At 68.7% G+C, this 410,243-nt stretch carries 400 protein-coding genes and 5 pseudogenes; 213 read left to right on the top strand and 192 right to left on the bottom strand.

Features of this window, described 5'->3' with window-relative positions:
• The 3 genes from AC5592_RS00005 to AC5592_RS00015 all read left to right on the top strand — a co-directional run.
• On the top strand, window positions 1–1,256 hold a 1,256-nt coding region (locus AC5592_RS00005), incomplete at its 5' end, for an endolytic transglycosylase MltG (RefSeq protein ID WP_063063168.1).
• Window positions 1,246–2,088, top strand: coding sequence for a shikimate dehydrogenase (locus tag AC5592_RS00010; RefSeq protein ID WP_063062998.1), 843 nt, complete (start codon window positions 1,246–1,248; stop codon window positions 2,086–2,088). The genes AC5592_RS00005 and AC5592_RS00010, both read left to right, overlap by 11 nt.
• A gap of 48 nt (window positions 2,089–2,136) precedes the next feature.
• Window positions 2,137–2,610 (top strand): B-4DMT family transporter, encoded by a 474-nt coding sequence (locus tag AC5592_RS00015; protein ID WP_036502750.1) that lies wholly within the window; start codon window positions 2,137–2,139, stop codon window positions 2,608–2,610.
• A 60-nt stretch (window positions 2,611–2,670) separates the two neighbouring features.
• Here the strand turns inward: AC5592_RS00015 and aroB are convergent, their stop codons facing one another.
• The 4 genes and pseudogenes from aroB to AC5592_RS00035 form a co-directional block, all read right to left on the bottom strand.
• Window positions 2,671–3,807 carry a 3-dehydroquinate synthase gene (aroB, locus tag AC5592_RS00020; RefSeq protein WP_063062999.1) on the bottom strand — a complete coding sequence of 379 codons (1,137 nt, stop codon included), beginning with the start codon at window positions 3,805–3,807 and terminating at the stop codon, window positions 2,671–2,673.
• A 656-nt stretch (window positions 3,808–4,463) separates the two neighbouring features.
• A pseudogene (locus tag AC5592_RS00025) lies at window positions 4,464–4,979 on the bottom strand (shikimate kinase); the annotation flags it as partial.
• 56 nt (window positions 4,980–5,035) lie between these two features.
• Window positions 5,036–6,256, bottom strand: coding sequence for a chorismate synthase (gene aroC / locus AC5592_RS00030; RefSeq protein WP_083870839.1), 1,221 nt, complete (start codon window positions 6,254–6,256; stop codon window positions 5,036–5,038).
• 44 nt (window positions 6,257–6,300) lie between these two features.
• A complete protein-coding gene (locus AC5592_RS00035; RefSeq protein ID WP_232329131.1) occupies window positions 6,301–6,882 on the bottom strand; it encodes a prepilin peptidase in 582 nt (193 codons plus the stop codon).
• Between the two features lie 165 nt (window positions 6,883–7,047).
• On the opposite strand from AC5592_RS00035, the gene AC5592_RS00040 reads away from it, so the two are divergent.
• From AC5592_RS00040 to AC5592_RS00060, 5 genes are all read left to right on the top strand, one after another.
• A complete protein-coding gene (locus tag AC5592_RS00040; RefSeq protein WP_063063169.1) occupies window positions 7,048–8,184 on the top strand; it encodes a M24 family metallopeptidase in 1,137 nt (378 codons plus the stop codon).
• 80 nt (window positions 8,185–8,264) lie between these two features.
• Window positions 8,265–8,828: an elongation factor P gene (gene efp / locus AC5592_RS00045; protein ID WP_036502667.1), complete on the top strand. Its 564-nt coding sequence runs from the start codon at window positions 8,265–8,267 to the stop codon at window positions 8,826–8,828.
• A gap of 99 nt (window positions 8,829–8,927) precedes the next feature.
• On the top strand, window positions 8,928–9,437 hold the full coding sequence (gene nusB / locus AC5592_RS00050) for a transcription antitermination factor NusB (protein WP_051024705.1): 510 nt from the start codon (window positions 8,928–8,930) through the stop codon (window positions 9,435–9,437).
• A complete protein-coding gene (locus tag AC5592_RS00055; protein ID WP_036502665.1) occupies window positions 9,437–9,694 on the top strand; it encodes a YciI family protein in 258 nt (85 codons plus the stop codon). Before nusB ends, AC5592_RS00055 begins: the two co-directional genes overlap by 1 nt.
• A gap of 109 nt (window positions 9,695–9,803) precedes the next feature.
• Entirely contained in the window at window positions 9,804–10,361 is a 558-nt protein-coding gene (locus AC5592_RS00060) for an LppU/SCO3897 family protein (protein ID WP_036502719.1), read from the top strand.
• 14 nt (window positions 10,362–10,375) lie between these two features.
• Here AC5592_RS00060 and AC5592_RS00065 read toward each other — a convergent pair whose 3' ends face one another.
• Window positions 10,376–11,353, bottom strand: coding sequence for a quinone oxidoreductase family protein (locus tag AC5592_RS00065; protein ID WP_063063001.1), 978 nt, complete (start codon window positions 11,351–11,353; stop codon window positions 10,376–10,378).
• Window positions 11,354–11,477: 124 nt separating this feature from the next.
• Between AC5592_RS00065 and AC5592_RS00070 the strand changes: the two genes are divergently transcribed.
• Entirely contained in the window at window positions 11,478–12,017 is a 540-nt protein-coding gene (locus AC5592_RS00070) for a TetR/AcrR family transcriptional regulator (RefSeq protein ID WP_371507038.1), read from the top strand.
• Here the strand turns inward: AC5592_RS00070 and AC5592_RS00075 are convergent.
• Both AC5592_RS00075 and AC5592_RS00080 read right to left on the bottom strand, forming a co-directional pair.
• Entirely contained in the window at window positions 12,007–13,251 is a 1,245-nt protein-coding gene (locus AC5592_RS00075) for an ArsB/NhaD family transporter (RefSeq protein ID WP_084506241.1), read from the bottom strand. The two genes, AC5592_RS00070 and AC5592_RS00075, sit on opposite strands and share 11 nt — an antisense overlap.
• Before the next feature lie 65 nt (window positions 13,252–13,316).
• Window positions 13,317–14,459, bottom strand: a complete 1,143-nt coding sequence (locus AC5592_RS00080) for a serpin family protein (protein WP_036502660.1) — start codon at window positions 14,457–14,459, stop codon at window positions 13,317–13,319.
• 294 nt (window positions 14,460–14,753) lie between these two features.
• On the opposite strand from AC5592_RS00080, the gene AC5592_RS00085 reads away from it, so the two are divergent.
• Window positions 14,754–15,305: a DUF4334 domain-containing protein gene (locus tag AC5592_RS00085; RefSeq protein WP_036502659.1), complete on the top strand. Its 552-nt coding sequence runs from the start codon at window positions 14,754–14,756 to the stop codon at window positions 15,303–15,305.
• Window positions 15,306–15,309: 4 nt separating this feature from the next.
• Here AC5592_RS00085 and AC5592_RS00090 read toward each other — a convergent pair whose 3' ends face one another.
• The 3 genes from AC5592_RS00090 to AC5592_RS00100 all read right to left on the bottom strand — a co-directional run bounded on the left by AC5592_RS00090 (window position 15,310) and on the right by AC5592_RS00100 (window position 17,672).
• On the bottom strand, window positions 15,310–16,050 hold the full coding sequence (locus AC5592_RS00090; RefSeq protein WP_036502657.1) for an HD domain-containing protein: 741 nt from the start codon (window positions 16,048–16,050) through the stop codon (window positions 15,310–15,312).
• 47 nt (window positions 16,051–16,097) lie between these two features.
• A complete protein-coding gene (locus AC5592_RS00095; protein WP_063063003.1) occupies window positions 16,098–16,724 on the bottom strand; it encodes an alpha-ketoglutarate-dependent dioxygenase AlkB in 627 nt (208 codons plus the stop codon).
• Window positions 16,725–16,805: 81 nt separating this feature from the next.
• Window positions 16,806–17,672, bottom strand: a complete 867-nt coding sequence (locus tag AC5592_RS00100; protein ID WP_036502653.1) for an alpha/beta fold hydrolase — start codon at window positions 17,670–17,672, stop codon at window positions 16,806–16,808.
• Between the two features lie 208 nt (window positions 17,673–17,880).
• Between AC5592_RS00100 and pyrR the strand changes: the two genes are divergently transcribed.
• The 14 genes from pyrR (at window position 17,881) to AC5592_RS00170 (ending at window position 34,102) form a co-directional block, all read left to right on the top strand.
• Complete coding sequence (gene pyrR, locus AC5592_RS00105; protein WP_036502651.1) at window positions 17,881–18,543, top strand: bifunctional pyr operon transcriptional regulator/uracil phosphoribosyltransferase PyrR; 663 nt, start codon at window positions 17,881–17,883, stop codon at window positions 18,541–18,543.
• Window positions 18,540–19,505 carry an aspartate carbamoyltransferase catalytic subunit gene (locus tag AC5592_RS00110; RefSeq protein ID WP_036502649.1) on the top strand — a complete coding sequence of 322 codons (966 nt, stop codon included), beginning with the start codon at window positions 18,540–18,542 and terminating at the stop codon, window positions 19,503–19,505. The genes pyrR and AC5592_RS00110 overlap by 4 nt, the downstream gene beginning before the upstream one ends.
• 103 nt (window positions 19,506–19,608) lie before the next feature.
• A complete protein-coding gene (locus AC5592_RS00115) occupies window positions 19,609–20,949 on the top strand; it encodes a dihydroorotase (RefSeq protein ID WP_063063004.1) in 1,341 nt (446 codons plus the stop codon).
• Window positions 20,949–21,464, top strand: a complete 516-nt coding sequence (locus AC5592_RS00120; protein ID WP_036502645.1) for a PH-like domain-containing protein — start codon at window positions 20,949–20,951, stop codon at window positions 21,462–21,464. The genes AC5592_RS00115 and AC5592_RS00120 overlap by 1 nt, the downstream gene beginning before the upstream one ends.
• Window positions 21,465–21,501: 37 nt before the next feature.
• The gene (carA, locus tag AC5592_RS00125) at window positions 21,502–22,620 is read left to right on the top strand and encodes a glutamine-hydrolyzing carbamoyl-phosphate synthase small subunit (RefSeq protein WP_036502643.1); all 1,119 of its coding nucleotides are present in this window, start codon (window positions 21,502–21,504) and stop codon (window positions 22,618–22,620) included.
• A complete protein-coding gene (gene carB / locus AC5592_RS00130) occupies window positions 22,620–25,946 on the top strand; it encodes a carbamoyl-phosphate synthase large subunit (protein WP_036502642.1) in 3,327 nt (1,108 codons plus the stop codon). Before carA ends, carB begins: the two co-directional genes overlap by 1 nt.
• A 14-nt stretch (window positions 25,947–25,960) precedes the next feature.
• Window positions 25,961–26,344 carry a hypothetical protein gene (locus AC5592_RS00135; protein ID WP_036502640.1) on the top strand — a complete coding sequence of 128 codons (384 nt, stop codon included), beginning with the start codon at window positions 25,961–25,963 and terminating at the stop codon, window positions 26,342–26,344.
• Window positions 26,341–27,165 carry an orotidine-5'-phosphate decarboxylase gene (gene pyrF, locus AC5592_RS00140; RefSeq protein ID WP_036502638.1) on the top strand — a complete coding sequence of 275 codons (825 nt, stop codon included), beginning with the start codon at window positions 26,341–26,343 and terminating at the stop codon, window positions 27,163–27,165. The genes AC5592_RS00135 and pyrF overlap by 4 nt, the downstream gene beginning before the upstream one ends.
• A gap of 615 nt (window positions 27,166–27,780) precedes the next feature.
• A complete protein-coding gene (mihF, locus tag AC5592_RS00145; RefSeq protein ID WP_030513994.1) occupies window positions 27,781–28,101 on the top strand; it encodes an integration host factor, actinobacterial type in 321 nt (106 codons plus the stop codon).
• A 7-nt stretch (window positions 28,102–28,108) separates the two neighbouring features.
• Complete coding sequence (gene gmk / locus AC5592_RS00150) at window positions 28,109–28,690, top strand: guanylate kinase (protein ID WP_039779181.1); 582 nt, start codon at window positions 28,109–28,111, stop codon at window positions 28,688–28,690.
• Window positions 28,691–28,753: 63 nt separating this feature from the next.
• Entirely contained in the window at window positions 28,754–29,029 is a 276-nt protein-coding gene (rpoZ, locus tag AC5592_RS00155; RefSeq protein WP_025350704.1) for a DNA-directed RNA polymerase subunit omega, read from the top strand.
• A 53-nt stretch (window positions 29,030–29,082) separates the two neighbouring features.
• Window positions 29,083–30,300, top strand: coding sequence for a bifunctional phosphopantothenoylcysteine decarboxylase/phosphopantothenate--cysteine ligase CoaBC (gene coaBC, locus AC5592_RS00160; protein WP_063063006.1), 1,218 nt, complete (start codon window positions 29,083–29,085; stop codon window positions 30,298–30,300).
• 200 nt (window positions 30,301–30,500) lie between these two features.
• Window positions 30,501–31,715 carry a methionine adenosyltransferase gene (gene metK / locus AC5592_RS00165; RefSeq protein WP_036502629.1) on the top strand — a complete coding sequence of 405 codons (1,215 nt, stop codon included), beginning with the start codon at window positions 30,501–30,503 and terminating at the stop codon, window positions 31,713–31,715.
• A gap of 179 nt (window positions 31,716–31,894) precedes the next feature.
• Entirely contained in the window at window positions 31,895–34,102 is a 2,208-nt protein-coding gene (locus AC5592_RS00170; protein WP_232329151.1) for a primosomal protein N', read from the top strand.
• 43 nt (window positions 34,103–34,145) lie between these two features.
• Here AC5592_RS00170 and AC5592_RS00175 read toward each other — a convergent pair whose 3' ends face one another.
• Window positions 34,146–34,985 (bottom strand): NAD(P)H-binding protein, encoded by an 840-nt coding sequence (locus AC5592_RS00175; RefSeq protein WP_036502717.1) that lies wholly within the window; start codon window positions 34,983–34,985, stop codon window positions 34,146–34,148.
• 73 nt (window positions 34,986–35,058) lie between these two features.
• On the opposite strand from AC5592_RS00175, the gene AC5592_RS00180 reads away from it, so the two are divergent.
• The 6 genes from AC5592_RS00180 to AC5592_RS00205 all read left to right on the top strand — a co-directional run bounded on the left by AC5592_RS00180 (window position 35,059) and on the right by AC5592_RS00205 (window position 40,743).
• On the top strand, window positions 35,059–35,640 hold the full coding sequence (locus AC5592_RS00180) for a TetR/AcrR family transcriptional regulator (protein ID WP_036502626.1): 582 nt from the start codon (window positions 35,059–35,061) through the stop codon (window positions 35,638–35,640).
• Between the two features lie 99 nt (window positions 35,641–35,739).
• Window positions 35,740–36,396 carry a PadR family transcriptional regulator gene (locus AC5592_RS00185; RefSeq protein ID WP_369817501.1) on the top strand — a complete coding sequence of 219 codons (657 nt, stop codon included), beginning with the start codon at window positions 35,740–35,742 and terminating at the stop codon, window positions 36,394–36,396.
• 54 nt (window positions 36,397–36,450) lie between these two features.
• The gene (locus tag AC5592_RS00190; RefSeq protein ID WP_084506242.1) at window positions 36,451–37,473 is read left to right on the top strand and encodes an esterase/lipase family protein; all 1,023 of its coding nucleotides are present in this window, start codon (window positions 36,451–36,453) and stop codon (window positions 37,471–37,473) included.
• 67 nt (window positions 37,474–37,540) lie between these two features.
• Entirely contained in the window at window positions 37,541–38,101 is a 561-nt protein-coding gene (gene def, locus AC5592_RS00195; protein WP_063063008.1) for a peptide deformylase, read from the top strand.
• Window positions 38,102–39,025: a methionyl-tRNA formyltransferase gene (gene fmt / locus AC5592_RS00200; protein ID WP_036502619.1), complete on the top strand. Its 924-nt coding sequence runs from the start codon at window positions 38,102–38,104 to the stop codon at window positions 39,023–39,025.
• 335 nt (window positions 39,026–39,360) lie between these two features.
• On the top strand, window positions 39,361–40,743 hold the full coding sequence (locus AC5592_RS00205) for an RsmB/NOP family class I SAM-dependent RNA methyltransferase (RefSeq protein WP_063063009.1): 1,383 nt from the start codon (window positions 39,361–39,363) through the stop codon (window positions 40,741–40,743).
• Window positions 40,744–40,756: 13 nt separating this feature from the next.
• Here AC5592_RS00205 and AC5592_RS00210 read toward each other — a convergent pair whose 3' ends face one another.
• Window positions 40,757–41,956, bottom strand: a complete 1,200-nt coding sequence (locus tag AC5592_RS00210) for a YeiH family protein (RefSeq protein WP_083870831.1) — start codon at window positions 41,954–41,956, stop codon at window positions 40,757–40,759.
• 103 nt (window positions 41,957–42,059) lie between these two features.
• On the opposite strand from AC5592_RS00210, the gene AC5592_RS00215 reads away from it, so the two are divergent.
• Window positions 42,060–42,980: a LysR family transcriptional regulator gene (locus tag AC5592_RS00215; RefSeq protein ID WP_063063172.1), complete on the top strand. Its 921-nt coding sequence runs from the start codon at window positions 42,060–42,062 to the stop codon at window positions 42,978–42,980.
• An 8-nt stretch (window positions 42,981–42,988) separates the two neighbouring features.
• On the opposite strand, the gene AC5592_RS00220 is transcribed toward AC5592_RS00215, so the two are convergent.
• Window positions 42,989–43,720 carry an RNA polymerase sigma factor SigF gene (locus AC5592_RS00220; protein ID WP_051024711.1) on the bottom strand — a complete coding sequence of 244 codons (732 nt, stop codon included), beginning with the start codon at window positions 43,718–43,720 and terminating at the stop codon, window positions 42,989–42,991.
• Between the two features lie 191 nt (window positions 43,721–43,911).
• A complete protein-coding gene (locus tag AC5592_RS00225) occupies window positions 43,912–44,334 on the bottom strand; it encodes an ATP-binding protein (protein WP_036502614.1) in 423 nt (140 codons plus the stop codon).
• A 123-nt stretch (window positions 44,335–44,457) separates the two neighbouring features.
• Between AC5592_RS00225 and rpe the strand changes: the two genes are divergently transcribed.
• Window positions 44,458–45,120, top strand: a complete 663-nt coding sequence (rpe, locus tag AC5592_RS00230; protein ID WP_036502611.1) for a ribulose-phosphate 3-epimerase — start codon at window positions 44,458–44,460, stop codon at window positions 45,118–45,120.
• On the opposite strand, the gene AC5592_RS00235 is transcribed toward rpe, so the two are convergent.
• Complete coding sequence (locus AC5592_RS00235) at window positions 45,092–45,559, bottom strand: hypothetical protein (protein ID WP_036502608.1); 468 nt, start codon at window positions 45,557–45,559, stop codon at window positions 45,092–45,094. The genes rpe and AC5592_RS00235 overlap by 29 nt on opposite strands.
• A 491-nt stretch (window positions 45,560–46,050) precedes the next feature.
• On the opposite strand from AC5592_RS00235, the gene AC5592_RS00240 reads away from it, so the two are divergent.
• The 4 genes from AC5592_RS00240 to AC5592_RS00255 all read left to right on the top strand — a co-directional run bounded on the left by AC5592_RS00240 (window position 46,051) and on the right by AC5592_RS00255 (window position 49,020).
• Window positions 46,051–46,671: a riboflavin synthase gene (locus AC5592_RS00240; RefSeq protein ID WP_036502606.1), complete on the top strand. Its 621-nt coding sequence runs from the start codon at window positions 46,051–46,053 to the stop codon at window positions 46,669–46,671.
• An 81-nt stretch (window positions 46,672–46,752) separates the two neighbouring features.
• The gene (locus AC5592_RS00245; RefSeq protein WP_036502604.1) at window positions 46,753–48,003 is read left to right on the top strand and encodes a bifunctional 3,4-dihydroxy-2-butanone-4-phosphate synthase/GTP cyclohydrolase II; all 1,251 of its coding nucleotides are present in this window, start codon (window positions 46,753–46,755) and stop codon (window positions 48,001–48,003) included.
• Between the two features lie 29 nt (window positions 48,004–48,032).
• Complete coding sequence (ribH, locus tag AC5592_RS00250) at window positions 48,033–48,512, top strand: 6,7-dimethyl-8-ribityllumazine synthase (protein ID WP_036502603.1); 480 nt, start codon at window positions 48,033–48,035, stop codon at window positions 48,510–48,512.
• Window positions 48,513–48,516: 4 nt separating this feature from the next.
• Window positions 48,517–49,020 carry a PH domain-containing protein gene (locus tag AC5592_RS00255; RefSeq protein ID WP_083870829.1) on the top strand — a complete coding sequence of 168 codons (504 nt, stop codon included), beginning with the start codon at window positions 48,517–48,519 and terminating at the stop codon, window positions 49,018–49,020.
• Window positions 49,021–49,024: 4 nt separating this feature from the next.
• Here AC5592_RS00255 and ggt read toward each other — a convergent pair whose 3' ends face one another.
• Entirely contained in the window at window positions 49,025–50,968 is a 1,944-nt protein-coding gene (ggt, locus tag AC5592_RS00260) for a gamma-glutamyltransferase (RefSeq protein ID WP_063063011.1), read from the bottom strand.
• A gap of 100 nt (window positions 50,969–51,068) precedes the next feature.
• Between ggt and AC5592_RS00265 the strand changes: the two genes are divergently transcribed.
• On the top strand, window positions 51,069–52,538 hold the full coding sequence (locus AC5592_RS00265) for an amino acid permease (protein WP_036502599.1): 1,470 nt from the start codon (window positions 51,069–51,071) through the stop codon (window positions 52,536–52,538).
• A 27-nt stretch (window positions 52,539–52,565) separates the two neighbouring features.
• Here the strand turns inward: AC5592_RS00265 and AC5592_RS00270 are convergent, their stop codons facing one another.
• Both AC5592_RS00270 and AC5592_RS00275 read right to left on the bottom strand, forming a co-directional pair.
• Window positions 52,566–52,979: a DUF3291 domain-containing protein gene (locus AC5592_RS00270; RefSeq protein WP_063063012.1), complete on the bottom strand. Its 414-nt coding sequence runs from the start codon at window positions 52,977–52,979 to the stop codon at window positions 52,566–52,568.
• Window positions 52,980–53,067: 88 nt separating this feature from the next.
• Complete coding sequence (locus AC5592_RS00275; protein WP_036502595.1) at window positions 53,068–53,871, bottom strand: ABC transporter ATP-binding protein; 804 nt, start codon at window positions 53,869–53,871, stop codon at window positions 53,068–53,070.
• A gap of 249 nt (window positions 53,872–54,120) precedes the next feature.
• Between AC5592_RS00275 and AC5592_RS00280 the strand changes: the two genes are divergently transcribed.
• Window positions 54,121–56,169 (top strand): MFS transporter, encoded by a 2,049-nt coding sequence (locus AC5592_RS00280; RefSeq protein WP_083870828.1) that lies wholly within the window; start codon window positions 54,121–54,123, stop codon window positions 56,167–56,169.
• A gap of 115 nt (window positions 56,170–56,284) precedes the next feature.
• On the opposite strand, the gene AC5592_RS00285 is transcribed toward AC5592_RS00280, so the two are convergent.
• Window positions 56,285–56,983: a haloacid dehalogenase type II gene (locus AC5592_RS00285; protein ID WP_036502592.1), complete on the bottom strand. Its 699-nt coding sequence runs from the start codon at window positions 56,981–56,983 to the stop codon at window positions 56,285–56,287.
• Window positions 56,984–57,145: 162 nt separating this feature from the next.
• Between AC5592_RS00285 and AC5592_RS00290 the strand changes: the two genes are divergently transcribed.
• Together AC5592_RS00290 and AC5592_RS00295 are read left to right on the top strand one after the other, a co-directional pair.
• Entirely contained in the window at window positions 57,146–57,865 is a 720-nt protein-coding gene (locus AC5592_RS00290; RefSeq protein ID WP_036502590.1) for an MBL fold metallo-hydrolase, read from the top strand.
• A 149-nt stretch (window positions 57,866–58,014) separates the two neighbouring features.
• Window positions 58,015–58,581, top strand: coding sequence for a hypothetical protein (locus AC5592_RS00295; protein ID WP_036502588.1), 567 nt, complete (start codon window positions 58,015–58,017; stop codon window positions 58,579–58,581).
• Here the strand turns inward: AC5592_RS00295 and AC5592_RS00300 are convergent.
• Window positions 58,578–60,248, bottom strand: a complete 1,671-nt coding sequence (locus AC5592_RS00300; protein ID WP_036502586.1) for an FAD-binding dehydrogenase — start codon at window positions 60,246–60,248, stop codon at window positions 58,578–58,580. The two genes, AC5592_RS00295 and AC5592_RS00300, sit on opposite strands and share 4 nt — an antisense overlap.
• Window positions 60,249–60,375: 127 nt before the next feature.
• Between AC5592_RS00300 and AC5592_RS00305 the strand changes: the two genes are divergently transcribed.
• Window positions 60,376–61,662, top strand: a complete 1,287-nt coding sequence (locus AC5592_RS00305; RefSeq protein ID WP_063063013.1) for a winged helix-turn-helix domain-containing protein — start codon at window positions 60,376–60,378, stop codon at window positions 61,660–61,662.
• On the opposite strand, the gene AC5592_RS00310 is transcribed toward AC5592_RS00305, so the two are convergent.
• Window positions 61,640–62,680, bottom strand: coding sequence for a bile acid:sodium symporter family protein (locus tag AC5592_RS00310; protein ID WP_051024701.1), 1,041 nt, complete (start codon window positions 62,678–62,680; stop codon window positions 61,640–61,642). The two genes, AC5592_RS00305 and AC5592_RS00310, sit on opposite strands and share 23 nt — an antisense overlap.
• Before the next feature lie 71 nt (window positions 62,681–62,751).
• Here AC5592_RS00310 and AC5592_RS00315 point away from each other — a divergent pair, with 71 nt between their 5' ends.
• From AC5592_RS00315 to tpiA, 8 genes are all read left to right on the top strand, one after another.
• Entirely contained in the window at window positions 62,752–63,606 is an 855-nt protein-coding gene (locus AC5592_RS00315) for a LysR family transcriptional regulator (RefSeq protein ID WP_063009033.1), read from the top strand.
• 53 nt (window positions 63,607–63,659) lie between these two features.
• Window positions 63,660–65,780: an excinuclease ABC subunit UvrC gene (uvrC, locus tag AC5592_RS00320; RefSeq protein ID WP_063063014.1), complete on the top strand. Its 2,121-nt coding sequence runs from the start codon at window positions 63,660–63,662 to the stop codon at window positions 65,778–65,780.
• Between the two features lie 104 nt (window positions 65,781–65,884).
• On the top strand, window positions 65,885–66,826 hold the full coding sequence (rapZ, locus tag AC5592_RS00325) for an RNase adapter RapZ (RefSeq protein WP_051024700.1): 942 nt from the start codon (window positions 65,885–65,887) through the stop codon (window positions 66,824–66,826).
• Window positions 66,823–67,890, top strand: coding sequence for a gluconeogenesis factor YvcK family protein (locus AC5592_RS00330; protein WP_036502576.1), 1,068 nt, complete (start codon window positions 66,823–66,825; stop codon window positions 67,888–67,890). The genes rapZ and AC5592_RS00330 overlap by 4 nt, the downstream gene beginning before the upstream one ends.
• Window positions 67,881–68,864, top strand: coding sequence for a DNA-binding protein WhiA (gene whiA / locus AC5592_RS00335; RefSeq protein WP_036502574.1), 984 nt, complete (start codon window positions 67,881–67,883; stop codon window positions 68,862–68,864). Before AC5592_RS00330 ends, whiA begins: the two co-directional genes overlap by 10 nt.
• A gap of 406 nt (window positions 68,865–69,270) precedes the next feature.
• Entirely contained in the window at window positions 69,271–70,290 is a 1,020-nt protein-coding gene (gene gap, locus AC5592_RS00340) for a type I glyceraldehyde-3-phosphate dehydrogenase (protein WP_036502572.1), read from the top strand.
• 4 nt (window positions 70,291–70,294) lie between these two features.
• Window positions 70,295–71,515 (top strand): phosphoglycerate kinase, encoded by a 1,221-nt coding sequence (locus AC5592_RS00345; protein WP_063063015.1) that lies wholly within the window; start codon window positions 70,295–70,297, stop codon window positions 71,513–71,515.
• A gap of 2 nt (window positions 71,516–71,517) precedes the next feature.
• Window positions 71,518–72,303 carry a triose-phosphate isomerase gene (tpiA, locus tag AC5592_RS00350; RefSeq protein ID WP_030514034.1) on the top strand — a complete coding sequence of 262 codons (786 nt, stop codon included), beginning with the start codon at window positions 71,518–71,520 and terminating at the stop codon, window positions 72,301–72,303.
• Window positions 72,304–72,397: 94 nt separating this feature from the next.
• Here tpiA and AC5592_RS00355 read toward each other — a convergent pair whose 3' ends face one another.
• Window positions 72,398–73,240 (bottom strand): SAM-dependent methyltransferase, encoded by an 843-nt coding sequence (locus AC5592_RS00355; RefSeq protein ID WP_063063016.1) that lies wholly within the window; start codon window positions 73,238–73,240, stop codon window positions 72,398–72,400.
• Window positions 73,241–73,350: 110 nt separating this feature from the next.
• Here AC5592_RS00355 and AC5592_RS00360 point away from each other — a divergent pair, with 110 nt between their 5' ends.
• Window positions 73,351–74,526, top strand: a complete 1,176-nt coding sequence (locus AC5592_RS00360; RefSeq protein WP_063920224.1) for a cytochrome P450 — start codon at window positions 73,351–73,353, stop codon at window positions 74,524–74,526.
• 54 nt (window positions 74,527–74,580) lie between these two features.
• Here the strand turns inward: AC5592_RS00360 and AC5592_RS00365 are convergent, their stop codons facing one another.
• From AC5592_RS00365 to AC5592_RS00375, 3 genes are all read right to left on the bottom strand, one after another.
• Window positions 74,581–76,851 carry a thiamine pyrophosphate-dependent enzyme gene (locus AC5592_RS00365; protein ID WP_371507044.1) on the bottom strand — a complete coding sequence of 757 codons (2,271 nt, stop codon included), beginning with the start codon at window positions 76,849–76,851 and terminating at the stop codon, window positions 74,581–74,583.
• A gap of 125 nt (window positions 76,852–76,976) precedes the next feature.
• Window positions 76,977–77,657: an FMN reductase gene (locus AC5592_RS00370; RefSeq protein WP_036502562.1), complete on the bottom strand. Its 681-nt coding sequence runs from the start codon at window positions 77,655–77,657 to the stop codon at window positions 76,977–76,979.
• A gap of 65 nt (window positions 77,658–77,722) precedes the next feature.
• Entirely contained in the window at window positions 77,723–78,862 is a 1,140-nt protein-coding gene (locus tag AC5592_RS00375) for an LLM class flavin-dependent oxidoreductase (RefSeq protein WP_063063018.1), read from the bottom strand.
• Between the two features lie 166 nt (window positions 78,863–79,028).
• On the opposite strand from AC5592_RS00375, the gene AC5592_RS00380 reads away from it, so the two are divergent.
• Genes AC5592_RS00380 through secG form a run of 4 tightly spaced genes read left to right on the top strand, consistent with a single transcriptional unit; the run spans window position 79,029 to window position 81,858 of the window.
• Window positions 79,029–79,634: a TetR/AcrR family transcriptional regulator gene (locus AC5592_RS00380; protein WP_063063019.1), complete on the top strand. Its 606-nt coding sequence runs from the start codon at window positions 79,029–79,031 to the stop codon at window positions 79,632–79,634.
• Between the two features lie 2 nt (window positions 79,635–79,636).
• Window positions 79,637–80,821 (top strand): NADH:flavin oxidoreductase, encoded by a 1,185-nt coding sequence (locus AC5592_RS00385; RefSeq protein WP_063063020.1) that lies wholly within the window; start codon window positions 79,637–79,639, stop codon window positions 80,819–80,821.
• Between the two features lie 35 nt (window positions 80,822–80,856).
• Complete coding sequence (locus tag AC5592_RS00390; RefSeq protein WP_036502553.1) at window positions 80,857–81,603, top strand: SDR family oxidoreductase; 747 nt, start codon at window positions 80,857–80,859, stop codon at window positions 81,601–81,603.
• A gap of 21 nt (window positions 81,604–81,624) precedes the next feature.
• Window positions 81,625–81,858: a preprotein translocase subunit SecG gene (secG, locus tag AC5592_RS00395; RefSeq protein ID WP_030518417.1), complete on the top strand. Its 234-nt coding sequence runs from the start codon at window positions 81,625–81,627 to the stop codon at window positions 81,856–81,858.
• On the opposite strand, the gene AC5592_RS00400 is transcribed toward secG, so the two are convergent.
• Window positions 81,845–83,008, bottom strand: a complete 1,164-nt coding sequence (locus AC5592_RS00400) for a YbfB/YjiJ family MFS transporter (protein ID WP_232329133.1) — start codon at window positions 83,006–83,008, stop codon at window positions 81,845–81,847. The two genes, secG and AC5592_RS00400, sit on opposite strands and share 14 nt — an antisense overlap.
• 70 nt (window positions 83,009–83,078) lie before the next feature.
• Here AC5592_RS00400 and AC5592_RS00405 point away from each other — a divergent pair, with 70 nt between their 5' ends.
• Entirely contained in the window at window positions 83,079–83,939 is an 861-nt protein-coding gene (locus tag AC5592_RS00405) for a LysR family transcriptional regulator (RefSeq protein ID WP_036502550.1), read from the top strand.
• Between the two features lie 9 nt (window positions 83,940–83,948).
• Here AC5592_RS00405 and AC5592_RS00410 read toward each other — a convergent pair whose 3' ends face one another.
• Together AC5592_RS00410 and AC5592_RS00415 are read right to left on the bottom strand one after the other, a co-directional pair.
• The gene (locus AC5592_RS00410) at window positions 83,949–84,440 is read right to left on the bottom strand and encodes a flavin reductase family protein (RefSeq protein WP_036502547.1); all 492 of its coding nucleotides are present in this window, start codon (window positions 84,438–84,440) and stop codon (window positions 83,949–83,951) included.
• A gap of 67 nt (window positions 84,441–84,507) precedes the next feature.
• A complete protein-coding gene (locus AC5592_RS00415) occupies window positions 84,508–85,344 on the bottom strand; it encodes an SDR family NAD(P)-dependent oxidoreductase (RefSeq protein ID WP_063063021.1) in 837 nt (278 codons plus the stop codon).
• 54 nt (window positions 85,345–85,398) lie between these two features.
• On the opposite strand from AC5592_RS00415, the gene AC5592_RS00420 reads away from it, so the two are divergent.
• Window positions 85,399–86,391, top strand: coding sequence for an alpha/beta fold hydrolase (locus AC5592_RS00420; protein ID WP_036502542.1), 993 nt, complete (start codon window positions 85,399–85,401; stop codon window positions 86,389–86,391).
• Between the two features lie 41 nt (window positions 86,392–86,432).
• Complete coding sequence (locus AC5592_RS00425) at window positions 86,433–86,792, top strand: hypothetical protein (RefSeq protein WP_036502539.1); 360 nt, start codon at window positions 86,433–86,435, stop codon at window positions 86,790–86,792.
• Between the two features lie 17 nt (window positions 86,793–86,809).
• Here AC5592_RS00425 and pgl read toward each other — a convergent pair whose 3' ends face one another.
• From pgl to tkt, 5 genes are read right to left on the bottom strand one after another with little or no spacing between them, the layout of a single operon-like run.
• Window positions 86,810–87,541, bottom strand: a complete 732-nt coding sequence (gene pgl, locus AC5592_RS00430) for a 6-phosphogluconolactonase (RefSeq protein ID WP_036502537.1) — start codon at window positions 87,539–87,541, stop codon at window positions 86,810–86,812.
• Window positions 87,534–88,442, bottom strand: a complete 909-nt coding sequence (gene opcA, locus AC5592_RS00435) for a glucose-6-phosphate dehydrogenase assembly protein OpcA (protein ID WP_174372309.1) — start codon at window positions 88,440–88,442, stop codon at window positions 87,534–87,536. Before opcA ends, pgl begins: the two co-directional genes overlap by 8 nt.
• Window positions 88,439–90,001: a glucose-6-phosphate dehydrogenase gene (zwf, locus tag AC5592_RS00440; RefSeq protein ID WP_063063022.1), complete on the bottom strand. Its 1,563-nt coding sequence runs from the start codon at window positions 89,999–90,001 to the stop codon at window positions 88,439–88,441. The genes opcA and zwf overlap by 4 nt, the downstream gene beginning before the upstream one ends.
• Window positions 90,002–90,006: 5 nt before the next feature.
• Window positions 90,007–91,137: a transaldolase gene (gene tal / locus AC5592_RS00445; protein WP_036502528.1), complete on the bottom strand. Its 1,131-nt coding sequence runs from the start codon at window positions 91,135–91,137 to the stop codon at window positions 90,007–90,009.
• 3 nt (window positions 91,138–91,140) lie between these two features.
• Window positions 91,141–93,285, bottom strand: coding sequence for a transketolase (gene tkt / locus AC5592_RS00450; protein ID WP_036502525.1), 2,145 nt, complete (start codon window positions 93,283–93,285; stop codon window positions 91,141–91,143).
• Window positions 93,286–93,723: 438 nt separating this feature from the next.
• On the opposite strand from tkt, the gene AC5592_RS00455 reads away from it, so the two are divergent.
• Complete coding sequence (locus AC5592_RS00455; protein WP_036502522.1) at window positions 93,724–94,710, top strand: heme o synthase; 987 nt, start codon at window positions 93,724–93,726, stop codon at window positions 94,708–94,710.
• Window positions 94,711–94,875: 165 nt separating this feature from the next.
• Here the strand turns inward: AC5592_RS00455 and AC5592_RS00460 are convergent, their stop codons facing one another.
• Both AC5592_RS00460 and AC5592_RS00465 read right to left on the bottom strand, forming a co-directional pair.
• Window positions 94,876–96,048, bottom strand: coding sequence for a hypothetical protein (locus tag AC5592_RS00460; protein ID WP_063063023.1), 1,173 nt, complete (start codon window positions 96,046–96,048; stop codon window positions 94,876–94,878).
• Window positions 96,049–96,193: 145 nt separating this feature from the next.
• Entirely contained in the window at window positions 96,194–97,627 is a 1,434-nt protein-coding gene (locus AC5592_RS00465; RefSeq protein WP_063063024.1) for an FAD-dependent monooxygenase, read from the bottom strand.
• An 80-nt stretch (window positions 97,628–97,707) separates the two neighbouring features.
• On the opposite strand from AC5592_RS00465, the gene AC5592_RS00470 reads away from it, so the two are divergent.
• Window positions 97,708–98,328, top strand: coding sequence for a TetR/AcrR family transcriptional regulator (locus AC5592_RS00470; protein WP_036502688.1), 621 nt, complete (start codon window positions 97,708–97,710; stop codon window positions 98,326–98,328).
• A 4-nt stretch (window positions 98,329–98,332) separates the two neighbouring features.
• Here AC5592_RS00470 and AC5592_RS00475 read toward each other — a convergent pair whose 3' ends face one another.
• The gene (locus tag AC5592_RS00475; RefSeq protein ID WP_036502516.1) at window positions 98,333–99,298 is read right to left on the bottom strand and encodes a quinone oxidoreductase family protein; all 966 of its coding nucleotides are present in this window, start codon (window positions 99,296–99,298) and stop codon (window positions 98,333–98,335) included.
• An 82-nt stretch (window positions 99,299–99,380) separates the two neighbouring features.
• Here AC5592_RS00475 and AC5592_RS00480 point away from each other — a divergent pair, with 82 nt between their 5' ends.
• From AC5592_RS00480 to AC5592_RS00490, 3 genes are read left to right on the top strand one after another with little or no spacing between them, the layout of a single operon-like run.
• On the top strand, window positions 99,381–99,731 hold the full coding sequence (locus AC5592_RS00480) for a hypothetical protein (protein WP_036502514.1): 351 nt from the start codon (window positions 99,381–99,383) through the stop codon (window positions 99,729–99,731).
• 1 nt (window position 99,732) lies between these two features.
• On the top strand, window positions 99,733–100,512 hold the full coding sequence (locus tag AC5592_RS00485) for a transporter substrate-binding domain-containing protein (RefSeq protein WP_063063025.1): 780 nt from the start codon (window positions 99,733–99,735) through the stop codon (window positions 100,510–100,512).
• Window positions 100,513–100,537: 25 nt separating this feature from the next.
• Window positions 100,538–101,410: a class I SAM-dependent methyltransferase gene (locus AC5592_RS00490; protein ID WP_036502510.1), complete on the top strand. Its 873-nt coding sequence runs from the start codon at window positions 100,538–100,540 to the stop codon at window positions 101,408–101,410.
• A gap of 6 nt (window positions 101,411–101,416) precedes the next feature.
• Here AC5592_RS00490 and AC5592_RS00495 read toward each other — a convergent pair whose 3' ends face one another.
• On the bottom strand, window positions 101,417–101,641 hold the full coding sequence (locus AC5592_RS00495) for an FmdB family zinc ribbon protein (protein ID WP_036502507.1): 225 nt from the start codon (window positions 101,639–101,641) through the stop codon (window positions 101,417–101,419).
• A gap of 155 nt (window positions 101,642–101,796) precedes the next feature.
• Between AC5592_RS00495 and AC5592_RS00500 the strand changes: the two genes are divergently transcribed.
• Window positions 101,797–102,864 (top strand): phosphotransferase, encoded by a 1,068-nt coding sequence (locus tag AC5592_RS00500; RefSeq protein ID WP_036502504.1) that lies wholly within the window; start codon window positions 101,797–101,799, stop codon window positions 102,862–102,864.
• A 29-nt stretch (window positions 102,865–102,893) separates the two neighbouring features.
• On the opposite strand, the gene AC5592_RS00505 is transcribed toward AC5592_RS00500, so the two are convergent.
• The 4 genes from AC5592_RS00505 to mptB all read right to left on the bottom strand — a co-directional run bounded on the left by AC5592_RS00505 (window position 102,894) and on the right by mptB (window position 107,371).
• Window positions 102,894–103,868: a COX15/CtaA family protein gene (locus tag AC5592_RS00505; RefSeq protein WP_036502500.1), complete on the bottom strand. Its 975-nt coding sequence runs from the start codon at window positions 103,866–103,868 to the stop codon at window positions 102,894–102,896.
• A 91-nt stretch (window positions 103,869–103,959) separates the two neighbouring features.
• Window positions 103,960–104,748 carry an ABC transporter permease gene (locus AC5592_RS00510; protein WP_036502496.1) on the bottom strand — a complete coding sequence of 263 codons (789 nt, stop codon included), beginning with the start codon at window positions 104,746–104,748 and terminating at the stop codon, window positions 103,960–103,962.
• Window positions 104,745–105,677 carry an ABC transporter ATP-binding protein gene (locus tag AC5592_RS00515; protein WP_036502493.1) on the bottom strand — a complete coding sequence of 311 codons (933 nt, stop codon included), beginning with the start codon at window positions 105,675–105,677 and terminating at the stop codon, window positions 104,745–104,747. The genes AC5592_RS00510 and AC5592_RS00515 overlap by 4 nt, the downstream gene beginning before the upstream one ends.
• Window positions 105,674–107,371 carry a polyprenol phosphomannose-dependent alpha 1,6 mannosyltransferase MptB gene (gene mptB, locus AC5592_RS00520; RefSeq protein WP_036502685.1) on the bottom strand — a complete coding sequence of 566 codons (1,698 nt, stop codon included), beginning with the start codon at window positions 107,369–107,371 and terminating at the stop codon, window positions 105,674–105,676. Before mptB ends, AC5592_RS00515 begins: the two co-directional genes overlap by 4 nt.
• Window positions 107,372–107,534: 163 nt before the next feature.
• Between mptB and AC5592_RS00525 the strand changes: the two genes are divergently transcribed.
• The 9 genes from AC5592_RS00525 to AC5592_RS00565 all read left to right on the top strand — a co-directional run bounded on the left by AC5592_RS00525 (window position 107,535) and on the right by AC5592_RS00565 (window position 115,951).
• Window positions 107,535–108,344, top strand: a complete 810-nt coding sequence (locus AC5592_RS00525; protein ID WP_084506243.1) for a helix-turn-helix transcriptional regulator — start codon at window positions 107,535–107,537, stop codon at window positions 108,342–108,344.
• Complete coding sequence (gene sufB / locus AC5592_RS00530) at window positions 108,341–109,801, top strand: Fe-S cluster assembly protein SufB (protein ID WP_036502488.1); 1,461 nt, start codon at window positions 108,341–108,343, stop codon at window positions 109,799–109,801. Before AC5592_RS00525 ends, sufB begins: the two co-directional genes overlap by 4 nt.
• Complete coding sequence (sufD, locus tag AC5592_RS00535; RefSeq protein ID WP_063063026.1) at window positions 109,801–110,985, top strand: Fe-S cluster assembly protein SufD; 1,185 nt, start codon at window positions 109,801–109,803, stop codon at window positions 110,983–110,985. The genes sufB and sufD overlap by 1 nt, the downstream gene beginning before the upstream one ends.
• Window positions 110,986–111,036: 51 nt before the next feature.
• Window positions 111,037–111,813, top strand: a complete 777-nt coding sequence (gene sufC / locus AC5592_RS00540) for a Fe-S cluster assembly ATPase SufC (RefSeq protein ID WP_036502483.1) — start codon at window positions 111,037–111,039, stop codon at window positions 111,811–111,813.
• Window position 111,814: 1 nt separating this feature from the next.
• Complete coding sequence (locus AC5592_RS00545; RefSeq protein ID WP_036502480.1) at window positions 111,815–113,074, top strand: cysteine desulfurase; 1,260 nt, start codon at window positions 111,815–111,817, stop codon at window positions 113,072–113,074.
• A gap of 46 nt (window positions 113,075–113,120) precedes the next feature.
• Window positions 113,121–113,618, top strand: a complete 498-nt coding sequence (gene sufU / locus AC5592_RS00550; protein WP_036502476.1) for a Fe-S cluster assembly sulfur transfer protein SufU — start codon at window positions 113,121–113,123, stop codon at window positions 113,616–113,618.
• A complete protein-coding gene (locus tag AC5592_RS00555) occupies window positions 113,611–113,982 on the top strand; it encodes a metal-sulfur cluster assembly factor (RefSeq protein ID WP_036502473.1) in 372 nt (123 codons plus the stop codon). Before sufU ends, AC5592_RS00555 begins: the two co-directional genes overlap by 8 nt.
• Before the next feature lie 98 nt (window positions 113,983–114,080).
• Entirely contained in the window at window positions 114,081–114,518 is a 438-nt protein-coding gene (locus AC5592_RS00560; protein ID WP_051024696.1) for a DUF4189 domain-containing protein, read from the top strand.
• A 170-nt stretch (window positions 114,519–114,688) separates the two neighbouring features.
• Window positions 114,689–115,951, top strand: coding sequence for an acyl-CoA dehydrogenase family protein (locus AC5592_RS00565; protein ID WP_063063027.1), 1,263 nt, complete (start codon window positions 114,689–114,691; stop codon window positions 115,949–115,951).
• Between the two features lie 87 nt (window positions 115,952–116,038).
• On the opposite strand, the gene AC5592_RS00570 is transcribed toward AC5592_RS00565, so the two are convergent.
• A complete protein-coding gene (locus AC5592_RS00570) occupies window positions 116,039–116,803 on the bottom strand; it encodes an RDD family protein (protein WP_036502468.1) in 765 nt (254 codons plus the stop codon).
• 184 nt (window positions 116,804–116,987) lie between these two features.
• A complete protein-coding gene (ku, locus tag AC5592_RS00575; protein ID WP_063063028.1) occupies window positions 116,988–117,947 on the bottom strand; it encodes a non-homologous end joining protein Ku in 960 nt (319 codons plus the stop codon).
• Window positions 117,948–118,262: 315 nt separating this feature from the next.
• Between ku and AC5592_RS00580 the strand changes: the two genes are divergently transcribed.
• From AC5592_RS00580 to AC5592_RS00590, 3 genes are all read left to right on the top strand, one after another.
• The gene (locus AC5592_RS00580) at window positions 118,263–119,645 is read left to right on the top strand and encodes a glucose-6-phosphate dehydrogenase (RefSeq protein WP_063063029.1); all 1,383 of its coding nucleotides are present in this window, start codon (window positions 118,263–118,265) and stop codon (window positions 119,643–119,645) included.
• Window positions 119,642–120,034 carry a PfkB family carbohydrate kinase gene (locus tag AC5592_RS00585; protein ID WP_198163720.1) on the top strand — a complete coding sequence of 131 codons (393 nt, stop codon included), beginning with the start codon at window positions 119,642–119,644 and terminating at the stop codon, window positions 120,032–120,034. Before AC5592_RS00580 ends, AC5592_RS00585 begins: the two co-directional genes overlap by 4 nt.
• Window positions 120,035–121,097: 1,063 nt before the next feature.
• Window positions 121,098–121,574 carry a hypothetical protein gene (locus AC5592_RS00590; protein WP_051024695.1) on the top strand — a complete coding sequence of 159 codons (477 nt, stop codon included), beginning with the start codon at window positions 121,098–121,100 and terminating at the stop codon, window positions 121,572–121,574.
• A gap of 14 nt (window positions 121,575–121,588) precedes the next feature.
• On the opposite strand, the gene AC5592_RS00595 is transcribed toward AC5592_RS00590, so the two are convergent.
• Window positions 121,589–122,179, bottom strand: a complete 591-nt coding sequence (locus tag AC5592_RS00595) for a hypothetical protein (RefSeq protein ID WP_051024694.1) — start codon at window positions 122,177–122,179, stop codon at window positions 121,589–121,591.
• A 71-nt stretch (window positions 122,180–122,250) separates the two neighbouring features.
• On the opposite strand from AC5592_RS00595, the gene AC5592_RS00600 reads away from it, so the two are divergent.
• The gene (locus tag AC5592_RS00600; RefSeq protein ID WP_036502462.1) at window positions 122,251–122,541 is read left to right on the top strand and encodes a DUF427 domain-containing protein; all 291 of its coding nucleotides are present in this window, start codon (window positions 122,251–122,253) and stop codon (window positions 122,539–122,541) included.
• Window positions 122,542–122,577: 36 nt separating this feature from the next.
• Here AC5592_RS00600 and AC5592_RS00605 read toward each other — a convergent pair whose 3' ends face one another.
• Complete coding sequence (locus AC5592_RS00605; protein ID WP_084506245.1) at window positions 122,578–123,369, bottom strand: alpha/beta fold hydrolase; 792 nt, start codon at window positions 123,367–123,369, stop codon at window positions 122,578–122,580.
• 400 nt (window positions 123,370–123,769) lie between these two features.
• Between AC5592_RS00605 and AC5592_RS00610 the strand changes: the two genes are divergently transcribed.
• From AC5592_RS00610 to xylB, 6 genes are read left to right on the top strand one after another with little or no spacing between them, the layout of a single operon-like run.
• A complete protein-coding gene (locus AC5592_RS00610) occupies window positions 123,770–124,627 on the top strand; it encodes a family 43 glycosylhydrolase (RefSeq protein WP_063063033.1) in 858 nt (285 codons plus the stop codon).
• A 52-nt stretch (window positions 124,628–124,679) separates the two neighbouring features.
• Window positions 124,680–126,092, top strand: a complete 1,413-nt coding sequence (locus AC5592_RS00615; protein ID WP_063063034.1) for an L-fucose/L-arabinose isomerase family protein — start codon at window positions 124,680–124,682, stop codon at window positions 126,090–126,092.
• Between the two features lie 2 nt (window positions 126,093–126,094).
• On the top strand, window positions 126,095–127,573 hold the full coding sequence (locus tag AC5592_RS00620) for an FGGY-family carbohydrate kinase (protein ID WP_063063035.1): 1,479 nt from the start codon (window positions 126,095–126,097) through the stop codon (window positions 127,571–127,573).
• Window positions 127,566–128,573 carry a glycoside hydrolase family 172 protein gene (locus AC5592_RS00625; protein ID WP_063063036.1) on the top strand — a complete coding sequence of 336 codons (1,008 nt, stop codon included), beginning with the start codon at window positions 127,566–127,568 and terminating at the stop codon, window positions 128,571–128,573. The genes AC5592_RS00620 and AC5592_RS00625 overlap by 8 nt, the downstream gene beginning before the upstream one ends.
• Window positions 128,574–129,554: a zinc-dependent alcohol dehydrogenase family protein gene (locus AC5592_RS00630; protein ID WP_063063037.1), complete on the top strand. Its 981-nt coding sequence runs from the start codon at window positions 128,574–128,576 to the stop codon at window positions 129,552–129,554. It begins immediately after the preceding gene.
• Window positions 129,555–130,949, top strand: a complete 1,395-nt coding sequence (xylB, locus tag AC5592_RS00635) for a xylulokinase (protein WP_063063038.1) — start codon at window positions 129,555–129,557, stop codon at window positions 130,947–130,949.
• 11 nt (window positions 130,950–130,960) lie between these two features.
• On the opposite strand, the gene AC5592_RS00640 is transcribed toward xylB, so the two are convergent.
• Together AC5592_RS00640 and AC5592_RS00645 are read right to left on the bottom strand one after the other, a co-directional pair.
• Window positions 130,961–131,851: a phosphotransferase enzyme family protein gene (locus AC5592_RS00640; RefSeq protein WP_232329134.1), complete on the bottom strand. Its 891-nt coding sequence runs from the start codon at window positions 131,849–131,851 to the stop codon at window positions 130,961–130,963.
• A 3-nt stretch (window positions 131,852–131,854) separates the two neighbouring features.
• Complete coding sequence (locus AC5592_RS00645; protein ID WP_063063040.1) at window positions 131,855–133,072, bottom strand: NsdA family TPR-like regulatory protein; 1,218 nt, start codon at window positions 133,070–133,072, stop codon at window positions 131,855–131,857.
• A 248-nt stretch (window positions 133,073–133,320) separates the two neighbouring features.
• Between AC5592_RS00645 and AC5592_RS00650 the strand changes: the two genes are divergently transcribed.
• Genes AC5592_RS00650 through AC5592_RS00665 form a run of 4 tightly spaced genes read left to right on the top strand, consistent with a single transcriptional unit; the run spans window position 133,321 to window position 136,459 of the window.
• Window positions 133,321–133,659: a hypothetical protein gene (locus AC5592_RS00650; RefSeq protein ID WP_063063041.1), complete on the top strand. Its 339-nt coding sequence runs from the start codon at window positions 133,321–133,323 to the stop codon at window positions 133,657–133,659.
• Window positions 133,656–134,747 (top strand): Gfo/Idh/MocA family protein, encoded by a 1,092-nt coding sequence (locus AC5592_RS00655; RefSeq protein WP_232329135.1) that lies wholly within the window; start codon window positions 133,656–133,658, stop codon window positions 134,745–134,747. Before AC5592_RS00650 ends, AC5592_RS00655 begins: the two co-directional genes overlap by 4 nt.
• Entirely contained in the window at window positions 134,744–135,997 is a 1,254-nt protein-coding gene (locus AC5592_RS00660) for a DegT/DnrJ/EryC1/StrS family aminotransferase (protein ID WP_063063042.1), read from the top strand. The genes AC5592_RS00655 and AC5592_RS00660 overlap by 4 nt, the downstream gene beginning before the upstream one ends.
• A gap of 6 nt (window positions 135,998–136,003) precedes the next feature.
• Entirely contained in the window at window positions 136,004–136,459 is a 456-nt protein-coding gene (locus tag AC5592_RS00665; protein ID WP_063063043.1) for an NUDIX domain-containing protein, read from the top strand.
• Window positions 136,460–136,511: 52 nt separating this feature from the next.
• Here AC5592_RS00665 and AC5592_RS00670 read toward each other — a convergent pair whose 3' ends face one another.
• From AC5592_RS00670 to AC5592_RS00690, 5 genes are all read right to left on the bottom strand, one after another.
• Window positions 136,512–138,029, bottom strand: a complete 1,518-nt coding sequence (locus tag AC5592_RS00670; protein WP_063063044.1) for a DHA2 family efflux MFS transporter permease subunit — start codon at window positions 138,027–138,029, stop codon at window positions 136,512–136,514.
• A 245-nt stretch (window positions 138,030–138,274) separates the two neighbouring features.
• Window positions 138,275–138,475: a hypothetical protein gene (locus tag AC5592_RS00675; RefSeq protein ID WP_157121494.1), complete on the bottom strand. Its 201-nt coding sequence runs from the start codon at window positions 138,473–138,475 to the stop codon at window positions 138,275–138,277.
• A 451-nt stretch (window positions 138,476–138,926) separates the two neighbouring features.
• Window positions 138,927–139,595, bottom strand: a complete 669-nt coding sequence (gene dhaL, locus AC5592_RS00680) for a dihydroxyacetone kinase subunit DhaL (protein WP_198163722.1) — start codon at window positions 139,593–139,595, stop codon at window positions 138,927–138,929.
• Window positions 139,592–140,593, bottom strand: coding sequence for a dihydroxyacetone kinase subunit DhaK (locus AC5592_RS00685; RefSeq protein WP_086007252.1), 1,002 nt, complete (start codon window positions 140,591–140,593; stop codon window positions 139,592–139,594). Before AC5592_RS00685 ends, dhaL begins: the two co-directional genes overlap by 4 nt.
• A gap of 550 nt (window positions 140,594–141,143) precedes the next feature.
• Window positions 141,144–141,437, bottom strand: coding sequence for a hypothetical protein (locus AC5592_RS00690; protein ID WP_036509991.1), 294 nt, complete (start codon window positions 141,435–141,437; stop codon window positions 141,144–141,146).
• 324 nt (window positions 141,438–141,761) lie between these two features.
• Here AC5592_RS00690 and AC5592_RS00695 point away from each other — a divergent pair, with 324 nt between their 5' ends.
• Window positions 141,762–142,016: a nickel-binding protein gene (locus AC5592_RS00695; protein WP_036509994.1), complete on the top strand. Its 255-nt coding sequence runs from the start codon at window positions 141,762–141,764 to the stop codon at window positions 142,014–142,016.
• A 26-nt stretch (window positions 142,017–142,042) separates the two neighbouring features.
• The gene (gene mddA, locus AC5592_RS00700; protein ID WP_371507046.1) at window positions 142,043–142,849 is read left to right on the top strand and encodes a methanethiol S-methyltransferase; all 807 of its coding nucleotides are present in this window, start codon (window positions 142,043–142,045) and stop codon (window positions 142,847–142,849) included.
• Between the two features lie 24 nt (window positions 142,850–142,873).
• Here mddA and AC5592_RS00705 read toward each other — a convergent pair whose 3' ends face one another.
• A complete protein-coding gene (locus AC5592_RS00705; protein WP_036509997.1) occupies window positions 142,874–143,527 on the bottom strand; it encodes a hypothetical protein in 654 nt (217 codons plus the stop codon).
• Between the two features lie 19 nt (window positions 143,528–143,546).
• Between AC5592_RS00705 and AC5592_RS00710 the strand changes: the two genes are divergently transcribed.
• Both AC5592_RS00710 and AC5592_RS00715 read left to right on the top strand, forming a co-directional pair.
• The gene (locus tag AC5592_RS00710; RefSeq protein ID WP_167332038.1) at window positions 143,547–143,720 is read left to right on the top strand and encodes a hypothetical protein; all 174 of its coding nucleotides are present in this window, start codon (window positions 143,547–143,549) and stop codon (window positions 143,718–143,720) included.
• A 493-nt stretch (window positions 143,721–144,213) separates the two neighbouring features.
• Window positions 144,214–144,843: a hypothetical protein gene (locus AC5592_RS00715; RefSeq protein WP_157121496.1), complete on the top strand. Its 630-nt coding sequence runs from the start codon at window positions 144,214–144,216 to the stop codon at window positions 144,841–144,843.
• A gap of 69 nt (window positions 144,844–144,912) precedes the next feature.
• On the opposite strand, the gene AC5592_RS00720 is transcribed toward AC5592_RS00715, so the two are convergent.
• The 3 genes from AC5592_RS00720 to AC5592_RS00730 all read right to left on the bottom strand — a co-directional run bounded on the left by AC5592_RS00720 (window position 144,913) and on the right by AC5592_RS00730 (window position 145,982).
• Entirely contained in the window at window positions 144,913–145,278 is a 366-nt protein-coding gene (locus tag AC5592_RS00720) for a PIN domain-containing protein (protein ID WP_232329136.1), read from the bottom strand.
• Between the two features lie 46 nt (window positions 145,279–145,324).
• The gene (locus AC5592_RS00725; protein WP_063063049.1) at window positions 145,325–145,579 is read right to left on the bottom strand and encodes a type II toxin-antitoxin system Phd/YefM family antitoxin; all 255 of its coding nucleotides are present in this window, start codon (window positions 145,577–145,579) and stop codon (window positions 145,325–145,327) included.
• Between the two features lie 223 nt (window positions 145,580–145,802).
• Window positions 145,803–145,982 carry a hypothetical protein gene (locus AC5592_RS00730; RefSeq protein WP_036510003.1) on the bottom strand — a complete coding sequence of 60 codons (180 nt, stop codon included), beginning with the start codon at window positions 145,980–145,982 and terminating at the stop codon, window positions 145,803–145,805.
• A 231-nt stretch (window positions 145,983–146,213) separates the two neighbouring features.
• On the opposite strand from AC5592_RS00730, the gene AC5592_RS00735 reads away from it, so the two are divergent.
• On the top strand, window positions 146,214–146,387 hold the full coding sequence (locus AC5592_RS00735; RefSeq protein ID WP_157121498.1) for a hypothetical protein: 174 nt from the start codon (window positions 146,214–146,216) through the stop codon (window positions 146,385–146,387).
• Window positions 146,388–146,391: 4 nt separating this feature from the next.
• Complete coding sequence (locus AC5592_RS00740; RefSeq protein WP_036510006.1) at window positions 146,392–146,925, top strand: hypothetical protein; 534 nt, start codon at window positions 146,392–146,394, stop codon at window positions 146,923–146,925.
• 25 nt (window positions 146,926–146,950) lie between these two features.
• Here AC5592_RS00740 and AC5592_RS00745 read toward each other — a convergent pair whose 3' ends face one another.
• The 4 genes from AC5592_RS00745 to AC5592_RS00760 all read right to left on the bottom strand — a co-directional run bounded on the left by AC5592_RS00745 (window position 146,951) and on the right by AC5592_RS00760 (window position 150,897).
• Window positions 146,951–147,559: a maleylpyruvate isomerase family mycothiol-dependent enzyme gene (locus AC5592_RS00745; protein ID WP_198163733.1), complete on the bottom strand. Its 609-nt coding sequence runs from the start codon at window positions 147,557–147,559 to the stop codon at window positions 146,951–146,953.
• Between the two features lie 183 nt (window positions 147,560–147,742).
• The gene (locus tag AC5592_RS00750; RefSeq protein WP_051025558.1) at window positions 147,743–148,543 is read right to left on the bottom strand and encodes a carbohydrate ABC transporter permease; all 801 of its coding nucleotides are present in this window, start codon (window positions 148,541–148,543) and stop codon (window positions 147,743–147,745) included.
• 51 nt (window positions 148,544–148,594) lie between these two features.
• Window positions 148,595–149,449, bottom strand: a complete 855-nt coding sequence (locus AC5592_RS00755; RefSeq protein ID WP_051025559.1) for a carbohydrate ABC transporter permease — start codon at window positions 149,447–149,449, stop codon at window positions 148,595–148,597.
• Between the two features lie 125 nt (window positions 149,450–149,574).
• Complete coding sequence (locus AC5592_RS00760) at window positions 149,575–150,897, bottom strand: ABC transporter substrate-binding protein (protein ID WP_036510022.1); 1,323 nt, start codon at window positions 150,895–150,897, stop codon at window positions 149,575–149,577.
• Between the two features lie 227 nt (window positions 150,898–151,124).
• Here AC5592_RS00760 and AC5592_RS00765 point away from each other — a divergent pair, with 227 nt between their 5' ends.
• Together AC5592_RS00765 and AC5592_RS00770 are read left to right on the top strand one after the other, a co-directional pair.
• Window positions 151,125–151,508 carry an Rv0313 family protein gene (locus tag AC5592_RS00765; protein WP_036510026.1) on the top strand — a complete coding sequence of 128 codons (384 nt, stop codon included), beginning with the start codon at window positions 151,125–151,127 and terminating at the stop codon, window positions 151,506–151,508.
• A 361-nt stretch (window positions 151,509–151,869) separates the two neighbouring features.
• Window positions 151,870–152,136: a hypothetical protein gene (locus AC5592_RS00770; protein WP_157121500.1), complete on the top strand. Its 267-nt coding sequence runs from the start codon at window positions 151,870–151,872 to the stop codon at window positions 152,134–152,136.
• A 281-nt stretch (window positions 152,137–152,417) separates the two neighbouring features.
• Here AC5592_RS00770 and AC5592_RS00775 read toward each other — a convergent pair whose 3' ends face one another.
• Entirely contained in the window at window positions 152,418–152,912 is a 495-nt protein-coding gene (locus tag AC5592_RS00775; protein ID WP_036510032.1) for an SRPBCC family protein, read from the bottom strand.
• An 88-nt stretch (window positions 152,913–153,000) separates the two neighbouring features.
• On the opposite strand from AC5592_RS00775, the gene AC5592_RS00780 reads away from it, so the two are divergent.
• From AC5592_RS00780 to AC5592_RS00790, 3 genes are read left to right on the top strand one after another with little or no spacing between them, the layout of a single operon-like run.
• Entirely contained in the window at window positions 153,001–153,342 is a 342-nt protein-coding gene (locus AC5592_RS00780) for an ArsR/SmtB family transcription factor (RefSeq protein ID WP_198163723.1), read from the top strand.
• On the top strand, window positions 153,335–153,871 hold the full coding sequence (locus AC5592_RS00785) for an SRPBCC family protein (RefSeq protein WP_036510039.1): 537 nt from the start codon (window positions 153,335–153,337) through the stop codon (window positions 153,869–153,871). Before AC5592_RS00780 ends, AC5592_RS00785 begins: the two co-directional genes overlap by 8 nt.
• A complete protein-coding gene (locus AC5592_RS00790; RefSeq protein ID WP_157163566.1) occupies window positions 153,864–154,634 on the top strand; it encodes a GNAT family N-acetyltransferase in 771 nt (256 codons plus the stop codon). The genes AC5592_RS00785 and AC5592_RS00790 overlap by 8 nt, the downstream gene beginning before the upstream one ends.
• Here AC5592_RS00790 and AC5592_RS00795 read toward each other — a convergent pair.
• Window positions 154,625–155,137, bottom strand: a complete 513-nt coding sequence (locus AC5592_RS00795; protein WP_063063051.1) for an SRPBCC family protein — start codon at window positions 155,135–155,137, stop codon at window positions 154,625–154,627. The two genes, AC5592_RS00790 and AC5592_RS00795, sit on opposite strands and share 10 nt — an antisense overlap.
• Before the next feature lie 95 nt (window positions 155,138–155,232).
• Here AC5592_RS00795 and AC5592_RS00800 point away from each other — a divergent pair, with 95 nt between their 5' ends.
• The 7 genes from AC5592_RS00800 (at window position 155,233) to AC5592_RS00830 (ending at window position 161,927) form a co-directional block, all read left to right on the top strand.
• The gene (locus tag AC5592_RS00800; protein ID WP_084506248.1) at window positions 155,233–155,889 is read left to right on the top strand and encodes a TetR/AcrR family transcriptional regulator; all 657 of its coding nucleotides are present in this window, start codon (window positions 155,233–155,235) and stop codon (window positions 155,887–155,889) included.
• Between the two features lie 192 nt (window positions 155,890–156,081).
• The gene (locus tag AC5592_RS00805; RefSeq protein WP_036510042.1) at window positions 156,082–157,209 is read left to right on the top strand and encodes a DegT/DnrJ/EryC1/StrS family aminotransferase; all 1,128 of its coding nucleotides are present in this window, start codon (window positions 156,082–156,084) and stop codon (window positions 157,207–157,209) included.
• Window positions 157,210–157,227: 18 nt separating this feature from the next.
• Window positions 157,228–158,166 (top strand): NAD-dependent epimerase/dehydratase family protein, encoded by a 939-nt coding sequence (locus AC5592_RS00810; protein WP_198163724.1) that lies wholly within the window; start codon window positions 157,228–157,230, stop codon window positions 158,164–158,166.
• 2 nt (window positions 158,167–158,168) lie between these two features.
• A complete protein-coding gene (locus AC5592_RS00815; RefSeq protein WP_063063053.1) occupies window positions 158,169–159,284 on the top strand; it encodes a glycosyltransferase family protein in 1,116 nt (371 codons plus the stop codon).
• On the top strand, window positions 159,281–160,198 hold the full coding sequence (locus tag AC5592_RS00820) for a DMT family transporter (protein ID WP_063063054.1): 918 nt from the start codon (window positions 159,281–159,283) through the stop codon (window positions 160,196–160,198). The genes AC5592_RS00815 and AC5592_RS00820 overlap by 4 nt, the downstream gene beginning before the upstream one ends.
• Window positions 160,195–161,181 carry a UDP-glucose 4-epimerase GalE gene (gene galE / locus AC5592_RS00825; protein ID WP_063063055.1) on the top strand — a complete coding sequence of 329 codons (987 nt, stop codon included), beginning with the start codon at window positions 160,195–160,197 and terminating at the stop codon, window positions 161,179–161,181. The genes AC5592_RS00820 and galE overlap by 4 nt, the downstream gene beginning before the upstream one ends.
• Entirely contained in the window at window positions 161,178–161,927 is a 750-nt protein-coding gene (locus tag AC5592_RS00830) for a polysaccharide deacetylase family protein (protein ID WP_063063056.1), read from the top strand. Before galE ends, AC5592_RS00830 begins: the two co-directional genes overlap by 4 nt.
• 39 nt (window positions 161,928–161,966) lie before the next feature.
• On the opposite strand, the gene AC5592_RS00835 is transcribed toward AC5592_RS00830, so the two are convergent.
• Window positions 161,967–162,233, bottom strand: coding sequence for a hypothetical protein (locus AC5592_RS00835; protein WP_036510052.1), 267 nt, complete (start codon window positions 162,231–162,233; stop codon window positions 161,967–161,969).
• A 63-nt stretch (window positions 162,234–162,296) separates the two neighbouring features.
• Between AC5592_RS00835 and AC5592_RS00840 the strand changes: the two genes are divergently transcribed.
• Window positions 162,297–162,434: an Rv1535 domain-containing protein gene (locus AC5592_RS00840; RefSeq protein WP_157104230.1), complete on the top strand. Its 138-nt coding sequence runs from the start codon at window positions 162,297–162,299 to the stop codon at window positions 162,432–162,434.
• A gap of 37 nt (window positions 162,435–162,471) precedes the next feature.
• Here the strand turns inward: AC5592_RS00840 and AC5592_RS00845 are convergent, their stop codons facing one another.
• From AC5592_RS00845 to AC5592_RS00855, 3 genes are all read right to left on the bottom strand, one after another.
• On the bottom strand, window positions 162,472–162,903 hold the full coding sequence (locus AC5592_RS00845) for a hypothetical protein (protein ID WP_232329137.1): 432 nt from the start codon (window positions 162,901–162,903) through the stop codon (window positions 162,472–162,474).
• Between the two features lie 495 nt (window positions 162,904–163,398).
• Window positions 163,399–164,181, bottom strand: coding sequence for a Mut7-C RNAse domain-containing protein (locus AC5592_RS00850; protein WP_063063057.1), 783 nt, complete (start codon window positions 164,179–164,181; stop codon window positions 163,399–163,401).
• A gap of 36 nt (window positions 164,182–164,217) precedes the next feature.
• Window positions 164,218–167,490, bottom strand: a complete 3,273-nt coding sequence (locus AC5592_RS00855) for an arabinosyltransferase domain-containing protein (RefSeq protein WP_063063058.1) — start codon at window positions 167,488–167,490, stop codon at window positions 164,218–164,220.
• Between the two features lie 662 nt (window positions 167,491–168,152).
• Between AC5592_RS00855 and AC5592_RS00860 the strand changes: the two genes are divergently transcribed.
• Window positions 168,153–169,109 (top strand): TIGR03564 family F420-dependent LLM class oxidoreductase, encoded by a 957-nt coding sequence (locus tag AC5592_RS00860; RefSeq protein WP_063063177.1) that lies wholly within the window; start codon window positions 168,153–168,155, stop codon window positions 169,107–169,109.
• Entirely contained in the window at window positions 169,106–170,221 is a 1,116-nt protein-coding gene (locus tag AC5592_RS00865; protein ID WP_084506250.1) for a CaiB/BaiF CoA transferase family protein, read from the top strand. Before AC5592_RS00860 ends, AC5592_RS00865 begins: the two co-directional genes overlap by 4 nt.
• Before the next feature lie 96 nt (window positions 170,222–170,317).
• On the opposite strand, the gene AC5592_RS00870 is transcribed toward AC5592_RS00865, so the two are convergent.
• Window positions 170,318–171,334, bottom strand: a complete 1,017-nt coding sequence (locus AC5592_RS00870; RefSeq protein WP_063063060.1) for a ferredoxin--NADP reductase — start codon at window positions 171,332–171,334, stop codon at window positions 170,318–170,320.
• Window positions 171,335–171,407: 73 nt separating this feature from the next.
• Between AC5592_RS00870 and AC5592_RS00875 the strand changes: the two genes are divergently transcribed.
• The 5 genes from AC5592_RS00875 to AC5592_RS00895 are packed head-to-tail and all read left to right on the top strand — an operon-like array spanning window position 171,408 to window position 176,422.
• On the top strand, window positions 171,408–172,811 hold the full coding sequence (locus AC5592_RS00875; protein ID WP_063063061.1) for a class I adenylate-forming enzyme family protein: 1,404 nt from the start codon (window positions 171,408–171,410) through the stop codon (window positions 172,809–172,811).
• On the top strand, window positions 172,789–173,694 hold the full coding sequence (locus AC5592_RS00880; RefSeq protein WP_063063178.1) for an acyl-CoA dehydrogenase family protein: 906 nt from the start codon (window positions 172,789–172,791) through the stop codon (window positions 173,692–173,694). The genes AC5592_RS00875 and AC5592_RS00880 overlap by 23 nt, the downstream gene beginning before the upstream one ends.
• The gene (locus AC5592_RS00885) at window positions 173,681–174,769 is read left to right on the top strand and encodes an acyl-CoA dehydrogenase family protein (protein WP_063063062.1); all 1,089 of its coding nucleotides are present in this window, start codon (window positions 173,681–173,683) and stop codon (window positions 174,767–174,769) included. Before AC5592_RS00880 ends, AC5592_RS00885 begins: the two co-directional genes overlap by 14 nt.
• A 1-nt stretch (window position 174,770) precedes the next feature.
• Window positions 174,771–175,550: an enoyl-CoA hydratase/isomerase family protein gene (locus AC5592_RS00890; RefSeq protein ID WP_036510076.1), complete on the top strand. Its 780-nt coding sequence runs from the start codon at window positions 174,771–174,773 to the stop codon at window positions 175,548–175,550.
• Between the two features lie 59 nt (window positions 175,551–175,609).
• Entirely contained in the window at window positions 175,610–176,422 is an 813-nt protein-coding gene (locus AC5592_RS00895) for an LLM class flavin-dependent oxidoreductase (protein WP_063063179.1), read from the top strand.
• A 13-nt stretch (window positions 176,423–176,435) separates the two neighbouring features.
• On the opposite strand, the gene AC5592_RS00900 is transcribed toward AC5592_RS00895, so the two are convergent.
• Both AC5592_RS00900 and AC5592_RS00905 read right to left on the bottom strand, forming a co-directional pair.
• Window positions 176,436–177,185 (bottom strand): SDR family NAD(P)-dependent oxidoreductase, encoded by a 750-nt coding sequence (locus AC5592_RS00900; protein ID WP_036510083.1) that lies wholly within the window; start codon window positions 177,183–177,185, stop codon window positions 176,436–176,438.
• On the bottom strand, window positions 177,182–177,946 hold the full coding sequence (locus AC5592_RS00905) for an SDR family NAD(P)-dependent oxidoreductase (protein WP_063063063.1): 765 nt from the start codon (window positions 177,944–177,946) through the stop codon (window positions 177,182–177,184). The genes AC5592_RS00900 and AC5592_RS00905 overlap by 4 nt, the downstream gene beginning before the upstream one ends.
• 53 nt (window positions 177,947–177,999) lie before the next feature.
• Between AC5592_RS00905 and AC5592_RS00910 the strand changes: the two genes are divergently transcribed.
• From AC5592_RS00910 to AC5592_RS00920, 3 genes are read left to right on the top strand one after another with little or no spacing between them, the layout of a single operon-like run.
• The gene (locus AC5592_RS00910) at window positions 178,000–179,436 is read left to right on the top strand and encodes a class I adenylate-forming enzyme family protein (RefSeq protein WP_063063064.1); all 1,437 of its coding nucleotides are present in this window, start codon (window positions 178,000–178,002) and stop codon (window positions 179,434–179,436) included.
• On the top strand, window positions 179,429–180,574 hold the full coding sequence (locus tag AC5592_RS00915) for a thiolase family protein (protein WP_063063065.1): 1,146 nt from the start codon (window positions 179,429–179,431) through the stop codon (window positions 180,572–180,574). The genes AC5592_RS00910 and AC5592_RS00915 overlap by 8 nt, the downstream gene beginning before the upstream one ends.
• Window positions 180,571–181,479, top strand: coding sequence for an ArgK/MeaB family GTPase (locus tag AC5592_RS00920; RefSeq protein WP_063063066.1), 909 nt, complete (start codon window positions 180,571–180,573; stop codon window positions 181,477–181,479). The genes AC5592_RS00915 and AC5592_RS00920 overlap by 4 nt, the downstream gene beginning before the upstream one ends.
• Before the next feature lie 19 nt (window positions 181,480–181,498).
• Here the strand turns inward: AC5592_RS00920 and AC5592_RS00925 are convergent, their stop codons facing one another.
• Entirely contained in the window at window positions 181,499–182,173 is a 675-nt protein-coding gene (locus AC5592_RS00925) for a hemerythrin domain-containing protein (RefSeq protein ID WP_063063067.1), read from the bottom strand.
• A gap of 102 nt (window positions 182,174–182,275) precedes the next feature.
• On the opposite strand from AC5592_RS00925, the gene AC5592_RS00930 reads away from it, so the two are divergent.
• Both AC5592_RS00930 and AC5592_RS00935 read left to right on the top strand, forming a co-directional pair.
• Complete coding sequence (locus AC5592_RS00930) at window positions 182,276–185,551, top strand: ATP-binding protein (protein WP_063063180.1); 3,276 nt, start codon at window positions 182,276–182,278, stop codon at window positions 185,549–185,551.
• 72 nt (window positions 185,552–185,623) lie between these two features.
• The gene (locus tag AC5592_RS00935; protein ID WP_371507048.1) at window positions 185,624–186,076 is read left to right on the top strand and encodes a nitroreductase/quinone reductase family protein; all 453 of its coding nucleotides are present in this window, start codon (window positions 185,624–185,626) and stop codon (window positions 186,074–186,076) included.
• A 49-nt stretch (window positions 186,077–186,125) separates the two neighbouring features.
• Here AC5592_RS00935 and AC5592_RS00940 read toward each other — a convergent pair whose 3' ends face one another.
• Together AC5592_RS00940 and AC5592_RS00945 are read right to left on the bottom strand one after the other, a co-directional pair.
• The gene (locus AC5592_RS00940) at window positions 186,126–186,938 is read right to left on the bottom strand and encodes an acyl-CoA thioesterase (RefSeq protein WP_063063068.1); all 813 of its coding nucleotides are present in this window, start codon (window positions 186,936–186,938) and stop codon (window positions 186,126–186,128) included.
• Window positions 186,939–186,982: 44 nt separating this feature from the next.
• On the bottom strand, window positions 186,983–187,636 hold the full coding sequence (locus AC5592_RS00945; RefSeq protein ID WP_036510110.1) for a TetR/AcrR family transcriptional regulator: 654 nt from the start codon (window positions 187,634–187,636) through the stop codon (window positions 186,983–186,985).
• Window positions 187,637–187,814: 178 nt separating this feature from the next.
• Between AC5592_RS00945 and AC5592_RS00950 the strand changes: the two genes are divergently transcribed.
• The 5 genes from AC5592_RS00950 to AC5592_RS00970 all read left to right on the top strand — a co-directional run bounded on the left by AC5592_RS00950 (window position 187,815) and on the right by AC5592_RS00970 (window position 192,208).
• Window positions 187,815–188,813, top strand: a complete 999-nt coding sequence (locus AC5592_RS00950) for an acyl-CoA dehydrogenase family protein (RefSeq protein ID WP_063063182.1) — start codon at window positions 187,815–187,817, stop codon at window positions 188,811–188,813.
• Window positions 188,797–189,975, top strand: a complete 1,179-nt coding sequence (locus AC5592_RS00955; RefSeq protein ID WP_063063069.1) for an acyl-CoA dehydrogenase family protein — start codon at window positions 188,797–188,799, stop codon at window positions 189,973–189,975. Before AC5592_RS00950 ends, AC5592_RS00955 begins: the two co-directional genes overlap by 17 nt.
• 9 nt (window positions 189,976–189,984) lie before the next feature.
• Window positions 189,985–190,770 (top strand): enoyl-CoA hydratase, encoded by a 786-nt coding sequence (locus AC5592_RS00960; RefSeq protein WP_063063070.1) that lies wholly within the window; start codon window positions 189,985–189,987, stop codon window positions 190,768–190,770.
• Entirely contained in the window at window positions 190,767–191,300 is a 534-nt protein-coding gene (locus tag AC5592_RS00965; protein ID WP_232329138.1) for an MTB12 C-terminal domain-containing protein, read from the top strand. Before AC5592_RS00960 ends, AC5592_RS00965 begins: the two co-directional genes overlap by 4 nt.
• A 188-nt stretch (window positions 191,301–191,488) precedes the next feature.
• Window positions 191,489–192,208 carry a 3'(2'),5'-bisphosphate nucleotidase CysQ gene (locus AC5592_RS00970; protein ID WP_030516349.1) on the top strand — a complete coding sequence of 240 codons (720 nt, stop codon included), beginning with the start codon at window positions 191,489–191,491 and terminating at the stop codon, window positions 192,206–192,208.
• A gap of 66 nt (window positions 192,209–192,274) precedes the next feature.
• Here AC5592_RS00970 and AC5592_RS00975 read toward each other — a convergent pair whose 3' ends face one another.
• The 11 genes from AC5592_RS00975 to AC5592_RS01025 all read right to left on the bottom strand — a co-directional run bounded on the left by AC5592_RS00975 (window position 192,275) and on the right by AC5592_RS01025 (window position 202,367).
• Window positions 192,275–193,837: a DUF4153 domain-containing protein gene (locus AC5592_RS00975; RefSeq protein ID WP_232329139.1), complete on the bottom strand. Its 1,563-nt coding sequence runs from the start codon at window positions 193,835–193,837 to the stop codon at window positions 192,275–192,277.
• A 74-nt stretch (window positions 193,838–193,911) separates the two neighbouring features.
• Window positions 193,912–194,994 (bottom strand): sensor histidine kinase, encoded by a 1,083-nt coding sequence (locus AC5592_RS00980; protein WP_084506251.1) that lies wholly within the window; start codon window positions 194,992–194,994, stop codon window positions 193,912–193,914.
• Window positions 194,991–195,692, bottom strand: a complete 702-nt coding sequence (locus AC5592_RS00985) for a response regulator (protein WP_051025568.1) — start codon at window positions 195,690–195,692, stop codon at window positions 194,991–194,993. Before AC5592_RS00985 ends, AC5592_RS00980 begins: the two co-directional genes overlap by 4 nt.
• Window positions 195,693–195,767: 75 nt before the next feature.
• Window positions 195,768–196,571 carry an inositol monophosphatase family protein gene (locus AC5592_RS00990; RefSeq protein WP_063063186.1) on the bottom strand — a complete coding sequence of 268 codons (804 nt, stop codon included), beginning with the start codon at window positions 196,569–196,571 and terminating at the stop codon, window positions 195,768–195,770.
• Between the two features lie 98 nt (window positions 196,572–196,669).
• Entirely contained in the window at window positions 196,670–197,467 is a 798-nt protein-coding gene (locus AC5592_RS00995; RefSeq protein WP_063063071.1) for an acyl-CoA dehydrogenase family protein, read from the bottom strand.
• Between the two features lie 16 nt (window positions 197,468–197,483).
• A complete protein-coding gene (locus AC5592_RS01000; protein ID WP_063063072.1) occupies window positions 197,484–198,620 on the bottom strand; it encodes an acyl-CoA dehydrogenase family protein in 1,137 nt (378 codons plus the stop codon).
• Window positions 198,620–199,036, bottom strand: coding sequence for a nuclear transport factor 2 family protein (locus AC5592_RS01005; protein ID WP_036510123.1), 417 nt, complete (start codon window positions 199,034–199,036; stop codon window positions 198,620–198,622). The genes AC5592_RS01000 and AC5592_RS01005 overlap by 1 nt, the downstream gene beginning before the upstream one ends.
• Window positions 199,023–200,234: a metal-dependent hydrolase family protein gene (locus AC5592_RS01010; protein ID WP_063063073.1), complete on the bottom strand. Its 1,212-nt coding sequence runs from the start codon at window positions 200,232–200,234 to the stop codon at window positions 199,023–199,025. Before AC5592_RS01010 ends, AC5592_RS01005 begins: the two co-directional genes overlap by 14 nt.
• 4 nt (window positions 200,235–200,238) lie before the next feature.
• Entirely contained in the window at window positions 200,239–200,580 is a 342-nt protein-coding gene (locus AC5592_RS01015) for a hypothetical protein (RefSeq protein WP_036510129.1), read from the bottom strand.
• A complete protein-coding gene (locus AC5592_RS01020; RefSeq protein WP_036510135.1) occupies window positions 200,567–201,832 on the bottom strand; it encodes an aromatic ring-hydroxylating oxygenase subunit alpha in 1,266 nt (421 codons plus the stop codon). Before AC5592_RS01020 ends, AC5592_RS01015 begins: the two co-directional genes overlap by 14 nt.
• 4 nt (window positions 201,833–201,836) lie before the next feature.
• Entirely contained in the window at window positions 201,837–202,367 is a 531-nt protein-coding gene (locus AC5592_RS01025; protein WP_063063074.1) for a carboxymuconolactone decarboxylase family protein, read from the bottom strand.
• Between the two features lie 295 nt (window positions 202,368–202,662).
• Between AC5592_RS01025 and AC5592_RS01030 the strand changes: the two genes are divergently transcribed.
• The 7 genes from AC5592_RS01030 to AC5592_RS01060 are packed head-to-tail and all read left to right on the top strand — an operon-like array spanning window position 202,663 to window position 209,316.
• On the top strand, window positions 202,663–202,968 hold the full coding sequence (locus AC5592_RS01030) for a hypothetical protein (protein WP_036510142.1): 306 nt from the start codon (window positions 202,663–202,665) through the stop codon (window positions 202,966–202,968).
• Window positions 202,969–203,000: 32 nt separating this feature from the next.
• Window positions 203,001–204,179 carry an acyl-CoA dehydrogenase family protein gene (locus AC5592_RS01035; protein ID WP_063063075.1) on the top strand — a complete coding sequence of 393 codons (1,179 nt, stop codon included), beginning with the start codon at window positions 203,001–203,003 and terminating at the stop codon, window positions 204,177–204,179.
• Window positions 204,179–204,943, top strand: coding sequence for an SDR family NAD(P)-dependent oxidoreductase (locus tag AC5592_RS01040; protein ID WP_063063076.1), 765 nt, complete (start codon window positions 204,179–204,181; stop codon window positions 204,941–204,943). The genes AC5592_RS01035 and AC5592_RS01040 overlap by 1 nt, the downstream gene beginning before the upstream one ends.
• Window positions 204,943–206,187 (top strand): CaiB/BaiF CoA transferase family protein, encoded by a 1,245-nt coding sequence (locus AC5592_RS01045; protein ID WP_063063077.1) that lies wholly within the window; start codon window positions 204,943–204,945, stop codon window positions 206,185–206,187. Before AC5592_RS01040 ends, AC5592_RS01045 begins: the two co-directional genes overlap by 1 nt.
• Window positions 206,177–207,016: an enoyl-CoA hydratase/isomerase family protein gene (locus AC5592_RS01050; protein WP_063063078.1), complete on the top strand. Its 840-nt coding sequence runs from the start codon at window positions 206,177–206,179 to the stop codon at window positions 207,014–207,016. The genes AC5592_RS01045 and AC5592_RS01050 overlap by 11 nt, the downstream gene beginning before the upstream one ends.
• Entirely contained in the window at window positions 207,009–208,154 is a 1,146-nt protein-coding gene (locus AC5592_RS01055) for a thiolase family protein (RefSeq protein ID WP_036507858.1), read from the top strand. Before AC5592_RS01050 ends, AC5592_RS01055 begins: the two co-directional genes overlap by 8 nt.
• 13 nt (window positions 208,155–208,167) lie before the next feature.
• A complete protein-coding gene (locus AC5592_RS01060; RefSeq protein WP_036507861.1) occupies window positions 208,168–209,316 on the top strand; it encodes an acyl-CoA dehydrogenase family protein in 1,149 nt (382 codons plus the stop codon).
• 60 nt (window positions 209,317–209,376) lie between these two features.
• On the opposite strand, the gene bfr is transcribed toward AC5592_RS01060, so the two are convergent.
• From bfr to AC5592_RS01075, 3 genes are all read right to left on the bottom strand, one after another.
• Window positions 209,377–209,859 (bottom strand): bacterioferritin, encoded by a 483-nt coding sequence (bfr, locus tag AC5592_RS01065; protein ID WP_036507864.1) that lies wholly within the window; start codon window positions 209,857–209,859, stop codon window positions 209,377–209,379.
• Between the two features lie 58 nt (window positions 209,860–209,917).
• Complete coding sequence (locus tag AC5592_RS01070) at window positions 209,918–210,109, bottom strand: (2Fe-2S)-binding protein (RefSeq protein WP_083871380.1); 192 nt, start codon at window positions 210,107–210,109, stop codon at window positions 209,918–209,920.
• A 155-nt stretch (window positions 210,110–210,264) separates the two neighbouring features.
• Window positions 210,265–211,308, bottom strand: a complete 1,044-nt coding sequence (locus tag AC5592_RS01075) for a GlxA family transcriptional regulator (protein WP_063063079.1) — start codon at window positions 211,306–211,308, stop codon at window positions 210,265–210,267.
• A 1-nt stretch (window position 211,309) separates the two neighbouring features.
• Between AC5592_RS01075 and AC5592_RS01080 the strand changes: the two genes are divergently transcribed.
• The 3 genes from AC5592_RS01080 to AC5592_RS01090 all read left to right on the top strand — a co-directional run bounded on the left by AC5592_RS01080 (window position 211,310) and on the right by AC5592_RS01090 (window position 215,390).
• A complete protein-coding gene (locus AC5592_RS01080; protein ID WP_063063080.1) occupies window positions 211,310–212,683 on the top strand; it encodes an MFS transporter in 1,374 nt (457 codons plus the stop codon).
• A gap of 45 nt (window positions 212,684–212,728) precedes the next feature.
• Window positions 212,729–214,111, top strand: a complete 1,383-nt coding sequence (locus tag AC5592_RS01085) for a serine hydrolase domain-containing protein (protein ID WP_063820470.1) — start codon at window positions 212,729–212,731, stop codon at window positions 214,109–214,111.
• 169 nt (window positions 214,112–214,280) lie between these two features.
• Window positions 214,281–215,390 carry a baeRF11 domain-containing protein gene (locus AC5592_RS01090; protein WP_036508921.1) on the top strand — a complete coding sequence of 370 codons (1,110 nt, stop codon included), beginning with the start codon at window positions 214,281–214,283 and terminating at the stop codon, window positions 215,388–215,390.
• Window positions 215,391–215,611: 221 nt separating this feature from the next.
• Here the strand turns inward: AC5592_RS01090 and AC5592_RS01095 are convergent, their stop codons facing one another.
• A complete protein-coding gene (locus tag AC5592_RS01095) occupies window positions 215,612–216,493 on the bottom strand; it encodes a DUF302 domain-containing protein (RefSeq protein ID WP_157121504.1) in 882 nt (293 codons plus the stop codon).
• 210 nt (window positions 216,494–216,703) lie between these two features.
• Here AC5592_RS01095 and AC5592_RS01100 point away from each other — a divergent pair, with 210 nt between their 5' ends.
• Window positions 216,704–217,588, top strand: a complete 885-nt coding sequence (locus AC5592_RS01100; RefSeq protein WP_063063082.1) for a universal stress protein — start codon at window positions 216,704–216,706, stop codon at window positions 217,586–217,588.
• 30 nt (window positions 217,589–217,618) lie between these two features.
• On the opposite strand, the pseudogene AC5592_RS01105 reads toward AC5592_RS01100, so the two are convergent.
• Both AC5592_RS01105 and AC5592_RS01110 read right to left on the bottom strand, forming a co-directional pair.
• Window positions 217,619–218,656: pseudogene (locus AC5592_RS01105) on the bottom strand (HAD-IC family P-type ATPase); the annotation flags it as partial.
• A complete protein-coding gene (locus AC5592_RS01110; RefSeq protein ID WP_036508933.1) occupies window positions 218,655–219,089 on the bottom strand; it encodes a cation-transporting P-type ATPase in 435 nt (144 codons plus the stop codon). The gene AC5592_RS01110 and the pseudogene AC5592_RS01105, both read right to left, overlap by 2 nt.
• Before the next feature lie 164 nt (window positions 219,090–219,253).
• Between AC5592_RS01110 and otsB the strand changes: the two genes are divergently transcribed.
• The gene (gene otsB / locus AC5592_RS01115) at window positions 219,254–223,225 is read left to right on the top strand and encodes a trehalose-phosphatase (protein ID WP_063063083.1); all 3,972 of its coding nucleotides are present in this window, start codon (window positions 219,254–219,256) and stop codon (window positions 223,223–223,225) included.
• 82 nt (window positions 223,226–223,307) lie between these two features.
• Here the strand turns inward: otsB and AC5592_RS01120 are convergent, their stop codons facing one another.
• The 4 genes from AC5592_RS01120 to AC5592_RS01135 are packed head-to-tail and all read right to left on the bottom strand — an operon-like array spanning window position 223,308 to window position 225,693.
• Window positions 223,308–223,883 carry a hypothetical protein gene (locus tag AC5592_RS01120; RefSeq protein WP_063063084.1) on the bottom strand — a complete coding sequence of 192 codons (576 nt, stop codon included), beginning with the start codon at window positions 223,881–223,883 and terminating at the stop codon, window positions 223,308–223,310.
• The gene (locus AC5592_RS01125; protein WP_063063085.1) at window positions 223,880–224,560 is read right to left on the bottom strand and encodes a hypothetical protein; all 681 of its coding nucleotides are present in this window, start codon (window positions 224,558–224,560) and stop codon (window positions 223,880–223,882) included. Before AC5592_RS01125 ends, AC5592_RS01120 begins: the two co-directional genes overlap by 4 nt.
• Window positions 224,550–225,497 carry a universal stress protein gene (locus tag AC5592_RS01130; RefSeq protein ID WP_063063086.1) on the bottom strand — a complete coding sequence of 316 codons (948 nt, stop codon included), beginning with the start codon at window positions 225,495–225,497 and terminating at the stop codon, window positions 224,550–224,552. The genes AC5592_RS01125 and AC5592_RS01130 overlap by 11 nt, the downstream gene beginning before the upstream one ends.
• Before the next feature lie 46 nt (window positions 225,498–225,543).
• A complete protein-coding gene (locus AC5592_RS01135) occupies window positions 225,544–225,693 on the bottom strand; it encodes a hypothetical protein (protein WP_157121506.1) in 150 nt (49 codons plus the stop codon).
• A 263-nt stretch (window positions 225,694–225,956) separates the two neighbouring features.
• On the opposite strand from AC5592_RS01135, the gene AC5592_RS01140 reads away from it, so the two are divergent.
• Genes AC5592_RS01140 through AC5592_RS01155 form a run of 4 tightly spaced genes read left to right on the top strand, consistent with a single transcriptional unit; the run spans window position 225,957 to window position 229,227 of the window.
• A complete protein-coding gene (locus tag AC5592_RS01140) occupies window positions 225,957–226,715 on the top strand; it encodes an SDR family NAD(P)-dependent oxidoreductase (RefSeq protein WP_063063087.1) in 759 nt (252 codons plus the stop codon).
• Window positions 226,716–226,717: 2 nt separating this feature from the next.
• Window positions 226,718–227,683 carry an Acg family FMN-binding oxidoreductase gene (locus tag AC5592_RS01145; protein ID WP_063063088.1) on the top strand — a complete coding sequence of 322 codons (966 nt, stop codon included), beginning with the start codon at window positions 226,718–226,720 and terminating at the stop codon, window positions 227,681–227,683.
• Between the two features lie 4 nt (window positions 227,684–227,687).
• The gene (locus tag AC5592_RS01150; protein WP_063063089.1) at window positions 227,688–228,290 is read left to right on the top strand and encodes an Rv1733c family protein; all 603 of its coding nucleotides are present in this window, start codon (window positions 227,688–227,690) and stop codon (window positions 228,288–228,290) included.
• A gap of 25 nt (window positions 228,291–228,315) precedes the next feature.
• The gene (locus tag AC5592_RS01155; RefSeq protein WP_063063090.1) at window positions 228,316–229,227 is read left to right on the top strand and encodes a universal stress protein; all 912 of its coding nucleotides are present in this window, start codon (window positions 228,316–228,318) and stop codon (window positions 229,225–229,227) included.
• A 39-nt stretch (window positions 229,228–229,266) separates the two neighbouring features.
• On the opposite strand, the gene AC5592_RS01160 is transcribed toward AC5592_RS01155, so the two are convergent.
• A complete protein-coding gene (locus AC5592_RS01160) occupies window positions 229,267–230,985 on the bottom strand; it encodes a GAF domain-containing sensor histidine kinase (RefSeq protein ID WP_063063091.1) in 1,719 nt (572 codons plus the stop codon).
• A gap of 235 nt (window positions 230,986–231,220) precedes the next feature.
• Here AC5592_RS01160 and AC5592_RS01165 point away from each other — a divergent pair, with 235 nt between their 5' ends.
• Window positions 231,221–233,731 (top strand): cation-translocating P-type ATPase, encoded by a 2,511-nt coding sequence (locus tag AC5592_RS01165; RefSeq protein ID WP_063063092.1) that lies wholly within the window; start codon window positions 231,221–231,223, stop codon window positions 233,729–233,731.
• Here the strand turns inward: AC5592_RS01165 and AC5592_RS01170 are convergent.
• The 6 genes from AC5592_RS01170 to AC5592_RS01195 all read right to left on the bottom strand — a co-directional run bounded on the left by AC5592_RS01170 (window position 233,724) and on the right by AC5592_RS01195 (window position 238,148).
• Window positions 233,724–234,722, bottom strand: coding sequence for an Acg family FMN-binding oxidoreductase (locus tag AC5592_RS01170; protein WP_063063187.1), 999 nt, complete (start codon window positions 234,720–234,722; stop codon window positions 233,724–233,726). The genes AC5592_RS01165 and AC5592_RS01170 overlap by 8 nt on opposite strands.
• 84 nt (window positions 234,723–234,806) lie before the next feature.
• Window positions 234,807–235,451, bottom strand: a complete 645-nt coding sequence (locus AC5592_RS01175; protein ID WP_036508952.1) for a response regulator — start codon at window positions 235,449–235,451, stop codon at window positions 234,807–234,809.
• 116 nt (window positions 235,452–235,567) lie between these two features.
• Window positions 235,568–236,029: a DUF2267 domain-containing protein gene (locus AC5592_RS01180; RefSeq protein ID WP_051025427.1), complete on the bottom strand. Its 462-nt coding sequence runs from the start codon at window positions 236,027–236,029 to the stop codon at window positions 235,568–235,570.
• Window positions 236,013–236,522, bottom strand: coding sequence for a pyridoxamine 5'-phosphate oxidase family protein (locus AC5592_RS01185; protein WP_063820471.1), 510 nt, complete (start codon window positions 236,520–236,522; stop codon window positions 236,013–236,015). Before AC5592_RS01185 ends, AC5592_RS01180 begins: the two co-directional genes overlap by 17 nt.
• A gap of 105 nt (window positions 236,523–236,627) precedes the next feature.
• Window positions 236,628–237,449, bottom strand: coding sequence for a sigma 54 modulation/S30EA ribosomal C-terminal domain-containing protein (locus tag AC5592_RS01190; RefSeq protein WP_063063093.1), 822 nt, complete (start codon window positions 237,447–237,449; stop codon window positions 236,628–236,630).
• A gap of 90 nt (window positions 237,450–237,539) precedes the next feature.
• On the bottom strand, window positions 237,540–238,148 hold the full coding sequence (locus AC5592_RS01195) for a mycothiol-dependent nitroreductase Rv2466c family protein (RefSeq protein WP_036508954.1): 609 nt from the start codon (window positions 238,146–238,148) through the stop codon (window positions 237,540–237,542).
• A gap of 129 nt (window positions 238,149–238,277) precedes the next feature.
• On the opposite strand from AC5592_RS01195, the gene AC5592_RS01200 reads away from it, so the two are divergent.
• The 5 genes and pseudogenes from AC5592_RS01200 to AC5592_RS01220 all read left to right on the top strand — a co-directional run.
• The gene (locus AC5592_RS01200; protein WP_063063094.1) at window positions 238,278–240,431 is read left to right on the top strand and encodes an MMPL family transporter; all 2,154 of its coding nucleotides are present in this window, start codon (window positions 238,278–238,280) and stop codon (window positions 240,429–240,431) included.
• Between the two features lie 67 nt (window positions 240,432–240,498).
• A complete protein-coding gene (locus AC5592_RS01205) occupies window positions 240,499–240,768 on the top strand; it encodes a metal-sensitive transcriptional regulator (RefSeq protein ID WP_030516394.1) in 270 nt (89 codons plus the stop codon).
• Between the two features lie 38 nt (window positions 240,769–240,806).
• Window positions 240,807–241,049 carry a YgaP family membrane protein gene (locus AC5592_RS01210; protein ID WP_036508958.1) on the top strand — a complete coding sequence of 81 codons (243 nt, stop codon included), beginning with the start codon at window positions 240,807–240,809 and terminating at the stop codon, window positions 241,047–241,049.
• A 28-nt stretch (window positions 241,050–241,077) separates the two neighbouring features.
• Window positions 241,078–241,482, top strand: a complete 405-nt coding sequence (locus AC5592_RS01215; RefSeq protein ID WP_063008644.1) for a DUF302 domain-containing protein — start codon at window positions 241,078–241,080, stop codon at window positions 241,480–241,482.
• A 117-nt stretch (window positions 241,483–241,599) separates the two neighbouring features.
• A pseudogene (locus AC5592_RS01220) lies at window positions 241,600–241,782 on the top strand (amino acid permease); the annotation flags it as partial.
• Between the two features lie 137 nt (window positions 241,783–241,919).
• Here the strand turns inward: AC5592_RS01220 and AC5592_RS01225 are convergent.
• The 3 genes from AC5592_RS01225 to AC5592_RS01235 all read right to left on the bottom strand — a co-directional run bounded on the left by AC5592_RS01225 (window position 241,920) and on the right by AC5592_RS01235 (window position 246,688).
• On the bottom strand, window positions 241,920–242,909 hold the full coding sequence (locus tag AC5592_RS01225) for an Acg family FMN-binding oxidoreductase (protein ID WP_063063096.1): 990 nt from the start codon (window positions 242,907–242,909) through the stop codon (window positions 241,920–241,922).
• Between the two features lie 82 nt (window positions 242,910–242,991).
• A complete protein-coding gene (gene ppsA, locus AC5592_RS01230; RefSeq protein ID WP_036508149.1) occupies window positions 242,992–245,322 on the bottom strand; it encodes a phosphoenolpyruvate synthase in 2,331 nt (776 codons plus the stop codon).
• Between the two features lie 199 nt (window positions 245,323–245,521).
• Window positions 245,522–246,688 (bottom strand): site-2 protease family protein, encoded by a 1,167-nt coding sequence (locus AC5592_RS01235; protein WP_063920227.1) that lies wholly within the window; start codon window positions 246,686–246,688, stop codon window positions 245,522–245,524.
• 478 nt (window positions 246,689–247,166) lie between these two features.
• Here AC5592_RS01235 and AC5592_RS01240 point away from each other — a divergent pair, with 478 nt between their 5' ends.
• The 4 genes from AC5592_RS01240 to AC5592_RS01255 all read left to right on the top strand — a co-directional run bounded on the left by AC5592_RS01240 (window position 247,167) and on the right by AC5592_RS01255 (window position 252,094).
• Entirely contained in the window at window positions 247,167–247,418 is a 252-nt protein-coding gene (locus AC5592_RS01240; RefSeq protein WP_036508151.1) for an SHOCT domain-containing protein, read from the top strand.
• 46 nt (window positions 247,419–247,464) lie between these two features.
• A complete protein-coding gene (locus tag AC5592_RS01245; protein ID WP_036508152.1) occupies window positions 247,465–249,510 on the top strand; it encodes an NAD(+) synthase in 2,046 nt (681 codons plus the stop codon).
• A 151-nt stretch (window positions 249,511–249,661) separates the two neighbouring features.
• Window positions 249,662–250,588, top strand: coding sequence for a universal stress protein (locus tag AC5592_RS01250; RefSeq protein ID WP_036508154.1), 927 nt, complete (start codon window positions 249,662–249,664; stop codon window positions 250,586–250,588).
• 168 nt (window positions 250,589–250,756) lie between these two features.
• Window positions 250,757–252,094 (top strand): wax ester/triacylglycerol synthase family O-acyltransferase, encoded by a 1,338-nt coding sequence (locus tag AC5592_RS01255; protein WP_036508156.1) that lies wholly within the window; start codon window positions 250,757–250,759, stop codon window positions 252,092–252,094.
• Window positions 252,095–252,134: 40 nt separating this feature from the next.
• On the opposite strand, the gene AC5592_RS01260 is transcribed toward AC5592_RS01255, so the two are convergent.
• Window positions 252,135–254,858, bottom strand: a complete 2,724-nt coding sequence (locus tag AC5592_RS01260) for a cation-translocating P-type ATPase (RefSeq protein ID WP_083871387.1) — start codon at window positions 254,856–254,858, stop codon at window positions 252,135–252,137.
• 189 nt (window positions 254,859–255,047) lie between these two features.
• On the opposite strand from AC5592_RS01260, the gene AC5592_RS01265 reads away from it, so the two are divergent.
• Window positions 255,048–255,998 carry a 1-phosphofructokinase family hexose kinase gene (locus AC5592_RS01265; RefSeq protein WP_063063188.1) on the top strand — a complete coding sequence of 317 codons (951 nt, stop codon included), beginning with the start codon at window positions 255,048–255,050 and terminating at the stop codon, window positions 255,996–255,998.
• A gap of 12 nt (window positions 255,999–256,010) precedes the next feature.
• On the opposite strand, the gene AC5592_RS01270 is transcribed toward AC5592_RS01265, so the two are convergent.
• The 6 genes from AC5592_RS01270 to AC5592_RS01295 form a co-directional block, all read right to left on the bottom strand.
• Window positions 256,011–256,505, bottom strand: a complete 495-nt coding sequence (locus AC5592_RS01270; RefSeq protein ID WP_051025320.1) for a GNAT family N-acetyltransferase — start codon at window positions 256,503–256,505, stop codon at window positions 256,011–256,013.
• Complete coding sequence (locus AC5592_RS01275) at window positions 256,502–257,965, bottom strand: bifunctional aminoglycoside phosphotransferase/ATP-binding protein (RefSeq protein ID WP_036507651.1); 1,464 nt, start codon at window positions 257,963–257,965, stop codon at window positions 256,502–256,504. The genes AC5592_RS01270 and AC5592_RS01275 overlap by 4 nt, the downstream gene beginning before the upstream one ends.
• Window positions 257,966–258,140: 175 nt before the next feature.
• On the bottom strand, window positions 258,141–259,478 hold the full coding sequence (locus tag AC5592_RS01280; RefSeq protein ID WP_063063189.1) for a phosphoribosyltransferase family protein: 1,338 nt from the start codon (window positions 259,476–259,478) through the stop codon (window positions 258,141–258,143).
• 214 nt (window positions 259,479–259,692) lie between these two features.
• A complete protein-coding gene (locus AC5592_RS01285) occupies window positions 259,693–260,529 on the bottom strand; it encodes an SCO6745 family protein (protein WP_232329141.1) in 837 nt (278 codons plus the stop codon).
• A gap of 84 nt (window positions 260,530–260,613) precedes the next feature.
• A complete protein-coding gene (locus AC5592_RS01290) occupies window positions 260,614–261,054 on the bottom strand; it encodes a calcium:cation antiporter family protein (protein ID WP_232329142.1) in 441 nt (146 codons plus the stop codon).
• An 8-nt stretch (window positions 261,055–261,062) separates the two neighbouring features.
• Window positions 261,063–261,368, bottom strand: coding sequence for a calcium:cation antiporter family protein (locus AC5592_RS01295; RefSeq protein ID WP_063820372.1), 306 nt, complete (start codon window positions 261,366–261,368; stop codon window positions 261,063–261,065).
• A gap of 309 nt (window positions 261,369–261,677) precedes the next feature.
• On the opposite strand from AC5592_RS01295, the gene AC5592_RS01300 reads away from it, so the two are divergent.
• On the top strand, window positions 261,678–263,690 hold the full coding sequence (locus AC5592_RS01300) for a CocE/NonD family hydrolase (protein WP_232329143.1): 2,013 nt from the start codon (window positions 261,678–261,680) through the stop codon (window positions 263,688–263,690).
• 2 nt (window positions 263,691–263,692) lie between these two features.
• Complete coding sequence (locus tag AC5592_RS01305; protein ID WP_063920229.1) at window positions 263,693–264,697, top strand: alpha/beta hydrolase fold domain-containing protein; 1,005 nt, start codon at window positions 263,693–263,695, stop codon at window positions 264,695–264,697.
• 992 nt (window positions 264,698–265,689) lie between these two features.
• Here AC5592_RS01305 and AC5592_RS01310 read toward each other — a convergent pair.
• Window positions 265,690–266,319 carry a class I SAM-dependent methyltransferase gene (locus AC5592_RS01310; RefSeq protein ID WP_084506264.1) on the bottom strand — a complete coding sequence of 210 codons (630 nt, stop codon included), beginning with the start codon at window positions 266,317–266,319 and terminating at the stop codon, window positions 265,690–265,692.
• 108 nt (window positions 266,320–266,427) lie between these two features.
• On the opposite strand from AC5592_RS01310, the gene AC5592_RS01315 reads away from it, so the two are divergent.
• Window positions 266,428–267,471: an alpha/beta fold hydrolase gene (locus tag AC5592_RS01315; protein ID WP_036501516.1), complete on the top strand. Its 1,044-nt coding sequence runs from the start codon at window positions 266,428–266,430 to the stop codon at window positions 267,469–267,471.
• A gap of 222 nt (window positions 267,472–267,693) precedes the next feature.
• Complete coding sequence (locus AC5592_RS01320) at window positions 267,694–268,098, top strand: DoxX family protein (protein WP_036501514.1); 405 nt, start codon at window positions 267,694–267,696, stop codon at window positions 268,096–268,098.
• 15 nt (window positions 268,099–268,113) lie between these two features.
• On the opposite strand, the gene AC5592_RS01325 is transcribed toward AC5592_RS01320, so the two are convergent.
• Complete coding sequence (locus AC5592_RS01325; protein ID WP_051024619.1) at window positions 268,114–268,950, bottom strand: RNA polymerase sigma factor SigF; 837 nt, start codon at window positions 268,948–268,950, stop codon at window positions 268,114–268,116.
• Window positions 268,951–269,329: 379 nt separating this feature from the next.
• On the opposite strand from AC5592_RS01325, the gene AC5592_RS01330 reads away from it, so the two are divergent.
• Window positions 269,330–270,001 carry a PAS and ANTAR domain-containing protein gene (locus tag AC5592_RS01330; protein WP_036501512.1) on the top strand — a complete coding sequence of 224 codons (672 nt, stop codon included), beginning with the start codon at window positions 269,330–269,332 and terminating at the stop codon, window positions 269,999–270,001.
• Between the two features lie 17 nt (window positions 270,002–270,018).
• Here AC5592_RS01330 and AC5592_RS01335 read toward each other — a convergent pair whose 3' ends face one another.
• Together AC5592_RS01335 and AC5592_RS01340 are read right to left on the bottom strand one after the other, a co-directional pair.
• Window positions 270,019–270,534 (bottom strand): DUF4822 domain-containing protein, encoded by a 516-nt coding sequence (locus AC5592_RS01335; protein WP_063063190.1) that lies wholly within the window; start codon window positions 270,532–270,534, stop codon window positions 270,019–270,021.
• A gap of 147 nt (window positions 270,535–270,681) precedes the next feature.
• Window positions 270,682–271,437 carry a class I SAM-dependent methyltransferase gene (locus AC5592_RS01340; protein ID WP_198163727.1) on the bottom strand — a complete coding sequence of 252 codons (756 nt, stop codon included), beginning with the start codon at window positions 271,435–271,437 and terminating at the stop codon, window positions 270,682–270,684.
• A gap of 231 nt (window positions 271,438–271,668) precedes the next feature.
• Here AC5592_RS01340 and AC5592_RS01345 point away from each other — a divergent pair, with 231 nt between their 5' ends.
• Window positions 271,669–272,250: a carboxymuconolactone decarboxylase family protein gene (locus tag AC5592_RS01345; RefSeq protein WP_063063192.1), complete on the top strand. Its 582-nt coding sequence runs from the start codon at window positions 271,669–271,671 to the stop codon at window positions 272,248–272,250.
• 13 nt (window positions 272,251–272,263) lie between these two features.
• Here AC5592_RS01345 and AC5592_RS01350 read toward each other — a convergent pair whose 3' ends face one another.
• The 10 genes from AC5592_RS01350 to AC5592_RS01395 all read right to left on the bottom strand — a co-directional run bounded on the left by AC5592_RS01350 (window position 272,264) and on the right by AC5592_RS01395 (window position 284,721).
• Entirely contained in the window at window positions 272,264–273,007 is a 744-nt protein-coding gene (locus AC5592_RS01350; RefSeq protein WP_036501508.1) for an SDR family NAD(P)-dependent oxidoreductase, read from the bottom strand.
• Window positions 273,004–273,822 (bottom strand): TauD/TfdA dioxygenase family protein, encoded by an 819-nt coding sequence (locus AC5592_RS01355; RefSeq protein ID WP_036501506.1) that lies wholly within the window; start codon window positions 273,820–273,822, stop codon window positions 273,004–273,006. Before AC5592_RS01355 ends, AC5592_RS01350 begins: the two co-directional genes overlap by 4 nt.
• Window positions 273,819–275,252, bottom strand: a complete 1,434-nt coding sequence (locus AC5592_RS01360; RefSeq protein ID WP_063063099.1) for an aldehyde dehydrogenase family protein — start codon at window positions 275,250–275,252, stop codon at window positions 273,819–273,821. Before AC5592_RS01360 ends, AC5592_RS01355 begins: the two co-directional genes overlap by 4 nt.
• Window positions 275,253–275,308: 56 nt before the next feature.
• Entirely contained in the window at window positions 275,309–277,009 is a 1,701-nt protein-coding gene (locus tag AC5592_RS01365) for a thiamine pyrophosphate-binding protein (RefSeq protein ID WP_063063100.1), read from the bottom strand.
• Window positions 277,006–277,923, bottom strand: coding sequence for an SDR family NAD(P)-dependent oxidoreductase (locus tag AC5592_RS01370; protein WP_063063101.1), 918 nt, complete (start codon window positions 277,921–277,923; stop codon window positions 277,006–277,008). Before AC5592_RS01370 ends, AC5592_RS01365 begins: the two co-directional genes overlap by 4 nt.
• A 32-nt stretch (window positions 277,924–277,955) precedes the next feature.
• Window positions 277,956–279,782 carry a flavin-containing monooxygenase gene (locus AC5592_RS01375; RefSeq protein ID WP_063063102.1) on the bottom strand — a complete coding sequence of 609 codons (1,827 nt, stop codon included), beginning with the start codon at window positions 279,780–279,782 and terminating at the stop codon, window positions 277,956–277,958.
• Between the two features lie 31 nt (window positions 279,783–279,813).
• A complete protein-coding gene (locus AC5592_RS01380; RefSeq protein ID WP_063063103.1) occupies window positions 279,814–281,190 on the bottom strand; it encodes an aromatic ring-hydroxylating oxygenase subunit alpha in 1,377 nt (458 codons plus the stop codon).
• Between the two features lie 19 nt (window positions 281,191–281,209).
• The gene (locus tag AC5592_RS01385; protein ID WP_036501521.1) at window positions 281,210–282,058 is read right to left on the bottom strand and encodes an SDR family NAD(P)-dependent oxidoreductase; all 849 of its coding nucleotides are present in this window, start codon (window positions 282,056–282,058) and stop codon (window positions 281,210–281,212) included.
• Between the two features lie 5 nt (window positions 282,059–282,063).
• Window positions 282,064–283,659, bottom strand: coding sequence for an SMP-30/gluconolactonase/LRE family protein (locus AC5592_RS01390; RefSeq protein ID WP_063063104.1), 1,596 nt, complete (start codon window positions 283,657–283,659; stop codon window positions 282,064–282,066).
• Between the two features lie 360 nt (window positions 283,660–284,019).
• Window positions 284,020–284,721: a DUF4389 domain-containing protein gene (locus tag AC5592_RS01395; protein ID WP_036509111.1), complete on the bottom strand. Its 702-nt coding sequence runs from the start codon at window positions 284,719–284,721 to the stop codon at window positions 284,020–284,022.
• Between the two features lie 166 nt (window positions 284,722–284,887).
• Here AC5592_RS01395 and AC5592_RS01400 point away from each other — a divergent pair, with 166 nt between their 5' ends.
• Window positions 284,888–285,709 (top strand): LLM class F420-dependent oxidoreductase, encoded by an 822-nt coding sequence (locus AC5592_RS01400; protein ID WP_063063105.1) that lies wholly within the window; start codon window positions 284,888–284,890, stop codon window positions 285,707–285,709.
• A gap of 112 nt (window positions 285,710–285,821) precedes the next feature.
• Here the strand turns inward: AC5592_RS01400 and AC5592_RS01405 are convergent, their stop codons facing one another.
• Window positions 285,822–286,628, bottom strand: coding sequence for a FadR/GntR family transcriptional regulator (locus AC5592_RS01405; RefSeq protein ID WP_036509116.1), 807 nt, complete (start codon window positions 286,626–286,628; stop codon window positions 285,822–285,824).
• A 94-nt stretch (window positions 286,629–286,722) separates the two neighbouring features.
• On the opposite strand from AC5592_RS01405, the gene AC5592_RS01410 reads away from it, so the two are divergent.
• From AC5592_RS01410 to AC5592_RS01430, 5 genes are read left to right on the top strand one after another with little or no spacing between them, the layout of a single operon-like run.
• Window positions 286,723–287,877 carry an acyl-CoA dehydrogenase family protein gene (locus tag AC5592_RS01410; RefSeq protein WP_198163734.1) on the top strand — a complete coding sequence of 385 codons (1,155 nt, stop codon included), beginning with the start codon at window positions 286,723–286,725 and terminating at the stop codon, window positions 287,875–287,877.
• Window positions 287,874–288,833 (top strand): acyl-CoA dehydrogenase family protein, encoded by a 960-nt coding sequence (locus AC5592_RS01415; RefSeq protein ID WP_063063106.1) that lies wholly within the window; start codon window positions 287,874–287,876, stop codon window positions 288,831–288,833. Before AC5592_RS01410 ends, AC5592_RS01415 begins: the two co-directional genes overlap by 4 nt.
• A gap of 34 nt (window positions 288,834–288,867) precedes the next feature.
• Entirely contained in the window at window positions 288,868–289,671 is an 804-nt protein-coding gene (locus tag AC5592_RS01420; RefSeq protein WP_232329144.1) for an enoyl-CoA hydratase/isomerase family protein, read from the top strand.
• 3 nt (window positions 289,672–289,674) lie between these two features.
• Window positions 289,675–290,859 (top strand): acyl-CoA dehydrogenase family protein, encoded by a 1,185-nt coding sequence (locus tag AC5592_RS01425; protein WP_036509121.1) that lies wholly within the window; start codon window positions 289,675–289,677, stop codon window positions 290,857–290,859.
• The gene (locus AC5592_RS01430; RefSeq protein ID WP_063063107.1) at window positions 290,856–291,980 is read left to right on the top strand and encodes an acyl-CoA dehydrogenase family protein; all 1,125 of its coding nucleotides are present in this window, start codon (window positions 290,856–290,858) and stop codon (window positions 291,978–291,980) included. The genes AC5592_RS01425 and AC5592_RS01430 overlap by 4 nt, the downstream gene beginning before the upstream one ends.
• Before the next feature lie 10 nt (window positions 291,981–291,990).
• Here AC5592_RS01430 and AC5592_RS01435 read toward each other — a convergent pair whose 3' ends face one another.
• Together AC5592_RS01435 and AC5592_RS01440 are read right to left on the bottom strand one after the other, a co-directional pair.
• The gene (locus AC5592_RS01435) at window positions 291,991–292,770 is read right to left on the bottom strand and encodes an SDR family NAD(P)-dependent oxidoreductase (protein ID WP_036509126.1); all 780 of its coding nucleotides are present in this window, start codon (window positions 292,768–292,770) and stop codon (window positions 291,991–291,993) included.
• A gap of 52 nt (window positions 292,771–292,822) precedes the next feature.
• Window positions 292,823–294,337 carry a class I adenylate-forming enzyme family protein gene (locus AC5592_RS01440; protein WP_232329145.1) on the bottom strand — a complete coding sequence of 505 codons (1,515 nt, stop codon included), beginning with the start codon at window positions 294,335–294,337 and terminating at the stop codon, window positions 292,823–292,825.
• A 179-nt stretch (window positions 294,338–294,516) separates the two neighbouring features.
• Between AC5592_RS01440 and AC5592_RS01445 the strand changes: the two genes are divergently transcribed.
• From AC5592_RS01445 to AC5592_RS01465, 5 genes are all read left to right on the top strand, one after another.
• Window positions 294,517–295,701 (top strand): CaiB/BaiF CoA transferase family protein, encoded by a 1,185-nt coding sequence (locus tag AC5592_RS01445; RefSeq protein ID WP_083871443.1) that lies wholly within the window; start codon window positions 294,517–294,519, stop codon window positions 295,699–295,701.
• A complete protein-coding gene (locus tag AC5592_RS01450) occupies window positions 295,698–296,969 on the top strand; it encodes an acetyl-CoA hydrolase/transferase family protein (RefSeq protein WP_036509129.1) in 1,272 nt (423 codons plus the stop codon). The genes AC5592_RS01445 and AC5592_RS01450 overlap by 4 nt, the downstream gene beginning before the upstream one ends.
• Entirely contained in the window at window positions 296,970–297,767 is a 798-nt protein-coding gene (locus AC5592_RS01455) for an enoyl-CoA hydratase/isomerase family protein (RefSeq protein ID WP_063063108.1), read from the top strand. It abuts the gene before it with no gap.
• Between the two features lie 140 nt (window positions 297,768–297,907).
• Window positions 297,908–298,531 (top strand): TetR/AcrR family transcriptional regulator, encoded by a 624-nt coding sequence (locus AC5592_RS01460; RefSeq protein WP_036509135.1) that lies wholly within the window; start codon window positions 297,908–297,910, stop codon window positions 298,529–298,531.
• A 29-nt stretch (window positions 298,532–298,560) separates the two neighbouring features.
• Window positions 298,561–299,034 (top strand): hypothetical protein, encoded by a 474-nt coding sequence (locus tag AC5592_RS01465; protein ID WP_371507052.1) that lies wholly within the window; start codon window positions 298,561–298,563, stop codon window positions 299,032–299,034.
• Here the strand turns inward: AC5592_RS01465 and AC5592_RS01470 are convergent.
• Genes AC5592_RS01470 through AC5592_RS01485 form a run of 4 tightly spaced genes read right to left on the bottom strand, consistent with a single transcriptional unit; the run spans window position 299,031 to window position 303,125 of the window.
• Window positions 299,031–300,011 carry an NADPH:quinone oxidoreductase family protein gene (locus AC5592_RS01470; protein ID WP_063063195.1) on the bottom strand — a complete coding sequence of 327 codons (981 nt, stop codon included), beginning with the start codon at window positions 300,009–300,011 and terminating at the stop codon, window positions 299,031–299,033. The genes AC5592_RS01465 and AC5592_RS01470 overlap by 4 nt on opposite strands.
• 5 nt (window positions 300,012–300,016) lie before the next feature.
• On the bottom strand, window positions 300,017–300,814 hold the full coding sequence (locus tag AC5592_RS01475; RefSeq protein WP_036509145.1) for an enoyl-CoA hydratase/isomerase family protein: 798 nt from the start codon (window positions 300,812–300,814) through the stop codon (window positions 300,017–300,019).
• Complete coding sequence (locus AC5592_RS01480) at window positions 300,811–301,797, bottom strand: phosphotransferase family protein (RefSeq protein WP_051025450.1); 987 nt, start codon at window positions 301,795–301,797, stop codon at window positions 300,811–300,813. The genes AC5592_RS01475 and AC5592_RS01480 overlap by 4 nt, the downstream gene beginning before the upstream one ends.
• A gap of 26 nt (window positions 301,798–301,823) precedes the next feature.
• Entirely contained in the window at window positions 301,824–303,125 is a 1,302-nt protein-coding gene (locus tag AC5592_RS01485) for an acyl-CoA dehydrogenase family protein (protein ID WP_063063109.1), read from the bottom strand.
• A gap of 91 nt (window positions 303,126–303,216) precedes the next feature.
• Here AC5592_RS01485 and AC5592_RS01490 point away from each other — a divergent pair, with 91 nt between their 5' ends.
• From AC5592_RS01490 to AC5592_RS01500, 3 genes are read left to right on the top strand one after another with little or no spacing between them, the layout of a single operon-like run.
• A complete protein-coding gene (locus AC5592_RS01490; protein ID WP_063063110.1) occupies window positions 303,217–303,696 on the top strand; it encodes a VOC family protein in 480 nt (159 codons plus the stop codon).
• The gene (locus tag AC5592_RS01495) at window positions 303,693–304,526 is read left to right on the top strand and encodes an SDR family oxidoreductase (RefSeq protein WP_036509153.1); all 834 of its coding nucleotides are present in this window, start codon (window positions 303,693–303,695) and stop codon (window positions 304,524–304,526) included. Before AC5592_RS01490 ends, AC5592_RS01495 begins: the two co-directional genes overlap by 4 nt.
• Window positions 304,523–305,143: a TetR/AcrR family transcriptional regulator gene (locus tag AC5592_RS01500; protein ID WP_063063111.1), complete on the top strand. Its 621-nt coding sequence runs from the start codon at window positions 304,523–304,525 to the stop codon at window positions 305,141–305,143. The genes AC5592_RS01495 and AC5592_RS01500 overlap by 4 nt, the downstream gene beginning before the upstream one ends.
• On the opposite strand, the gene AC5592_RS01505 is transcribed toward AC5592_RS01500, so the two are convergent.
• Both AC5592_RS01505 and AC5592_RS01510 read right to left on the bottom strand, forming a co-directional pair.
• The gene (locus tag AC5592_RS01505) at window positions 305,103–305,981 is read right to left on the bottom strand and encodes an ATP-grasp domain-containing protein (RefSeq protein ID WP_063063112.1); all 879 of its coding nucleotides are present in this window, start codon (window positions 305,979–305,981) and stop codon (window positions 305,103–305,105) included. The genes AC5592_RS01500 and AC5592_RS01505 overlap by 41 nt on opposite strands.
• A gap of 113 nt (window positions 305,982–306,094) precedes the next feature.
• Window positions 306,095–306,889: an acyl-CoA thioesterase domain-containing protein gene (locus tag AC5592_RS01510; protein WP_063063113.1), complete on the bottom strand. Its 795-nt coding sequence runs from the start codon at window positions 306,887–306,889 to the stop codon at window positions 306,095–306,097.
• Window positions 306,890–307,022: 133 nt separating this feature from the next.
• Between AC5592_RS01510 and AC5592_RS01515 the strand changes: the two genes are divergently transcribed.
• Entirely contained in the window at window positions 307,023–307,628 is a 606-nt protein-coding gene (locus AC5592_RS01515) for a TetR/AcrR family transcriptional regulator (protein WP_063063114.1), read from the top strand.
• 68 nt (window positions 307,629–307,696) lie between these two features.
• Window positions 307,697–307,843, top strand: a complete 147-nt coding sequence (locus tag AC5592_RS01520; protein ID WP_063820473.1) for a DUF1059 domain-containing protein — start codon at window positions 307,697–307,699, stop codon at window positions 307,841–307,843.
• Here the strand turns inward: AC5592_RS01520 and AC5592_RS01525 are convergent.
• Both AC5592_RS01525 and AC5592_RS01530 read right to left on the bottom strand, forming a co-directional pair.
• Window positions 307,837–308,700: an SDR family NAD(P)-dependent oxidoreductase gene (locus AC5592_RS01525; protein ID WP_063063115.1), complete on the bottom strand. Its 864-nt coding sequence runs from the start codon at window positions 308,698–308,700 to the stop codon at window positions 307,837–307,839. The two genes, AC5592_RS01520 and AC5592_RS01525, sit on opposite strands and share 7 nt — an antisense overlap.
• A 2-nt stretch (window positions 308,701–308,702) precedes the next feature.
• The gene (locus tag AC5592_RS01530) at window positions 308,703–309,608 is read right to left on the bottom strand and encodes an LLM class F420-dependent oxidoreductase (protein WP_198163729.1); all 906 of its coding nucleotides are present in this window, start codon (window positions 309,606–309,608) and stop codon (window positions 308,703–308,705) included.
• Between the two features lie 114 nt (window positions 309,609–309,722).
• Between AC5592_RS01530 and AC5592_RS01535 the strand changes: the two are divergent.
• Window positions 309,723–309,887 (top strand): annotated as a pseudogene (locus AC5592_RS01535) (AMP-binding enzyme); the annotation flags it as partial.
• Here the strand turns inward: AC5592_RS01535 and AC5592_RS01540 are convergent.
• Window positions 309,880–310,677 carry an enoyl-CoA hydratase gene (locus AC5592_RS01540; RefSeq protein ID WP_063063117.1) on the bottom strand — a complete coding sequence of 266 codons (798 nt, stop codon included), beginning with the start codon at window positions 310,675–310,677 and terminating at the stop codon, window positions 309,880–309,882. The pseudogene AC5592_RS01535 and the gene AC5592_RS01540 sit on opposite strands and share 8 nt — an antisense overlap.
• A 76-nt stretch (window positions 310,678–310,753) precedes the next feature.
• Between AC5592_RS01540 and AC5592_RS01545 the strand changes: the two genes are divergently transcribed.
• Window positions 310,754–311,752, top strand: a complete 999-nt coding sequence (locus tag AC5592_RS01545; protein WP_063063118.1) for a TIGR03617 family F420-dependent LLM class oxidoreductase — start codon at window positions 310,754–310,756, stop codon at window positions 311,750–311,752.
• A 4-nt stretch (window positions 311,753–311,756) separates the two neighbouring features.
• Here the strand turns inward: AC5592_RS01545 and AC5592_RS01550 are convergent, their stop codons facing one another.
• The gene (locus AC5592_RS01550) at window positions 311,757–312,200 is read right to left on the bottom strand and encodes a MarR family winged helix-turn-helix transcriptional regulator (protein ID WP_036509169.1); all 444 of its coding nucleotides are present in this window, start codon (window positions 312,198–312,200) and stop codon (window positions 311,757–311,759) included.
• 120 nt (window positions 312,201–312,320) lie between these two features.
• Here AC5592_RS01550 and AC5592_RS01555 point away from each other — a divergent pair, with 120 nt between their 5' ends.
• Window positions 312,321–313,760: an MFS transporter gene (locus AC5592_RS01555; protein WP_174372359.1), complete on the top strand. Its 1,440-nt coding sequence runs from the start codon at window positions 312,321–312,323 to the stop codon at window positions 313,758–313,760.
• 17 nt (window positions 313,761–313,777) lie between these two features.
• On the opposite strand, the gene AC5592_RS01560 is transcribed toward AC5592_RS01555, so the two are convergent.
• Window positions 313,778–314,536 (bottom strand): SDR family NAD(P)-dependent oxidoreductase, encoded by a 759-nt coding sequence (locus AC5592_RS01560; protein WP_083871444.1) that lies wholly within the window; start codon window positions 314,534–314,536, stop codon window positions 313,778–313,780.
• 94 nt (window positions 314,537–314,630) lie between these two features.
• Between AC5592_RS01560 and AC5592_RS01565 the strand changes: the two genes are divergently transcribed.
• Window positions 314,631–315,185: a TetR family transcriptional regulator gene (locus tag AC5592_RS01565; protein ID WP_063063119.1), complete on the top strand. Its 555-nt coding sequence runs from the start codon at window positions 314,631–314,633 to the stop codon at window positions 315,183–315,185.
• A 186-nt stretch (window positions 315,186–315,371) separates the two neighbouring features.
• Here the strand turns inward: AC5592_RS01565 and AC5592_RS01570 are convergent, their stop codons facing one another.
• The 10 genes from AC5592_RS01570 to AC5592_RS01615 are packed head-to-tail and all read right to left on the bottom strand — an operon-like array spanning window position 315,372 to window position 324,394.
• Window positions 315,372–316,205, bottom strand: a complete 834-nt coding sequence (locus tag AC5592_RS01570) for an NAD(P)-dependent oxidoreductase (protein WP_063063120.1) — start codon at window positions 316,203–316,205, stop codon at window positions 315,372–315,374.
• Between the two features lie 5 nt (window positions 316,206–316,210).
• The gene (locus AC5592_RS01575) at window positions 316,211–317,029 is read right to left on the bottom strand and encodes an NAD(P)-dependent oxidoreductase (protein ID WP_063063121.1); all 819 of its coding nucleotides are present in this window, start codon (window positions 317,027–317,029) and stop codon (window positions 316,211–316,213) included.
• Between the two features lie 29 nt (window positions 317,030–317,058).
• Window positions 317,059–317,580 carry a DoxX family protein gene (locus AC5592_RS01580; RefSeq protein ID WP_036508012.1) on the bottom strand — a complete coding sequence of 174 codons (522 nt, stop codon included), beginning with the start codon at window positions 317,578–317,580 and terminating at the stop codon, window positions 317,059–317,061.
• Between the two features lie 2 nt (window positions 317,581–317,582).
• Window positions 317,583–318,680, bottom strand: a complete 1,098-nt coding sequence (locus AC5592_RS01585; RefSeq protein ID WP_232329146.1) for an alpha/beta hydrolase — start codon at window positions 318,678–318,680, stop codon at window positions 317,583–317,585.
• Window positions 318,677–320,338, bottom strand: coding sequence for a thiolase C-terminal domain-containing protein (locus AC5592_RS01590; RefSeq protein ID WP_063063122.1), 1,662 nt, complete (start codon window positions 320,336–320,338; stop codon window positions 318,677–318,679). Before AC5592_RS01590 ends, AC5592_RS01585 begins: the two co-directional genes overlap by 4 nt.
• A gap of 52 nt (window positions 320,339–320,390) precedes the next feature.
• Window positions 320,391–321,767 (bottom strand): cytochrome P450, encoded by a 1,377-nt coding sequence (locus AC5592_RS01595; RefSeq protein WP_036508007.1) that lies wholly within the window; start codon window positions 321,765–321,767, stop codon window positions 320,391–320,393.
• Between the two features lie 10 nt (window positions 321,768–321,777).
• Entirely contained in the window at window positions 321,778–321,969 is a 192-nt protein-coding gene (locus AC5592_RS01600; RefSeq protein ID WP_030517538.1) for a ferredoxin, read from the bottom strand.
• A gap of 10 nt (window positions 321,970–321,979) precedes the next feature.
• Window positions 321,980–322,840, bottom strand: coding sequence for a mycofactocin-coupled SDR family oxidoreductase (locus tag AC5592_RS01605; protein ID WP_063063123.1), 861 nt, complete (start codon window positions 322,838–322,840; stop codon window positions 321,980–321,982).
• Window positions 322,841–322,886: 46 nt separating this feature from the next.
• Window positions 322,887–323,591, bottom strand: coding sequence for an SDR family NAD(P)-dependent oxidoreductase (locus AC5592_RS01610; protein WP_036508015.1), 705 nt, complete (start codon window positions 323,589–323,591; stop codon window positions 322,887–322,889).
• Window positions 323,588–324,394 (bottom strand): TauD/TfdA dioxygenase family protein, encoded by an 807-nt coding sequence (locus AC5592_RS01615; protein WP_036508002.1) that lies wholly within the window; start codon window positions 324,392–324,394, stop codon window positions 323,588–323,590. The genes AC5592_RS01610 and AC5592_RS01615 overlap by 4 nt, the downstream gene beginning before the upstream one ends.
• A gap of 203 nt (window positions 324,395–324,597) precedes the next feature.
• On the opposite strand from AC5592_RS01615, the gene AC5592_RS01620 reads away from it, so the two are divergent.
• From AC5592_RS01620 to AC5592_RS01645, 6 genes are all read left to right on the top strand, one after another.
• On the top strand, window positions 324,598–326,076 hold the full coding sequence (locus tag AC5592_RS01620) for an aldehyde dehydrogenase family protein (protein ID WP_036507999.1): 1,479 nt from the start codon (window positions 324,598–324,600) through the stop codon (window positions 326,074–326,076).
• Window positions 326,076–327,293, top strand: a complete 1,218-nt coding sequence (locus tag AC5592_RS01625) for a CaiB/BaiF CoA transferase family protein (RefSeq protein WP_036507996.1) — start codon at window positions 326,076–326,078, stop codon at window positions 327,291–327,293. The genes AC5592_RS01620 and AC5592_RS01625 overlap by 1 nt, the downstream gene beginning before the upstream one ends.
• A gap of 25 nt (window positions 327,294–327,318) precedes the next feature.
• A complete protein-coding gene (locus tag AC5592_RS01630) occupies window positions 327,319–328,506 on the top strand; it encodes an OB-fold domain-containing protein (protein ID WP_063063124.1) in 1,188 nt (395 codons plus the stop codon).
• Between the two features lie 67 nt (window positions 328,507–328,573).
• Window positions 328,574–329,734 (top strand): thiolase C-terminal domain-containing protein, encoded by a 1,161-nt coding sequence (locus AC5592_RS01635; protein ID WP_063063125.1) that lies wholly within the window; start codon window positions 328,574–328,576, stop codon window positions 329,732–329,734.
• A gap of 1 nt (window position 329,735) precedes the next feature.
• Entirely contained in the window at window positions 329,736–330,119 is a 384-nt protein-coding gene (locus AC5592_RS01640) for a hypothetical protein (protein ID WP_036507612.1), read from the top strand.
• 85 nt (window positions 330,120–330,204) lie between these two features.
• The gene (locus AC5592_RS01645; protein WP_063063126.1) at window positions 330,205–331,149 is read left to right on the top strand and encodes an alpha/beta hydrolase; all 945 of its coding nucleotides are present in this window, start codon (window positions 330,205–330,207) and stop codon (window positions 331,147–331,149) included.
• Window positions 331,150–331,650: 501 nt separating this feature from the next.
• On the opposite strand, the gene AC5592_RS01650 is transcribed toward AC5592_RS01645, so the two are convergent.
• Window positions 331,651–332,220, bottom strand: a complete 570-nt coding sequence (locus AC5592_RS01650; protein ID WP_063063127.1) for a CGNR zinc finger domain-containing protein — start codon at window positions 332,218–332,220, stop codon at window positions 331,651–331,653.
• A gap of 103 nt (window positions 332,221–332,323) precedes the next feature.
• Between AC5592_RS01650 and AC5592_RS01655 the strand changes: the two genes are divergently transcribed.
• The 3 genes from AC5592_RS01655 to AC5592_RS01665 all read left to right on the top strand — a co-directional run bounded on the left by AC5592_RS01655 (window position 332,324) and on the right by AC5592_RS01665 (window position 336,660).
• The gene (locus AC5592_RS01655) at window positions 332,324–333,526 is read left to right on the top strand and encodes an epoxide hydrolase family protein (protein WP_198163731.1); all 1,203 of its coding nucleotides are present in this window, start codon (window positions 332,324–332,326) and stop codon (window positions 333,524–333,526) included.
• Window positions 333,527–333,752: 226 nt separating this feature from the next.
• A complete protein-coding gene (locus AC5592_RS01660; protein ID WP_063063128.1) occupies window positions 333,753–334,658 on the top strand; it encodes a hypothetical protein in 906 nt (301 codons plus the stop codon).
• A 70-nt stretch (window positions 334,659–334,728) separates the two neighbouring features.
• Window positions 334,729–336,660 (top strand): M3 family metallopeptidase, encoded by a 1,932-nt coding sequence (locus AC5592_RS01665; RefSeq protein ID WP_063063129.1) that lies wholly within the window; start codon window positions 334,729–334,731, stop codon window positions 336,658–336,660.
• Between the two features lie 57 nt (window positions 336,661–336,717).
• Here the strand turns inward: AC5592_RS01665 and AC5592_RS01670 are convergent, their stop codons facing one another.
• Window positions 336,718–337,329: an NUDIX hydrolase gene (locus tag AC5592_RS01670; protein WP_036508099.1), complete on the bottom strand. Its 612-nt coding sequence runs from the start codon at window positions 337,327–337,329 to the stop codon at window positions 336,718–336,720.
• 72 nt (window positions 337,330–337,401) lie between these two features.
• Window positions 337,402–338,331, bottom strand: a complete 930-nt coding sequence (locus AC5592_RS01675) for an NmrA/HSCARG family protein (protein ID WP_063063130.1) — start codon at window positions 338,329–338,331, stop codon at window positions 337,402–337,404.
• Window positions 338,332–338,424: 93 nt separating this feature from the next.
• Here AC5592_RS01675 and AC5592_RS01680 point away from each other — a divergent pair, with 93 nt between their 5' ends.
• Together AC5592_RS01680 and AC5592_RS01685 are read left to right on the top strand one after the other, a co-directional pair.
• Window positions 338,425–339,027, top strand: a complete 603-nt coding sequence (locus AC5592_RS01680) for a TetR/AcrR family transcriptional regulator (protein ID WP_063063131.1) — start codon at window positions 338,425–338,427, stop codon at window positions 339,025–339,027.
• The gene (locus AC5592_RS01685) at window positions 339,024–339,188 is read left to right on the top strand and encodes a LysR family transcriptional regulator (RefSeq protein WP_371507056.1); all 165 of its coding nucleotides are present in this window, start codon (window positions 339,024–339,026) and stop codon (window positions 339,186–339,188) included. The genes AC5592_RS01680 and AC5592_RS01685 overlap by 4 nt, the downstream gene beginning before the upstream one ends.
• Before the next feature lie 132 nt (window positions 339,189–339,320).
• Here the strand turns inward: AC5592_RS01685 and AC5592_RS01690 are convergent, their stop codons facing one another.
• The 10 genes from AC5592_RS01690 to AC5592_RS01735 all read right to left on the bottom strand — a co-directional run bounded on the left by AC5592_RS01690 (window position 339,321) and on the right by AC5592_RS01735 (window position 351,889).
• The gene (locus AC5592_RS01690) at window positions 339,321–340,571 is read right to left on the bottom strand and encodes an acyl-CoA dehydrogenase family protein (protein ID WP_063063132.1); all 1,251 of its coding nucleotides are present in this window, start codon (window positions 340,569–340,571) and stop codon (window positions 339,321–339,323) included.
• Window positions 340,568–341,701 carry an acyl-CoA dehydrogenase family protein gene (locus AC5592_RS01695; RefSeq protein WP_036508107.1) on the bottom strand — a complete coding sequence of 378 codons (1,134 nt, stop codon included), beginning with the start codon at window positions 341,699–341,701 and terminating at the stop codon, window positions 340,568–340,570. Before AC5592_RS01695 ends, AC5592_RS01690 begins: the two co-directional genes overlap by 4 nt.
• A 156-nt stretch (window positions 341,702–341,857) precedes the next feature.
• On the bottom strand, window positions 341,858–342,160 hold the full coding sequence (locus AC5592_RS01700; RefSeq protein ID WP_036508109.1) for an EthD domain-containing protein: 303 nt from the start codon (window positions 342,158–342,160) through the stop codon (window positions 341,858–341,860).
• A 47-nt stretch (window positions 342,161–342,207) separates the two neighbouring features.
• Window positions 342,208–343,458 carry an amidohydrolase family protein gene (locus tag AC5592_RS01705; protein ID WP_063063133.1) on the bottom strand — a complete coding sequence of 417 codons (1,251 nt, stop codon included), beginning with the start codon at window positions 343,456–343,458 and terminating at the stop codon, window positions 342,208–342,210.
• A 338-nt stretch (window positions 343,459–343,796) separates the two neighbouring features.
• Window positions 343,797–345,182 carry an amidohydrolase family protein gene (locus AC5592_RS01710; RefSeq protein WP_063063134.1) on the bottom strand — a complete coding sequence of 462 codons (1,386 nt, stop codon included), beginning with the start codon at window positions 345,180–345,182 and terminating at the stop codon, window positions 343,797–343,799.
• Window positions 345,176–346,504, bottom strand: coding sequence for a CoA transferase (locus AC5592_RS01715; RefSeq protein WP_063063135.1), 1,329 nt, complete (start codon window positions 346,502–346,504; stop codon window positions 345,176–345,178). Before AC5592_RS01715 ends, AC5592_RS01710 begins: the two co-directional genes overlap by 7 nt.
• Before the next feature lie 37 nt (window positions 346,505–346,541).
• Window positions 346,542–347,600, bottom strand: a complete 1,059-nt coding sequence (locus AC5592_RS01720; protein WP_063063197.1) for an enoyl-CoA hydratase/isomerase family protein — start codon at window positions 347,598–347,600, stop codon at window positions 346,542–346,544.
• A 50-nt stretch (window positions 347,601–347,650) separates the two neighbouring features.
• Window positions 347,651–349,078 carry a FadD3 family acyl-CoA ligase gene (locus tag AC5592_RS01725; protein WP_063063136.1) on the bottom strand — a complete coding sequence of 476 codons (1,428 nt, stop codon included), beginning with the start codon at window positions 349,076–349,078 and terminating at the stop codon, window positions 347,651–347,653.
• 40 nt (window positions 349,079–349,118) lie between these two features.
• Complete coding sequence (locus tag AC5592_RS01730) at window positions 349,119–350,300, bottom strand: amidohydrolase family protein (protein WP_063063137.1); 1,182 nt, start codon at window positions 350,298–350,300, stop codon at window positions 349,119–349,121.
• A 35-nt stretch (window positions 350,301–350,335) separates the two neighbouring features.
• On the bottom strand, window positions 350,336–351,889 hold the full coding sequence (locus tag AC5592_RS01735; protein ID WP_063063138.1) for an AMP-binding protein: 1,554 nt from the start codon (window positions 351,887–351,889) through the stop codon (window positions 350,336–350,338).
• 111 nt (window positions 351,890–352,000) lie between these two features.
• On the opposite strand from AC5592_RS01735, the gene AC5592_RS01740 reads away from it, so the two are divergent.
• Window positions 352,001–352,741 (top strand): enoyl-CoA hydratase/isomerase family protein, encoded by a 741-nt coding sequence (locus AC5592_RS01740; protein WP_063063139.1) that lies wholly within the window; start codon window positions 352,001–352,003, stop codon window positions 352,739–352,741.
• 166 nt (window positions 352,742–352,907) lie between these two features.
• A complete protein-coding gene (locus AC5592_RS01745; protein ID WP_063063140.1) occupies window positions 352,908–353,180 on the top strand; it encodes a hypothetical protein in 273 nt (90 codons plus the stop codon).
• Between the two features lie 9 nt (window positions 353,181–353,189).
• Here the strand turns inward: AC5592_RS01745 and AC5592_RS01750 are convergent, their stop codons facing one another.
• Together AC5592_RS01750 and AC5592_RS01755 are read right to left on the bottom strand one after the other, a co-directional pair.
• Window positions 353,190–353,396 carry a ferredoxin gene (locus tag AC5592_RS01750; RefSeq protein WP_036508580.1) on the bottom strand — a complete coding sequence of 69 codons (207 nt, stop codon included), beginning with the start codon at window positions 353,394–353,396 and terminating at the stop codon, window positions 353,190–353,192.
• Entirely contained in the window at window positions 353,393–354,688 is a 1,296-nt protein-coding gene (locus AC5592_RS01755) for an NADH-ubiquinone oxidoreductase-F iron-sulfur binding region domain-containing protein (RefSeq protein WP_063063141.1), read from the bottom strand. The genes AC5592_RS01750 and AC5592_RS01755 overlap by 4 nt, the downstream gene beginning before the upstream one ends.
• A 74-nt stretch (window positions 354,689–354,762) precedes the next feature.
• Here AC5592_RS01755 and AC5592_RS01760 point away from each other — a divergent pair, with 74 nt between their 5' ends.
• Entirely contained in the window at window positions 354,763–355,242 is a 480-nt protein-coding gene (locus tag AC5592_RS01760) for a hypothetical protein (RefSeq protein WP_063063142.1), read from the top strand.
• A 17-nt stretch (window positions 355,243–355,259) separates the two neighbouring features.
• Here the strand turns inward: AC5592_RS01760 and AC5592_RS01765 are convergent, their stop codons facing one another.
• From AC5592_RS01765 to AC5592_RS01795, 7 genes are all read right to left on the bottom strand, one after another.
• Entirely contained in the window at window positions 355,260–356,117 is an 858-nt protein-coding gene (locus tag AC5592_RS01765; protein ID WP_036508586.1) for an alpha/beta fold hydrolase, read from the bottom strand.
• Window positions 356,118–356,143: 26 nt separating this feature from the next.
• Window positions 356,144–356,539: a Rieske (2Fe-2S) protein gene (locus AC5592_RS01770; RefSeq protein ID WP_036508589.1), complete on the bottom strand. Its 396-nt coding sequence runs from the start codon at window positions 356,537–356,539 to the stop codon at window positions 356,144–356,146.
• Between the two features lies 1 nt (window position 356,540).
• The gene (locus AC5592_RS01775; RefSeq protein WP_063063143.1) at window positions 356,541–357,695 is read right to left on the bottom strand and encodes an amidohydrolase family protein; all 1,155 of its coding nucleotides are present in this window, start codon (window positions 357,693–357,695) and stop codon (window positions 356,541–356,543) included.
• Window positions 357,696–357,722: 27 nt separating this feature from the next.
• Window positions 357,723–358,814 (bottom strand): amidohydrolase family protein, encoded by a 1,092-nt coding sequence (locus AC5592_RS01780; RefSeq protein ID WP_063063198.1) that lies wholly within the window; start codon window positions 358,812–358,814, stop codon window positions 357,723–357,725.
• Window positions 358,815–359,094: 280 nt separating this feature from the next.
• Window positions 359,095–360,387: a TetR/AcrR family transcriptional regulator gene (locus AC5592_RS01785; protein ID WP_063063144.1), complete on the bottom strand. Its 1,293-nt coding sequence runs from the start codon at window positions 360,385–360,387 to the stop codon at window positions 359,095–359,097.
• Between the two features lie 65 nt (window positions 360,388–360,452).
• Window positions 360,453–361,949: a CoA-acylating methylmalonate-semialdehyde dehydrogenase gene (locus AC5592_RS01790; protein ID WP_063063199.1), complete on the bottom strand. Its 1,497-nt coding sequence runs from the start codon at window positions 361,947–361,949 to the stop codon at window positions 360,453–360,455.
• A gap of 41 nt (window positions 361,950–361,990) precedes the next feature.
• Entirely contained in the window at window positions 361,991–362,428 is a 438-nt protein-coding gene (locus AC5592_RS01795; RefSeq protein ID WP_063063145.1) for a hypothetical protein, read from the bottom strand.
• A 74-nt stretch (window positions 362,429–362,502) separates the two neighbouring features.
• Between AC5592_RS01795 and AC5592_RS01800 the strand changes: the two genes are divergently transcribed.
• From AC5592_RS01800 to AC5592_RS01810, 3 genes are all read left to right on the top strand, one after another.
• On the top strand, window positions 362,503–364,080 hold the full coding sequence (locus tag AC5592_RS01800; RefSeq protein WP_063063146.1) for a methylmalonyl-CoA mutase family protein: 1,578 nt from the start codon (window positions 362,503–362,505) through the stop codon (window positions 364,078–364,080).
• Window positions 364,080–364,493: a cobalamin-dependent protein gene (locus tag AC5592_RS01805; protein WP_063063147.1), complete on the top strand. Its 414-nt coding sequence runs from the start codon at window positions 364,080–364,082 to the stop codon at window positions 364,491–364,493. Before AC5592_RS01800 ends, AC5592_RS01805 begins: the two co-directional genes overlap by 1 nt.
• 324 nt (window positions 364,494–364,817) lie before the next feature.
• Window positions 364,818–365,558, top strand: coding sequence for a PP2C family protein-serine/threonine phosphatase (locus AC5592_RS01810; protein WP_051025388.1), 741 nt, complete (start codon window positions 364,818–364,820; stop codon window positions 365,556–365,558).
• Here AC5592_RS01810 and AC5592_RS01815 read toward each other — a convergent pair.
• The gene (locus tag AC5592_RS01815; RefSeq protein ID WP_063063148.1) at window positions 365,549–366,625 is read right to left on the bottom strand and encodes a lycopene cyclase family protein; all 1,077 of its coding nucleotides are present in this window, start codon (window positions 366,623–366,625) and stop codon (window positions 365,549–365,551) included. The two genes, AC5592_RS01810 and AC5592_RS01815, sit on opposite strands and share 10 nt — an antisense overlap.
• Before the next feature lie 149 nt (window positions 366,626–366,774).
• Between AC5592_RS01815 and AC5592_RS01820 the strand changes: the two genes are divergently transcribed.
• Window positions 366,775–367,635 carry a hypothetical protein gene (locus AC5592_RS01820; RefSeq protein ID WP_157121510.1) on the top strand — a complete coding sequence of 287 codons (861 nt, stop codon included), beginning with the start codon at window positions 366,775–366,777 and terminating at the stop codon, window positions 367,633–367,635.
• 20 nt (window positions 367,636–367,655) lie between these two features.
• Here the strand turns inward: AC5592_RS01820 and AC5592_RS01825 are convergent, their stop codons facing one another.
• The 3 genes from AC5592_RS01825 to AC5592_RS01835 form a co-directional block, all read right to left on the bottom strand.
• Window positions 367,656–368,420, bottom strand: a complete 765-nt coding sequence (locus tag AC5592_RS01825; RefSeq protein ID WP_039778156.1) for an SDR family oxidoreductase — start codon at window positions 368,418–368,420, stop codon at window positions 367,656–367,658.
• Between the two features lie 11 nt (window positions 368,421–368,431).
• The gene (locus tag AC5592_RS01830; RefSeq protein WP_063063150.1) at window positions 368,432–369,796 is read right to left on the bottom strand and encodes a DUF1003 domain-containing protein; all 1,365 of its coding nucleotides are present in this window, start codon (window positions 369,794–369,796) and stop codon (window positions 368,432–368,434) included.
• Window positions 369,797–369,938: 142 nt separating this feature from the next.
• The gene (locus AC5592_RS01835; RefSeq protein ID WP_063063151.1) at window positions 369,939–370,346 is read right to left on the bottom strand and encodes a TetR-like C-terminal domain-containing protein; all 408 of its coding nucleotides are present in this window, start codon (window positions 370,344–370,346) and stop codon (window positions 369,939–369,941) included.
• Between AC5592_RS01835 and AC5592_RS01840 the strand changes: the two genes are divergently transcribed.
• Window positions 370,306–370,758 (top strand): TIGR03086 family metal-binding protein, encoded by a 453-nt coding sequence (locus AC5592_RS01840; protein ID WP_063063152.1) that lies wholly within the window; start codon window positions 370,306–370,308, stop codon window positions 370,756–370,758. The genes AC5592_RS01835 and AC5592_RS01840 overlap by 41 nt on opposite strands.
• On the opposite strand, the gene AC5592_RS01845 is transcribed toward AC5592_RS01840, so the two are convergent.
• A complete protein-coding gene (locus tag AC5592_RS01845) occupies window positions 370,736–371,617 on the bottom strand; it encodes an alpha/beta fold hydrolase (protein ID WP_063063153.1) in 882 nt (293 codons plus the stop codon). The two genes, AC5592_RS01840 and AC5592_RS01845, sit on opposite strands and share 23 nt — an antisense overlap.
• Window positions 371,618–371,686: 69 nt before the next feature.
• On the opposite strand from AC5592_RS01845, the gene AC5592_RS01850 reads away from it, so the two are divergent.
• The 7 genes from AC5592_RS01850 (at window position 371,687) to AC5592_RS01880 (ending at window position 378,455) form a co-directional block, all read left to right on the top strand.
• Complete coding sequence (locus tag AC5592_RS01850; protein WP_063063154.1) at window positions 371,687–373,612, top strand: AfsR/SARP family transcriptional regulator; 1,926 nt, start codon at window positions 371,687–371,689, stop codon at window positions 373,610–373,612.
• 30 nt (window positions 373,613–373,642) lie between these two features.
• Complete coding sequence (locus AC5592_RS01855; protein WP_039778153.1) at window positions 373,643–373,870, top strand: hypothetical protein; 228 nt, start codon at window positions 373,643–373,645, stop codon at window positions 373,868–373,870.
• A gap of 18 nt (window positions 373,871–373,888) precedes the next feature.
• A complete protein-coding gene (locus AC5592_RS01860; protein ID WP_063063155.1) occupies window positions 373,889–374,227 on the top strand; it encodes a hypothetical protein in 339 nt (112 codons plus the stop codon).
• Between the two features lie 20 nt (window positions 374,228–374,247).
• Window positions 374,248–375,150 carry an SDR family NAD(P)-dependent oxidoreductase gene (locus AC5592_RS01865; RefSeq protein WP_063063200.1) on the top strand — a complete coding sequence of 301 codons (903 nt, stop codon included), beginning with the start codon at window positions 374,248–374,250 and terminating at the stop codon, window positions 375,148–375,150.
• 1 nt (window position 375,151) lies between these two features.
• Complete coding sequence (locus AC5592_RS01870; protein ID WP_036502379.1) at window positions 375,152–376,072, top strand: ferritin family protein; 921 nt, start codon at window positions 375,152–375,154, stop codon at window positions 376,070–376,072.
• Complete coding sequence (locus AC5592_RS01875) at window positions 376,069–377,595, top strand: flavin-containing monooxygenase (protein ID WP_063063156.1); 1,527 nt, start codon at window positions 376,069–376,071, stop codon at window positions 377,593–377,595. Before AC5592_RS01870 ends, AC5592_RS01875 begins: the two co-directional genes overlap by 4 nt.
• An 83-nt stretch (window positions 377,596–377,678) precedes the next feature.
• On the top strand, window positions 377,679–378,455 hold the full coding sequence (locus tag AC5592_RS01880; protein WP_371507058.1) for a MerR family transcriptional regulator: 777 nt from the start codon (window positions 377,679–377,681) through the stop codon (window positions 378,453–378,455).
• A gap of 15 nt (window positions 378,456–378,470) precedes the next feature.
• On the opposite strand, the gene AC5592_RS01885 is transcribed toward AC5592_RS01880, so the two are convergent.
• Window positions 378,471–379,196, bottom strand: a complete 726-nt coding sequence (locus AC5592_RS01885) for a TetR/AcrR family transcriptional regulator C-terminal domain-containing protein (protein WP_063063158.1) — start codon at window positions 379,194–379,196, stop codon at window positions 378,471–378,473.
• 200 nt (window positions 379,197–379,396) lie between these two features.
• On the opposite strand from AC5592_RS01885, the gene AC5592_RS01890 reads away from it, so the two are divergent.
• Window positions 379,397–380,053, top strand: coding sequence for a TetR/AcrR family transcriptional regulator (locus AC5592_RS01890; protein WP_063063159.1), 657 nt, complete (start codon window positions 379,397–379,399; stop codon window positions 380,051–380,053).
• Here AC5592_RS01890 and AC5592_RS01895 read toward each other — a convergent pair.
• On the bottom strand, window positions 380,046–381,644 hold the full coding sequence (locus tag AC5592_RS01895; RefSeq protein WP_063063160.1) for a GMC oxidoreductase: 1,599 nt from the start codon (window positions 381,642–381,644) through the stop codon (window positions 380,046–380,048). The two genes, AC5592_RS01890 and AC5592_RS01895, sit on opposite strands and share 8 nt — an antisense overlap.
• 289 nt (window positions 381,645–381,933) lie before the next feature.
• On the opposite strand from AC5592_RS01895, the gene AC5592_RS01900 reads away from it, so the two are divergent.
• Complete coding sequence (locus tag AC5592_RS01900) at window positions 381,934–382,503, top strand: TetR family transcriptional regulator (RefSeq protein WP_036502403.1); 570 nt, start codon at window positions 381,934–381,936, stop codon at window positions 382,501–382,503.
• A 22-nt stretch (window positions 382,504–382,525) separates the two neighbouring features.
• Here AC5592_RS01900 and AC5592_RS01905 read toward each other — a convergent pair whose 3' ends face one another.
• The 6 genes and pseudogenes from AC5592_RS01905 to AC5592_RS01930 form a co-directional block, all read right to left on the bottom strand.
• Complete coding sequence (locus AC5592_RS01905) at window positions 382,526–382,966, bottom strand: hypothetical protein (RefSeq protein ID WP_063063161.1); 441 nt, start codon at window positions 382,964–382,966, stop codon at window positions 382,526–382,528.
• A gap of 41 nt (window positions 382,967–383,007) precedes the next feature.
• Window positions 383,008–383,109, bottom strand: a pseudogene (locus tag AC5592_RS01910) (SDR family mycofactocin-dependent oxidoreductase); the annotation flags it as partial.
• 63 nt (window positions 383,110–383,172) lie between these two features.
• The gene (locus AC5592_RS01915) at window positions 383,173–384,825 is read right to left on the bottom strand and encodes an MFS transporter (protein WP_063063162.1); all 1,653 of its coding nucleotides are present in this window, start codon (window positions 384,823–384,825) and stop codon (window positions 383,173–383,175) included.
• 121 nt (window positions 384,826–384,946) lie between these two features.
• A complete protein-coding gene (locus tag AC5592_RS01920) occupies window positions 384,947–385,960 on the bottom strand; it encodes a TIGR03617 family F420-dependent LLM class oxidoreductase (RefSeq protein WP_036502372.1) in 1,014 nt (337 codons plus the stop codon).
• A gap of 49 nt (window positions 385,961–386,009) precedes the next feature.
• Window positions 386,010–386,930, bottom strand: coding sequence for an SDR family NAD(P)-dependent oxidoreductase (locus AC5592_RS01925; protein ID WP_036502370.1), 921 nt, complete (start codon window positions 386,928–386,930; stop codon window positions 386,010–386,012).
• A gap of 80 nt (window positions 386,931–387,010) precedes the next feature.
• A complete protein-coding gene (locus tag AC5592_RS01930; protein ID WP_306304676.1) occupies window positions 387,011–388,234 on the bottom strand; it encodes a cytochrome P450 family protein in 1,224 nt (407 codons plus the stop codon).
• A gap of 281 nt (window positions 388,235–388,515) precedes the next feature.
• Here AC5592_RS01930 and AC5592_RS01935 point away from each other — a divergent pair, with 281 nt between their 5' ends.
• Window positions 388,516–388,665, top strand: a complete 150-nt coding sequence (locus tag AC5592_RS01935) for a hypothetical protein (protein WP_157121512.1) — start codon at window positions 388,516–388,518, stop codon at window positions 388,663–388,665.
• Window position 388,666: 1 nt separating this feature from the next.
• Here the strand turns inward: AC5592_RS01935 and AC5592_RS01940 are convergent, their stop codons facing one another.
• Window positions 388,667–390,472 (bottom strand): thiamine pyrophosphate-requiring protein, encoded by a 1,806-nt coding sequence (locus tag AC5592_RS01940; RefSeq protein WP_063063163.1) that lies wholly within the window; start codon window positions 390,470–390,472, stop codon window positions 388,667–388,669.
• 116 nt (window positions 390,473–390,588) lie between these two features.
• Entirely contained in the window at window positions 390,589–391,569 is a 981-nt protein-coding gene (locus AC5592_RS01945; RefSeq protein WP_232329147.1) for an SDR family oxidoreductase, read from the bottom strand.
• Window positions 391,570–391,799: 230 nt separating this feature from the next.
• Here AC5592_RS01945 and AC5592_RS01950 point away from each other — a divergent pair, with 230 nt between their 5' ends.
• The 6 genes from AC5592_RS01950 to AC5592_RS01975 all read left to right on the top strand — a co-directional run bounded on the left by AC5592_RS01950 (window position 391,800) and on the right by AC5592_RS01975 (window position 399,093).
• Window positions 391,800–394,718, top strand: coding sequence for an FAD-binding and (Fe-S)-binding domain-containing protein (locus AC5592_RS01950; protein WP_084506269.1), 2,919 nt, complete (start codon window positions 391,800–391,802; stop codon window positions 394,716–394,718).
• Window positions 394,715–395,818, top strand: a complete 1,104-nt coding sequence (locus AC5592_RS01955; protein ID WP_063063165.1) for an enolase C-terminal domain-like protein — start codon at window positions 394,715–394,717, stop codon at window positions 395,816–395,818. Before AC5592_RS01950 ends, AC5592_RS01955 begins: the two co-directional genes overlap by 4 nt.
• 54 nt (window positions 395,819–395,872) lie before the next feature.
• Complete coding sequence (locus AC5592_RS01960) at window positions 395,873–396,826, top strand: TIGR03557 family F420-dependent LLM class oxidoreductase (protein WP_036502361.1); 954 nt, start codon at window positions 395,873–395,875, stop codon at window positions 396,824–396,826.
• A gap of 39 nt (window positions 396,827–396,865) precedes the next feature.
• Window positions 396,866–396,988 (top strand): hypothetical protein, encoded by a 123-nt coding sequence (locus AC5592_RS01965; protein ID WP_269750138.1) that lies wholly within the window; start codon window positions 396,866–396,868, stop codon window positions 396,986–396,988.
• Between the two features lie 90 nt (window positions 396,989–397,078).
• A complete protein-coding gene (locus AC5592_RS01970) occupies window positions 397,079–398,710 on the top strand; it encodes an ABC-F family ATP-binding cassette domain-containing protein (protein WP_036502358.1) in 1,632 nt (543 codons plus the stop codon).
• A 140-nt stretch (window positions 398,711–398,850) separates the two neighbouring features.
• Entirely contained in the window at window positions 398,851–399,093 is a 243-nt protein-coding gene (locus AC5592_RS01975) for a helix-turn-helix domain-containing protein (RefSeq protein ID WP_051024681.1), read from the top strand.
• A gap of 63 nt (window positions 399,094–399,156) precedes the next feature.
• Here the strand turns inward: AC5592_RS01975 and AC5592_RS01980 are convergent, their stop codons facing one another.
• Window positions 399,157–399,570 carry a cupin domain-containing protein gene (locus tag AC5592_RS01980; protein ID WP_371507063.1) on the bottom strand — a complete coding sequence of 138 codons (414 nt, stop codon included), beginning with the start codon at window positions 399,568–399,570 and terminating at the stop codon, window positions 399,157–399,159.
• Window positions 399,571–399,727: 157 nt separating this feature from the next.
• Here AC5592_RS01980 and AC5592_RS01985 point away from each other — a divergent pair, with 157 nt between their 5' ends.
• Window positions 399,728–400,231, top strand: coding sequence for a MarR family winged helix-turn-helix transcriptional regulator (locus tag AC5592_RS01985; protein ID WP_174372308.1), 504 nt, complete (start codon window positions 399,728–399,730; stop codon window positions 400,229–400,231).
• Window positions 400,232–400,237: 6 nt separating this feature from the next.
• Here AC5592_RS01985 and AC5592_RS01990 read toward each other — a convergent pair whose 3' ends face one another.
• From AC5592_RS01990 to acnA, 6 genes are all read right to left on the bottom strand, one after another.
• Complete coding sequence (locus AC5592_RS01990) at window positions 400,238–401,197, bottom strand: MvdC/MvdD family ATP grasp protein (protein ID WP_036502349.1); 960 nt, start codon at window positions 401,195–401,197, stop codon at window positions 400,238–400,240.
• A gap of 12 nt (window positions 401,198–401,209) precedes the next feature.
• Window positions 401,210–401,677, bottom strand: coding sequence for a hypothetical protein (locus AC5592_RS01995; protein WP_063063166.1), 468 nt, complete (start codon window positions 401,675–401,677; stop codon window positions 401,210–401,212).
• A 175-nt stretch (window positions 401,678–401,852) separates the two neighbouring features.
• A complete protein-coding gene (locus AC5592_RS02000; protein WP_232329148.1) occupies window positions 401,853–402,251 on the bottom strand; it encodes an acyl-CoA thioesterase in 399 nt (132 codons plus the stop codon).
• Window positions 402,252–402,341: 90 nt separating this feature from the next.
• The gene (locus AC5592_RS02005) at window positions 402,342–404,489 is read right to left on the bottom strand and encodes a prolyl oligopeptidase family serine peptidase (RefSeq protein WP_232329149.1); all 2,148 of its coding nucleotides are present in this window, start codon (window positions 404,487–404,489) and stop codon (window positions 402,342–402,344) included.
• Between the two features lie 53 nt (window positions 404,490–404,542).
• Window positions 404,543–405,109: a TetR/AcrR family transcriptional regulator gene (locus tag AC5592_RS02010; RefSeq protein WP_036502387.1), complete on the bottom strand. Its 567-nt coding sequence runs from the start codon at window positions 405,107–405,109 to the stop codon at window positions 404,543–404,545.
• A 176-nt stretch (window positions 405,110–405,285) separates the two neighbouring features.
• Window positions 405,286–408,081, bottom strand: a complete 2,796-nt coding sequence (acnA, locus tag AC5592_RS02015) for an aconitate hydratase AcnA (RefSeq protein ID WP_036502346.1) — start codon at window positions 408,079–408,081, stop codon at window positions 405,286–405,288.
• Window positions 408,082–408,355: 274 nt separating this feature from the next.
• Here acnA and AC5592_RS02020 point away from each other — a divergent pair, with 274 nt between their 5' ends.
• Both AC5592_RS02020 and AC5592_RS02025 read left to right on the top strand, forming a co-directional pair.
• The gene (locus tag AC5592_RS02020) at window positions 408,356–408,979 is read left to right on the top strand and encodes an Rv1476 family membrane protein (RefSeq protein WP_232329150.1); all 624 of its coding nucleotides are present in this window, start codon (window positions 408,356–408,358) and stop codon (window positions 408,977–408,979) included.
• A gap of 487 nt (window positions 408,980–409,466) precedes the next feature.
• Window positions 409,467–410,243: coiled-coil domain-containing protein (locus AC5592_RS02025; protein WP_371507060.1), on the top strand; the 777-nt coding region annotated here is incomplete at its 3' end.

Consider the following 410,243-nt stretch of genomic DNA (forward strand, 5'->3'; position numbering starts at 1 on the left):
CCAAGTCCCCCGGGGAACAGAAGGCGCGCGGCGCGAGTCGGCCGGCCCGGTCGGGCTCGCCCGGCGGGCGCGGTCGTCGCACCCGAGTGGCCTCCCGTAAGGCTGCCGAGCGGCAGCGCCGGCGCCGGAATCTGGTCGTTCTGGGCTGCGTGTTCGTCGTCCTGTTCGTGGTGGCCGGTGGCTACGCCGGATACAAGTTCATCCGTTCCATGGGCGGACCGGAGGATTTCGACGGATCACCCGGCCCGCTGGCCGTGGTCCAGGTGCACACCGGTGACACCGCCGAACAGATCGCCCAGACCATGGTCGAGAAGGGGGTCGTGCGCAGCAGCGGGGCCTTCTATCAAGCGGCCATGCGCAATTCGGGCATCACGTCGGTGCAGCCGGGCTATTACGCGGTGCCGACGCACAGCAAGGGCGTCGACGCGGTCGCGGCTCTGCTGAAGAAGACTTCCCGGGTGGGCAACGTGGTGGTCTCCGAAGGGCGGCGGCTGCACGACTCCACCGATGTGAACACCGGCGCCCGCAACGAGGGCATCTACCGCAAGATCGCCGACGCCAGTTGCGTCGGGACCGGTGCGGACAAGAAGTGCGTGACCTACGAACAACTCGATGCCGCCGGGGCCACCGCCGACGCGACCGCGCTGGGCGTTCCGGCCTGGGCCGTCGACGCCGTGCGCAAGGTGCCCGATCGCACCCGCCAGCTCGAGGGGATGATCGCCGCGGGCGCCTGGGATTTCGATCCGTCCGGCACGCCCGAGCAGATTCTGGCGCAGCTGGTGAGCGAGAGTGCCGCAGGCTATGAGACGACCGGACTGCTGCAGTCGGGGGCGACGAACAAACTGAATCCGTATCAGACGCTGATCGCGGCCTCGCTGGTCGAACGGGAAGCGTTGCCGCAGGACATGACGAAGGTGGCGCGGGTGATCGTGAACCGGCTCGCGGTCGATCAGCCGCTGCAGCTCGATTCCACGGTCAACTACACCCTCGACCGCACCGAGGTCGCCACGACGGACGCCGACCGCGCCCGCAAGACCCCGTGGAACACCTACGCCATGCCGGGGCTGCCGGCCACACCGATCTCCTCACCGTCGCTGGATGCCCTGCGCGCGGTGGAGAGTCCGGCGCCGGGACCGTGGCTGTACTTCGTCACCGTCGACAAACAGGGGACCACGATGTTCACCGAGAGCTACAGCGAACATCTGCGCAATATCCAGCGCGCCCAGCAGAGCGGAATTCTCGACAGTGGCCGATAACGGAACGGGGTCGCCGGCATCGGGACGCAAGGCCGCGGTGCTGGGCAGCCCGATCGCGCATTCGCGGTCACCGCAACTGCATCTGGCCGCCTATCGGGCGCTGGGTCTGGACTGGACCTACGAGCGCATCGAATGCACCGGCGAGCAACTACCCGGCCTCGTCGACGGGCTGGATTCGGACTGGGTCGGGCTGTCGGTGACGATGCCGGGCAAGGTCGCGGCACTGAACTACGCCGGCGATCGGACCGAGCGTGCCGTTCTGGTCGGCTCCGCCAACACCTTGGTGCGCACGGCGAGCGGGTGGCGAGCCGATTGCACCGATGTGGACGGCGTGCGCGGCGCGCTGCAGGGCGGAGGCGTGGAATCGGTGCGCCGCTCGGTCGTGCTCGGAGCGGGCGGCACCGCGCGACCGGCACTGCTGGCGCTGTCGGAACTCGGCGCCGAGACGGTCACCGTGGTCGCGCGCGACGCCGAGCGGGCCGAGCCGACCCTCGCCCTGGCCCGGCAGCTCGGGATGGCGACGGCGTTCTCCGATTTCGACGCCGATCGGGTGCGCACGGCGTGTGCGCGGGCCGACGCGGTGGTCAGCTCGGTACCGGCCGCCGGTGCGGCGGTGGTGGCCGACGCGGTCGCGGCGGCGCCGATGGTGCTGGACGCGATCTACGACCCGTGGCCGACGCCGCTGGCTACGGCCGTGCGGCGCGCGGGACATACCGTCATCAGCGGCTTGCAGATGCTGTTGAATCAGGCTTACGGCCAGGTCGAACAGTTCACCGGCCGGCCCGCGCCGCGGGCGGCGATGGCAGCGGCTCTGGATCGTCGCGACTTCTAGAACGGGTTCCAATTCGATGACGTCACAACACAGGCTAAGGTGATCGACATGAATTCGTGGGTGTTGCGCGCCATAGTCCTCGGTGCGCTGACCGTCGTACTGCGAACCCTGCTGGGTTTCGGCATGATCTACTCGCCGACCAACGGCTCGTGGATGCGCATCCTGTGCTTGATCGTGCTGGTCGTCGCGGGCGTGGCCTGGGGGCTGATCGACGGTCGCAGTGATCGGCGGGCCAATCCCGATCCGGAGCGCGGCGGTGCCGACCTGACCATGCGCTGGCTGAAGGCCGGCGTGGTCGGTGGTGTGGGCAGCGGGCTGGTGGCGTGGCTGCTGGATTTCGTGCCGAAGTTCGACCTCGGCGACAACGGTCTGCTGTTCGAGTTGACGGCCGGTGCCTCGTTCATCGTGCTGATGATCTTCATCCCGGCGATGGTCGGCGTGGCGATCGGCCGCTTCCTGGTGGGCCGGGATCGACGCAAAAGCGAATCCTCGGTGCCGCCGGCGGCGGCCTCCCCGGCCTGAGCGCCGACTGATCGGCTCATCCGGGCCGCGGATCGTCTCCGCGGCCCGGATTTTCGTGTCCTAGAGCAGAATTCCGCCGGCGGGGCTGTCCTCGCGGGCGATGGTCGCGTAGGCCGCGGCCAGCAGCGACGGGTCGGGACCCTCCAGGCGTCCGGGTTTGGCCAGACCGTCGAGAACGACGAATCGAAGAATGCCCGAGCGGGTCTTCTTGTCGGTCTGCATACTTTCCAGCAGCTGCGGCAGTGCGTCGGCGTCGTAGGTGATCGGCAGGCCGACGCTCTCCAGGATCGCGCGATGGCGATCGGCGGTGGCGTCGTCGAGGCGCCCGGCCAGCCGGCCGAGTTCGGCCGCGAAGACCAGACCCACCGACACCGCCGCGCCGTGGCGCCACCGGTAGCGTTCCCGGCGTTCGATCGCGTGGCCGAGGGTGTGCCCGTAGTTGAGGATCTCGCGCAGGCTCGCCTCCTTGAGGTCGGCGGCCACCACATCGGCCTTCACCTGGATCGCGCGGCGGACCAACTCCGGCAGCACATCGCCCTTCGGGTCCAGGGCGGCGGCGGGGTCGCGTTCGATCAGATCGAGAATGACCGGATCGGCGATGAATCCGGCCTTGATGATCTCGGCCATTCCCGCGACGATCTCGTTGGGCGGCACCGTTTCGAGGGTGACCAGATCCACCAGTACGGCCGACGGCTCGTGGAAGCAGCCGACCAGGTTCTTGCCGGCCTCGGTGTTGATTCCGGTCTTGCCGCCGACCGCCGCATCGACCATCGCGAGCAGTGTGGTCGGCACGTGGACGACCTTCACCCCACGCATCCAGGTCGCGGCGACGAAGCCGGCCAGATCGGTGGCCGCACCTCCGCCGAGGCTGATCACGACGTCCTGCCGGGTCAGGCCGATGCGGCCGAGCACCTCCCAGCAGAAGCCCGCGACCGGGAGATCCTTACCTGCCTCGGCGTCCGGAATTTCGATGCGATGCGCGTCGAGGGGGTCACCGTGCGGGCCGACGGCCTGCTCGGCCAGCGCCTGCCGCACCACCTCCGCGGTCTCGGTCAGCGGCGGCTGATGGAAGATCGCCACCGTCCGCACTCCCGGATGGCGGGCGACCTGCTCGACCAGTTCGCCCAGCAGCCCCCGGCCGATGATCACCGGATACGGATCGGCGGTACGGACCTCGATGCGGGTGGGCTCGCTCATGTGTGCTGCTCCGATTCCTCTAGTGCTCGTCGTGTGCGTGCCCGGCGGGCGCGGGCGCGCCGGGACCGACCGGCCCCGGCTGTCGCATCGTGCGCGGTCTGCGCGGCGTCACCCGCGAGACGTGCGGCGGGCGAAGGTGTTTCGTCGGCTGCGTGCGCCGGCCGTGCCTCCGTGCCGGAGCGGACCGGGCGCGCCGGTTCCGGATGCGGTGCCGCGGTCGCGCCGGGATTGTGGCTCGTGCCGGGAGGGCCGGCGGCGCGGGTGGCGGTGCGGCGCACTCGTCCGGGCCGTGCATTCGGCTGTGCGGCAGGAGGTTTCGCGTCCGCACTGCCCGGCGCCCGTTCGGAGGTGACGGTGGGGCGGTCCGGGGCCGGCCCGATGGGCGCCGTCTCGGGCGGGGTGCCGGTCCGGTTGCGGGAGTGCCGGCGGCCGCCGCGGCGGGAACGCCGTGCTCGGCGCCGCGGCTGAGTGCGGTCGGTCTCGGGCGAATCCGTTTGTGCGGCTTCGGTTTCGCCGGATGTGGTGGTGGGCTGGGTGGCGTCGGCCGCGGCGCGCGTGCGGCGACGGCGCCCCCGGGAACGGGAGCGGCGAGTGCCGGTGGGTTCGGTACTCGTCGAATCCGGTTGCGGCGCCAGGGTTTCGGTCGGTTCGACGCCGAGTTTGGCCAGAATGGCACGGACGACGCGGCCGGGGCTGCGGCCGTCGGTGCGAATCCGGATGGAGGCCACCTCGCGGTAGAGCGGGCGCCGCACGCGCATCAGTTCGCGATATTTCGCGCTCGGATCGTCGCCGTTGAGCAGCGGCCGATTCGTCGACGCCCCGGTGCGGCGCAGTCCCTCGGACACGCTGATCTCCAGGTACACCACCGTGCGCCCGCGCAACAACTCTCGCGTGGCCGTGGACAGGATCGCGCCGCCGCCGAGGGAGACGACGCCGTGTTCGGCGAGGATCGCGCGGCGTACGACGCGCTCCTCGATGCGCCGGAATTCCGGTTCGCCGTCGGTGGCGAAGATGTCGGGGATGCTACGACCGGTGTCCTGTTCGATCCCGGCGTCGGTGTCGTAGAGCGAGACGCCGAGTTCGCGGGCGAGTTTGCGCCCGATCGTGGACTTACCGGCACCGGGCGGGCCGATGAGGATCACGCTGGGCCGGCTGGGGTCGCTGCGAACGATCACGACGGCTGTCCCGGGCGCCGGACCCGGGCGGTGCCGCGCGCGGGATCAGCCATTCATGCCTCCGACGCCACGACGCCCGGGATGTGCGGGCGGGTCTGGACACGCTTCTGGTACGTCGTGAGGTTGTCGACGGTCTCGGCGAGGGAATCGCCGCCGAACTTCTCCAGCACGGCCTGCGCGACCACGAGCGCCACCATGGCCTCGGCGACGACGCCGGCGGCGGGCACGGCACAGACGTCGGAGCGCTGATGGATGGCCACGGCCTCGTCACCGGTGGCCATGTCCACGGTGGACAGCGCGCGCGGAACGGTGGAGATGGGCTTCATCGCCGCGCGCACGCGCAGGGCTTCGCCGTTGGTCATACCGCCCTCGAGGCCACCGGCGCGGTTGGTGGAGCGCAGCACCCCGTCGGGGCCGGGACGCATTTCGTCGTGGGCGGCGCTGCCGCGACGACGTGCGGTCTCGAATCCGTCGCCGACCTCGACACCCTTGATGGCCTGAATGCCCATCAGGGCCGCGGCCAGCCGCGAATCCAGGCGCTGTTCGCCGCTGACGAACGACCCCAATCCGACCGGCAGTCCGGTGACCACGACCTCGACGACGCCACCGAGGGTGTCGCCGTCCTTCTTGGCCGCCTCGATCTCGGCGATCATCGCGGATTCGGCCTCGGGATCGAATGCGCGGACCGGGCTGGCGTCGACGGCCTCGAGATCGGCGGCGGTGGGCACGAAACCCGGGCGGGCCGCCGCGGTGCCGATCGAGACCACATGGGAGACGACGTCGACGCCGAGGGCCTGGCGCAGGAACTGCCGGGCCACCGTGCCGGCGGCGACCCGGGCGGCCGTTTCGCGGGCGCTGGCGCGTTCGAGCACGTTGCGGGCGTCGTCGAAGCCGTACTTGAGCATCCCCGAGTAGTCGGCGTGGCCGGGGCGCGGGCGCGTCAGCGGAGCGTTGCGGGCCAGTTCGGCCAGTTCGGCCTCGTCGACGGGGTCGGCGGCCATGACCTCGGTCCACTTGGGCCATTCGGAATTGGCGATCTCGATCGCGACCGGGCCGCCCATGGTTCTGCCGTGGCGGATACCGCCGATCACGGTGACCTTGTCGGCCTCGAACTTCATCCGCGCGCCGCGTCCGTAGCCCAGTCGCCGCCGCGCCAGTTGCGCGGCGATATCGGCCGAGGTCACCTCGACACCGGCCACCATCCCCTCGACGATGGCGACAAGAGCGGGACCATGAGACTCACCAGCAGTAATCCAGCGCAACACGACCTCCATCTTTCCACGTCACAACGGTTCCCCGGACATCGGTGTCCGCGCGGCTACACCGTGGGCCACAGTGCCGCAACGGTAGCCAGGCACATCGCGGGCCCGTGTGGCACGGTGATCGAGGCGCCGAACACACCGCGACGACGGTTCGAATCGCGGGGCGCGGCAGGGTGGTCGCCGGAAGGCGCGGGCCCGATCGCGGTGCCGTCCCGGACACGCGCGAACAGCCTGCCGCCGCCGGCGTCGCCGGCGGCGGCGCGAGCGGCCACACCTGCCGCGACCAGCACGCCGATCCCGGCCGAGGCGGTCAGCAGGGGCGCTCCGATCGCGGCCCACACCCAGCAGGACGGTCCTCCGCACGCCGCGGCCGCACCGGTGCCGAGCGCCAATTTCACATCTCCGGCCCCGCACGCCGCCGGAGCGATCAGATGCGTCAGCAGATACGGCACGGCGAGCAGCAGCGCACCGGCGATCGCGGCGGTGGCACGGCCGGTCGAGGCCGCGAACATCGGCACGGCCGCCGCACCCGGCAGGGTGAGCGCATCGGGCAGGCGCTCGCTCCGGATATCGATCACGCTGAGCGCAACGCACCAGACGATCAGGGTGAGGTAGGCGGCGGTGGTCATGGCAGCCATCGTCTCTCGTCGGCGAGAGCCCACCCCTGCCCGCGAACCTGAAATGTGGACAACCGCAACAGTTGTGAACACCCGACGGGTAACACCGGCTCGCCGCCGGTCGCGGCCGTGGGTGCGGGAGACGGCGTGACGGCCTCGCAACACGACAGCGGTAGCGTGGCAGCCATGTCTGCTGATGACGGTGCCCGGCGTCCCGACCACGCTGCGCGTCGGGCCGGGTTGCGAGACCTGTTGGTGGAGAACGGGGTCGATGCCCTGCTGGTGACCGATCTGGTGAATATCCGGTACCTGACCGGCTTCACCGGCTCCAACGCCGCCCTGCTGGTGCACTCCTGGGACGGCAGCCAGGTGGGCGAGGACGGGGAGCGGACCGTCATCTGCACCGACGGCCGCTACCTCACCCAGGTCGGCGAACAGGTGCCCGACGTGCGCGCCGAGATCGCTCGCGCCAGTGCGCGGCGGTTGGTCGAACTGGCCGGGGAATGGCAGATCGGCCGGGTCGGCTTCGAAAGCCACGTCGTGACGGTGGACCAGCACCGCGGCTTCGTCGAACAGGGCAGCGGGCTCCAATTCGTTCCCGCGCCCGGTCTGGTCGAACAACTGCGCACGGTCAAGGACGACTACGAGGTCGAGCAGCTGCGGACGGCCTGCGCGGCCGCCGACGCCGCGCTGGCCACTCTGCTCGAACGAGGGGGGCTGCGCCCGGGCCGTGCCGAGCGCCAGGTCGCGCGTGAGCTGGAATGGCTGATGTTCGAGCACGGCGCCGACGCGATCGCCTTCGAGACCATCGTGGCCGCCGGTGCCAATTCCGCAGTGCCGCATCATCGCCCGACCGGCGCGATCCTGGCCGCCGGTGATTTCGTGAAGCTCGATTTCGGCGCGGTGGTCGGCGGCTACCACTCGGATATGACGCGCACTCTGGTCCTCGGCGAGCCGACCGATTGGCAGCGCGAGATCTATCAGCTCGTGTACGAGGCACAACAGGCCGGCCGCGAGGCGCTGAAGCCCGGTGTGTCGTGCGCGGCGGTCGATGCCGCGGCCCGCTCGGTGATCGAGTCGGCCGGGCACGGGGACCTGTTCGTGCACGGCCTCGGGCACGGCGTCGGACTGCAGATCCACGAAGCGCCTCCGGTCGCCAAAACCGCGACCGGTACACTTCTGGATGGCGTGGCGGTGACCGTCGAGCCAGGTGTGTATTTCCCCGGCCGCGGCGGAGTTCGCATCGAGGACACGCTCGTGGTTCGTGCGGGGGGCCCGGAATTGCTCACCCACACCACCAAAGACCTCACCGTGGTCGACTGACCCCGGCTGCCCCACCGGGCCGGGCCCTACGGCCCGGCCTACAGAACGTCGAACAGTACTAACAAGGAGATCCGAGGACAGTGGCGGACACCAGCGACTTCAAGAACGGCCTCGTGCTGAAGATCGACGGTCAGCTCCAGCAGATCATCGAGTTCCAGCACGTCAAGCCGGGTAAAGGTCCCGCGTTCGTGCGGACCAAGCTGAAGAACGTGCTGTCCGGCAAGGTCGTCGACAAGACGTTCAACGCGGGCGTGAAGGTGGAGACCGCCACCGTGGACCGCCGGGACATGACCTACCTGTACCACGATGGGTCGGACTACATCTTCATGGACGGCGAGACCTTCGACCAGATCGGCATCGACGAGCGGACCATCGGTAAGGGCGCCGGCTTCCTGCTGGAGAACATGACCGTGCAGGTCGCCACCCACGAGGGCGCGCCGCTGTACGTCGAGCTCCCGGTCACGGTCGAACTCGAGGTCACCCACACCGAGCCCGGCCTGCAGGGCGACCGCTCCAGCGCCGGCACCAAGCCCGCGACCCTGGAGACCGGTGCCGAGGTGCAGGTGCCGCTGTTCATCAACGTCGGCGACAAGCTGAAGATCGACTCGCGCGACGGCGGCTACCTGGGCCGGGTCAACGCCTGATCCTCCGGATCCACCGGCCCGGCGCCGGAACCATGGGCGGCGCGCGCGTACCGGCTTTCCGGTATCGCACGCGCCGCCGTCGACACTGCGAACGGGATAATGGTGATCGTGGCTGATCAGCCCGTGGACAAGAAGTCCACCCACAAGAAACTCGGAGCCCGGCACAAGGCCCGCCGCCGGGCCGTGGATCTGCTCTTCGAGGCCGAGGCGCGTGACGTCGACCCGGCCGATCTGGTCGTGGAGCGTCTGGACCTGGCCGGCCGCGACGAACAGGTCGCCCCGGTGAATCCCTACACCCGCACCCTCGTCGAAGGCGTCGCCGACGATCTGGACCGCGTCGACGGCACCATCGAGTCCTATCTGCAGGACTGGACCCTGGGCCGGTTGCCCGCCGTGGACCGCGCCATTCTGCGGGTGGCGGTGTGGGAGTTGTTCCACGCCAACGACGTTCCGCCCGTGGTGGCGGTCGACGAGGCCGTCGAGCTGGCGAAGGAACTGTCGACCGACGATTCGCCCGCGTTCGTCAACGGCGTGCTCGGCCGCATCGTGTCGCTGGCCGACCAGGTACGCGCCGCCGCGGCCGCGACCCGCCGCGACGGCGGGGAGTGATGATCAAATATCTCGTTCTCGCGATGCGCACCTCGGCCTGGTCCGACGCGGTCATCGAACCGCACCGCGAATGGCTGGCCGACGTGCGCGCGCGAGGTCAGCTGGATTGCACCGGCCGCTTCACCGACGGCAGCGGCGGGGCATACCTGGTGCTGGCCGAAGATCTTTCGGCAGCACGGGAATTGGTGTTCACCGATCCCATCCACACCACCGGTGCCTCCGAGCTGACGATCCACGAATGGGAGATCACGGGCTGAGTCGCGCTCGCGGCTCCCGCTCCCGAATCGGACAAACCCGCTAAATTTCCTGGAGCCCCGCCGGGGCCGCATACTGTTCCGGTCACTTGACCTAGAAAAGGTGGAACGGATGCGGTTCAATTCGGCGACAGCGCGTGCGGCGCTGCGTCTCGCCCCGGCGATCGTCGCGGCGGTAACCCTGGCCACGACCGGTTGCTCGGCGGTGGAAAAGGGTGTCGACAAGGGGGTTCAGGTCGCGAAGGATCACAACAAATCCGATACCGCCCGCGCCAAGGTCGGTGACTGCATCAACGTGATCAACGCCTCGGCCGTCGATTCCGATACCGAACCGGTCGCCTGCACCTCCGACAAGGCCGTCTACAAGGTCGCGCAGGTGCACAACGACAAGGTCGACTGTGGCGCCGATTTCACCTCGTACGAGGAAACCCTCAACGGCGGCACGCTGGCATATCTGTGCCTGGCGCCGAATTTCAAAGCGGGGCTGTGCTACGCGGATTCGCCGCTCAGCGGCTACAAGTACGCCGACTGCACATCCCCGGAGGCGAGTTTCCGTGTCGCCCAGCGCATCGACGGACAATCCGACGACACGCTGTGCGGCCCGGAGTCCGACAGTGTGATCACACTGTCGGATCCGCAGACGACATTCTGTCTGGCGCAACCGAAGTGAGCGCGGTCCTGCGCTCAGGCGGTCTCGGGACGCAGCACGATCGTGCCGAAGGTCGCACGCTCGTCGACCCGCCGATGGGCCTCGGCCGCATCCGCCAGCGGTAGGACGCTGTCGATCAGCACGGTGAGATCGCCGGCGGCGGCGAGTTCGAATGCCGCCGCCCGCTTCGCCGCCACCCCGGCCAGCCACTGCGGTCCGGAGCAGCCGGTGAAGGTGAGTCCGCGCATGATCAGATCCATGGTCGTGACTTGGGCGGGGGCGCCGGACAGCCAGCCGTAGCCGAGCATCCGGCCCCGCAGCGGAGTCATGAGATCGAGGACGGCCGCGGCGCTCTCGCCACCGATCGAGTCGAAAACCACGTCCACAGTGGTGTTGTCGAGGCGTTCGCCGAGATGCCGCGGCCAGTCCGGATCGCGGTGGTCGACGACCGTGTGCGCGCCGAGTTCGCGGGCGCGCTCGGTTTTGGCCGCCCCGCCGGCGGTGGCGATGATGTGCGCGGCGCCGGATCGGGCCGCCAACTGGGTGAGGTAACCGCCGATGCCGGTGGCCGCGGCCTCGATCAGGACGGTTTCGGTTCCGGTGAGTGCCGCGGCCTCCAGCAGGGCGAGGGACACCGATCCGCTCATCGCGACCGCCGCGGCGGCCTCACTCGACAATCCGTCCGGGATGCGGACCGCGGATTCGGCAGGGGCGCACATCCACTCGGCGTAGCTGCCGAAGTCGTTGCGCGCCACCAGGACTCGCTGTCCTTTCCATTCCGGGTCGACGTCGTCGGCGACAGCGGTGACGACGCCGACCGCCTGGGTCCCGAACACCGTGGGCGTCGGCTTCGGCGTCGGATACATGCCCGAACGCAACATCGTCTCCGGGTACAGCACGGGCACCGCCTCCACTCGGATCAGCACCTCGCCGGGCCGAGGGCTGGGCTCGTCCACGTCGCGCGCGACGAGGACCTCCGGTCCGCCGACCCCGGTCATTACGATTGCCTGCATATCGACCTCATAACTTGACTAACGGTCCAGATATTCCGTCGGGAAGAATATGGACCGTCGGTCAAGTTTGTCAACGGGACTGGAGTGCACAGTGGCGCAGCAGCGCAGAGAACGAGCCGATGCGGTGCGCAATCGCCGTGCGATCCTCGACGCGACTCGGGCGCTGCTGGCCGAGGGTGGGGCCGAGGCCGTGACCATGGACCGAGTGGCGGCCACGGCGGGAGTCGGCAAAGGTACGGTGTTTCATCGCTTCGGCTCGCGCGCCGGGCTGCTGCACGCGATGGTCGCCGAGCCTGCCGAAACGCTGCGGGCGGCGATCACCGACGGCCCGCCGCCGCTGGGTCCGGGCGCGCCGGCGGGGGAGCGGCTGCTCGCCTTCTTCGACGCGATGGCCACGATGGTCGCCGACAACGTCGAACTGATGGTCGCCGCCTACCGCAGCGTGCCCCCGCATCCGCGCACCTCCGAATTCCACGCCACCTGGGCGGAGCACATCACGAAGCTGCTGACCGAGGCTCGTCCGGACCTCGACGCCGAGGCGGTCGGCCACCTGCTGTTCGGCATGCTGGGCAGCGACTACGCCCTCGCCGCGGTGCGCGAGGGCGAGAGCGAGAGACTACGAGCGGCCGTGCGGCAGGTGGTGCTCGCCGTGGTCAGCTCGTGAGCAGAACACCGCCCACCGCACCCGCGGTCGCGACCACCGCCAGCGCCAGCCCGGTGCAGACGAACCGCACCGGCGGCACCCGGACCGCATGGGAACGGCAGAACTCCAGGCACAGCAGCGTCGCCAGCGAGGCCCACGGGGTGGCGATCGCGCCGACGTTCGTCCCGATCAGCAAGGACAGCAACTGGTTTCGGTGCTCGGGCGGTATCACCGCCTCACCCGCGGTGTAGGCGGGCAGGTTGTTGACGATATTCGACAGCCCGAGGCCCGCCCCGGCCGCGCGGTAGGCCCCGGCCGCACCGGAATCCGTGCCGATCAGCGCGGCCATCAGATCCGAGAGTCCGTAGCGGCCCAGAGTCGGGATGACCAGGAACAACCCGATCACGAAGATCAGCAGTTGCCACGGGATCAACGACGGCCGCAGCGCATCGCGATCGAACACGGCGAATCCGGCGATGGCGAGGACCGCCGCGGCGAGTGCGGCGTAGCCGATGTGGTCCCCGACGAACGGAATCGCCAGGACGAACAGCGCGCAGGCGCCGCCGGCCGTCGCGAACAGCGCCCGTTCCCGCGCATTTTCCAGCCGGATCGGGGGCGGTGCCACGTAGCGATCGGAGCCGCGCCGGCCGCGCCGCCAGTACCAGATCCACAGCGCCGCCATGGTCGCGGCGAGCGAGATCAGCTGGGGCAGCCACATTCTGGCCGCGAACCCGGTGGCATCGAGCCCGATGCGGTCGGCGGCGAGCAGATTGGTGAGGTTGGACACCGGCAGCAGCAGGCTCGCGGTATTCGCCAGCCACAACGTCGTCATGGCCAGCGGCAACGGGGGAATCCGCGCGGGCCGGGCCAAGGCCAGCATGACCGGTGTCAGCAGGACCGCGGTGGTGTCGAGGTTGAGCACCATCGTCGTCACGGACGCGAAGCCGACGCAGAGCACGAACAGCGCCGGATAGCGCCCCCGCCCGGCGATCGCGATACGATGGGCGATCACGTCGAAAACCTGTGCGCGCCGGGCCAGATGGGCCAGCACGATGACGCTGCCGAGGAACAGCAGCAGCGGTCCGATCCGGCGCATATTCGCCTCGGCGTCGGCGCGCGGCAGCCATCCGGTCAGCACGCACAGGACACCGGCCGCGAGGACGGCGATGCGGATCCAGTCCAGCACACGCGGTGCGGAGGCTTCCTCCGGCTCCGGGTCCCGCGCGTTGCGCTCGGGCGCCACCGGTTCGGACATCCGGCCATCATCGCACCACGGCGCACGCCGGCGCGTGCCGGTCCGCTCGCCTCCTGCGGGGCGGTTCACGACGCGGGAGTGGCGATCCAGCCGGCCACGATCGCCAGTCCGGTGGGACGGTGGACGCCGAGGAAGGCGAAGGGACGGTCGAAGTTCACCGCGATCATCAGCGCGGCGGCCGGCGCCGGTGGCATGCCGGTCGGTTCCATGAGGACCGCGGTGACGGCCGCGGCCGCGAAACCGTCGGCGGTGAACCGGGCGCAGACGTCCTGGGCGGCCGCCGTCACCCGCAGCGCGACCGGCGAGAGGCCGGGGAACGGATTGTCCGCGGCGGTGGTCGCCGAGGTCAGACCGAACAGCTCCGGCTCGCGCAGCAGATCGTGGGTGGATCGAACGGCGAAGGGCGGCACCTGGATTCGCAGGGTGTCCGATACCGCGGTCACCTGCCGGACCTCGACGCCGGGAGCTGCGGTGCCGAGTCCGGGCCGGCGCGTCTCCACCGAACCGTCGAGTGCCCCCAGCCCGGCCGCCAGCACCGCCGGGGCGGCGGCTCCGTCCGCGCCGAGCAGCAGATGCACATCCAGATCGGACGCGCCGCGCACCACCACGCGCGAGACGGGTGTGCCGGCCAGCAGCACGGCGGCGTCGCCGAGGTCGGTGCTGTAGCGGGCGAGAGCGGGCCCGCGGTGTCCCTGCCACGGACCGCTCGACGGTTCCAGCACGTCGGCGTGGAAGCTCTGCCGCCACGCGGTGCGGGCGACGACGGCGGTGGCCAGCGCGCATGCGGTCGCCGCGCCGATCCGGGCGGGGAAACGGTCGATCAGGCCGTCGGTATGGCGACGCGCCCAGTCGTCGAGCCCGTCCGGACCGCGCAGCGCGGCGATCGTCCCCGGCGGCAGGGTGCGAATCCACTCGTCGCGTAGCGCGATATCGTCGCGCACCCACACCCCGAGTGCCGCGCGCACCGATTCGGCGGCCTCGATCCGGCGCAGCAGGGCGATCGCGGCGTCGTGGGCGGATCCCGCGGGAATGCCTGCCGCCGCGGTGAGTTCGCCGCGGGCGGGCTCGCCGGCCGTCGCGGCCAGGAGTGCGAGCAGCGGCCAGATCCCACAGCCGGACAGGACGAAATCGTCGGAACCCGCTGCGGCGCACCACTTTCCGGTGAGATCGTTGGCGGCGGCCACATCGGGTGCGAGGCTCGGCTGCATGGGCGAAAGCCTACCGACGGGCGCTGACAGCAGTGCGCCCCTGCCGGGGTGTACGTGGGCGGCAGGGGCGCGTCCGGAGCCTGATGGTCCGGACGATCGGCCGGAACCGATCTGTCCACGAGTCTGGTTCCTCAACCGCACTCGAGGTCCAGCCCTCCGGTGCGTGGTCTGCGTCACGCCCGCGGAAACAGTGGCCGAAACTAGGTCTTCGTGGCCGAACGTGTTGAGGTGTCCCGGCCGGTGTGTGTCATCCTTCCGAGGCGGAACGGTCCGCGAGAGGTCCAGGAGGTAGGGATGGCTGGTGCCGGTACGGCCCGTCTGGCGGAACTTCGCGCGGGTCGCACGACCCCGGAGCAGGCGTGGCAGCTGTACGACAGCCTGCCGGAGGTCGCGGTCACCGAGATCACCACCGGCCGCTGGACCGGCGACGAACTGGACACCGGACATCCGTGGGCGGGTGTGCTCGTCGAATCCGGCTGGTACGGAAAGCAGTTCGACTCTCCCGACGAGGTGCAGCCGCTGTTGTTCGCCGGGCCGGACGGCCGGATCTTTCCGGTCGATCCCCGCCGGGTGCCGCTGGGGCTGGCCGGAACCCTGCCGGCGGCGGGATTCCGGGCAGCGCGGCGCATACTGCCGGCCGTGCGCCCGCTGCTGCGGACCCGCGCTTATCGTGCGCGCCTGCGCGAGATCGAATTCCGCGGCAAGGTCAGCGCTGCCATGATCTACGACCACCTGCCCATCGTCGACATCTTCCGTCGCGTCGACGAGGACACCCTGCTCGGTGTGATGGATATGCGCGGGCTGGACGACCCGTACTTCTTCATCCTGCGCCGCGACCGCTCCTGACCGCTCAGTCGTCGCCGGCGGCGAGGATCACGTCGAAGCGGGCGTCGGCGGTGTCGAGCTGTTCGAGAATGTGCTGCTTGACATGCGGCGCCAGTGGCGTGTCCGGGCGGGTGATCAGTTCGCGGTACACCGCGGTGAGCGGCCGGTATTTGGTGGCCAGTTTCGACATGACAGCCTGCTCGTCGGCGTAGAGAATGCCGACACCGTTGTCGGTGAAGTCGGAGATCTTCACCACCCGGGCCCACGGATCGCGGTCCAGGCTCGCGGCGACGTGGTCGCGATATCGGATATGCCGGTCCTCGTCCGAGTCGTGAGCCGGATTGGTCACCGCCGCAACGAGATTCGATACGCGTTCGCCGAAGCGCCGGGTCAGCACCGCGAGTGCCGCCGCGGCGGAGTCCTCGTCCGGATCCTGCTCACTGCGGAGCGCGACCAGGTCGGCGGCGTGATCCTCGACCGCATCGTGCAGGAGTCCGGCGAGCACCAGATCGGTGTCGTGCACCTCGTAGTGGCTCACGATGCGGATCGCCACTCGCAGTAGATGATTCAGATACGGCTCGCGGCCGTAGTTGTCGTCGCGGTGCAGGTCGGCCACGAATTGCAGTGCCGCGTCGACCCGTTCGGGATCGGCCAGTTTGCGCTGCGACTCGAGCAGCAGCCGCTGCCGCAGCCCTTCCTCGCCGTGCACATCGCTGAGTGTGTGCAACGGCATGGCCGCCAGAATTCCCGCCCCGATGGACTCCATCCGCCCAATCTAGCGGGCGACGGTGACAATCCGCGTCGTCGCAGTTGTCAGCGAACCCCGCGCGGGCGGAATTGGATGCTGATCCGGGGCCCCACGGGTCGGCGCGTCTTCGGCACCGCATGTTCCCAGGTGCGCTGGCAGGAGCCGCCCATCACGAGAAGATCGCCGTGCCCCACGTGGAAGCGGATGCTCGCACCGCCGCCGCGCGGACGCAGCAGCAGGGCCCGCGGCGCACCGATCGACAGGATCGCGACCATGGTGTCGTGAGTGGAACCACGGCCGATAGTGTCACCGTGCCAAGCCACGCTGTCCTCACCGTCGCGGTAGTAACACAGGCCGGCCGTGCGGAAGGGTTCGCCGAGTTCCGGGCCGTAATGGCCGCTGAGCGCGGCGCGGGCGTCCTCCAGGATCGGATCCGGCCAGGGCTCGTTCTCGCCGTAATATCGCAGCAGTCGCGGCACGTCCACCACGCGGTCGTACATCGGGCGGCGGTCGGCTCGCCACGGCACACGAGTGGCCAGCCGTTCGAACAGTTCGTCGGCTCCGCGCAACCATCCCGGCAGCAGGTCGACCCACGCACCCTCGGTCAGCTGGGTGCGGCGCACGCCGTCCAACGGTCCCAGCTCGATATCGCCGAAGCCGTCGAACAGCGATCTCTGCAGCGGTGTCGACATGTGTTCGAATCTACGTTCTATCGAACATATGTTCAAGCATCGGGGAGTGCCGGTGTCCGGCGCCGATCCGGGCGGCCCGGATCAGCTCAGGTGCGCACGCACGAAATCGACCACCGCATCGGAGAATTCGTCGTTGACGTCGCTGGCGGCGGTATGCGCGGCGCCGGTGATCTCGACATACTCCATCTGCGGCACCAGCGCGCGGAAGTCGGCGACGCCCTGTTCGCTGACCACGTCCGAGAGTCGTCCGCGCACCAGCAGCACCGGGATCTCGAGCGCGCGGGCGGCGTCCTCGAGGTCGCTGGTCTGCAGTTCGATGTCCTCGGGCCGGCTCGACATCATCGCCGGATCCCAGTGCCAATACCAGCGCCCGTCCTCGCGCAGCCGCAGATTGCGCCGTAGGCCCTCCGGGTTGCGGGGCCGGCGGCGGTGGGGCAGGTATTCGGCCACCGCATCGGCGGCTTCCTCCAGGGAGGCGAAGCCCTCGGGATGGCCGCCGAGGAAGTTCATGACCCGTTCCACGCCCTTGTGCTCCGGGCGCGGCACGACATCGACCAGAACGAGTCCGGCGATGCGCTCCCGGCCGGGGCGGGCGGTCGCCAGCAGGGCGGTCAATCCGCCCATGCTCGCGCCGACCACGATCGCGGGCCGGTCGAGTTCGGCGAGGATGTCCAGGAGGTCGGCGGTCATCGCCGTGCGCGAGTAGTCGCCGTCCGGAGCCCAGTCGCTCTCGCCGTGACCGCGGGCGTCCAGCAGGACGGCGTGCATTCCCACCTTCGCCAGCGCGGCGCCCGATTCCTTCCACGAGTGCCGGGTCTGGCCGCCGCCGTGCAGGAAGACCGCCAGCGGGCCGTCGGCCGGCCCCCAGCTCTCCCCGGCCAGGGCGATGCCGCCGTGGCCGCGGAAGGTGATCCGGCGGGGCTCGGTGAAGTCGGCTTCGTTGCTCACCCTCCGAGCATCCCACATCCGGTTTACGCTGTATGAAACAGTCCCGGCCAACGGTTGTGCCGCCTGCGTGATGCGCCGGCATAGCCGCAGGTGGCGGGGCTCACAGCGGGACCCCCGCCGACGGGAGGCCGGGGCGGCGCTGCTACGCTCAGGCATCGAAAAGACATCCTTTAACGGACCGTCCGGTGAGGCGGGGAAGGAGGTCGGCATGGCCGTGCCCGAAGAGCGCGGCGGCCGCGTCGCGCCCGAAGACCGGGCCGCCAGGTCGAGCGCTGCCGAATATTCGCAGCGGCACGACCCCGAGTGGGTCCGCGCCGGGCGTGAACTGCTGTCCGCCCCCGATGTCGGCCGGACCATCGCGCGCATGGCGCATCAGATCATCGAGAAGACCGCGCTGGATTCGTCGGATCCGGAGGCGCCCAGGGTGGTGCTGATCGGCATCCCCACCCGCGGCACCACCCTCGCCGCGCGGCTGACCGATCGCATCGAGGAATTCTCCGGCGTGCGTCCCGCACTCGGATCCCTCGACATCACGCTGTATCGCGACGATCTGCGCAACCGCCCGCATCGCCCGCTGGAACGGACCTCGGTCCCCGAGGGCGGCATCGACGACGCCCTGGTCGTTCTCGTCGACGACGTGCTGTTCTCCGGTCGCAGCGTGCGCTCGGCGCTGGACGGTCTGCGCGATCTGGGCCGCCCGCGTGCGGTGCAGCTGGCGGTGCTGGTCGATCGCGGCCACCGGGAACTGCCGATCCGCGCCGACTACGTCGGCAAGAACGTGCCCACCTCGCGCAGTGAGGACGTGTCCGTCCTGCTCAGCGAACACGACGGTCACGACGGCGTCTATCTGCATCAGGGGGATGAGCGGTGAGGCATCTGCTCTCGGTCACCGATCTCGACCGCACCACCGCTACCGAACTCCTCGACGACGCCCAGCGCTTCGAACAGGCGCTGCTCGGCCGTGAGGTCCGCAAACTGCCCACCCTGCGCGGCCGCACGGTGATGACCGTGTTCTTCGAGAACTCCACCCGCACCCGGGTCTCGTTCGAGGTCGCGGGCAAATGGATGAGCGCCGACGTCATCAACGTCAGCGCCTCGAGCTCCTCGGTGTCGAAGGGCGAGTCGCTGCGCGACACCGCGCTGACCCTGCACGCCGCGGGCGCCGACGCGCTGATCGTGCGGCATCCGGCCTCCGGGGCGGCCCACCAGATCGCCCGCTGGTTCGGCGAATTGGACGCCGGTTCGGGCGGCTACACCGGAACCGGTCCCGCGATCGTCAACGCCGGCGACGGCACGCACGAACATCCCACCCAGGCCCTGCTGGACGCGCTGACGCTGCGGCAGCGACTGGGTGATCTGGCGGGCAAGCGCATCGTGATCGTCGGCGACATCCTGCACAGCCGCGTCGCGCGGTCCAATGCCTTCCTGCTCGACACCCTCGGCGCCGAGGTGGTGCTGGTCGCGCCGCGCACCCTGCTGCCGGTCGGGGTCGAGCAGTGGCCGGTGCAGGTCTCGCATTCGCTCGACGCGGCGCTGCCCGGCGCGGACGCGGTGATGATGCTGCGGGTGCAGGCCGAGCGGATGAACGGCGGCTTCTTCCCGTCGGCCCGCGAATATTCCATCGCCTACGGACTGAACGAGCGGCGCATGGCCCTGCTCGACAACGACGCGGTCGTCCTGCATCCGGGTCCGATGCTGCGCGGTATGGAAATCGCCTCGGCGGTCGCCGATTCACCCAGAGCCGCAGTGCTGCAACAGGTCACCAACGGTGTGCACATGCGCATGGCGGTGCTGTTCCGCCTGCTGGTCGGCGCGGGGGAGGCCGTCGCATGAGTGGAACAGGGCCGGAGGCGGCAGCCTGCGTAACCCCGCAGGCCCCCACTCATGCGCATCGACACCCCGTGAGCATGAGCTTCGACGTGGAAGGTGAGGGCGCGTGAGCGATCTGGTTATCCGGGGCGTGCGGCCCTACGGCGAGGGCGAGCCGGTCGACGTGCTGGTGCGCGACGGTGTGATCGTCGCGCTCGGCGCGCGATCCGGTGCGGCCGTCGACGGCGTCGAGGTCGCCGCCGATGCCGAGGTGCTGGAGGCGGACGGCCGGATCCTGCTCCCCGGCTTCGTCGACCTGCACACCCACCTGCGCGAACCCGGCCGCGAGGACACCGAGACCATCGAAAGCGGTTCGGCCGCAGCGGCATTGGGTGGCTACACCGCCGTGTTCGCGATGGCCAACACCTATCCCGTGGCCGACACCTCGGTCGTCACCGATCACGTGTGGCGGCGCGGGCAGGAGGTCGGGCTGGTCGATGTGCATCCGGTCGGCGCGGTGACCGTCGGCCTGGCCGGCAAGCAACTGGCCGAGATGGGCACCATGGCCGCCGGTGAGGGCCGGGTGCGGATCTTCTCCGACGACGGGCACTGCGTCTACGACCCGCTGATCATGCGCCGAGCGCTCGAGTACGCGAAATCGCTCGGCGTGCTGATCGCCCAGCATGCCGAGGAGCCGCGGCTCACCCAGGGCGCCGTCGCGCACGAGGGCCCGAACGCCGCCCGGCTGGGCCTGGCCGGCTGGCCGCGGGCAGCCGAGGAGTCGATCGTGGCCCGCGACGCGCTGCTGGCCCGCGACGCCGGAGCCCGGGTGCACATCTGCCACGCCTCCACCGCCGGCACCGTCGAACTGGTGAAATGGGCCAAGGCCCAAGGGATTTCGATCACCGCAGAGGTCACCCCGCATCATCTGCTGCTCGATGATTCGCGGCTGGAGACCTACGACGCGGTGAACAAGGTCAATCCGCCGCTGCGGGAGGCCTCCGACGCCCAGGCGCTGCGCAAGGCCCTGGCCGACGGGGTGATCGACTGCGTGGCCACCGACCACGCCCCGCACGCCGAACAGGAGAAGTGCTGCGAGTTCGCCGCCGCCCGTCCCGGCATGCTGGGGCTGGAGACCGCGCTGTCGATCATCGTCGAGACTCTGGTCACTCCGGGCCTGCTCGACTGGCGCGGGGTGGCGAAGGTGATGAGCGAGAACCCGGCCCGCATCGCCGGGCTCGACGATCAGGGCCGCCCGATCGCGGTCGGTGAACCGGCCAACCTGACCCTCATCGACCCGGATGCCTCGTGGACCGTGCGCGCGCGGGAGCTGGCGAGCATTTCCGACAACACGCCGTACGAGGCGATGACCCTGCCCGCCAAGGTCGCCGCCACGATGCTGCGCGGGCGGATCACCGCCCGCGACGGAGTGGTGACGACCGCCCTGGCGGGGAGAGTGGGGCAATAATGGAGCGAACACTGTGGGTGATCGGGCTGGCTGTCCTGTTCGTCCTGTTCCTGTGGTTGATGTATCGCTCCTGGCTCGTGCGGGCCCGGAAGCAGGCCTCCTCGGTCGGGGAACTGCCGACGGTGCCGGCGGATCTGGGCGCGCAGGTGCTCGAGCCGACGACCGGTCTGTACACCGGTACCACGTTGGCTCCGAGCTGGCAGAACCGCATCGTGGTGGGAGATCTGGGCTTCCGCGCCACGGCGGAGCTGACTCGCTTCGAACGCGGGATCCTGCTGGAACGCGACGGCGCGGAGGTGATCTGGATTCCGCAGGAGTCCATCACCGCGGTCCGCACCGAACGCGGCCACGCAGGCAAGGTGATGACCGACAATGGTGTGCTGGTTATTCGCTGGAAACTGCCGACGGGAACCGAGGTCGATACCGGGTTCCGCGGCGACGACAAGACGGTGTATCCGGCCTGGACGGCCATATCCGCGACGGGACAGACCGGCGCGGCGACGGGAGACGAATAAACGTGAAGGCTGGATTTCTGGTGAACGAGGTGAGCGAATGAGCGACCGCGCCGCGGTGATGGTGCTCGAGGACGGACGGGTGTTCCGGGGCCGGCGGTTCGGCGCCGAGGGCGAGACGCTGGGCGAGGCGGTGTTCTGCACCGCGATGACCGGCTATCAGGAAACCCTGACCGACCCCAGCTACCACCGCCAGATCGTGGTGGCCACCGCCCCGCAGATCGGCAACACCGGCTGGAACGACGAGGACGACGAGTCGAATCGCATCTGGGTGGCCGGGTACGCGGTCCGCGACCCCGCGAAGCGGGCCTCGAACTGGCGCGCGACCACGACCCTGCAGGACGAGCTGGAGCGTCAGCAGATCGTCGGCATCGCCGGGATCGACACCCGCGCGCTGGTGCGCCACCTGCGCACCCGCGGTTCGATGAAGGCGGGCATCTTCAGCGGTGACGCCGCCGCGGCCTCGACCGAGGAGTTGCTGAGCCGGGTCACCGGTCAGGCCTCGATGCTCGGCGCCGATCTGGCCGGGGAGGTCTCCACCGACGGCGTGTACACCATCGAGCCCGCCGGTGAGCACCGGTTCACCGTGGTCGCGGTCGATCTGGGTATCAAGACCAACACCCCGCGCATGTTCGCCGAGCGCGGCATCCGGGTGCACGTGGTGCCCTCCGGGGTCACGCTGGACCAGATCAAGGAGCTGAAGCCCGACGGCGTCTTCCTCTCCAACGGCCCCGGCGACCCGGCCACCCAGGACGATGCGGTCGAGCTGACCAAATCCGTTCTGGGCGAAGGACTTCCGCTGTTCGGAATCTGCTTCGGCAACCAGATCCTGGGCCGCGCGCTGGGCCTGAGCACCTACAAGATGAAGTTCGGCCACCGCGGCATCAACGTCCCGGTCATCGATCACACCACCGGCGCGGTCTCGATCACCGCGCAGAACCACGGCTTCGCGCTCGAAGGGGAGGCCGGGCAGCGCTTCGACACCCCGTTCGGGACCGCCGAGGTCAGCCACACCTGCGCCAACGACGGCACCGTCGAGGGGGTGCGCCTGGTGGACGGTCGCGCGTTCTCGGTGCAGTACCACCCGGAGGCCGCCGCGGGGCCGCACGATGCCGCCTACCTGTTCGACCGCTTCGCGGGTTTGATGGAGGAAGCCTGATGCCACGCCGCACCGACCTGAACCACATCCTGGTCATCGGCTCCGGGCCGATCGTCATCGGCCAGGCCTGCGAATTCGACTACTCCGGCACCCAGGCGTGCCGGGTGCTGCGGTCCGAGGGCCTGCGGGTGTCGCTGGTGAACTCCAACCCGGCGACGATCATGACCGACCCGGAATTCGCCGACTCCACCTACGTCGAGCCGATCACCGCGGAATTCGTCGAGAAGGTCATCGCCAAGGAGCGTCCCGACGCCATCCTCGCGACCCTGGGCGGTCAGACCGCGCTCAACACCGCGGTGGCGCTGCACGAGAACGGGGTGCTGGAGAAGTACAACGTCGAGCTGATCGGCGCCGACTTCGAGGCCATCCAGCGCGGTGAGGACCGCCAGAAGTTCAAGGACATCGTCGCCAAGGTCGGCGGCGAGTCGGCGCGCTCCAAGGTGTGCTACACCATGGACGAGGTGCGCGAAACCGTTGCGGAACTGGGCTTCCCGGTCGTCGTGCGGCCGTCGTTCACCATGGGCGGCCTGGGCTCGGGTATGGCCTACAACGACGAGGATCTCGACCGCATCGCCGGCGGCGGCCTGGCCGCCTCGCCCACCGCGAACGTCCTCATCGAGGAATCGATTCTCGGCTGGAAGGAATACGAACTCGAGCTGATGCGCGACGGCCGCGACAACGTGGTCATCGTCTGCTCGATCGAGAACGTGGACCCGATGGGCGTGCACACCGGCGACTCGGTGACCGTCGCCCCGGCCATGACCCTCACCGACCGCGAATATCAGAAGATGCGCGATCTCGGTATCGCGATTCTGCGCGAGGTCGGCGTCGACACCGGCGGTTGCAACATCCAGTTCGCGGTGGATCCGCGCGACGGGCGCCTGATCGTCATCGAGATGAATCCGCGCGTCTCGCGCTCGTCCGCGCTGGCGTCCAAGGCGACCGGTTTCCCGATCGCCAAGATCGCGGCGAAACTGGCCATCGGCTACACGCTCGACGAGATCGTCAACGACATCACCAAGGAAACCCCGGCCTGTTTCGAGCCCACGCTCGACTACGTGGTCGTGAAGGCGCCGCGGTTCGCCTTCGAGAAGTTCCCGGGCGCCGACCCGACGCTGACCACCACCATGAAGTCGGTCGGTGAGGCGATGAGCCTGGGCCGTAACTTCTCCGAGGCGCTCGGCAAGGTGCTGCGCTCGCTGGAGACCAAGGCGGCCGGGTTCTGGACCCAGCCCGACGGCCGCTGGACCGATGTCGCCGAGATCCTCGACGATCTGCGCGTGCCGACCGAGGGCCGGCTCTACCAGGTGGAGCGGGCGCTGCGGCTGGGCGCGAGCATCGAAGACGTCGCGCAGGCCTCGGGCATCGACCCGTGGTTCGTCGCCGAAATCGCCGGACTGGTCGAGCTGCGCGCCGAGATCGCCCAGGCGCCGGTGCTCGACGAGCCGCTGCTGCGCTACGCGAAGCACAACGGCCTGTCCGATCGCCAGATCTCCGCGCTGCGACCGGAACTGGCCGGTGAGAACGGAGTGCGGGAACTGCGTCACCGCCTCGGCATCCGGCCGGTCTACAAGACGGTCGACACCTGCGCCGCCGAATTCGAGGCCAAGACGCCGTACCACTACTCGAGCTACGAACTCGATCCGGCCGCCGAGACGGAGGTGGCGCCGCAGCTCGAACGGGAGAAGGTGATCATCCTCGGTTCCGGGCCCAACCGCATCGGCCAGGGCATCGAATTCGACTACTCCTGCGTGCATGCCGCGCAGACGCTGTCGCAGGCCGGGTATGAGACGGTCATGGTCAACTGCAACCCGGAGACCGTCTCCACCGACTACGACACCGCCGACCGCCTCTACTTCGAGCCGCTGACCTTCGAGGACGTGCTCGAGGTGTACCACTCCGAATCGGAGTCGGGCCGGGTCGCCGGGGTGATCGTGCAGCTCGGCGGGCAGACGCCGCTGGGTCTGGCGCAGCGGCTCACCGACGCCGGGGTGCCGGTGGTCGGCACCTCCGCGGCGGCGATCGACCTGGCCGAGGATCGCGGCGAGTTCGGCGACGTCCTGGTCGCCGCCGGTCTGCCCGCGCCGAAGTACGGCACCGCCACCACGTTCGAGCAGGCCAAGCAGATCGCGGCCGAGATCGGTTATCCGGTGCTGGTCCGCCCGTCGTACGTGCTGGGCGGGCGCGGTATGGAGATCGTCTACGACGAGAATTCGCTCGAGGGCTACATCTCCCGCGCGACCGAACTGAGCCCGGAACATCCGGTGTTGGTCGACCGCTTCCTGGAAGACGCCATCGAGATCGACGTCGACGCGCTCTGCGACGGCGAGGAGGTCTACCTCGGCGGCGTGATGGAGCACATCGAGGAGGCCGGTATCCACTCCGGCGACTCGGCGTGCGCGCTGCCGCCGATCACCCTGGGGCGCAGCGATATCGAGGCGGTCCGCCGCTCGACCGCCGCACTGGCCAAGGGCATCGGCGTCAAGGGCCTGCTCAATGTCCAGTACGCACTCAAGGACGACGTGCTCTACGTGCTCGAGGCCAATCCGCGCGCCAGCCGGACCGTGCCGTTCGTCTCCAAGGCGACCGGCGTGCAGCTGGCCAAGGCCGCCGCGCGGGTGATGCTGGGCACGACCATCGCCGAATTGCGCAAGGAGGGCATCCTGCCCGCCGAGGGCGATGGTGGTCACGCGCCGATGGATGCCCCGGTCGCGGTGAAGGAAGCGGTGCTGCCCTTCCACCGGTTCCGCCGTCCCGACGGCACCGGCATCGACTCGCTGCTGTCACCGGAGATGAAGTCCACCGGTGAGGTGATGGGTATCGACGCCGATTTCGGTACCGCCTTCGCCAAGAGCCAGTCCGCGGCCTACGGGTCACTGCCGGTCGCCGGCACGGTGTTCGTCTCGATCGCCAATCGCGACAAGCGGGCCATGGTGTTCCCGGTCAAGCGGCTGCACGATCTGGGCTTCCGGATCCTCGCCACCGAGGGCACCGCGGAGATGTTGCGGCGCAACGGGATTCCGTGTGAGCGGGTGCGCAAGCAGTCCGATCCGGTGCCCGCGTCCGGCAACGGCGAGCCGATCGAACCGTCGATCGTCGATCAGATCAAGGACGGTGAGATCGACATCGTGTTCAACACGCCTTACGGTAACTCCGGGCCCCGCGTGGACGGTTACGAGATTCGTACCGCCGCGGTGGGCGCCAACATTCCGTGCATCACGACGGTTCAGGGTGCGGCTGCAGCCGTACAGGGCATCGAAGCAACCATCAACGGCGGTATCGGGGTGCGCTCGCTGCAGGAGCTGCACGCCGTATTGCGCGGCTAAGAGGAGAGATAACGGTGGGAGCCATCGGTTTCGGCGCGGGAGTGCGGCCCCCGGGGGCCGGTCGGGCGACGACTCGGCGAATTCGGGGATTCGGCGCGGCGGAGGCGGCGCCGCCGGGAGGCGGTGACATCCGCCGGATGCGCAACGTCGGCGGCTACAGCACGGTCGGTTTCCGGGCGATCCCGCCGATCGGGCGCAAGCCGGCGCCCGACGCCGACGCCGAGGCGGACGCGCTCACCGACGCGGTGCTGGCCCGCGCGGACGAGGTTCTCGCCCAGGCCGACGAACTGCTCGCCTACGGCGGTGAGGACGCCTACGCCGATTCCGGGGCCGCCGGTGCGCAGACACCGACCGCTCATGCCGGGGACGAGCTGGCGGGCGCCGGGGCGAGCCGGTGACGCCGTTCGGCCTGCGGCTGGCCGACGCGATGGGCCGGCTGGGCCCGCTGTGCGCCGGTATCGATCCCCATCCGCAGTTGCTGCGTGCCTGGGGACTCGGCGAGGACGTCGAGGGCCTGAAACGGTTCTCCGACATCTGCGTCGAGGTCTTCGCGGGCCGGGTGGCGCTGGTGAAACCCCAGGTGGCGTTCTTCGAGGAGTATGGCTCCGGCGGGATCGTGGTGCTCGAGGACACCATCGCCGCGCTGCGCGAGGCGGGCACGCTGGTGCTGGCCGACGCCAAGCGCGGCGATATCGGCTCGACCATGGCCGCCTATGCGCGGGCCTGGCTGGGCGACGGTCCGCTGGCCAGTGATGCGGTGACGGTATCGCCGTACCTGGGCTTCGGTGCGCTCTCACCCGCGCTGGACGCCGCCCGGTCGGCCGGGCGCGGGGTCTTCGTCCTGGCGGCCACCTCGAATCCGGAGGCCGCCCAGGTGCAGCGCGTCAGCGCGGCCGACGGTCGCAGTGTCGCGCAGATCATGATCGACGAGGCGGCCGGCTGCAACGCCGGGGAAGAATTCGGATCGGTCGGCGTCGTGGTCGGCGCGACCCTCACCGAGCCGGTCGACGTGAGCAAGCTCAACGGTCCCGTGCTGATGCCCGGCGTCGGCGCCCAGGGCGGGGGAGCGGAGTCGATCCGCGCGCTGATCCCGTCCGACCGGTTCGCGGCCGTGGTCCCGAACGTCTCCCGGGAATTGCTCGGCGCCGGGCCGTCGGTCGCGGCGATGCGCACCAAGATGCACAAGCTCGCCGACGAATTCGCCTTCCTGCAGTCCTGATCCGTTCCGCCCGGGTTCGACGCGAGCCGTCGCGCACCCGGGCGCAACGCATCCGCGACTCGCCGCCGTGCCGGGGGACGAATTACCCCTTCGAAAGGCGACCGGTCTGTTTGCGTTTGCGGCTCGTTCGCGCGCGTACGTGCCCGTTCCCGGGTGGAAGTTACACATACGTGTTTTTCCGGCTCAGCGGCCCTTCCGGAGTGTCTTACGGCCCTGTTCCGCGTGTCGCCGACCGGTGCCGAGCGCGTCTCCGCTGCCGCGCCACACCGCGACACGCTGGGGCAAAAATCCGCGACACGCGGAGAATTTTCAGAAAGTTCCAGGTCGCGCGATTACGGGTCGGTTACGGCCGCGTCCAACCGGCCTCGAATCCACCGGCGAACCCGTCGAAAGCAAGATAACCCCAGGTCATCGGCATGTTGACGAAATACTGCGGACCGTCGCCGCGACCGGGCGCATTCGGTCGCGTGACCTGCCCGGTAACGGGCCCGATACCGCGAATCGGGCGCTGACCTGGGGGGTGGGTTCGCAATCGGAGCGCCGCGTGGGTACGGTCGCTGAGACCACCGGGTTACCGGAGGTAGATCTAGCAATGAACGATGAGACGGAGGAACCGTGGCCCTTCCCCAGCTGACTGACGAGCAGCGCGCCGCTGCTTTGGAGAAGGCGGCTGCCGCTCGCCGCGCTCGGGCAGAGCTCAAGGAGCGCTTGAAGCGTGGCGGCACTGACCTGAAGACGGTCCTGAAGGACGCCGAGACCGACGAGGTCCTCGGCAAGATGAAGGTATCCGCGCTGCTGGAGGCCCTGCCCAAGGTCGGCAAGGTCAAGGCGGCCGAGATCATGAGCGAGCTGGAGATCGCGCCGACCCGCCGCCTGCGGGGCCTGGGCGACCGGCAGCGCAAGGCGCTGCTGGCGAAGTTCGACTTCGAAGCCTGATCCGAGGGTGGTCGAACACACACAGAAGGGTCGGCTGGTAGTACTGGTCGGCCCCTCGGCCGTCGGCAAGTCCACCGTGGTCCGTTGCGTCCGGGAACGGCTGCCGGAACTGGTGTTCAGTGTGTCGGCCACCACCCGGGCCCCCCGGCCCGGAGAGGTCGACGGCCGCGACTACCGGTTCGTGACCCGTGCCGACTTCGACACCATGATCGAAGAAGGCGAACTACTCGAATGGGCCGACATTCACGGCGGCCTGCAACGGTCGGGTACCCCGGCCGCCCCGGTGAAGGCGGCCCTGGCCGCCGGGAAACCGGTCCTGGTGGAGGTGGACCTCGCCGGCGCCCGCTCGGTCCGAGCGGCGATGCCCGAGGCGCTGCTGGTCTTTCTGGCCCCGCCCAGCTGGGAGGAACTCGTGGCCCGGCTGACCGGCCGCGGTACCGAATCACCCGAGGTGATCGAGCGCCGGCTCGCCACCGCGAAGACCGAACTCGCCGCCTGTGACGAGTTCGACATCGTGATCGTGAACGACGACGTGACCACGGCCTGTGAGCAGTTGGTATCGTTGTTCGTTAGCACAAATTCGAGATGACCGCGGGCGATCCGCGAACTCGTCTCGACCGCAACTCCCCATCGACCCGCAGGAGCCTCCCTAGTGAGCGACACCAAGACCGTGCCCGCCTACGACACCCCGGTCGGCCTCACCAACCCGCCGATCGACGAGTTGCTCGAGCGCACGTCGTCCAAGTACGCGCTGGTCATCTACGCGGCCAAGCGGGCGCGTCAGATCAACGACTACTACAACCAGCTCGGTGACGGCATCCTCGAGTACGTGGGTCCGCTGGTGGAGCCGGGCCTGCAGGAGAAGCCGCTCTCGGTCGCCATGCGCGAGATCCACTCCGACCTGCTCGAACACACCGAGGGCGAGTGACCCTGCGGTCGTAACCCGCTGTCTCTCCACCGGACCGAAGAGGCTTGATTCAGATGCGAATCGTTGTCGGCGTGGGCGGCGGGATCGCCGCCTACAAGGCGTGCTCGCTGGTGCGCAAGTTCACCGAGACCGGGCACGACGTCCGAGTCATTCCCACCGAGTCCGCACTGCAGTTCGTCGGTAAGGCCACCTTCGAGGCACTGTCGGGCAATCCGGTGCACACCGGGGTTTTCGCGGATGTGCCCGAGGTGCCGCATGTGCGCATCGGCCAGGAGGCCGATCTGGTGGTGATCGCCCCGGCCACCGCCGATCTGATGGCGCGCGCCGCCTCCGGCCGCGCCGACGATCTGCTCACCGCCACCCTGCTCACCGCCCGATGTCCGGTGGTCTTCGCTCCCGCGATGCACACCGAGATGTGGGAGCATCCGGCCACGATCGCGAACGTCGCCACGCTGCGCGCCCACGGCTCGACCGTGATGGAACCGGCCTCCGGGCGGCTCACCGGCGCCGATACCGGCCCGGGCCGGCTGCCCGAACCGGAAGAGATCTTCGCGCTGGCCTCGCTGCTGCTCGAGCGCTCCGACGCGCTACCGCGCGATCTGGAGGGGCGCCGCGTCGTCGTCTCCGCGGGGGGGACCCGCGAACCGCTCGATCCGGTCCGGTTCCTCGGCAATCGCAGCTCCGGGAAGCAGGGCTATGCCATGGCCCGGGTAGCCGCTCAGCGGGGCGCCCAGGTCACCCTGATCGCCGGCAACACCATCGGCCTGGAGCCGCCCGCCGCGGTCGAGGTCGTGCACGTGACGACCGCCGAGCAGATGGGCACCGCCGTCGACAAGCACTCCGTGGGCGCGGACGCGGTCATCATGGCCGCCGCGGTCGCCGATTTCCGGCCGGTCAACGTGGCCGCCGCGAAAATCAAAAAGGGTGCGCACGAACCGAATTCGATCGAGCTGACCAAGAATCGCGACATTCTGGCCGGACTGGTGCAGGCGCGGCGCGACGGGCAGCTCGGCGGCCTGGCGATCGTCGGTTTCGCCGCCGAAACCGGCGACGAACACGGCGATGTGCTGACCCACGCGCGGGCGAAACTGGCTCGCAAGGGGTGTGACCTGTTGGTGGTCAATGCCGTCGGCGAGGGTAAGGCGTTCGAGGTCGACAACAACGACGGCTGGCTGCTCGGCGCCGACGGCACCGAACAGTCGCTCGATCACGGCTCCAAGGCGCTGCTCGCCAGCCGGGTACTCGATGCGCTGGGCCCGCTCTTGCGTTGAGCCGCAAGCTGTTCGACCGCGCCGCCGCCGTGGCGACGCGGTCGGGATACCCGCGGCGGCCGATGCGAGGGCCCGGACGCCGCCGCTTCGCCCGGCCGTGGCAAGTTTGGAATAGTCTGAGGTAAAGGGTTGTGCGGTGACGCGAGGCCGCTACTGTCGCATCCCGACATGAGAAACCCGTTGAGGGAGAGGGAACAACTGTGCGCACGTCCGGTAGCCGGCTATTCACGAGTGAGTCCGTCACAGAGGGTCACCCGGACAAGATCTGTGACGCGATCAGCGATTCCATCCTCGACGCGCTGCTCACCGAGGACCCGCACAGCCGGGTGGCGGTCGAAACCCTGGTAACCACCGGTCAGGTCCATGTCGCCGGTGAGGTCACCACCGAGGCCTATGCCGATATTCCGACCATCGTGCGCGAGAAGGTGCTCGAGATCGGCTACGACTCGTCGGCGAAGGGCTTCGACGGCGCCTCCTGCGGCGTGAACGTCGCCATCGGCGCGCAGTCGCCCGATATCGCGCAGGGTGTCGACCACTCGCACGAGGCGCGCGTCGGCGGGTCCGACGACGAGATCGAACGCCAGGGCGCCGGTGACCAGGGCCTGATGTTCGGATACGCCACCAAGGAGACCCCCGAGCTGATGCCGCTGCCGATCGCGCTGGCGCACCGGCTCTCGCGGCGGCTGACCGAGGTCCGCAAGTCCGGTGTGCTGCCCTACCTGCGCCCGGACGGCAAAACCCAGGTCACCATCGAATACGAGGGCGATCGTCCGGTCCGGCTGGACACGGTGGTGCTCTCGACCCAGCATGCGGCCGATATCGACCTGGACAACCTGCTGGCGCCCGATATCCGCGAGAAGGTCGTCGACGCGGTCCTGGCCGATCTGGAACTGCCCAACCCGCTCGACACCTCCGATATCCGGCTGCTGGTCAACCCCACCGGCAAGTTCGTCCTCGGCGGTCCGATGGGCGATGCCGGCCTGACCGGCCGCAAGATCATCGTCGACACCTACGGCGGTATGGCCCGTCACGGCGGTGGCGCCTTCTCCGGTAAGGATCCGTCGAAGGTGGACCGCTCGGCCGCCTACGCCATGCGCTGGGTGGCCAAGAACGTGGTCGCCGCCGGACTCTCCGACCGCGTCGAGGTCCAGGTGGCCTACGCGATCGGCAAGGCCGCCCCGGTGGGCCTGTTCGTCGAGACCTTCGGCACCGAGCAGGTCGATCCGTCGCAGATCTCGAAGGCGATCGGCGAGGTCTTCGACCTGCGCCCGGGTGCGATCATCCGCGACCTGGACCTGCTGCGGCCGATCTACGCGCCGACCGCCGCCTACGGTCACTTCGGCCGCACCGATATCGACCTGCCGTGGGAGCGCACCGACCGCGCCGACAAGCTGCGCGCGGCCGCCGGTCTCTGATCGGGTCCGCGCCTGCCGTGGCGGAAGCGGTAGAACCGACGGCGCCCTCCGTTCCGACGGAGGGCGCCGTTTGCGTGCCGTCCACCGATGAGGCGGCCGATCCGGAAGCCGGGGACGAGAACGGCTCCGCGGCGGCCCGCGGCGCGGTGTCGACGTCCGATGTCGAGAAGGCTCGCGACATTCCGCTCGACAAGCCGATCGCGCGGGTGCTGCCGTTGCTCGAACCCGCCCATCTGGACCGCGATTTCGATTATTCGGTGCCGCGGGAGATGGACGAGCTCGCCCAGCCGGGGGTGCGCGTGCGGGTGCGCTTCTCCGGCCGCCTGGTCGACGGCTACATTCTCGAACGGCTCACGCGCACAGAGCATTCCGGCAAGATTCAGCCGTTGCAGCGGGTGGTGTCGGGTGAGCGCGTGCTGACGCCGGAGATCGTTCGCCTCGTCTCCGCGGTGGCCGCGCGGTACGCCGGAACCCGCGCCGACGTGTTGCGGCTGGCGATTCCGCCGCGGCATGCGCGCACCGAAGCGGCCGAACCGAAACCGGTTGAGCTGCCGGAGATTCCAGCCGACTTCCCGGGCTGGTCGCGTTATGTGCACGGCGACTCCTATCTGACCGCGCTGCGGCGCGGAAGCGGACCTCGCGCGGCCTGGCAGGCGATGCCGGGGGAGCAGTGGCCGCGCCGGCTCGCGGAACTTGCCGCCACGACGGTCGCCGGAGGCCGCAGTGCGATCATCATGGTTCCGGACCAGCGCGACCTCGACCGGGTCGTGGCGGAATGTGCTGCGTTGGTGGGTGATTCGGTTGCCGGATTGTCGGCCGGGCTGGGGCCCGCCGCTCGGTACAGGCGCTGGCTCGCGGTGTTGCGCGGCGCGGCCCGGATCGTGGTCGGAACCCGCAGTGCGGTCTTCGCACCGGCTCACGACCTGGGTCTGCTGGTCGTATGGGACGACGGCGACGACACCTACGCCGAACCGCGCGCACCCTATCCGCACGCCCGTGAGGTGGCGATGCTGCGGGCGCACGAAACCGGCGCGGCATTCCTGGTCGGTGGCTTCGCGCGGACCGTCGAGGCGCAGGCCATCGTCGAATCCGGATGGGCGCACAATCTGATCGCCGACCGGAAGACGTTGCGCGCCAACACACCTCGAATCCATGCGCCGGGTGACAGCGACATCGCCCTGGAGCGCGACCCGATGGCGCGGGCTATCCGCATCCCGGGCACCGCCTTCGCCGCGGCGCGCCGGGCCTTGGCCGCCGGTGACCCGGTGCTCGTGCAGGTGCCCCGACGCGGATACGTCCCGGCCCTGGCCTGCGCGAAATGCCGCACCCCGGCCCGCTGCCGGCACTGCAACGGCCCGCTGTCGTTGCCGGAGAGCGGAACCTGGGGCAGGCGAGACGCCCGGCCCAACAATAGATCCCGAGGCGACGCTTCCCGGGGTACGGCGCGGTCGGCAGGTGATGCGCCCGCCGCCGGCCGGGTCGGCCAGACGCTCGCCGGTGATCATCGCGTGGGACATGCCGGCGCACAGCGTCCGGACCTCTCCCGCCCGGACACGGCCCCGGACGAGCGCCGGCCATCGGTAGTTCCGTTGGGCAGCAAGGGTTCCGGGGATCTCGCTCAGAGCCCGAGCTGTCGCTGGTGCGGCAAGGTGGAACCGGCCTTCCGGTGTGGCACGTGCGGTTCACGGGCGCTGCGGGCGGTGGTGATCGGCGCCCAGCGCACCGCGGAGGAACTGGGCCGTGCCTTTCCCGGTGTGCCGATCCGCGGTTCGGGGGGTACCGCGGTGCTCGATGCGGTGCCGGACGGCCCGCAGGTGGTGGTGGCGACCATCGGTGCGGAGCCCCCGGTGCCGGGCGGCTACGCGGTGGCGCTGCTGCTCGACGGCTGGGCGCTGCTCGGCCGAGCGGACCTGCGGGCCGCCGAGGATGCGCTGCGGCGCTGGATGTCCGCGGCCGCCCTGGTCCGCCCCACCGGCGAAGTGCTCGTGATGGCCGAACCGGCGTTGCCGACCGTGCAGGCGCTGGTGCGCTGGGATCCGATCGGCCACGCCCGCCACGAACTGGCCGCTCGCAGCGAGGTCCGCTTCCCGCCCGCGGTGCGCTTGGCCGCGGTGGACGGTACGACCGCCACCATCGGTGAGCTCCTCGGTGAGACGGCACTTCCCGACAGCGTCGAAGTGCTCGGCCCGGTGCCACTGCCGCCCGGCGCCCGGACGCCGTTCTCCGGCGACGCCGCGCCCGCCGAGGTCGAACGGATGATTCTCCGGGTCGACCGGCGGGCGGGCTCGGCGCTGTCGCGCGCACTGGCCGCCGCCCTCGCGGTGCGCAGCAGTCATCGCTCGGACGGTCCGTTGCGGGTGCAGATCGATCCGGTCGACATCGGCTGACGCGCAAGCGAATTCGTCGTGCCGGGCCAGGCCGCGGTGATGTTCAACGGAACATGTCGATATTACGCCGCGCCCACGCCGAGAAGGGCCGCGGTGCCCGGCCGAGGACCGCCTCGACATCGCCGCTGACCCGCAGTTCCTCGGCGGTCGGCGCACCGATGATCGCCAAGGTGGTGTCGGCGGCGTCGGCGGGCATCACGGTGAGCAACTGCGCGTACGCCTGCTCGGCCGTCTGCTCGACGAAACGCACCGGCTCGCCGAGGGTTTCGGCCAGGTCACGCACCCGGTCACGCGGTGATTCGGGCGCGGGGCCGGTCAACACGTAGGTCCGGCCGGCGTGACCGGGTTCGCGCAGGGCGGCGGCGGCCACGGCGGCGATATCGTCGGGGTCCACGAAGGGGATCGCGACATCACCGAACGGGGCGGTGACCGTTCGCTGCGTGCGCACGGCGTCCGCCCACATCGCGACGTTCGATTGAAAACCGCTCGGCCGCAATATGGTCCATTCCAGCCCCGAGTTCTGGACGGCAATCTCGACCTGCTTTCCGAACTGTCCGTGCGAGGCGCTGTCGGGCCGGGTAACGACCCCCTGGGACGACAACAGGACGATGCGCCGCACTCCCGCGTCCCGTGCCGCGGCCAGCACGCCCGGCACATCTGCCGCCAGCGATCCCGGCGCGAGCAGCAGGAACAGCTGTTCCGCGCCGTCGAGGGCTGCCGTGACCTCGCCCGTATTCGTCAGATCGGCCGCGATGTGCCGCACGCCGTGGGGGAGGTCGTCGGGACGGCGGCGGGATACTGCGGTCACCTTCTCACCGGCTTCGGCGAGCATCCGCACCAACGGCCGTCCGACGTTGCCGGTCGCTCCGGTTACCACGATCATCTTCACTCCTAAGTTAGTTGACTGACTAATATGACCGTACGGCATCGTCGGCGAGGTGTCTATAGTTAGTTGTATGACTAACTCAGTCGACAGCAAGCGGGCCGGCGGTAAGCGCGAACGGCTCGCCGCCGCGGCCGCCGAGGTCTTCCATCGGCAAGGAGTGGAGAAGACGACGATCGCCGACATCGCCCGGGCCGCCGAGGTGCCGGTCGGCAACGTGTACTACTACTTCAAGACCAAGGATCAGCTGATCCAGGCGGCCATCGGCGCTCACGCCCACACTCTGGACGGCTTCCTCGCCGAACTCGACCGGCAACCCCGGCCGGTCGATCGGGTGCGGGCGCTGATCCGGTCCTGGGTCGATCAGCGCGATCTCGCGGCCCGATACGGTTGCCCGTCCGGAACCCTGGCCACCGAACTCGACAAACGCTCCGACGGAATGGAGCAGCAGCTCGCCGAGGTGATGGGCGTTCTGCTGGCCTGGGTGCAGCGGCAATTCGAGGAGATGGGCCGCCCCGACGCGCGCGAACTTGCCGTCGCGCTGATTGCCTCTTACCAGGGAATTTCCTTGCTCACCAACACCTTTCGCGACCCGGAACTGATGCGAACGGAAGGCGACCGGCTGGAACGCTGGATCGATTCGCTCGCGGCCTGAACCGCGGCTCCTGCTGTGGCGCGTTCCATACTTGTCAAAGATGCATTGCCGATATATCGTTGATTGCGTCAACGTAAGACAATGCCCGAGGAGGCAATCATGGAACGCATGGAGAACATGGACAGGTTCGGTCGCGGCCGCCGTCGCGGACCCCGGCCGGACCCACAGGAACGCGGCGGACACGAACAGTTCCGTCGCCACCCGCGCGGACACGGCTTCGGACCCTTCGGCCCGGATTTCGGGCCCGGATTCGGTCCGGGCGGTCATGTCGGCCGCGGGCGCGGTCGCGGCGGGCGCGGACGGCGCGGAGATGTCCGCGCGGCGATCCTGCTGCTCGTGCAGGAACGGCCGATGCACGGCTACGAGCTGATCCAGCAGATCCGCGAACGTAGCGACGACATCTGGCGGCCCAGCCCCGGTTCGATCTACCCGGCGCTGTCCCAGCTCGAGGACGAGGGCCTGGTGATCATCGAGAAGGTGGCCGGTCGCAAAACCGCGAAACTGACCGACGCGGGCGCCGAGTACGTCACCGAACATCGCGACGAACTGGGCGATCCCTGGCAGGACGTCCGCGAGGGTGTCGGCGATCAGGCGCTGGACCTGCGCGAACTGGTCGGCCAGCTGATGGGTGCGGTCGGGCAGGTCGCCCGCGCCGGCACGCCCGAACAGGCCGGTAAGGCCGCCGAGGTCCTCACTGAGGCCCGGCGTTCGATCTACCGGATCCTCGCCGACGACGACACCACCGCGGCCGAGTGAGGCCGATCCGGTGGCCCGTCACACGTACCGGTCCACGCGGCGCAGAATCGAAGGATGGGACGAGGTCGGAACCGCCGAGACGGGGGCCTCGCGTGGCGTAGGGCACTCGCGACGGTGGCGGCGTGCGGGGCGGCGTTCGGCGGCAGCGCGAACGCCTCGGCCGAACCGCCCCCGGCCTCGCCGCCGGACACTCGCCCGGCGGTGGTCCCCACCGACTGGGGGCCACCGCAGGGCGACCATCTCGCCGCCTCGCGCTATCTGAAAGCGCACCCCGGCACCACGCCGTGGGGCACCAACGATTTCACCTGCCGGCCGAGCGCGCGGCATCCGCGCCCGATCATCCTGGCCCACGGGACCGACGCCACCGCCTACACCGACTGGGGCGGCATCGGCCCGCAGCTCGTCGCCGCGGGCTTCTGCGTTTTCGCCCCGAACTACGGCGGCAAACCGGATGCCACGAGCTACGGCACCGAGGATCTGTGGGCGTCCTCGCGACAGTTCGGCGACTTCGTCGACCGCGTCCTGACCGCCACCGGCGCCGGCAAGGTGGACCTGGTCGGATTTTCCCAGGGCGCCAACATCACTCGCTACTACATCGACAAACTCGGTGGCGCTCCCCACGTCGATCAGTGGATCGGACTCGCCTCGCCCAGCTACGGCGCCCAGATGTACGGGCTGGTTCCGCTCGCCGACGCCGTGCCCGGACTCTGGAACGTCTATCAGCAGGTCACGTCGCTGGCCGCTGTGCAGCAGGCGCAGGGTTCGCCGTTCGTACGCGAACTCGACGCCGGCGGCGACACCGTGCCCGGTGTGCTATACACCACCGTCGGCAGCCGCGTCGACGAGATCATCCAGCCCGCTACCAACATCGCCCTGACCGGCCCGGGCGCGCGCAACATCGTGTTGCAGGATCTGTGCCCCATCGATCTGACCGGGCATTTCCACATGGTGTACGACCCGTACGTGCAGCAGCTGCTGCTCACCCTGCTCGACCCCGAGCACGCGCCGCTGCCGCAGTGCGCCTACGTGCCGCTGGGCACCGAAATCGGTGAGGTGATCCTGGGCGCGCATTCCTGACGAAACGGATTTCCGGCCGCCCGTAAACTGGGGCGACCGCAATGTCGTCTCGCCCGGGAGTGTGCCTGTGACAATCCAGCCCGTTCGCCTGTTCGGCGATCCCGTCCTGCGCGCCCGCGCGGACGAGGTCGACGCCTTCGACAGGGACCTCGAGCAGCTGGTCACCGACCTCACCGACACCATGCACGCCAGCGGCGGCGTCGGCATGGCCGCGCCGCAGATCGGTGTCGGCATGCGGGTGTTCGTCTACGACACCGGTGATGCCGCCGGGCACGTCGTGAATCCGGTGTTCGAAGTCCTCGGCACCGACGAGCAGACCGGCCCGGAGGGTTGCCTGTCGATTCCGGGGCTGCGCTACGACGTGACCCGGGCCCACCGCGTGGTCGCACGCGGAGTCGATATGCACGGTGAGCCGGTGAAATTCGAGGCCGAGGGGCTGCTGTCCCGCTGCGTGCAGCACGAAACCGATCATCTCGACGGCGTGCTGTATCTGCAGCGGCTGGAACCGGCCACCCGCAAGCAGGCCATGCGCGCGGTACGGGAGTCGGAGTGGTTCGTCGCCGGTAAGACGGTGATGTCGGCGGCCGAGGTCGCCGGCAGCCGCCCCGAGTCCGGGCGGGGCGAGTAGATGCGCCTGGTCTTCGCGGGGACTCCCGAACCGGCCGTGCCGTCCCTGCGGCGGCTGCTGGAATCCGAGCGCCACGAGGTGGTGGCGGTGGTCACTCGGCCGGATGCGGTGGCCGGTCGCGGTCGCAAGGTGACACGCTCGCCGATCGGGCGGCTGGCCGACGAATACGGCATTCCGGTGCTGACCCCGCGCAAACCCTCGGAGCCGGAATTCGTTGCGGCACTGACGGATTTGAAACCCGACTGCTGTCCGGTGGTGGCCTATGGCGCGCTGCTGCCGCGGGTGGTGCTCGACATCCCGCCCCACGGCTGGGTCAACCTGCACTTCTCGCTGCTGCCCGCCTGGCGGGGCGCGGCACCGGTGCAGGCGGCGGTCCTGGCCGGCGATGAGATCACCGGCGCCTCGACCTTCCGCATCGAGGAAGGTCTGGACACGGGGCCGGTCTACGGCGTGGTCACCGAACGCATCGGCATCACCGATACCGCGGGCGCCCTGCTGGAGCGGTTGTCGGTCTCCGGTGCGCAACTGCTCGAATCCACCCTCGACGGAATCGAGGACGGCACCGTCCAGGCCGTGCCGCAATCCGGTGAGGGTGTCTCCTATGCGCCCAAGGTGGAGGCAGACGAGGGGCACATCCGCTGGGATCAACCGGCGCTGGCGGTCGGCCGCCGGATTCGCGCCGTCACTCCCGCGCCGGGCGCATGGACCGAAATCGACGGTAAGCGACTGAAACTCGGCCCGGTCGAACTGGTCGAGGACCAACTGCCCGAGCGGGTGATCGAGGTCCGGAAGTCCGGTGTCTACATCGGCACCGCCACCACCGCCGTGCGCTTGGACCAGGTGCAGCCCCAGGGCAAACGGATGATGCCGGCTCTGGACTGGGCCCGCGGCGCACGCCTGGAGCCCGGCGCGGTGGTCGAGTGACCGGCCCACGCGCAGAAGACGACCGGGACCGTGACGGGCGGCGAGCCGACGATGCGCGCCGCGGAAAAGGCCGGGCGGACAACGATTCTCGGCGTCGCGGCGACGCGGGGAGAGGTTCGGGCGGCCGGGGTGGTGACGCTGCTCGGGCTCGCCGGGGCGAGGGGCGCGATTCGTCGGACGAGCGTGGACGACGCTCCGGCGCGAGTGGTGCTCGCGGTGCCGGGGGCGCCGGAAAAACGTCGCGGGGCGCCGACCCGAGGCGGGGCACGCGTCAGGATTCGTCTCGCGGCGACAATTCCGCTCAGGGCGCGGACTCTCGTCGTGCGGACCGTGATGTGCGGCGGACCGGTCGCCCCGCGGCCCGGCCCCAGGGACGACGCGGTGTGGTGGGTGACGCTCCCAGGCTGGTCGCCCGGGATGTGCTGCGAGCGGTGCGTGAGCGCGACGCGTACGCCAATCTCGTTCTGCCCGTCCTGTTGCGCGAATACGGATTGTCCGGGCGCGACGCGGCTTTCGCGACCGAACTCGCCTACGGCTCCTGCCGCGCGACGGGCGTCCTCGATGCGGTGATCGCCGAATGCGCGGGACGTCCGATCGCGGAGATCGACGGCCCGCTGCTCGACGTCCTGCGTCTGGGCGTATATCAGCTGCTGCGGACCCGGGTGGGATCGCACGCGGCGGTGGATACGTCGGTCGATCTGGTGCGCACCGAATCCGGAAGCGGCAAAGCCGGTTTCGTCAACGCGGTACTCCGCCGGGCGGCCGCGCGGACACCGGAGCAGTGGGTGGAGGATCTGGCGCCGCGCGATCCGATCGGCCGCGCGGCATTCGAATTCGGGCATCCGGTCTGGATCGCGCAGGCCTTCGCCGACGCACTCGGTGCGCGGGCGGGAGAGCTGCGCGATCTGCTCGCCGCCGACGACGAACGGCCGATCGTGCACCTGGTGGCGCGGCCCGGCGATATCACCGCCGAGGAATTGGCGCTGGTCAGTGGTGGCGAGGAGGGCCGCTGGTCACCGTATGCGGTGTACCTGGACAGCGGCGACCCGGGACAGCTGGAAGCGGTGCGCGAGGGTATGGCCGCGGTCCAGGACGAGGGCAGCCAGCTCGTCGCGTTGTCGCTGACCCGGGCGCCGCTGCTCGGTGCGGACGGCGGGCGCTGGCTCGATCTGTGTGCCGGCCCCGGCGGTAAGACCGCCCTGCTGGGCGCTCTGGCCGATATCGACAGGTATCGGGTCGACGCCGTCGAACCCGCCGAACACCGAGCCGAGCTGGTGCGCAAGGCCACTCGCGGCCTTCCGGTCAGCGTGCATGTGGTCGACGGCCGCGACTCCGGGCTGGAACCCGGCTACGACCGCATCCTGGTCGACGCGCCGTGTACCGGACTGGGCGCGCTGCGCAGGCGCCCGGAGGCGAGGTGGCGGCGCACCCCGGCCGATGTGCGCGACCTGACCACCCTGCAGAGCCAATTGCTCACCGCCGCATGGGATCTGCTGCGCCCGGGCGGTGTGGTGGTGTATTCCACCTGTTCCCCGCACCTGGCCGAAACCGTCTCGGTCGTCTCCGATTTCGTCCGCCGATCCGACGCCGAACAACTCGACACTCGCACGCTGCTGCCCGGAGTCGCCGACACCGGCGACGGTCCCGCCGCTCAGCTGTGGCCCCACCGGCACGGCACCGACGCCATGTTCATGGCCGCTCTGCGCAAACCGCTCTGACACCACGGTTCGCTCAGCCGGCCAGAACCGCGCCGGTGAGCGCGATGCCGGCCACCCACACGGTCGACAGGAGCGCCAGGATCAGCGGGCGCGGCCCGACGCGGCGCAGGGCGGCCAGGCGTACACCCGCGCCCAGGGCGAACATGGCGGCGGTGAGCAGCGCGGTCTGGAGCAGTTTGGCCATGCCGAGTACCGATTCGGGCAGGAGCCCGGTGGTGCGCAGTGCGGCGCAGGCCAGGAAGGCGACGACGAACAGCGGAATCAGGGGCGGCCTGCGGGTGCCGGGCGCGGTGTCCTCGCGGCGCCGGACCTGCCAGCCGATCACCGCCAGCACGGGTGCCAGCAGGACCACCCGCGCCAGTTTGACCACGACCGCGACGGTCAGCGCGGCGCCGCCGATCGCGCCGCCGGTCGCCACGACCTGCGCCACTTCGTGCACGGACCCACCGGCCCAGATCCCGGCGGTGCGATCGTCGAGGCCCAGAGCGCTCGACAGCAGGGGCAGCGCGCCGATCATGATCGTGCCGAAGACGACCACGAGCGCGATCGCGGTCAGCACTTCCTCGTCTTCGGCGTCGACCACGCCGTCCACCGCCGCCGCGGCGGCCGCACCGCAGATGGAGAATCCGCACGCGATCAGCAGTCGCTGCGTCCAGCTCAATCCCAGCAGCCGGCCCATGAACATCGTGCCGCCGATGCCGAGGGCGACGATCGCGACGACCACCGCGATCACGGCGGGCCCGAGCCCGAGAATGTCGGCGAATGTCAGCTGCAGGCCGAGCAGCGCGACGCCGACGCGCAGCAGCCGCTTCGCCGAGAACTGCAGTCCCGGCTGCACCCGGTGCGGCAACGGCACGCAATTGGCGAGCACCGCCCCGACGACGATCGCCAGCAGGAGCGGGCTGACCGTGGGCGTGAACTGGGCGATACCCAGCACGAGCGCGGTCATCGCGACCGTCAGGGTCAATCCGGGGACGATATCCGCCCCGCCGGCCGCGTCCGAGCGCCCGGCAGCGACTCCGCGTCGCCCGAGCCGGGCTCGCCACCGCCGTCGTAGCGTGCGGACGGAGGTCTGCGGGGAGGATTCGATACCGCGCTGCGAACCGACCGCGAGCTTGTCGGTATCAACGGTGTGGTCGGCCGTGCCCGGCTCGGTGGCGCCGGGCACGTCGTCGGCGGCCTCGGCCGCTCGCGAGGAATCCAGACTTGTCATGACGACAACGGTCTCGTGAATCGGTGGGGGCCGGTAGCGGCCGAAACGGCATCGCACTCATATCCTGGTGATATGGGTTGTGCTCAACGCATATGATTGCGGTATGGCCGACGTACGCCCCGACCTGGGTTTCCTCGAGCTGCTGGTCGCCATCGACGACCACGGCAGTCTCGGTGCGGCCGCACGCTCGATCGATATGGCGCAGCCGAACGCCAGCCGTGCGGTGCGCCAGTGGGAGCATCGGCTGGGCCTGGCCCTGTTGCGCCGCTCACCGCGCGGCTCCACGCTGACCCCCGCGGGAACCGTCGTCGTGCACTGGGCGCGCGAGGTACTGGCGGACCTGGACCGGCTACTCGACGCCGCCGCCGCACTGCGCACCGACCAGGAGGCCGAACTCACCGTCGCCGCCAGCATGACGGTCGCGGAATGTCTGCTACCGGGGTGGCTCGGCGCGTTCCGCCGCGGTCATCCGGATGTGAAAGTCCATCTGCAGGTCCACAATTCGCGCCAGGTGTGTGACCGGCTCGTGGCCGGGGAATGCGATCTGGGATTCGTCGAATCGCCGGCGGTGCCCGACGGGTTGCCGCATGTGACCGTCGCGCACGATCGACTGCTCGTCGTGGTGGACCCCGGGCATCCCTGGGCGCGCCGCCGCACACCGCTCACCGTCGCCGAGCTGGCCGCGACACCGCTGGTGGTGCGCGAACCCGGATCCGGGACTCGCAGTACCCTCGACGTCGCGCTGGCCGAATATCCGCGCGCCGAACCACTGCTGGAACTCGGCAGCGCCGCGGCCATCCGCACCAGCGTGCTCGGCGGCGTGGGGCCCGCGGTACTGAGCACGCTGGCGGTCGGCGACCAGCTCGAGCGTGGCGAACTGCGCGCGGTCACCGTCGCGGGCCTGGATCTACGGCGCACCCTGCGCGCGGTGTGGCGTCCACCGCGCAAACTCGGCGGTCCGGCCGGACAACTGGTGTCCGCCATCGTGCACGCCCAGCGGGCCGCTACACCGGATCCGGTGTAGCGTCGGCGTCACTCGCGGGCGCTCTGCTCCCGGAGCCGCGCAAGGGTTTTCGCGAGAATCCGGGAGACGTGCATCTGCGATATCCCCATCCGCTGCGCGATCTGGGTCTGCGTCATCGATTCGAAGAAGCGCATGGTGAGGATGCGTCGTTCCCGTTCGGGCAGGCCCGCGAGCAGCGGCCGGATCGCCACGTACTCCTCGACCCGGTCGAACTGCGACTCCTCTTCGCCGAGGGTGTCCAGCAGCGAGGCCTCGGTATCGCGGCCCACCGACACCGCGTCGATGGAACTGGGCTGATACGCGTTGCCCGCGATGACGGCTTGGGTCACCTCGTCGGGATGGATGTCGAGTTCGGCGGCGATCTCCTTGGCGGTCGGGGAGCGGCCCAGCGACTGCGAGAGCGTATCGATCGCCGAACCGATGCGCAGATGGGTTTCCTTGACCCGCCGGGGAACTCGCATCGCCCAGGTGTTGTCGCGGAAGTAGCGCCGGACCTCGCCCATGATGGTGGGCACCGCGAAGGACAGGAAGTTCGAGCCGCGCGAGACGTCGAAACGGTCGACGGCGTGGACCAACCCGACCCGAGCCACCTGCGTCAGGTCGTCGAACGGTTCGCCGCGGCCGCTGAATTTGCGGGCGATGTGGTCCGCCAACGGAATACAGCGATTGATCAACTCGTCGCGCAGTTCGGCGCGGCGGCCGTCACCGGCCTCCGACAGTGCCTGGAACAGCAGGTTCACATCGTCGTATCCGGAAACCGAACCGGTGACCTCGGCGACCTCGTCACCGTCCTCCTCGTCGTCCGGGGTTGCCTCACCGCCGTCCGTGCGGCCCTCGCCGTCCTCGGCGCCGGTGTCGGGGGATCCGCTCGCGGCCGTACCCGCGGTGTTCTCGGCGTCCTCGGCCTCGAACACGTTGTTCTCGTCGGCCACTACGCCTTCCCCCGGACCCGGCGAAATTCGACCACCGTCGGGTATCCGGAAATCGCCGAATCGAAGGGCTCCTGCGCGACGTCGATGCCGTCGGTGAGCGTCCGCAGTACATGCCAGCCGAAGCTGCGCTGGTCGGGCAGCTTCGAGGTGGCCGCGATGCCGGCCACCCGGACGAGCAGATCGTTGTCGCCGACGGTGAAGCGGCACTGCAGGGTGCTGCCGGGAACGGCGAGTTCGATCAGCGTCGAGCACGCCTCGTCGACGGCCAGCCGGATATCGGCGACCTCGTCGAGCGTGAAATCGCTGAGCAGGACCAGTGTTTCGGCCAATCCGCGCACGATGGGCAGTTGCGACACGGTGGCCGCCACTCCGATTTCGACGGGTGTGCTGCGCAGTCCCTCTTCAGCCGACATGTTGATCACCCTACGAAGGCTACCCAACTTCGCGTCGCGCAATCGCCGACAGTGCCGAAAACCGGTGTGATCGACCCAGTACACTCACGCGCTGTGTCCCTCTCGAATTCCCACTTTCACCGGCCGTCGCCGATGATCGCGCCGTCCATCCTGTCCGCTGATTTCGCTCGTCTGGCGGAGGAGGTACGCGCCGTCGAGGGAGCGGACTGGCTGCACGTCGATGTGATGGACAACCACTTCGTACCGAACCTGACCCTCGGCCTGCCGGTGGTGCAGAGTCTGCTGAAGACCACCGACATCCCGCTGGACTGCCATCTGATGATCGAGGATCCGGCCCGCTGGGCGCCCCCGTACGCGGAGGCCGGTGCCTACAATGTGACCTTCCACGCGGAAGCGACCGACGATCCGGTCGCGGTGGCCCGGGATATCCGCGCCGCCGGCGCCAAGGCCGGATTGTCGGTGAAACCGAATACGCCCATCGAGCCGTACCTGGAAATTCTGCGCAATTTCGACACGCTGCTGGTGATGAGTGTCGAGCCCGGATTCGGCGGTCAGTCGTTCATTCCGCACGTGCTGGAGAAGGCGCGCGCGGTCCGCCGGCTCGTCGACAGCGGTGAATTGCGTCTGGTCGTCGAAATCGACGGCGGCATCAATATGGACACCATCGAAGCCGCCGCCGAGGCCGGTGTGGACTGCTTCGTCGCCGGGTCCGCGGTGTACGGCACGGACGATCCGGCCGCGACCGTGGAAGCCTTGCGCGAGAAGGTCATCGAGGAGCAGGCGGCGCGGCGCTGAGCCGAGCGGCCTCCACGACCGCGGCCATGGGGACGACCGCCTCGAGATGGTCGGGCGTCTGCACCCAGATCCGATAGCCGGTTCGTTCGTCCTCGGCCGAGGGCAGCACCACGTGACTACCCGTGCACGCGACCGTCGTGTACAGCCGGAACAGTTCGGCCGCAACGGATGTGCTGACGCTGGCGGAGCACGACGGGCCGGTGATGAAGGTCCAGCGCCGCGCCCGCGGATGGTGCACGACGGGAGTGACCAGTCCGGACTGGGTGAGCTGGCGCAGGACCCGCTCACCCACATCGGCCGGCATTGTGACCGCGCCGAATTGCTGCCCGATCTCGAGCACGATGTGCCGCGATGCGTCGTCCACCGACGCGGGCAGATGAAAGACGCGGCGATACCGCTCGCAACGATCCGTGAGAGACGTATCGATCACCGTGGTCACGCCGCACCCCCATGAGGTTGTTGTCCAATGAACGGTTGGAATCAACTGCATAACAATATTGCTACCGAATACGCCCTGGTGCAAGCGTTGGGGTTGAATTCGCAGTCACGTGGGTAACAAATTGAATTCGGCTGCGATCCGGGCCGGTAGAAGCCGGATATTCGACCGGTGAAAACCAAAAATTCGATTTCCTTTTCCTGAAATTGTTCGCTATTCCTTTTCGGCATTCGGCGATGTGGCCGTCGCGCGGGGGAGCCGATCAGCCCGCTCGGCGCGTCGCCGATACGGCGCCCGGTTCGGTGCGCTTTTCCGGTCCGAAAGTCTTGAATGTCCGGCCATGACCGGTCGGTAGGACGGCCGGATGTGCTCTGCTACAGCGCGTCGTTACGCTGATGACACCGCGACCCGCGGGGGAATACCCCGGGCCGCCGGCACCGTTTGCGCTAGCGGACGCCCCGACGCGGTGGGCGCCGGGCTGACAGGAGATACGGATGTTCACAGGCATCGTCGAGGAGCTGGGGGAGATCGTCGCCGCCGAGCGGTCCGCGGACGCGGCCAGGCTCACGATTCGCGGCGCGACCGTAACCTCCGATGCCCGCCACGGCGACTCCATCGCGGTCAACGGCGTCTGCCTGACCGTGGTCGACGTGGTCGACGGCGACAGCTTCACCACCGACGTGATGGGGGAGACGCTCAACCGCTCCGGCATCGGCAAACTCGACATCGGCTCGAAGGTGAACCTGGAGCGCGCCGCGGCGGTGAACAGCCGGCTCGGTGGCCACATCGTGCAGGGCCATGTGGACGGCACCGGGGTCATCGTGTCGCGCATCCCCTCCGACAACTGGGAGGTCGTGCGAATCTCGTTGCCCGACAATCTGGCTCGCTATGTGGTCGAGAAGGGGTCGATCACCGTGGACGGCATCTCGCTCACCGTCTCGGCCCTCGGCGTCGACGAGGGCGGCGAACCCGGGCACCGCGACTGGTTCGAGGTCTCGTTGATCCCCACCACCCGCGAGCTCACCACCCTCGGCGCCGCGCCCGCCGGCACCACGGTGAACCTGGAGGTCGACGTCATCGCCAAATATGTCGAGCGGCTCCAGCAGCGTGGCTGACCGGGGCAACCGCGACGTCGTACCGGCGACCCGACCCAGTAGGCTCGAGTCGCACCTATTCCGAAGTGGAGCACAGCAGACGTGACCAGGTTCGACACCATCGAGCGCGCAGTCGCCGATATCGCCGCCGGTAAGGCGGTCGTCGTCGTCGACGACGAGGGCCGGGAGAACGAGGGCGACCTCATCTTCGCCGCGGAGAAGGCGACCCCCGAGCTGGTGGCTTTCATGATCCGATACACCTCCGGCTACATCTGTGTGCCGCTGACCGGTGCGGACTGCGATCGGCTGGGCCTGCCGCCGATGTATTCGATGAACCAGGACAAGCACGGCACCGCCTACACGGTGTCGGTGGACGCGCGAGAGGGCATCAGCACCGGCATCTCGGCCGCCGACCGCGCGACGACCATGCGCCTGCTCGCCGATCCGGCCTCGCGTGCCGACGAGTTCACCCGGCCCGGCCACGTCGTGCCGTTGCGCGCCAAGGACGGCGGGGTGCTGCGGCGGCCCGGCCACACCGAGGCGGCCGTGGATCTGTCCCGGATGGCCGGTCTGAGCCCGGCCGGTGTGATCTGCGAGATCGTCAGCCAGAAGAACGAGGGCGATATGGCCCGCACCGAAGAGTTGCGGATCTTCGCCGACGAGCACGAACTCGCGCTGATCTCGATCGCCGACATGATCGCGTGGCGCCGCAAGCACGAGAAGCAGGTGGAGCGGATCGCCGAGGCGCGCATCCCCACCAAGTACGGCGAATTCAAGGCCGTCGGCTACAAGAGCATCTATGACGACGTCGAACATGTGGCGCTGGTGCGCGGCGATCTGAGCGTCGACTCCGGTGACGATGTCCTGGTGCGCGTGCACTCGGAGTGCCTGACCGGCGACGTGTTCGGCTCGCTGCGCTGCGATTGCGGCCCGCAACTGGATGCCGCGATGGAGATGGTCGCCGCCGAGGGGCGCGGTGTGGTGCTCTACATGCGCGGGCACGAGGGCCGCGGCATCGGCCTGATGCACAAGCTGCAGGCCTATCAGCTGCAGGATTCCGGGCACGACACCGTGGACGCGAATATCGAACTCGGCCTGCCCGCCGATGCCCGCGACTACGGCACCGGGGCGCAGATCCTGGTCGATCTCGGGATCAAGTCGATGCGGCTGCTCACCAACAATCCGGCCAAGCGGGTCGGCCTGGACGGCTACGGCCTGAGCATCACCGAACGGGTGCCGATGCCGGTGCGGGCCAATGCCGAGAATCTGCGGTATCTGCGCACCAAGCGCGACCGGATGGGCCACGACCTGGTCGGCCTGGACGACCTGGACCTCGGCGAGACCGCGCAGTAGTCAGAATTCGTGAGAAGGGGTATCGGTCGATGAGCGGTACGGGTGTACCGGAGTTCGCGCTGGCGGACGCGAAGGACCTGAGGGTCGGCATCGTCGCCTCGCGGTGGCACACCACCATCTGCGATACGTTGCTCGCCAATGCCGAGCGGGTGGCCCGGGAAGCGGGCGTCGAGCAGATCACGGTGGTGCGCTGTGCCGGGGCGATGGAGTTGCCGGTGGTCGCGCAGGCGCTGGCCCGCACCCACGACGCGGTCGTGGCGCTGGGCGTCGTGATCCGCGGGGGGACACCGCATTTCGAATACGTCTGCGATGCGGTGACCGCCGGGCTGACGCGGGTGTCGCTGGACGAGGGCACGCCGGTCACCAACGGGGTGCTCACGGTGAATACCGAGGAGCAGGCCCTCGACCGCGCGGGCCTGCCGGATTCGGCCGAGAACAAAGGCGAGCAGGCGAGTGCCGCGGCCCTGGATGCCGCGCTGACCCTGCGCGCGCTGCGCCGAGAAGCCTGAGCCGATGCCGCCGGTCGTGCATCTGTTCAAACGCGGTCCGCAGCCCCCGGGCGCGGACGGACAGCAGTGGGATCTCGAGGTGCGTCCGCGCCGGGCGGTGCGGACCGCGCGCATCGTGGCGGCCGTGATCGCGGTGTTGTTCATCCTGGCCGGGGTGTTGTCGAGCAATTCGACGACCGGGGTGAACTTCCGCGGCGCCGACCAGGTGGCGATCATCTGCTTCGGATTGCTGCTGGCCGGTGCCGTGCTGCTGCTGACCCGGCCGCGGGTGCGCGTCGGACCGCAGGGCGTCGTCGTGCGCAACATCTTGGGCGACAACGAGTTCCGCTGGGCCGATATCCGCGGCGTCGCGATTCCGGACAAGAAGTCCTGGGCGCGACTGGAATTGGCCGGGGACGAGTACGTTCCGATGCTGGCGATCCGCGTCAACGACAAGGATCACGCCGCCCGCGCGATGGATCGCTTCCGCGAACTCGGCGCGAAATACACCGCCGCACAGCAGGACTGACCGGTCAGCGGGCGTCGCCGAGGACTATGCCCTCCCGACGGGGATCCGCTCCGCCGATCCAGCCGCCGCTCTCGCGCTGCAGGGCGCTGAGCCCGCTGGACTGCGGGTCGACCGAGACCTGATGCCCCATTTCGCGCAGCTTCTGCACCAGCGGATCATGGGCGCCGTTGTCGGTGGCGTCGATCGCCGGATGTTCCCCGCCCACCCCGGTCACCGGTGTGTTCGCCGCGCCGAAGGCCACCTGCGAGACCGCCTGCTGCGGATCCAGATGCCAATCCAGCAGGCCCACCAGCGCTTTCACCACGAACTGGATGATCACCGAACCGCCGGGGGACCCGGCGACATCGACCAGTTGACCGCGGGACCCATCCGGCGTCCGATCGAAGACCAGGGTGGGGCTCATCGAACTGCGCGGCCGCTTCCCGGGCTGCACCCGGTTGGCCAGCGGCACACCCGCCGCATCGGCCGGCTGGGCACTGAAATCGGTGAGCTGGTTGTTCAGGACGAATCCGTCGACCAGATGGAACGAGCCGAACGCCGATTCGACGGTGGTGGTCATGGTCGCGGCGTTGCCGTACCGGTCCACCACGGAGATGTGGCTGGTGCCGTGTTCGGGTTGCTGCACGCCGGTGCCCAGCGGGACCGGGCCGAAGTCACCCGGCTGCGCGGTACCCATGGAATGGTTCGGATCGATGAGCGCGGCCCGCTGCTTCAGATAGTCCTCGTTCACCAGCGCGGCGGGTGAGCCGCCGGGCAGCGGAACGAAATCGGGATCGGCGATGTACTTGTCGCGGTCGGCGTAGGCCAGCCGTTCGGCCTCCGAGATCAGATGCACCGCTTCGGCTTTCGGGACGCCGCCGTTGCGGTCGAGACGGTCTGGGGACAGACCGGCGAGGTCGAAGTTCTCCAGAATCCCGAGGGTCGCGGCGACGGTGATACCCCCCGAGGACGGATTGGGCATCCCGCAGATCCGGTGGGTGCGGTAGTCGGTGCACAGGGCGGTGCGTTTCTTCGCCTGATACCGCGCGAGATCGTCGAGCGAGATCTGACCCGGGGTACGGCCACCACTGGTGGTCGCGGTGGCGTCGACGATGTCGCGGGCGACCGCTCCGGTGTAGAAGGCGTCGGGACCGTCGGAGGCGACGGCGCTCAACGTCTTCGCCATGGCCGGATTGGCGAGGTGGAAGCCTCGCGGTTTGGGGGAGCCGTCCGGTTGCAGGAAGTACTGCCTGGCATTCGCGTCCCGGGCCAGATCCGGGGCCGACTGCGCGATCTGGCTCGCCATCCGGGCGCTGATGTCGAAACCGTTGTCCGCCAGCGAGATCGCGGGACCGAACAGGTCGCGCCAGGACTGCTTGCCGTGGTCGCGATGGGCCGCCTCGAGCAGTCGCAGCACGCCCGGTACGCCGATCGACCGTCCGCTGGCGCGGGTATTCGGTTGCGGCATCGACTGATCGGTGTCGCTGATCCAGCGCAGATAGTTCTCGGTCGCGGCGGCGGGGGCGACCTCGCGACCGTCGTAGGCGTCGACCGATCCGGCCGCGGCGTCGTAATAGAGCAGGAATGCGCCGCCGCCGATGCCGGAGGCCTGCGGTTCGACCAGGCCCAGTACCGTCTGCGCGGCGATCAGCGCGTCGGCCGCGGTGCCGCCGTCGGCCAGAACCTCGCAGGCGGCGTGGGTGGCCAGAGAGTTCGCGGTGGAGACCGCGAAGGTGTGGGTTCGGACCGGGGTCATACCGCTGCGGTAGCCGGTGGCGATCTCGGGATTGGTGGCCAGATTCGTCGCACTCGCCGCCGGTCCCGCCGCGGCCGTGATCGGGGTGCCGTCCGGACCTTCGACGCAGCTTCGGCCGGCCTCGGAGGTGGTGGGCGAGCAGCCCGTGAGCAGCCCGGTGGTCAGCAGCAGGGCGGCGCTCGCGCCGGCCAGAATCGCTCGCGTGCGCCTCATGCAGGCACTTTAACGCGCACCTGCCCCACCACGCCGGGCATCATTCCCACACCGGGTAACGTCGAGCCGCCCCGACCTCGACCAAGGGATCACCCCACCGATGAGCGAGATACCAGCACAGACGCACCTGTCCGCGGAGGACAGCGGCTACCACAAGAGCCTCAAGCCGCGGCAGTTGCAGATGATCGCGATCGGCGGCGCCATCGGCACCGGCCTGTTCCTCGGCGCCGGCGGGAGGCTGGCGCACGCGGGACCGGGACTGTTCCTGGTGTACGCGGTCTGCGGTGTATTCGTCTTCTTCATCCTGCGGGCGCTGGGCGAATTGGTGCTGCACCGGCCTTCGTCGGGGTCGTTCGTCTCCTATGCGCGCGAGTTCTACGGGGAGAAGGCGGCTTTCATCGCCGGCTGGACCTATTTCCTGAACTGGTCCATGACGGGCATCGTCGACACCACCGCGATCGCCACCTATCTTCACTACTGGGGCGCGTTCGGTGCGATCCCGCAGTGGGTGCTGGCGCTGATCGCGCTGTGCCTGGTGCTGAGCGTGAATCTGATCTCGGTCAAATGGTTCGGTGAACTCGAGTTCTGGGCGGCGCTGATCAAGGTCGTCGCGTTGGTGTCGTTCCTGATCATCGGCATCGTCTTCCTCGGCGGGCGATTCCGGGTCGACGGGGCCGCAACGGGTTTCGGGTTGGTCGCGCAGTCCGGTGGCTGGTTCCCGACCGGGGTGCTGCCGCTGGTCACGGTCGCCTCGGGAGTGGTGTTCGCCTACGCCGCGGTGGAGATGGTCGGCACCGCCGCGGGCGAGACCGAGAATCCGCAGCAGATCATGCCGCGCGCCATCAACTCGGTGATCCTGCGTATCGCCGTGTTCTATGTCGGCTCCCTGATCCTGCTGGCCCTGCTGCTGCCCTACACCGCCTACCATGCCGACGAGAGCCCGTTCGTCACCTTCTTCACGAAGTTGGGTGTCCCGCATGCCGGTTCGGTGATGAATCTGGTCGTGCTCACCGCGGCGTTCTCGAGTCTCAACGCCGGTCTGTACTCGACCGGCCGCATTCTGCGCTCGATGGCGGTCAACGGCAGCGCACCGCGATTCACCGCGCGGATGAACAGCCGCGGTGTGCCCTACGGCGGCATCGTGCTGACGAGTGTGATCGCTCTGGTCGGCATCTGGCTCAACTACATCGTGCCGGCGCGCGCCTTCGAGATCGTGCTCAACATCGCGTCGCTGGGCATCCTGTCCTCCTGGGCGACGATCGTGCTGTGCCAGCTGGCGCTGTGGCGGCGCTGGCGGCGTGGTGAGCTGGAACGTCCCGCGTTCCGCATGTTCGGCGCCCCGTATACCGGCATCGCGACCCTGGTCTTCCTGGCCGCGATGCTGGTGCTGATGGCCTTCGATCACCCGGTCGGCACCTGGACGGTCGCGAGTCTGGTGATTCTGATCCCGGCGCTGATCGTCGGCTGGTTCGCGGCCCGCTCGCGGGTACTGGAGGTGGCGCGGCTGCGGGAACCGCCCGAGGACGAGCAGCCGGCCAGGCTGTCGGAATCGGTCCCGGTCGACGACTGAGCCGGCCGGGCGCGGCGGCGGGTCGTCTCAGAGAGTGGCTGTGCTGCTTCGCTTCTCGCGTTCCTCGGCGATGCGACGGCGAGCCTCGGACCAGTCGATCGGCAGGTCGGCGGCGGGGACGGACCAGAACACGAACGTCGATTCGCGCATCACCGCGCGGGCGCGCACGATGGCCGAGGCGTGCGGATCGGTGCGGGCGTAGGCGCCGATCGCCTCCTGATCGGTCCAGGCCGACAGGGTCCAGAACGTGCGGCGGGCGAGGTCGGCCTGCAGAGCGATGCCGAGGGCGCCGGGGGAGCGGCGGGCCTGGCGCCGCAGCACGATCGAGGTCGCGAGGAATCTTGGCACGTGCCGCAGTGACCGGACTTCCAGCCGCGAGGCCATGACGTGGACGGTATCGGTGGTGGGCCGCTCGACGGTGACCCAGGGCAGTGTGGGCATGGCGAAGAACTTTCGACGAGGCGAGTGAATGCTGACGCCTGCCCAACATCGCATGTCGCACGAATCTTGTCAATGACAAGATTCGTGCTCAGGCGTGCACGCTGCGCTCCGCCCGCACATGCCAGCGTCCGTCGTCGGTGCGGGTCAGCCGGATCGGATGGTCGAAACAGGTGCTGATATTGCCGCTCGTCAGCACCTCGTCCACGGGTCCGCTCGCGACGCAACGTCCCGCGCGCAGCAGGAGCGCGTGGGTGGTTCCCGGAGGTAATTCCTCGAGGTGATGGGTGACCAGGACCGACGCCAGTTCCGGATGAGTGGCCTGCAGCAGATCGATCCGGTCGATGAGCTGTTCCCTGCCGCCCACGTCGAGGCCGGTGGCCGGTTCGTCGAGCAGGAGCAGTCGCGGCTCGGCGATCAGCGCCCGGGCGATGAGGGCGCGCCCGCGCTCACCTTGAGACAGAGTGGGCCAGCGGGCGTCGCGGCGAGGGGACAGTCCCATGAGTTCGATCAGCCGATCCGCCTCGGCATCCTCTTCGGGCGTCGGTGACCAGCGCTGCTTGGTATCGGCGGTACCGGTCAGTCCGGTCAGGACCACCTCGTGCGCGGTGAGGGGGTAGGGCGGTGTGTGCCGCGGGTCGACATGCCCGATGGCCGTGCGCAATTCGCGCATATCCACCCGGCCCAGCCGATGGCCGAGGACGTGCACACTGCCGTGGGTGGGATGTTCGAACGCGCCGAGCATCTTCAGCAGTGTGGTCTTGCCGGCGCCGTTGGGGCCCAGTAGCGTCCAATGCTCGCCGGCGCGCACGGTCAGCGACACCGCGGACAGGATCGGATTGCGGTTGCGCACGAAATCTACGGCGTCCACCTGCAGGATGGGGGAGTCGACCATGGGCTCCACGGTAGCAAACTCCTCAGACAAGCTGATAGGTCGCGGGTTGCGCGAACAGCGCTGCGAATACTCGGCAACCGTCGACCGGTCGGTATGTGCCCCGCAATCGGAGCGGTCGGTTCGATCGAGTTGCCGGAAAAGTGATGTGGATCACGATCGGCCGCTACCCTTTTCCCACCCGGTGCTCGTGCGGAATCACAAGAGATTCGTCCCGCGACGAGATGCCGTGGTCAGAAAGGCATCTCGACCATGAGCTCGACCTCGACAGCAGCCGCTCCCACCCTGCTCACCGGATTGTGGCGGCGAAAACTACCGCACTATCCCGATACCCCCGCCCGCTCCTGGTACCTGACGCTCGTGGTGATCACCTCGATCGTGCTGTACTACCAGCTCTTCGTCGCGGGCGCGGTCGGAAATCAGCTGATCGCCTACTTCCACCTCTCCTTCGCCTATTTCGTGTGGATCTTCATCATCGGCGCGGCCTTCGGCGCCGCGGCCTCGGTGGCGGCGGGGCTGCTCGATCGCTGGGGGCGCGCCAATATCGTGGCCTACGGGGTGGTGATCTGTTCGCTGCTCACCCTGTTCGCGCTGCCGGCGACGACCACGAAGATGGCCTATCTCCTCGTCTACTGCGTGGTGAGCGTGGTCGAGGGTGCGGTGCTGGTGGCCACCCCGGCGTTGATCCGGGACTTCTCGCCGCAGCTGGGCCGCGCCTCGGCGATGGGATTCTGGACCCTGGGACCGGTGATCGGCGCACTGGTCACCAGCGAGATCACCGCCCGCACCCTCGACAGCCACCCGGACTGGCAGTTCCACTACCGGCTGTGCGGGGTGATCAGCTGTGCGGTCGCCGTCGTCGCGGTGATCGGATTGCGCGAACTGAGTCCGCGCCTGCGTGATCAGGTGATGGTGAGCCTGCGGGATCGGGCTTTGGTCGAGGCACGGGCCAAGGGGCTGGACGTCGAGGCGCTCGAGCGCGGGCAGTGGCGTCAGATGATGCGCGTCGACGTGGTCGGCTCGGCCCTGGCCATCAGCATCTTCCTGGCATTCTTCTACACCATCGTGTCGTTCCTGCCGGTCTATCTGGCGACGAACTTCGGTTTCACACCGGCGCAGGCCAATGCTCTGGGCAACTGGTACTGGATCGCGAACGCGGTGGCGCTGGTGGTGACCGGCATCGTGTCCGACATCCTCAAGGTGCGCAAACCGTTCATGATCCTGGGCGCCCTGATCAGCATCGTCGGGCTGTACGTCTTCCTCGGCTACACCGATCATCCCGACACCGGCTATTACTCGTTCGCGGTGGTGATGATGGTCATCGCGGTCGGTGGCGGCATCGCCTACGCCACCTGGATGGCGAGCTTCACCGAAACCGTGGAGCGCCACAACCCGGCCGCGACCGCGGTCGGGCTGGCCGTGTGGGGTGGTGTGCTGCGCACGGTGGTGACCTTCACGCTGTTCGGTCTGCTGATGGTGGTCGACGCCGCCGGGCCGCTGGTCAACAACGGTCCGCGACTGCAGGAGATCCAGGCGCAGTACGGACCGCAGCTGGCGACCATCCAGACCGTCGGCGCCGAGACCATGACGCAACTCGGCCGCAATCCCGCCGATCCGGCCGCTCAGATGGCCGCGCTGACGAAGCTGACCGGCGCGGCGCCCGCCGACATCCAGGCCACGATCGCGTTGAACGCCCGCTACCCGCAGGAATTGGCGACCCTGCAGGCGGTGGATCCGGCGACGCTCGGCGCCCTGGCGGCGAATCCGAACGATGCGCGGGCCGCGGGCGCCGCGGTCGGTCAGGTGGCGGCGAAGTTCGGCGTCAGCCCGGCCGAAGCGGCGGGGCGGCTGGCCGCGACCCAGCAGGTGCCGCGTGAGCAGCTCGCGGTCGCGAGTACGGTCGGCCCGAAACTCGTTACCGCGCAATCGCAATTGCAGGCGGTGGCCACCGTGCCGGCCGATGATCTGGCCTATGTCGCCGCGCACGGCCCCGAGGTGAAACAGGCGGCCGCCGATTCGCCGGTGCAGTGGCGGCAGTGGTGGTGGATCTGCCTGATCGCCCAGGTGCTGTTCCTGCCGTTCGTGTTCCTGATGGCCGGGCGCTGGAGTCCGAAGCGGGCCGCCGCCGATGCCGCCGAACACGACCTGCGCGTACGTCAGGAACTCGTGGCGCTGGCGGAAACCGATGGTGCGGCGCAGACCGCGGCAGAGCCGGTCGCGGTCGCCGAAAGTGCGTCCGGCGCAGGTGAATCGGCGGAGGGTGAAGCCGCGCCGCCTGCCGAGCCGGCGCCCGCGGGGTAGTTCCGCGACGCGCATCGAGGTCCGGAACGGGCGGCGCGTACGTTCCGGACCTCGATGGCGGCGATCGTCATGGCGGCGATCGTCGAATGCCGGCGTACGCGCTCGCCGATGCGGTTCAACACCCCAGTTGCTCGGCCAGATCCTCGAAATCGGTGACGTTGAGGTCGAATTCGTCGCTGAATGCGGTGTCCGCCAGGGCCGGATCGCCGAATTCGAGCGGCCGTGCGACGAAGGCGGTGCGGAAGCCGAGGGCGGCCGCGGCCCGGATGTCGTACTTGTGGCTCGCGACCATCATGATCTCGCCCGGCTGGGCGCCGAGGTAGTGCGCGGCCATGCGGTAGGTGCGGGGATCAGGTTTGTGCGCGCCCGCCATCTCTGCGGTGAACACGGCGTGCCACGGGAAATCGCAGTGCCGGGTGATGCTGACGACCGCGTCGACGTCGGCATTCGACAACGTCGCCAGGGTGTAGCGGCGTCGCAGGCGCGTCAGGCCCGGCACCGCGTCCGTCCACGGATCCAGGCGCTTCCACGCGGAATTCAGTTCGGCGCGGGCCTGCGAGGGCGCATCCATCCCGCGCTCGGTGAGGAGTTCGTCGAGTGCCGCGCGATAGATCGAATCGACACTGACCCAGTGGTCACTGACCGCGGCGGTGCCACGGAAATACGCTGCGCGCCAATCGTTCACGAATGCGGACCAGTCCCGGCCGGGATATCGCTGCCCGAGGGTCGCCGCGGCCGCCGCCACGACCGTGGAATGAAAATCGGTGGCGGTGCCCTGGACGTCGAACAGTAGAGCCTTGGGCCGGTCGTTCATGATCGCGATCGTATCGGCGGCCGGGCGGCGAGCCGCGCGGCCGGCACTATCGACCGCCGTGTGATCTGGATAACATCTGACTCGGGGGTCGACTCGGAGACAGCGGGTCCGCGCCGCCGTAGGTGATCGCCCGGCGCGCGAGGCCCGGATGGGAGCGAGACCATGCAGACCCGTACCGATGAGATAGCCGACCGGATCTACCGGATATCCACCTTCGTGCCCGAGGTCGGTCCGACCGGATTCAGCTTCAACCAATTTCTCGTGGTCGATGAGGAGCCACTGCTGTTCCACTGCGGCATGCGCGCGTTGTACCCGCTGGTGAGCGAGCAGATCAACGCTATCGTGCCGGTCGAACGGCTGCGCTGGATCACCTTCGGCCACGTCGAGGCCGACGAATGCGGGGCGATGAACCTGTTCCTCGCCGCCGCGCCGCACGCGCAGGTGGCACACGGAATCCTCGGTTGTCAGGTCTCCCTCGACGATCTCGCCGACCGGCCGCCACGCCCGCTGGCCGACGGGGAGGTCATCGAACTCGGCGAGCGGCGCGTCCGTCATATCGATACTCCGCACGCACCACACAACTGGGAGTCGCGGGTGCTCTACGAGGAGACCACGGGTGTGCTGTTCTGCGGTGATCTCATGACCCAGGTCGGCGACGGGCCCGCACTGACGGAATCCGACGTGGTCGGTCCGGCCGTCCTCGCCGAGGACGTCTTCCGGGCGACGTCACTGGGGCCCGCGGTACCGGCCGCCCTGTACGGATTGGCGGAGTTGAATCCGGCGACCCTCGCGGTGATGCACGGCTCCAGCTTCGCCGGGGACGGCGCCGCCGCGCTGCGGGCACTGGCGGCCGACTACGAGAGACGCTTGCTTCCGGCATGATCGGTTGCGCGCCGGATCGGGGCGCCTCGATCCCGCGCGCAACGGCGGGGTGGGTGTATGCCGACGCGACACCGGGTATGCCGTAGGCGCGCCCGGGCGGCGGGTACGGCCCTACACTCGGCACACACATTCGACGGAGGTGATCGGCGGTGCATCCCCAGGATCCGCGTGAGCAGCACACCACGCGGTACGAAAGCGGTTATCAGCCGGGCGGGTATCAGGAACCCGCCTACCAGCAGGATCCCGCTTACCAGCCCTACCGGACGCCGGGCGGAGCGCCGCCGGCACCCCGGCGGCCCGAGGTGAACGTGGGCATGTTCGCGGGCGGGGTGCTCGCCACCGCGGTCGTCACCGCGCTGGCGGCGTGGCTGTGCGCGTGGATCATCGACGTCGTCGCCACCCGTGCCACCGAGAGCGGCAAATTCGGCGTCTGGAACCCGATGGCCGAGCAGGGCTACTGGTTCGCCGTGGTCGCGTTCCTGTGCGCCCTGCTCGCCGGCGTGCTCTGGTACCTGCTGCATCTGGGCACGCCGTCGCCGGACATGTTCTTCGCCTGGATCGTCGGGATCCTCATCGCGGCGGCGGTGGTCATTCCGCTGACGCTGTCCAGCGATATCTGGGTGGGAGTGTCCACCGCCATCGAACATCTGGTGATCGGCCTGCCGATCTTCAGCCTGACCCGCACCGTCGGCGCGAAGAGCCTGGAGCGCCCCTAACGCGGCTGCCGGGCCAACGCGAGCCCGGCCGCGCGACCGGAGAAGATGCACCCGCCGAGGAAGGTGCCTTCCAGCGCGTTGTAGCCGTGGACGCCACCGCCGCCGAAGCCGGCGACCTCACCCGCGGCGTACAGGCCGGGGAAGGGGGCGCCGTCGGAGCGGATCACCTGCGAGTCGAGGTTGGTCTGCAGACCGCCCAGCGTTTTGCGGGTCAGCACGTTCAGGCGTACCGCGATCAGCGGACCGTGCGCGGGATCGAGAATGCGGTGCGGTGCCGCGACCCGGCCCAGTTTGTCGCCGAGTGAGCGTCGCGCGTTGGCGACCGCCATCAACTGCGCGTCCTTGCTGTATTTGTTGTCCAGTTCGCGATCCCGGGCGACGATCTGGTGTTCCAGCGCGGCCAGGTCCAGCTGCGGGCCGCGTGCGATCTCGTTCATGCCGCGCACCAGTTCCGGCAGGGTGTCGGCGACGACGAAGTCCACGCCGTGCCGTTTGAACGCCTCGACCGGGCCGGGAGCACCTTTGGCCGCGCGGCTCTTGAGCGTGAGTTTGAGGTCCTTGCCGGTGATGTCGGGATTCTGCTCGGAACCCGAGAGCGCGAACTCCTTCTCGATGATCGACTGGGTGAGCACGAACCACGAGTAGTCGTAGCCGGTGTCGAGGATCGCCTTCATCGTGGTATTCGTGTCGAAACCAGGGAAACACGGTGCGGGCAAACGCTTTCCGTTCGCGTCGAACCACAGCGACGACGGTCCCGGGATGATGCGGATGGCGTGATCGGGCCAGATCGGATCCCAGTTGTGAATGCCCTCGGTGTAGTGCCACATCCGGTCGCGGTTCACGATGCGCCCGCCGGCCGATTCGGAGATCGCGAGCATGCGGCCGTCGACATGGGCGGGCACGCCGGAAATCATGGTCTGCGGGCAAGGGCCGAGCCGTTCGGTGGGCCAGTTCTTCCGGATCAGGTCGTGGTTGTGGCCGATGCCGCCGGAGGACACCAGCACCGCCGGAGCGCGGAATTCGAACTCGCCCACCGTCGTTCGCGACGAGGCCACGCCTCGATCCAGGTCGCTCGGTTCCAGCACGCTGCCCCGGACGCCGACCACCGCGTCGTCCTCGACGATCAGATCGTCGACCCGGTGCCGGAACGCGAATTCGACCAGTCCGCGCTGCTCCGCGGCCAGGACCGGTTCCAGGAAGACGCGCAGCACCTCCGGCCCGGTGCCCCAGGTGAGGTGGAAGCGTGGCACCGAATTGCCGTGCCCGTCGGCGGTGGCGCCGCCGCGTTCGGCCCAGCCGACCAGGGGAGTCACCCGCAAGCCGAGATCGTGCAGGTACTGCCGCTTCTCCCCGGCGGCGAACTCGACGTAGGCGCGCGCCCACTGGCGAGCCCAGTGGTCCTCGTCGTCGCGATCGAATCCCGCCGAACCCAGCCAGTCCTGCCAGGCCAGCGCGAAGGAGTCCTTGATGCCGAGGCGCCGCTGTTCCGGGCTGTCGACGAGGAACAATCCGCCCAGCGACCAGAACGCCTGCCCACCGAGATTGTTGCGATTCTCCTGGTCGAGTACCAGCACCCGCCGTCCGGCGCGCGTCAGCTCGTAGGTGGCCACCAGTCCGGCCAGCCCGGCTCCGACGACGATGACATCCGGCTGTTGTGACGGTGCCACGGGCACTCCTCCGCATTCGGGGCGATTTGGATACATTCGTGTATCGAACGTGTTCAAGGTAGCAGATTCGAGCCGTCGTGAGCCCGGCTCCGGCATATCTGTCGGTGGCCCATGGCAGATTCGGTGCGTGCGCACCATCACCTCCGCCGCGGCCCGCCGGGCCGCACTCGCCGCCCAGGGATTCGCCACCGCCGCCCGCGACCGCGCGGACGGGTCTGGTGGCGCGAGCCGCCGCACCGTGCTCGGCGTCGTCCGTAATACCAAACTGCTGCAACTGGATTCGGTCGCGGCGGTGGTCCGGGCACAGTACGCGCCGGTGTTCGCCCGGATCGGCGCCTACGATCGCACGCTGCTCGACGAGGCGATATGGGAACACAGCGCGCGGCGGCCGCGCCGGCTCGTGGAGTACTGGGCACACGAGGCGGCGCTGATTCCGGTCGAGGATTGGCCGCTGCTGCGGTGGCGGATGGCCGGTTACGCGCACGGCCGCTGGGGCGGGGCGCGCGGGGTACTCGACGAGAATCCCGATCTGCCCGGCCGTGTACTGAACGTGATCGACCAGGTCGGTGCGTGTACCGCGGCGGAGGTGGAACGGCAGCTCGAGCTGAATCGCCCGCGGCGCAAGGATCATTGGGGCTGGAACCACAGCGATACCAAGGTGGTGTGCGAGATGTTGTTCGCCACCGGGGAGCTCTCGGTGGACAAGCGGGTCGGCTTCCAGCGGCACTACGACCTCACCGAGCGCGTGCTGCCGGCCGAGGTCGTGAGCCGCCGCGTCGACGAAGCGGACGCCGTGCGTGCGCTGGTCCTGCGGGCCGCCGACGCGTTGGGGGTGGCCACCGAGACCGACCTGCGCGACTACTACCGGCTGCATCGGCGGCAGTGTGAACCGGCGCTGGCCGAGCTGGTCGACGCCGGAGAACTCGAGCCGGTGCGGGTGGACGGCTGGGACAAGCCGGCCTACCTGCGTACCGGGGCCCGGCTCCCGCGGCGGGTCGACGGCGCCGCCCTGCTGTGCCCGTTCGACCCGCTGATCTTCTTCCGGCCTCGGACCGAGCGGCTGTTCGATTTCCACTACCGGATCGAGATCTACACCCCGGAACACAAACGGGTGCACGGCTATTACGTCTTTCCGTTCCTGCTCGACGGTGAACTCGTCGGCCGGGTGGACCTGCGCGCGGATCGTGCGACCGGCCGGCTGCACGTGCTCGGGGCCTTCGCCGAACCCGATCGGCCCCACGCGCGCGTCGCTTACGAACTGGCCGGGCAATTGGAGGCGATGGCCGGGTGGCTCGAGCTCGAGACCGTGGTGGTCGGCGAACGCGGGGATCTGGCGGCGGCGCTGGCCGTCGAAGTGGCTGCCCGCGAACGGCTTTCGGCGCCGGCCGGGGTCAGCTTCGCGGAACCGGGGTGATACCCGGGACCGCCGCGTCGGGAGATGTGACCGCGGTCCGGGCTGCCTCGGCCTCCTCCGCGGCGCGACCCCATCGCCCGGCCAGTGCGGCACAGGTGATCAGCTGGATCTGGTGGAAGATCATGAGCGGCAACACGATCAGGCCCACCGGATGGCCGGCGAACAGGACCGTCGCCATCGGCAGGCCGGTGGCCAGACTCTTCTTGGATCCGCAGAAGATCACCACGATGCGGTCGGCCCGGTCGAATCCGAGCAGCCGGGCCGCTCCCGCCGTCACGCCCAGCACCACCGCCAGCAGGACGATCGCCACGCCTGCGACCGCCAGCAGGCGACCCACGGCCAGTCCCTGCCAGACGTGCTCGACCATGCCCGCGCTGAAGGCCGCGTAGACGACGAGATACACCGAACCGCGATCGACGACCTTGGTGAGGGTGGTGTGCGCCAATAGCCGATGCAGCTTCGGTCGCAGCAGCTGACCGGCGATGAAGGGCAGCAGCAACTGCACCACGATCTCCACGATCGACATCGGCGAGACGGTGGCGTCACCGGTGGTCTGCATCAGCAGCATCACGAGCAGGGGTGTCAGGAAGACGCCCAGCAGGTTCGACACCGACGCGCTGACCACCGCGGCCGCGACATTGCCCCGCGCGATGGCGGTGAAGGCGATCGAGGACTGCACCGTCGAGGGCAGCAGGCACAGGTACAGCATTCCGGTGTAGAGCTCGTCGCTGAGCACCGAGGGGACCAGCAGTCGCATCGCCAGGCCGAGCAGCGGGAACAGGACGTAGGTCGCGGTGAGCACCGTGGTGTGCAGCCGCCAGTGCCGCAGGCCCGCGAGCGCCTCGCGCGGTTCGAGCCGGGTGCCGTACAGCAGGAACAACACCGCGATCGCTACCTTGGTGACCCACGCCAGGACGTCGGCCGCGCCGCCGCGAGCGGGCAGGATCAGGCCGATGGCCATCGCCGCGAACAAGCCCAGCAGGAAGCCGTCGATACGGAGTTTGGCCAGCAACGTCACCTCGCCACGGTACGGCGCGACCCACTGATCGCCAAAGCCGATGGAAGCGATATCTATGAACGAGTAACGTGATGAGTGTGTTCGATCCGGAATTGCTGCGCACCTTCCTGGCGGTCGAACGCGCCGGCGGGTTCACCGCGGCGGGCCGCATCCTCGGCCTGCGCCAGTCCACGGTCAGCGGGCATATCGCGCGGCTCGAGCAGGCCGCGGGCCGCGAACTGATCCGCCGTGACACCCGCAATCTGGCGTTGACCGCTGACGGGGCCGCGATGGTCGGCTTCGCGCGCAGCATCCTCGACGCACAGGCTCAGGCCGACCGGTACTTCTCCGATTCCCGCCTCACCGGACTGATCCGGCTGGGCGCTTCCGACGACCTGGTGGCCCGTGAACTGCCCGACGTCCTGCTGGAATTTCAGCGTTCGCATCCGGGCGTGGATCTGGAACTGATCGTCGGGCTCAGCGAGAACCTCAAGACGAGGATGGCGGCGGGCGAGCTGGACCTGATGGTGGCCAAGCGGCTGCCCGGCGAGCGGCACGGGGAACTGCTGTGGCGCGACCGGCTGGTGTGGGCCGGGCGCTCGGGCATCGGCGACATCGTCGATCCGGTGCCCGTCGTGACCTATCCGCCGCCGAGCCTGACCCGGCACGTGGCACTGCGCGCACTCGAACGGGAGGGCCGGACCTGGCGGATCGCCTGCGTCAGTGACAGTCAGCTCGGGCTGCGGGCCGCCGTGCTGGCCGGCCTGGGAGTCGTGGCGCACGCCGAAACCCTTCTTCCGCCAGGGCTTTTCGCGGTCGAGGACGAGAAGCTGCCGGAATTGGGTGAGCTGGAGTTCGTGCTGCTGCGCCGGCACAGCCGGCTCTCCGAACCCGAACAGGCACTCTGCGACGCGATCCTCGCCGGCGCCCATCGGATGCACCGATGACGAGGGCGGTCCGCGCGTCAACCGCTGTCGGTGCCGGTCGTTAACCTGGTGGCGTGGCAGATCCCGCGACCTATCGCCCCGCACCGGGCACCATTCCCGTCGAACCCGGCGTCTACAAATTCCGGGATTCCTACGGGCAGGTGATCTATGTCGGCAAGGCCAAGAGTCTGCGCAGCCGCCTGAATTCCTACTTCGCCGATGTGTCCTCGCTGCATCCGCGCACCCGGCAGATGGTGACCACCGCCGCGAGCGTCGAGTGGACGGTGGTTTCCACCGAGGTCGAGGCGCTGCAGCTGGAGTACAACTGGATCAAGGAATTCGATCCGCGCTTCAACGTGCGCTACCGCGACGACAAGACCTACCCCATGCTCGCGGTGAGTATGAACGAGGAATATCCGCGGGTGTTCGTCTATCGGGGTGCTCGCAAGAAGGGCGTGCGGTATTTCGGGCCGTACGCCCACGCCTGGGCCATTCGCGAGACGGTGGATCTGCTGTTGCGGGTGTTCCCGGTGCGGACGTGTTCGGCCGGAGTGTTCAAGCGCCACAGGCAGATCGGGCGTCCGTGCCTGCTCGGTTACATCGACAAATGTTCGGCGCCCTGCATCGGCCGGGTCGACGCCGACGAACACCGCCGCATCGCCGAGGACTTCTGCGACTTCCTGTCCGGCCGCACCGATCGCATGGTGCGGGAGCTGGAACGCCGAATGCAGTCCGCCGCAGCGGATCTGGACTTCGAGACCGCCGCCCGGCTGCGCGACGATGTCGCCGCCCTCAAGCGCGCGCTGGAAAAGCAGGCGGTCGTGCTCGGCACCGGCACCGACGCGGATGTGATCGCCTTCGCCGCCGACGAACTCGAGGTCGCGGTTCAGATCTTCCACGTGCGCGATGGACGGGTGCGCGGCCAGCGCGGCTGGGTCGTCGACAAATCGGGTGACGCGGTGGACCTGAACTGGGCCGGTACCGAAGACGCCGCGGGCGCCGCGCCGATCGACGAGGGCGACCGGGGGCCGAGCGAGCTGGCCGCCCTGGTGGAACAGTTCGTCACCCAGTTCTACGGCGAGCAGGCCGCCTTCGCCGAGCACACCGATACCGAAACCCCCGCTACCGCGGTCCCGCGCGAGGTCCTGGTGCCGGAACTGCCCGGCGATCCGGAGCAGGTGCAGGGCTGGCTGTCCGGGCTGCGCGGTTCGGCGGTGGCGCTGCGGGTGCCGCAGCGCGGTGACAAGAAGGCGCTGATGGAGACCGTGCAGCGCAATGCGCAGGAGGCGCTGGCTCAGCACAAACTCAAGCGCGCCGGCGATCTGACCGCGAGATCGGCCGCGCTGCAAGGCATTCAGGACGCGCTCGATCTCGACAGCGCGCCGCTGCGCATCGAATGTGTCGACATCAGCCACGTGCAGGGCACCGATGTCGTCGCCTCGCTGGTGGTGTTCGAGGACGGGCTGCCGCGTAAATCGGAATACCGCCACTACACCATCAAGGAGGCCGCGGGCGAGGGCCGCTCCGACGACGTGGCCAGCATCGCCGAGGTCACCCGGCGCCGGTTCTATCGGTTGCGCAAGGAACTGGACGAGATGAGTGCGGCGGCGAAGGCCGACGCCGGCACGGCGCATTACGAGGGCGGAACCGATGCTTCGCAGCACCGGGCCGGCGCCGCGGCGATCGCCACCGCCGAGGCGGAGCCCGCGGATCTGCCGCCCGGGATCGATCCGGCCACCGGGCGTCCGCGCAAATTCTCCTATCCGCCGAACCTGTACGTCGTCGACGGCGGCGCGCCGCAGGTGGCGGCCGCGGCCGAGGTGCTCGACGAACTCGGCATCACCGACGTCGCGGTGATCGGGCTGGCCAAGCGCCTGGAGGAGGTGTGGGTGCCGGGCGAGTCCGACCCCGTGATCATGCCGCGCACCAGCGAATCGCTGTTCCTGCTGCAGCGCGTGCGCGACGAGGCGCACCGGTTCGCCATCACCTTCCATCGCAGTAAGCGTTCGCGCCGGATGACCGCCTCGGCCCTGGATTCGGTGCGGGGGCTGGGTGAGGCGCGGCGTACCGCACTGGTGACGCACTTCGGTTCGGTGGCCAAACTCAAGCAGGCTACGGTGGAGGAAATCACGGAGGTGCCCGGTATCGGGGTGGCGACGGCCAAGGCCGTGCTCGCGGCACTCAACTCCGAATGACGTCTCGGTCACGGCTCGGTTTCGCCGGCGCTGCGCGCACGGCCGCGGCCGGTGGGGGCGGGCAGGATGATCGAATGGCAGCCACGGACGGAACCCGATAGGACATGACGAGCGTCGAATCGAACCCCAACGCGAGTACCGGCATTCGGCCGCGGCCCGAGGCGCATCCGGTCGAGGTGGTCATCGTCACCGGCCTGTCCGGTGCCGGCCGCGGTACCGCGGCCCGAGTCCTCGAGGATCTCGGCTGGTACGTCGCGGACAATCTGCCGCCAGAACTGATCGGCCGGCTCATCGAGCTCGGTGCCGCCGCCGATCCGCCGATCACGAAACTGGCGCTGGTCATGGATGTGCGCAGCCGCTTCTTCACCGGCGATCTGTCCGGGGTGACCGATCAACTGCGAGCCAACGGTGTCGGCACCCGCCTGCTGTTTCTCGAGGCCTCCGACGATGTGCTGATCCGGCGCTTCGGCTTCGCCCGCCGCCGCCACCCGCTACAGAGCGAAAGTGCCGACGGCACCCTCTCGGCCGGGATCGCCGCGGAACGCCGGGCCCTGTCGAAGGTCAAGACCGCCGCCGATCTGGTGATCGACACCACCGCGCTGTCGGTCCACCAGTTGCACCGCAAACTGGAGGAGGCCTACGGCGGCGGCGCGCCCGCGGCCCTGCAGGTGACGATCCAATCGTTCGGATTCAAATACGGCGTTCCGCTGGATGCGGACATGGTTTTCGATGTGCGATTTCTGCCGAATCCGCATTGGATTCCGGAATTGCGGGAACATACCGGGCAGGACGCCGTGGTCAGCGAGTACGTGTTGTCACGGCCCGGCGCCGACGACTATGTGAATACCTGCCGCCATCTGGTCGACCTGACCACCAGCGGCTACCGCCAGGAGGGTAAGCGATATATGACCGTGGCAGTGGGGTGTACCGGTGGTAAGCACCGCAGCGTGGCGATCGCCGAGGAGCTGGGTGAACTGCTGGGCCGGCCCGACAGTGCCTCGACCGATGTCGTCCGCGTGGTCCACCGGGATCTGGGGCGCGAATGACCGACGCGGACCATCGTGACGACACCACTCCCTCCGAACCCACGCTGGTCGCCCTGGGCGGCGGACACGGCCTCTACGCCACGCTGACCGCCGCGCGCCGGATCACCGAGCGCATCACCGCGGTCGTCACCGTCGCCGACGACGGCGGATCGTCCGGACGCCTGCGTTCCGAACTGGGCATGCTGCCGCCGGGCGACCTGCGGATGGCGCTGGCCGCCCTGGCCGAGGACCCCGACGGGATCTGGGCGCGCACGGCGCAGCATCGCTTCGGCGGCACGGGAGCGCTGGCCGGGCATTCGGTGGGCAACCTCGTATTGGCCGGGCTGGCCGAGGTGCTCGGCGACCCGGTCGCGGCGCTCGACGAGATGGCCGCGATCCTGCGCTGCACCGGCCGCGTGCTGCCGATGTCGCCGACCGCGCTGACCATCGAGGCCGACGTCTCCGGGCTGGAGGCCGACCCGCGGGTGAGCAGGTGTATCCGCGGTCAGGTCGCGGTGGCCACCACGCCGGGCAAGGTGCGCCGGGTCCGGCTGATCCCGTCCGACCCGCCGGCCAGCCCGGAGGCCACCTCGGCGATCGAGCACGCCGATGTGGTGGTCCTGGGCCCCGGCTCCTGGTTCACCAGCGTCATTCCACACATGCTCGTGCCGGATCTGCGGGCGGCGCTGATGCATACCCGCGCGGTAAAAGTGCTGGTCCTGAACCTGGCGGCGGAGCCCGGAGAGACCGCGGGATTCTCCGCCGAACGGCATCTGCATGTATTGTCCCAGCACGCACCGGATTTCGCTGTCGATGATGTGCTGGTGGACTCCGGCTCCGTACCCGAGGGTAGGGAGCGCGAACATGTGGCAAGAGCTGCCGAACAGCTGCGTGCACGAGTAACCTTCGCTGATGTCGCCGAGGCGGGGACGGACCGGCACCACCCTGGAAAGCTAGCCGCCGCACTGGATCAGGTGATCCGCCAACCTCGGCCGGAATTGGCAGGGCTTCGAGTCGAAGGACGGCATCCGGTCCAGCAGGTGCGGTCCGTGTTGGGTGGAAAGGAGCGGGTCTCGTGGCGATGACAGCCGAGGTGAAAGACGAGTTGAGCCGTCTGTCCGTCTCGCAGGTGAGTGCACGCAAGGCGGAACTGTCGGCCCTACTCCGGTTCGCCGGTGGCCTGCACATCGTCGGCGGTCGGGTGATCGTCGAGGCCGAGGTCGATATGGGCTCGATCGCGCGGCGACTACGGCGCGAGATCTTCGAGCTCTACGGCTACGGATCGGATGTGCACGTGCTGGGCGCGGGTGGTCTGCGCAAGACCTCCCGATATGTCGTGCGCGTGTCCAAGGAGGGCGAGGCGCTGGCCCGCCAGACCGGATTGCTCGATGTGCGCGGCCGTCCGGTGCGTGGTCTGCCCGCCCAGGTGGTCGGCGGCAGCATCGGCGATTCGGAGGCGGCCTGGCGCGGCGCCTTCCTGGCCCACGGTTCGCTGACCGAGCCCGGGCGTTCCTCGGCGCTCGAGGTGAGCTGCCCCGGGCCCGAGGCGGCACTGGCCCTGGTCGGCGCGGCCCGCCGGATGGGTATCTCGGCCAAGGCCCGCGAGGTGCGCGGCACCGATCGGGTCGTGGTGCGCGACGGGGAGGCCATCGGCGCCCTGCTGACCCGGATGGGCGCCCAGGACACGCGCCTGACCTGGGAGGAGCGCCGGATGCGGCGGGAGGTCCGCGCGACGGCGAACCGCCTCGCCAACTTCGACGACGCCAACCTGCGCCGCTCGGCCCGGGCCGCGGTGGCCGCCGCGGCTCGTGTGGAGCGTGCCCTCGAGATCCTCGGCGAGGATGTGCCCGACCATCTGGCCGCCGCGGGACGGCTGCGCGTGCAGCACCGCCAGGCCTCCCTGGAGGAACTCGGCCAGCTGGCCGACCCGCCGATGACCAAGGACGCCGTCGCCGGGCGTATTCGCCGGCTGTTGTCCATGGCCGACCGCCGCGCCAAGGACTTGGGCATTCCCGATACCGAGTCGGCTGTCACGGCCGAACTGCTCGAAGACGCGTGAGCGGCGAGGGCCCGGGCCGCGGATGCCGGCCCGGGACTCTCGCCGCGAAACTCCTTGTGCCGCAGGAGCGATGGTTCGTCCACAGGTTCGTGGTTGTCCACAACCTGCGATCGTGACGCCGTCGCGAGCGAGCGCGGTGCGATAGGCTTTCGCTACCGAACCCATCGGCACCGAAACAGGTGATCCGGGGCCGGTGAAAAGCCTGGCAGATGGGTATCCCCGCCGCGAGTGGGCAGGGCCGGCGGCCGCGGTCGCGACGGTTCGGTGCGAAAGGCGCGAATACACGCTCACCGGCGGAGCGTCGGGTCGGTGAGGTCGCGGCAGGGGCGTGTCCGTGATGTTATGGCCGGGCATTAGGGTGGTCTGGCATCGGAATGAATCCGCTTGAAAGCTGAGGAGCGATAACGTGACTGTCCGGGTAGGCATCAACGGCTTCGGTCGTATCGGACGTAACTTCTTCCGGGCGGTGGAGGCGCAGAAAGCGCTCGGCACCACCGATATCGAGATCGTCGCGGTCAACGACCTCACCGACAACGCGACCCTGGCCACGCTGCTGAAGTACGACTCGATCCTCGGCCGGCTGCCGCAGGACGTCTCGCTCGACGGCGACGACACCATCGTGGTCGGCGACCAGCGGATCAAGGCACTGGCCATCAAGGAGGGCCCGTCCGCGCTGCCGTGGGGCGATCTGGGTGTCGACGTGGTCGTCGAGTCGACCGGCATCTTCACCGACGCCACCAAGGCCAAGGGACACCTGGCCGCCGGCGCCAAGAAGGTCATCATCTCCGCACCCGCCAAGGGTGAGGATCTGACCGTGGTCATGGGTGTCAACGACAGCCAGTACGACGGCAGCCAGAACATCATCTCCAACGCGTCGTGCACCACCAACTGCCTCGGCCCGCTGGCCAAGGTCCTCAACGACGAATTCGGCATCGAGCGTGGCCTGATGACCACGATCCACGCCTACACGCAGGACCAGAACCTGCAGGACGGCCCGCACAGCGACCTGCGTCGCGCCCGCGCCGCCGCCCTGAACATCGTGCCCACCGGTACCGGCGCCGCCAAGGCCATCGGCCTGGTGCTCCCGGAGCTGCAGGGCAAGCTGGACGGCTACGCGCTGCGCGTACCGGTGCCGACCGGTTCGGTCACCGACCTGACCGCGACGCTGCGCAAGTCGGCGACCGTCGACGAGATCAACGCCGCCTACAAGGCCGCCGCCGAGGGCCCGCTGAAGGGCATCCTGAAGTACAACGTCGACCCGATCGTCTCCAGCGACATCGTGACCGACCCGCACTCCTCGATCTACGACGCGCCGCTGACCAAGGTCATCGACGACCAGGTCAAGGTCGTGTCGTGGTACGACAACGAGTGGGGATACTCCAACCGCCTCGCCGACCTGATCGGCCTCGTCGGCAAGTCGCTGTAAACCCATGGCAGTCAAGACCCTTCAGGATCTCCTTGCCGAGGGCGTGGAGGGGCGGGGCGTGCTCGTGCGCTCCGACCTCAACGTTCCCCTCGACAACGGCGTGATCACCGATCCGGGCCGGATCATCGCCTCGGTGCCCACGATCAAGACGCTGGCCGAGGCCGGCGCCAAGGTCGTCGTCACCGCCCACCTGGGCCGTCCCAAGGGTGAGCCCGATCCGAAGCTCTCGCTGGCACCGGTGGCCGCGAAGCTGAGCGAGGAGCTCGGCCGCAACGTCCAGCTCGCCGGTGATGTGGTGGGCCAGGACGCGCTCGCGCGCTCCGAGGGCCTCACCGACGGTGATGTGCTGCTGCTGGAGAACATCCGTTTCGATCCGCGCGAGACCAGCAAGGACGACGCCCAGCGTCAGAAGCTGGCCCACGCGCTGGTTGAGCTGGTCGGCGACGACGGTGCGTTCGTCTCCGACGGCTTCGGGGTGGTGCACCGCAAGCAGGCCTCGGTCTACGACGTGGCCGAACTGCTGCCGCACTACGCGGGCACGCTGGTCGCCGCGGAGGTCGACGTCCTGCGCAAGCTCACCACCGACACCGAGCGCCCGTACGCGGTCGTGCTCGGCGGTTCCAAGGTGTCGGACAAGCTCGCCGTGATCGAGGCGCTGGCCCCCAAGGTCGACACCCTCGTCATCGGTGGCGGTATGTGCTTCACCTTCCTTGCCGCCCAAGGTCTTTCGGTCGGCTCCTCGCTGTTGCAGGAGGAGATGATCGATACCTGCAAGGGGCTGCTGGAGCGTTTCGCCGACGTCATCCACCTGCCGGTGGACATCGTGGCCGCGGACAAGTTCGCCGCGGACGCGGAGTCGAAGACGGTGGCCGCCAACGAGATTCCCGAGGGCTGGATGGGCCTGGACATCGGGCCCGAGTCGGCCAAGCGGTTCGCCGCGCTGCTGACCGAGGCTCGGACGGTGTTCTGGAACGGCCCGATGGGTGTGTTCGAGTTCGAGGCCTTCGCCGCGGGGACGCGCGCGGTGGCCGAGGCGCTGGTGAGCGCGACCGCTAAGGGTGCGTTCACAGTGGTCGGCGGCGGCGATTCGGCCGCGGCCGTGCGTACGCTCGGCCTGCCGGAGGACGGGTTCTCCCACATCTCCACCGGCGGCGGCGCCTCGCTGGAGTACCTGGAGGGCAAACAGCTTCCGGGTATCAGCGTGCTCGAGGACGGGGAGGGCTGATCATGGCACGCAAACCGTTGATCGCCGGCAACTGGAAGATGAACCTCAACCACCTCGAGGCCATCGCCCTGGTGCAGAAGATCGCGTTCGCCCTGCCGGACAAGTACTTCGACAAGGTCGACGTCACGGTCATCCCGCCGTTCACCGACATTCGCAGCATCCAGACCCTCATCGAGGGCGACCGCTTGCGGATCACCTTCGGTGCCCAGGACGTGTCGGTGCACGAATCCGGCGCCTACACCGGTGAGATCAGTGCGGCCATGCTGGCGAAGCTGTCGTGCAGCTACGTCGTGGTCGGCCACTCGGAGCGGCGGCAGTACCACAACGAGGACGACGCCACGGTGCTGGCGAAGGCCAAGAAGGTGCTGCAGTACGACATGACTCCGATCGTCTGCATCGGCGAGGGGCTGGGTGTGCGCGAGGCGCAGACCCACGTGCAGTACAACCTCGAGCAGCTGCGGGGTTCGCTCAAGGGGCTGACGCCGGAGCAGATCGCGAAGGTCGTCATCGCCTACGAGCCGGTCTGGGCGATCGGCACCGGTCGCGTCGCCACCCCGGCGGACGCGCAGGAGGTGTGCGGTGCGCTGCGCGCCGAACTGGCCGAGCTGGCGGGCCAGGAGGTCGCGGCGGGTGTGCGCATCCTCTACGGCGGATCGGTGAACGCCAAGAACGTCGGCGAGCTCATCGCGGCCGCCGATATCGACGGCGCGCTCGTCGGTGGTGCCTCGCTGAAGGGCGACGAGTTCGCGACCCTGTCGGCGATCGCCGCGGGCGGTCCGCTGCCCTGATCGCGGCCGGCGGGTAACCGCCTGCAGCACATGACGATTCGGCCCCGGTTCCGCACTCCGCGGAATCGGGGCCGACGTCGTCGAGGAAACCGGATCAGGGTTTGCGCGCCACCGCGCCGAGCATCGATACCGCCTCCGGCCGCGGATGTGCCCGATGAGACTCGATGGGCCAGTTGATGATCGACCCGATCCCGGGTTCGACGAGTTCGAGCCCGGTGAAGAATCGGCTGAACTCGGCGGTCGAGCGCAGCCGGAACGGGATACCGCTGCGCTTGTTGGCCTGTTCGCTGTCGGCCAGGTCCTCCTCGGACAGGTGGTCGCTGGTGGCATGCGACATCACCAGATAGCTGCCGGGCGCCAGCGCGTCGATCCATTGCCGCACCATGTCGTAGGGGCGGTCCTCGTCGGTGAAGAAATGCACCACCGCGAGCATCATCAGCGCCACCGGTTGCGACAGATCCAGCGTGGTCAGCAGGTCCGGGTGGGTGAGGATCTTTTCGGGTTCGCGCGCGTCGGCCTCCAGATACGCGGTCGCGCCCTCGGGTGCGCTGGCGAGCAGGCTGCGGGCGTGCAGGGCGACGATCGGATCGTTGTCGACGTAGACGATGCGGGATTCGGGCGCGGCGGCCTGCGCGATCTCGTGCACATTGCCGGCGGTCGGCAGGCCGGCGCCGAGATCCAGGAATTGCCGGATGCCGACCTCGGCCGACAGATAACCGACCACTCGGTGCAGGAATGCTCGATTCTCCAGCGCGGAGATCTGCACGCTCGGGAAGGCCTCGGCCACCGCTTCGGCGGAGGCTCGGTCGGCCTCGAAGTTGTCCTTGCCACCGAGCCAGTAGTCGTAGCGCCGGGCCGGATGCGGGGTGGTGACATCGATACCGGGCGGCGCCACCGGATCCGCATGCGGGCGGTGTGATCCGGTCACTGGTTCCATGACACCTCTTCCTTCCGTCGACGGCGACGAACCATTATCGACTACTGTCATCCTGTCAGGTCGGATGGCGAACCGGCGCGGCCCCTGCCGTGCGGCTGGGGAGGTCGAAGATGTCAGTGCAATTCAGTCCGTACGATTTCGGAATTCACGACGATCCGTATCCGGTCTACGCACAACTTCGGGAACAGGCGCCGGTGTTCCGCAACGGCGACGACGACTTCTGGGCACTGTCGCGCTACGCCGATGTCCTTGCCGCACTGCGTGATTCGGATCGCTTCTCGAGCGCCAACGGGCTGCGGATGGAACCGGCCTTCTGGGGACCTCAGGCCGAGCAGTTCTTCTCCTTCGTGGCGATGGATCCGCCGAAACATACGCGCCTGCGTGGTTTGGTCACGCGCGCGTTCACCGCGCGCCGGGTGCAGGCGCTGGCGCCGCGACTGCGTGAGATCGCCACCGACCTCCTGGAGCCGCTGCTCGAACGCGGCAGTTTCGACCTGATGACCGACTTCGCCGGCCCGTACCCCACCGAGGTGATTTCCGAACTGGTCGGCGTGCCGCGCGCGGACCGCGACCTGGTGCGCAAACTCGGCATGGAGATCATGTACACCGAGGAGGAGTCGACCGACCTGCGGCCGGAGGCGATGCAGGCGATCGGCGCCCTGGTCGGCTACTACACCGAGCTGACCATCGAACGCAGCAAGCACCGCACCGACGACCTGCTGTCCGGTCTACTCGACGCCGCCGACGGGGACGACCGGCTCACCCCCGAGGAAATCGTGGGCGTGCTGATCCTGCTGATCGGCGCGGGCATCGAGACGAGCATGCTCACCCTGGGCAATCTCTGGTACGCCGGGTGGGCGAATCCGGACCAGCGGGCCGCGGCGCTGGGGCGCGTCGACGACTGGATCGCCGAGGGCATGCGCTACGACCCGGCGACCCAGTCGCAGTTGCGCACCACCACCGAAGCTGTCGAACTGCACGGCGTCACGATTCCGGCGGGGGCGCGGATGCTGTTGCTGACCGGTTCGGCGAACCGTGATCCCGAGGTGTTCGACCGGCCCGACGTCTTCGATCTCGATCGAGACACCTCCGATGCGCTGGTCTTCGGCAGCGGCCGCCACTACTGCCTCGGCTCGAATCTCGGCCTGCTCGAGTTGCGGACCGCGCTCGGGGCGATCACCGCTCGCATCGCCGATTACGACGTCGACCCGGCCGGGCTGCGGCGCCTCCATTCCTCGAACAATCGCGGTTTCGCCGCGCTGCCGACGACGGTCACCCTGCGCTGAGCATTCGGTCGGGGGGCGGGTGCGGCCGGTCTTCGGCGTACCCGCCCGCGTGCGTCAGACCTGGGAGCGCGGGCCCGATTCCAGCAGCCGATGCGCCGCGGCCTCGATCGCCGCTTCGCTCAGCAGCACCAGTTCGGCGGCCGGTCCGAGCGGGACGAAACTGTCGGCGCTGGTGACGCGGGCGAGACGGCCGTCGAAACCGCTGTCGAGCAGCGCGGTGCACACCGACTCCGATACCCCGCCGCTGCGGCGGGTCTCGTCGGCGACGAGCACGGCGCCGGTGGTGCGGGCATGGTGCAGCAGATCGTCGACGGGAAGCGGCGTGAGCCAGCGCAGGTCGAGCACGCGTGCGTGAATGCCGTTGTCCGCCAAGCGGCGTGCCGCGCGCAGGCTCATCGGCACACCGTTGGCGAAGGTGACGATCGTGAGATCGGCACCGTCGCCGTGGATTCGGGCGCGGGCGAGGGATGCCGGTTCGTCGGCGGGGGTGGCGAGCCAGCCCGCGTCACCGGGGCGGTGCAGGTCGCGGGTGTGGTAGAGGGCGATCGGTTCGAGGTAGAGACATACCCTGCCCTCGCCGCGAGCGAGCTCGACGCACCGCCGCAGCATCGCGGCCGCGTCGTCGGCCCGGGCCGGCGCGGCGACGACCACTCCGGGGATATCGCGCAGCGCCGCAACGGAATTGTCGTTGTGGAAATGCCCGCCGAAGCCGCGCTGATAGCCGAACGAGGCGATCCGCACCACCATCGGATTGTGGTATTGCCCCGCGGAGAAGAACGACAGGGTCGCCGCCTCACCCCGGATCTGGTCCAGCGCATTGTGCACGTAGGCCAGATACTGGATCTCCGGAATCGGAACGAATCCGGCGAGTCCGGCGCCCAGCGCGGTGCCGAGGACGCTCTGCTCGTCGAGCAGGGTGTCGAACACACGACGCGCCCCGAACTCACGCTGCAGCCCCTTGGTCACGCCGTAGACACCACCCTTGCGGCCGACATCCTCGCCGAAGACCAGCACATCGGGCTGATCGGCGAGTAGTGATGCGAGGGTGTGGTTGATGGACTGTGCGAGCGTCACCGGCCCGGGTCGCTCGGCCGTCTGATCGAAAGCGCTTGTGCCAAGCGCACTCTCGGCCTGCGGCTGCGGCGCGGCATCTGCGGGTGGCGTGCGATCGCCGGCGTACGGGCCGAGAATGGCGCGCGGCTGTCGTTCACCTGCGAATACCACTGGCGCCCGGATCGCCTCGGCCGAGTCCAGATGCGGTTCCTCCGCCACCCGGGCCGCCGTCGCCGCCACTCGGGCACCGATCGCGTCGTAGTGGGCGAGAACCTCCTCGGCGGTCGCCGCGCCGATCTCGACGAGGAGCCGGGCCGTGGCGGCCACCGGGTCGCGGCGCCGGTCGGCCTCGATATCCTCCAGTCGCCGATACGCCGACTCCACATCGGATCCGGCATGGCCGAGCAGTCGCACCGTGCGCAGCCGCAACAGGGCGGGCCGCCGCCGCGCGCGCACGGATTCCGCGGCGGCGGAGGCCACCGACAGGGCCTGCCGCAGATCGGAGCCGTCGGCGTCGAAATACCGCAGACCCGGTCGTGACGCGAAGGCCGATTCGATCCAGTCCGGGGGAGTGGGCACGCTGATTCCGATCCCGTTGTCCTCGCAGACGAACAGCAGCGGCATCGGAATACCTTGGTGAGCCGTGTGGATCGCGGCGTTGATCGCACCTGTCGCGGTCGAGTGGTTGGCCGAGGCGTCCCCGAATGTGCACAGCACCACCGCATCTCGGGGCCACGGTGTTTCCCGGCCCAGCCGTCGCGCCCGATCGAGGGCGAACGCCAGACCCATCGCCCGAGGCAGATGGGAGGCGATGGTGGAGGTCTGCGGTATGACCGACGCGGGCGCGCTGCCGAACACCTTGTGCCGCCCGCCCGAGATCGGTTCCGTGGCCGCCGCGACGACACCCAGCAGCACGTCACGAATCGGATCCAGCCCCGGGACCTGGCGGCAGCGATGCACGAAGAAGGCGCCCGACCGGTAGTGCAGCAGCGCCGGATCGGTGCTGCGCAATGCCTGTGCCAGCACCACATTGCCCTCGTGGCCGCTGGAGCCGATGCTGTAGTACCCGCGTTTCGCCACGCCGAGCCGCCGCGCCGCGATATCCAGATGCCGGCTCGTGGCCTGGGCATCGAACAACTCCAGACATGTCCCGACGGTGATCGGACTACCGCTGCCGATCGGATCGGTGGCGGCGCGGCGCGGTCCCGGCCGCACCTCTCGCAGGGAAATACGCAACCATTCGTCGAGAAGCTCTTCGGGGCCCGTTGTCACCCCTCCATCATGTCGCCTGCGGCCGCCCGCGCACCGAATCCGGTGCGCGGGCGGCAGCAGTGAATCTGCCGAGATGTTTCCCTCGCCTGCTAAAGCGGGCGAACCGATCGTCGGCCGGGGGTGTCCTACCGCTGTTCGGCCGGGCGATGGGGATGTTGGGTATGCCCCGTGTGGCCAGCGAGCAGCTTCGCGAACGGCGTCACCTCGCCGACATGGTTGCCCGACTGCCGGGCCCGGGTCGGTTCCGGGAGGAAGCCGTCCACACCGGTCGGCACCGCGACCACGAGGGTGGCGAATTCGGCCGCGGCGCGGTGGATCCGCTCGCCGAGTCCGGCCGAACCGAAATCCTCGGTCGCGGCGAACACGCCGGTCGGAACGACGACGGCGCGCAGATAGGTGAACAGCGGCCGCATCGCATGCTCGAGCACCAGCGCGTGCCGCGCGGTTCCGGCCGTGGCGGCGACGAGCACCGGCATGGCGTTGAGCGCGTCGGTGTCGAGCACGTCGATGAACATCTTGAACAACCCGGAGTAGCTCGCGGCGAACACCGGGGTGACGGCGATGAGACCGTCCGCGGCGGAGACCTTCTCCCGCGCTGCCGCCACCGCGGGGGTCGGCAGACCGCCGGACACCATCGTGGCGGCGAGATCGCTTGCCAGATCGCGCAATTCGATGACCTCGATGTCGACGGCCTCACCGCGGGCGCCGACGGCCGAGGTCACCGCATCGGCGAGCTGATCGGCGAGCAGACGGGTGCTCGACGGCTGGGACAACCCGGCGGTGAGTACGACAACGGTATGCGACATGGGTTTTCGTCCCTCGTTCGATGCGGTGGATGAGTACGGCGGTCGGTTGATTACTGCGGGATGAATCAGGCCTGCTCGGCGGCGGCCAGCAGCCGCTCGCGCGCCGGCTCGACCAAGTGGTGCGGCGCCTCCGGACCGGCGGCCACCAGCGACGCGTGGGTCGGCGGATCACTGGGAACGTGTGCGGGACGGCGCAATTCGAATTCCTTGCGCAGCACCGGCACCACCTCGCGGCCGAGGATTTCGACCTGTTCCAGTGCGACGTCGATCGGCAGGCCGGCGTGGTCGATCAGGAACAGCTGGCGCTGGTAGTCGCCGGCGTAGTCGGCGAAGCCGAGGGTGCGCTCGATGACCTGCTCGGGAGTACCGACGGTCAGGGGCGTCATCTCGGTGAAGTCCTCCAGCGACGGACCGTGCCCGTAGACGGGCGCGTTGTCGAAGTACGGCCGGAAGAACTTCTTGGCCGCCGCCTCCGTCTCGGCCATGAAGACCTGCCCGCCCAGGCCGACGATCGCCTGGTCGGCCGAGCCGTGACCGTAGTGCTCGAACCGCTGCCGGTACAGCTGCACCATCTCCTGGGTGTGTTCCTTGTTCCAGAAGATGTTGTTGTGGAAGAAGCCGTCGCCGTAATAGGCGGCCTGCTCGGCGATCTCCGGCGACCGGATCGAGCCGTGCCACACGAACGGCGGCGTGCCGTCCAGCGGTGCGGGAGTGGCGGTGAATCCCTGCAGCGGCGTGCGGAACTGACCCTGCCAGTCGACCACCGGTTCGCGCCACAGCCGGCGCAGCAGGTGATAGTTCTCGATCGCGAGCTCGACGCCCTTGCGGATGTCCTTGCCGAACCACGGGTAGACCGGGCCGGTGTTGCCGCGGCCCATCATCAGATCGACCCGGCCGCCCGACAGATGCTGCAGCATCGCGTAGTCCTCGGCGATCTTCACCGGGTCGTTGGTGGTGATGAGGGTGGTCGAGGTCGACAACTGCAGCTTTTCGGTGCGCGCGGCGACCCAGCCGAGCATGGTGGTCGGCGAGGACGGCACGAACGGGGGATTGTGGTGCTCACCGGTGGCGAACACGTCCAGCCCGACCTCCTCGGCCTTCAGGGCCAGGCGCATCATCGCGTCGATGCGTTCGCCCTCGGTGGGCGCGATTCCGGTGGTCGGATCGACGGTGACGTCGCCGACGGTGAAGATGCCGAACTGCATGGCCGCCTCCTGGAGTCTGATCAAAAGTTCAATCACCTGAACGAGGGCGGCTGCCCCAGTATTCCTTGACATGTCCACTATCGGAAAAACCGCCGTTGCGCAGCACTTTGTCTCACTGATTCAATCAATGATTGAAACCTGTCCTGTGTCGTGGTTCACTAACCGCATGGGCGAGAAGGTGGCGGCGGGTACCCGGGCCAAACTGCTGGCGGCCGCGGAGCGGTTACTGCTGACCGAGCGCTACGAGGACGTCTCGGTGCGGGCGATCTGCGTGGCCGCGGGCGCCAACCCGGCCGCGGTGCACTACCACTTCGGCTCCAAGGAGACGCTGATCGCCGCCCTGATCGAGGATCGGCTCGGACCGCTGTGGGCCGAGGGGCTGGCGGCGGCCACGGCCACCGAACCCAGCTCCGTCCCGGCGGTGATCGATGCGGTGCTCGCGCCGTTCGTCGACCTCGCCGCCGACCCGATGGGCCGGTTGCATCTGCGGCTGCTGGCCGGATTGATCCTGCGCCGGCGGCCGATGTCCTGGCAGCACCAGTGGTTCCGGATGGAGTCGTGGTCGCAACTGCTGCCCGAGCTGACCTCCGGCGAGGCACGCCGCCGCTGGCAACTGGCCTTCGACCTGATCATCATGCGCTTCGGCAGCACCGAGGACTACGACATAGCGCCGTCCTCGGTGGCGACGCTGCGCGAATTCGTCATCGCCGGGTTGAGCGCGCCGCCGCCCGTGCCCGCCTCCACCGCTTCGCACACCGCCGTACAGGAGTAGTAGTGAACGATATTTTCGAACCCGTCGACCTGGGCCCGATCACCCTGCGCAACCGGGTGATCAAGGCCGCCACCTTCGAGGGCCGCACACCCGATGCGCTGGTCACCGACGAACTGATCGAGTTCCATCGGGAGATCGCGGCCGGCGGCGTCGGGATGAACACCATCGCCTACTGTGCCGTCGCGCCGGGCGGACGCACCGATCGTCACCAGATCTGGATGCGCCCCGAAGCGCTACCAGGTCTGCGGCGGCTCACCGACGCCATCCATGCCGAAGGCGCCAAGGTCAGCGCGCAGATCGGCCACGCGGGACCGGTGGCCAACGCCGCCTCCAACCGGGCACCGGCGCTGGCACCGACGCGGCTGTGGTCGCCGCTCAGCATGAAGATGATGCAGTCGCCATCGGTGGCCGACATCCAGGATCTCGTCGCCGCGCACGTGCGGGCGGTATTGCTGGCCGAGGAAGCCGGATTCGATGCCGTAGAACTGCATTTCGGTCACAACTATCTGGTCAGCTCGTTCCTCAGCCCGCTGCTGAACCGCCGCAAGGACGCCTACGGCGGGCCCTTGGAGCATCGCGCCCGGATGGCCCGCGAGATCGCCCTCGCGGTGCGCGAAGCCGTCGGCGGCCGGCTGGCGATTCTGGCCAAGCTGAATATGGAAGACGGTGTGCGCGGCGGTTTTTCGCTGGCCGAATCGCTCCAGGTGGCGTCCTGGCTGGAATCCGACGGCGGACTCGACGCCCTCGAACTGACCGCGGGCAGTTCGCTGCTCAACCCCATGCTGCTGTTCCACGGCGATGCGCCACGGCAGGCGTTCGCCAAGACGCTGCCCGGCCCGACCCGGCTGGGCTTCAGGCTCGTCGGCAAGGCCTTCCTGCGCGAATATCCGTATCACGGCACGTATCTGCTCGAACGGGCCCGCCAATTCCGCCGCGAGCTGTCGATGCCGCTGGTGCTGCTGGGCGGGATCACCGATATCGACGATATGCGGCGGGCGCGGCGCGAAGGCTTCGAATTCATGGCGATGGGACGCGCCCTGCTGCGCGAGCCGGATCTGTTGCAGCGCATCCGGTCCGATGCCGACACCCGCTCGGCCTGCATCCACTGCAACGAATGCATGCCCAGCATCTACACCGGGACCCGATGCGTGCTGCGGCTGGACGGCCCACCCATTCCCACCCACTGATCCGGATCGGCGAGAGAGAAGAGAGAGACGAATTCATGAGTGGACGTTTGACGGGCCGAGTCGCCCTCATCAGCGGCGGCGCTTCCGGCATGGGCGCCTCGCACGCGCGGGCCTTCGTCGCCGAGGGTGCGCGGGTGATGCTCGGTGACATCGCCGACGACGCTGGGCGGGCGCTGGCCGCGGAACTGGGTGAGCAGGCCGCCTACGTGCACCTCGACGTCACCGAGTCCGCCGACTGGCAGGCCGCCGTCGCCGCCACCGTCGAACGATTCGGCCTGTTGAACGTGCTGGTGAACAATGCGGGCGTCCTCGACGGCGGCCCGCTGGGCACCTACACCGAGAAGCAGTGGCAGCGGGTCATCGATATCAATCTGACCGGTCCCTTCCTGGGATTGAGCGCCGCGCGCGACGCCTTGGTGGCCGCCCGGCCGGCCGCGGTGATCAATATTTCCTCCGCGGCCGGTATCCAGGGCGTGGGCGGTATGCACGCCTATACCGCCTCGAAGTTCGGGGTGCGGGGACTGACCAAGTCGGCCGCGCTGGAACTCGCGCCCGAGGGCGTGCGGGTCAACTCGGTGCATCCCGGCGGCATCCTCACGCCGATGATCGGAGTCACCGAGGAGATCGCCGTCGATCGCGGCGAGAATGTGCGGGCGCGGCTCGGCCTGCCCGCCGAGGTGTCGGATCTGGTGGTTTTTCTGGCGAGCACCGAATCCAGCTATTGCACCGGTGCGGAATTCGTCGTCGACGGCGGGATGACGGCCGGTTCGGTGGTGGGCTGAGCATCCGCATAAACTGTCGGCATGCAAATGTTCCTGGATATCCTCCTGGTCATCACCAGCGTGTTGCTGGTGTTGCTGGTGTTGCTGCACCGCGCGAAGGGTGGAGGCTTGTCCAGCCTGTTCGGTGGCGGTGTGCAGTCGAGCCTGTCCGGATCCACGGTCGTCGAGAAGAACCTCGACCGCATCACCATCTTCGTGGGCCTGATCTGGTTCATCGCCATTCTCGGCATCGGCTTCGAGATCAAGTTCGCCTGATCGGCGTGGGCGCTGCGGCCGCAGGGTCGCGGCGCCGGCCCGATCCGATCGCGATCGCTGTCCCGGCTGCCACGGCCAGGATCAGCGTCGCGATCGTGAACGCGGCGCCGTAGCTGTCGCCGAGCACCGGCGCCACCACCAGTGGACCGAGCATCTGGCCGAGTCCGTATCCGGCGGTCAAGGTCGCCGCCGCACCCGGCCCGGCCAGATCGTCGCCGATCTCGAGGGCGAGCAGGGTGATCCCCATGAAGGTCGCGCCGAACAGCGCGGCCGACACCACCGCCGGCCAGACACCCGCCGACAGCGTCGGCAACAGCGCGGACAGACATTGCAGCACGAGCGCGGCCACCAGCGCGATCACCGGAGTCGCCCGCCGGGCGAGCAGACCCCACACCACCGTCGCCGGGGCGGCCGCGACTCCCACCACGATCCAGATCGCGGTGCCGGCCGTCCGATGTCCGGTGGCGCCGACCGCGGCGACCAGGAACGTGCCCAGGACGATATAGCCCAGACCCTCCAGGAAATAGGTCGTCTGCAGCAGCCGCCAGGAGCGTCTCGATCGCACCGTGGCCGCACCGGTACGGCTGCCGGCGACGACCTCCAACCGCAGCGCAGGCCACAGCAGGAGGGCGGTCAGTGCGGCCGCGGCGAGCCACAGCGCCTGCCACGACAGCACCGATTGCGCGATCAGCACCAGCGCACCGGTTGCCGCGATTCCCGTACCCACTCCGGCGAAGGCGATACCGGCTGCGCGCCTTCGGTTTTCGTGGCGCGCGGCGATCTGCGCGCAGCCGATGAACAGTACCGCGCTCGCGACACCGGCCACCGTCCGCAGGATGATCGGCAGTATCGCGGGGGCCGGAACAGCCATGGCCGCTTCACTCGTCACCAGCGCGGCAGCCGAGATCCGGAAAGCCTTGCCGCCGTTGTATTCCGGAAAGCGTGCCAGGACGACCGCGCCCAGCAGGTAACCGGCGTAGTTCGCGGCGGCCACGATCGCGCCGGTGTGTGCGCCGAAGCGTCCGGCGTCGATCATCACCGGAAGCAGCGGCGTGTAGACGAAGCGCCCGATGCCCATGGCGGCGGCCAAACCGGCCGAGGCGCGCAGGGCGGGCGCGAGGGATGCCTGGCGAGCAAGTGTGATGGTCACGTCGATCCACGCTACGGATCCGTCGCGTTCCGGTGAAATGCTTCCTGTGCACGATGTATACGCTGAGCGTATGGACCTGGAATTGCGGCATCTGCGCGCGTTCCTGGTGCTGTGCGAGGAAGCCAACTACACCCGCGCCGCGGCCCGGCTGCACACCACGCAGCCGTCGCTGACCCGCACGGTGCAGCAGGCCGAACGGATTCTGGACTGCCGGCTGGTCGAGCGCAGCGCGCGGCGCTTCGCCCTCACCGCGGAGGGGGAGTATCTGCTGGCCGCCGCGACCCGGATCGTCGCCGACGTCGATGCCGTGACCGCCGATCTGCGGCTGCGGGCCCGGGTGTCGGTGGGTTTCTCCTGGCTGCTGCCCGACGACTGGTTCACCGATGTCCGCACCCGTTTCGAGGCGCGCGGCGGGCGGGTCGGCATCCATCGCATCGACGATCCGGTGGCCGCCGTCGCGGCGGGACGTATCGATATCGCCCTGTATCGCAAGGAGATTCGGCTTCCATCCGCCATGACCGGGCGGATCATCGGCACCGAGCGGCGGGTGGCGGCGGTCTCCACCCGCTCGCCGCTGGCGAAGGCGTCGGCGCTGCGATGGCAGGATCTGGCCGCCCATCCGCTGGTGGTCAACACCGTCTCCGGCACCACCGACGAAACCAGTTGGCCCGCGGCCGAATCCGGGCGCGAGATCGTCACCTGCACGAATTTCGACGAATGGATCGAACTGATCGCCGCCGACCGGGGCATCGGGGCCGTTCCCGAATTGGCGCGCACCCGGGCGCCGCATCCCGGCGTGGCCTACCTCGACGTCCCCGATGCCCCGCCCTCGGCCCTGCGGCTGGCCTGGCGAACCCGTCCCGCGCCGGGCAGGTCGGTGCGGAGCTTCCTCGATATCGCCCTGAGCGGCCAGGGGGCCTCGAGCGGTTAGCGGACCGTCTCAGGCGGGGTGGCCGGGGGTGAGATCGGCGAGGTCGCTGTAGCGCAGTCCGGTGGTGCCCGCCGGCGGCTTCGGGCCGCCGAGCGGTTCCAGCAGCAGACCCACGTGGTCGCCGAAATCGTGGCGCTCGAGGATACGTCCGGAGAACCAGGCCGCTGCCTCGTCGAGCACCACCACTCCATCGGGTCCGTGATGCCACCGGCACCAGGTGAACTTGTCGATATCATCGCCGGTTTCCGCGCCGAAGAGCTGGGCCAGCGCTCGCGACCCGGAATCGATGAGATGAACTGCGACATGGGTGGCGGCGGCCACCACCCGGTAGGTGTGGTTGAGCTCGGAAACGCACACCAGGAATCGGCGTGGTTCGATGCCGACCTGGGATGCGAAGCCGACTACACACCCGGCGCGCTCGGACTCGGTCGCCACTGTCACCACATAGATCGGAGCGTCCGCCGCTGCTACCAACGCGTCGAAATTCGCGATCGCGTCCATCCACCCTCCTTCACCGCCGGCGCCGCGCGATGCGGCCCGCCGCCTCAGGCTAGGACAACGGCGGCCCTCACGTGCGCGGCACGCGACCGTCGATATCGGTGAACCCGTAGGCTTCGGCCAGATCGGCCACCCGCCACGCTCGGCCCGTGCGCGGACGACGGCCCGGATCCGCCGCGAGCGCGACCACCGCGCGCCCGGCGAAATGCGGAGTCTCGGCCTCGTTCAGATCGAAGGTGCCCTCACCGGGCAGTGTGATCAGCCGTCGTCCCTGTGCATCGGCCGGAACGAGTTGCAGCAGTTCGGTATTCACGATGCCCGGCCACAGCGACACCACCGTGACCTCGGTGCCGGCCAGATCGTGCGCCATATCCGCGGTCAACCGGTCGACGGCGGCCTTGCCCACGCCGTAGACGACGTTGTGGGTGAAATGTTCGGCGCCCGGCGAGGAGATGTCGACGATCAGCCCGCCCGATTCGATGAGCAGCGGCGCCGCGAAATGGGCGGCAGCGTAATGGGAGCGCACGCCGATGTCGAAGCCCTCGTCCCACGCCTTCGGCGGCACCTCCCAGAACGGTTTGCCGAGCCAGCGCGCCGAGGCGGGGGAGTTGTAGACATTGTTGACCAGCACATCCAACCGACCGTGGTCGGCGCGCACGGTCTCGAACAGTCGGGCGACCGCCTCGTCGTCGCGGTGGTCGCAGACGAACGGCACCCCGCGCCCGCCGAGCTCGTCGATCTCGCCGGCGGTCGCGGCCACGGTGCCCGGCAGCTGCCCGGGGCGTTCGGAGCGCCCGGTCACGTACACCGTGGCGCCGGCCGCGCCCAGCTCCAGCGCGATGCCCTTGCCGATGCCGCGGCTCGCGCCGGTGACGACGGCGACTCGATCGGTCAGTATTCCGTTCACGACTCCGGGACACTACCGTGAAACGAGAACGTGTTCTAGTACCTGGGAGGCGCAGTGGGGCCGACACATCGGTTCGTGGAGACCAACGGGATTCGGCTGCATATCGCCGAAGAGGGCCGCGGGTATCCGGTGATCTTCTGTCACGGATTTCCGCACGGCTGGTACGTATGGCATCGGCAGTTGTCGGCGCTGGCGGCGGCCGGATATCACGCCATCGCCCCGGATCTGCGTGGGTACGGCCGCACCGAGGCGCCCGGCGGGGTGGAGGAGACCACGAACCGGGCCGTGATCGGCGATCTGCTCGGGCTGCTCGACGAGATCGGTTCCGAGCGAGCGGTTTTCGTCGGCCTGGACTTCGGCGCCCAGCTGGTGTGGGAGCTGGCATTGCGGGCGCCGGATCGGGTCGAGGCGATCATGGTGCTGAACAATCCGTACGCGCCCCGGCCACCGAAGGCGCCGTCGGAGTTCTGGACGCGCGCCGCGCAGCGCCATTTCCTGCACCTGTCGTATTTCCAGGAGCCCGGTGTCGCCGACGCCGAACTGGCTGCGCGCCCACGCGAATTCCTGGCCCGCGTGTACTACGCGCTCAGTGGCGAGTTCCACTACCTCGACACGTGGAAGAATCCGCCCGGCATCGGTTACCTCGACGCACTGCCGCAGGCGCCCGCACTGCCTTGGTCGTGGTTGCCGGAATCCGAATTCGACACCCTCGCAGCCGAATTCGAACGAACCGGCTTCACCGGCGGGCTGACCTGGTACCGGGCGCTGGACCGCAACTGGGAACTGACCGAAGGCCTGCCCACGACGGTGACGGTGCCGACCTGCTTCCTCTACGGCGAGAACGACCCGGATATGGAAGGTTTCAGCGGCCGCGACCCGCTGGCGGTGCTGCGCGCGCACGTACCGGATCTGCGCACGGTCGAAAAGGTCCCGGGCGCAGGACATCTCGTTCAACTCGAGCGGACCGGCGCGGTGAACGACTTCCTCCTGCGTCACCTCTCCGACCTCGTCGCGAGCGACCCGGAGCGCGATTCCGCGCTGCGGTAACGGGCACGCCCGTCGACGATGCGGTCTGGCATGCTGGCCGCGTGCCCCTCATCGATGTCACCTGCTCGCCCCGTGTGTCCGACGAGTCGAAGCGCCGGCTCGTCGAGGAACTGCCGCATATCGTCTCCGTGGCGGTGGCGTGTGCGGCGGAACCCTACGACGGCTGCCTGCAACCCGGTGACGTCCTGGTGCGCTGCCGATCCGCCGAGCCGGCCGACCGGTTCGACATCGATGTGCTGATCGAAGTGCAGTCGAAGTGGTTCGAGGACCGCGCCGCCGATCGCGACCGCCGTGCGGCCCACATCCGCGACGAGGTGGCCCGCATCCTGCCCGCGGGCCACCTCGTCGGTGTGTATCTGAGCCTGCCCGTCGCCGCGTGGGCGCAGACGGACGACGACTAGCCGGGATAGTGCCCAGCTCAGGGCAGTTTCGCGGCCGCGGCCTCGTCCAGCATCCAGGTGGTGGTTTCACTGCCGTGCGCCCCGGCCGCCGGGATCTCCAGCGCGGACGCGCCGGCCACCGCTCGGGCCACCGCATCGGCCTTGCCCTCGCCGCCGACCACCAGGACCACATGCCGGGCGCGGGCGACCGCGGGCAGGGTCAGGGTGACGCGCACCGGCGGCGGCTTCGGTGAATCGGTCACGGCGAGAACGAGTTCGTGCTCCTCCGCCACGGCCGCGGAATGCGGGAACAGCGAGTTGACATGCGCGTCGCCACCCATGCCGAGCAGATGCAGATCGAATGCGCCGTGCTCGGCCAGATGCGCGTGCACCGCCGCCGAGTACTCCGCGGCGGCCTCGACCGGATCCGGATACTCCCCGTCGGAGGTCGCGACCGGATGCACCCGCGCCGGGTCGACCGGCACGTGATCCAGCAACGCCTCGCGCGCCTGCAACTCGTTGCGCTCGGCATCGCCCGCGGGGACGAACCGCTCGTCGCCCCAGAACACGTCCAGGCGCGCGAAATCGATGGCCCCGGGCGCCTGGCGGACCTTCTTCAGCAGGTCGATGCCGGTGCCGCCCCCGGTGAGAACCACCGACGCCGACCCACGTTCGCTCTGCGCCCTGGTGACCACTTGCACGAACCGCACGGCTGCCGCCGTCACCAGTTCATCGTGCCCGGCGAAGACCTCGATGTCCGGCTTACTCATAGATCACCTTCCCGATTCCGGCCAGTGCCTCGGCGTAGACCTCGTCGGCGTCCAGCCGCCGCAGTTCCTCCGCCAGGCAGTCCTTGGTCTCGCGACGGGCGAGTGCGAACCGCTGATCCGGCTCACCGGTGCGCGTCAGGGTCGCGGTGCGCCCGGTCTGCGGGCGTTCGATCCCGACCGAGATCGACGCCCGGTGCATGACGACCTTCAACTCCCCGGTCTGCCGGCGGATCGGGCAGTCCAGTTTGGCCGCCAGCCAACCCGCCAGGATGTCGAGCGCGGGTTCCTCCGCCAGGCCCGACACGGTCACCGATTCGATCGGCTCGTACGGCGGCACGTCGAGCGCGGAGGCCAGCAGCGCCCGCCAGAACGTGATCCGGCTCCACGCGAGATCGGTGTCGCCGGGGGCGTAGGAATCCAGCCGCCGGGTGATCGCCGCGCGCGGATCGGGAGCGTAGGTGGAATCGGTGATGCGGCGAATGGCCAAGCGCCCCACCGAATCCCGCGACGGGAACTCCGGCGCGCCCCGCGGCCACCACGCCACCACCGGAGTGTCCGGGAGCAGGAACGGGATGACGACGCTGCTCTCGTTGTTGACCAGCTCGCCCTGCAGCCGCAGCACTATCACCTCGGCCGCCCCGGCATCACCGCCGACCCGGATCTGGGCGTCGAGTTTGGTCTCGGAGAACCGGTCGCCGCGGGCGAGCACGATCACGCGACAGGGATGTTCGCGGCTGGCGTCGTTGGCGGCGTCGATGGCGTCTTCGGCCTCCGAGGAATCCAGGGTGCACACCACCAGCGTCAGCACCCGGCCCATGGCGATCACGCCGTTGGACTCCCGCAGGCTGACCAGGCGTTTGGTCACGTCGCGGGTACTGGTGTCGGGCATGTCCACGATCATGGCCGCCGCCATTCGCGCCCGGTGCGGGCGAGCATCTCGTCGGCCGAGGCCGGACCCCAGGTGCCGGCCTCGTAGGACTCGGGCTTACCGCCCTCGGCCCAGTGATCGAGCACGGGATCGAGGATGCGCCACGCCAATTCGACCTCCTCGTTGACCGGGAACAGCGACGGCTCGCCCAGCAGCACATCCAGGATGAGCCGCTCGTAGGCCTCGGGCGAGGATTCGGTGAACGATTCGCCGTAGCTGAAATCCATGTTGACGTCGCGGACTTCCATGCTGGATCCGGGCACCTTCGACCCGAACCGCATGGTGATGCCCTCGTCCGGCTGCACCCGGATGACGAGCGCGTTCTGGCCCAGCTCCTCGGTCATGGTCTGATCGAAGGGCAGATGCGGGGCCCGCTTGAACATGACCGCGATCTCGGTGACCCTGCGCCCCAGGCGTTTTCCGGTGCGCAGATAGAACGGCACGCCCGCCCAGCGGCGGGTGTCGACGTTCAGTGTGATCGCGGCGTAGGTCTCGGTGCGCGAATGCGGATCGAAACCCTCCTCCTCGAGCAGGCCCACCACGCGTTCGCTGCCCTGCCAGCCGGCCGCGTACTGACCGCGCGCGGTGGTCTCCTCCAGCGGTTCGACCAGTTTCGTCGCCGAGAGCACCTTGATCTTCTCGATCTGCAGCTGCCGCGGCTGGAAGTTGACCGGATCCTCCATCGCCGTCAGCGCCAGCAGCTGCAGCAGATGGTTCTGGATCACGTCGCGGGCGGCGCCGATGCCGTCGTAATAGCCTGCGCGCCCGCCCAATCCGATGTCCTCGGCCATCGTGATCTGCACGTGGTCGACGAAGTTGGCGTTCCAGATCGGTTCGAACAGTTCGTTCGCGAACCGCAGCGCCAGCAGATTCTGCACCGTCTCCTTGCCGAGGTAGTGGTCGATACGGAAGACCGTCTCCTCGGGGAACACCCGGTTGACCAGGGCATTGAGTTCCTGGGCGCTCTTCAGGTCGTGCCCGAAGGGCTTCTCGATCACCACCCGCCGCCACGACTGCGGTTTGCCCGGTGCCGCCTCCGAGGCCTTCGCCAACCCCGTCCGCGAAAGCTGTTCCAGCACAACCGGGAACGCGTTCGGCGGAATCGACAGGTAGAAGGCGTGGTTGCCGCCGGTGCCGCGTTCGGCGTCGAGCTTCTTCAGCGTCTGCGCGAGCGTGCCGAAGGCGGCGTCGTCGTCGAAGGTGCCCTGCACGAAGCGGATACCTTCCGACAGCTGATCCCACACCTCCTGCCGGAACGGGGTGCGGGCGTGCTCCTTGACCGCCTGGAGGACGACCTGAGCGAAATCCTCGTCGGCGTAGTCGCGCCGGGCGAACCCGACCAGCGCGAAACCGGGTGGCAGCAGCCCCCGGTTCGCGAGGTCGTAGATGGCCGGCATCAGTTTCTTGCGTGACAGGTCACCTGTCACCCCGAAGATCACCATGCTGCACGGGCCGGCGATCCGGGGAAGCCGCTTGTCGCGCTCCTCGCGCAGCGGATTCCCCGGGGCGGCCGTCATCTTCTGGCCGGCCATCGCGGTCAGTTGCTTCCGGTGCTCTTCAACTCGGCGGTCGTCGCGGTGAGCAGCTCGTCCCACGACTTCTCGAACTTCTCGACACCTTCGCGCTCGAGGACGGCGAACACGTCGTCGAGGTCGATTCCCACCCCGGTCAGCGCGTCGAACACGCCCTGCGCGTCGGCTGCCGTGCCCGACACCGTGTCCCCACGCAGCTCGCCGTGGTCGGCGAACGCCTCGAGGGTCTTCTCCGGCAGCGTGTTGACCGTATTCGGCGCCACCAGTTCGGTGATGTACATGGTGTCGGGGTAGTCCGGGTTCTTCACACCCGTGGACGCCCACAGCGGCCGCTGCCGGTTACCGCCGGAGGAGGCCAGGTGCGAGTACGTCGAGGTGTGGTTACCCCCGTCGAACACGTCCTGGTAGGCGGCGTAGGCCAGGCGGGCGTTGGCGATTCCGGCCTTACCGCGCAACGCCAGCGCCTCGTCGGAACCGATCTGCTCGAGCCGCTTGTCGATCTCGGTGTCCACGCGGGAGACGAAGAACGACGCGACCGAATGGATGCGGGCCAGGTCGTGGCCGGCGATGCGTGCCTTGCGCAGGCCGTCCAGATAGGCGCCCATCACGCTGAGGTAGCGCTGCACCGAGAAGATCAGCGTGACGTTGACGCTGATCCCTTCGGCGATCACGCGCGTGATCGCGGGCAGGCCCTCCTCGGTGGCCGGAATCTTGATGAACAGATTCGGCCGGTCGACGATCTTCCACAGCTCGACCGCCTGCGCGACGGTCTTGTCGGTGTCGAACGCCAGCCGGGGGTCCACCTCGATCGAGATCCGGCCGTCCACGCCGCCGGTCGATTCGAAGACCTCGGCCAGCACGTCGCAGGCCGAGCGAACGTCGTCGGTGGTGATCGTGCGGATGGCGGCGTCGGCATCGGCGCCCTGGGCGGCCAGTTCCTTGACCTGGTCGTCGTAGGCGTGGCCCTCGCTCAGCGCGGCCTGGAAGATGGTCGGGTTGGTGGTCACGCCGACGACGCTGCGGGTGGCGACGAGTTCGGCGAGATTGCCCGAGCGGATCCGGTTGCGTGACAGATCGTCGAGCCACACCGACACGCCTGCTCGAGACAGTGCGGCGAGATTCTCGTTCTGTGCCATTGGTTATCCCTTCACCTTGTCGAGTGAGCGCTTCGCGGCGTCGACGACGGCTTCGGCGGTGATGCCGAATTCGCGGAACAGGGTCTTGAAGTCGGCCGAGGCACCGAAGTGCTCGATCGAGACGTTCTCACCGTCGCTGCCGGTGAAGCGGTGCCACGGCATCGCGATACCGGCCTCGACCGTGACGCGGGCGGTGATCTGCGGGGGCAGCACCTCGTCGCGGTAGGACTGTTCCTGCGCGTCGAACCATTCCACGCACGGCATGGACACCACCCGGGTGCCGATGCCCTGCTCCTCCAGCGTAGTGCGCGCGGCGACGGCGAGCTGAAGTTCGGAACCGGTGGCGATCAGGATCACCTGCGGTGTGCCGGTGGAGGATTCGGCCAGGATGTATCCGCCGCGGGAGACGCCCTCGTAGCTGGTGCCCTCCAGGGTGGGCACGTCCTGGCGAGTCAGCGCCAGCGCCGACGGGCCGTCGGTGTGCGGGTGGTCGGCGGGCACGAAATGCGAATGCTGCTCGGCGCTTTCGAGCTCGAGGATGGTGCGCCACGCGTACACGGTCTCGTTGGCGTCGCCGGGGCGGACCACGTTCAGGCCGGGGATGGCACGCAGCGCGGCGAGATGCTCGATCGGCTGGTGGGTGGGGCCGTCCTCACCCAGGCCGATGGAGTCGTGGGTCCACACGTAGATGGCCGGCACCCGCATGAGCGCGGCCAGCCGGACCGCGGGGCGCATGTAGTCGGAGAACACCAGGAAGGTGCCGCCGTAGGGCCGGGTCGGGCCGTGCAGGGCGATGCCGTTGAGGATCGAACCCATCGCGTGCTCGCGCACACCGAAGTGCAGCGTGCGGCCGTAGGGCTCGGCCTTCCACATACCGGTGGAGATCGACGCCGGGCCGAAGCTCGGCACGCCCGGCATGGTGGTGTTGTTCGATTCGGCGAGGTCGGCCGAACCGCCCCACAGCTCCGGCAGCACCGGCGCCAGCGCGGCCAGCACCTTGCCCGAGGCCTTGCGGGTGGCCATGCCCTTGGCGTCGGGCTCGAACGAGGGCAGTCCCTCGGTCCATCCCTTCGGCAGCCGGCGCTCACGCAGCCGGTCGAACAGCTCCTTGTTCTCCGGGTTGTTCTGCGCCCATGCGTCGAACTGCTCCTGCCAGACGGCGCGCGCGGCCTTGGCGCGCTCGGCGGCGTTGCCACGGGTGTGGGCGATGACCTCGTCGTCGACGACGAAGCTCTGGCCCGGATCGAAGCCGAGGATCTCCTTGGTGGCGGCGACCTCGTCGGCGCCCAGCGCGGCCCCGTGCGCGGCCCCGGTGTTCATCTTGTTCGGCGCGGGATAGCCGATGATCGTGCGCAGCAGGATGAACGAGGGCTTGTCGGTGACGGCCTTGGCGGCCTCGATCGCCTCCAGGATGCCCGTGACGTTCTCACCGCCCTCGACGACCTGCACGTGCCAGCCGTAGGCGCGGTAGCGCTCGGCGGTGTCCTCGGTCAGCGCGATGGAGGTGTCGTCCTCGATCGAGATCCGGTTGTCGTCGTAGAAGACGATCAGATTGCCCAGCTGCTGGGTGCCGGCCAGCGAGGAGGCCTCCGAGGTGACGCCCTCTTCGATATCGCCGTCGGAGGCGATGACGTAGACGAAGTGGTCGAACGGGCTGGCGCCGGTCGCGGCGGACGGGTCGTAGAGACCGCGCTCGCGGCGGGCCGCCATCGCCATGCCGACCGCCGAGGCCAGGCCCTGGCCGAGCGGGCCGGTGGTGATCTCCACGCCCCTGGTGTGGCGGAACTCCGGGTGGCCCGGGGTCAGCGAACCCCACTTGCGCAGGTGCTTCAGGTCATCGAGTTCGAGGCCCAGTCCCGACAGGTACAGCTGGATGTACTGGGTCAGGCTGGAATGTCCGCACGAGAGGATGAACCGGTCGCGGCCGGTCCAGTCCGGATCGCTCGGGTCGTAGCGCAGGACCCGCTGGTAGAGGGTGTAGGCCAGCGGCGCCAGGCTCATCGCGGTGCCGGGGTGGCCGTTGCCGGCGGCCTGTACCGCGTCGGCGGCCAGGACACGGACGGTGTCGACGGCTCTGGTGTCCAGTTCGGTCCAGTCGGCCGGATGTGCGGGCTGGGTGAGTGCGCGGATGTCGTCTGTGACTGACACGACCGAGGTTCTCCTGACCTTCTCGTGTGTGTACAACGGCGGCTTGCGGGCTGTACCCACCACCCTAGAGGTCGCCTGATGGCCGTGAGTGGGGAACCCTTCGCCCGCACCCCGTGCAGGTGCGCGGGGTTACGGTGAATGATGACAGCCGCCGACGTGCCGGGCCGAAGCGATTCCGCACAGCGGCCGACGGCGGATATGTGACGTGGCCCTCGCGTCCGGACCGGCCGGGGCCGATCGCCTGCGGCACGGGCGGTTTCGCGGCGGGTGGGTGCCGGAGCACAACACGCGGGGGTCTACCATCGTCTGTAGTAGAGGCTGCGCCGCCCGCGCCGCGCTCTGCGGTGACAGCGGAAACGGCTGCGCGCGGGAGGCCCGCCACGCCGCCGAAACCGTTGCTTCCCTACCGGATCGATGCACCACCTGCGAGGAGAGACAGTGCGGATTGGGCAACAGCCGGGTGATGCGCATGGCTCCTCCGCGACGGCGCTCGCCGACCGTGTCCAGGGCAGCGGCCCGCTGTCGAAGCTGACCCGCCGGGTGCTCGCCTACATCGCGCTGACCAAGCCGCGGGTCATCGAGCTGCTGCTGGTGGCCACCATCCCGACGATGCTGCTGGCCGACCGCGGCCATGTCGACATCCGGTTGATCGTGGCCACCCTGTTCGGCGGCTGGATGGGCGCGGCCAGTGCCAACACCCTCAACTGCGTCGCCGACGCCGATATCGACAAGGTCATGAAGCGCACGTCGAAGCGTCCGCTGGCGCGGGAGGCGGTGCCGACCCGCAACGCGTTCGTCTTCGGTGTCGCTCTCGGCGCGGGCTCGTTCGCCTGGCTGTGGTGGCAGGCCAATCTGCTCTCCGGCCTGCTCGTGGTCGCGACGATCCTGTTCTACGTCTTCGTCTACACCCTCGGCCTCAAGCGCCGGACCTCGCAGAACGTGGTGTGGGGCGGCGCCGCGGGCTGTATGCCCGCCCTGGTCGGCTGGTCGGCGGTCACCGGCACCATCGGCTGGCCCGCGGTCGCGCTGTTCGCCGTCATCTTCTTCTGGACGCCGCCGCACACCTGGGCGCTGGCGATGCGCTACAAGGACGACTACCGCGCGGCCGGTGTGCCGATGCTGCCGGTGGTGGCGACCGAGCGCGTGGTCACCAAGCAGATCGTCATCTACACCTGGCTGACCGTGCTCGCGACCCTGGCGCTGATTCCGGCGACGGGTGTCGTGTACGCGGCGGTCGCGATCGTCGCGGGCGCCTGGTTCCTGCTGATGGCGCATCAGCTGTACTCCGGCGTGCGGCGCGGCGCGTCGGTCAAGCCGCTGCGGCTGTTCCTGCAGTCCAACAACTACCTCGCCGTGGTGTTCTGCGGTCTGGCCGTGGATTCGGTTCTCGGCTGGCACACCATCGGCTCGACGCTGTTCGGCTGAGATCGCTCCGGGCGCCGGTCCGCGCCCGTGAACAGGCACTTCGGCGCGTCTCGCCGACGTTCGGGCTATACGCGGACACGGCCCGTACGGCCAGGGGGCCGAAGCGCCATTCCGTCGCCCGCGTCATCCCGTCGCCGTAGCGGCAGACAACCGTCATCCCTCTTCTCAGGGGCAGCCGGGCTGGAACGGATAGCACGCGTGCCCGGGCGTCGAGGGCGGCACGGTGCGTTCCGGTGCGGGGGTGTAGGGCGAGGTGGTCGTCGTGGTGGTGCGACCGGAGGCGGGGGCGTGACTGGGGCCGGAGCCGGAACCGCCGCCGGCGGTGCACATGGCGGCCAACGCCAGCACGACGACCAGAACGCCCAGCAGGACCAGCGGCACCAGGCCGCGGTTGCGGTTGCGTCGCGGCGGGGCCGCGGGCGGGCGCGGATCGAAGGGCACCGAATACGGTTGCTGATTCTGGCCGTAGGCCGGCGCGGGACCCGTCTGCGCGGGACCGCCGGGTCCGAAACCCGAGGCGGCGACCGGCTGAGGGACGGTTCCGGTCGCGGGTTGCGCCGCCGGATTCGGGCGCGCCATCGATACCGGGGCACCGCCCGGCGACATCGGCGCTGCGGAGGCGGCGACCGGGACACCGGCCGGACCGGTCCCGGGAAGCGGCGCTCCCGCCGGCGGTTTGGGGCCCCGGGCCGGCACGGGATTCGGCGGCGGGGGAGTGCGCTCCAGCCGGGCGGGAAAGCCCTCCGCGGTGAGATCGGAATGGCTTGCCGCCGTGGCGAATCCGAGTGCGGCCAGCGCCTGGCCGACCTGCGTCGCATTCCAGGTGTCGGGTGCGTCCGCGGTGATCCGGGTGAAGTAGTTGCGCAAGGCCGCCGGGCCGTCGCCGAGCACCACATCGATACCGTCGGGCAGGTCACCCTGCTCCAGGGCGACCCGGCTGCTCAATTGCGGCATCACCAGCACCATGCCGGTCACCCCGACCCGCTCCCGGCCGGGCGCGCCGCGCAACAGTTCGGCGATCTCGCCGGTGCGGGCGCGGATCTCGGTCATCGGTTCGGTTCCGGCCTCGGTTCCCGACAGCGGCGCGATGCGGTCGCCGATGGTCCAGGGCCGGTACCCGGAGACGGTGAGGGTGCCGCTCGCCCGTTCGGTGAAGTCCTTGATCACGACGACCACGCAGGTCTTGGGCGTCCACACGATCGCGTCGGCGGCACCGGCCGCGACCACCGCGATACCGGGTAACGCGTGTGCGCCGGTCCAGGTCTTCAGCCAGTTCGCCACCGTCCGTTCGGAATTGGACAGCCGCGACGGGTCGTCGTTGCGAACCTTCACCAACATCTGGATCAACCCCTGACCGATGCCTGTTCTGCCGGCCGCCCCGAGCGACCGCCCGACCACCGTACGACGGTACGGCGAAGCGGGCGAATCGGCTTGGGCGGCAGCACAGATCATCCACCATCGGTGCGCCCGGGTCGTCGGCGGGTCACCCCTGCCGATACCAGGCGAGGTATCCGTCCGGGCGCACCAGCACCTGCGTGCCCGCGGTGGCCGCGTAATCGATGAAGGCGTGGCCGTCGACCGCGATCAGCTGCCCGGGTTCGGGCCGATGGCCGGGCGCGACGATCGAATACGCCCGCACCCCGGCGTCTTCCGAGATGTCGGCCGGTGCTCCGAACGTCAGGCGGGTCGCGTGCGGGCCCCGGAACAGGTCGAACAGGCGCAGCGCACCTCCGTCACCGGTCCGCAGCGGGGCGTCCGGCGCCCGGTCGCCCGCGGTGAGCCCGGCGGCGTCGGACGCATCGCGATAGCTGATGTCGAGTTGATGAGTCTCGGCGCCGCGGTGCATCGCGTCCTCGTGTCCCTCGAGGTGTTTGTCGAGCAGTGCCGTACTCAGGCCGAGCACTCGCCGAGCGACCGCGCGGCGCTCGGACTCGTAGGTCTCGAGCGGGCCCGGATCGCCGCCCATCGCGGCGGCCAGTTTCCAGCCCAGGTTGTAGGCGTCCTGAATGCCGGTGTTCATCCCCTGCCCGCCGGTGGGCGGGTGCACGTGGGCCGCATCGCCGGCCAGGAATACGCGACCGGACCGGAACCGTTGCGCCAGCCGGATATTGGGCCGCCACACCGTGGACCACACCGGCTCCCCGACGGTGAGATCGGTGCGCCCGCTCACCCGGTCCAGCCGTTCCTGCAGGACCGCGCGAGTGGGCCGCGGATCGTCTCCGAGCGGGGCGGCGAACTGGAACAGCCGTCCGCCGGGCAGTGGCGTCAACGCGACACCCGCGGTGGGTGTCGCGGCGGTGGCGAACCAGTATCCGAAGTCGTGATCCAGCGCGTCGACCGGGACGTCGCCGAGCAGCATGCGAATCGACTCGTCGGTGGTCCCCTCGAACGGGATTCCCAGCGTGCGCCGCACGGTTCCGGCGCCGCCGTCCGCGCCGATCAGATACCGCGCCGCGACGTTTTCGGTGCCGCCCGGTCCGGTCAGCGTGGCTCGCACCTCGTCGGTGTCCTGGGTGAAACCGGCCAGGGCGGTACCGAATTCGACGCGCACACCGAATTCGGCGAGGCGGTCGCGCAGGAGTCGCTCGGTATCGGATTGGCCCAGCACCCACGGATTCGGATATGGCACGGCCGGGCTCGCCGCGCGGGGTTCGCTCATCCGGCGTTCGGCCACCAGCGTGCCGTCGAGGTAGGCGCGCATGAGGGGAGTGGGGGTTCCCGCCGCGAGGACGGCGTCGAGCACGCCGAGATCGTCGAACACCTCCAGCGTGCGGGGCTGGATGCCGTCGCCCCGGGACCCGGTGAACGGAGTTGTGGCCTTGTCCACGATGCGCACATCGACTCCGCGGCGGGCCAGGTCGATGGCGAGCGTGAGTCCGGTCGGGCCGCCTCCGGCGATGAGAACTGTCCGGGTCATGACAACCTCTAACTGAATTGAGTTTCACTGAATTTCGATTCAGTATCGGGTTGATACTGTCCGGAGTCAAGGAGGTGGTGATGGCGACCGGACATGAGCAGGTCGGCAGTCGCAAGCAGCGGTCCGCGGAAACCGAGCAGGCGCTCAAGGACGCCGCCCGGCGGTTGTTCGCCGAGCGCGGTTACCTGAACACCAAGATCACCGACATCACCGCGGCGGCCGGCCGGTCGGCGGGATCGTTCTACAACCACTTCGCCGGCAAGGAACAGTTGCTCCAGGCGCTACTGGAGGACTTCGCGGCCGAAGGGGACACCTCCGCCGGTGCGGGCGCCCACGATCCCGATTTCACCAAGCCGCAGGCCGTCGAATTCCATATCGAGCAGTACTGGCGCTATGCGCGCCGGCACTGGCCGGTGCTGCGGGCGGTGACGCAGGCGGCGCTCGTCGACGAGGACTTCGCGCGGCTGACCAGTCGATTCACCGCCGGTCAACTCGACGAGGTGGTCGACCACGTCGACGGTTTCGAGGCCGCCGGACTCCGCCTGCCCGGCACGCCCGAGGTCAGCGTGGCGATGATGTTCCTGTTGGTGCGGGCACTGCTGGAGGCGGTGGAGGAGGGCGTGCTCGCCCTCGACGACGAACAGGCGGTGGCCGGGCTGACCCGGTTCGTCTACCGGGGACTCACCGGCCGCGACTACTGACCGCTCAGGGCACCAGCACGATCGACCCGGTGGTCTTGCGGGCCTGCAGATCGCGATGCGCCTGCGCGGCCTCGGTCAGCGGGTATTCGGCGCCGACCCGCACCCGCAGCGTCCCGTCGGCGACGGCGTTCAGGACATCGCCTGCGCGCCAGGTCAATTCATCACGATCGCGGGTGTAGTGGGCGAGCGTCGGGCGGGTGACGAACAGCGAACCGGCCGGATTGAGCCGCTGCAGATCGAACGGCGGCACCTGGCCGCTGGCGGCGCCGAACAACGCCAGCATGCCGCGGATGCGCAAGGCCGCCAGGCTCGCCTCGAACGTCGCCGCGCCCACCCCGTCGTAGACGGCGGCCACCCCGATCCCGTCGGTGAGGTCGCGCACCCGCTGGGCGAGATCCTCTCCGTAGCGCAGCACATGCGCGGCGCCCGCCTCGCGGGACAATTCTTCCTTCGCGTCGGTGGACACCGTGGTGATCACGCGGATATCGCGGGCGGCGGCCAGCTGGGTCAGCAGGAGTCCGACGCCGCCGGCGCCGGCGTGAACCAGAATCGTCTCCCCGGGCTGCGGCTTGTACACCGATTCGATCAGGTAGTGCGCGGTCATTCCCTGCAGCAGTGCCGAGGCCGCCACCGCGGCCGGAACCCCGTCGGGGACGGCCACCGCCACCGCGGCGTCCACGGCGACCTTCTCCGCGTAGCTACCCGGCGCCGCCGCCCACGCGACCCGATCGCCGACGGTGAATTCGGTCACCTCGGAACCGACCTCGGCGACCACGCCCGTGCCCTCGGAGCCCGGAATGTAGGGAACCGCCTGCGGATAGGTGCCGGTGCGGATGTAGGTGTCGATGAAATTGACACCGGCCGCCTCGGTATCGACGAGCAGCTGATTCGGCCCGATGACAGGGTCGTCGACCTCGGTCGCGACGAGCACTTCGGGACCACCGTGTTCGCTGACCTGAATGGCGCGCATGGCTTTCAGTTCTACACCCCCGTGTGCCGCGAACCCCGGTAGGGCGGTCGGGTGGGCCTTACCGGACGGTAAACTCCACGCCATGAGCGAAACCGCCACCGCGGCCCCGGTCGCGCCGTCGTCCACCGTCGTCGAGTCGGTCGAGAAGTTCGTCGCCGCCCACGGTGGTTCGGGTACCGCCGTGCTGCAGCCGATCGGTCGGATCGGGGTCCGCATCACCCTCGTCGGCGCCGACGGTGTGCTCGGCGATCGAGTCGTCGCGGATCTGGCCACCGCCAAGGCCGTGGTCGAGGCCGTCGACGGCCTCGCCGAAACCGAGCACTGGGATCGCGATCTGAGCTCGGCCGCCACGCCCGCGAAGGGGCACTGGGCGCGGATGGCCGGCTGGGTCGCCCATCAGACCCGGTTCCCGAAGGCGCGCAACGAGAACTGAGATGGCTCTGCGGCATCGGATGATCGCCGCCGCGACGGCCGGTGCGGCCGCGGTCCTGACGATGGTCGTACCGGCGCGAGCCGAGGACCCCGCGACCGTGCGGGTCTGCACCACCGGCGATTATCCGCCCTATTCGGTGACCGACGGCCACGGCGGCTACCGCGGCATCGACATCGACCTGGTCCGCGACATGGCACAGCTGCTGGGGCGCCAGGTGCGGTTCGTGCCGACGACCTGGGCGTCGATGGGCGGCGATTTCGCCGCGCGCGCTTGTGATCTCGCGGTCGGCGGAATTTCCGACGCCGCGGCCCGGCGCGCCTATGCCGACTTCTCGCTCAGCTACGGCACCGACGGCAAGACCCCGATCGTGCGTGCCGACGACGCCGGGAAGTACGCGACGATCGAGCAGATCGATCAGCCGCAGGTGCGGGTGATCGTCAACCGCGGCGGCACCAACGAGCAATTCGCCCGCACGCATTTCCCGCATGCGCAGCTGACCGTGTGGCCGGACAACGTCACCATTTTCGACCAGATCGTCGCCGGTCGCGCAGATGTCTTCGTCACCGATTCGGTGGAGGGCCGCTATCGCGTGCGGCAGCATCCCGAGCTGCGGGTACTGCACCCGGAGACCCCCTTCGACTCCTTCGGCAAGGTGTTCCTGCTGCCGAAGAACGACGTCCCGGCCGCGGTGATGGTCAATTCCTGGCTGGCGAGCCAGCTCGCGACCGGGGGAGTCGACCGGCGGGTCGCGGAATGGATCGGACCGCACGCCACCGCCTGAGCGACGCGCGACCATAATCGACCGGGTGACGGATAAAGCGGCGAGCCGGACCGCGGTCCTGGTCTGTCAGGGCCGGGCGGTGGCAGACGGACGACTGGCGGTCGGGCAATTCTCGGATCCCATTGCGGCGCAACTGCTTCACGACGACGAACGTGCGGCGGTGCGGCGCGCGCGAGCACCGCGGCCACCCGGCGGCTGGCGGGAGCGGCTCGAATTCGAGATGCTCACGGCCACGGCCGCCGTGCTGGCCACCCGCACCGTCGTCATCGACGAGGCGATCCGTGAGGCGTCGGCCGCGCAGCTGGTACTGCTCGGCGCCGGACTCGACGGACGGGCCTGGCGGACCGGCGAACCCGCCGCCGATGTCTTCGAGGTGGATCATCCTGCCTCGCAACGGGACAAGCGCGAACGGGTAGGTGCGCTGGTTCCGGTCGCGAAGTCGCTGACCTATGTGCCGGTGGAATTCGGCCGCGACGACCTCGGGGCGCGCCTGGCCGAGGCGGGCCATCGCGCGGACGCGACGACCACATGGGTGTGGGAGGGCGTCCTGCCGTATCTCACACAGCCGCAGGTCGAATCGACGCTGGCCGTCGTCGCCGCGCGCAGCGCGAACGGCAGCCGATTGATCGCGACCTATCCCACCCCGAACCGCTTCGCCGCACTCGGTCGTGCCGGTATGCGTCTCTACAGCAAACTGGCCGGCGCCCGGGACCCGCTCGCCGACGAACCGCACGTGTCGGCGTGGTCGCCCGCGGAAATCGCCGCGCTGACAACGCGTTACGGGTTCACCGTCACCGCGGACCTCGAGTTGATCGAGGCGGCGCGCCGACTCGACGTGCCGGCTCGGCAGTCCCGCGCCTACGGATTGGGACGCGCGCTGATCGCCGACCGCGTCTGATCGCGATCAGGCGCAGCAGCCGCCACCACAGCAACCGCCGCCGGACGGTGCGGACGGTGCCGACGGTGCGCCCGATCCCGCGGCCTTGCCGGTCAGGGCGACCGTGGTGAGCAGTTTGACGGTGTCGCGGTGGCCACCCGGGCAGACCGCCGGGTCGCCGGATTCGCTCATCGGCCGGGTCAGTTCGAACGATTCCGTGCATTCCCGGCAGCGGTAGGCGTAGGTCGGCATACGTGAATTATGGCTGCCGGGGCCGGGGACGCGTCGACATGGGTCGATGCCGCTCAGGGCTGCCGGGATCTCGCGTTGCGCTGTCCTGGAGGTACGTCCGTGTTACTGTCCCGGACACATGTCCGGCCTGTTGTCCGGGCGAAGGGAGTGCGCAGATGACGGCAACCGCGAAGATCGTGGCCGGCGCCGACGAGATCACCCCGCAGTGGTTGAGTGCGGCGCTGTCGACGCCGGTGCGCGAGGTGATCGCGACCCCGGTGGGCACCGGTCAGATGGGCTCGGTATTCCGGCTGGAGATCGGCGGCGAGGGCGCGCCGCCGCGGTTGATCGCGAAGCTGCCGGCCGCCGACCCCGCCGCGCGTGCCATGGTCGCGGGCGCCTATCGGCAGGAAATCCGCTTCTATCGTGAGATCGCGCCCACCGTGTCCGTTCGCGTGCCCGCCTGTCATTACGCCGAATTCGACGGGGACGGCGCGGAATTCACCCTCTTGCTCGACGATCTCACCCCGGCTCGCCAGGGCGATCAGCTCACCGGATGTACGGTGGCCCAGGCGCATGCGGCGGTACGTAATCTCGCCGGATTGCACGGCCCGCGCTGGTGCGATCCCGGCCTGCCCGCGATCGAGGGGTTGGCCTTCAACGGTGACGCAGAGGCTCGAGCTCTGGCCGAATTGTACGGTCCCGCAACGGAAATCTTCATCGACCGGCTGGGGGAGCGGCTCTCAGCGGCCGATCACGAGACGTTGCGCGCCTGCGTTCCCGGCATCGCCGACTGGCTACTGGCCGCACCCGAGCGCTTCGCGCCCGTCCACGGCGACTACCGCCTGGACAATCTGATGTTCTCCGGCGACAGCGGCGAGATCGAGAGCGGCGAGATCGAGGTCTGGGCGGTCGACTGGCAGACCCTCGGCCTCGGATTGCCCGCGCGCGATCTGTCCTACTTCGTCGCCACCGCCCTGGAACCCGAGATCCGCCGCGCCCACGAGGAGTCGATCATCGAAACCTATTGGCGCGCCTTGTGTTCCTATGGTGTCACCGATTACACACTGGAGCAGTGCCACCAGGATTACGGGTTCGCGCTGGTGCAGGGCCCGCTGGTCGCGGTGTTCGGCGCCGCCTACGGTGCTGCCACGCCGCGCGGGGACGAGATGTTCGCCGCCATGGCGCGCCGCAGCTGTGCCGCGATCCGGGATTGGGGCGCACTCGAACGGAAACCGGTGTAACCGTCAGCGCCGAGGATGCGGGGCCCGGGTCAGGCGGCGCGTGCGGCTGCTTCGGGGGCCGGCGCGGTGACCTGTTCGCGGGTGCGCATCGAGGCCCACAACGCGGCCGTCGCGACGATGCATGCGGTGGCTCCGCCGACGTGGAAGACCACCAGCGCCGCGGGAACGTGCGTGAAGTATTGGACGATGCCGAGCAGAGCCTGGGCGCAGACCGTGGCGATCACCACGATCAGACGCACCCGGATCGCGCGGGTCATACCCACCGCGGCCAGTCCGAAGCCGAGGCCGACCAGCAACGCCAGATACGCCACGAGCAATTCGGCGTGGGCGTGCACCAGGGTGACGATCTCGATCTGCAGGCGTGCCACCGGCCGCTCGGTGCTCTTGTCACCGGCGTGGGGTCCCGCGCCGGTCACCAGGGTGCCGGCGATGAGGGTGCCGGTCATCGCGACCGCGCTCAGTGCGGTCAGCCAGCGCAGCGGTGCCGGGACCTGGACCACGTCGACCGCGTCGTCGGGTTCGCCGACCTTGGCGAACAGCAGCGTCGCCAGCCACACCATCAGCATCGAGGCCAGCAGATGGACCGACACCGTCCACCACAGCAGCCCGCTGCGCACGGTGATCCCGCCGATCACGGCCTGCAGGACGGTGCCGCCGGGCATCAGCCAGGCGTAGATCACGACCTCGCGCCGCCGCCGCGCCCGGACCACGGCGAGCACGATCAGTGCCGCGCACAGCGTCACCGCGAAGGTGAGCATCCGGTTGGAGAATTCCACCGCCTGGTGGATCGCGGGAACTTCGGCGTGGGCGGTGGGGGTGAAACTGCCGGGGAAGCATTGCGGCCAGGTCGGGCAGCCGAGGCCGGAGGAGGTGACTCGCACGATCGCGCCGGTCACCGAGATGCCCGCCTGGGACAGGATCACCGCCAACGCGAAGATGCGCTGCACCCGCAGGGAGGGCAGCGGCAGAAAGTCGACGAGTCGCACAAACGCGCGTGACAGCACGAAACGATGGTAGACGCAGCCGGATCCGCGCCCGCACGGGGGCTACTACGTTGTGTCGTTGCCGTCACATCCGTGCCGGCATCGCGGTCGTTCAGTCGAAGCGGAACCAGCGCGTCGCCAGCCAGCCCGTCACCACGCCCCACACCACGAGCACCGCGATGCCGTACCAGTCCACACTGGTGTGCAGCGCCTGATCCAGCGCTTCGGCCAGCGCCCCCGAAGGGATCAGTCGCGCGATCAGCGTCACCGCGTGCGGGAGGTTGTCCGAGGCGAAGACCAGGCTCGCCACCCCCAGCATCACGAACCACAAAATGTTCGCCAGCGCGAGCACGATCTCGGCCTTGAGGGTGCCGCCCAGCAGCAGTCCCATCGCGACGAAGGTGGCCGTGCCGAGTGCGATGACGAGCGCGCCCAGCGCCAGCCCGCCGATCGCGGGCCGCCAGCCCAGCGCGACACCGATCAGGCCGAGCAGAACCGATTGCAGCACCACCACGATCAGCACCGCCGCGCATTTGCCGCCGACGATGCCCCAGCGCGGTAATGCCGTGGCGCCCAAGCGTTTCAGCGCACCATAGCGGCGGTCGAAGCCGACGGCGATGGCCTGGCCGGTGAACGCGGTGGACATGATCGCCACCATCATCACCGCCGGCACGATCCGGTCGACCTTGTGGTGTTCGCCGAGGCTCGAGCCCAGCGGCAGCAGGGTCAGCCCGATCAGCAGCGTGATCGGAATGAACATGGTCAGCAGGAGCTGTTCGCCGTTGCGCAGCAACAGGATCAGCTCCATCCGGGTCTGCGCGGCCAGCATGGCCAGGCGCGGAGCTGGTCGCGGCGCGGGGCTGAAGGTGCCGGGGGTGAAACGAGGGGCGGTCCGGGTCATCCGCGCAGCTCCCGTCCGGTCAGTTCGAGGAACACATCCTCCAGGCGGCGCTGGTCGATGCGAATATCGGTGGGCAGCACGTCGATTCGTGCACACCAGGCGGTCACGGTGGCCAGCACCTGCGGGGTGATGTCGCCGCACAGCAGATAGGAGCCGGGCGCGGTCTCGCTGGGGGCGAATCCTTCCGGCAGTGCGCTTTCCAGTAGCGACAGGTCGAGCTTCGGCGGCGCGCTGAAACGTAGTTGCCCCTCGGCGCCGGCGGAGGTGACCTCGGCCGGGGTGCCGGCGGCGACGATGCGACCGTGGTCGATGATCACCAGCCGGTCGGCGAGTTGTTCGGCCTCGTCCATCATGTGCGTGGTGAGCAGAATCCCGACGCCGTCGCGGCGCAGCGCGTCGATCAGCTCCCACACCAGATGCCGGGCCTGGGCGTCCATTCCGGCCGTGGGCTCATCGAGGAAGACCAGTTCGGGACGTCCCACCAGAGCGCACGCCAGCGCGAGGCGCTGCTGCTGACCGCCGGAGAGCCGCCGATACGGGGTGCGGCGGGCGTCGTGCAGGCCCAGGGTGTCGAGCAGCCACTGCGGATCGAGCGGATCGGCGGCGTAGGAGGCGACCAGATCGAGCATCTCGCCGGCGCGCGAGCCCGGATAGGCCCCGCCACCCTGCAGCATCACACCGATGCGCGGGCGCAGGCGATCGGAATCGGCGACCGGATCGAGCCCGAGCACCCGCACCGAACCGGCGTCGGGGGACAGGAAGCCCTCACACATTTCGACGGTGGTGGTCTTGCCGGCGCCGTTGGGGCCGAGCAGCGCCAGCACCTCCGCCCGTCCGACCTCGAAAGCGACCCCGTCCACAGCGGTGGTGTCGCCGTAGCGTTTCACGACACCGTCGATACAGACAGCGGGTTCCGAGGCTGCGCTCACGAGGAGACACCGTATGCCGGGCCCGGCTGTGACGGAGCAGACACCCCTGTCCGATTGCGCCAGGGCAGCAGGTTCCGGGTCGCCGCGATGAACCCGAGCGCGACGATGACCACGGCGACCGCCGCCTCGATGATCTGGAAGACCCCGAAATCGGCGCCGCGCGGCATCAGGATCACGCTCACGACTGCGGAGAACACCACGGCGGGGACCCGGAACGCGGGAGTGGTCGCCCACGCCGCGAGCGGCATGATCGCCCACAGCAGATACCACGGCTGTACGACCGGGAACAGCAGCACGATCGCCGCGAGCGACACACCCATCGCGCCGACCGGCTGCAATCGCCCGGTCCAGGTGGCGATGAGCATGCGCATGGTGATCAGCGCCGCCACGACAGCGGCGATCGGGCGGGTAATGCTCAGCAGCGCGGTGGTGTGGTCGCCCAGTCCCAGCAGCACGCCGCCGAATCCGGTGATGATGCCGATCGCCGTGGGTAGCGACATCCAGCTGCGCACGGTGCTGGCGGCATTGAGGGTGTGTGTCCAGCCGAAACCGAGCCCGGAGGTGTAACTGACGAACAGCGTGGTGACCAGGGTGATCGCGCCGAGGACCGCCGCGGCGGCCAGCAGCGGCCGCCAGCCGCGTCCCCAGCGCCGGGCCAGGGCCATACCGACGAATCCGAGCGCGATGATCGAGGGGATCTTCACCGCCGACGACAGCGTGATCACCACGGCGCCGGAGGTCAGCAGCAGCCAGCCGCGCTGGTCGAACCCGCCGAGCCCGGGGGTGTGCTCGGTGGCCAGCGCGCGCAGGCAGAACTCCACCCCGGCCAGCATCAGGCCCAGCATCAAGGCTTCGTTGTGCACGCCGCCGACCAAATGGAAAAGCACCAGCGGGTTGGCCGCGCCCAGCCACAGTGCGCTGACCGGCGCGACGCCGCAGCGCCGCGACAGCCGCGGCAGCGCCCAGACGATGAGGGCCACCCCGGCCAGCGCCAGCAACCGATGCGCCCAGACGCCCACGATGATGTTGTCGCCGGTCACATGCGCGATACCGCGGCCCATCCAGACGAACAGCGGGCCGTACGGGGCCGGGGTGTCGCGCCAGATGTTGGGCACGTTGTAGGTCAGCACGTTGTGCAGGCCCAGGCCGGTGGCCGGGCCGACCGCGTACGGATCGAGGCCGCGGGCCGCGATCTCGCCCTGTGCCAGATAGGAATAGACGTCGTTGGAGAACAGCGGCGGCGCGACCGACAGCGGGATGATCCACAGCAGCAGGGTGCGATCGAGCTGGGAGCGGCTGAGCCGGTGCACCGGCGAGCCGCCGAATCCGCCGACCGCGAAGCGGCCCAGCAGAAGCCACGCCATCACCACGAAGACCGTGCCGATCATGCACAGTGCCAGCGACGAGGTCTGCCAGCGCGCGAAGACGCCGATCACCCGGACTCCGGAGACCGGATTCTGCAGCACGGGCTGGGCGGCGACGCCCAGCGCACTGATCGCCATGAGGACCGAGCCGGTGGCGCCGAGCAGCCGAATGCGCTTGAACTGCGCGGTTTCCCGGGTGTCGAGCCCCGGTGCGTCGGCTTCGACGGTGTGTAGCACCGCGATGGTGTGATCGGCGGGCGGGACGTCCAGGCCCAGGGCCCGGCGTCCGATCTCGATGCTCCTACGCCATGCGCCTTCCACAACCGCCACGGAGGTCAAGCGTAGCCGGGGTGGACGCCGGGCCGATCGCAACGTCGCGACGCGGACCGTGACATATTGCACCGGGGGTCGATGCCCAGGTCGGAGCCGTATCCGGGAGAGATTCAGGGCACCCTTACTAGAATGCGGGAAATAATTCCGTCACACTGATGTTGTGAAAACCGTGGGTTTGCGGGAGGACGAGGTGAATACCGAGCGTCAGCAGGGCGCCCGGCCTTCCGCCGCGCCCGCGGCCGCCGCCGGTGAGGGGCATACTCGCGCGGCCGTCGTCCAGCTGCTGCTGGAGGAGGGGCCGATCACCGCGACGGCCATCGGGCAGCGGCTGGGACTGAGCCCGGCCGGTGTGCGTCGTCATCTCGACGCGCTGATCGAATCCGGCGAGGCTCGGGCCATGCGCTCGGCGCCGTGGCAACAGCAGGGCCGCGGTCGTCCCGCCAAGCAGTTCCAGCTGACCGCCGCTGGTCGCGGCCGGCTCGGTCACGCCTACGACGATCTGGCGGGAGCCGCGATGCGGCAGCTGCGCGAGATCGGCGGCGAGAACGCGATCATGGATTTCGCTCGCCGCCGCGTCGGTGTGATCGTCGCCGGTATCGACCGCCTGGCTCAGCACACCCCGGCCGCCACCTCGGAGAAGGCGGAGGAGATCGCCGAGGCGTTCAGCGATGCCGGATTCGCCGCCACCACCCGCAAGGTCGGCTCCGGTGTCCAGATATGCCAGCATCACTGTCCGGTCTCGCATGTGGCCGAGGAGTTCCCGGAGCTGTGCGCTGCCGAACTCGAGGCATTTCGTGAGCTGCTCGGAACCCACGTGCAGCGGCTCGCGACCATCGCCAACGGTGACTGCGCCTGCACCACCCACGTACCCCTGTCCGTTCCCCCGACGAGCAATGCTCAGCCCGCCACCCGCGCCGTTGCACAGCCCGCAACGGCAGCTCGAAACGACTCCGGAAGGAGTGCCGAATGACGTCGACCACCGCGGCGAGCCGTGAATCCGATGCGCCCCAGAACCAGGCCCTGACCCAAGAGGAGACCATCGCCTCCCTGGGTACCTACGGCTACGGCTGGGCGGATTCGGATATCGCCGGCGCCAGCGCCAAGCGCGGCCTGTCCGAGGACGTCGTGCGCGACATCTCGGCGAAGAAGAACGAGCCCGAGTGGATGCTGGCCGCCCGCCTCAAGGCACTGCGCATCTTCGACCGCAAGCCGATGCCGAGCTGGGGCTCCAACCTCGATGGCATCGACTTCGACAACATCAAGTACTTCGTGCGCTCGACCGAGAAGCAGGCCGAGAGCTGGGAAGATCTGCCCGAGGACATCAAGAACACCTACGACAAGCTGGGCATCCCGGAGGCGGAGAAGCAGCGCCTGGTGGCGGGTGTGGCCGCGCAGTACGAGTCGGAGGTCGTCTATCACCAGATCCGCGAGGACCTCGAGGCCCAGGGTGTGATCTTCCTCGACACCGACACCGGCCTGCGTGAGCACCCGGAAATCTTCCAGCGGTACTTCGGCTCGGTGATTCCGGCCGGCGACAACAAGTTCTCCGCGCTGAACACCGCCGTGTGGTCGGGTGGCTCCTTCATCTACGTGCCGCCGGGCGTGCACGTCGACATCCCGCTGCAGGCCTACTTCCGGATCAACACCGAGAACATGGGCCAGTTCGAGCGGACGCTGATCATCGTCGACGAGGGCGCCTACGTGCACTACGTCGAGGGTTGTACCGCGCCGATCTACAAGTCCGACTCGCTGCACTCGGCGGTCGTGGAGATCATCGTGAAGAAGGGCGGCCGCTGCCGCTACACCACCATCCAGAACTGGTCGAACAACGTCTACAACCTGGTCACCAAGCGGGCCAAGGCCGAGGCGGGTGCGACCATGGAGTGGATCGACGGCAATATCGGCTCCAAGGTCACCATGAAGTACCCGGCGGTCTGGATGACCGGCGAGTACGCCAAGGGTGAGGTGCTGTCGGTGGCGTTCGCGGGCGAGGGCCAGCACCAGGACACCGGCTCGAAGATGCTGCATCTGGCGCCGCACACCTCCTCGACCATCGTGTCGAAGTCGGTGGCGCGCGGCGGCGGCCGGGCGTCCTACCGCGGCCTGGTCCAGATCAACAAGGGTGCGCACGGCTCCAAGTCGACCGTGAAATGCGATGCGCTGCTGGTGGATACGATCAGCCGCTCCGACACCTACCCCTACGTCGACATCCGCGAGGACGACGTGACGATGGGCCACGAGGCCACCGTCTCCAAGGTGTCGGAGGATCAGCTGTTCTACCTGATGAGCCGCGGCATGACCGAGGACGAGGCGATGGCGATGGTGGTGCGCGGCTTCGTCGAGCCCATCGCCAAGGAACTGCCGATGGAATACGCGCTGGAACTGAACCGGCTCATCGAGCTGCAGATGGAAGGAGCGGTCGGCTGATGCCGGTCGAGAACGTGGCTGTCGCGGGCGAGGCCCGCATCCCGGCCGTCAACAAGGGTGAGCTGTTCGCCTCGTTCGACGTGGCCGCCTTCGAGGTGCCCTCGGCGCACGACGAGGCCTGGCGGTTCACCCCGCTGCGCCGGCTGCGTGGCCTGCACGACGGCACCGCGGTGCGCGACGGCCGGGCGGGTATCGAGGTCGACGGCTCGGCGGTCGACGGTGTGACGGTCGAGACCGTCGGCCGTGACGACGCCCGCCTCGGCGAGGGTGGGGTGCCCACCGATCGTGTTGCCGCCCAAGCCTATTCGGGGTTCGAGCAGGCGACAGTGGTGTCGGTCGGCGCCGAGACGGAGGTCGGCCGCCCGGTGGTCGTCCGGATCACCGGCCCCGGCGCGGACAAGACGGCGTTCGGTCATCTGCAGATCCGGCTCGCCAACTTCGCGGTCGCGACGGTGGTCATCGACCAGCGCGGCAGCGGAACCTACGCGGAGAACGTGGAATTCGTCCTGGGCGACAGCGCCAAGCTGACCGTGGTCGCGGTCCAGGACTGGGCCGACGACGCCGTGCACGTCACCGCCCATCACGCCAAGCTGGGTCGCGATGCCGTGCTGCGGCACACCGACGTGACCCTCGGCGGCGATCTGGTGCGGTTGACCGCGACCGTGCGCTACGACGGTCCCGGCGGCGACGCCGAACTGCTGGGCCTGTACTTCGCCGACGACGGGCAGCATTTCGAACAGCGCCTGCTGGTCGACCACGCGCATCCGCACTGCAAGTCCAACGTGCTGTACAAGGGTGCGCTGCAGGGCGATCCGAGCTCGGCCAAGCCCGATGCGCACACCGTCTGGGTCGGCGACGTGCTGATCCGCGCGGAGGCCGAGGGCACCGACACCTACGAGGCCAACCGCAATCTGGTCCTCACCGACGGCGCTCGTGCCGATTCGGTGCCGAACCTCGAGATCGAGACCGGCGAGATCCTCGGCGCCGGCCACGCCTCGGCGACGGGCCGATTCGACGACGAGCAGCTGTTCTACCTGCGAGCTCGCGGTATTCCGGAGGAGGCCGCCCGCCGCCTGGTGGTGCGTGGTTTCTTCCACGAGATCATCCAGAAGATCGCGGTCGTCGAGATCCGGGAGCGGCTGGAGTCGGCCATCGAGGCCGAACTCGCCGCCATCGGCGCCTAGCACCGGCGCGTCCCGGCCGCCCGAAACCTCCACCAGCCCAGAAGGAATGCAATGACCACCCTCGAAATCAAGGACCTGCACGCCGAAGTCGCCAATCCGGACGAGAACGGCGAGCCCATCAAGATCCTCAAGGGCGTGAACCTCACCGTGAAGTCGGGCGAGACCCACGCCATCATGGGCCCCAACGGCTCCGGCAAGTCCACGCTGTCCTACGCCATCGCCGGTCACCCCAAGTACACCGTGACCCAGGGCTCGATCACCCTCGACGGCGAGGACGTGCTGGCCATGTCCGTCGACGAACGCGCCCGCGCCGGCCTGTTCCTGGCCATGCAGTACCCGGTGGAGGTGCCGGGTGTGTCCATGTCGAACTTCCTGCGCACCGCCGCGACCGCCGTGCGCGGCGAGGCCCCGAAGCTGCGCCACTGGGTCAAGGAAGTCAAGGAGTCGATGGGCGAGCTCGAGATCGACGCCGCTTTCGCCGACCGCAGCGTCAACGAGGGCTTCTCCGGCGGTGAGAAGAAGCGCCACGAAATCCTGCAGCTGGGCCTGCTCAAGCCGAAGATCGCCATCCTCGACGAGACCGACTCCGGTCTGGACGTCGACGCGCTGCGCATCGTCTCCGAGGGCGTCAACCGCTACAAGGAGCGCGAGAACGGCGGCGTCCTGCTGATCACCCACTACACCCGGATCCTGCGCTACATCCAGCCGCAGTTCGTGCACGTGTTCGTGGGTGGCCGCATCGTGGCCGAGGGCGGCTCCGAGCTGGCCGACGAACTCGACGCCAACGGCTACGTCCGCTTCACACAGACCGCGACCGCGGGAGCCTGATATGACCGCTGTGACACGCACACTCGACGTCGCCAGGATCCGGGCCGATTTCCCGATCCTGAACCGGACGGTGCGTGACGGAAAACCGTTGGTGTACCTGGATTCCGGGGCCACCTCGCAGCGACCGCTGGCCGTCCTCGACGCCGAACGCGAATTCCTCACCCACACCAATGCCGCCGTGCACCGCGGCGCGCATCAGCTCGCCGAGGAGGCGACCGACGCCTACGAGGGCGCACGGGCCGATATCGCGCGCTTCGTGGGTGTGGAGGCGAACGAGATCGTGTTCACCAAGAACGCGACCGAATCGCTGAACCTGGTGACGTATTCGTTCTCCGACGACCGCTTCCCGTACCACGTGGGACCCGGCGACGAGATCGTGATCACCGAACTGGAGCATCACGCGAATCTCGTTCCGTGGCAGGAACTCGCGCGCCGCACCGGCGCCACCCTGAAGTGGTACGGCATCACCGACGACGGGCGCATCGACCTGGATTCGCTGGAGTTGACGCCCGCGACCAAGGTCGTCGCGTTCACCCATCAGTCGAATGTGACCGGTGCGGTCGCCGACGTGCACGAGATGGTGCGCCGTGCGAAGGCGGTCGGCGCGCTGGTGGTGCTCGACGCCTGCCAGTCGGTCCCGCACATGCCGGTGAACTTCCGTGAGCTCGGCGTCGACTTCGCCGCGTTCTCCGGGCACAAGATGCTGGGTCCCTCCGGTGTCGGCGTGCTCTACGGCCGCTACGCCCTGCTCGAGGAGACCCCGCCGTTCATCACCGGCGGTTCGATGATCGAGACGGTCACCATGGAGGCGACCACCTACGCGGCGCCGCCGCAGCGGTTCGAGGCCGGTGTGCCGATGACCTCCCAGGTGGTCGGATTGGGCGCGGCCGTGCGGTATCTCGACGAGATCGGGATGGAAGCCGTTGCCGCGCACGAACATACGCTGGTCGGTGCCGCCCTGGAGGGACTCGGCGCGATCGACGGGGTGCACATCGTGGGGCCGACCGAGAACGTGGACCGCGGTGGCGCGGTGTCGTTCGTGGTCGACGGGATCCACCCGCACGACGTGGGCCAGATCCTGGACGACGAGGGTGTCGCCATCCGCGTCGGGCACCATTGCGCCTGGCCGCTGATGCGCCGGCTCGGTGTACCCGCCACCGCCCGGGCCTCCTTCGCCGTCTACAACACGCTGGACGAGGTGGAGGCGCTGGTGGCCGCGGTCCGTAAGGCCCAGAAATTCTTCGGAGTGGCCGACCGTTGAATCCGGTGAGCGCGAGCGACCAGTGAACGGGGCGTGAGATTTCGCAATGCGTATGGAACAGATGTACCAGGAAGTGATCCTGGACCACTACAAGCATCCGCACCACCGCGGGCTGCGGGAGCCGTTCGGTGCCGAGGTGCATCACGTCAACCCGACCTGCGGTGACGAGGTGACCCTGCGGGTGCACATCGACGACAACGGCGATGTCGCCGATGTGTCCTACGACGGGCAGGGCTGCTCGATCAGCCAGGCCGCCACCTCGATCCTCACCGATCAGGTCATCGGCCAGCCCGTGCAGCAGGCGCTGAAGGTGGTCGACTCCTACAGCGAGATGATCTCCAGCCGCGGCACGGTCGAGGGCGACGAGGACGTGATCGGCGACGGCATCGCGCTGGCCGGTGTGTCGAAATATCCGGCGCGGGTGAAGTGTGCCCTGCTGGGCTGGATGGCATTCAAAGATGCCGTGGTGCGGATAACCTCGGCCGAAGAGACCAAGCGGACCATGGGCAACGGGTCCGCCGGAAATGGGGAAGCTCATGACTGAGACGCCGGCAACCGAACAGCCGAACACCGAGGCCGAACTCTCCCAGGAGCAGGTCGCGTTGCTCGAGGACATGGAGGAGGCGATGCGTGACGTCGTCGACCCCGAACTCGGCATCAACGTCGTCGACCTGGGACTGGTCTACGGGATGCGGCTCGAGGAGGAGGTGGCCGTCCTCGACATGACCCTCACCTCCGCGGCCTGCCCGCTCACCGACGTGATCGAGGACCAGTCGCGAAACGCCCTGGTGCGCAGCGGTTTGGTGGAGGATCTCAAGATCAATTGGGTCTGGATGCCGCCGTGGGGTCCGGACAAGATCACCGACGACGGCCGCGAGCAGCTGCGCGCCTTGGGCTTCACGGTCTGATTCTCGCCACCGGGTAGGGGGAAGTGGACATCCGGGGCCGTTGTGGAGAAGGATCGCCTGCGTCCAGTACGCAGACTTCGAACGGGGTGGATTCACGGATGTCCCAAAAGTTTTCCCGGCGTGTCCGCTCGGCGGCCGTCGCGGCGGCGGCCGGTGCGGGTTTCGCGGTGGCCGGCGCCGCCGGTTCGGCTCAGGCCGACGGTGACCTGCACGGTGCGATCGCCTACTCCGACAGCAGCGGAGTGGTGGCCGCGGCCACCAACTTCGCCGACGCGCCCAGCGCGGATGCCGCGGCCCGAGCGCACTGTGGTCGCGGTGATTGCCGCGTCATCTTGGATTTCAGCAACGGCTGCGGTGCTGTCGCCCAGGGAGCGGACGGCCGGATCGCGGTGGGCTGGGGTCCGACTCAGGTCGAGGCCGAGAAGCAGGCGAGGGATTTCCTGGGGCCGAGCGCGCCGCCGTTCCCCGACCTGGGGAGTGCGAGCCCACGCCCGGCGACCATCGCCCTGACCAGTTGCACCGCGAACGCGCACTGATCGTTTCGAAACCGATGGCGGCCGACCTGCATGGCAGGTCGGCCGCCCTCGTCTGTCCCGCTGTTTCGCCCTCGGTCACCGATGTCCGGGTCCGTCCCGCTCCGAGAAGGCATGCTGCGCGATATCGTGAGGCCCGAATCGCCGGACCGGCCGAAACGGTAGGAGCAGCAGTGGATTTCGACATACCCTCGGAGCTCAGCGACTATCTGGCCGAACTGGATGCCTTCATCGACCGCGAGATCGTGCCGCTCGAACGCGAGAACGACAACATCCGCTTCTTCGACCATCGCCGTGAAGACGCACGCACCGACTGGGATCGCGGCGGGCTGCCCAGTGCCGACTGGGAGGATCTGCTCGCCGAGACCCGCCGCCGCGCCGATGCCGCCGGGCACTACCGTTACGCGTTCCCGCCCGAATTCGGCGGCCGCGGCGGCACCAATCTCGATATGGCCGTCATTCGCGAACATCTCGCCCGCCGGGGTCTCGGCCTGCACTGCGATCTGCAGAACGAACACGCCGTGGTCGCCAACAATGTGGGCCTGCTGCTGATGCTGGAATACGGTTCGCCGCAACAGCAAGCGGAGTGGGTGGAGGGCCTGGCGGCGGGCGCGAAATTCTTCGCCTTCGGCATCACCGAACCCGAACACGGTTCCGACGCCACCCATATGGACACCCGCGCGGTGCGCGACGGCGACGGCTGGGTGATCAACGGCGAAAAGACCTGGAATACCGGCATTCACACCGCCGACGCCGATCTGATCTTCGCGCGCACCGCCGGCGAAGCGGGGGACGGCACCGGCATCACCGCATTCCTGGTGCCGCCCGATACCCGCGGATTCACGGTCGAGGAATATCTGTGGACCTTCAACATGCCGACCGATCACGGGCGGGTCACCCTGCGCGACGTGCGCGTCGGCGCCGACGCCGTCTTCGGACCCGAGGGCCGCGGGCTGGCGGTCGTCCAGCATTTCTTCAACGAGAACCGGATTCGCCAGGCGGCGTCGAGTCTCGGAGCGGCGCAATACTGCATCGACCGGGCCGTGGCATACGCCAAGGAGCGCAAACCCTTCGGTAAAGCGCTCGCCGACAATCAGGCGATCCAATTCCCGCTGGTCGAATTGCACACCCAGTGCGAGATGCTGCGCACGCTGATCCACAAAACCGCGTGGACCATGGATCGCCGCGGCACCTTCGCCGCCTCCGAGCAGGTATCGATGTGCAACTACTGGGCCAACCGATTGTGTTGCGAGGCGGCCGATCGCGCCATGCAGGTGTTCGGCGGCCTCGGCTATTCGCGCCACCAGCCGTTCGAACACATCTACCGCCACCACCGCCGCTATCGAATCACCGAGGGAGCGGAGGAGATTCAGATGCGGCGAGTAGCGGGTTATCTGTTCGGATTCATGTCCTCCCGCGCGCCCAAGGGCGTGTGAAACCGCCCGACACCGGCGCTCACCACACGAAACGGCCCCGCGTCCGATCAGGGAACCGCGGGGCCGTGACAACGCTGAGCAGCGACGTTACTGCTGAGCCTGCACCACGATGGTGCCGACGATCTTGTCGGCGAAGGTCTGGTTCTTCTCGTCCCACAGCGGCCACAGATAGCCGAGGCCGCACAGAGCGTTGTCGAGAATGTGGCAGAGCTTGCGCACGAAGGCCATACCGAAGCCGAGCACCTGACCGTCGGCTTCCTTGATCACACGGATGCCGACCAGTTTCTTACCCGGCGTCTGCCCGGTGGTGCCTTCCAGATAGATCAGGTATAGCGCCGCCGCGGCCATGACGGCGAACGCCAGCAACATCAGTATGACGCCGACGGCCGTCATTCCACCGCCGGTGCAGGCGGCGGAGTAGGAGTAGGAGGAGCCGTAGGAGTCATCGCTGCCCGAGCAATCGAGATCTTTGGTGCCCAGGCCGAACGCGAGTCCGTACAGGATGCCGAACGGTACGCCGATGATCAGCGCGTCGACGAGATACCCGCCGACACGGGCGAACCAGTGGGCATAGGGTGCGGGCGGCCCGTATCCGGATTGCGGATACCCGTAGCCCGGGCCGGCCGGCGGGTAGCCCGCGCCCGGCGGGGGAGCGCCGTAATTCGGTTGTGCCGCACCGTATCCCGGAGCGGGAGTGCCGTAACCAGGTGGGGGAGCGGCATATCCGGGCGGCGGTGCGCCGTAACCCGGCGGGTGTGCGCCGTAGCCCGGCTGCTGGCCGGCGGGCGGATACCCGTAGCCCGGTTGCCCCGGCTGGCCGTACGGGCCGTTCGGGTCCGACGGGTTGGTCATATGTGGTTCCTCCGGAAGCTGGTGGTACGGGGACGATCCGGGCCCCGACCGGGTCGAACTGTGATTGCACCGTACGGTAACCGCCAGGCCCCGCCAAAGTATGGCCGACCCGCGCGCAGTGGGCGCGCCGAACAGTCGGATATCTCACGATTGCCTGATTCGGCGACGACGCCGGAATCGCCGCCTAGGCTCCCTTGCGGGTCTGCTTGGCGGCCTTCGGCGCCGCCTTCTTCGCAGTCGACTTGCTCGCCGATTTGGTACCGGTGGATTTCGACGCGGCCCGCTTGGTGGTCGCCTTCGCGGTCGACTTGGCGGCGGATTTCGAGGCGCGGCCCCGGCTCGACTTGCCGGATTCCCCACCGCGACCGGTGGCTTCGAGGCTGCGCTGTAATGCGGCCACCAGATCGACCACCTCGGCATCCATCTGCGCCGGTTCCGCCTCTTCGTGGCGGTTGACGCGGTCGGATCCGGATTCGATGGCCTCGTCGAGCAGCTTTTTCAGCTCGATCTGATATTCGTCGGTGTACTGATCGGGATCGAAATCCTCCGACATGCTGTCGACCAGAGTCTGCGCCATCGCGACCTCCTGCGATCGCGGTGCGGCGGCATCGTCGAGCGATTCGAATTCGGCCGCGCGCACCTCGTCCGGCCACAACAGCGTCTGCAACACCAGCACCCCGTCCCGCACCCGCAGCGCCGCCAGCCGCGTCTTCTGCCGCAGCGTGAAATGCACCAGCGCCACCCGATCCACCTGATCGAGTGTTTTCGCCAGCAACACGTACGCCTTGGGTGTCGTGGAATCGGGCTCGAGGTAATAGCTGCGGTCGAACAGGATGGGGTCGATCTGCTCGGAGGGCACGAACTGCAACACCGGAATCTCGTGTTTCTCGGCCACCGGCAATTTCGCGAAATCCTCGTCGGTGAGAATCACCTTGTCGCCCTCGGGCGACTCATAAGCCTTGTCGATATCGGCGAAGGCCACCGACTGCCCGCACACCGTGCAGACACGGTCATATTTGATCCGCCCGCCGTCCTTGGCGTGGACCTGATGGAACCTGATGTCATGGTCCTCGGTGGCGGTATAGACCTTCACCGGGACATTCACCAGCCCGAACGCGATGGAACCCTTCCAGATCGACCGCATGGATCCGATGCTACTGATGACCGGTCGGTTTTGTCCGGTGAAGCGGCGTGACCTCGGGTGTGTCCGTCGGCGGCGGATCGCGTGGCGATAACGATCGCCGGCGGACAGGTGGGTGGCTGTTAGATTGAGGGCAAGGAGATCGACGATCTCGTGAAGGTGCTGACCCGCTTCGGTTGATCCGCCGCCGCTTCGCCGCGTGTGCCGTGGAGGAGATGTGATGCACGATCTCGATCCACCGTGTCGCCCGGCCCACCGGGCCGATGGCCACCTGCCTCCGGAGAACGCCCCCCTCGCACCGGTACAGGCGGCCACGCGATGATCCGACGACTCGTCATCTTCGGCGGCACGGGTGACCTGGCCGGACGCTATCTGCTGCCGGGATTGGCCGCTCTGCACCAAACCGGCCACCTCGACGCCGGTTTCGAGGTCGTCTGCGCCGACCGCAAGGGCCGCGATGACGAACAGTTCAGGAAATGGGCTGCGGCCCAGCTCGATCGGTACGCCCCGGCCATTTCGGCCGACACCCGGCGGGCGATCCTCGCGGCTGCGCGATACCAGCAGGCCGACATAGGTGATCCGGCGCAGGTGGCGGAGGCGATCGGCGGTGCGGGAGCGGTGGCCGTCTATCTGGCGTTGCCGCCGTCGTTGTTCGCCACCGCGATTCGGACCCTGGACGCCGCGCAGCTTCCCTCCGGTAGCCGGCTCGTATTCGAAAAGCCGTTCGGGGAGGATCTCGCCGGCGCGCACGAACTCAACACGTTGCTGGCAGATCTGGTTCCGGAACAGGCCGTCTTCCGGGTGGACCACTTCCTGGCGATGACCACCGTGCAGAACCTGCTCGGCAGCCGATTGGCCAACCGGGTGCTCGAATCACTGTGGAACAGCGCGCATATCGCCGAGGTCGAGATCGTCTGGGAAGAAACTCTCACCCTCGAGGATCGTGCCGGGTACTACGACCAGGTGGGAGCGCTCGAGGACATGGTGCAGAACCATCTGCTCCAACTGCTCTGCCTGGTGGCCATGGAACCGCCGATCACCCTGTCCGAACGCGATCTGCGTGACCGCAAGGTCGACGTACTGCGGTCGATCCGCACCCTGACCGACGACGATATCCGGCGCCGCACCCGCCGAGCCCGCTACACCGCCGGCGTGATCGGCGACCGGCACGTCCCGTCCTACATCGACGAGCCCGGCGTGGATCCACAACGGCGGACCGAAACCTTCACCGAAGTCCGGCTGGCGATCGACAACTGGCGATGGGCCGGAACCGAATTCGTGCTGCGCACCGGCAAAGCCCTCGCCGCCGACCGCAAGGAAGTCGCCATTCATTTCCGGCCGGTCCCCCATATGCCTTTCGGCCACCACGGGACTACGGCGCCGAACGTCCTCCGGTTCGGGCTCGAGCCGGAAAACCTCACGCTCACCCTCACCGCCATCGGCGCCGCCGTGGACACTCTGGTCCCGCTCACCATGAGCGCGGCGATCCCGCCGCCCGACCTGCCCGCCTACGGACGGCTCCTGCTGGACGTGTTGCTCGGCAATCCGGCCCTGTCCATCCGCGGTGACGAGGCGGAGGAGTCGTGGCGAGTGGTCACCCCCGTCATCTCGGCCTGGTCACGTGATCTGGTGCCGCTCGACGACTATCCCGCGGGATCACCGGGCCCTGCCGCCCCGAACCGGAAAGACCGCCGACAATGAACCAGCCGAACTCGCCGTCGCCTGCTTGTGCACCACATACGCCGTCGGCTGAGCCCGCCACGGGCGAGCTGCGGAAGGCAACCACGCTGCGTGAGGTCTCCTCTGCCCATGTCAACGACTGGTCCTCGGCTGCCTGGTCCACCGAGACCGGTTTCGTGGCCGGGCCCCGGGTGTATGGCCTGCACGTCCTGGACCGTGTCGGCTCCGGCGATGGCTTCGCCGCCGGCCTGATCTACGGTCTGCTCGCCGGTGTCTCGGTCGAGCGCGCTCTCGCCTACGGCACGGCTCACGGGGCCCTCGTCATGACGACACCGGGAGATGTATCCATGGCCTCGCTCGCGGAGGTCGAGGCCCTCATCGCGAACGGATCAGCCCACGTCAGACGCTGACCGGGCCGCGGTGGCACGGTCCACATCGTCTTGGCGGCCGACGCCGAAAATGTCGCAAAATTCCGCATCACGGGTTTGCTTGACTGCAGTCGAATCGGGCACCACGCTTGAACGCAGAGGTTATAATCCAGCGCTCTACTCGAGGAGACGATGGAGCTATGTCCAGCGAACATCTGTCCGAAGAGCCTCAATCGCAGCGAGGAGCCGAAGGCTCGCGAGACACCGGGTCGAATACAGCGGGCGGCGGCTCGGCCGATCGCCCGGGCGGCACCTTCGACCACGAAGAAGTTACTTCAGTCCGTGATCAGAACCAGTCCGAAGACGACGTCGCCACGACCGGGACGCTCCCACCCGCCGACGTCGAATCCGCTGTCCCGCCCTATGAAGGCCGGCGCACGAGCGCGGACGAGGTAGGCGGCACCACAGAAGGTGGGGGCGGCGCCAGAACAGCGGGCGCGACCCACCCGGTGACCGACCCGAATTTCAAGGCTCCGGCCCCAGACGAGACTCCCGGCGGGACCACCGCGTCCCCGGCCGAAGAGCAACCGGCGGCGCAGGCACCCGAAACCGAGGCCACCGACGAAGGAGTCGAGGGAGGACATCACGGTGGCGTGCGCAGAGCCGAAGACCAGCCTCGGGAAACACGGCCTCGGTAATCGCACTGCGGCGAACGCGCGAAAAGACAAGGCGGCGTCGGCTTGTCGAAGATCCCGCGGATCGAGTTATCTTTGAGCGCAACGCCTTTCGGGGCGGATGAGGCCACCGATACGGTGCCGTCCCGGCCCTGTCACAGTCCCCGAGGGAATTCGCGTACGCGTCGTAGTTACCGGCCATCAGCGAAGTAGATGCCGGTGTCGGCTGACCGGCCCCGACGATGCCACCGAATCGCGATCCGCTGCGCCGCAGGCCGCGCAGCGGTGGACGGCTTCGGCAGAGGTAGTGGATCCGTCACGCGCGGCCCTGTCGTGGGGCTCCGCCGGGCGGTCAGCGCCCGCAGTGCTTCACCGATCGATCGGATGCATCGATTGTGCATCGAATCGATGTGGCTGGGTACAGCCAGTGCATGACCAACGACACCGATACATCAGAATTCGCAGACCGCGGCACCGCCACCGAGGATCGACCCGAGATCCGGCATCGTCGTCCGGACGATGTCGGCGACGACGCGGTCCGCGCGGCCGGAACCTTGTCCGAAGCGCTGGAGACGATCGAACAGGCGCGCGGGAATCTGTATGCGTTCCACCGGTTGACCGGGCATGCCGATCTGCTGCTGGACAGCGTTGTCGACCAGCTTCGCGCCGCGGGTCGCCCGGATTTGGCCGGGCGCGTGCGTGGCGAGTTGATCGGCCGCAACGTACTGCCGGGGCGATGGACCTTTCAGATCATGGAGGAGTACGACGACGGGTACTACGCCGCGTTCGCCGACATGGAACGCATGGTTCGCGACCAGCTTGTTCAAGGCCGGCGCCACGTCCACGAGGCGGAGATGAAGGAACGTCGCCGCACGCACGGCCGGCCGGAGCACACCGCACGACCGTGACCGGACTCGACCGGCTACTCCACCGCGTGGGAAGTCGGTCGCGACATGTGGCTCAGCAGGCCCAGCTCCGGTTCCACTGCGCCATCCTGGCCGAGGGCACGGAAATCGGCCTCCACGGCCTCGAGCTCGAGACGGCCCGCGCGAACCGCGCGGTAGCGCAGGAACGACCAGATGAACACATCGAGATGGTCGAAGCGAGTGCCGCCCTCGAGAACCTCCTCCTCGTGAAACCACAGCGCCACTTGACCATTGGTGAGTACACAGAACAGATTTCCGCCGCCGTCGGCACCGACGGAGAAGACGTCGGCATCGGTGAGTTCGGTGGTGTAGTCCGCGTCGAGGATCCCGCAGTCGTTCCCGGCGAAGTCGAAACCGTAGGACCAGTCGAATATGTCGAGGAAGTGCGGCATCACCCCCGAGCGCACCCGGGCGTCCAGCGCGGCGAGCGCGGTCGCGTCCGTCGGTGCCAGTCGTTCGAGAAACGGTGTGGCCGAACGGGTTTGTTCGGGCACGACAACAGGTTCGGCGTCGGGGAACCAGCGGCTCAGATCGGCGTCGAGGCCACTGGCGACATAGCCGATCAGGTCGGCGGGGGAAAGCGTCACCGGGCGATCGTAGGCTCTCTCGCCACTGTTCGGCGCTGGGGCTCGCTCGCTGGCCGGGGCAGAATGGACGCATGGCAAAGGCAACGGTCAACGGCGTCACCATCGCGGAGTCCGACCACTACGAAACAGTGGAAGGCAATATCTACTTTCCGCCGGAATCGATCAAGAAGGAGTACTTCACGCCCACCGAGACCCATAGCATCTGCCCCTGGAAGGGTCGCGCGAGCTATTACACCGTGGATGTCGGTGACGGAAACCCCCTCATCGACGCCGCTTGGTACTACCCCGAGACGAAGCGGGCGGCAGCCGACATCGAGGGGTACGTCGCCTTCTACAAGAACAAGGTCTCCATCGACGACTGATCTGCCCCGGCACCGGCGGTGATCCGGATGTCGACCTCAGCCCGGCAGCGACTTCGCGAAGAAGGCCAGCAGGTGCGGCTCCACAGCCTCCGCATCCGTGAGCGACAGGAAGTGCGCGCCGCCGTCGATGATCACCGGCGGTCCCGCGTTGGGCAGCGCTGCGGCCAACTCGACGGCCCGGTCGACCGGATAGGCGGCGTCCGCCGAGCCGTGCAGGACCACGGCGGGGCAGTCGATCTCGGAAGCTCGATCGAGGATGCTGTCCCGCTCGACCAGTGGGGTCAGGACACGGTCGATGTGATCTCCGGAAAGTTCACGCCATTTGGCCTGCCACTCGGTCGCATCGTGCTGACCCAGGCAGATGGCGGCGTTCATATCGAGCAGATTCTGCGTCGGCCCGAGTTCGCGCCATGCGGTGGCAGCCTGCCGGTAGGCGGCGGCGACCTGCGGATCCTCGGCGGCGCCCGACGTTCCGAGCAACGCGAGCGCGGCAACCCGGTCCGGCTCCAGTAGGGCCATCCGCAGACCGATGAATCCGCCCTGGCTGGTCCCCAGCACCGCGCACCGGTCGATCCCGAGGTGGTCGAGCAGTTCGAGTGCGTCGCGGGCCACGTCCCAGTAAGTGAAGGGACTGTCGGCGGGGGTTTGCCCGTGACCGCGTTCGTCCATGGCGATCAACCGGTAGGTCCGGCCGAGCGAACGAACCTGCGGGGCGAACATGTCCGCGTCCATCAGGTAGCTGTGCAAGAGCAGGACGGCCGGGCCGGAACCGCCGTGGTCGATGTAACCGACGACTTGGCCGCTGTCGAGCGTCATCGCTGTCCGCATGGGGCGCAGTCTATTCGGACAGCGATACCGGTCTCCGCCACCGATGGGGATGGTGTCGGCGATTCCGCTGCTCGTCGCTATTCGCGCGGAATTCGCCGCTCAGGTCGACGGCGATTGTGGTCGGAATTCTGCCGGCTGCAAGGGACTGCGTGGTTGAATTCTGCTCAGCGGATGGCATCGCGATGTGGCTGTCCTGCGCGAGGAGCGGCGTGGCTGATATCGCCCCGGCGGGAGCTGCACGAGGAACCTATCCGCATCGGGCGTCACCCGGCAGATGTGCATCGGGACGGGAAAACGAGACCGAGGAGAGAGGTGCCGGATGGCCGAGCCCGAGATCGAGTTTCGAGAAGGACCGGCCGCCGACCGACTCGGTCTCGATGATCGACCCGCAGGACCCGCAGTGCGCGTCCGGGCCGAGCATTTCCACACGATCTACGACCCGAGCGTCGGTGAGCCGCAGCCGTGGTACATCAACGACCACACCATCATTCGCGACGAATTGGGCCGCTGGCACCTGTTCGGCATCACCCATACCGAACCGGCGAATCCGTTCGACGAGATCGAATTCGCCCACGCCACCGCCGACGACCTGCACGGCCCGTGGACCAAACACCCCTCGGCACTGGTCGTGGACCGTGACTACGGCGAGACGCATCTGTGGGCGCCGTACGTGATCCGCGCCGACGGGCGCTACCACATGTTCTACGCGGGCGGCGGCGAGGACCGCACCGCGGCGTTGATCTGCGCGGCCACCTCCGACGACCTGTTCGAGTGGACCCGCGAACCGTCCGGACCGGTCTTCCGCGACGGATACGATGCCCGCGATCCGATGGTCGCGTGGATCGACGGCCGCTGGGTGATGTACTACGCCGCGACGAGTTCGCCGACGGGCGGCAACTATGTGGTCGCCTACCGCACGAGCACCGATCTGCGCACCTGGAGCGAGCGGCGGATCGCGTTCACCGACCCCACCTCCGGAACAGAGGCCGGCAATACCGAATCCCCATTCATTCTGTGCCACAACGGTTCCTGGTATTTGTTCATCGGCCCGCGACCCGATTACCTCGGCACCGACGTGTTCCGCAGCGACGATCCCTACCACTTCCGGATCGACGACCGCGTCGGCCACATCGCCGCCCATGCCGCCGAGGTGATCGACGACGGCGACCTGTGGATCACCAGTTGCGGCTGGGGACAGGGCGGAGTGTCGTTGGCAGCCCTCGAGATCGGGAGAACTCCACCGGAAACCGCACCCTGAGTGATATCTCTAGGCGAGTAGTCCGACCGTTCGTCTCTTGGAGGGATCCGGCGTGGCACGTATCGGTGTAATCAGCATTTCCGACGGACGCGACTATGTGCACGACGGCATAGCCGAGTTCATCCGTACCAATGAGGACCGGCTCGTCGCCGAACTCACCGGCGCGGGACACGAGGTGGTGCGCGGCTCCGCTCCGGTCAGCACCAACACACTCGCCGTCTCGGTGGCACGCGAAGTCGCCTCGGCCGGAGTCGATCTCACCGTGCTGCACTACGCGGTGTGGGCGTTCCCGCACTTCACGATGCTCGTGCAGGGAGCCACGCCGGGCGCGTTGCTGTTGCTGTCGAATATCGACCCGGTGCAGCCCGGAATGGTCGGGATGCTGGCCGCCGGGGGAGCGCTGGATCAGATCGGCCGCACGCACACCCGGCTGTGGGGCGACCCGGCCGACCCGGACCTGATCGAGAAGATCGGTGTGCAGGCTTGCGCCGCAGCGGCGGTGTCGAGCTTGCGCGGTTCGACGTTCGGCCGGTTCGGGGGCCGGCCGATGGGGATGAACACCGCCGTCGCGAATACCGATCAGTGGCAACGCATTTTCGGTGTCGACGTCGAAGAAATCGACCAGTGGGAGATCGTCCGCCGCGCCGAGCTGGCCGACGCGGCCGAGGTATCGAAGGCCCGGACATGGCTGGAGGAGACCACCGCGGGCGTGCACTACGACGGTGACAAACTCACTCCGGAGTTGCTGGAGCGCCAGATCCGCTCCTACCTCGCGGTGCGCGAGCTGATCGACGAATGGAACATCGACTTCTCCGGTATCAAAGGTCAGCCCGAGCTCACCCAGTACTTCGCCACGATGGACATCACCGAGGCGTTCCTCAACGACCCGTACGACTGGAACGGCCCGAAGCCGACGCATGTGTGCGCCACCGAGGCCGACATGGACGGCGCGCTGACCATGCAACTGCTCAAACAGATTTCGAAGACACCGGTGTTGTTCGCCGACGTCCGCCACTACCATGCGGACCGCGACATCTGGGATCTGTGCAACTCCGGCCAGCACGCCACCTGGTTCGCCGCCCGCAGCGACGATCCGGCCGAGAACCTGTCCCGGGTGCACCTGTACCCCGAGGTGTTCTTCTTCCCCGCCGGTGGGGCATCCGTCCATCATCTCGCGGCACCGGGACAGATGACTTTCGGCCGGCTGACCCGCAACGACGGCAACTACCGCATGCAGGTGATGCTCGGTGACTTCGAAACCTACGACGACGCCACCAACGACGAGTTGATGAGCCAGTCGACCCGCGAATGGCCGCACGCGTTCGCGCGGCTGGACGCTCGGGCCGAGGATTTCCTGTCCCGGTTCGGCGCCAACCATATTCACGCCGTACCCGGTGACCATCGCGCGACCGTGCGGGCCGCGTGCGATCTGCTGGGCGTCACCGTGGACGAATTCAGTCGGTGACCATGTTCATCGGAATCGACATCGGCACATCCGGTTCCAAGGGCGTGCTGACCGACGCCGACGGAACGGTGCTCGCCCGGTCCGAGCGCCCGCACGAGGTGTCGATGCCGCGACCGGGCTGGGTCGAGCACGACGCCGAATCGGTGTGGTGGGCGGACTTCGTCGCCATCGCCCGCGAATTGGTCGACGCCGCCGCCGGTGCACGGCTGGAGGGGCTCGGGATCAGCGGTATCGGTCCGTGTCTGCTGCCCGCCGACGCGCAGGGGAATCCGCTGCGGCCGGCCATCCTGTACGGCGTCGACACCCGGGCGACGGTCGAAATCGACGAGCTGGCAGACGAATTGGGCGAGGCGGCCGTCCTCGAACGGGCTGGTTCGCCGTTGACCAGCCAGGCCGTCGGCCCGAAGCTGCGGTGGTTGGCGCGGCACGAGCCGGACGTCTATGAGCGCACCCGCATGCTGCTGATGGCGAGTTCCTTTCTCGTGCACCGGTTGACCGGGCGATACGTCCTCGACCATCAGTCGGCGAGTCAGTGCGTGCCCATGTACGACCTGCGTAAACGAGAGTGGTCGGAGTGGGCCGAGCGCTGCGCTCCTGGGCTGCGGTTGCCCGAACTCGCCTGGCCCACAGAGGTGGTGGGTCAGGTGACCGCGGAAGGTGCTGCCGCGACCGGACTTCCGGAAGGGTTACCGGTCACCACCGGCACGGTCGACGCGTGGGCGGAAGCCGCCAGTGTCGGCGTGCGCGCGCCCGGCGACGCGATGGTCATGTACGGCACCACGATGTTTCTGGTCCAGATCCTCACCCAACCGCGTCCACACCCCGGCCTGTGGGGCACCTGCGGCGCCTGGCCCGAAACCTATTCGCTGGCAGCGGGAATGGCCACCTCGGGTGCGGTCACCGAGTGGCTGCGCCGCCTGGTCGGCGGAGAATTCGGCGACTTGATCGAGGAGGCGGGCAAGGTTCCGGCAGGCAGCCGGGGACTGTTGATGCTGCCGTATTTCGCCGGTGAACGAACACCCCTGTTCGATCCCGACGCACGCGGGATCGTCGCCGGACTTACCACCAGCCACGGCCGCGCCGAGCTGTACCGCGCGGCTTTGGAGGCAACCGGATTCGGGGTGCGGCACAACCTGGAGGCAATGTCCGAGGCCGGTGGCCGCGCCAGACGCCTGGTCGCGGTCGGTGGTGGCACCAAAGGCGGGTTGTGGACCCAGATCGTGTCCGACGTGACCGGTCTGCCACAGGAGTTGCCGGCGGAGACTGTCGGGGCCTGCCTCGGTGATGCCCTGCTGGCCGCGGAAGCCGCCGGCGTCGACACGTCCGGCTGGAATCCGGTGACGTCGACGATCGAGCCGGACGCCGAGCGGCAAGCGATCTACGACCAGTACTACCGGCGCTATCGCGAGCTCTACGAATCGACTGTGGATATCGCGCATTTTCTTGCCGCAGAACAACATCGGACGGCGGACCATGGCTGAACTCTGGCGGCTGGACCGGGCGCGTACCCGCTCGATCAGCCCTGAGAACCCGACCGGCGCGCCGGGCGCGGGCGCACGGGCCGAAACCGGCACCGGCGCGGGCGCGGCACGCGATCTCGGTATCGGCTGGAAGGTATCACCGTCGATCGACCTGGCCGCCGGATCCACCGCGACACTGGCCGACGTCTCCGGACCGGGCGTGATCCGGCACTTCTGGCTGACCACCGACCGCACCGTGCTGCGTCGGTTGACACTGAACTTCACCTGGGACGACGAATCGCAGCCGTCGATCGACGTGCCGCTGGGCGACTTCTTCTGCAACGGCTGGGACGAACTGGCACTGGTGAGTTCGGAAATGGTGGTGGTCGCACCCGCCGGCGGGTTGAACAGTTTCTGGCCCATGCCTTTTCGTCAGCACGCGCGTGTCACCCTGCACAACCCGACCGACCGCTCGGTGCCGGTCTACTATCAGCTCACCTACGACGAGACCGCGGTAGGCGAGGACGTCGGCTACCTGCATTCCCAACGGCGACAAAGCAATCCGCTCGGAACACCGGCAGTTCACACCATTGTCGATGAGGTCCGAGGCCGCGGCCGCTACGTCGGCACCTATTTGGCGATCGCACCGAATGCGCCGGGCTGGTGGGGCGAGGGCGAAATCAAGTTCCACCTCGACGGAGACGACGAATTCCCGACCATCTGCGGCACCGGCACCGAGGACTATTTCGGCGGCGCCTGGAACTTCGACCTGGACGGCTCCTACCGCGACTATTCCAGCCCGTATCTCGGCCTGCACCAAGTACTTCCACATGACGAGATCTACACGCCGAAACAACGGTTCGGCATGTATCGCTGGCACGTCCGTGATCCGATCCGCTTCCACGAGGAACTACGCGTCACGCTGCAAGCGCTGGGCTGGCAAGACGGCGGGCGGTATCTGCCGCTGGCCGACGCCGATATCGCCACCACCGCATGGTGGTACCAGGAAAGGGGAAGGTAGATGCGCGCGCTGGTGATCGAGAAACCCGGCGAGTACTCGGTGCAAACGATTCCCGACCCGACTCCCGCCCCAGGCGAGGTTGTGGTCCAGGTGGCCGCGGTGGGGATCTGCGGAACCGACATCCACATCGTCGAAGGCGAATTTCCGCCCACGCCATACCCGATCGTCCCCGGCCACGAGTTCTGCGGCGAAATCGTCGACGGCCCGGGCACCGGCGAGAAGGTAGCCGTGGACCCGTCACTGTTCTGCGGCGCCTGCCACTACTGCCGAATCGGCCGCGGCAACCTCTGCGAACGCTGGGGCGCAATCGGCGACACGGTGAACGGCGCAATGGCCGAGTACGTCGCTGTCCCGGCCGCCAACTGCTACCGACTGCCCGACGACCTCCCCGCCTCACACGGCGCCCTGGTGGAACCACTGTCGTGCGCCGTCCACGGATTCGACGGCCTGCCACGAATGCTGGGCTCGCACTACCTGATCTACGGCGCCGGCACGATGGGCCTGATGATGCTGCAACTCGCGGTCGCCGCGGGCGCGGCCTCGGTCTCGGTGGTCGATCTCAACACCGACCGCTTGCAGGTCGCCCGCGCACTCGGCGCGGACGCGGTCGCCACGAACGCCGACGAGTTCGACCGCCCGCACGGCTGGGAAGTCGTCATCGACTGCACCGGAGCGATCCCGGCAATCGAGGACGGCCTCACCCGCGTCCGCCGCGGCGGAACCTACCAGCAGTTCGGCGTAGCCCCCGGCGACGCGACGGCGTCGTTCTCACCCTTCCGCATCTACAACGACGAGATCACCGTCGTCGGCTCGATGGCGGTGGTGCACAGCTTCGGCCGCGCCGTCGACCTCGTCTGCAAGGGCGCGATCGACGCCGACACCATGGTCACCCACACCTTCGCCCTCGACCAGTTCTCCGAAGCGCTGCAGGCATTCCGCGACGGCGTCGGCCGCAAGATCCAGATCGCGCCGCGCGGATAGATGGCCACCGTCGCCGGAGTGGACAGCTCCACCCAATCCTGCAAGGTCGTGGTGTGCGACGCGGACACCGGTGAGGTCCTGGCACGCGGACACGCACCGCACCCCGACAGCACCGAGGTCGCGCCCGAGGCTTGGTGGTCTGCGTTGCAACAGGCAGGGGAGGGGTTGCTCGACAACGTCGACGCCGTGTCGATCGCCGGCCAGCAGCACGGCTTGGTGGCACTCGACAGCTCGCACCGACCGGTACGAGATGCCTTGTTGTGGAACGATGTTCGTTCCGCCGAGGCAGCCGACGCCCTCGTCGCGGAACTGGGCGGACCGCAAGCGTGGCTGGACGCGGTCGGCAGCGTCCCGGTCGCCGCCTTCACTGTCGCGAAGCTGCGCTGGATGGCCGACCACGAGCCCGAGCTCGCGGACCGGGTGACCCGGGTGATGCTGCCGCACGACTACCTCACCTGGCGATTGTGCGGTGGTGGTGATGCTGCGCCGGCGACCGATCGGAGTGACGCCTCGGGCACCGGGTACTGGTCCCCGGTGGCGGGCCGGTATCGAGAAGACCTGTTGGCCAGTGCTTTCCGCGGCCGAACCCCGGAGCTTCCGACAGTGCTGGAACCGTTCGAGAGTGCCGGACGCACCACATCGGGCGCGGTCATAGCTGCCGGCGCAGGGGACAACGCGGCGGCGGCGCTCGGACTCGGAATCGGTGACGGCGACGTGGTGATCTCGCTGGGCACCAGCGGCACCGCGTTCGCACGCACCTCGCAGCTGAATACCGATCCGTTCGTCAACGGATTCGCCGACGCGACAGGACAATTCCTGCCGTTGGTGTGCACACTCAACGCCGCCCGGGTGCTCGAGGCGATGGCCACAGCCCTGGGCGTCCGCCTCGGCGAACTCGATGCGCTCGCCCGCCAGGCCCCACCGGGCGCCGACGGACTCGTTCTGCTGCCTTACTTATCCGGCGAACGCACCCCAAACCTGCCCCACGCGGCGGGCAGCCTGCACGGCTTGCGTTCGGAGACAATGCGACCCGCACACCTGGCCCGCGCCGCCGTCGAAGGAATGCTGTGCAACATGGCCGATGCGCTCGACCGCCTACGCGCAGCCGGCGCGACCCCTCGGCGAGTGCTGTTGATCGGCGGCGCATCGCGTTCGGCATTCGTCGCCGAGACAGCCGCACAGATCTTCGGTGCGGCAGTGACCGTGCCGGAGCCGGAGGAGTACGTGGCGTTGGGCGCGGCGCGACAGGCCGCGTGGGCTTTGCGAGGCGGTGCCGAATCACCGCAGTGGCCGGCGGTCTCGACTGTCGAGATTCCAGCTCCCGACGACCGTGCGGTGGCTACAAAGATTCGCAGCGCTTATGGCCGGGCGCGAGAAACCTTGTACGGCAGCTGACTCCGTAATGATCAGAACGCGTGCCACGTCCAGGGTCTGTCGATGCGTCCCCGAATGCAAGCAATGCGATGGGCCGCTTCGGTTTTGGCCCGTGGATTTCGGGTGCTGAGGCTGATCGCGAAGGCGGTCCAGCGGAGTTCTTGAATGTCGGCGTAGATACGGAATCCTGGGTTGGTGGTCATATCCGTCCCGCCGTAGGCCGTTACGAAAGATTCGTAATCAGCGGTCGTGAGGCGGTTGAAGTCACTGTGGTCGACCGCAAGTTGAATCAGATCCCATTCAGGGCGGCCAGCGGAGACTTTGTCCAGGTCGAGGAATGTCGGTGGCCCGCTGGGCGGCACGACGAGGTTGCCTTGCCAGGCATCCCCATGGATTACGCACAGGCGGCGAGGAGCTGGCAAGCGCTGAAAACCGCTTTGCAGGTCCTGCTCATGCTGTATGAGCCATTTGCGATCGTCATCATCGAGAGGTGTTGCAAACCTGACCGTTTCGAGCAGGCCATCGAATGGATCGTGTTCTGGCAAAGTGAAAGTAGGCGGAGCGGTCAAAGAGTGCAGGCGCCGCAGGGCCTCGCCGAGCTCTGCTGGGGTGGCCGGTCGGTGATCCGGGATCAGGCGCCACCAGGTGACCGGGCGGTCGTCGACGATTATCGGTTGGTCCATTGAGGCGACCGCCTCGACCGTGTGGATACCGGATTCGTTGAGCCACTGAGAGATTTGTAGTTCTCGCCTAGCGGAGTCTGCGCTGCCCGGCTTACCGATTCGAGCGATTATGCCGCCGCGCAGCTGGTAGATCGCATGGGCGCCGGTGCGGATCAATTTGGCTCCGGTTGCGTCGGCCCCGGCCAACGCGGCCGCCTGGGTCACGATCGCTTCTAATGAGGTCGTCGCTGGTGAGTTCATGAATCACCTGAAGGTTCCAGTGGAGGCGATGGCGTTGGTGAGTTCGGCGACCTCTGAGATCCGATGGTAGGGCGCGGAGGCGCCGGCCAGGGTCGCGAGCTCGTCTCGGATCCGTTGTGAATCGAAGTGCGCAGCTTGGGTGACCGCTCGCATGCCGAGAGCCGCTGCCTCGCGTGGTTCGCCCATCGTCATGGTCAAAGTGGCGAGCCTGGTGAGTGAAAAGGTCCGCGATCGCGGGTAGTCCGGGCCCTGCAACTCTATGGCCGTACGGATTCGAGAAGCGGCCAGATCAATTCGTTTACGGTGCGCGGCGACGGGCATCAGAGCCTTGCCGGTGCTGCCGAGATGTTCGGCTTCGTCGTAGTAGCACATCCAGGGCTTGTCGGATTCAGGCGCTCGGGCAGCGAAATGTTCGTCCGCGCGCGAGACCTCGGACAGTGCTTCGTCCGTGCGGCCGAGCGTCGACAGAATTTGCGCACGCATGGTGCCCAGCATGGCACGGGTGGTGTACGCGAGACGGTCGGACCGGACCTGCGCCAGTTCGATGAGCGACAGGGCACCGTCGGCATTTCCGATGTATGCCGTCTTGCGGGCCATGTCGGCCAAGGTTGCTGCCCGGAGTTCCCACGATCCGGCTGCGTCTGCGCACCACAGGGCGAAGCGGAACTGCCGTTCGGCCGCGGTGTAATCGGCGATGTCGAATGCGGAGTATGCGCTGATACCGGCTAGGTTGCCGATCGCCTCTAGCAGAGCCTGGCGGGTCGCCGGGGCTGCGGCGCCCTGGAGTAGTGGAATGAGGGCACGCAGGTGCCGGGTTGCGGTATCGGCTGCGGGGCCGCCCCCGTGAACGTTCTCCAGAGACGCCGCGCTGCGGGCGATCTCTCGAACCTTCTCGACGTCGGACAATCCCACCCGCCCCGGACTCCCCGGTACGGGCAGGTAATCGTCGGGGATGGTCTCCAGATCGAATGGGCTCATCAAATTAGCCGCGAGAACATCACGCTTGACGGCGACCTGATTCCGTTGTCTGTTGGTGACGAATCCGAGCTCCGCGGCCGTGGCGTCGAGTATTGCGCAGAGCGCGGTGCGGTAGTCCTTGCCTGGCCACCGCACCGCTCCACGTTCATAGCGCGCGATTGTGTGGGCGTCTATCTCCCGGCGCACTCCCTGGGTGCGCCATAGAAAGGAGTTGACCGCTTCAGCCAATTCTCGTCGGCTCATCGAACGCCCTGGTACAGACGGTGAGGCAGTGGCTTCCCGGCGCTGCTGCAGTTTGAGATTCGGGCTCGGCATATGGCTACCCCCTCGGTCGACTGGTTCAAGACAACCACCGCGCCGCCAATCGCGGAACCGCTCGCCGCAATCTGCCCGGCAATCTGCCCTCTGGGAATCCTCGCTCGCGAGCGACGCTGGGTGCATTCATCAATCCGATTCGCAGAGCGGATTTTCGTTGAAGGGGAAGAAGAGCAATGAAACCACTTCTGTATGGCTATCTACGGTTGGATGTGGCCGGCGAGCGCATCGGCGAGTGTGAGGGACGTATCCGATCGTTCGCGGACCGTGAAGGTTATGACCTGGGCATGGTGTTTCACGAACGCCGCTGGGGGAGAGCAGCGTTGGACGCCTTGATCGCCGAGTTGCGGCGCGCTGAATGTCGCGATGTCGTCGTGCCGACTGTCGACCATCTGACCGCGCCTGATGCCGTGAGGCAAGCGGTGGAGTCGAGGTTGTGGTGTGAGGCCGGTGCAGGGGTACTCATCGCTGCCGCGGCGTCAGGTACCGGCCAGTTGGATGGGGCAGGCCGATGAAAATGCTGGGTTACGGTCACCGGTACGAAAGTCCTCCCAGACCGAAGACCACTGATCTGTGCGGCCAGCCCAGTCCCGGCGTAACTGTCTCGCCCACGAGGCTACGTGCGGGCGTCGTCGGATTGGGCGCGCAGGCACGTGACGATCACATCCCTGGGATATTGGCCTGTGCTACGGCAGATCTGGTCGCAGTCTGCGACGACGTTCCGGACATCGCGCGCGAACAGCAATACGTGCACAACGTCCCCGGGTATACCAATGCCGGTGCGATGATGCGGTCTGAGGACCTGGACTTTGTCGTCGTCTGCGTACCGCACGCAGCCGGTCGAAGTGTCATCGAGGCCGCCGCGGCGAACCACGTGCACGTGCTGAAGGAAAAGCCCTTCGCCACAACACTTTCCGAGGCGCGTGATTTGGCACAGCTATGCGACGAGGCTGGAATCGAATTGATGGTGACCCTGCAGCGCAGGTTCAACCCGATATACGCCAGCTTCCCGCAACTGGCGGACCGCATCGGATTGCCTTTCGTGATCGACGCTCGTTACACGATCCATGTCGACGATCCCTCCGAAGGGTGGCGAGGCGATTTCGCTGCTGCCGGCGGTGGATGCGTCATCGACATGGGCTACCACCTGATCGACCTGGTGCTGTGGTATTTCGGCCTGCCTGATCTGATAACTGCCGACTTATCGGTCGCGGCTCGGCTCGACCGGCATTACGACGCCGAGGACACCGCCCTGATCCACTTCTCCTACGACAGCGGTCTTTACGGGTCGATGTTGCTGTCACGGTTCATCGGCCCGAAGACCGAAGAACTACGTTTGGTCGGCTCCGGGGGAATCGTCCACCTCGAACGTGGGCGAGTCTGCCGCCTCACCAACGACGGCACACCTGTCGAATCCCTTGTCCGGGAACAGGCATGGCCCTCGGCGGCCGCGACGCAGATCGACTATTTCCAGCGGGTTGTCGCCGGCGAGCGGCCGAATCTCAGTGGGCCTCGCGAACATCTCGCACATATGCGGTTCATCACCGCGTGTTACGAGGCGGCGCGCACCCGAATTCCGGTCAACCCGAAGGAGATCCAATGAACTCGGCCCTGGCGATTCTTGGCGGCGCCCCCGTCATCGATGATCAGAGTCCACATTTCCAGTGGCCGTTCCTCGATGGCGCAACGCGGAAATCAGTTCTTTCTCAGCTGGACTGCTCCATCTCCATTTACGATCGCTCCGGCGTCATCGCGAACCTTGAAGACACGCTCGCTGAATACTTCGGGGTGCGATACGCGGTATCGACAAGCTCGGGAACAGCGGCGCTGTACTCTATGTACGCGGCATGCGGGATCGCTCCCGGCGATGAAGTCATCGTGCCCGCCTATACCTTCTTCGCCACCGCCACACCACTGCTGCACCTCGGAGCCATCCCAATCTTGGCCGATTGCGACAACATGGGAAACCTCGATCCGCGCGAACTTCCACGGCAGATCACTGAGAAAACGAAAGCCATTGCCGTAACACACATGTGGGGCATGCCAGCGCAGATTCGCAGCATCCTCGGCCTCGCCGAAACCTACGGCCTGACTGTACTCGAAGACGGCTCCCACGCTCACGGCGCGACCGTCAGTGGGCGGAAGGTCGGCGCATTCGGTCGCGCCGCGGCGTTCAGTATGAATGGACCCAAACCTCTATCTGCCGGGGAAGGTGGATTCGTCCTCACCGACAACGAGCATCTGTACTATCGCCTGCTCCTGCACGGTCAGTACAACAAGAGATGCCGGGCTGAGATACCCAAGCGCCACTCATTGCACCGCTACGCGGTGACCGGAATGGGCCTCAAACACCGCATCCACCCTTTGGCCGCCGCGATCGCTCTCGATCAGCTGTCGCACCTTGACGACTACCTCCTGGGCCGCCAACGGATCGCCACCCACATCTGTAGTCGGCTCGAAGGAGTACCGGGAATCGCTGTGCCCCAACCTGATGCAGATATGCGGTCGGCCTGGTACGGGCTTGCCCTTCACTATCGTGCGGAGGAACTCGACGGTCTTCCGATCGAAAAGTTCCACCGTGCGGTACTCGCCGAGGGTTGTCGTGAGATCGATCGCCCAGGTTCGACCTGTCCGCTCAACCTGCTGGAGCTGTTTCAAAACCCCGGCCCGCTCTTCCCTGGATACGGCGGCGAATTCTCATACCGGCCCGGCGACTTCCCGAATGCCGAACGTATCCATCAGAACACCTTGAAGCTGCCCGTCTGGCACCGGGAGCAGGACCTGCGCTTGGTGGATGGCTACGTCGACGCGATTACCAAGGTAGCCCAGCACGCCCGCCACCTGAGAGGATGACATACCGTGACCAAGCTCGTCGAGGATCTCATCGCTACCGCCGAACGAGACGGGGTCGTGCAGCTGGTCGTCGGCGCCGTCATCCAACAGGACGACCGTGTCCTGCTACTCCGCCGGCCCGGCGATGACTTCATGGGCGGAATTTGGGAACTGCCCAGCGGGAAAGTCGAAGCAGGCGAGAACCTTAGTGACGCTCTTACTCGGGAAGTCGCCGAAGAAACGGGCCTGACCGTGACAGCGATTGGCCGCTACCTCGATTCGTTCGACTACACCTCGGGAAGCGGGAAACATAGCCGCCAGTTGAATTTTGCGGTCGACTGCGTCGCAACGGACCGCATTCGGCTCACAGAACACGACGCCTACAGCTGGTCTTCCCTCAGCGAAGAACTACCGGTCACTGACGCCGTCAAGAAGACCCTGGCCACTTTCGTCGAGGGCGGGGGAAGCTGTACCGCTCGATGACTGCCAAGTGTCCGGAAGGCTTGTGGTGGTGCGAGTTCGCAATCCGAGTCGATCAGATGCCCGGCGCCACCGGTGTCTCCTCCCGCTCCCGCGCAGCGTGGCGAGGCAGGAACATGGCCGGAATGATGATCACCGCGGTAAGCCCGAACGCCACCCAGAACGCGAAGCCGAAGGAGTCGGCGAGCAGTGGCCCCACGACCGGCATGAGTTGGGGCGGGACGGAGCTGATCTGGCCGGAACCGCTACTGCCGGAAGGCATTCCGTGCTCGGCCAGCTGTCCGGAGAGATGCTGCGTCAGCGCCGTCACCAGCAAGGCGCTGCCGAGCGACGCGCCGACCTGCTGAATGGCCGAGAGCGTGGGTGCCGCGCGGGTCACGGCGTCCTTGCCCAGTTCCGTGTAGGCAGCCGAAATGGTCGGCATCATCACCGCACCGAGGCCCATACCGCGCACGAACAAGGCCACACAGAGCCAGACGTATGAGGTGCCGGTGCCCACGTGCGTGAACGGGAGGGTGCCGATGAGGCCGAGCACGACGCCGACGGGAACCACGTAGCCTGCGCCGATACGGTCGGTGAGCCGGCCACCGATCACCACTGCCACGATCGCGCCCAATCCCTGGGGCGCGAGCAGCAGGCCGGCGTCGAGCGGGCCTTGTCCGCGCACGGTCTGGTAGTACAGCGGCAGCAGCAGCATGCCGCCGAACAATCCGATGGCGACGAGGAAGACCGCGATGGTTCCGCTGGCGAAGACCCGGTTGGTGAGCAGGCGGACGTCGACGATCGAGTCGGCTCCCTTGTGCAGGCTGTGCCAGGTATAGAGGGCCAGGCCCACGACGCCGGCGATGAGCCAGCCGAGCACACCCCACTCGGTGAATCCGCCGTGCGAGCTGGCCTGCGACAGCCCGTAGAGCAGGCAGACGAGGCTGCCGGAAAGCAGGATCAGCCCCCGCAGGTCGAGGCGGCCGTGCTCGGGCACGGTGTCACCGTGGGGGAGCTTCCAGACCGCGAGCATGAGGGCGACGACATCGACCGGAACGTTGACGAGGAAGATCCAGTGCCAGCTCGTGTACTGGACCAGCAGGCCGCCGATCACCGGTCCGAAAACCGGCCCCAGCAGCATGGGGACACCGAGGATGGCCATGGCCCTTCCGAGGCGTTGCGGGCCTGCGGCTCGGGTGATGATCGCCTGCCCGGCGGGCAGCAGCATGCCGCCGCCGAGTCCCTGCAGGATGCGGAAGGCGATCAGGCTTTCGATCGACCAAGCGGCTGCGCACAGCGCCGACCCCGCTACGAACAGACTCACCGCGGTGAGCCAGACCGGTTTGGGCCCGAACCGGTCCATCGCCCATCCGGTGGCCGGGATGACGAGCGCGACCGCCAGCAGATAACCCGTCACCACCCACTGCGTTGTGGACAGGGTCGCGCCGAGTTCGGTGCTCAACGAGTCCAAGGCGACGTTCACGATGGTGGTGTCGAGAACCACCATGATCATGCCGGACACGACGACGAGTCCTGTGACGATGACGCTGCGATCGAGCTTGCCCGACTGCTGCGCGGTGGTGGATGCCATATCAGCTCCCTCGTCGAAGGTGCCAGGACTCGACCGGGCGACAACACCCTGCGACTACCCGTCGTGAGGCCGATTATCGCGGCGCTGTCATTCCACAGGTTGTCACGGACCTTGTCGCCGCGGGAGAGATCGGACGAGCTGGGTGAGATCCCTGGCGGACCGACGGCGGCGGCACGGTCGTCCGAGGCATAAGGGTGCCTGCTGGCGCGAGCTCGATTCGGACGCTCGGTGACCGAACGGCGGACTCAGATGTGATCGTGGCCGGAGAGGCGTTCGTGGTCGATCTCGGCGTCGCGTTCGCGGTCGCGCTCATGGTCGCTCTTGGCGTTCACGTTCCACGAGATCGGGTGTGCGCCGGGGCCGCAGTCCTGGCTCTGGCTCGACGTGATTGTCGATTCGGGCCGGATCCGTACCTCCTGGACCAGCGGGCGGAGGTCGCTGCACATGACGAATATTCCGGCGGTTGCCGGGCCCACGTCGGTATTCGTGCATTCGATATCGACACGGCTGTCGACCGGAACCGCTGAGCAGAACGCTTCACGGGGCCGCGAGGCCTGAGCGGATCCCGCGCCGACGGTCGTCGATACCGTCACGGCCGCGAGACCGGATATCGCCGCGCCGACGATCGATAGCCGCCGCGTACCTCTCCTGGGAGTGGACACCGAGGTCTCACTTTCGCTGTACTGCAGAACAATTCCCGAAAATCGTATGCATACCGGAAAGTACTTCCCAATGGAAGGAAGTTTCGGCGGTAGTCATTGCCGTCCCTCGTCTGCGCTTTTCGCGCTTGTCACGCCCCCGACCTGGACGACAGCCGCCGCCTGAGCTATCGGCATCGGCGAAGTCGGGGCTGCAGTTGTCGACCGATCGTCTCGGAAATCCGAAAAGGCCTGCGCCTCAATCGTTGTCAGGTGCCGCCCGGGAAACCGAATCGAGCAGACGCTCGCGCTCCCCGTTCGATATCTCTGTTCCGGAGACCGGCTCCGCGAGCACGCACAGCAGCAGCGCCACGCCTACCGCACCGGGGTCGGGGTGGCCGACGGCGCGTTCGCCGAGGTAACTCGCGCGACCGCGACGTGCCCGCAGGGTCGCAGTGGACAACGCCCCGTCCACGGCGGCGCTCACCATCGCGGCGATCTCGCGATTGTCATTCAGAGTCTCGACGGCTGGAGCAAGAGCGTCGACCATGGTGCGGTCGCCGACTTGTGCCTCGCCGACGCGCTGGATTGCGGCGAGCCCATCGCTGATACCGATCCGGAGGGCGTCGATATAGGAATCCGACTGTGCCGCGTTGGTGCCGAGTGATTGGAACAGCAGTCCGAACAGCGGGCCGCTCGTGCCTCCGACCTCGTCGAGGAAGACCGCTCGCACCGTATCCCACGGTTCGGGGGAGTCCGGTGCGCCGAGGCGGTCGGCGACCTCCGCGAAGCCCTCGCGCAGATTGACGCCGAAATCTCCGTCGCCGGTGATCTCGTCCAGCCTTGTCAACGCGGGCTCGGCCGAGACGAACACCTTTTGCAGTCGAATAACGAGGCTGTCGAGTGTCTTCATCGCCTCACCGGTCATCGCGCGACGTCCTTCCAGGCGGGTGCGGTGGTGGGGGCATGCCAGAGATCGAGCCAGCCGTCGGCGAGTTGAGTGAGGGTGATCGAAAAGCCGCTCATGTCCAGTGCTGAAACAAATGTGCCGACCTGGACCGCCGAGATTTCGCAGCCCCGGGCGGTGAGGGTGCGCGCCGCGAGTTCGAGAACTGTGCACAGTTCGAGTTCCGTCGTCGCGCCGAGTCCATTGACCAACAGTAACAACGGCTTTCGATGATCACCGGGCAGTGAGGTGAGGATATCGGTGAGCATCCGCTCGACGAGTTCGGCGAGTGGTGGCCTGGTGATCGAGGTCGAGGCGCGTTCGCCGTGAATTCCCACGCCGTATTCGAGCTGATCCGGTTCGAGTTCGAAGGCACGCGCCCCGGTATTCGGTGACGTGAGTGCCTCGGTGGCCACCGCGATACTGCGGCTGTTCCCGGCCACCTCGCGGCCGAGCGCGGCCAGCGCGGGGAGGGTGTCACCGCGGTCCGCGGCGGCGCCGACGATCTTTTCGACGACGATGGTCGCGGCTGTCCCGCGCCGTCCCGTGGCCGTCTCGCCGGATTCTGTGGCGACGTCGTCGTCGACGAGCACCCGGTCGACCTCGATACCGTCGGCGGCGAGCCGTTCGGCGGCGATACCGAAATTGATCTTGTCTCCGGTGTAGTTCTTGACGATGTGCAGCACCCCACCGTCACGAGCGACGGCCTTGCTCGCCTCGTAGACCTGGCGATTGTGTGGCGAGGCGAAGATCTTCCCCGGTACTGCCGCGTCGAGCATTCCCATCCCGACGAATCCGATGTGCATCGGCTCGTGGCCGGAACCGCCGCCGGAGACGAGGGCGACCCGCCGTGTCGGCGCACCGCGATCGTGGTGCACGAACAGCGGGTCGGTACTCATCCGGACCCACGGGTGTCGGCGCAGGAACCCTTGCAGTGCCACCTCAGGGCCCTGGCCTTCGAGTAAGAACAGTGCGGGCACGGACATCCTCCTCGTCGATCGACTGGGTGATGTCCAGTATCACGGGGCTTGCGCCCCGGCGTGGATCTCCGAAGCGCTCGCTGAGGAGAAAGCTTTCAGCGCAATCGGATTCATGTTCCGGACACGAGCTTCTTCGCCGCCCATGACATCGGCCGCGTCGTGCGATCCACGCCCGACTCAGCCGCGCCCGTCATGCCGGCTGGGGTCCGGCGAACCCGTGGCCCGACCCGTCGGTCCGGTCGCGGTCGACCGACCCCGCCGCCGCGACGAAAGGTATCGAATGCCCGAAGATTTCCGGGGTCTTTCGGCGTTCTCTGTGAACGGCGCGAAACGAGGCGGCGAAGCAACCGGGCCGCCCCGCGACGCCGACTTATCGAAATATAAAGGGAGTAGACAGAGTTCGTCCGCTACAGCGCTCGACACTGAGACCGGGCGGAGCGAATATGGCGAATTCACGGCAATGGGCCGTAATTCAGCATCGACGGGGTGGCGTAAACGATGGCGGATCCGCGGGTCGGCAAGAGCGAAGCAGATGTCCACCGACGCGGGATCAGGAGGCCGACTTGGGCTGGGAGAGGTCCCTGATGCCGGTGATCGCCGTGATGATGTTGTCGATCGTGGAGGTGCCCTCATCGAGGGCGGAGCTACCGGAGTCGAGCGTGGCCGAACCCGACGATGCGGAACCGGAGGATGAGCCGGAGTCGGCTGATCCCGAGCTCAGCTGGGCGGGGCCGGGAGTGGCCGAGTCGGCGGACGGGCCGGCCGCGGAGGCCATGGCTACCGGGCCGAGGAACAGGGCGGCGGCGGAGAGGGTGGCGGCAGCGAAGATCTTGCGGGAGACCATGTACAGGAGTTCCTTTCACAGATGGATAACGACGCCATCACGGCGTGCCACCAAATATATGAAAGAGAAATCTGTGAGGCCACTTTCGTTACTGTGTGAATGGTCACCGTTAACAACTGGCGAACTGCGCATTTTGCTGAGGTAACAACATTTGATCTTGCATTTTCTCGATTATTGAACGATCAAATGTCCAGGCTCTCGAATCGCGTGTCTCGCCCTGGTAGAAGGGGGTCCTGCGGCGTAATCTACGCATGGGCTGCGTTACCCGATGGAGCATATGTCGCCGGCCGCGGCTCACATCGCCCACCCGACCAAGGAATCGTGATGGCCCTCTTCATCGACGTGCACGAACATTTGCCCGAAGGCACGACGGCGCAGGACGTGGCCGCCGCCCATGCCGCCGACCAGGCGATCCAGGGAGACTACGGCGTGACGTACCAGCGCTACTGGGTCGACGAATCGAGCCACACGGCCTTCTGCCTGGTCGACGCACCGGACGCGGACACCGCAATCACCGTGCACCGCGAGGCGCACGGCCTCGTGCCCGACAGGATCTACCCGGTGGTCGAGGGCACCTGATAATCGCCGCTCGAAACGAGGTACCGATGTCCACCACCCCGCCCGGTTCCCCGGGGACTCGGCGCGATCGGCCGGCTACGGCCGCCATACTGATGGCGGCGTACGGACTGGTCGCCTACCTGCTTTTCCTCGTCGTCTTCCTCTACGCGATCGGCTGGGTCGAGGGCCTGGTCGTACCGCGCGACATCAACGAGGGCCCCGCGGCGTCGACCGCGGTGGCGATCGTGATCGACCTGATCCTGCTGTCGATCTTCGCGGTGCAGCATTCGGCGATGGCCCGGCCCGCGTTCAAACGGGTGTGGACCCGTGTTGTCCCGGAACCGATCGAACGCTCGACCTACGTTCTGGCCGCCACCGCGGCGCTGGCGTTGATCATGTGGCAGTGGCGTCCGCTGCCGGCGGAGGTCTGGCACGTGTCGGCCGCCCCGGCCCGCATCGTGCTGTACGCGGTCTCGCTGGCGGGCTGGGCTCTGGTGCTGATCGCGACCTTCGCCATCGATCACCTCGAGCTCTTCGGCGTGCGGCAGGTCCTTCGCCACCTGCGCGCGCAGCCCGACGCCGAACCGGATTTCCGCACCCCCACCCTGTACCGCACGGTCCGGCACCCGCTCTACCTGGGCTTCGTGATCGCGTTCTGGGCGGCTCCGACGATGACCGCCGGTCGGCTGCTGTTCGCGGCCGTCACCACCGGCTACATCCTTGTCGCCATCCGCTTCGAGGAGCACGACCTGGTCGGTGTGTTCGGTGATCGCTACCGCAACTACCGCCGCCAGGTCCCGATGCTCGTCCCGCATCCGCATCACGGGAGTCGCGCGCATCCGGTCGATCTGTGACGACGCGGCGGGTATTTCGGCGCGTCAGCGCCCGAAGACGTTGACCGCGATTTCGCCGCCGAGGTGATAGTCGGCGGACAGATGCAGATTGTCGCCACTCCAAAATCTGCCCGGGTCATACCAATTCGGGCGCTTCTCCGGCAGCAATCCCATTGCCTGGTAGGTCATGGCGACGATTTCCGCGCAGTAGGCGTTCTCCAGACCGGCCTCGGTTTCGCGGGTCTTCGAACGCTTCGGCAGCGGTATCCGGCCCCGAAACCACCTGCCCGCCAGCGCACTCGTGGACGGAAAGGGCATGCCGTCCAGCCGTGCCACCGTCCGCAGCGCCGCGTCCTCCATCTCGCGTGTCACCGGCCGATCCAGCTGGCGCAGCCACGCTTGCTGACCGTAGTCATTGGTCCAGCGCAGGACCGCGGCCTGCAGGTCGTGCAGCTGGGCGCCGCGATGGTGGTTGCCCGACCAGACATCGGGCAGCGCGCGGCCGAGCTCGGCATGCCAGATCAGGGCCGGCAGGTCGTCGACGACCACCGCCATACCGACGTGGTTGACCGGGCTGTTGGTCAGCCCGCGGATCGCGCGGTCGGCGCCGGAATGTCCACGGAACAGCCACAAGTCGCCCGTCCGCGTGAGTTCGACCGCTTCATCCAAACCGATACTCGAGGGCGCTTCGCGTGGCACAGCGACTAGCCTAAGCCGTATGCGGTGGTGGAAAGTACTCGGCTTGGCAGGAGCCGCGGGTGTCGCGGCGACCGGAGTGGTGATCGTGCGCTCCGAGCGCAAACGCCGTGCCTATACTCCGGATCAGGTGCGGGATCGGCTACACGCCCGTCTCGGTGATGAAGCCGAATCCATCGGCGACGGTAAGCGCTGATTCGAGCGAATCCGGCCACACCCCAACAGTTCTGGCAACCGCGCCATAGGTGATCACGCCACAGAAAATGTATGGTCGGGCCTCAGCTCGACGAAATCGCCTTTCTCACAACATAGATGGGCAGAAGGACTCTTCACGTAGTCACAACTACCGAACCGAACTCCACCACCGACACCCGATCACCTGCCACGCAGCCGTCGAGCACAAACGGACGCGACGAGGAGCGTCGGTCGGACAGCCACACAGGCGACGTGCTGGGCATCGGAGGGTTCGTCGTTGCCATTGCCGCGGCGGCGCTCATACTGCGCCGGAGGCGTAAGCGCGGAACCGATCCGGCGCGTGCGCATCGCCAGGATCGGCGTCCGCCGCACATCCGCGTGGATGTGGTAGAGGACTCGCGCCCATCGATTCAGGTTCGCCAGGTCATCCGCGTTCCGCAGGTTCAGGTCCGGTTGAGCGCCTGCGAGCCGCAGCTGTACCTGAGGGAGGTGCCATGATGACGAGTTTCGCGCCGATCACCGCTCGGGCGGTGCTGTTCGACGGGGCCGCGCCCGCTGCCGGTGTGGGTGAGCCGGCCGAGTGTCTGCGCGAGTGCAACGTCGACCAGTTGGCGTTGCGCTGCGCGCCGGTCGTGACCGGGGTCCTGCGCTCGGCGGCACTGCATGAACTGGCAACGGCGGTCGACGGGCTGTTCGAGGTCGACCTCGGCAGGGTGATGGTCGAGGGCTGGCGTCGCTACGACCGGCTCCGCCGGGCGGCGCTGCGAACCCGAGGCGGCGGGGTCGAGCAGGTCGAGTTGTTCGAACACGAAATCACCAGGACCTGCCGACCACACCTCGACGTCACGGTCGACGGAAACCACGTCGGCGAACTCGCACTCGAACTCTGCATTGCCGCACTGCTACAGCCACTCGCCGCAACAGTCCGCGACGGAATGCCGGCGGCGTTGGGCCCCGGTGACTGCATCGTGACGGTGTCGATCGATGCACCGGAAGCCGGGCCGATCATGCAGCGCGAACACACATTCCACGTGGCGACCATGGTCTATCTGGGCAGACCGATACCGCTGATCGCCCACCCGGCCCCGCCTCCCACGTCGCCGGGCGGTGATGTGCCCAGGTAGTGGCCCCCGAGCCACACCCGTGAGTAAGCGCGTAAACATGGACCCTATGCCCGAATAGTGGCGCGCTGTTCAGATGGTGACCACGGTCAGCAATGCCTCGAGTCCCTTGAAGTCGTCCGGGTTGCGGGTGAACAGGGGGAGATCGTTCGCCGACGCGATAGCCGCGATCATCAGGTCCATTCGGCGTGGCTTCGGGTTGCGTTTCACTGCGACAACCAATTTCGACATGGACGTGAATCGCCGGGCGGCGGTGGAGGAGAACGGCAGTGCGTCGAAGGTGTGCTCGAATTCCAGCAGGCGTTCGGTGCGAATCGCCAACTCCTCCGCGGTTGCCGCCATGGCTGTGCCCAGCCCTAGTTCGGCGAGTGTGACTGTGCTGATGCGAAGTTCGATGGGTAGCGCGGCCTCGTCGATCAGCGGCAAGTCGATGCACACGCGGGTATCCAACAGTCCGGCTTGATGCCGAAAGCTGTTGTCCGGCTCAGTCATCGAGCCGGTCTTCGCCGAATTCGGCGTCTACTTGTGCTCGTTCCGCTGCGCTGTCGGCGTACGCGGCGAATCGGGCGAATCGTTGTTTGGCCACGGCCGCTGTGACGGTCCGCTTCGTGGTGACCGGCCGGAGTTCGCCCACGGGCCGGCCGTTGCGGGTGATGACGAAATCGTCCCCGGCCTCCAACGCGTCCATGATCCCGGCGCTACCGTTGCGCAGTTCGGCTTGGGTAATGGTCCTGGTCATCGCTTCACTATAGCAACACGTGCTATGCGATGCTATCCGTCGTTTTCGGAGCCTACGACGACGAGGTCGTGGATCGGATCCGTGTGGTGCAGTTCCCCCGCTTTTGGTCATGGACGAGAAGCGATGGCCGACAACGGGCGAGCGCCGCCCGGCAGCGGCTGCCCCAGGAGGTCGTCCGGGCGGTGAACGGGTCGTTCTTTTAGATGAAGAGCCGGAGTGTTCGTCAGTAGTTTCCGCCGGGCGGATATTCGGAGAAGAACTGTTGGAGCCAGGGCGTGGCGGCGTCGAAGCCCCACCGCACGACGCCGAGTATGGCATTGCCGGTATTGATGACCACGTATCCGATGACATCGCGGTTTTGTTCGGCGAGTTGCTGAAGTGGCTGGATGATATTCGTGAACATGATGTGTCCTTCGCATCCGGACGGATGGATACTTTCAAGGCTGCCACAGTGGTCAATGGGGGACCAGGTCCTTCATCGGCGTCGGCCGGTCCGTCACAGCGGGCCCGTGTCGCGACACAGCAATATCGGTGGACATTCGCCGGCGCGACCGCTTCGTGAGCCGGTCGAGAGTGCTCAGGCCTGGGAGCGTTCGGGAGCGAATATGTCAGTGGTTTTCCCTACGCTGCGTGCATGATTCGTTCCTGGATGCGACTGCGCGAACGCCTCCGCGCACCCGCCGGTCTTCTCTCGCTCGAGCAGGCCGGCACCGATCCCGGTGGCGTGAACAGTCGCCGGTCGTCCGGCGGCCCGCTGCTCGGAGCGCAGCTGCACGACGGCAGGTCCTCGTCGGTGGGGAGCGTGTGAGCAAGTGCGCAGGCTCGATGGCGAGGTGCATGTTCACTACAGCCAGATCTACGTCGAGAGCGACCCCGAGAGCGTCGGCCCGGACATGCAGGAAGCGTTCGCCGGGCAGAGCGCAGGACTGTGCGGTGCTGCGATACCCGGCGCCCTGTGGCTGATGACCGGGCTGCACACCGGCAACGTCGGCTTCACCGCCGAAGTGCGCGGCCAAGCTCCACCGCTCGATCCCGCATGGGAGGACGTCGTGGAGGTCTCTTTCCGCCCGGTGTCGGCTCACAGTTGGCTGATGCAGTGGGCCGGTGAGGCTTGCTGGGAACTGGACCTGGAAGAGATCGACTACCGGGTGCGGTACTGCGCGCAGGGTATGGACCAGGCGCACCAGAAGGACACCAGACTCGATGACGAGCCACTGCTGGACCGTTACCTCCTGCAATTTTGGCCTGCGCCGCCCGAGCCGGACCGAGTGGTGCGGCAGACCGCAGAGATCGCCGCCTACTGGCACAACTATGCCCGCAGCCAACCGTCTCCCACACCGGAATAAGGTGGGGCTCCCTATCGCACCCTGATCACTGCACCTCGCGTCCGCGCAGCGCGAGCACGCCTGGCCCGGCCAGCTCATCGAGATAGGCGGTGCGGCCGGCCATGGCCATGGTCAACGCGATCGTCGTTCCGGTGACCAGAGGGCCGGTTCCGGCAGTGAACGGGCCGTCGGTCGCTTCGAGACGGAGTCCGTCGATCATGCTGCGGCTGGGCACCGCGAAGTCGCGGCTCGCGTAGAACTTCGCCACTTCGGTGGCGGCCTCGACAGGTGGTTCGCGCAGCATTCCCAGCGGTCGTCGGATGTCCTGAGCGTGGACGATCACCTCTCCGAGCCATGCCGCGGTGTGTCCGAACGGGGCAGTGGTGCTGGTGACGATTCTGCGGAACCGATCCAAAGTCTCGGCTGGGGTGCTGCCGCGATGCTCGGCCAGCCGCCGAGCGTTGTGTTCGTCGAAGTCGAAGCGGGCGCCGACGACACTGACCAGCCAGCGCAACCGCCCGGTGCTCGCGGCCGCGGTCAGGTGTGCGACGACCTCCTCGACCGTCCAGCGACCGCACAGCGATTGCCGGGCCCATTGGTGGTCGTCCAGCTCGGCGAGATCGTCCGCCAGAGCCGCCCGTTCGGCGTGGGCCATGGCCCAGAGAGCGTCGCGAGAAATGACATCCGACACCGGAAACCTCCAATTCGAGCCGGCCGGGCACACCGATGAGTAGCTGCACGGGCCATGGCACTGCCGCGCCACATTCGTGGATCCCCAGTGCAGACGACGTCGGTCCCGCGAACTCATCGGTCGCCCTGGAACGCAGCCGAGCCCGCGTCACCGACCACCCATCCCCGACATCGCGATCCCACGCACGAACGACTTCTGTGCGAACGCGTAGATCACCAGCATCGGGGTCACCATCAGGATGGACGTCGCCATGAGGATCGGCCAGTTGGTTTCGTATTGGCCCTGCAGGCGCACCAATCCCAATGTGAGCGTGGAGATTTCGTCGCGCTGGATCATGACCAAGGGCCACAGGAAATCGTTCCAGACCGTCACCCAGGTGAGTACCGCGAGTACCATCACCGCGGGCCGGGCGTGTGGCAGCAGCACCCGCCAGTACGTCTGCCAGACCGAGCAGCCGTCGAGGATGGCCGCCTCCTCCAATTCGACCGGCAGGGTGATGAAGAACTGGCGCATCAGGTAGGTGCCGAACGCGCTGCCGAACAGGCCCGGCACGATCATGGCCAGGGGACTGTCCACCCAGCCGAAGGTGCGCATGAGGATGAACTGGGGGATGACCGTGACGGTCGTCGGCACCATCAGGGTGGCGAGGTAGGCGACGAACAAGACGTCGCGGCCCTTGAACGGCAAGCGGGCGAAGGCATATCCGGCCAGTGAACAGAAGAACACCTGGCCCGCGGTCACGCAGCCGGCGTAGAGGACGGTGTTGAAGAAGATCCGGCCGAACGGCATCAGGTCGAAGATGTCGCGGTAGTTCGACCATGCCAGGTGGGCCGGGACGATGCTGGTGTCGGAGATGTTGCCCTGCTTCTTCAGCGAACTCGACAGTGCCCACAGCAGCGGGAACAGCGCGCACCACGCCATCACGACGAGCGCCAGGTACAGCAGCATGCCGCGCCCGGTACGGCGGAGAACGGCACGATTCGCGGTCGCTGTCGCCACCTAGGCCTCGCTTTCGTAGGCGTCGCCGCGGGTGAGTCGCAGTTGCAGCAGCGTCAGCACCAGCAGGATCGCGAAGATCACCCAGGCGAGGGCGCAGGCGTAGCCGATGTCGTCGAAGGAGAAAGCGTTCTGGTACAGCATGATTCCGAGCACATAGGTGCCGGTTTCGGGACCGCCCTTGCCGCCGGTGAGGACGTAGGCCTGATCGAACACCTGGAACGAGTTGATGAACGTGATGACGAAGGAGAACACCAGCGCGGGACGGATCAGCGGCACGGTGATCGAGCGGAACCGGCGCACCGCTCCGGCGCCGTCGATCCGGGCGGCCTCGTAGACATCGGTCGGGATGCCCTGCATCGCGGCGAGCAGAACGATGGTGGCGAAGGGGACGCTCTTCCATACACTGACCAGGCACAATGAGAACATCGACCACGCGGGGTCGGTGAGCCACGGGACCGGTCCGATGCCGATCCACCCGAGCGTGGTGTTGAGCACGCCGTAATCGGTGCTGAAGGTGAGCCGCCACACCACCGCCATCGCGACCGTCGAAGCGACCAGCGGCATGAACATGATGCTGCGAAAGATCCCGATACCCCTGAGTTTCCGGTTCAAGGCCGCCGCGACGACGAGACCGATGACGATGGTCGGGATCAGCGTGCCGGCGGTGAAGATCACCGTATTGCGCAGGGCCACCCAGAACAGCGGGTCGTGCGCGAAGAGCCGGCGAAAATTGTCGAAGCCGATGAACGTCGGCGAACTGAACAGATCCCATCGGTGCAGACTCAGGTACAGCGTGAACACCAGGGGGAACGCCATGAACACCGCCACCGCGATCAGGTTGGGCGCGATGAACATTCGGCCCGCGGCAGCCTTGCGCCGGCGCAGCGCGGAACGTCGTGGTGTGCCGACGCTCGCTGTGCCCGGTGATGTGGGGGACACCCACGCTCGGTCGGCCCAGCGAGCCGCTGCGCGATTGTCGCTCACTGTGCCTCCAAGAGATCGTTGATCTGTCCGGCGAGGCCCGCCTTGAACCACTCCGCGGAGGCGGCGCCGCGGAACACGTGGTCGTATCCCTGTTCGATGACCGCGTCGACGCGGGGCCACGCGGGCGTGACCGGCAGGTTGTTGGCGTGATCGCCGCCGTGGAACACCTCGAGGTTGTGCACTCTCTCGTGCGCCTGCGCGAACCCATCGGAGGCGAGGGCCGACTTCAATGCGGGGACGAACAGTCCCGACTTCGCGATGACCGCCTGACCGACGGGCCCGGTGGCGAATTTGACGAATTCCCAGGCCTGTTCCTTGCGCGGGCTGTCGGCCGCGATGGACAGGCCGGTGGTGCCGATATCGGAGCGAGCGGCGGTACCGCGCGGTCCGACCGGCAACACCGTGACGTCGAAGTCGAGGTCTGGCTGAGCGGTGTAGGCGCTGTACATCCAATGCCCGGACAACGCCATCGCAGCCTTGCCCTGGGCGAACATATCCGATGACGAAAGCGATTGCTGGAATTCGATTTTCGGCATCACCCGGTGCCGGGTGGACAGGTCGGTGTAGAACTGGACGCCCTCGATGAAGGCGTCGTTGTCGATATTGGTGTGGGTCGGGTCGATGGACGGGGTGAACCATTCCACGCCGTTGTTCATGCCGAAACAACTGGCGGAGTAGTAGACGGTCCAGGGATCCACGAATCCCCACTGGGTGACGTCGCCGGAGCTGTCGCGTTTGGTCAGCGCCTGTGCCGCGTCGAGGAATTCGTCGAAACTCCAGGCGTCCTCCCAGCGTGCGGGCGGCGGTGGGAGCTTGGCGTCGGCGAAGAGTTTCTTGTTGTAGTACAGGAAGATTCCGGCCCACTGCTCCGGTAGCGCGTGCTGCGCGTTCTTGTAGCGGAAGGTGTTGTACAGCGCCGTCGAGCTGTCCTTCTTCAGCTCGGCCGCATACGCCGGGTCCTTGTCGAGGATCGTGTCGAGGTTTTCGAAGATGCCGCGTTCGGCGAGGAAGGAATAGGACAGGTCCCACGACATCAGTACGTCCGGACACTTGCCGCCCGCGCAGTAGGTGAGGATCTGGGTCTGCGGATCGGGGCCGGACATCTGAGTCCGGATATTGATGTCCGGATGCAGCTTGCGGAACTCGTCGATGATCGTCAGCCGGACCTTCGCCTCATCGGGTTTGGCCTGGAAGAAGAAGGTGAGCGCATCGTCGTCGTGGTTACCGCAGCCGGTCATCGAGGATGCGGCCGCTACCGCCCCGGCCGCCGCCGCGCCGCGCAGAAGTGTGCGCCGGTCGAACCTCCGAGACGATGCCACCCACGCCCCCCGTTCGGTTACAGCAAGCGAATTTCTTTGCAGACGAACGTAATACCGCAGGGGCCTATCCGTCCGGAAAACACACGAGAGACCGTCGAACGCACCTCTGTCTCCTGACCGAGTCGGACCAGCCGCAATAAGGGACCTGCTGGACAAAAACTGGTCCACCCCCTCGACGTCCGCGCGCGGCATACTGGAGACACAGCGCCGACTTCGGGAGTATCGAGATGGCAACCAACGGGCCGTTCGGGATCGATCCGGAAGAGTTCGAGCGCGCTCTGCGCGAGGCCGAAGTCGAGCTGCGCGACCTGCTCGGAAAGGCCGCCGGATACCTCGACCGCACCACCGTGAACTCGCTGACGTCACTGTTCGGTCAGTTCGTACAGCCGGAGCGGACGCGATCGCCGGAACCGGACGATACGACGACCGGGGAGACCGGCAGCGGCGTCTGGGCCGTCTACAGCGTCGACGACGCCGGCGAGGCCCGGGTCGAGCAGGTATTCCCGACCGAGCTCGAGGCGTTGCGCGCGCACCGCGACAACACCGACGAACGCCGTAAGGTGCGTTTCCTGCCCTACGGCGTCCCCACCAGCGTGCTCGACCAGACCTGAGTGCGCTGACCCGAGAGATGTCGCGGTTCGCGCACTGTGCGGACGCGATGAATGCTTACTTGTGCGATCAACCGGAGAGCTCCCCGGGTACCTGGATGCCGAAAAATAGGTACGGGCATAGGTAGATCTCCCGTCGCTGATCGTGTGTCGGCGAAGCAGGCTGTGGGGAACAGATCGCACACTATCGCTCGGGGTCACCATGAATGCACAGCAGCGGCAGAGAAGTCGTTCCGGCGCGATCCGCAGTGCACGAGGGGCGCACTCGCCACGACCGCGGACGCTGGACGAGACGAAATCACGGCAGAGGGCCGATTACGATTCGTTCTGGGTCCGCTCGGCGCTGAGTCAGCTGGAGTTTCTGGTGTCCGGCAGGTCGATCGGCGCGGAAACGAAGTCGATGGTCGAATTCGCCATCCGGTGGGCGCCGTTCGGCGGTGCGAGTTCCGGGGATCTCCTCGTGACCTTCGGAGTCGAACGCCGGCGGTTCCTCGAATTGCTCGCCGAAGGGCTGCGGGCGCGGCGATCCGACGACTCCGAGGAGCAATGGCTCGAGCGGAGGCTGGCAGACGCGTTGGCGGCGGCGTGGTCCGTCGACGGCGGCGCCTCGACCGGAGCCCGGCAGTGCTGACCCTCGCCGAGCGCACTCGGCTGCTGTCCCACGACGATGTGCATGTGCGAATCTGGTTGGGCCGAACGGCCTTCGACTATCGGGCGACGGTCGCGGCGGCGGTCAACCTGGTTCACGACTGCCGTCGAAAGCGGTGGTGTGCGATCGAAGTATTTCTGCACAGGATCGAGGAATCACTACCCGAAACGCGCTTGCCGAATGAACGATTGTTTCTGGACCCGCAACCACTTCGGCAGTACGGGTAGTCGGAATTCGGGTGCTCGGCGGTCCACGTCGCACTGTCACGCTCGGGTTTTGTGTGGCAGCGCCGCGTTCGCCAGGGCGAGGGCTTGGGGGTCCTCATCGGGTTGGCCGGTGCCGGTGGCGATCAGGTCGTGCAGGCTCGTGTCGATGTAGAACGACCAGCCCTTGCGGCAGGCGTCGAAGCATTCGAAGGCCGGGGTGAGACCGACGTGGGTGAAGCGGAGTTCGGTGGTGTCGGTGCGGCGGCTGATCTCGAAACGAATCGTGGTGCCGTTCCATTCGGTTCGGTCGTCGACGAGGGTGAGCCGGGCATCGAGGACGCGCCAGACCACGCGTTCGTGAGCAACGACCTCGGTGACCTCGATGGTGGCGCGATGTACGCCCGGGACCTCGTACGTGAAGATGTCTCCGGGCCTTTCGCTGCGTCCGGTGAGAGTTTTCGACCACCAGCCGCGCACGTCGAGCACGGCGTCGAAGAACGTTTCGGGGGTTCGGTCCACGGCGAAGGTCGTCGAGAAATTCTGCTCGGTCATGGGTTTCTCCCTGAAGGGTGGATGAATCGGTCGTGATATTCAACCGATGGGTTGACAGTAGGCGTGCGCAGGCGGAATAGTCAACCATGTGGTTGAGAATTCGTCGGAACAGCTCGACGTGGTGTTCCATGCGCTGTCGGACTCCACGCGCCGCTCGATGCTGCGCACTCTGGCGCGGCGTCAGTGCAGTGTGGGTGAGCTCGCGGCCCCGTTCGACATCTCACTCGCGGCCGCGTCCAAGCACATCAAGGTGCTCGAGCGGGCCGGGCTGGTGCGACGCAGCGTGCGCGGGCGCACACATCTGTGCCGGCTCGATCCGCGCCCGCTGCGAGAGTGTGCCGACTGGGTGAACTTCTACGAGCGCTTCTGGAGTGAGAGTCTCGACGCTCTGGAAGCCGCGCTGCTACAGGAGGATTCGCGAGATGAGTGACTACGGCGAGGTCGTCGAGCCGGGCACGGTTCGCATCGAACGATTACTGCCCGGACCGATCGAACGGGTGTGGGCCTACCTGACCGACGTCGACAAGCGCGCGACCTGGCTGGCCGGCGGCCTGCTCGAACAGGCCACCGGCGGCCGGGTCGAACATATCTTCCGGATAGTTCAACTCACCGGCGAGGGTGATCCCGCCGAGGTGGCCGACCGCAGGCACGGCGAGGTGCTCGAATGGCAGCCCCCGCATCGGCTGCGCCACACCTGGAGCACCGGCGGCGGCCTCGCCGACTCGGACGTGACCTTCGCGCTCGAGCAGGTCGCCGACAAGGTCCGGCTGACCGTCACCCACCGCCGGATCCCGGCTCGCGGCGAAATGCTCGATATCGCCGCAGGCTGGCACACCCACCTGGACATCCTGCAAGCCAGGCTCGCGACATCTCCACCCGATGCCTTCTGGCCGAAGTTCCATTCCCTTCGCGCGGAATACGAATCGCTGCTCCCGCCGGAATCGTCGGATCGTGGCTGATCTCGGCGGCCAGGCCGTGACCCGACGAACGACCCACCCGCGGTTGTGCCACGAGGCCGTAACCACCTTTGTCGCAACACATGTGGTGCGAGCGAACCGGTCGAGCGGTGGCACACTGTCGAGCTGGTTTCGTACCGGCGCGCCCAGCGAGGAGCTCAACGGCGTCCTCCGGGTGGGCGATGCGAGTCCGCACGAGATCGAGCGGTTGCGAACGCTGGTCGACGGCGTGCCCGCGAGCTGGCATTTCTGGCGAGACGTCGATTCGCCGGAGATTCCGCACCTTCTGCGCCGGAAGGGGTTGGCGCTGTTCGAAACCGAACCGCTGATGATGCTCGCCGATCCGGACCGAATCACGCACGGGGAACGCGAAGAGCCGGAGCGAATCGAGGCCGTGACCGATGATGGCGGCCTCGCCGAGTGGGCGGGGCTCTGGTCGGGTGCGACCGACACCGCTGCCCTCGTGGCCGGCCTGCGCCAAGGTGTGGAGCGAGGCTCCACCCGCTACGTGCTCTGGCGTGAAGGCGGCGAGGTGCTCGGCTGTGCCGCAGTCGTGAGCTGCGCCGCAGGCGCATCGCTCGAACATATCGTGACCCGAGCCGATCGTCGTGGACAGGGCATCGGCAGCGCGCTCACGCGGCACGCTCTGATCCTCGCGCTCGAAGCGGGTGCTCGCCGGGTCGTACTCACCGCCTCGCCGGACGGTGAAGGGATCTACCGCCGCCTCGGCTTCGTCACCGTCGGATATGTCGAGCGCTATGCGTGATCGGCGGTCCGGCCGGGACCTGGGCCTGCGTCGCGCTGTTCATCCTCGGGGGAGGATTCGGCTGCCGCGAGGAGCAGGTTGTCGGCCAGATCTCCGAGGAACCGGAGCAGGAATCGCTTCCACAGCCATCCGGTGCACGGGATGCGTTCGATGAACTCGCCCGACCATCGCACGGTCGTGGTGCCGTCGTCGTGGGGAGTGAACTCGACCCGGGCGTGGTAGTCACGGACCGGCCAGCGGGTCAGTATTCGGTAGGCGTGGACGTGGGGGCGATCGTCGACGGTGATCTGCTCGGGGGTCTGGACTCGCGGTGTGCCCATCAGCCGCACCCGCCCGACGATGTCGTCGCCGACCCCGGTTTCTCCGTCGCGCCAGGTCGCGTAGGTGATCAGCGGGCCGGCCCATCGGGGCCAGCCCTCGGCGTCGCGTATCAGGTCGAACATCGCCTCGGGGGCGGCGGGCCCGCGACGATCCAGCTGGTAGGTGAACTTTCGGCCGAACATGGCGGCTCCTCTCCGTGTCAACCGACCGAAATATAACAGAAGGATGTTCTATTATTGGTGCATTCCGGGTGCTCGGTCCGGGTCGGAGAGGTGCGATGACAGGAGAGAGTTTTCAGCGAGCGCGTACCGCTGCGCAGCGTGCCGAGCGGATGCATGCCGTCTTGGCGGCCACCCGGGCGTTGCTGGCAACCGTCGACGTGACATCGCTGTCGTTGGGGGCGATCTCGCGCGAAGCGAACTTGGCGAGCTCGAACGTATTGCGCTACTTCGGCTCTCGCGAAGCCTTGCTGCTCGATCTCATGGACGTGGAGTACCGCGCATGGACCCCGCAACTGGAGACGACAGTGCGGCAGCATCGCGGACCGCTCGACGTCGATCAGGTGGCGGCGATCGTCGCCGGTGATCTGGCCGAGCGTCCGATCCTCGCACGGCTCATCGCCGCCTCGGCGGAATTGCTGCAGTATCCGATGCCGGAAGCGGCACGCGAGCGGTGCCGCGAGCAGGGACGTCACAACCGAAACGAGCTGGCCCGCATCCTCACCGCAGCCCTCGGCATCGAACTGCGAGCCCCCGACCAGGCGTACCTGGTCGCGGGATTCCACGCCGTCGTCACCGCGGTATCGGCATGGTCGAACCAGCCGGCGTTCCCCGTCGAGACCACCGGTGCGATCCGTGAATTGCTGGCCATCCAACTACAGGGCCTGATCTGCCGCCGCGCGGGTGGACATGGGGCACACGATCGCCGTCGATGACATGTGGCACAGGTGGGCCGACTCGCGAAGTCGCTCCGGCGACCGGCGCCGCCGCGGCCGAAACACTCGAATAATCGCTGGTAGAGGCGCTGTCCATGTAGGATGGCGTACTGGTTGGTCGATATGTGTGGTGCCGCGGCCGGAGTCCGGCCGTGCCGACGACGGATATTTCGCTGACGAGGAAAGGCTCGCATGCAGATACCGGCCGCGCGAATCCTGTTCACCGACGATGACCGAGACGAAATCGCCCGCCGCGTCTCCACGGCGCTGAGCACCGGCGCACTGACCCTCGGGCCCAATACGAGAGAGTTCGAAGCCGATTTCGCCGCTGCGCACGGTGCGCCCTACGCCGTGGCCGTGAGCAGCGGAACCGCCGCGCTGGAGATCATCCTGCGCAGTATCGATGTGGCCGGGCGCGACGTCGTCGTGCCGGCGAATACTTTCGCGGCCACGGGATTTTCGGTGCTGCGCGCCGGTGGCAACCCGGTCTTCGCCGATGTCGACCGCGATACGTTCGCACTGTCGCCCGAGACCGTGGCGGCCGCCCTGAGCCCCGACACCGCGGCCGTCGTGCTCGTCCATATCGGTGGACTGGTCTCGCCCGATGCGGCGGCACTGCGGGCGCTGTGTGACGAACGCGGGATCGCCCTGGTCGAGGATGCGGCGCATGCGCACGGCTGCGGCTATGGCGGCCGGTTCGCCGGTTCGTTCGGAGTGGCGGGCGCGTTCTCGTTCTATCCGACCAAGGTGCTCACCAGCGGTGAGGGCGGCATGATCGTGACCGGGGACGAGCGAATCCGCGACGAAGCGGTGATCCACCGCGATCAGGGGAAGGCCGGCTTTCTCGGCAACGTCCACATCCGCGAGGGCTATGCCTGGCGGATGAGCGAGCTCCACGCCGCGGTCGGTCTGGTCCACCTGCGTCACCTCCCCGACTTTCTCCGGGTACGCCACGCCGCGGCGCGACGCTACGACGCGGCAATCGACGCCATGGACGGATTCGAGCGGCTCGTCGTCGGCCCCGAAGGGCGCAGCAACTATTACAAATACATCGTGCTGCCCACCGACGACATCGACCGGGCGCAGTTCAAGAAGGCGGTCAAGGAGCGCTTCGAGGTGTCGTTGAGCGGTGAGGTGTACGAGGCGCCGCTGCACCGGCAACCGGTGTTCGAGCGCTACGCCCGCCGCCGGCTCGAGGTCGCCGACGACATCTGTGCCCGCCACCTCTGCCTGCCGCTGCATTCGGACATGACCGATGCCGAGGTCGACCACGTGCTGGCGGCGCTGCGCGAGGTCCGAGACACGCTGACGGGAGGCTGAACACTTATGCGGATCGGAGTGACAGGCGGCTCCGGCTTCATCGGAGCCCATGTGATTCGCCGGCTCGCCGAGTCCGGGCACACCGTGTACGCCCTGGATACGGTGGCCCCGTCGAGACCGGACCCCCGTGCGCAGTTCCGCCGGCTGGACGTCCTCGACTCGGCTGCCGTCCTCGACGCGTCGTCGGATCTCGAGGTGATCTTCCACTTGGCCGGGATGTCGAATGTCGATGTCGCGCAACATGATCCGCTGCGCACGGTCCGGTTGAACGTGGACGGCACCGCCCATGTTCTGGAAGCGGTGCGGGTCCACGGCCTGCGCCGAATGGTGTTCGCGAGCACGGTCTGGGTGTACGGCGCCGCCTACGACATCTCCGGCGGGACCGAGCCGCTGACGGAGGCGGCGCCGATGGCGCCGGCCAAGGCCGGCCACATCTACACCTCGACCAAGATCGCGGCGGAAACCCTGATCCACAGCTACGCCGAGACCTACGAGGTGCCGTTCACGATCCTGCGCTACGGCGTGCCGTACGGGCCCGGCATGCGAGACGAACTCGTACTGGCCCGATTCGTCCGCAGAGCCCTCGCGGGGGAACCCCTGACCATCGCCGGGGACGGTAAACAGTTCCGCAACTACGTATTCGTCGAGGATCTCGCCGACGCGCATGCGCTGGTGCTCGACGACGCTGCCGAAAACCAGGTGATAGCGCTGGAAGGAAACGAGCGCGTGAGTGTCCTCGACATGGCGGAGGCGGTCCAAGCGCGTTTCCCCGGCACCACGATCGAACACGTTCCGGCGCGGCCCGGCGACTTCCGGGGAATCGACGTGTCGAACGCACTGGCGCGGACACTGGTCGGATGGCGGCCCACGACCTCGTTCCAGGACGGTGTCCGCCGGTACGTCGAGTGGTATCTGGCGGAGCATCCCGACACGGCAGCCGCACACGGAAACGGGTAGCCATGGCGACGCCCTCCGCGCTGCTGCTGTCCGGCTCGCTCGGCATGGGACACGACGTGATGGCCGAAGCGTGCGCGGTGTCGCTGCGCCGGCGTGGCTGGACGACCGACACCGTCGACAGCATGCGCATGATGGGGCACCGTCGAGGTGGGCTCGGGGAAGGGGTGTTTCGTGGCATGCTCGCCGTGCCGGGCCTGTACGACGCCTTCCACTTCGGGCAACTGCGTTCCGGAGGCCGGCTGGCGCGGTTCATCGACGCGGCATCGTGCCGTTACCTCGTGCCCGCCCTCGACGAACGGCTGCGTGACCGGCCGGTCGAGTTGCTGGTGTCGGTGTTCGCGACCGGCGCCGCCGCCGCCGGCCGCATCAAGGAGCGCCATCCCGATGTCGTGAACGCGGTGTTCTGCACCGACACCTGTCCCCATCGCTTGTGGGTCCACGACAACACCGATCTATACCTGGTCACCTCCGATCCGGCGGCCCGCTACATCCGGCGCTTCGATCCGGACGCGGAGATCGCGGTGGTGCCCGCGCCGGTGCGCCCGCAGTTCTACCTGGCGCCGACGCAGGCCGCGGCGCGGGAGGCGCTGGGCGTGCCTCCGGATGCGGAGTGCGTGTTGCTCATATCGGGGGCCTGGGGTATCGGCCCGCTGGTCGAGGCGGCCGACCTGATCGCGCGCGCAGGCGTCCATGTGCTCGCGGTGGCGGGCCGCAATGCCGGACTGGAATCCCGGTTGCGATCGCTGGCCGCGGCGACGGACCGGATCGTCCCGTTCGGTTTCTCCGACGAGATCCCCACGCTGATGGCCGCTGCCGATCTCGTCGTCACCTCGTCGGGCGACACCTGCGCGGAGGCGAGAGTCATCGGCCGGGACCTGTTACTGCTCGACGTCGTGCCCGGACACGGCCGGGAAAACCTTCACCAGGAGCTCGTGCGCGGCGGCGCCGCGGTCACGTCCGCGCAGCCGGAGGCGATCCGGCGTTCCGTTTCGGCGTGTCTGCAGCGGGTGGAACCGTCGTCGCCTCGGGTCGCCGTCGAGCCCACGGCGTGGGAGGAAGCCTTCGGTGCCGTGCTGGAACGGGTCGGGCCGGCCGGCTGGGCGGCGCCCGCGCCGTGAATCAGTCGCTGACCCACGGATTGCCCGCGGTGGTCGTGGCCGCGGCACTGTACGGTTGCGCGCCGGTGGTGCAGGCCGCGGCGGCACGGCAGACCGCCCCGGGCGGCGGCCTGGGGCTCGCGCTGTTGGCCCGGCTGGCCGTGCGGCCCCTGTGGCTGGTCGGATTGGCTTGTGAGATAGGCGGTTTCGCGGCCGAGGCATACGCGTTCTCGATCGCGCCGGCGACGCTGGTCGCGCCCTTGCTGACCCTGGATATGGTGTTCCTGGTCGTGCTGGCCCGGCGCGGGCTCGGTGAGCGGCTGGCCGCCGTGGGCCGGTACGGGATCGTCGCGATGGTGCTCGGCACCGGTCTGATGGCGTATGCGTTCGCCGGCGAATCATCCCTCGGTTCCCCGGCTTCGGACGGACAGATGGTGCTGTTCGCCGTCGTGGGCGCGGTGGCCGCGGGAGCCGGGGCGGTCGCCGGGGATCTCGGGTCGAGAACCGGCCGGGCATGGGTCGCCGCGCTCGGTTTCGGCGCCGCGGCCGGAATCGCCTACGGCATCGCGACGGTCGCGACACGGCAGTTCGGATTGACCTTCGATGTCCACGACCCCTGGCGGCTGCTCGCCACCCCGACACCGTATGTGCTGGCAGTGTGCTCGCTGCTCGCGATCAGCCTGCTCCAGCGCGGACTGCAGGCGGGCGCGGCCGTGCTCACCTTCCCGGTCACCAGCGTCGTGTCCTCGCTCGTTCCCGTCGTGCTCGGGATCACCGTGCTCGGCGACGAGGTACCCGCTGGCCGGGCGGAGGCCGCCTTCGCGGTCGCGTTGGTGGCGATATCCGTCGGTGTGACATGTCTCGGTCGCGACCGCGCGGCAGCCGCGCGCGGCATCGAGGCGGACACCGACCTGACCACGAGGAGTGCAGGGTGACCTGGCTCGTGACCGGTGGCGGCGGTTATATCGGATCGCACGTGGTGCGCGCTCTGCTCGCGGCCGGACGGCCCGTGGTCGTCCTCGACGACTTCTCGACCGGCCGCCGTGCCGTGATCCCCGACGACGTCGCGACGGTCGCGGCGTCGATCACCGATTTCGCGGCCGTGACCGCCGTCCTGCGCGACTACGAGATCACCGGTGTCGCCCACCTCGCCGGCCGGAAGTCCGCGGTGGACTCGGTGACCCATCCGCTCGAGTACTACGAGCAGAACACGGGTGGCACGCGCACCCTGCTCGCCGCGATGCATGCCACCGGCGTCGAGCATCTCGTATTCTCCTCCAGCGCAGCGGTATACGGTTCGCAGACCGGTGACGGATCGGTCGGCGAACACGCACCGCCGCGCCCGATCAACCCCTACGGGCGCAGCAAACTCGCCTGCGAGTGGATCGTCGCCGACGCCGCCGCGGAATTCGACAGGCTGAACTCGACCGTTCTGCGCTATTTCAACGTCGCCGGGGCGGGCGGCCCCGGGCTCGGTGACCGGAATGCGACGGGGCTGGTACCCAATGTCCTGCAAGCGATTTCGTCCGGTCGCCCCCCGGTCGTCTTCGGTGCCGACTACCCGACGCCGGACGGATCCTGTGTCCGCGACTTCGTGCACGTGCTCGACGTCGCGAACGCACACGTCAGTGCGGCCGAACGGCTCGAGTGTGGACAGCCGGGTACTTCGGTCTACAACGTCGGAACCGGGCGCGGGTACTCGGTATTCGAAATTCTCGATGCCGCCCGCGCGGTGACCGGCGAACGATTCCGCCATCTCGTCGGCGACCGACGGCCGGGGGACCCGCCCCGGGTGATCGCCGACATCGCGAGGATCGGCGACGAACTGGGGTGGCGGGCGCGGCTGGGACTGGCGGAGATGCTGGGCAGCGAATGGGAAGCCCGGTGTGGTGTGCGAGGCGGGCTGACGGGCGCATGAAATCCGCTGTCGCGCACGTGGCGACCGCCGGTGCCGGTGCGGTCCTGCTGAATGCCCTCCCATCGGTCACGGCGATCGCGACGGTTCGCACCCGCCTGACCCCCGGCCTGTCCGGACACTCGGAGACCGGCACAGTCGCACTGACCTTCGACGACGGCCCGGATCCGGAATCGACGCCGGCCATCCTCGACGCACTGGCCGCCGCGCGCGTGCACGCGACGTTCTTTCTGCTCGGCTCGATGCTCGAGCGGGCGCCTGCGCTCGGCGCGGAGATCGTCGCCGCCGGGCACCAGGTGGCGGTGCACGGGTGGAGTCACCGCTGCCTGCTGGCGCGCGGGCCCGTATCGACGTACCGCGACATCGCCCGCGGGTATGACCTGATCACGGAGGCGACGGGGAGCAGGCCGCGGCACTATCGACCGCCGTACGGGATACTCTCGGCCGCGGCGCTGGCCACGGCCCGGCGGCTGGAACTGACGCCGGTGCTGTGGACGGCGTGCGGGAAGGACTGGGTGCGGACCGCTACGCCGGACACCGTGGCACACCGGGTGGTCCGCGAACTTCGGCCCGGTGCCACCGTCCTGCTACACGACTCCGACTGCACATCGGCATCCGGCGCGTGGCGCGCGACCCTCGGCGCGATCCCGCGGATCGTGGACGAATGCGCCGAGCGTGGCCTGGTCGTCGGCTCTCTCGCGGAGCGGACGCATACCGCTCGGCATGCTCCGCGCAGCCGCACCGGGTAGCCCGATCGCTGGGACTCACCTCGCCGGCACGGCCCGGTGTCAGGCGTCTTCGAGGGCTTCGCCGATCTCGTGGGCCACGCGGTTGTGTTGATTCTCCGCGAGCCAGTGGCCGCCGGCCAGCACCAGCGCGACCGGCCATTCGATGATCTCCGCGGCGGCCAGGGCGCCGAGTGCGCCGTAGTAGGCCAGTTGTTCGGGGCGGGGGACCGGTACTCGGCCGAGCAGGGGAAGTTCCACCGCGAAACTGTGCGCGGCCATGACCTTGTCGACCGCGTTCCGGTGGCTGGTGTGCGTTTCGTCGGCCATATGTTGCCTCCCGGTCATGTGATATTCGGGGTCTCGACGCCTGGGTTCGGCACAGTGTCCATCGTGAGGACCTCTGATGTAGGCGGCCGGGATCCGCTGACGGGCGCACTGACGCAGGTGCTGACCGTCCCGCTGCGCGAGTTGTACGCGGTGTTGTGGCGCCTGGGCGTGATCGACGTCGTCGGCGAATCATCACGCTGATCGCCCCACGCTACGCCTGAGCCGACACCGCCGCGGGCTAAGCCTTGCTCGGTACGTGCCGCGATCCGGTCGCGGTCTCCCCGGCGGGGGGCTTCCCCTCGTCGTCGCTGGGGAGGGCCGGTCGCTCACCGGGCGCCTGCTGCTCGTCACGCGCGGCAGGAGCATCGGTCGCGGATGCCGGTCGCTGGTCCGGGTGCGAAATGAGCTTCCGGATCACGAGTGCGGTGCCACCCACGCCCAACAGCACAGGCCAGTCCACGACTCCCGTAGCTCCGATCGCGGCCAGCGTGAGCGCGGCCGCCGGCGTCGAATGACTGCCGCTGCTCAGTCCGCTGCGCACGCCGGACACGACGCCCTGCATGCCGCCGAGAACACCGTTGACCGCAGCGCCGCCCACCGCCCCGGCCGCGGATGTGGTCGCATCGGCCGTCCACGAAATTGCTTTTACCCCACCCTCGAGAAGGTCCATCGTCACTCCCTTGAGTTCACCTTGTGGACATCTGCGAGCAAGCTGCAGTCTACTCGTGGCGTGGGGTCGCGCCGGGGGCGGCGACCGAGATGAAACATGCGCCGGCACTCCCCGCGACGGCGTGCCTCGTCCGGTCGAGTGCCGACGGACCCTTGTCGTCGATGCGGCGGCGGGCGGAGAATTGGCGTGTGTAGTCCGGACTCTCGAGGAAGAATTGCGATGTCTCGAAGGATTGGTCTTGCCGTCGCGGCGGCCGTCACCACGTTGACCTTGGGAGCCGCCGCCCCCGCTATCGCCTCGGCCGCGGCGCCCGCGACCGACCGGCCGGCGACCAGTGACACAGCTGCTCAGGCGACGCAGATTCAGTGGCTTTCCGTGTGCCTGAACCTTCCGGCCGGATCGGCGAGCGTCAGCTTCTGCATCTAGCGCGGGACGTGTGGCGGGCACCGGTTGCGCCGGTGCCGGTGGAAACGTGTCGGCGTCGCGGTGGATGATCTAGTCGCGGGTGAGAGGGCGCACCTGGCGATCCGCTCCGACTGCGGCTCGAATTCTGGTGACGAGGTCGTCGAGTCGCCGCTGATGCGAACCCTCCCAGTAGATCCGGTGGCAATCCCGGCATTCTCTGAAAGTGTCGTAGTACTTGCGGGTGAGTGGTTCGAGCCTGTCGATGACGTCTCGTTCGGCCACGTCGGTCAGCAGGCCCCCGCAGGGCAGGCAGCGGCTGAACGGTGTCAGCCGGTCGGCCAGATCGAGCCGGCGGATCACCTCGACGAGCTGATCGAAGGGCCGGTTCGAACGCACGAAGACGCCGTGGGTCACATTGCGGCGCTTCAGGAGTCCGCGGTCGCGGGTGAGGATGATCCGGTGTTCGTCGGCGGCGGCCGTTGCCAGCGCGGCATCGTCGGTGTCCGAGGGGATTCGGGCGTCGAGGCCCAGCAACCGCATGAGCCGGGCGAGCCCGCCGAGATTGACGTCCACGATGAAACGCGGATCGCGCAGAGGGCGGGGACGGACCCGCGTGGACGGCCCGATGTCGAGGGTCTCGAACACCGGGTAGGCGGCGAGCCGATCGCCCGGCCGCGGGTGGTGACCGAAATCGACGGATTCACCGTTCACCAGCATGAGGTCGACCTCGGTATGCGGGATGCCCGCGGCCTCGACGATGTCTTTCACGGTCTGATGCGGACGGATCGGACGCCGCTGCGCGACGTACCGTGCGCCCGGCGGCACGAAGTCGTTCAGCTCGGCATACACCCGCAGCTCGACACTCGCGGTCATGCGGCCATTGTCGTCCTGCTCCGGGACACGACGCGATTACCAGGTGTAGATATGGCCCGGTGACCACAGTCCGCTGTGGGTCTCCTGGGTGACCGCCGGGTTCGCCGGGACCGCCGAGGGATCGATGGGCGTGAGGCGTTGCAGTTCGCCCCAATCCTGGTCCCAGTCGAAGGCGAGGTACGTGGCCAGGGTCTGCGAGCGCAGCAATTGCTGACTCCAGCCCAGCGGACCGCCGCCCGCGTGGCTTTCCCACATCGTGGTGTCGGCCGCGCCCAGGCGGTTGGGCAGGATGCGCCAGTCCGGTACCTGGGCGATGCCGTCCTTGTGGTCGAAGGGACGCTGACACGGGAACTGCAGGCCCACGGCCCAGTCCAGGAGCACCGGTTGCTTCGAGCCGACCAGGTCGTTGAGGGTGTGCGTCTTCGGTATGCGCGGGGGAGTCAGCGCCACCCAGCGCTGTGGATCGAGGTTGTGATCCTTGGCCACGATGCGGATCACGTTGGCGGCGGCGGGTATTCGGTCCAAGGGGACTCGCAGGTTCCGCCACGACGGCGCCGGGCCGATGTCGATCGGGGTCACCCGTCCGAGTGCGTGTGCGCTGGTCGGGGAGTCGGTGCTGCCGTATTCGATCTCCACCGGCTCACCACCGACATATCCGTTGTTCGGACCCACCGCCTGGATGCGCCCCGCCGCGGCGATCGAGACGATGTCGCTGCGGTCGTGCTGGGCGGGCAGGCGGTACCAGCCGGTGACGAGATCGGCGGGCTGCTCCTCGCCGTAGGTGCCGAGTTCCGGCGTGGTCGCCGTATCGAGCCCGTACGGCAGTGGGGCGCCGCCGGTCTGGGTGGCCGACTCGCCGGTACCGGGTTTGTCGCCGAAGGATTTGGCGATGCTGCTGGTCTCCTCCTTCTCATCGGGAGACATGACGTCACCGACGCCGTCGGGCACGAATCCGCGCGCACCGGAGGTGAAGGTGGAGAACTGGTCGCCGACCAGCGGCTGCATCATCGAGGCGTTGGGATCGGTTTCGACCAGGACCTTGTTGGCCAATCCGCACGGATTGCCCACTACCGCATGGATATTCGAGGATGCCAGCGAGAATCCCGGATATTGCGCCACCGCGCCCGCGGTGAACGAGAACACCTCGAACACCACCAGGATCGCCGCGGCCGCCATCAGGGGCGGGAACTTCGCCAGGCGCCACGCGCGCGGCGAAACCCGGTGCGGGATGCCGGGTTTGGGCGCCCGCACATGCCACCAGATCGCCAGCAGCAGGCACAGCGCGGCGATGATCAGGAAGATCTTGCTGAACCCGATGCCGAGAACGGCAGGGGGCTCGTTCCACCACGGGACCCCGAAACTCGATACCCACCACCACTGGTTGACGCTGGTGAAGATCTGCGCCATCGCCAGCGCCACCACCGCCGCGAACAGGGCGCGGTTGCGTGGTGAACGCATCACCCGGGGCCCCACCGCGACCGCGGTGAGGACCGCCACCGATCCCGCCAGCCCGGCGTACACCCCGTTGTGATGGGTGAATTTCGTCGGGCAGGTCGCCATCAGCACCATGGCCCCGAAGGTCACACCGAGCAGCCGCCGCGCCGGTCCGGGCGCGGTGAACGGAATGCGGCCGCCCTTGCGCAGCAGAACGAAGACGCAGACCAGCAGGCTCAGCCACATCGCGACCATGCCGAAGCGGCGGGCGATGGAACCGTCGGCCGACGGCATGAACAGCCACTGGTAGTTCAGGTAGTCGTTGTACCAGGGGTCCGAGGGGCCGACGAGGTTGTGCACGCGCTGCATCTCGAACATCGCCGAGAGCGGTTCGACGGCGAAAGCGAAGGCCAGCACCAGCATTCCGGCCGCGGCCAGCGGCGCGAGCAGCGCCCCGTACGCCCGGATCCAGGCGGCGGCCGGCACCGGGGTTCCGTGCCGGGCACCGGCGAGTTCACGCGCTCGCGGAACACCGAATCCGACGGCCGAACGCAGTCCCGCCAGCAGCGGCGCCAGACAGATGATCCCCGAGGGCGCGGCGGTGAAACTGAACGCGGCGATCAGGATCGCGAGGGCATACGGCAGCAGCCGGTGCGTCGCGATGGCGCGCTCCACGAGGCACCAGGTGAGCAGTACGCAGACGGCGACGACCGGCTCGGGCCGCAGCCCGTTGTTGTAGGGCAGCCACACGGCCAGGAACGCCAGCGCGCCCGTCCACACCGCCACCTTGTCGTGGCGCACGGCCACACCGAGCCGCGGGATCACCTCCCGGCTCAGCGCCAGCCAGGTGACCACGGCCGCCAGCAGCGTCGGCAGCCGCATCCACGGGCTCGCGACGCTGATCTCCGACATGTGCGCGATGATGTCGTACGGCGGCGTGCCGACCGGGTTCTCCGGAACGCCGAAGAACCGGAAGTAGTTGGCCATATATCCGGACACCAGCGAGGTCCGTGCCATCCCGAACTGATAGCCGTCGTCGGAGGTGGTGGCCCCGATGAAATGCCACACCAGCAGCGTGGCGAAGACGACGAGGTCGACGCCGGTGAACGTGCGCCACCGCTGCGGAAGCAGCCGCCTCGAACGCCGGCCGTCGGTGCGGTCCAGCCGGTACAGCGCCGCCAGCGCGACCAGCGTGAACACGACCGCCAGAACTTCGGCCGCGCGTTTGAGGACGGTCGGCGTCACCGAGAACCGGCTGTCCACCTGCGCGACGACCTTGGCGCCCTCGGCCTTGGGGAGGTCGCTGAAGATGCCGACCACCTGGGGCCGCCAGTCACCCGGCGGCAAGGTGGCGGCCTCGGTATCCGATCCGGTGATGCCGACCTTGGTCGACGACATATCGGCGTGCACGGTCAAGGTGCCGTCGGCTATCGCATCGATCGGTGTGGTGAGCAGCGACTGATTGCGCAACACGACCTCGAGTTGCGCGGCCTTACCGTCCTGTGCCGGTCGCACGCGCGCGACGAACCCGTACTTCTCGAGTTGCGGCGCACCGGCGGGCAGCGTCGACGCCAGCACGCCGCCGTGCGCGCTCAGTTGCGTCATCGACCGGCCGGGAATGGTGGCATCGAAGGTCAGCGGCGCGTAGGTGACCAGCGGCGCGTCGACACTGCGGGCAGAGTCCTGTTGCGGCCACGACAGCGTGGTGTGGTCCACCTTCACCGGCAGCAGCGGCACCGCGACGGCGCACAACGCGCCCAGCAGCCCGGCGAGGAACGCTATCGGTCCGGCCCAATCGCCGCGCTGTCTACCCGAGGCCCTGGGTGTCGCGCCTGCAGTAGGCGCACCGTCCGCCCTCACCATCGTGTCGACCACGGTCGCCGATGCTAGCGTGACGCTTCTGTTATCCGGTATTTCGTCTGTTGTTCTCAGTCTGCGCTCAGGATCTGCGGCCGAGTCGACGGCGGGTTCCGAGGGCGCGGACGCCTCCGGTCGGCGAGTTGCGCGCGGGCCGACATCGCCCGCTGATCGGACGGTCGATTCAGGTCGGCGACAACAGCTTTCACGGGGCGCTCTCGCTCACCCGCGGTTGCTTAACTCACGTAACTATTCGGCGGGGTATTCCGATCGACAAGGTGTGCGGGTTGCTCCGGCGACCTGCTCGATCCACGGTCTGCAGACTTCGATCGTGGGTAACACGCTCTCGGACGGGAGGAGACGCGGTGTTGCTGTATCTGATGATTGTCGTCGTGGCCACGGTCGGTTCCGCCGCCCTGGCGGCGTACGGAACGTATGCCGGAAGTCATCGCTCGACGAGGCGGCGAGAACGCCTTTCGATGCCCGCGCGGACCCATGTCGCGGGCGAATACGCCGTACGGGTTCGCACCTGTCGTGCCCTGGGCGGAAGGCCGGTCGGAAGCCGTTCGTAGTCGCCGCGCCGGCCGCGGTAGCGGTATTGGCATTCTCTTTTTTCGCAAGTACCGTATTCATCAGTGGGTGACGTGGTCGCCCGGCGTAGCGGCGGGTTGGAGGTCTTCGTGCGTGTCGGAGTGATGATCGGACCGGAGAAGGGGGATTCCGCGCGCAAGCTGAGCCGGATGCTCGACGACATCGCCTGGGCCGAGGATGCCGGGCTCGACACCGCGTGGATTCCGCAGATTCCCAGCGATTTCGACGCGCTGATCACCGTCGCGGCAATGGGATTGCGGACTCGCCGCATCGAATTGGGGACCGCCGTGGTGCCGCTGCAGGCGCAACATCCGATCGCGCTGGCTCGCCAGGCGGTGTCGGCGCAGGCCGCCGCGGGTGGGCGGCTGGCGCTGGGGGTGGGCCCCTCGCATCACTGGATCGTGCGTGACATGCTCGGCTTGCCGTACGAGCGTCCGGCGGCCTACACCCGTGACTATCTGGATGTGCTGGCGGCGGGACTCGCCGGCCCGGGCGCGGTCGACGTGGAGAACGACGCATTCACCGTGCACAATCCGCTCGATCTGGGCCCGGTCGCTCCGGTGCCGGTGCTGGTGGCCGCGCTCGGACCGGTGATGTTGCGCATCGCGGGAGAGCGGGCCGACGGAACGATTCTGTGGATGGCCGATGAACGCGCGATCGCCGATCATGTGACGCCCAAGATCACCCGGGCCGCGGCCGATGCGGGCCGGAAACCGCCGCGCATCGTGGCGGGGCTGCCGGTCTGCCTGTGCCGGGCGGGAGAGGTCGAGGAGGCGAAAGCGCGGGCCAATCGCATTCTCGGCGAAGCGGAGATCTCGCCCAACTATCAGCGCCTGCTCGAACAGGGGGACGCCCGCGACGTCGGTGACATCTGCGTCGCCGGTGACGAGGCCGCCATCGCCGCCGGACTGCGCCGCTTCGCGGAGGCGGGCGCCACCGATGTCTCGATCCGGCTGCTGCCGATCGGCGACAGCCGCGACGAACTGATCGCATCGAAGCGCCGCACCCGGGAGATGATCGCGGAACTGGCCCGGGAATTACGATGAGCGCCAACGCTTCTCCGGGGCTCGGCACGGACCCGCGGACCGTAGCTTCACCGCAGCGCAGCTCCGCCGGCCCGCTGGCTGGGATTCGCGTTCTCGAGGTCGGCACCATGCTCGCCGGTCCGTACGCGACGATGATGCTCGCGGACCTGGGCGCCGAGGTCACCAAGCTGGAACCGGCCGGCGGCGACATCTCCCGGCAGGTCGGCGACAGCTACTTCGCGAGCCTGAACCGCGGCAAGCGCAGTATCCGGCTCGATCCCGGCAGTGTCGAAGGCAGGGCGCGCCTGGGTGAGCTGGTCGCGAATTCGCATGCGCTGCTGGTGAATTTGAAACCGTCCGCGATCCACCGGCTCGGTCTGACCTATGCGTCGCTGCGGGAATTCAACCCGGCCGTCGTCTGCGTCGCGATCACCGGATTCGGCCTCTACGGTGGCGACGATCCGGCCTTCGATTACATCGTGCAGGCCGCCACGGGGGTCGCGGCGCTCACCGGCGATCCGGACGGACCGCCGACCCTGCCCGGCTATTCCTCCGCCGACAACTCCACCGGCCTGACCGCGGCGCTGGGTCTGCTCGCGCAGATCGTGTCCGGACGCGGCGGTCAGGTGGACGTCTGCCTGCGCGATGTGATGTTGTCGCAATTGAACTATCACGCGGCGGCCTACCTCAACGAGGACAAGCGCCCGCAGCGGCGTCCGTTCGGCGCGCACTCGTATTACGTTCCGGCGCAGCTGTTTCCGACCGCCGACGGTTACCTGGCGCTGTTCGTCACGCATGATCGCTTCTGGAAGACCTTCGCCGCCGAGGCCGGGGTGGCGGGATTCGACACCATGGCCGAACGCGTATCCCGTCGAGCCGAGGTGCTCGCCGCGGTGACCGCCGCGCTGGCCCGCGACGATGCCCGAAGCTGGGAGGCGAGACTGCGCCCACTGGGCATTCCCGCCGCGGCGGTGCGCACGCTGCCCGAAGCGCTCGACGCCACTCCCGAACTGGTGGCCGAGGCGGGGACCTACCGGCTGGTGGCCTCGCCCATCCGAATCGACGGTTACACACCGGAATACGGCCCGCCGCCCCGGCTGGGTGAGCACGACAGTCCGGAGCCGGTGACTTGATTCGGTAACGGGCCGACGGCACCGACCCCCGCATCGCCCTCGCCACCGGGCGGGAACCGAGGCGGCCGACCGAGGGCGACCGCCGGCGTCGGGCGCTCATTCGTAATGGACGGTCACCGACTCGGTATCCGGCACCGCCTGGCAGGTGAGGACATACCCGTCCTCGACCTCGTCGTCGGCCAGGGCGTCGTTCACCCGCATCGTGGCGCTGCCCTCGCTGAGCCGGGCCATACACGTGGCGCAGTTGCCGGATTCGCAGGAGAACGGCGGGGTCAGGCCCGCGCGGCGGGCACTTTCCAGCAGTGTCTCGCCGGCGTGGCGCGCGACCGTCGCCTTCTTGCGGTTGAGGAAGATCGTGACAGTGCCATCGGCAGTGCCGGATTCGGTTGCGGGCGTGGCTTTCTCGAGGGCGGCGAGTTCGGGAACCGGTGCGCCGAAGCGTTCGCTGAAGACCACCCCCGGGCCGGGAAGCGCACCCTCCACCATTTCCATGAATTTCTCCGGCCCGCATACATAGCTGTCGGCGTGACCGTCCGCGCCGACGAACTCACGCACCGCCGCGGGATCGAGTAGTCCGGCCGCGCTGTCGAGATGCCGGACCACCTGGAGCCGGCCGCGATAGCGCTCCGCCAGCTCGAGCAGCGTGGTGCCGAAGATGACCGACTCGGCGTCGCGGTCCGCGCACAGCAGTCGCACCTGCCGCGCGGTGGTGGCCAGCGCGCTCTTGGTCAGCGACAACACCGGCGTGATCCCGCTGCCGCCGCTGAACCCCAGGAGCGGAACCTCGGTGTCGCGCAGGCAGAATCGGCCGGTGGGTCGGCCCATGTCGATCTCGTCGCCCTCGGACACGGTGTCCAGCAACCAGTTCGAGACCTTGCCGCCCGGAACCCGTTTGACCGTGGTCATCAGTTCGGCGTCGGTTTCCGGTGCGCTGGACATCGAATAGGACCGGTACAGCTCGATGCCGTCGACCCGGACCCGGAAGGTGCAGAACTGTCCGGCGCGATAGGTGAGCGGGCCGTCGTGCGGGGCCAGCACGAAGGTCCGCGCATCGGCGCACTCCTTCACGATCCGGGTCACGGTCGCGGGCCGGAACATCGGGGGACTCGCCATGGAACGCCTCTCCTGGTATTAAGATTCTTATAAAAAGAGAATAGCGTTCTCCTGAACGAGATGGGATTTTCTCATGACCGAGCCGGCGGCGATCGTGTTCGACGATCGGCACTACAGCCTGTCGCAGCTCGACGAGCTGGCCGGCGGACTCGCGTGGACGCTGCGCGATCGCGGCGTCCGGTCGGGCAGCCGGATCGCCGTGATGTCGTCCAACCGCCCGGAATTCGTCCTCGCGGTGCTGGCCGCGTGGAAGCTCGGCGCGGCCGTGGTCCTGCTGAGCCCGGCGTGGCGGCGAGCCGAGGCCGAGCACGCGCTCGCGATCACCACCCCGGGATTCGCGATCGGCGACCATCCCGTACTGGCCGAACTGATGCCCATGCTCGATCTCGACGAACCGATCACGCCCAGTCGCGAAGAATTCGACCCGCCGGATCCGAAATCGGATGCGGTGCTGGTGTTCAGCTCCGGCACGACCGGCCTGCCGAAGGCGGTGCGCCACACCCACGCCTCGTTCGACGCCGCGGTGCGCGACTGGCGGCAGGTGCTCGAGCTGGGTAGCGACGACCGAATCCAGATCCTGACCCCGCCGTCCCATATTCTCGGCCTGCTCAACATCGTCACCGCGCTGCGCGTCGGCGCCTGGATGCGGCTGCATCGCCGCTTCGATCCGGAGTCGATGCTGCGCAGCATCGAACGCGACCGGATCACCGTGGAGATGGCGGTGGCGCCGATCGCGCTGGCCATCGCCTCGCATCCGCAGTTGGAATCGTTCGACCTGTCCTCGCTGCGCTACATCATGTGGGGCGCGACGCCGGTGACGGTGAGCGTGGCCGAAACCGTCACCCGCCGCACGGGCGTGCGCTGGCTGCCGGCCTACGGGGCCACCGAACTGCCGGTGCTGGCCTGCAATCCGATCGAGGGCGCCCGGCTGGACACGGTGGGACGGGCCGCGCCCGGGGTGTGCCTGCGGACGGTGTCGCTCGACGACGGAAAAACGTTGCCGCCCGGGGAGATCGGGGAGATCCAGGCGCGGTCGCCGTCGCTGATGGCGGGCTATCTGCCCGACGGCGCCGACGCGGGGGCCGTGGTGGACGGCTGGTATCGCACCGGCGACGTCGGGTGGATCGACACCGACGGCTGGGTCCGCATCACCGACCGGGTGAAGGAGATGATCAAGGTCCGCGGCTTCCAGGTCGCGCCCGCCGAAATCGAATCCGTCCTGCACGGGCATCCGGCGGTCGCCGACTGCGCGGTTTTCGGCGTGGCCGACGGCGCCGACGGCGAGGCGATCGTCGCCGCGGTGTCGGCCGCCGCGCCGGTCACCGCGGAGGAGTTGTCCGCGCTGGTCGCCGATCGCCTGGCCGGATACAAGCGGTTGCGCCGGGTGGTCTTCGTCCCCGAAATCCCGCGCCTGCCGTCCGGCAAGGTGCTGCGCCGAGTTCTCGAGGAGCGCCATGGACGTCCGTCTGACCAGTGAACAGCGCCAATTACGTGATGCCGCAGCGAAATTGGCCGACGATCTGGGCCCCGGTTCGGTGGCGGACCTGGCCGATCGGGAGCGGATCACGCGGCTGGACAAGACCGTCGAGCTGACCGGATGGCGAGCCCTGCGCTCCGACGGAGCGTCGGGTGTGGAAGTGGCGCTGGTGGCCGAGGAGTTCGCGCGTGGACTGGTCGATGTGGCGTTTCTGGGACCGGTGCTGGCCGATGACCTGCGCGGCCACCCCGCCGGAGACGAGGGGCGTTGGACGCTGGGAGTGCGTGGCCGCGCCGTCGACGCGGCCGGATGCGATCGAGCGGTGGTACTCGCCGACGGCCAGGTGCTGGCCGGCCGGCTGGGGTCCGCCGCACCGCTGGCGGATCCGACCCGGACGGCGGCCGGCCTCGACGGACGGCTCGAACACATCGGGGAACTGTCGGCCGATCAGGCGTCGCAATGGTTCGCGCTCGCGCTGGTCGGCACCACCGCGGATCTGCTGGGCGCCGCCCGGGGCGCGCAGCGGCTGGCCGTCGACTACGCGAAAGTCCGTGCACAGTACGGCGAGACGATCGGCTCCTATCAAGCCGTCGCGCACCTGCTCGCCGAATCGCAGGCGCTGATCGAAGGTTCGGTCAGTGTGCTGCGCTACGCCGCCTGGGGGGTGGACGAACTGGCGCCCGACGAGGCGGTGCGTGCCGCCCGCATCGCCAAGATCTACTGCGCCCGCGCCGCCCGCACCGTGTGCGAAACCGCCATCCAGGTGCACGGCGGCATCGGCAACACCTGGGAATGCCTGGCGCACATCTATCTTCGCCGCGTCCTGGTCTCGACCGAACTGTTTCCCGTCCGTCTGGAGGAGATCGCCCGTGGACTTTCGTGACTCACCGGCCGAGGCCGAATTCCGGGAGCGGTTGCGCCGCTGGCTGTCCGAGGTCGCCGGCGACTTCCCGACTTCCGGGGACGAATACTGGGCCCGCCAAGGGGAGTGGCACCGCGCCCTGTACCAGGCGGGCTTCTTCGGGTCGTCGTGGCCGAAGGAGTTCGGCGGACACGATCTGCCGCCGGTCTACGACGTGATCGTCGACGAGGAACTGGCCCGCGCGTGCGCCCCGCCCCGGCCGAGTCTGGGCTATCTGATCCAGGGACTGGGCCGTCACGCCGGCAAGGACCTGCAGCAGCGATTCCTGCCCGGCATGATCGACGGCACCGAACGCTGGTGCCAGGGCTTCAGCGAACCGGGCGCCGGATCGGATCTCGCCGCACTCACCACCAGCGCCACCCTCGACGGCGACCACTACGTGATCCACGGCCACAAGATCTGGACCAGCTACTCCGATGTCGCGGACTGGTGTTTGCTCCTGGCCCGCACCGATCCGCAAGCGCCACGGCACAAAGGGATTTCGGCCTTCATCGTGTCGATGAAGCAGCCGGGTGTGCAGCAGCGGCCGCTGCGCATGATCAGTGGTATCACCACCGAATTCGGTCAGGTCGGTTTCGACGGCGCCACCGTGCCCGCCGACCGGATGGTCGGCGCGCCGGGTGAAGGCTGGAAGCTGGCGATGACCGTGGTCGGTCACGAACGGGAACCGTCGACACTCGGCTATTCGGCCCGCTACGCCAAGACGGTGCGCGTGCTGGCCGACCGCGTCGACGGGCCGGTGCCCGACGAATTGACCTGGGCGGCAGTGCAATCGGAGATGCTGCGGCTGCATGTGCGGCGGCGTCTGTCCGAACAGCTGGACGGCGTCTCGCACGGCCCCGACGGCTCACTCGACAAACTGCTCATGACCTGGGTGGATCAGGCCGTCGGCCACGCCGCGCTGACCGTCGCCGGCACCGACGACGCCGACATGTTCGGCACCTACCTCTACAGCCGCGCCCAGAGCGTCATGGGCGGCACCTCGCAGATTCAGAAGAACATCATCGCCGCCCGCATACTCGGATTGGGAGCCTGACATGTACGACCTGCCCGCCGAAGTCGACGTCCGGGCCGAGGGCCCGGTTCGCATCATCACCTTGAACCGTCCCGACGCGCTCAACGCGGTCGACGACGCGCTGCACACCGGGCTGGCCCGGCTGTGGCCCCGGCTCGGTGCGGATCGGGAGGCCCGTGTCGCGGTGCTCACCGGCGCCGGGCGCGCCTTCTCCGCCGGCGGCGACTTCGCGTACCTCGGCGAACTGAGCCGCGACGCCGAGTTGCGTGCGAAAACCATTGCGCACGGTCGCGATATCGTGCTCGGGATGGCGCGATGCCGGGTTCCGGTCGTGGCCGCCGTGAACGGGCCCGCCGTCGGCTTGGGCTGCAGTCTGGTCGCCCTCAGCGATATCGTCTACATCGCCGAACAGGCCTATCTGGCCGATCCGCACGTGCAGGTGGGGCTGGTGGCCGCCGACGGCGGCCCGCTGACCTGGCCGCTGCACACCAGCCTGCTGCTGGCCAAGGAGTACGCGCTGACCGGCGACCGGATCCCGGCCGAGCGGGCGCGGGAGATGGGTTTGGTCAATCACGTGGTCGCCGATCCGGTCGCCGAGGCGCGCGCCTGCGCCGAGCGGATCCTCCGGTTGCCCAGGCAGGCAGTCGAATCCACCAAACGGATATTGAACCTGCACCTCGAGCGGGCGGTGCTGGCCACGCTCGACTTCGCGCTCACCGCCGAGGATCTGACCTTCCAATCGGAGGATCTGCGTACCAATCTGGCTCGGTTGTCGGCGCCGAAGAACGGCGCGAAGAGGTAGCCGTGGCACAGGAGGGTGATCCGCAGTGGTACCTGTTCCTTCCGCAGATCCGGCTCGATATGGCCGATATCGTGGCGCGGGCCCGCGCGGCCGAGACCGGCGGATTCGACGGTATCGCCTTCATCGATCATCTGCGGGCGCCCGGCGCCGAACAGCAGCCGCTGTGGGAGGCGATGACGGTGGCCGCCTGGGTGGCCGCGCGCACCGAACGGTTGCGCATCGGTCACCTGGTGCTCTGTGATGCGCTGCGCCATCCCGCGATGCTGGCGAAACAGGCGGTGGCGCTGCAGGAGGCGAGCGGTGGCCGGTTCGAACTCGGGCTCGGTTCGGGGTCGGTGCCGAAGGAGCTGACCGATTTCGACATCGGCCACGAAGACGGCCCCGCCCGCCGGGCCCGGCTGGAACGCACACTGGCGCTGCTGCCGCGGTATTGGGCGGGCGAGGGGGACCTCGCCCTGGCACCTATGCCGACCTCGCGGATCCCGATCGTGATCGGCGGGTCCGGTCCCGCCACCATGGCGCTGGTGCGTCGCTACGCGGACTGGTGGAACCTGCCGGCCAACCAGCTCGACCGGCTGCCGCGACTGCGGGCGGAGGCGGGGTCGGCGCGCGTGTCCACCCAGCAGTTGGTGGGTTTCGTAGGCCGCGGCGCCGATCCCGGCCAGGTGCGTGCGCTGAGCCTGCGCCGATTCGGTTATCTGGCAAGCGGATTGGTGTGCGGAAACGCCGAGGAGCTGATCGCCCACTTCGCCGCTGCCGTCGAGCAGGGCGTCGAACGGTTCTACGTCTGGTTCACCGATTTCGCGAAACCGGAGACTCTCGCCGAATTCGGTGAGGCAGTCATCGGTGGCGTGCGGGGCGCCCGGCCGTAGCGCCCGGAGGGCGCTACCGTTGTGCCAGTAGCACTTCCGACTGCTGAACCGATCCGGTGATGCCGCTCGCGTCCTGCCCGGCGAGCAGTACCGCGGCCTCCGCCATCGTTTCCGGTGGCTCGACCATCTCCGGGGGAATCCGCCGTCCGCCCCCGCCCGCCTGCCATCCCTCGGTGAGAACCACTCGCGAGGGGCACAGGCAGTTCACCGCGACATTGTCCGCACGCAGATCGGCCGCCAGCCCCAGATACATGCGTTCCACCGCGGCCTTGGATATCCAATAGGCGTTGGCGCCGCGATCGAGCATGCCGACACCAGTGGTCGTGATGGCGATCATCGAACCGCCACCACGGGCGCGCAGCAGCGGAATCGCGGCCCGGGTGACATGGAAGACGCCGGTGAGGTTGACGTCCAGGCAGCGCTGCCAGCGCGCGTCCGGGGTGGATTCGATCGGGCTCAGCGCGAGGACCCCGGCATTCGCGACGACGATGTCGATTCCGCCGAATGCGGAAATCGTTGCCGCCAGAGCAGTGTCGACCGATTCGGCGTCGGTGACGTCGCACGCCACCGGCAGGGCCCGGCCGCCGGATGCGGTGATGCGCTGCGCCACCGAGTGGATGGTTCCGGGTAACCGCCCTGGTTCCCGCGAGCGAGCGGCGACGGCCACCTCGGCCCCCGCCGCCGCCAGACCGTGTGCGATCGCGGCGCCGATACCACGGCTGGCGCCCGCCACGAACGCGACTTTGCCCGTCAGAGCGGTCATTTGGGCGGAAAGCGCAGCGCGCCGTCGAGGCGGATGACCTCACCGTTGAGGTAATCGTTCTCCACGATGGACTGCACCAGTTGCGCGTATTCCGGGGACCGGCCCATCCGCTTGGGATGCGGAACCTGTTTGCCCCAATAGGTTTCCAGCTGATCGGCGGCCTTACCGTAGGCCGGGGTGTTGAACGTGCCGGGTGCGATGGTCACCACCCGGATACCCAGCGGCGACAGGTCGCGTGCGGCGACCAGGGTCATGCCGACCACGCCGCCCTTGGCCGCCGAATACGGCAACTGCCCGATCTGGCCCTCGTAGGCGGCGATCGAGGCGGTGTTGACGATGACACCTCGCCGGCCCTCCTCTTCCGGCTCCGACTGCGCGATCGCCGCGGCCGAGAGCCGCAGCACGTTGAACACGGCGGTGAGATAGAACTCGATCGTGGTGCGGAAGCCGTCCAGCGCGAGCGGGCTGCCGTCCTTGCCGACCAATCGGCCACCGCTGGCCGGTCCGCCGTGCGCGTCCACCGAGATGCGCAGCGGGCCCAGCGATTGCGCCTCGGCGATCGCCGCCTGCACCGACTCCTCGCTGGTGGCATCGGTGTGCACATAGCGGATACCGAGTTCGGCGGCGAGCTCCTTGCCCTTGTCGTCGGCGACGTCGGCCACCACCACCCTGGCTCCCGCGGCGTGCAGCCGTCGCACGGTCGCCTCGCCCAGTCCGCCGGTTCCGCCCACCACGATCGCGGAGCTACCGCTGATCTCCATGACACTGCCCTCTCTTGAAATCAACACTCTCTTACTGAGAGAATAATGTTCTCATGAACATTAGCATGATCCTCGAGATGGCGGCCTCGGCCGGAAACCGGCCGGTGATCACCGTCGACGGCCGATCTCTCACGGCGGCGCAGCTGCTACGGCTGGCGCGCCGCGCGGCCGCGGACTTCGCCGACAGTTCGGCGGTGCTGTATCTGGGCGCGAACCACCTGGCCTATCCGGTGGCGCTGTTCGGCGCGGTCCTGGCCGCGGTGCCGTTCGTGCCGCTGAACTATCGACTCGGCGAACACCAGCTGTCGGCACTGCTGGCACGGCATCCGGGTGCGCGGGTGCTGCGCCCCGAGGATCTGGACGCCCTGGTGGAAATCGATGCGGCACAGCCCGATCCGGAACCGCAGCCGGCACCGTGGGACGGTGATGCGGTGGCCGCGATCATCTACACCAGCGGCACCACCTCCGAACCCAAGGCGGCGCTGCTGCGGCACCGGCATCTGATGGCCTACCTGCTGAACACGATGGAATTCGGCGCGGCCGCGGAATCCGACGCCGCCCTGGTGTCGGTGCCGCCCTACCACATCGCCGGCCTCACCAACCTGCTGTCCAATCTCTACAGCGGCCGCCGGGTGGTGTATCTGCCCGCGTTCGACCCGCAGCGATGGCTGGACACTGTTCGGGCCGAACGGATCACGCACGCCATGCTGGTGCCGACCATGCTGGCCCGCATCGTCACCGCGGCCGACAATGCCGCCGCGGACACACCGACACTGGCGAGCCTGGCCTACGGCGGTTCGCGGATGCCGCGACCGGTACTGGAGCGGGCGCTGGCGATGTTCCCCGGCACCGGCTTCGTCAATGCCTACGGCCTCACCGAAACCGCCTCCTCGGTGGCGGTGCTCGGCCCGGAGGATCACCGCGCCGCGCAGGCCGCGACCGATCCCGCGATCCGCGAGCGGCTGGGCTCCGTCGGCCGGGCGCTGCCCGGCGTCGAATTCGACATCCGCAGCGCCGCGGGAGAATCGCTGCCCATCGGGCAGACCGGCCTCGTGTTCGTGCGCGGCGAGCAGATCTCGGGGGAATACGGTGCGCGCACCGCGCTCGACGCGAACGGCTGGTTCGGCACCCGCGATCTGGGCAGGCTGGACGACGACGGCTATCTGTTCATCGAGGGCCGCGCCGACGACACGATCATTCGCGGCGGGGAGAACATCGCGCCGGCCGAAATCGAGGACGTGCTCCTGACCCACCCCGGCATCAGCGAGGCCGCGGTGATCGGGGTGGCCGACCCGGAATGGGGGCAGCGGCTGATCGCGGTCGTGGTGGGCGCCGGTGATCCCGAAGAGATCAAGCGGTGGGTGCGCGAGCGGATGCGGTCCTCGAAGACGCCCGACGCGATCGTGTTCCGCGCCGAACTGCCCAAGACCGAAACCGGAAAACTGTTGCGCCGCAACCTCGTCGCCGAATTGGAGAGCTCCCATGCCTGAAGCCGTCATCGTGTCCGCCGTGCGGACCCCCATCGGCACCGCGCGCAAGGGCACGCTGCGTGATACCAACGCCTTCGACCTCGCCCACCACGTGGTCGCGGCCCTCGCGCGCGATATCGACCCGGGCCGGGTGGACGACGTCGTCCTCGGCGAAGGCCGCTACGGCGGCGGGGTGCTGGCTCGCCACGCCGCGGTCACGGCGGGGCTCACCACGGTGCCGGGTCTGGCCGCCAACCGGCACTGCGCGGCGGGAATGGCCGCGGTGCAGAGCGCGGCGGCCGGAATCCGCGCGGGGATGGACGAACTCGTCATCGCGGGTGGTGTGAATTCCGATTCGACCGGGCCGCGGGTGCGGTTCCGGGTCGGTGCCGACGAATGGATCGACCCGTGGGTCTCGCCGTCGCATCCGAACCGCCCGGACGCGCCGAATCTGGACATGTCGATCACCGTCGGCTGGAATACCGCCGTCAAGGCCGGGATTTCGCGCTCGGAGATGGACGCCTGGGCCTTGCGTTCGCACCGCAACGCGATCGCGGCCATCGACGAGGGCCGGTTCAAGGAGGAGATCGTCCCGATCGAGACGCCGCACGGCGAATTCTGCGTCGACGAACATCCGCGCCGCGACACCAGCCTGGAACGCCTCGCGGGACTGAAGGTGCTGCATCCGGAGATCGAGGGGTTCTCCGTCACCGCGGGTAACGCCTCCGGATCCAACGACGGCGCCGCCGCGCTGGCGATCGCCTCGGATCGGCTGGGCCTGCCGGTGCTGGGCGTCATCCGCTCGTGGGCGTCGGTGGGAGTGGACCCGGCCGACACCGGCCTGGCGCCGATCGAGGCGATCACCAAAGCGGTTGCGCGGGCGGGTATCTCACTGTCGGAGGTGAAGCTGATCGAAATCAACGAGGCCTTCGCCTCGGTTCCGCTGGCCGCGGTCAAGGCGCTGGACCTGGATCCCGAGCGGGTGAACTACAGCGGCAGCGGCTGCTCGCTGGGGCATCCCGTGGCCGCCACCGGCGCGCGCATGATCGTCACCCTGGTCCACGAATTGCGCCGTCGCGGTGGCGGATTCGGTATCGCGGCGCTGTGCGCCGGTGGCGGGATGGGATCGGCGACCGTGGTCGAGGTGCCCGCCCCGTGACCACCGCCGGGCGGGAGGCCAAGCGGCTGCTCACCGCCGCCCGGGACGGTTCCCTGCGAGCCACCGGGCGGCTGCTGAGCATGGTCGAGAACGGCAGCCGCGACGAGGTTCTCGCGCTGCTCGGCCCGGTCACGCCTCGGGTCCTGGGCGTCACCGGGCCGCCGGGCGCCGGGAAGTCGACCACGGTCGCGGCACTGGTCGGCACGTACCGGGCGCAGGGGGCACGAGTGGCCGTCCTGGCGGTGGATCCGTCCTCGCCCTACAGCGGCGGCGCCCTGCTCGGTGACCGCATCCGGATGTCGGCCCACGTCGGTGACCCCGGTGTGCTGATCCGCTCGGTGGCCACCCGTGGGCATATCGGCGGCCTGGCTGCCGTGGTGCCGGCCGCGATCCGGCTCCTCACCGACCTCGGCTACGACCGGATCGTGGTCGAGACGGTCGGGGTCGGGCAATCGGAGATCGAGGTCGCCGCGGTCGCCGATCCGACCGTGGTCATTCTGAATCCCGGTGCGGGAGACGCGATTCAAGCCGCCAAGGCGGGGCTGCTGGAGGTCGCCGACATCCTCGTGGTGAACAAGGCCGACCGGCCCGGCGCCGACCGGACGGTGCGGGAACTGCGCGGTGAATCGTCGGCCCCCATCCTCACCCTCGTCGCCGAGAACGGCACCGGAATACCCGAACTGGCCCGGGCCATCGACGCGCACCAGCGCGGCGACGACCCGGAACGCCGCATCGCCCGCGCCCGCGTGCAGATCCTGTCGCTGGTGCACACCAGAGTGCGAGCCCACCCGGATCTGGACCGCCTCGCCGCGGACGTCGCCGCGGGGACGGTGGATGCCTATACCGCCGCGGAACGGCTGGTGCCACGCTCCGCCGCCGTTCCGGCGCCGGCCATCCGGTGGTGAGCGCGCGGGGGGTGGTCGCTCACCACTCGGGATCGCGGCGGTAGATCGCGCGATACTCCCGGGCGAAGCCGCGCCGCCCGAGCACCCGCCAGGCCAGGCGTGCCGCCGGCGGCATCTCCGCGAGAAGTTTGCGCCGCTGGGATTCGGACGCCGTGTGCATCATGAAGCCGAGAAAGACCAGTTGGCGGTTCCTCGGCATCTGCGCGCGGCCGCGCTCGCCGAGAGCCCGCCACTCCGCGACGGTCATGACCTCCTCGACGACGGCCAGGACCTGGCGTTCCTCTTCGGCCAGGTGTTCGTCCAGGGCGGCGGCGAGCGTCCGCAGGGTTTCGGCGAGCCGATCACGCACCGAAGCCGATGCGGCCGTCGTGAATTCGTCCGCGTCACGCCGCGCGCGCCGAACCAGCTCCGCGATGCGCTCGTGCTGTTCCTCCATGCGCAGTATCGCGCCGGCATGCATCGGGGCGCGTTCGAGCAGCAGCGGCCACATCAGCTCGTCCTCGCCGGTGTGATGCTCGTGCAGTCCGGTGCACAACTCGTCCAGGAACGCCGCGAGCTGCCGGGCGCGCTCGACCTCGCCCGCATCGACCCGGGCGACGAGGCCGGGAAGCGCGCGGAAGTGACTGCGAAAGGCGTTGTGCACGACGAGCATGTCGAAGGTATCGGGGCGGGTGGGCGCAACGGCGGTGGACATGGCGGCTCCTGTTGGTGTCGAGAACTGCGACGAGGGTGACGCCGGCCGCTTGCAGCCGACTCGAGACGCACTTGGCGGCCGCCGTCCTAGACTTTGCGCATCATGGTTCGGATTCGGGTCCTCGGAGCGCTGACCGCGTCGGACGAGCACGGTGAACTCGATCTCGGCGGTCCGCGGCAGCGCGGCGTACTGGCCCGGCTGCTGGTCGCCCGGGGCGAGGTGGTGCCGGTCGACCGACTGATCGACGACCTGTGGCGGGGCGAGCCGCCGCCGCGGGCGTTGGGCTCGCTGCAGGCCTACGTATCCAATCTGCGGCGGCTGCTGGAGCCGGAACGAGCGCCGCGCGCACCGGCAGCGGTTCTGGTCAGCCGCGCCCCCGGATACGCGCTGCGGCTCGGCACCGAGGCGGTCGATGCCTGGTTGTTCGGCGCGGAGCTGGATCTGGCCGCGCGACAGACGGATCCACAGCGGCGGCGCCGCGCCCTCGAGCAGGCGCTGGCACGCTGGCAGGGCCCTGCGTACGGAGCCTATGCGCAGGAGGCCTGGGCGACCGCGGAGGCGGCGCGGCTCGAGGAATTGCGGCTCAGTGCGCGCGAACAGCTGGCGGCGGCGCTGCTCGATCAGGACGAACCCGCGCTGGCGGCGGCCGAAGCCGAAGTCCTGACCCGCGAACACCCGTTGCGTGAGGAGGCCTGGCGGCTCACCGCGCTGGCGCGCTATCGGGCCGGGCGCCAAGCGGACGCACTCGCCGCACTGCGGCAGGCGCGCGAGATCCTCGCCGACGAACTCGGCATCGATCCGGGTCCCGCGCTGACGCGATTGGAAGCCGACATTCTCGCGCAGCGAATCCCGGTGCAGGAGAGAGTGATCGCGGAGTCGTTCCCGCCGCGCGACCCGGCCCCGGCGTCCACGGCGACCGTCCTGTTCGGCCGCGACGCCGAACTCGCCGCGCTGCATGCGGCCGCCCGAGGCGACGGACCACGGACGGCGACCGTGGCGGGTGAGGCGGGCAGCGGGAAAACCGCTCTGCTGCACCGTCTTCGCGACGACGTGCGCGACACGGGATATCGCGTGGTGATCGGTCGCTGCCCGGAGGACGAGGCCGCCCCGTCGGCGTGGCCGTGGGTCGAGATCCTGCGGACCCTGGCCGGTGAGCACCATCCCGGGGAACTGGCGCCCGCACTCGCGCCGCTGCTCACCGACGGCGCGGGGCCTGATCGGGCCGACCGCGCGCACGGCCGTTTCCTGCTGCACCGGGCGGTGATCGACTATCTCACCACTGTGGCGCACGCGCGGCCGCTGGCGATCCTGCTCGACGACGCCCATCGGTGTGATGCCGAGACCGCGGCGCTGCTCGCCGCGGTGGCCACCCGGGCGCCGGTCTTCATGGTGATCGGCTACCGGCCGGACGAGGTGCCGCCCGCGCTGGCCGATGCGCTGGCGAGCTCGGCGACCACTGTCCAGGCGCGAATCCGGTTGCGCGGCCTCGGGGCCGCCGACAGTGCCCGGCTCGTCGGCACTCTGATCGGAGGCGTACCCGCGGCTCCGGTGGTGGCGACATTGCACGATCGCACCGGCGGCAATCCCTTCTACCTCATCGAGATCGCGCGCCTGTTGCAGAGCGAGGGTGAGCTGGTCGCCGCGTCCGAGGTCCCCGACGGTGTGCGAGATGTGCTGCGCCGCAGGCTGTCCCGGCTTCCCGAGACGGCCGTGTCCGTACTGCGTCTGGCCGCGGTGATCGGCCGCGAGTTCGACCTCGCGGTTCTGGTGCGGGCCGCGGAGGTGGGGGAGGAGGAGGTGCTGGACGCGGTCGAGGCCGGAGTGGTCGCCGGGCTCCTGCACGAACCCGCCAGTGGGCGAGCGCGTTTCGCCCATGTCCTGGTGCGGGACACGTTGCTGGGGGATCTGTCGCGGATCCGCCGCGACCGCTGGCATCGCCGCATCGGCGCCGCGGTCGAGGAGCTCGACCCGACCGATCTCACCGCCCTCGCCTACCACTACGGGGAATCGGTGACACCGCAGACCGCGCGGCGAGCCGCCGACTACGCGGTGGCCGCGGCGCAGCGGGCCGAGCGGCGCTTCGCCCACGACGTCGCCGCCGCCGGATACGAACGCGCGGCCCGCGCGCTCGAACGCCATCCCGGCGGCGATACCGTCGACGAGCGGGTGGCATTGCTGTGCCGAGCCGGACGCAGTCACCTCGTCTGCGGCGCCGGCCTCGCCGCGCGCGCCGCCCGCGACCGCGCCGCGACGCTGGCCGAGGACGCCGATCGGCCCGACCTGCTGGTGCGGGCGTTCACCGCCTGGGAGGCCCCGACGCCCTGGATGAACCGGCGCTACGGTGTCGTCGACCACGCCGTGGTCGCCCGCCTCGAGACCGCGCTGCGGTATCCCGGTCTGGCAGCCGCCGACCGGTGCCGGCTGTCGGTCGCGCTGGTCGAGGAGATCGGTGGCGCCGAACTCGACCGGGCGCGCCGGGTGGCCGCTGACGCCGAGGCTCTCGCCCGCGACCTCCGCGACGACACACTGCTCGCACCGGCGCTGCAGGCCCGGGCTTCGCTCTACGACAGTCCGGATCGCGGTGCGCTCGGCGCGGAACTGATCGAGATCGGGCAGCGCAACGATCACCATGCCTACCTGCTGCTGGGTCACACCGTCGCGCTGCAGGCCGCCGCCTTCGCCGGCGATCTCGAGGCGGCCCGCGCACATCTCGCGGCGGCCACCGTGCCGGCCGACCGATATCAGTGGCGGCAAGCCCAGGCGGCGAACGCGATGGCCCGGGGACTGCTGGCACTGGTGGGCGGCGACGCCGACGACGCCGAGCGGCGCTACGTGGAGGCCGCCGAATTGCTCGCCCGCACAGGCATTTTCAATGCCGGCACCCTCCCGCTCATGGCGCTGTTCACGGTCCGCCTGTATCAGGGCCGGGCCGGGGAACTGGCCGAGACGATCGAGGAATTCATCCGAAGCGCCTCGGCGGACACCGCGGACGCGACCGTCGACTTCCACGCGCTCGTCCTGCTCGCCGCCGGTGACCGGGCGGCGGCGGCCCGCGTCCGAAGCCGCGCGCGACCGGTTCCCGAAGACCTGTTCCGCTCGCTGTTCCTCACCCTGCGCGGCATGGTGATCGCGGCGCTCGGCACGGCGGAGGAGGCCACCGCCATCTACCGGGACCTGCTGCGGTATCGCGATCGTCTCGGTGGCGCCGACACCGGGTCGTTCACCGTCGGCCCGGTCGATCTCGTGCTGGGAGACCTGGCGGCGCGGTGCGGCGATCCGGATCTCGCCGGCGGACACCACCGTGCGGCCCTGCGCCTCGCCGAGGGCTGCGCGAACCAGGGGTGGATCGACGCCGCTCGCGTGCGTCTCGACCACTGATCGGTCACTGGTCGCTCACAAGCCGGATCCGGATCGTCGGTACCCGACCGCCTTCCGACCCGAGGAGCTCCCGTGCCCGACACCCGCCGTATCGCCACCGACCTGCGCCTGAAGACCGTGACCAGCCTGCACCGCACACTGCTCGACGTCACCGGTGGCCGCATCGGTACCCGCTTCAAGAACATGCCCACGCTCACCCTGACCACCGCCGGCCGACGCAGCGGGCGGCCGCACACCGTGGTGCTCACGGTCCCGATCGTGGACGGTGACCGCTATCTGGTCGTGGCGTCGCGGGGCGGAGACGCCGTCTCGCCCGCCTGGTACCACAACCTGTGCGCCGAACCCCGCGTCGAGGTGTCCTTCCGGCACGGGGCCGCACGTCCCATGACCGCGCGCGTACTCACTCCGGCCGAACGCGAGGCGCGGTGGCCGCAGGTGGTGCGGGCCTATCCGGGCTATGCGGACTATCAGAAGCGCACGGCCCGGCGGATTCCGCTGATCGAGTTGTCGCCGCGCGGCGAGTGAGCACCCCGTATGACGCGCACCGGATGTGCTGTGCGGCAGTGTATTCGGGCTATGGGAAGCGCACCATGGCTTCCTGCGCGAAGGAGGCGACCAGTGCACCGTTCTCGGTGAACACGTCCCCCCGGCCGAAGCAGCGGCCCTGCGCCATCACCGGGCTGTCCTGGCGCAGCAACAGCCACTCGTCGGTGCGGAACGGCCGGTGGAACCAGAGGGTGTGGCTGGTGACCGCCGAGCGGAACGCGGTGCCGTTGCCGCGCTGGCACACCCCCTCGAGCGGGCGCAGCGCGGTGCCGATCAGCGTGAGGTCGGTGGCGTAACCGGTCAACGCCGGCGCGAGCGCGACGTCGGCGGCCGGTGTTCGCATCCACAACTCGAATTCCGGTGCGGCCGAACCGGTGTCGTCGAGATCGACGTTCGTCCGTGTCTCCCACGGGATGATGTCGAAGCCGGCCTTGTGTTCGGCCGAGAGCAGCGGTCCGATCGGCGCGGTCGCCTGCTGCTCGGGGCCGTCGTCGGCGGCGTGCAGTGAAATCGCCGCGCTGGCAACGATTCCCGAGGCCTGCTCGGCCAGCACGGTGACCGAGGCGAAGGTCCGCCCCTGATGCTGGACCTGGACGCGGTATCGCAGCGCCTCGTCCGGTTTACCCTCGCGAGGAAACAGCGCGTGCAGCGATTTGACGGACTTGTCCGGACAGGTCAGTTGCGCGGCGCGGACGAATTGCGCCAGCAACTGGCCGCCGAAGATCCGGTAGTACCCCAGGCTCTGGTTGGGGCCGGAGAACACCGCGGTATCGCGGTCGTCGCCGGCCGGAACCGAACGCAGGTCGAGACAAGCGAGAAGGTCGCTCCACAGATCGGGCATGAGTCCGAGTGTAAGCGACCTTCTCTATAATGAGAATTGAATTCTCAGTCTTGAGCAAAGCCGTGAGCGCAGAAGTTCCAGACTTCCTCGGCGGTGATCGGGTGGGTGGTCTCCTCGTCGGTGCCGCCGGTGGACTGCGCGGTGAACATCACCGTCTGCATGACCATCGCCGCGGTCCGGCGCGCATTGAGTTCCTTGCGCAATCGGCCCTGCTCCTGGGCCTTCTCCATCAACTCCGTGATCAGGCCCAGCAGCGGTGCATGCGCCACCTTCACCTGCGCGGGATGTGAAACCAGCAGCTGCGGAGCGAAATCCGTGAACAGCGGCCGCTGCGCGGTCGGATCCGGACGGCTCAGTTCGAACAGCAGCTCGATGGTCACCCGCAGCTGGTCGATCGGATCGTCCTGCCCGTCGGCGGCCGCCCGGAGCTGGTCCGCGGTGCGGCTGAGCGCATCCTCGAACAGGGCCAGCAGCAGTTCGTGTTTACCGTCGAACTGCAGGTAGAAGCTGCGCAGCGATTGTTTGGAGCGGTCCACCACTTCCTGCACGGTGAAATCGGTGGTGCCCTTTTCGGTGATGATGGCCTGGGCCGCGTCGAGGAAGCGCTGTACTCGCTGTTCGGCACGCAATTTCGCGGTCCGGATCGAGCGCTCGACGGCGCGTTGCTTCCAGGCGGGCTCTTCGCTGGGGCTGCTCACGGTCGGCTCGGTCCTTGGTTATGTGTGCAGAACATGAATGCACTGTACCGGAGAATGTCATGTTCCCGGCCACTGAGGGCGCGTGTTCGGGAACGGCACGAGAGACTGTTACTTTCTGTTGTGGAGAATGCTATTCTCGCGTCGGTAGGCAGTCTAGTGGCCAGAGAGGCGGTCCGGGATGCTTTTGGAGTTCGACTCCGAACAAAGACTCTGGCGTGACACCGTGCGCGAGGCGGTCGGCAAACAGTGTCCGGCGTCGCTGATCCGCGAGATCGCCGACAAGGGCGGCGACCCGATGCCGTTGTGGCGCACCTACATCGAGCTGGGCTGGACCGAATTGACCGGCGACGCGGCCGCTGTCGAGCTGGCGATCGTCCTCGAGGAACTGGGCCGGGCGACCGATCCCACGCCGTATCTGGCCACGATGACCCAATTCGCCCCGCTGGCAACGGAATTCACCGATGCCGCGGTGGCCGGCACGGCCGTGTACGAGGGTGTCGACGCGGTCCTCGACGCCGACGGCTGGGTGCTCGGCGGCACCGCCCACCACGTCCTCGACGGCGACCGCGCCGAACGGTTCGCGGTGGTGACCCCGGCGGGTGTGTTCGTGGTGCCGGCGGCCGAGGTGCAGGTGCGCCGCAGCGCGGTCTTCGATCCGGTGCTGCACATCGCCGAGGTGCGCTTCGACGGCGTGCGCGCCGGACACGATCGGCGCAGCACCGTGGATGTGGCGCGGGCGCGCCAATTCGCCGCCACCGGGATGGCTCTGACCGTCGTCGGCGCCTGCCAGCGGATTCTGGACCTGGTGCTGGACCATGTGCGCGCCCGCCATCAGTTCGGCGTGCCGATCGGCTCGCTGCAGGCGGTCAAACACAAGGCCGCCGATATGCACGTGGCGATCGAGCGGGCCCGGGCGCTGGCCTATTTCGCGGCGCTGACCATCGCCGAGGACGACCCGCGCCGGGCGCTGGCGGCCTCGATGGCGAAGGCCGGCGCGGGGGAGTGTCAGAACGTGGTGTTCCGCAACGGATTACAGCTGTTCGGAGCCATGGGTTTCACCTGGGAGAACGACCTGCAGTTCGCGCTCAAACGAGCCCAGGCCGGCGAGCTGATGCTCGGCGGTGCGGCCGAACACCGGGCGCTGATCGCCGAGGAGTGCCGTGCAACTGAGATTTGACGACGACGTCGAGGAGTTCCGGGCCGAATTCGTGGCCTTCCTCGACGCCCATCTGCCCGATGCGGCCACCGCGAGCCGGCGGCGGTCGCATTCCAGTGCCGACGTGCCCGAATGGGCGCGTGACTGGCAGCGGCTGCAGTTCGATCACGGCTGGCTGCTGCCCGGCAATACGCCCGAATTCGGCGGGCGCGATGCCACCATCCTGCAGCAGTACGTGCATCTGCAGGAGTTGTCGAACCGGCGCATTTATCACAGCTTCAATCCGCAGGGCGTCGGAATCGTCGCCGCCTCGCTGCTGTCGTTCGGCACCGAGGAGCAGAAAACCCGGTGGGCGAGAAGGATTCTGCGCGCGGAGATCACCGCCGCGCTCGGCATGAGCGAACCCGGCGCGGGATCGGATCTGGCCGGTCTGCGCACCCGGGCCGTGCGCGACGGTGACGAATTCGTCGTCGACGGGCAGAAGGTGTGGACCTCGGGCGCCCACGACGCCGATGTGCTGCTGACCTTCGTGCGCACCGACCCGGACGCGCCGAAACACAAGGGGATCAGCGTGCTGCTGATTCCCACCGACACCCCCGGCGTGACGCGACGACCGTTCGCCTCGGTCTGCGGTCCGCACGATCTGGATTTCAACGAGGTGTTCTTCGAAGGTGCGCGGGTGCCGGCGCAGAATCTGGTCGGCCCGCTGCACGGGGGGTGGGGCGTCGCGAACGGTTCACTCGGACACGAACGCACACTGCTGTGGTTGTCCTACGCGGATCGGCTCGCGGAACTGGCCGCCGATTTCGCCCCGGAGACGGTGCTCGATCGTGATCACTACGCCACATTGATCATGGACAGCTACGCCCTGCGGCTGCTCGGCTCGGCGGCGCTGGCCCGCGCCGCGCGCGGCGAACAGGATGTGGCGGCGCTGTCGGTGCTGAAGGTCTTCGGCTCCGAGGCGGTGCAGACCGCCTCCGGACATGCCCTGCGCGCGCAGGGAGCCCGCGGCCTGATCCATCCGGCGCGGACCACGCCGTTCAACCCGCTGAATCTGGATGCCTTCGGCGCCAGCTGGTTCGAGCGCTACACCCGCAGTTTCGCCGGGACGATCGCCGGCGGCACGTCCGAAATCCAGCGCAACATCATCGCCGAGCGCGTGCTCGGCCTGCCCCGAGGCTGAGGAGTCGTCGTGTACATCACCTACGAGGCCGCCGACAGGATCGCGACCATCACCCTGAACCGGCCGGAGGCGGCCAACGCGCAGAACGGCGAACTGCTCGACGAACTCGACGCAGCCTGGACCCGCGCCGCCACCGACGACGAGGTGTCGGTGATCGTGTTGCGCGCCAACGGGAAACACTTCTCCGCCGGACACGATCTGAAGGACCGGTCCTGGCCGGACGCGTCGACGATCACCCTCGACCGCATCTACGCCATCGAGTCGCGGCGTTATCTGGAGTACTCGCTGCGCTGGCGCAACACCCCGAAACCGTCGATCGCCGCGGTCCAGGGCCGCTGTATCGCCGGTGGGCTGCTGCTGTGCTGGCCGTGCGATCTGATCGTCGCCGCCGAGGACGCGCAGTTCTCCGACCCGGTGGTGCTGATGGGCATCGGTGGGGTCGAATATCACGGGCACACCTGGGAATTGGGTCCACGCAAGGCCAAGGAGATCCTGTTCACCGGGCGCCCGATCACCGCGCGGGAGGCCGAACAGGTCGGCATGGTCAATACCGTCGTCCCGCGCGACGAACTGGACGCGCAGACCCGGGCATTGGCCGAACGCATCGCCGCGATGCCGCCGTTCGGTCTGCGCCAGGCCAAGCGCGCGGTCAATCAGACCCTCGATGTGCAGGGCTTCTACGCGGCCATCCAGTCGGTGTTCGACGTGCACCAGACCGGGCACGGCAATGCGCTCAGCGTCAACGGTTATCCGATTCTGGTGAACCTGGACGAGATGAAACAGAAGATCGAGTGAAGGGCATATCCATGCGCAACAAGATGATTCGCGGTGCGGCGGGTCTGTGCGGCATCGCGGTGATCGCGGCGGCGACCGTCACCGGCTGTAGCGACGACAAGTCCGACAACGCCACCCCCACCACGACAGCCGCCGCGGCGACCACCGCCGCCGCCGCGCCCGCCGCGGGATCGTCGGCGGCCGATCCGGCGACCACCAAGGCGGTCACCGACGCCTACGTGCTGTTCTTCGACGCCAAACAGCCCGCCGACAAACGCGCCGCCGCCGTGGAGAAGGGCGACGTCTTCGCGCCTGTGCTGGCTGCCCAGGCCGGCAACCCGCAGGCGCAGGGCACCTCCGCGACGGTCTCGAAGGTCACCACCGTCGACGCCGATCACGCCGACGTGACCTACACGCTGCTGATGGGCGGCAATCCGGTGCTGCCGGATCAGGCCGGGCAGGCCGTGCAGGAGAACGGGCAGTGGAAGGTCGCCGCCGCCACCTTCTGCGCTCTGCTGAAGTTGCAGGGCGGCACCGCGCCCGCCTGCTGATCGGTCGCTCCCGGCCCCCTGATCGACCCGCAGCGGCAGGGGGCACGCCGCCCCGGCCCGCGCGGCTGGCACACTGCAAGGGTCCCGCCGATCACCGCGGGGCGATGCGAGCGCCGGCCGAACGCCGGCGTGCCAGGTGCGCCCGGTCGGCGTCGGTTCGCCGTCCGGCGGGAGAGTGAGAACCGAATATGGACGACCACGCGGTGGCCGCCGAGCTCGCCCGGGAAGCCGGTGAGCTCCTGCTCGAGATTCGTGACCAGGGCGGTGCGGTCGGAGACCGGCGTTCGGATGAACTGCTGCTGAAGCGGCTGGCGGAGCTGCGGCCCGACGACGCGGTCCTCTCCGAGGAGAGCACCGACGATCCGATTCGCCTCTCCCGCAGCCGGGTCTGGATCGTCGACCCACTCGACGGCACGCGCGAATACGGGCAGCCCCCGCGGGCGGATTGGGCCGTGCACGTGGCGCTGGCGGTGGACGGCCGCGCCGAAATCGGTGCCGTCGCGCTTCCGGTGCCCGGGCTGGTGCTGGAAACCGGTGCGCCGCCGGTACTTCCGCCCGCCCACGACGGCCCGCCGCGCATCGTCGTCTCCCGCAGCCGCCCACCGGCCTGCGTGCACCACCTCACCGCCGCACTCGGCGCCGACACCATCCCCATGGGTTCGGCCGGCGCCAAGGCGATGGCGGTCGTCCGCGGCGAAGCCGACATCTACGCCCACTCCGGCGGCCAGTACGAATGGGACTCCTGCGCACCCGTCGCGGTGGCCGCCGCCGCGGGCCTGCACACCTCGCGCCTGGACGGCTCACCGCTGATCTACAACCAGCCCGACCCCTACCTCCCGGATCTGCTCATCTGCCGGCCGGAGCTGGCGGACGAAGTCCTGGAAGCCTTGCGAGACTTCGGCATCTGAGTAGCGACGGCCTTCGGCGCCGCGGTCCGTCCGCCGGCGCCGGAGCCGCCTGCGCGGTGCTCGCGGTCATTCGCCCGCGCGCCTCCGGGCCAGGTTCCAGCTGTTCCAGGTCTCGTCGCCGCGTCCGTGGGTGAGCCGCTGCCGCAGGTCGAGGCGGATCGGTGCCGGGAGACGGTCGAGGACGGGAACGATATCGGCCGACAGCCCGGACAGATAGTCGACATCGAGTTCTTCACCGCGCTGCCAGCGGTCGATGTTCTCCGACGCGACCAGCGCCTCGGGATTCGCGACGGCGAGTACCAGCAGCGCGGCCACCGCGGTCGCGAGGGTGGTGCGCGGCAGCCACGCCGTTTCCAGGCGCAGGACCGCGACGATCACCAGCAGGTAGACGACGCCGAGCCAGAGTTCACAGGTGCCGACCAGCAGACGCAGCACCGTGAATCCGTATGCCTGCTGATAGGTCCACATGCGACCGAGCGCGGAGGCGATGATCACCAGGGTGAGCCCGCTGATCGTGCAGAGCAGGCCGCGCAGCCAGATACGGTCGGTCGCCGAATCCCTGGTGGCCCGGTGCAGTACCGGCAGGATGACGGCGAGTGTGAGCAGGGTGACCGCGGCCAGTTGCCAGAATCCGCTGCGCGCGTAGTCGGCGTAGGTCAGACCGGCGGTGCGCTGCACATAGTCGTCGCCACCGAACAGGGCTATCAGCTGCGCGCCGAGGAACGACGCGAACAACACCGTCAGCGCCCCGACCGGCAGCGCCCATTCCAATCGTGCCAGTGTGCGTTTCGCGGGTCGGCTCCGTGCGTCGGCAGGAGCGAGGGGACCGGCGAGCAGGTACAACGCGCTCAGGGTTGCCGTAGCGGCGAGCAGGAACAGCACGATCCATCGAGTGGTGGTGGCGGCGTCCATCCGCGGCACCAGTCCGGTGACGATGGCGGCGAAAGTAGCGTCGGCGCCGACGAGCAACGGCACGAACACCGCCAGAATCACCACCGTGGCAACCACGGACGCACCGAGCCGCCAGTGCCGTGCACCGGCGCTGCCCCGCCGCCTGCCCTGCGCCGCGTACACCCAGGCGAGGGCGCCGGCCGAGGCCAGCGGGACCGCGATCGCGTCGTGCAGCACTCCGCGCGCCGACGGCCGCCCGACCACTGCCAGCGACCCGCACACGGCCGCCGCGATCAGGCAGAGGACGAACAGCCACCCCGCGGCCCGGAAGGTGCCCACCGCGAGCAATGCGAGTGCGGCGGCCGCCCACCAGCGGCCGGGCCGGATCCGGCGTTCAGGGGGTGTTTCCGACCGGTTCGTGGCGCGCCGATGGACGGTGCCGACCGCGACCGCGGTGGCGGAACCCGCGAGCAGCCAGCCGATTCCGGGCCGATCCAGGGACATGGTGGCCGCCGCGACCAGACCGGCCACCCCCGCGGCGGGCAGCACGCCCGCCGGGTAGACGACCCGTCGCCGGCGCGGCGGAACGGGTGGTGCGGACCCGGGGCCGTCCAGGTCCGGCGGGGTTTCGCGTCGCTCCGGTTCCGAGTAGGCGCCGGAAGGTACCGGATGATCGTGGGCGGCGGAGTCCGCCGGTTCCGGTGTCCGCGTGCGGTCGAGGGTGGGTTCTTCGGGCACAGCTGGTCCCTCCTGAGGGTGTGCGGTATCGGCCCGGGACCGAATCGGTCTGCCGGGCTGTGAGATTCGGGCTGTCAGTAGTGGTGCGGCGCGGTGGCCGGGAGTATCACGCGGATCCGTGAGCCGGGGTCGGCGACCGCGATGGAGCCGTGGTGCAGGTCGACCACCCAGCGGGCGATGGCGAGGCCGAGCCCGGTGCCGCCGTCGTCGGTGCTGCCGCCTCGGGTGAAGCGGTCGAAGATGCGCTCGCGTTGCGCGGGAGGAATACCGGGTCCGTCGTCCTCGACGTCGATGACGAGGTGCTCGCCCGCGGTGTGGGCGAGCAGGCGGACTTCGCCGCCGGCGGGGCCGTGCCGGGCGGCGTTGTCCAGCAGGTTCAGCAATACCTGGTGCAGGCGGGCGCGGTCGGCGTACACGGTGGCGGTGGCGGGATCGATCTCGCTGCGGAAGTGGATACCGCGCCCGAGGGCCGCGGTCATGACCTCCGCCTCGGCGGTCACCGTCGCGAAAGTCGGTGCGATATCGAATTGTTCGCGGTCGAGCGGGATCGCTCCGGCCTCGATGCTGGACAGATCGAGTAGCTCGGAGACGAGCCGGCCGAGCCGTTCGGTCTGTGCCAGTGCGGTTTCCAGTGTTTTCGGGTCGGGCTCGGATACGCCGTCCACCAGGTTCTCCAGGACGGCGTGCAAGGCGGTGATGGGGGTGCGCAACTCGTGCGAGACATTGGCGATCAGTTCGCGGCGCTGCCGGTCGGCGGCGGCGAGGTCGGTCGCCATCCGATTGAACGCGTCGGCCAGTTGCCCCACCTCGTCGCGGGAGGACGCGCGCACCCGGCTGGTGTAGTCGCCGTGTGCCATGCGTTGCGCCGCGGCGGTCATCTCCCGCAGCGGCGTGGTGATGCCGTGCGCCAGGAATTGGGACGACACCAGGGCGATGAGCATCGCGGTCAGTGTGGTCATCGGCGGCAGCCAGCCGATCCGGTGACTGAACCAGGCGAAGGCGAGCCCGCCCGAGAAGGTCATCAGGACGGCCAGTTTGAGTTTGATGGATCGGATGCGATCCAGCGGCCGCGGTAGCCGATCCGACAGCTGCGTTACCAGTCTCGAAGTCCGGAGATCGGCACGGTCATCGGGGTCGAGGCCGGCACGCGCGCTCATCGGGTCTCCAGGGCATAGCCGACGCCGTGGACGGTGCGGATCAGGTCGGCGCCGAGTTTGCGTCGCAACGCCTTGACATGACTGTCGACGGCCCGGGTACCGGCCGCATCCGCCCAGTCCCAGACCTCTTCGAGGAGCCGCTCCCGGGCGAGTACCGCGCGGGGACGCCGGGCGAGGCGGGCCAGCAGATCGAATTCCAGCGGCGTGAGCTGGGCTTCGACCCCGCCGCGCCAGACCCTGCGCTGATCGCTGTCGATGCGCAGATCGCCGACCACGGTGACCGCCCCGCGCTGATCACCTGCGCGCTCGACCCGCCGCAGCAGCGCATGCACGCGCGCGGTGAGCACCCGCAGCGAGAACGGTTTGGTCAGATAGTCGTCCGCGCCCACACCGAGACCGATCAGCTGGTCGGTCTCGTCGGTCCGCGCGGTGAGCATCAGCACCGGTATCGAGCGCTCGGACTGGATCCGCCGGCACACCTCCAGCCCGTCGTAGCCGGGCAGCATGACGTCGAGGACCACCAGGTCCGGTTCGAACGTCGTCGCGGCCGCCACCGCCGCCGGTCCGTCCGGGGCCGTGGCGACCGTGAACCCTTCGGCCCGCAGCCGCGCCGCAACCGATTCCGCGATCGTGGATTCGTCGTCCACGACCAGGATCCGCCGCGCCGGCGTGCCCTCCACCAGTGGGTTCTGTTCCATGCTCCGGGAGCCTAGCGATCTCGTGTGGAGAGAACCGGTATCAGTTGTGGAGATTCTGTGTGGTCGGTCGCGGTATCAGTCGCGGCGGCGCAGATACTCCAGTAACTCGTTGTGCAGCAATCCGTTCGACGCGACCGCACCTCCGCTGAGGGGGCTGGGGGTGCCGTCGAAGCCGGTGAAGGTGCCGCCGGCCTCGGTGACGATGACCGCGTTGGCGGCCATATCGCCCGGGGACAGGCGGGGATCGGCGCAGCTGTCGATCGCGCCCTCGGCGAGCATCATGTAGGACCAGAATTCGCCGTAGGCGCGGGTGCGCCAGACGTCGCGGGACAGGGCGAGGAAGCTGTTCAACCGGCCGTCCTCTTCCCAGGCGGTGACGGTGGAGTAGGCGAAGGAGGCGTCCGTCAGGTTCGAGACGCCGGAGACCCGCAGGCGGGAGGCCGAGGTCAGGCTGCGACCGGTGAAGGCGCCGTGGTCCTTCGCGGCCCACCAGCGGCGGGCGAGGGCGGGCGCGGAGACGACGCCGACGATGGGGCGATATCCACCCGCGGACACCTCGAGCAGGGAGATCTGCGTGGCCCACACCGGGACTCCGCGCACATAGTTCTTGAGTCCGGTGATGGCGTCGACCACCCAGCAGCGCGGACCGCCGCCCTCCAGTCCGTCGCCCGCACCGAGGACCGCGTCGCGCGGGCGGGACCGGCGCAGCTGGCCGCGGACGAGTTTTTCCACGGCGTTCTCGCCGTCGGTCACCGCGGCCAGATCCGGTCTCGCCCGGACCGCACGATCGAGGCCCTTGAACCGGTCCATATTCACCGCGTCGGCGGAATCGGCGAGGACATGGGCGAAACGGAGATCGTCGTCGAGGTGGTCGTGCACCACTGCAAGCTATCCGCAGCCGATGGACACTGCCACCGCCTAGCGTCGACCGATGCTGAACCAGGCGTGCAAACCTCGGGGCATCGGCCGCAGCCGTCTCACAGCTGCGCGAGCCGAGGTGCGGTGCCGCGCGTGCGCACCCAGGCGCCCGCTTCGCGTGTCAGTTCCGCTGCGCTGCCGAGCAATCCGTCGAGGACGTGGGCCCGGCGGGCGTGCCGATGGAAGTCGTGTTCGGCGGTGAACCCGATGCCGCCCAGGACCTGCTGGCAGTGCCGTGCGGTCAGGCGGGCGGCGTGGCCGGCGGCGGCTTTGGCCAGGAGCGCGCCGAGATCGGTGTGGGCCGTCGCCAGCGTCGCCTCGGCGCCCTCGATGGCTACCAGTGTCTCGGCCAGCCGGTGCCGGACCGCCTGATGAGCGGCCAGGGGCCGGCCGAACTGGATACGGTCGAGGGCGTGGCGGCGGGCCAGGTTCAGCATCGCGCGGCTGGTCCCCACCAGCCACCACGCGAGGGCGCGACGGCCCTCGGTCAACGGGAGCGTCTCTCCCGCGAGGACTCGGCGCACAGGGAGTTCCGGGTCGAGCGCCGGTACCGCGGAAACCGGTTGTGCGGCAACGGTTCGTTCCCACACCACCCAGCGGCCCCCGGCGAAGGGGAGCGCGACGGTACCGGGAAGCGCACGGCCCGCAGCGTGGGCGACCACATCGTTGAGGACGGGCGCGTGGGCGCCGGTCTCGCCGAGCAGGCGGAATACCAGAGGAATCGCCACCTCCGGCGATTCGGTCAGCAGATCGAGCCAGCCGAAGTCGAGCAAGGCGCGATCGAGCGCGTCACCGGTGCAGCCGGTCATGGTGGAGCGCAGGGTCTCGGTCAGCAGCGTGATCTCATCGGCGTCCATGATCGAATCCTTCCGCTCATTCCCGGCCGAGGTCGAGCAGGCGGCGAGCGATGATATTGCGCTGGATCTCGGCCGTTCCGCCGTAGATCGTGGCCGCGCGCGAATACAGGTATTCGGTACGCCATTGCTCGTCATCGAATTCGATGGCGCCGGGCAGCATGTCGCGCGCGGTATCGAACAGCTGTTGTTCGGCGGTGGCCAGCAGCACCTTGTCGATCGAGGTCTCCGGTCCGAGGCGCTGTCCGTCCGCCAGCCGCCGCTGGGTGGCGTGCGATCGGCAGCGCACGGTGTGCAGGGCGAGGTAGGCCGCGCCCAGGGCGGCGTCGTCGCGCAGGTCGGTGTCGGCGATCAGGGCGTCCACACGGGTGAACAGGTAGGCGATGCGGTGCCAGAAGCAGGTGGACCGCTCGTGCGGCAGCAGATCCATCGCCACCCGCCATCCGTCCCCGGGCCGGCCCAGCATGCGATCGCCGGGAACCACCACGTCGTCGAAGTACACTTCGGCGAATTCGTCGACGCCGTGCATGGTTCGCAACGGCCGCACCGTGATTCCCGGGGAATCCATGTCCACGAAGAAGGCGCTGATGCCGTCGTGCCCCGGCGCGGTGCGGGTCAGCAATACGCAACGCGCGGCGTACTGCGCCAGGCTGGTCCATACCTTCTGCCCGCTGATCACCCAGTTCTCGCCGTCGGCAACGGCTTTGGTGCTGAGGGAGGCGAGATCGCTGCCCGACCCGGGTTCGGAGAATCCCTGACACCACTGTTCGCGCCCGGACAGCAGCGCCGGTACCATCCGCGCGGCGAGTTCGGGCCGGGCGTAGGAGATCATCGTGGGCGCGAGCACTTCCACCATCGAATAGATCCCCGGTTCCGCCAGCCCGCGGGTCGCGACCTCCTCACCGAGCACGGCCCGCAACGCCGCCGGCCCGCCGAGCCCACCGACGTGTTCGGGCCAGCCGTAGCGCATCCACCCGGCCTCGAACAGAGCGTGGCGCACCCGGGCCAGCTGAGCGACCTGCCCGCTGAGGGAATTGTCCGGGCCGGGAGACAGGTCGGTGGTATCGAGCCAGCGCCGCAGGTTCGCGCGAAAGCTCACGATATCCGTTGTCCCGGCGCGTGTTTCGCCTGCGGCGTGCCCGGTGTGCGAGTCCATCAGACCGCGGGCCGGTCGAACGCGTGCGGAATCCCGGAATCGTGGTCGCCGCTGCGCCGGATGAACGTCATCGCCCGCGTGCGCAATCGCCATCCGTCCCGGGTGCGGGCGTAGGTGTCGGTGTAGTACCCGATGCGCATGTCGTGGGTGCTGTGTTCGACGAAGCACAGCGGTTGGGTGCCGGTGGCGCTGTCGCCGTCGATGTCGAGAACCGGTGTGCCGGTGAGGAACAGCCCCTTCGGCGCGGCCGCCACCAGCTCGGGGAAGACGTCGAGGGTGTAGGTGTCGCCGAAGGCGCGGTAGGTGCCGTCGGGCGTGAACACCGCCAGCAGCCCCTCGATATCGCCCTTCGTGATGGTGACCGCGTAGCGTGCCAGCAGCTGCTGGATATCGAGCAGATCGTCATTTCTGGACATACACTTTTCCGCCTTTCATCACGAATCGCACGTCCTGGGTCACGGTGATGTCGTCGACGGGATTGCCCGGCACACCGATGATGTCGGCGAGCAGGCCGGGGGCCAGCCGGCCGCGGTCGTCGGCGTCGATGAGTTCGGCGGCGTCGACCGTGCCCGCCCGCAACACGTCGATGGGCTTCAATCCGCGTTCGACCAGTGCCACCAGTTCGTCGGCGTTGCGGCCGTGCGGGATGGCGGGCGCGTCGGTGCCGACCGCGATGCGCACCCCGGCGTCGTAGGCGGCCTTGACCGACAGGCGCGCCTTCGGAAACATTTCCGCGGCCTTGGCCTGCAGCGCCGGATCGGCCTTGGAGACGTCCATGGCGTCGGCCAGGCGGGTGGTGGGCACCAGCCACGTGCGGGCGGCGACCATCTGCGCGATGGTTTCGTCGTCGATCAGGAAACCGTGTTCGATGCAGTCGATTCCGGCGGCGATCGCGTGGCGCACTGCCTCCGCGCCATGGGTGTGTGCGGCGACCTTGAGTCCGCGCCGATGCGCCTCGTCGACGATCGCGCGCAGTTCCTCGTCCGAATAATGTTGTGCGCCAGGGGCTCCGGTGAGCGACATGACGCCACCCGATACGCAGATCTTGATCAGCTGGGCGCCGTACTTGATCTGGTAGCGCACCGCCCTGCGCACCTCGTCGACACCGTTGGCGATGCCCTCCTCGATGCTGAGGTGTAAGACGTCGGGCATGAACGCGGAGAACATGGTCGGATCCAGATGACCGCCGGTGGGCGTGATGGCGTGCCCGGCCGGCACGATCCGCGGACCGTCCACCCATCCCTTGTCGATCGCCTTGCCCAGCGCCACATCCAGCAGATAGCCACCGGTTTTGACGAACAGGCCCAGATTGCGCACGGTGGTGAACCCCGCGCGCAGCGTACGGCGGGCGTTGCCCACCGCGCGCAGCACCCGCGTGGCCGGATCGTCGGTGACGCTGGAGGCCAGCCCGGTTTCCCCGCGCCCGCCCATGAGCAGGTTGACTTCCATATCCATCAGGCCGGGCAGGAGCACCAGATCGCCGAGATCGAGGACCTCGCCCTCGGGTTCGCCGCCCACGCCGACGATGCGGTCGTCTGCCACGCGGACCACGCCGGGCCGGATGATCTCCCCGGAGTCGATGTCGAGGACTCCGGCGGCCTTCAGCGTCAGCATCGGCCTACACCACCGTCTCGCGCACGAGATCCAGATAGGCCGCGCCCGAATCGGGCACCCGGGGCTGCTTCCACACCTCGACCGGAAACGACACCATGATCAGCGACTGCATCAGATGTGTCAGATACCGTGCGTCGTCGGGCATGTCGTCGAGCGGGAACTGATCCAGATAGTCGAGCGCCTCCTCGAGCCGGGGAAATGCGGCGTCGTAGAATGCTTGCATCTGCGCCATATCGGAGGCGAGCCGCTTGCGATAGCGTTCGGGCTCGGTATCGATGATCCAGTCGGAGAACTTCTCCAGTTCGGTGAATTCCCCGGGCAGTTTCTTCGTCTCAGACGTCGGCATCGCGGTACTCCTGAACTTTGCGCTGCGCGACATGATGCAGATGCCGCAGCAGGACTTCCTGGTCGTTGAGCGGGAATTCCTTGACGACACCGGTTTCCAGCATCGTCTGGGTGGCCTCCAAGGTGTTGGCGTCCTGCAACGCGTATTCCTTGAACGTCACACCCGCCAATTCCTGGCGCAGCCGTTCGCGGGCGTTCTCGGGAGGTACGAAATACAGATTCGCCTCGAAGATGTGCGTGCGCACCGAGGTCGGCCACCAGTTGTAGGTGAGGAACCAGCCCGGCGCCCAGACCAGGATCGCGAAATTGGGGAATACATCGAATTCGTCCACACCCCAGGCGCGATGGCCGGACGGATTGATACCGGCGGGCATGGGATCCAGCCCCTCGATATCGGGCCGGTCCCACGGTCCGAACAGGCCCGAGCGCAGCACCCGCTCGATCGGCTTGACCATGCCGAGGTCCTTCGGCGGTGCCATACCGCCCCACGAGGACACCATCGAATGCGGAGTGTCGATCTGATAGTGCAGTGCCTCGAAGCCGACGTCGGCCAGTTTGTCGGCCTCGTCCTTCACCGCTTGCTTCATATGCAGGATCGGCGCGTGGTAGAACTCGGCGAACGCGTCGATGAACAACTTCCAGTTGCTGCCCACCTCGGCCTTGTAGCTGTAGACCTCGGTGAATTCGTGGAAGGGAAATCCCTCCAGTCCCTTCACCATCGGGCCGAGATAATCCTGCAGCGGCGGGGCCTCGGGATCGACATTGACGAAGATGAACCCCTCCCACACTTCGCAGCGCACATCGGCGAGGCCGTAGTCGGCCTTGTCCATGCCGAAGAATTCCTTCTCCTGCTGGACGAAGGTGCAGGTGCCGTCGAGGTTGTAGCGCCAGGCGTGGTACTTGCAGGTGAACTGCCGGCAGGTGCCGGAGGTCTCCTCGTTCGGGAAGTCGTCCCACACGAGTTTGTTGCCGCGGTGGCGGCAGATGTTGTGGAAGGCGCGGATCACGTCGTCGGTGCCGCGCACGATGATCAGCGAGGTGCCGATGCAGGCCAGTTCCTTGGTGAAGTAGCTGCCCTTACGCGGCAGCAGCACGTCGCGGCCGACGCACAGCCAGCTCTTGCGGAAGATGGCGTTGCGCTCGTCCTCGTAGAACTGCGGGTCGATCGAATCGGTGTAGTCGACGGTGCCGGTCCCCAGTTCGGGATAGTGCTCGGTCCAGCTTCCGGCGGCTGGTTTGCTGAAGTGCGGCAAGGGATTACCTCTCGTGATCGGGCTGGATGCCGAAGGTGTTGAAGGCCATCGCGACCATGGCGTAGCCGCCGACGGTGAAGACCAGATCCATGCGCTGGCGTTCGTCGAGATAGTCGCTCAACGCGGCCCAGGTGGTGTCCGACAGCTGCGACTTCTCGTCGAGTTCGTCGACCGCCGCGAGCAGCAGCCGATCGAACTCGCCGGTGAGCCGACCGTCGCGGATCCCGTCGACATCGGCGTCGGACAGACCGGTCGAGTCGGCCATCGCGACATGGTGGGCCCATTCGTAGGCGCACTGGCGGCGGTGCGCGATGCGCAGGATCGCGATCTCGCGCACGCGTGGCGGCAAGGTGGATCGGAACAGCAGATAGACGCCGAAGCCGAGATACGCCTCGGCCAGGTCCGGATGCCTGGCCAGAGCCGACATCGCGGGTCCGGCGCCGTCGGGATTGCGCCGAGCACGTGGCAGCAGAGCGGCCAGGGCGCCGCGGGTCCGATCGTCCCATTGATCGGCCGGCAGGGGCGGCAGGCGCATCCTCTCCTCCTCTCATTCAGGAGAATGACATTCTCCTCAACCGACCAATAGATTTTCACGCCGGGGGCCGACTCGTCAATGTCCACCGGGGATAGATCGAAAGGGGCTGGTCGGAAGCGGTTCATGCGAGGTGCGTGGAGTGCCCACCGGTCGTCGCTGCCGACGACGCCGCCCGTTCGGCGAGGCGGGAGAGTAGGGGTGCGGGGCGTCCCGGATGCGGAAGTAGAAGGTTGATTCTCCAAATATGAGAAGATAGTTTTCTAGGTGGATAGTCCAGGAAAGAGGAGTCGAGAGCATGGCAGCCCTGCGTCCCGGTGAACAGCTCGCCAGCACCGTCTGCGGCACCAAGGTGGTAGTGGTGCGCGCGCCCGCCGATGCGGATCCCGTAGTGACTTGCGGTGGAAGCCCTCTGGTTCCCGCCGCGAGCGCACCACCGGTCGCCCCCGCCGCGGGGGAACCGGTGACCCTGATCGGCAAGCGCTACGTCGACGCCGCCGACACCGTCGAATTGCTCTGCACCAGTTCGGGTTCCGGCGAACTGAGCTGCGACGGCGCCCCCATGACGATCAAGGCGGCCAAGGCGCTGCCCGCCTCGGACTGAGCGAGTGCGGTGACCGGAGAGCAGGAGTGCGCATGTCCGCCGGAATGACCTTCGAGCCGACCGAGGATCAGCAGGTGATCCGCTCGGCCGTGGCCGAACTGTGCCGCAGATTCGACGACCGCTACTGGATGCGGAAGGACCAGGACCACGAATTCCCCACGGAGTTCTACCAGGCGATCGCCGCCGGCGGCTGGCTCGGCATCACCATTCCCGAGGAGTACGGCGGCCACGGGCTGGGACTGACCGAGGCGACCATCCTCGCCGAGGAGGTCGCCCGTTCGGGTGGCGGAATGAACGCCGCCACCGCGATCCATCTGTCCATCTTCGGCATGCAGCCGGTGGTCAAATACGGCTCCGAGGAACTCAAGCGGCGGACGCTGCCGCGGGTGGCGGCCGGAGACCTGCACGTCTGCTTCGGTGTCACCGAACCGGGCGCGGGCCTGGACACCAGCCGGATCACGACCTTCGCCCGCCGCGACGGCGACCACTACATCGTCAACGGCCGCAAGGTGTGGATCTCCAAGGCGCTGGAATCGGAGAAGATCCTGCTGCTGACCCGGACCACCGGCTACGACGAGGTGACGCGCAAAACCGACGGAATGACCCTGTTCCTCACCGATATCGACCGTGCGCACATCGATATCCGCCCGATCACCAAGATGGGCCGCAACGCGGTCTCCTCCAACGAGGTGTTCATCGACGATCTGCGGATTCCGGTCGCGGACCGAGTGGGCGAGGAGGGCGAGGGGTTTCGCTATCTGCTCGACGGGCTGAATCCGGAACGGATGCTCATCGCCGCCGAGGCACTCGGCATCGGGCGCGTCGCGCTGGACCGGGCGGTCAGATACGCCGGTGAACGCGTGGTCTTCGGACGGCCGATCGGCATGAATCAGGGCATCCAGTTCCCGCTCGCCGACTCGCTGGCCCATCTGGACGCCGCGGAACTGGTGCTGCGGAAGGCGGCCTGGCTCTACGACCACGGGAAACCCTGTGGCCGCGAGGCGAATACGGCCAAATATCTGTGTGCCGACGCCGGCTTCACCGCCGCCGACCGCGCCATGCAGACCCACGGCGGGATGGGATACGCCGAGGAATATCACGTGGCCCGCTACTTCCGCGAGGCGCGCGTCATGCGCATCGCTCCCGTCAGCCAGGAAATGATCTTGAACTACCTGGGTTCGCACACATTGGGATTGCCGAGGAGCTATTGATGCCGGCACGAGGACTTTTCGATCTGACCGGCCGCGCGGCCATGGTCACCGGCGCCGCGGGCGGCATCGGATCGGCGGTGGCGCAGGCGCTCGCGGCCGCGGGCGCAGCGGTATTGGTCACCGATATCGATGCCGCCGCCGCGGCGGCGGTCGCCGACAAGATCGTCGGCGGCGGTGGGCGCGCGGCGAGTTGCGCGCTGGACGTATCCGACCGTGCCGCAGCCGATTCCGCGGCCGAGCAGGGCGCGGCGCTGGCCGGCGGCACGCTGCACATCGTGGTCAACAACGCCGGTGTGACGGCGCCCGCGATGTTCGGCGCCACCACCGTGGATTCGATGCGCCGCCTCTACGACATCCATGCGCTGGGCACCTTCAACTGCGCGCAGGCGGCGCTGCCGTATCTGCCCACCGACGGCACCGGGCGCATCATCAATGTCACCTCCTCGGCCGGGCTGACCGGAACCCTGGGGCAGGTGAACTATTCGGCCGCCAAGGCCGCGATCGTGGGCATCACCAAATCGCTGGCCCGCGAGCTGGCCCGCAAGAACATCCTGGTGAACGCGCTGGCGCCGCTGGCGGCCACGCCGATGACCACCACCATCCGCACCGACGAGAAATTCGCCGCGCAGATGCTGAACCGAATTCCGTTGCGCCGCTGGGCCGAACCGGACGAGGTGGCCGGGGCGTTCGTCTTCCTCGCCTCCGACGCCGCCTCCTTCGTCACCGGGCAGGTGCTGCCGGTGGACGGCGGCATGGTGATGTGATGATCATCGATCCGCAGGCGGCGGGCCCGCTCGCCGGGGTGACGGTGGTGGCGCTGGAACAGGCGGTGTCCGCGCCGATGTGCACGCGCACCCTCGCCGACTTCGGAGCCCGGGTGATCAAGGTGGAGAACCCGGACGGCGGCGACTTCGCCCGCTACTACGACGACGTGGTCGAGGGGCAGGCCGCGCATTTCGTCTGGGTCAATCGCGGTAAGGAATCGGTCACTCTCGACCTGAAATCGGCTGCGGGCGTCGATCTTCTGCATCGCCTGCTGGACCGTGCCGACGTGCTGGTCGCCAATCTCGCACCCGGCGCGCTCGATCGGCTGGGATTGTCGCCGGCGGAGTTGGACAGCCGGCACCCGGATCTGATCTCGCTGACCATCGACGGATTCGGCGCGGGCGGGCCGCTGTCGCACAAACGCGCCTACGACCTGCTGGTCCAGGCCGAGGCCGGAGTGTGCGCGGTGACCGGCACGGCTGGCGCGCCCGCCAAACCCGGGCCACCGGTGGCGGATGTGACCACGGGTCTGTACGCGGCGCTGTCGATCGTGGCCTCGCTGTGCGGGCGGCTGCGGCGCGGGCCGGGGCCGGGCACAGCGATATCGGTGAGCCTGTTCGACACCATGGCCGAGCTGATGGGCTATCACCTCACCTACGCCCGGCACAGCGGAATCGACCAGCAGCCGCTCGGCATGAGCTCACCCGCCGTGGCGCCCTACGGCGCCTACCCCACGGCCGATGGACAGACCGTGGTGCTGGGGACCACGAACGATCGGGAATGGCAGCGCCTGGCCCGCGACATCCTGCAACGCCCGGATCTGGCCGCCGACGAGCGCTTCCGCACCAATCCCGGCCGGGTCGCCCAGCGCGCCGACCTCGACGAGGCGATCGGAAGCTGGTGTGCGCGACACGATCTGGCCGAGATCCAGGCGGCCGCCGACGCCGCCGGCATCGGCAATGCGCGCTACAACCGGCCGAGCGAGGTCCTGGCCCACCCACAACTGTCCGAGCGCGGCCGCTGGCGCGGGATCGACACCCCGAACGGGCCGATCCCGTCCCTGCTTCCCCCGGCCGTGATCGAGGGCTATCACCCGCCGATGGGCGCGGTGCCGGGCCTGGGCGAGCACACCGATGCTGTCTTGAACGAAATCGGTTGCAGCGCAGAGGAGATCGAGCGGTGGCGAGCTGACGGCGCGATCGGACTCCGATACACCGGGACAGGTGCCGCCCATGCCCGATGATGCGGTTCTGCTGTGCACCGATCAGGCGGGTGTGCGCACCCTGACCTTGAATCGGCCACATCACAAGAACGCGATCGACGCCGCACTGTGGTCGGCGTTGGAGGACGTGCTGCGCGCCACCGCGACCGATCTCGACGTGCGGGCGGTGGTCCTCACCGGCGCGGGCGGTGAATTCTGTTCCGGCGCGGATATTTCCACGCCGGACAACACCCATCCGACCTATCGGATGCGGGCACTGACCGAGGTCGCTCTGGCCCTGCACGAACTGCCGATGCCGACCGTGGCGAAGGTGCGCGGCGTGGCCATCGGTGCCGGGTGGAATCTCGCGCTCGGCTGCGACTTCGTCGTCGCCACCCCGCACGCCCGGTTCTCGCAGATCTTCGCCCGGCGCGGCCTCTCCCCGGATCTGGGCGGCACCTGGCTGCTGCCCAAGATCGCCGGGCTGCAACAGGCGAAAAGACTTGCGCTGCTGGGCGAGACGATCGACGGCGAACAGGCGCGCGAGCTGAACCTCGTGACGTGGCTGTGCGACGACGCCGAGATCGACGCGTTCGTCGACGACCTGGCGGCACGGCTCGCGGCGGGCTCGCCGGTGGCGCTGGCCCAGACCAAGGCTCTGCTCAACGAGGGCGCCGACCGCAGTCTGCGGGAGGCGCTGGCCGGGGAGGCGCGGGCACAGGGCATCAATTTCGCCACCGCCGACGCACCCGAGGCCTTCGCCGCCTTCGCCGAGAAACGCCCACCCCGGTTCACCGGCCGCTGGACGGTGACCAGGCCGCCGATCCGCCGTACGGACCGGCCCGACAAGGAAAGTCGAACAGATGCGTGAGGTAGTCATCGCCGCGGCGGTCCGCACCCCGATCGGCAAACGCAACGGCGCCCTGGCCGGCATCCACCCCGCGGACCTGTCCGCGCTGGTGCTGACCGCGCTGGCCGAGCGCACCGGTCTGGATCCGGCCCTCGTCGACGACGTCATCTGGGGATGTGTCGCCCAGGTCGGCGACCAGTCCTCGAATATCGGCCGCTACGCGGTACTGGCCGCGGACTGGCCGGAAACCGTGCCCGGCACCACGATCAACCGCGCGTGCGGATCCAGCCAGCAGGCAGTCGATTTCGCCGCCGCCGTGGTCGGTTCGGGGCAGCAGGACCTCGTGATCGCCGGCGGTGTGGAGGTGATGAGCCGGGTTCCGCTGGGCTCGGCCCGCGCCACCGGCATGCCGTACGGGCCGAAAGCCCGTGCCCGCTATCACGATTTCTCCTTCGACCAGGGCATCTCGGCCGAACTGATCGCCGAGAAGTGGGGTTTCACCCGCACTCGTCTCGACGACTACGCCGCCCGCTCGCACGAACTGGCGGCTGCGGCCGTCGACCGCGGGGCCTTCGACGATCAGATCGTCGACGTGCCCGCCGGTACGGTCACGATCGGCGCCGACGAAGGCATCCGCCGCGGCACCTCCGCCGAGACGCTGGCCCGGCTGAAACCGGCCTTCCGTGCCGACGGCGTGATCCACGCCGGCAATTCGTCACAGATCTCCGACGGCGCGGCCGCGGTGCTGGTCACCACTCCGGACCGGGCGCGTGAACTGGGCCTGACCCCGCTGGTCCGCTATCGCGCGGGCGCGGTGACCGGCGCCGATCCGGTACTGATGCTCACCGGCCCGATCCCGGCGACGGAGAAGGTGCTGCGCCGGTGCGGGCTGTCGCTCGCCGAGATCGGAGTGTTCGAGGTGAACGAGGCGTTCGCACCGGTGCCGCTGGCCTGGCTGGCCGAAACCGGCGCCGACCTCGACCGGGTGAATCCGCTGGGCGGAGCCATCGCGCTCGGCCATCCGCTCGGCGCGTCGGGCGCGGTCCTGCTGACCCGCATGGTCCATCACATGCGCGACAACGGCATTCGCTACGGCCTGCAAACCATGTGCGAGGGCGGCGGTACCGCCAACGCCACCGTCGTCGAACTGCTGAACTGATCGGAGAACCGGCGTGCGCCGAGAACTGTTCACCGCCGACCACGAATCGTTCCGGGCACTGGCCCGCGAATTCATCGACAAACATGTGGTCGAGAACTACCCGGACTGGGAACGCGCCGGCCGGATGCCGCGCGAAATCTTCACGCGGCTGGGCGAATCAGGCCTGCTCGGCATCGCTATCCCCGAGGAGTACGGAGGAGCGGGGCTGCGCGACTACCGCTACAACGTGGTGCTGCAGGAGGAGGCCGCGCGGGCGCTGGTCACGCTGTCGACCGTGCGCACCCAGTTGGACGTGATCCTGCCGTACTTCCTCGACTACGCCGACGCCGGCCAGCGCGAGCGCTGGTTTCCCGGCCTGGCCTCGGGCCAGCTGCTGACCGCCATCGCCATGACCGAACCCGGCACCGGATCGGATCTGGCCGGGGTGCGGACCACCGCCGTCCGCGACGGAGACCACTACGTTCTCAGCGGAGCCAAGACGTTCATCACCGGTGGGCTGCTGGCCGATCTGGTAATCGTGGTGTGCCGGACCTCCACCGATCCGGACAACCGCCGGCACGGGCTGACACTGCTGGTCGTGGAGGGCGGCATGCCCGGCTTCGCTCGTGGCCGGGTGCTGGAGAAGATGGGCTGCAAGGTCCAGGACACCGTCGAGCTGTCGTTCGACGAGGTGCGGGTGCCGGTGGCGAACCGGCTCGGCGAGGAGGGTGCGGCCTTCGGCTACCTCGGCCACAATCTGCCCCAGGAACGGCTGACCGTCGCTGTCGGCTCGGTGGCGCAATCGCGCGCCGCGCTCACCGCGACCGTCGATTATGTGAAGCAGCGCAAGGCATTCGGCACGCCGGTCGCCTCGTTCCAGAACACGAAATTCGAATTGGCGGCCATGTCCGCCGAGATCGAGGCGGCCCAGACCATGCTGGATCGGGCGGTCGCCGACCTGGTCGACGGGGTGCTCTCCGGCGCCGACGCCGCCCGCGTGAAGCTGTTCTGCACGGAGGTGCAGGCCCGGGTGGTCGATCGCTGCCTGCAGTTGTTCGGCGGTTACGGCTACATGATGGAATATCCGATCGCGCGGCTCTACACCGATGCCCGGGTGGCGCGCATCTACGCCGGCACCAGTGAGGTGATGAAGACGATCATCGCCAAATCGCTGGCGTTGTAAGCGTTTTCGACACACGAACACCCGGCCGCGAAAGATCGGCGGCCGGGTGCGGTGCCGGCGTCAGTCCCCTTCGGGGGTATCGGTGTAGCGCTGCAGATAGAGCTGCTCACCCAGCGCGCCCAGCAGTGCGATCTCGGTTTCGAGGTAGTCGACGTGGCCTTCCTCGTCCTCGAGGATCGACTCGAAGATGCGGGCGGAGGTGACGTCGCCGCGTGAGCGCATCAGCTCGATCCCGCCGCGCAGCCGGGTCACGGCCTCCATCTCGATCTCCAGGTCGGCCCGCAACTGTTCCGGGACGGTCTGGCCGATCCGCAGCGGATTCAGCTTCTGGTAGTTCGGCAGACCGTCGAGGAACAGGATCCTATCGGTGAGGACCTCGGCGTGCTTCATCTCATCGATGGATTCGTGACGTGTGTGCCGGGCCAGCTTGGGGTAGCCCCAGTTCTCCTGCATCTTGGCGTGCAGGAAGTACTGATTGATCGCGGTGAGTTCGGCCGTCAACTGCTCGTTGAGCAGCGCGATGATTTCCTTGTCGCCATCCATGACGTGTGATCGTGGCACATATCACAGATCAGGGGAATGAGCGGGGTGCGTGTCGGTGTCAGGCAGCAGTCGGCTCGGCCGGTACGTCGGTGCGCGCTCGGCCTATCGCCTCGGCCAATCGGGCGGTGCACGAGCCGCAACCCGGCTTCCACCCGCAGGCCTTCTTCACTTGTTTGGTCGAACAGGCGCCGGCGGCGACGCAGGTGTGCACGTCTGCCTCGGAGACGGCGTTGCAGATGCAGATGTACACGGTCGGCCTCGGATTGCTCTGTACGACAATTGCGGGGTCGCTTCGGGAGGTAAGCCTCGCCTAAACAGGTAACCCTTGCCTAAGGTAGCACCCGGGGAGCGGGGGTTGTCAATGGGTCGGCACGCGTCGCGGACATGCCGCGTGCCGGGCGCCGCTCACCGCGCGACCGGCTGATCTTGCTCCGCCCTCGGCTGCCGGAACGTCTTGCGATAGGCGATCGGCGCGACGCCGAGCTGGGTGCGCAGGTGATGGCGCAGCGAGGCGGCAGTGCCCATACCGGACGCGCGGGCGACCTCGTCCACGGAGAGTGCCGTGGTTTCGAGGAGATGGCGGGCGTGGCGCATCCGCTGGTGCAGGATCCACGCGCCGGGCGCCGTGCCGGTCTCGGCCTTGAAGCGGCGGGTGAACGTGCGCACGCTCATGCGGGCGTGTGCGGCGAGGGTGGTGAGATCCAGATCCTCGCCCAGTCGCGCGAGGGCCCACTCCCGGGTCGCGGCGGTGCTTTCCGCGCCCGGATCGGGGACCTGCTGTTCGATGAACTGCGACTGCCCGCCTTCGCGCCACGGCGGTACGACGCAGTAGCGCGCGGCCCGGTTCGCGGCCGCGCTGCCGTGATCGGAGCGCACCAGATGCAGGCACAGATCCACCCCGGCCGCCAGACCCGCTGCGGTGCAGATATTGCCGTCCTCGACGAACAGCAGATCCTCGTCGAGCAGTACGGCGGGAAAAAGGGTGCGAAAGTCCGCCGCGTACTTCCAGTGCGTGGTGGCGCGGCGGCCGTCGAGGAGGCCGGCCGCGCCCAGGACGAAGGCGCCGGTACAGATCGAGACGATGCGCGCATCGGGCCGGATCGACGCCAGCGCGGCCGTGACCTCGGGTGGCAGGACGCCGTCATGGCGTGGACCCGGCATGGCCGTACCCGGGACGATCACGGTGTCGGCGCGACCCAGCAGCTCGGCGCCGTACTCCGGGGTGATGGTGTAACCGCTGGTGGACGGGATCGGGGACCGGTCCAGACCGCAGATCCGCACCTCGTAGAGATCGGTGCCGTCGTCGGCGGTGGCCGCGCCGAGCACGGTCGGCGGAATCGTCAGATCGAAGCCGACGATGGGCGCCAAGGCCAGCACGGCCACCAGATGCGGGTCCGGCACGGTCGCCTCCTCGTTGAGGACCAAGGGAATGGCTGAATCTTTACGCATTATGGCATTCAGGCCACTCGTCGGCGACCGCGCGATTCGGCACGCTCTTCCGGTGACCGAGATTCGCCTCACCGACCCCGCCCCTTCGCCACCGCCCGAGCGGCCCACGACGCGATTCGCGCGTAGTCCGCATCCGGCGTGGACCGTCGCCGCCGTCGGCTTCGTCGCGCTGCTGGGCGCGGCCGCGTTTCGCTCGGTGCCGAGCGTGCTGATGGATCCGCTGCACGAGGAATTCGGCTGGTCGCACGGCACCATCGGCGCCGCGGTTTCGGTGAATATGCTGCTGTACGGGGTGATTTCGCCGTTCGCGGCCGCGTTGATGGACCGGTTCGGTATTCGGCTGGTGGTGGCGTGCGCGTTGCTGCTCGTCGCCGCGGGCAGTGGGCTCACGGTCTTCATGACCCAGCCGTGGCAGTTGATGGCGACGTGGGGGCTGCTGGTCGGCATCGGCGTGGGATCGATGTCGATGCCGTTCGTCGCGACCATCACCGGACGCTGGTTCGTCCGGCACCGCGGCCTGGTCACGGGGGTACTGACCGCCGCCGGTGCCACCGGACAGCTGGTGTTCCTGCCGCTCGTCTCGATGCTGGCCCGCGACCACGGCTGGCGGGCCCCGGCCCTGGTCGTCGCCGCGACCGCTCTGGCCGTGGTGCCGCTGGTGGTGCTGTTCATCCGCGACTTCCCCAGCGACATCGGACGTACCGCCTACGGCGCCGGTCCCGGCAGCGACGCGGGCCTGCGCACCGCGGCGGCAGGCGGGGCGGCGCGGGCGCTGACCGTCCTGGCCGCGATCGTGCGCCGGCCCGTATTCTGGTTGCTGGCAGGCGGTTTCGCGATCTGCGGGGCCTCCACCAACGGATTGGTCGGCACCCATTTCGTCAGTGCCGCACACGATCACGGCATGCCACCCACCACCGCGGCCGGACTGCTGGCCACCGTCGGCATCTTCGATGTCGCGGGCACGATCGCCTCGGGCTGGCTCACCGACCGCATCGGCTCGCGGTACCTGCTGACGATGTACTACGCGCTGCGCGGCCTCTCGCTGGTGATCCTGCCGATGCTGTTCGCTCCCGATGTGCGGCCGAGCATGTGGGTGTTCGTCATCTTCTACGGCCTGGACTGGATCGCGACGGTGCCGCCGACGGTCGCGCTGTGCCGCGAACACTTCGGCGCCGACGGTCCGATCGCCTTCGGCTGGGTGTTCGCCTCGCATCAGATCGGCGCCGCGATCGCCGCGTCCGGCGCCGGCGTCATCCGCGACATGCAGGGCAGCTACCAGCTCGCCTGGTTCCTCGCCGGAGGTCTGTGCGCGGTGGCGGCGGTGATGTCGCTGAGCATTCGCCAACCGCGTCCGCGAGAGGCGCTGGCGCAGTAGAGTTTCAATCCCGGCTCCACCGTTCCCGATGAGGGAGGTCGTGCAGTGCCCGTGGTTTCCGTGCCGATCCGGCCCCGGCTGATTGCCGCGGCGCTGACCGGCGTCGCAATTCTGTTCGTCGCTTGCGGATGCGGATCGTCGTCGAAACCCGCGCCCGCGAGCACCTCATCCGCCGCCGCGACCACCTCGCCGGCCCCGGCCGTCCATCCGCTCGACGAGCCCACGCTGCGCGGCATCGTCGAGTCGGTGGCGCGGCCGGCGTCGGTGCCGGGAGTCGTGGCCTTCGTCCGCACCGCCGCCGGCGAGGTGGGCACCTCCTACGGCACCCGGACCTTCGGCGGCGGCCCGGCGGTCACCGCGGCCGATCACGTGCGCATCGGTTCGGTCACCAAGACCTGGACCGGCACGGTGATCCTGCAACAGGTCCAGGAACACAAACTGGCCCTCGACGATCCGGTCTCGAAGTACCGGACCGATGTGCCCGGCGGCGGGGCGATCACCATCGCGCAGCTGCTCGATATGCGCAGCGGCCTCTTCAACTACAGCGAGACCCGCGAACTGGCCGAGGCCATGGACGCCGACCCGGGCCGGGTGTGGCAGCCCGACGAACTGCTCGCCATGGCCTACGCGCACCCGCCGTATTTCCCACCGGGACAGGGCTATCACTACTCGAACACCAATACGATCCTGCTCGGGCTGATCGCCGAACAGCTGGACGGCAAACCGCTCGAGCAGATCATGCGGGACCGGCTCTTCGGCCCGCTCGGCCTGACCCAGAGCTCGTTCCCCGCGCGCACCTCCGCGACCGTGCCCGACCCGCATCCGCAGGGCTACATGTACGGCACCAACGTCGTGACGATGGGATCCCCGCCGGCGCTGCCGCCCGAGATGCAGGCCGAGGCCAAGGCGGGCCGGCTGCTGCCCGGTGATCGCACCGCGGACAATCCCTCCTGGGCATGGGCCGCGGGCGCGGGAATCTCCACGGTCGGGGATCTGGCCACCTGGGCCGAGGCGCTCACCGACGGCAAGGTCCTCGACGCCGACATGCAGGGCCGGCGCATGAGCAGCCCGCAGCCGACCGCGCCGGCCAACCCGCCGCAGGCGCCGCAGTACGGTCTCGCCATCGCGAAATTCGGTGCGCTGTACGGACATACGGGTGAGCTGCCCGGCTTCAACACCTTCGCCGGATCCGATCCGGCGCACAAGGTGACCGTGGTGGTGTGGGCGAATCTGGAACCCACCGCCGACGGGAGCGCGGCGGCCAGTGAGATCGCCAAGCGCATCATCGAACATCTCTACGGCACGGGCGCCGCGACGGCGACCTCGGCCACCACCGCACCCGCCACGACGACCTCGCCGACCCCGACCGCGGCCGCCACGTCTGCGGTCCCGCTTACGCCGACGGGTACGCCCGCACCCGCCCGGTGAGCCGCTGAAACGAAGGCAGCAACGTTTCGGCATCCGATGGTCGGATGCGTACCGACCCATGCCGATGTCCAGTAGCGTCGATGTGGTTACGAGTTGGCAAACGATACGGCCGGTATCCGGCACGACCTGTGCGCCCGTCGCACGTGTCGGGCAACGAAGGAGGATCGAAGTGCTGCACACCGACATCCCGACCCGCCGCGAGATCGAAACCCTCGCCGAATGGACCGGCCCCTGGTCGGTGTCGATCTATCTGCCGACCGAAGCCGCCACCGCGAATCCGGAGGCGAACCGGATCGCGTTCACCAATCAGGTCCGGGAGGCGATCGATCTGGTCACCGAATCCGACGGTCGCGCGGCCATCGCCGAACAGCTCGACGATCTGGCCGATGACGAGGATTTCTGGCGCTTCCAGTCGCACACGCTGGTCGTGCACGTCTCCCCGCAGCGCATGTGGACCTTCCGGATCCCCAACCGTCTCGGCGCGGCGGTCACCGTCTCGGACCGGTTCCTGCTCAAACCGTTGCTGCGAGCCGTCACCTTCCCGCAGGCCGCCTTCGTGCTGGCGTTGGCCGAGGGCGCGGCGCGGCTGGTCGAGGTGACCCCGGACCGGCCGGCCGAGGACGTCCGGGTTCCGGACATGCCCGGCAACGCCGCGGATTTCGCGCGCAAGGCCTCGATCGGCGATCGTTCGCCCAAGCGGCGGCTGACCGGCAGCGAAGGGAAGAAGGTGCTGGTCCGGCAGTACGCGCGCGGAGTCGACCGAGCGTTGCGCGACATCCTCTCCGGCCGCGACACCCCGCTCATCCTGGCGGCGCCCGAACCGATCGACGCGATCTATCGTTCGGTCGCCACCTACGGCGAACTGCTCGACGACGGAATTCCCGGCAACCCGGAACATCTGTCGGATCAGGAACTGGCCGACAAGGCCCGCCACATTCTCGACGGCCACTACGCGGCGCAACTGGCCGATCTGCGCCAGCTGTTCGACAAACGCCGCAGCGAGGCTCGCGCCACCGCCGACCTCGCCGATATCGCCCGCGCGGCCACCTTCGGCATCGTGCAGACATTGCTGGTCGACATCGACACCGCCGTACCCGGCACGGTCGCCGAGGACACCGGTGCGATCGATTTCGGTCCCGAATCCGAGACCGAGATACCGGGAATCCTCGACGAGATCGCCCGCCGCGCACTGCTTTCGGGCGCGCGGGTGCTCGCGGTGCGTAAGGCCGATATCCCGGACGAGGCAGCGGCCGCCGCCATCCTGCGCTATTCGATGTGAGCGGGGGTCACGCCAGAAACGGTGTGACCAGTTCCAGCAGCGCTTCGGGGCCGTCCAGTGGGACGATATGACCGCAGTCCGGAATCACATGCCCGACAACGTCTTTCGCGATCGATCTGAGCTGCCGGCGACAAGATCAACCGTAGGAGGGGGAGCGACGGCTCGCCACCACACGGCGCGGAGGGGCGCGCGTGGGATCGCCGAAGGGGTTGTGCGGGAACCTAACCGTCGTGGGCTGTCGCCGTCGTGGCGAGGTCGTCGATCGCCGCGATGAGGTGGCGGCGGCTGTCGGCGGCGAGGGCCAGGAGTTCCTCGTCGCCGAGTGCGCGGGCCCAGATCGCCGGATCGACGGCCTCGACGACGACGGTCTCGCGGCGCTCACGCACGACCACCGGATGCGGCACGATCATGTCGGCCCGGTCGTCGTCCGCGAGTTCGGCCACGAGCAGGTTGCGGCGGCAGACCTCCAGGATGGTGTGATGGGCCAGGCGCCGGGTGCGGCCGTCGTACCGCGCCGTGTTCAGGTCAACCTCCGCGAGGATCGCGAAGCCGTTGGACCGCAACGCGTTCCGGGTACGATCCAGCGCCGTGTCGAAATCGGAGAGCACCCGGGTGACGATCGTCGGCGAGGGCGCCACGGGCAGCCGGATCTCGGTGACGAGTTGACGCGGATCGCTCACCTCGTCGGGACCGACCAGATAGACCTCGGTCGGCGGGCCGATGATCCGGTAGGCATTGCGATCCACCCACTCGGCCAGGCTCCGATAGGCGGCGCCGAGATCGCGGTAACCGCCGTGGTGGCAGGCGCGGGCCACCGTCGTACCGGGGGTGACGAGCACCTCGGCGCCCGAGGCCAGACTCAACTCGGCGGCGGGCTCGACCGGAACGCGGAAGTCGACGCTCGTCGCGACCGCCGATCGTTCGGTGTCGGTGTAGGTGATCGCGGTCGGGCCGCTGGCGGTGAGGCCGGAGCGGGCGACGGTCGCGAACAGTTCGCGCATACCCGCGGTGATGTCCTCACCGGGCCGATCCGTCCGGATCGCGCGAGGTAGTCGCAACAGGGCCTGCGGCGGCACTTCGCACACGTCCACCCGGTAGTCCATGGCGTCCTCTTTCTCGGTGTCTGCCTCGACAATGCCCGCGGCCACGACGATGCGCGAGGGACCAAGGGCCTGTCCTGCCGGGACGAACGCGCCGACTTCGCCCCGGTGGCGGGCCGCGGACGAAGGCGGCCCGCGGTAGCGACTTTCGGCCCTAGATCGACGGTCATCGCAGCCGGACGATCGGAGCAGGCCCGGCGGCAGGAGGCGGCGATGACCAGTGACAACGGGACCGAGCGGACGATCGTCGCGGCGGTCGACGGATCCGGTACGGCGCTGCAGGCGGTGCGGTGGGCGGCGGCCGAAGCGGCCGTGCGCCGGTGGGGATTGCGGATCCTGCTCTCGTCGGCCTCGGCGCCGCGCACCGGGCTCAGTGCGATGGAGATCGTCGGCGGCCGGGAATGGTTGTACTGGAACGGTGAAGGCGTGCTGTCGGAGGCCGCGGCCATGGCCCGGCATGTGGCCGACGGTGTGGAGGTCACCACCGAACTGACCGCTGATCCGGTGATCGACACACTGGTGGAGCGCTCGGCGCGTACGCCGATGATCGTGGTCGGCAGCCACGGCCGCGGTGCGGTCCGCCGGGCGCTGCTGGGCTCGGTCAGCTCGGCGGTCACCCGGCAGGCCCGGTGCCCGGTCGCGGTCGTCCACCGCGAAAGCCTGTTCACCGTGGGCGAGGACGGGCGGCCGGTGGTGGTCGGCGTCGACGAGGACGGCACCGCGGTCGGCTGTGCGTTCGAGGAGGCGGCGTTGCGCGGGGTCGGCCTGCAAGCCGTCCGGTGCTGCGATGACGACGTCGGCGGGTTCGTCCTCGACGGAGAACTCCAGCAGTTCCGCGCGGACGAGACGGGCGCGCTGGACCGGCAATTGGATCCGTGGCACCGGAAGTATCCGGACGTCGCGCTGGAGTCGGAGGTCATGTTCGGCGGTCCCGCCCAGGTCCTGCTGGAACGAGCGGGTGACGCCCAACTGCTGGTGGTGGGCCGGCACCGCTGGACGGGCCTGGTCGGAACCACGATGCGGTCCACGCGCGCCGCGGTCCTGCATCGCGCCCACTGCCCGACGCTCGTGGTGCCGGAGCACGTGCAGCCGGAGTAGGTCCGGCGGAGATGCGTTTCCGTATCAGAATCAGCTGTGCGACAACAACACTCGAAGTTTGCGTCGCCGGTTCGAGCGGTCCCTCCGGAGCGCCGTCCCGCCGATCGGCGTGCGCACCCGTCCGACGCTGAAGCGCGACGCTCTTCGCTGCACCCGGCGACCGGTCCGCGGCGGGTGGGCCGGCGTCGGTGCCGGACTGCGGAAGAACCACCGTTTGGCCGCTTCGGCGAGAACCAGATAGACCAGCACGGTCGCGCTCAACGCGGCGAAGAACGCGGCGGGCAGCGGGGTGAGGCCGAGATCGGGCGCCACCGGCGTGTACGGCAGAGCCACGCCAACCCCGACCGCGGCGAGCACCGCCAGCAGCAGCGGAACACTGGGCCGGCTGCGATAGCTGGGACTGCGGCGCGTGCGAATCACGAACAACACCAGCGTCTGAGTGCACAGGGATTCGACGAACCACCCCGTGTGGAACAGCTCCGCGCCGGCATGGAACACGAACAGCATCACAGCGAAGGTCGCGAAGTCGAACAGCGAACTGATCGGGCCGAAGACGAGCATGAAGCGCCGGATCAGGCCGATGTCCCAGCGGGCCGGGCGGGCGAGTTGTTCCGGGTCGACGGTATCGGTCGGAATGGCGAGCTGGCTGGTGTCGTACAGCAGATTGTTGAGCAGGATCTGGCCGGGAAGCATCGGCAGGAACGGCAGGAAGGCCGAGGCGCCGGCCGCGCTGAACATATTGCCGAAATTGCTGGACGTGCCCATCAGCACGTATTTCATGGTGTTGGCGAAGATTCGGCGTCCGGCCATGACTCCGTCGGCGAGGACCTGTAAGTCCTTCTCCAGCAGAACGATGTCCGCGGCGTCCTTGGCGATATCGGTCGCCGAGTCGACGGAGACGCCGACATCGGCGACGTGCAGTGCGAGCGCATCGTTGACACCGTCGCCGAGGAAGGCGACATCGCGGCCGGCACGCCGTTGCAGGCGGACGATGCGCGCCTTCTGCTCCGGGTCCACACGGGCGAAAATCGTTGTGGTGGACAGTAATTCGCTCAACGAGGCGTCATCACACCGTGGCGCCGTGGCGGATCCGCTCGTGCAGCGCGTCGGCGGCGCGTTCGGCGCGAAACTCGTTCACCGCCCCCAAACCGACCGACACCAGCAGGATGATTCCGATGACGACCGCGTCGGAACGTTCACCGACGAAGAACGACACCACCGCGGCCACCCCGAGCAGCAGCAGAAGCGGCGAACGCAGCTGCCGCGCGAGCACCGCGAGCAGCCGGGCACGGTGCGTGCGAACGGCATTCGGTCCGAGCAGGTGACGTCGGCGCGCGGCTTCCGTGCTCGTCAGGCCGGTGTCGGAGGTGGTCACCGCGGCCAGCACCTGGGCCGGGGTCGAGGTGGCGGCCGAGGTCGCCGGCACTGGGCCGATCGAGGTGGTGGCATCGGTCCGGGGCGTGGCCGTCGAGACGACCGCTCGCACGGCGGCACGGTTCATACCTCGATGGTTGTTCGCGGCTACGGGCTTCGCCAGGGACCAAAGACCTTGCCGGACTGCTACGTGGTCACCGCCGCTGCCGGCAGGCGGCCGGGGACCGGTGGCGGGGTGGGTGAGGACTTGTGTACCTTGCCGGGGTTCGTACGCGGGCGGAGGCTGGGGGAATGCACCCTGGCAAACCGGTGGCCGGGCCGGTGATCGACGCGCGTCGCTACGACGCGGTGATCTTCGATATGGACGGCGTGGTCACCGACACGGCGTCGATCCACGCCGCCGCGTGGACGCAGGTCTTCGACGGATTCCTCGCCGCCCGCAAACCCGGGCCCGGCGAGAACTGCGCGCGGTTCACCGCCTCCGACTACCAGGACTACGTCGACGGCAAACCGCGCTACGACGGCGTCGCGGATTTCCTTGCCTCCCGGGCGATCTCACTGCCGCGGGGCGAGCCGTCGGACACGGCGGCCGACGCCACGATCTGCGGCCTCGGCAACGGCAAGGACGAGGTGTTCCTCGCCCGGATCGCCGAGTCGGGCGTACCGGTGTTCGCCACCACGGTGGCCCTGGTGCGCCGCTTGCGCGCGGCGGGGGTGCGGGCCGCGGTGTTCTCGGCCAGCCGCAATGCTGCTCAGGTACTCGACGCCGCGGGGCTGGGGGATCTGTTCGCCGTGCGGGTGGACGGTGTCGTGGCCGAGGAACTCGGGCTGCCGGGCAAGCCCGATCCGGCCACCATGGTGCTGGCCGCGCAGCGGCTGGGGGCCGAACCCGAGCGGACGGTCGTCGTCGAGGACGCCGAGGCCGGGGTGAGCGCCGGGCGGCGCGGCGGGTTCGGACTGGTGATCGGCATCGAGCGCGCCGGAGATCCGGACCGGCTGCTGTGCACCGGAGCCGACGTGGTGGTCACCGACGCCGAGGAGATCCGGGTGCGCAGCGGTTTCCGCCGTCTGTCGGAGATCGCGGACGCGCTGGCGTGCTGGACGTCGATCGCCGACGCCGTCGAGGACGAGCGCATCGCGGTGCTGCTGGATTTCGACGGCACGATCTCGGAGATCGTGCCCGATCCCGAGACGGCGATCCCGATCGAGAATGTGCGCGCCACCTTGGCCACGCTGGCCGCGCGGTGTCCCGTCGCCGTGATCAGCGGTCGCGGACTCGACGATCTGCGCACACGCGTGGGTGTCGAGGGCATCTGGTACGCCGGTAGCCACGGTTTCGAACTCATGGCGCCCGACGGCACCGAACACGTGCACGACGGCGGCCCGAAAGCCGAACGCGCGCTGGTACAGGCGGCGGCCGAACTCGCCGACCGGTTGAGCCGGATTCCCGGGGTGCTGATCGAGCCGAAACGATTCGCGGTCGCCGTCCATCACCGCCAGGTCGCCGCCGACGCCGTCTCGACGGTTGTGGCCACCGTGCACGACATCGCCCGCGGGCAGGGACTGCGCGTGACCGCCGGCCGCAAGGTCACCGAATTGCGTCCCGATGTGGACTGGGACAAAGGGCGGGCGCTGCACTGGGTGCTGGATCTGGTGGGCCGCCAGGTCATGCCGGTATACCTGGGCGACGATCTGACCGACGAGGACGCCTTCGACGCGATCCAGGTCACCGGAATGCCGCTGGTGGTTCGCCACGCCGACACCGGCGACCGGCGCACCGCCGCACGGTTCGCCCTCGACAGTCCCGCGCGCGCCGGGGAATTCCTGCAGCGGCTGGCGGAACTGCTGACCGGGGAGAGCGACTGGGCGGTGGGACGCTCGTGGCTGCTCACCTACGACGGCTACGACCCCGGTGCCGAGCGGCTGCGCGAAGCGTTGTGCGCGGTGGGCAACGGCTACCTCGTCATCCGCGCGGCCGCGCCGGAGACGCGCGCGGGAACCCACCACTATCCCGGAACCTATGTCGCGGGAATCTACAACCGGCTCGGCGACGAGATCGCCGGGCGGCACGTCGAGAACGAGAGTCTGGTGAATCTGCCGAACTGGCTTCCGCTGACCTGGCGCATCGCCGACGACGAATGGTTCGATCTCGACGATGTCGAATTACTGGACTACACACAGCAATTCGATATGCGCCAGGCGGTACTCACCCGGCGGCTGCGCTGCCGCGACGCCGCCGGCCGGATCACGGCGGTGGTTCAGCAGCGATTCGCGTCGATGGACTCACCCCACGCGTGCGCGATGCGGACCACCTTCACGCCCGAGAATTGGAGCGGGCCGCTCACCATCCGGTCCGCGATCGACACCTCGGTCCGCAACGCCGGAGTCGACCGGTACCGCGACCTGTCCGGAAAGCACCTGAGCGAATTGCGCATCGATATACCGGACGCGCACACCGCATCCACGCTGATGCGAACCACGCAGTCGCTGATCACCGTGGCGGTGGCCACCCGGACCACGGTGACATCGCACGCGCGGCGAACAGCCGGTTCGCCGCTCGCCGACGGTACGGCCGCGCACGATTTCGTCGTGCGTGCCGAGTCCGGGCACGACATCGTCGTCGACAAGACCGCCGCGGTGTTCACCGGCCGCGACCGCGCCATCTCCGCTCCCGATGAGGCCGCGCTGCGCCTGCTCGACGAGGCGCCGGACTACGACGCACTGTGCGCCGCGCACGCCGATGCCTGGGATCACGTGTGGCGGCGGCTGCGCATCGATCTGGACGCCAGTGAGGAATCGGTGCGCGCGCTGCGACTGCACGTCCTGCAGGTGGCGCAGACGCTGTCGCGCCATACCGCCGACCTCGACGCCGGGGTGCCCGCGCGCGGTCTGCACGGCGAGGCTTACCGGGGGCACGTGTTCTGGGACGAGCTGTTCGTCCTGCCGGTGGTGAGCCTGCGCGATCCGGCGCTGACACGAGAACTGTTGCGGTACCGCTACCGCCGCCTGCCGCAGGCGCGGGCCGCGGCCCGCGCACAGTGCTGCCGCGGCGCCCTGTTCCCCTGGCAATCCGGCAGCGACGGGCGCGAGGAGAGTCAGCGCCTGCATCTGAATCCCCGCTCGGGACACTGGAATCCGGACGCCAGCGCTCGCGCGCAACATGCCGGCCCGGCAGTGGCCTACAACGTGTGGCACTACTATCAGGCCACCGGAGACCGGGCATTCCTCGTCGAGTTCGGCGCCGAACTCCTGGTGGAGATCGCCCGATTCTGGTCCGATCGGGCCGGCTACGATCCCGCCGACGACCGGTATCACATCCGCGGTGTCATCGGACCCGACGAATTTCATTCCGGCTATCCCGGGCGGCCCTACGAGGGCATCGACGACAACGCCTACACCAATGTCATGGCGGTGTGGGTCATCCGGCGCGCCTTGGACACGATCGAACTGCTGCCGCCGCGCGTGCGGTCGGAACTGCTCGACCGCCTCGCGGTGCCGGCCGCCGAACCGGAACGCTGGGCCGAGGTCGCCGATCGGATGTTCGTGCCCTTCCACGAGGGAGTGATCAGCCAGTTCGCCGGATACGACCGGCTCGCCGAACTGGATTGGGACGACTACCGGCGCCGCTACGGCGATACGAGCCGGCTCGACCGCATCCTCGAGGCCGAAGGCGATGACGTCGACCGGTATCGCGTGGCGAAACAGGCCGACGTCCTGATGCTGTTCTATCTGTTCTCGGCCGACGAGTTGGGGCGGCTGTTCGCCGGGCTCGGCTACGATTTCGGCGGCCCGGACATCCCGCGCACCGTCGACTACTATCTGGCCCGCACCTCGCACGGCTCCACCCTGAGCGCCGTCGTCCACGCCTGGGTACTGGCCCGGGCCAACCGGGACCGCGCGATGGAATTCTTCGCCAGCGTCCTGGAATCCGATATCGCCGACATCCAGGGCGGCACCACGGCCGAGGGGATTCACCTGGGCGCGATGGCGGGCAGCATCGACCTGGTGCAGCGCTGCTTCACCGGACTCGAAACCCGCGACGACCGCCTGATCTTCGCCCCCTGCTGGCCACCCGAGCTGGGCACGCTGACCTTCGCGATCATCTACCACGGCCACCGCTTGACCGTGCGCATCGACGCCCGGCGAATCGAAATCACCTCCGACACGGACGGGGCGCGGTCGATCACGATCGAATGCCGCGGCCGCATCGTCGTCCTGTCGACCGGGGAGAGCGTCACGCTGCCGGCGACCGACGAACACTGACAGCGCAACACCGACGGCATGGGAACGCCGAACCTCCGCGGACGGTTCGGCGCGCCGTGCTTCGAATTATGCTGGATCCGAATTATGCTGCGGTCGAACGGAATTCGGTGACCCGCCACCATTCCGCGCCACCGGCGGCGGGACCGGTGACCGCCACCGGCAGATCGCGGCGGCGCAGGCCGGGCAGCACCCGATAATCGATCGAGCCCGGGACACTGACGAGAGCCAGCACCCGCCACAGGGCGCGGGCGTAGGCGTCCGCGGACGCCGCCCCGTCCCATTCGTAGAGCCCCCGGTACGCGCCGCGTTGATCGTGCGCCAGCCACAATTTGGTGATCAGGCCAGGGAACCCGGCGAAGAGCACGGTATTGAGGATGCTCTCGCGCCGGAACCACGCATGCCCGCGTCCACGCACGCCCCGCAACTCGAAACGCACCAGCAGCACACACGGTTCGGGCGACGGGATCCGATCGATCACGGTTTCCCGGTACACGTAGGCCGAGGTTCCGTCACCGAAACTCAGCCACGTTCCCACATTCCGCGACGGGCAGTGGATGCGATGCCGTGCCAGCAGGCCGGCGGTCGTGACCACACACCGGGCGACCGCGCGGAACGCCGTCGCGCTCGGCAGTGGTGTCGGGGTGCCGGTGGTGGTCACGGTGCCCTGCTTCCGATCGGGACGGGATGGGCGACGCGATGCGTTTCGGCGCGTTCCTTGATGCCGCGCAACATCTTCTGCTCCATCACGAGGCTGCCCGGTTCCAGGAAGAAGGTGTCGAACAGCCGCAGCACCGGCGAGGCGCCGGGAGTCGCGATCCGGTTGCGGCTGACCAGCCGGGTGCCCTCCGGGCACGGATACAGTCCGAACGCCCAGACCCAGTTGCTGTCATCGGTGCGGAAGACGAGCGCTCGTCCGGGTTCGAGCACCGCGACCCGGGCCGGGGTGCTGTCGGAATTCACCGTGACGGCGTCACCGACGGCGAGGTGCTGGAACTGCGGCAGGATCGACCGGGTGCTGTGGACGTCGATGCCCAGGAGCCGGTCGATCCAGTCGTAGCTGTAGATTCCGCCGCGCTGCGGTCCGAACTGCACGAGCCAGGGCCAGACCGCGGCGGGATCGGCCGCGATCGTGATCGCCCGGGTCGAGAGCATGTCGGGCAGCAGGAGCAGATCGTCGCCCGGCATACGCCGCCGCACCTCCTCCTCGGTCGCACCCCAGCTCAGACACCAGCGGCGGGCGAAGAGCCGGTAGCCGGTGGCCAGCCCGCCCAGAAAGGATGCGGCGCCGACCGCCGCGGCCGCACCGCGACGGGCCACCGAATGCTCAGGCCTCATGTGTCTGCTCTCCCTCCGGCGAGCGCACTACCATGACGGGGCATTTCGCGTGCTGGACAAGGGAATTGGACACCGAACCGAGCAGCAGCCCGCGGAAGCTGCCGCGGCCGTGGCTGCCGACGACGATGAGCTGCGCGGATTCGCTCCACCGCTGCAGATGGGCGGCGGGCTCGGCCATGCTGATGTGGCGGCGCACCGGGACGTCCGGATACTTCTCCTGCCAGCCGGCCAGTCGTTCCGCGAGGATCGCTTCCTCGTTCACCTCGATATCCGACATCGGGAACCAGGTGTACGGGTCGCCGACGAACGAGCCGAACGTCAGATCGCTCCACGCGTGGACGGCGACCAGTTCGGCGCCGCGTTCGGCGGCTTCCTCGAATGCGGCCGCCACCGCGGCCTCGCTGAGCGGGCTGCCGTCGACGCCGACCACGACGGGGCCGCTCTCGCGCGGTCGTGGCTGGTCCTCGGACTCGGTGCGTACCACCACGACCGGGCCTTCGGCGTGACTGGTGACCGACAGCAGGATCGAACCGATATGGGTGCCGAAGCCGTCGGCGCCCTGGGCGCCCAGCGCGACCAGATATCTGGTGGCGCTGTGCCGCAACAGCATTCGCGCCGGATGCTCCGAGGAGACCTCCGTGCTGACCTGGACCTCGGGCAGAGTGCCGCGCACGGCGAGCGCCTCGCGGGCAACCAGTGCGGCGCCGTGGGCGCGCAGGCGTTCCAGCACCGCCGGCTCGGACAGGTCATAGTTGTTGAACACCCGGCTCGCGCTCGGCAGGTCGAGTCCGTAGGCGATGCGCAGGTCGCGTCCTCGATCGCGGGCGACCTCGGCCGCCCACAGCAGCGCGGTGCGGGCACCGGCCGACCCGTCGACACCGACCACGATCGGGGCGGAGGCGAGGTGGTGCGCGTCGTCCGCGTACTGAGAACTCATCGGTATGTCCTTTCACCCGGATCGATCCGCCGCGCGGATGCGCCGCTCATGATTCGATCTCCTCGGTTGTGATATGCAGTCCCAGCGCGGCGACGACGGTGCCGAGGACGAGATACAGCGGCTGCGCCCAGTCCAGGGTGCGAAGCATGGTCATCTCGGCCAGCGGCCAGCAGCACGTGGCAGCGCCCGACGCCATCCCAGCGAGTGATTCCTGCCATACCCCGACCTTTCCCGACACCGGGGAAGCGCCACCAGGGCCTTTGGTCCCGCACTGTCGTCACGAGGGTCCACCGGAGCCGGACGCCCGGCGACCGGCCGACGTTTGCCGCGGCAGCCGACCGTCACGACGACCACGACGGTCCGAAGACTCGGCGTTCCGGTGACTTTCGGCCGTGCCCCGTCGGCTGTGCGGGCGCGATGCTGAGTGCGATACCGCACCAGCGAAAGGGGCGACAGACCATGGGCATGTTCAGCGGACGCGGTGCGATCGTCACCGGCGGCGCACGGGGCATCGGTGCCGCCGTCGCGGCCGAACTCGCCAAGGAGGGACTCGGCGTGGTGATCGCCGATCTCCTCGAACGCGACGGCACCGCCACGGCCACGGCCTTGGGCGCCGGCGCGATCTTCCGCCGCCTCGACGTCGCCGACGAAGATGCCTGGCAAGGGGTGATCGCCGACGCGGAGGCCACGTTCGGTCCACTGGCGGTCCTGGTGAACAACGCCGGCATCGTCGATTTCGGCGGCGTCGACACCGAGCCGCCGACGATCTTCCGCCACGTTCTGGACGTCAACCTGTACGGCTCGTGGCTGGGCATGCACCTGGCCGGTCCCCGCCTGCGGGAAGCCGGGGGAGGGGTGGTGGTCAACATCTCCTCGACCGCCGGCCTGATGGGGTACGCGGGCCTGGGCGCCTACGTTGCCAGCAAATGGGGGTTGCGCGGGTTGACCAAGGCGGCAGCGCTCGAATGGGGACCGGCGAACATCCGCGTCTGCTCGGTGCATCCCGGCCCGATCCGTACCGCGATGACGGCCGGCATGGACGAATCCGTCACGGCCGCACAACCATTGGCGCGTTTCGGGGAACCCGAAGAAGTCGCCGCCATGGTCCGGTTCATCGTCTCCGAGGCGACGTTCTCCACCGGATCGGAATTCGTGGTGGACGGTGGCGCCACGACCGGCCAAGTACTGAATCTGCCTGCCGCGGTAGGGGATCGATGATCATGACGAGACATCCGGACTACGACACGATAATGACGGCGGTAGGTCTGGCGGTGCGCGCACCGTCGGTGCACAACAGCCAGCCGTGGCTGTGGCGCATCGGGGACGACACCGTCCAGCTGTACGCCGACACCGCCCGGCAACTGCCGCAGACCGACCCCGATCAGCGCGATCTGATCGTGAGTTGCGGTGCGGCACTGCATCATCTGCGGGTGGCGGCCGCGGCGCTGGGCTGGGCGACGGTGGTGCACCGACTGCCGAACCCGGCGGTGCCGGACCATCTGGCGGCGGTGGAATTCCGGTCCGCTCCGGCGACGGTCGACGCGGTCGGGCTCTCCCGCGCGATCCCGCTACGCCACAGCGACCGCCGCCACTACACATCCTGGGAAGTGCCCGACATCCACGTCGGCGCCTTGGCGGCCGCCGCCGCGGCGAACGGTGTGCTGGTCCGCGATGTGGTCGCCGACGGTGACCGGGTGCGGTTGCTGCACGCCTTCGAGCGGGCGGCCGCGGTACACAACGCCGACGCCGCCTACCGCGCCGAATTGGCGCGCTGGAGCGGCCATCACGCTGCTCCCGACGGCATTCCGGCCCGGAGCGCAGTCGCCGCGACCGATGCGTCGACGCGGCCGTTCGGCGATCCGCGGCTACCGGAGGCGGTCGTCCGCGATATCGCCGACGCCGATCACATGCTGGTGCTCTACACGGCGGGCGACGACCGGGTGAGCCGGCTGCGCGCCGGGGAGGCGACCAGCGCGATCCTGCTGGCCGCGACCACATTCGGCTTGGCGACCTGCCCGCTCAGCGAGCCGCTCGAAATTCCGGAGGTGCGCGCGGACCTGCGAACCGGTCTGCTCGACGACAGCGGATATCCGCAGATGATCGTCCGAACCGGCTGGGCCGCAACCAGTTCCCCGCTGTCACCGACACCGCGACGACCGCTCGACGACGTCGTGACCCGGGTGTGAGGAGATGACCGACATGAGACGGTATCCGTCGTTGGCATTGCGCGCATGGCGCACGGGTCCGTGGACGCCGAACCGGTTGATGCGGCCGTCGGACCGAATCGAGGCCGTCGTCCGGATCCTGGCCGTCGCCGTGGTTCTCGCCGCGGTGCCGATCTGCGCGGCGATGGGCACGGCCCGCTACACCGATGCCGCCGTGCAGATTCGCGGCGAGAACGCGGCGAAGACGGCGGTCACCGCCACGATCGTCACCGATCCGGTCCGTGCGACGGCGGCATCGATGGACGTGTCCGCCGATCGGTACGAAGCCACGGTTCGGTGGACGCACGACGGGCGATCCGGCGAAGCCACGACAACCGTGGCCGCCTCGGCGCATCCCGGGCAGCAGCTGACCATGTGGCTGGCCCCCGACGGCCGCCCGACCGCCGCGCCGCTGCCCGCCGACACCGCCGCGATGCGCGGCGTCGGGCTGGGAATGGCCACATTCGTCGAAATCTGTTTCGCCACAGCGGCACTGGTATGGCTGACGGCCTGGGGCTTCAGCGTGCGGCATCGTGCCGGCTGGGCCCGGGAGTGGCGAAAGATCAGCCGCCCCATAGGAACTCCGTAAACACACGATTCACGAGGAGAACATCATGACCGAGCATTCCGCCGTACCGCAGCGGCACATCGATCGGCCGATCGTCGCCGCGGTCGACGGCTCGGCCGTCGGTTATCACGCGGCCGCCTGGGCCGCCGCCGATGCCGCACTGCGCGACTGCCGCCTCCATCTGGTCACCTCGATCTCGGTCGCGGGCGGGCTGGGGCCCGCCCCGATCCTCACCGAGGACGATATGAGCTGGCTGCACGTAGACGCCGAACGCATCCTCGTCGAGGCCGCCCGCATCGCCCGCGCCGCGACACCGGACCGTACGCCGGTGATCACCACCGAGATCACCACCGACGCCGTGATCGAGCATCTGATCGCCACCTCGGATCAAGCGGAGGGGATCGTGGTGGGCAGCCGTGGCCTGGGCGCCATCCGGCGTGGCCTGCTGGGATCGGTGTCCTCGGCGGTGATCCGGCACGCGAATTGCCCGGTGACCGTGGTGCATTCGATGTCGGCGACCGACGCGGTCACGGCGGTGAAGCCGGTTCTGGTCGGCGTCGACGGCACGGCGAACAGTATGCCGGCGCTCGAATTCGCCTTCGCGGAGGCGTCGCGGCGCACCGTCGGATTGGTGGTGCTGCACGCGTGGAGCGACCGCAGCAGCGGTCTCGACCCCGCGATCGTCGGCTGGGACGCGATCCGGGAATCAGAGGACGCGGTGCTGGCCGAGACCCTGGCCGGATACTCCGAACGGTATCCCGATGTGAAGGTGCGTCGCGAAATGGTGCTGGACCGCCCGGTGCGCTCGCTGCTCGACGCGTCGGAGAACGCGCAGCTGGTGGTCGTCGGCAGCCACGGTCGTGGCGGATTCACCGGAATGCTCCTCGGCTCCACCAGCGCGGCACTGGTGCAGTCGGTGGAATGCCCCATCACCGTGGTGCGGCAACCGGCCGAATAGACCGCGCCGCAGCGGGTTCGGTAGCAGTCGGCGGGGTGGTCAGCTCAACGGAGCCGACCACTCCAGACGAGTACCCGGCCGTTGCGAACCCGCCACGCCGGCCTCGGTTCGGAACGTCCCGCCCAGCGACCGCGCGCGCTCGGCGAGATTGGTCAGGCCGCTGGGAGTGATGTTGTCGCCGATACCGCAGCCGTCGTCGGTGACGGTGATCGTCAGGTCGTCGCCGACGCCGATCACGACCTCGAGCGTCGTGGCGCCGGCGTAGCGGACCGCGTTGCTGACCGCTTCGCGCACAACGGCTTCCGCGTGGTCGGCAAGCTGCGAACCCACCACCGACAGCGGTCCGGCCACCCGCAGCGAGCTGCGGATCGGAGTGTCGCCACACTGCTGGCGGATCGCCTCGTCGAGGCGCTGGCGCAAGCGCGTGCTGGTGCCGCCGTGCAGATCGAAGATGGAGGTGCGGATCTCCTGGACCACATCCTGCAGTCCGTCGATCGCTTCGGTGAGCCGGACCTTGACCTCGGGAACGCGGGTGCGGGGCACCGCGCCCTGCAGGGACAGGCCGATCGCGAACAACCGCTGGATGACGTGATCGTGCAGATCCCGGGCGATCCGATCGCGGTCGGTGAGCACGTCGAGTTCGCGCAGCCGCTGTTGGGTGGCGGCCAGCTGCATGGCCAGTGCCGCCTGATCGGCGAAGGCGGCGGCCAATTCCAGCATCTCGTCGTCGTAGGGGGCGGTGTCCTTGGCGCGGACCGCGATCAGGATCCCTTGTGGGGCATCGCGAGTGTGCAGAGGGACCAGCAGCACCGGTCCGCCGGTGGGGAACAGTGCGGCGAAATCGAGGTCGCTCACGTCGTCGAAGCGCAGCGGCCTCCGGTCCGCGAAGGCTGTCCCGATGACGCCGGTGATGTCGAGGGAGCGTCCCGCGGCGTCGGTCCGTTCGCCCGCGGCCTGGTCGACGATCAACTCGGTGATCTCCTCGGCCGGCACATCCGGGTCGGTGACCGTGGCGAGCAGCACCCATTCCGACCCGGTGAGCACCCGCACATGGCCGACCAGATGGGCCAGCACCCGGCCGGGTTCGTCGGCGGCGAGGAATTCGGTGGTCAGATCGCGGGTGGCCTCGATCCACGCCTGCCGGTTGCGGGCGGCCTCGTACAGCCGGGCATTCTCGATGGCGATACCCGCGGCGGCCGCGAGTGCCTGCACGATCAGCTCGTCGTCCTCGGTGAACAGCTGACCGCCGGCCTTCTCGGTGAGATACAGGTTGCCGAAGATCTCGTTGCGAATATGCACCGGAACACCGAGGAACGTGCGCATCGGCGGGTGGTGGGCCGGGAATCCGACCGACGACGGATGCTTCGCGAGATCCTCGAGCCGGATCGGTGCGGGCTGGGTGAACAACATGCCCAGCACGCCGTGGCCCTCGGGCAGATCGCCGATCTGCTTGCGCGTCGGTTCGTCGATGCCCTCGTAGATGAACTGCAGCAGATGTTCGTCGTGGCCGCGGACGCCCAGCGCGCCGTACTGGGCGTCGACCAGGCTGATCGCGGCGTGCACGATGGCGCGCAACGTTTCGGCCAGATCGAGTCCCGCGGTCACCGCCAGCATCGCCTCGACCAGACCGTCCATCCGGTCGCGGGAATCCATGATCTCGTCGACCCGATCGCGCACCTCGGCGAGCAACTCGCGCAGCCGCAGCTGCGAGAGAGTGTCGCGCACCGAGTAGGTACCGGCTCGCTGATCATCGGGCATATCGTCAGTCTCGATTCACTGTCCGAGTAACGCGAAACATCGGTGTTTACGCTTGCGCAAAGCCTACCGCCATGCCCCTCGCCGCAACAGATATCCGCCGGTCGGACGCCGGGAACCGATGCGACGAAGGTCGTCTCGACGGCCGCCGAAAGGCCCTGGCCACGGCGGTTCGCGAGGCGGACTGTCGATTGATGGGGACCTTCTACGACACATCCCGCCGGAAAGGTGCCGCGCGATGACCGGTTCCAGTGTGACGCGGACACTGCCGGAGGGTCTTTCCTCGGCCGAAGCTGCTCGCCGGCTGGCTCGCGACGGCGCCAACATCGTGCCGCGGCGGCCGCCGGCACCGTGGTGGCGACGGGTACTGCGGCAGTTGCGGGACCCGTTGATTCTGGTGTTGCTCGTCGCCGTGATTCTCACGGTGGCGACCGGGGACTGGACCGATACGGCGGTCATCGCCCTGGTCATCGTGGTCAACACCGCGGTCGGTGTCGGTCAGGAGATCCGTGCCCAGCAAGCCATCTCGGCGCTGGAACAACTGACCGCACCCACGGCCCGGGTCATCCGCGATCACGATCAACGGCAGATACCGGCGGCCGACGTGGTCGTGGGCGACCTCGTCGTGCTCGGCGAGGGCGATATCGTCGCCGCGGACGCGACCGTCGTCGAGACCGCCGCGTTGATGCTCGACGAGTCGGCGCTGACCGGAGAATCGCTGCCGGTCGACAAATCCGTGGACGGCGACCCGGACCTGTCGGCGGGCACGGTCGTCGTGAAGGGCCGGGGCGTCGCGGTGGTGACCGCGATCGGCGCCGCGAGCGCCACCGGCCGCATCGCCGGACTGCTGGATCGCCGGACCGGTCCGACACCGCTGCAACGACGTCTGGTCGACATCGGGCGGCTGCTGGCCGCGGTCACGATCGTGCTGTGTGTGGTGGTGTTCGCGCTGGGACTGGTCCGGCAGCAACCACTGGAACTGATGCTGGTGACCGCGATCAGCCTCGCCGTGGCGGCGGTTCCGGAATCACTGCCGGCGGTGGTGACCCTCGGGCTGGCGCTGGGCGCCCGCCGCATGGCCGCCCACCGCGCCCTGGTCCGGACGCTGCCCGCGGTCGAGACGCTGGGGTCGGTCACCGTGCTGGCCACCGACAAGACGGGAACCCTGACCGAGGGCCGGATGGTCGTCGGAGAGATCTGGACGGTGACGCAGCGGTCCTCGGAGGACGATCCGGCGGTGGGCGAACTGCTGGCGGCCGCCGTGTTGTGCAACGACGCGCAGTTCGTCGCACCCACCTCCGAGGCGGACGAGGCGGCGGTGCTGGGCGACCCGACCGAAGCCGCATTGCTCTGTGCCGCAACGAAAGCCGGCATCGATGAACGGGAGTTGCGGACCAGGATGCCCCGCGTCTCGGAACTGCCGTTCGACAGCGATCGCAAGCGCATGACGACCGTGCACCGTCTACCGGACGGCACCTACCGCACCGTGTGCAAAGGCGCGCCCGAAGCCGTTGTGCGCGAGACACTGGTCGATGCCGGTCCGGCGCTGCGGGTTGAAGCGCTGGAACGTGCGGCCGCGTTCGCCGGCCAGGGGTATCGGGTGCTGGCGGTCGCCGCGGCGGATCGCCCGGATGCCCCCGGCGAGCATCCCGAACACGGCCTTCACCTGCTTGGTCTGGTCGCGATTCTGGATCCGCCGCGGGAGGAGGCCGCCGCGACGGTGGCCGCCTGTCGCCGCGCCGGGATCCGTCCCATCCTGATCACCGGCGACCATCCCGGCACCGCCGCCGCCGTCGCCGCCGACCTGGGCATTCTGGCGAGTGACGAGGCCGTCGTCGATGCGCGCGGGGCGAGCGAGGCCGAACTGGGCAGCGCCGCGGTCTTCGCGCGCGCTACCCCCGACCGCAAACTCGACATCATCCACACCTTGCAGGCCGACGGCCAGATCGTCGCCATGACCGGGGACGGGGTCAACGACGGGCCCGCGCTGCGGCGCGCCGATATCGGCGTGGCGATGGGCCGGCGCGGCACCGAGGTGGCACGACAGGCCGCGGACCTCGTGCTGGCCGACGACAACCTCGACACCCTCGTGGTCGCGGTCGAGGAGGGCCGCCGCGTCTACGCCAATATCCGGCGTTTCCTGATCTACGGCCTCTCCGGTGGGGCGACGGAAATCGCGGTCATGCTGTTCGGCCCGCTGTTCGGACTCGCACTGCCGCTGCTGGCCGCCCAGATCCTGTGGGTCAATCTGCTCACCCACGGCCTCACCGGGGTCGCCCTCGGTGGCGAACCGGCCGATCCGGCGATCATGCGCCGCCGGCCGCGCCCGCCCGCGCAGAGCATCCTCGGCGCCGGTCTGTGGCAGCGGATTCCGCGCATCGCGTTCGTCCTCACGGTGGTCACGCTCGCGGTGGCGGTGTGGGCACACCACACCGACCGGCCCTGGCAGACCATGGCGTTCTTCACCCTGGGGGTGACGCAGCTCGGTGTGGCGCTGGGATCGCGCACGCGTCCGTGGTCGAGCGCCAATCCACTGTTGCCGGTGGCGATCGCGGTCTCGTTCGCGCTGCAGGTCGCCGCGGTGTATCTGCCGCTGCTGCAACGGCTGCTGGAAACCCGGGCCCTGAGCTTCACCGACCTGCTGGTGGTGAGCGGGCTCTCGGTATTCGGGTACGCCGCCGTGCGGATGGATCGGCTGCTGCATCCGGGATCGGAACGGGCGGCCGACACGGCACGCAGCCTCACATGAAGGTCAGCACCTCGTCGACGTCGCGGCGCGGGGTCGAGGGCGGGATCGGGTCGTCCGCCGGAGAGTTGCCGATGCGGACCAGGACCTGCGGGAAGTGGTGATGCGGGAGCAGCGCGGCCAGGGCTCGACGACCCGCGGGCGCCTCCGTGAGGTGGGTGACCGGGCAGGTTCCCAGTCCCGTGGCGGTGCATTCGAGCAGTACCGCGGACAGTGCCTCGCCGGTGCGGAGCCAGTACGGCCGCGCATCTTCCGGTGAGCTGATCGCGACGAGCCGGGCGCGATCGAGGTGACCGGCGCGGCGCTCCGAATGCGGCGCCGACGGGAACGCTCGGGCGACGTCGACTCGCGCGAGTTCGGCGTCGGAGATCAGACCGCTGGCGGGGATGCCCTCGGAGCCTTCGACATGTCCTGCCCACCAATGTAATTCGTCCTGATACATCCAGTCGTCGCGGCGAGCCGCGGCGGCGGAGCGCGAGATCGCGGCGACCCGGGCGCGGATGTCGCCGGCGAATTCGTCGAAGTCGAGGTCGTGCGGGGTGACGAGGGCGCGCAGCCTCGGCGCCACTTGCTCCCAGTGCCGGGGCGCGTCCATCGGCAGCCGGTCGGTGTATCGATGGGTGATGGCCGCCGCCCGATGCGGGATGCCGTTCGGCGGGTCTCCCCACGGCCGGAATTCGAGGACCGCCATGAGGCCGGGCCGCTGCGGATCGGGCATCCGCACGATATCGGTGTGCCAGTCCCGGGCGGCGAAGGCGGTGCGGGCGTGATGCAGTACCGTGCCGCAGCTGATCACCTGTTCGCGGCCGTGTGGGTCCGCGCCGGCGAGGACGCGATCGGGATCGGTGTACAACAGCAACTGGTGCCGATCGAAGATCCACCGCCAGGGTTGAGTGTTGTGGACCGAGGGTGCTCGCTGCGCCAGCTCGACCACTGCCGCGACCGTGCGGTCGTCGGGCGTGTCGACGATTGTCGAATGCTTTGCCGTGGTCATGGTGTCCAGTCTCACAACCGCGAGGCGATGCGAATACGGGCATTGATCCCGCACGGTGGGGCCGATGGTCACCGGCGATCCGGGCTACTCCGCGGCGGTACGCGAATGCAGTTTGGTGGCGTAGACGGCCGCCTGGGTGCGGCGCTGCATACCGAGTTTGGCCAGCAGCCGCGACACGTAGTTCTTGACGGTCTTCTCGGCGAGGAACATGCGATCGGCGATCTCGCGGTTGGTCAGGCCCTCACCGAGCAGGTCGAGCAGTTTGCGTTCCTGCTCGGTCAGCGTCGCCAGGGGGCCGTCGGGCTCGGTGCCGTGCCGCAGCTGCTCCATCAGTGCGGCGGCCGCCCGGTTGTCCAGCAGCGATTTCCCGGCGCCGACATCCTTCACCGCGCGGGCCAGCTCCATCCCTTTGATGTCCTTGACCACATAACCGCTGGCACCGGCGAGAATCGCGTCGAGCATCGCGTGCTCGTCGGTGAAGGAGGTGAGGATCAGGCAGCGCAGGCCGTCGACCTTCGACAGCAGCTCCCGGCACAGCTCGATGCCGTTTCCGTCGGGCAGGCGGACATCGAGCACCGCGACGTCGGGTCGCAACGCGGGGATGCGAGCGAGGGCCTGCGACACCGATCCCGCCTCACCGACGACCGACAACTCCGGGTCGCCGTCGAGTAGGTCACTCAGCCCGCGGCGGACGATTTCGTGGTCGTCGACCAGGAAGACCTTGATCATGGCGAGTGCGTCCTATCGGAGAAGCGGTGAATGTACCCACCATATCCGCCTGATCAGCCACTCATCATGGACGAAAGTCCCTTTCCTGGTTGCTGGAACTTCCTGATTGCCGGGAGCTACGCGTCGCCGGGAACCGTCGCGGCCGTCCCGTTGAGTTCGCTGCCGAGCAGTACCGCGCGCAGTGGCTCGGGGACCACCGCGAGGACGTGGTCGAGATGCCCGGGGGAGAACACATCGGACAGTGCGATCGTCACGGCGCCGATCAACGCGACCGCCTCGTCGGCGGACACGCCCGCCTCGTGGGCGAACGCGTCGACGAAGGAGGCGACGTCGTGGTGCACGGGAACATGGGCGGGCACCCAGCCTTCGTAGAAGATGCCACGCAGCAATTCGGGCAATTGGGCGCTGAAATGCGCGGCCACGGGGACTTCGAGGCGGTCGCGCACGGTATGCAGCCAGGCGCGTAGCGCGCGCAGGGCGAAGGTCCGGTCCTCGGTGGCCAGCCGGTCGGCCACGGTTCGCAACCAGGTGTGGGCGGTGTTCAGGGCCGGAGCGAACGGATCATCGTGGTAGGTCATTCTTTTCGGCTTTCGGCGAGGGGGTCGGTGGCGCCGGCGGTCCGGGTGACTCCGGTGCGCCGACGAGACGGATACCGGTCACGATGGTGGGTTCGATTTCGACGACCGTATCCATGGTCGCCGCTGTCCACGGTCGCAGCATTTGCTCGTATCGCGCGACCCGGTGCGGATCGGCGACCGGCCGCGCGAGGCCGGTCACCACGACCGACCAGCCGGTGTGGGTGCCGGGGTCGATCTCGTCGGCCTCGTAGGCGACCACCACTCCGGAATCGGCTCGGATCGCCGAGGTCAGCCGGGACGTGAGCCGGGTGCGCACCACGACGCGCCCGTCGGCTTCGACGACATGGTTGACCGGGCGAATGGCCGGTAGCGCGTCGCGAGTGAAAACCACTCGGCCGTAAGCGATTCCGGCCAGCAGCCGCATCGCCTCCGCGCGGCCGAGGGCGACCGTGGAGTTGGGTGCGCCGTCGTCGGTGCGGTCGGTCGGTATCACGATGCGGTACCTCTCGGGAGCTGAGCATCCGGTCTGTTCATGCCACCACCGCGCGGGCGGTGCTGCTAGGGGCGAAGGTCCACCACTGCGAGGCCTTCGCCGGATTCATCGTCGCGAGGTGATGAATCCGTAGTGACCGTCGTAGCGGTGATAAAACACGCAGCCGCGATCGAGTTCGCGATCGCGGTAGAAGAGGAACGGCGAACCGCTCAGTTGCAGCCGGGTCAGGGCCTTCGCGCGGTCGAGGACGGGGGCCGGGGCCCCGTCGACGGTGAGCGGCAGATCCGCCGCATCGGCGGTCGCCGCGCGTTCGTCGAGCCGGGTCAACCGGTAGTGACCGCCTGTCGTGCGCGCGAGCACGCTCTCGGTATTCGCGCCGGACTCGGTGAACAACCAGAAGTCGTAGTCCATCAGCGCCATATCGGCCGCGGCCTCCGCGGCGGTGCGGTCGAGCAGATGAAAACACTTGGTGCGCACGATCTTCCGTTGCGTGACCGGGCGCAGATAGAGCAGCGTGGCGGCCGGCGGATCACACCGCTGCGGCTGCGCCGCTCCACCGCCGATCGGCATGCGCAGCCGAGCGCGGGTCCGTGTCTGCAGCAGATCCACCGCCTCGCGGGCCGTTGCTCCCGTCACCTGTACCCGCAGCGGTCGCGCGGCGACGATGTCGGCCTGTGCCACGAACGGATTCGCGAGCGCCGACTCGCGATGGTCGGCCAGGCGGACCCGGATCGATGCCACCGGCGACGGTGCACAGCGCGCGGCGTCGCCGATGCGCCGCCGCGCGTACTCGCCGAACATGCTGGGGACTCGATCACCGAGCCGGATGTCGACGGTGGGCAGGCCGTACCCGGGGCCCTGGTCGTCGGATTCGGCGCGGCGTACGGTGCCGTGCCGAGCACCCGGCGCGGTGCTCGCGAAGTTCATGGTCACGCTCCTTCGCGTCGATACCACCGCATCGCCGGCGCTCGGGCCAGGGCCGAAGGTCACCGGCCCGCCTCGTGTTCGTCCGCGCTGTCAGGTGCCGGGGGCGGGCTCGGTGGTGTCCGGCGGCCCGGAATACGGACTCTGCACGGCTGCGAACTCCGGCGTGGAGGCGAGGGTGATCACCGCGTCGAACAGCTGCTTTCCCTGCCGCGGATCGGGAATCTTCGTCAATACGGGGCCGGAGAATCCGCGGCCGTCGACGACGGCGATCGGACTTCCGCTGGGCTGCCCGAGGGCCTGCTGGGCGGCCCGATGCTTCTCGGCGACGAACTCGTCCGAGCCGGCGTCGTCGGCGGCCGCGGCGAGCGCCGGATCCAGATTCAGGCGGGCGAGCACATCCGCGATCGTCTCGTCGGTGATCGGTTCCTTGCGGGTGTGCGCCACTGTGCCGAACTCCTGATACAGCCGGTCGAACCCGTCGTCTCCGTATCGGCGGGTGACGGCGGCGAAGACCCGCCCGAGGCGCCGCGATCGTTCGATCATCGGCCGTTGGTCGTCATCGACGTCGCGTCCCTCGTTGAGGACGGCCAGGCTCATCTGCCGCAGCGTGACGTGAGCGTCGGCGCTGGTCTGCAGCCAGCGCGCGGTGACCCAGCTGAACGGGCAGACCGGGTCCACGTACAGCGCGATATCCGTCATGTCGTCTCCTTTCGTCTTCATGGCCGGTGTACCCGGATGTGGCCGAGCGCACCTTTGCGTCCCAGATACCCCCTGGGGTATGTTGGCCGCTATACGAAATATACCCCAGGGGGTATCGAAGGAGGCGTGATGACCGAAACGCAGGTCGTGTCACCGCCGGCGGCCACCACGCGAGGCCCCGGCGGAATGCTGAGCAGACTGGGTGCCGCCATGGCCGGCCACGCCCGGATCGTGTTCGGGGTGTGGCTGCTGGTGCTGGTGGCGCTCGGAGCCGCGGCGCCGAGCGTGTTCAATTCCCTCGCGGGCGCCGGCTGGCAGGCGAACGGGTCGGATTCGGTGCGCGTGCGCGAGCTGGCCCAGCAGCACTTCGGCGGCAATTCGTCGGCCGCGGTGCAGGTCGTGGTGCATTCCGACAGCCGGACCGTCGAGAGTCCGCAAGTGCAGTCGGTGCTCGGCCGGATGACCGCGATCTTCGCCGGTGATTCCCGCTTCGGCGAGGTGGTGGCGCCCCAGCCGGGGATGTCGATCAGCCCCGACGGGCACACCGGAATCCTCATCGCCGGCGCCGCGGCCTCGACCGACGACATGGTGAAGGCGGTCGACGCCCACAAGGATGCGCTGACGGCGTTGTCGGGCAACGGAATCGACGTCTATCCGACCGGTGCGTCGGCGCTGTGGAGCGACTTCAACAAGGCCAATCACGATGCGATGCTGAAGGCCGAGATGTTCTCCTGGCCGGTGACCCTCGCGATCATGGTGGTCGCCTTCGGATCGCTGGTCGCGGCCGGGCTGCCGCTGCTGCTCACCATGGCCGGCTTGATCGCCTCGGCCGGCGGGCTGGTGCTGCTCAACCACGTGACGCCGATTTCGGTGTGGGCCATGAACTTCGCGATGATGTTCGCCCTGGCGCTGGGAATCGACTACGCCTTGTTCATCGTCGCTCGCTTCCGCGGCGCGCTCGCGGCGAGTTCCGATCCACGCGCGGCGGTCGCCGAGACCATGAGCACGGCGGGTAAGGCCGTGGTGCTGTCCGGGCTGACGGTGCTGGTCAGCTTGTCGGCGGTGCTGATCGTGCCGGCTCCCGCAGTGCGGACGATGGCCGTCGGAATCATGTTCGCGGTGGCGTTCGTGCTGCTGGCGACGCTGACTCTGCTCCCCGCCGCGCTGGGAGCACTGGGTGGCCGGATCAACGCCGGATCACTGCCGCGGATCGGTCGCCAGCCGCACCGCTCACCGCGGTTCGCGGCCTGGGCACGGATACTGCACGATCGGCCGTGGCCGTTCGCGATCGCCGCGCTGCTGGTCCTGGTCGCGCTCGCGATCCCGGTGACCGGGCTGAAGGTCGCGATGCCGTCGATCCAGGTCGTGCCCGCGGATGCACCCGTTCGTCAGGGTTACGAGCTGGTGCAGGCACAGATGGGCGAGGGTGCTCCCGGGATGCTGCAGATCATCGCGCCCGCAACGGAATCCGGCGCGGTGGCGAATGCGGCCTCGGCGGTCGACGGCATCGCGATGGTCACCGCACCGCAGCCCGCCCGCGACGGCAGCGGACTGGCGATGATGCAGGCGCTGCCCAACGTCGATCCCTCCGACGCGCGGATGGCCACGATCCTCGATCACCTACGCGACCGGCTGCCGGCCGGAGCGCTGGTCGGCGGCGCACCCGCGGAGAATCTGGACCTGCAACACGCGCTGAACCACTACTTCCCGATCATCGTCGGAATCATTCTGGTGCTCGGCTTCGCCCTGCTGCTGGTGGCGTTGCAGGCTCCGCTGATCGCGGCGCTGGGCACGGTGGTGAGTCTGCTGTCGACGGCGGCGGCGTTCGGAGTGGCGAAACTGATCTTCCAGGACGGGCACGGGGCCGGCCTGCTCGGTTTCCGCCCGCAGGGATTCCTCGACGGCTGGGGCCCGGTGTTCTTCTTCGCGATGATCTTCGCCATCGCCATGGACTACACGGTATTCCTGCTGGCGACGGCGAAGGAACACTACGAACGGTCCGGGGACCCGAGTCGCGCCCTGGTGGACGGGCTGGCCCATTCGGGTCGAGTGATCTTCGCGGCCGCGGCGGTGATGGTGGCGGTGTTCTTCACCTTCTCGCTCGCCGATCCGCTACCGCCGAAGGAGATGGGCATCATCCTCGGTGTGGCCGTGCTGCTGGACGCCGCCGCGGTGCGACTGGTGCTGCTGCCGGTGCTGTTGCGCCTGACCGGTCACCGGGCCTGGGCGTCGCCGCAATGGTTGCGCCGGATGCTGCCCTCGATCAGCTTCGCGCATGACTGACGCCACAACCCTCCGGTATACCCCCAGGGGTATGCTGGAGGGGTAGGCGACGAGAGGACGGACAGCCATGGTCGGCAACGAGGAAACGATCGCACAGGTGCTCAACCGGTTGCGCCGCGCACAGGGGCAACTGGGCGGTGTGATCGCCATGATCGAGCAGGGACGCGACTGCAAGGACGTCGTCACCCAGCTCGCGGCGGTCTCGCGCGCCCTGGACCGGGCCGGATTCAAGATCGTCGCGACCGGCCTGCGCGAATGCCTCACCGGCGAGAGCGCCGACGGCGCCGAACCGATGAGCGAAGCCGAACTCGAGAAACTGTTTCTCGCCCTCGCCTGAAAAGCGAAGGCGCCCAACCGATTACCGGAAGTGAACGCATGCCGAACCTACCTCGCCACCAGGGCTGGTCCATCGCCCGCGTCGTACCGCTGCTGGCCGGCACTCTCGTGCTGATCAGTGTGGTCGCGGCCGCGGCATGGTCGGGCTGGTGGCTCGTTCTCACCGGGTTCGTCGGCGCGAATCTGCTGCTCTTCGGCGTCGCGGGCTGGTGTCCGGCGACCCTGCTGCTCCGGCGGCTGGGCCTGCCGGCCACCGCCGGCTGCGCCGTCTCACGAACCTGACCCCACCATCGACAGAAAGCGGGCGACCATGAATCTGGCGATTTCCACCACGCTGCACACCGACCGGTTCGACGATGCCGTCGAGCGGACGCGGGCCGCACTGGCCGAACAGGGTTTCGGAGTGCTGACCGAGATAGACATGGCCGCGACCCTGAAAGCCAAACTCGGCGAGGACATGGAGGACTACCTCATCCTCGGCGCGTGCAACCCGCCGCTGGCGCATCGCGCGGTCGGCGTCGACCGCCGCATCGGATTGCTGTTGCCCTGCAACGTGATCGTGCGGCGCGACCCGGGCGACGCGGGGACCGTCATCGTCGAAGCGATGGATCCCGAGGTCATGGTGCAGGTCACCGGTGATCCCGGACTGCAACCGATCGCGACCGAGGCCGCCGCGAAACTCCGCGACGCCATCGATGCGCTGACCGAGGCCTGACGGCGTCACGCGCCCGGCACGCGGGCGCGCGGGAACTCCGTTATCTTCGAGCGCATGGATTCCGAGGCAATGGCCGACCTGCGCCGCCGCCTCGGTCTCGGCGACGCGGTGGTGATCGCCCGCCATCCCGCCTCCGGCGGCACCTACGTCTACGGCCGGGAACGCCTGGGGGAGTTCTGGGGGTATCTCGCCGGTTGGGGCTTCGTCGTCGGTAAGACGGCCTCGTGTGCGGCGATGGCACTCACCGTCGGTGCCTACGCCTGGCCCGGCCATGCGCATGCGGTGGCGGTCGCGGCGGTGCGCCGGTCTCTCGCACGGTAGGGCCGCGCCCGCACTCCGTGGCACTACCGCGCGGGCAGCGCTGTGACGAACAGTGCCCGGCAGTGCGGTGACAGTGGCCGCGGTGTCGGCGGCAAGCGATTCGCCGGGCCGATCGGTTAGCCGGCGCCGTCGGTGACGCGCAGGATCTCGTGCAACGGCAGCCGCGGCGTCGGGTCCGGGCGCGGTTGATTCTCCGGCGCCCGCCCGACGCGAATCAGTACCTGCGGGAAGGCATTGCGGCCGAGCAACCGCGTGACCACGCTGCGACTGCGCGGGACCTCCGTGAGATGGGTCAGCGGGCAGGTGGCGTAGCCGGCGAGCGTGCACTCCAGCAGGACGGTGGACAGCACCCGTCCGCAGGCCAGCCATTCGTCGGCGCTGTCGCCGTAGGTCGACAGCACGAGGATCTTCGACCGGTCGATGCGCACCTCGGTGCGACGTGGTTCGCCGGTGACCGTGGGCAACCTCCGCCCGACGTCGACGCGTCCGCGTTCCTCCTCGCTCACCAGCGCTTCCCGGGGAATGCCGGTTCGGGCCACCACATGCCCTGTCCACCAATGCAATTCGGCGTGATAGTCGGCATCGTAGCGGCGTACGGACGCGGTGAGCTCCGACGCCCGGGCCAGTTCCGCGCGGCTGTCGTCGGGCAGGACGTCGACGATGGTGTCCTCGGGGTCGACCATCGTGCGCAGGACGGTCTCGAACGGCTCCCAGCCCTCCGGTTCGTCGAACGGGAGCCGATCGGTGTACCGGCGCGCCATGGCGCCGGCGCGTTCGCGGTCACCGTCGGTGATGTACGGCGAGGGCTCGAACCGGACATCGGCGAGGTGGGTGCGGTCGTTGGGGTTCGGGAAGGTCGCCACGATCGTGCGCCACCCGTGGGCGGCCATCGCCGCGCGCAGGTGGTCGAGCACGACGCCGCAGCTGATCACGAGCTGTCGGCCGGTGTTGTCGGTGGTCGGCAACATGCGTTCGTGCACGCTGAACAGCCGCAGCTGCGCACCGTCGAACATCCACCGCCACGGCTGACTGTTGTGCAGCGACGGCGCACGGCCGGCCATCCGGACCGCTGTCTCGACGACGTCGCGTGAGGGCACTGTGTTCATATGTCGACGGTAGGTTCGCGCCGTGCGCTGCGGAGGGGCCGTTGGTCCCGAGGTGCCGCGACCATGGTCCGCGACACCGGCATCACGGCAATCGCCTCTCGTCACCGTGCACGCACCGTTCGAGCAGTAACCGGCGCTCGGCGGCGGCCACCGTGCGGCGGGCGTTGCGCACCGCGTCCGGGGTGACCGAAATCGAGGTGATCCCCGCCGCGACGAGATGTTCGGCGAATTCGGGCCGGGTGGACGGGGCCTGCCCGCACAACGACGACGTGATGCCCAGTTCGCGTGCCGAGGTGACGATGCGCCGGATGGCATGCAGGACGGCCGGATCCGATTCGTCGAACAGTTCGGCGCACTCCTCGGAATCGCGGTCCACACCGAGGATCAGCTGCGTGAGATCGTTGCTCCCGATCGACACCCCGTCGATTCCGAGCCGCACGTACTCGGGCAGCCAGTGCACGACCGACGGTACCTCCGCCATGATCCACCGGTGCATACCCCGGTCGTGGCCCAGCGGCGAGGCGTCCACCAGTTCCAGGCAGGCGGCCAGTTCCCAGCGGGTGCGCACGAACGGGATCATCAGATGCAGATTCGGCGTGTATTCGCGCACGCGTGCCAGCGCCGCCAGTTCCAGCCGGAACACATCCGGTTCGTGGACGTAGCGGTAGCAGCCGCGATACCCGATCATCGGGTTGCGTTCGTTCGGCTCGAAACCCTCACCGCCGGTGAGGGTGCGAAATTCGTTGCTGCGCAAATCCGTTGCGCGGTAGACGACCGGGCGCGGGGCGAAGGCCACGGCGATGCGGCGCAGGGATTCGGCCAGGGTGGCGACGAATTCGTTCTCGTCGCCCGCCGCGATCACCGCGCGGGGATGGCGGCCGCCCAGCGCGCGCGTCAAGAGGGTTTCGGCGCGCAGCAGGCCGACGCCGTCGACGTCGGAATCGGCGACGCGCTCGGCGATTTCGGGCAGGGCGAGGTTGACATAGATCTTCGTTCCGGTGGTCTCGGTGACCGGGGCCGCCGGCGGCATGGTGGCGGTCGCGGCAGGAGCGGACGCGGTTGCCGCCTCGGCAGCCCGCTCTTCCGGGCTGTCCGCGCGAATCCGGCCGGCCTTCGCGTCCACGACGATGCGCTGGCCGTCGTGCAGGGATGTGGTGGCGGTCCGCGCGCCGACGATGCAGGGGATACCCAGTTCGCGGGCCACGATCGCGGCGTGACAGGTCATGCCGCCGCTGTCGGTGACCAAGGCCGCCGCCCGCGCAATCGTCGGCAGCCAGTCCGGGTTGGTCATCGGCGCGACCAGGATCTCCCCGTCGCGCAGCGCCGATCCCTCGGCGGGTGAACGCAGGATGCGCACCGCGCCGCGGGCTCGTCCGGGGGCGGCCGGCAAGCCCTGCAGCAAGACGGCCGCAGGCGTCTCTTCCGTTGCCGCCGAGAGTGTTTCGTCGGGCAGAGTGGTGATCGGCCGCGCCTGCACCAGCCACAGCCGCTGGTCGTCGAAGGCCCACTCGACGTCCTGGGGGCGGCCGTAGTGCCGCTGGACTTCGAGCGCGAGGCGCGCGACCGCGGTGGCCTCGTCGGTGGTCAGCACCGGCCGATGCGATTCGTCGTCCGGGAGGTCGACGCGGCGGTCACCGTCCTCGTCGGCGAAGATAGCGAAACGCTGTGCACCCCTGCGGGATTCGGTCAGCGTCGGGCCGTCCGCGGCGAAGACGTAGGTGTCGGGCTCGACCGCGCCGGATACGACCACTTCACCCTGTCCGCGCGCGGCGTCGATGACGACCCGGTCCCGCCTGCCGGTGGTCGGGTCGGCGGTGAACGCCACGCCCGCGCACCGGACCGTCACCATCTGCTGCACGACCACCGCCATCTCCGGCCGCCGGTCCATGCCGCGGCGGGCACGGTAGGTGAGAACGCGCGGAGTGAACAGGGACGCCCAGCATTGCCGGACCGCGTCGAGAAGCTCGGCGTCGCCACGAATATTGGTGCGCGACAAGTTCATTCCGGCGAAGGAGGCATCGGCGCTGTCCTCGCCGACCGCCGAGGACCGCACCGCGACGCGTACCCGGTCGCCGAGCCGGTGGTACCCGTTCACGATCGCCTCCTCGATCGCCCCGTCGAGCCGGGTCTCGTGCACCAGGTCGCGCATGCGGGAACACAACAGGTCGAGCTGCGCGCGGCCCACGTCGTCCGCGGCGACGGCGCTGCGCAGTGCCTCGGCATGCAGGGAGTCGATCTCGGGCCCGTGCGGCCCGGCGGCGACGGCCGTCTCGTAGGTCGATCGCAGGATCACGAATCCCGGCGGCACCGGAAGTTTCGCCGCGACCATCTCACCGAGATTGGCCCCCTTGCCGCCCACCTGGCCGGCATCGGTCAGCCGAATATCGTTCAGACTTGCCACATAGTCGCCCATCACGGCTCCGATCTGCTGAAAAGGGTCTCGATGCCAGACTCGCGCGTCCCGCCCGCCGGGACCATGGCCGAAGGTCCTCGATCCGGTGAGCGGAACGCCCACCACTGCGGATCAGAGACCACCGGGGTAGTGGGAGGTCGGCTGCCGGGATTCACGCGGGACGGGGGCACGGCTGGATTCTTCGGTGGACAGGGATCGGCTATTGCGAGTCCGGAGCCGTCCCCTGGTGGGCGGGGCGGCCGACAGGCAGCCCGAGAGCCGAGCGATCGCAGGCGGTGACCAGGTCGGTGGCGGTGATCAGACCGGTGAGCCGGCCGAACCTGTCGACCACCGCGACCGCATCGAGTTTGGGCCGCAGAACGACTCGGGTGGCGACATCGGCGAGAAGATCGTCGCGCCCGACGATCGCGACCGCGCGCAGCGGCCGGGCGACCGAACGCACCAGGGTCGTCTCGCGCGCCGGGACGGCGGTCGCGGTGAGATCCGACCACGCGACCACGCCGATCGGGTGGCCGAGCGCGTCGACGACGGGGAACACGCGATGGCCGGTCTGCGGTGCGCTCGAGTTCAGTAGCTGGATAATCGTCCACTCGGCCGGCACCGCCATCGGATTCTCGGTCATGATGTCGCGAACTCTGGTGTCTCCCAGCCGATGCCGCAGGCCCGCAGCGGCGAGTTCGCGGTTGGCGGCGGTCTGCAGGAACCATCCCAGCAGCATCAGCCACAACCCGCCGAACTGCCGGAGCACGATGATGTCGACGGCGCCGACTACGACGAGGGCGGTGCCGAGCACCCGGCCGCCGCGCGCGGCCACGGTGGTGGCACGCAACCGGTCGCCGGTACGCCACCAGACGAGGGCCCGCACGACCCGGCCGCCGTCGAGCGGCGCGCCGGGCAGCAGATTGAACAGTCCCAGAACGATATTCGTGGCCGCGAGCCAGGCGAGCGCCGCGGTGGCGGCGCTGCTGGGCCGTCCGCTGTCCACGGCCACCGCGACGACGGCGAACAATCCGCCCAGCGCCAGACTCGTCGCCGGACCGGCGATCGCGATCCGGAAATCGCTGCGCGCGTCGGGCGGTTCGTCGCCGAGTTCGGACGCCCCGCCCAGCAGCCAGAGCACGATGCGCTCGACCCGCACCCCGTGCCGCCGGGCGACGATCGAATGGGCCAGTTCGTGCGCGGTCAGGGAGGCGAACAGGGTCACCGCGGCGAGCGCGGCGACGGACCAGGTGAAGGCCGGGCTGCCGCTGCCGCGCAATTGCACGCCGAGCATCCAGACGAACAGCGCAACGGTGACCAGCACCGACCAGTGCGCGCCGACACGGATACCCGCGACCCGGCCCAAAGGAATTGTCTCGTGCAACATCCGGCCACCTCGCTCCCGGTGTCGTCGCACCGGCCCACGGAACATTTCGGGTCGTCGCGTGCCCGGCCGGGCAACGCGCCGCGGCGCGCCGATGCGTCGACCCGGCGATCGGCCCGCCTACCGCCAGTCTGTGCCGGTGCCGAGCCCTGGGGGAGGGGCGAGATTCCCGGCGTCCCGGGACCAATGTCCCTCGTGGACGCCGAGCACATCCGGGCCGGGGCCGGACGTTCCGGCGTGGGGACCGTCGGCCGGTCGGTGAGGTCTTTCGCCCCTGCCACCGGCCGGTCGCGCCGATCACGCTGGATCGCGAACGCGGAAACGGACCCGCGCGGAGGAGATGCTCGAGATGGACATGCAATCGCCGATGATGCAAGCAATGCACGCCGTGATGATGTGGCTGCACCAGATGGGGATGTGCCCGATGATGCAGATGCCGATGTGACCGCCGGATGCGGGCAGAAAGTGAGGAAGTACCGCGATGATGATGTGGTACGGAAACGGCGTCAGCGGCTGGGGTTACGGCTTGATGTTCGCGGGCATGGTGATCTTCTGGGTGCTGGTCGTGGTGGCGATCGTGGCCGTACTGCGCTACCTCGCCCGGCCCGAGACCGTCGCCTCCGACCGCGGCCGCCCCGGACCGTCCCCGCAGCAGATCCTCGCCGAACGCTTCGCCCGTGGTGAGATAGACGACGAGGAGTACACCCGTCGCATGCGGACACTCGATCACTAACCGGTCCGGCGCCGGCAGGCCGACCGTCGAATCCCAGGGAGCCGCCGTGGCGCGCGAATTGCCGTTCGGATCGCTGTATCGGCACGGGTTCGTGCGTGTCGGCGTCGCCGTGCCGTCGGTGCGGGTGGCCGATCCCGAGTACAACGCCGAGCAGACACTGCTGCTCGCGCGGCAGGCCGCCGCCGATTCCGTGGTGCTCACGCTGTTTCCGGAACTCGGCCTCTCCGGCTACTCCGCCGAGGACCTGTTCCACCAGGATGCGCTCGACGACGCGGTGCGCGCGGCCGTCGACCGCGTGGTCGCCGAGAGCGCGGACATCGACAGTGTGCTGGTCGTCGGGGCTCCGCTGCGGGTGCGGGAGCGACTGTTCAACTGCGCGTTGATCATCGACCGCGGCCGCGTCCTGGGGGTCGTGCCGAAGAGCTACCTGCCGAATTTCCAGGAGTTCTACGAGAAGCGGCAGTTCTCCGCGGCTCGCGACGCCGTCGACGACCACACCACCGTTGCCGGCCAGCGGGTGCCCTTCGGCGCCGAGCTGCTGTTCGAGGCGGTGAACCTGCCCGGCTTCGTGCTGGCGGTGGAGATCTGCCAGGACGCGTGGGTTCCGTTACCGCCCAATGTCTTCGCCGCGCTGGCGGGCGCGACCGTGCTGGCGAATCTGTCGGCGAGCAATATCGTCGTCGGCAAGGCGGACTACCGCAGGCAACTGTGTGTGTCGACCTCGGCGCGCAACATCGCGGCCTATCTGTACACCGCGGCCGGACAGGGCGAGTCCACCACGGATATGGCGTGGGACGGTCAGGCCCTGATCTGCGAGAACGGCACCCTGCTCGCCGAAAGCGATCGCTTCGCCGCTGACCCGCAACTGGTCACCGCCGATATCGATCTGCAGCGGCTGGCCGCGGATCGGCTGCGGCTCAACAGCTTCACCGACAACGCCCACGACCATCACGAGCGGGTCACCCGGTTCCGGCGGCTCGAGTTCGAGGCGCCGATCCCGGCCGGCGCACCACCACTGCGGCGCGAGATCCCGCGCTTTCCCTACGTCCCGGCCGATCCCGGCAGCCGCAATCGGCGCTGTGCCGAGGTCCATCACATCCAGGTCGCCGGGCTCGCCACGCGGCTGGCCGCGACCGGATCCCAGCACCTCGTGATCGGCGTGTCCGGCGGCCTCGATTCCACGCTCGCGCTGATCGTCGCGGCGCAGACCATGGATCGGCTGGGTCTGCCGCGGTCGCAGGTGCTCGCCTACACCATGCCCGGCTTCGCCACGAGCACGCGGACGCTGGAGAACGCGCGCCGGCTGATGCGCGCCGTCGGAGCGACCGCCGGTGAGATCGACATCCGGCCCTCGGCGACGCAGATGCTGCGCGATCTGGGTCATCCAGCGGCCGACGGGGCGCCCGTCTACGACACCACCTACGAGAACGTGCAGGCCGGGGAGCGCACCTCGCATCTGTTCCGGCTCGCGAACATGCACCACGGCATGGTCGTCGGGACCGGCGACCTGAGCGAATTGGCCTTGGGCTGGTGCACTTTCGGCGTCGGCGACCATATGGCGCACTACAGCGTGAACGCCTCGGTGCCCAAGACGCTGATCAAATATCTGATCGCCTGGACCGCCGACCGCGGTGAGCTCGGTCCGGAGGCGAGCGCTGTGTTGCATTCGGTCCTGGAGACCGAGATCTCACCGGAGCTGGTGCCCGGCGCGGCGCTGCAGAGTTCCGAGGCCACCGTGGGCCCGTACGAATTGCAGGACTTCCACCTCTACCACCTGCTGCGGTTCGGATTCCGGCCCAGCCGCATCGCCTACCTCGCCGAACACGCTTGGAGTGACCGCACCCGCGGCGGCTGGCCCGACCTGATCCCCGAGGATCAGCGTCACGAATACGACCTCGCGACCATCAAGCACTGGCTGGCCGAATTCCTGCGCCGCTTCGTGCAGACCAGCCAGTTCAAACGATCGACCCTGCCGAATGCGCCCAAGGTCGGGTCCGGCGGATCGCTGTCGCCGCGCGGGGACTGGCGGGCGCCGAGCGACGCTCCCGCCGCGGCCTGGCTGGACGAACTCGCGCGCAACGTTCCCGGCTGAGCGGCCGCCGCATCGACAGGAGTCGACCACAACCGCGTGGCGAGATTCGTCGGATGAGGACTTTCGGCCGCATCGCGGCATCGGCCCTCGTCTCTACCGTTGAGAACAACGGCCGAGCACCTCGCGGGTCGTCGCACGGAAGGAGGGCGCCATGACCCCCGATCCAGCCTCCGACATCCGGCATTCCGCCGCGGCGGCCGTCGTGGTCGGTGTCGACGGTTCCGGGCACGCCGATCTCGCGGTGGACTGGGCCGCGGGAATGGCGGCGCAGCGCGGACGGGAACTGCGCATCGTGCACGCGCTGGACCTGAACCGGATTCAGCTCGGTATCGGCTCGCTCGATTCGCCGGCGGCCGCCATGCTTTCCGCAGCTCGTGAGCGCGGTGCGGCGCTGGTCGAACGATCGGCGCAGCGCGTCCGGGCAGTACTGCCGGGGCTGCGGATCTCGACCGAGGTCGTCGACCGTGATCCCGCCAGGGCGCTGGTGAACGCCAGTGTGTCGGCCTACGCGGTGGTGCTCGCGGCCCACGGCACGCACCGGCTGCCCGGCCACTTCGGGTCGACGATGTCGGCAGTGGCCGCCCATGCGGCCGGGCCGGTGCTGGTGGTACGGACCGATCCGCACGAGAAGGGCCGCGTACACACCGAGGGCCCCGTCGTGGTCGGCGTCGACGGCGGGCCGGTCAGCGAGGCGGCCATCGGCGCCGCCTTCGAGGAAGCCGCCGAGCGCGGGGCCGAACTCGTCGCCGTGCACGTATGCCACGACGTCTACTACGGGCAGTTCGCCGATGATCCGCACATTCTGTATTCGGCTCGCGAGGTCGAGGTGCGCGAACGTGCCGTGCTGGCCGAACGGCTGGCCGGCTGGCAGGAGAAGTATCCGGAGGTCGCCGTGACGCGTCGGGTGTCGCTGGCCGATCCCGGTGCGGTGCTGCTGGAGTCGTCGAAATCCGCGCAACTGCTGGTGGTCGGGAGTCGCGGCCGGGGCGCGGTGCTCGGCGCGCTGGTCGGCTCCACGTCCCATGCCCTGGTGCAGCACGCCTGGTGCCCGGTCCTGGTCGTCCATCCGCACCCGTGACGCGCTCGCGCCACCGGTTGTTCTCGCCAGAGCAGCACTGCCCGCGGGGTGTCGCCTTTCGTCACTCGCGGCGGCTACCTTCGCATCTGCCGGTGACGCGGCGGAGCGCGCGAGACTGAACCCACCAGCTCGGCAGATCGCCGGCATGTTTCGGAACGGGCCACCACCATGAGCGAATTCGGACCGCTGGACACGGGTTTCATGGAGCTGGAAGACAGCGACCGCCACGTCAACATCGCCATCGCCGCGATCGCGATCGTCGCCGGTCCGGTGCCCAGCCGGGAACGGTTCGAGGAGACCGTGACCCGGGCGCTGGGCCGGAACGAGCGTCTGCGTCAGCGGATGCGGCGCACACCGCTGGACATCACGGCGCCGAGCTGGGAGGACGACCCGGATTTTCGGTTGTCACGCCACGTCCGGTGGGCGGCGCTGCCCGGCCCCCGCGACGAGGGGGCCCTGCGCGAGCTGGTGGGGGAGGAGCTCGCCCGCCGCCTCGATCGCGAACATCCGCTCTGGCAGGTCGTCGTGGTCGACAATCTCGCCGGGGACCGGTGGGCGGTGATCGTCAAGGCGCACCACAGCATGGTCGACGGGATCGCCGGCATCACGGTCTTCGAAGGTCTCTGCGACGAGGAGCCGGAGTCCCCGTCCGAGCTGCCGGTGCCGCCGCCGGACACCACCGTGAGTCTGCGGGCCACGGCGCGGACCGTGATCCGATTGCCGTACACCGCTTCCCGTTTCGCCGTCAGCACGGCACGCACGCTGGTTCCGGTACTGCGCGATACCGTGGTCCCCACCTCGACGTCATCGCTCAACGGCCCGCTGGGCCGCCGGCGCCGGTATGCGGTGGCGCGGACCTCGCTGGCGCAGCTGCACGAGATCGGTGCCGCGTTCGACGCGACGGTCAACGACGTCGCGGTGTCCGCCCTGGCCGGGGCGTATCGACGCCTGCTGAGCGCGCGGGGCGAAGAACCGCAGGCGGATTCGGTGCGGATCGTGATACCGGTCTCGATGCGCTCGGCCGAGGCGAAATACGCGATGGACAACCGGGTTTCGGTCGTCATCGCCGCCTTGCCGGTCGATGTCGCCGATCCGGTACACCGCCTGCAGACGGTGCACGAGCGCATCGCCCGCCATCGGGCGCGTGGCGAGGCGGAGGCGGAGGCGTCGCTGCTGACGCTGGCCGGCCGGCTTCCCGCGGGTATGGCGGCGTGGGCGTTCCGGCTGGCCACCCGCTTCCCGCAACGCGGCATCAGCGCGCTGGCGACCAACGTCCCGGGACCTCGTCACCGGCTGAGCATCGCGGGCGGCGAGGTCGAGCAGGTCTGGCCCGGCATCCCGGTAGCCATGCGGCTGCGCACCACGGTCGCGATGCTGAGCTACGCCGGTCAGTTCACCTTCGGCATCACCGGCGACTACGACACCACCCCCGATATCGAGCTGATCCCGGCGGCGGTCACCGACGAGATCGAGACACTGCTGGCTCGCGCTCGCGCCACCGCCTGAACTCGCCGCACATCCCTCGACAGGGCAAGCGCGCGACAACTCAGGCACCTCGGCGGCGCAACACCCACCGATACACCTCGTCGCACCCCCACACGATGAACGGGAACGGGACGACGAACGCGATCATCCAGGGCGCGAGTGCGGCGGTCCCGAGGACGTCCTGCAGCGGCGGCACATAGACCACCGCGGCGGTCAGCGCCAGCTCGAAACCGATGCCCCATAACAGCATCGGATTCGAGAACACTCCGATCGACCGCAGCGACGCGCGTTCGGTGCGGGCCGCGAAGGCAGTGCCGATCTGGCCCGCGACCATACCGACGAACAGCGTCGTCACGCCCTGCCGGTAGGCATGATGCAGCGCGGTTCCGAGCCCGGTGGGATCGCCCGGATGCCAGCCCGCCGAGAGCAGGACGGCGAAGAATCCGGCCAGGGCCAGCAGGGCGCACACGAGTCCCAGAAACAGCCAGGCACGCAACAACATCCGGCGCCGGATCACCGGTTCGCCGCGGGGTCGCGGCGGTCGGCGCATGATGCCGGGCTCGGCGCGTTCGCGGCCCAACGCGAGGGCGGGAAGCGTTTCGGTGCCCACGTCGAAGGTGAGCAGCAACGGCACCGTCAGCGGAACGGGCACCGCGCCGCCGGACAGCGCGAACACCAGGAACGGCAGCACCTCGGGAGTGGCGTGGGCGAAGATGTAGAAGATGAACTTGCGGATGTTGTCGTAGACCCGGCGTCCGGACTCGACCGCCGCGGCGATGGTGGCGAAGTCGTCGTCGGTGAGCACCATCGTCGACGCCTCGCGGGCGACGTCGGTTCCGCTGCGGCCCATGGCGATTCCGATGTCCGCGCGCCGCAGGGCGGGTGCGTCGTTGGCGCCGTCGCCGGTCATGGCCACCACGTGTCCGGTCTCGCGTAAGGCGTCGGCGATGCGCAGTTTGGCCTCGGGGGAGGACCGGGCGAAGATCACCTCGTCGGCACCGGCGAGAAGTTCGTCCAGCTGGGCCTCGCTCATGGCGTCCAGTTCGGGTCCTGTGACGATGCTCGGGGTGCCGTGCACGATGCCGACCTGGCGGGCGACGGCGGCGGCGGTCGCCCCGTGATCGCCGGTGATGACGACGATCCGGATTCCCGCGGTGCGGCAGCGGGCGACGGCCTCGGGGACCTCCCGGCGTGGCGGATCGACGATGCTGACGACCGCCAGCAGGGTGAGATCGGATTCCGCCGCGGCGGGTGTCGCTGGATCCGGGCGGCCCGTGGGTAGCGGCCGGTCGGCGACGGCGAGCATCCGGTACCCGTCGTGAGCCCGCGCGTCGACGGTCGCGAGAACGTCGGCGCGCCGCCGCTCGGTCAGCGGGCGGCTGGTTCCGTCCGGCGCCACCTCCGCCGTGCACAGCGGGACGACGGTCTCCGGCGCCCCCTTCACGTGGACGGTGTGCACACCGCGGGCGTCGTCGAGGGTGGACATGCGTTTGCGCACCGAGTCGAAGGCGAACTGCCGCAAGCGATGTCCATCCGCGGCCGCCGGACCGAGGGCCGCCGCCGCGGCGAGGACGGCGATATCGGTCGCATCGCCGGCGAGCCCGCCGCTCGGCGACGGATGGGCATTGTTACAGAGTGCCATCGCCCGTGCCGCCCGGCGCACCGGTTCCACTGCCGCGGCGGCGGCGAAGGGGTCGGTGTCACCGGCGGTGGTGGCGACGGTGATCACCCGCATCCGGTTCTCGGTCAGGGTTCCGGTCTTGTCGGTGCAGATGACGTCCGTGGATCCCAGCGTCTCGACCGCCGACAGCCGTTTGACCACCGCGCCGCGAGCCGCCAGCTGACGCACCCCGATGGCCAGGGCCAGGGTGATCACCGGCAGCAGACCCTCGGGCACGTTGCCGACCAGCAGCCCGACGGCGAAGATCACCGCGTCGAGGAACGGCAGCCCGGCCCCGAAGATCGCGAGCGGAATGAACGCTGCGCCGAGCAGGACCGAAATCGCCGCGATCAGCCACGCCACCCGCCGCACCTGATGTTCGAGCGGACTCTCCTCGGTGCGCACCCGCTCCGACAGCGAGGCGATCCGGCCCAGTTCGGTGCGCATACCGGTGGCGAACACGACCGCGGACGCTTCGCCCTGGGTGCATGCCGTGCCGCTGAAGATCACGTCGGTGGCCTGCAGTAACGGCACGGTGGAATCGACCGGCCCGGCGCCGCGGTGGACCGGCACCGATTCACCGGTCAGCGCCGACATATCCACTTCGACCGTGCCGTCGAGCAGGCGGGCATCGGCCGAGATCTTGTCCCCTTCGGAGACGATCAGCACATCGCCCGGCACCAGGTCGGCGGTGTCGACGCTCCGGCGCGACCCGTCGCGAACAACGGTGGCGTGCAACGGAATGAATGCGGCCAACGCCTCGACGGCATGTTCGGCGTGGCGTTCCTGAACGAAGGCGAAGACGGCGTTGAGCACGATCACCGACAGAATCGCGATCGCCACCGCTTCGATGCCGACGGAGAACGCCAGCGCCGCCGCGGCCCACAGCAGCAGCGCGAGTGGGTGGGTGAACTGGCGCAACAGTTGTCGCGGCCATTGCCGGGTGCCCCGGCGCCGCAGTGTGTTGGGCCCCGCGTGAATCAGGCGGCGTTGCGCCTCACGGGTGGACAGGCCGTCGCGGGAGCTGCGCAGATCCCGCAGCAGCAGGTCCAGCGGTTCGGTGGCTTCGACCCGAGCGGGCACCTCGGCCGCGTGGTCGGTATCCGGGGAGACGGAGTCGAGCACGGTCGATCAGCCGGGCCGTCGTGCGGTGCTGCGGACCATGATGCCTCCCTCCGGCAGCGGCCGGGTTGGTGACGTCGCTCGTCTTCGACTGTAGGAGCAGCGCTCGCGCGGGACACGGGACTTCGGTCACCACCGTGGCCGACCGGAATGCCCTACTCGGCGGTCCGCCGATCCCGTGAGATGGATCGTATGCCGATCGTCACGCTCACGATGAATCCCGCGATCGATAGTGCCGCCCGCACGGACCGGGTCCTGCCGACCGACAAGATGCGATGCAGCGCACCGCGATTCGACCCGGGCGGCGGCGGTATCAATGTGGCTCGCACGGTGGCGGCGCTCGGTGAGCCCGTCACCGCGATCTATCCCGCGGGCGGGCACACCGGTGTCTTCCTCGAGCAATTGGTGCGCGCGGCGGGTGTCCCCTCCCATGCCGTGGCGACCGCCGAGCCGAGCCGGGAGAATGTGGCCGTGTTCGCCGACGACACCGGGGAGCAGTACCGGTTCGTCTTCCCGGGCCCGCGGCTGACACCGGCCGAACAGCACCGCTGCCTGGCAGCGGTGGAGCACTACGCGCCCGGAGCGGATTACGTGGTCGCCAGCGGCAGCCTCCCGCCCGGGGTCGAATCCGATTTCTATCAGATCCTCGCCGATGTAGCTGCGGCACAGGGTGTTCCGATGATCCTCGACACCTCTGGCGCCGCGCTGCGGGCGATCCGGCGCGGAGTCTTCCTGATCAAGCCGAGCGTGCGGGAGCTCGCGCAGCTGGTCGGTCGTGCGCTGCCCGATCGCGACGCACAGGTCGCCGCGGCGCGCGAACTCGTGAACGCCTCGGTCGCCGAGGTCGTCGTCGTCTCGCTCGGCGCCGAGGGGGTTTTGGCGGTCACCGCCGAGCGATCGCATTGGTTTGCCCCGATACCGGTGCCGGTGCGCAGCGGGATCGGCGCGGGGGACGCGATGGTCGGCGGTATCGCCGTCGGCTCGGCGCGGGGCTACGGGCTCGACGACGCGATTCGATTGGGTATCGCCGCGGCGACCGCTGCCCTGACCACCTCGGGAACCGCGCCCGGGCTGCGCTCCCGGATCGAGCAGCTGTACGAGGAGCAGACGCGGGCCGCGGCGCCGGTAGCCGAAATGGGGTGACCACCCGGCCGCCTATTGTTTTCCGAGCCGCAGGACGACGTGGACGACGTCGTCGTCGCGATGGGCCGACATCGGCAGGTCGATGTCCATCAGCAATTGCATCATCTTCGAATTCGTGGCCATGATGTCGCCCGCGAGCCGGCCGATGCCGTGCCGTCGGGCGTCCTCTGCCAGGCGCGTCAGCAGCGCGGTGCCGATACCGGACTGCTGGTCCTCGTGGGCCACGACCATGGCCACCTCGGCGCAGTCGGTGTCGGGCAGCACGACGTAGTTCGCCACGCCGATCAGACGATTCTCGGTGAACGCGCCGAAAGCGCAGTGCTTCGGGTCGTTCATGGACATGGCGGCGGCCAGCTGTTCGAGGTGTTTCGGCCGCGCGCCGAAGAAGCGGTAGTAGCCGTCGCGGTGGGTCAGCGTCGCGTGCAGGTCCCGGACCGCGTCGCTGTCGGCGGGGGTGAGGCGGCGATAGGTGACGTCGGTGAGGTCGACGGTCGGCTCCGCGGTCATGAGGGCTCCCGTTCGCTCGTCCGCCGATAGCTGCGCAGCGCGGCCTCGGTGGTCTCGTCGACCGGTGCGGTGGTGTCCAGTACCACCGCACCGGGCCACGGGTCGCGATCCGCGGCCATGGCGGCCGCGACGGTGGGTGTGGCGTCGGATTCTGATCCGGTGCGCGCCGCGATGCGCGCGGCGGCCACGGATGCCGGTGCGCTACAACAGAGTTCGATGAGATCGGCGCAGGTGTCGGTGGCGAGCCGAGCTGCGCGCCGTCGTTGCGTATCGTCGATCCAGCTGGCGTCCAGAACGACCGAGCGGCCGGCGGCGAGCAGGGTCTGCGCCTCGGCGCACATCACCGTGTAGACGTGGTCGCGCGCGGCGGGGGTGTAGGCGCCGTGGTCGTATTCGCCGGTCGCGCCGTCCAGGACGCCTTCGGCGCGCGCGACGGCGCGAATGTGGTCGCTGGACAACAGGATCGCGCCGGTCGCTGCGGCCAGGCGGCGGGCGATCGTCGACTTGCCGGTGCCCGGTAGGCCACCGACCAGCACGAGGCGCACCGCGCCGGCGGCGAGGTGTCGCAGGGCGACCTCGACGTGCCGCACCGCACCCGCCGCCGCTCGCCGTTCCCCCTGCTCGTACCGCACGCAGTCGACCTTCGCGCGCACCGCCGCGCGATAGGCGATGTAGTGGTGGTACAACGAGTCCGGCGCCGGGTCGCCGGTCGCTCGGAGATAGTCCTCCACGACGGCACGGCCGAGGTCCGGGTACCCGAGGCGTTCCAGATCCATGGCCAGAAAGCAGATGTCGTCGAGCCGATCGACGTGGCGGAGTTCGTCGTCGAAGTCGAGGCAGTCGATGACCCGCACGCCGTCGTCGGTGACGAAGATGTCGTCGGCGCGCAGATCGCCGTGGCCGTCGACGATGCGCCCGGTGGTGATGCGCTTGTCGAACAGCGCCTTCCGTCCGTCGAGGTAGCGCATCGCCAGTTCGGTCAGCTCCCGCACCGCAGCCGGTTCGATCGGGGGATGGGTCATCCCGGACAGCAACGACGTCCAGCGCTCCCGAACCGCCGGCACCGTCGCCGCGCGATCGATCGCCGGCCCGGTCGGCGCCCGGTCGTGCCAGGCGGCCACATCGCGCACCAGTACCGACAGGATGTCGCGGGCGACGGCCGGATCGTCGAGGCGGCGCGACAACCGGGCGGCATCGGGGAGCCGGCGCATCAGCAGCACCGGTTCGTCCGCATCCCGCGTCGGATCGGACAGGTGCCCGATGCCGAGGTACACATCGGGAGCGAACCGCCGATTGAGCTCGAGTTCGCGGCGGCACGCGGCTTCGCGCGCGGCCCGCGTGGAGAAGTCGAGAAAGTCGGTCCGTACCGGTTTCTTGATCTTGTAGGCCCGGTCGCCGAACAGCACCACCACCGCCGAATGCGTCTCGGCGAGCGCGGCGAAGGGATCGTTGGTCTCCATCGGTACCAGCGTCGCCGATGACCGCGGAATTCGTGATGGACCAAAGTCACCGGAATGCGGACCATGCGGCCCGTGGTGTGTCGATGTGTTCGATGCCGGTCGCGCAGGAGACGCCGGAAACCCGGGGACTGTCAAGGACTTCGGGGAGGGGCGGACGGTGCGGCGGAACGTCCGGTCATGGCCGTGCGCGGCCGGTCGTCGACGCGCGGAAATGGGTCCGGAACCAGTCGCGGGCAAGGTCGGCCACGGCTGCCAGCGCGCCGGGCTCGGCGAACAGATGGGTGGCGCCGGGCACGATCTCGATGCGTGTCTCGCACGCCATCGCTCGCTGGGCGAACCGGTTCAGTTCGATCACCGCCGGGTCGTTTCCACCCACGATCAACAGGGTCGGCGCTCGCACGGCGGTCAGGAAGAGGTCGGCGAGGTCGGGCCGGCCGCCGCGGGAGACGACGGCGGCGATCTTCAGTTCCGGATCGGCGGCCGCCCGCAGCGCGGCCGCGGCCCCGGTGCTGGCGCCGAAGTACCCGATCGGGAGGCCGTCGGCGTAGTGCATCCCGGCGAGCCACCGCGTGACACCTGCCAGCCGATTCGCCAGCAGACCGATGGCGAAGGCGTTGGCGCGCTCGAACTCTTCGGCGGGGGTGAGCAGGTCGAACAGCAGCGTTCCGAGTCCGGCCCGCTGCAGAGAGGTGGCGACGAATCGGTTGCGTGGACTGTGCCTGCTGCTGCCGCTGCCGTGGGCGAAGACGACCATGCCCGTCGCGGCTTCCGGAACCATCAGGTGGCCGTTCAGTTCGGCTTCCCCGACGGTGATGGTGACGTCGTCGTCGACCAGCGGCGGATCGCCGGACTCGGCCACTCGGGGCCGTTCGCGGGCGGCGAGGGCCGCCCGGGCGAGCAGATCGACGACTTCGTCGTCGCTGGTCTGTCCGAAGTGCCGGTACCACTGGCCGACCGCGTCGAAGAGCAGTGGCGTTTTCAGGCAGACGATGTCGTCGGCTTCCGGCCGCAGCGACGCCAGTGCCTCCCGTGCGGCGACGGGAGTGGCCAGGACGATACGGGCGGCGCCGCGGGCACGGGCCACGCGGCAGGCGGCGCGGGCGGTGGCCCCCGTCGCGATGCCGTCGTCGACCAGCACCACGGTCCGGCCACGCAGCGACGGTCCGGCGCGCCCCTGCCGGTATATGTCCACCCGACGCGCCAGTTCCGTGCGTTCGCGCTGCTGTACCGCGTCGATGTCGTCCTCGGACAGCCCGGTGCGGCGCACGACCAGCGTGTTGAGTACGCGGGTGTCGTCCTCACCGACCGCGCCGAAGGCGAGTTCGGGCTGATAGGGGACGCCCAGCTTGCGGATCACCAGGACATCCAGCGGTGCGCGCAATGCCCGTGCCACTTCGAAGGCGACCGGTACTCCGCCGCGCGGCAGGGCCAGGACGACGACATCGGTGTCACGCAGGGCGATCAGACGCGTCGCGAGCCGGCTGCCCGCGTCGACGCGATCACGAAACACCATCGAATACCTCTTGCACATCGGTTCGTATACGGCCACTATCCGCGTTCGACGGCTGCGCCGAATCGTGCCGAAGGCTCCGATGCGTGGGACGTTGGTCAGTTTCTTCGGCGAACGGAGATCCCTACTCGCGCTACCGGAGGGGCTGCGCCACCGCGGTGGGAGGAAAGCCACCATTTCGTCGGTGGCGAGATCGATTCAGGGCGTGCGATCCCGCTCAGGGGCGGGGGAGGGTGCCGATGGGGGTGCGCTCGGGCATCGCGGTATGTGCGGCGCGGGCCAGCGGTCGCATCAGCTCGGCGAGGCGTTCGGTCGACGCGGACCCGACCTCGCGCCAGGGGCGTGCGGCCAAAACATCTGTGCGCCTTTCGATCTCGTCGAATTCCGCGCGACCCGACGCGGTCGGCCGTCCGTCGGTGTCGAGCCAGCCTCGCTCGGTGAGGCCCGCGAGCGCGCGATCCCACTGCTCGTCGTCCCAGCCGCGAGCCGGTTGCAGAACGTCGCGCCCGGAATCGGTGGCGGCGCGCCAGGCCAGACTCTGACATCCGGTCAGTCCGGCGGTCGTCAGCGCCGCGACATGGCCGTCACCCCGATGCTCGCGCAGCACCGTGCAGGCCTGCCACAGGATCGACAGCGGATCCTCGGGCCAGGCCAGGTCGGCATTGGCGGCGGCAAGCGGTTTCCCTTCGAGCTCGACCGCTGTGGCGGCCCGCTGGGCCAGTCCGGCCGCCTCGGCGTACTCGTCGTCGCTCCCGCCGAGCCGCAGCAGCGCCGCGCGGGCGCCGGCGGAGCGGGCCGCGAGGATGCGCTGCGGCGTCGCCAGCTCCCACACCCCAGGCAGCGCCCGGGCCACCATGGCGGGGGAGAAGCCGAAGAAGGTCGCTGTCACGACGCCGGGTCCGACCGGCCCGAACGGCGCCGAGCGACCGCCGAAGTATCCGCGCCAGAAGCCGCGCAGACCCGCCTGCTCGAATGCGGTCCGGCATTCGGGGGCGAAATAGGTCACCGCGTGGATCGGCTCGAACAACGTCCACATCTCGCGTGCTGAAATCACCCGCACCCCTTGTCTGTTCGCATCCTCCGGCAAGTGGATCACCTCGATCCTAGGCATCCGGGGAGCCCCGCCACCGAGCCGCCGTCAGGCCGGGATGAGCGCGAGGCCTACGAGGCCGATGATGTGCACGATCAGCACGGTCAGCGAATCCGGGCCCATCCGCAACCATTGGCGACGCGGGCGAAACACCAGCCCGGCCATGTAGACGAGGGTGAGTACGCCGCCGAGGGCGGTCAGGTAGATGTCGGTGTTGTGGGCTCGAGGCAGCACCGACGAGCCCGAGAGCAGCGTCGCGAGCAGGAACAGGACGGGCAGGAACGCGTTTCCGCCGAAGATGTCGCTGACGGCGAGTTTGTAATCGCCCATTCGTGTGGAGGTCAGTCCGGTCGACAGTTCCGGCAGTGAGGTCGCGGCGGCCAGCACCGTCGCGCCGAACACCACTCCCGACATCCCCCAGCGGCCGAACAGTTCCTCACCGCTGCGCTCGATGTACACCCCCGCCACCAGGGTGACCACGGCGGCCACGGCGAAGATCAGCGCCGTCCGGCCGGTGCCGATCCCCCGGCGGGTGGCGTGATCGGCTTTCGTGGCCGTGGAGTGCCCGGCCGGTTGATCCTGGCCGCCGGGCGCGTCGCCGGCCTCGTGCCACGGCAGGTGATCGCGATTTCGGGCAGATTGGTGGCGATCGCCAGCAGCAGGACCCCGCCGAGCGCCTCGCCGAGCTGCCAGCGCTGCGACAACACGTCGGTGGCGTCGGAGAGTTTCACACCGGCCATCCAGATGGCCGCGGCGCAGGCCAGGAAGATCAGCAGGAGCAACGGGGAAGACAGTGAGCTCATGATGGCGCAGTCATAGCCGGGCCGCGCAGGATTCAAACTGTGCTCATCCGCCCCACTGGCCACGGCTCGGCGAGTGCTGTAGCTCAGCTCACACCGTCGGCGCGAAGCGCCCGCGAGCGTGCTCCTGCGTATCGAAAAGTGCTGTACGAGAGGTTGTTTCGAGCTAAACGCAGAAACGGGTGCGCTGCCGGTGTAGTGCGGCCGCGAGCGGGTAGCCGCCGGAAGTGCGTAATCGACGGGGGCGGTGGCGGCCGGCGGTGAGACGCCGCTTCGGGAACCGGCCACCGAGATATGAACCGAGGAGGACTGATGCGGACGGTGACGTCCATGCCGCAGCAGATCACCGTGGACGAACAGGTGTGGATCCCGATGCCGGACGGGGTGCGGCTGGCCGCCAAGATATGGCGGCCGATCGCCTCCGACGACGCCCCGGTGCCCGGCATCCTCGAATACATCCCGTATCGCAAGCGGGACCTGAGCGCGGTGCGGGATTCGATTCACCACCCGTATCTCGCCGGCCACGGCTACGGCTGTGTCCGGGTCGACGTGCGCGGCACCGGCGAGTCGGAGGGAGTGCTCGCCGACGAGTACCTCGAACAGGAGCACCTCGACGCCGAAGCGGTGCTCGCCTGGATGGCAGCGCAACCGTGGTGCAACGGACGGCTCGGCATGATGGGCATCTCCTGGGGCGGTTTCAACGCGCTGCAGGTGGCCGCCCGCAAACCCGCGGGCCTCGAGGCGATCGTGATCTCCTCGTTCACCGACGATCGCTATGCCGACGACATGCACTACATGGGCGGCGCCCTGCTGTCGGACAACATCGCCGAATCCGCGACGATGTTCGCCTACAGCACGCTGCCGCCCGATCCCGCGCTGGTCGGCGACCGATGGCGGGAGATGTGGCTGGAGCGGCTGGAGAACTGCAGCCTCTGGGCCGCGAATTGGCTCGAGCACCAGCGCCGCGACGACTATTGGCGACGCGCGTCGGTCTGCGAGAACTACGCCGACGTCCAGATTCCGGTGCTCGCCTCCAGCGGCTGGGCCGACGGCTATTCGAACGCCGTCACTCGGCTGCTCGAGAATCTGGAAGTTCCGCGCAAGGGCCTGATCGGCCCGTGGTCGCACAAATACCCCCATCTCGGCGAGCCCGGCCCCGCGATCGGCTACCTGCAGGAGGTGGTGCGCTGGTGGGACCACTGGCTCCGCGATATCGACAACGATGTGATGGCCGGCCCGATGCTGCGGACGTGGATGCAGGAGAGTGTCCCGCCGTCCACGTCGTACGAGCAGCGGCCCGGCCGCTGGGTCGGTGAGCCCGCGTGGCCCTCGCCGCACGTAAGGGCCGTGGCGCACCCGCTGGCCCGTCATCGGATCACGCGCCCGGACGAGCCGGTGTCCCCGGCGGCTCTCGCGGTCGAGTCGCCGCTGTCGGTGGGGCAGTTCGCCGTGAAGTGGGCGTCCTACAGCGCGCCCCCGGATCTGCCCTACGACCAGCGCGAAGAGGACGGCGGCTCGCTGGTGTTCGACACCGACGAGCTGACCGAACGCTGCGAGATCCTGGGCGCGCCGACCGTGACGCTGGAGGTGTCGGCCGACAAGCCGGTGGCGATGATCGCGGCCAGACTGTCCGACGTCGCCCCGGACGGCCGCGCGACCCGGGTGACCTACGGCATGCTCAATCTGACCCACCGCGACGGGCACGACGAACCGGAACCGCTGGAACCGGGGCGGCGCTACCGCGTCACCGTGCAGCTCAATGCCGTGGCCCAGGCCTTTCCGGCAGGTCACCGGATCCGGTTGTCGCTGTCGACGTCGTACTGGCCGCTGGCGTGGCCGCCGCCGGAACCCGCCCTCGTCACCGTGTACACCGAGGGCAGCGCCCTGACGCTGCCGATCCGGCCGATCGCCGAATCCGACGATGTCGCTGCGGCCGTTCGAGGAACCCGAAGGCGCCGAGCCGATGCGTACCACCCGGATCAGGCCGGGGGAGCAGAAGTGGACGGTCTCGCGCGATCTGATCGACTACCGATCCGCCCTCGACATCGTCAAGGACGCCGGCCTGATCCGCTTCGACGAGCACGATCTCGACGTCGACCGCCGCGTCCACGAACGCTACAGCTGGAAGGCGGACGAATTCTGTTCCGCCACAGCGGAAACGTCGTGGTCGATGAGTTTCGCGCGCGGCGACTGGCGGGCCCGCACCGAGACCCGGACCCGCGTCACCTGTACTCCGACCGACTTCTACGTCCATGCCGAACTCGACGGATTCGAGGGCGAACAGCGAATGTTCTCGCGGAACTGGAAGAGGGTGATTCCCCGTGACCATGTGTGACCTGGAACCGGTAGGACCGGTGAATCACGCGAAACCGAGCCTGCGCAGCCGCATGCTGATCGCCGGCATGCGAATGACGCACGCGGACAAGACCTTTGCCGACCCGCAAGCGCTGCGGGAGAGTATCCGCAAGAGCCAGCGGCCCGACCGGGACCGCCCGCCGGCCGAATTGCACACCCACTATTGGGTGACGCGCCGGAACATGCGGGGCCGGCCCGTGTACACCATTCGGCCGCTCGAGGGCGGCACCTCCCGCCATGTGCTCTACCTGCACGGCGGCGCCTACGTCCACCAGATCCAGCACGACCACTGGAAATTTCTGGCCCGCCTGGTCGACCGGACCGGGTGCACGGTCACCGTGCCGCTCTACCCGCTGGCCCCCGCGCACCACGGTGACGACACGGTGGCGATGGTGCGCGCCGTACACGACGAGGTCTTCGCGCACACCGCCTCGGAGAACAAGGTGTTCATGGGTGATTCCGCTGGTGCCGCGCTGGCGCTGGTGCTGGCGCGCGAGCTCGGCGCGACGGACGCGGTGACGCCCAAGGAGGTCGTGATGATCTCCCCGTGGCTCGATGTCACCATGACCGACCCCATGGCCCGGGCTCTCGATCCGTGCGATCCCTATCTCGGCGTCGCGGGACTGGCCGAGGCCGGTCGCCTGTACGCGGGCGAGCTCGACCGGCGCGATCCGATGATCAGTCCGCTGAACGCGCCCGCCGCGACCCCCGGGCGGCTCAGTCTGTTCATCGGCACCCGCGACATCCTGCTGGCCGATGCTCGCCGTTTCCGGGCTCGGTGCGTGCGTGAGGGTGTCGACCTCGGGTACTTCGAATATCCGGGGATGTTCCACGCGTGGCATCTCTCGGATGTGCCCGAGGCCCGCCACGCGATGCGCCAGCTGGTGCGGCTCGTACAACGCCCGGCGCCTCGGACGGATACCGGGGAATCGATGTACGCGCCGACGGGGGATGTTTCGAAAAGAGGAAGCTTGTGAGTACTGCCGACATCTTCGTGATCGGTCTCGACGACGGAAATCTGCGCACCCTCGAACTGATTCCGGATGCGCAGCGATACCGATTCCACCCGTTGCTCGGAATCGAGGAAACCCAGGAGGGTGAGATTCCGATCGAGGACCTGCTGCACAAAGCGGAGGACACACTGAAGGGCTTCGACGGGGATGTCGCGGCTGTTGTCGGCTATTGGGATTTCCCGGTGACCGCCCTGGTGCCGATGTTGTGTGAGCGGTTCGGATTGCCCAGTGCCGATCTCGAGGCGGTGGTCAAGTGTGAGCACAAATATTGGAGCGGCGTACAGGCGGCGACCGAGGGATATGTCTATCGCGGCCAGGTCACCGTGAACGGCGCCCTGGATTCGATCGACTACCCGGATACGCCGTGTTTCCTCCGGCATCAATATCCGTCCCAGTTGCCGCCCGAGATCGTGGCGCGGATGACCGATATCTCCGAGCTCGTGATCACGCAGATGGGCCTGGACAATTCGACGTTCAGCATCGAATTCTTCTGTGAGCCGGAAACCGGACGGGTGTCGGTGCTCGAGATCAACGCCCGCCATTCGCAGTCACACGCAGACATGTTCTACGCCGTGGACGGTGTGCCCAATCACCACTGCATGGTGCGTCTGGGCCTCGGCCTCGATCCGCGATTGCCGAAGGGACAGGGCCGCTACGACATCGCCGCCAAATGCTACTGCCGCCGTTTCTCCGACGGGATCGTGACCAGAGTTCCCACGTCCGCGGAGATCGAGCGGATCCAGGACGACATTCCCGGCGTCACCATCGAAGTGGTTCCCGCCGAAGGAATCCGGCTGTCGAAGATGCCCGCGCAGGACAGCTACAGCTACGAACTGGCGGACATCTTCATCGGCGCCGACAGCGAAGCGGATCTGGTCGCCAAATACGAACGCTGCGTCGACGCCTTGCGTTTCGAATTCGACGACGTGGACGACGAGGCGAACCAGGCGCAGCGCTCACCGTCGGCGCGCGGTGCCGACGACGAGGGGCACGATGGTCGGCATCATCGTCGGCATCCGGGTGTGCGCGATGTCCTCGATAGCGAAATCCGCTGCCGCGAGCAGGCTTTCGAAGTCGCGATTGGCGTGGCAGCCGTCCGCGAGGCGTCGTTGCAGCGGTGTCAGCACATCCTGGACGCCGGCGCGCAGGCCGGTGCCGCGGACGTGTTCGTGGAACAGGAACCGGCCGCCGGGCCGCAGCACGCGATGCACCTCGCGCAGCGCCCGGGCCGGGTCGCGCACCGAGCAGAACACCAGCGACGCGGTGACGGTATCGAAACTGGCCGCCGGGAAATCCAGCCGGTGCGCGTCGCCGTCCACGACGGTGACGGGCCCGGTGAGGCTGTCGGCGCGTGCCGTCAATCGGGCGCGCAGTGCCGGATTCGGTTCGAGCAGGACGAGTTCGTCCAGGCTGTCCGGGTAATGCGAGACGGACAGTCCGTCGCCGGCCCCGATTTCGAGGGTGCGACCGGAGGCGTGGGAGAGCTGGGCCCGGCGCAGATCGGCCTGTCCGGCACGTTCGACGCGGGACATGAAGCCCGGATACCAGCTGGCGAAGAAGCGTTGGCCGAGAGTTGCGGTGGTCATGTGAACGAGTGTGGCGGGCGGCGGCCCTTCGCGTCATGGCCCGTTCGGGCCATAATCGATGCCGGATGATGCGCCGGCCGCGACGGCCGCCGCGCGAGAGGTGGCAGCATGGTGCGCGCCGAGGAGCAGGTGATCCACCGGGTGCGGACCGCCGGCGGCGAGGTCGCCTGTTCGGTGGTCGGCAGCGGTCCCGCACTGCTGATCGGCGGCTGGTGGTGCAGCCACCTGGTCCTCAACTGGAAGGATCCGCTGTTCCGGGCCTTCATGTCCCGGCTCGCGACGCGGTTCACCGTCATCCGATACGACCAGCCCGGGCGCGGCATGTCCGCGACCGCGGCGCCGGTCGATCCGGACGGCGAGATCGCGGTGACCGCGGACATCGTCGACGCGCTGGGGTTCGAGCGCGTCGCGGTGCTGGGCGCGTCGTCGGGCTCGGCGGTTGCCGCCGGACTCGCGGCCCGGCTGCCCCGCCGGGTCCATCGGCTCGTCCTCTACGGATCGTTCGCCCGCGGCGCGGACATCGCACCGGAGGGAGCGCGCCGCGCGCTGGTGGATGCGATTTCCGCGCACTGGGGCCTGGGCTCCCGATTGCTGGCCGATGTGTTCGTCCCCGGCGCCGACAGCGCCGAACGCGAACGGTTCGCCCGCTTCCAGCGGCTGTCCGCGACGGCCGAGCAGGCCGCGCAATCACTGTCCGCCACCTACGAACTCGACGCCACCGAGTACCTGGCGGCCGTGACCGTCCCGACCACCGTGCTGCACCGCAAGGACGATCGCGCGGTGCCGTTCGCCCTCGGTGTCGACGTCGCCCGCCGCGTGCGGCGCGCGACCTTCGTCGAACTGTACGGCGAGGACCATTTCCCGTGGCGCGGCGACGCGACCGCCGTCGCCGACGCGATCCTGCGCGGGCTGGGATATCCGGTGCGAGCCCAGCCGTTGCCGCCGGGCCCCGAAGCGGTGACCGATCGCGAGCGCGAGATTCTGCGCCTGGTGGCCGAGGGGCTGACCGACGCGCAGATCGGCGAGCGGCTGACCTTGAGTCCCCATACCGTGCACCGGCACGTCGCGAACGCGCGCACCAAGCTCGGTGTCCGCTCCCGCGCCGCCGCCTCGGCGGCCATCCGAGCCGATCGCCCCGACCGCACCTCCTGATCCCGCCGCGCGCCCGGATTCATCGCGGCGACACCGGGTAGCCCGACAGTGCCGGCCGATCGGACGGCACCGAACGACAGTCGGGAAGGAGACTCGAGACGGTCGGCTATCCATTGTTCACGGCCATCACGCCGTGGGTGATCAACGATTTCTCCGCCGCGCCGGAAGTGGTCATCCAGAACCTGATCCTCGGTCCCGCCTCGTCTCCGGAATGGAGTTGATATGCGCTTCGATCCCATGCGTGCGGCGGCGCGCGTGCTGATGGGCTCCACCTACGCGGTACTCGGCGCGGACGCGTTGCGCGAGCCCGGCCCTCGGCCGGAGGCGGCGGCGCCGACCCTCGCCGCGGTGCGCTCGGTCGTGCCGCTGCCCGAGGACGACAAGCTGCTGGTGCAGGTCAACGCGGGCGTCCAGGTGGCCGGCGGCGTGTTGCTGGCACTGGGCAGACTGCCCCGCCTGTCGGCCCTGGCTCTGGTCGCCTCGATGGTGCCGACAACTATTGCGGGACATGCGTTCTGGGCGATCGACGACCCCGTCGCGCGGAAGCCGCAGCAGGTGCAGTTCCACAAGAACATGGCGATGATCGGCGGGCTGCTGTTCGTCGCCTCGGAGAAGCGGGGCGGTTGACCGCCGCCACCGCGGCTACGGCTGCATCTGCGCGACCGACTCCTCCGGTGTGCTCCACACCCCGTCACGCAGCGTGTCCAGAATGCGGGTCAGCAGTCGCGACACGTGCATCTGGGACACCCCGAAGTGCTCGGCGATCTCCGATTGCGTTTTCGATTCGAAGAATCGCAGAACGAGGATGTCGCGGTCGCGTTGCGGCAGGCCGGCGATGAGCGGCCGGACCGCGGCGGCCTGCTCGAGCAGTTCGTAGCAGGGTTCGTCGACGCCCAGCGCGGCGGCCGCCGTGGACGGTGTGTCGTCGCGCTCGGTCCGGGCGGCGTCGAGGGAATCGCACTGGTAGACGTTGGCGGCGACGAGTGCCTGGGTGATGTCGATGATGTCGACGTCGAGCTCGGCGGCCAGTTCCCGGGCGTTGGGCGCACGGCCCAGGCGCTGGGTGAGCGGATCGCCGGCTTTCACGATCCGGTGGCGCAGTTCCTTGTAGCGGCGGGGTACGCGGGCCGCCCAGGTGTGGTCGCGGAAATGTTTGCGCACCTCACCCATGATGGTGGGGACGGCGAACCCGAGGAACGGCGCGCCACGGCCCGGATCGAAGCGGTCGACGGCGAGAACCAGTCCCATGCGGGCGGTCTGCAGCAGGTCGTCGTAGGCCTCGCCGCGGTTGAGGTAGCGGCGTGCGATGTGTTCGGCCAGCGGCAGGCACAATTCGATGATGTGCTCGCGCAGTGCCCGCCGGTGCGGGTCGGTGGCGTCGAGGTCGGCGAGTTTGTCGAACCACGGTTCGATGTTGTCGTAGCTGTCGCTACGCGACCGGGCGCCTCCGGTCCGGTGGGTTCGTGCGGGGTGTGTCATTCGGGCCACTCCGTTTCCGTCGTATGCGACGACATGGAGCGAGCACCTCGATCACGCAAGCTCATCGGTGCGCCTGCGTACGGATGTTCGCATTCGTCTACCGTTCGCCTCGGCCTGCGCCGGAGTTTCGAAACTGGTTGGCGCGCAACCCATCTACCTGGTGCACAATCGCACGCTGGAAGGCGGGCGGATGCGCGCCGTTCGCGTACCGGACCGATCCTACGGACCGTCCGGTTCCGTCGGTCGAGAACCGGACAGGATCCGGTATCGGTTGGGCCACGGAACGGATGCCGCCGCGCATCGTGGCGTCACCGCCCGCCCTCGGCGCGACATCGGCGCAGGTGAGGGGGACGCCGAGGCTGGGGAGTAGGCTGCGATCATGGTCGCCAGCGGGGATGATGACGGCGTCGAACGGGTGGTGGGCGCCGGTGACCCGCAGGGCGTCGGCCGGTTCCGATTCTGGTTCGCCGAGGGGCGATGGGAGTGGTCGGACGAGGTCGCCAGGATGCACGGTTACGCACCGGGTCAGATCGAACCGACCACCGAGCTGCTGCTCGAGCACAAACATCCCGACGACCGCGATCGGGTCGAGGCCACCATCGTCACCTCGGTCGAAGACCACGCACCGTTCTCGAGCCGGCACCGCATCGTCGACACCGGCGGCACGGTCCGCGATGTGCTGGTGGTATCGGAGCCGATGCTCGACGCGGCGGGCGAGGTGATCGGTACGCAGGGCTACTACGTCGATCTCACCGACTCGGTGGACCGGCAGCGCCGGGAACTTTTCGAGGAGGAGCTGCCCGCCGTGATCGAACGCCGGGCGGCGATCGAACAGGCCAAGGGGATCCTGATGTTCGTCTACCGGATCTCGGCGGAACAGGCGTTCCGGGTGCTGGCGTGGCGCTCCCAGGAAACCAACGTCAAGCTGCAGGAATTGGCCGCGCAGCTCGTCGGCGCTCTGGACACCATGCCCCCGGTGCCCGCGTCCACGCGGACGCGTCTCGATCATCTCCTGCTGACGCTGCGCCATCCGGGCACGGACGAGGAGTAGCGCGTGGCCGCGTCGGTCTAGGCGGCCGGTTTCGGGTGCGTCGTCGGGGTGTGGACGATGTCGTAGTAGGTGGACCGGTCGGCGGCGTCGGGGTGGACGCGATAGGTGAAGGTCGTGCCGTCGAGTGTGACGATATCCACGACGCGGCGGAATTGCTCCTGTCCCGCAGCGTTTTTCGCGACGATGGTGCGGGTGCGGCCGTCGGGGGAGACCGACCAGTCGCCGTGCATCTTCGGGGTGTCGTCGAGGTTGTACATGGTGAAGGTGCCGTCGGGATCGAAGTAGGCGAAACCGACGTAGTTCGCGACAGTGGCGTCGGTCCGTGCGACCGGGCGCCCCTGGGCATCCCGTGCCGCAGTGGTCTCCCATGGGGTCGAGGCCAGCACCGCCGCGGGCGATCCGGCGGTCGCCGATGCCGAGGCCGAAGAGGTCACCGGGGCGGGCGGATTCGCGCCGGTGTCGTCCTGACCGCTGCAGGCGGCGAGCAATCCGGCGGCCGCGAATGTCGCTAGTGCGGGAGCGAGTTTGTACAAGGCGCATTCCTCTCGGTGGTGTGCGGCCGCTTCGAGGTCGGCCGGCCCCACGGTTCAGGGGACGACGTGGTGGCCACTGCAATCAGCCTGCACCAACAGGAGTTATAGCGTCCAATACTTGTATTCGATGTGTGGCATTGGTCCTGTCTATAGCAGGACGGCTTCCAGTGCCAGAAACAGCGGCCGGGTGAAATGTCCGTCCCACCAAGGGTTATCGTGGCGCTGCCGGTCGGTGGGCCGGGGTTCGCGCACGGCGGTGATCGCGAATCCGGCGGTGGTGAGCATCCCGATCGTCGCTTCCAATGAATACAACGCTTGTACGGAGGCGGCGGGGGAGCGCGTCCCCGCGACTTCGAAGCGCTGCCGCACCGTGCGCCCCGCGAAATAGTCGTCGACCGTGAAACCCGTTCCGGCGCTGCTGCGTTCGCCGCGCGCGACGTAGAAGCAGGGATGCATCGTCACCATCACCAATCGCCCGCCGGTGCGCACGACGCGGGCGAATTCGACGAATCGCCGCCCGGGATCGGACAGCCCGTGCGGCAGGCGGTTGGCCACCACCAGGTCGACGCTGTCGTCGGGCAACGGCAGCGCTGCCACGTCGGCTTGCCGGAACCGTGCGCGGGCCGGATCATGTGCAGGGTGGCTCGCGGCGGCCGCGACGAATTCGGCGCAGGTGTCGACGCCGTCGACGAAACCCGCGCCGCGCGTAAGCAATTCGCGGGTCAGATAGCCCTCACCGCATCCGGCGTCCAGGATGTGCAGGCCCGTGCAGTCACCGATGAGTGCGAGCAGTGCCGGGTCGGTGAGGCCGCTGCGATACGGGTCGAGGTCGTCGCGCACGATGCGAATCCAGAACTCGGCGTTGGCCGCGTACGCGTCCGAGATGGGTTCGTCTCCCAGCACATTCGCTCCCAGCTGCGATCGGGACGGCCGCCGCGGCGGGCGGCGGAATTCGGTACCGAAGTGTAGACCGTGACGGCGGGACATCGCGCGCGGAACACCATCGCGAAACAATGTTCATTTTGATAGCATTTCCGAATCCGGTATCCACCGGAAATGCGGATTCGGGCGGCGAGACGCGGTCCGGAAATTCATGGCCGGGTCGGTTTGCGCATCGGCCGGAAGGAGTCGGTCGTGGCTCGAATAACGCCTGCGGAAAAGTCGGAGTGGTCGCCGGATCTGGTCGGCTTCATCGGGGAATTTCGCTCCTCCGTGCTCGGTGACACCCCGGCCGACACACACCCCGCCGGTGCCAATCTGCTCGGCACACTCGCACGATATCCCGCGCTGGCCAAGGCATTCCTGAGCTTCAACGGCCATCTGCTGTACGGATCCACACTCGGCGACCGGCAGCGCGAACTGCTCATACTGCGCGTCGCCGCGGTCCGGCAGTGTGATTACGAATGGGCCCAGCACGCCATTCTCGCCGAAATAGCCGGAATGTCGAAGGCGGAAATAGAACGAGTCGCGGCGCCGGTGCCGGATGACGAATGGGAAGCTGCGGACAGAGCGTTGCTGATCGCGACCGACGAATTGCTGTCCGACGGTGCGGTCGGCGCCCGGACCTGGAAGATTCTCGCCGCCGAATTCGAGCAGAATCAACTCATGGATATCGTTTTCACCGTCGGCGCCTACGATATGTTGGCCATGGCCCTGCGATCCTTCGGGGTGGAGCCCGACGACGACCTGAAGCCTTATCTGCCGCGGCATCGGTAATCGCGAACCCGCCTCAGGTGTTGCGGCCGCCGTTCACGCCGATCACCTGCCCGGTGATGTAGCCGGCCTCCTCGCTCACCAGGAACGCGCAGGCGGCGGCGATATCCTCCGGCAACCCGATCCGCCCGACGGGAGTAGCGTCGATCTGCTTGTCCACATCGATGAAACCCCGGTCGGCGGTCGCTCGCATCATGGGCGTATCGATGAAGCCCGGCGGAATCGTGTTGACCGTGACGCCTTTTCGCGCGAACTCCAGCGCGAGCACCTTCGTCAACCCGAGCACCCCGGACTTCGAGGACACGTATGCGGCCATCCCCGCCGCGCCACTGTGAACACTCGACGAGGAGATGTTCACGATCCGCCCCCAGCCCTGCTCGACCATATCGGGCAGCACGGCCTGGCAGCAGTCGAACGTGCCGGTGAGATTGACCGCCAATACCTGCGCCCACTGCTGCGCGGTGATGTCGAGAAACGGCCCGGACGTGGTGATGCCGGCACTGTTGACCAGAATCGCCGGCCGGCCCAACTCGTCGCGCACTCGCCGCACACCGGCATCGATGGCGCCGCGGTCGGACACGTCCACCGCCACCCCGATCGCCTTACCGCCGGATTCGCCGATCTCCCGCGCCGCGCGATCGGCCGCCGCGCCGTCCAGGTCGAACACCGCCACCGGCGAGCCGTCGGCGGCCAGGCGTCGCGCGATCGCGCCACCGATCCCGGACGCGCCACCCGTCACGATCGCTGTGCGGCCGCTCATTTGATCGACTCCTGCCCGACCAGGGTGGACCGGTGCATACGCCGCGGCTGCGACCGATCGAACGGACAGGCCCGATGCACCAGACCGGTGTTGTCCCAGATCACCATGTCGCCCACCGTCCACCGATGGGACAGCACCCGGTCCGGGGCGGTCGCCCGCGCCAGCAGATCGTCCAGCAGCGCCCGGCCCTCGTCCGGGTCCATGCCCACCACGTGATCGGCCGACGCACCGAAAACCAATGAGCGACGGCCGGATTCGTGCGTCCACACGAGCGGATGTTCCCGTCCGCCGCGGCGCGCCCACTCGTCGAGCTGTTCCGGCGTCGGATCGGCATATGTCAGCCGTTGAATGGCCTCGAAGCTGTGCCACACCCGCAGGCCCTCGAACCGCCGCTTCTCCTCCTCGGACAGTTCGTCGTAGGCGACGTAGGTGCTGGCGAACGCGGTTTCACCGCCCGTCTCGGTCACCACGTGGGCGCTCATGATGGACGCCTTGGCCGGCACCTCGTCCATGAAACCGTCCAGATGCCAGTAGTCGTTGCTGGCGAAATACTCCACGTTGGGGTTGTCCGGGTCGAAACTGATCTCCATCACGTCCGGATTCGGGTACAGCGGAAACTGCACCAGCTCACCGAGTTTGCGGCAGAACGCGGCCTGCGTCTCGTCGTCGGCGTGCAACCGCGGGAACAGCAGCACACCGTGTTCCTCGAGCGCGGCCAGGCATTCCCCCGGCAGGTCGTCGTCGCTGCGGAGACGGTCGAGGTCGACATCGTCGACCCGCACACCGACCGTTTCGCTGAGTTTCGTGGTTTTCACGCCCCCTCCTCCGGTGCGTAGCCGAGAATCGCCTTCGTCTCGAGGTACTCCTCGAATCCGTATGCGCCCCATTCGCGTCCGTTGCCGCTCTTGCGGTAGCCGCCGAACGGGCAGGTGAAGTCGAAGCCGTCGTTGATCGCCACCGAACCCGCGCGAATGCGGCGGGCGACCGCGCGGGCCTGCTCGAGGTCGGCGCCCGCGACGAAGCCGGCCAGCCCGTAGTCGGTGTCGTTGGCGATCTCGATCGCGTGATCGAGCGAGTCGTAGCCGAGGATGGTGAGGACCGGCCCGAAGATCTCCTCGCGGGCGATCGTCATATCGTTGCCGACATCGGCGAAAACCGTCGGCTTCACATAGAACCCGGTATCCAGCCCCTCCGGGCGACCGGTGCCGCCGGTGACCAGGGTGGCGCCCTCGTCGATGCCTTTGCGGATCAGCGCCTGGATCTTGTCGAACTGGGCGCCCGACACCACCGGGCCCATCGCGACCTCACCGGTCGGATCGCCGACGGTCACGGTGGCGGCGGCCGCGCGGGCGGCGTCCTTCGCCTCGTTCATGCGGGCCGCCGGCACCAGCATGCGTGATCCCGCGCTGCAGGTCTGGCCGGAATTGTTCATCATCGTCAGCACACCCTTGGCGACGTTGGCGGCGAAATCGGCGTCGTCGAGCACGATGTTCGGGCTCTTGCCGCCGAGCTCCTGGGTGACCCGCTTGACCGTGGGAGCGGCATTGCGAGCGATATCGATACCGGCCCGGGTGGAACCGGTGAACGAGATCATGTCGATATCGGGGTGGCCCGACAGTGGCACCCCCACGCCCGGCCCGTCGCCCTGAACCAGGTTGAACACCCCGGCCGGTACGCCGGCCGTGTCGAGGATCTCGGCGAAGATCTGCCCGTTGAACGGCGACTGCTCCGACGGCTTCAAGACGACGGTGCACCCGGTGGCCAGAGCCGGAAATACCTTGACCGCAATCTGATTCAGCGGCCAGTTCCACGGTGTGATCAGTCCGCACACACCGATCGGTTCCTTGACCACCAGCGAGGCGCCGTGGCGCTGCTCGAAGCGGTAGTCGGCGAGTGCGGCGATCGCGGTGTCGAGATGACCGGCGCCCAGATCGACCTGGAAGCCGCCCGCGAGCGCGGCCGGTGCGCCCATCTCCTCGGTGAGCGCCGCCGCCAGATCGTCACGGCGGCGCTGATATTCGGCCGCGACGGCCCGCAACACCGCCAGCCGATCGGCGACCGTGGTCACCGACCAGGTCTCGAACGCGGTCCGCGCCGCGGCCACGGCCCGGTCCACATCCTCGGCCGATCCGGCGGCGACCCTGCCGCAGACCTGCTCGGTCGCCGGGTTGATCACCTCGATGGTCTGCCCGGACGCGGGTTCGACCCACTGCCCGCCGATGTAGAACGTCAGATAGTCACGCATGAGCCGCCTGTCCTTCTCTCCGGATGCGCTGTGGGGCAAGGTTTGTCGCGCACGGGCTACTGCATTCCTTCCGCGTACCAGGTGCGGAATTCGTCGTAGCTGGGCATCTCCTCCGAATTGGCCTTCGGATCGACGGCGACGTGCACGACCCCCGGTTTACCGCTGGCATAGGCGCGTTTGATCGCCGGTGCGATGTCCTCGTCGCGTTCGACGTATTCGCCGTGGCACCCGAAACCCTCGGCCACCTTGTCCAGACGGACACCGGTACTCCAGTGCACACCCGTCTCGAGCGAGCCCGGCCCGAAGGTGCGTTTGTACACGCCGACCTCGAGACCCCACGCATAGTCGACGCCGACCACACAGACCAGCGGCAGATTCAGGCGCGCGGCCGTTTCGAGTTCGGCGATCTGGAACTGGAACGAGGAATCGCCGGTGATCAGCATGACCGGCCGGGTGCCGCCGTCGGCCACCGAGGCGCCGATGGCGTAGGGCAGCCCGGTGCCCAGATGTCCGAAGTTCTGGTTCCACATCACGTCGTGCGGTTTCGCCTGCGAGTACGTCCAGCCGAAAATCGTGGTGGCGCCGCCGTCCCGGGCCATGATGCCGTCGGCGGGAAAGGCTTTCGTCGCCTCCACGATCAGGCGCGCGGGATGGACCGGGCTCATCCCGCTGGGCGCCGATTCGGCCAGGTCGGCCAGCCGGGCGGCATCACGGTCGATCCAGCCCGCCAGCTCCGGTGACGGCGTGCGCGGAGTATCGCGCAGCGCCTCGACCAGCTGGGGAACCACTGCCCGCAGATCGCCGACCAGTGGTACGTCGATGGGACGGTTCACCCCGATGGCGGCCGGATCCTGTTCCACCAGAATCCATTTCCGCTCCGCCTCACCCGCGAGCCAGTGCCGGCCGCGTCCGTAGTGCACGGGCTCGCCGAGTTCGGTGCCGATGGCCAGGCACAGGTCCGACCGCACCACCGCCTCCACCGCCGACGGGGAGAAACCGTAGGGAAAGGTGCGATCCTCGAGGCCGGGAATGTAGGAGGTGCCGCCGGAGGTCTGGATCACCGGGGCGGCCATGAGATCGGCCAGTAGCCGTACCGATTCCGCCGCCCGCGCGGTGTGCACCCCGTGCCCGATCAGCAGGATCGGCTGCCGCGCGGCCCGGATGTACTCGGCCGCCTCAGCGATGCGATCGGCGCCCGCGGTCTGGCCGACGAGGCGGTACCGCTGCGGCGGCAGTGCCGGCGGCAGATCGAGCTCTTCCTCGATGACGTGCGAGGGATATTCGATGTACACCGGTCCAGGCGTGCCCGACAGCGCCCTGCGCAGGCCCTCGCGGATGATCTCGTCGGTCTGATCCGCGTATTCGATACTGGCGCTGTACTTCACGGAATTCTCGACCAGACCGGCCTGCTGCACGAACTGGATGCGGCCGCGCCGCACCCGCTGCTCGGTGATCCGGGCCCGCTGCCCGCCCAGGAAGATGATCGGCGAATTCTCCACCTTCGCGCACATGATGGCGCCGGACAGATTCGCGATACCGGGGCCCAGGGTGCCGATGCACACCGCGGCCTTCCCGGTCATCCGCGAGACGCCCTCGGCCATCATTCCGGCCGACTCCTCGTGATGCGGCGCCACCACCTTCCAGCCGCGCTCCTCGGCGCGGTGGAACAGGTGGACGAAATTGGGGTCCGGAATGCCGAAGATGGTGTCGATACCCTCGGCCTCGAAGAGTTCGAGAATCCGTTCGTAAACCTTCACTGCTGTTTCCCTTCGGTCGCCATCGCGAAGCTGCGGCCGATGTGCTCGGCGTGCGCGCTCAGCGGCGGCAGGATCCACGAGTCGTCGGTGTTGCGGATGTCGTCGATGCGCGCGGCGACCTCGTCGACTGTCCAGGACGACTGATACACCCCGCGCGTCTCGGCGATATAGGCGCGCGCCACCCGGCCCGCGATCGCGACCAGCAATTCGCCGGTGAGAGAACAGGATTCGTGGGACAGGTACGCCACCGCCGGGGCCACCAGTTCCGGGCGCATATCCGGATAGGCGGAGGTGTCGATGCCGTCGGCCATCCGGGTCAGCGCCGAGGGCACGATGATGTTGCAGCGCACCCCTGCCTCGGCGCCCTCGAGGGCCACCACATTCGACAGCCCGATCATGCCCGCCTTCGACACCGCGTAATTGGCGACCGACCGATTGCCGTAGATGCCGCCGATCGAGGAGGTCAGCACCACCCGGCCGTAGCCGGCCGCGCTCATGACCGGGAAGGCCGCGCGTACGGTGTGGAAGGCGCCGCGCAGATGCACATCCAGCACGGCCTCGAAATCCTCGTAACTCAGTTCGGTCAGCGATCCGTAGCGCACGGTGCCGGCGTTGTGGATCAGGATGTCGAGGCGTCCGAACCGGTCGAGCGCCGTGTCCACGATCGCCCGCCCGCCCTCCGGGGTGGCGACCGACGCGGGGCACGCCACCGCCGTGCCGCCCGCGGCGGCGATTTCGGCGACCACCTCGGCGGCGACTCCGGCGTCGGGGTCCTCACCGCGCATACTGCCGCCGGGATCGTTGACCACCACGCGCGCCCCGCGCTCGGCCAGCAGCAGGGCATAGGCCCGGCCCAGACCGCGCCCGGCGCCGGTGACCACCGCGACGCGATCGTCGAATCTCAGTTCGGACAACGGGATATCCTCTCGCGCATCGTGTTCCGGGCCTAGGTGCTCAGCGTCAGGCCGTCCAGATCGCCGGCGTCGCGCCAGGCCCGCAGCAGGTCCTCGAGCACGTAGAAACCACCCCAGAACGGGTCGCCGAGGAACGAGCGGCCGTTCGGCTCGCCCTCGCTGTTGTAGTAGCCGGGGGTGCATTCCGTGATGAAGGTGCTGTTGTCGACGGTGTTGGCCCGGATCGTCCGCACCCACGCCTCCTCGGCCGCCGCCGTCGGCTCCACGCGGGTCGCGCCGCGCGACTGCGCCTGCGCGATGATGTAGGCGATGTGATCGGCCTGCTGCTCGTACATCAGGGTGGTGGCCGCGGTGACCCCGCCCTGGATGAAGCCGGTCGCGAAATGGTTCGGGAATCCGTGCGCCATGATCCCGTGCAGCGTGCGAAAACCCTTGCCCCAGTGCTCGTACAGCGATTTCCCGCCGCGTCCCGCGAAGGGTGCGATGTCGAACTGGCGATCCAGTGCGGTGGTGATCTCGAAACCGCTGGCGAAGACGATGCAGTCGACCTCGTATTCGACGCCGTGCGCGACGACGCCCGTGCGCGTGATCCGCTCGACGCCCTTGGTGTCGGAGACGTCGACCAGCGTCACATCGGGCCGGTTGAACGTCGGCAGGTAGTCGTCGTTGAACACCGGCCGCTTGCACATGTTGCGGTAGTACGGCTTCAACTTCTCCGCGGTCTCGGGATCCTCGACGATCTCCTCCACGCGCCGGCGCAATCGCTCCATGGCGCGATAGTCCTCGATTTCCTTGAGCTCGAGGAAAGTCGCCGGATCGGCCAGCGCGGCCCAGCCGTCGGTTTCATTCAATTTCGCGGCCAGATTGCGGGCGACCTCGGTCCAGCCGTCGCAGATCAGATCCGGTTCGCCGGGGGAGTAGAAGGCGAAGGCGGCGTTGTGGAAATTGCGCTGCCGTTCGGTGCGCCACCCCGGCTGCAGCGAGGCCACCCATTCCGGATCGGTCGGGTGATTGTCGCGCTCGAAGATATAGGACGGCGTGCGCTGGAAGACCGTCACATGTTTCGCGCCGCGCGCCAGATGCGGAATCACCTGCACTCCGCTGGCACCGGTGCCGATGACCGCGATCTTCCTGTCGCCGAGACGATCCAGGCCGCCGTGCAGGTCGCCGCCGGTGTAGTCGTAGTCCCAGCGCGCGGTGTGGAAGGTATGTCCCTCGAATTCGGTGATCCCGGGAATGCCGGGCAGTTTCGGCCGGTTGTAGGGCCCCTGGCACATGATCAGGAAGCGGGCGCGGATCTCGTCGCCGCGGTTGGTGGCGATTCGCCAGCGGGCGATCTGCTCGTCCCATTCCAGTGCGCGCACCAGCGTGTGGAAGATCGCCTTGTCGTAGAGTCCGAAATGTTTACCGATGCGCTGGGCGTGCTCGTAGCATTCGTCGCCGTGGGAGAACTTCTCCTTCGGAATGAATCCGGTTTCCTCGAGCAGCGGCAGATAGCAGTAGGCATCGGAGTCGACCTGGATGCCCGGATACCGGTTCCAGTACCAGACACCGCCGAAATCGCCGCCCAGCTCCACGATCCGGAAGTCGGTGACGCCGGCCTGCTGCAGCCGGTGGGCGGTGATGAGCCCGGCGAAACCCCCGCCCAGGATGACGACCTCGATATCGGCGTCGATCGGTGCGCGCGGGACCACCGGCAGGTGCGGGTCGGCCTCGTAGAAGTTCGCGAATTCGCCGGCCGCCTCGAGATACTGCTGCTGTCCCTCCGGGCGTAGCCGCTTGTCGCGCTCGGCCAGATATTTCTGCCGCAGGGCCTCTCTGTCGACCTCGGGGGTCCGGGTAGGGGCGCAGGGTTTCATCGGAAAATCCTTGTGGGAGTGGGTATTCGGGTCATTCCAGGTCGGTCGGCGCGCCGGTGCCCAGGTATTTCGCGAGATTGTGGTGCAGATTGACGATGGTGCGCTCGCGGTACGGGTTGGGTTTCGGGCCGGAGAAGCCGCGCGATTTCATGCCCTGCTGGACGGCGGCCATATTGTCGAAGTCCTGCGGCAGCACGGTCCGCCAGCCCGGGTCGCCGACCGGGGTGTAGATCCATTCGGTCTCCGGTTCCGCATTGGGCGGGAACAATTCGAAGACGGCGGCCTCGAAGATGCACTTGTCCGGGTCGTATCCGTAGGGCCGGAATCGGTAGCACAGCATGTTGTTCAGCGCGTGCCCGATCTGGAAATTGGGGAAGATCTGCCAGGCGGTACCGCTTTTCGCGACGATGTCCGGATCCACGGTCGGCCACACCACGCCGCGTTCGGCGTCTTCCTTGCGGCAGGTGTCTAGCCAGTAGCGCATCACCTGATCGGGGGGAGTGTCGGCGGGAAGGTCGTCGGCGAGCCGATTCGCGATCTCCACCATCGTCGCGGTGGTGTTGGTGTTGGCGTTCTCCCAGGTGAAATTCTGCAACTGCGCGGTCGAGATCCGGGCGTCGGGACCGGCGCCGATCCGCAGTTTGCCCTGGTTCTCCTCCATCCCCTTCGGGGCGTCGTAACCGATATTGCTGTGCCTGCCCTGGGCGCGGCCCCAGCCGAGGAAATTGCCGAAATTCATGAATTCCGGATGGGTGTAGGGGACGTGATAGGTCTCCATGAACGCCTCGAAGGCGACCTTCCAGTTGCAGTCGAAGGTCAGCCAGCGCCGCCAGCGGTACCGCATGTTCTCCAGTTGGAACGGATCCAGCAGGGAGGCAGCCGGTTCCAGATAGTCGCGCAGCGGTTCGCAGCCGGAATCGAGATTGATCCACACCCAGCCACCCCAGGTATCGATTCGCACGGGCGGCAAACCGTCGTTGCGTTCGGTCAGCCCACACGTCCAGTCGCCGCGTTCGGGCACGAACGTGTTGCGGCCTTCGAGGTCGTAGCGCCAGCCGTGGAATCCGCAGACGAACTGTTTGCGCTGCCCGCGTGCGTCGTGGGCGCCGGGCGGGGTGTCGACCAGCCGGCGGCCGCGATGCGCGCACACGTTGTGGTAGGCGCGCACCGTATCCGGCGCCGTGCGCACGACGATGATCGAGTCGTCGAGGATGTCGTAGGTGAGGAAATCGCCGACGCGGGGCAGCTCCTCGACACGGCACACCTGCTGCCACACCTTCGCCCACAGCTTGTCCCCCTCGGCGCGGGCGTATTCGGGACTGATGTAGGCGTCGACGCCGATGGTCATCGGTGTCGACAAGGGTTGCGCCGCAGTCGTTTCGGTGATGCTGTCGGCAGTTTCGGTCATGACTTCTCCTGACGGCGTCTCAGCGTGTGATGGCGGCGCGGAACCCGTCGTCCTCGAGGAACAGCGAGGTGTTGTCCGCGCCCAGATGGGTCCATTTGAGGTTCAGCCCGCCGTCGACCAGCAGGGTCTGCCCGGTGACGTAGCTCGACAGGTCGGACAGCAGGAACAGGATCGGGCCGGCCTGTTCCTCCGGCCGGGCTCGGCGGCCCATGGCGATGGCGCGGCGATCGCGCTCGGGGTCGGCGCCCACGTAGGTGCCCGAGGCGGGGGTCGCGGTGACGCCCGGGGCGACCGCGTTGACCCGGATCCCGTCGAGGGCGAGTTCGGCGGCCAGGGTGCGGGTCGCGGCCACCAGTGCGGCTTTCGCGGTCCCGTAGGCGATGTGGAAGGGGGCGGCGTTCATTCCGCTGATCGACGACAGCGACACGATCGATCCCGGCAGGTGCCGTGCTTTCAGTTCGGCGGCGACCGCCTGGCTGAAGAAGAACATCGTCTCCAGATTCCATTCCAGCAGCGCCCGCCAATCCGCGCGGGTGACCCGGGTCGCGGGCATCCAGGTCGCGGGTGCGGCGCCGCCGGCGATATTGACCAGCCCGTACAGGTCGCCGCCGGCCGCGCGCGCATGATCGAGCACCGTCGCGATGCCCTCGTCGGTGGCGGCGTCGGCGGCCACCGGGACGATCGGAAGTCCCTGTGCCACAAGCGGTGCGATATCGGCGTCGAGTTTGTCGCGGGAGCGGCCCACCGCGATCACGGAGGCGCCCGCCTCGGCGATGCGCCGGGTGACCGCCGTGCCGATGCCGCCGCCGCTGGCGCCGGAGACGATGACGACGCGGCCGTCGAGTCCGAAGAAGTCGTTGACCGTCACCGCGCTCACCGGCCGTCGCGCCGGATCGCGAGGACGCTGCCCTCGGCGTCGCCGGAGAGGTAGAGCGTGCCGTCGAGTCCGGCGGCGATGCCGCTGAACGGTCCCTGGGGTCCGGAGAACGGCAGCAGGCCCTTCAACGGTCTGGGTGTCACACCGGGCGGGGCACCCACCGGCAGATTCCGCGCGATCACCTGGCGCGCTTCGGTTTTCGGATCCAGGCCGATCAGTTCTTTGGCCTCGACGTCGACGATGTACGCCACGCCGTCGTGGACGGCCAGCCCGTGCGGGCATCCGAGCCCGTCGGCCACCGTATCGGCCTTCGAGCCGTCGATCGCCACCACCCGGCCCGCGCCCGCTTCGGCGACCAGGCAGGTGCCGCCCGCCGTGAACGCCACGCCCATCGGATCGTGCAGGCCGCTCGCCAGCAGTTCGGTGCGCCCGTCGCGCACGGCGTGCACCGTGCCGGTGCCCCGGTCGGCGACCGCGACGGTACCGTCGGGGGCGACCGCCACACCGTAGAGCTGGTCCAGCCCGTCGACGAGCACCTCGCTCTCGGCGGCGGCCGGGCGATAGCGCGAGACCGTTCCGTTGCCGGTGACGATGAGGTCGCCGTCGCCCGTCGCGGTGAGGCCGCGGATGTAGCCGGGATAACCGGGGCTGAAAAGCATTCCGGCGGTGCGCAATTCGCCACCGGGCGGGACGGCGAGCAGGAAGGTGCCGTCGGCGATGTAGAGGGTGCCGTCGGGGCCGACGGTCAGATCCAGCGGCCAGGTCAGTCCATCGGCGAGGGCGGTACGGGTGGCCCCGCCGGCGAGGACTTCGGTGATCTTGCCGGTGAAGCTGGAGACGAACAGCCGCTCTCCGACGAAGGTCAGGTTGTCCAGGCCAGGGCCGACGGTGGCGAGCACGGTTCGCTCGCCGCTGCGCGGATCGATGCGCACCACCTCACCGGTCGCGACCTGGGTGGAGACGATGCGGCCGGCGGCGTCGAATTTGACCGCATCCGGTCCGCCCAGGTCGGCCGCGACCCGCTCGGGTTCACCGCCGTCAGGGTCGATGCGCCAGATCTCGTTGCTGCCCAGCAGCGGATAGTAGAGCTTGCCGTCGGGCCCGACCTCGAGCGCGTTCGGCATCGGCAGGCCGTCCAGCAGAACCCGGGGCGCGCCGCCGGCCGGGTCCAACTCCATCAGTCGTCCACCCGGGCGGCACTCGTCGACGAACAGCCGGCCCTGATGAAACGTGATGCCGTTGGCGCCGGGGAGATCGTCACGGAGCACCCGGGTTTCGCCCTTGCCGTCGCGAATGCTGACGCGGCCGTCGTAGTACTCGGTGATGTAGAGCTCGCCGTCGGGTGCGAAGGCGATGTCGTCGGGCGCGACGATATCGCTGCCCATCGCGCTGATCGTCTCCAGATCGCCGGAATTCGGGTCCAGGGCGCTGATCTGGCTGCCCGCCACCTGCGCGACGTAGATCCGGCCGTCGGCGCCGGTGCGAATGCCGTTGGCGCCGAACAGCCTGCTCGGTGCGGTGATGCGGTCGAGGGTCCACCCGTCGGCGACGCTCGCCGCGGTCGAGGTGAGGTAGCGCGCCGGTGTAGTCACCGCGAAGCCTCCGTACTGCTCTGGGTCGAGGGATCACCCGATTCGGTGCCGGCCACACGTCTCCCGCGAGACGATGGTGATGTATGACACCTTCTCGTTTGTGGAGAGCGTAGTTCTCCACTTCCTATCATTCAAGTGTTGTTATCATTGACAGGATTGACGTAGCATGCGGAGACCGCAGGCCGCGACCTGCGGCAATGCCGCTCTCGGGATTCGGTCGTGCGGGAGTTCTGCCGGGGCGCCGGCGGCCGATCGTGTGGATCGTTCCGTGGCGTGATCATCGCCTCGGGCGTGGGGCTATCGGACCGGCCGCGGGACGCGCAACTGTCGCGCCCGCGGCCGGACCCTGCGGGGTGGAACTCAGACGGGGTAACCGGATTCCGGTGGGTGCGGAGCGGTTTCGGGTTCGCGCGGCCCCTGGTCCAGCCGGAACGGCGGGTATTCGTCGCGCATCAGCGACACGTAGGCCCGGACCCGCAGCGTCCACCGGTTCATGCCGAGCACGAAGGCGAACAGGCCGTGCGGATACCGGCCGGTGAACAGCAGCGCGATCGCCGCGATGAAGACGAGGATGCCGAGCAGTGGGATCCAGATGACGGCGGTCCCTTCGTCGTCTCCGCCCCAGTACCGCGAGCTGCCGACGAACGCCCAGACGATCAGATACTGCGGGATCGCCAGCAACCACCATTTGATCAGGACCAGACCCCGGTGCAGCCGCTCGGGATAGTCGACGTCGAGGTCGGCCGGATAGCTCTCGTCGGATCGGAGACTGAACGGGGGATATCGGTCGGTGCCGAGTGCCGACAGCGCGTAGAACCGCACGCGCCACGACCAGCGCAGCACACCGACGTTGAAATCGAACAGCCCGCGCGGATAGCGGCCCGTGAACAGAATGGCGAAGAACGCGATGACCGTCACCACCGCATAGGCGATATGCAGGAAGAACAGCACGATGTAGTGCGGGATCGCCAGAATCCATTTGACGATCCACTGCCAGCGCGACAGCGCGGGGTCCAGATCGCCGCGCACGCGGACCGGGTAGGGAGATGCCTCGGGTTGCATGTCACGCTCCTCTCGGCGGTCGCGGCCCAGCCGAGCCGCGTGGGATATGCACGATTGTTTCGCATTCACCCTGCGCGCAGGGGCAATTCGAGCCGGTGCGCGTCACCCCCGCGAGACATCCGCCGAGCCGGGAATACGCGGATGCGATGACGAGGTTCGGCCTCGTATGAAGATCGGAGTCAACACCTTCCTGACCGATGAGGGCATCGGTCCCCGGGTTCTCGGACCGGCGCTCGAGGAGCGCGGATTCGAATCGCTGTTCCTCGCCGAACATTCCCACATTCCGGCGAGCCGGGAAACGCCGTATCCGGGCGGCGGTGAGCTCCCTCGCGTGTACTACCGCACCTTCGACCCGTTCGTAGCGCTCGCCGCCGTGGCCGTCGTGACCGAACGCCTGGTACTCGGCACCGGGGTCACGCTGCTGATCCAGCGCGATCCGATCCACACCGCCAAGGAGGTGGCCACCCTCGACCACCTCTCCGGCGGGCGGGTGGTCTTCGGCGTCGGCGTCGGCTGGAACCGTGAGGAGATGGCCGACCACGGCACCGACCCGCGGACGCGCGGCGCCCTGCTGGACGAGCAGCTGGCCGCGATCCGGGCGATCTGGACCCAGGATCTGGCCGAATATCATGGCCGGTTCGTCGATTTCGATCCGATCTTCGCCTGGCCCAAGCCGGTGCAGCGTCCGCATCCGCCGATCTTCGTCGGGGGCGGGGAGGTCGCGGCGCGGCGTGCGGTGCGTCTCGGCATCGGCTGGGTGCCCAACGGCGTGGCCGATCCTTCGGAGGTGCCGGCGCAACTGGCCGCCGTCGGCGACAGTGATATCCCGATCGCGATCACGCCGGTCGCGCCCGATCCCGCACTGCTGGATGCCTATGCGGAGGCAGGCGTCGAGCGGGTGACGCTGTCGTTGCCGACCCTGCCGGAATCGGAATCGCTGCGCGCCCTGGACGAATTCGCGGCCGTCGCCGAGCGTTACCGCGACTGAGGTGTGTTGCCCGGCAGCGTCGTGGCGGCATGGTCACGGCGCTGCCCGCACATGTGCGAATCAATGCGCGGCCTGTCCGAATGTACTGCGCCCGTGACCTTTTCGATCGGAGCTACAGTCTGGCGCGGGGACCCGCGGCGATGGCCTGACGTGCCAGATCCGAGGAAGCGTTGACCACACCCGCGTCGTAGCGTTCCAGCACGACGGACTGGGTCGCGCGCAGGTGGGCGCGGGCCAGGCGTTCGGCCTCGGCGTCGTCGCCGTCGGCGATCGCGGTGACCAGCCGGGCGTGCACCCGGGCCGCGTCGTGGGCCTGTGGTTTCGACGGATACTCACCGCGCCGGGTGAGTGTCTCGGCCCACGCCTGCTCCTGTGCCGACCACAGGGTCACCAGGCTGGACACGACGCAGCGCACCGTCGCGTTCGGGGTGAAAGCGACCACCAGATCGTGGAATTCGCGCGCGGTGCGGGTGAAGGCGACGCCGTCGCCGACCACCTGCTCACAGGCGCGGATATTGGCCTCGAGCGCCGGGACCACGACCTCGGCGCGGTCGGGGCGACGGGCGCATTCGGCGGCGCACAGCGGTTCGAGCATCTGCAGCGCGGCCGCCAGATCGCCGAGGGTGACCCGCGCTCCCTGGAGCGCCAGACCCAGGTGGTAGGCGGCGGAGGTTTCGTCGGGCCGGTGGACCTCCGCGCCGCCGACATTGCCGCGCCGCACCGTGACCAGCCCCTCGGTCTCGAGGATGCGCAGCGATTCCCGGATCGAGGGATAGCTGACGCCGAATTCCTTCACCAGCTGGTCCTGCGTGGGCAGGCGATAGTCGTCGTCGCCGGACAGGATGCGGGTACGCAGCTCGGAGGCGACCGTTTCGGCGATGCGGCGCTGCGGAATCCGCCCGCGACGCGCGGTGGTCACGCGGGCTGCCTTTGGTCCATGCACGGATTCTAGCCAGGCGGTGCTGACCATTCAAATATTGCTATCCTTATGAGGATTGACGTACCGTCTGGTGATGGACTTCACGATGGGGGAGGCCGCCGACGCGCTGCGAGATGACTTGCGGCGCTTGGTGTCCCAGCACGTCCCCGCCGATTTCCTGGGCGCCTTCACCGACGATCCGGCCGATCTGGCCGTGGCGCAGCAGTTCTGCGGGGTCCTGGCCGAGCGCGGACTGCTGTGCGCGGCCTGGCCCCGCGAATTCGGCGGGCACGGCGGATCGGTGTGGGAGCAGACGGTGGTCCGCGAGGAGATGTGGGCCCATCACGAGCCGCGCGGCGCCCAGTACATGGGGGTCAACTGGGTCGGGCCGGCGCTCATGCGGCACGGCACCCCGCGGCAGCAACGCACCCATCTGCCGCCGATCGCGCGCGGCGAGGTGATCTGGTGCCAGGGATTCAGCGAACCCGAGGCGGGCTCCGATCTGGCGTCGCTGCGCACCACCGCCCGCCGCGACGGCGACGGCTGGCTGATCAGCGGGCAGAAGATCTGGACCTCCTACGCGACCATGGCGCAGTGGTGTTTCCTGCTGGCGCGCACCGCCACCGGTGCCCGCAAACAACACGGGCTGACCATCTTCCTGGTGCCGATGTCCGCGCCGGGGGTCCAGGTGCGGCCGATCCGCGCCATGATGGGCCCGCACCATCTGAACGAGGTGTTCTTCGACGAGTTGCGGGTGACCGGGGACGATGTGCTCGGCACGGTCGGCGAAGGCTGGGCGGTCGTGCAGGAGGTGCTGGCCTTCGAACGCGTCGGCATCGCCCGCTACGCCCGCTGTGAACGACTGCTGCGTGCGGCGCCGGAGGTACTGGGCGATCGCTGGGCGGAGGTGCCGGCCGAATTGCGCGGGCGCTGGGCGCGCATGCTGGTGCACTGCCGCCGGGCACGGTTGCTGGCCTACCGGGTGGTCGCGATGCAGAACGAGGACCGGGTGGCGCCCGGTGACGCCGCCGCCTATCGGATCGCCGTCACCCGGCTCGATCAGGACAGTGCCGAAGTACTCACCGAACTGGCCGACCAGCTCGACACCACACCGGATACGCAGCGGGAGAGCTGGTTTCGCCGCGCGGCCGCCGACCATTGGCGGTACTCGCAGGCCGCGACCATCGCCTCGGGAAGTATCGAAATGCAGCGACTGCTGTTGTCGCGAGCCTTGCTGGGGGCATCGTGAACATCGACCTGAGCCGCGAGGCCGCCGACTACGGCCGCGAGGCGAGCCGGGCCATCGCGGCCGCGGGCGGGGACCGGCTGATCCAGGACGCCGAGGCCGAGCCGTCCCGTCGCGCGGACATCGTCGCGCCGATGCTGGCCGGACTCGGCGCGTGGGAGCTGGATCCGCGACGCGACCGCGACGATCTGGAAGCGGCGGCGGCGCTGTGCCGCAGTGCCGGCTACTGGGCGCTGCCCTATCCGCTGGCCGAACGGCTGGCGCGGCCGCTCGACGCGGAGGCCGACGGCCTGGTGGTGGTCACCGAATCCCGCGCTCGGGGTGCGGTCGCCGATCTGGACCTGTGCTGGGCGGCAGTCACGGTGGAGGGCAAGCTCTTCCAGGCGCGGACGCTGCCCGACGGCGCGTCGCCGCGGACCTCCGCCTTCGTGACGCCCTTGGCACTTACCTCGGTCGGGGCGGCCGGGAGCGCGGACGCGGCACTCCCGCTCACGCTGAACTGCTGGACGCTGCTGGGCATGCTGGACCGTGCCCTCGACCTCACTCGCTCCCATGTCCTGATGCGCACCCAGTTCGGGCAGCCGCTGGCGAAATTCCAAGGCGTGCAATTTCAGCTCACCGATGCCGAGGTCGAGCGCAGCGGGCTGGATGTCCTCGCGAAATACGCCTTGTGGAGCGTCCGCTGCGGCGGGGAGGATGCTCTCGGCGACGCGCTCGCGGCGCGGGTAGCCGCGCTCGATGCCGCGGAAACCGTCTTCCGGGTTGCCCACCAGTTACACGGGGCCATCGGCTTCTGCGACGAATCGCCGCTGTCGTGGTTGTCGCGTTACAGCCTGCCGCTGCGCCGGCTGCCGTGGGCGAGTTCCGGGACGCTCGATCGGCTGACCCGCCATCTCGGCGCACAAGGTCTGCCCGGGCCGTTCGACGGCGGGGAGGCAGTCGATGCGACATGGCAGTGAGTGCACCTGTGCACCGAATGCGAAAGTGCGGTAAGTGCCTGTGACGGACGATATTCCGGCCTACGACCTGCCCGATGTGCTGACGGTGACGGGCAGCGGGCCGGTGCGAACGGTGACCATCAACCGGCCCGGCGAATTGAACGCCGTGAACGAACCGCTGCACTGGGCGCTGGCCCACGTGTGGCGGCAGCTCGCGGCCGACACCGCGGCGAAGGTGGTCGTCGTGACCGGCGCCGGCCGGGCCTTCAGCGCGGGCGGAGACCTGGACTGGATCACCTCCTTCCTCGACGATCCGGTGGCGCGGGAGGAGAGCCTGCGCGAAGGCGCGCAGATCATCGAGGAGATGTTGCGGTTCCCGTTACCGGTGATCGCCGCGGTGAACGGTCCCGCCATGGGATTGGGTGCGAGCGTCGCCGCCCTCTCGGATGTGGTGTTGATGTCGCGCAGCGCGTATCTGGCCGATCCGCATGTGAGCGTGGGGCTGGTCGCCGGTGACGGCGGCGCGGCCTTCTGGCCGCTGCTGACTCCGTTGCTGCGCTCGCGCGTCTACCTCTACACCGGCGACCGCATCGATGCCGCGACCGCCGTCGACTTGGGACTGGCCACCGCGGTATCCGAACCGGAGGAGCTGCTCGACGACGCCCTGCGGCTGGCGCGGCGGCTGGCCGCGCAACCGGCACCGGCGCTGCGAGCCACCAAGCGGGTCGCGAACATGTATCTGGCACAGGCTCTCAGCGGTGCGATGCAGGCGGGATTCGCCGCCGAATCTGTCACCATGTGCTCACCCGAACATCGTGAACGGCTGCTGGCGCTCCGGCGCTCGGCGGCCCGGAGGTAGCCGATGGATGCACTGGCCGAATTCCGGGAGCAGGTGCGGCAGTGGTGTGCGGCGAATATTCCGCCCGAGTGGCGGGCACGGCAGACCGGCGCCACGGACGCGGAATTCGTGGAATTCCAACAGGAATGGTTTCAACGCCTGCGGGCGGGCGGTTTCGCGGTGCCGCACTGGCCGCGGGAGTGGGGCGGCGGTATGCCGGTCGCGCAGCAGGCGGTGCTGTATTCCGAACTCGCGGCACACGACGCGCCGCGGCTGGTATTGGCGTTCGTCTCGATTCATCATGCGGCCTCGACGCTGCTGGCCGCGGGTACCGCGGCGCAACGCGACCGGCATCTGCCCGCGATTCTGGACGGCGAGATCTGGTGCCAGGGTTTCTCGGAACCGGACGCCGGATCGGATATGGCGGCCCTGCGCACCTCCGCCCGCCGCGACGGCGACACCTACGTGCTCAACGGCCGCAAACTCTGGGCCAGCGGCGCGGCGTTCGCCGACTGGTGCCTGCTGCTGGCGCGCACCGATCCGAAAGCCCCGCAACGGCACGGCATTTCGTATTTTCTGCTCGATATGCGTTCGCCCGGGGTGGAGGTGCGGCCGATCCGGCAGGCCACCGGGGAGTGGCATTTCTGCGAAATCTTCCTCGACGACGTCGAGATACCCGCGGCGAATCTCATCGGTCCCGAGCATCAGGGCTGGCAGGTGGCGCAGCGGACGCTCGGCGCCGAACGCGGGCTGACGATGCTCGAACTGGCCGAACGGCTGGCGCACGGCGGCTTCCGGCGACTGGCCTCGCTGTGCGCGCGGCCGCGCCCCGATGGCGGATGTGCGCTGGACGATCCACCGGTCGCGGATCGGCTGGCGCAACTGGAAACCGAACTGGCCGGCCTGCGGGGTCTGTGCGCCGATCTGGTCGCGGCCGAGCGGCCCGGCCCGGCCGATGCCTCGATCGTGAAGTTGTACTACAGCGAACTGCTGCAGCGGATGACGGATTTCGGGACGGAGGTGGCGGGGGTGAGCGCCCATGCGGTGCTGCGCAAACCGCGATCCAGCGGATGGGAGTCGGGGGCCTGGATGCTCGACTTCCTCGGGTCGTGGGAGTGGACCATTCCCGGCGGCACCAGCGAGATCCAGCGCACCATCATCGGAGAACGCGGACTCGGCCTGCCGCGGGAACCGGTGGTGCCGCGATGACCGGGCAGCTGTCGGAGCCGGTGACCGACTTCGCGGAGGTGCACGACGATCTGCGCGCGGTGGCGCGGCGCGTACTCGGGGCGACCGCGCCGGGGCAGCCGCAGGACTGGACGCCGATCGCGGCATCGGGGTGGCCGGGGCTCGAGGTGGCCGCCGAATTCGACGGCGCGGGAGCCACATTCGCCGAGGTCGCGGTGGTGCTGCGGGAAATGGGCCGCGCCCTCACCCGCGGTCCTTACGCCTCGGTGGCGGCGCTGACGCTGCCCGCACTCGCCGCGGTGGCGCCGAACGCCGCCCGGGACCGGCTGTTGCGCACGACGGCCGGTGGCGCGGCCGTGCCGATCGTGGTGGCGGGTGGGGACGCCAAGCCACCGTGGGACGGGTCCGGCGGATTCGTGCCGTTCCGGATCGAGCGCCGCGACGACGCCGTTTATCTGCGCGGCACAGCGGAATTCGCGGCCGACATCACCGTCGCGACCACGTTGTTGATTCCGTCGAGAGAACCGGACGGATCGGCGGTGCTGGTGGCGGTGTCCCCGGGCTCGCCCGGTCTCGCGTCCACCGAGCAGCCGATTCTCGACGCGACCCGCACCGTCGGCACGGTGCACGCCGAGGACGCCCGAGTCGACGCGGAGTCGGTCTGGCACTGGACCGGGACCGACCCGTTGCGTGCGCTGTTCGAGCGGGCCGCGCTGGCCACCGCGATCGACAGCGTGGGACTCGCCGAGGCGGCCCTGGAAGCCACCGTCACCCACGTGCGTACCCGCGAACAGTTCGGCCGGCCGGTCGGCTCCTTTCAAGCGGTGAAACACGCGTGCGCGGATATGCTCGTCGCTCTGCGCATCGCGACCGGGCTCGTCGACGCCGCCGTCGCCGCGCACGTCCATGGCGCCGCGGACGCGTGGATCGCGGTCGCCCGAGCCAAGTCCCACGCCTGTGCCGTCGCGGTCGACATCGCCGGAAAGACCATGCAACTGCACGGCGGGATGGGATACACCTGGGAGAGCGGCATCCACCGCTACCTGGAACGCGCCACCTTCAACCGCGCACTGTTCGGCTCCCCGGCCGAACATCGCGCCCACCTCGCCCACCGCTACCGGGAACCGGACTTCACCCCGTGAGGCGCTGTCGTCAGCGGGCGGTCCATCCGCCGTCCACGACGATGGTCTGGCCGGTGACGTAGCTCGCGGCGTCCCCGGCCAGCCAGGCGACCGCGCCCACCACATCCTCGGGGGTGCCGTGGCGGGGCAGTGGTGTGTTGCGGCGCAGGTATTCGCGGGGGCGTTCGTTGTCGTAGAGCGGGGCGGTGATCTCGCTGCGGAAGAAGCCCGGCGCGACCGTGTTGACCCGGATGCAGTGGCGGGCCCACTGGACCGCCAATTCGGCTGTCAGACCGGATAATCCGGCCTTACTGGCGGCGTAGGACGCCTGCGGGATGCCGGGGATGCCCACCCGGCCACTGATCGAGGAGATGTTGACGATACTGCCGCGGCCGACCGCACGCATATGCTCGAACACCGCCTGCGACAGCAGCAGCGGTGCGGCCAGATTCAGCTCCAGGGTCGACCGGATGGCCGGCAGCGGTTCGGATTCCGCGCGTTGCTCGGTGAACATGGTGCCCGCCGCGTTGACCAGGATTTCCGGCGGACCCAGCCCGGCGGCCGTCGCCTCGGCGATCACGCCGAGGCGGTCCAGCTCCGACAGGTCGGCGGCGACGGCGAGGCCGTCGATCTCCGCGGCCAGTTCCTCCAGCCGGTCGCGGCGACGCGCCACCACCGCGACCCGGGCGCCGAGTCCGGCGAGGGTGCGAGCCACGGCTGCGCCGAGGCCCGACGAGGCGCCGGTCACGATCGCGACCCGGCCCTTCAGATCGAAGACGTCCGCCCCGCCGGAGCGCCGCTGTTCGGTCACCGCGTACTCCCTTTCGCCGCAACAGGTTTCATGAGGAAGGTGCGCCGTGCGGTCACGACGGTCCTCCGGTCCGTGCGGCCACCAGCGCCGCGAGTTCGGTGCGCCGAATCTTGCCCATCGCATTCACCGGCAGTGCCGGCACCTGAACCCAGCGCTCGGGCACCTTGTAGCTCGCCAGTTCGCGGCGGCACCATGCCGTCAGCGCATCGAAATCCACTGCCGGCCCGGTGCTTTCGACGACGGCGGCGACCCGCTGGCCGAGCCGCTCGTCGGGAATTCCGCAGACCGCCGCGGCGGCGACCTCCGGATATCCGGTGATGACCCGTTCCACCTCGAGCGGATAGACGTTCGCGCCGCCACGGATGATCACCAGCTTCTTGCGGTCGATCACCCGCAGCCAGCCCTCCTCGTCGACGGCTCCGATATCGCCGGTGGGTAGCGGAAGCGGCTCGCCCGAACGCACGCGGCCGTCGGCCCAGTAGCCCAGCATCGGTGTCCATCGGCCTGCCCACGGCCCGGCCGACGCAGGGGACAGCCGCAATTCACCCGGTTCGCCGGCGGGCAGGCGGTGACCACCGTCGTCGTAGGCGGCTACGTCGAATTGCGGTGTCACCCGGCCGCTCGTGCCCGGCCGCCACGCCGAACCGGGCGGGTCGATCGACACCACGGTCGGCGCCTCGGTGAGCCCGTACGTGACGCGCGGGACCAGGTCGTGGGCCTCGGCGAAGGCGCCTCGCACCGCGTCGGAGGTGTCGCTGCCGCCGCTCCACACCTCGCGCAGCGAGCTCAGATCGGTGTTCCGGCGGGCCAGATCGTAGAGCTGGGCGGGAGCGCCGTTCCACACCGTAACCCGATGCGCGGCAATCCATTCCGCCACTCCGTCGGCGTCGCGCCGATTCATGATCACCGCGGTCCCGCCGGCCTGGGCGGTGGTGAGGGTGGACAGGATCATCATGTTGAGAATGGTCAGCGCGAAGCTGTCGCCGCGGCGCAGATCCGGACCCCAGCCGCGGGTCGCCACCGTGACCGCACCCGGCAGCAGCATGCCGCGCTGGGAATGGACGACGGCCTTGGGGACCCCGGAGGTGCCGCTGGTGAACGCGATTCCGGCCGGTGCCTCGGGATCGGTCTCGATTCGCGGCGCGGGCTCGGCCGCGCGGAGCAGCCCGGTCCATCGGTCGGGATCGACAGCGTGCGACATTCGCGGTTCGAATCGCGGCCCCGCCAGGACGACCGACGGCTCCACCAGATCGCACAGCAGTTGCTGTTCGGATGCCGCGGCCGCCTCGCCGATTCCGGCCCACACCGCGCCGATCCGCTGTGCGCCGTGGAAGGCCGCCACGATGGGCAGATCGTTGGGCAGACACGCCGCGACCCGATCGCCCGGGCGCACCCCGAGCCGCCACAGGGCGCCGGCCGCCCGCGCCGCCGCTTCGTCGAGTTCGGCATACGTCCACGCTCCCGACACCGCTTCGATCGCGGTGGCGTCGGGCCGGGTGGCGAGCATCGGATCGAGGATCGTGGCGACCGAAGCGGGAATCCGCACGCCGTTGTTGTCACTGCCCACCGAACCTTGATATCACTATCCTTGTAAAGATTCATCAGATAGCCTGAAGATGTTGCCCCCGAGGGCTGTTCGCGACTCCGCGCGGCCGGTGGGCTTCGATTCCACGTGCCCGGACGCCGTGGTCACGCCCGTCCGGAGCCGGTCGTCGCGCGGGAGTGTCGAACGAGGAGGCACCGATCATGCAGCCGCCGAACACCGCCGCCGGTCCGCTGGCGGGGGTGCGGGTCATCGACCTGACCGCGATGGTCATGGGCCCGTACTGCACGCAGATCATGGCCGACATGGGCGCGGAGGTGATCAAGATCGAGCCGCCGGCCGGGGACAACACCCGCTACATCTCCGCCGGACCGGAACCCGGGATGGGTGGGGTGTTCGTCAACGTCAACCGCGGCAAACGCAGCGTGGTGCTGGATCTGCGCACCGAGTCCGGAAAAGAGGCACTGCGCGCAGTGATCCGCACCGGCGATGTGTTCATCCATTCGATGCGCGGACGGGCGATCGCGGCACTGGGTTTCGACTATCCGGCGGTGGCGGCGGTGAATCCGGCGATCGTCTACACCAACTGCTACGGCTACGGCCGCCGCGGCCCGGACGCGGATCGCACCGCCTACGACGACACGGTCCAGGCCGAATGCGGCCTCCCCTATGTGCAACAACGCCTGACCGGTACCACCGCCTACGTCGGGACCATCATGGCCGACAAGGTCGCCGGCCTGACCGCCCTGTACGCGACGGTGATGGCGCTGTTCCATCGGGAACGCACCGGTGAGGGCCAGGAGGTGGAGGTCGCCATGTTCGAGACGATGGCGGCGTTCATGCTCGTGGAGCACGCCGCCGGCGCCCTGTTCGAACCGGCGCTCACGCCGCCGGGATATCCGCGTGCGCTCACCCCCGACCGCAAGCCCTACCGCACCGCCGACGGATACCTCGCGGCACTGGTCTACAACGACAAACAGTGGAACGCGTTCGTCGACGCGGTGCGCCCGCCTTGGGCCACCAGCGAATTCGCCACCCTCGCACAGCGGGCCGCGCGGATCGACGAGGTTTACGCGCTACTGGCCGGCACGTTCCGGGAGCGCACGACACAGCAGTGGCTGGACCTGCTCGGGGGACTCGACATCCCCGCGGCGCCGGTGAATTCCCTGGACGCGCTGTTCCACAATCCGCATCTCGAGGCGGTGGGCTTCTTCGAAACCGTCGACACACCGAACGGTCCGGTGCGGTTCCCGGGTCCGCCCGCGTGGTTCTCCCGCACCCCCGGCCGTGTGGCCGGACCGGCACCGCGGCTGGGCGCACACACCGCCGAATTCGTCGGCGATCGAAACAGCGGTCTGACGCGCGCCGGTGAGGGAGGCGCCGCATGACGGTCGTGCGCGATCCGGCGGACCTGGATCTGAGCGAATTCCTGCGACCCGGCGATCATGTCGTGATCGGGCAGGCCTGCGGCGAACCGCCGACGCTGGTCGAATCGCTGTTGCGCCAAGGTGCGGGCATCGGCGGGCTGACCGTCTTCATCGCCACCAGTTTCTCGGGATCGTTCACCCCGGCCGCCACCGCCGGCCTGCGGATGCGCAGTATGGGCGCGATCGGCGCGCTGCGCGGCCTGACCGCTTCGCACGCCCTCGAGGTGATCGCCTGCCACGTCGGGCAGATCGGGCCGATGCTCGAATCCGGCGCGCTGCCATGCGATTGCGCTTTCGTCCAGGTCGCGCCCGCCGACCGCCACGGCAATCACAGCCTCGGGCTGGTGAGCGACCATGTCGCCGCGGCGGTGCGCGCCGCGCGGGTGGTGGTGGCCGAGATCAACGAACAGGTGCCGTGGACCTACGGCGAATCGATTCCCGGCAGCGAGATCGACTACGCCGTCGAGGTCTCGCGACCGCCGGTCACCGTCGTCCCGCCGCGAATCGGGCCCGTCGACGAGGCGATCGCACGCCACGCGGCCGCCTTCATCGGCGACGGTGCCGTGGTGCAGACCGGGATCGGCGCGGTGCCCGACGCGCTGCTGCGGATGCTGAGCGACCGGGTGGATCTCGGCGTCCACTCCGGAATGATCGGCGACGGCCTGGTCGACCTCGTCGAGGCGGGCGCGATCACCAACGCCCGCAAGCGCATCGACACCGGCATCTCGGTGACCGGCGCGCTGATCGGCACCCGCCGGCTCTACGACTTCGCCGACCGCAACCCCGCGATCCGGATGTGCCCGGCCACCTACACTCACGATGCCGCCGTGCTCGCCCGGCTCGACGACCTGGTGGCGGTCAATTCCGCGGTGGAGGTCGACCTCACCGGACAGGTCAACGCCGAACAGCACGGAACGGCCTATCTCGGCGGCACCGGCGGACAGGTCGATTTCGTGCGCGGGGCGGCGCGCGCCCGCGGCGGGCACGCCATCATCGCGCTGCCCGCCACTGCCAAGGGCGGCACCGTGAGCCGGATCAGCGCCGCTCTGTCGGGACCGGTCACCACCGCGCGCAGCGAAACCGACATCGTCGTCACCGAATTCGGCGCGGCCGAGCTGGCCGGGCGCACTCTCGCCGAGCGGGCGCGCCGGTTGACCGCCATCGCCCATCCCGATTTCCGCGAGGATCTGGAACGGGCCGCGGCCGAGATCACGAAGCGAGGATTCTGAATGGCCGACACATCCGCGACCGATCCATCCCGCACCGAGGCGGTGCTGTTCGACGCCCGTGCCGACGGCATCGCCGTCATCACGCTGAATCGGCCCGCCACTCGCAACTGCCTGGACGCCGAGATCCGCGCGGGTCTGTTCGCCGCCTGGGACCGCTTCGAACACGATGCGGCACTGGGGATCGCGATCCTCACCGGCGCGGGGGACAAGGCCTTCTGTGCCGGGGGCGATCTGAAGGAGATGGTCGCGACCGGGATGCGGGTGCCGCCGCGGGAGATGTACCCGCTGCCCTACGACACCATCGAATTGTCGAAGCCGACCATCGCCGCGGTGAACGGCGCCGCGTTCGCCGGCGGATGGATGATCGCGCAGGCCTGCGATCTGTGTGTCGCCGCGACGACCGCGCGTTTCGCGGTGACCGAGGTGAAGGTCGGGCGCAGCTCGCCGTGGGCGGCGCCGCTGATCCACATGATCCCGCAGCGCATCATGATGGAACTGCTTCTGACCGGCGCCCCCATCGACGCACGGCGAGCCTACGAGATCGGCCTGGTCAATCGCCTCGCCGAACCGGGGCGTCTGCTGGACACCGCGATCGAGCTGGCCGGCGAAATCCTCAGCGGCGCACCGCTTTCGGTCCGCGCCGCGCGCGAGACGGTTATGCTCGCCACCGAGATGGGCCGGGCGGCGGCCCTGCGGGCGGCCCGCGCGGCCAGTGAACGCTGTTATCGGAGCGAGGATGCGCAGGAGGGGCCGGCGGCGTTCGCCGCACGCCGCCCGCCGGTGTGGAAGGGGCGTTGACCGATGTCGGCCGCGCCGCACGATACGTCCACCGCGTCGGATGTGATCTGCGGCAAAAGTCGGCACAAATGAGACCCTTGTCACACATGTCAAACCGACCTACTGTGTGTTCAGTAGGTTGCTTCGACCAAAGGAGTTCGGTGTCCGGTCAGCGACGGCCAGCCAACGTTCGGGCCTACGACACGCTGCTCGCCAAGGGGGAGGAACGCAAACTGCGCATCCTCGCCGTGGCGCAGCGGATGCTCGCCCGCAACGGGTGGCGGTCGACCACGCTCGCGCAGATCGCCCGGGAAGCCGGAGTCACCCCGGCCGGGTTGCTGCACCACTTCGAATCGAAGGATCAACTGCTGCACGCGGTCCTGGAGGCCCGCGACACCGACGACGAGATGCACGCGGATCTGGAAGGCGAACTGCCCGAACAGATCTCCGGAGTCGCCGATCGTTTTCACCGCGCACCCGATCTGATCGGCATGTACGCGGTGCTGTTGATCGAGAATCTGGAACCCGATGCGCCGCTGCACGATCGCCTGCTCGATCGCTACCGCGCGGCGACCGATCAGGTCGCCGAGAGTATCCGGCGCGGACAGCGCTGCGGGCGCTACAGCGCCGATGTGGACCCTGCCGTCAAGGCTGTGGAGATAGTCGCTTTTCTCAATGGAATGGAAACGTCATGGCTGCTCGATCCCTCGATTCCACTGACCAAGGTGTTCCAGGAGTACGCTCGGTCGCTCGAACGCGAGCTGACGCGCAGCGACGTCCATTGAGGTACCGGCTGGGTGTGGTGGCGCCGACGGTGACCGAAGTGGTGCGCTGCGCCGGCGGCTGGCTGTTCGATCGCGGGATGGCCGGCTGGGAGGTCACCGTCATCGTCGGCGATCCCACCCACGCCCGCGCGCTCGAGATTCTCGGCGCCGTCGTCCTCGATATGGAGGACTCACTGTCCTCGCCCGTCCACGGACCGCATCCGCATGCGGTGGCCCTGGCCGGTGAGTTGTTCGAAACCGATCACCGCATCCGCTGCGGCGTCCTCGACACGCTCGACCGCGGACTGTCCGAGGTCACGCTGCTCGGCGAGTTCTGTCCCGACGAACTCGACTGCCGGGTGGATACCGTGCAGCACCGATTGAGTGTCGCCGCACGGGCTTTCAAGCGTCAGGCCCTCGCCGCCGCGGGGATACCGGCCACCGCGGTGGCTCCGCTGGAGACGTTTCGCAGCGGAGCACCGGTGTGGGCGCCGCCGGTGGATCTGGTGCCGGTGGCCGGTTAACCGTCCGCTCCGTCGTCGTCCATATCGATGACGACCTTTCCGACCGCGTGCCCGTCGGCGACCAGCCGGAGGGCCGCGGCGGAGTCGGACAGCGCGAAGCGGGCGCCGATATGCGGGCGCAAGCCGTCGGTCAGCAGCCGCCCGAGTTCGCGCTCGTTGCGGTCGAATTCGGCCCGGTCGATATCCTGGAACTGGAAGCCCAGTACGTGAATTCCCTTGACCAGCACCAGATTCAGCGGGATGCGGGGAACCGTGCCGGAGGCGTAGCCGACCGTGACGAAACGCCCGCCGCGGCGCAACGACCGCAGCGCCGGTTCGCTGAGCGCCCCGCCGACCGGATCGATGACGGCACCGGCGCCCCCGGGCAGCGCGGCACGTAAGCCGTCGCGCAGATTCCCACCGCGGTGGTCGATCAGATGCGCGGCCCCCAGAGATCTCGCAACCTCGAGCTTGGCGGGGGAGGAGGCCACCGCGGTCACCGACAGCCCGAGCCGCGCACCGAGTGCCACCGCCGCCGACCCGACCCCGCCCCCGGCGCCGAGCACGATCAGCTCGGCGCCCGCCGACACCCGCGCCACCGACCGAATGCAGTGGTACGCAGTGCGATACGTGACACCGAAGGCCGCCGCGTCGGCGAAATCGACGCCCTCCGGAACGCGCGTCAGCTTGCCGGCCGGGGCCGCGATCTGTTCGGCGAACGCGCCGTGCAGGCCGGTGCCGCACACCCGATCGCCGATCGCGATCGGCCCGCAGCCGGGACCGAGCGCGACGACCTCACCGGCGAATTCGCTGCCCGGGACGAACGGTGGGGGCACGCTGATCTGATACTCGTTCGCCACGAGCAGGACATCGGGAAAGTTGACCGCGGCGGCGCGCACCCGCACCCGGGCCTCACCGGTGCCCGGTTCGGGAACCGGCCGCTCCTCTATGCATACCACCTCCGGTGGCCCGTACTCCGCGCACACCGCCGCCCGCATCCGGCTCATTTGCCCTGCCAGCGGGGTGTGCGGCGTTCCAGGAATGCGCGGGCGCCCTCGGCGGCGTCGGCGCTGGCGAAAATCGCGTGCTGCCAATGCTTCAGGCGTTCGGCGGCCGCGGCGTCGTCGGTGACCGCCAGTCGGGCGAGTTCCTTGGAGGCCGCCAAGCCGAGCGGTGCGTTGGCGGCGACAGTGGTCGCCACGGCGACCGCGGTGTCGAGAACGTCCGCCGGTGCGGCTACCGCGTTCACCAGACCGATCCGCTCGGCGCGCTCGGCATCGATGAGCTGTCCGGTCAGCAGCAATTCGAGAGCGATGCCGAGGGGAATGCGCGTGCCGATCCCGGTGCCACCGCCCGCGGCGAAAAGTCCGCGCTTCACCTCGGGTAGCCCGAACTTCGCCGCCGCGGAGGCCACGATCACATCGCAGCCCATGAGCAGTTCCAGGCCGCCGCCCACCGCGGTGGCATTGGCGGCGCCGATGACCGGAACCGGCGTGCGGCCCGAGGCCATGCGGGCGTAGGCCTCGAGAGCGCTGCGTTCCTCGGGTGACTCCGCGTGTATGCCGGAGCCGTCGGAGAACTCGCGCAGATCCATCCCGGCACAGAACGCGCGGTCGCCGGTGCCGGTGAGCACCAGTGCGCGGATCTCCGGATCGGTTTCGGCGGTCAGCACCGCCGCGCCGAGACCGCGTAATACGGTGCCGTTGAGTGCGTTTCGCGCACCGGGACGGTTGATCCGGGCGATCAGCACCGCGTCGCGGCGCTCGACGACGACCTGGTCGGTGGATTCGGCGGGGCTCATCGGTACTCCGTACTCTCGGCGAGGTCGGCCGCCTCGCGCATCAACTTCGGCACGATCGGGCCGAAGGACTGCAACTTGACATCGTCTCCGGCGCGCTGGAATCCGCGTTCCAGCACGATGGCCAGCTTCCATTTGGCCAGGATCAGGTAATAGTCCAGGTCGTCGACCTGCCGGCCGGACACGTCCGCGTAATGCGCGACCAGCCGGTCTCGCGATGGCATGCCGCGCAGGTCCACATAGCTCACCCCGGCGGCCTCCGGGGCCCGGGTGTCGTCCGGCCAGCTCTGCACCATCCAGGCCAGATCCAGTTTCGGGTCGCCGACCGTTCCCATCTCCCAGTCGACCAGCGCCGCCAGCCGGGCGGGCGCGCCGTGTTCGAACATCACGTTGGCGAACTGGTAGTCGCCGTGCATGAGGCCCGGGATGTAGTCGAGGGGCCGGTGCGCGCGCAGCCATGCGGTGGCCTCGGCCATCCCGTCGAGGTCGCGGCCGCGGTGGCGGGTGAAGAAATCGGTCCAGCGATGGACCTGCCGTTCGTGGAATCCGTCGGGCCGGCCCAGATCCTGTAATCCCTTGGCACGCCAGTCGACTCGCGACAGCAGCGCGATACCTTCGGCGAGCTGGTAGGCCAGGCCGGCCCGGGCGTCGAGATCGGTGTCGAACGGCGCCGGCCAGCGTTTGCTGTCCATCGGCGACCAGCCGTCCACATAGCCCATCAGATAGAAGGTGCGGCCCAGGACGGAATGGTCGGTGCAGACCGCGACGGCGGGCGTATGCGGGACGTCGGTGTCCTCGAGCGCCGCGGTGATCCGCCACTCCCGCGCGATCCCGGCGTCGCGTTCGGGAGGTGCGCCGGCGGGCGGGATACGCAGGACGCAGCGGTATTCGCCGCGGCTGATCAGATAGATCTCGTTCTGGGTGCCGCCGGAGAGGAACCGGGCCTGCGCCGGTTCGCCGCGGCCGGGCAGGTCGCGGGCGTCCATCCACTCCGCGAGGCGGGCGGTGTCGATCACTGGTTACCTACTTCGTGTTCGAGATGATCGGCGAATTTCGCCCGGGCGGCGTCGAGCCTCTTCGGGATCCACTGGCTGGGCCACAGATCCTCGCTCGGGCGGTAGTCGCGCAGGACCTGTTTGGCGACGGTGCCCTTGTGCACCTCGGTCGGCCCGTCCGCCAGGCCGAGCACGCCGGCGCCGTGGATCATCGTGAAGAAGGGCATCTCGTTGGTGACCCCGAGCGCACCGTGCACCTGCATCGCGCGCCAGGCGATGTCGTGCAGCACGGTCGGCATCACGACCTTCACCGCGGCGATGTCCTTGCGCACCTTGCGGTAGTCGTTGTATTTGTCGATCTCCCAGGCGGTGTAGAGCACGAACAGCCGGAACTGCTGCAGCTGGGCGTAGGAATCGGCGATATAGCCCTGCACGAACTGCTTGTCCGACAACCGGCTGCCCGCGGTTTCGCGGCTCAGCGCCCGCTCGCACATCATGTCCAGGGCGCTGCGGGCCAGTCCGATGGTGCGCATGGCGTGATGGATGCGCCCCCCGCCGAGCCGGGTCTGCGCGATGGCGAAGGCCTGTCCGGCGCCGCCGAGCAGTGCCGAATCCGGAACGCGCACATTGTCGTAATGGATCAGCGCGTGCGCGCCGCCGTCGAGCGGTTCACCGTAGAGTCCGACATTGCGTTCGATGCGCACACCGGGGGTGTCGGTCGGTACCAGGAACATCGACATGCCTTGATAGGCACTGACATTCGGATCTGTCACCACCATGACGATGAGGAAGGCCGCGGTGGCCGCGTTGGAGGAGAAGAATTTCCAGCCGTTGATGATCCAGTCGTCGCCGTCGCGCACCGCGGAGGTGGTGAACCGGGTCGGGTCGGCGCCGGCCTGTGGTTCGGTCATCGAATAGCTGGAGAACAGTTCCCCCTCGAGCAGTGGCCGCAGATAGCGCCGTTTCTGCTCCTCGGTACCGAAATGCGCGATGATCTCGGCGTTGCCGGTATCGGGAGCCTGGCATCCGAAGATCACCGGCGCCCAGGACGATCGCCCCAGGATCTCGTTCAGCAGCGCCAGTTTCACCTGTCCGTAGCCCTGTCCGCCGAGTTCGGGGCCCAGATGCGTGGCCCACAACCCTTGGTCGCGCACCTGCTGTTTGAGCGGATCGAGCACAGCGCGGCGGGCCGGATCCGGTGGCACGAACTGCTCGTGCGGCCAGATCAGGTCGAGCGGTTCGACCTCCTCGCGGACGAACGCATCGGCCCAGTCCAGCTTCCGCTGGAACTGCGGATCGGTCTCGAAGTCCCACGCCATTGCGCCTCCTCCCATTCGGTGGAAATATGGTTCTCGTGATGAAGAATAGCATTCTTGACGCGGCGACTGTCATTTCGACGAAAGGGAACGGATGAGGGCCGCCGACCAGTTCCACATCGGGATCGTCGCCGCGGACGTGGCGGCCACGACCGCGGCGCTGTCGCAGGTGCTGGGCTACGAGTGGGGTATCGAGACGGGCGGACCGCTCACGGTGGTGTCAGCCTCCGGTGAACAGGCCCTCGACATCCGCTGCGTGTACTCCACCACCGTGCCACGCGTGGAGGTGATCCGGGCGGTGGCGGGCACCCTGTGGGAACCGGTGTCCGGCAGCGGCATTCACCACGTCGGCTACTGGTCCGATGACGTGGCCGTCGATATCGCGGAACTGGAGCGAACCGGATACACGGTGGAGGCGATGCGGCCGGGTCCCGGAGGTGCGCCGCTGTTCGCCTTTCTGAACGGCCCGAACGGCTTCCGCGTCGAATTGCTCACGCGCGCCGCCGAATCCGGCCTGGCCCGCTGCTGGGCGGCGCCGGGTGGCGAACGACAGAACGAAGGTGATCGAGGATGACAGCGGTGGGACTGGTGACCGGCGCGGGACGCGGGATGGGCCTGGAATGTGCCCGCGCGCTGGCGCAACGGGTGGATGTGCTGGTACTGGCCGATCGGGACGAGGCCGGTGCGGCCGCGGCCGCGCAGCAGCTGACGTCCGGGCATACCCGGGCCGAGGCGTTCGTGGTCGACGTCGCCGATCGCGAGCGGGTCTCGGAACTGGCGGAATACGTCGGCGGCCGAGGGCAATTGCGTGCCGTCGCGCATGCGGCGGGGATCTCGCCCACGATGGCGGACTGGCGTCGCATCTTCACCGTGGACCTGATCGGCACCGTCCACCTGCTGGACGCGTTGCGGCCCCTGGTCACCCCGGGCGCGGCGACGGTGGTGTTCGCCTCGATGGCTCCGCTGCTGGATCCGAACCCACCGGATCCCGCCGCCCTTGCCGTGCTCGACGATCCGCTGCACGAGCATTTCCTCGACCGGATCCGCGAGGCCGTGGGCCCGGCGATGGAGCATCCAGGCATCGCCTACGGGTGGGCCAAACGCGGTGTGCAGCGGCTGGTCTGGCGGGAGGCGGTGCGGCTGAGCCCCGCCGGAGGGCGGATCTGCTCGGTCTCGCCCGGCATCATCGACACCCCGCAGGGCCGTCAGGAAGCAGCCGAACACGCGACCATGCGACAGTTGGTCGAGCGCACGCCGCTGCGCCGCGAAGGGCGTCCCGAAGAGGTGGCGGCCGTGGTGGCCTTCGCGCTCTCCGATGCGGCGAGCTTCCTCAACGGCACCGACCTCGTCGTCGACGGCGGCGTGACGGCGGCGCTGCGGGCCGGGCCGGACGTGCGGCGGTGAGCGACGACGTCGCGGCCCGGATCGCCCAGCGGGCACTGGCCGAACGCGGCGCCGCCTACACCGCCGAGGTGCGGCGGCTGCTGGATGCCGGGCTGGCGGTGATGCGGCGCTGCGGCACCGAGTCGCGTCCGCGGGTCGCCGATATCGTCGCCGTCGCCGGCTTGTCCAACGATGCCTTCTACCGGCATTTCGCCTCCAAGGACGCACTCGTCGCCGCCCTGCTCGAAGACGGAACCGCCCGGCTGCTGGACTATCTGGACCATCGGATGGGTAAGCGGACCACCCCCGAGGAGGCGGTGCGCGAATGGGTGGACGGCGTGCTGTCCCAGGGAGTCGGTGAGGTCGCCGCGACCACCCGGGCGGTGATGTGGAATGCCGGTGGTCTGGCGCAGGGGCTGGTGACCGGACCGCCGGAGGCCAGTACCCGGCTCGCCGAACCACTGCGCGCGCCGTTCGCCGAATTGGGCTGCGAGCAACCGGATGTCGACGCGGCGCTGGCCGCGCACGCGGTGGTCGGCCGGCTCGCCGAACTGCTGTGGCGGCGGGCCGAACCGACCGCGGCGGACGTGCGGCGTGTCACCGAGTTCTGTCTTCGCGCGGCGCGTCCGAGCCGCTGAGATGCGCGAGCGCGGCGAGTAACCGGTGTGGTGCGAGGGTGCCCGGTCGATCGCCGACCTGCCCGTCACCGACCTCCAGGACCCGCCATACGCCGTCGGATCGCAGCGCGAAATCGACTGTGACGAAACGGCATCCGAGCCCGGCGACCAGCGGCTCGATTGCGGTGAGATCGAGTTCGGATGCCGGCATCCGGTCCGGGGTGTCGGGGTGCGGGCCGGCCAGCCGGCAGCTGCCGTCGACCCACCAGGTGCGCACCTCCTCGGCGGCGAGGGTCTCGTAGCGGCGCAGCACGAAGCCGCCGGTCAGGTCGGGCCCGCGGAGCTCGCACAGACGCTGTGCTACCCGCCAGGCCGCCTCGGTGTCGGCGAGGTCGGGGATGTACATCGCCTCGTGCCAGTAGTGCTTCATCGATTTGGTGTAGTCGCGCACGACGGCGGGGCCGGACCCCAGATGGCTTCGCGCACGGTCGAATTCGTCGCGTCCGGCACCCCGGGTCCAGCTCGATACGGGAGTGTGCCGGGCGAAGACGTCGTACCAGCCGGGAAATTCGTGAGCGCGCCGGTAGCGCCGGGCGTCGGTGCACAATGTGACGCCTCGCGCGCGCAGTGCGTCGTCGAAGGCGGCGTACTGTTCGCTGCGCATCATCCAGCCCCGGTAGATCGCGGGCCCTTCACCACGCACCCGCCGCACCGCCGCAACCGCATCGCCGCGGATGAGGGCGTCGTGATCGACCAGGTCCACCCGCATTCCGCTCGCCCGCGCGGCCTCGGCATCTGCGGCGAAGTGGGCGTCGGCGCGGCCGGGGCGCAGAACGTCTGCGGGAACCAACACGATCATCGGGTCATCCTCGCGTGACCGCACGCGCTCGGCCAAAAGTGGCGGCCGCGGGGACCCTCCCATCCCGCGTGCCCGTGGCGACGGACAGCCCGCGGCCTTCCGGTGTGCGGCGCTCAGACCCTGGTCTCGGCCATATCCACCTGGCGGGCGGCGTTGGCCAGCGCGGTGACGACGCAGGTGCCGATCCGGCCGGTCCGGTCGTAGAGGGTGGCGGTGCCGACCGCGATGCCGTCGGCCGACATATGGTCCTGCGCATGCAATCCCAGCTCCCGGCCGTGGGGGAGCCTGGTCAGGGTGAGGGTCACGTCGCTGTTGATGTAGCCGACGCCCTCGGTGCCCCAGTTGCAGACCAGATTGGTGGTGTCGGCCAGGAACGCCGCGCGCTGGAACGGTGTGATCTGCTCGTCCTCGACCAGCGGCGGCAGATTCTGCCAGACCGATTTGCGCTCCTCGTTCTGCGCGGCGGCGAAGTCGCCGGACCAGGCGCCGTCACCGCATTTGAACAGCGGTGGCTGGCCGGTCGGCGCGTCCAGCCGCCGCTCGGGCACCGGCAGGGCCTGCTCGGCCTGCCAGATCCGGCCCGGAGGTTGCTGCGCGACGGCGAGATACATCACCGACGCCCGCACCCGCACCTCGTCCTGCTGGGTGATCCACGCATCGGCGACGCGCACCCGGGCACCGGAGCGCACCACCGCGCTGTGCACCGTGATCGGTTCGTTCCGTACCGGGCGGAACAGGTCGGCGGTGAGGCGCGCGGGTACGAAACCGGCTCCCGGGCAATGTGTTTCCAGTTCCCGCGCCAGCAGCCCGCAGATGGCGGGTCCGGCCACGTGATCGGGCGACCATTTGCTCACCGCGAAGTCGCCCGCGACGAATCCTCGTTCGTCGCGACTGAAGAATGCCATCATCGCCTCGGCCCTTTCGTTCCCGGCCCACTCGAATTAGAACACGTTATAAGACAATATCCGGAGGGTGGCGACCGGTTCGCGCGTGGCCGCCGGTAGCCGAATGTCAGCAACTGTCGTCACCTAGGATCGGATCATGAGTCGATGGGAACCCAATGCGCGCGGCCGGCTGTCCGAGGCGGCCCTCGAGCTGTACTCCGAGCGCGGGTTCGACGAGACCACGGTGGCCGAGATCGCGGAGCGGGCGGGCCTCACCGAACGCACCTTCTTCCGGCACTTCGCCGATAAGCGGGAGGTGCTCTTCGGCGGTCAGGACCTGCTGAGCAGCGCGATCGCCGAAGCGGTGGCCGCCGCTCCCGCGGATGCGGACCCGATGGCGACGGCCATCGCCGCGATTCAGGCGGCCGGTGCGCAGATTCCCGATCTGCCGCAGTGGCAGCGGCAACGGCGGGCCGTGATCGCGGCCAACGCTGGACTTCAGGAGCGTGAACTCCGGAAAATGGCCGTCCTGGGTGGGGAACTCGCCGACGCGCTGCGGACCGCGGGCGCACCGGACGCCGTCGCGATCCTCTGCGCCCGGGTCGCGGTGACCGTCTTCGGCATCGCCTTCGACCGGTGGCTCGACGGTTCCTCCACGCGCGAATTGTCACACGTGACAGCCGAGGTATACGCCGAGCTCAGGGCCGCCGTCGGCGCCGGGCGAGCCGTCTCGGACGGGGAACGGGCGGGTGACCCGGGGTGACGGGCGGCACAGAATGTGCATAAGGTGACGGGGAACGACACGTCCAGCCCGACCGATGGAGAACGACGTTGAAGACCAGACTGGGCTGCCCCTGCGGTGAACAGATCGTCGGCACCGACGAAGACGACCTCGTCGAGAAGACGCAGAAGCATCTGGCCGAGAATCACCCCGGCCACGACTACTCGCGCGACGAAATCCTCTTCCTCGCCTACTGATCCTCCGTATCGGCGGCCAGATAGCGCATCGGCGCGTAGTTCGCCCAGCCGGTCTCCGGCCAGTTGAACCAGCCCGCCGAGGCGCCGGTTCCGCCGTCGGGATGCAGGGTTGTTCCCGTCAGATAGGCCGACAACGCCGAGGCGAGGAACACCACGCACCCCGAGACATCGCCGACCTCACCGGGCCGGCCGAGCGGAATGGCGACCCGCACGCCGCGTGGATCGGTCATCGCGGCGTCGCCGTGCGGCATCCGGCGCAGATTCGGGGTCGGCACGTAATCCGGCGCCACATTGTTGACGCGAATCCCGTCGGGCGCGAGCTCGACCGCGAGCGTACGGGCGAACTGTTCGACCGCGGCCTTCGCCGCCGAGTACACCGCGAAACCCGGTGCCGCTCGGTGTGCCTCGATCGTGGTGATGTTGACGATGCTGCCGCCGCGGCCACCCGCCCGGATCCGCGGGACGGCCAGCGCGCACGCGTGCAGCACGTGGGTGAGATTGCCGCGCAGCAACGCGTCCCAGCCTTTGGGCCGAGTGTCGGTGAATGCTGCGCGGAAGGTGCCGCCGACGACGTTGACGAGAATGTCGAGCCGGCCCCACCGTGCCTCGGCCGCGTCGAATACCGCGGCCAGCCGGTCGGGATCACGAACGTCGCCGTGGACGATGACGGCATCGCATCCCTGCGCGGCCAGGGTCGACCGCATGTGCTCGACGGCGACGGCATCGATGTCCATGATCGCCGGGCGCACCCCGTTGGCGGCCAGGTCGGTGGCGATCGCCCGGCCGAGACCGCCTGCGCCGCCGGTGATCACGGCGACCGTGCCGGCCAGTCCCGCGCGTTGTTCGAACCAGCCCATGGTCACCGGAGATAGGTGGCGCCGAAGGCGTCGAGAAAGTCGGTGGTCGCCGCGTGATCGGCGGTGCGGCTGGACACCACGATCCATGTGACGCCCGCCTTCTCCAGTCCGGCGAACGCGTCGAGATGACGATCGGCTGCCGCCGGATCGAGCAGATCCGAGTCGTGATAGGAGTACAGCACGTCGAGATCGCCACTGCGCCCGGCGGATTCGGCACGCGCCCGCACCTCGGCGATCCGTTCGGCCAGCTCGGCGTGTGTTCCGAGCGCGGGTGTCCGGGCCGTGGCACTGAGTGCGGCGCCGCCGGACATCGGCATCCAGCCCTGGGCGCGGGTCGCGGCGCGACGGCGGCCGGCGGCGGAATTGCCGCCGATCCAGATCGGGATCGGATCCTGCACCGGTCGCGGCCGGGCGACCACGTCGCGGGCATCGAAATGCCGCCCGCGGTAGCTGAACGGCTCGCCGCGCCAATGCAGCGGCAGCACCTCGAGCGCCTCGTCGAACAGGGCATTGCGCTCCTCGAAATCGACTCCCAGCGCGTGGAATTCGCTCTTCTGATAGCCCGCGCCCAAGCCGAGGACGAGCCGGCCGCCGGAGAGTTTGTCGACCGTCGCGGCGGCTTTCGCCAGCAGCAGCGGATTGCGATAGGGCGCGACCGCGAGATAGGTGAGCAGCCGCAGCCGCTCGGTCGCGGCCGCCACATAGCCGAGCGCGACCAGCGAATCCAGCGTCTGATGTCCACCATTGGCCAGCCATCGCGCCCCGGGGATCGGGTGTTCGCTCAGTGACAAACCATGGAATCCGCACCGCTCGGCGGTGATCGCGACCTCGCGCAGCGGGCCGGCGTCGAGGACGTCGCCGTCGGGGCCGCCGGTCTCCGGATAGTGGAAGATGAAACGCAGACTCACATGTCGAGAGTATCATTCTCGAAATTCAGAAATTTAATTCTTCGCATGCTGCGGACGGTACGGGAGACTGCCGATGAATGCCGCGCCGATGACTCCGGGCCTGTACGCCGCACGCTGGCTGCCGAACTGATCGCCCGGTGCCATACCGAACTCGCCGGGTACAAATGCCCGCGCACCGTGGACTTCACCACGGAGCTGCCCCGGGACCCGAACGGCAAACTGTACAAACGACTACTGCGGCAACGCTATTGGGCCGGCCGCGAAAGCCGGGTCATCTGAGCCGCTCGCGCATCTGCTCGCGGCCTCGCTCGATCACCCGCGCCCCGTACTCGGCCATGCGGGCGGTGCCGGGCGACCAGGTTTCGGCCATGACACCTTCGAGCAGTTGGGCGCGGCGCGCGTCCTCCTCGGCCAGGGCGCGGTAGTGCCGCAGTAGCCGCGTGCGGGCCTCGCTGTCACCGGCCAGCAGGTCGGCGGTGAGGGAACGGGTGAACGAAAGCAAGTCGGCGTGGGGCACAACATGATTGACCAGCCCGAAGGCGAGTGCGTCGGCGGCGGTGAGGAAATTGCCCGTCAGCGACAGTTCGACCGCCCGGCGCCAGCCGACCGTCCGAGTGAGTCCGACTGTGACTCCGCCACCGGGCATCATGCCCATCCGGGCGTGAGTGTCGGCGAAACGGGCTCGTTCGGAGGCGACGAGGAAGGTGCACTGCAACGCCAGTTCCAGCCCGCCGGCGACACAAGCGCCGTTGATCGCGCCGATGACCGGTTTGTCGATCACCGGCAGGAATCGGAACAGGCCGTCGGGTCCGCGCCCGGGGCCCGATCCGGCGGAGCGGGCGGGCGCCGGCCCGGATGCGGCGGCGCCGATATCGATCCCCGCGCAGAAGGCGGGGTCGGCGCCGGTGAGAACGACCGCCCCGACATCGGGATTCGCGCCCGCGGCGCCGACCGCATCCCATATCGCGTCCATCAGCGCGCGGTCGAGCGCGTTGCGGACCGCCGGGCGGTGCAGTGTCACCGTCGTGACGCCGTCCGCATGCTCCACCGTGACCACGGGTTCGGTCATCGCCCGCTCCGTTCGGATCTAAACGCCAATGTCTATTTTGAAGAATAATATTCTCATCCCGAAAGGAGGTGGACCTGTGCGAATCGACACCACGATCGGTGCGCTGGACGACGCCGCGGCGCGGGTTCGCGCACACGAACACCTCGGCTTCGACGGAATCTGGGCGGGCGAGATGAACGGCGACCCGTTCCTGTCGTTGGCCGTCGCCGCCCAGTGCAGTGAACACATCGGTCTGGGCACGTCCGTCGCCGTGGCGCTCGCCCGTTCGCCGATGACCGTCGCCTATGCCGCCGACGATCTGCAACGCTTCTCCGGCGGACGCCTGCGCCTGGGCCTCGGTTCGCAGGTGCGCGCGCATATCGAGCGCCGCTTCGCGATGCCGGCCGATCGTCCGGCCGCGCGGATGCGCGAATACGTCTCGGCGCTGCGGGCGGTCTGGGCGCACTGGCACGAGGGAGCGGAGCTGGCATTCGAGGGCGAATTCACCCGCCACACCCTGATGCCGCGCGACTTCGTCCCGCCCGCACACGAATTCGGCCCGCCACCGATTCTGCTCGCGGGTGTCGGCCCGGCCATGACTCGGGTCGCGGCGGAGGTCGCCGACGGATTCATCTGTCACGGTTTCACCACCGCCCGCTGGATCCGCGAACGCACGCTGCCCGCGCTCGGCGCCGCCGCGAGGCGGGACGACTTCGAGGTCGTCGCCACACCTTTCGTCGTCACGGGCACCGACGAGCAGATCGACCGCGGTATTGCGGCGCTGCGGCGCCGGCTGGCCTTCTACGCATCCACGCCGGCCTATCGTCCGCTGTTCGATCTGCACGGCTGGGGCGAAGCGAATGCGGAACTGACCGCACTGTCGAAAGCCGGGCGGTGGGATCGGATGGCGGAGTTGATCACCGACGACATGGTCGACGCGTTCGCTGTCGTCGCCGCGGTGCACGAGCTGCCGCAACGGCTCGCGGCGCGCTTCGGTGGCCTGCTCACCCGGCTCTCGTTCGCACCACCGCGCGATATGCCGACCGACGAGGTCGCCGATCTCGTCCGGCGAATCCGCCAGGCCTGCGACGCATGACGGATCAGTCCGGGCGCGGCCACGGCCGGCCGTCGAGACGCTCGATATCGGTGTTGAGCCGGCGCAGATAGGTCGCGAATTCCGCGACATCGGCGGCGGGCCAGGTGTGCAGCACGCGGTCCAGGCTCGCGACCGTGGCGGACACGGTCTCTTCCAGCCGGCGGGCTCCGGCCTCGGTGACCCGGAATTTGCGGGCCAGGCCGCCGTCCGGATCGGCGATGCGGTCGACCAGCCCGGTGCGTACCAAGGCCGCCGTCTGCCGGTTGAGTGTGGAGGTGTCGAGGCCGAAGGCGGCGCTGAGTTGTCCGATCGACATCGGCCCCTGCATCGTCAGCCGGCTCAGCAGGACGTAGGCGCTGCGCTCGAGACCGCACCGATCGCGCCGGATCATCTGATAGCGGCTGAGCAGCATGGTTTCGAATTCGACCGCGGCGACGGGTCGTTCCATATCGTCCTCCTCTCGTGTGCGACCGAGACGGGTATCACAGGCCGCGCGGGTAACCGCGCCCTGAATGTGCATGATACATTGCGTATGCATAATACATATTTCAGTAAGGGAGATGTGGACATGACCAAGCCGGACGCCGACCGGTCGAGTTCGATCGTCGGGGTGCTGGCATTCGCCGGAATCATCGCCTCGGTCATGCAGACCCTCGTGATTCCGCTGATCGCGCAGTTCCCGCAGTTACTGCATACGACACCGTCGAATGCCTCGTGGATCGTGACCTCGACGCTGCTGGTCGCGGCGGTGACCACCCCGGTGGCCGGCCGCCTCGGCGATCTCTACGGCAAGCGCCGCATCCTGTTGCTGTCCACGATTCCGCTGATCGCGGGGTCGATCGTCTGCGCGCTGTCGGCCTCGGTGCTGCCGATGATCATCGGGCGCGGCCTGCAGGGTATGGGTGTGGGCATCATCCCGCTCGGAATCAGCGTGATGCGCGACGTGCTGCCCGCCGAAAAGCTGGGCTCGGCCGTCGCATTGCTGAGCGCCTCGCTGGGAATCGGTGGCGCACTGGGACTTCCGATATCGGCGGCGGTCGCCGAACATTCGAACTGGCGGGTGCTGTTCTGGGGCGCCGCGGTGCTGAGCGCGCTGATCGCGGCCGCGGTGTGGATGGCGGTACCGGAGTCCGCGGTGCGCGGCAGCGGTGGGTTCGACTACGCCGGAGCGGTCGGCCTCGGCGCCGGTCTGGTGGCGTTGCTGCTCGCGGTGTCCAAGGGCGGGACCTGGGGGTGGGGCAGCGCCACCACCGTGGGTCTGTTCGTCGCCGCGGCGGTGGTGTTGCTGATCTGGGGCTGGTGGGAGTTGCGGATCAGCGATCCGCTCGTCGATCTGCGGGTCACGGCCCGGCCGCCGGTGCTGCTCACCAATGCCGCCTCGGTGGTGATCGGTATCGCGATGTACTCGTCGTCGCTGATCGTGCCGCAGCTGCTGCAGTTGCCGACCGAAACCGGCTACGGGCTGGGTCAATCCATGATGGCGATGGGTCTGTGGATGGCCCCCTCGGGCCTGATGATGATGGTGATCTCGCCGTTGGGCGCGCGGCTCTCGGCGGCCCGTGGGCCCAAGGTGACGCTCACCGCCGGTGCGCTGGTGATCGCGGCCGGCTACGGCCTCACCACGGCACTGATGGGTTCGACCTGGGGCTTGCTGGTGGCGATCTGCGTGATCAACGGCGGTGTCGGGCTGGCCTACGGGGCGATGCCCGCGCTGATCATGTCGTCGGTGCCGCTGTCGGAAACCGCCTCCGCCAACAGCTTCAACACCCTCATGCGGTCGATCGGCACGTCGGTGTCGGCCGCGGTGATCGGTGTGGTGCTGGCCCAGATGAGCATGGACTTCCACGGCCACAGCGTGCCGACGGAGGGTGGCTTCCGGACCGGGCTGTTCATCGGTTGCGGGGTCGCGGTGCTGGCCGCGGCGCTGGCCTCGGTCATCCCGGTGCGGCGGCCGAACGCGCCCGCCACCGCCGCCGAGGTCGCCGAACCGGTCGCGGCACGGGCCTGAGTCGCTGGTCGGCCGGGTCAACCGGCCGACCAGCCGCCGTCCACCGGGACCACCGCGCCGTTGATGAACGAGGCGGCGTCGGAGGCGAGGAAGACGGCGACCTCGGCCATCTGCTCGGGTTCGGCGATACCGCGCATCAGCGACATCACCGGCTGCAGCCGGGTCACCCCGTCGAGATCCCATTCCGGGGTCTGCCCGGCGATACCGGTCATCGTCGGGCCGGGCAGGATCGCGTTACATCGGATGCCGTCCCCGGCATGGATCCAGGCCACATTGCGGGTCAGCCCCACCACACCGTGTTTGGCGGCGGTGTAGGCGATTCCCGCTGCGCCGCCGCGGATTCCGGCCTCCGAGGCGGTGTTGACGATCGAACCGATGCCCTGGTCGAGCATATGAGGCAGCACCGCCCGGGTCATGAGGAAGGTGCCCGTGAGATTGACCGCGACCGTGCGTTCCCAGGTGGTCACCGGGGTGTCGGCCGGCAGCGCCATCTTGTCCATGATCCCGGCGTTGTTGCACAGCACGTCGATTCGGCCGAAGGTGTCCATCGCGGTGCGGGTGGCGCGCGCCACGTCGATTTCGTCGGAGATGTCGACGACTACCGGAATCGCGGCCGCGCCGATCTCCGCGGCGGTACCCTGGGCGCCGTCGGAACTGATATCGGCGGCCACGACCATGGCGCCGCATTTGGCGAATGCGATGGCCATGGCCCGCCCGATGCCGGAGCCGGCGCCCGTGACGATGGCCACCCGGTTGTGAAAGTTGCTGGTGCTCAACGGTGTTCCCTCCTCGGTGCGCTGCGGGCCCGCCGGCACGTGTCGACGTCGCCGTTTCAACCGGACATCACTGTCCGGTTGGTAGTGTAGGCCGGTGACCGAGCAGCGTCGAGTGAATCGTGGACCCGGTGCGGCCGCCGCCAATCGAGCGGCTCTGATCGCCGCCGCCCGCGAGGTGTTCGCCGAAGCGGGTTTCGAGGCTCCGCTGAATCTGATCGCCCGGCGCGCGGGCGTCGGGCAGGGCAGTCTGTACCGGCACTTCGCCGATCGGGAATCGCTCGCGCTGGCGGTCTTCGAGGACAATGTGGTGGGACTGGAAGCCTATGCGGCACAGTCGGATACCGGACTGGATCAGCTCCTGGAACGCATCGTGGACCAGGTGGTGACCTCGATCGCGTTCGTCGAATTGATCGATCCGTCGCTGACCGGCGGGCGGCTGGCGCGGATGAGCAGCCGGGTGGCGGCACTGCTGGGCGATCATCTCGACACCGCCCGGGCGTGCGGCCGGGTCCGCGCCGATCTGACGTGTCAAGACCTCATGCTCGCGCTGGCGATGCTGGCGGCATTGTCGGCGCGGGCCGGGGCGGAGGAGCGCAGGGGGGTGGCCGCCCGCGGGTGGTCGCTGATCGAGCAGGGGTTGCGAGCGTGATCGGCATCCGCAGGGCCGGAGGTGGCGAGCAGACGTGCCGTGGGAAGGATGCCGCGTCGTCGGATACGGCAGGCTCGCGAAGCGGAGCGGCTCTCGACGCCACCGTCGGCAATGCGGGGCGTTGCGCGAAGGCGCGCCGCTCCTGCCTGGACCGGACCGCGTGACAGGTGATGGGGCTGGGCGCTTTCAGCGGGTGGTGACTTGCGGGGCGGCGTTGTCGTCTCGCCCGAAGGGCGCGGCCGAGATGGCGGCGTCGAGTACGCCGAGGGTGCCACCGAGTTCGGTGGTGAGGGCGCGGACCACCGCGACATCCTTGCGGAGGAATTCGCCGACCGCATCGCCGAATTCGGCCACCGATCTCTTCGCGGCGATGCTGGTCACCACGCGTCCGGAGGAACTGGCGTGGGGGAGCGCCGACAGCAGGGCCGCTTCCGTGACACCCAACTGGCCGGCCAGCCGCACCGCCGCGGCGACCAGTCCCGCCTGTGCCGCGAACAGGGCGTTGTTGACGAGCTTCACCCGCTGTCCCGCGCCGAGCGGGCCGACGTGCAGGATGGGATCGGCGTAGCACGACAGCACCGGCCGCAGATCGGCGGCGGTATCGTCGTCGGCGCCGACGAAGACCGTCAGCGCACCCGCGGCGATATCGTGCGGTCCGCCGCTGACCGGCACGTCGGCCACTCGCACGGCATGCGGAACCGCCTGTGCGGCAACGGCTTGCGCGGTGCGCGGATCTCCGGTGGTGTGCAGGGCCAGGATCGATCCGGGTGCCATGACTGCGGGCAGGTCACCGTCGAGACAGACCTCGCGCACCTGATCGTCGGAGAACAGGCACACCAGTACCGCGTAGGCACCCTCGGCGGCCTCGGCGGCGGTGGCCACCGCGCGAGCGCCCGTCTCGGTCACAGCGTCGCGAACCTCGTTGCGCCGCACCGCCACCCGGACGTCGTGCCCGGCCGCGGCGAGCCGCCGCACCATCGGCAGGCCCATCCGCCCGGCGCCGACGAATCCGATCCGCATCCCGGTCACCGCTGGTGGTTCATCAGCGCCAGGGTGGCGTCCGCGGCGGTGAGGACGACGCCGGGCTCGGCCCCGGCCGCATCGGCCAGGCTCGCGACCAGGGAGACGTCCTTGCGCAGCAGCGCACCCGCGTACTGGGCGAGCCGGTCGAGACTCACCCCGGCATCGACGATGCGCCCCAGCGCGAAACTGTTCGCGGTGCCGTGCGCGATCACCTCACCCAGCCGGGCCGGATCCACGCCCAGGCCGGCGCCCAGGGTGAAGGTGCTCATCGCGGTCGCGAGGTTGGCGGTGAACAGCAGATTGTTGAGCAGTTTGGTGACCTGACCGGAGCCGACGTCACCGAGATGCACCACCGGGTCGGCGTAGCTGTCGAATACGGGGCGGCAGCGTTGTATCACCTCGGCGTCGCCACCGGCCATCACCAGCAGCCGTCCGGCCTCCGCGGCCGGTCCGCCGCCACTGACCGGCGCGTCGATCAGCGAAACACCCTGCACAGCGGCAGTTTTCGCCAGGTCGCGGCAGGTGTCGGGGTGGACGGTGCTGTGGACGGCCACCACGCCGCCCGGCGACATGCCCGCCAGTACGCCGTATTCGCCGGTGAGGACCTCGCGGACGTCGTCGTCGCCGACCACGCAGACACAGACCAGATCGGTGCCGGCGCCCAGTGCCGCCGGAGTTTCGGCGGTCGCCGCGCCGGTATCCGCGAACGCCTCCAGGGTCGCGGCCCGGCGGGCCCACAGCGTGGTCGGATGCCCGGCCGTGATGATGCGCCGCGCCATGGGGCCACCTTGGCTGCCCAATCCGATGAATCCGACTCGCATATCCGCACCTCTTCCGTCGAATGCCGCTGTCACGCAGTGGGTTCCGGCTGCTGCGCCGGAGCCGGCGCCGGACGCCAGAAGGTCGCCAGCAGCGCGGCCGTCGCGACCACCGCCACCCCCGCCGCGATCGCACCGCCGGCCCAGCCCATGACCTCGATATCGGTGGCGTGGTCGAGCGAGAGCCGTCCCGGGCCGAGCATGGCCGTCGCCAACGCGGTGACCGCGAGCACGAGCACGTACTCGTAGCCCTCCTTGAACACGAAGAATCCGTTCGGGCGATGCGCCAGCAGCCCCGCGACCAGCATCACCGAAACGATCGCCGCGCACGCCAGCGGCGTGAACAGGCCCACGATCAGCAGTGCGCCCGCGCCGATTTCGGTGACCACGCTCAGCCAGGCCTGCAGAATGCCGTTGCGCAAGCCCAGTCCGACGAACCAGCGGGCGGTTCCGTCGATGCGGCCGCCGCCGCGCCAATGGTTGTAGCCGTGCGCGATCATCGTCGCGCCGATCACCAGGCGCACCAAAAACAGCGCCGTGTCGGATGCGTGCACGGTTACCTCACCTCCCGGGCCGGAACGGGTTCGGCCCCGTCGAATTGTTGGGGGAAACAGTCGAAACCGTTTTCCGCGGCCAGCAGGCATTCCTCCGCGAAACCCAGCACTCCCAGGTGGTAGGCGCGAGCGGAGCGTCCGACGCTGAGGTTGTGGCCACTGCCGGGCTGGCGGTTGAGCACCACGCGCGACGCCGCGGTGAACGTCGCGCCGACATGTGTCATCGCGTCGGAATCGTTGCGCCACACCCGCTCGTGATCGCCGAGGGTGAAGCGCACCGGAATAGATACCCGGGCGGCCAAGGCCGGAAATTCGGTATCGGCCCAATCCGTGACGGCGGCGGCCTCGAGCCGCGGGCCGAGGGCGGCCAGCGCCGCGCCGCCGACGACATCCGGCGGATACAGCGAAGCGGGCCGCCAGAGCAGCTCGGCGAGTCCGCGCGGCCGCTCGACCGGCCCGCGTGGCCCCATCAATACCTGCCGGGCAGCCGCAGCGAATTCGCGTCCGGTACCGGCCAATTCGATACCCAGCAACGCGGCGCCCCGAGGGTCGGCGGCCATCCGCAGCGCCAGTTCACACCCGGCGGAATGGGCGATCACGAAGGTACCCGCGCCCCGCTCGGCATCCGGAACCAGCTGGGTGACAGCGGAATACATCACGTCGACACGGCTCTGCGGATCCCAGAGCCGGTCCGTGAACGGTGCCGACGCCCCGTAACCGGGCCGATCCAGAGCCAGCACCGTGAAGCCGAGCCCCTCCGCGACGCGCAACAGCGACAACTCGGGGTGGCCCGGACAATCGAAATAGGCGGCGGTCGTGGCGCCCCCGTGCAACGCGACCAGCACCGCACGGGGCTCGCGCGCCCGCAGCAGCAGTCCCGACACCGCGATCCCGCCCGCCTCGGTCACCACCTGTTCGGGGTCTCCTGACGGGCCGGGTACGCCCGCCCACTCGCCGGCGATCACCCGTTCGGACGGTTGCACCGGGACGAGGACCGCGGCCCGCACCTGCTCTCGCGTTCCCGGGCTCTCCTGCTCTCCCACCCGCTCCGGCGTGTTCGACGGCTCGGGGCCGCCCACTCGCTGCGACTCCACGGTCATCGCTCGCTCCGCAGCAACAGCACGCCACTGGGTGTCAGCCCGCCGCTGCTGGTGACCGCTACCCGCGCGCCGGTGACCTGACGCGGCCCGCATTCACCGCGCAGCTGGGCGACTGCCTCGTGGATCAGGCCCATGCCGTGGGTGCGCCCGTGCGAGAGCTGCCCGCCGTGTGTGTTGAGCGGCAGGATGCCGTCGCGCGCAATGTTTTTCCCGCCGTCGAGGAAGTCCTTGGCCTCGCCGATCTTGCAGAATCCCAGCGCCTCGATCCAGGACAGGCAGTTGAAGCTGAAGCCGTCGTAGAGTTCGGCGACGTCGACGTCCTCGGGCCGCAGATCGGTGCGCGACCACAGATGTGCCGACTGGCCGAGCACCTGCGGCTCGTGGGTGAGGGTGCTCTGATCCCACTCCACCCGCTCCAGGATCTGGGTGCCCACGGCCTCCACGTAGACGGGTGATGTGGCGAGGTCGGCGGCGGCCTCGACGGCCGAGACGATCACCGCCACCGCGCCGTCGCAGGGCACGTCGCAGTCGTAGAGGCCGAACGGACTGGTCACCGGCCGCGCCGACAGATAATCCTCCATCGTGAGCGGATCCCGGTACACCGCAGTGGGATTCAGGGCGGCATTGGCGCGCTGGTTCAGCGCGATCCAGCCCAGCGTCTCCTTGGTCGTGCCGTAACGATGAAAGTGCCGTTGCGCGTTCTGGGCGAGGGTGTGCGCCGCCGAGGTCGCTCCGAACGGCAGCTGCCAGCTGGTGGTGCGGCCGCCGCCCAGCGGTGCCGTCGAGCCGGTGCGGATCAATTCGTTGTAGGTGGCCTCCCACACCGTCCGGAAGCACAGGACGTGCCGTGCCAGCCCGCCCGCGACGGCCAGCATCGCCGCGATCACCGAGCCACCGGGCCCGAAGGTCTCGATGCCGCCGTTGTACCAGGTCGGCCGCACTCCCAGCGCCGATTCGAGCGCGGTCACCCCGCCCTCACCGAATCCGCCCACATTCCCGCCACCCGGATACGAGGAGAGCCCGTCGATATCGGCCATGGTGAGTCCGGCATCGGCGACGGCACGCTCGCACGCCTGGACGGTCAGCGCCAGGGGAGGCACCATCAGCCGCCGTCCGATATCGGACATCCCGATGCCGGTCAGCGCCACCCGATCCTCGAATTTGGTGGTGGAGACGCGGGGCCGCACATGTTCGGCGAAGCGATCCGGGTCGATGTCATCGGCAGGCAGCGGCGCCGGTTCCGGCTGTTCGGCCGTGGGCCGGAACAGGGGAAGCCACACATCCTCGTGCTGTTCGAACACCACCTCCATCCGCATGCCCAGCACCAGATCGGCGGCCTCGCAGCCGATGACGGTGGTGGTCAGGCGAATTCGCGGATCCTCCGCCAGTGCGACCTGACCGACCACGTACGGCGGCGGCAGCCCGGGCAATCCGAACCGCTGGTTGTGCGTGAAGCCGATGAGCGTCGCCACACCGGAGACCTCCCGCACCCCCATCACGGTGCCGTGACAATAGCGGCACACCGGCTGCGGCGGATGGATCAGCTCGGCGCAGGTACGGCACTGCTGGATCCGCAGCCGATCGTCGGCGCCGGCGGTCCAGAAGAACTCGTTCTGCGCGGTGAGCTGCGGTAGCGGCCGCCCGGACGCGGTGGTCACCTCACGCCTCCTGCTTGTCGGTGCGATCTGCGAATGCGGTTGTGCGCGCGGATCAGTGGATGTCGGCCTGTTCCTTGCGGGCGGTCACCGGCGCCGCGAGCTGTTGTTCGTCGCAGATCGTCTGCAACTTCTCGAGCGTCGCGTCGAGCCCCTCGCCCAGGCGCGGGCCGGGGGTGAAGGTCGCCGGCAGATGCCGCATGCCCTGGATGACGGCGATGGTGTCGTAGTGCACCGTGGTGTCGGGGTCGCAGCGGTAGTCCGGCATCCGGTCCAGCACCGCCAGCAGCATCCGCTTGAACACCGTGCGGGCCACATTCGAGCCGATGCAGCGGTGGATGCCGAGCCCGAAGCTGTAGTGACGGTTGCGATGCCGGTCCAGGACGATCTCGTTCGGATCCTCGAAGACGGCGGGGTCGCGGTTGGCCATCGCCCACGACAGCCACACCCGGTCGCCTTCGGCGAACCGCGTGCCGACCACCTCGCAGTCCTCGGCGATGGTGCGGCCGTCACCCGGGGCGGGTGTGTAGTACCGCAGGAATTCCTCGGTCGCCGAATCGAGCAGCGTGTCGCGTTCCCTGCTGAGGGTTTCGCGCTCGTCCGGATGCTCCGACAACCATTCCAGCGAATGCGCGGTGAGCGCGGTCGTGGTGTCGAAACCGCCGCCGATGATCAGCGCCAGCATGCCGAGCATCTCCAGGTCGGGCAGCTGGGCGCCGTTGACCGTGGCCCGTGCCACCGCGTCGATCATGCCGGGCCGCGGGTTCTCCTTGACCTCGATCAGGTTGTTGAGCAGATCCAGGCCCATTTCCCGGTGCATCGCGGTGATCCGCTCGATATCCGGGGAATCGGGCGGGGTGTAGACCGCGGCATGAACCGGTTCGTTGTAGACCGTCCACTTCTTCAGCGGGATGCCGAGCATCGCCAACGTGAGAACGGCGGGAACGATATTGGCCAGATCGTCGACGAAATCGATGTGGCCCGATTCGATCTTCTCGTCGATCGCCGCCCGCACGACCTCGTCGATGAACGGAATCCAGCGGTTGACCGCCGCCGGAGACAGATACGGGTTGAGCGCCGACCGCAGTTCGCGATGTTCGGGCTCGTCCATCTCCAGGATCCCGCCCCGGATGGCGGCGGCGCGTGGCGGCTTCGGAATCGAAATCCCCTGGTAGCCACGGCGTTCCCCGGCTGGGTCGTGATCGTTGGACACATGGGGGCAGCGGGCGAGCTCGAAGACCTCGCGATTGCCGGCGGCGACCCAGTGGCCACCGTGGGTATCCGACCAGGCGATCGGGCAGTGCTGCTGCATGTCCTGGGTGATGGACAGGAAATTGTCGCGATATTGCGGGGCGTACCGGTCGAACGAGTACTGCGGTTGTTTCCGCTCGTCGTCCGCCGGTCCGGCCTCGGTGATGTTCTCGGCGGTCACGGCGTTCCTCTCAGGTGATGGTGATCGCTCGTTCCGGGCACGACTGGGCGGCCTCGCGGACCTGTTCCTCCTGATCGGGGGGAACGTCCTCGCTGACCGCCGAGGAGTGGCCGTCGATTTCACTGAGTACGAACGACTTCGGAGCGACCATGGCGCACAGGGTGTGTCCCTGGCAGCGCTCCGGATCTACGCGCACCTTCACGGTTCTCCCCTTAGATGTGATAGTCGTACCACTTGAGGTATCCGCCGGCGTCCACCCGCATCTGCATGCCGGTGACGTAGCGGGATTCGTCGGAGGCCAGGAACAGCACCATGTTGCTGGTGTCCTCCGGTTCGATCCACGGCACCGGCATGGCCTGCTGCACATGGAACGCGGGCTGGGCGTCCTGCAGGGTCGGCTTCTCGAGGTCGGGCCGGAAGGAGCGATACATCGGCTCGCTGCGCAACATGTCCGTATTGCAGTTGGTCGGGTGGATGACATTGGCGCGGATGTTGCGCGCGGCGATATGGGTCGCCAACTCGTGCATGTACATCGACAGTCCGCGCTTGGCGACCATATAGGCGATGCCGCCGGGATCCTTACCGGGCTGATCGACCTTGGCCACATCCATCAGCGCCGCGGTCGAGCCGGTGGCGATGATCGAGGCGCCGGTGTCCAGATACGGCAGTGCGGCGTGCACGGTATTGATCACGCCGATCAGGTTGGTGTCGATGACGTCGGTCCAGGCCTGCCACTGCGGTTCGCCCTTCATTCCGGCGATACCGGCCTGGGCCACCACGACATCCAGATGCCCCAGTTCGCCGACGCCGCGTTGCACCGCGTCCCGCAGCGCGGCGATATCGCGGACGTCGGCCGCGACGGCGACGATCCGGCGGCCGGTCTTCTCCACCAGTCGTTCGGTTTCCTCGAGGTCTTCCGGCCGCGCCATCGCATAGCCGATGGTCTCGATGTCCCGGCAGATGTCGACGGCGATGATGTCGGCGCCCTCGGACGCCAGTTTCACCGCATGACTGCGGCCCTGTCCTCGTGCGGCACCGGTGACGAGGGCGACTTTGCCTTCCACGCGTCCCACTGGTGGTCCTTTCGGTTGTGTTGTGCCACGGCGCGTTCCGCGCCGGTTACGTATTCCGGCCGCCGTTGACGCCGAGGATCTGGCCGGTGATGTAGCCGGCCTCCTCGGAGACGAGGAACGCGCAGGCGGCGGCGATGTCCTCGGGCCGGCCGACCCGGCGGACCGGGGTGCGGGCGATGTGGTCGTCGATGGTTCCGCCGAGCAACCGCGCCTGTTCGGTCTTGCGCAGCATCGGGGTATCGATGAACCCGGGTGGGACCGCGTTCACCGTGATGCCTTCGGGGCCGAGTTCCAGTGCCAGCGATTTCGTCAGCCCGTTGACCGCGGACTTAGCCGAGACGTAGTGCGACATGAACGGTTGCCCGGAATGAGTGCTGGAGGAGGAGATGTTGACGATCCGGCCCCACCGCGCGGCGCGCATATCGGGCAGAACGGCCTGGATGCTGTGGAAGACGCCGTGCAGGTTCACGGCGATGGTGCGCTCCCACTGTTCGAAGCTCAGATTCGCGAACCGGCGATAGCCCTCCGCGCCGGCGGAGTTCACCAGCACCGTCACCGGGCCCAGCTGCTCGCGGATCGCGGTGAGCGCGGCGTCGATCTGGGCGCGGTCGGTGACGTCGGCGGTGTGGTCGAATTCGGAGTCGCCGGGTTTTAGGTCGAGCGTGGCGACCTGAAAACCGTCGGCGCGCAACCGATTCGCCACCGCCAGGCCGATTCCGGATCCTCCGCCGGTCACCACCGCTGTTCTCACGCCCACGGTTCGGCTCCGGCGATCGTGGTGCGGTGCAGTTCGCGTTCGGAGGTCGCGTCGTAGGGCAGGGCGCGGTGCAGGATGCCGGTGTTGTCCCACACCACCAGATCGCCCACCGTCCAGTCGTGGGTGTAGGCGAACCGCGGCTGAGTCGACCATTCCAGCAGTTCGTCGAGGAGTGTGCGGCTCTCGACCGGATCCATGCCCACGATGTGGTCGGCGGTGGCGCCGATGACCAGGGACCGGCGGCCGTCGCGGCGCTGCCACACCAATGATGTTTCGTGCGTGGGCAATTGGCGCCAATCGGCGACCTGCTCGGGGGACGGGTCCGGATGTACGAGCCGCTGGGAGGCCTCGAAGCTGTGCACCACGCGCAGGTTGTCGTAACGCTTGCGTTCGGCCTCCGGCAGTCCTTCGTAGGCGGCGTAGGTGCTGGCGAACTGGGTGCCGCCGCCTTCCATCGCCACGTGCCGCGCGGTGAGCACGGTCGCCTTGGCCGGCACGTCGTTGGTGGTGTCGTCGATATGCCAGAAGAAGGTGCCCTCGAGATATTTCGCGGCGCGGTTCTTCTCGGGATTCAGTGTGATGGTGAAGATTTCGCGGCCGCCGGGGGCGAGTACGGTGCCCAGCCGCCGGCAGAACGCCAGCTGGGCCTCGTCGTCGAGATGAAGTCCGCGGACCACCAGGACGCCACGCCACTTCAGGGCCTCGGTGCACCGGCTGATCACCGTGTCGTCGTGCAGATCCTCGACCCCGGTGACCTCCACTCCGATGGTGGGGTTCAGCGCCGTCGTCTCAACCACAAGAATCTCCCTTCCAATTGTGAGAACCGTACTCTCGCTCTCCGTTTCTCCGCAAGGTTTCCCTGGATCCGGGCTCGTTCCGGGGCTCACGGGGAGGTCGGGCCGATCGGTGCGACGTGTTCGGCCATTGCTGGGGCCGAAGCTGCTCGGATACATTATTCTCCAATGTTGAGAATGGAATTTCCATAGAACGAGGAGACGGGATGCCACAGGGCAACGCGACGGCCGGCGACGGGCGCGCCGTCACCAGACGAATGCTGATCGACGGTGAACTCGTCGCGGGGGAGCGCAGTTTCGCCTCACTCAACCCGGCCACCGGAGAGGTCTACGGTTACGCGCCCGAGGCGAGCATCGCCGATACCGAGGCGGCGATCGCGGCCGCGCGCCGGGCCTTCGACACCACCGGCTGGTCGACGAACACCGAATTTCGCGCGCACTGCCTCGAGCAGTTCTACGCGGCACTGCGCGCCGACGTCGAAGACCTGCGCGAGTTGACCATCGCCGAGGTCGGCGCGACCCGGATGATGACCCACGCCAACCAGCTCGAGACGCCGTTCGAAATCGTGAACTACTTCGCCGGCCTCACCCGCACCTACCCCCGCACCGAGGATCTGGGCGAGGTGGAGGACCGCGGCCGGATGCACCGCCGCTGGGTGGAGCGCGAGGCCTCCGGTGTGGTCGCGGCCATCGCGGCCTACAACTATCCGCATCAGCTGGCGCTGGCGAAACTGGCCCCGGCCCTGGCGGCCGGCTGCACGGTGGTGCTCAAGGGCGCACCCGACACGCCACTGGCCACGTTGGCTCTCGGCGAGGTGATCGCTCGGCACACCGATATCCCCGCGGGCGTGGTGAATGTGCTGTCCGGATCGGATATCGAGGTGGGCAGGACCCTGACCACCCATCGCGATGTCGACGTCGTCAGCTTCACCGGATCCACCGCGGTCGGCCGCCAGATCATGTCGGCGGCAGGCGATTCGCTCAAACGGGTCTTTCTCGAACTGGGCGGCAAATCCGCGATGGTCGTGCTCGACGACGCCGATTTCGGCACCGCCGCGATGTTCGGCGCCTTCAGCATCTGCAGCCACGCCGGACAGGGCTGCGCCATCACCACACGCATGCTGGTGCCGCGCGAGCGCCACGACGAGGTCGCCGAGATGGTCGCCGGATTCATGTCCAAGGTCAGCTACGGCGATCCGGGCGACCCGAAAAACTATATGGGCCCGCTGATTTCGGAACGTCAGCGCGACAAGGTGCACGGCCTCGTGCAGCGCGCGGTGGAGGCCGGCGCGAAACTGGTGTACGGCGGGGAGAAGGTCGACCCGGGCTACTTCTACACCCCGACCCTGCTCGCGGGAGTCGACCCGGACAGCGAGATCGCCCAGGAAGAGGTCTTCGGGCCGGTGCTGGCCCTGATCCCGTTCGACGACGACGAGGACGCGGTCCGCATCGCCAACAACTCCGTCTACGGGCTCTCGGGCGGCGTGTTCTCCGCCGACGAGGACCGCGCGCTGGCGGTGGCGCGCCGCATCCGCACCGGAACGATGAGTATCAACGGCGGCAACTACTTTCACCCCGATGTCCCCTTCGGCGGCTACAAGCAGTCGGGCATCGGACGTGAGATGGGCGTGGCCGGCATCGAGGAGTTCCTCGAACAGAAGTCCTTCGCCGCGGTGGTGGCCTGATGAGCGGCGGCGGCAAACCCCTGGACGGCATCCGCGTCCTCGAGGTCGCGATGTACGGGTTCGTCCCCTCGGCCGGCGCGGTACTGGCCGAATGGGGTGCGGACGTGGTGAAGGTGGAGCACGCCCGCACCGGTGATCCGCAACGCGGGTTGCGCCAGATCGGCCGGTTGAAGGTCGAGGGCGATCCCAACCCCAATATCGAGCACGCCAATCGCGGCAAACGCAGTATCGGACTGGACATGTCGGTCCCCGAGGGGCGCGAGGTGATCTACGAGCTGGCGAAGACGGCCGATGTGTTCCTCACCAGTTTCCTGCCGCAGGCGCGCGCCAAATTCGGTATCGATGTCGACGACATCCGCGCGGTGAAGCCGGACATCGTCTACGCGCGCGGCAGCGCGCTGGGACCGCGCGGCGAGGAATCGACCAAGGGCGGCTTCGATATGACCGCCTTCTGGTGCCGGGGTTCGGTCGCCGCTACCATCACCCCGGAAGGGATGGACGGCCTGATCTCTCCGCCCGGGCCGGCCTTCGGCGACACCATCTCCGGGACGAATCTCGCGGGCGGCATCGCGGCGGCACTGCTGAAACGCGAACGGACCGGCGAACCGTCGGTGGTCGACGTCTCGCTGCTGGGCAGCGGCCTGTGGTCCATGGGCCACACCATCGCGCTGTCGGCACATCTGCGCCAGCCGTTGATCGCGCCCGCACCCGGATCACACGGGGCGCCGACCAATCCGCTGTCGGGCCTCTACGAAACCGCCGACGGCCGCTATCTCTCGCTGGTCATGTTGCAGCCCAGCAAGTTCTGGGCCGACGTGATGCGCCATATCGATCGCCCGGAGCTGGCCGACGATCCGCGCTTCGCCTCGGCCGAGTCGATCGCCGCCAATACCGAAGCGGGCGTGGCGATTCTGCGCGAGGCGATCGGGCAGCGCACCCTCGCCGAATGGACCGAGAAGCTGGCGACCCTGGCCGGGCCGTGGGCGCCGGTGCAGGACAGCCTGCAGGTCGGCTCCGATCCGCAGATCCGCGCCAACGAGTACCTGGTGCAGGTCGGCAGCCTCGAAATGGTCGCCAATCCGGTGCAATTCGATCTCACCGCACCCGATACCGGACCCGGGCCGGAGTTCGCGGCGCACACCGAGGAAGTGCTGCTGGAGCTGGGGTTGGACTGGGATCGCATCATCGCGCTCAAGACCGCCGGCGCCATCACGTAGTTTCGCCCGCAGGAAGGCTGACGGCATGCCCTGTGTCGCATCGATCGGAACCTATCTGCCCTGCTGGGGCGGACCTCGCGGCCGCGTTCCCGGCGCGGACGAGGACGCGGTGACCCTGGCGGTGGAGGCCGGGCGGGCCGCCCTGTCGGGCGCGCCGCGCGCCACCGCCTACGTCGAACGCGTCGTGGTGGTGAGCCGGGATCTGCCGCTACTGGAGAGCAGCAATGCCGCGGTGCTGCTGGCCGGGCTGGGTCTGGATCCCGAACTCGAGGTGATCGAACGGCTCGGCGGCGCGCCCGCGACACTCGACGCGCTGAGCTCCGCCCGCCCGCGCACGCTGATCATCGGCGTCGACCTGGATCCGGCCGGGGCGGCGGCGGCCCTGGTCGCCGAGCGCGGACTGGCGGTGCGGACCGCGGCCCGGGTGGCGCGCAGCCTGCCGGTGCGCACCCGCAACGCCACCGGCGACGTCCACGACTACGGCGATCCGCGGCTGCTGCACGAGCGCGGCCTGCTGGCATCGCTGGCCGCGGCATGGGTGGACACGCCGGTGATCGTATCGGGCGTCGACCACGAGCAGGCGGCCCACCTGTGCGTCGGCGATCCACCGCGACTGCCGACGACGGGGGCCGGGTCGAGCCTGTTCGCCCTTGCGGCACTGGCCGACTGGGGACAGACGGGCCTGCTCGTCGGGGTCGAGCAGGCCAGTCTGTCGGGAGTCACGGTCTCCGCGGGGCCGGTGCGGGTATACCGCCGGGAACCGGCGGTGCGAGCCGAACCGGAGGCCGTCGCGGTACCGGGTGCCGACATCCCGATCTCGCTCGCCGCCTACGAGCGCGCCTTCGAGGCCAAGGTGCGCTGGGAGGCCGGTCGCCACCCCGGCCGCGACGAGCTGGATTTCCCGCCGCGCTACCGCCTCGGCGAGGACGGCAGCCTCAGCACCGACTACACGCTGATTCCATTGCCGCGTATCGGAACCGTGTACACCGAGGTGACGGTCCACGTGCCGGTGCCCGGGCTGCGGACACCGTATTCGCTGGTGATCGTCGAACTCGACGAGGTGGACGTGCGGGCACTGGTGAAGGTCACCGGAACCGATCCCGGCACGGTCCGCATCGGCGACCGCGGGCGCATGGTGCTGCGCCGGGTCGCGGTGCGCTCAGGGGTACCGGACTACGGGTACGCGTTCGAGCCGGATTCGGAGGCGGCATGAGACACAATCGCGCAGCGCTCGTGGCGCCGACGGGGGTGCGGGCGCTCCCGCAGGTTACGGAGGCGGCATGAGACGGGTGGCAGTGGTCGGCGCCGGGATGACGCCGTTCGCCGAGCATTTCGCACTCGGCATCAAGGATCTGCTGCCGATGGCCTTCGCCGAATGCGCGGCGTCGGTGGACAAGGGCATCGCGAAAGCCGACCTGCAGGCGGCCTGGTTCGGCGCGATGGGTACACCGGACGGATTCCCCTCGGGCATTCTCGCCGACGTGCTCGGCCTGCCGGATCTCCCGGTGACGCGGATCGAAAACTCCTGTGCCACCGGCAATGACGCGGTGCGCAACGCCCTGTTCGGCATCGCCTCCGGTGCCTACGATGTGGCGCTGGTGATCGGTGCGGACAAACTCCGCGAAACCGCCTCCAAGGACATGCTCTGGGAGTGGGAGGCGATGACCCGCGATATGGCGTGGGACTACCCCCTCGGGCTGATCGCACCGGCAGGCTTCGCCCTGCATGTCGCCCGCTATCTGCACGAATCTCCGGCCGGGCGGGAACATCTGGGACTGATCGCGGTGAAGAACCACCGTCACGGCGTGTCGAATCCGAAGGCGCGCTTGCGTTTCGAGATTTCGCTGGAGCAGGCCCTCGCGGCTCCGATGGTGGTGGATCCGTTCGGCGTGTACGACTGCGCCCCGCAGAGCGACGGTGCCGCGGCGCTGATCCTCGCCGCCGAGGACGCGGTCGACCGCTACACCGATCGGCCGGTCTGGATCAGGGGAGTGGGCCTGGGCCTGGATTCGGTGATGCACCAGCACAAACGGGATATGACCACATTCCCGGCGACGGTCCGCGCCGCGAAACAGGCCTTCGCGATGGCGGGGCTGACCCCGGCCGATATCGATGTCGCGGAGGTGCACGACTTCTTCACCGGCATCGAGCTGATCAGCTACGAGGACCTCGGTTTCGCCGACCGCTTCGAGGCCTGCAAACTGGTCGACACGGGCGCGACCAGCGTGGGTGGCGCGCTGCCGGTGAATCCGAGCGGTGGGTTGAAATCCAAGGGCCATCCGCCGGGGGCGACCGGTGTGGCGCAGTGCGTGGAGTTGTTCGAGCAGCTGCGCGGCCACGCCGTCAACCAGGTCGACGGGGCGCGAATCGGGTTGGCGCACAACCTCGGCGGCCCCACGGCGGTGTCGGCGGTGACGATTCTGGAGGGTCCCCACGGCTGAGATGTCTCCGCGCTGCGAATCCGAGGTCGTCGCGCTCGTCACCGGGCGCGTGGCCCGGCGACGTGTCGTATTGGATTGGGCCGCACACTATGTCGGCCGCGACGGAACCGTGCACGTCGTCTGTGACGGGACGCTGGCTCCGGCGCTGGTGAGTTCGATCATGGTCGGCATGTTCGTCGACGCCGAACAGGTCGAACATGCCGATTTCGCGCAGACCGCGATGCTGCTGTCGCCGCACGGCTGCAACTGGACGTGGCAGCACCTGCCGTTCGGCGCCGTCGGGCACGCGGTGGCCCTCGCACGGCGCAAGAGCCTGCTCGCGGTGGTGCCCGCGCGGTCGCAATTCCTCCGGCCGCCCTCGGTGCGGATCGTCTGCCCTGGGTGAATGTAGCTGCGCTCCTCGGCAATCGGGCGCTGTGGGACACCTGTCCGAACTATAGTTTCGTTTCGGGTGTGAGAAGGAGATCGCGATGGACCTGTCTCTCGTAGCGCCGGAACTGCGCGGACCCGCGCGCTGGTTGCCGCCGCTGACGATCGGCCGCCGCTGGGCATTACGCCTGGTGCGCCTGGCCGCCGCCCACCGGCCCGCCCGGCGAGTCGCGGGCGTGCGCATCGAACATCTCGCGGCCGGCCGCGTACCGCTGCGCGTTTATCGCCCCACCGGTGCCCATTCGCCGGTCGCGGTGTTGTGGATACACGGCGGCGGCTACGTCCTCGGCAGCCCGGTCCAGGACGACACCTTCTGCTCGATCACCGCCCGCGACCTCGGCGTCACGATCGTCTCGGTCGACTACCGCCTCGCGCCCGAACATCCTTTCCCGGCTCCCCTGCAGGACTGCTGGATCGCATGGATGTGGTTGCAGCGCAACGCCTCCCGATTCGGGATCGACTCCGCCCGGGTGGTGCTCGGCGGACAGAGCGCCGGCGGCGGCCTGGCCGCGTGCCTGTGCCAGCGCCTCGTCGCCGCCGACGGCGCCCGCCCCGCCGCCCTGTGGCTGAGCGCGCCGATGCTCGACGACCGCACCGCCGCCCGCCGCGACCTGGACGCCCTGCGGCATCTCGGCTGGACCAACGACAACAACCTCTACGGCTGGAGCAGCTACCTCGCCACCCCACCCGGCGCCACCGACATGCCCGAATTCGCCGTAGCCGCCCGCCGCGGCGACCTCACCGGCACCCCGCCCACCTGGATCGGGGTCGGCACCATCGACCTGTTCCACGACGAGGACGTGGCCTATGCGGAGCGTCTGCGCGCGGCGGGCGTGGAGGTGGAGCTCGATATCGTGCCGGGAGCACCCCACGGTTTCGACAGCTGGGCGCCCGGGGCGGGACTTGCGCGCGAATTCCACGCACGGGCCCGCCGGTGGCTGGCTACGACGATGGGGTTGACGGTTCACGAGCGCGCGCACCCCTGATCGTCGTCTCTCCGAGCAGCTTGCCTCAGATGCTCGTGCCGGGTTAACAAATCGTGCAAACCTCCCCGATTTGTGCGGGATTCCGGCTTTTGTGCGGAGGTTTGCACGATTAGTTCAGCCCGGTCGACTGACACTCGAGGTTCGGTCTTGCCGGATCGCGGCTGCTGGCCGAGGTCTTGTCCGAGTCGAGTCCGCGGTGAACCTGACCGGGCCTCGCCGGCACATCGGCACCTGGCGAGCAGGACTGTCAGTGGCGCACCGACGACGCTTCGGACATGCCTCCCGAAGCGATGGTGCCGGTCATGCTCGATGACCCGAACATCTACACCCAGGTCGTTCTCCCCAACCAGACGGAGCCTGGACAGGCGTGCCGAGCCGCGACCTCGGTCACGACGCGAGTGCCGTCCGATCTGGCTCCGATCTGGCTCCGCGGTGTAGTTCACGACGGTGCATGGTCTTCGACAGGATCGAATACATTGCGGTCCAGAGGCTTTCGTGTCGTCAGTTTCGGGTGTTCTTGCGGTGGGTGGCGTTGAAGCGTGCCTTCTTCTGGCGGTTACCGCAGGTGTTCATATCGCACCATTTGCGGGTGCGGCTCTGGCTGGTGTCGAAGAAGGCGGCTCGGCAGGTCGGCGAAGCGCACAGGGCCAATTTTCCGTCTCGTTCGCCGGAGATGATGTCGATCGCGTCGGCGGCGACGACGCCCAGGGCGTCTTCTACGCAGGAGGGCGCGCTGAGTCGCCATCGACGTGTCCCGTCGGGCGTCAGGATTGCTGCGGCCCGGCCCTGAATGCTGCGGTCGTTGATGATTCGGACGGCCGACGCGGGGAGCGCGTCGCCGAGTGCGGCCGCTGTCGCGGCGGCGTGAATTGCTTCCCTCAATTCCCGGGCAAGGTCGAGCTGGGTGGTGGTGCAGGAATCCACGGCCAGGCCGTTCACCTCCAGCCAATCGACGAGTCGCTGCGGTGTGGGAATGCGCTCCACAGGCTCGCCGTGCCGCTCCGACAGGGTCCCCGTGAAGCTGGTCGCCAGCACGGCGCCGAGGCGGAAATCAGGAAACCCAGCAGGCATAGAACCACCTTAGCTGGTTGCGGCCTGTCCCACCGCTGTGTTAGAACCGTCTTAGCCGGTTCACGACAGGCGGTAGCCGGTTCCGCGATGACCAGGAGGTCTCATGTCCGCACTCGGCCACCTCGATCCGATGTCCACGTCCGATTCCGTCGACGTACAACCATTCGAAGCCCGCGCCACCGACGCCGACCTCGACGACCTGCGAGCACGATTGGCCGCCGCTCGGCTACCGGAGGCCGAGACGGTCTCCGGCACCACGCCCGGCTCCCAGCGATGGGCGCAGGGCGTTCCTCTTGCCGACCTGGTCGATGTCGTGAATTACTGGCGCACCGAGTACGACTGGCGGTCGTTCGAAGAGCGCCTCGATCGAATCGGCCAGTACCGCACCACGATCGATGGCCTGGGAATCCACTTCCTGCACCGGCGATCCGCACGCGCGGATGCCACTCCTCTGATCCTGACGCACGGCTGGCCGGGCAGCATCGCCGAATTCATCGATGTAGTAGACGAATTGGCGGATCCGAACGACGCGGCCGCGCCGGCGTTCCACGTCGTGGTCCCGTCGCTACCGGGCTTCGGGTACAGCGATAAACCGGCCACCACCGGGTGGGGCACCGAAAAGATCGCGGCCGCATGGGTGAAACTGATGGAAAGGCTCGGTTACCGGAAGTTCCTGGCCCACGGCGGCGACTGGGGCGGCAATATCACCACGGTTCTCGGCGGCAGATTCCCGGAACACGTTCTCGGCATCCACTCGCTGTTCGCGGAAGCGCCACCCGGGATGCCAACGGACGGTCTGACCGCGACCGAACGCCAGTGGGCAGAGGAGACCCGTCATTTCTGGCGGCACCGCGCCGCATACGCGAAACAGCAGGCCACCCGGCCGCAGACCATCGGCTACTCGCTCGTCGACTCACCGGTCGGACTCCTCGCCTGGATCCTCGACAAATTCGCCGAATGGAGCGACACCGAAGACAGCCCGTTCGAAACGATCTCCAGGGACCGCATTCTCGACGACGTCACCCTGTACTGGCTGACAAGCACCGGCGCATCCGCAGCCCGCATCTACTACGAAAGCCACAACTCGCTCGACCCCGACCTCCGCGTCGACGTCCCCTCCGCGATCACCATGTATCCCCACGACATCGAAAAGTCCCCGCGCCCTTGGGCGGAAGAGCGGTACCGCCAGATCGTCCGGTGGAACGCACCCGAATTCGGAGGACACTTCCCCTCGCTGGAAGTTCCCGAGTATTTCGTCAACGACCTGCGAGAAGGTCTCGCCACGGTACTGGCCGCCCAGCGGTGAACACGGCGGGAGGCCGAGTTCGCCATTCGTACCGCCTGCGGCGTGCCGGCAACCTAGTAGCACGCACGTGGCGTGGGTTCGGCTCTCGATCGGCGCGGATGAGCCACAGCACCGCAGACTGGTCGGGGCCGGCCGGCCGCCGGGCCCTTGACACGGCGTCGGGCGTGGCGTTTGACTGGTGCACTACCTTGTGTTACCTCGCACGATGATTCGGAGAGGTTGACGTATGCAGAGCATCGGGTTGGCTTGTCTCGGTCGTCGGCGGGGATCGAGCTGCCGTGGAATCAGTGGGGTGGCGGTACTGGTCGGGCTCTGCATCGTTTCGCTGGGGGTGGATCGGACGGCGACGGGCGAACCGGTGGCAACCGTTGCCGGCACCGGGTTCGCCGTTCCCTTCTCCGGTGCGCCGGGATATGAGCAGGTGGCGCCGACGCAGATGGTGAGTACGGATCAGTTGAATCAGCCGCTCGGGGAGGCGGCGGCGGATCGGGTCGCCGCGCGGATCGGGCTGGACCGCGCGGATGCGTTGACCGATCAGCAGTATCAGGACCTCAGCTCCGGCGGGGGAGTCGGCGGTGATCGTGACGCGGCGAATGTGATCAACGCGTGCGTCGACATCCTCGCCAATACGGTCGGCCGCCCGATCTATTCCGATGTCGCGGGGCAACGCACGCCCTCGACTCTGGGCAGCTACGGGCTGTATGTGAATCCGAGCGGCATGTTGGAGAGCCCGGCCAACACGGACGCGCCGACACGGCAGGTGAACACCCTGATCGCGCCCGGCGGATATGTGGGTAACTGGTTGCGGGACAACGGTGCGACTCGGAGTCTGGTCGCGCTGTACCGGTCCGCGTATACGGTGCAGGCCGCCTACGGATTTGTGGCGCAACAGATTTCGGGTGCGGACCAGCTGGTCACCAATACCGAGGGAAATGTGAGCACCGTGGTCGGCATGTCGATGGCGCCGCCGCTGTGGATCGTGAACTTCGCGCTGATCTACATTCTGAAGCCCTCGCTGGCGGCCGCGATGCCCGCCTACTGGGCACCCATTCCGGGCCCGGTGGTCGACGCCGTCAAGGCGAGTCCCACCGGACAGGTCCCGTTCGCGGAGTACGCCTCCTATTTCCGGTGAGTCGCGAACGCGGTTCGGCACGTGGCGATCGGCCGCGGTCGAGCAATCCGGTCGCGATTAGAGTCGGGGCATGAGTAGCGAACCGCTTGCACTGCCCGCCGCCGGGTGGCCGGACTGGCTCGGCGATTACGTCCGCGACCGGCTGCGGACGGCGGCGGACACGGTCGAGCAGTTGAAGGCAGCTACCCCGGGCGACACCGCGGATGTGCTCGGATTGTGGAACGACGCCGATATCGCACTGCGCGAGGCCGATTCGGCCGCGCACCTGTTCGCCGAAGTCCACCCCGATTCCGAGGTGCGCCGGCTGGCCGAGGAACTGGTACAAGACGTCGACCGAGCCAGGACCGAGCGAGATCTCGACCGCGACCTCTACGACATCGTCGCCGCCACCGACTCCTCGCATCTGGACGAGGTGTCGGCGCGCATGCGCGAGCATGTGCTGCGCGATTTCCGGCGCAGCGGTGTGGACCGCGACGAGGGAACCCGGGGGCGGCTGCGGGAGATCTCCGAGCGGCTCACCGTGCTCGAACAGGAATTCGGCCGGGCCATCCGTGAAGACGTCCGCTCGATCCGGGTCGCACCCGGCACCCTCGACGGACTGCCCGCGGATTTCGTCACCGCCCATCCGCCCGCGGCGGACGGGCTCGTCACGGTCACCACCGACTATCCGGACTATCTGCCGCTGCGCACCTACGCCCGGGATGCCGATGCCCGCCGCGCCCTCACCGCGGAGTTCGAAAGCCGCGGGTGGCCCGCCAACGACGCTGTGCTGCACGAGATCCTGGATCTTCGGGCCGAGAAGGCCCGGCTGCTCGGCTTCGACAGCTGGCCCGATTACGACGCCGACGTGAAGATGATCGGCAGCGGCCACGCCATCGCCGAATTCATCGAGCGCATCGCGAGCGCCGCCGACGCCGCGGGCCGGCGCGACCTCGAGACGCTGCTCGCCCGCCGTCGCGAGGACGAGCCCACCGCTACCTCCATCGACCGCTCCGAAGTCGGCTACTACACCGAACTCGTGCGCCGCGAGCAGTACGACGTCGACGCCCGGGAGGTGCGCCGCTATTTCGATTTCCCGCGTGTGCGGGCGGGTCTGCTCGAGGTCACCGGCCGCCTGTTCGGATTGGAGTACCGGCCCGTCGACGTACCGCGCTGGCACGAGGACGTCGCCGTCTACGACGTCTACGCCGACGGTGAACGACGCGGGCGGATCTATCTGGACCTGCATCCCCGCGAGGGCAAATACAAGCACGCCGCGCAATTCGACCTCGTCGGCGGCGTCGCCGGGAAGCTCCTGCCCGAGGGCGTGCTGGTATGCAACTTCTCTCGCGGACTGATGGAGCACCAGCACGTCGTCACGCTGTTCCACGAATTCGGGCATCTGATCCACCACGTCGTGGGCGGGCACCAGGACTGGGCGCGCTTCTCCGGTGTCGCCACGGAATGGGACTTCGTCGAGGCCCCGTCGCAGATGCTGGAGGAATGGGCATGGGACGCAACCATTCTCGCCACCTTCGCCGTCGACGAGACCGGTGCGCCGATCCCTGCCGAACTGGTGGAGCGCATGCGGGCCGCGAAGGAATTCGGCAAGGGCATCTCGGTCCTCACGCAGGTCGGCTACACCGAGATCTCCTATCTGCTGCACCAGGATCGGCCGGCCGACCACGACCCGGTGGTTATCGATGGCGTGACGCGGCACAGCGGGATAGCCGCGGTGCCGCAGACCCATTTCCAAGCGTCGTTCGGGCATCTGGCCGGCTATACCTCGGCGTATTACACCTACCTGTGGAGCCTGGTGATCGCGAAGGATCTGTTCTCGGAGTTCGACGCCGGTGATCTGTTCGAACCCGTTGTTGCGCAACGGTATCGCGACCATATCCTCGCGCCGGGTGGTTCCCGCGACGCGGCCGATTCGGTGGCGGACTTTCTCGGCCGCCCGTTCACCTTCGACGCGTTCGCGGCCTGGCTGGACCGTGCGCCCACGCCTCATACCCCGGCGTAACCGACCGTCCAGCAAGCGCCCGGCCGCCCGACATCGGTGACTCGGCGGCGGTCCGCCCTACTTGTGCGTCCAATCGGGTTGCAGTAGATCCGCCACCCGGGTTTCGCGGCCGAGAAGCACGACATCGCGGAATTGCAGCAGGATGGCGCCGGTCGGTGCGTGGATCGTCATCGAGTCGCCGATCCTGAGCTGCAGCAGCCGGGAGCCGTCCGGCCGGTCGACCCAGTGCGGCACGTCGTCGGCCGCGAGCCGGTCGAGCCGCACGAAATGCACGGCATGCACCTCGTCGTCGTTGGGATAGAGGGCGCCGGGATCATCGAGCGCGACGACGATGGGGGTGATCGCGAAACCGGACGCTGCCGGGAAGTCGTCGAGCCTGCCCAGGACACTGGTGGGCGGGGCGACCAGGCCGATTTCCTCGTGCAGTTCGCGTAATCCCGCCGCGACCGCGGTCTCGTCACCGTCGACCCGGCCCCCGGGCAACGCCCACTGCCCCGCGTTGCGGCCGCGATAGGCGCGTTTGATCACGACCACGCACGGCCGGTCGTCGTGTTCCAATACACACAGCACAACGCTCGCGCGTCGCATTCCGGGCGCGTCCGCGACCGTTCGAAACTCGAACTCGCGCAAGCGGGCCGTGGCGAGTTCCCGGAAATCCTGCACACTCATACCTCGATGGTGTCAGTACCGGCCCCGGCGTGATCCGCCCGCCCCGCACGGACGGCAACCGATGCGCGCGGACTACCCGCTCGCCGAGTCGGTGCGCAAGTGCGTGCGTGCCCACTGCTCGAAACTGGTGAGGGGGATGCCGAGGGCGGTGGCGTAGTCGGGTCGACCGGGCTGGCCGGCCACATTCAGCCATTCGAGTGCGGCGCCCATGGGCGGCATGCCGGCAGCGACGGCCTGTGCCACCGTCATGTCCGGTGCCGCCAGGGAAATGCCGAGCGCGCGGGACAGGGTGGCGGCGATCTCGGTCATCGATAGGTAGTCGCTCGCCAACTCGAGTTCGACGCGGTCGAATCGTTCGGGTTCGGTGAGCGCCGCCGCGGCCGCACGGCCGATGTCGTCGACCGCGACCAGCGACAGCCGGGTCTCCGGCGCCAGGACGCTCACCAGGCCGCCGTCGACTCCGCGGGGAAACATGTACCGCATGGACGGCAGGAAGTTCTCCATGAATGTGCCCGGCTTCAGCAGGGTCCAGCGCGGAAACCCGGCCACGCGCACCGCATCCTGCACCGCGGCCTTTGCCGTCAGGGAGTCCTCGACGGCCCACCGGCCGGGGGCCCAGCCGGGAACGCCGGTGTGCTGACCGGCTCCGGTCACCGAGGTGTGCACGAACTGATCGACCCCCGCGATCCGTGCGCCGTCGATGAGAGTGACACCCTGGGTGACCTCGCCGTCGAAATCGAAGCCCGCATCGGTGAGCGCGGGCATCTGCACGGAGAACACCGCGCGGGCGCCGTCGGCCGCGCGGATCACCGACTCGCGGTCGTGCAGATCGCCGGTGACCAACTCGGCTCCCAGCGATTCGATGTCCTTGGCGCGGGCGGTGTTTCGGTCGCGCACCAGGGCGCGGACGCGGACGCCGGCGGCGAGGAGTGCGCGGGCGGTGGCGCCGCCCTGCCGGCCGGTGGCGCCGGTGACCAGGACGGGTGCGGAATCTGTGGACATGGTGCACCTCTCGCTAAACGGCGGGGCCCGCCGTTTCTGTTTTCGGCTACGATATGGCGGGGCCCGCCGTTTAGCAACCCGGGAGGTGACGCGATGCCCGAACGCCGACGCGCTGATGCTCGCCGCAACTACGCGCTGGTGCTGGCCGTAGCCGAGAAGGAAGTCGCGGCGCACGGCGCCGGGGCGTCGCTCGAGCAGATCGCGCGCGTCGCGGGAGTCGGGTCGGCGACGGTGCGGCGGCACTTTCCGACTCGCCGCGCGCTGCTGGAAGCGGTGTCGCGCACCCGGATCGACGCGCTGTGTGCCCGCGCGCGGGAACTCGCCGACGCCGAGGACAGCCGCGGCGCGCTGCTGGAGTGGTTGCGCGATGTCGTCGCCTACTGTGTCGGCGCCCGCGGGCTGGCGGTCGCGTTGTCCTACGACAGTGCCGGATCGGATCCGGTGCACGACAACAGCTGTGGGGCGGTGCTGGAAGAGGCGGGGGAGCCGTTGCTGCGCCGCGCCGCGCGGGAGGGCGCGGTCGCGACCACGTTCACGGTGGCGGACCTGATCACCCTGATCGTGGGGATCGCGCTGGCGACCGAACACGGCGCCGACCCGGCCGCACAGGCGGACCGGCTGTTCGGGTTGGTCGTCGCGGGCCTGAGCCCGCAGCAGGCACCGGCAGACGCCTCCCCGGTGGCGGGGAAACGATGAGCCTGCGGCAATTCGAATACGCCCTCGCCGTCGCCGAGGAGGGTTCCGTGACGGCCGCGGCGGAACGGCTGCACGTCGCGCAGCCGTCGATGTCGCAGCAGATCCGTTCCCGACGGCGAAATGTGCTGTGCCACAGACAATGTCGTTTTTGCGAAGCATAAATCTCGTCGGGTCTTCTGACGGTAGGCCCGGTGACCGGCGAGAGGCGAAGACGGAATCCGAGCAGGCGGCGGAGGGAACTCCCATACCGCTCCGGCATCCGGAAAAGCGGTGGTATGCCGGCAGGCGCCCGCCTACCGCCCCCGGCGCACCTGATCGAACGGCACGTCCCGGTCGGCGGCGTATTCGCGGGGCATGCCCAGCACCCGTTCGCTGATGATGTTGCGGGCCATTTCGGTGCTGCCGCCGGCGAGGCTCCAGGCCTGGCGGTAGAGGTACTCCTGGCCGGCTCGGCCGAGGCCGGGTTCGCCGCCGGGGTCGCCCGTCGCGGCGGCGGCGCCGGCGATGCGCACGGCGGCGTCGGCCTGCAGCCACGAGTTGCGGGCGCTGAACAGGCGCACGATCGAACCGGCCGCGGGCGCCAGCTCGCCGGCGGCGATACGGGCGCCGACATGGGCGATGAGCTGGTCGTGGACCAGATTCATCGCGTGCGCCTCGCCGAGGTCCTCCCGCACGCGGGGGTCGGCGAATTGCCCGGTGCGGCGGGCGATGTCGAGCAGGCTGTGCACGTCGCGGCCGCTGTGCTGGCCGACGCCGCTGGCGTACGGGGAGCCGCCGCCGACGGCACTGCGTTCGTGCTGCAGCAGCCGGGTCGCCACCGCCCAGCCGCCGTCGACCTCGCCGACGACGGCGTCGGCCGGGATCCGTACGTCGTCGAAGAACTCCTGACAGAATTCGGTGGATCCGTCGACCTGGGTGATCCGGCGAATGGTCAGTCCGGGGGAGTTCACCGGCACCAGGAACATGGTCAGCCCGGCGTGTTTGGGCACCTGCCAGTCCGTGCGCGCCAGGCACAGCGCGTAATCGGCGGCGTAGGCGCCCGAACTCCAGATCTTGGAACCGTTGAGCACCCAGTCGTCGCCGTCGCGATCGGCTCGGGTGGTGAGCCCGGCCAGATCGGATCCGCCGCGCGGTTCGGACAGGAACTGCACCAGCAACTCCTCACCGCGCAGCGCGGCGGCGACGTGGGTGCGCTTCTGCTCCTCGCTGCCCATGTCGAGAAGTGTTGCGGCGCAGATGGTCAGGGTCGGAATGTTGAGCGCCAGCGGCATCTCGTACGGGCGCGACTCCTCGGTGAAGGCCCGCTGGTGGGCCGGGCTCAACCCCAGTCCGCCGTATTCGACGGGAAAGCAGATGCCGGCGAAGCCGCCGTCGTGGAGGATGCGTTGCAGTTCGCGGGCGCGGGCCCACACCTGCGGTGACTTCTGCTCGCCCGAGCGGACCGGCGGCGCGGGCGGCAACGTGTTCCGCAACCAGCGCCGGGCGCGGTCGCGGAAGCTGTCGACCGATTCGGTTGCTGCGGTGACGGTTTCGGTGGTGCTCATGCGGGGATCGTCTCCAGCAGATCGGTGAGCCGACGCCGGTGTTCGGCCGGGGTGCCGTAGAGGGCCCGGCCGAGCGTGACCCGGCGCAGATACAGGTGCAGATCGTGTTCCCAGGTGACGCCGAGCCCGCCGTGGATCTGCACGCATTCCTGCACGATCTCACCGGCCGTGGCGCCGACGAAGGATTTCGCGACGCTGACGGCCTCGGCGGTGTTCGCGGTGTCGTCGCCGAAGCTCGCGGCCGCGGCCCAGGAGGTGGCCCGGCACGCCTCGAGCGTGGTGGCGATATCGGCGGCTCGATGTTTGAGCGCCTGATAGGAGGCGAGCGGACGGCCGAAGGTGTAGCGGTCGAACATCCACTGCACCGTGGCCTCGAAGGCCCGCTGCGCGGCTCCGGCCATTTCCGCGGCGCTCAGCGTGGCGGCCACGAGCAACTGCTCCTCGGCGGCGGCCGCGGCGGCTTCGGGATCGCGGTGCACGACGGCGTCGCCGGCGACGCGGACGTCGTCGAAAACGACTGTGGCCGTGCGGCGTACGACGTCCAGCGTCCAGACCGGGGTGACCGTGACACCGGGTGCGTCCGTGGCCACGAGCAGTTGCACCGGGCCCTCGGGCCCCTGGGCGTCGACGACCAGCAGATCGGCTCGGGCGCCGTATTCGACGCGATCCTTCATCCCGGACAGCCGGAATCCGGCACCGTCGGGTATGGCCGCGGTCTCGAACGGAGCAGAGCGCAGACCGGCTCCGGGTTCGTAGTGGGCCCAAGTCGCAATCGCGGCGCCGGCGACAACGTCCGTGATCACAGTCTCGAACTCGCCTGTGCCGCGGAGCAATCCGGCCAGTGCGGTATTCACCGCCAGCAGCGGCCCCGGCGCGCAGGCGCGCCCGAATTCCTCGGCGATCAGCGCCAGGTCGGCCATCGGGGCGCCCGATACCGCCCCGCCGCCGAGCCGTTCGGGGACCAGCGGTGCGGTCCAGCCCAGTTCGGCGCCGCGCCGCCACCAGTCCCGGTCGAAGCCGTCGGGGGAGTCGGCGAGGCGGCGCACCGTGTCCACGGGCACGGTGGCGGCGAGGAAGTCGCGGGTGGTGGTCCGGAACAGTCGTTGGTCGGCGGTGGGAGCGGCAGTCACGAATTGGTCCTTACGCAGGGGCCTCCCGCGAACCCGGTGAGGTGTGCGGATATCGAGTTCGCGGGAGGCGGGGCACCCATCGGCGGCGACGAGAGGCCGGCGCGCCGCCGATGGGAGTGGTGGCCGGTCGACACCCCGGGGTGGCGACCGGAGTTTCTACAGCGGTTCCCAGAAGGTGATCTGGGTGGCCCTCGGATCGATCGCGGGGCTGAGGGTGGATCTGCCCTCGGCCGAGTTGGCGCGCAACTGTGTGAACACCGCCTCGGCGTCGCCGTCGATCTCGTACACCGCCAGATATCGGTGGGTGGCGCCCTGCCCCTCGAGCTGCGGGGCCCGATAGCGCGAACACGAACGGATGCCTTCGATCTGCAGCAGTTCGGGAATGTGCACCTCGGTGTACCAGGTGTTGTATTCGTCGTCCATCCCCTCGCGCGGGGTGGAGAAGACCAGCATCTGCATGGTGTGGACCTAACGATAAGAGATGGGGGACAACCGGATTCGGGTGTTCAGGCGCGCTGGGCGTACAGTTCTGCCCATTCCTTGCGCGGCCGGACGGTGAGATCGACATCGGCGGCCTGGGCCCGCAGCACGCCGACGCTCGCCTGGTCGCGCGGGATGTGCGCGAACGGCTCCCAGTTCAGGAAGCGGCAGGCGTTCTGCCAGGTGATCTTGTCGATATCGGCGTCGTCGGCGCCCGCGGCCTCGAGTTCGGCCAGGACGAATTCCGGGGCGTCGGGCCACAGCGAATCCGAATGCGGGTAGTCGCATTCCCACGCGATGATGTCGATGCCGATCTCGTGCCGCAGCTTCAACGAGGTCTTGTCGGTGACGTAGCATGCCATGACGTGCTCGCGGAACACGTCCGAGGGCATCTTGCCGCCGAAGTCGCGGCGCAGCCACTTCTGGTTGGTGTAATGGCGGTCCGAGCGGTCGAGGAAATACGGGATCCAGCCGATGCCGCCTTCGGACAGCGCCACCTTCAGTCCCGGATAGCTGCGCAACGCGGGACCCCACAGCAGATCCTGGATCGCGATCTGGGACACGCTGGGTGCCAGCACCATCAGATTGTCGATCGGCGCGTCCGGGGCCATGCGCAGGGCGCCGAAGCCGGGGCCGATGTGCAGGTTCATCACCAGGCCGGTGTCGGCGAGCGCCGCGAACACCGGACCCCAGTACTCGATGTCGTGATAGGAGGGGTGGCCCTCCACGTGCGGGATCTCCGACATGGTGACACCGTGGAATCCCTTGGCCGCCACCCGCTGGATCTCCGCCACTGCCAGTTGCGGATCCCACAGCGGCAGAATGGCATTCGGGATGAACCGGCCGGGGTAGGTGGCGCACCACTCGTCGATGTGCCAGTTGTTGTAGGCCTGGATCATCGCGACGGTGATCTCGTCCTTGAACTGGCTCAGGTGGCCCGCGCTGAATCCGGCGAAGGTCGGGAAGCACATCGAGGCGAACACCCCGTTGGCGTTCATATCCCGCACCCGGTCGTGAATGTCGTAGACGCCCGGCCGCATCTCGGCGTAGCGGGTGGGATTCTTGTCCCACTCCTCCTTGGGCCAGCCGACGACCGCGTTCAGCCCGGTGACGCCGACCGGCCGGCCGCGATAGGTCCACTGATCGATGCCCTGTTCGTTGGTGAGCAGTTGCGGCACGTACTCGGCGTACTTCTTCGGCGTGTGCCGGTCGAACATGTCGGCCGGCTCGACCACATGGTCATCGATGCTGACCAGGATCATGTCGTCGGTATTCATGAGGTTCCTCGTGCTGGTGCGGACGGCGGCGCCTCGCTGCGGCGGGCGAAGTAGGAGATGCACAATCTCTGTTATGGAGAATCATACTCTCCTGTTTGGCTGCGACGATACACCGGATTCGGTGCTGGTACGGCAACTTCGGTGAAGGGGTTGAACCGTCGATCGGCGGCGCAGCCACCTCCTCTCATGCGACCAGCGACTTGGGAGAATGATGTTTTCGTCGATAGGGGGCGCCGTGGGCCGCGGCAATGGCATCGAAGCGCCGCGCGCGACAGCGGCGAACCGTCCGAGTAACTCGGAGCTGCGGATGCGGACCATCGTCGGCGATACTCCTCGCGCTAAGGCGCGAGGTAGACGACCTGCCCGGCGACGATCGTGGCGGCTACGGGCGGCGAGTCGAGCGCATCGCCGAGTTCGGCGGGCGGGACCTGGAGCAACGTCAGGTCGGCGTGGTGGCCCGGGGCGAGAGTCCGGGGAATGTGCGGCCGGGCGGCGGTGCCGAAGAACAGCGACAGCGCGGTGGCCGGGGACAGGGCCTCGGCGTCCGGTCGGCCGAGCCCGCGATCGGTGGCGGCGCGCACCACCGCCCACGGATCCGGATCGCCGAACGGCGCGTCGGTGCCGGCTGCCACCCCGACGCCCGCGGCGAGTAGCGAACCGAGCCGCCACAGATCGGGCCGGTCCTCGGCAGGCACCTCGCGCGCGTACTGGGCAGCACGCTCGATCAGGAAATGCGGCTGGGTGATGACCGGAATATCGTTGCGGCGCAACCAGGTCAGCACCTCGGCGGGAACCACGGCACCGTGTTCGATGCGGTCGCCGGGCACCACGCCCGCCAGGTCGAAGGCGGCCATGGTCAGAATCAGCTGCACCCGCGTGACACAGTGCACCGCCGCGGCCCGGCCCGCACCGTGCAGCCGGCGCAGCCGCACGACGAAAACGTCGAGGTCGGGTAGTGCGGTGTCGTCGAGCAGAATTTTGGTGGGGCCCAGACGGAATCGCTCGACGTGCGGATCCTCGATATCGGGCTCGGCCATGCAGTAGACGCGTTGCACGATGCGCCCGTCCAGCACGGCGGCGGCGAGTGTGCCGACCTCGGGACGGGTGAGATCCGGTGTGGCATCGGTGAATCCGGTGATTCCCCGCGTCGCTGCCGTCGCCGAGATCGGTGCCGGATCGGGCGCCAGGCCACCGAGCCGGTCGCCGAGCCAGGTGTCCATCCGCCACAACCGGCCCGTGGCGCGGCCCTGCGGATCACGCTCCACTCCCGGCAGAGGGCAGTTGTCGACATCGAGCAGTGCGCAGGCGCTGGAGTCGAGGATCCACAGCGCGCCGGAACGATGCTGCACCCGCACCGGCCGGCCCACCTCCATGCGATCCAGCGCCCACCGGTCGATGGCCCCGGCGACGTCGTCGTGGTAATCCACGGCCCGGAGCCAGGTGTGACCCGGTGTTCGGTGCGCGGCGTCGCGCAAACGGTCCGCCAGTGCGCGGGCACCTCGAATCCGATCCGGCCCCACCGGAATCGACTCCGAGCGCGCGGCCAGTGAGCGCAAATGGATGTGGTGATCATGCAGGCCCGGAACCAGCCACCTACCGCGTGCGTCGATATCCTCCTCGCCGGCCCGGGACCGCAGACCACGCCCGCATTCGATGATGGTGCCGCGTTGGCAGCGGATATCGGTGTGGGCACTGCCGAAGACGACGGCATTGCGGATCAGCATGCGACACCACCCGGAAATCCAGCCACGGCGCGGGCGTGCGCGGAGCGCGGGGACAGGACGGCCTGAGTGGTCGCGGTGTGCGCGCACCGGACCTGCCAGCGCCCGTCGTGGGTGAAGACCCGGTGCGGACCAGGGCAGCGTGGTGGCGCGGCGGCGAAGGCGGCCGTGACCGCGCGCATCGAGACGTCGGCCAGGACACCGCCCCCGGCCCGCACGGCCGCGCAGACCGCCAGCGCCGCGGCGATTCCCGACAACGGGTCGCCGATCGCGTCCGCGCAGAACACCGGCATGCCGTGTCCGGTGCCGACGAGCCCGCCGGCGACGGCGGCGTCGTCGCCGAAGGCCACCCGCATCGGCTCGGACCGGCCGTAGCCGGTGAGGCCGACCCAGATCTGGCCGGGCCGCAGCCCGCGCCGGTCGGGTCCGAGCCCCAGTTGCGCCAGCGCGCGCGGCCGCGACGCCTCGATCACGATATCGGCGGCCGACAGCAGTGCCGCCAATTCTGTCCGGCCGGAATCGGTTCGGAAGTCGACCGTGCGGAATTCGTGTCCGGCGTGCAGCGTGCCGAAGAAGTGGTGATCCGCGCGGGCACCGTCGGGCCGGTGCGGACTCTCCACTTTGATCACCCGCGCGCCGGCGCGGCCCAGGATGTGGGCGCACAGCGGGCCCGCCCACATCGAGGACAGATCCACCACCAGCCGGCCGGTCAGTTCGCGCCGGGGCGTCGGCGCCGCCAGCCGGGACAGCTGCCACGGCGGTGCGCACGGATCGGCCGCGGCCCCGGCCGGCGGAAGGGCGGCGGCCGGAACGCCGAGCAGCTGGGCGCGGTTGGCGAGCTCGGCCGCGGTGACCTGAACGGCGAACTGCGCCACTACCTTCCAGTGGTCGTCGGTGCGGTAGGCGCCGATGATCGCGGGGACGGCGGCGATGTCGTCGGCGCGAGACAGCGTCAGTGCGCACCAGCCGTCGACGGTGCGCAGCAGGCGGGTGGACCCGCCCGCCGAGCGCGTGCCCGCGCGCCGGAAACCGTGGTCGACGGCGCGCGCGGTGAGTACCGGACCGGGAGCCAGCGTGACCGCACGGCCCAGCGCGGCGGTGGTGCGCGCGAGCAGGTCCAGCGCGTCACCCAGCCGTGCGAAGGCGGGGGCGGGGGAGATGTCGGGCGGCCCGCCCGCGGGACCGGTGAGGTCCATGGCCCCCGACGCCGCCCACCTGCGGACCTCGCACTCGTACGGGGACGTGTCGGCCGCGCGCGGCGGCCAGAATTCGGATACCCGATGCGGCAGCGCGGCCGGTGGGGATTGTGCGGCTGGGTGATTCATCTCCGACCTCCTCGGCGAGGGGTGTTCGCGGCCGTCGCTACGACGGCCCGCCGGTGGGTTCGATGCGATCCACCAGACCCCAGCGCAGGGCGGTGTCGACGTCGATGGTGGCGCCGGTGAGCATCGCCCAGGCGGCACGCCAGCGCCCGATCCGGCGCGGCACACTGACCGTGCCTCCCGCGCCCGGGACCAGCCCCATACCGACCTCCGGGAAGCGGAACCAGGTGCCCGGCGCCGCGGTGACGATGCCACCGAACGCGGCGATCTCGGCGCCCGCGCCGACACAGGCGCCGTGGGTGTGGATGCGCAGCCGGGCGGACAGGCGGTCCAGCACTCGCCACGGCGCCCGGTCCAGCCGCACCAGATAGGCCGCCACCGGGTCTGTCGCACAACCGAATTCGGCGAGATCTCCGCCGCTGCAGAAGGCCGGCCCCGCACCCGCGAGGTGCACCGAGGTGATGGTCGGGTCGGCCTCGGCCACCTGTGCGGCCGCGAGCAATTCCTCGCGCAGGGCCGCGCTGAGCGCGTTGCGGCGGTGCGGACGATTCAGCACGATGTCGAGTTCGGCACCCGAGCGTTCGATCCGTACCAGCTCGCCGGGCTCGTCGTCCGGGATGCGGGCGGGTCCGCGAGCGGCCAGCCACGCGCGGAACTCCGTGCCGCCCAGCAGCATCGAGTAGACCGCCGCTTCGGCGGCCAGCGCCGGGAGGGTGGGCAGCGCGGGCGTCTGACGCAGCAGGTGACCGCAGGCCAGCGCCGCCCGGGGCGTGTGATCGACGGCGGCGGCGAGTATCTCGATCGCGGCGGCGCGATCGGTCACGGTGACCACGCGCCGATCGCGATGCGCAGACTCGCTCACCGTGACGGTCGCCGCATCGAGAATCGGATGCAGCCGGGCGGGAACCGTCTCGCCGGCGACGGCGACGGTGAGTGCCGCTGCGGCGGCGATCGAGGCGGCGACCTCGGCGATGTGTCCTGGGCTCGAGTGCCGCAGTCCGTCGACGTCGACGACCGTGAGCGGCTGCCGTGGCTTTCCGTCGTGGTCCAGGCTCAGGTCGGCGAATCGCAGGTCTGTGTCACCAGCGCTGGTGGTCATCGGCACCGCCGTTCTGTGGGGCCGCGAGTATTCGCGGGCAACCGGATTCGTTACCGCAGTTGGTCTTTCCTCACCTTTCCGGTCGCGTTGAGGGGTAATTCGTCCAGGAACACCACCGCGCGCGGCGCCTTGTACCCGGCCATGTTCTCGCGACTCCAGGCGACGAGCTCGGCCTCGGTCACCGGTGCGCGCGTGACGACGAATGCCTTGCCGACCTGGCCCAACCGCTCGTCGGGGATACCGATCACCGCCGCCTGCACGACCGCCGGATGCTGCAGCAGAAGACCCTCGATCTCGGCGGGGTAGGCGTTGAAGCCGCCGACGATGAACATGTCCTTCTTCCGTCCGATGATCCGCAACCGGCCGCCCTCGTCCAGGGCGCCGAGATCGCCGGTGTGCAGCCAGCCCTCGGCGTCGATCGCCTCCGCGGTGGCCGCCGGATCGTCGAGATAGCCCTGCATGACGGTGTAGCCGCGCAGCAGCACCTCACTGTCGGCGGCGATGCGGACTTCCACACCGTCGCACGGAGTTCCGGCGGTCGTCGCGATCTGCTCGAAGGTGTCACCCGGGCGCGACGCGGTCGCGGTACCCGCCTCGGTCAGTCCGTATCCGGTCATGATCGAACGGAACGGCAGTTCGGTCTTCACCCGGCGGATCAGCTCCACCGGGATGTCGGCCGCGCCGGTGACCGCGGACCGCAGCGACGACAGGTCGTAGCGTCCGCGCGCCTCCAGCAGCGAGTGGTAGAGGGTGGGCGGACCGGGCAGCATCGTGATCCGTTCGCGCGCAACGAGTTCGCAGACGCGGTCCACATCGAACACGGGCACCGGCAGGATCGTGGCTCCGCGGATGAACGACGCCAGCACGCCGGCCTTGTAGCCGAAGGTGTGGAAGAACGGATTGACCGCCAGATAGCGGTCACCCTCGCGCAGATCCGCCAGCTCACACCATTCGGTGTAGAGCCGCAGATTCTGGCGGTGGTTCATCATCACGCCTTTGGGGCGGCCGGTGGTCCCCGAGGTGTAGATGATGTCGGAGATATCGGTCCCGGCCACCTCGCGTTCGAAAGGTGAACCGCTGGACAGGAATTCGGAGGTGAGGTCGATCACCGGCACACCCGCGGGCCCGCTGAGTTCGCGCCCGAGGAAGCCCTGCTGGACCAGCAGGAGCTTGGCGCCGCTGCGGCCGATCACATCCGCTGCCTCGGCCGCCTGGAAGCGCGTGTTCACCGGGACCAGCACCCCGCCCGCGGTGAGCAGGCCGAAGGCGGCCACGATCCAGTCGGCGGAATTCGGCGCCCAGATCGCGACCCGGTCGCCCTTGCCGACCCCGGCCTCCGCGAAGGCGCCCGCGGCCCGGCGCACCCGGTCGACGATGTCGGTGTAGCTCAGCCGCAGATCGCCGTCTACGACCGCCTCGGCGTCACCGAAGCGGTCGGCGGAGGAGGCGACCATCTGCGGGATGGTCTCCCAGCTCATGCTGTGTCCTCTGCGGTATGCCGCCTGCGCGCCGCACCGCTCATACCTTCAGCAACCTCGCCAGGTTGCCGCCCATGATCTTCTCCTGGTCGGCCAGCGGCATATCTTTGATCTCGTTGATGTAGCGGGCCGGTTCGGCCAGGCCCTCCGGATGCGGGTAGTCCGAGCCGAACAGCACGTTCTCCACGCCGATCAGTTCGGCGATGGCCTGCAGATCCTCTTCCCAGAACGGGCTGACGTGGATGCTGCGCTTGACCGCCTCGACCGGATCCTGGAAGCCGAAACCCTCCGGCGCCTTCTTGTACACGTCGTGCAGATTCTCGAGCAGCGGGGCCAGCCAGGAGGCGCCGTTCTCGATGACGGCCACCTTCAGTTCGGGGTGTCGGAACAGCGCGCCGTGGCACACCCACGAGGCCACGGCGTCCTGGATCGGCCGCCATTCGGTGGTCATCCGGAAGGTGTTGGTCTTGAACGGCAGCATTTCCAGGTTGCTGCCCTCCCATTCGGCATTGAACCGCGAATAGCCGCTGTCGGAGGAGTGCATCGTGACGAGGACGTCGTGCTCGACCACGCGCTTCCAGAACGGGTCGAATTCCGGCAGGGCGAACGAGCGCGGCCCGCGCAGCCCCGGAACCGGAGCGGGACGCACCAGAATCGCCTTGGCGCCGTGTTCGACACACCAGTCGAGCTCCTCGATCGCCTTCTCCACGATCGGCAGGCTCACCACCGGCACGGTGAAGATGCGGTCCTGGTAGGTGAAACCCCACTCCTCGAGCAGCCACTGGTTGAGCGAATGCACCACGGCGTGAATGAGATCGGGGTGATGGCGCATGCGCTCCTCGATGAGGCTGGCCAGCGTCGGGAACATCAGCGTGCGGTCGAGCTGGAGTTCGTTCATGAGTTCGAGGCGCGGGCCCGGCTCGTGGAACGCGGGAATCGAACGCATCGGCTTACCGAAGATCTCCCGGCGGCTCTTACCCTCGGGATTGCCGTTCTTGAAGTACTCCTCCATCGCGCCGGGCCGCGCGACCACCTCGAAGGTGGGGTTGGGGATGTACTCGCTGATCTGGCCGAGAACCGCGATCTTGGTGCGGCCGCCCAGTTCCACGTACTGGATGGCGCCCTCGAACTCCTTCGGCAGGTACCGGGTGAGGGCCTCTTTGGTTTCGTACAGGTGGTTATCGGCGTCGAAGAGCTGATACGGCAGCTCGATCTTCGTCATAAGAGTCTCCTTTGTTCGTTATGAGAATCATATTCTCAGTTTTTGCGCGTGGCAACGACCTGCCCCGCGACGGCGGCGCGCACGCGGTACTTCTGGACCTTGCCGCTCGGCGTGCGCGGAAAGTCGTCGACGATGTGCAGTTCCTCGGGCCACTTCTGCTTGGCCAGCCCGGCCGCGGCCAGATGCGCCTGCACATCGGCCAGCGCCGGAGTGATGGTGCCGGGCCGCAGCCGCACCACCGCGGCGGCATGTTCGATGAGCCGCGCGTCGGGCGCGGCGACGACAACCGCTTCGGCGACGGCGGGCATGCGGTGCAGAACGTCTTCGACCTCGACCGCGCTGATGTTCTCGCCGCCGCGGATGATCAGGTCGGTGGTGCGGTCGGTGATGGTGAGATAGCCGTCCTCGTCGAGATGGCCGACATCGCCGGTGCGGTACCAGCCCTCGTCGTCGAACGCGGCGGCGGTCAGTTCCGGATCGGTGTAGCCCAGGCACAGATCCGGTCCGCGACTGAAGATCTCACCGTCGTCGGAGAGCCGGATCTCCACGCCCGGCAGCGGGCAGCCGTCGGTGTAGAGGCGTTTGTCCTGCGGATCGGTGCAGTCGGAGCCGGTGATGGACGGATGTTCGGTACTGCCGTAGGCGCGGTAGGCGATGATGCCGAGGTCGGTGAGCCGGGTGGTCACCGCGGCCGGCACCGAACTTCCGCCCAGCCCCGCGTATTTCATCTGCCGCAGATGTGCGTCGGTGAACGACGGATGGTCGAGCAGGCTGGTCAGGTAGTAGGGCACACCGCCCGCCACGGTGGCGCCGACATCCGACATCAGCGCCAGGATCCGGCCGGGATCCCACACATCCACCAGGTTGATCTCCGTCCCGTCGAGCACCGGGATGAGCAGGGCGTTGACCATGCCGATGAAATGCCCGACCGGTGCGGCGGTGAGCTGGGCGCCCAGATCGGACGGGTAATGCGCACTGAGCTGGCGCGTTTCGAAGCCGAGGGTGCGGTGGCTGTGGATCACGCCCTTCGGGTCGCGGGTGGTGCCGGAGGTGAAGGCGATCAGCGCGGGGGAGTCCGGGGACACCGTGACTATTCCGGGCATCGGCTCGTCGTCGAGCAGGGTGTCGAAGTCGCGGCCCACCACGCCGACGATCTGCACCCGCGCGCACAGATCGGACTGAAACTCCAAGGCGCCGAAGCGTTCCGCGGTGACGAACACCTTCGGGCGCACGGCGTCGAGGATGTAACCGAGTTCCTTGCGGCCGTAGAAATGCACGATCGGCACCAGGGTGGCCCCGAGGAAGGAGGCGGCCCAGAACGTGGCCGCGGCCTCCATCCAGTTGGGTAGCTGGAAGGCGACCACATCGCCGGGGCCCACACCGCGACGGCGCAATCCGGCGGCGAGCCGGCGGGCGATGTGCTCGACCTCGCGCACCGTGCCCGACCAGGGGCGCAGCTGGGAATGCACCCGGAACGGGACCTCCGGTGCGTCGGCCAGGCCGCGCGCCAGCATCTCGCCCAGGGATTCGCGCGTCCACCAGCCTCGGGCTTCGTATCGATCGACCAACTGCTGCGGGATCTTTCGCATGGCTCAGCTCCAATGCCCGACGAAATGGGGAAGGCCGGGTGTCCGGACCCGAATACGGAGATGATATTCTCAGATTTGGAGAGGCAACATATCCGGAACGGAGAACGTGGGATGGTCGACCTCGAAGTGGACGGCGGGATCGCGGTACTGACCATCAACCGTCCGCAGGCGCGCAACGCCATCGCGCCGGAGACGATGGACCAGCTCGATAACGCGATCGATGCCGCGGCCGGTGCCCGGGTGCTGGTCGTGCGCGGCGCGGGAGAGCGCGCGTTCGTCTCCGGTGGAGATCTCAAGCAACTGGCCGCGATTCGCACCGAGGACGGTGCGGCCCAGATGGCGTGGCGGATGCGCGGCATCTGCGATCGGCTCGCCGCGTTCCCGGCCCCGGTGGTCGCGGCCCTCAACGGTCACGCCCTCGGTGGCGGCGCGGAATTCGCGGTGGCCGCCGACATCCGGATCGCCGCCGACGACATCACCATCGGGTTCAATCAGGTGGCGCTGGCGATCATGCCGGCCTGGGGTGGGGCCGAACGGCTCACCCAGCTGGTCGGGCGCAGCCGTGCTCTGCTGCTGGCCGGTACGGGGACCGTCCTGACCGCCGCCGAGGCGCAGCGGTACGGCCTGGTGGATCGCGTGGTGTCGCGAGCCGATTTCGAGCAGGAGTGGCGATCGCTGGCGACCGCGCTGGCCCACCCGGCCTCGGAGCCGATCAAGCGGGTCGTCTCGGGTGCCACGCCTGACGAAGCGGTGGAAGCCTTTGCCCGGCTGTGGGTTTCGGACGAACACTGGATAGCGGCCGACCGGGTGCTCAACCGCGGCTCGGGTCGCGGCTCCACCACGCGAGTCTAGGAACTGTGCCACGTCGAGACGGTTCTGGCGGACAGTCGGGCGTGGTTTGCCGGACTCACCGGCGGTCAACACTATGTTTCGGCCTCGTCGGCCTGGTTCCGGCGGGGCCGTCATTGGTGTCTGCCATCGGAATGACCTGCGCCGTACCGGCGCAGAAGGAGGATACGTGCGCATCATCACCACCGGGATCGCCACCGCGGCACTGACCGTCGCCGCGATGGCGGGAGCCGGCGCCGCGGCGGCCGACGACGACGCGGGGTTCAACCCGCCCAAGGAGATCGTCACCGTCGACATCAATCTGCTCGGATGCTCGATCGGCGCCGGGCTCGGCGCGCAGCTGGTTCCCACCCTGAGCGCCGGCGGATTCGGTGGCCCGGTGGGTATCGACGCGGGACTGGCCTCGCGGCTGCGTAGCGCGGGCTGCCTGCCCTGGCGCTGACGGCGCGAATTATTCGGTCGCGCTGTCGATTTCGGTGATGGCGTGCACCGGGCAGTCCAGTAGTGCCCGGTGCACGCCGTCGCGATCTGCGGGCGGGACGGCGCCGTCACCCTCCAGGGACGCGTACCCCCAGTCGTCGAGGGAGAAGTACTTCGGCGCGTGTTTGGCGCAGGTGCCGAAACCGTCGCAGACGGTGCGATCGAGTCGAATCTTCACAGTGAGGTCACCGCTTCCACAGCGAAGGGCCGGACGGCGGCGAACGGTGTGGTCGAACAGATCGCGCAGCCGCCGACGAGGTGGCGCGCCACCGCATCCGGGAATTCGTCGAGCAGGGTCCGGGCCGCGTTCGTCGCGGCATCGAGAGTTCCGCAGGCGCCGCGCCCGCGCAGGACGGTCGACCAACGACGCAGCCGGTCCAGATCGGCGGCCTCGGCGCCGCCGTCGCGCAGCGCGGAGGCGACCGCGCTCATCGCCGCGGTGCCGTTGAAACACGAGCCGCACTGGCCGGCGTTCTCCCGGTCGAAATATTCGAGCACCGACGCCGCCACCGCTACCGGGCAGTCGTCGGGCGTGAGCAGCGCGACCGCCCCGCAGCCCAGTCCCGTCCCCATCGCCCGCAACGTCTCGTGATCGAGCCGGGCGTCGAGAATGCGGCTGTTGGTGAGGCCGTTGAAATAGCCGCCCAGCAGCGCGCCGTGCACCCGTTCCGCGGCGACGCCGTGCAACTCGAGTAACGCACGGAACGAATAGCCGTGCGGCAGTTCGTAGATGGCCGGTTCGCGTCCGGCTCCGGTGACGGTGGCCAGGAAAGTGCCCGGTGAGTCCGCCGTGCCCACGGTGCGGAAAGCCGCCGCGCCGAAGCGGTGAATCCAGGCCAGCTGGGCGAGGGTCTCCACATTGCTCACCAGAGTGGGGCGTCCGCCGACACCGGCCGCGTACGGACGCGGTGGCTTGTCGGTGGGTGTGGCCGGCCCGCCGTCGATCGCGCGCACGGCCGCGGTTTCCTCCCCGGCCACGTATCCGGCGGCGACGGTGACGATCTCCGTCGGCACCGGCAGTTCGGCAGGGCCGAGCTCGGCCACCGCGGCGGCGACGGAATCGGCGGCGCGGTCGTCGGAGACATACACCACGGTGCGTTCGGCGCCGAGAATCGTTGCGGCGGCGCGCAATCCGTCCAGCACCAGATGCGGGCGCCGGCGCAGCAACCAGCGATCCTTGCCCGAGGCCGGTTCACCTTCCTCACCATTGGCGACGACCACCGGACGCACCCCGGCACCGCAGTGCCCTTGTACCGACAGCAGTTTCGTGCCCAGCGGAAAGCCCGCGCCGCCGCGCCCGCGCAGGCCCGACTCGACGATCCGGGCGAGCAGCCGCGCCGGATCCTCGATCGGCGCGTACCCGCCGCTCGCCCGGTAGGCCGCCGCCGACTCGGTGCCCGCGCCACCGGCGGTGATTCGCGGCGTGGTCCCCGGCGGTGCGCTGACTATCGGATTCGCGATCGCATCCATCGATCCGTCCTTCGGAATATCGTCCGCCGCCGAAAAGCGCCGGCGCGGAAATGGCTGTGCCTACAATCGGCGGCATGCGTACCGCAGTAATTCGTGTCGATGTGGATCCCGCCGGGGAACTGCCGCCCGCGGAATTCGGGAAGAAGATATCCGCGCTCATCTCTCGCGCTGCAGAATCCGGAATATCGGTGACCGCGCCCGATATCGATCGGCTTCCTGCGCGCCGCCGCGAAATCCAGGTGCTGATCGACGGTGACGACGCGGCCGCCTCGCGCGAACACGCGGTGGGAATGTGTGCCGATATCTTCGGCCCCGCCGTCCGGCCCGGGGCGGTCACCTTCGTCAGCCGGGGAACCGACGACGACGCCCACGGTGTCCTGGCCGGATTCGGCATCACCGGAGAGATCGATCGCAGCTGCGACGCGGCCGGCTTCGACACCCTCACCGTCCGCCTGGCACGCACCGATCTGGAGCGCATCCCGGAGAGCCGGATCCAGACCGCGCTCGAGGCGGCGACCAACTCGGAGGTGGTCATCGTCACCGGCACACCGTGATTCGCTGAATTTCACCGTTACTGCCGCGCGAAGTCCAGGATCGCCGGCGCGGCCAGCACCCAGGTGTCGAAGATGTTGCCCTCTCCCCGCGCGCGCGCCTTCTGACCCTGCTGCCAGGCGTCCTCGGGCCACGGCGGATCGATCAGGATCGAACCCTCGATCAGGCAGTGCACTTCCATCGATGTCCGCTTGGGGTGGTCGATATCGTGCTCACCTCCCCGGATGATCAGCGTCGGAATCTTCAGCTTCGAGAACTCGTAATCGGTCACACCGGGAATCGTCTGACCCGGTTTCGGAACATAGGCGTCGAGCCAGCGCAACATCTGCGCCTGGAATTCCTCCGCGTCCAGCGCCAGCAGCCGGTCCTTGTTCTTCGGATTGTCCTGAATCCGCTCCTGCCATTCCGGCAGTTCGATCAGACCCTCGATGCCCTTGATCTTCGCCGCGGTGATGTTGGGAATGATGTAATGCGAACCGAGCGCGATCAAGCCGTAGTTGCCGCCGACGATATTCCACACGATCAGCTTCGTCGCGATCTCCGGATACAACATCGCCGTGAGAATCGAATCGCGCGCACCGCCGGAACCGCCGGCGATGATCACCGGGCCAGTGTCCAGATGTACGAGCAGATCGTGCAGCACCTCGGCACGCATATGCGATTCGGTGGGACCCCAGAACGCGACCTCGCTGCGCCCGCAATTGGGCCGGTCCCACAGCAGGACGCGGTGGCCACCGGCGACCAGGGCCTCGGCCAGCGGCCGCAACCCCGGAATTTCGATGCTGAACCGGCCACCGGGAGTGAGCACGATCAGCGGACCGGACTCGCCCAGAATTTCGTAATAGACCTCACCACCGCGGATTTCGGCGATCGGCATGGACAGACCTCCTCGTCTGTGTCGGATCAAGCGGTGACCAGAACGTCGTTGCCGACCACCCGCACGGGATAGGTGCGGATACTCCATTCCGGTTTCACCGCGGTGGTGCCGGTGGCGAGTTCGAATCCCCACTGGTGCCACGGGCAGTAGATGTATTCGCCGCCGCGCACACTGACCGCGTCGCCGGGCACCGATTCGTCGACCGCGGTCAGTCCCCGGGTGCGGCCCGCACACAGCGGGCCGCCCTCGTGCGGACAGTAGTTGGCGATGGCGTAGAAGGTGCCGTCGACGTTGTAGACGCCGACGCCGTGGCGGCCGATCGGTACGAGTTTGTGTGTGCCGGGCGGTATTTCGTCGACGGTGGCGACGGCGTGCTCACGTCCCTGCGGTAGCCGCGGTGTGGCGGCGAGATCGTCGCTCATCTCAGAACACCCGCACTTGCCCGGGCAGTACCGGCACGGTATCGGGCACAGTGGCGTAGGTCTTCAGCCCGTTGCCGAACATCACCGCCTCGCGGGTGTGCTCGGGCAGGTGTTTGACCAGCCAGCGCGGATCGTCGAAGGTCCAGTGCGGATAATCCGAGGAGAACAGCAGGATCTTCTCCGCCTCCATCCACTCCAGCGCCCGGGTCAATTCCGTCTTGTCGTCGGGATAGTCCAGCGGCTGGGTGGTGAACTTGATGTGTTCCTTCACGTACTCCGAAGGCTTGCGCTTGATCTCGACCCACGGTTTACGTGTCTCGTAGATCGCGTCCATCCGCCACATCAGCGGCAGGATCCAGGTGAACGCGTGCTCGACCAGGATGATCCGCAACGCGGGGAAGCGGTCGAAGACGCCGTCGAAGATCAGGCTCATCACCTGATTCATCGCCAGCAGCGAGTAGGTGACCATGAAATCGTGGTTGTAGCTGGGATATCCGACCGGCGGCATCGGCAGCATCTCGAAGTTCCCGCGGGAGAGGTGGCAGGCCACCGGCAGGTCGTGCTTCACCGCGGCCGCCCACACCGGGTCGTACATCGGATCGCCCCACGCCGGCCGCGGTTCCGCGCGGATGAGGATCTGTGCCATGTAGGGATGCCCGGCCCACTTCTCGATTTCGCGGACGGCGCCGGCCGGATCCTCGGCCGCCGCGCTGATGGAACCGCGATAGCGCTGGTGCCAGTTGTTGTGGCCGTCGAGCCAATCCTGGTCCAGCCAGGTGTTGACCGCCGCCGCGGCCGCCGAGGTCGCCTCGGGCAGCCGGGCCTGATGCAGTCCCGGCTCGAGGATGGCGATATCGGAACCGGCGCCCATGATGAGCTGCCGGAACAGGGTGTCGGGATCGCTGCCCGGGAAACCGCCGTCGGGTGTGAACGCGTCCACGCGCATCGCGTAGGCGTAGGCGAAGTCGGGGGCGTCGTAGAAGATGGTGCTGCCGACCTGGCGATTGAGAAAATACTTGCTGCGGAACGGTTCGGGGTACAGTTCCGCGAGCCGTCCCGGCCGGGGCACCGGGTGGACATCGGAGTCGACCACCCGCACCGCGACCCGATCCGAGCTCGGAACCCGCTCGCGTACTTCGGTATTCGCCTGCGTCATGGGTATCCCTTTCGATTCCGTTGCCGATTACCGCGTCGTCGCCGCGACGGGAATGTCGATGCCGTACAGTCCGGCGGCATTGCGCCACAGCACCTTCTCGCGCTGGGCGGCAGTCAGCGCGGACGGCAGCCGCGCCGGATCGTCGAGTTGCCAGTGCGGATAGCTCGAACCGAACATCACCATGTCGTCCTTACCGGTGAATTCCAGCCAGTCCCCGGCGAAGTCGACATCGCCCGGCCCGTCGAGCCGGCCTTGGACGAAGTAGATCGAACCGGGGAGGTAGTCGCTGGGCATGCGCGGCGCCCACGGCGTCTGCTCGAGGTGCGGACGGCCGAAGGTGTCCATCCGCCACATCATCGGGGTGAGCAGGTCGGCGGCGCCGTCGGCCCATACGAAGCGCAGATCGGTGAAGCGTTCGAAAACTCCCTCGGCGATCATGTTCATCTGGTGGTAGAGGTAGTTCAGCGCCATGAAGCCGAGGTACTGCTCGTAGGTGCGCGGATGTCCGGACGGGGTGGGCGGATAGGCCACGCCGGAACCGGATTCGATGTGCACGGCGACGGGTAGACGCGCGGCCGCCGCGGCCTCCCACAGGGGCCAGAACTGCGGCTTTCCGTACAGTTCGCGGGACTGCAGCGGAATGCCGACCTGCACCACGCGCGGATGGGAACCCCAGCGTTCGATCTCGCGGACCGCCCCGGAGATGTCCTCCGGATTCACCCGTAGCGTGCCGCGGTAGCGGTCGGCGTAGGCGCCGGAGTCCAGCCAGCGCGAGATCATCATCTCGTTGTGCGCACTCGCGATCGCCGTCCCCAGGTGGCGGTCGGGCATGATGCCGCGAGTCATCGGATGCAGGATCGCGATATCGGCGCCGCGCTCGCCGAACAGCACCCGCCCGACGGCGTCGGGCTCGGAGCCGGGATATCCGCCGTCGGACAGGACGGTGCCCGGCGCGTATTCACCGCCCGGCGCGCCGTACCAGTCCATCTCGACATCCGGGTAGCCGCGGGCGCTGTACGGTTCGCGCAACCAGGTGCGCAGTTCGGCATTGCCCTGGAAGAAGATGTGCACACTGGCGTCGATCAGCGGACTGGTGCTGCCGTCGGGGAGGGTGATCATCGGCCCTCCCGCGGAAGATGCCGGGGCGCTGAGAGGTTCGGTCTCGGCGTGGTGGAACGGATCGGCTCGGGATGGTCGGTCATGCGGGCTCCGTTGCGGGAAGTCGGCGCGTTCGCGGGCTGCCGTCGGTCCGGCGGCCGGGGAGAGTGCCCGGAAAGCGGCGCGAACGGACCGGTGCGCATTCGCCCGGGCGAACTCGTGGGCGAACTCGCGAACCAAATATTTGTTCCGCAACTGTACGTCGAAACCCGGCCGGCGCACAAGGGCCGGTGTCCGGCGGTCAGGTGGCGGCGGTGCGCGTGGCGCCGCACAGCAATGTCGCGCGCGAATGCGCGTGTGCGGCATGGATTCCCACGCGCGCGACCACCGGTGGCGGCATCCAGATCAGGTCGCGGACACAGGCCGACAACCGGCTCTTGGTCATCCCCTCGAGCGTGATCTCGCCATCGGCGCGGCCCTGATCGACGACGCTCGCGATCTGGCGGGCACGCCGGCGCAGCACCTCGATCACCTCGCTGGTGTCGGGGGGAGTGGACCGGAACCAGGCGCGCTGGATCGCGAACTCGAGGTCGAAACGCTGCAGCGCGTTGAGATTGATCCAGGTGAGCGCGTCGAGTTTGGCGACGGCGGAACTGTCGGTGGTGACGACGGCGGCGTAGGCGCGCGAGATCTCGTCGTGGAACGACCCCATGATCGAATCCAGCAGCGCCTGTTTCGATTCCACGGCCCGGTACACACTGCCCGCGCCCATTCCGGCGGCGGTGGCGATATCGCGCATGGTGGTCGCCTCGTAACCGCGGCGGGCGAATTCCATCCGCGCCACCGCGCGCAGCCGGGCGGTGCGGTCGTCGTCGCCGGTGTCGTCGGGCGCCGCCCAGGTGGCGATGCTGTCGTGCGCGGCGCGCAGGGCCGCCGAGCGATCGAGGGCGGCGGGGGAGGCCGGCTCGGCGGGGAGGCCGTCGAGCAGCAGCCGGCACACCACGGTCGCGACGCGGTCGGCGGAATTCTCGCGATGCAGGACCGACAGGCCGATGTGCAGCATGGTCTGGCACAACTGTTCGGCCAGCACCGAGCGGTCCACGGTGGCGGCGAGGTATCCGTGCGCGGCGCCGGCGTCGAGCAGGGCGCGCATCGCCGCGATCGGCGCGGCCGGCGGATCGGCGGCCAGGGCGATCAGCGCGGTCCCGGCACCGGTATGTGGTTCGTAGATCGACAATTGCAGTGCCGCACGGTGTTCCAGGGCGCAGGCGGCGAGGGCGGTGGCGTACCCGTTCACGACATCGAAGGCATCGCCGGCGCTCCTGATCGCCGAGGGCGGCGGTGCGGACCGGGCCACGGCATCCAGCGCGGCGTGATAGCGCTCGAGCAGTTCGACCGCGATCGCTTCCTTCGAGTCGAAGTGGTGGTACAGGCTGCCGGGCAGGATGCCGCAGGCGTCGGCGACATCCTTCACGTTCGTCCCGGCGTATCCCGCCGAAGCGAACAGGTCCGCGGCCGCGCGCAGGATCTCCGACCGTCGTGCGCTGTCGGCGCGGGCGGCGGCCGGTGCGGCGGGGATCCGGGTTCGTGGCATCTGCTCAGTGTGACCGATATGCCCGCCCGCGCGTTACGGTGACCCGGCCCGGGCTGCGCCGGCCGTCAGTCGTTGCGCGGGAAGCCCAGATTCAGTCCGCCGTGGCTCGGATCCAGCCAGCGGCTGGTCACGGCCTTCGTGCGAGTGAAGAAGTGGACGCCCTGCACGCCGTGCGCGTGGGTGTCACCGAACAGCGAGTTCTTCCAGCCGCCGAAACTGTAGTAGGCCATGGGAACCGGAATGGGCACGTTGATGCCGACCATGCCGACCTCGACCTCGTACTGGAACCGCCGGGCCGCGCCGCCGTCGTTGGTGAAGATCGCGGTGCCGTTGCCGTAGGGATTGCCGTTGATCAGGTCGAGGGCCTGCTCGTATCCGTCGACCCGCACCACCGAGAGGACCGGGCCGAAGATCTCCTCGCGATAGGCGGCCATCTCCGGGGTCACGTGGTCGAGCAGCGTCGGCCCGAGCCAGAAGCCCTGGGACACATCGATATCGGCGTCGGCGGTGCCGATCGCGCCGCGACCGTCGACGACGACGCAGGCGCCTTCGGCCTCCGCGGTGTCGATGGCGGCGGCGACCTTGTCGCGGTGCGCGCGGGTGACCAGCGGGCCCATATCGGCCTCGCCGTGCCCGTCACCGAGGCGCAGACCGCGGGTCCGCTCGGCCACCCGGGCCACCAGGTCGTCGGCGATATCCCCGACCGCGACGGCCACCGAGATGGCCATGCAGCGTTCCCCGGCCGAACCGTATCCGGCATTGACCAGCGCGTCGGCGGCCAGGTCCAGATCGGCGTCGGGAAGGATCACGGCGTGGTTCTTCGCACCGCCGAGGGCCTGCACCCGTTTACCGGTCGCGGTGGCGGTGGCGTAGACGTACTCGGCGATCGGAGTGGAACCCACGAAGGAGACCGCCTTGATCGCCGGATCGAGCAACAGCGCGTCCACGGCCTCCTTGTCACCCTGCACGACGTTGAAGACGCCGGGCGGCAGTCCGGCCTCCTCCCACAGTTCCGCCAGCCACAGTGCCGCCGACGGATCCTTCTCGCTGGGTTTGAGCACGACGGTGTTGCCGGTGGCGACGGCCAGCGGGAAGAACCACATCGGCACCATGGCCGGGAAGTTGAACGGCGAGATGATCGCGACCGGACCCAACGGCGCTCGCACCGAGTACGCGTCCACGCCGGTCGAGACGTTCTGAGTGAAACCGCCATCAACAAGATGCGGTATGCCGCAAGCGAATTCGACCACCTCCTGGCCGCGGGAGACCTCGCCGAGGGCGTCGGAGAACACCTTGCCGTGTTCGGCGGTGATCAGTCCGGCCAGTTCGGATTTGCGGGCGTTGAGCTGTTCACGGAAGCGGAACATGATCGAGGTGCGCCGCGTAAGAGATGTGTCGCGCCAGTCGGGGAAGGCGGCCGCCGCCGACTCGACGGCGGCACGGACCTCGTCGCGTCCGGCCATGGCAACGGTTCCCGTGACCCGGCCGGTCGCGGGATCGGTCACCGGGGCGGTGCGCGCGGCGACGCCGGGCCGGTGACCGCCGTCGATCCAGTGTCCGATGTGCGTGAGGTCGGTGACGGCGGTGGGTTCGATCGTGCCGGTCACGCCCGCACCCCCGCGTGCGCACCGGTCATGGTCGTCAGCGGCGCCGCGCCGTACCAGCCGCAGGGCAGCCCGCAGCTGGCGGTGATCTCGACTTCGCGGCGATGATCGGCGAAGGTGCGGACCGTACGGACCGCCTCCGCGGCGTAGCCGCAGCGCGGGCAGGTGCCGAAGTAGTCCAGTATCTGGACGACCGCGATATCGACGGGCGGCTGCATCAGTACCTCCGGGTCACGAGTTGAGTTGTGCGGCAGTGGATTCGCGGAGACGCGCGGTCGGTCGGGGAACAGGTCCGGGATCGGCCGCTCGCCGCCGCCGTAGCCCGGCAGCGCGATATGCGCGCCCCGGGCGGCCGCGGCGATTGCGATGGCGAGTGCGATCTCGTGGCTTGCGCCGGAGACGGCCATGGTGCGGCCGGCCAACGGATATGCGGGCATGACGCTCCTCGGAGTCAGTCGTTCGCCTCTGATGGTATTGGCATTCTCTTTTTTTGCAAGTAACGTATTCAAGGATGAACGACGACGTCCAGACCTCTTCCGGCATCCCGCTCGCCCCGGTCTACGGCCCGGGCGAGCGCGTCGCCGAACCACCTGCGCCGGGCGAATATCCCTTCACCCGCGGCAATTTCGGCACCGGCTACCGCGGGCGACTGTGGACCTTCCGGCAGTACTCCGGTTTCGGCACCGCCGAGGAATCCAACCGCCGCTACCGCTATCTGCTCGATCAGGGCGGCACCGGCCTGTCGGTGGCCCTGGATCTGCCGACCCAATGTGGTTACGACTCCGACGATCCCGAGGTGAGCGAGGAGGTCGGCCGGGTGGGCGTGGCCGTGGACACCCTCGCCGACGCCGAGGTCCTGTTCGACTCGATTCCGCTGGACGAGATCAGCACCAGCTTCACCATCAACGGCACCGCCGCGATCCTGCTGGCGTTCTACGTGGCCGCCGCCGAGCGCAAGGGCGTCGCGCGCGCGACACTGACCGGCACCATTCAGAACGACATCCTCAAGGAATACGCGTCGCGGGGCACCTGGATCTGGCCGGCGCAGCCCTCATTGCGGCTGATCGCCGACACGATCGAATTCTGTGCCGCCGAGGTGCCGCGGTTCAACGCGATCTCGGTGGCGGGCGCGCACTTTCGCGATGCGGGCGCGACCGCGGTGCAGGAGATGGCGTTCACCCTCGCCGACGGAGTCACCTACTGTGACACCGTGGTCGAGCGCGGCCGCATGAGTATCGACGACTTCGCGCCGCAGATCTCGTTCTTCTTCTACACCCACGGCGACTTCTTCGAGGAGATCGCGAAATACCGTGCCGGACGGCGTCGCTGGGCCACGCTGGTGCGGGAACGCTACGGCGCCACGACCGACCGCGCGTCGATGTTCCGGTTCGGCTGCGTCTCCGGCGGCGCCTCGCTGTACGCACCGCAGGCGCAGAACAATCTGGTGCGCGTGGCCTACGAGGCGATGGCCTCGGTCCTGGGCGGGGTGCAATCGATGTTCACCGCCGCGTGGGACGAACCGTTCGCCCTGCCCAGCGAGGAATCGGCGACACTGGCGCTGCGCACCCAGCAGATCCTGGCCTACGAAACCGGCATCACGCGGGTGGCCGATCCGCTGGGCGGCTCCTATTTCGTGGAGGCGCTCACGGATGCGACCGAGGAGCGGATCGTCGAGATCATGGCGGATCTCGACGCGCACGGCGGCATGGTCCGCTGCATCGAGGACGGCTATCTGCAGGGCCTGATCGCCGACGAGGCCTACCGCGCCCACCAGGACATCGAATCCGGTGCGCGCCCGATCGTCGGGGTCAACCGATTCACCTCCGACGAACCCGCGCCCGAGATCGGCACCTACGAATTGGATGCCGCCGGAAGGGATCTGCAATTGAAGCGACTGGCCAGGGTCAAGGCGGACCGGGATTCCGCCGCGGTCGCCGCCACGCTGTCGGCGCTGTCACGCGCCGCCGAGGGAGACGAGAATCTGATGCACCGGCTCATCGACTGCGCCAACGCCTATTGCACGGTGGGGGAGATGACCTCCGCGCTGAAATCGGTGTGGGGCGAATTCCGGCAGCCGGTGGTGTTCTGATGCCCGCGCGCGTACTCGTCGCCAAACCCGGGCTCGACGGCCACGACCGTGGCGCGAAGATCGTCGCGCGCACGCTGCGCGACGCCGGTTTCGAGGTCGTCTACACCGGCATCCGCCGCCGCGTCGAGGAGATCGTGTCGATCGCGGTGGCCGAGGATGTCGCGGTCGTGGGGCTGAGCATTCTCTCCGGCGCGCATCTCGGGCTCACCACCAAAGTGGTGGAGGGACTGCGCGCCGCCGACGCCGCCGATATCGCGGTCGTGGTCGGCGGCACCATTCCGCAGGCCGATGTGCCGAAACTCCTCGAGGCCGGCGCGGCGGCGGTGTTTCCCACCGGCACCCCGCTGGATCAGCTGGTGAGCGAGATACGCGCGCTCACCGCCACGGTGGCCGGGCCGCCCGAACGGAGATGACCGCGACCCTGCGCCCGGCGCAGGTCACGGCCGGGCGAAGCGCCGGCATCACGCCGGTCACGGACACGCTCGCCCGGGCGAGCGGAGCCGGGCTTTTCAGGCATTTCGGGCGCTGAAGGTGGAGGATTGCCACCACGATGTGGCGCCGGACGGCGGCCTGTGATGAACTCGTGCCCGTATTCACAGGTTGAGCACGGTCCCGGCTGACATAGTCTGAGCAGGCGAGTTCTGTTCAGGGCAGTTTCGGCGCCGGTCGCTGTCCGGGCGATCGCCGGCGAGAACGAACGGAACCGCAGTCGGCAGGGGCAGTCGAGGAGGTCGGCCGTGCACACAGCGGTGACGACGGCAATCACACGGCGTGAGTTGATGCGGCTCACGGGAATCACAGCGCATTCGGTCAGCCGGCGCGGCGGCCGTTCGCTCAATGCCGACGCGGTGTCGGGCTATATCGACTCCGCGGTCGGGCGCAGCGCCTTCGCCGTCGCCGACGGCATCGGCGATCATCTGCTGGCCGCGCGGGCGGCGCGCAGCGTGGCGCAGGTCGCGGCGCGGGTGGCCGTCGGTGGCAGCGCGGCCGCCGGAATCCTTGCCGCACAACAACAATTGCTGCGCGAATTCCCCGAACCCTCCGCCGACAGCGTGGTGGTCGTGGCCGTGTGCCCGACCCCGGACCGCATCGACGGACCCTGTGATATCGCCTGGGTCGGCGACTGCCGGGCCTACCACTGGAACGGGCGAGTGCTGCATCAGATCACCAGCGACCACACCGTCGCCGAGATGATGAACGCCCGCGGCGTCACCGTCGCGCCCCGGATGCACCACATGGTCACGACCTCGGCGCGCACCGTGCGGCCGGACGCGGTGGGCCACGGCATCACCGGCACGGGCAACGGCCGCTGGCTGCTCAGCACGGACGGGGTGCACAAGACCCTGGCGATGACCGAGATCAAGCAGATCCTCGCCGACGCCGACTCCCCGTCGAGCGCCGCGGACGCCCTGGTCGAAGCGGCGATCACAGCCGGTGCCACCGACAACACCACCGCACTGGTCTTCGATCACGGCTGACCGGCGCGTACACCGGTCGCCGCCGCGACCAGGACCCGGCGCAGCGGCCACGGCAACTCGCGAAACAGCGCGGTCATCGCGGCGGCGGTGCCGCGCGGATCGGTGCGCCCGGACAGGTAGGCGCGCTGCAGGTCCGGTGGCAGGGCGAAGAAAGCGTCGAAGAACGCCGGAAGTTCGTGTGGCGGCAGCGCCAGCAGCGCCCGCAGTCCGGCCCTGCGCAGGGCGAACACCAGCCGTGCCGAGACCGGCCAGAGACTGCGACCGGTGGCGACGGCGTCGGCCGCGGCGAGTGCGGCGCCGACGCTGTAACCGGTCGCCGGATGCAGCAGTCCGCCCGCCGCCCCGAAGACGCCGTCGCGGGCCCGGCCGCCCTCGACCGGGAAGCGCACCCGTTCGACCGGGGCGTCCGCACCGAATTCGATTCCCCGGCAGCGCAATCGGTGTTCCAGCCGGCGCCGCAAATCGTCGAGGCCGATCGCCGGCCGCCCGGCCAGGCAGGTCTCCTCGAACAGCACTCGGTCCCCGCCCAGCGGGATCGTGTACAGGAACGACGCCGGTTCGGCGGCGCCGGCACCGTTGTCGCGGGACCAGTCCATGAAGACGGCCGGTTCGCGATCACGGTGCAGCACAATGCCGTACGCGGTCTGCTCGGCTCGCCGCGCGTCGCGCGCCAGTCCGCGCGCGTCGACCACACGGCGCGCGGTCAGGATCCGGCCCGAGGCCAGCCGCACCCGCTCGCCTCGGTCGATATCCAGCACCCGGTCGGCGATTACCCGAACCCCGGACAGGTCCAGAGCGTCCTGCAGCGCGGCGGTGCCGAAAACCTGGTAGGCGCGGTCGATGTCGACCTCGCGCGTACCCCGGGCGAGCGGTCGCTCGACCGTCGCGGCCACGACCCGGGCCGGTAACCAGTCCGGCAATTCGTCGGCCCAGGTGGCGTAGGTCGCGGGCCAGCGGCGCCACGGATGCGGATCGATCGCGGTCACGGCGAGTCCGTGGACGGCCGCGCGATGCGCCAGCGCCCGCCCCGCCGGGCCGAGCCCGCAGACGATGAGATCGGCACTCATGCCGCCATTGCAGCAGATCGACCGGCCGCGGTGTGCCCGCCCGTCGCATCACGGCGGGTGTGTCGGGTCCGGTAGGGTCGACCCACGATGCCCGGGGGGAGACCACGACCGCGGAGGGCGCTGCCCCGGGACGCGGAAGGTGGCAGCAGATGACGTATCCCCCCGGACCCGGGCCGTACGGTTACGGCCCGCAACAACCCCACGACGCGGGGTGGGGGCGTGACCCGAACCAGCCCGGCTCCGGCTGGGACGCGGCGCCCAGCGGGTGGGAGACACCGGGATGGGGTCAGCAGATGCCCGCCCCGAACTGGGGGCAACCCGCTCCCGGCGGCTACCCGACACCGCCTCCGCCGAAGAACAACACCGGGCTCATCGTCGGCATCGTCTTCGGCGTCATCGCGCTGCTGGTGATCGCGGGCGGCATCGTCGTGGTCGCGACGCGTGACTCCGGCAGCGACAACCAGGCCGCCGGAACCAGCACTCCCGCGCTCGTTCCCGCCACCACCGACGCCCGGACCACCACCGCCGCACCCACCACCAGTGCGAGTCCCGGGACCTCCGGCCGGCTGAGCTATCAGGAATACGGGCACGACTGGAACTTCAAGGCCGGCGATGTGGAACTGCACGCCGACTGGGTCGAGGGGCGCGATCATCCCAGCTGCGCCGATATCGAGGTCGGCGGCAAACTCACCTCGCTGGGCTGTCAGTACGCGGCGGAGATGGTGTACAAGGCCGAGGCCGGTTCGCTGATGCTGACCCAGTTCATCGTCGGCATGTCGAGCAGTGAGAAGGCCGCGGCCGCGCCGGACGCGTACACCGACGACGACCTGAAACTGCGGCCCGGCACCTACATCTCGAACTTCGCGACCGGCAAATGGAAGGACGACGCCGAAAAGCAGTTCCTCGTCATCACCTTCGCCACCGCCACCAGCTCGGTGGACGAGAACACCGTGAAGAAGTACCTGAAGTACCGGCACGACGACATCCTCGGCGCCCTCGCCTTCCGCTGACGGGTGTGCGGCCGCCCGGCTCAGATACCGCCGGTCGCGAGCAGGCCGCCGTCGACCCGCACCACCTCGCCGGTGATCCACGCGGCCTGATCGGAGACCAGGAACCCGACCAGCGCGGCCACATCCTCGGGCGTGCCCAGGCGCCGCAGCGGATAGGTCGCGGCCACAGCCTCCTCGTTGTCGGTGACCAGCGCGTCGGCGAATTTCGTCTTGACCACGCCCGGCGCGACGGCGTTGACCCGGATCGACGGACCCAGCTGCCAGGCCAGTTCCTCGGTGAGCCGGATGAGGGCCGCCTTGGACGCGCCGTAAGCGGCGATCACACCCGTCGAGCGGATGCCGGCCACACTCGCGAGATTCACCACCGCGCCGCCGTGCTCACCCATCCACGCCCGGTAGGCCTGCTGGACATAGCCCAGCGCCGCGACCACGTTGACGTCGAAGATCTTGCGCACCGCCCCGAGGTCGGCCTCCATCAGCGATCCGTAGACCGGGTTGATGCCGGTGTTGTTGATCAGGATGTCCAGCGATCCGAATTCGGCGACCGCGGTGTCCACCTGTTCGGCGCGCGCCGCCTCGTCACCCGAATTGCCCGCCAGCGCGACGACCGTGCCCGGATGGCCCAGCGCCCGCAGCCGGTCGGCCGCCTCGGCCAGCGGTTCCGGTTTGCGGGCAGTGATCAGCACATTCGCCCCGCGCCGCAGCAGTTCCGCCGCCACCGCGTACCCGATGCCGCGACTCGCGCCGCTGACCAGCGCACCCTTACCCAACAGATCCTCACTCATGGGTCGCGACCTTACGTCAGGTTCGCGTGGGCGGCGCCGCGGACCCGGGGCGGGGTGCTGCGCAGCACCTGGAAGCCGGCGCCGGAGACCATGACCGGAATGCGCCGCGCGGCCTGCAGGTAGCGGATCCGCGCGGACTGGGGAAGCTCCTGCCACGGCAGCGGTTCGGCGTCGTCGGGATCGGGGTGTTCGGATCCGCCGAGCAGGTCGCGCCGATCCGCGATCCGGCGTTCGTAGTCGAGCCGCGCCAGCAGCCCGATCTCGTCGTCGTCGAAGGTGACCGCGAAGGCCGGATCGAAGGCGGGCACCATGAAGCAGCCGATCGCGGCCAGATCCTCGCCGATCCCGCGGGCCTGCAGCCGATAGGTCCGGCGAGCCTGGTCGCTGAGCTCGTTCCAGTGACGCAGGGCGGCGGCGTCGGCCGGCGCCTCACCGGTGGTCATGACGGTGTGGGCGCGGGCCTGATGGTCGACCCGTTCGCTGGTTTCGTGCAAGGCCCTGCCGAGTTGTTCGCTGACCCGGTCGGTGACGTATCCGGTGAGGCTGTCGATGACGCGGTCCTGTGCGGTCAGCCGGGCCTTCATCCGCCGGCATTCGTGCAACACCGCCTGGGCATCGAGGAAGGTCTGCTCGGATCGGCGGTCACCGGTACGTCCGAGCACGTCCTGCCCGACCATGATCACGATCATGAACACCAGCTGGGCGAGTGTGGACAGAAACGCCATGAAGGCGAACGGGTACGGGTCCAGACGCTGAATTCCCGCCTGTGCCAGCACAACCCACAGAATCTGCGAACCGAGCGCGAGGTAGAAGCCCCAGACGCTGCCCAGCCGCTCGGTCAGCCACACCGCGATCCGGTCGTTGGTGCTGACCGCCTGGTCGGCGGCCTGCGGCGGCGACTGCACCCGATGCCGTTCGATCCACGGGTGCGGCGTCGATTCGAGCAGGCTCAGCCCCCGGCTGAGCGCGCGGTCGTGGTGGTCCAGATGCGCCTGCAGATCCGCGACCTGAGCGAAGATCGCCTCGGTGTTCTCGTAGGTCTGCACCGACCGGCGGTCGGCGGCGGCGCTGAGCACCCGCTGGCCCACCAGGATCACCAGGCACAGAATCAGTTGCGCGACGTTGTCGACGAACAGCAGGAACGGGAACGGATACGGGTCCACCGGGCGCAACGGCCCCCAGGTCGCCAGCGCCATCCAGGTGCTGAACCCGATGAGCACCAGATACAGCGCGGGCATCGACCCGATCCAGCGGGTGAGGGCGGCGGCCACGGCATCGTTGACACCGAGGCGTTCGTCGGCCATCGTGACCGCGCCGGTGCGCGTGTCCGGTTCGGCGCCGCCGCGCATCTCGTCGCCCCGGCTGTCGCTGCTCACCTCTACGGCCCCCTCGCCTGCGCTCGTCCGCTACCGCGCACTGTACGTGCCCGATATGGCGAGCGCGCATCCGATACACGGGGGAGCAGGACATGCGGCGGTGAAACCTTCAGTGGTGCAGTGGTTTCGGCCGTCTGCTGCCTCAGTTCGCTCGCGCCGGCGTGTGCGACAGCAGCGTGGCGACCAGTTCGTGTGCGTAGTCCGTGGTCACCGGGCCCGCGCCGAAGAGCACGCGAATGTACATGGGCGCCAACAGGTGATCGAGTACGTCGAGGGCACTGGGCGCGCGTTCACCGCGGGCGTGGGCCCGATCGAGCATGCTCTGGATCTGGCGGCCGCGTTCGGTGAGGAAGGCGTCGCGGGCGCGCAGGCCCGCATCGCCCGCACTCGACAGCGTGATCATCAGGCGCAGCACCGCGACTCCGTCGGGGCCGCTGACGTCGCGGGCCACGCCGGCGGCGTAGGCGCGCAGGTCCTCGGTGAGGTTGCCGGTGTCCGGAATCGGTGAGGTGCTGGTCAGCCAGCCGAGGGCGACCTCGGCGCTGAGCACCGAACAGGATCATCACGACGACTGGCTCGGCCGTGACCCGCACGCGGCCTTCGCCACCGCCGCCGAACTCGATCGCGCGGCCTGGCATCGGCCGGATGCCCTGTCCGCGACCGTGCGGCTGGGATTCGGCGCGGTACCCGCTCCCCTGGCCGCGCAGATCCATCGCACCGAAATCCTCGTCCACGGAATAGATCTCGCCGTCGTCGCCGGCCTGTCGGACCGCATCGACGAACGGCACAGCGCCGAACTGCTGGCCACCATGCGGGCGATGGACTTCGACATGTTCCGCCGGCCCGGGATGTTCGCGGCCGCGGTCCCGGCCCCCGCGGACGCGCCGCCGCATCGGCAACTGCTGGCCTTCCTCGGGCGCGACGTGCCCGACGTGTCGCTCAGCGTCGCAGCAGATCGGTGATCACCTCGACCACCGTGTCCGGCGCCTCCTCGGCCATGAAATGCCCGAGCGCGAGAGTGCGGTGATCGAGATCGGTCGCCCACTCGTGCCAGACCGCGGGCGCGTCGTAACCGAGTGCGGCGCCCCAATCCTGCTGAATCACGGTGACCGGCATGGTGAGTCGCCGTCCGGCGGCGCGGTCGGCACGATCGTGGTCGAGATCGACGGTGGCCGAGGCGCGGTAGTCGGCGACGATCGAATCGACCGCGTCGGCACACGCCCGCAGATACTCCGCGCGGACGTCATCGGGAATCGCCCCGGGGTGCAGGCACCAGGCGTCGAGGAAGTGGCCGAAGAATTCGTCGGCGCTCGCGCCGATCATGCGCTCGGGCAGCCCAGGCGGTTGGGCCATCAAATATAGGTGGAAGGCCACCGCGGCGGTGTGGCCGTGCAGGACCTCCCACATGTCCGGTGTCGGCAGCACATCCAGCACCGCGAGATGGGAGATCCGATCGGGATGGTCGAGTCCGGCGCGAATCGCGACCAGGGCGCCGCGGTCGTGCCCGGCCAGCGCGAACCGATCTAATCCGAAGTGGTCGGCCAGTGCGATCACATCCGAGGCCATCGTTCGTTTGGCGTAGGTGTCCGGGCCGGCGGCAACCGGTTTGCCGCTGTCGCCGTAGCCGCGCAGATCCGGGCACACCACCGTGTGCTCGCGGGCCAGCGCCGGGGCGACGTGGCGCCACATCAGATGCGTCTGCGGGAAGCCGTGCAACAGCACGATCGGAGTTCCGGAGCCGGCGTGCGCCACGGACAACGCGACATCCTCGGCAACCGGAACACGGTCGTAGTCGAAACCGGTGATGGTGGGTGCGGACATGCGGTGACGATCCCTTCTCTAGGCTGGTTCGGTGCGCGATCGATACTCGGCGGCGGGAATGAGCAACCGATGAGTGCGCAGCTCACCGACCCCGATGCGGCACCCTCGGCGGGCGTCCTGGGCCCGGTGCGGGCCGTCGCCGCCGACGGGACGCCGCTGCCGCTACACGGCCCCCGCCACGCCGAGGTGCTGGCCCGCCTGATCGCCGCCGGGGGACGGGTGGTGCCGGTGCCGGCAGTGGTGGCAGACCTGTGGGAGCAGCCGCCGCCGGGAGCGGTCGCCGCGGTGCGCACGTTCGTCGCCGCACTGCGGCGCGCCCTGGAACCCGGGCGCGCACCGCGCACCCCTTCCCGTGTGATCGTCACCGAGGGCACCGGATACCGGTTGATGTTGCCCCGCGACCACGTCGACGCCTGGTCCTTCGACGATCTGGTCCGCGTGGCGGCGAATCAGGCCGGGCCTCCGCGGATAGAGACGCTGGAGACGGCCCTCGCGCTCTGGCGCGGAGACGCCTACGGCGACTACCGGTGGGCGCGCGGAGAGGCCGCGAAACTCGGCGAACTACGTTCGGCCGCGGTGGAAATGCTCGCGGAGGCGCGGATCCGGTCCGGGCGGCCGGAACAGGCCGTCGCCGAACTCGAGACGCATCTGCACGCCCATCCCGCACGCGAACGGGCCTGGCTGTTGCAGGCGCGCGGGCTGTGGCAGGCCGGGCGGCGGGAGGACGCGCTGGCGGCACTGCGGCGGGCCCGCACCCGGCTCGGCGCGGTGGCCGGACTGGATCCCAGCGCCGAACTGACCGCCCTCGAGCGCGAAATCCTCACCGCGGATACGGAATTCGGCGAACATCGATTGTGGCGGGAGACCGTCGCCGCCTCCGGTGCCCTCGGCCCCCGCAGCCGTCTCACCTCCTCCGCCGACCTGTTGCGCGGCCTGGCCCTCACCGACGCGACCGGTCTGATGACCGCCCAGGACCGCCGGGCGCGCGCGATCGACGACCTGTCCGCGATCGACGATCCCGAACTCACGGCCACCGCGCTGACCCGCATGGAGGTCCCCGGGGTCTGGTCGGTACTCGACGACCCGGCCCGGTCGGCGCGCGTGGCCGAGGCCGCCCGTACCACCCTCGAACGCTTGGACGCCGAGGCCGCGCCCGCACTGCGCGCCCGGCTGCTCGCGCTGTTCGCCGTCGAAACTCGCGGCCGCCGTGGCGCTTCCGGTGCCGAGGCGGCGCGCGCCGCCGAACGGATCGCCCGCGACCTGGGCGATCCGTCCGTGCTCGTGCTCGCGCTCGACGCCCGATTCCTGCAGTCCTTCCACACCCCGGGCCGGTGGCCGATGCGGGCGCGGCTCGCCCATGAGCTCGTCACCGTGTCGAGCCGGCACGACCTGTCGACCTACCTGATCCTGGGACATCTCGTCGCGATGCAGGCCGCGGCCGCACTGGGCGACGTGGCCGCCGCCGACGAGCACGCCGCCACGGCCGACCGGCTCGCGGTGCGCTACGAGCGCGACCTGGTCGGCGTGTTCACCACCTGGTACCGCGCGCTGCGCACCGTGCTCACCGACCGGCCGGAGCCGGAGGTGGCAGACGCCTACGAACGCGCACTCGCCACCCTGCCGGGCTGCGGAATGCCCGGTGTGGCAGCCGGTCTCGCGCCGCTGACCCGCCTGTGCCTCGCGCTGCGGGCCGGCCGCGACCCGGCCGAATTCGCCGCGGTCGACTTCGGGCCGAACACCCCCTATGTCGCCGCGCTGGTCCGACCCGGAGACGCTCACGAACTGCTGCATGCGGCGTCGGCCCCGCCACCGGACCACCTGGCCGAATTGCGTTGGGCGCTACTGGGAATCGCCGCCCGCAGATTCGCGGACCGGGAGACCGCGCGCCACGTGCACCGCGCGCTGAGCCCGGCGCGGGGCGAACTGCTGGGGGCGGGAACCGGCATGCTGAGCCTCGGTCCGGCCGACGCGCTCCTGGATCGTCGGGCGCCGTAACGAAACATCCGGCGGCGCGATCCCTCGGATGTGAGTATCAACGGCCTCTCGGCCGCCCAGCAGCGCGCCGCGTTGCGCCGCCTCGTGGTGGCCTTCGGTGAACTGAACACCATCGTCGAACTCGCCGCGGCCGAGGCCTCTCCGGATCTGCGCGAACATGCCGAAATCGCGCGGGACATGCTCGGCGCCCTGGTCACGGAGGTGGCGCAGCCTTCACGCGATCGCCGGTGCTATCTGCCATTGACAAATGGCACATAGGTAGCTGATGCTCGGTACATGGAGACGAGAAGGTCAACGGAGACCTCGCCGTCGGCCACCGCATCGGTCCCGTCGTCACCGTCGCCGCGTGCGCGGCCGGCGCTGACCGCGGAACGGTACGGGGTACGGCCGATCAACTGCCTGCTACCGGCGAATCCGCTCGGCATCGCCGCCGCGTGTGGCCAGATCGCGTCGTTCACGGCGCTCTGCGGCCCGGTGTTGCCGGGAACCCGTGTGACACAGGTCCGTTCGAGTTCGCTGCGCGGGGAATGGGTGCGCGCGGCCGCCTTCATCACCGGTGTGCTCGCCCGATCCCGTGCGGCGCAACCGGTATCGAGTGCCCGAGAGGCGGGATAGCGATGTGGATCGTGGATGCGATGGCCGGGGCGAATGCGGCGCTGCGGTCGGTGATCGGCGGTGGTGACCGTACCTACGGAGCCAAGGCCGTCGTCACCGGCGCCGGCAGCGGCATCGGGCGCGCCTTCGCGCTGGAGCTCGCCGGCCGCGGGGGCGAGGTGATCTGTGCCGATATCGACCTCGGCCGCGCCGAGGAGACGGTCGCGCTCATCGATCGGACGCACGGCCGCCGCGCGCACGCCGTCCGCTGCGATGTGGCCCAACGCGCGGAGGTGGAATCGCTGGCGCGGCACAGTGCGTCGCTTTTCCACGGGCCGCCGACCCTGGTGATCAACAACGCCGGTGTCGGCATAGGCGGAAAGCCGGTGGGCGACATCGGCTTCGAGGACTGGCAGTGGGCGCTGGGCATCAACCTGTGGGGCGTGGTGCACGGATGCGAGCTGTTCGTGCCGCAACTGCGCCGCGCCGGCCGCGGCGGCATCATCAACGTGGCCTCGGCGGCCGGATTCGCCGCCGCACCCGCGATGGCCCCCTACAACGTCTCCAAAGCGGCCGTGGTGTCGCTGTCGGAAACCCTCGCCGCCGAACTGTCCGGCACCGGCGTGGCCGTGACGGTGCTGTGCCCGACCTTCGTGCGCACCAACGTCGCCCGCGACGGACGCATCACCGCCGGATCGGCCCGGCTGGCCGCCGAACTGATGCGCTGGACCGGCTTCTCGCCCGACCACGTCGCGCGCATCACCCTCGACGCCCACGAGCGCGGCCGCCTGCATGTGCTGCCGCAGCTGGACGCGGTGGTCGTCTGGCATCTCAAACGACATTTCCCGGCCACCTACACCCGGGCCCTCGGCGTGCTGAACCGGGTTCTGCCGCATGACGATCCGGCTCCGGCACCGGCCGGCAGCGAGAAGACAGGAGTCTGACATGTCCTTCGACTTCGACGATATGCTGGCCAAGATCAAGTCCCGGCAGTGGGCGCTGGCCGATATCGACTGGGACGCACCGGGTGCGGAACTGATCGAGCCCGACCTGCACGCCAAGCTGACGCCGTTCATGGCGGATCTGATGTGGATCGAGAACGTCGGCGCGCGCGGCTTCGCGGCGATGGCGAAGAAGGCCCCGACGCAGACGCTGCGCGAGATCTACCGGTACTTCCACGCCGAGGAGCAACGCCACGCCAATGCCGAACTGGCCCTGATGCGGCGCTGGGGCATGCTCGACGGCGACGAGATCCCCGAACCGAATATCAACGTCAAGCTGGTCATCGACTTTCTCGACAAATACGCCGACGGCATGTCGCTGTCGTTTCTGGGCACGGTGATTCCGATGCTGGAGGTGGCCCTCGACGGCGCGCTGATCAAATTCGTCACCGACGAGATCGCCGATCCGGTCGCCCAGGAGGTGTTCCGCAAGATCAACTCCGACGAATCCCGGCATCTGGCCACCGATTACGCGGTGATGGAACTGCTCGGGCACTCCACCGCCCGCAAACTGGCGATCGACCTGGTCGGCGGCTGGGCGAAGCCGTCGCTGATGATCGGTGTGCTCAGCTATGTGCCGTTGCTGAACAAGATGCGCGACAACATCGTCGCGATGGGAGTCGACGAGGCCAAACTGTATGCCGCGATGCGCCGGTTCAAGGCGGTCGGGGAGCGCACGCCCGTGGTGAACCGGGTGCCGATGTATCGGATCGTCAAGCTGCACAGCGACTGGGTGGTCAACCGCGACCATCCCTACCACCTGCTGGCCGACATGCTGGTGAAGGTGACCGCCCGCATTCCCGACCGGGTGCTGCCCGCGCAGCCGGCCTGGTCGAAGGAACTGACCTACGAGCCGGTCGCATGAGTACGGGCCGATACACCGTGTTGGACGTCGCGATCGTCGGAGCCGGATTCGCCGGGATCGGGGCCGCGATCCGGTTGCGGCAGCGCGGAATCACGAATTTCGCGCTCTTCGAACGGGACCGGCGCGTGGGCGGCACCTGGCGCGACAACACCTATCCGGGCGCGGCCTGCGACATCCCGTCGCGCCTGTACTCCTACAGTTTCGCGCCTAATCCGGACTGGTCGCAGACCTATTCCGGCAGTGCGGAAATCCTCGGCTACATCGATGCCATGGTCGCGAAGTTCGCGCTCGGCGATTCGATTCGCTTCGGGCACACCGTAACCGGACTGGCCTACGACGAGGCGGCGGGGGAATGGGAGATCGTCTTCGACGCCGGCCGCGCACCGGTGCGGGCCCGTTCGGTGGTGGTCGCGTCCGGACCGCTGGCCAACGCGAGCCTGCCGGACATCCCGGCTCGCGACAGCTACGAGGGTCATATGATCCACTCCGCCCGGTGGGATCACGACTACGACTTCACCGGCAAGAAGGTAGCCGTGGTCGGCACCGGCGCCAGTGCGGTACAGATCGTCCCGGAACTGGTCGAACGGGCCGGGTCGGTGAAGGTCTTCCAGCGCACCCCGGGCTGGGTCCTGCCGCGGATCAACCGGCACACCACCGGCCTGACCCGGCAGCTGTACCGGCACCTGCCGCTGACCGAGCAGCTCGCCCGGCAGGCCTGGTTCTGGGGGCACGAATCGGTGGCGCTGGGCGTGGTGTGGAATACGCCGCTGACCCGGATCGTGGAATCGGTGGCGCTGGCCCATCTGCACAGCCAGGTCCGTGATCCGTGGTTGCGACGGCAGCTGACGCCCGACTTCCGGGCCGGATGCAAGCGGCTGCTGATGAGCAGCGACTACTACCCGGCGCTGCAGCGCGACAATTGCACGCTGGTCACCTGGCCGATCGCGGGAATGTCGCCGGCGGGAATCCGCACCGCCGAGGGAATCGAGCACCGGTTCGACTGCATCGTCTTCGCCACCGGTTTCGAGGTGTCCAAGGCGGGTGCGCCGATCCCGATCACCGGCCGGGGCGGGCGCGTGCTCGACGACGAATGGCGCAGGGGCGCATACGCGTACAAGAGTGTGACCGTCGCCGGTTATCCGAATCTGTTCTTCACCTTCGGACCCAATTCCGGCCCCGGGCACAATTCGGCGCTGGTGTACATGGAGGCACAGATCGACTATCTGGCCGCGGCGATCGGCATGCTGCTCGAGCGGAATCTGCATTCGCTCGAGGTGCGCCGCGACCGGCAGGACCGCTACAACCACCGCCTGCAGCGCAGGCTGCGGGCGACCACCTGGAATTCCGGGTGCCGCAGCTGGTATCTGACCGAGGACGGTTTCAACGCGACCATGTTCCCGGGCTTCGGTAGTCAGTTCACCGGTCAGCTCGCCACTCTCGATCCGCGCGACTATGTACTGATCCCCGGGCGGGGCGGCGGGCGCGCGCCCGCCGCCGATCGGGCGGTGACCTCGTTGGGCTAATGTCGACACGATGCGTCGCGCCCGGGCTGCTCACAGGGCCGGGGGCGGGTGCGACGCGGGTCGGCGTCCGGCACGAGGAAAGGGTGGGCGAGAACGGGATGGCGGAGTACCGCATCGATGAACTCGCCCGCGCCGCAGGCACAACCAGCCGCAATGTGCGCGCCTACCAGGAACGTGGCCTGCTGCCCCCGCCGGTGCGCCGGATCGGGCGTGCACTGATCTACGACGACTCCCATCTGGAGCGGTTGAAGATCATCGACGTGCTGCTGCAGCGCGGGTTCACCACCGCCCACATCGCCGATTTCATCACCGGCTGGGAAACGGGTAAGGACCTCACCGAGATCCTGGGACTGCAGCACGCGGTCACCGCCGCCTGGGGGCAACCGGACGAGACGCTTCAGGTGCCCCGCGAATTGATCGACACCTTCCTCGGTGAGGAGGAGGCGGCCGATCCGGAGATCCTGGCACGTCTCGCCGAACTCGGGCTGGCCCGGATCGGCACGGAGACAGTCGAATTCACCGATCCGCAGCTGCTGGAGAATTTCGCCGAACTGCACGGGTACGGGTTCCGGCTGGGCCGGCTGGCCGATCTGCAGGCGGCCGTCAGCGGCCGCCTCGACGAGATCGCCCACGACATGATGGCGGCCGCCAAAGAACATATCGTCGACACGCACGGCCCCGGCTGGCTGCCCGACACCGACGACGAAATCGCCGAAACCGCCAAGATGCTCACTCATTTGCGGGGTCTGGCCGTCACGGCGGTGAACAACACCCTGGCACGGTCGCTGGACCGCGTGCTGCGGGAGGAACTGGGCGACTACCTCGCCGAGGCCGTGGACCGCCGCGCCAAGGAGAACTGACCGGCGCCCGCGCGGTCAGGACCGGCCGGGACCACGCCCGGGCGCCGCCGGAACACCCGCGCCGTGCCGAATTTCCAGCCGCCGTTCCAGTCCCTCGATGATCAGGGCGAGATCGAATTCGAACTGCTCACCGACGCGCCCGTCGGTTTCGCGAGCGGCGGCGACCGCACGCAGCAGCGGAAATCCCGACTCGTCGCCCAGCGTGCGCCGCACCGCGGCCGCCTGCGGGTCGATCGGCCCGCCGCCGGCGTCGAGCGCCTCGCGGGCGGCCGAATAGGCCATCGCCGCAACGAGTTTCAGCGTACGCCCGGCTTCGCTCGCGTCCAGTCCGGCGCGGACCAGCGCGGCCATGATCCGCTCGACCAGTTCCAGCGCCGACAGGCCCGCCTTGCCGTCGAACCGGACGTAGACGATGAGCGCGCCCACCTGCACCAGGGCGTCGACCACCGCGTGGCCGAACAATCGCAGCAACTCGCGCCAGTCCGCCCGCTCGGGCAGATCGACCCGGCCGAAACCGGTGTCGAACGCGTCGAACGCGACCAGTTCGAGCAGGCCCTGGCGATCGCTGACGTGATAGTTGAGCGATTTGCGATGCACGCCCAGCGCATCGGCCACCGCCTGCATGGTCAGATTCTCCGGCTCCAGATCGCGCGCGGCGGCGAGGATGCGGCGGCGGTTCAGCCGGGGCGGGCGCCCGCGGCGACGCCCCGCAGCGACCACGGCCGCACCGGAATCTGCCATGGGTGGCCTCGCTGTTCCTCGGAAGGCGGCGGTCGGCACGACGCGTCGCACAACACTGGGCGAGCGCGCCGCATGTCGAGCGTAGCCGCTTTTTCCCGACCGGAGAAAATAATGTGGGAACTTTCCCGGTCTCGGCGAGGCCGTGCGCCGGGCTAGGATCGACGATCGGTCCTCGGGCGAAGACCAGGCAGGAGTAGGTGATGGCGTCGAAAGCCGCCGGGCAGCGTCGCCGGCCCACTCAGGAGCGGGCCAAGGCGACCCGGGAACACATCCTCGACACCGCCGCCCGGCTGTTCGGCGAGCGCGGCATCGCCAATACCTCGACCAACCGGATCGCCGCCGAGGCCGGTATGAGCATCGGCACCGTGTACCGCTACTTCTCCGATCGCACCGTCATCGTCGAGGAGCTACTCGCGCGCCTGCTCGAGAACATCGAAAAGCGCGCCACCGACAGCATTTTCGATCGCTCGGACGCCACCATGCACGAGCTGACCTCGCGCCTGCTGAACTCGATCGCCGAGGAGTTGGTGGCCAACGCGCTGCTGGTCCGCGCGCTGGTCGCCGGGGTGCAGTTCTACAGCAGCGGCATTCCGGAGTTCGAGCCGCGGCTGCGCCTGCTGATCAAGGTGCTGCTGATCCAGGTGCTCGGCCCCGGCGACGATCACGAATACGACGTGATGACCTTCGTCGTGATCAACACCGGCTTCTCGGCGGTGCTGCGGGCCTCGGCCATCGAATTCGACGAACAGCAGCGCCGCGAGGCCATCGACATGACGGCGCACATGATCGGCGACTGGATCGAAGCCGAGGCCGCGCGGCGCGGCGGGGCCGGGGCCCCGGCGCCACGCCTCAGATGACGGTGCCGATATCGGTGGCGACGATGCGGTCGAGCGCGCGTTCGGCGACCGCCGCGATGGTCATCGACGGATTGCAGGCCGCGGTACTGCCCGGAATCAGGGCGCCGTCGAGAACGTAGAGACCGCGCGTGCCGTGCACTCGTCCCTCCAGGTCGCAGACCGTGCCCATCGGCGCGCCACCGAGCGGATGCCAGGTGCTCGGGGCCGCGGCATTGGTGTCGAGCACCGTACTGCCGGGTCCCGCGATGGCATGCACGCGCGCGGCGATGCGCTGCTGCAGGGCGGCGTCGGCGTCGGCGGGCCAGTACAGTTTCGCGTCGTCGGTGGCCGCGTCGTAGGCGAGATGTCCACGGCCGTCGGTGATTCCGAATCCGACCAGCATGGTCGAATGCGCGTCCACACCGGCCGGCGGAATCGACGCCTGGATCACGGTATTGGCGATGGCCGGGTCGTCCCACTCCTTGCTGCCGTAGACCACCGGCCCGCCCTGGGCGGTGCCGAAATCGTCGGTGGCGCTGGTCCAGGTGAAGATCCGGTCGCCGTTGTTGCCCCACTGACCGCCGAGGCCGTCGGGCAGATCCGGGATCTGTCCCTTCGCGGCGGCCCGCAGCAGCAGCTTGGTGGTGTTGATACTGCCCGCGGCCATGATCAGCGCGTTCGAGGTGAGAACGAGGTGTTCGACGACCCGTCCGGCGGTATCGATCCGATCCACGCTGATCTGCCAGCGGCCGTCGGGCGTCCGCGCCACATCGGTGACCTCGTGCTGAGTTCGCACGGTGGCGCGGCCGGTGGCCTCGGCGCGGGCCAGATAGGTGACATCGACGGAGTGTTTGCCGCCGTTGTTCACCCCGAGCGCGCAGTCGCCGTTGATGTAGGAGGGTTTCATCTCGCCGCGCACCTCGCGCAGCGCGAAGCTCCAGTCGATCGGCATGGGGATCTTCGACAGCTCGTAGCCGGCCGCGCCGACGTTGCGCGCGAACGCCCGGGAGGGCAGATAGGTGGGGCTGTCGATCAGCTCGTCGGGTGCGACGCCGGCGCCCAGCATTCGCGCCACCCGAGGGTAGTGCTCGCGCGCCATCAGCGCGTAGTCGAGTTCGGCGGGGAAGACCTCGGAGAAGGTCGCCTCGCTCGGCTGCAGCGTCATGCCCTGGTACACCAGCGAGCCGCCCCCGACGCCCGCGGCGCAGACCGCGGTCATGTTCTCCCCGACGACGGCCTCGAGCAGGCCGGTGTACGGCTCGAGCGCGACCGGCACGCCCAGCACTTCGGGCGCGGAGCGATACCAGAGCATGCGCCGGTCGGGGCGCGTCGGGTGCGGGAAGGTGTCGGCATTCGGGCCGGTCGGCCAGCGCATACCGCGTTCGAGGACCAGGATGTCGACGCCGGCCTCGGCCAGCCGAAGCGCGCTGACGCCGCCACCGAATCCCGAGCCGATGATGACGACCCGATGATCTTCCCTGGTCAGCGGGACCGACGTCTGTCGTCTCCCGGTGGTCATCCAGGGCTGGGCGCTCGCGGTGGCCGCGGTGGCCAGAGTCAGTCCGGCGGCGGTGGCGCCGAGCAGAAAGGAGCGTCGCTTCATCGGGGTCATGCACTCTCCATCAAGACCTACAGGTACGTAACATCGGTCGCGTGGTTCGTCTCGGACGCGAAAACAGGGTGCGTGCCCGGCGGGCGTGACCGAAACCAACCGGACAACTGTCTCCGGTTGCTAGGGCAGTGTGTACGACCGGGCCCGTCTCGTCAACTGCAACTTGTTCCAATCGAGGTGGCGCGCGTTCGGCGTCGTGAAATCCGTACGCGCCGAAGGACACCGGGCGCCGGTGGCGGCATCCGTCCGCCGTGTCGAGTCGCCGACCGCGTGCGGTAACGTCGATCAGATGACCGCGTCACCCCGGGCCAATCGAGGGCCGAAGGCCGCTGCGGCGAACCGACGGGCGTTGGTTCGCGCGGCGCGGGAGGTGTTCGCCGAGAACGGCTTCGACGCACCGCTGAATTCGATCGCCCGCGCGGCGGGAGTGGGTCCGGGCGTGCTGTACCGGCACTTCCCGACCCGCGAATCGATGATTCTGGCGGTGTTCGACGACAACGTCGTCGCGATCGAGGAGGTGGCGAATCGGCCGGGGACCACGGCGGTGGATCTGCTGGATTTCATCGTCGACCAGATCGCGGTCTCGGCCGGATTCATCGCCACGATCGATCCCACCGGCTTCGACGATCCGCGGCTGTTCGAGGTGTCGCGCCGGCTCGTCGACCTGATCGGCGCCAAACTGGCCGCTACCGATCTGCGCGGCTCGCTGCGCCCGGAACTCACCGCCGAGGATGTCGTGACCGCGCTGGCCATGCTGGCGGCCGTACTGATCAAAACCGAACTCCCGGCGCGCCAGGCCACCGCGCGGCGCGCCTGGAGTCTGCTGATGCGCGGGCTCAGCCGCGAATCCGGCAGCTGAGCCGCGTCGTGTGCGCCCGGGGTCAGGCGGCCAGGTCGGAGGGTTCGAACGGCGCGAAGAAGGCGCCCATCCCGCCGGCGGCGAGTACATCGCCCAGTGCGATGAAATCGTAACTGCCACCGGACTTTCCGGCGATCGCGCGCACCTCGGCGAGAATATCGCCGGTGTCGTGGCGCAGTAGCCGGCGCCGCGCGCGGACCAGATCCTCGGCCGGCACCTGTCCTTCGACGTGGGCCAGCATCAGATGCAGGCACAGCTGCTGGGCCGGGGTCGCCGGACCGGGCGGGCGGCCCGAGGGCAGGTCGGCCTCCAACTGGTCGAAGGTCTGGGCCAGGTAGAACAGGAATACCGGGCGCGGGCTGTGCAGCAGGACGGCACGCACCTCGTCGCCGAGCAGTTGCGCCGCGCGGCACAGCGCCGCGGTGAGCCGCGCGGTCGGTCCGGTGCTGTCGAAGTCGCTCATCTGTTCTCTCCCAACCACTTCAGTACTGCGGGCTGCCTTGATTCGACGGCGATGATGTCGGCGCCCTCGTGCGCCATCCGCTCCGCATGTGCGCGGCGCTGCGGGCGGGCTGCCCCGGCGACGAATGCGACCCGGTCGGTGAGTCCGCGGTCATGTGCCCTCCTGCGGCCCGATGCGGAATACCTACGGCGCGAACGGGTTTCGGCTCAGTGGGCGGTACCTCCGGTGCTCGGCCGGTTGTAGTGGCGCAGCAACAGCAGCGCCAGGACGAAGGCGAGCGCGGATGCGCCGGCGAACACGTAGAAGATGTTCGTATACGCGGCGCCGTCCGGCAGCTGCGCCAGCGGACCGGTGTTCAGTTTACGTTCCTCGACGTGTCCGGGAGCGTTGATGTGCAGAATCAGCGGATTGGCCGACATGACCGCCGCGACGGCGGCGGTGGCGGCCGCGGTGCCGAAACTGTTGAAGGCGCCGTACATTCCGGCGCTGATGCCCTGCTGTTCCTGCGGCACCGCCTCCACCACCATATTGGGCAGGGTGCCCAGATACGCTCCCGCACCGACACCGACGATCAGGGCGATCAGTGCCATCTGCCACACGCTGTCGTGGAAACGGGCGAACAGCAGACAGCCGATCACGAACGCGATGGTCGAGGCGAGGTAGGGCTTGAGCAACCCGATCCGGGTCGACATCCAGCCGCACAGCGGGGCGACGAGCACGTACACCAGCGCCAGGCCCAGCATGGCCTGCACGGTGAACTGCAGAAGCGTCAGACCGAAACCGGGCAGGGTGCCCTCCACCGAGAAGTACTGGGTGACAGCCGATGTGGGAACCTGGATGTGCATCTGCTCGGAGGCCTGCTTCGCGGCTTCGGCGGCCGCTCCGTCGACGATCTGCTTCTTGATCGCCTCGCCCTCCGCCCCGCCGGGAGTCTCCGCGAGATAGCCCATCGCGTAGGACAGACCCTGCATGACGCCCACGGACAGGAAGGCCGCGGCGAGAATTCCGGCGAAGCGCGGGGCGCGCAACAACTTCGGATCCATGATCGGTTCCGGGGTGATCAGCTCCCAGACGTAGAACGCCACCAGCAGGACCACGCCGCCGATGAGCCAGGCCAGCGCCGACAGCTCACCCCAGCCCCAGGTGGCGCCGTTGCTGAGATAGATGAGCACACCGGCGATACCGGCGCCGAGCAGCACCGCACCGAGCAGATCGATCTTGACCTTGGCGCGCAGTTTGGTCTCGGGAACCAACAGCGCCAGCGGCAGAATCGTCACCACGGTCCAGATCACGCAGAACCAGAACAAGGAACGCCAGCTGTAGTGGTCGGTGAGGAGGCCGCCGATGACCGGACCCAGGATCGCGCCCACACCGGTGCCGCCGCCCGCGAGTGCGATCGCCATATTCAGATGGCGGCGCGGTGCGAGATCGCGGATCAGGCCGTAGGACACGAAGATCGCGGGGAAGGCGAGCCCTTGTAGTCCGCGCCCGAGCAGCATCAGCGTCCAGTTCGAGGTCAGCGCGTCGATGAGGCAGCCCAGGATCGACAGCAGCAGGCAGAACAGGATGATCTTCTTCTTGCCGACCAGATCGGACAATTTGCCGAAGACCGGTACCGCTACGCCGCCGATCAGTGAGTACAACGTGGTCAGCCAGGTGAGCTGGCCGGCGTTCTGCTCGGGGAAGGATTCACCGATGAAGCGGGCGCTGAGACTGATGAACGTGAAATGGAACGGGACGATCTCGGTGCTCGCGACGATCGCCACGATGATGAGAACGACACGGAGCGTGGAGGCGTTCTCCAGGCGTCCGGTGTCGTTGTCATCGGGGCTTTCGACGCTGGTGGTCGCGGTTGCCATGGGTAGTTCTTCTCCTTCACCGCCACCCGTGCGTCGGCTCGCTGCGGCCTGAGTGCGGTGAATCACATGATAGACATGTGAGAATCCAGTTTCCACTGAATGAGAAGTCGATTTCTGTGCATTATTCCGAGGACTGCACCCGGGCCACGAACTCGGCCACGTCGCCGGCCGAGGGGTCGTAGCCCGGGAAGTAACAGCAGATGTCGCGGGCGTAGTCGCCGAAGCGGGCGTGGGCCTGCGCCGCGCATTCGGCGGGGGACCCGACCAGGGCGATGGTGCGGACCATCGGCTCGGTGATCAGCGCCCGCATCTCGGCGTAGCGGCCCTGCTTCGACAGGGCGTTGAGTTCGGGTTGCACCTCACCCCAGCCCTCGGCGTCGAGCACCGGGCGGTAGGCCGGGGTGGAGGCGTAGAAGGCGATGAGCCGCGCGACCGCGTCGACCGCGGCGGCCAGCTCACCGGCGGTACGGCCCAGCGCGACCATGGCCTGGGCGACCACCTCGAATTCATCGAGTGTGCGGCCCGATTCGGCCAGCCCGCGCCGCAGCGCCGGCACCGTGCGCCCGGTGAAATGCGCGGCGCTGTTGAACGGCATGACCAACAGTCCGTCTGCCACCTCGGCGGCGGTTCGGGTCATCACCGGTCCGAGCGCGCCCATCAGCACCGGCGGCGGGCCGAACGGATTCGGGCCGGGATCGAAGGTCGGCGGCATCAGCGTATGGGTGAAGAATTCGCCCCGGAAATCCAAGGGGGCGTGGCCTTCCCATGCGGCGAGGATGGCCTTCACCGCCGCGACCGATTCGCCGGTGCGCGCGGCCGGACGTTCCCACCGGCTGCCGTACCGCTTCTCGATGTGCACCCGGATCTGCGACCCCAGCCCCAGCCGGAACCGTCCGCCGCTGAGCGCCTGCAGATCGTAGGCGGTGTGCGCCAGATGCAGCGGACTACGCGGCCCGGCGATGGCGACATTGGTCATCAGGCGCAGATCGGTCTCCGCGGCGGCGAGAACCAGCGGCACGAATACGTCGTGCGGGCCCTCGAAGGAGAAGATGCCGTCGGCGCCGAGCGCGGCGATCGCGCGAGCGCTGTCGCGGGCACGCAGCGGCGAACCCTCCACCTGCAGATGCACTTTCACCGATGTTCCTTCCGTTCGGTGGCATCACGCTAGCGGAGGGTGCGGCGGCTCAGGCCGGATGCGCGGCGGTGAGACGTTCGGCGCACTCCCACACATCGCGTTCGCGCGCCGGATCGTAGGACTCCGGCGACGATTCGGCGACCCGGTAGCGATCGATGTAGCTGCCGGAATCGGCCGGGACCGCTCCGGTGACCACGTCGGCGAGGCGCCGGCCCGCCGTCTTCGGCGTGCTCGCCAGCGGCGTCCAGGTGAGCGCGGGTGCGAGGCGGCGGACGGCGAAGCGCTCCCACGGCCCGGCGTTGCGGGTCAATCCGGTGCCGGGGACGAAACCCGGATTGTAGGAGAGGATGTCGATTCCGGCCGGAAGCCGGCGCGCGTATTCGTGGACCAGGTAGATCATGGCCAGCTTGCTCGTCGAGTACGCGGTCCGGCCCGCGGCCGTACTCGACGGATCGGCGAAGGCGCCGGGGTGGGCCAGCACATCGGGGGAGTGCCACACCGGGCCGGGCACCATGCCCAGGTTGTGCCGCAGATCGCCGAAATGGGTGTCGCTGACGGTGATCACGATGCGTGAGGGCACCACGAAGCGGTCGCCGAGCAGGCGCAGCAGTAGATGGTTGGCCACGACGTTGACCGCGAAGGTGGCCTCGAGCCCGTCCTCGGTCGCGATGGTCGCCTCGGTGTACTGCATACCGGCATTGCCGACGAACCCGGCCAGCGGCGGCACCTCGCCGCGATCGAGCAGTTCGTGAATTCGCCGCGCCGCCGAGCGAATACCGGTCAGCGAGGCGAGATCGGCCTCCACATGCGAGGCCGCGTAACCCGCCCCGGACAGTTCCGCACACACCTGCGGTCCGGACTCGCCGCGTGCCAGCACCAGAAGTCGCGTATCCGGCGCGGTGCGCAGGATCTCCCGGGCGGCGATCCGGCCGATTCCGCGAGTCGCGCCGGTCATCACGAGGGTGTGCATGTCACGACGGTAACCCGCGCGCGGTCCGCACGCCCGTCGTGCGAATGGCGCAACCGTGCTGGGCGAACGGCGCAGCCGGGTCAGGCGAACGGGCTCTGCAGCGGCGGGGACGGTGGGAAGGTGACCGGCAGTGCGGCCAGTGCGTGGTTGAAAGGGCCTGGGCGCCAGTGCAATTCCGTCACCGGAACCGCCAGCTCGATATCGGGCAGCGCGTCCAGCAGCTGATCCACGGTGTCCTGGGCGATCAGGTACGCGATCCGGCGGGCCGGGCAGGCGTGCGGCCCGGCGCCCAGCGACAGATGGGAGCGGTTGCCGTTGCGATCGCCCTCGCGCACCTGCGGATCGTTGTTGCAGGCCGCGATGCCGATCAGCACGGGCTGATTCGCCGGTAGCCACACATCGTCGATGAGCATCGGCTGGCGCGGGTAGCTCGCGCAGTAGTTCGCCAGCGGCGGGTTGTTGAACAGCACCCAGTCCAGGGCGTCGCGGGTGGTGAGGGTGCCGCCGAGCAGATTTCCGGAGAACCGCTCGTCGGTCATCATCAGCAGCAGGGCGTTGGCGACCAGATGCAGCTGCGGTTCGATACCCGCGCCGTACAGGCTCACCAGCTGATTGATCACCTCCTCGTCGTCGAGGGCGCTCTCGTGCGCGATCAGCCGGGAGGTGATGTCGTCGCCGGGGTGGGCGCGCTTGCGGTCGGTATGTTCCTGCAGGGCGGCCGCCAGCATCCGGTTGCCCGCCGCCGCGTCACCGGTGACGTCGAAGATGGGCGCCAGCCCGGCCGCGACCCGCTCGGCGATATCGGGTTCGATGCCCAGCATCGTGTTCAGGCTGGTGAACGCCAGCGGGCGAATGTACTGGGTCAGCAGGTCGGCCTGGCCGTCGACGGTGAACGAGTTGATCAGCGGGATCGCGACCCGCTCGACGACGGTGTGCAGTGTGTGCAGGTCGACCCCGTCGATGGCGGCGACATTGGCCGCGCGGAATCGCGCGTGGTCGGGGCCGCTGCTGCGCAAGGCATTCGGGCGCCAGCCGAGCATCGGCAGGATCGGGCTGTCCGCCGGTACGGTGCGCTGCCAGGCCCGCGGGTCGGCGGGGAAATGCTCGGGATCGTTGAGAATCCGCAGCGCGGCCTGATAACCGATCACCAGTGTCGCCGGCACGCCGGGAGCGAGTTCGACCGGAGCGAAGGAGCGGTGGTGGGCGCGCATCCGCTCGTATCCGCCGCGCGGGTCGACGGCGAATTCCTCGGTGTAGAGGGGAACACGCGGTCCGTCCGCGGCGATCGGTGAACTGTGTGCCACGGGACACCTGTTCGACGGCGATTCCAGCGAATGCGGCGTGGTCACAGAAGACAACTCCAAACGGTCGTGGTGGACGTCGACGGCGGCAGCCGTCACCAGTCGTGATGCCAAAAGCGTTGGGCCGAACCATGATCTGAGGTCCGGGAGCCGATGATACCTACCCGCGTGCCGGTTGCGCAGCGGAAGCCGGGCATCGGGCGCAGGTCCGATGCCCGGCTTCCGGGCCAGTGATGTGGTAGTGGCTCTGTTGTTTCGTGGCCGGTCGTCGCAGACTGGCCGATATGACAACTCTGCTGATCATCGCGGTTGTAGCGGCGGTGGCGGCCGCCCTGTTCGACACCGTGGCGCCCCGCGGTGACCGTGCGGAGTTCCGGTGCGCCCTACGGCACGCCAGGCATTCGCTGACCGATTGGGGCGCCGCCCGCGAATGACCTAGTCGTCGCCGCCCGAACCGCGCCCGGGCAGGAACTCCTGTGCCTTGGTCTTCATGCCCTGAGTGACCAGATGCCAGGCGTTCGGGTCGCCGCGCAGCACGGCCTCCGCGGTCGCCTTCATCTGATCCCAGGTGGCGTGCGGTGGTATCGGCGGAACCTCGGGATCGCAGCGCACGTCCAGCAGGGTCGGGCGATCCGCGGTCAGCGCCCGTTCCCAGGCCCCGGCCAACTGCTCCGGATCGTCGACCTCGATCGCCGCGAGGCCGAAGCAGCGCGCGGCGTCCGCGTACGAAATGTCCGGAAGTGACTGCGAATCCTCGAATTTGGGCGAACCGCCCATGGACCGCAGCTCCCAGGTCACCTGGTTGAGGTCGTTGTTGTGGAAGACGCACACCACCAGTCGCTTATCGCTCCACTGTTCGGTGTAGCGGGCGATGGTGATCAATTCGGCCAGTCCGTTCATCTGCATCGCGCCGTCGCCGACGAGCGCGATCACCGGGCGATCCGGATGGGCGAACTTCGCGCCGATCGCATACGGCACACCGGGCCCCATGGTGGCCAGTGTGCCCGACAGCGAGCCGCGCATGCTGCCGTGGAATTTCAGGCAGCGCGCGTACCAGTTGGTGGAGGAGCCGGAGTCGGCGGTGACGATGGCGTTGTCCGGAATCTGCTGCGACAGTTCCCAGACCACCCGCATGGGGTTGACCGGTTCGGCGGTAAGCAACGCCTGCCGCTCCACGGTCTCCCACCAGCGCGCCACATTCGACTCGATCGTCTCCCGCCAGGACCGGTCGCTCACCGGCTTCAGCAGCGGAATGATCTCGGCCAGTGTGGCTTTCGCGTCACCGACGAGGTTCACCTCGGTCGGATACCGCATGCCGATCATGGTGCCGTCGATATCGATCTGCACGGCACGGGCCTGATCCAGCGGCGGCAGGAATTGGCTGTAGGGGAAGTTCGAACCGACGATGACCAGAGTGTCGCAATCGCGCATCAGCTCGTAGCTGGGGCGGGTGCCCAGCAACCCGATCGGGCCCGTCACGAACGGCAGATCGTCGGGCAGCACATCCTTGCCGAGCAGCGCCTTGGCGACGCCGGCGCCGGTGATCTCGGCGAGTTCGGTCACCTCGCGCGCGGCCGAGCGGGCGCCCTGGCCGACCAGGATCGCGACCTTGGAACCGGCTCCGATCACCTCCGCGGCGCGCTCGATCTCCGCGCGCGCCGGAACGACCACCGAATGCATCTCGGCGGGCGGGCTCGACGGCACCTGCTTGAATTCGTGCTGTGGCGGCTCGTAGGTCTCCTCCTGCAGATCCGCCGGAATGATCACCGCGGTGGGTGCGCGCCGGGTCCAGGCCGTGCGGAAGGCCCGGTCGAGGGCGTTGGGCAGCTGTTCGGCGACGTTGACCTCGACGAGATATTCGGAGGCCACGTCCTTGTACAGGCTCTGCAGGTCGATCTCCTGCTGATAGCTGCCGCCCATCGCGCTGCGCGCGGTCTGGCCGATGATCGCCACCACCGGAACGTGGTCGAGTTTGGCGTCGTAGAGGCCGTTGAGCAGATGGATCGCGCCCGGACCGGAGGTGGCCATGCACACACCGACGTGCCCGCTGAATTTCGCGTAGCCGGTGGCCGAGAACGCCGCCATCTCCTCGTGCCGGGCCTGGACGAACGTCGGCCGGTCGTCGGTGCGGCCGAAAGCGGCCACGAGACCGTTGATTCCGTCTCCGGGATAGGCGAATACCTCTTTCACGCCCCACTCGTTGAGCCGGGCCACGACGTAGTCGGCAACCTGTTGCGCCATATCTGTCCTGTCCTCTCCGTGTCGAGCCCGCGGGGATGTGCAGCGTGCCCCCTGGTCGCCGGGCGGGTACCCGCGGTTGCCGTGCTCAACCGCGGCCGGCGGGGCCGATGGCTGGGTCAGTGCCGGGCCATCCGGGCGACCGAACCGGCCACCGATTCGACACAGCGCGACATCCACGCCTGCGGACTGTGCCGGTGGGCTCGGCCGTCGAAGTCACCGTGTGCGCCGAAGTCGTGGCCGTGTTCGTCGTCGACGGGGCGCCACAGGTTGTCCGGCCGCTCGGATTCGTCGGCGTCGGTCTGCTGTGAGTCGTAGCCGGTGCGTGCCAGATAGCGATCCAGCACCGCTGGCGCGAGCCGCTGCGCGACGACGGTGCCGACCGTGCTCGCGCCGACCCAGTACTGCTTGCGCTCGGGATGCTCGGCGGCGAAGGCGATGGTGTCGGCCACCACCTCGGGCTGGTAGATCGGCGGCACCGGCTGCGGCTTCTTCGGCAAACGTGAACGCACCCAGGAGAATTGGGGTGTGTTGACCGCCGGTGCCTGCACGATCGTCACGTGCACGCCACTGCGCTCGTGCATCAACTCCACCCGCACCGCCTCGAGAAATCCGTTGACCGCGTGTTTGGCGCCGCAATAGGCCGATTGCAGCGGAATCGCGCGTTCGCCGAGCGCCGACCCGACCTGGACGATGGTGCCGCGATCGCGTGGGCGCATCCGGGCCAGCGCCACCATCACCCCGTGCACCGACCCGAGATAGGTCACCTCCGTGACGCGGCGGAACTCCTCCGGCTCGATCTCGGTGAAGGGCGCGAAGACCGAGGTGAACGCCGAATTCACCCAGACGTCGATCGGACCCCACTGCTGCTCGACGCGGTCGGCGGCCGCCTCGACGGCGTCGTGGTCGGCGACGTCGGTCGGAATCGGCAGTGCCGCACCACCGGCCTGCTCGACGTCCTTCGCGGCGGCGTCGAGTCCGGCGCGCCCACGGGCCAGCAGCGCCACGCGCGCCCCGTCGGCGGCGAAGCGCCGTGCGGTGGCGCGCCCGATTCCGGCGCTGGCTCCGGTGACCACCACTACCGGTGACTGTGCGCTCACTCGGTCTCCTCTCCTCGCGCGGTTGTCCGGCGCCCGAGGGCATATCGCGCGGGCGTCGCATCTGACGCGTACCCGGGACGGGCGGCGTTATGCGGCAGGGGATCGCCCGGCATCGTGTCCGGTTCGGTGGGTGTGACCTGCGGTCGGCCGGGTATTCGCGCGGTGTCCGGCCGCCCGCTGGCGAGGTGCGGCCGCACGACAATCCGGCCGACCACGACAGGGGTGCACGAATGACGATTTCGGATCGCACGGCCCGCCCGCACCGCGGCTCGAATCGAGACCGATGGCCGCTGCAGGCGCTCGAGACCGCACTGAAGGAGGCGGTCGACGGGGAGGTCCGTTTCGATTCGGGAACTCGCGCCACCTATTCCACCGACGCCTCGAACTATCGCGCGCTGCCGCTGGGCGTGGTCGTTCCGCGCACACCGGAAGCCGCCGCGGTGGCGGTCGGCATCTGCCGCGACCACGACGTCCCGTTGCTCTCGCGCGGTGGCGGCACCAGCCTCGCCGGTCAGAGTTGCAATACGGCGGTCGTCATCGACTGGACCAAATACTGCCACCGGCTGCTCGCCGTGGACGCCGAAACCCGCACGGCCGTGGTCGAACCCGGTATCGCGCTCGACCCGCTCAATCAGCAGCTGAAGTCGTCCGGGCTGATGGTCGGGCCCAAGCCCTCGACCCACGTCAGCTGCACGATCGGCGGGATGATCGGCAACAACTCGTGCGGTGCCACCGCACAGGCCTACGGCAAGATGGTCGATTCGGTGCGCCGGCTCGAGATCCTCACCTACGACGGGTTGCGCGCCTGGGTGGGTGCCGAGGATCCGATCCCGGGCACGAATCCGGAGGCCGACGAGCTGGTCCGGCGCCTGCGGGAGACCCGGGACCGCTACGCCGACGACATCCGCGCGGCCTATCCCGACATTCCGCGCCGCGTCTCCGGCTACAACCTCGACGCGCTGCTGCCGGAGCGGGGATTCGATATCGCGAAGTTCCTCGTCGGCAGCGAGAGCACCCTGGTGACCGTTCTGCGCGCGGAGATCGAGCTGGTGCGGGTGCCGGCCGCGAAGGCGATGGCCGTCCTCGGCTTCCCCGACGTCTATCACGCCGCCGACGCGGTCTCCCGGATCCTGCCGCACGATCCGGCCGCGCTCGAGGGCCTGGACCATCGTCTGGTTCAACTGGAGCACAGCCGGCACCTCGCGGCGAAGGCCATCTCACAGCTGCCCGACGGGAAGGCCTGGCTGATGGTGCAATTCGACGGCGACGACCAGAAGGAGGCCGACGCGCGGGCGAAGAAGATGATCGCCGACCTCGAGCGCGCCACCGAGGCGAGTTCCACCATCCTCGACGATCCCGACCGCGAGGCCGAGGTGTGGGCCGCCCGCGAGGCCGGACTGGGCGCCACCGCCTATCCGCCCGACGGCCCGGAAACGCACGAGGGCTGGGAGGACGCCGCGGTCCCGCCCGAGCGGCTCGGCGACTACCTGCGCGACTTCGACGCGCTGCTCGACGAATTCGGCTACGAATCCAGTTCGCTCTACGGGCATTTCGGTCACGGCTGTGTGCACACCCGCGTTCCGTTCGACCTGCGCACCGCCGACGGAATCGCGCACTACCGGTGCTTCGTCGAACGTGCCGCGCGTCTGGTGAGCAGCTACGGCGGGTCGCTGTCCGGGGAGCACGGCGACGGCCAGTCGCGCGCGGAACTGTTGCCGATCATGTTCGGCGACAAGGTGGTTCGCGCTTTCGGTGAGGTGAAGGCGCTGTTCGACCCGCGCAATCGGATGAATCCGGGCAAGGTCGTCGAGCCGCACCGGCTGGATTCGGATCTGCGTCAGGGCAGCGCCTACCGGCCGTGGGAACCGGTGACGCACTTCGCCTTTCCCGACGACGACCACCGGTTCAGCGAGGCGGCCGGACGCTGTGTGGGCGTCGGCAAATGCCGCGGCGAGAGCAGCGGGGTGATGTGTCCCAGCTACCGCGCCACGCGCGAGGAGGAGCATTCCACTCGCGGCCGGGCCCGGCTGTTGTTCGAAATGCTGCAGGGTGAGGCGATCACCGACGGCTGGCGGTCCACCGAAGTCCGCGACGCGCTCGATCTGTGCCTGGCCTGCAAGGGATGTCGCAGCGACTGCCCGGTCGATGTCGACATGGCCACCTACAAGGCCGAATTCCTGTCCCACCACTACGAACACCGGGTCCGGCCGATGGCCCACTATTCGATGGGCTGGATTCCGCTGTGGGCCCGGCTGGGCACCTCGGTGGCTCCGCTCGCCAACGCGGTGACTCACACCCCGGGCCTGCGGCGCCTGGTCTCGGCGGCGGGCGGCATCGCGCTGCAACGGGAGATGCCGCGCTTCGCCCGCACCCGGTTCACCCGGGCATTCCGCGACCACATGAGCTCCACTACGGGGGAGCGCGGCACGGTGCTGCTGTGGCCCGACACGTTCACCAACAACTTCGAACCGGGCATCGCCGAAGCCGCGGTGACGGTGCTGGAGGCCGCGGGCTTCTCCGTGATCGTGCCCGAGCGCACGGTCTGCTGCGGCCTGACCTGGATTTCGACCGGGCAGCTGCCCACCGCCAAACGGGTGCTGCGCCGCACGCTGCGGGTACTGGCGCCACAGTTGCGCGACAGCACACCGGTCGTCGTCCTCGAGCCCAGCTGCGCGGCCGTGTTCCGGGCCGATCTGCCCGAACTGCTCTACGGCGACCAGGATGCCGAGCGGTTGTCGAAACAGACCTACACACTGGCCGAACTGCTGGCCGAACGAGCGCCGGACTGGACCCCGCCGCACGTCGACACCGCGGCGATGGTGCAGCCGCACTGCCACCATCACGCGATCATGCACTACGACACCGATCGGGAACTGCTGTCCTCGACCGGCGCCGACGTCGAGGTCCTCGATGCCGGATGTTGCGGTCTGGCAGGCAATTTCGGCTTCGAACGCGGCCACTACGACGTCTCGGTGGCCTGCGCGGAGGACAAGTTGATGCCGGCCGTGCGCGGGCGCGATCCGGGGACCGTGGTGCTCGCCGACGGGTTCAGCTGCCGCACCCAGATCAGACAGCTGCAACCGGACGCCGATCCCCGCCACGCCGTCGAACTGCTGGCCGAGGCGCTGGCGGCGAAGGACCGGAAGTGACGGCGACCATCGACGAGGCTGTCCGGGTGGGGGTCTACCGCTTCCCGACGCCGGAGCCGGAAGCCGACGGCACCTTGCGGTGGGAGGCGACCACCGCGGTGACCGTGGAAATCGACGCGGGCGGGCGGACCGGACTGGGGTGGACCTACAGCGGCGGCGCCACCGCCGCGATCGTGCGCGAGGTCCTCGCGCCGGTCCTGGCCGGGCGTTCGCCGTTCGATATCGGCGACTGCCGGATCCGGATGCAGCGCGCCTGCCGCAATCTGGGCACCGCCGCGGTCGTCGCCCATGCGCTCAGCGCCGTCGATATCGCCCTGTGGGATCTGAAGGCGCGCCTGCTCGATGTTCCGCTGAGCCGGCTGTTCGGTGCCGTGCGACCGGCGACCCCGGTCTACGGTTCGGGGGGTTTCACCACTCTCACCGACGACGAACTGGGCGAGCAGATCGACGGCTGGCTGGCGGCGGGATGCCGATGGGTCAAGATCAAGATCGGCGAGGACCGCGGCGAGCGGACCGATCGGGATCTCGAGCGGGTGTCCTTCGCGAACGGGCTGCTCGGCGACCGTGCCCGCCTGATGGTCGACGCGAACGGCGCCTACTCCACCGCCCTGGCCCGCCGGGTCGGCACGGAACTGGACCGGCACGGTGTGATCTGGTTCGAAGAGCCCGTCACCAGTGACGATCCCCCCAGTCTGGCGATGCTGCGCGCGGCGCTGCGCTGCGATGTGACCGCCGGCGAATACGTCTACCGCCCTTACGACGCGGCCGCGCTGATCGGCTCGGTGGACTGTCTGCAACTGGACGTGACCCGCTGCGGCGGCTACAGCGGCTTCCTGGAATGCGCGGCGCTCGCCGCCGCGCACGGCCTCGACATCTCCGCGCACTGCGCGCCCGCGCTGCACGCGCCGATCGTGTCCTCGTTCGCCCACCTGCGCCACGTGGAATGGTTCATCGACCACAGCCGCCTGGAACCACTGCTGGTCGACGGTGTGCCCGGCGTCCGCGACGGGGCGCTCGCGACCGGCCGGGGCTCCGGGCACGGAATGCGGCTCGCCGACTCGGCCGGAAAATATTCGGTCGAGAGTGCCGCTCACCGGTGAGATGGTGCGCGCGGGCGGCCGAATACCGGCGCGGCTGCTGGGTAACCGCCGGACATGGCAGCCATCGGATATTTTCTCGCCAGCGAACAATTCGGGCCGAAGGAACTCGTCGAGCAGGCCCAGCGCGCGGAGCAGGCCGGTTTTGAGCGGCTGTGGATTTCCGATCACTTTCATCCCTGGAACGACGCCCAGGGGCACAGCCCGTTCGTCTGGGGCACGATCGGCGCGTTGTCCCAGGCCACGTCGCTGCCGATCACCACGGCCGTGACCTGCCCGACGGTGCGCATCCACCCCGCGATCATCGCCCAGGCCGCGGCCACCGCCGCCGTGCAACTCGACGGCCGCTTCGTGCTCGGCGTCGGCAGCGGTGAGGCGCTCAACGAGCACATCTTCGGCGATCCGTGGCCCCCGCCGGGGGAGCGGCTGCAGATGCTGGCCGAAGCCGTTGACGTGATCCGCCGCCTGCATCGCGGTGATCTGGTGACCTACCGCGGCGAGCACTACGAGGTGCAGGAGGCGCGGATCTACACCCTGCCGGAACGGCCGGTGCCGATCTATGTGTCCGGATTCGGCCCGCAGGCAACGGAATTGGCGGCGCGCATCGGCGACGGCTACTGCACGAGCATGCCCGACGCGGAGCTGGTCGGCCTGTTCCGCGACAGCGGCGGAGGCGCCAAACCGGTGCAGATGGGCACCAAGGTGAGCTGGGCGGCCGACGAGGAGTCCGGGGTCGACGCCGCGCATCGGCTGTGGGCCAACGAACTGCTGCCGGGCCAGCTGGGCCAGACCCTGCCGCGCCCCGCCGATTTCGAGGACGCGATGTCGTTGCTCGATCGCGAGGCGTCACGGCGGCACTTCGCCGCCGGGCCGGACCCGCAGCGCCATATCGATCAGCTGCGCACGTGTGTGGAAGCCGGCGCGGACGAGGTCTACGTCGGCCAGATCGGACCGGATCTGGAGGGCTTCTTCACCGCATACGAGAAGGAAGTACTGCCGGCCCTGCGCTGAGCGGTACCCGATCACCATAGGTATCCACGAGAGGCGATCGTGCCCGGGGAACTGGTCGACGCCGCAGTCGTGGACTACCTGCGGTCCGGAGTGGAGAACGGGATGAATGTGCCCGATCCCGCCGATCCGACGTTGCGCACCCTGCGGGTGGTGGCCGAGTGACCGTCGAGAGCCGGTAAAATGGGTGGTTCTGGTGTGTCCGAGGGATGCACAATCGAACCGTTCGCCCCCTTACCGTGCTAGGAGACTGTTGTGATCACCGCGACCGACCTGGAGGTCCGGGCCGGAATCCGCACCCTGCTCACCGCGCCGGGTTCGGCGCTGCGGGTGCAGGCCGGTGATCGGATCGGTCTCGTCGGCCGCAACGGCGCGGGCAAGACCACCACGCTGCGCATCCTGGCCGGTGAAGGAGAACCCTACGCCGGCAAGGTGATTCGTTCGGGCGAAATCGGCTATCTGCCGCAGGATCCGCGTGAGGGAAATCTCGACGTGCTGGCCCGCGACCGGGTGCTCTCGGCGCGCGGGCTCGACAAGCTGATCCGCGATATGGAGAAGCAGCAGGCCCTGATGGCCGAGGTCGTCGACGACGCCGAACGCGAGAAGGCGGTGCGCAAGTACGGCCGGCTCGAGGAGCGATTCTCGGCGCTGGGCGGCTACGTCGCCGAGAGCGAGGCCGCCCGCATCTGCCACAGCCTCGGTCTGCCGGATCGGGTGCTGGGCCAGGCGCTGCGCACCCTGTCGGGCGGTCAGCGCCGCCGCATCGAGCTGGCGCGGATCCTGTTCTCCGCCTCCGACGGCTCCGGCGGCAAATCCGACACCACGCTGCTGCTCGACGAGCCCACCAACCACCTCGACGCGGACTCCATCACCTGGCTGCGCGGCTTTCTGCAGAACCACGACGGCGGCCTGATCGTCATTTCCCACGATGTCGACCTGCTCGCCGACGTGGTGAACAGGGTGTGGTTCCTCGACGCCGTGCGCGGTGAGGCCGACATCTACAACATGGGCTGGAAGAAGTATCTCGACGCCCGCGCCACCGACGAACAGCGCCGGGTCCGCGAGCGGGCCAACGCGGAGAAGAAGGCCTCCGCGCTCAAGCAGCAGGCCGCCAAACTCGGCGCGAAAGCGACGAAAGCCGCTGCGGCACACCAGATGGTCAAGCGCGCCGAGCGCATGCTCTCCGAGCTCGACGACGTGCGCGTGGCCGACAAGGTGGCCCGCATCAAGTTCCCCGAACCCGCTCCCTGCGGCAAGACGCCGCTGATGGCCACCAACCTCACCAAGCTCTACGGATCGCTGGAAATCTTCACCGGCGTGAACCTGGCCATCGACAAGGGCAGCCGGGTCGTGATCCTCGGCCTCAACGGCGCGGGTAAGACGACCATGCTGCGTCTGCTCGCGGGCGTCGAGCCGCTGACCGCCGGACAGATCGATCCGGGACGCGGGCTGCGCATCGGGTATTTCGCCCAGGAGCACGACACCCTCGACGACAACGCCACCGTCTGGGAGAACATCCGCCACGCGGCTCCCGACGCGGGGGAGCAGGATCTGCGCGGGTTGCTGGGTGCGTTCATGTTCACCGGCCCGCAGCTCGATCAGCCGGCCGGCACCCTGTCCGGCGGCGAGAAGACCCGGCTGGCGCTGGCCGGCCTGGTCTCCTCGGCGGCCAACGTGCTGCTGCTCGACGAGCCCACCAACAACCTCGATCCGGTCTCGCGCGAACAGGTTCTCGACGCGTTGCGCAGCTATGCGGGCGCGGTCGTTCTGGTCACCCACGACCCGGGTGCGGCCGAGGCGTTGAATCCGGAACGGGTGATCATGCTGCCCGACGGCACCGAGGATCACTGGTCGCAGGACTACCTGGAACTGATTCAGCTGGCCTGAGCGTGGCGAATGCTTCCTGCGACGCGCCGAGACACGCCGAAAGATCCTCGCAATCGGTGAGTTTCATCACAGTGAGGCGTTGATCACTGCGAGTCGAGTGTCTAGCCTGGAATGAGGCTGCACGGCGACCGGAGGAAGCCATGAGTGACAGGCCCGCACAGGGGAAGTCGATGTTGGGTAAGGGCACGCGCGTCACGGGCAAGTCGCGCGACCGGCTGCAAACCCAGCTGAAGAAGCAATACGAGGCGGGCGCCAGCATTCGTTCGCTGGCGCGGGAGACCGGCCGCTCGTACGGATTCATTCACAACGTGCTCGTGGAGTCGCATGTGCAACTCCGCAGCCGGGGTGGTGCCAACCGGCGCAAAGCGGTCAGCAAGCCCTGACCCGCCCACTCGCCCGACCGGCTTCCGCGGCCGTCGGCGTCTCGTGCCGCTCTACGCTCGGGTTCACGCGCGGTGGGCGTTGCGTTCGGCCCACCAGTTCGGCGCGTCGACGAAGTGGTTGTCGTACTTGTCCTGGGTAGCGGCGAGTTCGGCGAGGGTGGCCTCCCCGGAGGCCACCCGCTCGAGCAGCCGGAAGTAGCCGAAGCGCTGCACGGCGGGGGTCAGTGCGATCAGGATCCGCGCCGGTGAACCGGGTGCGGCGCCGAAGGCGTGCGGCATGAACCGCGGCACCGTGATCGCGCCGCCCGCGGCGACGGTCGTGATCTCCTCGCCCGCGAGCACCTGCAATTCGCCCTCGGCGACGTAGAACAGCTCGTCGGACAGCGTGTGGTAGTGCGGAGTCGCGCCGTCGGCGCCGGGCGCCATCGTGACCTCGAGCGTGCTGACGCTGCCGCCGGTGCGGTCGGAATCCAGCAGCAGGCGCATGGTCACCGCGTCGGTCTTGCGCACCTCGGCCTCGGCGGGCTGGACGACGGCGGCGGGAATGCGGGGTTCGGTGGTCATCGGATCTCCCAAGTAGTTCGCTATCGGATAGTTCGCTACCGAACTATATCCCGTCGAATAGTATGTGTCCATGGCTGGACGACAGACCGATGCGGTGGATGCGATCGTGGCGCAGTGGGAGCGGGAACGGCCCGACCTGGATCTCACGGCGATGGCGGTGCTCGGCCGCCTCGGCCGCTTGTACGTCCTCGCCGAACGCGAGATCGACGCGGTGTTCACCGCGCACGGGCTGCAGCGCGGCGAGTTCGATGTGCTTGCGGCACTGCGTCGTTCGGGTGAACCGTTCGAACTGACCCCGTCGGTCCTGGCCGACACGTTGATGTTGTCGCGCGCCGGAATGACCGGCCGCCTGGACCGCCTGGAATCGGCCGGACTGGTGCGTCGCATCGCCGATCGCGCCGACCGCCGCGCGGTCCGGGTCGCCCTGACCGAGGCCGGCCGCGCCCGCGTCGACGAGGTCGTCACGGCACACACCGACAACGAGACGCGCCTGCTGTCCGGATTGTCGGCGCGCGACCGCGGCGAACTGGACCGGATCGCGCGCATCCTGCTGGCCGACCTCGACCGGTCGTGATACCGGTCAGCCCGACACCATCGCCTCACCGAGGACGAGGAACTGGGCGAGACTGGCGAAGATCGGCAGCCCGGTCTTGATCTCCAGATAGGCGAACTGCCCCTGCGGGTTCACCTCCAGAAAGTAGTACTCGCCGTCGAGCCCGAGCCTGATGTCGAGCACGCCGAACACCAGTCCGAGCGCGCCCATCAGCGTGGTCAGCGACTTGCTCACCGAGGCGGGCAGTCGCTCGCGGGTGAAGGCCACCGAGGTGTCGAGGCGCGAATCCACCCATCCCGCACCGGATTGCGAGTCGATCCGCACCGCCCACTCGACGCCGTCGATCCACACCACCCGCAGATCGCACTCGGCTTCGACATAGTCCTGGAAGGTGGTCGGCGCCGAGCGGATGGTGTCGAATCGGCCGAGATCCTCGCGGCTCACGATGCGCGTTTCGGAGAATTCCGCGCGGCCGGTACCCGTCCGTTTGTAGATCACCGACCCGCCGCGGGAATCGACGAAACTGCGGGCCTCGTCGGGATCGTTGGTGATCAACGTTTCCGGGATGGCGAAACCGCTGCGCCGGGCGGTGTCGAGCTGCACGATTTTGCGGGTGGCGGTGCGGTCGGCGCCGGGATCGTTGACCCAGACCGCCGGTATCGACCACAGCAGACCCTGCAGGAACCCGTCGCATTCGGCCTGCCGGAAATCGTCGTCGCCGTCGAGGAAACCGCCGGGCACCCGGCACGGCCGGGGGCGGCGCCACCAGACGGCGGTCACATCGTCGAGACCGGCGATATGCGACATCGACCGAGCGGCGCCGGCGCGGTCGAGCCGGAAACTACCGCATTCGCGCGGAAAATCGCGCATATCCAGACGAATCGGACTGAGCCCGTACATATTCCGCAGCATCGAGCCCATCGCGTCGGCGTGCAGATCGTCGCTCTCGGCGACGATCAGCACGGCACCCGGCGACCGGGCACTCATCGAAACGGCCCCTCAGTCCAGGCTGTCGCAGGCGGTGCCGTCGTCGCTGCCCCCGCCGCTGCGAGTCTGGCTGTAGCTCACCGTCGCGCCGGCGGCCCCCGGGGTGGGTGCGACGTCGAGCTTGCGCGCCCACTGGTCGGTCAGGCGGGCCAGCAGCTCGTCGCCGACGGCTGGGCTGGGCCGGGGTGGCAGTGTCAGCGGGCGTTCGGTGAGCTGAATGCGCCGCCGCTGCGTGAAATCGGCTGTGGCGCCGGGCCGTATCCAGACGAGGACCGCGCGTTCCGCGGTGCCGGAATCCGGCGATTCGTCGCGCAGCTGGAGGATGTCGTCGCGATCGAGGGTCCAGATGCCCTCGGCGACCCGGACGCTGATGGTGTCGCGAGATTCGGCGACCAGGCGGCCGGCCAGCGGTGGCGCCGGGTGGCGGGGTTTCGGGCGCGGCCGGGTGTGTCCGGGTACCTGGCGGCCGGCATCGTTCATGGGCTGGACTCCGATCTGCTCGCGATTTGCCCCGGAAGTCGAGCGTGAACTGGATCATAGCCCGCCGCGGTGCCCGGCCGGTTCGCAACGAAAGAATTCCGGTGCAAACCCGGTGCCGGGGTCCGGGCGTGGAAAGCGCTATCGCCGAAAGCGATTCGGTTGAGCTGTCAACGCCTCACAGACCGAGCACATCGGGGGATTCGGCGAGTTCCAGGAACCGCTGACTCGGGTTCGACACGAGTTTGCGCGCGTCGAGATCCATCAGCCCCAGCACGACGGTGAACTCCGCGGAGACGGTGCCGTCGAGCTTGCGGATCTGCTGGTCCATCCAGAACGCCTTGCCCTCGCCCCAGCGGCATGCGCAGGTCACGGTGATCTCGTCGCCCAGATGCAGTTCCCGCCGATACTTGACGGTCGATTCCAGGACCACCGGACCGAGTCCGGACAGCCGCATCTTGTCCGGGACCAGACCGGCCGCGCGCAGCACCTCCCAGCGGGCGTGCTCGGCGTACTGGTGGTACACGGCCTGATTGAGATGGCCGTTGACGTCGAGTTCGTATCTGCGGACGGTCACGGGCACAGAAAAGGTCATACCGGGGCGAACCGCCACCCTGTTCCGGGTATTTCCGGATCGGGCGTGGGATCGGTCACCGCATCGCGGCGGCTACATCAGTCGCCGCATCAGATACGTGTACTCGAGCGCGCTGGTGCGGGCCTGTTCCTCCCGGTCGGCGCCGGCGCCGTGGCCGCCCTCGCCCGCCTCGTAGAACAGATACGGATCGCCGAATTCGGCCAGCCGCGCGGCGAACTTGCGGGCGTGCTGCGGACCCACCCGGTCGTCCTTGGTCGTGGTCCAGACGAACGGTTCCGGATAGTGCGCACCGCGCCGCAATTGCCCGTACGGCGAGATGGATTCGAGAAACGCCCGCTGAGCGGGATCGTCGACGCTGCCGTACTCGTCCACCCAGGAGGCGCCCGCGGCGATCTTCTCGTAGCGCATCATGTCCAGCAGTGGCACCTGGATGTCGACCGCGTTCCACATCTGCGGATGCTGGACGAATTCGACCCCCATGAGCAGCCCGCCGTTGGAGCCGCCCTGGATGCCGAGCCGCCGCGAGGTGGTCACGCCCCGCGCCACCAGATCCTTGCCGACCGCGGCGAAATCGTCGAACGCCCGCTGTCGCCGGGTGGTGCGCGCGGCCTCGTGCCAGCCGGGACCGAATTCGCCGCCACCGCGGATGTTCGCCAGGACGAAGACGCCGCCGTGCTCGAGCCAGAGCCGGCCGAGCGTCGCCTGATACGCGGGAGTCTGCGATATCCCGAAGCCACCGTAGGCGTTCATCAGGGTGGGGTTCGAGCCGTCGAACGCCATATCGGCGGCATGCACCACGAAATACGGCACCGGGGTGCCGTCGGCCGAGGTCGCCTTCTGCTGTTCGACCACATAGCGGGACGAATCGAACTGCGGCGGTGTGCTTTTCACCTGCCGGGCCGTGCCGGCGGAGGTGTCCACGCTCCACAGTGTGGTCGGAACGAGGAACGAGGTCACCGAGAGATAGGCGTGCTCGCCCGTCGGATCGGCGGTGACGGTGTCGACGGTCGCGTTGTCCGGCAACGGCACCGGCGTCCCCGACCAGGTGCCGTCCGGGCGTGGTGTGTAGACGGTGGCGCGACCACGCACGTCCTTCAGCGACGTGACCACGGCGTGGTCGCGCGTGGTCTGCACACCGCTCAGACTCTCCGACGGACCCGGGAGGTAGACCGGTGTCACCTGCGGACGGTCCGGATCGATGGTCAGACGATCGGCGTCCACCGATACCAGGGCACCTGCCGGATAGGTCGTCGCGCCGAGAACCCAGTCCTGCTGCAGCGACACCAGCAGGTGGTTGCCGACCATACCGGCGAAGTCCGATTTCGCCGGGAGCGCGGTGCGAACCGGGCCGGACGCGGTGAGCAGCTCGACGTCGTGTTCGAAGAAGGTCCGGCCGCGCACGACGAGTTCGAGCCGCCGCCCAGCGCCGTTGTCCAGCACGACCGGCGCGGTCGACAGCTGATCGGTCCGGTCGCCCCGCGTGAGTTCGGTTGCCGCGTCGAGAGGTTGGCCGCGGCGCCACTGCCGGACGACGTACGGGTAGCCGGAGACCGTCATCTCACCCGGCTGCCATTCCCGCGCGATCAGCACCGTGTTCTCGTCGCTGAACGTGAGGTCCACCTTGCCGCGCGGCACCGCGAACCCGTCCGGCACGAACTGCCTCGTGCTGCGGTCGAATTCGCGAACCGAGACGGCGTCCTCGCCGCCGTCGGACAGACTGATCAGGCACCGGCGACGGGTGACCGGGTCGCAGTCGGCGCCGCGCCAGACCCAGTTCCTGCCCTCGGCTCGCGACAACTCGTCGAGGTCGAGCAGGGTGGTCCAGTTCGGTTGCGGCGCTTCGTAATCGGCGGTTGTCGTTTCGCGCCAGATGCCGCGTTTGTGGTCACCGTCCTGCCAGAAATTCTCGACCGTGCCGTTCTCGAAGCGCGGCATCGGGATCCGATCGGACGTCTTCGCCAGCGCCGTCGCCTGCGCGAGATTGTCGGCGTAGCGCGAATCGTGTTCGAGCACATCGAGGGTCCGCCGATTCTGGTCGCCGACCCACGCCTGCACGCGCGGGCTGTCGAGGTCCTCGAGCCAGAGATAGGGCTCCTGCGGTGCGCCGGCACCGCCGCACGCCGCGACCAGCACAGCGATCGACAGCACGACCACCGCATGGAGTGGGGCGCACCCGGTCCCGCCGATATGTCCGTCTCGTCGTCCCCGCCCCATGATCATCAGCACATGGTACGACGAACCCGGCACGAGGCACGGGCGGAAATCGCGGCGGTTCAGTCGCGGCGGCGGACCGACGCCTCCACGAGATCGAGTACGGCCGTGAGGTTTTCGTTGACGTGGCCGGAGGCGATGCGGGCGATGAGCCCGTCGAGCACGAGATCGAGATAGCCGAGCAGCACATCGGTGGGCACGTCGTCGCGCAGCGCGCCCGCCGCCTTGCGGCGTTCCAGCCGGGCCAGGGTGGCCGCGGTGAGTTCGGCCGAACGCTGGGTCCAGCCGGCGGCGAATTCGGGGTCGGTGCGCAGACGCCGGGCGATCTCGAGGCGGGTGCCCAGCCAGTTGTACTGCGCGGGATTGTCGAGCATCTCCCGCATGACCTGCACGATGCCCTCGTTGGCCGCGACCTCGGCCATCCGTCCGGCATCCTCCTGGGCGAGGGCCAGGAACAGGGCGTCCTTGTCCCGGAAATGATGGAAGATCGCGCCGCGGGACAGGCCGATCGCCTCTTCCAGACGGCGGACGGTCGCACCCTCGTACCCGAATTCGGCGAAACACCGCCGCGCCCCGTCCAGAATCTGGCTGCGCCGGGCGGCGAGGTGATCGTCACTGACCTTGGGCATGGGCTCCTCCAGCGGGGAATGCACGGACCCCCGCGCCGGGACGATCCGGCGCGGGGGTTCTCACAGTACGAGCATGGACGCGTAGATCCTGCGGCGGCGCAACGCTGTTCGTACCGGCCCGGCGATCCGAACGGTCGCCGGGCGCGGCACGACGCCGCACCGCGTGGTGCGGGATATCAGCCGCGAATCATGTTGCGCAGCACGAACTGCAGGATGCCGCCGTTGCGGTAGTAGTCGGCTTCACCGGGGGTGTCGATGCGCACGACCGCGTCGAAGGTGACCTTCTCGCCGTTCTCCTTGGTCGCGGTGACCTTCAGGGTCTTCGGCGTGGCGCCCTCGTTGAGCTTGGTGATGCCCTCGATGTCGAACACCTCGGTACCGTCCAGGCCCAGCGACGCGGCCGACTCACCCGCCGGGAACTGCAGCGGGATCACGCCCATGCCGATCAGGTTGGAGCGGTGGATGCGCTCGAACGACTCGGTGATGACGGCCTTGACGCCCAGCAGACGGGTGCCCTTGGCCGCCCAGTCGCGCGAGGAACCCGAGCCGTACTCCTTACCGCCCAGCACGACCAGCGGGATGCCGGCCTTCTGGTAGTTCTGCGAGGCGTCGTAGATGAACGCCTGCGGGCCACCGTCCTGGGTGAAGTCGCGGGTGTAGCCACCCGAGACGTCGTCGAGCAGCTGGTTGCGCAGCCGGATGTTGGCGAACGTGCCGCGGATCATCACCTCGTGGTTGCCGCGCCGCGAGCCCAGGGAGTTGTAGTCCTTGCGCTCGACGCCGTGCGAGTCGAGGTACTGCGCGGCCGGGGTGCCCGGCTTGATCGGACCGGCCGGGGAGATGTGGTCGGTGGTGACCGAATCACCCAGCAGGGCCAGCACGCGGGCGCCCTTGATGTCCTCGACCGGGGCCGGCTCGAGTTCCATCCCGTCGAAGTACGGCGCCTTGCGGACGTAGGTGGAGTTCTCGTCCCAGGCGAAGGTGTCACCGGACGGGGTGTCGAGGTTGCGCCAGCGCTCGTCGCCCTTGAAGACGTCGGCGTACGACTTGCGGAACATGTCCTGGCTGATCGCCGACTTGATGGTGTCGTCGATCTCCTGGGCCGAGGGCCAGATGTCGCGCAGGAACACGTCGTTGCCGTCCGTGTCCTGACCCAGCGCGTCGGACTCGAAGTCGAAGTCCATCGTGCCGGCCAGCGCGTAGGCGATGACCAGCGGCGGGGAGGCCAGGTAGTTCATCTTCACATCGGGGGAGATGCGACCCTCGAAGTTGCGGTTGCCCGACAGCACGGCGGTGACCGACAGGTCGTTGTCGTTGACGGCCTTGGAGATCTCCTCCGGCAGCGGGCCGGTGTTGCCGATGCAGGTGGTGCAGCCGTAACCGCCCAGGTAGAAGCCCAGCTTCTCCAGGTACGGCCACAGGCCGGCCTTCTCGTAGTAGTCGGAGACGACCTGCGAACCCGGGGCCATGTTGGTCTTGACCCACGGCTTGCTGGACAGGCCCTTCTCGACCGCGTTGCGGGCCAGCAGCGCCGCACCGATCATGACCGACGGGTTGGAGGTGTTGGTGCAGGAGGTGATACCCGCGACCACGACCGCGCCGTGATCCAGGACGAACTCACCGCGGTCCTCGGACACCACCTTGACCGGCTTGGACGGCCGGCCTTGCGCACCGTTGGCCGCCGAATGGGCGGGGGCGTAGCTCTCGTTGGCGGCGCCGGCCGAGACCGAGACCGGATCCGAGGCGGGGAAGGTCTCCTCGACGCCCTCGTCGAGTCCGTTGTAGTCACCGCTGACGTAGTCGGTGATGTCGGAGCGGAACGCCGCCTTCGACTCGCTGAGCAGGATGCGGTCCTGCGGACGCTTCGGGCCGGCGATCGAGGGCACCACGGTGCTCAGGTCGAGCTCGAGGTACTCCGAGTAGGCGGGCTCGTGCGCGGCGTCGTGCCACATGCCCTGTTCCTTGGCGTAGGCCTCGACCAGGGCCAGCTGCTCATCGGAGCGACCGGTCAGACGCAGGTAGTTGATGGTCTCCCCGTCGATCGGGAAGATCGCTGCGGTGGAACCGAATTCGGGGCTCATGTTGCCCAGGGTGGCGCGGTTGGCCAGCGGCACCTCGGCCACACCGGCGCCGTAGAACTCGACGAACTTGCCGACCACACCGTGCTTGCGCAGCATGTCGGTGACGGTGAGCACGACGTCGGTGGCGGTGACGCCCGGCTGGATCTCACCGGTGAGCTTGAAGCCGACCACGCGCGGGATGAGCATGGAGACCGGCTGGCCCAGCATCGCGGCCTCGGCCTCGATACCGCCGACGCCCCAGCCCAGCACGCCCAGGCCGTTGACCATGGTGGTGTGCGAGTCGGTGCCGACGCAGGTGTCCGGATAGGCCTGGCCGTTGCGGGTCATGACGGTCGGGGCCAGGTACTCGATGTTGACCTGATGCACGATGCCGGTGCCCGGGGGGACGACCTTGAAGTCGTCGAACGCGCCCTGGCCCCAGCGCAGGAACTGGTAACGCTCGCCGTTGCGCTGGTATTCGAGGTCGACGTTGCGCTCGAGGGCGTCGGCGCGGCCGAAGACGTCGAGGATCACCGAGTGGTCGATGACCATGTCGGCGGGGGAGAGCGGGTTGACCTTGTTCGGGTCGCCGCCCAGGGCGGTGACGGCCTCACGCATGGTGGCCAGGTCGACCACACAGGGCACGCCGGTGAAGTCCTGCATGATCACGCGGGCGGGGGTGAACTGGATCTCGATACTCGGCTCCGCCGACGGATCCCAGTTGGCGATGGCGCGGATGTGGTCGGCGGTGATGTTGGCGCCGTCCTCGGTGCGGAGCAGGTTCTCCGCCAGGACCTTCAGGGCGTAGGGCAGCTTCTCGGTGCCGGGCACGGCCGAGAGGCGGAAGATCTCGTAGGAGTTGCTTCCGACCTCGAGGGTGCCCTTGGCGCCGAATGTATCGATACTTGTCATACGTTCAGCTCCACTCGTCGGTGTTCCGATCGGGGCGCGTGCGGGCCCCGTGGGGTGGCCACCGGCGGGGCTGCGCCGGCGGCTGTCGTCGAGGACGCGTTTCGGGCTGCGCGCCTCGTACTTCCGAACTCTAACAGTACGCTTGTCCTATGAAGCATGCGGGGCACGTACGGCGCGGCGTGCCGCCATCCATGATGCCCCCGTCGCGTACTGTGCTCGAAGGCCCCGCCGGAGTTGTCCCCTCCGGTGTGGCGGCCAGGTGTGTGTTGATCACGTGAATGTGTTGGACGCCCGTCGCTGGAGTCGGCGGCTCGACAAGACCGGATGGAAGATGACCGTCTCGTATGCCTCGGTTTTCACCCCCATGGCCGCGGAGCTACCGCCGGATACCGACGTCGACGCCATCGTGCTGGATCTGGCCGACAACCACGTAGCCGCGCCCGAATCCAAGAATCAGGACAAGCTCGCCGAGATCGCGGATCAGGCCCGCGCGCACGGCATCGAGTTGAACATCGTGGTCGTGAAGGGGAATCCGGGCCGCGATTCGGATCTGCGCGACCTGGCGACCACCCTCGGCAAGAGTGAACACGGCACGGTCGTGGTGTTCAGCGACGACTGGATCGGCACCTACAGCGATTCGATCAACCGCGCGCGGCTGGAGTGGGCCGAGGACAAGGCCAAGTATCAGGGCGGGCACACCGCGACGGCCGCGCAGATCTTCGTCGACCGGCTGGAGACGCCGGAAAAGGTGTCCTGGACCGCGATCACCGGAGTTGTGCTGGCCGGCACCGTCCTGACCATCGGGGGCCTGTACTACATCAAGTCCCGGCGGGCGTCGCGGGCGCGGGCGGCGGTAGCCGCCGATGCCCCGCCGAACCCGCCGGTGCCCTCTCGCTAACCGTCTCCGGCGGCCGTCCTCGGCGTGTCGCGAGGCGCCCCGCAACGGTCGCCGGAAGCTAGCCACCACCTCGCCGCGATGCCCGATTCGAGGGATAAGTCGCGATTCGCGGGACGAAACTGAACGACCGGTTTGGTTCGCCCCCGGAACCCCTATTTACGGTTAGCGAATTTTTAGCAAACCGGAAATTACTCCCCTGTGATTTGTCGTCCGATGTTTCCTCTGTGAAGGAAGTGTCGTACGGTTTCGAGGTGACACTCTTGGGGAAGAAGTGTCACATGGGCCTCCAGCGTCCCTCGAGGGCAGATGGACCGTTGGTGCTCGTGCGGCGACGCCTCGATCGGTCGCCCAGCGCAGTCCTGGCGAATCTGGTGCTCGCCGGGAGCCGCAGCGGGATCAGGGAGGTGTGATGCGAATATCGGCGAGGCGGTCGGGGGGTGCCGCGAAGGTCGCTGTGGGGTTGCTCTTATGTGGGATCGCGCTGACGGTGACAGCTCCGCTGGTGGCCGCGGTGCCGCCGCCACCTCCGAATCCGAGCGACGGCGATATCGCCGCGGCGGGCGCGCAGGTCGATGCGGGGGTGAATCAGGTCAGCGGTCTGATCAATCAGGTCGCCACCGCCGACCAGCAGCTGGCCCAGCTCGATACCGAGGTCGCCGGCAAGCGGGAAGCCGTGAACAAGGCGCTGGTCGATCTGCAGAACGCCCGTGACGCCGCCGACGCGGCCGCGGCGACCGTCGCCGCCACCCAGCGCGATCTGCAGTCCGCCGGCACTCAGTTGAACCAGGCACAGGGCAAATTCGACGAATTCGCCGTCGACGCCTACACCCATCCGGGTTCGACGTCGATGGTGAACTACCTGGCCGGCTCCGATCCGGCCTCCGCGCTCGACCGCGCCGATCTGCTCGGCATGGCGTCGAAGAACCAGCAGGCCGCCATCGACGGCCTGCGCCGCGCGCAGGTCGAACAGGCCAACAAGGATTCCGCCGCACGCCAGGCCAAGAAGGCCGCCGACACGGCCGCGGACGAGGCCGATCAGAAACGGCAGCAGGCGCAGGCCGCGGTCGCCGCCGCCAAGGCCGCTCTCGACGAACAGGCGCAGAAGCGCGATGCGCTGATGGCCCAGCGCGATTCGGCCCAGCAGCAACTCGACCAGGCCCGGGCCACCGTGACCGGACTGCAGGGCCAGCGCGACGCCTACCTGGCCTGGGATCGCCGGCGCCGGGCCGAAGTCGCCGCCGCTCAAGCCGCGGCGACCGCCGCC

Origin of the sequence: Nocardia violaceofusca NBRC 14427, from assembly GCF_963869435.1 — a bacterium.
In the GTDB taxonomy this organism is placed as follows: domain Bacteria; phylum Actinomycetota; class Actinomycetes; order Mycobacteriales; family Mycobacteriaceae; genus Nocardia; species Nocardia aobensis.

Excerpts from the sequence above, each read along its gene's own strand:
- AC5592_RS00660 (WP_063063042.1), top strand. The coding sequence starts at position 134,744 with ATGAACTCGGCCCTGGCGATTCTTGGCGGCGCCCCCGTCATCGATGAT.
- AC5592_RS01055 (WP_036507858.1), top strand. The coding sequence starts at position 207,009 with ATGCGTGAGGTAGTCATCGCCGCGGCGGTCCGCACCCCGATCGGCAAA.
- AC5592_RS01375 (WP_063063102.1), bottom strand. The coding sequence starts at position 279,782 with ATGAAACCCTGCGCCCCTACCCGGACCCCCGAGGTCGACAGAGAGGCC.
- AC5592_RS01975 (WP_051024681.1), top strand. The coding sequence starts at position 398,851 with ATGAGTGACAGGCCCGCACAGGGGAAGTCGATGTTGGGTAAGGGCACG.
- otsB (WP_063063083.1), top strand. The coding sequence starts at position 219,254 with ATGCACCCTGGCAAACCGGTGGCCGGGCCGGTGATCGACGCGCGTCGC.
- AC5592_RS00545 (WP_036502480.1), top strand. The coding sequence starts at position 111,815 with ATGACCGCTGTGACACGCACACTCGACGTCGCCAGGATCCGGGCCGAT.
- AC5592_RS00560 (WP_051024696.1), top strand. The coding sequence starts at position 114,081 with ATGTCCCAAAAGTTTTCCCGGCGTGTCCGCTCGGCGGCCGTCGCGGCG.
- AC5592_RS01625 (WP_036507996.1), top strand. The coding sequence starts at position 326,076 with ATGAGCGGCGGCGGCAAACCCCTGGACGGCATCCGCGTCCTCGAGGTC.
- AC5592_RS01680 (WP_063063131.1), top strand. The coding sequence starts at position 338,425 with ATGCCCGAACGCCGACGCGCTGATGCTCGCCGCAACTACGCGCTGGTG.
- zwf (WP_063063022.1), bottom strand. The coding sequence starts at position 90,001 with ATGGCCGGCCAGAAGATGACGGCCGCCCCGGGGAATCCGCTGCGCGAG.
- AC5592_RS00175 (WP_036502717.1), bottom strand. The coding sequence starts at position 34,985 with ATGATCGTGGTAACCGGAGCGACCGGCAACGTCGGACGGCCGTTGGTG.
- AC5592_RS00915 (WP_063063065.1), top strand. The coding sequence starts at position 179,429 with ATGCCTGAAGCCGTCATCGTGTCCGCCGTGCGGACCCCCATCGGCACC.
- AC5592_RS01005 (WP_036510123.1), bottom strand. The coding sequence starts at position 199,036 with ATGTCCAGAAATGACGATCTGCTCGATATCCAGCAGCTGCTGGCACGC.
- sufD (WP_063063026.1), top strand. The coding sequence starts at position 109,801 with ATGCCGGTCGAGAACGTGGCTGTCGCGGGCGAGGCCCGCATCCCGGCC.
- AC5592_RS01765 (WP_036508586.1), bottom strand. The coding sequence starts at position 356,117 with ATGCCGATCGCCGAAATCCGCGGTGGTGAGGTCTATTACGAAATTCTG.
- AC5592_RS01155 (WP_063063090.1), top strand. The coding sequence starts at position 228,316 with ATGACCGAGCATTCCGCCGTACCGCAGCGGCACATCGATCGGCCGATC.
- AC5592_RS00585 (WP_198163720.1), top strand. The coding sequence starts at position 119,642 with ATGAACCAGCCGAACTCGCCGTCGCCTGCTTGTGCACCACATACGCCG.
- bfr (WP_036507864.1), bottom strand. The coding sequence starts at position 209,859 with ATGGATGGCGACAAGGAAATCATCGCGCTGCTCAACGAGCAGTTGACG.
- AC5592_RS01280 (WP_063063189.1), bottom strand. The coding sequence starts at position 259,478 with ATGGTGTTTCGTGATCGCGTCGACGCGGGCAGCCGGCTCGCGACGCGT.
- aroB (WP_063062999.1), bottom strand. The coding sequence starts at position 3,807 with ATGAGCGAGCCCACCCGCATCGAGGTCCGTACCGCCGATCCGTATCCG.
- AC5592_RS01210 (WP_036508958.1), top strand. The coding sequence starts at position 240,807 with ATGCCGAACCTACCTCGCCACCAGGGCTGGTCCATCGCCCGCGTCGTA.
- AC5592_RS00890 (WP_036510076.1), top strand. The coding sequence starts at position 174,771 with ATGTACGACCTGCCCGCCGAAGTCGACGTCCGGGCCGAGGGCCCGGTT.
- AC5592_RS01495 (WP_036509153.1), top strand. The coding sequence starts at position 303,693 with ATGACAGCGGTGGGACTGGTGACCGGCGCGGGACGCGGGATGGGCCTG.
- AC5592_RS00970 (WP_030516349.1), top strand. The coding sequence starts at position 191,489 with ATGGACGACCACGCGGTGGCCGCCGAGCTCGCCCGGGAAGCCGGTGAG.
- sufU (WP_036502476.1), top strand. The coding sequence starts at position 113,121 with ATGCGTATGGAACAGATGTACCAGGAAGTGATCCTGGACCACTACAAG.
- AC5592_RS00120 (WP_036502645.1), top strand. The coding sequence starts at position 20,949 with ATGGAGCGAACACTGTGGGTGATCGGGCTGGCTGTCCTGTTCGTCCTG.
- AC5592_RS01050 (WP_063063078.1), top strand. The coding sequence starts at position 206,177 with ATGCCCGATGATGCGGTTCTGCTGTGCACCGATCAGGCGGGTGTGCGC.
- AC5592_RS00210 (WP_083870831.1), bottom strand. The coding sequence starts at position 41,956 with ATGACAAGTCTGGATTCCTCGCGAGCGGCCGAGGCCGCCGACGACGTG.
- AC5592_RS00850 (WP_063063057.1), bottom strand. The coding sequence starts at position 164,181 with ATGACCGCGAGTGTCGAGCTGCGGGTGTATGCCGAGCTGAACGACTTC.
- AC5592_RS00015 (WP_036502750.1), top strand. The coding sequence starts at position 2,137 with ATGAATTCGTGGGTGTTGCGCGCCATAGTCCTCGGTGCGCTGACCGTC.
- AC5592_RS01660 (WP_063063128.1), top strand. The coding sequence starts at position 333,753 with ATGCAGAGCATCGGGTTGGCTTGTCTCGGTCGTCGGCGGGGATCGAGC.
- AC5592_RS00255 (WP_083870829.1), top strand. The coding sequence starts at position 48,517 with ATGCCGCCGGTCGTGCATCTGTTCAAACGCGGTCCGCAGCCCCCGGGC.
- AC5592_RS01785 (WP_063063144.1), bottom strand. The coding sequence starts at position 360,387 with ATGCCACGAACCCGGATCCCCGCCGCACCGGCCGCCGCCCGCGCCGAC.
- AC5592_RS01190 (WP_063063093.1), bottom strand. The coding sequence starts at position 237,449 with ATGAACTTCGCGAGCACCGCGCCGGGTGCTCGGCACGGCACCGTACGC.
- AC5592_RS01990 (WP_036502349.1), bottom strand. The coding sequence starts at position 401,197 with ATGAGTGCCCGGTCGCCGGGTGCCGTGCTGATCGTCGCCGAGAGCGAC.
- AC5592_RS00580 (WP_063063029.1), top strand. The coding sequence starts at position 118,263 with ATGATCCGACGACTCGTCATCTTCGGCGGCACGGGTGACCTGGCCGGA.
- AC5592_RS01515 (WP_063063114.1), top strand. The coding sequence starts at position 307,023 with ATGAGTCGATGGGAACCCAATGCGCGCGGCCGGCTGTCCGAGGCGGCC.
- AC5592_RS00755 (WP_051025559.1), bottom strand. The coding sequence starts at position 149,449 with ATGTTCATCGCGCCCAACCTGATCGCGGTGGCGGTGTTCATGGCGTTC.
- AC5592_RS01445 (WP_083871443.1), top strand. The coding sequence starts at position 294,517 with ATGCAGCCGCCGAACACCGCCGCCGGTCCGCTGGCGGGGGTGCGGGTC.
- carA (WP_036502643.1), top strand. The coding sequence starts at position 21,502 with ATGAGCGACCGCGCCGCGGTGATGGTGCTCGAGGACGGACGGGTGTTC.
- AC5592_RS01890 (WP_063063159.1), top strand. The coding sequence starts at position 379,397 with ATGGCGTCGAAAGCCGCCGGGCAGCGTCGCCGGCCCACTCAGGAGCGG.
- AC5592_RS00835 (WP_036510052.1), bottom strand. The coding sequence starts at position 162,233 with ATGGCCGACGAAACGCACACCAGCCACCGGAACGCGGTCGACAAGGTC.
- AC5592_RS00715 (WP_157121496.1), top strand. The coding sequence starts at position 144,214 with ATGATGACGAGTTTCGCGCCGATCACCGCTCGGGCGGTGCTGTTCGAC.
- AC5592_RS00345 (WP_063063015.1), top strand. The coding sequence starts at position 70,295 with ATGGCAGTCAAGACCCTTCAGGATCTCCTTGCCGAGGGCGTGGAGGGG.
- AC5592_RS01025 (WP_063063074.1), bottom strand. The coding sequence starts at position 202,367 with ATGCGCCTGCCGCCCCTGCCGGCCGATCAATGGGACGATCGGACCCGC.
- AC5592_RS00645 (WP_063063040.1), bottom strand. The coding sequence starts at position 133,072 with ATGAGCCGACGAGAATTGGCTGAAGCGGTCAACTCCTTTCTATGGCGC.
- AC5592_RS00495 (WP_036502507.1), bottom strand. The coding sequence starts at position 101,641 with ATGCCGACCTACGCCTACCGCTGCCGGGAATGCACGGAATCGTTCGAA.
- AC5592_RS01110 (WP_036508933.1), bottom strand. The coding sequence starts at position 219,089 with ATGAACCGTGCCGCCGTGCGAGCGGTCGTCTCGACGGCCACGCCCCGG.
- AC5592_RS00035 (WP_232329131.1), bottom strand. The coding sequence starts at position 6,882 with ATGGCTGCCATGACCACCGCCGCCTACCTCACCCTGATCGTCTGGTGC.
- AC5592_RS00930 (WP_063063180.1), top strand. The coding sequence starts at position 182,276 with ATGGTTCGGATTCGGGTCCTCGGAGCGCTGACCGCGTCGGACGAGCAC.
- AC5592_RS01995 (WP_063063166.1), bottom strand. The coding sequence starts at position 401,677 with ATGAACGATGCCGGCCGCCAGGTACCCGGACACACCCGGCCGCGCCCG.
- AC5592_RS01905 (WP_063063161.1), bottom strand. The coding sequence starts at position 382,966 with ATGAGCGACTTCGACAGCACCGGACCGACCGCGCGGCTCACCGCGGCG.
- AC5592_RS01235 (WP_063920227.1), bottom strand. The coding sequence starts at position 246,688 with ATGTTGCACGAGACAATTCCTTTGGGCCGGGTCGCGGGTATCCGTGTC.
- AC5592_RS01730 (WP_063063137.1), bottom strand. The coding sequence starts at position 350,300 with ATGACGAAGATCGAGCTGCCGTATCAGCTCTTCGACGCCGATAACCAC.
- AC5592_RS01585 (WP_232329146.1), bottom strand. The coding sequence starts at position 318,680 with ATGACCGTGGAGTCGCAGCGAGTGGGCGGCCCCGAGCCGTCGAACACG.
- AC5592_RS00640 (WP_232329134.1), bottom strand. The coding sequence starts at position 131,851 with ATGAACTCACCAGCGACGACCTCATTAGAAGCGATCGTGACCCAGGCG.
- AC5592_RS01170 (WP_063063187.1), bottom strand. The coding sequence starts at position 234,722 with ATGACCACGGCAAAGCATTCGACAATCGTCGACACGCCCGACGACCGC.
- AC5592_RS00075 (WP_084506241.1), bottom strand. The coding sequence starts at position 13,251 with ATGTCCGAACCGGTGGCGCCCGAGCGCAACGCGCGGGACCCGGAGCCG.
- AC5592_RS00060 (WP_036502719.1), top strand. The coding sequence starts at position 9,804 with ATGCGGTTCAATTCGGCGACAGCGCGTGCGGCGCTGCGTCTCGCCCCG.
- AC5592_RS01800 (WP_063063146.1), top strand. The coding sequence starts at position 362,503 with ATGAACGACGACGTCCAGACCTCTTCCGGCATCCCGCTCGCCCCGGTC.
- AC5592_RS01705 (WP_063063133.1), bottom strand. The coding sequence starts at position 343,458 with ATGAATACCGACGACATGATCCTGGTCAGCATCGATGACCATGTGGTC.
- AC5592_RS01200 (WP_063063094.1), top strand. The coding sequence starts at position 238,278 with ATGACCGAAACGCAGGTCGTGTCACCGCCGGCGGCCACCACGCGAGGC.
- pyrR (WP_036502651.1), top strand. The coding sequence starts at position 17,881 with ATGGCCGTGCCCGAAGAGCGCGGCGGCCGCGTCGCGCCCGAAGACCGG.
- AC5592_RS01250 (WP_036508154.1), top strand. The coding sequence starts at position 249,662 with ATGACCCCCGATCCAGCCTCCGACATCCGGCATTCCGCCGCGGCGGCC.
- AC5592_RS01770 (WP_036508589.1), bottom strand. The coding sequence starts at position 356,539 with ATGAGCGACGATCTCGCCGCCACACCGCGGCTACCGCAGGGACGTGAG.
- AC5592_RS01400 (WP_063063105.1), top strand. The coding sequence starts at position 284,888 with ATGAAGATCGGAGTCAACACCTTCCTGACCGATGAGGGCATCGGTCCC.
- AC5592_RS01130 (WP_063063086.1), bottom strand. The coding sequence starts at position 225,497 with ATGAGTTCTCAGTACGCGGACGACGCGCACCACCTCGCCTCCGCCCCG.
- AC5592_RS01455 (WP_063063108.1), top strand. The coding sequence starts at position 296,970 with ATGGCCGACACATCCGCGACCGATCCATCCCGCACCGAGGCGGTGCTG.
- AC5592_RS00600 (WP_036502462.1), top strand. The coding sequence starts at position 122,251 with ATGGCAAAGGCAACGGTCAACGGCGTCACCATCGCGGAGTCCGACCAC.
- AC5592_RS00330 (WP_036502576.1), top strand. The coding sequence starts at position 66,823 with ATGACCGACGCGGACCATCGTGACGACACCACTCCCTCCGAACCCACG.
- AC5592_RS00290 (WP_036502590.1), top strand. The coding sequence starts at position 57,146 with ATGCAGACCCGTACCGATGAGATAGCCGACCGGATCTACCGGATATCC.
- AC5592_RS00695 (WP_036509994.1), top strand. The coding sequence starts at position 141,762 with ATGGCCCTCTTCATCGACGTGCACGAACATTTGCCCGAAGGCACGACG.
- AC5592_RS01645 (WP_063063126.1), top strand. The coding sequence starts at position 330,205 with ATGGACCTGTCTCTCGTAGCGCCGGAACTGCGCGGACCCGCGCGCTGG.
- AC5592_RS00080 (WP_036502660.1), bottom strand. The coding sequence starts at position 14,459 with ATGCAGCCGAGCCTCGCACCCGATGTGGCCGCCGCCAACGATCTCACC.
- AC5592_RS01710 (WP_063063134.1), bottom strand. The coding sequence starts at position 345,182 with ATGCTGATCCGCAATGCCGTCGTCTTCGGCAGTGCCCACACCGATATC.
- AC5592_RS01165 (WP_063063092.1), top strand. The coding sequence starts at position 231,221 with ATGACCGGTTCCAGTGTGACGCGGACACTGCCGGAGGGTCTTTCCTCG.
- AC5592_RS01480 (WP_051025450.1), bottom strand. The coding sequence starts at position 301,797 with ATGGACGCCCGCGACCTGCCCGGCCGCGGCGAACCGGCGCAGGCCCGG.
- AC5592_RS00800 (WP_084506248.1), top strand. The coding sequence starts at position 155,233 with ATGACAGGAGAGAGTTTTCAGCGAGCGCGTACCGCTGCGCAGCGTGCC.
- AC5592_RS01430 (WP_063063107.1), top strand. The coding sequence starts at position 290,856 with ATGACCGGGCAGCTGTCGGAGCCGGTGACCGACTTCGCGGAGGTGCAC.
- AC5592_RS01275 (WP_036507651.1), bottom strand. The coding sequence starts at position 257,965 with ATGGAGACCAACGATCCCTTCGCCGCGCTCGCCGAGACGCATTCGGCG.
- AC5592_RS01360 (WP_063063099.1), bottom strand. The coding sequence starts at position 275,252 with ATGCGTGACTATCTGACGTTCTACATCGGCGGGCAGTGGGTCGAACCC.
- AC5592_RS01860 (WP_063063155.1), top strand. The coding sequence starts at position 373,889 with ATGGAGACGAGAAGGTCAACGGAGACCTCGCCGTCGGCCACCGCATCG.
- AC5592_RS00675 (WP_157121494.1), bottom strand. The coding sequence starts at position 138,475 with ATGTGCAGCGACCTCCGCCCGCTGGTCCAGGAGGTACGGATCCGGCCC.
- AC5592_RS01380 (WP_063063103.1), bottom strand. The coding sequence starts at position 281,190 with ATGACCGAAACTGCCGACAGCATCACCGAAACGACTGCGGCGCAACCC.
- AC5592_RS01805 (WP_063063147.1), top strand. The coding sequence starts at position 364,080 with ATGCCCGCGCGCGTACTCGTCGCCAAACCCGGGCTCGACGGCCACGAC.
- dhaL (WP_198163722.1), bottom strand. The coding sequence starts at position 139,595 with ATGACCGGTGAGGCGATGAAGACACTCGACAGCCTCGTTATTCGACTG.
- AC5592_RS00985 (WP_051025568.1), bottom strand. The coding sequence starts at position 195,692 with ATGGAACAGAACCCACTGGTGGAGGGCACGCCGGCGCGGCGGATCCTG.
- AC5592_RS00315 (WP_063009033.1), top strand. The coding sequence starts at position 62,752 with ATGAGTGTGTTCGATCCGGAATTGCTGCGCACCTTCCTGGCGGTCGAA.
- AC5592_RS01315 (WP_036501516.1), top strand. The coding sequence starts at position 266,428 with ATGGTGCGCGCCGAGGAGCAGGTGATCCACCGGGTGCGGACCGCCGGC.
- AC5592_RS01865 (WP_063063200.1), top strand. The coding sequence starts at position 374,248 with ATGGCCGGGGCGAATGCGGCGCTGCGGTCGGTGATCGGCGGTGGTGAC.
- AC5592_RS00390 (WP_036502553.1), top strand. The coding sequence starts at position 80,857 with ATGAGTGGACGTTTGACGGGCCGAGTCGCCCTCATCAGCGGCGGCGCT.
- secG (WP_030518417.1), top strand. The coding sequence starts at position 81,625 with ATGCAAATGTTCCTGGATATCCTCCTGGTCATCACCAGCGTGTTGCTG.
- AC5592_RS00460 (WP_063063023.1), bottom strand. The coding sequence starts at position 96,048 with ATGTTGGTGAAGGTTCGCAACGACGACCCGTCGCGGCTGTCCAATTCC.
- AC5592_RS00910 (WP_063063064.1), top strand. The coding sequence starts at position 178,000 with ATGAACATTAGCATGATCCTCGAGATGGCGGCCTCGGCCGGAAACCGG.
- AC5592_RS01735 (WP_063063138.1), bottom strand. The coding sequence starts at position 351,889 with ATGCGAAAGATCCCGCAGCAGTTGGTCGATCGATACGAAGCCCGAGGC.
- tal (WP_036502528.1), bottom strand. The coding sequence starts at position 91,137 with ATGGCACAGAACGAGAATCTCGCCGCACTGTCTCGAGCAGGCGTGTCG.
- AC5592_RS00980 (WP_084506251.1), bottom strand. The coding sequence starts at position 194,994 with ATGAGCGCGCGTGCCGGCCTCGACCCCGATGACCGTGCCGATCTCCGG.
- AC5592_RS01075 (WP_063063079.1), bottom strand. The coding sequence starts at position 211,308 with ATGCGTAAAGATTCAGCCATTCCCTTGGTCCTCAACGAGGAGGCGACC.
- AC5592_RS00410 (WP_036502547.1), bottom strand. The coding sequence starts at position 84,440 with ATGGACGCGATCGCGAATTTCGACGCGTTGGTAGCAGCGGCGGACGCT.
- AC5592_RS00040 (WP_063063169.1), top strand. The coding sequence starts at position 7,048 with ATGTCTGCTGATGACGGTGCCCGGCGTCCCGACCACGCTGCGCGTCGG.
- AC5592_RS01205 (WP_030516394.1), top strand. The coding sequence starts at position 240,499 with ATGGTCGGCAACGAGGAAACGATCGCACAGGTGCTCAACCGGTTGCGC.
- AC5592_RS01885 (WP_063063158.1), bottom strand. The coding sequence starts at position 379,196 with ATGGCAGATTCCGGTGCGGCCGTGGTCGCTGCGGGGCGTCGCCGCGGG.
- AC5592_RS01485 (WP_063063109.1), bottom strand. The coding sequence starts at position 303,125 with ATGGCGTGGGACTTCGAGACCGATCCGCAGTTCCAGCGGAAGCTGGAC.
- AC5592_RS00285 (WP_036502592.1), bottom strand. The coding sequence starts at position 56,983 with ATGAACGACCGGCCCAAGGCTCTACTGTTCGACGTCCAGGGCACCGCC.
- AC5592_RS00355 (WP_063063016.1), bottom strand. The coding sequence starts at position 73,240 with ATGGAACCAGTGACCGGATCACACCGCCCGCATGCGGATCCGGTGGCG.
- AC5592_RS00900 (WP_036510083.1), bottom strand. The coding sequence starts at position 177,185 with ATGACCGCTCTGACGGGCAAAGTCGCGTTCGTGGCGGGCGCCAGCCGT.
- AC5592_RS01635 (WP_063063125.1), top strand. The coding sequence starts at position 328,574 with ATGAGACGGGTGGCAGTGGTCGGCGCCGGGATGACGCCGTTCGCCGAG.
- AC5592_RS00830 (WP_063063056.1), top strand. The coding sequence starts at position 161,178 with ATGAAATCCGCTGTCGCGCACGTGGCGACCGCCGGTGCCGGTGCGGTC.
- AC5592_RS00785 (WP_036510039.1), top strand. The coding sequence starts at position 153,335 with ATGAGTGACTACGGCGAGGTCGTCGAGCCGGGCACGGTTCGCATCGAA.
- AC5592_RS00950 (WP_063063182.1), top strand. The coding sequence starts at position 187,815 with ATGCTTTTGGAGTTCGACTCCGAACAAAGACTCTGGCGTGACACCGTG.
- AC5592_RS01900 (WP_036502403.1), top strand. The coding sequence starts at position 381,934 with ATGACCGCGTCACCCCGGGCCAATCGAGGGCCGAAGGCCGCTGCGGCG.
- AC5592_RS00055 (WP_036502665.1), top strand. The coding sequence starts at position 9,437 with ATGATCAAATATCTCGTTCTCGCGATGCGCACCTCGGCCTGGTCCGAC.
- AC5592_RS01940 (WP_063063163.1), bottom strand. The coding sequence starts at position 390,472 with ATGGCGCAACAGGTTGCCGACTACGTCGTGGCCCGGCTCAACGAGTGG.
- AC5592_RS00895 (WP_063063179.1), top strand. The coding sequence starts at position 175,610 with ATGGCCGATATCGTGGCGCGGGCCCGCGCGGCCGAGACCGGCGGATTC.
- AC5592_RS01475 (WP_036509145.1), bottom strand. The coding sequence starts at position 300,814 with ATGAGCCCCGCCGAATCCACCGACCAGGTCGTCGTCGAGCGCCGCGAC.
- AC5592_RS00730 (WP_036510003.1), bottom strand. The coding sequence starts at position 145,982 with ATGTTCACGAATATCATCCAGCCACTTCAGCAACTCGCCGAACAAAAC.
- opcA (WP_174372309.1), bottom strand. The coding sequence starts at position 88,442 with ATGATCGTGGACATGCCCGACACCAGTACCCGCGACGTGACCAAACGC.
- AC5592_RS00090 (WP_036502657.1), bottom strand. The coding sequence starts at position 16,050 with ATGGAGTCCATCGGGGCGGGAATTCTGGCGGCCATGCCGTTGCACACA.
- AC5592_RS00735 (WP_157121498.1), top strand. The coding sequence starts at position 146,214 with ATGATTCGTTCCTGGATGCGACTGCGCGAACGCCTCCGCGCACCCGCC.
- AC5592_RS01490 (WP_063063110.1), top strand. The coding sequence starts at position 303,217 with ATGAGGGCCGCCGACCAGTTCCACATCGGGATCGTCGCCGCGGACGTG.
- AC5592_RS01325 (WP_051024619.1), bottom strand. The coding sequence starts at position 268,950 with ATGACACACCCCGCACGAACCCACCGGACCGGAGGCGCCCGGTCGCGT.
- AC5592_RS00605 (WP_084506245.1), bottom strand. The coding sequence starts at position 123,369 with ATGCGGACAGCGATGACGCTCGACAGCGGCCAAGTCGTCGGTTACATC.
- AC5592_RS01685 (WP_371507056.1), top strand. The coding sequence starts at position 339,024 with ATGAGCCTGCGGCAATTCGAATACGCCCTCGCCGTCGCCGAGGAGGGT.
- fmt (WP_036502619.1), top strand. The coding sequence starts at position 38,102 with ATGCGCCTGGTCTTCGCGGGGACTCCCGAACCGGCCGTGCCGTCCCTG.
- AC5592_RS01300 (WP_232329143.1), top strand. The coding sequence starts at position 261,678 with ATGCGGACGGTGACGTCCATGCCGCAGCAGATCACCGTGGACGAACAG.
- AC5592_RS00180 (WP_036502626.1), top strand. The coding sequence starts at position 35,059 with ATGACTAACTCAGTCGACAGCAAGCGGGCCGGCGGTAAGCGCGAACGG.
- AC5592_RS00275 (WP_036502595.1), bottom strand. The coding sequence starts at position 53,871 with ATGGTCGACTCCCCCATCCTGCAGGTGGACGCCGTAGATTTCGTGCGC.
- AC5592_RS01450 (WP_036509129.1), top strand. The coding sequence starts at position 295,698 with ATGACGGTCGTGCGCGATCCGGCGGACCTGGATCTGAGCGAATTCCTG.
- AC5592_RS00905 (WP_063063063.1), bottom strand. The coding sequence starts at position 177,946 with ATGGAGATCAGCGGTAGCTCCGCGATCGTGGTGGGCGGAACCGGCGGA.
- AC5592_RS01950 (WP_084506269.1), top strand. The coding sequence starts at position 391,800 with ATGACGATTTCGGATCGCACGGCCCGCCCGCACCGCGGCTCGAATCGA.
- AC5592_RS00375 (WP_063063018.1), bottom strand. The coding sequence starts at position 78,862 with ATGCAGTTCGGCATCTTCACCGTCGGCGACGTCACCGTCGATCCGACC.
- AC5592_RS01725 (WP_063063136.1), bottom strand. The coding sequence starts at position 349,078 with ATGAGCTGGGAGACCATCCCGCAGATGGTCGCCTCCTCCGCCGACCGC.
- AC5592_RS01570 (WP_063063120.1), bottom strand. The coding sequence starts at position 316,205 with ATGCGGATCGGATTCGTCGGCGCCGGGCGGATGGGCCTGCCGATGGTG.
- AC5592_RS01620 (WP_036507999.1), top strand. The coding sequence starts at position 324,598 with ATGCCACAGGGCAACGCGACGGCCGGCGACGGGCGCGCCGTCACCAGA.
- AC5592_RS01550 (WP_036509169.1), bottom strand. The coding sequence starts at position 312,200 with ATGGAACGACCCGTCGCCGCGGTCGAATTCGAAACCATGCTGCTCAGC.
- AC5592_RS01985 (WP_174372308.1), top strand. The coding sequence starts at position 399,728 with ATGGCTGGACGACAGACCGATGCGGTGGATGCGATCGTGGCGCAGTGG.
- AC5592_RS01510 (WP_063063113.1), bottom strand. The coding sequence starts at position 306,889 with ATGATGGCATTCTTCAGTCGCGACGAACGAGGATTCGTCGCGGGCGAC.
- ku (WP_063063028.1), bottom strand. The coding sequence starts at position 117,947 with ATGCGGTCGATCTGGAAGGGTTCCATCGCGTTCGGGCTGGTGAATGTC.
- AC5592_RS00690 (WP_036509991.1), bottom strand. The coding sequence starts at position 141,437 with ATGGTCTCCCGCAAGATCTTCGCTGCCGCCACCCTCTCCGCCGCCGCC.
- AC5592_RS00475 (WP_036502516.1), bottom strand. The coding sequence starts at position 99,298 with ATGCGCGCCATTCAGGTCAGCGAACACGGTGGTCCCGAAGTGCTCGTC.
- AC5592_RS01850 (WP_063063154.1), top strand. The coding sequence starts at position 371,687 with ATGAGTGCGCAGCTCACCGACCCCGATGCGGCACCCTCGGCGGGCGTC.
- AC5592_RS01555 (WP_174372359.1), top strand. The coding sequence starts at position 312,321 with ATGACCAAGCCGGACGCCGACCGGTCGAGTTCGATCGTCGGGGTGCTG.
- AC5592_RS00500 (WP_036502504.1), top strand. The coding sequence starts at position 101,797 with ATGACGGCAACCGCGAAGATCGTGGCCGGCGCCGACGAGATCACCCCG.
- AC5592_RS00240 (WP_036502606.1), top strand. The coding sequence starts at position 46,051 with ATGTTCACAGGCATCGTCGAGGAGCTGGGGGAGATCGTCGCCGCCGAG.
- ppsA (WP_036508149.1), bottom strand. The coding sequence starts at position 245,322 with ATGGGCGACTATGTGGCAAGTCTGAACGATATTCGGCTGACCGATGCC.
- AC5592_RS01180 (WP_051025427.1), bottom strand. The coding sequence starts at position 236,029 with ATGACCTACCACGATGATCCGTTCGCTCCGGCCCTGAACACCGCCCAC.
- AC5592_RS01395 (WP_036509111.1), bottom strand. The coding sequence starts at position 284,721 with ATGCAACCCGAGGCATCTCCCTACCCGGTCCGCGTGCGCGGCGATCTG.
- AC5592_RS01175 (WP_036508952.1), bottom strand. The coding sequence starts at position 235,451 with ATGATCAAGGTCTTCCTGGTCGACGACCACGAAATCGTCCGCCGCGGG.
- AC5592_RS00405 (WP_036502550.1), top strand. The coding sequence starts at position 83,079 with ATGGACCTGGAATTGCGGCATCTGCGCGCGTTCCTGGTGCTGTGCGAG.
- AC5592_RS00805 (WP_036510042.1), top strand. The coding sequence starts at position 156,082 with ATGCAGATACCGGCCGCGCGAATCCTGTTCACCGACGATGACCGAGAC.
- AC5592_RS01690 (WP_063063132.1), bottom strand. The coding sequence starts at position 340,571 with ATGAGCACCACCGAAACCGTCACCGCAGCAACCGAATCGGTCGACAGC.
- AC5592_RS01095 (WP_157121504.1), bottom strand. The coding sequence starts at position 216,493 with ATGGACTACCGGGTGGACGTGTGCGAAGTGCCGCCGCAGGCCCTGTTG.
- AC5592_RS01010 (WP_063063073.1), bottom strand. The coding sequence starts at position 200,234 with ATGCTGACGCTGAAGGCCGCCGGAGTCCTCGACATCGACTCCGGGGAG.
- AC5592_RS01760 (WP_063063142.1), top strand. The coding sequence starts at position 354,763 with ATGCGTACCGCAGTAATTCGTGTCGATGTGGATCCCGCCGGGGAACTG.
- AC5592_RS00620 (WP_063063035.1), top strand. The coding sequence starts at position 126,095 with ATGTTCATCGGAATCGACATCGGCACATCCGGTTCCAAGGGCGTGCTG.
- AC5592_RS01035 (WP_063063075.1), top strand. The coding sequence starts at position 203,001 with ATGTCCGCCGGAATGACCTTCGAGCCGACCGAGGATCAGCAGGTGATC.
- aroC (WP_083870839.1), bottom strand. The coding sequence starts at position 6,256 with ATGGAGGTCGTGTTGCGCTGGATTACTGCTGGTGAGTCTCATGGTCCC.
- AC5592_RS00710 (WP_167332038.1), top strand. The coding sequence starts at position 143,547 with ATGCGGTGGTGGAAAGTACTCGGCTTGGCAGGAGCCGCGGGTGTCGCG.
- AC5592_RS00085 (WP_036502659.1), top strand. The coding sequence starts at position 14,754 with ATGGCTGGTGCCGGTACGGCCCGTCTGGCGGAACTTCGCGCGGGTCGC.
- AC5592_RS01015 (WP_036510129.1), bottom strand. The coding sequence starts at position 200,580 with ATGCCGACGTCTGAGACGAAGAAACTGCCCGGGGAATTCACCGAACTG.
- AC5592_RS01030 (WP_036510142.1), top strand. The coding sequence starts at position 202,663 with ATGGCAGCCCTGCGTCCCGGTGAACAGCTCGCCAGCACCGTCTGCGGC.
- AC5592_RS00870 (WP_063063060.1), bottom strand. The coding sequence starts at position 171,334 with ATGGCGAGTCCCCCGATGTTCCGGCCCGCGACCGTGACCCGGATCGTG.
- AC5592_RS00280 (WP_083870828.1), top strand. The coding sequence starts at position 54,121 with ATGAGCTCGACCTCGACAGCAGCCGCTCCCACCCTGCTCACCGGATTG.
- AC5592_RS00940 (WP_063063068.1), bottom strand. The coding sequence starts at position 186,938 with ATGCCCGATCTGTGGAGCGACCTTCTCGCTTGTCTCGACCTGCGTTCG.
- AC5592_RS00065 (WP_063063001.1), bottom strand. The coding sequence starts at position 11,353 with ATGCAGGCAATCGTAATGACCGGGGTCGGCGGACCGGAGGTCCTCGTC.
- AC5592_RS02005 (WP_232329149.1), bottom strand. The coding sequence starts at position 404,489 with ATGATCATGGGGCGGGGACGACGAGACGGACATATCGGCGGGACCGGG.
- AC5592_RS01675 (WP_063063130.1), bottom strand. The coding sequence starts at position 338,331 with ATGTCCACAGATTCCGCACCCGTCCTGGTCACCGGCGCCACCGGCCGG.
- AC5592_RS00875 (WP_063063061.1), top strand. The coding sequence starts at position 171,408 with ATGACCGAGCCGGCGGCGATCGTGTTCGACGATCGGCACTACAGCCTG.
- AC5592_RS00215 (WP_063063172.1), top strand. The coding sequence starts at position 42,060 with ATGGCCGACGTACGCCCCGACCTGGGTTTCCTCGAGCTGCTGGTCGCC.
- acnA (WP_036502346.1), bottom strand. The coding sequence starts at position 408,081 with ATGACAAGTATCGATACATTCGGCGCCAAGGGCACCCTCGAGGTCGGA.
- AC5592_RS01870 (WP_036502379.1), top strand. The coding sequence starts at position 375,152 with ATGTCCTTCGACTTCGACGATATGCTGGCCAAGATCAAGTCCCGGCAG.
- AC5592_RS02010 (WP_036502387.1), bottom strand. The coding sequence starts at position 405,109 with ATGCCCAAGGTCAGTGACGATCACCTCGCCGCCCGGCGCAGCCAGATT.
- carB (WP_036502642.1), top strand. The coding sequence starts at position 22,620 with ATGCCACGCCGCACCGACCTGAACCACATCCTGGTCATCGGCTCCGGG.
- AC5592_RS00510 (WP_036502496.1), bottom strand. The coding sequence starts at position 104,748 with ATGACCCGGACCGCCCCTCGTTTCACCCCCGGCACCTTCAGCCCCGCG.
- AC5592_RS01225 (WP_063063096.1), bottom strand. The coding sequence starts at position 242,909 with ATGAACACAGTGCCCTCACGCGACGTCGTCGAGACAGCGGTCCGGATG.
- AC5592_RS01195 (WP_036508954.1), bottom strand. The coding sequence starts at position 238,148 with ATGACGGATATCGCGCTGTACGTGGACCCGGTCTGCCCGTTCAGCTGG.
- AC5592_RS00845 (WP_232329137.1), bottom strand. The coding sequence starts at position 162,903 with ATGGACCTTCTCGAGGGTGGGGTAAAAGCAATTTCGTGGACGGCCGAT.
- AC5592_RS00185 (WP_369817501.1), top strand. The coding sequence starts at position 35,740 with ATGGAACGCATGGAGAACATGGACAGGTTCGGTCGCGGCCGCCGTCGC.
- AC5592_RS01795 (WP_063063145.1), bottom strand. The coding sequence starts at position 362,428 with ATGCCCGCATATCCGTTGGCCGGCCGCACCATGGCCGTCTCCGGCGCA.
- AC5592_RS01780 (WP_063063198.1), bottom strand. The coding sequence starts at position 358,814 with ATGATCACCCTCCCCGACGGCAGCACCAGTCCGCTGATCGACGCCAGT.
- AC5592_RS01755 (WP_063063141.1), bottom strand. The coding sequence starts at position 354,688 with ATGGATGCGATCGCGAATCCGATAGTCAGCGCACCGCCGGGGACCACG.
- AC5592_RS01650 (WP_063063127.1), bottom strand. The coding sequence starts at position 332,220 with ATGCCTGCTGGGTTTCCTGATTTCCGCCTCGGCGCCGTGCTGGCGACC.
- AC5592_RS00650 (WP_063063041.1), top strand. The coding sequence starts at position 133,321 with ATGAAACCACTTCTGTATGGCTATCTACGGTTGGATGTGGCCGGCGAG.
- AC5592_RS01540 (WP_063063117.1), bottom strand. The coding sequence starts at position 310,677 with ATGACCGAACCCGTGGTCACGGTGGAGCATGCGGACGGCGTCACGACG.
- AC5592_RS00095 (WP_063063003.1), bottom strand. The coding sequence starts at position 16,724 with ATGTCGACACCGCTGCAGAGATCGCTGTTCGACGGCTTCGGCGATATC.
- AC5592_RS01270 (WP_051025320.1), bottom strand. The coding sequence starts at position 256,505 with ATGACCGCGGAGCCGACCGTCGACCTCACCGACGTCACCTATCGCCGC.
- AC5592_RS01740 (WP_063063139.1), top strand. The coding sequence starts at position 352,001 with ATGGTCGACCTCGAAGTGGACGGCGGGATCGCGGTACTGACCATCAAC.
- AC5592_RS00795 (WP_063063051.1), bottom strand. The coding sequence starts at position 155,137 with ATGTTCGGCCGAAAGTTCACCTACCAGCTGGATCGTCGCGGGCCCGCC.
- AC5592_RS01665 (WP_063063129.1), top strand. The coding sequence starts at position 334,729 with ATGAGTAGCGAACCGCTTGCACTGCCCGCCGCCGGGTGGCCGGACTGG.
- AC5592_RS01715 (WP_063063135.1), bottom strand. The coding sequence starts at position 346,504 with ATGAATCACCCAGCCGCACAATCCCCACCGGCCGCGCTGCCGCATCGG.
- AC5592_RS01215 (WP_063008644.1), top strand. The coding sequence starts at position 241,078 with ATGAATCTGGCGATTTCCACCACGCTGCACACCGACCGGTTCGACGAT.
- AC5592_RS00775 (WP_036510032.1), bottom strand. The coding sequence starts at position 152,912 with ATGACCGAGCAGAATTTCTCGACGACCTTCGCCGTGGACCGAACCCCC.
- AC5592_RS01045 (WP_063063077.1), top strand. The coding sequence starts at position 204,943 with ATGATCATCGATCCGCAGGCGGCGGGCCCGCTCGCCGGGGTGACGGTG.
- sufB (WP_036502488.1), top strand. The coding sequence starts at position 108,341 with ATGACGTCGACCACCGCGGCGAGCCGTGAATCCGATGCGCCCCAGAAC.
- AC5592_RS01310 (WP_084506264.1), bottom strand. The coding sequence starts at position 266,319 with ATGACCACCGCAACTCTCGGCCAACGCTTCTTCGCCAGCTGGTATCCG.
- AC5592_RS01915 (WP_063063162.1), bottom strand. The coding sequence starts at position 384,825 with ATGGCAACCGCGACCACCAGCGTCGAAAGCCCCGATGACAACGACACC.
- AC5592_RS00570 (WP_036502468.1), bottom strand. The coding sequence starts at position 116,803 with ATGACCAACCCGTCGGACCCGAACGGCCCGTACGGCCAGCCGGGGCAA.
- AC5592_RS01410 (WP_198163734.1), top strand. The coding sequence starts at position 286,723 with ATGGACTTCACGATGGGGGAGGCCGCCGACGCGCTGCGAGATGACTTG.
- AC5592_RS01895 (WP_063063160.1), bottom strand. The coding sequence starts at position 381,644 with ATGACCCCGATGAAGCGACGCTCCTTTCTGCTCGGCGCCACCGCCGCC.
- AC5592_RS00270 (WP_063063012.1), bottom strand. The coding sequence starts at position 52,979 with ATGCCCACACTGCCCTGGGTCACCGTCGAGCGGCCCACCACCGATACC.
- AC5592_RS01330 (WP_036501512.1), top strand. The coding sequence starts at position 269,330 with ATGGTCGCCAGCGGGGATGATGACGGCGTCGAACGGGTGGTGGGCGCC.
- AC5592_RS01080 (WP_063063080.1), top strand. The coding sequence starts at position 211,310 with ATGGCATTCAGGCCACTCGTCGGCGACCGCGCGATTCGGCACGCTCTT.
- AC5592_RS01775 (WP_063063143.1), bottom strand. The coding sequence starts at position 357,695 with ATGACGCAGGCGAATACCGAAGTACGCGAGCGGGTTCCGAGCTCGGAT.
- AC5592_RS01670 (WP_036508099.1), bottom strand. The coding sequence starts at position 337,329 with ATGAGTGTGCAGGATTTCCGGGAACTCGCCACGGCCCGCTTGCGCGAG.
- AC5592_RS01935 (WP_157121512.1), top strand. The coding sequence starts at position 388,516 with ATGACAACTCTGCTGATCATCGCGGTTGTAGCGGCGGTGGCGGCCGCC.
- AC5592_RS00655 (WP_232329135.1), top strand. The coding sequence starts at position 133,656 with ATGAAAATGCTGGGTTACGGTCACCGGTACGAAAGTCCTCCCAGACCG.
- mddA (WP_371507046.1), top strand. The coding sequence starts at position 142,043 with ATGTCCACCACCCCGCCCGGTTCCCCGGGGACTCGGCGCGATCGGCCG.
- AC5592_RS01265 (WP_063063188.1), top strand. The coding sequence starts at position 255,048 with ATGCCGATCGTCACGCTCACGATGAATCCCGCGATCGATAGTGCCGCC.
- AC5592_RS01720 (WP_063063197.1), bottom strand. The coding sequence starts at position 347,600 with ATGACCACCAGCGCTGGTGACACAGACCTGCGATTCGCCGACCTGAGC.
- AC5592_RS00555 (WP_036502473.1), top strand. The coding sequence starts at position 113,611 with ATGACTGAGACGCCGGCAACCGAACAGCCGAACACCGAGGCCGAACTC.
- xylB (WP_063063038.1), top strand. The coding sequence starts at position 129,555 with ATGGCCACCGTCGCCGGAGTGGACAGCTCCACCCAATCCTGCAAGGTC.
- AC5592_RS01825 (WP_039778156.1), bottom strand. The coding sequence starts at position 368,420 with ATGAGTGAGGATCTGTTGGGTAAGGGTGCGCTGGTCAGCGGCGCGAGT.
- AC5592_RS01960 (WP_036502361.1), top strand. The coding sequence starts at position 395,873 with ATGGCAGCCATCGGATATTTTCTCGCCAGCGAACAATTCGGGCCGAAG.
- AC5592_RS01135 (WP_157121506.1), bottom strand. The coding sequence starts at position 225,693 with ATGGCGTCGGGCGCTGCCACGTGCTGCTGGCCGCTGGCCGAGATGACC.
- AC5592_RS01255 (WP_036508156.1), top strand. The coding sequence starts at position 250,757 with ATGAGCGAATTCGGACCGCTGGACACGGGTTTCATGGAGCTGGAAGAC.
- AC5592_RS01525 (WP_063063115.1), bottom strand. The coding sequence starts at position 308,700 with ATGGGCTGGTTCGAACAACGCGCGGGACTGGCCGGCACGGTCGCCGTG.
- ggt (WP_063063011.1), bottom strand. The coding sequence starts at position 50,968 with ATGAGGCGCACGCGAGCGATTCTGGCCGGCGCGAGCGCCGCCCTGCTG.
- tpiA (WP_030514034.1), top strand. The coding sequence starts at position 71,518 with ATGGCACGCAAACCGTTGATCGCCGGCAACTGGAAGATGAACCTCAAC.
- AC5592_RS01875 (WP_063063156.1), top strand. The coding sequence starts at position 376,069 with ATGAGTACGGGCCGATACACCGTGTTGGACGTCGCGATCGTCGGAGCC.
- AC5592_RS00465 (WP_063063024.1), bottom strand. The coding sequence starts at position 97,627 with ATGACCCGGACAGTTCTCATCGCCGGAGGCGGCCCGACCGGACTCACG.
- AC5592_RS01700 (WP_036508109.1), bottom strand. The coding sequence starts at position 342,160 with ATGCAGATGCTGGTCTTCTCCACCCCGCGCGAGGGGATGGACGACGAA.
- AC5592_RS00470 (WP_036502688.1), top strand. The coding sequence starts at position 97,708 with ATGGCGACCGGACATGAGCAGGTCGGCAGTCGCAAGCAGCGGTCCGCG.
- AC5592_RS01925 (WP_036502370.1), bottom strand. The coding sequence starts at position 386,930 with ATGCACACCCTCGTGATGACCGGCGCGACTCGCGGAATCGGCCGGATC.
- AC5592_RS01350 (WP_036501508.1), bottom strand. The coding sequence starts at position 273,007 with ATGAGCGGCCGCACAGCGATCGTGACGGGTGGCGCGTCCGGGATCGGT.
- AC5592_RS01820 (WP_157121510.1), top strand. The coding sequence starts at position 366,775 with ATGACGTATCCCCCCGGACCCGGGCCGTACGGTTACGGCCCGCAACAA.
- AC5592_RS00630 (WP_063063037.1), top strand. The coding sequence starts at position 128,574 with ATGCGCGCGCTGGTGATCGAGAAACCCGGCGAGTACTCGGTGCAAACG.
- AC5592_RS00380 (WP_063063019.1), top strand. The coding sequence starts at position 79,029 with ATGGGCGAGAAGGTGGCGGCGGGTACCCGGGCCAAACTGCTGGCGGCC.
- AC5592_RS01150 (WP_063063089.1), top strand. The coding sequence starts at position 227,688 with ATGACCGACATGAGACGGTATCCGTCGTTGGCATTGCGCGCATGGCGC.
- AC5592_RS00485 (WP_063063025.1), top strand. The coding sequence starts at position 99,733 with ATGGCTCTGCGGCATCGGATGATCGCCGCCGCGACGGCCGGTGCGGCC.
- AC5592_RS01160 (WP_063063091.1), bottom strand. The coding sequence starts at position 230,985 with ATGCCCGATGATCAGCGAGCCGGTACCTACTCGGTGCGCGACACTCTC.
- AC5592_RS01470 (WP_063063195.1), bottom strand. The coding sequence starts at position 300,011 with ATGCGGGCGGCGGTGTGCGCGGAGTACGGGCCACCGGAGGTGGTATGC.
- AC5592_RS00265 (WP_036502599.1), top strand. The coding sequence starts at position 51,069 with ATGAGCGAGATACCAGCACAGACGCACCTGTCCGCGGAGGACAGCGGC.
- AC5592_RS01140 (WP_063063087.1), top strand. The coding sequence starts at position 225,957 with ATGGGCATGTTCAGCGGACGCGGTGCGATCGTCACCGGCGGCGCACGG.
- AC5592_RS00360 (WP_063920224.1), top strand. The coding sequence starts at position 73,351 with ATGTCAGTGCAATTCAGTCCGTACGATTTCGGAATTCACGACGATCCG.
- AC5592_RS01240 (WP_036508151.1), top strand. The coding sequence starts at position 247,167 with ATGATGATGTGGTACGGAAACGGCGTCAGCGGCTGGGGTTACGGCTTG.
- AC5592_RS01640 (WP_036507612.1), top strand. The coding sequence starts at position 329,736 with ATGTCTCCGCGCTGCGAATCCGAGGTCGTCGCGCTCGTCACCGGGCGC.
- AC5592_RS00670 (WP_063063044.1), bottom strand. The coding sequence starts at position 138,029 with ATGGCATCCACCACCGCGCAGCAGTCGGGCAAGCTCGATCGCAGCGTC.
- rapZ (WP_051024700.1), top strand. The coding sequence starts at position 65,885 with ATGACGAGCGTCGAATCGAACCCCAACGCGAGTACCGGCATTCGGCCG.
- AC5592_RS01630 (WP_063063124.1), top strand. The coding sequence starts at position 327,319 with ATGCCCTGTGTCGCATCGATCGGAACCTATCTGCCCTGCTGGGGCGGA.
- AC5592_RS00865 (WP_084506250.1), top strand. The coding sequence starts at position 169,106 with ATGAGCGCCAACGCTTCTCCGGGGCTCGGCACGGACCCGCGGACCGTA.
- AC5592_RS00480 (WP_036502514.1), top strand. The coding sequence starts at position 99,381 with ATGAGCGAAACCGCCACCGCGGCCCCGGTCGCGCCGTCGTCCACCGTC.
- AC5592_RS00995 (WP_063063071.1), bottom strand. The coding sequence starts at position 197,467 with ATGGACGCCGATGAGATCACGCTGCTGACCGAGACCCTGCGCTCCACC.
- AC5592_RS01845 (WP_063063153.1), bottom strand. The coding sequence starts at position 371,617 with ATGTCCGCACCCACCATCACCGGTTTCGACTACGACCGTGTTCCGGTT.
- AC5592_RS00590 (WP_051024695.1), top strand. The coding sequence starts at position 121,098 with ATGACCAACGACACCGATACATCAGAATTCGCAGACCGCGGCACCGCC.
- AC5592_RS01320 (WP_036501514.1), top strand. The coding sequence starts at position 267,694 with ATGCGCTTCGATCCCATGCGTGCGGCGGCGCGCGTGCTGATGGGCTCC.
- AC5592_RS01815 (WP_063063148.1), bottom strand. The coding sequence starts at position 366,625 with ATGAGTGCCGATCTCATCGTCTGCGGGCTCGGCCCGGCGGGGCGGGCG.
- AC5592_RS01000 (WP_063063072.1), bottom strand. The coding sequence starts at position 198,620 with ATGGACTCGCACACCGGGCACGCCGCAGGCGAAACACGCGCCGGGACA.
- AC5592_RS01145 (WP_063063088.1), top strand. The coding sequence starts at position 226,718 with ATGACGAGACATCCGGACTACGACACGATAATGACGGCGGTAGGTCTG.
- AC5592_RS00750 (WP_051025558.1), bottom strand. The coding sequence starts at position 148,543 with ATGCTGCTGTACCTGGCGCTCGTCGTGATGGCGTGGTGCGCGCTGTTC.
- AC5592_RS01425 (WP_036509121.1), top strand. The coding sequence starts at position 289,675 with ATGGATGCACTGGCCGAATTCCGGGAGCAGGTGCGGCAGTGGTGTGCG.
- AC5592_RS01040 (WP_063063076.1), top strand. The coding sequence starts at position 204,179 with ATGCCGGCACGAGGACTTTTCGATCTGACCGGCCGCGCGGCCATGGTC.
- AC5592_RS00880 (WP_063063178.1), top strand. The coding sequence starts at position 172,789 with ATGGACGTCCGTCTGACCAGTGAACAGCGCCAATTACGTGATGCCGCA.
- rpe (WP_036502611.1), top strand. The coding sequence starts at position 44,458 with ATGATCGCGCCGTCCATCCTGTCCGCTGATTTCGCTCGTCTGGCGGAG.
- sufC (WP_036502483.1), top strand. The coding sequence starts at position 111,037 with ATGACCACCCTCGAAATCAAGGACCTGCACGCCGAAGTCGCCAATCCG.
- AC5592_RS00745 (WP_198163733.1), bottom strand. The coding sequence starts at position 147,559 with ATGGCCCACGCCGAACGGGCGGCTCTGGCGGACGATCTCGCCGAGCTG.
- AC5592_RS01575 (WP_063063121.1), bottom strand. The coding sequence starts at position 317,029 with ATGCGAGTCGGATTCATCGGATTGGGCAGCCAAGGTGGCCCCATGGCG.
- AC5592_RS00190 (WP_084506242.1), top strand. The coding sequence starts at position 36,451 with ATGGGACGAGGTCGGAACCGCCGAGACGGGGGCCTCGCGTGGCGTAGG.
- AC5592_RS00370 (WP_036502562.1), bottom strand. The coding sequence starts at position 77,657 with ATGTCGCATACCGTTGTCGTACTCACCGCCGGGTTGTCCCAGCCGTCG.
- AC5592_RS00815 (WP_063063053.1), top strand. The coding sequence starts at position 158,169 with ATGGCGACGCCCTCCGCGCTGCTGCTGTCCGGCTCGCTCGGCATGGGA.
- AC5592_RS00925 (WP_063063067.1), bottom strand. The coding sequence starts at position 182,173 with ATGTCCACCGCCGTTGCGCCCACCCGCCCCGATACCTTCGACATGCTC.
- AC5592_RS00625 (WP_063063036.1), top strand. The coding sequence starts at position 127,566 with ATGGCTGAACTCTGGCGGCTGGACCGGGCGCGTACCCGCTCGATCAGC.
- AC5592_RS01655 (WP_198163731.1), top strand. The coding sequence starts at position 332,324 with ATGTCCGCACTCGGCCACCTCGATCCGATGTCCACGTCCGATTCCGTC.
- AC5592_RS01125 (WP_063063085.1), bottom strand. The coding sequence starts at position 224,560 with ATGAGGCCTGAGCATTCGGTGGCCCGTCGCGGTGCGGCCGCGGCGGTC.
- nusB (WP_051024705.1), top strand. The coding sequence starts at position 8,928 with ATGGTGATCGTGGCTGATCAGCCCGTGGACAAGAAGTCCACCCACAAG.
- AC5592_RS01100 (WP_063063082.1), top strand. The coding sequence starts at position 216,704 with ATGACCAGTGACAACGGGACCGAGCGGACGATCGTCGCGGCGGTCGAC.
- pgl (WP_036502537.1), bottom strand. The coding sequence starts at position 87,541 with ATGAGTAAGCCGGACATCGAGGTCTTCGCCGGGCACGATGAACTGGTG.
- AC5592_RS01505 (WP_063063112.1), bottom strand. The coding sequence starts at position 305,981 with ATGATCGTGTTGGTTCCCGCAGACGTTCTGCGCCCCGGCCGCGCCGAC.
- AC5592_RS01295 (WP_063820372.1), bottom strand. The coding sequence starts at position 261,368 with ATGAGCTCACTGTCTTCCCCGTTGCTCCTGCTGATCTTCCTGGCCTGC.
- coaBC (WP_063063006.1), top strand. The coding sequence starts at position 29,083 with ATGCGAATCGTTGTCGGCGTGGGCGGCGGGATCGCCGCCTACAAGGCG.
- AC5592_RS01305 (WP_063920229.1), top strand. The coding sequence starts at position 263,693 with ATGTGTGACCTGGAACCGGTAGGACCGGTGAATCACGCGAAACCGAGC.
- AC5592_RS00765 (WP_036510026.1), top strand. The coding sequence starts at position 151,125 with ATGGCAACCAACGGGCCGTTCGGGATCGATCCGGAAGAGTTCGAGCGC.
- ribH (WP_036502603.1), top strand. The coding sequence starts at position 48,033 with ATGAGCGGTACGGGTGTACCGGAGTTCGCGCTGGCGGACGCGAAGGAC.
- AC5592_RS00725 (WP_063063049.1), bottom strand. The coding sequence starts at position 145,579 with ATGACCAGGACCATTACCCAAGCCGAACTGCGCAACGGTAGCGCCGGG.